We start from the raw sequence: 386,685 nt of genomic DNA, 5'->3' as shown, positions 1-386,685 counted from the left end.
CATCGCAGCAAAGCTCAACCGCAGACCCAGACCAACCCTGGACATGGACACCCCAGCCAACCGGCTGAACATGCTGCTGCAACCAGCAGCCTAACCCCCAGCGTTGCACCCACCACTTGACTTAGCCGCGTCATACGAGCCGTAACTGGCCTCTCGTTGTCCGGATGCGGCACAGAATCATGCCGCCGGACGGTCAGCACGCCAGCCGGCGGCCCAAAGCGCAGCCCGGACCTTCTCCACTGCCGGCCGGGCGCCGTCGACCATGTGCCGCCGTGAAATACGAACTTCCGTCCAGCCCAGCGCAAGGGTCTGCTCTTCGCGGCTGATGTCCCGAGCCACCTGTTCCGGATCAGAATGCCCGGCACCCTCATATTGAACCGCAACCCGGTACTTGCGGTACCCCAGGTCCGGCTCATGGTGCAGGACACCGTCGTCGTCCACGATCGGCGCATTCACCTCCGGTTCGGGAAGTCCGGCCGCAGCAAGCGCCAACCGCAGCTGGGTTTCCGGCGGGGAATCCGCACCCACCCGGCTCAGCCGCAGTGCCTCCCGCGCGGTCCGAATTCCCCGCTGACCCGGGTGGAGACCGATGACCGCGTCCAATTCGTCCGGTGTTGCATAGGGCTCGGACCGCCCCTCGTACAGCTGCCGGGGAATCCGGATCAGATGATCAGCGATCACCGTGAGGTCCTCCACAGTGAGCTCTTTCGACAGGTCCAGCCAGGTTCTCACCCGGGATGTGAGGACCAAACCTTCCAGCGTGGTCACCTCTCCGGGCAGCAGCCGGGATCGGTGCCCGACGACGCCCGCCCTACGAGGGCGGGACAGCCCAGCAGGACGAGTTATGTGCAATTCAGGCGCCTGCCCTTGACGCAATGGAAGCGGGAATCCCCAAGCTTCCGCAGCAGTGAAGTAGGAAGCTACGGAGAACGACGTCACACGCGTGTAGGCAGCTGCCCGTTCCGGGACTGTGAGCTCGATCGGGGGCTGGTCCTGCCTGTCCAGCGCCCGGATGGCGCGGCTGATCCGCCGGATCCGAACGTGCCGCAGCCGTTCCCTGCTGACTCCGAGGGCATCGGAGTCGTAGACAGTGAATAGGCGCTGACCGAGCATGCCGGGCATTTCCTGTGGGGTTCGCATGCCCAGCATTATGGGACAGCACGTAAAACGGCCGTGCCGTTTATCCACACCCCCATCGAGAGGCCACTTACGGCTCGTTTGAGGGCTCATATGAGCCGTAAGTGGCCTCTCGATGAGGGAGAATATTTTTCGTGACCACACTTTCGCATGAGCAGACGCCGGCCAGCAGCCTGCTCACTGAGCGCCTTGAGCTGGCTGAGATGACGGCAGCAGAAGTAGATGCCCTCCTTGTCGGCATCCGCTGCGCCGACTGGGCCGCGGACTTTCCCCAAGGCGTCGATGAAGACGCCGCTCAGCAGTACTTCCAGTCCGGCCTGCTGGGCCCCCGGGCGGGCACATTCGGTGCCCGGATGATGCGTGAACGCGACGGCACGGTAATCGGCACCGTCGGATTCCTGGGTCCGCCCGTCGACGGGGCCGTGGAAGTGTCCTACAACGTTGCCCCCTCCCGCCAGGGACTGGGCTACGCCACCGAAGCAGTGATTGCGCTGAGCCGTTTCGCGCTGGCCCAGCCCGGCGTCGACTGTGTCACCGCCTACACGGACGAGACCAACGAGGCGTCCATCTCCCTGCTCCTGACCACCGGGTTTATGCCCGTGGAGTCCTCCGGCCCGGAACTCGCCTTTGTGCTGCACTGCGAGTCCCAGCTGCCCGACGGCGAAGACTGAGCTGGTAGGGTCGGCTCAGCTTTCGAGGGGGCCGGAAATGAACGCATATGCACGCAGCAGACGGACGCTGCTGCTCCTTGGGTTGTTGCTGCTTCTCATGGGAGCCGTGACAGTAGCGGTGAACCTTCCCTACTTGCCCGACGGCGATGGCTACGACGCCGCGGTTCCCTGGATCGCAGCGGGGTGCGGTGTCTTCGGCGCCGCGGGCGGCATCTGGTGCCTGGTGCAGTACCGGAGGGGTCCCGAGGCCACCGGGCTGATCCTGCGGGACGGCGGCAGCCGGATGTTCAGTGCGATCATGCTGGGCGTCTGCGTCGCCCTGCTCCTGGCAGGACTCCCCCTTGACCAGCCAACCATCAGTACCGGCCTTCCCTCACTGCTGGCCGTCAACTTCACCCGCAACCTCTTTAGTACCGAGACGCCGGCAGCTCCCCCGCGGCCAGACGCCGGGCAGCCCGGAAGTAGCGGCGGGTAATCAACTCCTGGGTCCACCTGCTCACCGGACTGCCCAGTGCCATGAACCGGTTGGCAGGCCGGCTATACGCCGCAACCCGGAAGAACAGTTGTCCGTCTGGAGTGAGCTCCGCGTAGAACCCTTCCTCCCCGGCTACGGGATGGCCGCGCAGTGTGCCGTAGCCGAACCCTGCGCGCTGCCGGGGAACCGGGACACCGCCGTCGAGCACCGGCCCGGCACTCCACAGCACCCGGCACGGAGCCTGCCAGCGCAGCGGACCAAGGCCAACCCCCGAAGCCATCTCCACACCGGAGGCAGCCCGCGGAGTATCTGCCGCCACGCGCAGTCCGCTGCCGCGGTGCAGGTCCCAGCACAGCAAGCCGTCCGCCAGCCGCAGGTAACCTTCGGCCGGGTCCGGCACGTCGAATACCTCGGACCGCAGCACCACCCGGTAGCCCTCAGGCCACCCGCCCTCAAGGGCCTGGGGGTACGGCCGCTCGGTGAAGCCGGCGTCGGTGTAGGTCAGCTGCCGCCCGCTCACCCCTCGGCCAGGCCCTTCCAGGCGAGCGACTCGCGGTCCCGGCGCGGCAGCGACGCCACCACCAGGTCGTAGGAGTCCTCCACCAGATTCCGCACCAGCTCTTCCTCCAGCCCGCCGGTGAGGTCCAGCTGGTTCCAGTGTGTCTTGTTCATGTGCCACGCCCCGGTGATTTCGGGATGGGCAGCCCGCAGCTGAAGGGCCAGTTCGGGTTCGCATTTGAGGCTGACCATCAGCGGATCCGCGTCCAGCGTACTCATGGCAAACATCTTCGCCGGTCGGGCCGGACCGCCGGCACGCACCTTGAACACCGAGGTTTCCGGGCCAAAGGGGAAGTCTTCGTACGATCCGGTCAGGGACAGGCAGTACTGCCTCAGCGATGCGGCGTCCATGAACCGACCTTAGCCCGGCGTAGGTTCCGGTGCACCACAGATGGCAGGATGGAAGCAGATCACTAAGCACACGAACTAGTTGCGGCGGTTCACGACCTGCCGCCGGGGCGCTGGAGGACACATTGGGCATGGATCGGGCAGGCACACACGGGGGCCGGGTGGCCCAGGCGGCAGAGCGGGCCGCTGAGTCAAAGGCATTCGAACGTGCGGCACGGATGGGCTACGTCGCCAGTGGCCTGCTGCATGCCCTGATCGGCATCATTGCGCTGCAGATCGCGGCCGGAGGAGGTGGCGACGCCGATTCGTCCGGCGCCGTTGCCGCACTCGCGGACCAGCCCGGCGGCATTTTCCTGATCTGGGCCTGCTTCCTCGGCTGCCTTGCGCTGGCATTGTTCCAGGCCACCCGGGTGTTCCTGGATTCAGGTGAGAACCGCAAGGAGGTCTGGAAGAAGCGCGCCTCCGACGCCGGATCGGCCGTGGTCTACGGAGCCATCGGCGTTTCCTTTGGTGTCTTTGCCCTGGGCGGCTCCAGTGACAGCGAGCAGAGCCAGGTCACCTGGACCGGACGCGTCCTCAGCCAGCCGGCGGGCCAGCTGGTGGTGGGCCTTGCCGGAGCGGTAATCGCCGGAATCGGCGTCTACTTCATCTTCAAGGGAGCCAGCCGCCGGTTCCGGAAGGACCTTGGCCCGGTTCCCGGCCGCACCTGGCAGCGGGTTGCAACTGTCACCGGGATCGCCGGTTTTGTGGCCAAGGGCCTGTCCCTGCTGATTCTGGGAGGCCTGGTGATCGCTGCCGCGGTGACGGCTGATCCGGAGAAATCCACCGGGCTCGACGGCGCCCTGCGCGCCCTGCATGAGGCACCTCTGGGCTGGCTGGCGCTGGGCGCCGTCGGCGTGGGACTGATCTTCTACGGCCTGTATATGGGCTTTATCCGGGCCCGGTTCGGCAAGCTCTAGGCCTGCCACCAGGAGTCGAGTTCCTCCAGCGGATCCGTGTCCCAGGGAGTGGGCAGCACGCCGTCCATATAGCCGGCGAACCATTCTCGTACCTCGGGTGATTGATAGGCCTCCTGCAGCACGCGCGCCTTCTCCGTCTCGGCGAACTCCGCAGTTCCGGCGACCACGCAGCGGAAAGGAATCTGGTCCGCTTCCTTCTCGAAGGCCAGCGCGTCATCCGGGGACAGGCCAATCTCCGCCGCCAGCCGCACGAACAGCACCCCGGCGTCCACGTCAGGCAGCGTCTTGGAGAGGGACTGCTGGTCTACCTCCACGAACTCGAAGTTCTTCGGATTCGCCGTAATGGTTTCCTGCGAGGTGTGGATGACGCCCACGCCCTCCTTGAGTTCCAGCAGCCCGGCGTCGCGCAGCAGCGCCAGCCCCCTCCCGTTGTTGGCCGGGTCCACCGGCAGGGCGATCCGCGCGCCGTCGGGCAGGTCCTGCAGCGAGTCCCACCGCTGGGACCAAATGCCGGCAGGCGATCCGTAGACGTAGAACAGCGGCTGAACTTCGAGCTTCTGGTCCACGTTGAACTGCTGAAGGTAGGCGCCGTGCTGGAAGTAGTTGGCGTCGAATTCGCCGTTGGAGACCGCCAGGTTCGGCTGGATGATGTCCGTGACGTAGGTGGCCTCCAGCGTCCAGCCCTTGGCCTTGAGCAGGTCGGCGGCGATTTTGGTGGGCTCCTGGTAGGGAGCGGATTCGGTGGCGATGATTCTGATCGTCTTGTCCCCGCTGGCTGCTGCGCCGCCGGCCAGGCCACAGCCGGTGGCAGCGGTCAGGGAGGCTGCACCGGCACCGGCGAGTGCGAGTTTGAGGAAGTTCCTGCGTTCCATGGGAGTCCTTTGTATTAAGTGCGAGTGGTTTAGCGGTAAGCGGAGGGAACAGGTTCGGTTCCGTTGAGGAAGTACCGGCCAAGTTCGTTGTATTTCCAGGCAACGGGGTCGTGCAGGGTGTGGGTACGGACGTCCCGCCAATACCTGTCGAACCCGTATTTGCTCCCCGCGGCCCGGGCACCGGTGACATCGAAGATGCGTGCAGTGACATCCAGGGACACTTCATGCGCGGTTATTTTCGCGGCGGCGATCTGTTCGGCGACGCCCGCCCGTTCCGCGGCGGTGAGCGACTCCCCTGCGTCGAAAGCCCACTGCAGTGCGGTGGTGGCCTGGTCAACGACGGCGGCAAGCGCCTGGAGCCTGGCCGCGAAGGATCCGTAGTGGTTCTGGATAAACGGATCGTCCGACGCCGATGCCGCCTCTGCATGGAACCAGGGCCGGGCGGTGCTCAGGGTGTAGTCCCGGGCGGCCAGCACGGCTCCTTCCGCGGCGGCGAGGTAGGCGTGGGCGAAGAGCAGTTGGAAGGCGGGAGTGGTGAGCACCTGATGGGGACGCCGCTCGCCGTCGTGCCGTCCCAGGTTGGTAATGACGGCGACGTCCGGAACGAACACGTCCCGGAACTCGATGGTGTTGGTGGCGGTGAGGCGCGAACCCAGGACGTCCCAGTCGTCGTGCCGGATAACGCCGTCGGAGACGGTGTCGATGATGAGCGCCAGCCGGTCGCCGCCGTCGAGCACTGCGCGCGCGTAGATCCGGTCCGCGACCCGGCTGCCGGTGGCGAACGGTTTTTTGCCGGTCAGGAGGTACCCGCCCTCGGTGCGGAAGGCGGTGGCCTGGGCACCCTGCGGGGTGCCGGTGGAGGACCAGAGCCATTGCTGCACGAGGCATTCGTCCGCCAGTTCCTGCCCGCGCCTTTCGTCCAGGTCAATGTAGGGGAAAGCCTGGAAAATGTAGTGGTAGCCCAGCAGCTGGCCTATCGAGTTGTCTGCCCGGGCCACCCGCTGCACAATTTCGAAGGCGGTGCCCCAGCTGATGCCGGCGCCCCCGAAACGGGCGGGAATGGTCAGCGGCAGCAGGCCGGACCGGCGCAGGATTTCAACTTCCGTGAACGGCGGCTTGTTCGCGGTATCGCGTTCGAGCGCGTCCGTGGCGAGAATCGCAGCGACCTCGTCCGCGACGGCGAACCAGCGGGTCGCGTCCCGTGCGGGTGCATGGCCGTAGCGGGTGAGCAGGCTGGCGGTCATTTGGTGGCTCCTGACGTTGCAAGGGTATTCGTGAAGGCGCCGCGGAAAGCGGCCGCGCGGTGGCGTTCGTTGAGCAGCGGGCCGGTTCCGAAGAGCTTTTCCCGCAGAGTGCCGGGGGCGTATTCGCTCTGGGCCAGGCCGCGCCGGCGCAGCTCCGGCAGCACACCGTCGATGAAGTCCGTGTAGGAGCCGGGCAGGATCGCGTTGATGATGTTGATCCCGTCCACGCCGGCGTCCTGCCAGCGTTCGAGCTCGTCGGCGATCTGCTCTGGGGTGCCGGTGATCTGCTGGGCCTCGGTGCGGTAGCGGGCGACGTCGGCCAGGGTGGGGTTGCCGCCCGGGGTGGAGTCGATGATGGCCTGCAGGACACCCCGGCCGCCTTCGGTCTGCACCTCGCCCAGCGGGGTGTCCAGGTCCAGGCCGCCGAGGTCGATGCCCAGCCCGCCGCCGATGTGTGCGATCACGGCGTCCAGGTCCAGGTACTCGTCCAGCTCAGCTTTTTTGCGCTTCGCTTCGGCTTCCGTACCGCCCACCACAAAGGACAGGCCGGTGAACACCTTGATGTCATCTGGCAGGCGTCCTGCCTCTGCGGCGCGGGCGCGGACTCCGGCCGCGACCTTCGCTGCGTGGGCGTGGTTGGGGGCGAAGATGAACGTCGCTTCGGCGTTGGCCGCGGCGAACTGCTGTCCCCGGCCGGAGCTGCCGGCTTGGAAGAGCACAGGGGTGCGCTGCGGCGACGGGGAGCTCAGGTGCGGTCCGTCGATTGAGTACCGCTCGCCTCGGTGGTGGATCTTGTGGACCTTGTCCGGGTCTGCATGCAGGCCCGAATCTTTGTCCTGGACCAGCGCACCGTCGTCCCAGGATCCTTCCCAGAGCTTGTAGACGGCGTCGGTGTACTCGTCCGCCCAGTCATAGCGCCGGTCGTGTTCGGTGAGGCCATCGCCGCCGAAGTTGCGGTGCGCGTTCTCCAGCACGGAGGTGACGATGTTCCAGCCGGCCCGGCCGCCGGAGAGGTGGTCCAGGGTGGAGAGCTGGCGGGCGAACTGGAAGGGATGGCTTTGTACGACCGACGACGTCGCGGCCAGCCCGATGTCCCGGGTGGCGCCGGAGAGCGCGGCGAGCAGCAGCAGCGGATCGTTGGCCGGCACCTGCAGTCCGCGGCGCACGTGGGAGGCCCACCCGCCGTCGTGGTTGCCGTACAGTCCCACGACGTCGGCGAAGAACAGCGCGTCGAACTTCGCGTCTTCCAGCTGGCGGGCCTGGTCCGTCCAGAAGGACAGTTCGTTGAAGCGGTGCTGTTCGGCGTCGGGGTGGCGCCACTGGCCGCCGCGGATGTGGCTGGTGGTGTTCATCAGGAAGGCGTTCAGCAGCAGCCGCGGACGCGGACCGGCAAAACGGGTACTGGGAGTAGTCATGAGAGAGCTTTCGATAGAAGTCAGAGGCGCTTGTCAGCGCGGCGGGAGAGCCAGGAACCGCCCAGCTGCACGCCCTGGACCAGCAGGACCATCAGCACGATTGCAGTGAGCATCAGCCCGGTCTCATAGCGGTAGTAGCCGTACCGGATGGCGAAGTCGCCGATTCCGCCGCCGCCCACCAGTCCGGCCATCGCGGAGTAGGAGATGAAGCTGACCGTCATGATGGTGATGGAGCTGATCAGCGCCGGACGCGCTTCGACCAGCAGGACGTCGCGCACGATCTGGCCCCGGGTGGCTCCCATGGACCGGGCGGCTTCCACCACGCCTCCGCCGAGCGCCGTGATGTTCTGTTCCACGAACCGGGCGAAGTACGGGATGGCGTTGATGGTCAGCGGCACGATCACCGCCGCGGTGCCGATAGTGGTTCCCACCACGAACCGGGTGAACGGGATGATCGCGATCAGCAGGATCAGGAACGGGAAGGAACGCACCAGGTTCACCAGTGAGTCCAGTACCCGGTGCAGCCGCGGCTTGTGGCCCAGCCCGTCCGGTCCCAGAGAGTAGAGCAGCACCCCCAGCGGGGTGCCGATCAGCACCGCCAGCGGAATGGCGACCAGCAGCATGGTGCCGGTCTGCCCCAGGGCGGCGAGGAGTTCCGGCCAGACTTCGGCAATACGCTCAAGCAACGCGGGCTCCTTCCCGGCGGCCAGCCCGGTCCAGGGTGATTTCATCGGAGATCAGGTACCGGCCGATCGCGGTGGCAGGGGTGAATCCGGGGCGGTCCAGTTCTGCGAGCGCGAACTGCTCCACGACCCGGCCTTCCTCCATCACCGCCACGTTGTCCGCGATGGCCTTGATGACGTTCATTTCGTGGGTCACCACCACGATCGTGATGCCGAACCGCGCATTGACGTCGCTGAGGTACTGCAGCACCGAGGCGGTGGTGCGGGGGTCGACGGCGGAGGTCGGTTCATCGCACAGCAGCACCTTGGGCCGGGTGGCCAGCGCGCGGGCGATGGCCACCCGCTGCTTCTGCCCGCCGGAGAGTTTGGCCGGGTAGGTGCCGGCCTTCTCCGAGAGGTCGACGACGGCGAGCGCCTCCAGTGCGCGGCTGCGGCGTTCAGCGGCATTCTTCACGCCCGCGAATTTCAGCGAGAGTTCAACGTTCTGTGCAGCGGTGCGGTTGTTCAGCAGGTTGAAGTGCTGGAAGATCATGCCGATTTCATGCCTGGCAGCCCGCAGCTCGCCGTCGGCCAGCTGGGTCAGGTCCGTGCCGTCCACCAGGACCCGTCCGGTGGTGGGACGTTCCAGCAGGTTGATGTTGCGCAGCAGCGTGGACTTCCCTGCCCCGGAAAACCCGATGATCCCCTGGATGGTGCCCTTGGGGATGGAAAGGCTGACGTTGTCCACTGCCGTGAAGGCGGATTCACCGCCTCCGAAGACTGTGGAGACGTTCTCAATTCGGATCATGCTGTCCTCCTGCGGTCTAAGCCCGGGAAGAGGTGCACGCCTTCCGCGCACCGCACGCCGCCGGGCAGCAGGGCACGGGGCAGCGGAGGGCAGAAAGCAGGTGCTTCTCCATCGGTCCTGGCGGTAGCACCCTTCTTCGGCGGTTAGCCCGCGGAAGGGGGTTGCTGCGGCGTCACGGAGCCAGGTCTCTCAGCCGCTCTGGATGGTTACGGGACTATCTAAACCGCCCGTGCCGCGGCAGGGCCAGAAGATTTCCCCGTGCGGCTCAATGCGTCGGTGCATAACGCGTTCCGGTGTCACAAACCGTTTTGTTACGGGATGCCGGCCGCTGTCTGCCATCTCACACCGGCAGCGCGCAAATACCTGCACGGGCTGCGGCGCGGGAGCGCCGATTCCCCCGCTGATCGGCAAGGATGGCTACGTGACAGCTACGGAACGCCCGGCCCTTTCTCCTTCGCTTGGAGCGGGCGAGTTCCGCCGCTGGTACTGGCTGAAGGATGAGCTGCAGGCGTTCGCACGTGCCCAGCACCTGGCCACGGCCGGCTCAAAGGACCAGCTGGCTGAACGGATAGCGGCCTTCCTCGCCGGCGCCCCGCTGCCCGCGCCGGCTGCTCCGCCCCGCAGTTCCCGCCAGAAGCTGGTTCCGCCCCTGACCATCCACACTGTGGTCCCTGCCGGACATCCATGCAGCCAGGTGCTGCGGGAGTTCTTCGTCAACGCCCTGGGGCCGGGCTTCCGGTTTGACGCCCCTATGCGTGAGTTCTTCGCCGCCAATGACGGAACGGCCACGCTGGCGGCTGCGCTGGATCACTGGCACGCCACCCGGGACACTGCCGCCCGGCCGATCGGCCCGCAGTTTGAGCTCAACCGCTTCTCCCGGGCCTGGCATGCCGCCAACCCCGGCGGAACCAGGGACCAGATGCTCGCAGCCTGGAAAACGCACCGGTCCCTGCCGGTGGACCAGAGGGGATAGCTCCTGCCTCAGCGGGCACCCATCGCAGCAAGGTCGGCCTGGACGCTGCCCGGCTCTTCGTCCAGCGGCATGTTCGGATCGTCCTGGACGCCGTCCAGGGTGCCGGACGGATCGGCTTCGAGCGGAGCGAAGAACGCATCGAAGTCGCTGACCGGCTCGCCGTCCCCGGCGATCAGTTCAAGGGTCTTGCCCAGGGCTTCGCCGGAGGTCAGCGCCTTCACCAGCACCTCCGCGATCTGTGTGCGGGCGATGCCGCCGTCGGCCGGGGTGCCCGTGCGGCGCCGGTCCCCCTGCAAAGCGATTTCCCGGTCCTGCCCCGGTTCGTTGTAGTCGAACCATCCCGGCCGGACGATCGTGTACGGCAGCCCGCTGGCCCGCAGGAGTCGCTCGGAACGGCGCTTCCAGTCCACCAGCGTGCCGAAAGCCGTCCTGTTGGTAAGCCCGATGGCGGTCATCAGCACTACCCGGACCCGGCGGCCCCGCAGTGCCTGGAGAACGTTCCGCACGCCGTCGTAGTCCACCGTCTGCGCTTCTTCGCCGCCGTTGGCGCCGTGCGTGAAAATGACGGCATCCACGCCGTCCACCGCAGGGCCAAGGGTCTCGGGCCGGGTCAGGTCGCCTTCCACGACGTCCACCCCAGGCGGCAGCACCTCTGCGGCCTTGCGCGGATTCCGGGCCAGTGCCCGGACGCTGAATCCCTGCGACGCGGCTTCCCGGACTACCAGCCGGCCGATTCCGCCGGTTGCGCCCACCACCAGGACAGTACTCATTCCGGCCTCCCTGGCCCCTTTACAGCCCGAACCGCCCGGCCTCTATGACCGGGCACGTGTTCATGACGACGTCGAGTCCCGCGTTCTCAGCGCGCCTGGCGGCGTCTTCGTCGACGACGCCGAGCTGCAGCCAGACGGCCTTGGCTCCGATGGCAATGGCCTGGTCCACGATGTCCCCGACCTTCGCAGAATTTACGAAGCAGTCCACCACGTCCACCTGGCCCGGGATCTCCGCCAGTTTGCGGTAGCCCTGCTTGCCGTGGACGGCCTGCCCGGAGAGGTTCACGGGAATGATGTCCATGCCCAGGGAGTCCTGGATGAAACGGGAAACACCAACCGCGGGGCGGGCCGGATTGTTTGAAAGTCCCACTACCGCCCAGCGGCCCTTGGCCGTGAGCAGCCGGGTAATGACCTCAGGGTCGTTGCGGTGCGCCATGCGGTGCCTCCTTGGAAAATCCTGCAGGGCTCCCACCCTACGCCCAGGGACAAACGCGGTCGACGGCGGGCCTATTCCAGGAAAGCGTCCACGGCGGCGGCAAGCGACTCATCATCCAGCCCGTGCCAGGTACCTTCAAGCAGCTGGAAAGATCCTTCGGGCAGCAGCTCGGCCGTCTCCCGCGCCCATTCGCGCAGCCGGTCGTCGCTGCCGGAACTGGCCAGGACCAGCACCGGCACGCGGATCCCGGTCAGGCTCTGCACATCGGTTTCGAGCAGCAGGGTCAGGTCATAGGAGATGGTGTGCGCCACCGGTTCGAAGGGGCTCGGTTCGGAGGCACTGATCAGCTCCTCCGGCACGCCAATGGACTCCTGGAAAAGCCGGATGGCTCCGGCCCGGTCACCGGCAGCCACCAGTTCGTCCAGCTCAGGGCGGATGTCCGGGTCTCCGGGGTCTCCCTGGGTGAGCGGCGGTTCCACGGCGATGACGCTGGAGATGACGGCCGACTCCGAAGCGGCACGCAGCGCCAGCACCGCACCGGAAGAGGTGCCCAGCAGGTCCGCCGTGCCGCCGGCGGTTTCAACCACCGCGAGCAGGTCGTCTACTTCCGATTCCGGCGTGTATTCCTCCCCGTCCCCGCTCTCGCCCTTGCCCCGGCGGTCGTAGGTGTAGACCGTATGCCCGGCTGCCAGCAGCTCAGCGACGCCGGCCATTCCCGAGGTGGTCCGGTCCATCATGACTGGATCCACCACCACCAGGGGCGGGCCCTCACCGCGTCGCTGCCATGCAATCGGCGTTCCGTCGGCGGAAAGCACACGTCCTGAGGCACTGGCTGCTGGATCCATGGGATTCTCCTTGGCGGGAGGGCGGGTCTGGCCGTCCCTCCAAGGTAGAAGCGCCGTCTCCGGCGGTCAATAAGCCGCCGGCTCAGAGCTCGGCAGCGACGGCCTGCAGCACCTCGGTGAGATCGGCCTTGCCCTGGCCGTAGTCAATCAGCGTCGTAGGGACGTGGGGAGTACCGGACGCCAGGACGCGCGTGGTGCCGGCGGCGGCGGGCTCGAAGGACAGGACGATGACGGCGCCGAAGGTCTTCCAGTTTCCGCCGGCCACGATTTCAGCCCGTTCCTGCCAGATTCCCGTGAGGGTCATCCGCGGCAGCCTGGCCACGGCACGCTCAACGGCCGGCGGCAGGGCAGCCACCGGGGCCTGGACCACCAGTTCACCCTGTGCCCGGGCACGCTTGGAACTGACGGTGAGCTGAACGGTCCTGGGCGTTCCTTCGGCAGTCATGGGACGAGGATAGCCCAGAGGCGCCTATCCCCTTACTGAGGGGGCCAGCCGGTACCTGGCACCGCGGTGCTCTTCCGGCAGCTTGTCGCCCGCACCGAAAAGCTTGTTCCGCAGCGTGCCCGGCGCGTACTCGGTCGGGTAGGCGCCGCGCTTCTGCAGCTCCGGGACCACGAACTCCACCACGTCCTCGAAGGTGCCGGGGGTGACGGCATAGGCCAGGTTGAAGCCGTCGACGTCGGTCTCTTCCACCCAGCGGATCAGCTCGTCGGCAACCTCCGCGCCCGATCCCACGAGACGCGGCCCGAGCCCGCCGATACCGGCGCTCTCGGCGATGTCGCGCACCGTCCAGGGTTCGCCGTCGTCGTTCACTTTCTGGAAGTTCGCGGCGGCGGACTGGATGGCGTTGGACTTTACCGAGCCCAGCGGTTCGTCCAGGTTGTAGGTGGAGAGGTCCACGCCCATCCAGCCGGAGAGCAGGGCCAGGGCACCTTCGTCGCTGATGTAGCGCTGGTAGTCCTGGTGCTTGGCTTCGGCTTCCTCTGGCGTGGCGGCGGTGATGATGGTCAGCAGCGTGTAGATCCGGATGGAGTGCCGGTCCCGGCCGGCCGCCTCAGCGGCGTCGCGGATCTTGGTGACGGTTGCCTTCAGCTTCTCCACCGTGGGTGCGCCGACGAATACGGCTTCGGCATTTTCGGCAGCGAATGCGATGCCGCGCGGGGACGCACCGGCCTGGTAGATCACCGGGGTTCGCTGCGGGGAAGGCTCGGAGATGTGGATGCCGGGGACCTTGAAGTACTTGCCCTCGTGGTTGATGTCGTGGACCTTCGCCGGGTCGGTGAACACGCCGGTTTCCCGGTCCTTGACCACGGCGCCGTCTTCCCAGGAGCCTTCGAGCAGCTTGTAGACCACTTCGAGGTATTCATCGGCGTGGTTGTAGCGCTCGTCGTGTTCCAGCTGGTCTTCCTGGCCCATGTTCCGGGCCGCGGAGGGCAGGTACCCGGTCACCACGTTCCAGCCGACCCGGCCCTCGGTGAGGTGGTCCAGGGTGGAGAGCCGGCGGGCGAACGGGTACGGGTGCTCGTAGGCGGTGCCGGCCGTAACGCCGAAGCCGAGGTGTTCAGTGACCAGGGCCATGGCGGAGACCAGCAGCAGCGGGTCGTTCACCGGCACCTGGGTGCCCTGCCGCAGGGTCGCCTCGTTGGATGACCCGTAAACGTCGTAGGTGCCCAGCACATCGGCGATGAAGATGCCGTCGAACAGGCCGCGTTCGCACGTCTGGGCCAGGTGGGTCCAGTAGCTGAGCTTGGTGTAGTCCGCGGAGCGGTCTTCGGGGTGCCGCCAGAGTCCGGGCGACTGGTGGCCCACGCAGTTCATGTCGAAGGCGTTGAAGCGGATGTGGCGGGCGGGCGTGCTGGCCATGAGGGTCCTTTGCGGGAGGACGCACCGCGGAGGGAGCGCCGTACTTGCCGCAGGCGTTGGTGCCGGCGACCGGATCGTCATCTGGGGCACCCCGCTACGGGAGAGGGTTGCCGCCCAACCAGCCAGAGCTTCGCGTTGGGACTCATGATCCTGCGGCTCCAGTATGTGCCCGGCCCCCGGGTGGCACGCAAGCCCCGGGTGTCACGGAGCGTAACGGCCGCCGTCGTGCTTCCCTTCCAAAACCGTCGAGAGGCCAGTTACGGCTCGTTTGGGCGTTCAAAAGAGCCGTAACTGGCCTCTCGATGGGGACACCGGCGGAAATGGGGCGGGATTCGAAATGTTACGCCGGGACTTGCCGGGAACGGACTTCAGGGCGTTTAGTTGGGTCTTGACCATCCCGAGCGGCTGAGAGACCTGGATCAGTGAAGCCGCAGCAACCCTGGTCGGAGTGCTTCCTCCTTGAGGCACTGCGATAGCGAGGTGGACGTCGCAGGAGGCCGGTAACGGCCCAGGACGTTTTCCGTAGGGTGCTACTGCCAGGACCGATGGAGTGTTCAATGACTGCTGTACTGTCCTCTGGGTCCCATGCTGTGTCCGCGGCCGCGACCGCCGCACCCGACACCGCCCTGTCCGTGACGTTCGACGGCGTTGGCCGCAGCTTCGGCTCCGGCGCAGACGCCCACGTGGTGCTCCGCGATATCAACTTCGAAGTCCGTCCGGGCGAAGTCCTGGCGATCCTGGGCTCCAGCGGCTGCGGCAAGTCCACGCTGCTGCGCGCCACCGCAGGGCTCGACGCCGCGTCCACCGGCCAGGTTCGAATCGACGGAACCGCTGTGCGCGGCATCGACGACCGCTGCGCCGTCGCCTTCCAGGAACCCCGGCTGCTGCCGTGGCAGACCCTGCAGGCCAACGTTGCGATCGGCCTGCCGAAGGGCACCAGCGCTTCCGAAGGCAAGGCCAAGGTCTCCGAGCTGCTCAAGCTCGTGGAACTGGACAGTTTCGCCAAGCACCAGCCGCGCGCCGTGTCCGGCGGCATGGCCCAGCGCGCCTCGCTGGCCCGTGCCCTGGCCCGCAAGCCCGGCGTCCTGCTGCTGGATGAACCGTTCGGCGCCCTGGACGCCCTGACCCGGCTGAAGATGCAGGACCTGCTGCTGGACGTGCACCGCGCCGCCCCGGCCACCGTCCTGCTGGTCACGCACGATGTCGATGAAGCCCTCCAGCTCGCCGACCGGATCATCGTGCTCGGCCGCGAACCCGGCAAACCCGGGGCCACCATCACCCAGACCATCACCGTGCCCGGTGCCCGCCCCCGGGACCGTGCCTCAGCCGAGCTCGCCCGAATGCGCGGCGAGCTCCTGGCGAGCCTCGGCGTCGACCGCCACTAGAGCGCCCACGCCTCCCCCGCCCCCGCTCTAAAACGGGGGCCGGTCAGCGGACGCTTTGTGCCCGCACCAGCTGTACCTCTCCCTGATTTTTTCTGCTCCACCCGTCTCGAAGGAATCCCCATGAACAGCCGTTCCCTCTTCTCCCGCCGCCCGCCCCGCGTCTCCCGCCGCCCCCTCACCGCACTGGCAGCCACCGCCGCCGCGGTTTCGCTTGCCCTGACCGGCTGCGTTGCCGGCGAAGATTCCTCCGGTGCCGCCGCCAATGAGGCAGCCGACGGCGGCACCCTGAACATCGACTTCGCCACCTACAACCCGCTCAGCCTGGTCATCAAGGACCAGGGCTGGCTCGAAGCCACCCTCGAAGAGCAGGGCGTGGAGGTCAACTGGGTCCAGTCCGCCGGTTCCAACAAGGCCAACGAGGCGTTGCGGGCCGGGGCGATCGACGTCGGCTCCACCGCCGGTTCGGCAGCCCTGCTGGCCCGTTCCAACGGTTCGCCGATCAAGACCATCAGCATCTACTCCCAGCCGGAATGGGCCGGTCTCCTGGTCTCCCCCGACTCGGACATCACCTCCGTCGAGGACCTGGCCGGGAAGTCCGTCGCCGCGACCAAGGGCACGGACCCGTACTTCTTCCTGGTCCAGGCACTCGAAGAGGCCGGGCTGAGCACCTCCGACGTCACGGTGGAGAACCTCCAGCACGCTGATGGCCGGACCGCCCTCGAGAACGGTTCCGTGGATGCCTGGTCCGGACTCGACCCGATCATGGCCGGTGCCGAGCACGCCGGCGCGAAGTTCCTCTACCGCAACCTGGACTTCAACACCTACGGCTTCCTCAACGCCACCGAGTCATTCCTCGAGGAAAAGCCGGAACTGGCCCAGACGGTAGTGGACGCCTATGAAAAGGCCCGCGCCTGGGCGGCCGAGAACCCGGAGGAAACTGCGCAGATCCTCGCCGACGTCGCCGGTCTGGACCTCGAGGTGGCCCGCACTGTGATCCTGGAACGCAGCAACCTCGACGTCGACGCCGCCCCGGGCGATGCGCAGCGCAAGGTCCTGGAAAAGGTCGGCCCCGTGTTCGTCGAAACCGGCGACGTCGCCAACCAGAAGGCAATCGACGACGCCGTTGCCTCCCTGCTCGATGACAGCTTCGCCAAGAAGGCGGACGCCGCAACCATCAAGGACGCGGCATGAGCCAGCACCCACCCCTTTCCGCTGCTCCCGCAGTAGCTGTAGGCACGCAGGGTTCCTCCGCGGCTGTTCCCCCGGCGGGACCGCGGAAAACCGGGTCCACCGGCATCCTCTCCAAGACCTGGGCCCGCGTGGCCCTGGGCCTGGTGGTACCGGTCCTGCTGCTGGGCCTCTGGCAGCTGGTCTCCGCCCTCGGCGTTTTCAGCGCCGTGCAGCTGCCCTCCCCGGGCGCGGTCCTGACTTCCGCAGCGGACCTGATTGAGCGCGGCGAACTGGGCACCCACATCGCCATCTCCACCCAGCGCGTCCTCACCGGCTTCGCGCTCGGCGCCGCCCTGGGCCTGGTCCTGGGCGCCCTGCTGGGCCTGTCCCGGCTCGCCGACGTCCTGCTCGGCCCGCTGTTCGGCGCCGTCCGCGCCGTTCCGTCCCTGGCACTGGTGCCGCTGCTGATTCTCTGGATGGGTATCGGCGAGGACTCCAAGGTCACGCTGATCACCATCGGCGCGTTCTTCCCGGTCTTCACCACCGTGTCCCTGGCCCTCCGGCACGTGGACAAGAACCTGGTCGAAGCCGCCCGCGCCTTTGGCCTGAACGGACTGAAGCTGCTCACCACGGTGCAGCTGCCCGCCGTCGTTCCGGCCGTCTTCTCCGGCCTGCGGCTGGCACTGGCCCAGTCCTGGCTGTTCCTGGTGGCCGCTGAACTGATCGCTTCCTCCATGGGGCTGGGCTTCCTGCTCACCGATTCGCAGAACAACGGCCGCACCGACCGGATGTTCCTGGCGATCGTACTGCTGGCAGTCATCGGCAAAACGACGGATGCCCTGCTGGGCGTCGCAGAGAAGTGGGCAGTGAAGAAGTGGGCGTAGGCACAGCAATCCAGACAGCAGCCGAACCGGAATTCGCTGGCGAGGCGGAGCGCATTGCGTTCTGGGAGGACGCCGCCCGGCGCCTGCAGTGGGAACAGCCCTGGCACACCGCCCACACCTTCAGGCCGCCGCAGCGGTTGTCCGGCCCGGAGGTTCCGGAGGCCGACGCAGAGTACAGCGTGCCGGAAATCGAATGGTTCGCCGGCGGCAAGCTCAACGTCGCGGTGAACTGCGTGGACCGCCATGTGGCCGCCGGCCGCGGGGACAAGGTAGCGCTGCACAGTGAAGGCGAACCGGGAGACCGGCGCAGCATCACCTACGCGCAGCTGAAGAAGGAAGTCTCCAAGGCCGCCAACGCGCTGCTGGCACTGGGCATCGAGAAGGGCGACCGGGTGGTCATCTACCTGCCCGTCATCGCCGAAACCATCATCATCACCCTGGCCTGCGCCCGGATCGGCGCCATCCACTCACTGGTCTTCGGCGGTTTCTCCGCCGAAGCGCTGAAGTTCCGGGTGGAAGACACCCGCGCCAAGCTGCTGGTCACCACGGACGGCCAGTTCCGGCGCGGTGCCGCCGTCCCGGTCAAGGACAACGCGGACGAGGCCGTCTCCGGGGACAACGCGATTGAACATGTGCTGGTCATCCGGCGCACGGGCTCCGAGATCGCTTGGACCGAGGGCCGGGATCTCTGGTGGCACGAGACCGTGGACACCGCCTCCGATGTGCACGAACCGGAGGCATTCGACGCCGAGACGCCGCTGTTCATCATGTACACCTCCGGCACCACGGGAAAGCCCAAGGGCCTGGTGCACACCATGGGCGGCTACCTCACGCAGGCGTCCTGGAGCTACGAGTTCCTGTTCGCCAATCCGGACGAATCCGCCCGGGACGCGGACGTCCACTGGTGCACGGCGGACCTGGCCTGGGTCACCGCCCACACCTATGAGATCTACGGGCCGCTCTCCAACGGCGTCACCCAGGTGATCTTCGAGGGCACGCCGAACACCCCGCATCCCGGCCGGCACTTCGAAATCATCGAACGCTACCAGGTCACCAGCTACTACACCGCCCCCACCCTGGTCCGCTCCCTCATGGGCTGGTTCCCCGACGGCGTCCCGGACACCTGGGACCTGTCCTCCATCCGGCTGCTGGGCACCGTAGGTGAAGCAGTTAACCCGGAAGCCTGGCGCTGGATGCGGGAGAACATCGGCCGCGGCGAGGTTCCAGTGATCGACACCTGGTGGCAGTCCGAAACCGGTGCCACCGTCCTGTCCCCGCGGCAGACGGACACCAGTTTCAAGCCCGGCTGCGCCTCCCGCGCCCTGCCCGGCGTGTCCACCCGGATCGTTGACGAGCACGGCAACGAGGTGCCCCCGAACGTACAGGGTTTCATCGTGGTGGACCGGATCGGCCCGTCCATGGCCCGCACCTGCTGGGGCGATCCGCAGCGCTACCTTTCCTCCTACTGGCGGCAGTACGCCCAGCAGGGCTGGTTCCTGGCCGGGGACGGCGCCCGCTACGACGACGACGGCGACACCTGGATCCTGGGGCGGGTGGACGACGTGCTGAACGTATCCGGGCACCGGCTCTCCACAATCGAAATCGAATCCGCGCTGGTCTCCCACCCCTGGGTGGTCGAGGCCGGGGTCTGCCCGGTTGCCGATCCGAAGACCGGGCACGCCATCGCCGCGTTCGTGGTCCTCACCGAGGCCGCGCCGCAGGAAGCAGAAACCGTTACCGCGCAGCTCCGGGCCCACCTCGCGAAGGAGATCGGGCCGATTGCCAAGCCCGCCGCCGTCGTCGTGGTTCCCGATGTTCCCAAGACCCGCTCCGGCAAGATCATGCGGCGCCTGCTCACCCAGCTGTTCGAGGGCACCACGCTCGGGGACACCACCAGCCTGCAGAACGAACCCTGCATTCCCGCGATCCACGCCGTGTGCGAAGCACGGCGGAGCGGGAGCGCAGCCTAGTGCGCTGCTCCGTGAACCCGGGCCAGGGTCACCCGGTCCAGCTCCACCGCTCCGCCCATGGCGCGGTGCAGGCGCAGGAACTCCACGGGCGAGACCTCCAGGAACGACGTGTTGTGCTTTTCCGGCAGCAGTTCGGGGTGCCGGCCGTCCATCATCTCGGTGAACATCCGCTCAGCGGCCAGGCGCTCCATCGGTTCGGTGGGGGTGATCTTGTGGTTCGCGGAGGCCAGCTTGTATCCGGTTTCAACCACAATGACGTACTCGTCCATGCCCGCTCCCAGGATTGCCTCGCCGCAACTGTCCTCAACATTGTTGGTATCCAGCACCCAATAAAGCAACCATTGGCGAACCGCTTACCCGCGGTTCCCCCAAGGAAGGAGCACTCAGTCCATGAGTGACCGCCAGTTCGGATTCCGTACCCGCGCCCTGCACGCCGGTGGAACACCCGACGCCATCCACGGTGCCCGTGCCGTTCCCATCTACCAGTCGACGTCGTTCGTCTTCAAGGACACCGCCGACGCCGCCAACCTCTTCTCGCTGCAGAAGTACGGCAACATCTACTCCCGGATCGGCAACCCCACGGTCGCCGCCTTCGAGGAGCGCATCGCCTCCCTTGAGGGTGGAATTGGTGCGGTGGCGACGGCGTCGGGCATGTCAGCGGAATTCGTCACCTTCGCGGCGATCTGCTCCGCCGGGGACCACATCGTCGCCGCTTCCCAGCTTTACGGCGGAACGGTCACGCAGCTGGACGTGACGCTGCGCCGCTTCGGCATCGAAACCACTTTCGTTCCCGGCACCGACCCGGCGGACTATGCAGCGGCCATCCAGGAAAACACCAAGGCCGTGTACGCGGAAGTGGTGGCCAACCCCAGCGGCGAGGTCACCGACATTGAGGGCCTGGCCAAGGTGGCGCACGACGCCGGTGTGCCGCTGATCCTCGACGCCACCTTGAGCACTCCCTACCTGGTGCAGCCGTTCAAGCACGGCGCGGACATTGTGATCCACTCCGCCACCAAGTTCATCGGCGGGCACGGCACCACCCTGGGCGGCGTCGTCGTGGAGGCCGGCACCTTCAACTGGGGCAACGGCAAGTTCCCGGCCATGACCGAGCCGGTGCCGTCCTACGGCAACATCTCCTGGTGGGGGAACTTCGGCGAGTACGGCTTCCTGACCAAGCTGCGCTCCGAGCAGCTGCGGGACATCGGCCCAACGCTCTCCGCCCAGTCCGCGTTCCAGCTGCTGCAGGGTGTTGAAACCCTGGCCCAGCGCGTAGATGAGCACCTGCGCAACGCCCAGGCCGTGGCCGAATGGCTGCAGGCGGACGAGCGGGTGGCCTGGGTGTCCTACGCCGGCCTCGAATCCCATCCGCACCATGACCGGGCGAAGAAGTACCTGCCCAAGGGTCCGGGTTCTGTCTTTAGCTTCGGTGTGAAGGGCGGTCGGGCCGCCGGACAGGCGTTCATCGAGGCCCTGCAGCTCGCCTCCCACCTGGCCAACATCGGTGACTCCCGCACCCTGGTGATCCACCCGGCGTCGACCACCCACCAGCAGCTCTCCCCCGAGCAGCTTGCGGCGGGCGGTGTACCGGAGGACCTGGTTCGGATTTCGGTGGGCCTGGAGGACCTGGAGGACATTCTCTGGGACCTGGACCAGGCGCTGACCGCCGCCGGCGCAGGTGCGGCAGCCGCCGTCGAACCCGCTGCGTCCTGCAGCCTTCCGCTCGCAACCGAGGAGTCAGCCAATGTCTGAGAACCGCACCTGGGCGGGACCCAGCGCTCCGGAACGCCTGTCCCTGCTGCGTTCGGCCAAGTCGATCGCCATTGTGGGTGCCTCGGACAAGCCGTCCCGTGCGTCCTACTTCGTGGCCACGTACCTGCTCTCCTCCTCGCCGTACAAGTTGTACTTCGTGAACCCGGTGGCCAAGGAAATCCTCGGCCACCCGGTGTACGCCTCGCTGGCTGACCTGCCGGAGACCCCGGACATCGTGGACGTCTTCCGCCGGCACGATGACCTGCCGACTGTGCTTGAGGAAGCCAAGGCCGTGGGCGCCAAGACGCTCTGGCTGCAGCTGGGTTCCTGGCATGAGGAGGTGGCCCGGGACGCTGAAGCAGCGGGCATGAACGTGGTGATGGACCGCTGCGTGAAGATCGAGCACGCGCGCTTCCACGGCGGCCTGAACCTCGCCGGGTTCAACACCGGCGTAATTTCCTCCAAGCGGCAGCTCACCGCCTAGCCCGGCACACCCCAACCGCCGAGAGGCCAGTTGCGGCTCTTTTCACGCCTGAAAAGAGCCGCAACTGGCCTCTCGTTTGTGTTGGGGAGGCGTTAGTCGGAGCCGCGGCCATTCCCGTGCTGGGGGCCGCCGCGGTCCTTACCGTCGTCACTGCGGCCCGGACCGGAGCCCTCGTCGTTCTTCCCGCCGTGCTGGCCGGGACCGTCCTGGTCCTTCTTCTCCCAGCCCCGGGGCTTGTCTTCGCGGCCTGGTTCACGGCCGTTGCCGGGCCGGTCCGAACGGCCGCCGGGACTGCCCCAGCCGGATTCCGGAGTTTTGCCCGCGCGCTGTTCGGAGTCCGCGGGGTCCGGTTCAGCAGGCGCCGGGGTGTCCGCGGGCGCAGCCGGTTCCGGAACCTGCTCGGCCGGTTCCGGAGGAAGCACCGGCGGCAGCGCCGCGGGATCCGTCTCCGCCGGTTCGGGTACCGGAACGGGCGCGGGTGCGGGAACCTGCTCGAACTGTGCCGGCGCCGGGGCGTCATGAGCATCTTCGGCCGTCACCCACAGCCCGCCGTTGCTGGCTGCAACTCCCGTGGTTCCGGCCGCCATGGCCGCGATGATCGCCCCGCCAAGCAGGTAGCCGCGCCGTCGCGACTTCCGCAGGGGGGTCACACCCGGGGTGAAGAAGGCTGCGAGCTCAGGGTACGGCACAGGGGCCGGCCTCCGCGCTTCAGCCCGCAGGTGCGTGAGCGCGTCGCTGAGCTCCGGGGTTTCCTCTATGCCGGACTCGGCCAGGAGGCGCCGGATCGCTTCTGCGTCACTGGGGTTGCTGGACGTGCTGTTCATCTTCCGCTGCCTCCTTCCCTGCAATCTGTGCCCTGAGCGCCAGGAGCGCCCGTCTCTGTAGCTGTTTGACGGTGTTGACCGTCTTCCCCATGATTGCCGCGGAATCCTCCAGCGACAGGTCTGCAACCACCCGCAGCAGCAGGACTTCGCGCTGGGCGCCGGTAAGGCCGTCCAGCATCTGGGCGGCCATCAGTTCGGAACCAAGAACCGTGTCTTCGGCTGAGTCGGTGGACCTGGCGTCAAGCTGCGGGTCATACGGAGCAGGGGCAGGCTGGCGCTCACGACGGCGGTGGTCATCCACCATCCGCGCGTGGGCTACCGAGAATGCAAAGGTTCGCAGCCCTGAGGCGCCTCCGCTGACCGTGGAAATCTTTGAAAAAACCGTCAGGAAAACGTCCTGCGTCAGCGCTTCCGGATCTTCGCATCCCTTGGAACCCAGGTAACCGAGGACTGCCGGTGCCAGCGACTCGTAAACCGCCCGCAGCGCCGCCGGGCTGTTTTCACGCGCCGCAGAGACCATCTGCTCTGTCAGCGGGTCAGCCAAGGCGGGGTCCTTCGGTCTGGGACGTTGGGGCGAACCAAATCGTACCCCGCCCAGGCTGATCCTGCTCAGGAGATGGCCGCGCCGTTGCTCGTTGGGGGGATGAGCCCCGGCACGGCCATTACACATACGTAATCGCCCGCGCAGCCGGAAAGGTTATGCGGATGCCGGAAATGTTTTTCGGCGGTCCCCGGCGCCGGGAGCGTTCGGAGGAGAATGTGGAAGACTTGACGGCGGTCCGCCCTTCCGCGGCGGATCCGGCGCGGCGGACGAAAACCCAATATCCTGCCCCGCTCCAAACCAGCAATACCGGGTCCCCCGGGCCCGGCCCAGGAAGATAATGCCCAGCACCACGCCTCACCACACAGATCTCAAGCGCGGCCTTTCGCTGCGGCACATCCGGTTCATCGCCTTGGGGTCCGCGATCGGCACCGGATTGTTCTACGGGTCCTCCGAAACCATCCAGGCCGCCGGGCCTGCGGTCCTGATCGCCTATATCATCGCCGGCTGCGCCGTGTTCCTGGTCATGCGGGCACTGGGAGAGATGGCAGTCCGGCACCCGGTGGCGGGTTCGTTCTCCCAGTACGCCGGCCGGTACCTCGGCCCGCGCATCGGGTTCCTCACCGGCTGGACCTTCGCTTTTGAAATGATCATCGTGGCCATCGCAGACATGACGGCGGTGAGCATGTACATGGGCCTGTGGTTCCCGGACACACCGGGATGGGTCTGGATGATTGCCGCCATGCTGCTGATCGGCGGACTGAACCTGATGCGGGTCAGCGTTTTTGGCGAGATGGAGTTCTGGTTCACCCTGATCAAGGTCTCCACCATCATCGCGATGATCGCCGGCGGCCTGTACCTGATCGTCTTCGGTGTCAGCACCGGCGGCTATGAGCCGGGCGTCAACCACCTGGTTGACCACGGCGGGTTCGCACCATTCGGGGTCTGGGGCATCGTCATGAGCCTGGGAATTGTGGTGTTCTCCTTCGGCGGCATCGAGACCCTGGGGGTCACTGCGGGAGAGACCGGGGATCCGCAGCGCGCCATTCCCAAAGCCGTGAACACCGTGCCGGTACGCATCCTGCTCTTCTACGTCCTGTCCCTCGGCGTGATGCTGTGCCTGCTGCCGTGGGACCGGATTGGGTCCGAAGGCAGCCCGTTTGTGCAGGTCTTCGCCGGGATCGGCATCCCCTTCGCTGAGCACCTGATCAATGCGGTGGTGCTCACGGCGGCCCTGTCCGCGATGAACTCGATTTTCTATGCCGCCTCGCGGACCATGTACGGCCTCGCCGAACAGGGCCATGCGCCGAAGGGCTTCACCAGCGTTTCGCGCTACGGGGTGCCGGTGTGGCCGGTCGCCATCATCATGGCCAGCCTTATCGCAGGACTCGGCCTCTACCTGTGGATTCCGGAGCAGCTCTTCCTGGTGGTCGCATCCACTGCCACCTTCGCCACGATCTTCACGTGGTCATCGATCCTGCTCAGCCACCACCGGATGCGCCGGCAGATGCGGCGGGACGGCACGCCGTCGGCTGGTTTCGCGTTCCCCGGCTGGCCGGTCCTGAACTACATTGTCCTGGCTTTCATGGCGCTGGTGACCGTTATCCTGGCGTTCACCGGTCCCGGACGCACGGCACTCGCGGCCGGCGTCGTGTGGCTGCTGCTGATGCTGGCCGCCTACCAGTTCCTGGTGAAGGACGAAGGCCGCAGGCCGATCGAGCTGCCCGAACCGGATGCCGTCCGCGGGAACTAGGGGCCTTCGAGAATCTCTTCGGCAGCGGCGAACCTGCGGTTGGCCAGCACGGGCAGGTACTCCCGGACCTCCTCGATCCGGTTCCGGGCCACATCGGCGGTAGCCACGGCTTCGGTTTCCTCGCCGAGGAAGGCCTGAGGAACCCCCATCGGGTCCAGGATCGCGGAGTGGCCGATCGTGTGGCCGCTGGAGGTTCCAGCCGCCGCCACCCACACGGTGTTCTCAATGGCGCGTGCCTTGAGCAGCGTCTCCCAGTGGTCGATTTTGTGTTCGCCCCTGAACCACGCCGCAGGAACGGCGATCAGGTCCGCCCCCTGCACCGCGAGGGCGCGTGCCAGCTCCGGGAAGCGCAGGTCATAACAGGTCATCAGGCCCACCCGCAGGCCGCCCAGCTCCACCACCTGGATGCCACGGTCCCCGGGCTTGATCCGGGTGGACTCGGAATAGCTGAAAGCATCGTAAAGGTGCAGCTTGCGGTACGTGGCTGCGATGCGGCCGTCGGCTTCGATGGCCACCAGTGTGTTGTAGGGCCGGTCTTCACCGGAGGACTCGTACCCGCCGGCAACGACGGCGATGCCCAGTTCCGCGGCAGCCAGGGACAGCCGCTGCACGAAGGTGCTCCACCCGGCGTCCACGGCCGCTGCCAGCGGGCCCTCGACCTTGCCGATGCTGAACATCGATTCTTCCGGGAACACGATCAGCTCGGCTCCCTCTGCCTTGGCCTTCTCTGCCAGCGAGCGCATCACCGCCAGGTTGCCTTCGACGCCGCCGCCGGGACTGAACTGACCTACGCTGACCAACATGGAGGAACCGCCTTGTCTTCGGGACCGGGTGTGACCCCAGCCTAGTGCAGGTCCCCGAAGTGCAGCACGGGTTTCAGGACCCGCCCGGACTTCGCGTCGGCCGCGGCAGTGTTGATGTCCTCGAACCCGTAGCGGGTGACCATCTTCTCCAGCGGGAACCTGCCCTGCTGCACCAGGTCCACCAGGGCCGGCAGGAACAGCTGCGGCGTCGAGTCCCCCTCAGTAATGCCAATGACCTGCCTGCCGTTGAGCATGAAGTTCACGTCCAGCTCCACCGAGGATCCCGGGGCCGGTGCACCAATCAGCCCCAGCTTGCCGAGCGGCGCCAGCGCATCGGCTGCCGTGGCAGCTACCCGTGTGCTTCCGGTCGTCTCCAGTGCATGCGTCACCCCGGCGCCGTCGGTCAGTTCAAGCAGCGCCTGCAGGGCGTCCGTACTGCCGGAATTGATGACGTCGGTGGCGCCCAGCTCGCGGGCAAGCTCCAGGCGGGAGTCCACCAGGTCCATCACCACAATGCGGGTTGAGCCTCCCAGCGCGGCCGCCATCACCGCGGAGAGGCCCACCGGACCCGCGCCGAAGACCGCCAGGGTGGACCCCGGTTCAGGGCGCAGCACGTTCATCACCGCACCCGCGCCCGTCTGCACGCCGCAGCCAAGCGGCGCCAGCAGGGAGAGGTCGGCGTCGGGATCAACCCTGGTGACTCCGCGTTCGTCGGCCAGCACCAGGTCGGAGAAGGAGGACTGGGCGAAGAAATGCCCGTGCACACCTTTTCCGTCCTTGCTGATGGTGGCGCTTCCGTCCAGCCGCTGCCCGCCAACGAGGTTGAGCTCCAGGAAGTAGGTGCAGTAGGCGGGATGGCCGCTGCGGCAGTTCCGGCATACCCCGCAGCTGGTGAAGCTGAGCAGCACGTGGTCACCGGGCACCACCGAGGTTACGGAGGAGCCAACGGCTTCGACGATGCCTGCGCCTTCGTGCCCCAGGACTCCTGGCAGCGGAAAGGGAATGTGCCCGGCCTGGACCCCAAGGTCCGTGCCGCACACACCGGCAGCCTGCACCCGGACGAGGACCTCGTCCGGGCGGGGGTCTTCCAGGATCACATCGGTGATTTCGAACGGTTCATTGATGCCGCGCAGGATCGCGGCGCGCGCCTGGGTAGTCATAGGGCCACGCTACGCGGCCCGGTGCCGGAGCGTCAGGGTCTGCAGACGGATCGGGGCGGCAGGCGGAAACTCCGCCTGCCGCCCCGGAAGGCACTGGCGCTGCTAGGCGCTGACCGCCTCGGCTTCGCGGTGTTCTTCGCGGGCGCCCAGCGACGCTGATGACCCCGACTGCACCTCAATGCGGCGCGGGCGGGCCTTCTCGCTGACCGGGATCACCACGTTCAGCACACCGTTTTCGTAGTGGGCGGTGATGCCGTCGGTATCGATGCCCTGGCCCAGGCTGAGCTGGCGCAGGAAAGAACCGCCCTCACGTTCGCGGGAAAGCCACTGCACGCCGTCCTCGCCCCGCAGGGTCCGTTCGGCGCGGATGGTCAGCAGCTGTCCGTCGACGTCAATGTCAACGGAGCCCGGATCGACTCCGGGAAGGTCGAGGCTCAGAACGTAGCGGTCGTCCTGCCGGTAGAGGTCCATGGGCATGTGCCGCAGGGATTCGCTGCGCACGGCCTGGGCAAAACGGTCGAGTTCACGGAACGGATCAAAACGTGTTGCCATCACAAATCAACTCCTTCACTCCGCTGCGGGCAGCGGGCTGATCTGCCATTTCATCAAAGTTGAGTTGGCTTCACTCAACTTTCGGCAGTAGATTAGCACTTGCAACCCGAGAGTGCTAACCGCGGGCATCGCAGCGGTGAACCCCGGTTTCGCCGTCTTTCATTCGAACGTTGTGTGAAAGGAAAAGAAGCAGTGTCAGTGCCTGCTGTGTTCCGTACCGGAACAGAAGACCATGCCCGGCGCGCGCAGAGAGTCTTCACCCTTCCCAGCCGGATCTCCGGTTCTGCCCCGTCCCCCGCGCTCGATGCGGCAGGGTGGATCAGCGTGCTGTGGGTGGCCGCTGCCCTCCTCGGCATTGGCATGTTCTCCGGCGGAACAACCTCCCTGGTAGCGGCAGTGTTGCTGCTTTATGGAACTGGCGCTTCCCTCGCCGTGCTGGGCTGGCTGGCGTACCGCGGCCTGAGCGGGCGGGTCCGCCGCCGCGCAGCCGGGGACGCTGGATCAGCCGGAGCCCGTGAAATCCTGGCCGCGGCGGCGTCCGCCCGGGAGGAGTTCCTGCAGGCGCTCTTCCCCGCCGGAGCCACCGGAACCGCCGAGGTCCTGCAGGCAACGGCGCCGGCCCGGGCGGCCGCGGCCGCCGCTCCCCGCACGGACCTGCTCACCCAGCTCCCTTCCGGTCAGGCGCCCGTGAACCGGCTGCCGTCCGCCCGGGCCAAGTCCCCGATCCGCAAGAATGCCCGCCGGAAGTCGGCAGCGCGCACCGCGGGACGGCCCGCCGCCCGCGCTTCCACGGCCCGCAGAGGCGCCGGCAGGCAAGCCGCCTAGCCGGACCCCGTGCGGGGAAGGCACACTGGGGCCATGACGGGCTCTTCTACCTCCTGGCGCGGCGCCCGGTACGTGGCACTCGGAAGCTCCTATGCCTCCGGACCGGGACTCGGTGCCCCCGTCCCGGGTTCCCCGCCGGACGCCCGCCGAACCACCGGCAACTATGCCCACCTGCTGGCCGAGCGCCTGGGACTGGACCTGGTGGATGCCACGAGTTCGGGTGCCGTCACGGCGGATCTGCGCTGGAAACGGCAGTACGGCCAGCCGCCGCAGGCGGACGCCCTGACAGCGGATACCCAGCTGGTCACCGTCACGGTCGGAGGAAATGACATCGGCTACGCGTCGGGCCTCATGCTTGCCGGGCTGCCGCTGGCCTCAATCCCGCTGCGGGCCCTAAGCACCGCCCGCTCCCTGCTGGCACCGGCCGCCGGCCCTCGCTCGCTCGCGCTGCTTCCCGCCGCCATGGTTCTGGTGGGTGAACTCATCCGCCGTCGCTCCCCCGGTGCCCGGGTGATGTTCGTCGAGTACCTCACTGTGCTGCCGCCGGACCCCCGGACGCCCGTCCCGCACTTCAGCGCAAGGCAGGCCGCAGCCGGCCGGGAGAAGCTGGCCGCACTCCAGCTGGCCACGGCGGCCGCCGCGCGGAGCACCGGCAGCGTCCTGGTGCCGGTCACTGCCGCCAGCGCCAACCATCATGCCTGGTCCGCAGAGCCCTGGACCACGGGGGCCGTGAAACCGCAGGGCCTGGATGATCCGCTGCCGTTCCATCCCAACCGGGCCGGCATGGCGGCCGTGGCGGAGCTGATTGAACAGCATCTTTGATGCCACACCGCCTAGACTGTGGCGCCATGGAAGAAATCAAGGAACCCGTCCAGATCTCCCTGGGAAACGGCAGGCTGAATCCGGCCGCGGCGGGCTTCTCCCGCAGCCCGCTCCACGCCGTCGCGGACCTTCCCCGGGGGCTGCGGCACGGCTGGCGGACCAAGCGCTGGGAGTACTGGGGAGTGCTGACCCCTGACCTGGTGCTCGGCATGACCATTGCCCACCTCGACTACGCTGCCACCCTCCAGCTGTACGTCTATGAACGCGCCACCGGCAAGGAAATCTCCAGCGATCCGCTCAGCATTCCGCCCGGTTCCACGGCCATCCTTCCGGGATCCCTTCCGCCCATGACCGCGGTAGGCACCATGGGCGGGCTGCACCTGCGTTTCCATGACGACGACGGCGGCACGCACCTGCGCGCTGAGTCCGAACGCGTCGGCGTCGAACTCTACGCTCCGGCGGCGGGCGACGTGCTGGGCGTTGTGGTTCCGTGGTCGGACACCCGCTACCAGTACACGCTCAAGGACGTGGCGCGCGAGGTCAGCGGGACCATCACTGTGGACGGCAGGCAATATCCGGTGGGCGAAGGCGCGTTCGCGGTGCTGGACCGCGGACGCGGACGCTGGCCCTACTCCCGGCGCTGGAACTGGGCGGCGGGCTACGGCACGTCCGGCGGGACCCGGCTCGGCCTGCAGCTGGGCGGGATGTGGACCGAGGGCACGCCCGCAACCGAAAACGCGCTGATCGTGGACGGGGTGCTGCACCACTACGACGCCGAACTGGAGTTCAGCTACAACCTGGCCGATCTGCACTCGCCGTGGAACGTCCGCGGGGACTGGATCGAGGCCACCCTCACCCCGTTCCACCGCCGGCTGGCGGCAACCAATGCGCTGGCCGTGGCATCAAAGACCTGGCAGGCCTTTGGCTCCTGGTCCGGCTGGGCGGCGTCCCCGAACGGCACGCGTTATGACCTGAACGGGGTGCACGGCTGGATTGAGGAAGCCCGCAACCGCTGGTAACCGCGGGGACGTCCGGACCGGCGACAGTGCTTCCCCCGCGCCGGACACACTGCTAGGTTCGTTCCGACCTCATTCGAGCCGAAGGAGCCTTTCGTGAGCAGCAGATTCGCGTCCCTTGCCCTTGACGCCCTCGACGTCGATGCCCAGACCCGGTTCTGGACCCAGGCCCTGGGCTACCGGGTGGCTGAGGAGTTCGACGGCGGCATTTCCCTGGCCCCTGCCGACGGCGTCCCCGGACCACCGCTCGACATCATTCCGGTTCCGGACCGGAAGACGGCCAAGCTCCGCCTGCACATGGACCTGGTTCCGCACGGCTGCACCCAGGAAGAGGAAGTCGAACGCCTGCTGGCGCTCGGTGCGGTCCGTGCCGACGTCGGGCAGGCACCGGATGTGCCCTGGGTGGTGCTCGCCGATCCGGAGGGCAACGAATTCTGCATCCTCTCCGCCCGGGACTAGGACACGCAAAAGCCCCGCGGCCTGCAGGCTGCGGGGCTTTTACGTAAACGGATTATTCGCTGATCAGGTCGCGGATCACGATCGTCTGGTCGCGGTCCGGGCCGACGCCGATCGCGGAGAACCGGGTGCCGGACATCTTCTCCAGCGCCAGCACGTAGTTCCGGGCATTCTCCGGCAGGTCCTCAAGGGTCTTGGCGCCGGTGATGTCCTCGGTCCAGCCGTCGAAGTACTCGAAAATCGGCTTGGCATGGTGGAAATCGGTCTGCGTCATCGGCATTTCATCGAAACGCACGCCGTCGACATCGTAGGCCACGCACACCGGGATCTTCTCGATGCCGGTGAGCACGTCCAGCTTGGTCACGAAGTAGTCCGTGAAGCCGTTGACGCGGGATGCGTGGCGCGCCAGCACGGCGTCGTACCAGCCGCAGCGGCGCGGGCGGCCGGTGTTCACACCAAACTCGCCGCCGGTCTTCTGCAGGTACAGGCCCATGTCATCGAAGAGTTCGGTGGGGAACGGGCCGGCGCCAACACGGGTGGTGTAGGCCTTGATGATGCCCACGGCCCGGTTGATGCGGGTGGGGCCGATGCCCGAGCCCACGGACGCGCCGCCGGCGGTCGGGTTGGAGGAGGTCACGAACGGGTAGGTGCCGTGGTCCACGTCCAGGAACGTGGCCTGGCCGCCTTCCATCAGGATGACCTTGCCCTCATCCAGTGCCCGGTTGAGTTCGTAGGTGGAGTCGATGACCATGGGGCGCAGGCGGTCGGCGTAGGAGAGGAAGTCCTGCACCATCTCTTCGACGTCCACGTCGCGGCGGTTGTAGACCTTCAGCAGCAGCTGGTTCTTCTGCCGCAGCGATCCTTCAACCTTCTGGCGCAGGATCGACTCGTCGAAGATGTCCTGCACACGGATGCCCAGCCGGGCCACCTTGTCCATGTAGGCCGGGCCGATGCCGCGCCCGGTGGTGCCGATGGCACGCTTGCCCAGGAAACGCTCGGTGACCTTGTCCATCACCTGGTGGAACGGTGCCACCAGGTGGGCGTTGGCGGAGATCCGCAGCTTGGAGGTGTCTGCCCCGCGCGCTTCCAGTCCGTCGATTTCGGTGAAGAGCGCCTCGAGGTTCACCACGCAGCCGTTGCCGATCACCGGAATCGCGTTGGGGCTCAGGATGCCGGCGGGCAGCAGCTTCAGTTCGTACTTTTCACCGCCGACGACGACGGTGTGGCCGGCGTTGTTTCCCCCGTTGGGCTTGACGACGTAGTCGACGCGGCCGCCAAGCAGGTCGGTGGCCTTACCTTTACCTTCGTCGCCCCACTGGGCGCCGACGATGACAATTGCGGGCATGGGATCCTCCCCCATTAGTTACGCTAGGGAGCCGCGCCAGGCGCTGAACCGCTACCGTGCATGAGAACGCCCCTGCACCGTGAGACTCGGGACACAGCGGTCCGTGATCCGGGTTGCGGGGCTCTTACCTGTCAAGTTTAGCCGATCTGCGGCTTTACCCGTTTGGAAGCCGCCCGCACAGGCGTACGGTTTAGCCATGGAGCGCTTCCGCGGCTATATCGCCGGGCTGGGCACTGCCTCGGGAACCCGCCTGGTTGTTGGGCACTGGCCGGACTCACCCTTCGGTCCGTTCACGGACGTGATGGTGGAAAACCGGTTCGGCTCCCGGCTGCTGCTGGCCCCTTCAGAACCCGTTGCCCGCTACGTCTCCTCCACCTATTCCTTCGACGCGGTGGACGTGGTCCCGGTCAGTGCGTATCTCGCGGACGGCAGGCTGAGCGTCGACGGCGGCCCGCTGCGGCTCACTGCCGTCCTGGGTCCGGTCACACTGCTGGGACGCCTCCTGGAAGCCGTACCCGCACCGCTGGCCGTCCACCCGCTGTGGCTTCAGGCGGTCAACCCGCTGGCCCGCCTGATTGTCCGCGGAGTCCGTACGGCGGGAACCACCGGCGACCGGCTGGAGTTCTACGGTGTGCGGTCGATCCGCCGGCTCGCGTCTGCGCAGGGTTTCTGGAACGGCGAGGACCTGGGCCCGCTGGCTCCGGTCAGCCCGCCGGTCCGGTTTGGGTTCTCCTCCGTGCCGGCGCGGCCGCAGATCCTGGCCGTGACCACCACCATCACCGCCAGGAACCCGGCACAGAGAGAAGGAATCCACGCATGGAAAACCGCTTTCACCCGCATGCCGAGTCCGTCTGGTCCTATCCCCGTCCGCCCCGAATCGACCCAAGCACGGAACGCGTCAAAGTCTGGCTTGGCGGAAAGCTGATCGCAGACACGACCGAAGCGCTGCGCGTCCTGGAAACGGGCCATCCGCCGGTGTATTACCTGCCGCTGGACGTTTTCGCGCCCGGCGTCCTGCAGCCGGTCGGCGGTGTCACGCACTGCGAGTTCAAGGGCGCGGCCTCCTATTTCGACGTCGTCTCCGGGCAGCGGCGGGCGGTCCGCGCAGCGTGGACCTACGCCCATCCGTTTCCCGGCTACGAGGAGCTAGCCCATACGGCGGCACTGTATCCGGGGCTGATGGATTCGGTGACGGTGAACGGGGAGGAAGTCCAGCCGCAGGAAGGCGACTTCTACGGCGGGTGGATCACCAGCCGGGTGACCGGGCCGTTCAAGGGAGCCCCCGGCACCTGGGGCTGGTAGCTGCCGGCACCGCGGACACAGCGAAGGCGCCCCCGCACGGGAGGCGCCTTCGCTCAGGCATGGACGGAGTTAGCCCTCGATAGCCGCTTTGGCCGACGGGTCTGAAGCGTCCAGGAACTTCTCGATCCGGTCCACTTCCTCGGCCTCGCCGATCGCCGCCGCTGCACGCCCCAGGGCGTACAGCGCGCGCAGGAACCCGCGGTTGGGCTCGTGCTCCCAGGGAATCGGGCCGGTGCCGCGCCAGCCGGCACGCCGCAGTGCGTCCAGGCCGCGGTGGTAGCCCACCCGGGCGTACGCGTAGGACTCCACCGGGCGTCCGTCGGCGAAGGCTTCGTCTGCCAGCATGGCCCAGACCTGGGACGAGGTGGGGAACCTGGCAGCCAGGTCCACGGCTTCGTCACCTGCTGCGAGGCGGGCGACGACGTCGGTCTCCTCGGGCAGGTAGGTGGGCTCGGGACCGAGCAGGTTCCTGCGGAATTCGTCTGACATTAGAGGTGCTTTCCTGCCGAGCCGAGGGACTGTGCAGCTTCGACCACGCGGGCAGCCATGCCCTTTTCGGCGGAGGCACCCCAGACGCGCGGGTCGTACTGCTTCTTGTTGCCGACTTCGCCGTCCACCTTGAGCACGCCGTCGTAGTAGCGGAACATGTGGTCGGCTACCGGGCGGGTGTACGCGTACTGGGTATCGGTGTCGATGTTCATCTTCACCACGCCGTAGGACACGGCGTCGGCGATCTCCTGGGCGGAGGAACCGGAACCGCCGTGGAAGACCAGGTCGAACGGGCGTTCCTTGCCGATTGAGCCGCCCACGGCGGTCTGGATCTCCTGGAGGATTTCCGGACGCAGCTTCACGCCGCCGGGCTTATAGACACCGTGGACGTTGCCGAAGGTCAGGGCGGTGAGGTAGCGGCCCTTGCTGCCGTCGCCGAGCGCTTCGACCGTGGCCATGCCGTCGGCAACCGTGGTGTAGAGCTTTTCGTTGATCTCGTTCTCGACGCCGTCTTCCTCGCCGCCGACAGTGCCGATCTCGACTTCGAGGATGATCTTGGCGGCGGCGGTGCGGGCCAGCAGGTCCTGCGCGATCTTCAGGTTGTCTTCGAGGGTCTCCGCGGAGCCGTCCCACATGTGGGAGTTGAAGATGGGGTCTTCACCGCGCTTGACGCGTTCTTCGGAGGCTGCCAGCAGCGGCAGGACAAAGTCGTCCAGCTTGTCCTTGGGGCAGTGGTCGGTGTGCAGTGCAATGTTCACGTCGTAGCTCTTGGCTACTTCCCGCGCGTAGGCGGCGAAGGCCAGGGAGCCGGTGACCATGTTCTTGACCGAGGCGCCGGACCAGTAGGCGGCGCCGCCGGTGGACACCTGGACAATGCCGTCCGAGCCGGCCTCAGCGAAGCCTGCGAGCGCGGCGTTGAGGGTCTGGGAAGAAGTAACGTTGACAGCCGGGTACGCGAATCCCCCCGCCTTGGCCCGGTCGATCATCTCTGCATAGATCTCGGGGGTTGCGATAGGCATGCTGACTCCTTAGCGAAGATTCGAAACTGCGGCAGGGCCGGGCCCTCTTTGGCTTCTCCCATCCTAGCCACAAGAGACCTTTGTGCAGCAGATATCACAGCTTCCGGTCCCGGCGCAGGCGACACCTTCGGCGCGGGCCTACTTCACCCGCTGCCCGAACACGTGCCGCCGGACCCAGCCGTGCATGGCGATGGCAGCGGCTGCCGAAGCGTTCATGGAACGGGTGGAGCCGAACTGGGCAATCGAGAGCGTGGCTTCCGCCGCCTCATGCACCTCCGGTGTCAGTCCGGGACCCTCCTGGCCGAAGACCAGGACGCAGCTGCGCGGCAGGTCGTAGGTTTCCAGCGGAACGGAGTCAGGGAAGTTGTCGATGCCGATGATCGCCAGGCCCTCGGAGCGTGCCCACTCGGTGAACTCTTCAACGCTCGGGTGGTGGCGCACGTGCTGGTAGCGGTCGGTGACCATGGCGCCGCGGCGGTTCCAGCGGCGTCGGCCAATGATGTGCACTTCCTTGGCCAGGAAGGCGTTCGCGGTGCGCACCACGGATCCGATGTTCAGGTCGTGCTGCCAGTTCTCGATCGCCACGTGGAATTCGTGGCGTTTTGAATCCAGGTCCGCCACGATCGCGTCGTGCTTCCAATAGCGGTATTCATCCACCACATTGCGGCGGTCTCCGGCGGCCAGGAGCTCGGGATCCCACTGCTCGCCCTCGGGCCAGGGCCCCTCCCACGGTCCAACGCCAACCTGCGGCGCTTCGGCCTCGAACGGCTCTGCTGGAGGAATTGTTTCAGGGCTGTCTATCACCCTTCCAGCGTAAGGTGAAAGACTGAACCATCCCGCATCCGCACCGGGAGGAACAGGGCTGCGCCCGGCCTCCGGATTGGCTGCGGGCACGACGCATTACACGCACTGGAGGCAAACTGTGGGCGAGAACGAGAACATCGAGTGCTGGCTGACGGACATGGACGGCGTGCTGGTCCATGAGAACCAGGCGATTCCCGGCGCCGCGGAGATGATCAACCGCTGGGTGGACACTTCCAAGCGGTTCCTCGTGCTGACCAACAACTCGATCTACACCCCGCGGGACCTTGCGGCGCGGCTGCATGCCTCCGGGCTGGATGTTCCGGAGGAGAACCTCTGGACCTCCGCCCTGGCCACCGCCGAGTTCCTGAAGAACCAGCTCAAGGGCTCCAGCACTCCGGGCCGCGCCTTCGTCATCGGCGAAGCGGGACTGACGACGGCGCTGCATGAGGCAGGGCTGATCCTCACCGACACCAATCCGGACTATGTGGTGCTGGGCGAAACCCGCACCTACTCCTTTGGCACCATCACCAAGGCCATCCGGCTGATTCTGGACGGCGCCCGGTTCATCGCCACCAATCCCGACGTCACGGGCCCATCCCCGGAAGGACCGCTGCCGGCGACCGGCGCCGTCGCCGCCCTGATCACTGCGGCCACCAACCGGGAACCCTACATTGTGGGCAAGCCGAACCCGATGATGTTCCGCTCGGCCATGAACAAGATTGATGCCCACTCGGAAACCACCGGCATGATCGGGGACCGGATGGATACGGACATCATTGCCGGCATCGAGGCCGGGCTGACCACGGTCCTGGTGCTCACCGGCAGCACGCAGCGGGAGGACATTCCCCGCTACTCCTTCCGGCCCACCCAGGTCATCGACTCCGTCGCGGACCTGATCAAAACCGTCTAGCCTTCCGGCCTAGAAAGGCACCTTTCCGCCGCCTCCGCCCACCGCGGGCAGCGGAACGTAGGTGTCCAGCACCTCATCCACCACCCGCTGGTAGACCAGCGGGTTCCACTGCGGACTGGCGTGCGCCGGCCGTGCACCCTCGGTGACGAGCGAATTGGAGACCATGTTGTCCGGGAACAGCTCGGTCCAGCGGGCCCTGGCGGTGTTGTAGTTCACCGTCTCGTCGCCGGGGTTTCCAATGAACGCCAGCTCGGCACTGCCCAGCGCACCGGCGTAGGCTGCGGCGTCGTAATGGTAGATGTAGGACGATTCAGACTGGATCAGGGTGCTCGACGGCGCCAGCGGGGACAGCTGCTCCAGGGTCTGGTCCACCACCGTGCCCCAGCTGCGCTCGTCCTTGTGCAGGATCCGTTCGCCCAGTTCGTAGCCGCCGCGCAGCGCGCTGGGGATCCGGTAGCCGGCCTCGTACAGCAGCACGACGCCGCGGATCATGTTCTGGTCCAGGACGTCGAACCGCCCGGCCGGGCTGGAGTCCAGGATGATCAGCTCCACCTGCACCCCGCGGGCCAGCAGCCGCGCCGCCATCTCGACGGCGACCATCCCGCCGAAGCTGTGGCCGTAGAAGTACACGCGGTTGATGCGGCGGGTGCGGATGTGCCGGAAGGCCTCGGCCTCAAGGGTGTCCAGGTCCAGGCCCTTGTTTGAATACCCGACCGCTGCCATCTGGCCGCGCCGCGCCAATGCCGGACGCAGCGAGTTCACGATCCAGACCGCTTCTTCCCAGCTGGTCTTGTACCCGGGGAACATAAACCACATGGCGCGCGGGAAGCTGGCGGCCGCGGCGTCGTCGCGCACCGTCAGGATCTCCAGCTCCTCGCGCTGCTCCTGGATCAGGCGGGTGATGAACAGGTCCGCGGCCAGCGTCAGGCCGGCGGCAGCTCCCACCAGGAACCGGCGGCGCGAAAAGCGGCCCAGGCTCTCCGCATAGCGGAGGACCTTTGCTGGGTCATCGCTCATGGGCTCCGCAACCGGTGGTGCTTAGTCGAGCCCGAGCTCGTCCTTGCCGAACGCGAACAGGTACGGCACGCCGGCTTCGGCTTCAATGCGTTCCTTGGCGCCGGTATCCCGGTCCACGATCACTGCGACGGCCACAACGTTGCCGCCCGCGTTCCGCACGCCCTCCACGGCTGTCAGCGCCGAACCGCCGGTGGTGGAGGTGTCCTCGAGGACAACGACGTCGCGGCCCGCGACGTCGGGACCTTCCACCTGGCGGCCCATGCCGTAGGACTTCTGTGCCTTGCGGACCACGAACGCGTCCACGGTGCCGCCGCTGCGCGCAGAGGCATTCATGACGGCGGTGGCGACAGGGTCCGCGCCCATGGTCAGCCCGCCGGCGCTGGCGAACTGGATGCCTGCGGACTCGATCATGTCCAGCATGACCTCGCCGACCAGCTGCGAAGCTTCGTGGTGCAGGGTGATCCGGCGCAGGTCAATGTAGTAATCGGCTTCCTTGCCGGAGGAAAGAATTACCTTTCCGCGCACCACGGCCAGTTCCTTGATCAGTTCCAGGAGGCGGGCACGGGACGCGGCGATCTGCGGGGAAGTCATGCCCCAATCCTATCCGAGCGGACCCTTTGGACCCTTCGCGGCGGCAGGGCTCCGCGTCACAGAACACCCGGCCCCTGCCCGCGGAAACTGCGCGTTGTATAGGCTGAACGCCATGCGCGAACTTCAAGCCGAAATCATTGCCGAAATGGGTGTGCACCCCGCCATTGATCCGGAAGCGGAGATCCGGCGCCGGGTGGACTTCCTCAAGGACTACCTCCATGCAGCCCACGCCAAGGGATTTGTGCTGGGCATCAGCGGCGGCGTGGACTCCACGCTCGCAGGCCGCCTGGCCCAGCTGGCCGTCGAAGAACTGAACGCGGAGGGCACGGAAGCGAACTTCATTGCCCTGCGCCTGCCTTACCGGGTCCAGCATGACGAGGACGATGCCCAGGCAGCACTGGCCTTCATCGAGCCCAAGACCTCCTGGACCTATAACATCGGCGACGCCGTGGACGGCTTCGAGAAGGCCTACGCCGCCATGGAAACCGGCACCCTCAGCGACTTCAACAAGGGCAACATCAAGGCCCGGGTACGGATGACCGCCCAGTACGCCGTCGGCGGGGAACACAACCTGCTGGTCATCGGCACGGACCACGGCGCCGAATCCGTGACCGGATTTTTCACCAAGTACGGCGACGGCGGCGCGGACATCCTGCCGCTGTTCGGCCTCAACAAGCGCCAGGTCCGCTCGCTCCTCAGCACCCTGGGCGCGTCCGACAAGCTGGTGGGCAAGGCGCCGACGGCAGACCTGCTCGACGGCGTTCCCGGCCAGACCGACGAAACCGAGCTGGGCATCACATACGACCAGATCGACGACTACCTCGAAGGCCGGGAAGTCCCTGCCGAGGCGGCGGAGAAGATCGAAAAGCGCTACCTGATGACAAGGCACAAGCGGACGACGCCGGTGTCGATTCTTGATTCTTGGTGGAGGTAGTACTTGGGTGGGGCGGGGCCCCGGAACGGCGGCAACGAAACTCCTTCGCTCGCAGAGCTCGCTGCGGAGTATTAAAGCCGCCTAACCCGGGACCCCACCCGCCAGCGGTTGGGTAGGCGAAGCGTGCCCGGCCCGGCCGGACCCGATGCGCCGACCACCGTTCCCACTCCTCGTTACGGCTGTGGCTGGTGTGACCTCAGCCGGCACCATGCGCAACAGAACGTGGGAAGGGCAGTTGGCTCAGGCCGCTGGAACTGATTCCAGGGCCACAGCAAACTGCGCACCGGTGTTGTTCCGCAGTTCCTCGAGGGTTTGGTCGGGAGCCAGACGGCGGAGGACCAGGGCGCCGTCGACCACGTCGAAGACGGCACGGTCGGTGATGATGCGGTCCACAACGCCGACGCCGGTCAGGGGCAGATCACAGTCCTGCACGATCTTCGGGCTGCCGTCCTTCGCGAGATGGTCCGTCACCACGATGACGCGCGGAGTGCCCGCCACCAGGTCCATGGCTCCGCCCATGCCTTTGACGAGCTTGCCCGGGATGGTCCAGTTCGCCAGGTCGCCGGAAGCTGAAACCTGCAGCGCGCCGAGGATCGCCGTCTGGACATGGCCGCCGCGGATCATGCCGAAGGACGTGGCCGAGTCAAAGAAGCTTCCACCGGGGAGCACCGTGACGGTCTGCTTGCCTGCGTTGATCAGGTCTGCGTCTTCCTCGCCTTCGTAGGGGAAGGGCCCCATGCCCAGCAGCCCGTTCTCGCTCTGCAGGGAAACGCTGACGCCCGGTGGCAGGTGGTTTGCCACCAGCGTGGGAATACCGATACCGAGGTTGACGTACTGGCCGTCCTCAAGCTCCGCAGCAGCGATGGCTGCCATCTCGTCCCGTGTCCACATGGTCCTAGGCCTCCATCCGGACCCGAACGGTCCGCTGCTCAATGTACTTTTCGGTGTTCTCCGCTTTCACCACGCGCTGGACGAAGATTCCCGGCGTATGGACGCGGTCCGGGTCCAGGAAGTCCGGACTGATTTCCTCGGCCTCGGCAATGGTCAGCCGGCCCGCCGCTGCAACCAGCGGATTGAAATTCTGTGCCGTCATCCGGTACCGCAGGTTGCCTTCAGCGTCCGCCACATGCGCCCGGACCAACGCAATGTCCGCAACGATGCCGCGTTCCAGGATGGCCCGCCGACCGTCGAACACCGCTTCGGGTTTGCCCTCCGCGACCGGGGTCCCGACTCCAGTGGGAGTGTAGAAGGCCGGGATTCCTGCACCGCCCGCACGGAGCCGTTCCGCGAGCGTTCCCTGCGGAACAAACTCGACGTCGAGCTCCCCCGACAGGTACTGCTCAGCGAACAGTTTGTTCTCGCCTACGTAGGAGCCGAGCACCTTGGAGACCTGCCTGTTCTCCAGCAGCACCCCGAGTCCCTTGCCGTCTACGCCCATGTTGTTGGAGACGATCGTCAGTCCGGTGGCTCCGCTCTCCCGCAGTGCCGCGATCAGGTTGACCGGAATTCCGCTCAGGCCAAAGCCGCCGACGGCGATAATCATGCCGTCCCGGACGGCCCCTGCCAGGGCCTCGGCGGCATTTTCCAGCAGTTTTCCTGTCATGGCGCAATTCTCCTGCTCATAATGTGGACCCGATTCGCATTGGTTTTGGAGGCTAGATAGCTGGGTTTACGTCGTCAATAAACCGGGCAATAGTGTTCGGGTAATGGCCAGCAGATGTGCCAGCGTTCATAATGTGGACATGACTGACGCAGTGCAGGGCGCCCAGGTTGTCCACCGGCTCGCCGGAGTCCTGCGGGCGGTGAGCGGGGCAATGCCGCACGGAATCGCCACCACTGATGTCGCCCGGGCCGCTTCCCTGCCCAGGCCGACCGCGCACCGCCTGCTTGCCTCGCTGGCAGCCGAGGGGTTCCTGGACCATGACCACCGGACCGGCCGCTGGCTGCTGGGCCCGGAGCTGTACCTGATGGGGTCCGTGGCCGCCGAACGCTACGACATCTCTGCCCTCGCCCGGGAACATGTTCGCGCCCTCGCGGAAGCGACGGGTGAAAGCGCCTTCTTCTCGGTTCGCCGCGGCAATGAGACCGTCTGCCTGCTGCGCGAGGACGGTGCGTTCCCGATCCGCTCATTCGTCCTGCATGAGGGCAAGCGCTTTCCGCTCGGTGTTGCCTCCGCCGGCCTGGCTATCCTGTCCTTCCTGCCGGAGGACTCCGTGGAAAACTACCTCTCCCAGACTGATCTGTCCGCGGACCACGGCGATGGCCACGACCCGGACGCGATCCGGGCCCGGATCCGCGAAACCCGCGCCCTTGGCTACGCGGTGAACCCGGGCCTTATCGTCACCGGAAGCTGGGGTATGGGTGCTGCTGTCTTCGATCCGGCTGGCCAGCCTGCCTGGGCCCTCAGCCTGACCGGCATAGCTCCCCGCTTCGCTGCCGAGCGCCGTCCCGACCTGGGCCGCCTCCTCCTCCACCATGCCCACGAACTCTCCAAGAAACTCCGGCCTTCTCCCGCCCGATAGCGTTTCCTTTGCACTCCTGCGCTCAGGAACGCCCGGGAGACGAATCCCCTCCACTTCGTGACATCCCTGCCACATTGGGACCAGCGGCGGGAACGGTTCCCCTCCACCTCGGGACATCCCTGCCACATTGGGACCAGCAGCGAGCACGATTCCCCTCCACTTCGGGACATCCCCGCCAGTTCGGGACAATCCTGCGCGGCGCCATGGCAGGAAAGTCCCGAACCGGATGGATTGTCCCAAACTGGAGCGATTCCCGCCGGACGAACCGGCCTGCGCATATACCCAGGGGGACCGCACTGGTCGGCCGGTGCAACCGCACCGGCCGACAGCTGAAGTGCCTGGGCTGGACCATCCGGGCAAGCCGGGTATTAGGCACAACGGTCCGCCGGACGGGCCGGGTTAGGCGGCTTTAATACTCCAAGCGAGCTCTGCGAGCGAAGGAGTTTCGTTGCCACCGTTCCAGCCCGCCCGGCGGGCCAACCGGCGGGCCAACCCGCGGACCAGCCGAGCCAACCGGTGCACCACCCCGACGAACCACCGGGCAGCAAGCAGAACCCACCAAGGCAGCACCCGGGAACGTAGGCCCCTCTTGCGCGGATTGGGTAACGTAGCAAGGGTGAAGATTGCTACTTGGAACGTGAACTCAATCCGTGCCCGTGCCGACCGCGTTGAGGCCTGGCTGCAGCGCTCTGACGTTGATGTCCTGGCTATCCAGGAGACCAAAGCCAAGGATGACAACTTCCCGTGGGAGATGTTCGAGTTCAACGGCTACGAGGTGGCGCACTTCGGACTGAGCCAGTGGAACGGCGTCGCAATTGCTTCGCGTGTAGGCCTTGACGACGTCGAGCGCACTTTTCCGGGCCAGCCGCACTTCGGCAAGACCGAGGAAACCACTGCCGCCGAGGCCCGTGCCATCGGCGCAACCTGCGGCGGCGTGCGGATCTGGAGCCTGTACGTTCCGAACGGCCGTGCCGTGGATGATCCCCACATGCCGTACAAGCTTGAGTGGCTGAAGGTCCTCCGCGACCAGGCCGCTTCCTGGATCGAAGCGGATCCCAGCCTGAACCTGGCCCTGATGGGCGACTGGAACATTGCTCCACGCGACGAGGACGTCTGGGACATTGACTGGTTCCGCGCCCAGAACGCCACCCACATCACCGAGCCCGAACGCGCTGCCTTCCAGGCGTTCCTCGACTCCGGCTTCCAGGATCTCTCCCGCCCGTACACCGAGGGTCCGGGCGTCTACACGTACTGGGACTACACGCAGCTCCGTTTCCCGAAGAAGCAGGGCATGCGCATCGACTTCGCCCTGGGCTCCCCCGCCCTGGCCGCCCGGGTTACCGGCGCCAGCATCGACCGGGAAGAACGTAAGGGCAAGGGCGCCTCGGACCACGCTCCCGTGATTGTGGAACTGGACTAGGCATGGCCGGGACACCGGAGGCTACCGTGTGGCGGACGTTCCCGTACGTGTCCTACCTTCGCGCCTACGAACCCCTGGACGCCTTCGACGACGCCCAGCAGCTGCGGATCCTCAACCAGCGCTCACGCGCCCGCCACGAGACGGAAGTCCTGGAACGCAGCGACGCCGTCCGCCGGCTGGTGCGCGCCGTTTCCGATCCGTTCCCGCATAACTCCACGGACCTGGTCCGCGTGCTGCACCATCCGGGGCCGGACGGCACCACCACGCGACTGTACTGCCCCAACCAGCTGGCGGTTCGGACGTCGCTGGCCGCTGAATCGCTGGGCGAAACTGTGCACGGGCCGCTGGTGGATGTGCTGCTGCCCGAGGTGGCCCGGGAGGCCCACGCCGCCCGGATCGATCCGGATTCATTCGCGGATTCACTGGCGAAACTACATACCCGCTCGGCCACCTGGGGAGTCCCGTTCGGCTGGTTCGTGCTGATGCACGAGGATGACCAGACCGAGGTAGTAGAGGAGGACGGCCGGGTGCTCACTGTCCGTCTTTCCGCCCCCGTGCAGCAGTGCATTGAACGGGCACGCCACGCAGCGGCCGCACTGGCCCTGGCGGCCCCGGAACTGGACCTCCTCGATGAGCTGACGGACCTCGTGGCGTGGATGGAAGTCTTCTCACCTGCCGCCGTGCTGGAGCTGGACTACGGACCGGTGGCGGACCTGGTGTATCCGGACGATTCCCCGTCCGACGTGCGGCTGGGCATCGAATCGCTGGCCGACGGCGACATGACCGGCGCCGCGGCAGCGTACCGGCGGCTGGCCGGCCGCTGGAGCCCGATCCGCCAGCTGGCCCGCGCTTCCTAGGACCCGTCCACGCCCCGCAGAAAAGCGCGCGCAGAGGGCGCACCGCAGTAAGGCACACCGCAACGGAAAGCGCCCCGCAGCAGCAGGCGTGCAGCACCAGCACGCCGGGGCAGGAACGGCCTAGCGGACCCGCTCCTCCCGGCCCAGCCGGTAACGCCTGCCGGCTTCAATGCTGATCAGCACGGTTGAGCTGCGGCCCAGTGCAGCGTCCAGGGCGTCGATCAGGTTCGTGGCGTCGGCTGCCACCAGGTGCGGCGCCGCTCCCTGGCGGGGCACGATCCGAACCCGGAGGCCGTTTCCGTCCTGCAGCTGCCAGGTGCTGACTCCCACCGAGGTTACGTCGGGGTCCTTGAGCAGGGCCTCCCGCAGGGCCTGCTCGGGCACCGAACCGCTGATGGCAATCCGCCCGGGTGCGCCGTCGTCGTCATATTCGGCAACCAGCGTGTCCGCCCGCCCGCGCCCCTGCGCAGCGATCCAGAGCACCAGGAGCACCACCATGACGATCATGGCCAGGGCCAGAGCGGGCCAGAGCCAGCTCTGGGCCTGCCCCGGAATGGATGTGCCGCTGAGCAGACGACGGAGTCCGCCGGTAAGGGACGGGGCAGTGTCCTGCCACCAGCGGGCAGCGGCCGGGTCGACGCTCAGGAGCACCAGACCGGCGCCAAGGGCGAGCAGCAGCAGGCCGCCGAGCCCAAGAAGCAGGCGGTTCACGGAGCGGGGAGTGCGGTTCACTGTCCGATCGCCCCCACGGTGGATACGAGCACGGCCACGGCGGGCTGCGGCTGGAGTCCGGTGAGCTCCAGCTCATCTTCCACAGCTGCGCGCACAGCCTCTGAGTCCACGGGAATCCCGGAGGTGGGGCGAACCCTCACCTCAACCCTCGTCCGGCCGACCGTCACCAGGACCTGGCCGGCGGTGACGCCGGCAGTGAGACGGGCCCGGCGGGCAAGCGAGGAGGCCAGGACTTCGGCGTCCACGACGACGGCGGCACGCGGGTTGGGGATGGCGCAACGGGCGCGGCGGCCGGGGAGCACCGCCATCAGGAAAAACCAGAGTCCGGCGAGGAAGATCAGGGCGCCGGTGAGGCCCAGGACCAGGACGTCCGTGTCACCCGGCAGCCCCGCGATCCAGTGGGCGAAGGTGGGCGGATCAATCAGCCACTCATCCTGGCCCAGGGACTGCAGCACGGACTCCAGCAGGACGTACAGGCAGAACAGAATCCCCAGTCCGGCGGCAATGACCGCCGGGACGGTCCGGGCGGCGTGCGTTTCACGCCGGACGATCCGGCCGGTGGATCCCTCGGTGGGCGGGGCGGCGGTGGTATCGCTCATTTCACCCTGCTCCCTTCCTGCACGCGGATGCCGGTCACCCGGATATCCACGAGGGAGAGGATTGAACCGGTGAGGTAGGTGATGCGCTCCAGCAGCGCCGGTTTGGCGGCGTGTGCGCGGTCCCAGACGGATCCTCCGGTACGCGCCACCAGCCCGGGGTCCTTCACAACAGCACCCAGCGGCGGCATGGTCACGGGCAGGGCCAGCGACAGCGCAAGGAGGCCCTGGTCGTCGCTCCAGGTGACCCGGACCGCGGAGGCGGGGATGCCGAAGTGTTCGGCGGCGACAGCCTGTGCGGTGCTGGTCAGCGCCTGGGTGCTGATCCGGTTGTGCCCGGCCAGCGGCGCAGCGGTTCGGGGCCTGGTCTCCCCCGGCACAACGGCTGTGCTCATGAGGACGAACGGCGCCCGGTCAGGGCGTCCCGCACGCTGCGGAAATCGACCTTGCCCTCGGCCGCCCGGCCAAAGAAGGCTCCGGCGGCGATGAACAGTGCCATAAGCAGGAAACCCCAGAAATCAAAGAGAAGGGCTGTGAAAGCCAGCACGGCGCCTACGGCCATGCCCACCACGGTTGGTTTCATTGTTCCTGCCTTACTCATGGTCCCCGGGACCGGATACGCGTTGGTTGGTCGTTCAAAACCCGGAAGGTTCCGCATTGTCAGTCCTGGACCGTGCCCGGCTGGCGCTTCACCGTGCGGGGGTCCAGCGCATCGGGAATGTGCACGTCCGCGACGGAGACGTTGACCTCCACGACGTTCAGCCCCACGAGGTCTTCGACGGCGGCATAGACGGCCGAGCGCACTGCGTCTGCGAGGCCGGTCAGCGGGATGCCGTACTCGGCAACCAGCGTGATGTCTACGGCTGCCTCGGTCTCGCCTACCTCCACGTTTACGCCGGCGGTGGCACTGGTGTCAGAACCGGCGACGGCGTCCCGCACCGCACCAAGGGTGCGGCCTGCGCCCGTGCCCAGCGTGTGGACTCCGGGAACCGAACGTGCGGCTATGGCTGCCACCTTGGCTACAGCCTGCTCGGCGATGGACGTGCGTCCGCCGGGTTCTGCGTCCGGGCCTGCGGCGGCCCCGGCCGGCGGCACCTCCGGCTGCAGTGCCGGGACGGCGGTGTTTGGCTTCGGGCCGGGGCCCGGAGGCGGTGAGACCTGACCCGGACCGGCCGGCGCCGGGCTCACTGGCTGGTTTCCGGCGGCGGCAGGACCGTTTCCCGGAGGAATCTGGGCATCTTCCATAAGAGCCAAGCCTAGCCCCTCACCTGCTTCGTTGGGCAGGGAGGCTTCAGCCCATGCGAACGCGGCGGCCTGTCACCTGGGTTGGATCGATGCCAACGAACATGTTCCGCTGCCCGCCGCCGTAGGGAGCGGTGCTGCGCATCCCCCACAGCGTGGTCAGCAGCGACTCGTCGCGGACGGCGTTCGCGCGCCCGCTGACCAGGACGGACCAGCCTGCCATGGCCTCGCCGTCGTGCGCGTCCACCTGGAAGGAAGTGTTGAGGTCCCCCGGCAGGAGGGCCAGACCGCTGTCCTCGCTGGTGCGGAAGTACACGTTCTTTCCGTGCACCAGGTAGTTCACGGGAAAGACCAGCAGCCGCCCGTCCTGCAGGAACGCGATCCTGCCCGTTTCCTGTCCGCCGAGCAGGGACCAGCACTGCGCTTCGCTCAGTTCCTCGTTTTCGTGCGGGCTTACTGAATCCCACTGGAATGCTTCACTGCTTGGAATCATCTTTGACCTCCATAGGCTTGACCGCTCAAGTGAAGCCGCCGACGCCTTGGAAGGAAAGGGTGCAGGCCCTCCGGACGCGGGAAGAGAGCCAAAATGCAGGCAGGCAAAAAGAAACCCCGCACTCACTGAGTACGGGGTTTCTTAGCTGGTGGCTCCGACCGGCGTCGATCCGGTGACCTTTCGATTTTCAGTCGAACGCTCTACCAACTGAGCTACAGAGCCGGGCATCATCGAAAAGATGATCACCGAGATCTTCCAAATCGCTTCAGAAAATCTGAGCGACCCTGACGGGACTTGAACCCGCGACCTCCGCCGTGACAGGGCGGCGCGCTAACCAACTGCGCTACAGGGCCTTGCTTTTCACGAGTGTAAACTCTACCAGCTTTTCAGCGGTGTAATTACCACTCCCGTGAGTACCCCCAACGGGATTCGAACCCGTGCCGCCGCCGTGAAAGGGCGGTGTCCTAGGCCGCTAGACGATGGGGGCGTAGAACACGCAGCGTTCAACCTGGCTGACACCGAAAACTTCCCGGTTCCAGTCGTGTTTCCCGGCTGCGGACTTATAAAACTATAGGGCCTATTCGCGCGATCTTCAAAATCGGGTTCCGGGCACCCCCGGCTAGAGTGGAAATGTGCCGATCGAGATGAGCCCCGATGACTTCGAAGCCGCCGTCGACGACGCCCTGAACTCCATCCCGGAGGACCTGGCCAAAGCGATGAACAACGTGGCTGTCTTCATCGAGGACGAGTACATTCCGGGTCCGCACGAGGACCCCGGCACGGAGCTGCTGGGCCTCTACGACGGCACGCCCCTGACCGAGCGGGACTCCTGGTGGGGCGCCGGGTCCCTCCCGGACCGGATCGTCATATTCAGCGGGCCGCTGACCCGCATGTGTGAGAGCAGGGAAGAACTTGTTGACGAAATCCGCATCACGGTCATCCACGAAGTGGCCCACCACTTCGGCATCGACGACGCCCGGCTGCACGAGCTCGGCTGGGGCTAGCCTGTAGACATGGGCGATCATTCCGGCCACAGCCACGGCCTGCCGTCAGGCACCGCCACGGGCAGGCACCGCCGCAAACTCCTGGCCGTTTTCCTCATCACCATTACCGTGGTGGTCATCCAGGCCGCCGGCGCCCTGATCTCCGGATCCCTGGCGCTGCTTGCCGACGCCGGGCACATGCTGTCCGACGCCGCCGGCGTCTCGATTGCGCTGCTGGCCGCCTGGATTGCCGGCCGTCCGGCAACCTCGAAGCGCACCTACGGCTACCAGCGGGCCGAGGTCCTCGCGGCACTGGCCAATGCTGTGCTGCTGATCGTCATTGCCGTGGTTATCTTCACGGAAGCGGTCCGCAGGATCGGGGACGCACCGGAGGTCCATACCGGGATCATGCTCTTCGCCGCGATCATCGGCGGGCTGGCGAACCTGGTGTCGCTGCTGATCCTGCATTCGGGGCGCAAGGACAGCCTGAACGTGCGCGGTGCGTACCTGGAGGTGCTGGGGGACCTGCTGGGCTCGGCCGCCGTGGTGGTGTCCGCCGTCGTCATCATGCTCACCGGTTACCAGCAGGCGGACGTCTGGGCCTCGTTCCTGATTGCCGCGATGATCCTGCCGCGTGCCTGGTCGCTGCTGCGCGAGGTGATTGACGTCCTGCTTGAAGCAACGCCGCAGGGCGTGGACGTGGAAATGATCCGCGAACACATTGTCCGGGTGGACGGTGTCCAGGACGCCCATGACATCCATATCTGGACCATCACCTCGGGCGTGCCGGTGTTTTCCGCGCACGTGGTGGTGGATGAGCAGTTCCTCACACCGGACGGAATGGACACCATCCTGGACCGGCTCTCGAACTGCCTCTCCAGCCACTTCGACACCGAGCACTGCACGTTCCAGCTGGAGCCGGAACGGCATGCCGTCCACGAAGGTGAACGGCACGCCTGAGTCCTGCTCCTACTGTTCGGCCATCGGGCCGAACTTCGCCCGGTCCGCCAGGCGCGGATCGTCGTAGTCCGGGACCACCATGACGGGTCCCTTGGCATGGTGCAGCACGCTCTGGCTGGTTGAGCCCAGGAGCATGCCGGCAAATCCGCCGCGGCCGCGGGTGCCGAGCACCACCAGTTCAACGTTCGCGGTGCGCCCCACCATGACCTCCGCCGGCGGTCCGTCAACCAGCTCAACGGACATCTCCACGTCAGGAAAGTGGCTCTGCAGCCAGTCCCGGCCGGCGTTGAGCTGCTCCATCAGTTCAGCGTGCAGGGCATCAACATCCAGCGGTGCCGGCACCCAGGCCAGGGAGCCGCTGAACGGGGGCAGCGCGCAGACAATGCGCAGCGGCAGTCCGGTGCTGCGGGCCTGCTCTGCGGCCACCAGGGAAGCGGCGCGGCCCTGCTCTGAACCGTCCACGCCGACGACGATGGCCTGGTGCACGTCGTCCGCAACCGGGGATCCTGCCGGAGCCGAAACCCCTGATTCGGGCAGCCGGCCGGCGGTGCGCAGGGGAACAATCACCGTGGGGCACTTGGCGTGGGCCGGAACGGCGCTGGACACGGAGCCGAGCAGCCTGCCAACGAATCCGCCGCGGCCGCGGGATCCAACCACCATGAGTTCCGCGTCTTCGGAGAGTTCAAGCAGCACTGCCGCTGCGTCGCCGCTTTCAACCCGGGAGATGACTTCCAGTCCGGAGCCGGCGACACGGGCCAGCGCTTTTTCCTGAACCGAACGGGCGCCGTCGCGGATCACCGCGTCATCAACGGCGGTATACCCGGCGTCCATGGACGACGCCGCGAAGATCGGAACGGTGTACGCGGTCACCACGTGCAGCGGGACGCGGCGGCGCCGGGCTTCCCGGGCGGCCCAGGTGAGGGCGCAGATGCTCTGGTCCGAACCATCCACTCCGACCACGATTCCGGAACGGACCGGGTCCGCCTCAAACTCAGCATCGAACACAATCGGCTCCCTTCGGGGTGCACACAGCCACCCTTGGCTGCGTTCCTATTGCCAGCCTACCCGCCGGGTCCCGCGCCGGGGGTGCGTGTTTCGGCACGGACACGCGCATTAAAACCTGCGGGCATGGCAGGTCTAATATCGAAACTGGGGGCATTCGCCCGCTCCCGCACCACAACACTCACTCAGAGGAAAACAGTCATGCTCAAACAAGGTTCAAGACTGGACCGGTATTTCGAAATCTCCAAGCGGGGCTCCACTGTCGGAACGGAGATCCGCGGAGGCCTGGCCACGTTCTTCGCCATGAGCTACATCGTGGTCCTGAACCCGCTGATCCTCGGAGGAGAAGACGGCGCCGGCAACGTCCTGGGCGGACCCGCGATCGCTGCCGCAACGGCGCTGGTCGCCGGCGTCCTGACCATCATCATGGGTGCCTGGGCCAAGCATCCCTTCGCGATGGCCACCGGTTTGGGCGTCAACGCCTTCGTTGCCGTCACTGTTGCCACCAATGAAAACCTGACCTGGCCGGACGTCATGGGCCTGGTGGTCCTGGCCGGTATCACCATGTTCATCCTGGTGCTCACCGGATTCCGTACAGCTGTCTTCAAGGCAGTACCGGCCAGCCTGAAAACCGCCATTGTGGTGGGCATCGGCCTGTTCATTGCGCTGCTTGGCTTCGTGAACGCCGGCTTCGTCCGCCGCATCCCCGACGCCGCAGGCACGACCGTTCCGGTTGAGCTCGGTTCCGGCGGCTCCCTCCTGGGCTGGCCCACCTTTGTCTTCGCCTTCGGCCTGATCCTCACCATCGCCCTGATGGCGCGCAAGGTCCGCGGCGCAATCCTGATCGGCATCCTGTCCTCCACGGTGCTGGCCGTGATCATCGAAGCCGTGGCTCCTCCCGGCAGCCAGGGCGCAGGCGAGACAACCGGATGGTCCCTGGTGACCCCGAGCATGCCCCAGTGGGGCGCTCCGGACCTGTCCCTGATCGGCAACTTCAACCTGTTTGGCTCCTTCGAGAAGCTGGGCATGATCGGTGCCACCCTGCTGGCGTTCGTGATCCTGCTCAGCATCTTCTTCGACGCCATGGGAACCATGGTTGGCCTCTCCACCGAAGCCGGAAGCATCGACAAGGACGGCAACATCCCCAACGTCGAGCGGGTCCTCCTCGTGGACGCAGCCGGAGCGATCGCCGGCGGCGGTGCCAGTGTTTCCTCAAACCAGCTGTTCGTCGAGTCCGGTGCCGGCATCGGTGAAGGCGCCCGGACCGGCCTGGCGTCAATCGTCACCGGCCTGCTGTTCATTGCCGCGATGTTCCTCACGCCGTTGATCTACCTGGTGCCGTTCGAGGCCGTGGCTCCGGCGCTCGTCGTCGTGGGTTACCTCATGGTCTCCCAGGTGGCCAAGATCGACTGGGCGGACATTGGCCTGGCGCTGCCGTCCTTCCTGACCATCGCGCTGATGCCCTTCACCTACTCCATCGCCAACGGCCTCGGCGCAGGTTTCGTCTCCTACGTGATTATCCGCACCGTGCAGGGACGCGCCAAGGAGATCCACCCGGTGATGTGGATTGTTGCCGCGGCGTTCGCCGTGTTCTTCTGCGTCGGCCCGATCGAGGCCGCCCTGGGCCTCGCCTAGGACTGTTCCGTCCGCCCAGTCGGACGGAAGCAAAGCGGTGCCCCTGCCGGTTCGGCAGGGGCACCGTTTTTTGCCCGGGCTCAGGCCGGCTGCCCGCCGGCGGCTTCGGCGTCGTGGATCACCTGCGACCCGCGGCCGAAGGACCGCACTTTCGCGTCGTCCCACAGGTGTGCCGGCATCGCCCCGCCCAGCAGCGTGCGCGGAAGCGAGGCATCCTCCGCGAAGGGAACGTCCGACCCCGCGATGATGATGTTGCCGTAGCGCCGGCCCTTGAGCATGGCCGGATCGGCAACGATGGCGGTGTGCCGGAAGGATGCGGCAACCGTCGCGGCTTCCCGGCGGGCCGTCTTCAGGTCCGGCGAGTCGCCGCAGTTGACCACGTACAGTCCGTCAGCTGCCAGCACGCGCTTGGCGTGGGCCAGGAATTCCGCCGAGGTCAGCGGGGCCGGGGTCTTGTCCCCGGCGAAGACGTCACGGATGACCAGGTCCCGGCTGTCGTCGCTGAGGGACTCGGTGACCTCCCGTGCTTCGCCTACGCGCAGCCGCATCAGCGGAGCGCGGGGCAGGTCGAACCAGCCGCGCACCAGTTCGGCAAGTTTGCCGTCCAGTTCGACGACGACCTGCCGCGCATTGGGATAGACGTCCGCGAAGTACCGTGCCATGGAGCAGGCTCCCCCGCCCAGGTGCAGTGCCCGCAGACGGGCATCTGCCGGGAAGCGGGCTTCGACCAGGGCTGCGATCCAGCGCATGTACTCAAAATCCAGTTCGCGCGGATCGGCGAGGTCGATGTGCGAGGAGTGCACGCCGTTGATCTTCAGCAGCCAGCCGGAGGAGGAGAACTGGTCCGGGAGCAGTTCGCAGGTTCCGGTGTCGATTTCGTAGCGGCCGGCTACGGGGCCGCTGCCGCCGGCCGGGGCCTCTTCGGGAGCGCCCTTGCCGGGACGCTTGCGGCCCATCAGGCGGCTGCCGGGGGAACGTGGGTAGAGCTCATGGTTCCAGCTTAGGCTTCGCTGCTCCGGCAGCGTTTCAGCGGTTCAGCGCCGGCCTACGTCACGACTGCCAGGGCGAAGCCGTCCCAGCCCTTGGCACCGACTGTCTGCAGGGCCGTGGCGTCGAGCCGCGGATGGGAACCAGCCAGTTCGAGCGCCGCACGGGTGCCCTGGATCATTTCGTCTCCGCCGGGGTCAAGGACTCCGCCGTAACGGACCACGTTGTCCAGGATCAGGACTGTTCCGGGGCGGGAGAGCCGCACCGCCCAGTCCAGGTAGGCCGGGTTGTTCACCTTGTCCGCGTCGATGAAGACCAGGTCGAACGGTTCCCCGCCCTCCAGCCCGGGCAGGGTATCCAGGGCGGCACCCACGCGGATGTCCACCAGATGCCCGACGCCGGCCCGGTCCAGGTTCCGGCGTGCCACCGAGGCGTGGAGCGGTTCGTATTCGCAGGTGACCAGGGCGCCGCCCTCCGCCAGGCCGCGGGCGAGCCAGATGGTGCTGTACCCGCCGAGGGTGCCGATCTCCAGGATCCTGCGGGCACCCTGGATCCGGGCCAGGAGCATCAAAAACTTGCCCTGCCCGGGGCTCACCTCGATCGGAGGCAGTCCGGCGGCTGCGGAATCCGCCACGGCCGCCGTCAGCGCCACGTCCGGGCGGACCACAGTGGCAGTGAGGTAGGACTCGACGTCGGCCCATCCCTGGGTGCCATGTTCTTGGCTGACCGAGGGATGCCGGGGTGCTGCGGAAGGTCCCCCGGGCACCGTGCCGGAGCTAGGAGTGGCCACGGTATTCGTCCTCCGCTGCCAGCACCTGCTCCAGGCGCTCGATCTTGCCGGTCAGTTCCCCGGTGTGGCCCGGACGGATATCCGCCTTGAGCACCAGGGAAACGCGGCTTCCGTACCGGCCTACGGCTTCGGTGGCACGGCGGATCACGTCCATGACTTCGTCCCACTCACCCTCAATGGTGGTGAACATGGCGTCGGTGCGGTTCGGCAGGCCGGACTGGCGGACGATCTTGACGGCGGCAGCAACGGCGTCGTGCACCGAAGCGTCAGCGGACGGACCACCGGGACCCGTTTCGGGACCTACACCGGACGGGGCAACTGAGAAGGCTACAAGCATGCGCCCAGTCTGCCACCGGAGGCGGCGAACCTGAACCGTACAGTCGCGCGGCGCAACAGAACTACGGTTCGGGCTGCGCCTCCGGCGTCACCGCGGAAGCTCCGCCGGCAGGCACCGCAGCGGCGTTCTTCGGATTCAGGCGGGAGCGGCGGCGCCCGTAGATGAAGTACAGCACGAAGCCGAATGCCAGCCAGAACATGAAGTAGATCCACGTTTCAACGGACAGGTTGGTCATCAGGTACAGGCACAGCAGGGCGGACAGCACCGGCAGCACCGGGCCGAACGGCACCCGGAAAGCCGGCTTGAGGTCCGGGCGCTTGCGGCGCAGCACGAGCACGCCGGCGCTGACGACGACGAACGCGGACAGGGTGCCGATGTTGATCATTTCCTCGAGCAGGTCCACCTGCGTGAACCCGGCCACCAGTGCCACCAGGACACCGCAGAGGATCTGCAGGCGGGCCGGGGTGGCGTGCTTGGAACTGGTCCGGGACAGGGCACGGGGCAGCAGGCCGTCGCGGGACATGGCCAGCACCACGCGGGCCAGGCCCATCAGCAGCACCATGATCACGGTGGTCAGGCCGATCAGCGAGCCGAGGGCGATCACCTGCGCGGCGCCGGTGTTCCCCACCAGGCTGAAGGCGGTGGCCAGGTTCGGCGATTCAACGGAGGCCAGCTCCGTGTAGGAGACCATGCCGGTCAGTGCCAGGGAGACGCCGATGTACAGGGCGGTCACCACGGTCAGTCCGGCGAAGATACCGCGGGGCAGGGTGCGCCCGGGGTTCTTGACCTCTTCGGCGGAGGTGGCCACGACGTCGAACCCGATGAAGGCGAAGAACACGACTGCCGCGCCGGCGAATACGCCGAGCACGCCGTACTGGGCCGGTGCGGCTCCGGTCATGAAGGAGAACAGGGACTGCGCCATCACGCCTTCGCTGCCGGCGGATGCGGTCGAAACCGGGTCCGGGATGAAGGGGGTGTAGTTCTCGAAGTCGATGTAGAAGAACCCGACCACGATCACGAACAGCACGACGCCGATCTTGATCAGGGTGAAGACGTTGCCTACGCGGGCGGAGAGCTTGGTGCCCATCACCAGCAGCACGGTGAAGAGGGCCACGATCAGGAACGGGCCCCAGGTCATGTCCACCGGACCGAGCGAAATGGTGGGCGGAATGTCCCAGCCGATCAGCCCGAAGACCTCACTGAGGTAGATCCCCCAGTACTTGGCGATGACGGCCGCTGCCGTGAAGAGCTCCAGGATCAGGTTCCAGCCGATGATCCAGGCGATCAGCTCACCCATGGTGGCGTACGTAAAGACGTAGGCAGAGCCTGCCACCGGGATCGCCGTCGCAAATTCGGCGTAGCACATGATGGCCAGGGCACAGGTGACCGCGGCAAGGATGAAGGAGAGCGTGACGGCCGGTCCGGAGAATTCGGCTGCGGCCTTGGCCCCGACGGAGAAAATGCCGGCGCCCACGGCTACGGCTACACCCATGATCATGAGGTCCCACGTAGTAAGGGACCGCTTGAGCCGCCGCCCCTCCTCGTCGGCATCTGCCAGTGATTGCTCAATTGGCTTGGTACGGAACAGGCTCACTGCTTAGGTCCTTGCTGTGGGGGGCGTGCCAGGACCGGTCATTAGAAGGCCGGCGGTACAAGTGTAAACACAGGCTGCTGGCTAAGTGCAGTTGGCTTTGCAAGTATGGATTAGGCCCGTGTGTGCGGTGCGGGCGCCTTCCTAGAGAACGGACATCCCATGGCCCGCGGAATCTATGTAAGTGCCATGACTCCGGGATCCGGCAAGTCCCTCATCAGCCTCGGCATAGCGGATATGCTCCAGCGGCACGCGGACCGGATCGGATTCTTCCGTCCGATCGTGGAAGGCGGCGACCGCGACAACGATCCGATGGTGCGCCTGATGCAGCGCCGCTTCGACCTCAGCACTTCCAACTGCCGCGGCGGACTGACCAGGCCGGAGCTGCGCGCCCTGCTGGTGGCCGGTGAACGCGGTGAAGTGGATGCCCGCTGCCTGGCCGTCTACAGCGAAATCGCAGCGAACTGCGACGTAGTGATCGTCGAGGGAACGGACCTTTCCGGGCACGACGTCGCCTTGGAGTTCGATCTCAACGCGCGGCTTGCGAACAACCTGGGGGCCATGGTTGTTGCCGTGGTGAACGCCCTGGACATGGGTGTTGAAGAAGTGGCCGACGCGGTGGACGTTTCCCGCCGTGAACTGGCGGCGGCTAAGTGCGACCTGCTGGCCGTGATGGTGAACCGTGCGGAGGAACCGGCGGTGGACGAGCTGCGTGCCCACGTCCGGCCCGACGCCTCGCACCGCCCGGTCTACGTGCTGCCGGAACTGAATGAAATCTCGCAGCCGTCCATCTCCGAGGTCGCGAAGTCGCTTGCCGCCCGGCAGATCGCCGGCAGCCGGTCCCTGGAGCGGGACGTCACCGGGGTGAAAGTGGCGGCGATGACGGTCGGCAACTTCATTGGCCAGCTGGCAGACGGTTCACTGGTGATTGCTCCCGGCGACCGGGCAGACGTGATGGTGGCTGCCCTGGCGTCCTCCTTCTCCTCCGAGTTCCCGGTGCCCAGCGGCATGATCCTCACCGGCGGCCTGCCCCTGGAAGCGGGAATCCTGGCCCTCCTGGCCCAGGCGCCGTTCCCCGTGTTCGCCGTGGATTCGGACACCTATGCGGCGGCGCGGGACGTGAGCAATGTCCGGGGTGAGATCGCCACCGGCCAGCCGCGGAAGGTCGCTGCAGCACTTGGCGTCTGGTCCCGCTACGTGGATGAGAACGAACTGCTGGAGCGCCTTGAGCTGCCCCGGCCGGAAAAGACGACGCCGCTGCGCTTCCTGAACGAACTGATCGTCCGGGCCCGGACGAACCGCCGGCATATTGTCCTGCCCGAGGGCCTGGACGTGCGGATCCTGCGCGCGGCAGAGATCCTCCGGCGCCGGGACGTCTGCGCCCTGACGCTGCTGGGGCCCGCGGACCAGGTCCGTGAACTGGCGGCCAGCGAGGGCATTGACCTCAGCGGCATCACCGTGATCAACCCGGCGACGAGCGGCATGCGGGACGACTTCGCCCGGGAATACCAGCAGCTGCGCGCCAAGAAGGGGGTCACCCTGGATGAGGCGAACGAGCGTATGCTCCAGGGGGCATATTTCGGAACCATGATGGTGAAGCTGGGCCGGGTGGACGGAATGGTCTCCGGTGCGGCCCACACCACCGCGAACACCATCCGCCCGGCTCTGGAGTTCATCCGGACCCGGGACAACGTGGCGATCGTTTCCTCGGTCTTCCTCATGCTGCTCCAGGACCGCGTGCTGGTTTACGGCGACTGCGCCGTGAACCCGGACCCGGATGCAGGGCAGCTGGCGGACATCGCCCTGGCTTCGGCCGCAACAGCCGAGCAGTTCGGCATCACACCCCGCGTCGCCATGCTCTCCTACTCCACAGGCGCCTCCGGGAAGGGCGACGCCGTGGAAAAGGTCCGGGAAGCAACCGAACTTGTCCGCAGGGCCCGCCCGGACCTTCCGGTCGAAGGACCGATCCAGTACGACGCCGCCGTCGACGCTTCCGTGGCAGCCTCCAAGGCACCCGGCTCTTCAGTGGCGGGACAGGCCACCGTGTTTATCTTCCCGGACCTGAACACCGGCAACAACACCTACAAGGCCGTCCAGCAGTCCGCAGGCGCCGTGGCTGTTGGCCCGATCCTGCAGGGCCTGCGCAAGCCGGTCAACGACCTATCCCGCGGCTGCACCGTCGACGACATCGTCAACACCGTGGCCATCACCGCCGTCCAGGCGCAGGAGGACTAATGCTGGTACTCGTGGTCAATTCCGGTTCTTCCTCCCTGAAGTACCAGGTGCGGGACACCGACACTCATGAGGTCCTGGCCAAGGGCCTGATCGACCGGATTGGCGGCCCGGACGTCCCGGACCACCACCAGGCCCTGGTCCAGCTGCGGCAGGAAGTCACCAAAGCGCTGGACGGAAAGTCCATCGACGCCGTCGGGCACCGCGTAGTCCACGGCGGCGAGCGCTTCAGCCAGCCGGTGCTGGTGGACAACGAGATCACCCGCGCGATCGAGCGGCTCAGCCCGCTTGCGCCGCTGCACAATCCGGCCAGCGCCATGGGTATCCGCGCGGTGGCGGACCTGTATCCGGATATTCCCCAGGTGGCGGTCTTTGACACGGCATTCCACCGGACCCTGCCGCCGCGTGCGTGGCGCTACGCCATTCCGCAGTCCCTGTACCGCCGGTACGGCATCCGCCGCTACGGTTTCCACGGCACCAGCTGTGATTACGTGAGCGGGCTGGCTGCGGACTTCCTGGGCGTGCCGGTGGAGGAGTTCGACGCCGTGATCGCCCACCTGGGCAACGGCGCCTCCGTGACGGCACTGAAGGACGGCCGTAGCATCGATACGTCGATGGGCTTCACCCCCATGGCCGGACTCGTCATGGGAACCCGCTCCGGAGACATCGATCCGTCGATCCTGGTGTTCCTGGGCCGCGAGGGCTACGGTCCGGACGACATCGACAATCTGCTGAACCGGGAATCCGGGCTGCTCGCGCTGGGCGGTGCGGCAGACATGAGGGAAGTCGAGGAGGATGCAGACGCCGGGGACGAGCAGGCACGGCAGGCCCTGGAGATAGCCGCCTACCGGCTCGCCAAGTACATCGGCGCCTACCACGTAGCGGTGGGCGGCGCGAAGGCGATCGTATTTACCGCCGGGATTGGTGAAAACGCGAGCGAGTTCCGGGCACAGGTCGCGGAAATGCTCGGCGCGCTCAACGTGCGGCTGGATCCAGAGGCCAACGCGGTCCGCTCAAAGGACGTCCGCCGGATCAGCGCTCCGGATTCAGCGATCGAAGTGCTCGTGGTCCCCACCGACGAAGAGGAAGCAATCGCCGAAGCGACGGTGGATACAGTCCTCGCCGCCGGACGCGAGTAGCAACCACGGTCCCCTGCCTGCCGCAACCCTACTGGCCGGTACTTGGATAATCCCGGCGGAGGCGCCCGGCCAAGGCGACACCGCGTGCCGGGCGTTGCTATATTGCAGGTCAGGTCAAGCAGAGGCCGCGGATTTCTCTTGTGCGTGGAGCTGGCATGGAGCACACCCTGCGGGTACTGGTACGAATCGACACGAAGACCTCATCCGCCTGCATCGAAGTGCGCGGATGCCTGGTGCCGGAAAACTCCGGGGACCTGGTGGGCATCCTCCGGCACACTGCCCTGCTGGGAGCCCACGTGATCGTTAACCTGTCCAGGGCAGCCCACCTGGACGCCCGCGCCATAGACGAACTCCTGGCGCGCGCCGAGGAAGTGCCTCCCCAGCCCATCGCGGGCGGCCTCACGACTGTCTCAGTGCAGATCCCGGAGCGGCTCCCGGCCTGCCTGCCTCCTGTTCCGCAGCACGCGGACCCCCTGGATAACAATTTGGCCTTCGAGCTGGCGTTCCTCCAGCGCAGCACCACCGTCTTCCGGCGGCCCGGGTAGCCCAGCTTCGCCGTTTCCTGCCGTCTCCTGCCCTTTCCTGCCATCTCCCGCCCCGGCCTGACCCCATCGGCCCGCCGTCTCCGTGCGCACCGGCTGCCGGGACCGCCACGCCGCGCAATTGTCAGCAGGCTTATAAATTTGGCAGGATGGGAGCAACTTATCCCGCAGCAACCAGCAGGAGGTCAGCATGAAGGCAGTGACGTGGCAGGGCAAGCGGAAGGTCAGCGTCGAAGAGGTCCCTGATCCAATCATCCAGGAGCCGACGGACGCGGTCATCCGGATCACCTCCACCGCACTGTGCGGCTCGGACCTGCATCTTTACGAGGTCCTGGGCCCGTACATGAACGCCGGGGACATCGTGGGCCACGAGCCGATGGGCATCGTGGAAGAGGTGGGCAGCGCGGTCACCAACCTCAAGCGCGGCGACCGTGTGGTCATCCCCTTCCAGATCGCCTGCGGCCAGTGCTTTATGTGCCGCCAGGGCCTGCAGACCCAGTGCGAGGTCACCCAGGTCAGGGAAAAGGGATCCGGAGCCGCCTTGTTCGGTTACTCGGAGCTCTACGGCTCGGTCCCGGGCGGACAGGCCGAGTTCCTGCGCGTGCCGCACGCCGATTACGGCCCCATCAAGGTCAGCTCCGAAGGCCCTGATGACAAGTACCTGTTCCTTTCCGATATCCTCCCCACCGCCTGGCAGGGCGTGCAGTACGCCAACGTGCCCGACGGCGGCACACTCGCCGTCTACGGCCTTGGCCCCGTGGGCCAGTTCGCCGCGCGGATCGGCACCCACCTGGGGTACCGGGTCATCGGCATCGAGCCGGAAGCGGAGCGCCGCGAGATGGCGGCCCGCCATGGCGCCGAGGTGGTGGACTTCTCCAAGGACCTCGGCGACGAGCTGCGGGAAATGACGTCCGGCCGCGGACCGGACTCGGTGGTGGACGCCGTGGGCATGGAAGCGCACGGCTCCCACGCCGGGGCCTTCGCCCAGGCAGCAGTTGGACTGCTCCCCGATGCCCTGGCACAGAAGGCAATGGAGACGGCCGGAACAGACCGCCTGTCCGTCCTGCACAGTGCGATTGACGCAGTGCGCCGCGGCGGCACCATTTCGCTGAGCGGTGTCTACGGCGGCACCGCCAGCCCCATGCCGCTGATGACCATGTTCGACAAGCAGCTGAATTTCCGCATGGGCCAGGCCAACGTCAAGCGCTGGATTGATGACCTGCTCCCGCTGGTCGAGGACTCAGCGGATCCGCTGGGCGTCAACGATCTGGTGACCCACCGGGCCGGCCTGGAGGCAGCGCCGGAGCTTTACGAGAAGTTCCAGAAGAAGGAAGACGGCTGCATCAAGGTGGTCTTCCAGCCCGGCCTGAACTAGGCAGGGCCAGAGCCGGCGAAAGGCTGTGCCCGTCCGGATTTCCGGGCGGGCACAGCTTTTCTATGCCTTCCGCAGGCTCCACGCCCAGCGGATCAGGGGAAGCTGCAGAGGCAGCCGCAGGCTGTGGATCACCCGTTCACGGTCCGATCCGCGCTCCCCAAAGGCCCGTTCAAGCGCACTGACGTGCCCGGCAATGAATGCCGCATACATCAGTGCTGTTCCGGTCGCCGCTGCACGCCGGGTCGCTGGAATCAGCAGTGCACCCGCAGCGGCGGCTTCGATCACGCCGCTGGCGCTGATCCACTGGCTGCGCGTCAGCACACCGAAGCGGCCGCCCTTGTCCCGGCAGAGACTGCGGGGAACTACTCCTGCGTAGAAGCCCGGATTGCGGAAGTGGTTCACGGCGCTGACGCTGAGCAGGGCAGCCATGGCGGCGGCCGAGACGTTCTGTTTGTTCATGGGCTGCTTTCCATTGGTTCTGCCGGCTGGGTGCTGCGCAGGCGCTGTTCGGCTTCGGCGGAATGGATTGCATCCGCCGCACGGACCAGGGCCAGATGGGAGAAGGCCTGCGGATAGTTGCCTGCCATGCGCCCGTCCACTGTGTCATATTCCTCACTCAGCAGCCCAACCTCGTTGGCGTACCCCACCAGCTGGTCCATCAGCCGGATCGCCTCGGCGAGCCGCCCGGTGCGGGCATACTGCTCCGCGAGCCAGAAACTGCAGGCCAGGAAGGGATTTTCTCCCGGCGTCAGGCCGTCTACGCCCGTCCCGCTGCGGTAGCGGAGCAGCAGGCCCTGACCATTGAGCAGCTCCCGCTCCAGGAATGCGACGGTCCCCAGCATCCGGGGATCGTCATAGTCCAGGAACCCAACCTGCGGCAGCTGGAGCAGTGACGCATCCGCCTCGACTGTTCCGTAGCACTGCACGAAGGTGTTTCGTCCGGCGTCAAAGCCGCGGTCCAGGATTTCGGTGCGCAGTCCGTCGCGGAGTGCTTCCCACAGCTCCACCGGACCGTCCATGCCGTCCTGCCTGGCAGCCCTGGCCGCGCGGTCGAACGCCGCCCACATCATGACCCGGGAATGGGTGAAGAACTGCGGGTCGCCGCGGACCTCCCAGATCCCGTGGTCCGGATCCTCCAGGTGGCGTTCCAGGAATCCCAGCAGGGCACGCTGCAGCGGCCAGGAGAAGCTGTCCTCATCCACTCCCCTGTCCCGCATCCGGGACAGGGCCACCATCACCGTGCCGACGACGTCGGCCTGGTACTGATCAACGGCACCGTTGCCCAGCCGGACCGGCAGCGAACCCGCGTAGCCGGGGAACTGGGGAAGGATCCTCTCTGGCAGTTCCCGTCCCCCGTCCACGGCATACATGATCTGCAGATCGTCCGGGTCGCCGGCCACCGCCCGCAGCAGCCAGTTCCGCCAGTGCGCAGCTTCGTCGTCGTACCCGTGGGTCATCATCGCCTCAAGGGTCAGCGCAGCGTCCCTCAGCCAGCAGTACCGGTAATCCCAGTTCCGGGAGCCGCCAAACTCCTCCGGCAGGGACATGGTGGGCGCGGCGACAATCCCGCCGGTATCTTCATGCGTCAGCGCCCGCAGGACCAGCAGCGAGCGCCGCACCGGCTGCCGGTAGCGCTTCCGGTCCACGCAGAGCCCGGCCCAGTCCTGCCAGTACGCAACGGTGCGGGCCAGTCCTTCGTCGATGTCCACCTCTTCGGGCGTCTCACGGTGGGAGGGGTACCAGGTCAGCTCCAAATCCACGGTTTCGCCCGCGCGGACCGGGAACTGGCCGGTATGCCGGTGGTCGCTGCCGTGCGGGATGTTTCCGCCGGTCAGCACCATGGCACTGGGACCGGCAATGCACAGCAGCCGTTCTTTTCCGTTGTGTGCCTCACGCCGCATCCAGGGCACCGTGGTGCCGTAGTTGAATCTGACTTCAAGTTCCTGGCGCATCAGCACGGTGCCGCTCAGGCCTTCGACCCGGCGGACCACGGAGGCTCTCCGGTCCTTGACCGGCATGAAGTCGGTAACCAGCACTTCACCGCTGTCAGTGCGCCAGCGGGTCTGCAGGATGAAGGTTGACTCAAGGTAGTTCCGGCGCAGCACCCTGGCTCCGGGCTGGTCCGGGGCCAGCAGCCAGCGGCCGTGCTCTTCCGTGCCCAGCAGGGCGCCGAAGACCGACGGCGAGTCGAACCGGGGAAGGCACAGCCAGTCCACGCTTCCGGACCGGGACACCAGGGCGCCGGTGTGGAGGTCGGAGATCAGGGCGTAGTCCTCGATTGGAGTGGCCATTGCACCACTCAACCACAGGCCCTGCCCAGAGCCTACGGCTGCGGCACAGCTGCTGTTCCCGTGCCGGTGAGGCCGTCAAGGACGCGGCGTATCCGGGCCGGATAGTTGGTGGTGAATTCCCGGACGCCCAGGGCGTAGGCATACTCCGCGTCCCGGGGTTCGTCCACCGTCCAGGCCCGTACAGTCCGCCCTGCCTGCACCCAGTCCGAGACCAGTTGCGGATGTGCGTAAAGGAATTCGACCCCCGGGCCCGCTATGCCTGCCGTTCCGTCCGCCAGCAGGGCACCGGCCTCCGCCAGGCCGGCCTCCAGCACGGTCCGGGCATCAGTTCCCGGCGGAAGCACGGCTGACGCTTCGGCAATCGCTTCCGCATCGACGTCGGACACCAGCTGGCACACGTAACGGGCATCCACGCTGCGGCGCAGGTGGGCGACGGACTCCGGGCTGAAGCTCATGAAACTCACCCGGATATTGGCGAGCCGGGAAGTGCCGGCGTCCCAGCCCCGCGAGGCCAGAAGCTCCAGCACCGTGTCCTCAAGCAGCAGGCCAAACGGGCCGGGCTGCTTGAACTCCACGGCCAGGCCGACGCCGCGTCCGGCCGCCAGGAGCAGATCCAGCAGTTCGGCGAGGGTGAGGAACTGCTCCCCGGCGCTGCCCAGGTCCGCCGGAATCTCGGCACCCTTCCAGCTGATGAAGTCCAATGCGCGCAGCTGCGCGAGCGTCCGGCCGGACACCGGCCCCGTACCGTTCGAGGTCCGGTCCAGCACGGAGTCATGCAGCAGGACCGGCTGCAGGTCGGAGCTGAGGTGGACATCGCATTCCACGCCGTCGGCACCCTCCCTGAGCGCCTGGAGATACGCCGCCCTCGTGTGCTCTGCGTACTGGCCGCTGGCTCCGCGGTGGGCATAGATCTGGGGCTGCACGTAGGGCCTTTCGCTCGGGTACGGACTTCCACGGTACGCGAGCAGGCTTGATCCCCCGGGCAGGCACGGCTTCGGCGCAGCGTGGCGCCGGAGCCGCGCTGCTGATTAGATGGCAGTGCGGTGCACACGCGGGCTTGCCGCGCACCGGGAGACCGGTACCGCAACCGAGCTGGGACTGGAGGAGCGCCGGTGAGCACACCGCTGCTGGAGAAGGACGCCGTCAAGGCCGCGGCACTGCGCCGCATGAAGCTGGTGGCCACGGGGCTGCTGGTGCTGCTTGCCGTCATCTTTGTTTTCGCGTTCGCCCTCCAGGACCGCTATCCCTGGCTCCAGTACGTCCGGGCCGCCGCGGAGGGCGGCATGGTGGGCGCCCTGGCCGACTGGTTTGCCGTGACTGCCCTGTTCAAGCATCCGCTGGGCCTGAAGATCCCGCACACCGCGATCATTCCCCGCAACAAGGACCAGATCGGCGCCACCCTCGGCGATTTCGTGGAGGACAACTTCCTCTCGGACGAGGTGGTCAAGGCGAAACTTGATTCAATCGGGATTGCCCAGCGCGCCGGTGCCTGGCTGTCCCGCCCCGAGGGCGCCGAACGGGTCGCCGCCGAAGGGGCCGCGGCGATCCGCGGAATCCTGCGCGTCCTGGACGACGAAGCAGTGCGCGACGTCCTTGAATCACTGTTCCGGAAGCACGTAGTGGACGTGCCCTGGGGACCTCCCGTGGGACGGATGGCTGAGCGCGTCTTCGAAGAGGGCCATCACCACCAGCTCGTCGACCTGCTGGTGGACAGCCTCAATGACTGGGTGCACCAGAATCCCGAGGTGGTGGCACGGCTGGTGGCCGAGCGGTCGCCGTCGTGGGTTCCAAGTTTCCTCGATGACCTGGTGGGCGACCGGGTACAGGTTGAGCTGGGCCGGTTCCTGGACGCAGTGCAGGATGATCCAAACCACCAGGTGCGCCGCTCGCTGGATGAATATCTCCGCGGGCTCGCTTCCGACCTGCAGCACGACCCCGGCGCAATGGCCAAGGCAGAGCGCATCAAGGAACAGGTCCTGGACGATCCGCGGGTGAAGGAACTCATGGCACAGACCTGGGCCACCATCAAGGGCGCCCTGGCAAACGCGGTGGATGACCCGGACAGCGAGCTCAGCGCCAACTTCAAGTCCGCGGTCCAGGACTTCGGCACCCGCCTGGTGTCCGAACCGGAGCTCGCAGCAAAGGTCAACGCCTACGTGGGCGACGCCGCCGGCTACCTGGTGCGGACCTACCGGAAGGACATTGCCGGGGTCATCACCGAAACGGTGGAGCGGTGGGATGCCGAAGAGACCTCGGAAAAGATTGAACTGCAGGTCGGCAAGGACCTGCAGTTCATCCGGATCAACGGCACCGTGGTCGGCTCGCTGGCCGGCCTGGCCATCTTCTCGGTGGCGCACGCCATCTTCGGCTAACGGCCGTTCAGCGGGGCCGGCTCAGTCGCCGCGTCCTTCGGGAAGGTCTTCGATTTCGGCGGCAAGCTCACCGGGGATGGTCTGCGGCGCCTCCCCAAATGCGCGGTGGGCGGCCTTGATCACGGACCGGCCCATTGTGTAGTTGCCGGCACCGCCGATTACCGCGCCCACCCCGAGTGGCAGTGCCCGCCCTACGATCACCGATCCCTGCTTGGCCAGCATCTTCTTCAGGAACTGTTTGCGGATCGTGGAGCCGATGCTGCCGAGCACCCCCGACGACGCTCCGCCCAGGGCGCTGCCCCAGGGCTGGCCCTTGCTGAGCTGCTGCATCATGGCTGTGCCCTCTTCGCCCAGCATGATCGCCATGACGACGGTACGGGAACGGTCGGGATCCTGCAGCCGCACGCCGTGCAGTTCGGCGACGGACTGGGCATAGAGAGCCGTCGCTTCGAGGAAACCTACGGTGGCGGCGACGGAGAGTCCGAGGGCCGCTGCCGTTCCCACGGCTGGGACGATTGCGGTGGCACCGACCGCCGCTCCCCCGCCGGCAACTGCGGCAAGGTAATGGTGTTCCAGGATCTTCACCAGTTCCGCTGCGGAGGCATCCGGGTGCCTGCGCTGCAGCCGCCGGATATTCGCCAGTACCAAGGGGCGCTGGACTTCCACGGCGCGCTCGATGCCGCGGGCAATATGGGTCTTGGGGCGCCCGTCACGGTCAAATACGGCGCCGCCGGCAAGCCGGAGGGCGCTGTTGGTCTTGAAGCCCATGAATGCTCCTTTGATAGTGCCGGACGGATACTCCGGGCGGTCCGCTCATCCAGCCTACGCGACCGCCCTTTAACCGGAACGGACCCACGGAATAGCTTCCGTGGGCCCGTTCTCTGGCTGCGGGCTCCGCCCGCATGCGCACTTACTAGGCGCGGGCGCCGCGCTTGGTGATCATGCCGTAAACCAGCAGGACGATCACGGAGCCGAGGATGGCTACGATCCAGGTCTGGATCGAGAAGAATTCCTCAAGACCAATACCGAAGATGGCGTTGCCGATGAAGCCGCCCAGCAGAGCGCCAACGACACCGAGGACCATGGTGATGATCCATCCGCCGCCCTGGCGTCCCGGAAGCAGGGCCTTCGCAATGGCGCCTGCAATGAGTCCCAGAATAAGGAAAGCAATGATACCCATGTGAATACTCCTTGCTGTGTGTGAGTGACTAGTGAAAGTCTGCGTGACCTGTGGGCCGCGCTTTCCATAAGCCTACTTCATAAGCATGCTTATGCGAAGTCATTTGCTGCGGGATTCACCACCCCTGAGAACATAATGCCTAGTCAGAGCGCTAATAAGGGGCCTTATTTTTTTCCTCGGGAAGGGCAAAAGTGCGCAGGAAAATGCCCACATCACGCACTTCGTCCCCGCCAATGCGGTGGCCCATGCCGGGGTACGTCCGGGCCGTCAGTGCGGTATTCGCTTCAAGCCATTCTGCCGCGGACGCCACGGCCTCGGAATGGATCACCCAGTCGTCCCTGTCCCGGCCCCAGAAAAAAGGAACCTTCCGGGTTAGCGGCTCGGCCATGGCCAGCAGCTCACTGGCCACGACGAATCCTGACAGCCCAACAACGCAGGTGAACGCGTCCGGTTTGAGCCGCAGGGCGGTCACCGCCATGGCCATGCCCTGGGAGAATCCCAGCAGGGAAACGCCGGTGAACCCGCCCTGCCGCTTCAGCTCCGAAACGGTGGCCAGGAGGCTTGATCCCGCGGCCAGCACGTCAGCTTCGTCCGACTCCAGCATCGGGTCCAGGAGGAACCACCCGCTGCGCCCGCCGACGTCGAACGGGCCCCTCAGCGCAGCACCGGTGACGCCGCGGGGCAGGTGCCGGAACAGCGGCGTCAGCGCCGTCTCGTCCGACCCGTATCCATGGAGCATGACCAGCAGATGTGTGCCCGCGCGCGCGTTTTCGGGTACGGACCAGGTGACCGGATGCATGCCCTCCAGCCTAGGCGCCGGAAGGCCCGGGGAACGTTTGCGCCGGTCAGCGCCTCCGCCGAAGGGGAACCATTGCATTGGCCAGACCGGGAACCTACCGTTGCAGAAGCGCATAGTCGTGCGTCGCGGCCACTGAATGCGGGGGCACATGTACGCAGGAAAGAACCGGGGCGCCATCGTGACGCTCACCGCCAATCCAAGCCTCGACCGGACGGTTGACCTGTCCGGAGTCCTGGTCCGCGGCGCCGTCCAGCGTGCCGCCGGAATACATGAGGAGCCAGGCGGCAAGGGCGTGAACGTCTGCCGGGCGCTGGCTGCGTCCGGATCTCCCTGCGCGGCGGTGCTGCCGGGTGATAACGCCGATCCTGTGGTGCAGGCTCTGCGGTCTGCGGGAATCGCACACCGGAACCTTCCCATCGGCGCGCCGCTGCGGGCGAACCTGACGCTCACTGAACCCGACGGCACCACCACGAAGATCAACCTTCCCGGACCGGAGCTGAGCGCGGCGGTCCAGGAGAGCCTGCTGGCTTTGACCCTCGATGCCTGCAGCGGCACGGAAGGGACCGGTCCGGCCGGCTGGCTGGTGCTGGCCGGGTCCCTGCCGCCCGGTGTGCCGCCGGACTACTACGCAGTGGTGGCACATGCCCTCCGCTCCCGCTTCGGGGCCGCCAGCCCGCTGCTGGCCATTGACTCCTCAGGCCCTCCGCTGCTGGGCGCCCTGCTGCACGATGCCATGCCCAACCTGCTCAAGCCCAACGGCGAGGAACTCGCGGAAGTGACGGGCATCGCCAGCGGGGATGAACTGGAAGCTGACCCGGTCCTGGCCGCGGGCGCCGCACTGACGCTGGTGGAGCGGGGTGTCAGTGCGGTTCTCGCCACCCTGGGTGCCCGGGGTGCGCTGCTGGTGACGGCCGACGGCGCCTGGCTGGCGACACGTCCGCCCGTAATCCCCCGGTCCACGGTTGGTGCCGGGGATTCATCCCTGGCCGGTTACCTGCTGGCGCAGACCGAAGGCCGCACCCCGCCTGAATGCCTGCGCCAGGCCGTGGCACACGGCGCGGCCGCGGCTTCCCTGCCCGGAACCACCGTGCCCTCACTCGAACAGACGGATCCGGGGGCCGTAACCGTCACCCCGCTTGAACTCCACCCAGTGCCCGCCTCGAGCGCCAGGCGCGGCCCGGCTACACCCACGCCGAAGGAGCAGGACTGATGTCAGAGCTTATTACCCCGGAATTGGTCACTCTGGACCAGAATCTTGGCGGCACAAGGGAATCAGTCATCCGCCATCTGGCCGAAAAAGTGGTGTCGGCAGGCCGGGCATCGAGTCTGGAGGAACTCTTCGCCGATGCCATGGCCAGGGAGCAGAAGACGGCCACGGGCGTCCCGGGCGGAATCGCCATTCCGCACTGCCGCTCCGCCGCAGTCACCCAGGCATCCCTTGCGATGGCCCGGCTCGAACCTCCCGTTGACTGGGGAGCGAAAGACGGCCCGGCGGACATCGTGTTCTTCATCGCCGCACCGGAGGGCGCAGACCAGGAACATTTGCAGCTGCTGGCCAAGCTGGCACGGTCCCTGATCAAGAAGGACTTCACGGCGTCCCTGCGCAGCGCCGAGACTCCGCAGGCAGTCGTTGAACTGGTCGACGGCGCCCTGGGCCTGGGACCCGTACCGGAAGCCGGCCCGTCCGGCACTGCCGGAACCCCGGCGGCAGACGCCGCGCCAGCAGGGTCCGGGACGGGCACCTCCGGCGCTGCGGCAGGCGGTGCAGCCGCGGGTTCGGCCGCCGGCGGAGCAACCGCAGCGGTCGGAGGAGCACACCGGGGCGCCCACGCCGAAGGCACTGGCGGCGAGCGCCGCGGCGGGGAGGTGCATGACGGGGGCGGGACAGCGACGTCGGGCGATGCCCCCGCATCTGCGACCGGCCCCCGGCCGGAACGGCTGGTAGCCGTGACAGCCTGCCCCACCGGAATCGCGCACACCTATATGGCAGCAGACTCCCTGGCTGCCGCGGCTGCGGAGCGCGGGATCGACCTGCAGGTCGAGACACAGGGGTCTGCGGGCTCCACGCCGCTTGATCCAGAGGTGATTCGGAATGCGGACGCCGTGATTTTCGCCGTCGACGTCGATGTCCGGGACAAGGGCCGCTTCGCCGGCAAACCGGTGGTCAGCGGCCCGGTTAAGCGCGGCATTGATGAGCCCGGAGTCATGATCGACGAAGCCCTGGCCGCAGCCAAGGACCCGAACTCGCGGAAGGTTACCGGCGGCGGAGGCGGGGGCGGAGACGAGCGCGCCTCGGCCGGCGGGGAGAGCTTCGGCGGACAGCTCAAGCGGGCGCTGCTCACCGGTGTCAGCTACATGATTCCGTTCGTTGCCGGCGGCGGCCTCCTGATCGCCCTCGGGTTCCTGCTGGGCGGATACGAGCTTTCCCTCTCCAACGATGATGGCGTTTTGAACGGGGACGTCATCCTGGACGGAACGGGCCTCTTCAACCTCCCCCCGGACGGCTTGCTGGCCTATCTGGGCGCCGTCTTCTGGAAAATCGGCAACATCTCCCTCGGCTTCCTGGTCCCCGCCCTGGCCGGCTACATCGCCTATGCCCTGGCGGACCGGCCGGGCATCGCCCCGGGGTTTACCGCCGGTGCCGTCGCCCTGTACATGGACGCCGGGTTCCTGGGCGGAATCGCCGGCGGCCTGCTGGCCGGTTACGTGGCCATGTGGGTGGGCGGCTGGAAGGTGCCGAGCTGGCTGCGCGGGCTGATGCCGGTGGTCATCATTCCGCTCATCGCCTCGCTCGTAGCCTCCGGGCTGCTGCTGCTGGTGCTTGGCGGGCCCATCGCTGCCCTAACGCTGGCCCTCAACGACTGGTTGTCAGGGCTTACCGGAGTCGCTGCGATCGGACTGGGCGTGATCCTGGGCCTGATGATGGGCGCGGACCTCGGCGGACCCATCAACAAAGTGGCCTACGCGTTCGCAGTTGCCGGACTGGGTGAAGGGTCCTTCGAGAACCAGGCACCCTGGCAGATCATGGCAGCGGTCATGGCAGCCGGCATGGTCCCGCCGCTGGGCATGGCCCTGGCGACGGTCCTGGACAAGAGCCAGTTCACCATGGCCCTGCGGGAAAACGGCAAGGCAGCCTGGCTGCTGGGCGCTGCGTTCATTTCCGAGGGCGCCATTCCGTTCGCGGCAGCCGATCCGCTGCGGGTGATTCCTTCCACCATGCTCGGCGGCGCAGTGGCCGGCGCGATCTGCATGGGCACCGGAGTAACGTCACAGGCACCGCACGGCGGAATCTTCGTTTTCTTCGCCATCGGCAACGTCTTTATGTTCATCGTGGCCATCCTGGCGGGTATGGTCGTCAGCGCACTGGTCCTGGTTGGGCTCAAACGCCTCACCGCCCCCAAACAGGCTGAGGAGCCCGTCGTTGCGTAGGAGTCCGGTTTTGTTCCACAGAGAGGTTCAGTGATGCGCACCATCAAGGGAATCGGAGTCAGTCCGGGCCGGGTCCTGGGGCCTTCACTGCGGATGCCCCCGCCGGTGCCGGAGCCCGACGCCGACTCAAAGTACGCCCCCGAAAGTTCAGTCGACCAGGAAAAGGCACGGCTGAAGGACGCCGCGGAAGCGGTTCGCGAGGACTTGAAACACCGCTCCTCCGTAGCCTCCGGGGACGCCAAGGCAGTTCTGGACGCCACCGCGATGATGGCCACGGACCCCATGCTGCTGAAGGCCGCCGGCAAACACATCAACCAGGGCATGGCAGCCGACCGCGCCGTCTGGGAAGCCGGCCTGGAAGTCGCAGCAATGCTGCAGGGCCTCGGCGGCTACATGGCCGAACGCACGCAGGACGTCCTGGACGTCCGTTCCCGCGTCGTTGCGCAGCTGGACGGCCTTCCTGCCCCCGGCATCCCGGCGTCGGACGTTCCGTTCATCCTCACAGCAGAGGAGCTGGCACCCGCCGATACAGCCACCCTGGATCCGGCCCTGGTGATTGGACTGGTCACCAGCGGCGGCGGGCCGCAGTCCCACACCGCCATCCTCGCCCGGTCGCTCGGGCTTCCGGCAGTGGTGGGTGCGGCGAGTGCTGACTCGATCGTCGACGGCGCGGAGATATACCTCGACGGAGGAACCGGAACGGTGGTGGTGAACCCCGGGGTTGCCGAACGCGAGGCCGCCCAGAAGTACGCCTCCCGGTCATCGCTTCCCGCCTTCAACGGGGTGGGCAGCACGTCTGACGGACACCGCGTGCCGCTGCTGGCCAACGTCGGCTCCGGCAAGGACGCAGAGGCGGCTGCCGCGGCAGGGGCGGAAGGTGTGGGCCTGCTGCGTACCGAGTTCTGTTTCCTCGGGCGGGATTCCGAACCCAGCCTGGAGGAACAGGTTGCAGCCTACGGCGCGGTTTTCGCGGCTTTCCCGGGACGGAAGGTTGTGGTGCGGACGCTCGACGCCGGGGCGGACAAGCCGCTGCCGTTCCTCACCGACTCGACTGAACCCAACCCGGCGCTGGGCGTGCGCGGCTTCCGGACCGACCGGTCCGCCCCCGGCGTCCTGACCCGCCAGCTTGAGGCGATCGCCGACGCCGCCGGCTCGCACGACTGCGATGTCTGGGTAATGGCCCCGATGATCTCCACCGCCGACGAGGCATCGGACTTTGCCGTGATGTGCGCGGCCGCCGGCCTCGCGACGCCGGGGGTGATGATCGAGGTTCCTGCTGCGGCAATCAAGGCCGAGGCCGTGCTCTCCAAGGTCAGGTTCGCCTCCCTTGGCACCAACGACCTGACGCAGTACACCATGGCGGCGGACCGGCAGCTGGGAACCCTGGCCTCCCTCAACGACCCGTGGCAGCCGGCCGTTTTGCAGCTGATAGCCATGACGGTCCAGGGCGGTGCGCTGGCAGGGGCGGCGGACAGCGTGCCGCGCAATGTGGGCGTCTGCGGTGAGGCCGCGGCGGACCCGGCCCTCGCCGTCGTGCTTACCGGCATTGGCGTGAACACGCTGTCCATGACTCCCCGGGTACTGTCCACGGTGGGAGCCGTCCTGGCTTCCGTGACACTTGCCGAGGCCCAGGAACTTGCCGGAATCGCCATGGTCGCCCACACGGCGTCCGAAGCCCGGACCCAGGTTCGGAGCAGGTTGTCCATCCTTGAACAGCTGGGTCTCTAGGGACCAGCCGAACACCAACCGGAAGGAAGACCCAATGCCAGAACGCGAAGCCACGATAGCCAGCAGGGTCGGGCTCCATGCCCGCCCCGCTTCCCTGTTCGCCGAAGCGGCTGCTGAGCAGCCCGTGGAAGTGACCATTGCGATGAAGGGTGAGCCGGCCGAGGAGGCGATGGACGCTTCCAGCATGCTCTCGCTGATGAGCCTCGGCGCCTCCCACGGCGACGTGGTGGTTCTGCGGGCCGACGGCGACGGAGCGGACGCGGCGCTTGATGCGCTGGTGAAGATCCTTGAAACGGACCTCGACGCAACCTAGTCCCGGCCCGCCGGTGCCGGGTTCCTGCCCCTAAACAAAGCGAAGCCAGCGGCCGGTGGCCGCTGGCTTCGATAGCAACTTCACGCTGACCCCCCACAGGCAGCGGACGTTACATATTCATTAGTCTGGCACAGAGGCATGAATTTGTGAACGTATCCTGTGATTTTCATTTCACATTTTCATAACGGTCTGCTAGCGGGCTCCGCTTGGGCCGCCTCAGCTGGAGACGGTTCGATATCCACATCACAGCCAGGCCTGAGACAACCAGGATGACAGCGGAAAACGGCAGCAGCACCATGAAGACACCCAGGTCCATAACCAGCGCCATCGCCGTGAAGGCCACCACCACGGCCAGGCCGGTTCCGAACAGGCCCGACCCCAGGCGGTGCGGCGTGCGGTAGCGGGGGTTGCGGGCAGCCGCGAGCGCAGGAGCACAGACGCAGGCCGCAACATATGCCGGGTAGAGCCGGCCAAGCATTCCGTAGACCTCCACCGTGACCTGGTCGCCGTAGTCCAGCAGGCCGGTCGAGGTTTCCGGGATGTCGCTGGCAGCAAAAAAACCAGCCGTCAGCACGGCAATGACGCCCAGGACTACCAGCCCCACGGGCCCGACGATCAGCCGGCGGGACCATTCGGCGCCGAAGGCCGCGGCACCCCGCAGGCCCAGGATCACGAAGACACCGTAGAGCGAATACCGCAGCAGGAGGTTCGCCAGGTTCATCCCGCCCAGCAGCGGATCGATGAATTCGTAGAAGACCGGCAGGCTGAGCCCGGTTGAAACAGCGATCAGCACCATGCAGAAGAAGATGCTGCGGTTACGGCCGCGGACGGCATCCGGAAGCCGGAACAGGGCGAAAAGCGAGCTCAGCACAAACGCCGACACCTGCACAGCGAATCCCACGGTCATCCTAAATTCTCCAAGAGTGCGTCGTCGTACTTTTCGTCCTGCTCACGCTTGCGCAGCGCTTTCGCCAGTCCATCCAGCCGGTCCCTGGCCAGGGCAGCCAGGTCGGCATCAGAGAGGGCGGCCAGGGCTTCTTCCCGCCCCCGGGCCGGCCACCCGCCTTCATCAGGATGCAGCACACCGGTGACCACCAGGCCGCTGGTCAGCGACACTCCTGCCTGCCGCGCGGCCTCGACGGCGAGCCGGGTGGAAAGCCGCCCGGCCGTGAGCTGCGCGGAAATATTCTGCGGTGCCATGCCGGTTGCGGCGGAAAGCTGGTGGCGCAGGTCCCCCGGGTCCACGGCGTCGAACCAGGGCCGCACCGCGATGGATTCCGCATAACCGGCAACCTCTGGAACCGCCGGATGCTCGGGATCCGCCTCGGCCCTGGCCAGGAGGTACTTGAGGATGCACTGATAGGGGACCTGGCTGATGAGTTCTGCCGAAGTAGGTGCGCGCCGACCCTCAGCCAGTCCGTGGAATCCCTCGAAGCCGGACAGTGCTGCAACCGGGTCCTGGCCGTAGGCCCGGGCCGCGCGCACCACAGTGGAGACGGCGACGTTTCCCCGCACCAGCTGCTGGGCCAGCGTCGAACGCTTGATACCCGTCTTCCGGCACAGGTCCGCCGTGGATTCATCGGGTGCAACCAGGGTCCGCCAACTCTGGAAGGCCTTTGCGGAGACCCCCATTTGACCCCCCGGACCGCTCGATTGGATTCCCTGCTACCGGATCAGTATACTTCTAGCACTGGCTCCCCCCTCTGCGTTCCCCCCATATGCAGAGGCGGGAGCCAGCTCCAATTAACGGCGCTTTCCAGCTCCCCTCAGAGTCAGCCTGCCCGCCGTCTTGCGGCGTCCCGGGCACGTTCCCACGCAGCTTCGAGTTCCCCCACGGCAGTGCCGTAGCGTTCCATCGCCTCCTCGCCGCCGGCTTCAGCCTGTGCGGCCGCCTGGGCCGCGAGCGCCTCCCGGGCAGCCCGTGCCAGCAGGCTGGTCTCCTTCTCCCGCACATCCGTCAGGCCTGGGAACTCTGCGCCTTTCCAGGGGTCAAGTTCGTATGAGCCCCATTCCAGCAGGATGGCTTCCCGCCTGCGGGCGAGTGACTCCAGGCGCCGGCGGCGAAGTTTGTGGATCCGCGCCCGCTTCCTGGCCCGGTGCCGGCGCGCCAGCCAGTACCAGGCACCCGCGGAGCCGCCCAGCGCCAGGAGGCCGGCCGCGGCCGCCGCACCCGGGGCCGCCAGTCCTGCCCAGGCGATGGCGGCAACGACTGCCAGGCCACCGGTGAGACCTACCCAGAACAGCCGTTCGCCGTCCTCCCGGCGAAGGGCCGAGTCCAGTGCCGGGGCCGTGAAACCGACCGCGGCTGCGGCAAGAACCAGGGCAGGCAGGGCTTCCAGAAAGCCTGAGTCCATGCGCCGCCTCCTCCCAGCATCCCCCGCTCACGCAGCGGTCACTACATAACCAAAATTTACCAAGTATGCTGATAAACAATGTTTTCCACCGAGGTATTCGGAAGACTCAAGCATTGCATGACGCCTCACAGCTAAGGAATGACATGTTGGTACCTGCCCCGCGCGGCGAACTCACCGCCGCGCTCCTGACCGTGCTGCATGACGGCCCGCAGGCGACTGCCGAACAGTACGGAAAGCTCGACGACGCTGCCGCACTGGTCCTCGCCGGCACCACGGACATCCTCCGGGATGATGACCTCCAGCTGGCCCTGTTCCTCCTGTACGAGCTGCACTACAGCGGGCTGGACGGCATCGATCCGGACCTTGAATGGCAGCCGGAACTCATCCGCGTACGCAGAAGGCTCGAATCAGCTTTTGAGACTGCCCTGCGCCGGGCCGTTCCGGTTCCCGCAGCCCCCGCCCCGGTTGCCGAGGAAGTAGCCCAGACGCTGTTCACGCTGGCGGCGGACGACGACGGCCCCAGCGTGTCCCGGTTCATTGCCAGGCACGCCACCGAAGACCAGCTCAGGGAATTCCTGGTGCTGCGCTCCGTGTACCAGCTCCGCGAGGCCGACCCGCACAGCTGGGCCATCCCCCGGATGGCCGTGGGGCGCGCGAAAGCGGCCCTGGTGGAAATCCAGGCTGACGAGTACGGCGGCGGACGGCCGGAACGGATGCACTCCGCACTCTTCGCCCGCACCATGGAGGGGCTTGGCCTGGACACCACCTACGGCCGCTATCTGGACCGCATTCCGGCCCTGGTTCTCGCCTCCTCGAACGCGATGTCCCTGTTCGGCCTGAACCGCCGGCTGAGGGGCTGCATCGCCGGGCACCTCGCGGCTTTCGAAATGACCTCTTCGATCCCGAACTCTTTCTACGCGCGGGGCTTCAAGCGGGCCGGCTACGGCCCCGAAGTCACGTTCTACTTCGATGAGCACGTTGAGGCGGATGCAGTGCACGAACAGATCGCCGCCCGGGACTTCGCCGGCGGGCTGGCAGAAGCCGAGCCGGAGCTGCTGGAAGACATCCTTTTTGGGGCAGCCACCGTCCTGGCCCTGGATGCCCTGCAGGGCGAAGAGCAGCTGGCAGCCTGGAAGGAGGGCCGCACGGCCCTCCGGGAGACCGACCGGTCCCGCGTGGACACCCAGGCCCTGGACGCCGCTGCAGCAGCCGCAGGAGTCCCGGCATGAGCGCACAGCCCGGCAGGGACACAGTTCCCGTTCCGGGGTCCAAGGTCACCGTTGTCCCCTCCCCGGATGCCGGGGACGCAGAACCCTTCGCCGTGACGGAATGCCCCGGCGGTCCGCTGCTGGTGCGCGGCGACTTCGAAATCCAGGACAGCGAGGGCAACGAGGTGCCCAAAAACCGGGAAACCGTGGCCCTGTGCCGGTGCGCCGGTTCGCGGATCAAACCGTGGTGCGACGGCACGCACAAACTGCTGCGGCGGGCCGCCGAAAACTAACGGCCTCCGGGGCGCAGGACAGGCCCGGACAGCAGAACACCCCGGCTCCTTCAGGAACCGGGGTGTTCTGCATTAAGCGGCGGGTGGGCCCTGTGGGGCTCGAACCCACGACCCACGGATTAAAAGTCCGATGCTCTACCAACTGAGCTAAAGGCCCCCCATCGACACGGCAGCATAAGAGCCGCCACGTCGACTTTTCCACTTTATCGCACGGCTCGGGAATCGTGGAAACCCTCTGCGGGCCGGGAATCCACAGCCTTGGGACCGCGGGTTTCCGTCTGCCGAAAGCAGCTTCGATTCCCCGCACCGGCGGGAGTATTCTCAAGACATGACTGAGTCGAATGCATCGGTTCCCCGTCACCACAAGCCCAAGCTGTATGCACCCATGGACTTCGCCAACCATCCCGGCGGCGCTGATCCTGCCCGGGTCTCGGAAGCTGCCCACCTGGCGGCGCAGGCCCTGGTGCACCACGGCAGGGAAAGCGATGACCCCGAGGTCACCCGCCGGCTGGTAGAACTGGCCGACCAGCAGGGCCTGGAGGCCGTCGCGGAGATCTGGGCCACGAGCCCGGCCAGATCCCTGCCCGGGGCGCTCTGGCGGCTGTATGCCCTGCGAGCAGCAGTCCAGCAGAATCCGGAGAAGGTCGCGGTATTCTACGCTGCCGGCATGGAAGCTGCACAGGTCTCCCGGGTTGTTTCCGGCGTTGCCGAACCAATGGGAGCCGAAGAAGTGCGCACCATGGCGGACACGATTCTCTCGGGTGCCTTTGAAGGCGAGTTCGACGTCGCCCTGGAGCGTTTCGCGGCCTTCTGCCGCGTAGTGGCCCTCGGTGAAACGCATCATGCCGACTCCGCGGAAGCAGCCAGCAGCGCCCGGGCCACCGAGCTGACCCGCAACGCCCGGCAGCTGGTCCTGACCGCGGAAGACCTTGAGCATTCCGCAGAATCCTGGCGGCGGGGAGAACTGGACTGAGCCTCCGGATCCCGTGCCAGGGCTGTGGATACCCCGGTTGACATCAGGGACCACGAGTAGAAAACTGAAAGTGGTGTCGGACCGCGGAACCCCCGGGCTTCAACTTAGAGCCGCTTCGAGCGGCCTTCCGCCGAGAGGCGCTCCCGGTCCGGCACCGTTACTCTTTTCCGCATCGGATATTCTTACCGGTGTGATGAGCCCCCAGCACAACAGGCCAGTCCTGTGAAGCTCCGGTTGTTCCCCCAGGAAAACGCCGGCCTTGACCTTCTTTCCCGAATGGCCGCACAGGCGGTCCGCGGCACGGCGACCTTGTCCGAGGCGCTTGGCGCCGACCCCGCGGAGTTCGCCAGGCTGGCAGAGGAACTGCACACCCTCGAAGCGGAGACCACTGAACTGCATTTCGCGCTCATGACGCAGATGCGCACCAGTTTCATCAATCCGCTCCCCCGCGAAGACCTGTACGACCTGTCCCTGATCCTGCTCGCCCTGATGGAACGGCTGGACAGTGCAGCGGAAATCGTCTCGCTCTACAAACTGACCAACGTTTCCCGGCGGGCGGCGGAACAGCTCGAAGTCCTGGGCCGGCAGGCCGAACTCTCCGTGGCCGCCATGCGCACCCTGGCCTCCCTCGAGGACCTGGAAGACTACTGGATCGAAATGCTCCGGCTGAGCAAGCGGGTGGAACGCACACACCGCATCTGGCTTGCTGAACTGATCCACGACCACAAGGCCCTGTCCTACATCCGGCACCGGGACCTGGCCGACCAGCTGGCTGCGGCGTCGAAGGAGCTTCGCCGGCTGGGCACCTACGTCGGCAACATCCTGGTCCGGGAATCCTAGTTGACCACCGTACTGCTGGTGGCCGTGTTCGCCTTCGCGGGCACGTATGCCTTCATCAACGGCTTCCACGACGTCTCCAACTCGGTGGCCGCCGCCATCCGCACCCGGGCACTCACGCCGGGAGTCGCCGTCGTGCTGGCCAGCGTCTTCAACCTGCTGGGCGCCCTGATGAGCACTGCCCTGGCACTGGTGCTCGCTGACCTGTTCGTGAAGCTCCCCGAGGGCAGCAGCGGCCTGGGCATCCTCATTGCCGGCCTTGCGGCCGCGTGCGCCTGGGGGCTGTGGACCTGGTGGCGGCGGATGCCCTCTTCCTCCACCCATGCCCTGGTCGGCGGAATCGTGGGCTCCTCAGCCGCTTCCCCGCTGGTGGGCGGTCCAAGCGTGTCCGAGTCCTTCCGGCTGCTCTGGGACCAGATCGCCCTGCCCCTGCTCCTCTCCCCCGTGCTGGCCTTCGTGCTGGCGTACCTGCTGGTGTACCCGGTGATGTGGCTGATGCGGTACAGCTCGCTGCGGCGCGGTGATGCCGGCAACCGGATCGCCCAGTCTGTGCTGTCCGCAGCGTTCTCGCTCGGCCACGGCATGCAGGACGGGCAGCGGACCATGGCCGTGCTGGTGCTGGGGCTGGCGGCGGCGGGGTTCTCCTCCGACGGTGAGATCCCCTGGGGCGTGCAGGTCTTTGCCGGCGTCGCCCTGGCCGTGGGCGCGCTCTTCGGCGGCTGGCGGATCACGCACACGCTGGGCTACCGGCTGGTGCGCATCGACCCGCTGCGCGGCATGAGCGCCCAGGCCGTGGCCACCGGCATGCTGTTCCTGGGCGGGCTCTGGCTGCACATCCCGCTCTCCAGCACGCAGACCATGACCAGCGCGGTGGTGGGTGCCGGCGCCAACCGCCGGTTCGCCGCCGTCCGGTTCATTCCGCTGCGCGAGATCCTCTTCACCTGGCTGGTCACCGCACCGGCGGCAGCCCTGCTGGGCGGCATCTTCCTGCTCGCCCTCAGCCCCCTGCTCTGAGCCCCGCTCCCACCATGCCGGCATATCCCGGCGGTCTGCTCCTTAAACCCAATCGAGAGGCCAGTTACGGCTCTTCCCAGGGCTGAAAAGAGCCGTAACTGGCCTCTCGATGGAAGGGGAGGCGCGGGATTTACCCGAAGCGGCCGGAGACGTAGTCCTCGGTGGCCTTCACAGTGGGGTTGTTGAAGATGACCGTGGTGTCGTCGTACTCGATGAGCTTGCCGGGCTTGCCGGTGCCTGCAATGTTGAAGAACGCGGTCTTGTCCGAGACGCGGGCCGCCTGCTGCATGTTGTGCGTGACGATCACCACCGTGTAGTCGCTCTTCAGCTCCTCGATCAGGTCCTCGATGGCCAGCGTGGAAATGGGGTCCAGGGCGGAGCAGGGCTCGTCCATGAGGATCACCTCGGGGGACACCGCGATCGCACGGGCGATGCACAGGCGCTGCTGCTGGCCGCCGGACAGGCCGGAACCGGGCTTGTCCAGCCGGTCCTTGACCTCGCGCCAGAGGTTGGCACCGGTGAGGGACTTCTCCACCAGGTCATCGGCGTCCGAACGCGAGATCCGCTTGTTGTTCAGCTTCACGCCGGCCAGGACGTTGTCCCGGATGGACATCGTGGGGAACGGGTTGGGCCGCTGGAAAACCATGCCGATGTGGCTGCGGACCGTTACCGGGTCAACGCCGGCGCCGTACAGGTTTTCCCCGTCCAGCAGCACTTCGCCCTCAACGCGGGCTCCGGGGAGCACCTCGTGCATGCGGTTCAGGGTGCGCAGGAAGGTGGACTTGCCGCAGCCGGACGGACCGATGAACGCCGTCACCGAACGTGCATCGATCTTGATGCTGACGTCTTCGACCGCCAGAAAGTCGCCGTAGTAGACGTTGAGGTCCTTGACGTCGATTCGCTTGGACATTTGCTTCCTTCTGTTCTGTTCCTGGGGAGTTCCCGTACGGGTTCTCCCGTGCCGCCGGGGCGGTGAGGGGTCTTGGGGTCAGCGGCCGGTCTTGGGCGCGAAGATGCGGGCAACCAGGCGGGCACCGAGGTTGAGCAGCATCACCATCAGGATCAGCAGCAGCGCCGCGGCCCAGGCACGCTGGGTACTCGGGTCGGTGTTGGTGGGCGAGGTGGGGCTCATCAGCTGCCGGTAGATCAGGGTGGGCAGGGAAGCCATCCAGCCGGCGAAGACGTTCAGGTTGATGGTGTTCACGAACCCGGCGGTCACCAGCAGCGGGGCCGTTTCACCGATCACGCGGGCGATCGCGAGGGTGACACCCGAGGCGATGCCGGAGATCGCCGTCGGAACCACGACCTTCAGGATGGTCCGCCATTTCCGCACGCCCAGGGCGTAGGAGGCCTCGCGCAGCTCATTGGGAACAATCTTGAGCATCTCTTCGGTGGACCGCACCACCACGGGGATCATCAGGACGGAAAGAGCGACGGCGGCAACGAAGCCGGTGCGCGTGCCCGGCCCGAAGAGCAGGCCGAAGAACGCGGCGGCGAACAGGCCGGCCACGATCGAGGGGATGCCGGTCATGACGTCCACGAAGAAGGTGATGGCCCGGGCCAGCGGACCGCCCTTGCTGTATTCGACCAGGTAAACGGCGGTAAGCAGGCCGATCGGCACGGAGATGATGGTGGCCCAGAGCGTGATCAGCAGGGTGCCCATGATGGCGTGGTAGGCGCCGCCGAGGACGGGCCCGCCGCTGGCCACGGTCTCGTTGTCCACGGTTCCGGTCATCCCGCCCATGGAGGTGAACAGGAAGTCCGGGCTCAGCCCGGGAATGCCGCGGACCAGGACGGTGAAGATCACCGAGACCAGCGGAACCAGGGCCAGGATGAAGGCACCGTAGATCAGGTTGGTCGCGAAGCGGTCGGTGGCCCGCCGGCTGCCTTCGACGACGCGGGTGGCGATGGTGCTGCCGGCCACGAAAAGCACCGCGGCGAAGATCGCGAACGTGGCGATGCTGAAGCCCAGCAGCGCCGAGAAGGCAGCGCCGAGAACGATCGAAGCGCCCAGGATGGCCCAGAGCGCCCAGCCCGGAAGCTGGTTCTTGGTCAGCGACGAGGAGCGGGTCAGGGTGGTGTCAATCATCAGTTGGCTCCCGAGAATTCTTTGTGGCGGCTGATGATCCAGCGGGCAATGACGTTCACGATCAGGGTGATCACGAACAGCACCAGGCCGGCGGCAATCAGCTCAGAGAGGCGCAGACCGTATGCTTCGGGGAAGTTCAGGGCGATTTCCGCGGCGATGGTCTGGTTGCCGGGGCGGATGAGGCTGGCGATCAGGCCGCCGGAGGAGAGCACCAGGGCAACGGCCATGGTCTCGCCGAGGGCACGCCCCAGGCCCAGCATGACGGCGCTGATGATGCCGGGGCGGGCGAAGGGGAACACTGCCATGCGGATCATTTCCCAGCGGGTGGCGCCCATGGCCAGGGCGGCTTCCTCGTGCAGCTTCGGAGTCTGCAGGAAGATTTCCCGGCTCAGGGAGGTGATGATCGGGAGCACCATCACGGACAGCACGATTCCCGCGGTCAGCATGGTCTTGCCGGTCTGGCTGGCCGGTCCGGTGAAGAGCGGGAACCAGCCGGCGTTTTCAGCCAGCCAGTTGTACGGGCCCACCAGGGCCGGTGCCAGCACCGTCATGCCCCAGGCGCCGTAGACAACGGAAGGAATGGCGGCCAGGAGGTCGACGACGTAGCCCAGGCCCTGCGAAAGCCGGCGGGGCGCGTAGTGGGAGATGAAGAGCGCGACGCCGATGCCCACCGGGGTGGCGATCAGCAGCGCGATGGCCGCGGCGATTACGGTGCCGATGACCAGCGGGAAAATGTAGGCCAGGAAGCCCGAACCGCCGGAAATGTCCTCAGACGGTGCGGAGAAAGTGGGAAGGGCCTGCCAGAGCAGGAACGCAGCTACCGCAAAAAGGACGGTGAGGATCAGACAGCCCGCCAGCAGTGTGATGCCGGAGAAGACTTTGTCCCCCGCGCGCCCGGCACCGCCGGTGCCCTGTATTGACTTGCTTGACACTGCACAACCCTTCGAACTTTGTTGGCAACTTGCTTGATGTGGACAAGACACCGCACTCGCCAGTTTTCACTGATCCCGGGCCAGATTCAAGCTGGCCCCCCGGCCCGGCAAATGCCCCCGCACCGCGCTTGTGGCGCCGTGCGGGGGCATCTGCACCTTCCCTGCGGCTAGGAAGCGGCCTTGATGGATTCGATCGCCTTCGCTGCCTGTTCCTGCAGCGCGGCGGACATCGGCGCATTACCTGCGGCTTCGCTTGCGGCAGCCTGGCCCTCTTCGCTCACCACGTAGGAGCCGAAGGCCTTGATGAGGTCAACGGTCTCCTGGTCCTCGTAGGTGGTGCAGTAGAGGTGGTAGGAGACCAACACCACAGGGTACGCACCGGATTCGGTGGTATCGCGGGCCAGTTCCATGGCCATGTCCAGCTCGGGGCGTCCCTCGCCCTTGACCGGGGTGGAGGCCTCCACGGCCTTGGCAGCGGCGTCGGCGGTGTAGGCCACGTACTCCTCGCCCACCTTCACGGCGACGGTGCCCATGGAGCCGACGGCGGAAGCGTCCGCGTACGTAATGGCACCGTCGGTGGAGCTGGCCGCGGAGACGACGCCGGAGGTTCCCTGGGCGTTCTCCTGGCCGTCGAGTTCTGCGGGCCACTCGCCGCTGGCCTCGGTAGTCCACACGTCCGGCGCGGCGGCAGCCAGGTATTCGGTGAAGTTCTCGGTGGTGCCCGATTCATCGGAGCGGTGGACAACCGTGATGGCGGTGGCCGGCAGCTCGGTGCCCTTGTTCTGGGACGCGATGGCCGGGTCGTTCCAGGTGCTGATCTCGCCTCGGAAGATGCCGGCGATCGTGTCGGCGTCGAGGTTCAGTTCGTCCACGCCCTCGAGGTTGAAGGCGATGGCAATCGGGGAGATGTAGGCGGGGACGTGCAGCGCGCCGTCAGGGCCGCAGGTCTGCAGGGAGGCCTCGACTTCCTCGTCCTTCAGGTAGGCATCCGAGCCGGCGAACTGGACGCCGCCTGCCAGCAGGGCCTCGCGGCCGGCACCGGAACCGTCCGGGGAGTACTGGATGGAAGCGTTCGGGTTGGCTTTGCTGAAGCCTGCGATCCAGGCATCCATGGCCGAGGCCTGGGAGCTGGCGCCTGCGCCGGACAGCGTTCCCGTAAGGGCGGAGTCTGAGGACTCGGATCCGGCGGCTGCGTTCGTGGCGTTGTCGCTGCCGCAGGCGGCCAGGGCGAGCACTGCAGCCGAGAGGACGGCCGCGGTGCGGCCAATGCGGAATACCTTCACAATCGTGGTCCCTTTCAAGGGTGGTATATCCGGCGCGTCAACGCCGGGAGACTTGTCGCTGGGACGGTTTTGGTGCGTCCCAAAATGAAGACTGGACTGCCTAGGTGAACAAAAAGTTAACGCGGGCCGAGCAGCGCAGGAATAATCCACCGGACACGTCACAGATTCCGTGCCTTCTGCTCCCGGACCGCCGCCGCCCTAGACTGTTCCCATGCCAGCCCGCGACCGTCTCAGCGCCTCGAGCAGGTTCCTGCGCAACAGATTCCGGATCGGACTCAAGCGCAGCGGCGCGTCTGTTTATCCCGCCCTGCAGATGACCATCTGCGCCGTGGGCGCCTATGCCTTCGCCGAGTACGTCCTTGGCCACCAGGGTCCGCTCTTCGCGGCTACCGCTGCGCTGATCTCCCTCGGCTTCTCCCGCGAACCGCGCACCCGCCGGGTGCTTGAGGTTGGCATTGGCTGCACGCTGGGGATCACGATCGGCGAGCTGCTGCTCCACGTGCTGGGCAACGGGCTCTGGCAGGCCGCCGTCGTGCTTTTTGCCTCACTGATGCTCGCGCGGTTCCTGGACCGCGGCGTCATCTTCACCACCCAGCTTGGCCTGCAGTCCCTGCTGGTGGTGCTGCTGCCGGCTCCGGACGGCGGAGTGTTCACCCGCAGCGTGGACGCGATCGTGGGCGGCGTCTTTGCCCTGGTGGTCACGATGCTTGCCCCGCGGGATCCGCGCCGCGAACCGAAATCGAACATCCGGGAGCTGCTCAGCGAACTATCGGCGGTGCTGCGCCAGATCGCCGATGCCCTGGCGCGCAGCGACTCGACTCTGGCCTGGCACGCCCTGGTCCGGGCACGCAACACCCAGCCGCAGCTGGACCTGCTGGCCCGAAGCATCCGTGACGCGCGTGAGATCGCGCGGATTTCACCGGCTTACCGAAGGCACCTGGCGGAACTGGGAGACCTCCGCGGTTCCGTGGGCTACCTGGACCTGGCCGTGCGCAACAGCCGGGTATTCGCCCGCCGGACCACCTCCGTCATCAACCACGCTTCGCTCTCCGACACGGCTGTGGACAAGGTCTCCGAAGTCATCAATGACACTGCCGACGCCGTGGACATCCTGGCCCGCGCGCTGGGCGGCGGCGAGTCCCAGCCGACGCGGGAGCGCCACCTGCGCCAGGCACGCAACGAGCTTGCCGCCGTCGCCTCCCGGCTGCATCCGGCGTCCCTGGACGTGACGGACCTGTACGGGGATGCCCTGGTGATGCTTTTCCGGCCGCTGGTGGTGGACCTGCTCGAAGCCACCGGGCTGACCCATGAGGAAGCTGTCAGCTATCTTTCCGAGGTGTAGCGGCCGGCTCCGGAACTGAACGGGAATGTCAGTGCCGGCAGATAGCCTGTTGGCATGGCAACAAAGACTTCCCGGGCGAAAACCGCCAACTACCGCTGCACCGAATGCGGCTGGACCGCTGTTAAGTGGGTTGGCCGCTGCGGAGAGTGCCAGGCGTGGGGCACCGTGGAAGAGGCCGGCGAGGTCCTTGCCCGCACTACCCCGGCAGCCGTGGTGGCCCGTCCCGCGCAGCTGATTGCCGACGTCGACGCCACCACCGCCGCGTACCAGCCCACCGGTGTGGGCGAACTGGACCGTGTCCTGGGCGGCGGACTGGTTCCGGGCGCGGTGATCCTGCTGGCAGGAGAGCCCGGCGTGGGGAAGTCCACCCTCCTGCTGGATGTCGCTGCCCGGGTGGCAGGACAGGGCCGGGACGTCCTGTACGTCACGGGAGAAGAATCAACCGCGCAGGTGAAACTTCGCGCGGAACGCATCGGTGCTGTCTCCTCCAGCCTGTACCTCAGTGCCGAGACCGACCTCGGCCAGGCCCTGGGCCAGGTGGAACAGGTGAAGCCGTCCCTGCTGATCGTTGACTCGGTGCAGACGCTCAGCAGTTCTGCCGTTGACGGAAGCGCCGGCGGCGTCAGCCAGGTCCGGGAAGTCGCGGCGTCGCTGATCAACGCAGCCAAGACCCGGAACATGACCACCCTGCTGGTTGGGCACGTCACCAAGGACGGTTCGATCGCCGGTCCGCGGCTGCTGGAGCACCTTGTGGATGTTGTCTGCCAGTTCGACGGCGACAGGCACTCCAGGCTGCGGCTGGTCCGCGCGGTCAAGAACCGCTACGGGCCCACGGACGAGGTAGGTTGCTTCGACCTGACGGAGGACGGGATTGAAGGGCTGGCCGATCCCAGCGGCCTGTTCGTCTCCCGCACCAAGGAGCCCGTTTCCGGCACCTGCATTACCGTCACGCTGGAGGGCCGGAGGCCCCTGGTGGCAGAGGTCCAGGCGCTGCTGGCAGAGACCGGCAACGCGCAGGCCCGCAGGGCCACCAGCGGACTGGATTCGTCCCGCGTGGCCATGCTGCTGGCTGTCCTGCAGCAGCGGGCGTCCATGAACCTTGCCAAGGACGACAGCTACGTGGCAACCGTGGGCGGCGTGAAGCTGACCGAACCGGCAACCGACCTCGCGGTGGCCCTTGCCGTCGCGTCGGCCAAGATGAACAAGCCCCTGCCTGCCCGCCTGATCGCCTTCGGTGAGGTGGGCCTTGCCGGGGAAGTCCGTCCCATTCCCGGAATTGCCCGCCGGGTCCAGGAAGCCGAGCGCCTGGGGTTCAGCCACGCGGTGGTTCCCGCCTCTCCCAACGGCCCGGGCCAGGTGCCTGCCGGGTTCAAGGTCCGGGAGGTCTCCACCCTTTCGGAGGCGCTCGAACTGCTCTTCTAGGGCGCGTCCGGGGCCGCTTCAGCGTCCTGACCTGTCATACTCCGGGGACTGAAGTGGCAGATGGGTGCACCTTGCCCACTACTATGGGGAAGTGTCTGCGCATATCCACGCCCAGAACGCCCCGTGGGCCGGAGTGGCCGGAAGGAAGTGACCATGCCTCGCACGCCCGAGGACGCGCTCAAGGCGACCCTTGCAAGGGTTGCCCCAGGAACGGCTCTGCGCGACGGACTGGAACGTATTCTGCGCGGCCGTACCGGCGCGCTGATCGTCCTGGGCTTCGACCGCACCGTGGACTCAATCTGCTCGGGCGGCTTCGACATCGGCATCGAGTTCTCCTCCACCCGGCTGCGCGAACTGGCCAAGATGGACGGTGCGATCGTCTGCGACAAGGACGGCGCCAACATTCTCCGTGCTGCCGTGCAGCTGGTCCCCGACCACACCATTGAGACGCACGAATCAGGCACCCGCCACCGCACTGCGGAGCGGGTCGCCATCCAAACCGGTTTCCCGGTGATTTCCGTGAGCCAGTCGATGCAGATCATCCAGCTTTACGTGGGCGGCCTCCGCCACGTCCTGGAGGGCTCCGAACCGGTGCTCGCCCGCGCAAACCAGGCTCTGGCCACTCTGGAGCGGTACCGCACCCGGCTGGACCAGGTCACCAATTCGCTCTCCGCACTCGAAATCGAAGCCATGGTCACCGTCCGCGACGTGGCCGTCACCCTGCAGCGCCAGGAAATGGTGCGGCGGATTTCCGAGGAGATCTCGCAGTACGTGCTGGAACTCGGCGTCGACGGCCGCCTGCTTTCCCTTCAGCTGGAAGAACTGACCACCGGGCTGGGCCCGGGCAGCGAGATGATCGTCCGGGACTACGCGGATATTGGCGGAATCCAGGGCAACGTCGACGAACAGGTTGCCACCCTGCAGGGCCTAAGCTCCTCCGACATGGTGGATCTGGGCAAGATCGCAGCAGTGGTGGGTTTCCAGCCCGGCCAGGATTCACTCGAAGCCGTGGTTCAGCCCCGCGGTTACCGGCTGCTGAGCAATATCAAGAGCGTTCCGCCGGCGGTCTCCAACCGGCTGGTGGACCATTTCGGCGGACTGCAGAACCTGATGGCTGCCAACATCGAAGACCTGATGCAGGTGGACGGAATCGGCGAACAGCGGGCCCGCACCGTGCGTGAAGGCCTCTCACGCATCGCCGAGACAAGCCTGCTCGACCGGTTCATGTAAAACCGGCCGGTTCCGGTGAAGGCGTCCGGCTAATCGAGCTGGAAAACGGCCTTTTCGCTGGTGACTTCGCCCAGCCGTGCGGTGAACACGTACCAGCCCGGGTTCGGGTTGCTGGCCACCGCGGCGCAGCCGGGGGCGGAGCGCAGCCGTTCCCAGGTGAAGTTGGCTTTCTCGGTTGCTCCGGGTTCAACGTCCTTCAGGAAATCTTCTGCGCCGTCCTGGCAGTCCGCGGAGGAGAAAATGCGGTCCGAGCCGGAGGTGACGATGAATTCCATCTGCGAGGTGCCGACGTTGATCCTGCACGGTTCGGTACCGGTATTTGTTACCGCCAGCGTGAGCAGCGGATTCGACCCGGCCGGGTAGGCAGCGGCATCCGTGGAGGCTTCCACCTTTACGGCGGCTGAGGGACAGGTGCCGTCCCCGGCCTCCGCTGAAGGTTCGGCGCCGTTGGACTTGTCCGGTTTCTTTTCCGAATCGTCTCCCGCGGACGGGGTGGGAGCGGCGGTGGGCGCGGTCTGGAACGGGTCGGACGCTGAGGCCCCCTGGTTCCCGGACAGTGTTGAAGCGACCACGACGCCGGCCCACACCAGTGCGCCGGCTATCAGCAGCACCAGCAGGGACAGGACGATTCTGCGGCGGCGGTAGACGGCCTTGCTCGGACGTTTCCGGGCATTTCCGGGTCCCCGCCCGGGAATGCCGCTGGTTTGTTTCCCCGCACCGCTCCGGGGTCCGTTTGCCGCCATGGGTTAAGGCTATGAACCCGCGCCCGGATTACGGCGCACACCACGCCGGTCAGTAGAGTATTGCTGGTCGCTACCTAGGGAGATGCATGGAACCGGAGCACACGCACCAGCTGCACGCGCGCATCATTTCCTGGTTCTCCGAGCAGGCCCGTGACCTGCCCTGGCGGGAGGCGGGGTGCTCCCCATGGGGCATCCTGGTCAGCGAAGTGATGCTGCAGCAGACCCCCGTGGTGCGGGTCCTGCCGGTTTGGCAGGAGTGGATGCAGCGCTGGCCCCGGCCCGCAGACCTGGCCGCTGAGCCCAGCGGCGAAGCGGTGCGTGCATGGGGGCGGCTCGGTTATCCCCGCCGCGCTCTGAGGCTGCACGCAGCCGCAGTGGAGATCACCGCCAGCCACGGCGGCAAGGTCCCGGACACCCATGCCGCGCTTCTGGAGCTTCCCGGCGTAGGTGACTACACAGCGGCCGCCGTGGCATCCTTCGCGTTTGGCCGCCGGGAAACCGTGGTGGACACCAACATCCGCCGGGTCCATGCCCGGCTCATAACCGGCGATGCCCTGCCGTCCCAGTCATTGACGGCCGCCGAGAAGAAGCTGGCGGTTTCCCTGCTGCCCCGGGATGACGCTGAATCCGTTGCGTGGAACGCCTCGGTCATGGAGCTCGGCGCGCTGGTCTGCACGGCGCGGAATCCGAGCTGCGGGGACTGCCCGGTCCTGCCGGAGTGCGCCTGGGTCCGGAACGGCCGGCCGGAACCGCATTATGTTCCCAAGGGACAGGCCTGGCACGGCACTGACCGGCAGGTACGCGGCGCCATGATGGCGGTGCTCCGCCAGGCGGACGGTCCGGTACTGCGCGAACTGCTGCTTACCGGCCCGGTGGACCTGGTGGCCCCGGAGGCCGACGCCGCGCTGGCGCCGCTGGCTGCCCTGCACGCCCTCGCTGCCCCTCAGGAGCAGCTTGAGCGCGCGCTGGACGGCCTGATCCGCGACGGGCTCGCAGAGCCTGCCGGCGCCGGAGTGCGCCTGCCCGCGTAGCCGCCCGCGCACACGGCGGCAGAATTAGATCTCGCCGAAACCGTTGCGGACTTCCAGTCCCAGCATTTCCACTGCCCGGGCGGCATCCGGTCCATGCGCGGACACGGTCAGCGTATCCCCGGCTTTCAGGCCAAGGGTCATGAGCATCATGACCGACTTCCCGTCCACCCCGTTGATGGTGATGTCCGCGTCCAGGTCCGCCATGGCCTGCGCGACGGCGGCTGCCGGGCGGGCGTGCAGGCCCATGGGGTTGATAAGTTCCCAGGACGCCTCGTGCACTCCGTCGTCGTCCTGGTCTATGTCGTCCAGCGTGTCTCCGGAGGGAGCGGCGGCAGCCGCGCCAGCAGCCGGTCCCGTATCCGATGAGCCGCCCATGGTCGCGGCGACCGCCTCAGCGTCCCGGATCACGGCTGCCAGGTCCTGTCCGGTCTGCGCGGCGACGGCGGCGGCAACGGCACCCTCCACCAGCGGGGCGTCCGCGAGCCGTACCCGTTCCCGCTGCCCGGGTTCGAGGAACTCAAGCGCCATCTCCGCGGTCATCACGGCGGATCCGAGGTCTGCCAGCAGCGCCGCCCCGGCACCGCCGTCGGCCTGGGCGATTCCGGACTGGATCTTCTCCAGGCTGGTCCCGATCCCGCCGTCGTCCGTGCCTCCGGCAGCAATGATCGCAACGTCCGGGGCCATCTGCCCTGCCAGTTCGGCGAGCCCCTCGGCCAGTTTCCCGCTGTGGGAGACCAGCACCAGTCCTACCTTCATGTCTGCTCCCCGGCCGCCCGGGCGGCAGCCTGCAGGATCAGCGTGGTGGACGCGGCGCCCGGATCCAGGTGCCCGGCACTGCGTTCACCGAGGTAGCTGGCCCGGCCCTTGCGGGCCACCAGAGGTTCCGTGCCGGCCAGTCCGCCCTCGGCCGCATTGGCGGCGGCGGACAGCGTTTCGGATCCGTCAGCGCCTGCGGCAGCGGCGGTTTCGGCAGCCTCCACGGCTGGGGTGAACGCATCAACCATGGTCTTGTCTCCCGGCTCGGCCTTCCCGCGGCTGACAATCCCGTCGCGGGCAGCAGCCAGGAACGCGACCACATCCGCGGCGCCCAGGGTGTCCTTGCCCGCGACGGCGGTGGAGCCGCGCAGGAAAGCTGTTCCGTACAGCGGTCCCGCGGCACCTCCCACCTTGGACATCAGCGTCATGGCGGCGAGCTTGAACACGTCGGCCGGAGTGCCCGGAGTGCCGTCTGCGTCGAGTTTTTCAACGATGGCGGTGAACCCCCGGTCCATGTTCTCGCCGTGGTCCGCGTCGCCGATGGCCCGGTCAAGGTCGATGAGCCGCTGGCGGTTTTCGTCCATCAGGGCCGCGGCGTCCCGCATCCACTTATCTGCCCACTGTGCGTTCAGTTCCATGCTCAGACTCCCCACCGCAGGGCCGCGGTGTGCACCGGGGAATCCCACAGATCAATCATGTCGTCGTCAAGTTTCAGCACCGTGATCGAGGCGCCCTGCATTTCCAGTGCGGTGATGTAGTTGCCCACCAGGGACCGTTCCACCTGGAGCCCCCGGTCGGCCAGGACCCTGGCCGCATGCCGGTAGACGATGTAGAGCTCGCTGAGCGGTGTGCCGCCCATCCCGTTGACGAACAGCAGCACCCGCTGTCCGCTGCCGGCGCCAAGGTCGGAGAGGATCGGTTCAAGCAGGTGGTCCGTGATCGCGTCAGCAGTGGCCATGGGCATCCTGCGCCGGCCCGGTTCGCCGTGGATGCCTACGCCAAGCTCAATCTCATTCTCCGCGAGGTCGAAGCTCGGTTCCCCGGCGTGCGGCACCGTGCAGGCGGTCAGCGCCACGCCCATCGACCGCACCCCGGCGTTGACGCGCTCGGCGAGATCCGCCACGGCATCCAGTGAGTCCCCGCGCTCGGCGGCAGCTCCCGCGATGCGCTCCACCAGCACAGTGCCGCCCACCCCGCGCCTGCCGGCGGTGTAGAGCGAGTCCTCCACGGCGACGTCGTCATTCACCACCACGGACTTCACCTCGATCCCCTCGGCCTGCGCCAGCTCCGCAGCAGTCTCAAAGTTCAGGATGTCTCCGGTGTAGTTCTTCACGATCAGCAGGACACCGGCACCCGCGTCAGTGTTCGTAATGGCCGGAAGGATCTGGTCCGGAGTAGGCGACGTGAAAACGGCTCCGGGCACGGCGGCGTCGAGCATCCCGCGTCCCACATAGCCGGAGTGCAGAGGCTCATGGCCGCTGCCGCCGCCGGAAACCAGGGACACCTTGCCGGAAACGGGGGCATCCCGCCGGGTCACATAGGCGGGGTCCGTGTTGACCTTGACCAGGTCGTGGTGTGCCATGCCGAAGCCTTCCAGCGATTCGGCCACCACGGCGCGCGGATCATTTATGAGTTTTTTCATGCCTGACGCTCCTTTGCCCGAAAAGGCTCCACTGCGCTGGAACAGGCCCCTTTGCCCGCTCTCCTGAGTGAGCCAACCCTACCCCCGCAAGGGGAGGCCTGCACAGGCTTGGCCCGTCGCTTAACGCACTGAAGGAAGGGCCTGGCAGGCCCTTCCTTCAGTGTTCCCCGGCCAGCAGCGACAACAGCGACCGGGAGTGTGCGGAGTATTCTCCGGGCTGGTTAGCCGGCAGCGGCCTACTTGCCCTTGAAAGCGTCCTTGACGTGCTCGCCGGCCTGCTTCATGTTGGCCTTTGCCTGGTCTCCCTGGCCGTCGGCTTCCATGCTGTGGTCGCCGGTGACCTTACCCAGGCCTTCCTTGACCTTGCCGCCGAGTTCTTCGCCCTTGTTCTGCATCTTGTCGTCTGCACCCATATTCGGCACCCGCTTTCTGATCGGCCGCACCGCATCCAATGAGCGATCAGCCTGTTGGATAACGTGTCCGGCATTTCTTGATGCTAAGTACCCTTACTGTACCGTTTCCGGAAGAAGATCTCCAGAGGGAGAGTCCGGTTCCCCTATCCGCGAACAGCCCGGATCATGCGCGTATTGCCGAGCGTATTCGGTTTCACCCGGGCGAGGTCGAGGAATTCGGCAACGCCCTCGTCATGTGAACGCAGGAGTTCGGAGTAGACCTCCGGATCCACGGCACTCTGGCTTTCCATCACGGTAAATCCGTGGCGCTTAAAGAAATCCACTTCGAAGGTCAGGCAGAAAACGCGGGAGACTCCAATTTCAACGGCATCGGAAAGCAGCTGCTCCAGCAGGACGTGCCCGACGCCGCGGCCCCGCCAGTCCGGGTGCGCGGCGAGAGTGCGGACTTCTGCGAGGTCCTCCCACATAACGTGGAGGGCGCCGCAGCCAATGACCCGGCCCTGGTCATCCTCGGCGATCCTGAACTCCTGGAGACCTTCGTAGTAGGCGACAGTTTCCTTGGCAACCAGCACCCGTTCGTCCGCCAAAGGCGCCACCAAATCCCGGATGTGCGGTACGTCGGAGGTCCGGGCCCTGCGGATGGTGAACGATGCCTTCTGTGCGGTTGCAGTCATTGGTTCAGTCTAGAACTTCTGCGCCTGCTCCCGTTCCAGGCCGTACGCGGCGGGCAACACAGCGCAAATGCGGAAGGAGCCCCCGGTTTCCCGGGAGCTCCTTCCGTGTGTTGTTCTGCGTCCTGCTACTGGCCGTCGCCTACGCCGGCCTCAATGGCCGAGGGGGCTTCTTCAATGGCCCGCGGTGCGCCGTGTCCGGTGAAGGTGAACTTCGCGTCGTCACCCTCGCCTTCAACATCCACCGAGACCATTTCGCCGGGCTTGAGGTCCCCGAAGAGAATCTTCTCGGAGAGCTGGTCCTCAATCTCACGCTGCATGGTGCGGCGCAGCGGCCGGGCACCCATTGCGGGGTCGTACCCGCGGGTGGCCAGCAGAACCTTGGCGGCGGGGGTGAGCTCGATGCTCATTCCCTTTTCCGCAAGGCGCTTGCCAAGGCGCTCCAGGAACAGATCCACGATCTGGACGATCTCTTCCTGGGTCAGCTGCGGGAACACCACGGTGTCATCAACACGGTTGAGGAACTCGGGGCGGAAGTGCTGGCGCAGCTCCTCCGTGACCCGGGCACGCATCCGGTCGTAGCCGGTCTTGGTGTCCGTGCCGGACTGGAAGCCGGTCATGACGCCCTTGGAGATGTCCTTGGTACCAAGGTTGGTGGTCATGATGATGATGGTGTTCTTGAAGTCCACCACCCGGCCCTGGGAGTCGGTCAGGCGGCCGTCTTCGAGGATCTGAAGCAGCGAGTTGAAGAGGTCCGCGTGGGCCTTCTCAACTTCGTCGAACAGAACCACGGAGAACGGACGGCGGCGGACCTTCTCGGTCAGCTGCCCGCCCTCTTCGTAGCCCACGTATCCGGGAGGGGCACCAAACAGCCGGGAGACCGTGTGCTTCTCGGAGTACTCGGACATGTCCAGGGTGATCAGGGCTTCTTCGTCGCCGAAGAGGAACTCTGCCAGTGCCTTGGCCAGCTCGGTCTTACCAACACCGGTGGGACCGGCGAAGATAAACGAGCCGCCCGGGCGCTTCGGGTCCTTCAGGCCGGCACGCGTGCGGCGCATGGCCTGCGAGATCGACTTGATGGCTTCGTCCTGGCCGATGACCCGCTTGTGCAGCTCATCTTCCATCTTGAGCAGCCGCGTGGATTCTTCCTCATTCAGCTTCACCACGGGGATGCCGGTCGAGTTGGCGAGGACTTCGGCAATCAGTTCCTCATCCACCTCGGCGATGTCGTCCAGGCCCCCGGACTTCCACTGGCGTTCCTTTTCCGCACGCTGGTCCTGGAGCTTCTGCTCCTTGTCCCGCAGCGAGGCAGCGCCTTCGAAGTCCTGCGCGTCGATCGCGGATTCCTTCTCCATCTTCAGTGCGGAGATGCGCTCGTCGATTTCCTTGAGCTCCGGCGGAGCAGTCATTCGGCGGATGCGCAGCCGGGCACCGGCTTCATCGATCAGGTCGATGGCCTTGTCCGGCAGGAAGCGGTCACTGATGTAGCGCTCGGCGAGGGTCGCTGCCGAAGCCAGCGCGGCGTCCGTAATGGACACGCGGTGGTGCGCTTCGTAGCGGTCCCGCAGGCCCTTGAGGATTTCGATCGCGTGGGCAACGGAAGGTTCGTTGACCTGGATCGGCTGGAAGCGGCGCTCAAGCGCTGCATCCTTCTCAATGTGCTTGCGGTACTCGTCCAGCGTGGTGGCACCGATGGTCTGCAGTTCACCGCGGGCCAGCATCGGCTTCAGGATCGAGGCTGCGTCGATGGCGCCTTCGGCGGCACCGGCGCCCACAAGGGTGTGGATCTCGTCGATGAAGAGGATGATGTCTCCGCGGGTGCGGATTTCCTTCAGGACCTTCTTGAGGCGTTCCTCGAAGTCACCGCGGTACCGGGAGCCGGCAACGAGTGAACCGAGGTCCAGGGTGTAGAGCTGCTTGTCCTTGATGGTCTCAGGGACATCGCCGCGGACAATCGCCTGGGCAAGGCCTTCGACGACGGCGGTCTTGCCGACGCCGGGCTCGCCAATCAGGACGGGGTTGTTCTTGGTGCGGCGGGACAGCACCTGCATGACCCGTTCCATCTCGTGCTCACGCCCGATGACCGGATCAAGCTTGCCTTCACGCGCTGCCTGTGTGAGGTTGCGGCCAAACTGGTCCAGGACCACCGATCCGGCGGGCTGGCCTTCCTGCTGCTGGCCGCCGGCGGAGACGGGCTCCTTGCCCTGGTAGCCGGAGAGCAGCTGGATGACCTGCTGGCGGACACGGTTCAGGTCCGCACCGAGCTTGACGAGGACCTGGGCGGCTACGCCTTCACCCTCGCGGATGAGGCCCAGCAGGATGTGCTCGGTCCCAATGTAGTTGTGCCCCAGCTGCAGCGCTTCGCGCAGTGAGAGCTCAAGTACCTTCTTGGCCCGCGGGGTGAAGGGGATGTGTCCGGACGGGGCCTGCTGGCCCTGGCCGATAATCTCCTGCACCTGTTCGCGGACGGCACCCAGGGAAATGCTCAGGGATTCAAGGGCCTTAGCGGCAACGCCTTCGCCCTCATGAATGAGCCCAAGCAGGATGTGCTCGGTGCCGATGTAGTTGTGGTTGAGCATGCGTGCCTCTTCTTGGGCAAGCACGACAACGCGACGGGCACGGTCGGTAAATCTTTCAAACATGAGGCACACTCCTAGCTAACGCGTAATTCGATGCTACGGCGGTTACCACCGCTTAAGGGGCGTGTTCGCCATGGGCGTGACCTCCGCGGGCCGTTTAGCCCTGGGCAGCTCGGTAAGCCTCGATGATCTCGCTGTTCACGCGGCCGCGCTCTGAAACGGTGTAGCCGTTGCTGCGGGCCCATTCGCGGATCTGCGCCGCTTCGTTGCTGCGCGATGCGCCGGTGCCGCGGGGGCGTCCGGTGCGTCCTCCGGTCTTGCGGCCGGCATCGACATACTGCTTGAGCGCTGCACGCAGGTTCTTCGCATTGTCATTGGAGAGGTCAATCTCGTACTGTGACCCATCCAGTCCAAAACGGACGGTTTCATCGGCACTTCCGCCGTCGAGATCGTCTACCAGAATGATTTTTACCTTTTGCGCCATGACCAGGCTCCTATGCAGTGAAGTGGCAGAATGCTGTTTATTCCGAGACCACTTCGAGTATGGCGCAATTGGTAATGCCCCGTCAAAGCAGGAGAGGCATTTTCATTAGTTATTCTTTATCAGCCGAACCGGCAGGGTCTATTTTGGTCCCCGTCTCGGACTGCTCATTCTGATCGGCCTCGCGTTCAGCCTCGGCAAGGGCTTTTCGCTCGGAACGGTCAGCGTTCAGCACTGCCTTCATCACAAAATAAAAGAGAGCAGCGACACATATTGACGGAAGGAGTACTTCCACATATTCCATGATCTAACCCATTTCAGGCTTTAGCAGGGGGAACAGAATTGTTTCCCTGATTCCGGCGTTCGTGAAAAGCATCACCAGGCGGTCGATGCCCAGGCCAATGCCGCCCATGGGCGGCGCCCCGTACTCCAGGGCCCGGAGGAAGTCCTCATCCAGGGCCATGGCTTCGTCATCACCGGCTGCGGCCCGGCGGGACTGCTCCGTGAGCCGCTCGCGCTGGATGACCGGGTCAATGAGCTCGGAGAACGCAGTGCCGCGCTCCATGCCGCCGATGATCAGGTCCCAGGCCTCGATCAGGCGGGGATCCTCACGGTGCGGACGGGCCAGGGGCTGCGCCGACGGCGGGTAGTCGTAAACGAAGGTGGGCTGCAGCAGGGTCGGTTCGACGATCTCGCCGAAGAGTTCGATGACCAGCTTCTCGGCGTCCCACTTGGGATCCACCTTTACGCCGTGCTTCTCCGCGACGGCACGCAGGGTTTCAGCGTCGGTCTCGGGCGTGATTTCCTGGCCCACAGCTTCGGAAAGGCCCGGGTAGACGGACAGCCAGCGCCATTCGCCGTCCAGGTCGATGGTTCCGGCTGCGGTTTCGATCTGCCGGCTGCCGGCGGCGTCGGCGGCGTTGAGGATAATCTCCTTGATGCGGTCGGCCATGACGTACTGGTCTGCATAGGCCTCGTAGCATTCCAGGGTGGTGAATTCGGGGCTGTGGGTTGAATCCACGCCCTCGTTGCGGAAGATCCGGCCCAGTTCATAGACGCGCTCGATGCCGCCCACAACGGCGCGCTTGAGGTAAAGCTCGGTGGCGATGCGCAGCGTCATCGGCTGGTCGAAGGCGTTCAGGTGCGTCTCGAACGGGCGGGCTGCCGCACCGCCGTGGATCAGCTGCAGCATCGGCGTTTCAACTTCCACGTAGCCGTGGCCGTGGAGGGTGTCGCGGACGGCGCGGATGATCGCGGCGCGCTTGTAGACCATGTCCCGGGCTTCGTCACGGACCATCAGGTCCACGTAGCGCTGCCGGACACGGGTTTCCTCGTTCAGGCCGGCGTGCAGCACGGGCAGCGGGCGCAGTGCCTTCGATGCCATCGACCAGGAGTCCGCCATGACTGACAGCTCGCCGCGGCGGGAGGAAATGACCTCGCCGCGGATAAAGACGTGGTCGCCCAGGTCCACCGTGGACTTCCAGTCGGCGAGTGATTCCTCGCCGATGGAGGCCAGGGACAGCATGGCCTGCAGACGGGTGCCGTCGCCTTCCTGCAGGGTAGCGAAGCAGAGCTTGCCGGTGTTGCGGATGAAGACCACACGGCCGGTGACCCCTACGGTCTCGCCGCTGGCTTCGTCGGCCTGCAGGTGGCCGAACTTGTCCCGGACCTGGCGGAGGGAGTGGGTGCGCTCGACGCCGACGGGGTAGGGTTCCTGCCCCCGTTCGAGCAGCTTGGCGCGCTTTTCCGCACGGATGCGCATCTGCTCGGAGGAATCTGCTGCTTCGGGAACGACGTTAGAGGAGGTCACGGTTATTAAGTCTACCCAGCCGGACCAAAGCGCCGGACGGAACCCGGTTCGGGAGCGGCCTTATCCATGCAGTTCGGCGTTGTCGATCAGGCGGATTCCGCCCACCCGGGCGGCAACCAGCGCCAGCGCCGGGCCCGTGAGGACGTCTCCGGTGCCGGACGGAACCGGTTCGAGCGTCAGCGGATCGACCACCTCGAAGTAGTCCAGTTCCACGCCGGGCGCTTCCGACACAAGGTCCGCGGCAGCCGGAAGATCCAGGGGCCTTCGGCCGGCGGCACGTTCCTGCAGGCCGGCGAGGGCCCGGGAGAGCACCAGGGCGCTGCGGCGTTCTTCTTCGCTGAGGAAAACATTGCGGCTGGACTCGGCCAGCCCGTCAGCGGCCCGCACGATGGGCACCGGGTAGATCTGGACCGGGAAGTTAAGGTCCGCTGCCATGCGGCGGATCAGCGCCACCTGCTGGGCGTCCTTCTGGCCGAAGTAGGCGCGGAATTCGGCGGGCACAGCGGGCTGGACGCAGTGGAACAGCTTCGCCACCACGGTGAGCACGCCGTCGAAGTGCCCCGGCCGGGAGGCACCTTCGAAGCGGGTGCCCAGGCTTCCGGAACTGACCCGGACCAGCGGCAGTCCTCCGGGGTACATGGTTTCCTCGCTCGGGGCGAAGACCAGGTCCACGCCTGCTTCGCCCAGCAGGTCCAGGTCCGCGTCGAGGGTGCGCGGATACCGGGCCAGGTCGGCGGGATCGTCGAACTGCAGCGGGTTTACGAAGATGCTGGCAACCACAACGTCGTTGTCGGCGCGGGCAGCCTGTGCCAGGGCGGCGTGGCCGGAGTGGAGGGCGCCCATGGTGGGAACGAGGCCCAGGGCCGGACGGTCCTTGCCGGTGGCTTCGAGGAGTTCGGTTACGGCCTTGCTGAGTTCTGCGGGGGTTGTTGCCAACCGGGGGTGGTTCACCGGGGTCCTTCGGGTTCGGAATTAAGTACTTCGATAATTCTCTCTCCCTGGGCCGGTGTCAGCAGACCGCGTTCGACGGCCCGGCGGGCCGTGGCCGCGGAAAGCGCCTGGTAGGCCTGGGCCAGATCGGGGGCTGCGTCCCGGCCCAGGGCGCGCGTGTGGGCTGCGATGGTGCCTGTGTCCCCGCGGGCAACGGGCCCGGTCAGCGCGTGCTCCCCTGAAGCCAGCGCGTTTTCGAGGGAGGCGCGCATCAGCGGGCCCAGCAGCCGGCCGGGCTGTTCCACACCAAGGCCCTGCAGCAGTTCGGAGGACTGGGCCGCGATCGTCACCAGATGATTGGAGGCGTGGGCAAGTGCCGCGTGGTAAAGCTCACGGTCCGCTTCGTCGATAACCACCGGTTCAGCACCCATTTCCACCACCAGTGCCTGTGCGATCGGCAGCACGGCGGTGGGTGCGGTGACGCCGAAGGATGAGTCGGCCAGGCGGGTGAGGTCCAGGCTGAGCCCGGTGAACGTCATGGCCGGATGCAGGGCAAGCGGGATGGCGCCGGCCTGCCGGGCCGGTTCCAGCACGGCGGTGCCGAACCGGCCGGAGGTGTGGGCAACCAGCTGCCCGGCCTGCCAGGCACCGGTCGCGGCCAGGCCGGAAACCAGGGGCGGCAGGGCGTCGTCGGGCACTGCCAGCAGCACCAGTTCGGAACGCTCGATGATGTCCGGGATTTCAAGCACCGGGACGCCGGGAAGCAGGTTCTCCGCACGCTCGCGGCTCGCTTCGGAAACAGCTGAGACGCCGACGACGGCGTGTTCGGCCGCGCGCAGGGCCGCACCGAGGACGGCGCCCACCTTGCCGGCTCCGATAACTCCGATTCCCAGCCGGCCGCGCCTGCGCTGATCAGCGGTGTTCATTCCAGTTTTCCTCCATCCGGGGCCCGGGGGCCTGCTGTTCCGGTGCGGCTGCCGGCGGGCCGGGCACGGCGGCCGGCGCCGCATCGGGCACGGCCGGTCCGGTGGCGGTTTCGCGGTGCAGCCAGCGTTCGGTGCGGTCCCGGCGGCGGGCATCCGCGGCGCGCACCGATTGTTCGTTGAAGAGTTCCAGCAGCACGGCCTGGTCAAGCTGCCGGATTCGCGGCGAGACAGGTCCGGGCGTGGAATGCAGCCGCAGATCCGCGATGCGCAGCCTGCGCGCCAGGGGGCCCTGTTCCAGTGCCATGGACTGGATCCGTTCGTGCGGAACCACGGTGAGGCTGCGCCACAGCCGGCCGGTCCGGCTCAGCAGGGCAGTCCCGGTCAGGGCGAAGCCGCTGCGGCGCCACTGCAGGGGGGCGACCCAGCGCGCCCTGCGCGGCGAGGTAGTGAAGCCGTGCTCCGGCCCGCTGCCGGCCAGGCCTGCGCGGAACAGTCCCACCGGATCATCCGTGCCCGGATTGGGCAGGACCAGCGCAAGGATCTGCAGGGTTTCTTCCATGGTGCCGGCGGGCAGGAGCCTGGTGCGTGCCGAGTCGGCGCCGGGGGATACACCGTAGCCGGCCACGTTGACGGAGATCCGGTACCAGCCGGCCGGCCGCCAGAGCAGCGGCTGCGTGATGGACACGGCCTGGATCCGCCCCGGAGGCACAGTCTGCGTGCGCGTATCCAGCAGCCCGTAGCGGATGCGGACCCCGTCCCGGGAGGCGGCTGCCCGGAAGTTCCAGGCGGTACTGAGCATTGACCAGTAGCCGCTGGCAACCGCCAGCCCCACCGGGATGAACACAGCCAGGGAGACCCCCTCGCCGGTCACCAGCGTCAGGGTCACGACGGCGATGGTGCCAAGCAGCAGGACCACGGTGTTTCCGGACAGTACCGTCGCCCCGATGACGCGGCCGGGCCGCAGGGCAAGGATGGGGTACTCCGGGGCTTCGGCAGCCCGCCGGGAAGGTGCCGCCGGGCCGGCCGGCGCGCCTTCGCCCTCCGCAGACGGATCGGTGGCTGCCTGCGCACCGGAGGCCCGGTCCAGGATCGTGGCGCGCAGGGCGCGGGCGTCGTCCAGGCGCAGGTAGGCCAGGCGGACGGCCGATTCGCCGGCGTCGGCCACCTCGAAGCGCAGCTCGCCCAGGCCAAAGAGCCGGGCGAGCAGCGGCTGGTTGATGTCGATCGCCTGCACCCGGTCCAGCCGTGCCTGCCGGTGCTGGCGGAACAGCACGCCGGAGCGCACCCGTACATGGTCCGCACTCACCTGGTAGCGGGTGAACCACCAGGAGAGGAAGAAGACCACGGCGATTCCGAGCACCAGGACCACAAGGCCGGCCACGGCCCAGATCAGCGGCGTACCGTCCGGCAGGGGTCCGCCGGGCCGTTCACGCAGGAAGAAGGCCTCGGCGGAATCCCGGCCGAGGAAATAGGCGATGGCAGCCAGGGCGATCCAGCCCCGGACCAGCGGGGAAACCGGGTGGACCCGCTGCCAGCCGGAGTCTCCGGTGCCGGCTGGGTCCTGGGGGTCCTTGCTCACAGCCCCGCCAGCTGCGCCTCGCCGCGCGCAGAGAGGTGTTCGCGCAGCCGGGCGCCCTCGGCAGTGGGCAGCCCGGGAATGGTGGCGTTGGTAGTTTGGGATGCCGTGTGCAGCTTGAGCGTGCAGAGGCCGAAGAGCCGCTCGAAGGGGCCGACGGCGACGTCGACGTACTGCATGCGGCCGTAGGGAACCACCAGGGTCCGCTGGAAGAAGATGCCTGAGCGCAGCAGCAGGTCCTCGTTGCGTTCGGCGTAGCCGATGGCCCGGACCTGCCGGGGCAGCAGCACTGCCCGCCACAGGAAACCTGCCAGGAACACAGCAGGCAGGCCCCAGGCGATCCAGGCGGGGAACCCGCCCCAGATGCCCAGCGAACGAAGTACCAGCGGAACAGCGGCCAGGGCCAGGGTGATGACTGCTTCCACTGCCAGGGACAGCAGCCGGAGCGTCAGGTAGCGCGCAGAGACCCGCTGCCAGTTCAGGCCCTCCGGATCTATGGCCTGGTTACGCATACTCTCCCCCGCTGTTGTCTTCTTCGCCGCCGTCTTTGTCCTCCGGCGGAAGCCTGCAGAACCGCTCCACCACCAGTCCGGTGGCTATCATGATCATCCCGCCGACGGACATGGCAAGTGAAGCCCAGGTCGGTGCATGGTTTGGCCGCATTTCCCACAGACCCAGCTGGTCCAGGAAGATTCCGCCGTGCCAGCCCAGCAGCAGCGCCCCGGCATAGGCCGTTGCCTGCGCCAGGACCAGCGTGCGGGCTGCGGCGATGGGGTCCAGCGGCTTTTCCCTCTCGCCGTTGCGCCAGCGCCGCACGCGCAGGCCCAGGAACAGGGTAAAGCCGACAATAAAGGCAAGGGTGAGCAGCGCCGTGAAGTTCAGGACCGGTGCCGGGAAGCCGCTGCGGGTGGCCCAGGCGTTCACCTGCCAGCCGGCAAGGCCGAACACCACTGCGGTGACGGCAAGCCAGCGGTACCGGATGCTCCTCACGCTGCGCTCACTCCCCCTCGAAGAGTTCGACGCCGGACAGGTCGGGAGCCCTGGCGGCGAGTTCTGCCACCGGGACTCCGTCCAGCATGGCGTCCGGATCCATCCAGGCCCAGGGCTGGAGCACAAAGGCACGCCCTGCAGCGCGCGGATGCGGGACGGTCAGGTCCTCGTCATCGATGTGCACGGTGCCGTAAGTGATGATGTCCACGTCGAGCGTCCGCGGCCCCCAGCGCACCTCGCGGGTGCGGTGGTGCCGGTTTTCAATGTCGTGGCAGTGATCCAGCAGCGCGTGGGGGTCCAGGCTGGTTTCAAACTCGGCAACCAGGTTCAGGTAGTCGGGCTGGTTCTCCGGTCCGCCGACGGGACGCGTGCGTGCCACCGGCGAGACTCCAACCAGCTTCATGCCGGGATGGTCCGCCAGGGCGGCAACGGCGTCGGCCAGTGTGCTGCGGGATTCCCCGAGGTTGCTGCCCAGGGCCAGGACGGCGCGGACCGGACTCATGCGCGTTCCCGGTGGATCTGGATTTCGACGTCGCCGAAAGGCACGGTGATGGGCGCGTGCGGCTTGTGGACGGTGACGTCCACGGCTTCCACCACGCCGAAACCGGCCAGGACGTGGGCTGCGATCCGTTCGGCGAGGGTTTCGATCAGGTTGACCGGTTCCCCGGCAATGATGGCGCAGACCTGCTCAGCCAGCTCACCGTAGTGCGCGGTGAGGGTCAGGTCGTCAGCGGCAGCCGCCGGGCGCAGGTCCGTGTAGAGGACAAGGTCAACGGTGAATTCCTGGCCGTCGCGCCGTTCATGGTCAAAGACCCCGTGGTAGCCGGTGGCCTTCAGGCCGGAGAGCCTGATCCGGTCGCGGAGGGGCGCAGCGTGTGCGGGCGAAGACATGCTAGCCCTGCCAGGCAGCCGCGACCTTGACCGCGTCGGCGTTGGCAGCGGCGTCGTGCACGCGGACCGCCCACACTCCCTGGCTGGCCGCCAGCGCGGTGGTGGCCAGGGTGGCGTTGTCGCGCTCCGCGGGCGGTGCGGCCTTGCCTGCGGTGGTGAGCAGCGAGCCCAGGAAACGCTTGCGGGACGCGCCGATCAGCACCTTGTGCCCCAGGACGGTCAGGCGGTCCACGTTGCGCAGCAGTGCCCAGTCGTGCTCGGCGTTCTTGGCAAACCCCAGTCCGGGATCGAGGATGATCTGCTCCGGGGCAACGCCGGCTTCGTAGAAGCGGTCCCGCAGGGCAGTGAGTTCGGCAATCACGTCTTCGACGACGTCGTCATAGCTGGCCTTGGGGTCCTGGCTGCGGACACTGCCGCGGCTGTGCATCAGCACGTAGGGCACCTTGGTGCGGGCGATCAGTTCCGGCATCGCGGGATCCAGTTCGAGCCCGGAGACGTCGTTGATCAGGCCGGCTCCGGCTCCGATCGCCTTTTCGGCGGTGGAGGCGTTCATGGTGTCCACGCTGACCAGGGCACCGGCCTTCACCAGGGCTTCGACCACCGGCAGGATACGGCGCTGTTCCTCTTCGGCACTGATGCGTTCGGCGTCCGGACGGGTGGATTCCCCGCCGACGTCGATGATGTCCGCGCCGTCGTAGTGCATCTTCAGTCCCGCGCGGATGGCGGCGTCGGTGGTGTCATGCTCGCCGCCGTCGCTGAAGGAATCCGGGGTGACGTTCAGGATTCCCATCACCAGGGTGCGCCCTTCGGGCAGGTCCTCGAAGCGCCGCTTTTTGGCTCCGGGGCGGATCACCGGCAGCGGGTTGGTGGCGGGCCCGGTTCCGGGTGTGGCAGCTAGCGAATCCATCGAGTCGTCCTATCGTCCGAGTATCAGGCTCATTGCTTCTGCACGCGTGGCGGTCTCACGCAGCTGGCCGCGCACCGCGGAGGTGACAGTCTTGGCGCCGGGCTTGCGTACGCCGCGCATCGACATGCAGAGGTGTTCACATTCAATGACGACGATCGCGCCGACGGGCTGCAGGTTGTCCATCAGGGCGTCCACGATCTGCGTGGTGAGGCGCTCCTGGACCTGCGGCCGGCGGGCGTAGACGTCAACCAGGCGGGCAAGCTTGCTCAGCCCGGTGACCTTGCCGTCGTGGGAGGGGATGTACCCGATGTGCGCCGAACCATGGAACGGAACCAGGTGGTGCTCACAGGTGGAGTAGAAGGGAATGTCCTTGACCAGCACCATTTCCTCATGGTCCAGGTCGAAGGTGGTGGCCAGCAGGTCCGACGGGCTCTGGTGCAGTCCGGCGAAGATCTCCGCGTAGGACTTGGCTACCCGGGAGGGGGTTTCCCTGAGTCCGTCACGGTTCGGATCCTCCCCGATCGCAAGGAGGATTTCGCGCACCGCCCGCGCGATGCGGGGCTGGTCCACTTCAGAGGCCGTCTCAGTCAGCTCGGCCAGGCTCAGTTCGTCGTCGAAATCCGTCACTGCACGATCCTACCGTGGACGCTGAAGCGGGTCGGACGGCCGGAGCGTGCTGCTCCGGCCGTCCGGCCTGCGGTTATTCGTGGTTCGAGGAGCCGGTGTGGCTGCCCCGGCCGCTGTTCTCAGGCTCCGGGAGCCCGTTGGCGGAGACGTCGAAGTCCTGCGGGATGTCGGCGTCGGCAATCTGGTCCTGCGGGGCCACGGTGTCCGGGTTCGGTTCACCTGCGGCTGCGGCCTCTTCGCGTTCCCGCGGGGAGACCACCGGAGGAATGTCATGCACCGGACGGGTGGGCTTGGAGAGCCAGACTTCACGGACATCGCGCTTGCGCACATCCCGGAACACGTCGGCGATTTCGGCCTGGTTCAGGGTCTCGCGCTCAAGCAGTTCCAGTGCCAGGCGGTCCAGCACGTCACGGTTCTCGGTGAGGATCTGGTACGCCTCGTCGTGGGCGTTGTCCAGCAGGCGCCGGACTTCCTCATCCACCACGTACGCCACCTGGTCGGAGTAGTTCCGCTCCTGGCCCATGTCCCGGCCCAGGAACGGTTCCCCGCCGCCGGAGCCGAGCTTCACGGAGCCGATCCGCTCGCTCATGCCGTACTGCGTGACCATCTTGCGGGCCGTGGCGGTGGCCTTCTCAATGTCGTTCGAGGCGCCGGTGGAGGGATCGTGGAACACGATTTCCTCCGCGACCCGGCCGCCCATGGCGTAGGCCAGCTGGTCCAGCAGTTCGTTGCGGGTGACGGAGTACTTGTCGTCCTGCGGCAGGACCATGGTGTAGCCCAGGGCACGGCCGCGGGGCAGGATGGTCACCTTGGTCACCGGGTCCGTGTTGCGCAGGGCCGCGGCAACCAGGGCGTGGCCGCCTTCGTGGTACGCGGTGATCTTGCGCTCGAGTTCCTTCATCACGCGGCTGCGCTTCTGCGGGCCGGCGATCACGCGGTCAATGGCCTCATCCAGCGCGCGGTCGTCAATCAGCTGCGCGTTGGAGCGGGCGGTGAGCAGGGCAGCTTCGTTGAGCACGTTGGCCAGGTCCGCACCGGTGAAACCGGGGGTCTTCCGGGCGACGGTCTCCAGGTCGATGCCCGGAGCCATCGGCTTGCCCTTGGCGTGGACCTGCAGGATGTGCAGGCGGCCCTGCATGTCCGGGGCCTCCACGCCGATCTGGCGGTCGAAGCGGCCGGGACGCAGCAGCGCGGGGTCCAGCACGTCGGGACGGTTGGTGGCGGCAATCAGGATGACGTTGGTGTTGCCGTCAAAGCCGTCCATTTCCACCAGCAGCTGGTTCAGCGTCTGCTCGCGTTCGTCGTTTCCGCCGCCGACACCGGCACCGCGGTGGCGGCCGACGGCGTCGATCTCGTCAACGAAGATGATTGCCGGGGCGTTGTTCTTGGCCTGCTCGAAGAGGTCACGGACACGGGAGGCGCCCACGCCGACGAACATCTCAACGAAGTCCGAACCGGAGATCGAGTAGAACGGCACGCCTGCCTCGCCGGCCACGGCCCGGGCCAGCAGGGTCTTGCCGGTGCCGGGCGGGCCGTAGAGCAGCACGCCCTTGGGGATCTTGGCGCCCACGGCCTGGAACTTGGCAGGCTCCTTCAGGAATTCCTTGATTTCGTGGAGTTCTTCCACCGCTTCGTCAGCGCCGGCGACATCCGCGAAGGTCACCTGGGGCATGTCCTTGTTGGTCAGCTTCGCCTTGGACTTGCCGAACTGCATGACCTTGGAGCCGCCGCCCTGCATGCGGGTGAGCAGGAACCAGAAGATCACGCCCAGGATGATGATGGGCAGGAACAGGCCCAGGAAGCTGGTGAACCAGTTCGTCTGGACAGGCTGGTCGGTGAAGCCGTCGACGTCGGAGTTGTTCACGGCCTCGACAATGTCCTCGCCGCGCGCGGAGCCGAAGAAGAACTGGATGTTCTCACCCTTGTCTTCGTACGGTTCCCGCAGGGTGAGGTCCACCCGCTGCTCGCCGTCGTAGATCTTCGCCTGTTCCACCTTGTTGTCAGCCAGCAGCTTCAGGCCAACGTTGGTGTCAACCTGGGAAGCGCCGGAGGGGGCAAGGTTGGGAAGGATGATCAGCAGTGCGGCAAGAGCCAGCACGATCCAAATGATCGGTCCCTTGAAGAAGTTCTTGGATTTCATTCGTCGTCAGGGCAGATGCCCCGTCCCTCCTGATCAACAACGCTGATACTGCGCGAAATTCGCTGGTTAGCAATGTCTAGCTATACACCGTCTCCAAGAAACACACGGTCCAAAGGCCGCTTTAGTTCCCTCAGGGCGTAGCTCTGCTCCGTGATTCCCCTCATGCGGGGCCGGGTACGAAAAACCCGCTGGTCCGCGCCGCGCCCCGGACTGTGCCGGAGCCGGTTTGGGCCAGCGGGTTCAGCAGGCAGGTGGCTGCCGGCAGGCTTATTCGTAGACGTGCGGTGCCAGGGTGCCGATGAAGTCCAGGTTGCGGTACTTCTCGGCGAAGTCCAGGCCGTAGCCCACAACGAATTCGTTGGGGATCTCGTAACCGACGTACTTCACGTCGATTTCGACCTTGGCGGCGTCGGGCTTGCGCAGCAGGGTGCAGATCTCGACGCTTGCCGGGCCGCGGGACTGCAGGTTGGTGCGCAGCCAGGACAGGGTCAGGCCGGAGTCGATGATGTCTTCGACGATCAGCACGTGCTTGCCCAGCAGGTCGGTTTCCAGGTCCTTCAGGATCCGGACGACGCCGGAGGACTGGGTTCCGGAGCCGTAGGAGGACACTGCCATCCAGTCCATGGAGACGTGGCTGTGCAGGGCACGGGACAGGTCGGCCATGACCATCACGGCGCCCTTGAGCACGCCGACAAGCAGGATGTCGCGTCCGGCGTAGTCGCGGTCAATCTCCGCCGCCAGTTCCTTGATCCGCTCGGCAATCTGTTCCCTGGTGTAGAGAACGTGTTTGAGGTCTGACTGGACGTCGTGTGAATCCACGAATGGCTCCCGGGTACGAGATGTTGCAGCTGGACTTAGGCGCTGCTCTTTTTCCTAAAAACAAGATTGCCATAGCTTGGGCTGCCTTGGGGAACCGGCTTTGCCCGTACCTGCCGGTAGGCGGAGACCTTCCCGGCCAGCTGCACCGGCCCGGCCGAGCCCTCCCGCCGCAGCAGTGCCTCCACGGCACGCACCCTTTCCCAGCTGGGACGGGCGGCTCCAAGCTCCGCTGCGGCAAGCGCCAGGACCCGCTGCCGCAGCGCGGGAGGCAGGTCCCGGAGTTCCTGTTCTGAGAGCAGGATCTCTTCCGTGCTGCCGCCGGCGGGGGCGTTTCCGGCGTCCGTACGCAGCCGCGCATAGGTTTCGGCGGCCTGGGCATCGAGGTAGTCGGCGTCCTGGGCGAGGATCCGGGAACTGCGGAAGAGCGCTTCTGCGATGCCGGGGCCCAGTTCGTTTTCAAGGAACGGCAGGACCGAGGTCCGTACCCGGGAACGTGCGAAGGACGGGTCGGCATTGGTGGGATCGTGCCAGGGCTCCAGGTCCTGTGCGTCGCAGATCTCTTCGATTTCCTCCCGGCGGAGGCCCAGGAAGGGGCGCAGGTAGAGTCCGCGGCGGGCCGGCATGCCGGCGAGGGACCGGGTGCCGGATCCGCGGGCGAGGCCCAGCAGCACCTGCTCGGCCTGGTCGTCGAGGGTGTGTCCGAGCAGCACCGCGTCCGCTCCTGCAGCGGCAGCGGCGGCGTCGAGCGCTTCATAGCGCACCGTGCGGGCGGCAGCTTCCGGGCCCATGCCGGATTCCGGAACGTGCACGCGGTGGACAGTGACGGGAGCCAGCCCCATGGCGCGCAGCTTGGCTGCGGCGGTTTCGGCGGTTTCCGCCGAGCCGGGCTGGAGCCCGTGGTCCACGACGGCGGCGCCCACCGCGTAGTCCCCGCGGCGGTTGAAGAACGACGCCGTCTCCGCCAGTGCCAGCGAATCCGGGCCGCCGCTGCAGGCCACCAGGAGCACGGGAGGCTTGGCCGGGTTGGGGGGCAGGCCTTCCTCACGCAGGAAGTCCCTGAGCATGGCGCGTGCCTTGCCGAGGGTCGGGTTCAGCCGGCGGCGGGCACGCGCAGCGGGCACAAGGGGGTGCATTGGGGAATCGTTCACGTGGTGCTTAGAGTCCCATCCGCTTGATCCAGAGGTCCGGGTTGTGGATCTCCGGTTCGGTGGGCAGGTTCTCGGCCTGTTCCCAGACCCGGTTGAATCCGGCCATTCCCACCTTGTCCACCACGCCGCGGACGAACTTCGACCCGTCTGCGTACTGCCGCATCTTGGCATCGAGGCCCATGACCCGGCGGAAGAACTTGTCCAGCCAGCCGCGGTTGACGCCGCGGTCGTTGAAGCGGCGGCGGATTGTCTTGACGCTGGGGATGATGCTGGCGTCCACGGTGTCCATGACCACGTTGGCGTGGCCTTCCAGCAGGCTCATGACGGCGGTGATGTGGGACAGGCGTGCCTTGTCGGCGGGGTCCTGGAGCAGGGTCAGGACGTCCAGCTGGCGGTCCGGAACCCCGTTGCCGGTGCTCTCTTCGCGGCCGCCGGCCGCGGCGGAGAGCTGTTTGGCCATGGAACTGATCCGCTCCGGGAGGCTCTGCGCCTTGTCCATCAGGCCGGTGCTCAGCAGCCGGATCTGGTCCAGCAGGTGGTCCCGCAGCCAGGGCGCGGCGGCGAACTGCACGCGGTGGGTCTGTTCGTGCAGGCACACCCACAGCCGGAAGTCGGCCGGCTCCACGTTCAGCTCCTGCTCGGTGCTGATGATGTTCGGGGCGACGAGCAGCAGGCGGCCGCCGGTCCTGCCGGCAGCCAGCGCCGCGAAGGGGTCGTACTGACCCAGGACCTTGCTGGCCAGGAACGCCAGGACCGCTCCCAGCTCGGCGCCCGTGACGGTCCCGGCAACTGCGGTGTTGGTGGCTTTGACGGCGTCGGGCCGGGTTTCTGCGAGGTGCTGCAGCATCGGGTTCATCAGTGCAGCGAAGCTCTGCGAGTTGGCTTTTGCCCAGGAGGCCCGGTCAACGATCAGGACCTGGGAGTCACGCAGGTTCTCTGCGGCGTCCAGCCCGGTGATGCGGTGGACGTGGGAAACGGACTCGTCCGCCAGCCGGCGCAGGTCCGCCACGGCGGCCTGGATTTCGCGGCGGCTCATCTTGGGTCCAGGCGGCACGAGGGTGGCAGCCGTCGCAGCGGCGAAGTCCCAGTTCACCAGTTGCGCGGCGGTTGAGGTGCTCAGATGCTGCTGGTTGCTCTCCATTGGTCCATTCGATCACAGGCGCGCTGCAATGTGCTCCCGGAGGAGCTATCCCGGGGCGGCAGCGCTCAGCGGCAGCCGCACCCTGCCAGCACGGCAGCGGCATCGTCGACGGCGGCGCGCGCTTCTGCGGTATTGCCGTCAAGTCCCCGGGCCACGAGGGCGAAGGACAGCAGCCGCCCGTCGGCGTCCGTGACATAACCGCTCAGCGCTGTCACAGCCAGCAGGGTTCCGGTCTTGGCCCGGACCAGTCCGGCAGCGGCTTCATCCCCGTACCGGCCCTGCAGTGTGCCGCTGAGCCCGGCAACGGGCAGGCCCCGGGCAACGGCACGCAGTCCGTCGTCGCCGGTCGTCAGGACGGTACGGACAGTGTGCTCCAGCTGCCGGGCGGTGACTGAATTCTCCGCGGCCAGGCCGGACACATCCGCAAGCGACATACCTGCGGTGTCCACGCCCAGGCCGGAGATTTCCGCCGCCACCGTGGCGGTTGCCCCTTCGAAGCTCGCCTCCCGGCCGGCAGCTTTGGCCGCAGACCGGGCCAGGGCCTCCGCCAGGTAGTTGTCCGAGACCAGCAGCATCTGCTCCACCTGTTCGGCCACGGTGGCGGACTCGACAGCCGCCACTTCCCGGGAGCCGGCCGGAGCGGTGCCGCGCCCCACGTCTTCCGCAACCGTGATTCCCTTTGCCTCCGCTGAAGCGGCAAGCGAGTCGCGGAAGGCCGTGCCGGCAGCGAGTGCGGCGTCGCCGGCACGCGCCCCGCCCTGCCGGGACTCGTCGAGCCATGCCGAGTTCATTGCCAGCGGGTACACCGGAGCTATTTCGCCGGCGGCGACGTCGGCCTCATTCCACGCCGGGGACAGCGCGGGACCGCTGAACAGGGTGTCGTCGACCTGCACGCGCACGGTTCCGCCGGCGGCGTCCAGGTCCTGCAGCGCCTCGGCAGCCAGGGTGGCCAGGCCGGCACGGCCAACGACGTCGTCCTCCATGGAGGGTCCGCTGCCCAGCAGCACGTCGCCGCCGCCGCGCAGCGTGAGGACCGTTTCTCCGTCCGCTTTCGCCGCGTGCACAGTGGTTTCGAAGCGGGACTCCGGGTCCAGTGTCCGGACCACGGCGGCGGCGGTCAGGATTTTCAGCGTGGACGCCGGCATCCCGGAAGAATCCGGGCCACGTTCATAGAGCACGGTTCCGGTGAGCGCATCAGAGACCACGGCGGAAACCGTGCCGCTGCCGGCGAAGCCCAGTTCGGCGTCGAGCAGCGGCCCGAGCACCGCGGCATCAGGCACGGGCGCCGCGGGGTCCAGCGGCTTGATGAACGGGTTCACGGACAGCTCCGCAGGCGGCCGCTGGTAGGACGGCACCGCGCTTTGGCGCTCCGGAGCAGTTCCGGAAAGCGCCTTGACTACCGGCGGACCGGCGTAGACGGCAACCGGAACCAGCAGCAGGGCGAAGGCAAGCAGCAGGGCAATGCCGGAGAACATCCTCGCCAAAGCCCCACCATTTCCTTTTTTGTTACCGTGCCTGGCCGCCCAGGTTCCGCCCGCTGCGGCGGATGCCGGGGCAGCTGAAAACGCCGGGAAACCCGCCACTGCCTCAGGACATATATCTTTAACACTAGACCGGCGCAGTGAACCAAACGGACATTCCCAAATGGACGGGGGATTCCGGCTGCGCCCATTCTCGCAAAGTGCATGTGACATGCATGTTCAGTCTGTCCGTTTGACTGGCCCTTTCACGTGGGCCGCACCCCTAGGAGCCGTTATGAAACTCGACGTAACGATCGAGATCCCCAAGGGATCCCGCGTCAAGTACGAAATCGACCACGAGACGCACCGCCTGCGGCTGGACCGCGTGCTGTTCACCTCCATGCAGTACCCGACGCACTACGGCTACTTCGAAAACACCCTCGGCGAAGACGGTGATCCGCTGGACGCCATGGTCATGCTGCAGGACTTCGACCTGATCCCCGGCGTTCTGGTTGAATCCCGCCCGATCGGCGTCTTCAACATGGTTGACGACGGCGGCGGAGACGCCAAGGTGCTCTGCGTTCCCGCTGACGCACGCTTCGACCACATCAAGGACATCTCCGACGTTTCGGATTTCCTGCTGGACGAAATCAAGCACTTCTTCACCAAGTACAAGGACCTGGAGCCGGGCAAGTGGGTAGAGGCCGCTGACTGGGAAGGCCGCGAAGCCGCCGAAGCCGAGGTTGAAGCCTCCCTGGCACGCTTCCAGGCACAGGGCGAGAAGAGCGAAGAGGACGAGCCCCAGGGCCGCGACGTCGACGCCAGCCCCGAAAACAACTAGGCGGATTCTCCGCCGCAGCCTCGGCCCGGCGGGATAACAGAAACTGCACGTACCAGCGCTGGTACGTGCAGTTTCTGTCATTTCAGGGGCTGGGCGGCACGCCGCTCAACCGATATCGGTTGTCCGGGCGTGTTGCTCTGCCATGCTGATGCCATGCATTTTGTGCTGACCATCAACCAGAGGGACTCCCGCGAGGCGGGAGACCAGGTTCCGGACCTGGTGCGCTCACTGCGGCACATCCCTGCTGCGGTGGACTTCCAGCGATCGGTGGGCGATGAGGCGCAGGGTGTCCTCTCGCATCCTTCGGCTGCGGTGGACGCTGCCCTGGTGGCCATCCGGGCCCGCCGCTGGAACGTGGGAATCGGCGTCGGCGAACTCCGCCGCCCACTGCCCGCCGCGGTACTGGAGGCGGAAGGCTTTGGCCTGGTTTATGCCCGCCGGGCGGTGGAGCGCGCGCAGCGTTCCGGTGACAGGATTCCGCTGGCCGTCGAGGGACCCGACGCCGAGGTAGCGTCCGAGGCAGAGGCGGTGCTGCGTCTGCTGGGACAGATCGTTGCCAGCCGGACGGCTGCGGAATGGAAGGTCCTGGACCTGATGACCCCCGGCGCCAGGGGGCAGCAGAAGTACGTGGCCGAGGAGCTGGGGATTACGGCGCAGGCCGTCAGCAAGGCTGTGGTGCGCTCCCACTGGGTAGAGGAGTGGGCCACGCGGCCGGCTGCCGCACGCCTGCTGGATCTGGTGTCCGGGCCGGTTTCCCTGCCGCCCGCTCCCCTGCCGTATGCGGCGCGCTAGGGCCTAGCGGGGAGCCAGGAGGCTGCGCAGGACCTTTGCTGCGCCGTCCTCATAGACCGAGCCGGTCACTTCGGAGGCTGCGGAAAGCACTTCGCCCGGGGACTGGCCCATGGCTACCCCGCGGGCTGCCCAGGAGAGCATTTCAATGTCGTTGCGGCCGTCGCCCACGGCAACCGTGTGCAGCGGGTCGACGTCGAGGCGGCGGCGGACCTGCTCCAGGGCGGAAGCCTTGGTCACGCCCGCGGCGGCGATGTCCAGCCAGGCGGTCCAGCCCACCGAGTAGGTCACTCCGTGCAGGCCGATGGCTTCCACGGCCTGGCCGAATTCCTCGGCGGTGCTGTCAGTGCTGAAGACCACCACGCGCACTGCCTTGCAGTCGCGCAGGTATTCGAAGTCCACGGCCTGGGCTTCCGCGCCGAAGCTGGCGTCCTGGAACCGTTCGGTGGAAAGGAACCGGCCCTCATGGTCTTCCAGCGCAAACTTCGCTGTGGGCAGTTCCACGCGCAGCGCGTCCAGGGCGGGGCGGGGGTCAAAAACCACACGGTCCACGATTTCGTAGCCGTCCGGCAGGGAGGTGTCCACCTGCAGGGTAACGCCGCCGTTGGAGCAGACGGTGAATCCGTCGGTGAGGCCGATGTTTTCAAGCACCGGCAGGGCGGCGCCGAAGGAACGGCCGGTTGAAATCACCAGGTGGTGTCCGGCGTCGATCGCGTCCCTGGCCGCGGACCGGACGTTGGGGGACATGTGCCCGTCGTGGTCCACCAGGGTTCCGTCGACGTCCAGGGCGATGAGGTGCTTGGTGTCTGTGTTGAACCGGTCTTCGGTGCCGGCTGAAGTGAGAGTTGTCATCGACTCATATAAACAGAAGCCCGTAAATACCGGTAGGACGCGGTTCACACTCGGCGCAAACAACCGGTGAACTCTTGGCGGCGCGCCGCTGCCCCCGCTTGTTTAGGCGGGGGCAGCGTGGTGCCGGCTACTGGACGGGAAGCACTTCCAGGCCACCCATGTACGGCTGCAGCGCCTTGGGTACGTTGACCGAGCCGTCCGGGTTCTGGTGGTGCTCCAGGATGGCGACGATCCACCGGGTGGTAGCCAGGGTGCCGTTCAGCGTGGCCACGGCACGGGTCTTGCCGTCCTGGCGTTCGCGGATATTCAGGCGGCGGGCCTGGAACGTGGTGCAGTTCGAGGTGGAGGTGAGCTCGCGGTACGCGCCCTGGGTGGGAACCCAGGCTTCGCAGTCGTACTTGCGGGCCGCGGACATGCCCAGGTCTCCGGCAGCCGTTTCGATGACGCGGTAGGGCAGCTCAACCTTGGCGAGCATTTCCTCTTCCCAGGCCAGCAGCCGCTGGTGTTCTGCGGCGGCTTCCTCGACGGAGGTGTACGTGAACATTTCAACTTTGTTGAACTGGTGCACGCGGATGATGCCGCGGGTGTCCTTGCCGTGCGATCCGGCTTCCCGGCGGTAGCAGGAAGACCAGCCGGCGTAGCGGACCGGACCGCTGCTGAGGTCCATGATCTCGTCGGCGTGGTAGCCGGCAAGGGGAACTTCGGAGGTGCCCACCAGGTACAGGTCGTCTTCGGCCAGGCGGTAGATCTCGGCGTCGTGAGCGACGTCGAAGCCGGTTCCCTGCATGGTCTCGGGACGGACCAGCGTGGGGGTGATCATCGGAACAAAGCCGGCCTTCACGGCCTGGTCCATGGCCATCTGCAGCAGGCCAAGCTCCAGGCGTGCTCCGACGCCGCGCAGGAAGTAGAACCGGGATCCGGAAACCTTGGCGCCGCGTTCCATGTCAATGGCGCCCAGCAGTTCGCCCAGTTCCAGGTGGTCGCGCGGCGTGAAGCCTTCAGCCTCGAAGTCGCGCGGCGTGCCAACAGTCTTCAGGACCGTGAAGTCGTCCTCGCCGCCCGCGGGAACCCCGTCTTCAACGACGTTGGCAACCCGGCGGACCAGGGCCTCCTGCTCGGCCTGCACGGCGTCGGCTTCGCTTCCGGCGGCCTTGACCGCGGCAGCCAGTTCCTTCACCTCTGCCAGCAGCGCCTGCTTCTCTTCGCCCTTGGCCTGGGCGACGCGCTTGCCGAAGGCATTCTGCTCGGCGCGCAGGGTCTCATAGCGGGTCCGCGCTTCCCGGCGGCGGGCATCCGCGGAAATGATCGCGTCCACCAGCTCCGGCTCGGCCAGCCGGGCGCGCTGGGATGCTCGGAACTTCTCAGGATTTTCTCGCAGCTCATTTACATCGATCACGTCTCAAGAGTACCGAAAACACCCTGTCCGGCCCGCACGCGGGGCGGCGGCTATCCTGAAACCACCATGCCCGCCGAAATCGCCGTAATCCTGCTGCTCGTGGCCACTGCCGTCATCGCATCCATCGCCACCTGGCAGGTGACGTCCAGGCGGCACCGCCGGCAGGTGGCCGCAGGCCGGATTACCCGCCCTGTTGCGTCAGCGAGCCAGCGGGTGGCCATGGTGATCAACCCGATTAAGGCGCAGGCCGACGAAGCGAAAGCCGCCCTGGCCGCTGCGTGCGAGATGGCGGGCTGGGAACCGCCGCTGGTCCTCGAAACGACAGTGGACTCTCCCGGCTTCCGGCAGGCGCAGGATGCGCTGGCCGCAGGTGCCGACGTCGTACTGGCTGCCGGCGGGGACGGCACCGTCCGTGAGGTGGCCCGGGCCATGGCCCACCAGCGGGCCTCAATGGGGCTGCTGCCGCTGGGAACCGGCAACCTCCTGGCCCGGAACCTTGGCGTGGCGGTCAATGACCTGCCGGGCAGCATCCAGGCCGCACTCCACGGCACGGAGCGCCGGATCGACATGGGCCGCCTGGAACTCGAGAATTCCCGCACGGGCGCCCGCACGGCCAGCAACTTCCTGGTCATGGGCGGAATCGGCCTGGATGCGGAGGTCATTGCCGCCACCCGTGACGACCTCAAGCGCCGGGTGGGCTGGCTGGCCTACAGCGAAGCCGGGATCCGGCTGCTGCCGGGACCGCGGCGGCGGATGCGGATCCAGCTGGACGACGGCCCCTCCCAGGTGCGCAAGGTCCGCAGCGTGCTTTTCGCCAATACCGGCAAGCTTCCGGCGGGCATCGACTTCATTCCCTCCGCCGCCGTCGATGACGGGATGCTGGACATCGTGGTGCTGACCCCGCGGACGGTTCTGGGCTGGATGGCGGTCGCGGGCAAGGTGGTCACCCGCAACCGGAGGGAACTGTCCCTGATCGAGTACACCAGGGCGCGAAAGGTGACGGTCAGCACGGAAGAGCCGATCATCACGCAGCTCGACGGCGACCTGACCGGTGCCGCAACGCGGGTAAGCGTCAGCGTGGATCCGCGTTCGCTGGTGGTCCGCGCCCCCGACGCCGGAACCGGTTCCGCCGCCGCCGGCAGCAGAACCGGCGCGTTCCGGCTTCTCGGTTGACCTAGTCCTGCGTGCCTTCCGAATCGGTGTAGCTGCCTTCGGTTTCCGCAGCGGAGTGTGAGGACGACGGCGGCTGCTTGCGTCCGTCGGCGTCGGTGTACTCGCCCTCGTCATGCTTCACGGATGCCGGCGACGCCTGCTCCCGGATAAGTTCCTGCTCTTCGGCGAAGCGGAGGTCGTTGCCCTGGTCGCCAATGTCGCCGCGGTAGTTGTCGTCACCGCTGGCCTGGCCGCTCGGCTTCGGGTTGGTGAGCTGCTCGTCTTCGTTCGGGTACTCGCTCATGGTCCGCCTTTCACGTTGATGGCTTCACCCGCCGGCACATGGCCGGCGGTCTATAAGCATACTTATCATGAATGGGGCAGGTTTTTCGCGGGTTAGTCGCTTAGCAGTTCGCGCACAGCTGTCTCGGAGGCGGAGTAACCGGCGACCGGAATGACTTCCCCATTCAGGAAACGGTCGACCACCCGCGGATCAACGTAGGACTTCCGTGCCACCGCCGGCGTATTGCCCAGCCGTTCAGCCACTTCCCGGATGGTCTGGGTCACCGCCTGCTGCTGGGCCCGCTTCGTGGACGCGGTCCGCGCTGCCCGGGCAAACCCCATTGCCGCCGAGACGGTGGCCTGCCAGGTCCGGAAGTCCTTGGCGGTGAAATCACCGGCCGTCACCTCGCGCAGGAAACCGTTCAGCTGGGTGGCGTCAATGCTGTGCCACTGGCCGTCGACGCCGATGTACGCCAGGGCGGTATCCGGCTCCGGCCGCTCCAGCATGGGGGCCAGGGCTGCCACCAGGTCTTCATCGTCGAGCTCCACGTGCCATTCCTGGCCGCTCTTGCCCGGGAAATCGAGCAGCAGCCGGGTGTCCTGCACCCGAACGTGCTCCACCCTGAGGGTGGTGGTGCCGTAGGAACCGTTCATCTCGGCGTACCGGGAGCCGCCCACCCGCAGCGCGCCGGAGTCGACAATCCGCAGTGCCGCGGCCAGGGCCCGCTCCGGCCCGTGGCCGTCAGCGCGCAGATGCTTGGTGATGATCCGGCGTGCCGAGGGGAGCGCCTGGGCAAATTCGAGGGCGCGGTCGAACTTCTCCCGGTCCTTCATTTCACGCCAGTGCGGGTGATAGATGTACTGCCGCCGCCCGGCGTCATCCTGCCCGGTGGCCTGGATGTGGCCGTTGGCGTACGGACTGATCCAGACGTCCTGCCAGGCCGGCGGGATGGCGAGGGAACGGATCCGCCGCAGTTCGGCCGGGTCCCGCAGCACCTCTCCCTTGAGCCCGCGGTAGCTGAACCCCTTGCCCCACTTCAGGCGGGTGTACCCGGGGTGTTCACAGTTACTGCGGCGCAGGCGCGGCATCTCAGCCGTTAATCAGGGATTCGAGCCACTGGTCCGCCGCCTCGAAAGCCGAGTCGGAGGTATGCGGCAGGACTTGGGCGCGGCGGTGGTCCGCCCGCGGATAAGAGCCCAGGAACCGCAGCTCCGGGGAAACCCGGTGCAGTCCCTTCAGCGCATCAGCCACCCGGGCGTCGGAGACGTGCCCGTCTGCATCGATGCTGAAGAAATAGTCCCCCAGGAAGGCTCCGGTGGGCCGGGACTCGATCCGGCTCAGGTTTACACCCCGGGTGGAGAACTGGTCCAGGATCTCCATCAGGGCTCCCGGGCGGTCCTCGGGCAGCGGAATCACGACCGTGGTCTTGTCCGCACCGGTGGGTTCCGGCAGCAGCCCGGGCAGGCTGATCAGGATAAACCGGGTCACGGCGTCGGAAATATCGCCGATGTCCCGGGCAAGGACGTTCAGCCCCAGCCGCGATGCGACCAGCGGAGCGCAGATGGCGGCGTCGAATCCGGAGGATTCATCCTGGAGCCCGACGGCGGCGGCCGCCGTGGAGGAGGCAGGGAGATATTCCGCTTTGGGAATGTTCAGTTCCGCCCAGTTGCGGCACTGTGCCCAGGCATGGCTGTGCGTCGAAACCTTGCGGATGTCCTCCAGCTCGATCCCCGGACGTACCGCCAGCACAAATGTGATGGGCACGAGGATCTCGCGCAGGATCCGCAGCGGCTGGCCGACGGAGATCGCATCGAGAGTGGCACTGACGCCGCCTTCAACCGAGTTCTCGATCGGCACTACTGCCGCATTCGCGTGCCCCGAACGGACCATCTCAAGTGCGGAGGTGACGCTGGTGGACGGGATCCGGACTGCCTCGGCGGCGCCTGGAACCTGCAGCAGCGCCGCTTCGGTGAAGGTTCCCTCCGGTCCCAGATATGTGTAGACCATGGTTCCCGGCAGCTTGGGCTGCCCGGCTGTGCCCTCAGGACTCATACGACGGTCGGTTCTTTACCGTTTTCGGAAACCATTTCCCTGCCCGCTTCGAGCCAGGCACCCATGCCTCCGGTCACGTTGACCGCGGAGTAGCCGTGGGATTCAAGCCACTGGGTTGCCCGGGCGCTTCGTCCGCCGGAACGGCAGATGACAGCGAGGTCCTGGTCCGGATCAAGGTCATCAAGGCGGTCCGGGAGCTGGTCCAGGGGAATGTGCACGGCGTTCGGAATGTGGCCGGCTTCCCACTCATAGTCTTCCCGGACGTCCAGAATCCGCACACCTTCGCCAATGGTGTCCACAGATACGTTTTCCATCTCGCTCACACTTCCTCGCAGCCATTGTTGCCCGGTCCGACAAGGCACGGAACCAACCCGCTGCGGGGGCGCCCGTGCCGTTTATCCCAGCCTATAGTGGGATGCACCGCCAGAGAACAAAGCTCCCCGCGCACCGGAGGTAACAATGCCCAATGGTCCAGCCGCCCAGTCCGGGACTGGGTCTTCCTCCACGGAGGGGATCGGTTCCCTCAGCGCACTGGCGCTGCGCGATGCCCTGGCCCGCGGCGAGGTTTCAGCGCATGAGACGGCCGGGTATTTCCTGGACCGCATAGCAGCCCTGAACCCGGAGCTTGGTTCATTCGTCAGCGTTACCGCGGATGCGGCGCTGGCTGAGGCACGGCAGGCCGACGACGCCCTGGCTGCCGGGCGCCCCCTGGGAATCCTCCACGGCATGCCGCTGGCACACAAGGACCTCACCGACGTCGCCGGCGTTCCCACCACCATGGGCAGCGCCGCCGTTCCGCCGGTTCCGGCCGAAGCGGACGGCCCCCTGCCGGCCGCGCTGCGGTCGGCAGGTGCGATCAGCCTGGGCAAGACCCAGGTCCCGGAATTCGGCCTGAGCAGCTACAGCGAGAATCTGGTGGCACCACCTGCCCGCAATCCGCTTGACCCCGCACTCAGCCCCGGCGGCTCCTCCGGGGGAAGCGCCGCCGCGGTGGCTGCCGGCATGCTGCCGTTCGCCCCGGGGACCGACGGCGGCGGTTCGGTGCGCATCCCGGCTGCGGCTACGGGACTCATCGGACTCAAGCCGAACCGCGGCAGGGTCCCTTCCGGCGGAGGCCAGCGGGACCTGGGCCAGTTCGTGGTGGCCGGGCCACTGGCACGCACCGCTGCGGACGCCGCTCTCCTGCTGGACGCGATGACGGCCGGACCGAATTACCATGCCACCAGCGCGGCACCGGCTCCCGGATCCTTTCTCGCCGCAGCACTGCAGGCAGAGGGCAGGTTCCGCATCGGCGTCAGCACGCGTTCCCCGTTCGAATCCCGGCTGGACATCCGGCTGGATCCGGAAGCCCTCCTGGCACTGGAAGCCGGCATCCTGGCACTCAGCGGAGCGGGACATGAGGTCGCAGAAGCAGACGTTCACTATGACGAGCGGTACCCCGATGCCTTCGAACTGGTGTGGACCGCCCCGCTGGCCAACATTCCGCTGCCGCCGGAGGGAGAGGACAAGCTGGTGCCGCTGACCGCTGCCATGCGCCGCCGGGCACTGCAGCGCTCCGCGGCAGACCTGGCGGGCGCCGTCGAAATCCTGCGCGGCTTCGAGGAAGAGACCATCGCACAGTATGCCGCCTGGGACATGGTCCTTACCCCCACGGTGGCGATGACACCGCGGCCGATCGGCTGGTACTGGACCGGAGACGCCGCCGAAGACTACGCCCTGCAGTGCCAGTACTCCCCGTTCACCTCGATGGTCAACGTATGCGGGCTGCCCGCCGTCACCATCCCGACCTATGTGACCGGTGCAGGCCTGTCCATGGGCGTCCAGCTGATTGGCCGCCCCGGAGCCGAGGCGGACCTCCTGGCGGTGGCTGCCCAGCTGGGCCCCCAATAACAGGCGCGGCCTTAATCGGAAGCCTTTTTGTCCAGCATGTGGACAAAAAGGCGGTTTTGGCGGTGACAATGAGCACATACCCTTGCATGGAAGCCGGTAAAACACCCTGATTTCGGCGATTAACGTCGAATCCGTCACACCGGTGTTTTGGGACTATTGGATGATGAGTCCTAGCCCCACCACTACCAGCCCCGCGCCCACCGCGCGGAAGGCATTTTTCGGCCATCCCCGGATGCTCGCTAATCTCTTCAGCGTTGAGCTCTGGGAACGCTTCTCCTTCTACGGCATGCAGGGCATCCTGCTCTACTACATGTACTACTCCGTCACCGACGGCGGTCTGGGCATGGCCGAAGGAGTCGCAGCAGGCCTCGTTGGCGCCTATGGCGGCGGCGTCTACCTCTCCTCGATCGTCGGCGCGTGGGTAGCGGACCGCATCCTCGGTTCCGAACGGACCCTCTTCTACTCGGCCATCCTGGTGATGATCGGCCACATTTCACTTTCCCTGGTCCCCGGCTACGCCGGCCTGGCAATCGGCCTGGTGCTTATCGCCATCGGTTCGGGCGGCCTGAAGGCCAACGCCACGGCACTGGTGGGAACCCTGTACGACGAAAAGGACGAACGCCGCGACGCCGGGTTCTCCATCTTCTACATGGGCATCAACATCGGCGGCCTGATGGGCCCGATCCTCACCGGCCTGCTCTGGGATTCCTTCGGCTTCCACGTCGGCTTCGGCCTCGCTGCTGCCGGCATGGCCATCGGCCTGGCCCAGTATGCCGCGACCCGCAAGTACCTGCCGGAGTCCGCCCACCTGGTGGCGAACCCGCTGCCCAAGAGCCAGTTCGCCCGCGTTGGGGCCATCGCTGCCGCGGTAGTCATCGTCATCCTGGCCGCTATTGCCTTCGGCCTGATCAACAGCGAAAACCTGGTTGGCCTGATGGCCATCCTGGCGCTGGTTGCAGCCGTTGCCTACTTCGTCGTCATTCTTTCCAGCAAGCGCGTCAGCCAGGTTGAACGCCGCCGCGTGTTCTCCTTCATGCCGCTGTTCGTTGCCAGCACCGTCTTCTGGGCACTGTTCCAGCAGCAGTTCACGGTCGTGGCACTGTACGCGGACACGTCGCTGAACCGCGAGATCTTCGGCTGGGAAATGCCGCCGAGCTTCGTCCAGTCCATCAACCCGATCTTCATCATCATCTTCGCCGCGGTCTTCGCGAGCATGTGGACCAAGCTTGGTACCCGGCAGCCGGGCACCCCGCTGAAGTTCGGCATCGGCCTGGCCGTGATGGGCCTGGCGTTCCTGGCGTTCATCCCGTTCTCCGGCGGCGGCCCCGCAAGCACGCCGCTGCTGGCGCTGGCCGGCATCCTGCTGCTGTTCACGTTTGCCGAACTGTCGCTGTCCCCCACCGGCCTGTCCGCAGCCACAAAGCTGGCTCCGGCAGCGTTCCCCACGCAGATGGTGGCGCTGTTCTACCTGTCCGTATCGCTCGGCAGCACGCTTTCGGGCTGGCTGGCCCAGTTCTACAGCCAGGACACCGAAGTCAGCTACTTCTCCTTCCTGGGCATCACCGCAATTGCGCTGGGCATCGTCCTGGCCCTGTGCGCACCGGCCATCAAGAAGCTCATGGGCGGAGTGCGGTAACCCGTTCTTCCATTTCGCCTAGCAAAAAGTGCCCGTTTGGTTTTCAAACGGGCACTTTTTGCGTATCCAGTTTGTGCTCTATAAGGCCCTGCTGCGTAGACACATTGGATCCTTACTCTGCATTGTGACGATCATTCGTGTCACATAGGAGCCCTTCGGCAGGCATCTGTCTTTACGTACCGCCGCAGGTTAGACAATGTGAGCGCCCTCACAGTTAGTATCGTTCAATCAGCCGGTGCTGAACTCCACCCGTTTACCGGGCTCCGATCAACGACGTCGGACCCGGAACCGGATGCCAGCGTCCGGCACAACGACACCCTGCCCGGCCGGCGCCGTCCGCCTCCGGGCAGCGCATTGAAAGGGCAACGATGAAGCGTTCGAAGACTGGGGCACTGGGGGCCCTGCTGCTGGGTGCATCCCTGGCCGTCACCGCGTGCGGCGGCGATTCCGCGGCCGGCAACGGCGACACGGACATGGTGAAAATCGGCATCACCCAGATCGTGGAGCATGACGCACTGACCTCCGCCAAGGAAGGTTTCAAGCGCGCACTGGCAGAAAACGGCTACACCGAGGGCGAGAACATCAGCTACGACGAGCAGAACGCCGCCGGCGAGCAGGCCACCGCCACGTCGATCGCCTCAAAGTTCGCCTCCGACGACCTGGACCTGGTCCTGGCCATCGCCACGCCGACTGCACAGGCAGCAGCGCAGGCCATCACCGACACCCCGATCCTCATCACTGCGGTCACCGAGCCGGAAGAGGCCGGCCTGGTGGACTCCTGGGATGCTCCCGGCGCCAACCTGACCGGTACCAGCGACCTGAACCCGGTCGAGGACCAGCTGGCCCTGATCAAGGAACTGGCTCCCGATGCAAAGACCGTCGGCATCGTCTACAGCTCCGGCGAAGTCAACTCCGAAGTCCAGATCGAACTTGCCCAGGAAGCTGCCAAGGACCTTGGCCTGGAACTGAAGCTGGCCGCCGTCTCCAACACCGCCGAGGTGCAGCAGGCCGCCGAGTCCTTGGACGTGGACGCCTTCTACATCCCGACCGACAACAACGTGGTGGCCGCCCTGGACTCCGTGGTGCAGATCGCCGAAACCAAGAAGCTCCCGCTTGTCACCGGTGACGCCGGCGCCGTCGAAGCCGGTGGCCTCGCCACCTGGGGCATCGACTACGAAGCGCTCGGCTACCAGACCGGCCTGATGGCCATCAAGATCCTCGAAGAGGGCGCCGATCCGGCCACCATGCCCATCGAAACCCTGGATGAAGTGCAGCTTGTGGTCAACAAGACCGCAGCAGCCAATATGGGCATCGAGATTCCCGAAGCCCTGCTCGAAAAGGCCGACAAGGTCATCGAATAGCACCTGATGCTGCCCGTCCCACCCTGCTGTAAGGAACAGAACTTCCATGATCACTGCTGTTGAACTGGGGCTTATCTACGCCGTCATGGCCCTGGGCGTTTACCTCACCTTCCGGATCCTGGATTTTCCGGACCTTACCGTGGACGGCAGCTTCACCACGGGCGCTGCCGTGGCTGCCATATCCATCATCAACGGGGTTCCACCCCTGGCCGCCACGGCAGCCGCTTTCGGTGCCGGGCTCATTGCCGGCTGCGTCACCGGGCTGCTGCACACCAAGGGCAAGATCAACGGGCTGCTCGCGGGCATCCTGACCATGATCGCGCTCTACTCCATTAACCTGCGGATCATGGGCACATCCAACCTGTCCCTGCTCCGCGAAGACACCCTCATCACCCCGCTGCGTGAGAACGGACTCCTGGGCGGCGCCGTCGCCATCGCACTGTTCGCACTGCTCGCGCTGGGTGTTAAGCTCTTCCTCGACTGGTTCCTGCACACCGACCTGGGCCTGGCCATGCAGGCCACCGGCGACAACCAGGAAATGGTCTCCAGCTTCGGCGTCAGCACCGACCGGATGAAGATCCTGGGCCTGTCCCTGTCCAACGGCTTCGTAGCCCTCTGCGGCGCCATAGTGGCCCAGTACCAGGGCTTCGCAGACATCGGCATGGGCATCGGCCTGATCCTGGTGGGCCTCGCATCCGTAATCATCGGCCAGGCCATCTTCGGGTCCCGCCTGATCATCGTCTCCACCCTGGCCGTCATCCTGGGCGCCGTCGTCTACCGCATCGTGATCGCCCTGGCGCTGGACCTCGGTTTCGAGCCGAATGACATGAAGCTCATCTCCGCGGTGCTCGTGGTGCTGGCCCTGATCCTTCCGCAGTGGAAACTCTTCCGCCGGCTGCCCACCTTCAGCAGCCTGCGCAAGTCCAACGTCACCACAGCCAGCTAGCTACGAAAGCAAAACGATGCTGAAAATCGACAACGTACAGAAGACCTTCTTCGCCGGCACCGTCAACGAACGCGTTGCCCTGGCGAAAATCGACCTCGAGCTGGCTGCCGGGGAGTTCATCACCGTGATCGGTTCCAACGGTGCCGGCAAGTCCACCCTGCTGAACATGGTCTCCGGTAAGCTGCGCCCCGATGTCGGCTCCGTGACGATCGACGGCAAGGACGTCACCAGGCTGGCCGACTACCAGCGGGCCCGGTTCATCGGCCGGGTGTTCCAGGACCCCATGGCCGGATCCGCCCCGCAGCTGAGCATTGAGCAGAACATGTCCATTGCCTACGAGCGCGGCAAGCGCCGCGGCCTGGGCTGGGGCGTCTCTGCCAAGAAGCGCGAGCTGTTCCGCGAGGAGCTCAAGTCCCTTGAACTCGGCCTGGAGAACCGGCTCAAGGCGAAGGTTGGCCTGCTCTCCGGCGGCCAGCGCCAGGCGCTGTCCCTGCTGATGGCAACGTTCAGCGAGCCGAAGATCCTGCTGCTGGATGAGCACACTGCCGCCCTGGACCCGCAGCGCGCCGCACTGGTGTCCCGGCTCACCGGTGAAATCGTGGCCCGCCACAACCTCACCACCCTGATGGTCACGCACAACATGCAGCAGGCCCTGGACCTGGGCACCCGGCTGATCATGATGCATGAGGGCCGGATCATCCTGGACCTGGACAGCGCGAAGAAGGCATCCATGACGGTGCCGGACCTGCTGCACGAGTTCGAGAAGATCAAGGGCGGCCTGGACGACCGGACACTGCTCCAGTAGTCCCTCCCCTTCCCGCCGAGAGGCCGGTTACGGCTGTTTTGGACCCCCAAAACAGCCGTAACCGGCCTTTCGCGGTGGTGGGGCAGATGTGATTGCAGGGGCACAAAAAGTCAGCCGTCTGCCGGACCATCCGAATTTTTGGCATGCTTGGAACTATGTCTAACCGAGCCGGCACACCTGCCCAACCATCCGACCTCGTCGACCTGACGGCACTGCTTGACGCGTATTACGACGTCGCACCGGACCTCGCTGACCCCGGCCAGCGCGTAGCTTTCGGCACCTCGGGACACCGCGGCAGCTCCCTGAAGGGTTCCTTCAACGAACCGCACATCGCCGCCATCACCCAGGCGATCGTCGAGTACCGTACCGGCGCAGGCATCACTGGCCCGCTCTTTATGGGCAAGGACACCCACGCCCTGTCCGAGCCGGCCCAGAACACCGCCCTGGAGGTCCTGGCCGGCAACGGCGTCAACGTCCTGATCGATGCGCGGACCGGTTTCACGCCCACTCCCGCACTGAGCCACGCGATCCTGACGCACAACGCCACCCGCACCGACCAGGCGGACGGAATCGTCATCACCCCGTCCCACAACCCTCCGGCTGACGGCGGCTTCAAGTACAACCCGCCCTCCGGCGGACCCGCGGACTCCGAGACCACGGCCTGGATCGCCAACCGCGCCAACGAACTGCTGGAGAACGGCCTGCGCGGCGTTCAGCGCGTGCCGCTGGGCGAGGCACGCCTGGCCGAATCGGTGGGCGCCTACGACTTCCTGCAGCACTACGTGGGAGACCTCGGCTCGGTGCTGAACATGGACGCCATCAAGGGCTCCGGCCTGCACATCGGCGCGGATCCCATGGGTGGCGCGTCCGTTGACTACTGGGGCGCCATCGGAGAGCAGTACGGCCTGAACCTGACCGTCGTGAATCCCAGCGTTGACCCGCAGTTCGGCTTTATGACCCTGGACTGGGACGAGAAGATCCGCATGGACTGCTCCTCCCCGGACGCCATGGCATCACTGATCGCCCAGGCCGGCCGGTACGACATCGCGACGGGCAACGACGCCGACGCGGACCGCCACGGCATCATCACTCCCGACGCCGGGCTGATGAACCCCAACCACTACCTTGCTGCCGCGGTGGAGTACCTCTACGCGAACCGCTCCGGCTGGCGCAGCGACGCCATGGTGGGCAAGACCCTGGTCTCCTCCTCCATGATCGACCGGGTGACCGAAAGCCTGAACCGCCGCCTGATGGAAGTTCCCGTCGGCTTCAAGTGGTTCGTTCCCGGCCTGCTTTCCGGCGAGGTGGCATTCGGCGGCGAGGAATCGGCCGGCGCCTCGTTCCTGCGGCTGGACGGCACGGTGTGGACCACGGACAAGGACGGCATCCTGCTGGCGCTGCTCGCCTCGGAGATCACCGCGACCACGTCCAAGACCCCGTCCCAGCACTACCGGGAACTGACGAACCGTTTTGGGGATCCGGTCTACGCGCGGGTTGATGCCCCAGCCACCCGCGAACAGAAGGCGGCACTGTCCAAGCTCTCGCCGTCGGACGTCACCGCCACTACGCTGGCCGGCGAGGAAATCACCGCCCGCCTGACCGAAGCTCCGGGCAACGGCGCGCCGGTGGGCGGGCTGAAGGTCACCACGGAGAACGCCTGGTTCGCGGCCCGGCCTTCCGGCACCGAGGACGTGTACAAGATCTACGCCGAGTCCTTCAAGGGGGCCGAGCACCTCAGCGAGGTCCAGGCCGAGGCGAAGGCCATCGTGGACTCCGTGATCTCCTAGCGGCCCCTTCATCGAGAGGTCAGTTGCGGCTCGTTTGGTGCTCCAAATGAGCCGCAACTGGCCTCTCGGCGGTTCTGGGGGCTAGAGCAGGCGGCGCAGGATTTTCGCCTTGAACCCGTTGTACGGCGGGTAGGCCACACGCAGGGTGTCCAGCAGCGTTCCCTTCGAGAACACCGGGCGTGCCTGGCTGAACGTGTCAAACGAGTGCTTGCCGTGGTACGCGCCCATGCCGCTTGCACCGGCGCCGCCGAAGGGCAGCTCCGGCACGGCGAGCTGCACAATCGCGGCATTGTGGTTCACGCTGCCGGCCCGCACGCCCTGCTCGAACCGGCGCTGCTGCGCAGCTGAGGACGTGAACAGGTAGGAAGCCAGCGGCGAGGGCCGGGAGTTGATGACCTCCATCGCCTGCTCCAGGTCCCGGACTGTCACCACCGGAAGGATCGGCCCGAAGATTTCCTCCTGCATCACCGGAGCGTCCAGGGAGACGTCCGTCAGCACGGTCGGTTCAATATAGAGGTCCTGCCGGCTGCTGCGCCCGCCGGAAACCACGGTTCCGTCTCCCAGGTAGCCGGTGAGCCGGTCGAAGTGGCCTTCGTTGACGATCCGCCCGAAGTTGGGGCTGCGGCTGGGATCTTTGCCCACAAACTCGCGGACCACCTTGCCCAGCGCCTTGAGCAGCTTGGGCACCGCCTCTTCGGTGACCAGGACGTAGTCCGGTGCCACGCACGTCTGCCCGGCGTTGATCAGCTTGCCGTAGGCCAGCCGCCGGGCAATGGCGGTCAGGTTCCCGTCCAGTACGACGGCGGGAGACTTGCCTCCCAGCTCCAGCGTCACCGGCGTCAGGTGCTCCGCTGCCGCGCGCATGACAACCTTGCCGACCCGCTCACCACCCGTGAAGAAAATGTGGTCGAAGCGTTCGGCCAGCAGCGCCTGGGACGCTTCCTGCGCGCCCTCGATGACAACCACGGCTTCCGGGTCCAGATACTCGGGCAGGATCCGGGCGACCGCAGCGGAGGTGGCCGGGGCCAGCTCGCTTGGCTTCAGCACCGCGGCGTTGCCGGCGGACAGCGCACCGATCAGCGGAGCGAGGAGCAACTGCACGGGGTAGTTCCACGGCGCGATGATCAGCACCACGCCCAGCGGCTGCGGTTCAACCCGCGCGGACGCCGGCTGCAGGCCCAGCGGTACCGGCACCTTAGTGCTTCGGGTCCACTCTGAGAGGTGCTTCAGGGCATGGCCTGCTTCGGCACGGGTGATGGAGATTTCCGTCAGGTAGCTTTCCAGCGGATTCTTGCCCAGGTCTTCCCTCACGGCCGCAGCGAAGTCCTTTTCCCGCTCGGAGAGCATCCGCGTCAGTGCCTTCAGCTGCTCCTTCCGCCAGGACAGCGGCCGGGTGCGCCCGCTCTCGTAGACCTTCCGGACCGCGGCAACCTGGGCCGGAATGCTGCCGGCAGGGGACGCCGCCTGGATATCTGCGCTCATGCCCGGTTCCCGCTCTTCCGTCCTGCCGCCGCGGGAGCCGCAGCCTGGGATTCCGCAGCCGGTGGTTCCGGAGCCGGCCGCCCGGTGAAGTGGTCCATGGACTGGTAGACCTTGAAGACCCGTCCGGCCACGACGTCCCACGCCGGCTGCGGGAGCAGCCCGCGCAGTGCGCTGCCCAGCGGCACGGTCCACGGCAGCTGGACGCGGGCCTTGCCTTCCAGCAGTGCCTTCCAGGCTTTGTCCACTACGTATTCGGGCTCCATCAGCGGTGTCATCAGCGGCCCGCGTGCGCCTTCGAACATGCCGGTCTTGATGTAGCTGGGAATCAGGGTGGTGACCTGGACATGGCCGTGCCCGGCTTCGTCCAGTTCCAGCCGGAGGGAATCGCTCCAGCCGATCACTGCCCACTTGGAGGCGGTGTAGACGCTCATCTTCGGTACCGCCAGGGTTCCGGACGCGGAAGCAACGTTCAGGATCCGCGCCGGGGTGCGGCGTTCGATCATGCCCGGCAGGAAAGCACGGGTGATGTGCATGGGAGCAAGGGTGTTCACATCCATCACGGCGTCAATGTCCGCGCCGGAGTGCTCCCAGAAGTATTTGCCGCGGACAATGCCCGCGTTGTTGATCAGCACGTCCGGTGCGCCGAGTTCCGCCAGCACGGCCTCTGCTTTTTCGGCCACTTCGGCGGCGGAGGAGACGTCCAGGGTGTACGGCAGGACGGCGGAGGAACCGAGTCCGCGCAGCCGCTGTGCGGCGGCTTCCAGGGCTTCGGTGTTGCGGTCCCAGAGCACCACCGCTTTGGCTCCCTCACGCACCGCCCGTTCGGCGTAAAGCAGCCCCATGCCCATGGCTGCTCCGGTAATGAGTACTGTCCGTCCAGAAACTGAAATTCCCACGTATGATCCGTCCGTCACAGGCCGCCTTCGGCCTGACTGCTTCCCCGGTAAAATTACTGGTGCGTGCAACATAGCGTGGCACAGAAGCCCCGCCGGTAACATTCTCCACGAATCAATCCCCCTTTGTCCTTTGGAAGGCACACGCATGAGCAGGTTCGGCACAGACTGGAAACTCCACGGGAACGGCAGGACCGTTACTCCCGGCTCATTCGTCGCTCCGGATGAAAGACTCAGCTGGCCGCGAACCATCGGCATTGGCGCCCAGCACGTGGTGGCCATGTTCGGCGCGACCTTCCTGGTTCCGCTGCTCACCGGGTTCCCGCCGGCAACCACCCTGTTCTTCTCCGGCGTCGGAACCATCCTGTTCCTGATCATCACCGCCGGTAAGGTCCCCAGCTACCTGGGCTCATCCTTCGCCTTCATCGCCCCGATTGCCGCCGCCGTCAACCAGCACGGCCCGGGCGGGGCGCTGGGCGGCATCATCATGGCCGGTGCCACCCTGTTCCTCATTGGCCTGGCCGCCCAGCTGGCCGGCACACGCTGGATCCAGGTCCTCATGCCGCCCACCGTCACCGGCGCCATCGTGGCCCTGATCGGCCTGAACCTGGCACCGACGACACGCACCAACTACGAGGCCGGTCCCGTCACGGCCACTGTCACAGTGGTAGTGATCCTGCTGACCACGGTGCTGTTCAAGGGCCTGATCGGCCGCCTTTCCATCCTGGTAGGCGTCCTGGCCGGCTATGCGGCCGCCGTCATCCAGGGCGAGGTGGACTTCTCCGCCATCAACGATGCCGCCTGGTTCGGGCTGCCTGAATTCACCGCCCCCACCTTCCACTTCAACGTCATTGGCCTGTTTGTGCCGGTAGTGCTGGTCCTGGTCGCAGAGAACATCGGGCATGTGAAGTCGGTGGCGGCCATGACCGGACGGGACCTCGATCCCTACACCGGCCGGGCACTGATGGCCGACGGCGTTGCCACCATGCTGGCCGGCGCCGGCGGCGGTTCGGGCACCACCACCTACGCGGAGAACATCGGCGTCATGGCAGCCTCCCGCGTCTACTCCACCGCTGCGTACTGGGTTGCCGGCATCACCGCGGTACTGCTGAGCCTGTTCCCCAAGTTCGGCGCCCTGATCGCGACCATCCCCCAGGGCGTGCTGGGCGGTGCCGGCGTGGTGCTCTACGGCATGATCGGCATCCTTGGTGTCCGGATCTGGGTGGACAACCGCGTGAACTTCTCCAACCCGATCAACCTCTCCGTTGCCGGTGTTGCCCTGGTAATCGGCATCGCGAACTACACCTGGAACGTCGCCGGCCTGACCTTTGAGGGCATTGCCCTGGGCACCGCGGCCACCCTGGTGATCTACCACGGCATGATGGCCATCGCCCGGTGGCGCGGCACCATGCCGGACGAGCCGCAGGAAGACGTCGGCTCCACGCCGTCCAGCCTCGGCTAGAAGGGCCTAGGCCCCTTCGAGGGCCGCCTGCGTGGCGCGGGCAACGTAGAACTCTGCCCGCGCCATCGCATCGTCCGGGCCCTGCGCCAGGTCAAGTACGCTGACGGCTGCTTCGACGCCGTATTCGGCAAGCACTTTGGGGCTCAGCGTGATCGCTCCGGCTACCAGCACCACCGGGATTCCCCGCTCCGCGGCCAGCCGCGCCACCTCCAGCGGGGCCTTCCCGTACCGGGACTGTTCATCGATTGAGCCCTCACCGGAGAGCACCAGGTCCGCCTGCGCCAGTGCGGGCACCAGGCCCACGAGAGCGGCAATAAGCTCGAAGCCCGGCTCAATCCGCGCATCCGTGAATGCCAGGAACGCCGACGGGAACCCGCCTGCCGCGCCGGCACCGGGAACATCGACGTCGACGCCGGTCGTCTCCTTCAGCAGCCGGGCCCAGTTCCCCAGCGCCTCATCCAGCAGCAGCCGGGCCGAAGAATCAGCACCCTTCTGCCCGCCGAAGACGTGGGCGGCGCCGTTGAGGCCGGTCAGCGGGTTGGTGACGTCAGCGGCGATCCGGATCCGTGCGCCCTTTACCCGGGGGTCCAGGCCCGAGGCGTCGACGGCGGCAGCGACCGCCAGCCCGGCGCCTCCCGGCGGAACCGGCTCACCGGCGGCGTCGAGGATCCGCAGGCCCAGCGCAGTCAGCGCACCGGAACCTCCGTCAGTCATCGCCGACCCGCCAATGCCCAGGATGATTTCCTGCGCCCCGGCATCCAGAGCCGCCGTGATCAGCTGCCCGCTGCCAAAACTCGACGCCGCCAGGGACGTCTGCACTGACGGTTCCACGAGCATCAGCCCGGAGGAGCGTGCGGTTTCCAGGACCGCCGTCGTGCCGTTCATCGCCCAGACCGCGGTGACTTCCCGTCCCAGCGGTCCGCGGACCCGCGCGGTGCGTTCCTCTGCCCCGGCGGCGAGTGCGGCTTCCAGGGTTCCTTCCCCGCCGTCGGCAACCGGAACGCGGGTAACGTCTGCGTCCGGATAGACGGAGAGCACCCCCTGCGCCATGGCGGCAGCGGCTTCCTCAGCGGTGAGGCTGCCTTTGAACTTGTCCGGGGCTATGAGCACGCGCATGGATTACATCCTGCCAGCGAATGCGGGACGCGGCACAGTGCGGGCGCGGAGGGGAGACCCGCTAGGCGTTCCCGGCACCCTGCGGCCAGGCGCCCCGGCCGGAGAGGACTCCGGCCAGCAGGTCCGCGCGGTCAGAGACCAGCCCGTCCACGCCCAGGTCCAGCAGGCCTTCCATCAGCGGGCGCGTATTCACGGTCCAGACGTGCACCTGGATGCCTGCCTTATGGCACCGCCGCAGGAATGCCGGGCGCACTACGGGAATCCCGCGGAAGTTCACCGGAACCTGGACGCAGCCGAACCGGCCCAGCCGCGCCGCCAGCCTGCCCAGTCCCAGCGGAGAGAGCAGCAGCATGGCAGCCGTGCCGGCCGATCCCGCGGAGCTTGCCGCCGGGCGGGTCAGCCGCCTCAGGCACTTCAGCCGCCGCCGGTCAGAGAAGGAGGTCACCAGGACCCGGTCATGGGCCCGGTGTTTTTCTATCAGGGCCGCCAGCACTGACGCGCCTGCATCGTCCTTGATATCAACGTTCAGGCGCACGTCCGGCCAGCGGAGAAGGACTTCTTCCAGCGTGGGGATCGGTTCGGTCCCGCCGACCCGGACGCTTCTCAGCTCCCGCAGGCTGCGGGCGCTGATCGGGCCCGATGAGTCGGTGACCCGGTCCAGGGTTTCGTCGTGGAACGCCATGAGCACGCCGTCGCTGGTGGTCCGGACATCGGTTTCCAGGTAACCGAATCCCAGCTCCACGGCCGCTTCGAAGGCCGCCATGGTGTTTTCAAGCCCTTCCGGGCTGAACCCCCGGTGGGACAGGCCCAGTGGAACAGCGATGCCGGCGTTCAGCTGGACCGGCACCGACGGCGGGTTGAAGTACGGCAGGGATGCGTTCACAGAGGTACTTTATCTCCTGTGAGCAGGCGATCTTCGGCGGCTGCCCGGTCCGCGGACGGACTCCCGGAATTAGACTGGCTGCACCCGGGGGCGGAAGCCTTCCCACCCGCGCCGGCAAGCCATGGAGGTGGCCCATGCAGCACGGTTCTGCGCGGCAAACAGCGGGACGCTGGCTCCGCTGGCCCGCGGACGGGCTGCGTGGAACCCTCGCGAAATCTCCGGTCACCCTGGTGTTCCTGGTGCTGTTCTGGTTCCTGGGCATCCTGACCTCCTCGATCCTGGACGGACCGGATGACCCCCTGCTGCCCTGGGTGAGCGTCTCGGTGGACACCCTGCCGGATTACTGGCCGGCGCTGCTGCTCTCCGCCCTGTGGGCCAACGGACTTGCCGGATACGTCAGCGGAACCCTGCTCGCACTGGCGGTTGGGCTTCCCGCGGAGCGGCTGCTGGGAAGCCGGCGGTTCCTCGCCGCTGCGGTGGGCACACAAATCATCGGAGCTCTGGCCGGCATTGGCTTCGCCGCAGCCCTGCGGGGTGTCTTCGAGACCTGGGGACGGGAACTCAGCACTGACTCCTTCGTGGGACCCGTGGCAATGATCTGCGGTCTCGCTGCCGCTGCATCGGCAGGCATGGGTGCTCTCTGGCGCCGCCGGGTGCGGCTGGGACTCTACACGCTGCTGGTGGTGCTGGCCCTGTACTCCGGAGCGCTGCGTGACGTGATGTACCTGGGAGCCGCAGCTGCCGGCGGGTTGGCGGGGCCGTACCTGTTCGGACGGCGGCCGCACTGGCCCCGCAGCCTGGTCTCAAGCCGCCGGGAAGCCAGGGTCCTGGTGGGCCTGCTGGTGGTGGCCACCGCCGTCGGCCCGGTCATTGCCGCGCTCAACACGCGGGCAGTGGGTCCCCTGGCCGTCCTCGCCTACCTGTTCACCAACGCCGAAACACTGGATCCAGTGGCCCTGGCCAACATCTGCGCCGATCCCAGCATGCAGGCCGAGTGCCGGACCGCGAGGCTGGAGCAGAGCGCCGGACCCGCAGGATTCTTCCTGGCAGTGCTGCCGCAGGTCCTGCTGATTGTTTTCGCGGACGGGCTGCGGCGGGGACGCCGGTTCGCCTGGATCAGCGCCCTGATCCTGCAGGGCCTCATGACCCTGGCCGGGGCCGTCCGCACAGTCATCTTCCTGTCCGGTTACACGGGAGGGGTGTACGGCGTCGGCGGAAGTGTGCAGCCCCTGACCCTGGTGCTTCCCATGCTGCTTCCACTGCTCGTGTTTGTGCTGCTGGTAGCTTCGGGCCGCCTGTTCGCCGTTTCTGCGCCACCGGGCACCTACCGGAGGCTCTTCCTGACCTGCGCGACCGCCGGAGTCATCCTGGGCGCCGCCTGGGTGGGAGGCGGCCTGCTGCTGCGCAGCGGGTTCACACCCCAGGCCACTCTGCCGGACCTCCTCGAAGACCTGCCCCTGCGTTTCCTGCCGGTCTCGCAGCTCATTGCGGTCTCGCCGGAACTGCTCCCGCAGTCCCCGCCCGCCGTCCTCCTCTATGAGGGCGTTGGCGTGGTTTTCTGGGCAATGACCTGCGTGCTGCTTGTCCGTTCCTTCCTGGAACCTGCCTACAGCCGTTTTGCCATGGATGAGGAACGCGCCAGGGATCTCCTGACCTCCAGCGGCGGCAGCACCATGGCGTGGATGACGCTGTGGAGCGGCAACTCGTACTGGTTCTCTCCTACCGGCAATTCCTATGTGGCCTACCGCCTGACCTCCGGCGTCGCGCTGACAGTGGGTGATCCCGTGGGTCCGCCGGATGAGCTGCACCGCAGCGTAGAGGGTTTCGCGGCGTACTGCGCCGATTCGGGCGTGACCGCGTGCTTCTATTCCGTGAACGAGGCAACCCGGGAAGCTGCCGCGGGACTGGGGCACGCTGATCTTCAGGTGGCTGAGGAGACGCTCCTTCCACTCGGGTCCCTGGCCTTCCGCGGCAAGCGGTTCCAGGATGTGCGGACCGCGTTCAACCGGGCCGGCAAGGCCGGTATCCGCGCGGAATGGACCACTTACCGCACTGCCCCGCTGTCCGTCCTGGACCAGATCAACGCCATCTCCGAGGAGTGGGTGGCAGAGAAGCAGATGCCCGAAATGGGTTTCACCCTGGGCGGGATCGAAGAAATCGACGACGACGGCGTGCGGCTGCTGCTGGCGGTGGACCAGGACCGCACGGTGCACGGGGTAACCTCCTGGCTGCCGGTCTACCGCGACGGCGAGATTATCGGCTGGACGCTGGACTTCATGCGGCGGCGGGCACGGGGTTTTCCCGCCGCCATGGACTTCCTCATCGCCTCGGCTGCGCTGTCGCTGCAGGATGAGGGCTTTAGCCTGCTCAGCCTCTCCGGTGCGCCCCTGGCCCGGAACGAGGCCTCCTCCACGGCAGCATCCGGGGCGGAAAGCGCTGCCGGAGGGGGAACCGCTCCGCGGCGGATTGCCACGCCTCCGGCGCTCGAGTGGCTCATGGACCGGCTCGGAGCGACTCTGGAACCGGTGTACGGTTTCCGGTCCCTGCTGGCCTACAAGGCCAAGTTCCAGCCGGAGTACGTTCCGCTCTACATGACGTACCTGGATTCCGCATCCCTGCCCGCAATCGCGAACGCCCTGGCCCGGGCCTACCTGCCGCATGTGTCGGTGGGCCAGACATTCACCATGGCGCGCAGGATCATCGGCACGCAGCGATGAACCTGGCGCTGACCACCGGGCCGGTCCCTGTCATTGCCTTCAGCCTCGGCGTGGCCGGCCTGTGCTGGCTGTGCTGGGGACCCAAAAGGTACGTCACCCGGGTGGTCCCGTTCGCACTGATCGCGGCAGCAGCCGGAACCGTGCTGCTGTTTGTCGCCGCCGAACTGCTGCTGTCCTGGTGGAACGCGTCCTTTCCCCGCTACCTGTACTTATATTCCACAATGGGAATATTGGCGCTTCTGCTGGTTGTGCCCCGCTGGAGAATGAGCCGCAGCATCCCGGCGAAGATCCTGACGTCGTTTTCCGCAGTGGTTGTGCTGCTAGCGTCCGCATCCGCGGCCAACGTTGCCTACGGCCAGTACCCCACGGTCGAGTCCCTGCTGGTTCGCCCGGGCGAATCCAGCGGCGAGGTGCCTATCCGGAAACCGCTTGCCGGGCAGGACACAACCCCAAGCACAGAAGCGAACTGGACTCCGCCGTCCAACATGCCCTCGCAGGGCCGGGTCTACGACGTCCGGATCCCCGAATCCGGTTCCGGATACGCTGCCGGGTCCAGCCTCGTCTACCTCCCGCCCGCCTATCTGGGCACACCCCACGCCCAGAACCTGCCGGTGCTGATTGCCCTGCACGGGCAGCCCGGGGCACCTGCCGACTGGTTCGCCGGCGGGCAGCTGCAGCAGGTGATGGACGATTTCGCGGCGCAGCACCACGGGCTGGCACCCGTCGTGGTGATTCCGGATCTCTCCGGCGGAACCAACTCCAACTGGTCGCTCTGCCTCGATTCGAAGCAGGGCCGCGGAGCCACCTACCTCGCCGAAGACGTGCCGCGCTGGATCCAGGCCAACCTGGCCGCCGGGCTCAATGGACCGCAGCAGTGGGCCACCGCAGGCTACTCCTACGGCGGCACCTGCGCCCTGCAGCTGGCCGTGAACTTCCCGGACGCCTTCCCCACGTTCATCGACATCGCCGGTGAGAACGAACCGACCATCCCGGGCGGGATACAGACGCTGCTGGACACCTACTTCGGCGGCGATGCGTCTGCCTTCGCGGCACAGAACGCACTGGACGTGCTCAAGAAACAAAGCTTCCCCAACACTGCCGGGATCGTGGTGATCGGCAAGGACGACGGCGTCTACAACGGTGAGGGCCGCCAGGTATACGACGCCGCGAAGGCCGCTGGCATGGACGTCCAGCTCCAGGAGCTGCCCGGAGGACACTCGTGGCAGGTGTGGAAGGCCGGGCTGTCCGGCAACCTGGACTGGCTGGGCCAGCGGCTTGGCATACTGGGACCATGAGCGACGCACCTACGAACCGGCTGGCGCGCGCTGTCTCCGGCGCCGCGCAGGCACTGGGCCGGAACGGGGTGCTGCTGCTGACCCTTGCCGCTGGACTGGTTCCGGCCCTCCTGCTGGCTCTGGTGGCGGGCAGCGTCTACGAGGCGGTGGCGGAGGAAGACGGCGTCGCAGCCCTTGACCACCCCGTGCTTGCCGCCGCCAAGGCCGTGCGCTCCCCCGCCCTGGATACCTCACTGACCTGGCTCACCAACCTGGGCGGCACCATCGGGCTTCCGCTCCTGGCCGCAGCGGCCGTGGCGGTGCTGTGCCGGTGGCAGCGCAGCTGGACTCCGCTGATCCTCACCGCATCGGCCGCCGCCGGATCGCTGCTGATGACGGTTGCCGGCAAAGCCATGGTGGGGCGGGCCCGGCCGCCGCTTTCGGACGCCGTTCCGCCGTATGAGTCCTCCGCGTCCTTCCCCAGCGGGCATTCGCTGAACTCCATGGTGATAGCCGGAACCATCGCCTATTTGCTGTTCATCTACCTGGATTCGAGGCGCGCCCGGATCATCACCATCCTGGTGGCCGCGGTGTTCATTGTGGCCGTGGGACTCAGCCGGGTGTATCTGGGCCATCACTGGCTTACGGACGTGCTGGTGGCCTGGAGCCTGGGCCTGGCCTGGCTGGCGATCCTCATCACGGTCCACCAGCTGCTGCACGCCCGCCGGCTCCGGAACCTCCCGGCACGCTAGGGGCTACCGGCCGCGCAGCAGGTCCTCAAGCACCTGCGCCACGCCGTCTTCGGCGAACGGCGGGGCCTCGCGGGCCACAGCGGCCCGGACAGCAGGGTGCCCGGAGGCCATGGCGTAGCCGCGGCCGGCCCAGCCCAGCATGCCCAGGTCGTTGGGCATGTCGCCGAACGCCACCACGTCGGCGGCGTCGATCCGCAGCGACTCCGCGTATTCCGCCAGCGTCACGGCCTTATCCAGGCCGGGCGCGGACATTTCCAGCAGCGGTATCGACGGGGCGGAGTGGGTGGTGGAGACCAGGTGGGCCACCTCGGGCTTCACCTTCCGGAGGAACTCATCCGGGTGGATGTCCTCGACCCGGGCCAGGAACTTCACCACGCGGCTGCCCGGGCCCAGGGATTCGGTCAGCGGTGCTGGCGCGACTGCGCCGAGCAGGTCGGCTCCGGCATCCTGCAGGAATCCCGGCTCCAGATGGAAACCTTCGACGGTCTCGGCGGCGAAACGCACCGCCGGATAGAGGCTCCGGATGATGCCGGCGGCCTGGAACATGCCGTCCAGGGCCAGCGGCCTGGACCAGGTCACCTGCGCGGCTTCAAGGTCATAGAGGATCGCCCCGTTGGAACAGATCACCGTGCCGGTGTGGCCGAGCTGTTCGCGGACGGGCCCCAGCCAGCGCGGCGGCCGGCCGGTGACGAAGACGATCCGGATCCCGGCGTCGGCGCATTTGCGGAACGCGTTCACGGTCCGGTCACTGATCCTGTTGTCCGGGCCGACTATGGTCCCGTCCAGGTCACTTGCTACCAGCCGCATGCCCCGCCCTTCCGTTGGCTACCAGCCTAGCGGGAATGCTGGGTTTGCACGGCCAGCCACTAGGGCTCCGGACGCTCCGCTGTTCCCACGATCAGCCCGCGTGCCAGGGTGTGCCCGCGCAGCGCCATGGAGAGCACTCCGGGCCTGGCGTCCTCCGGTACATCCAGCAGCGGCACATCCAGCGCATGGACCATGACGAAGTACCGGTGCTTTCCGTGCCCCACCGGCGGTGCCGCGCCCGTATAGCCGGGCTCTCCGAGTTCATTGAAGAGCTGGAGGGTGCCTTCGGGCATGCCGGAGCGGGACGCGTTCTCGGTGACGGAGGTTTCATGCACCGGAATGTTGACCGCTGCCCAGTGCCAGAACACGCCGGGAATGGGTGCGTCCGGGTCCACCATCGTCACGGCGAAGCTCCGGGTTGCTTCCGGCCAGCCGGTCCAGGCCAGCTGCGGGGAGGCATCGCGGCCGCCGGGCACGGCCCCGGTGGCGTACTGCGACGGCGGCAGCGGACCGCCGTCGGCAAAGTTGGCGCTGGTGACCGCGAAGGAGGGTACGGGCGGCAGGTCTTCAGTGGGATCGTACGCTTGCATGGGCACTCTTCCTTTCAGCTGCCCGGACGCCTCGGGAGTCCGGAGGTTCTAGATGAGTTCGCTGCGCCGGGGCGGGTCAGCGCCGGGGCGGGATACGGTGATGGCCGCCGCCCGTGCGGCATAGGCGATGACTGCTTCCAGGTCGCCGACGCCGATCTTCCGCAGCTCCGGACGGCGGGCGGCGCCGTCGAAATCCCGGTCCATCAGCCCGGCAATCAGCGCCGACATAAACGAATCTCCCGCACCGACGGTGTCTGCGACGGCGACGGCCGGGGCCGGAGCCTCACAGCTTCCGGACGCAGCCACCGCCCAGGGGCCGCGGGAACCGCGGGTGACGACCACGACGGCAGGACTCATCTGGAGCCAGGCCCGCGCAGCGTCCTCCACCGGCAGGTCCGGGTAGAGCCAGGCGAGGTCCTCGTCGGATGCCTTGACGACGTCAGCCAGCCGGACGAACTTCTCCGCCTGCTCCCGGGCGTAGGAGACATCGGTGATGATGGTGGGCCGGCAGTTTGGGTCAAAGGTGATGGTGGCCTGAGGATGCGCCCGCTCAACGGTGGCCAGCACCTCATGCGCGCCCGGGGAGAGCATGGTGGCAATCGACCCGGTGTGCAGCAGGGTGGTGCCCTCCAGCAGCCGCGGCAGCTCCTCGGCCAGCCCGGGAAGGGACCACTCCAGGTCGAACGTGTACCGGGCACCGCCGGCCGGATCGAGCGTGGCAGTGGCAACACTGGTGGGGCGGTCATCGGCGGGCAGGGCAGCGAGGACGGAGTTCTTCTTCAGGTGCTCGGCGATCAGCACACCGTTGGCGTCATTGCCGTAGCGCCCAATGAACTGCACCGGCCGGCCCAGCCGGGCCACACCCACAGCCACGTTCAGCGGACTGCCGCCGGGATGGGAGCGGCGGGGCGCGGTGTCGCTGAGTACTTCGTCGATGAGGGCTTCGCCGATGACTGTGATCACGCACTCAACCTACCGAGCGCGGACCCGGCGGCGCTACCCGGGGACTTTCGCGGCGGCGTCTTCCACAGCTTGCAGCACCTCCGCCCAGGCGGGCGTGCCCGGGGTGATCATTTCAAAGTGGTCTCCGGGTATGAGCCTCAGTTCCACTGTTCCACCGGCCGCCCCCGCCGCTTGGACGTAGTTCTCCGCCAGTTCCCGCGGCACCGTGGTGTCCCTGGCGCCGTGCAGCACGAAAACCGGCACAGGCACCGGCACGGAGCGGGCCGGATCGGCTTCCCGCCAGCGCTCCGGGTCCTTCTCCGGGGCTGCCCCCAGGAAGTTCTCCGCAGCGCAGTCGCTCAGTCCCAGCCGGTGCGCCAGCGCCAGGTCAAGCACCCCTGACTGGCTGACGACGGCGTCGAGCGGCACCCGGGGCGCCTTCCGTCCCGCGGCCCAGACCGCCAGGTGCCCGCCCGCTGAGTGCCCCAGTGCAATGACCGGCCCCCGCACGCCGGTGAGTTCCGGCAGTTCTGCCAGCGCGTCGATGCCCGAGCTGATGTCTTCGAACGTCTGCGGCCAGCCGCCGCCGTTGCCGGCGCGCCGGTACTCAAGGTTCACGGCGGCCCAGCCGCGTCCGGCCAGGTCCGCTGCGAGCGGGCGGCCCAGTTCCAGTGAGTAGGCGGCCCGCCAGTATCCGCCGTGGATAATCACCACGGTGCCGAGCACTGGCTGCCCGCCGTGCGGGAGCGTCAGCTCGCCGAACTGTTCGGCATGGCTGCCGTAGGTGAACCGCTGTGGCATGGGGAGTTCCTTTTTCCGGCACGGGCGCCTGCTGCGGGCTGCGCCCGGCGGGCCGCCGTCGTCCTAATCTGGAGAAGAGCCTAACCGCCGCCGGACCGACAGTGTCTGCGGCGTGCCCTAGGCTGGCAGAAACTGCGAAAGGACTGACGTGAGCGCGTGGGACACCCTGGATGACCGGCTTCGCCCGGTGGTCCAGGCCAGCACGGACGAGTACGCCCGGGTGCGCCCGGCGCTGGAATCCGTGACGGCGGAAATGGAAGCCAGCCTGCGGGCGGTGTTCGAGGAGAGCACGGTCAAACCGCTGTTCATCGCTTCCCGGACCAAGTCCGTTGAGTCTTTCCGGGACAAGGCATCCCGCACCCTGCCGTCGGAAAATCCGGACGAGGTACCCACCCTTCTTTTCCCGGATCCGCTGCGCAACCTCACGGACCTGGTGGGTGTGCGCGTGATCATGACCCTGCCGCACGAGGTTGATGAGGCAGCCAACCTCATCAAGCGGCAGCGGGCCGAGTTCGACTGCCGCGGAGACCGGGAGAAGGACATCGGCTCCATCGAGTCCGGAACCTACGGTTACTCCAGCCGGCACCTGATCCTGCGCACGATCCAGAATGAGACGGTCCGGAACTTCCACAAGATGCTCGAGCCCTCTCAGAAGCCGAACGGCAGCTACCTGTTCGAGGTCCAGATCCGCACCGTGCTGGCCCATGCCTGGTCCGAAATTGAGCACGACATCCGGTTCAAGGCCGGCGACCCGCGGGCCTGGAGTCCGTATTTCGACCGCCAGTTCATTGCCACCGCGGCCATGCTGGAAACCGTTGAGAACGAGTTCGCCGAGCTGCACGAACGCTATGAGACGGTCACCGGCTTCTGGGACGAAGAGGGCGAGGGGTCGGCGCCGCTGACACCCAACCGGATCCGGCATGTCTGGATGACGCTGCTGCCGCACGTGAACCGCAAGGCCGGGGATGACTGGGGCTGGGCGGCGGAACTGCTGGCAGCTCACGGACTCAAAACAACCATGGACCTGGCCGGGCTGCTGCAGGCCGAGGCCATCACCGAAGTCCGCGCGGCCCTGGACCACCGCTACTCTCCAGGGCCGGACCGCCTGCTGGATGACCTGCTGCTTTGGCGGTTCGGGAAGAAGCACATCGACCTCACGGCCGAGCCAGAGGACGCCCCGTCCAAGCCCCGGCGTGAATCCTTGGGCCGGCGCTACCGGCAGATGCAGCTCTACCGCGCCCGGGAGGCCTGACAATTCTCCTGCCGGTTTGCGGTTTTGCTGCCGCTTGTAACCGGCCGCAAAACCGCAAACCGGTCACTTTTCTGCAGAACGGATCCGCCCCTAGGCGGACGCGCGCTGAACGAGGGTCACGGGAGGTACCGGCTGCGCTGCCGGTGCTGCGTCCGGCGTGCGGACATGCTCTGTCGAGCTGTCGGCGTCGGCGCCCAGCAGGGGCGCGATCGCCAGCTGCGCGAACAGCGTGCCGAGCATCCTGGCGTGCACGCTGACGGTGGTCAGCGGCGGCACGGCCAGCCCAGCCAGCGGAAGGTCTTCGGCGCCGATGACGGCGAGGTCAGCCGGCGCGGAGAGACCGTGTGAGGCCAGTCCGGACAGCAGTGCGAAGGCATAGTCGTCGTCGAACGCGCAGGCTGCCGTCACCGGCTCCGGTCCCTGCGTCCAGCGCGCGACGGCGGCAGCGGCGTCGCCTGCCTCCAGGCGGATCCGCTCCACAGCGGGCGGATGCAGGCCCAGCCGGGCGCAGGCATGTTCAATGGCGGCCAGCCGCACCTGTACGCGCCAGGCATAGCCGGGCAAATCCGGAACCGCGACGCCGAGGCGCGTGTGTCCGGCGGCAGCCAGGTGCCCCACCTGCAGGGCGCCGATTCCAAGGTCCGGCCCCAGCGGATCGTCCATTTCCTGCTGCAGCGAGGCCAGCGGCACTTCGAGGGAACGCAGGGCGGCGAGTTCTTCGGCAGCCAGCGGCGTGGTCAGGATCAGTGCGGCGGGCGCGAGCGACCGGACCAGGTCCACGGCCCCGCCTGAGGCCGGCAGCCGGTGCGCAATCAGCCGCAGCCCGTAGCGCTCCACCTGGTCTGACGCGGCATCGAGCACCATCGCCAGGGCGCGGCCCAGCGGCTCGGGCGGCAGGAGCATCAGCACCAGGTCGCTCTGTCCCCGCCGCAGGGTCCGGGCAGCGGTCGACGGCGCGTAGCCGAGTTTCGCGGCGGCGGCCAGGACACGCTGCCGGGTTGTCTCCGAGATGCTCTGCCCGCTCCTGCCGTTCAGCACATAACTGACCGTTGCGCGGGAGACCCCGGCGGCGCGGGCGACGTCGTGCGAAGTGACCTTGCCGTGCACGGAGTTCCTTTCGTGACCAACTGACCCTTCGAAGATACACTTTACTTACACGTGTAAGTGACGGTGGCCGCGTATCCACGGCCGCTCCATCGATCGAAAGGAACGTCCATGGCGGCCAACAAGCCCCTGACAGCCCAGAACACCATCCAGGAGTGGCTCGACCACCCGGCCGGCGGCCCCATCCTGCGCGGCTTCCTGGCGCAGACCGGAAGCGACGAGGCTTCCCTGGGCCCTGCGCTCGGACTCAAGCTCCAGCAGCTGGTGGACCTCAGCCAGGGGCAGATGCCGCAGGCTGCCGTTGACGGACTGGTGATGCAGGCCAACGGCGGCGTTATGCCGGAACTCGAAGCGGATGCCCTGCCCACCGTCGCCGACCGCTTCAAGGGCAAGACGGTTATCGTGACCGGTGCCGGCTCCGGCATCGGCCGTGCCACCGCATCCCGGATCGCCCGGGAGGGCGGCCGTGTGATTGCAGTGGATATTGCCGAGCTGAAGATTAAGGAACTGGCCGAAGAACTCGGCGAGGCCATCGTTCCGGTAGCGGCTGACCTCACCGATCTCGAGGCAGTGGAGCGGATCATCGCCGCCGCCGGCGGACAGATCGACGGCCTGGCGAACGTTGCCGGCATCAATGACGACTTCAGCCCGCTCCACGAGGTCTCGGACGCCATGTGGCAGAAGATCTTCGCCGTGAACGTGGACGGTCTGGTGCGCCTGACGCGCGCCGTGCTGCCGGCCATGCTCGAAGCCCGCAAGGGCACGATCGTAAACGTCACTTCCGAGGCAGGCCTGCGGGGCTCCGCGTCCGGCGTGGCCTACACAGCCTCCAAGCACGCCGTTGTGGGTATCACCAAGAGCGCCGCCTTCATGTATGCCAAGGAAGGCATACGTATCAACGCGGTTGCTCCGGGCGGTGTGGCCACCGGTATTCCGATGGGCGGCAAGACCTCCGAGTACGGCGAAGCCCGCCTGGCTCCGGCCCGCGTCCTGATCCCGGGGCTGGCCTCCGCCGAGGACCTCGCAGCCTCCATCACGTTCCTGCTCAGCGATGACTCCGTGAACATCAACGGCGCCATCATGCCCTCCGACGGCGGCTGGTCCGCAGGCTAAACCCTGCACCGCACAACGACGGCGGCCGGCCCCCATCCGGGGACCGGCCGCCGTCGTACTCCCTACTCGAGAGGCCAGTTACGGCTCGTTTGAGGCCTGATAAGAGCCGTAACTGGCCCCTCGGCGGTGGTTAGGTGAGTTAGGAGCCGGAGACCGCAGCGGCCAGCTTGTTCAGCGAGCCTTCAAGCTCTTCCTTGCTGATCATCGGGAAGGAGACCTTCTTCAGGGTTTCCTTGTCCGTGACCTTGCTCCAGTCGTAGGTGAGGGTGACTTCGGTGGAGTCCGGGCCCAGCGAATCCAGCTCCCACATCCATTCCCAGCCGGCCGGCTCGGTTCCGGCCACGGCGGTCTGCCAGGCCAGGAGCTGGTTGTGGCTGAAGCCGGTGACGTGGTTGTCCGTCTTGTAGTCACCCATCTTGGCGTTGGACATGTTCATGGTGAAGACCTCTCCCACCGCGGCGATGCGGTTGGTCTTCTCATCCGAAACCACCATGCCGGAGCCGTCCAGCTCGTGGTGCCGCTCCGGGTTGGACAGCAGGTGGAAGATGTCCCCTGCCGAGGCGTCAATGACGCGGGAAACGGTAATGGTCGACTGCTCGTTGGACATAGTTCTCCTTCGTGTAGATGGATCATGCCATCCCGCCGGGCGGTAGCCCGCGGGAAACCTAGTCTTGCGTCGAACGCTGCGCCTCTTCGAGCGTCCAGCCGCTGATGAAGGGCGGGTCCTGCCCCTCGTCGCGGGTGTACTGGCGGCAGCGCTCCCGCTCATCCTGCAGCCACTGCCGGAAGCCGGCCTGGGTGGACCCCAGCGACGGTACGCGGTCCAGCACGTCGATGGCCAGCTGGAACCGGTCGATCTGGTTCAGCATCGCCATGTCGAACGGCGTGGTGGTGGTGCCTTCTTCCTTGTAGCCGCGCACGTGCAGGTTGGAATGGTTGGTGCGGCGGTAGGTCAGCCGGTGGATGAGCCACGGATAGCCGTGGTACGCGAAAATGATGGGCGATTCCTTGGTGAACAGGGTGTCGAAGTCCCGGTCGGAGAGCCCGTGCGGATGCTCGGCCGAGTCCTGCAGCCGCATCAGGTCCACTACGTTCACCACCCGGATCCGCAGCTGAGGCAGCCGCTCCTTCAGCAGTGCTGCGGCAGCGATGGTTTCGAGCGTGGGCACATCCCCCGCACAGCCCATAACGACGTCGGGATCCGGCTGCGGGCCGGGACCGTCGCCTTCACTGCCCGCAAAGTCCCAGACGCCGATGCCGCGCTTGACGTGCAGCTTCGCTTGCTCGGGGTTCAGCCAGACCGGCGCGGGCTGCTTGCCGGAAACCACCACGTTCACCCGGTCCCGGGTGCCCAGGATGTGCTGGGTGACCGCCAGCAGGGTGTTCGCGTCCGGCGGGAGGTACACCCGGATGACGTCGGCTTTTTTGTTCACCACATGGTCGATGAACCCGGGGTCCTGGTGCGAGAACCCGTTGTGGTCCTGCTGCCACACGTGGCTGGAGAGCAGGTAGTTCAGGGACGCGATGGGCTGGCGCCAGGACAGGTCCCGGCTGACCTTCAGCCACTTGGCGTGCTGGTTGAACATCGAGTCGACAATGTGGACAAAGGCCTCGTAGCAGTTGAAAACGCCGTGCCGGCCGGTGAGCAGGTAGCCTTCCAGCCAGCCTTCACAGAGGTGCTCGCTGAGCACTTCCACTACCCGGCCGCTGCGGGCCAAATGTTCGTCGACCTTCTCGATCCGCTGCTGCCAGACCTTGTCCGTGACGCCGTAGACCTCCTGCAGCCGGTTCGACGCCGTCTCGTCCGGGCCGAAGATCCGGAAGTTCTCCGGGTTTCGCCGGATGATCTCCGCGAGGTACCTGCCCAGGTTCAGCATCGGGCTCACCCGTTCGCCGCCCGGTTCGGCGATGTCGACGGCGAACTCCGCGTAGGAGGGCAGCCGGAGGTCCTGGAGCAGCCGGCCGCCGTTGGCGTACGGGGTGGCGCTCATGCGCAGATTCCCGGCCGGTGCCAGGGATGCGATTTCGCCGCGCAGCCGGCCGTCGCCGTCGAACAGTTCTTCCGGCCGGTAGGAGCGCAGCCAGTCTTCGAGCTGGGCGCGGTGTCCGTCGTTCTCGTTCACCTCGGACAGCGGAACCTGGTGTGCCCGCCAGGTGCCCTCCACGGGTTTGCCGTCCACTTCGCGCGGGCCGGTCCATCCCTTGGGGGACCTGAAAACGATCATTGGCCAGCGCGGGGCGTGGGGGTCGACGTCGGCGGCCCCGGGCGCGTCCGCCGGAACCGCGAGTTTCCCGCCAGTCCGGTACGGAGCCTGGATTGCGTGGATTTCGGCCAGGCAGGTGCTCAGGGCCGCGGCGAAGTCCTCGTGGGCGGCCATCACGGCGTCTGGATCCTGCACGGTGACGAAGTGCGGGCGGTAGCCGTAGCCCTCAAGCAGCTTTACCAGCTGGGATTCGGGCATCCGGGACAGGACGGTGGGGTTGGCGATCTTGTAGCCGTTCAGGTGCAGGATGGGCAGCACCGCACCGTCCACCGCCGGGTCCAGGAAGCTGTTCGAGTGCCAGGACGCAGCCAGCGGCCCGGTTTCCGCCTCGCCGTCGCCAATGACCGTGGCTGCGACGAGGTCCGGGTTGTCGAACACGGCGCCGTAGGCATGGGCCAGGGAGTAGCCCAGTTCGCCGCCTTCGTGGATGGACCCGGGGGTTTCCGGCGCCGCGTGGCTGGGAACGCCGCCGGGATAGGAGAACTGCTTGAACAGGGTGCGCAGCCCGTCTTCGTCTTCACCGACATGGCTGTAGATCTCCGAATAGGTGCCCTCCAGCCAGGCATTTGCCACGTTCGCCGGGCCGCCGTGCCCGGGACCGGTAATGAACAGGAACTCCTGGCCGGTCTCATTGATCAGCCGGTTCAGATGGGCGTAGATAAAGTTCAGGCCGGGGGTGGTTCCCCAGTGCCCCAGCAGCCGGGCTTTCACGTCGCCGGGTTCCAGAGGACGGCGCAGCAGCGGGTTGTCCCGCAGGTAGATCTGCCCGGCGGAGAGGTAATTGGCCGCCCGCCACCAGGCATCCACCGCCTGCAGTTGGCTTTCCGGCGGCAGCGCGGTGCCGGGCAGTCGTTCTTCAGGGGTACGGGTGTCGGTCATCGCTGCGTTCCTCCCGGTTGGGGTGGTTGACGGTCTGAGGACTGGCTTAGGACGGGATTTCCGGTACGACGTCGGAGGGCTTCTTGTCCGGCCGCAGCCCCCGCCACACGGGGTGCCGGAGTTTGCCTGTGCCGGTACGCTCCGCGTAGGTCACTTCACCGACCAGGACCGGGCGGACCCAGCGGGCGTCGGACGCGTCGGCCCGGGGCACGTCGTCCAGCGGGGCGGTCTTGCGGGCGAGTTTTTTCAGCCGGGAGCCCACCAGCGCCAGGTCCTTCTCGCTCAGACCGGACCCGACGCGGCCGATGTACTGCAGCTCGGTCCCGTCCGGAACCGCCACGAGCAGTGACCCCACCTTGTTGGCCCGGTTTCCCTGGCCCGGCCGCCAGCCGACAATGACCACTTCCTGGCTGAACTGGTTCTTGAGCTTGATCCAGCTGCGTGACCGGGTGCCGGCGGAGTAGTCCGCGGACCGGCGCTTGGCCACCACACCCTCCAGGCCGAGTTCCCTGCTGGCTTCAACGGCGTCGTCCATGCCCAGATCCAGGGCCGGAGGAACCTGGACGTGCCCGTCGTCTTCACTGGATTCAACGGCCTGTTCCAGGATCTCCCGGCGCTGTTCGTAGCTGAGCTCCAGCAGTGAGTTTCCGTCCAGCCAAAGCAGGTCGAAGACCATAAACTGCACCGGTGTCTTGGCAGCGGCCGCTTCGGCATCACGGGCCCGGGTGAGATGCATCCGCGGCTGGAGCAGCCCGAAGTCGGGGCGCCCGGCCTTGTTCAGGGCGACAATTTCCCCGTCCAGTACGGCCCGTTCACCGTTCAGCGCGCCGCCGAGTTCCTGCAGCTCCGGGTAGGCAACGGTCATGTCGTTGCCGTTACGGCTGATCAGCCGGGTTCCTTCCGGAGTCACTTCGGCGATGCCCCGCACGCCGTCCCATTTCATTTCGAACGCCCACTCGGCGTCGTCGTTGATGTCGGCTTTGGAACCCAGAGTGGCCAGCATCGGCTTCAGCGACGGCATGCCGGAGTCCTTAATGTCCTGCTTCACCGCGGCGCCGTCCGGCAGGGGCAGTGGATCAGGACGGGCTTTCGCTGCAGCCTTGGTCATTTCGGCAGGGTTCTCGTCGTCCTTCTTCTTCGACTTCTTGCCCGTGGGTTCGGCCGGTTCGGCGGGCTTGGACGTCTGGTCCTTCATCAGGTGCAGCAGCCAGTTGCTCTTCCCGTCCTGCCCGCCGGTGTGGATGAACGCGAAGCGGCGCACCGCCGAACCGTCGCGCGCCAGGCCGCCGTCGGGCTGGCCGTGAACGGTGACGATTACTTCCTTGTCCGGGCGCCACTTCTCCGTCTCATACGTGCCGTGGTCCCAGATGGTGACTTCCCCGGCACCGTATTCCCCCTTCGGAATGGTTCCGGAGAAACCGCCGTAATCCAGCGGATGGTCCTCGGTCTGCACAGCCAGGTGGTTTTTGTCCGGCGAGGTCGGCGGGCCCTTGGGAACTGCCCAGGAGACCAGGACGCCGTCCCGCTCCAGCCGGAAATCCCAGTGCAGCCGCCGGGCGTGGTGTTCCTGGATGACAAAGCTGTTGCCGTCCCCTTCCACTGCCTTCGGCGCTTCGGCGGGCACCGGCTCGGGGGTCTTCGCGGCGTCGCGCATGCTGCGGTACTTGTGCAGTTTGTCCGGTTCGGCGTCCGATTCCAGTACCCCGGAATCAGCTTCGCCGGTGTGCATGCCGGCCAGCGGGTCCCCGATGTCCTCGATGCGGTCCAGGACTTCTTCGTAGTCCAGCTGCGCCAGGTCCGGGTCCTCCAGTTCCTCCCAGGTCCGCGGCGCGGCGACCATGGGCCGGAAGCGGCCGCGCAGCGAGTAGGGGCAGATGGTGGTCTTGTTGGCGTTGTTCTGGCTCCAGTCCACCAGCACCTTGCCCTTGCGCAGCGTTTTCTTCATGTCACTGACCACCAGGTCCGGATGGTCGGCTTCCAGTGCCCGGGCCAGTTCATGGGCGACGGCGCTGACTTCATCCGAGGTCTGCCCGCCGTCCAGCGCCGCGTAGAGGTGGATGCCCTTGGAACCGCTGGTGACCGGCCGGGCGTCCAGGCCCATGTCCGTGAGGATGCTGCGGGCCAGGCGGGCCACTTCGGCGCAGTCAGCCAGGGAAGCACCGTCTCCGGGATCCAGGTCCAGCACCAGCCGGTCCGGGTTCTGCCGGACTCCCCGCGGCCCGAACTGCCACTGCGGAACGTGGATTTCCAGGGCTGCCAGCTGGGCCAGCCAGGTCAGTGTGGCCAGGTCGTTGACCAGCGGATACACGTTGGCGTGGTCCTTGTGCTCGATCGTGTACCGCTTGACCCAGCTCGGCGCCGAATCGTCAATGTTCTTCTGGAAGAAAACCTGCCCGGGGGTATCCGGGGTTCCGACGCCGTTGACCCACCGCTTCCTGGTCGCCGGCCGGTTGCGCGCGTAGGGAATCAGCGTTGGGGCAATCGCGGCGTAATACGACAGGACGTCCGCTTTGGTGGTTCCCGTCTCCGGGTACAGGACCTTATCCAGCGAGGTCAGGCGCAGGCGGTGTCCCTCCACGTTGACCGTTTCCCGCTGCTTCGGGGCCGTTCCCGTTGTCGCCATGCCCTCTAGTCTTACCGGGATTATGCGGCAATATCCAGTAGACATCAGCATGCTTACAAAATGTTGAGGTGTTTTTGGGAGGGATAGTGCAACGGCCCCCGAAGCGGGTCGGCCGATGTGTATGTTGGGGAAATGACGGACACTCAGCGGGTCTTGGTCACCGGAGCTACGGGCTACATAGGCGGGCGCCTGGTTCCGCTTCTCCTGGCGGACGGCCGCACCGTCCGGGTGCTGGTCCGGTCCCCGGAGAAGCTCAACGACGTCCCGTGGCACGACGACGTCGAAATAGTGCAGGGCGATCTCTCGGACGCCGAATCGGTGGAAAGCGCCTTCCAGGACGTGGACACCGTGTACTTCCTGGTTCATTCGATGGCCTCCGGCAAGGGCTTCGCCAAGCAGGAGGAGGACATCGCCAACATCGTGGCCTCCGCTGCGGAGAAGGCGGGCGTCAAGCGCATCATCTATCTGGGCGGCCTGCACCCAAACGAGGGCGAGCTCTCCCCGCACATGGCCTCACGGACAGCCGTCGGGGAGATCCTGCTCAACGGCGCGGTTCCCGCGGTGGTGTTCCAGGCCGGGGTGGTGATCGGTTCCGGTTCGGCGTCGTTCGAAATGATCCGGCACCTCACCGAAACCCTGCCGGTCATGCCGGCCCCCAGCTGGGTCCGCCGGAAAATCGAACCAATCGCCGTCCGTGACGTCCTGTATTACCTGGTCCGGGCCGCGGACCTGCCCGAAGGCCTGAACCGCACCTTCGACATCGGCTCCGGCGAAGTCCTGGAGTACGCGGACATCATGAACGGCTACGCGGAAGTGGCCGGCCTGCCCAGGCGCCGGATCTACGCCCTGCCGATCCCCGCCCCCAAGCTGGCCGGGCTGTGGGTGGCGCTGGTGACTCCGATTCCCCTCACGATGTCCCGGCCGCTCGTCGAATCCCTGCAGCACGATGCGGTGGCCAAGGAACGGGACATCAACAACTACATACCGGTCCCGGAAGGCGGACTGACCAACTACCACGACGCCGTCACCCGGGCCCTTGGCAAAGAGGCACGCAACGAGGTGGAGACAACCTGGGCGAGCGCCTCCAGCGCCGCGGACCTCGCCTCCGAACCGCTCCCCTCAGACCCGGACTGGGCAGGCCAGACCGTCTACGTGGACCAGCGGCGCCGCGGTTCAGCTGTTGATCCGGCCCACATCTGGCAGGTCATCGAAGGAATCGGCGGCAAGAACGGCTGGTATTCCCTGCCCATGGCATGGGCCATCCGCGGCGTGCTGGACAAGACGGTGGGTGGGGCCGGCCTGACCCGCGGGCGGCGGAATCCGTCCACACTGCTGACCGGCGACGTCGTCGACTGGTGGCGCGTGGAACTGCTGGAGCGCGGCACCCTGCTGCGGCTGCGGGCGGAGATGCGGGTGCCCGGGAAGGCCTGGCTGGAGCTGCGGGTGGATCCCGACGGCGAGGGAAGCGTCTACAGCCAGCGGGCGATCTACTTTCCGCGCGGCCTGCTGGGACGGCTGTACTGGTGGCTCATCTACCCCTTCCACGGGCTGATCTTCCCGTCCATGGCAAAGAACATCACCCGGCAGGCGGCCCGGATGGCTGAACTCGACGCCGTCTGACCAGGCAAAACAGCCCAAATAACCAAACATGTCAAGGGTTTGGGGCGATTTTCGCGTTGCCGCGTGCTAAGTGGCGGGCCGCAGCGGGGCCGGGCTACATTCGAGGCAGCCCACCACCGTTGAAGCGAAAGCGAATCCTTGTCCGCGCGTGCCTCCCAGCCTGCATCCCGTGCCCGGGTCCCCGCCCGGCCGCGGCACCGGCCGGGAGGGGGCTTCCGCCACGACATTGAGGGCCTTCGCGCCCTCGCCGTCCTCGCGGTGCTCGCCCATCACCTGTTCGCCTGGCCGTCCGGCGGATACGCAGGCGTCGACGTCTTCTTCGTCATTTCCGGGTTCCTGATCACCACCATCCTGATCCGCGAAATAACGTCCCCGCAGAAACTCTCCCTGCCGGATTTCTACCGGCGGCGTGTACGCAGGCTCGTTCCCGCAGCGGCTGCCGTCCTGGCGGCCACGTCCGCCGGCGCCTTCCTTGTTTTTGGTCCCGGACGCGCCGCCTCCATCCTCGAGGACGCTGTCTGGTCCTTTTTCTTCATGGGGAACTGGCGTTTCGCCGCTTCCGGCACCGACTACCTTCACGCCGGAACCGCAGTTTCGCCCCTGCAGCACTTCTGGTCCCTTGGCGTTGAGGAGCAGTTTTACCTGGCCTGGCCCTGGGTGCTGATGGCAGGAATCGCCGTCACTGCAGCGCTGCGCTGCACCGACCGCGGCATGCGGGTCCTCCTGCTGCTCTTCCTTGGCGCGCTGTGCGCCGGCAGCTTTGCCTTCGCGGTGTGGGAGACCGCCAACCAGCCCACCACCGCGTACTTCTCCACGTTCTCCCGGGCCTGGGAACTTGGCGCCGGCGCGCTCCTGGCAGTCGCGGCTCCCTGGCTCGGCCGGATCCCTGCGCCCGGCCGGGCTGCGGCGGGGTGGGCCGGGCTGGCCGGCATCACTGCTTCGTTCCTCCTGCTCTCTGCGGACAGCGCGTTTCCAGGGCCGGCCGCCGCGCTGCCCGTGCTCTCCGCCCTGCTCGTCCTGGCCGCCGGGACGGGCACGCGCGGTCCAGGCCACAACCGGATCATGTGGCCCCTGACCAACCCCGCCAGCCGCTACATTGGCCGGATTTCCTATTCCCTCTACCTCTGGCACTTCCCGGTCATTGTGTTCGCGGCTGCGCTGGCCCCGGAGGCATCCCCGTTCCTGCCGCTGGCGGGGGCAACCTGCCTCGCGGTGCTCTCCTTCCACTGGATCGAGGACCCGGTCCGCCGCTCACGCTGGCTGCAGCCCCGCTACGCCGCCCGGGAACGCGGACGCCGCTACCGCCGTCCGGCACTGGAACCGCGGCCCGCCCGGCTGGCAGCCATGGCTGCCGTGGGCGGCCTGCTGTCCGCAGCCCTGGTCGCCGCCGCACTGGACACAACGCTCCAGCCGGCCGCCGCCCCGGCTGCTGCCAATCCGCCGTCGTCGGCAGATCCCGCCCCGGAACGGCCCGCTGCTTCCCGGCCGGACCCCCTGGCCGTCCACACCGCAGCACTGCGGGAGGCCCTGGGCAGCACCCAGTGGCCGGCCCTGGATCCCGATCCGGCCTCCTTTACCGAGGGCGGCCGCAATGCGAAGCCAGCCGAGTGGATCGTGGACGGATGCCTGGGCGGAAACGAAGCCCGCCACGAGGACCCCGTGGCCAACACCGGACACTGCACCTATGGGCAGGAGGATGCGCCGAAGGACCTGGTCCTGTACGGAGACTCGGTGGCTATGGCCTACCTGCCCGCGCTGCGCGCTGTCCTGGACCCCGGCGAGTGGCGGATCCACGTCTACACGGCCGCGGGCTGCGCCCCCGCGGATGTACCGCAGAACCGGATCGGCGGCGCACCGTACCCCGAATGCCCTGCCTTCCGGGACTGGGCAGTGGAGCGCATCGGCCAGCTGGCACCGGACGTGCTCCTGATGGCTTCCTTCCGCTATGACGCGGCCCTGGCCAGCGGTGCCTCCGGCGCAGCGGCCGACGCCGAATGGCGGGAGGGCACCCGGCGCATCCACGAGGCGCTGGCGGGGAAGGCCGAACGGACCGTGGTGCTCTCCGCTCCGCCGGAGGCCAGGGACCCGGCGCAGTGCGCCACCCGTTTCAGCGCCCCGGCCGACTGCGAGACCCGGCTCGCCGAGGACCACCACTCCCGCCTGAATCTCGAATCTGCCGCAGCAGCAGCGGGCAATCCAGACCTTGAATGGATAGATACGACGGAATGGTTCTGCCTCGGGGAGCGGTGCCCTGCCTTTGTGGGAGACTCTCCGCTTTATGCGGATGCGTACCATCTCAGCGCGGCAGGGTCACTGGCCCTGGCACCGCTGCTGGCCGGTGTACTGGAGAAAGCGTCCTGACAGATTAGCCGCACCCGCGGCTAACGTAGGATGGCTTCAGCTAAGAGAGACGTAGGGGACAGACACAGTGCAGGAAAAGAGCAGCCGCAAGCGGTGGATCGCCCTGGCCGCAGCGGCAGGGGTACTGGTGATCGGCGCCGCGGCAGGCGTTGCGGCAGCCACGGGTGCGTTCGACGCCGGAACTCCTTCCGCCCAGCAGTCCCGGCAGCCCTCCGCCTCACCGACGGCTGCCGAGCCCGCGGTCCCTGTTGCCTTCACAGCTGAGCCGGCTGACAGTTCCACTGAGGTGAACCCGGTTTCCGTCCCTGTCCTCAAGGTCCAGCACGGAACCATCGAATCAGTATCGCTGGCGCCAAAGTCCGGCGGGGACGATGTTGAAGGGGACTTCGCCGCAGGGAAGACCGAGTGGGCGGCCACTGAGCCGCTGAAGTTCAACACCGAGTACACCTTTGCCTTCACCCTCGCGGACGCCAACGGCAAGACCACGAAGGAATCGCAGTCCTTCCACACCGTGACGCCTCCGAATGAGGCCAACGCTTTTATGGCGCCGCTGGACAAGTCGGTGGTCGGCGTCGGGCACCCCATCGAGATCAACTTCAGCGAACCGGTGCTGAACAAGCAGGCCGTCGAGGCCGCCATTACGGTCACCAGCAGCAGCGCCCAGACCGGTGCGTTCTACTGGATCTCGGACACCAAGGCACGCTACCGCCCGGAAACGTTCTGGGAACCCAACAGCACGGTCACGGTGGACATGCAGCTCTTCGGCGTGGACTTCGGCAATTCGATGATCGGCAACTTCAACGAGACGCGGACCTTCCAGGTCCACAACTCCCGGGTTGCCGTCGTGGACAACGTCACCAAGACCATGCAGGTCTTCATTGACGGGCAGCTCACCCGCACCTTCCCCGTGACCCTGGGAGATTCCGCCTGGCCTTCCCCCAGCGGATACCAGGTAGTGATGTCCCAGCACGAGAAGCTGCCGTTCCGTGCCGAAAGCATTGGCCTCAAGCCCGGGGACCCGGACTACTACGAGCCGTTTGATGCGTCCTGGGCCAGCCGCCTCACCAACAGCGGGGTGTTCGTGCACGAAGCGCTGCCCGGCGCCATGGGTGCACTGGGCGTTATCAACGTCTCCCACGGCTGCGTGGGTATGTCTCCTGAAGGCGCCAAGTACTTCTATGACACGTTCGAACCGGGTGACCTTGTCCAGGTCCTCAACACCGGAGTGGGACCGGCAGCCATGTGGGACGGTTACGGGGACTGGAACGTGCCCTGGGCGGAGTACTCGACCCAGCCCAAGGGCTAGTACCCGGGTTTAGCCGCGGCGGCGGCCGAACACGAAGTAACTGATCGGGCCAATGAAGTTCACGGCGCAGGCTGCGCTCCACGCAGCCTTCGGCCCGCGGATTTCACTCCCCGGGCGGCGCCAGATATCCACGAGAGCTGCACCGGCGAGCAGGAACTGGATGCTGGAAAGAATGCCCAGGCCCTTTTTCTGTCCTGCAGTGAGTTCGCTGAGGGTCTTTTCCTGCTCATGGGAGCTCCTTTGGAGAGTATTCGGCCCGGAGAGATCTTCACCGGCCCGTGCGCAGCCGGAAGGCCTGCACCTGTTCGATGAAGACCTGCACGACGGCGGTCACTATGCCCAGCATAATCAGGTTAGGGGCTGCCCAGCGCAGCTTCTGCGGCCACGGCTCCACCGGGTACCCGTTCCAGTTGGGCGCCGAGACGCTGGGATCCTGCGGAAAGATGGTGTCCGCGAACATAAAGAATCCGCCTATTGTTACCAGCCCGGCGGCGAGGGCCCAGGCCGCCATCCGGTACTTGCGCTGGTGCCGTTCCAGCTCCGAGTACACGTTCTGTGAAGGCCCAAGCTGAACCGGGGCCGGCGCGTCACTGATCTCCACAACGGCCGGGGGTTCCGTCCGGGACACGTATCCCTCCCCTCCTCCGCGCTGGTAAGCAGGGTCATACCGTGGATCAATCTCGTCGTGCCTGCTGGACATGGCCGTTCCCCTCCGGACAAGGTGAGCGGCCCGCGGTGGCCGCGTCACTGGTGCAGCAACTGTAACGGACCCGGCCGTCTGGGGGCCGGGTCCGTTGCAGGGATCCCTATGCCTCCGCCGGGACCTCACGTGTTTCCGGCTTGGTGTCCTGGGCCAGGAAGGACAGCAGCGCTTCGTTCACTTCCTGTGCATGGGTCCAGAGCAGCCCGTGCGGAGCGCCTTCGATCTCGATGTACTCGGCAGACGGCAGTGCCTTGGCAAACCGGCGGCCGGTCGCGTCGATCGGCAGGATATTGTCGGCGGTTCCGTGCACGATCAGGGCCGGGACGTCGATCTTGGGGATGTCGCCGCGGAAGTCGGTGAGCCAGGTCGGCTGGGCGGCCAGCGAAGCGATGGGGCTGGCTGATGAAGCCAGGTTCCAGCCGGCGTTGATTACTTCCTGGCTGAGCCGGGGAGTGCCAAGGTAATCATCCGAGTTGTAGAAATTCTTGAAGAACTCGGTAAAGAAGGCGTAGCGGTCGGCCGTGGCAGCTGCCATCAGGCCGTCAAAGACTTCCTGGGGAACTCCCTCCGGGTTGTCGTCCGCCTGGAGCAGGTACGGCTCGAGTGAGCCAAGGAAAGCTGCCTTGTCCACACGGTCCGATCCATAGGTGGAGAGGTACCGGGCCACTTCGCCGGTTCCCATGGAGAAGCCCACCAGCACCACTGAATGCAGGTCCAGCGTATTCAGCACGGCATTCAGGTCTGCGGCAAAGGTGTCGTAGTCGTAGCCTTCGGCCGGCTTGTCGGACCGGCCGAAGCCGCGCCGGTCATAGGTGATGACCCGGTAACCGGCCTGCAGCAGGGCGGCGGTCTGCTTTTCCCAGGATGCTCCGTCCAGCGGATAGCCGTGGATCAGGACAACGGGCTGTCCCTTGCCGTGGTCTTCGTAGTAAAGCTCGATCGGACTGCTGTTCTCCGTGCTGACGCTGATACGCCCCATGGCGATGCTCCTCTCAGAAGGCTGTGAGAATGATCATTCTCCGGAGCTCCCAACTATAGGGAACGATCATTCTCAAAGCAAGTACAATTGATTCATGACCCCTGGTGAGGAACATGCACACGTCATCGAAGTGGCTGACCGGCTCTTCTACGAGCGCGGTATCCAAGCAGTCGGCATGGCCGAACTCCGGCGTGAGGTGGACCTGCCGCTGAAGAAGCTCTATGCCTTGTTCCCGTCCAAGCAGGCCATAGTATTCGCAGTCCTGGACCGGCGCCACCGAATTTGGACGGCCGGTATCCAGGAACGGATCGATGCCGCAGCGGATCCGAGGCAGAAGCTGCTGGCTGTTTATGACTACCTGTCGGACTGGTTTGCCGAGGATTCCTTCCGCGGGTGTGCCTTCATCAACGCCTTCGGTGAGCTGGGCAGCCAGTCCCCTGACATCGCCGAGCGCACTCGGACGCACAAGGAGTCGTTCCAGCGCGTGCTGGCCGAGCTCGTGGCCGAGGCGGGCGGAAACCCCGCCCTGGCCCCGCAGCTGGCGCTGCTGGCCGAGGGTGCACAGACAACGGCTGCCATTTCCGGCTCGGCAGAGCCGGCACGGCAGGCCCGGCAGGCTGCCGAAATCCTCATCGACGCACAGATCCAGGCCGCTCCGGGCCTGGCCTAGGCGTTCGGCAGCTCCCGGACAATCCGGGCGGGATTACCAACTGCGATCACGTTCGCCGGCAGGTCCCGGGTCACCACCGCACCGGCTCCAACCACGGTATTCTCGCCGATGCTTACTCCCGGCAGGACCATCACGCCGCCGCCCAGCCAGACGTTGTTGCCGATGGCAATGGGCCTGGCGGCTTCCAGCTTGTCGCGGCGCGGGTCCGCGGCCAGCGGATGCGTGGGTGTGAGGAGCTGAACGTTGGGCCCGATCTGCACGTCGTCACCGATCGTTATTGGAGCAACGTCAAGGGCAGTGAGATTGAAGTTAATGAAGGTCCGCGCTCCAACGGTGATGTATTTGCCGTAATCCACATAGATCGGCGGACGGATGACGGTGCCTTCCCCGAGCCCGCCCAGCAGTTCGGCAAGCAGGGGCGCCGCAGCCGCCGGGTTCTGCGGACCGAGCCGGTTGTACTGGTCCGAGAGCGAGGAGGCCCGCAGGCTGTCTGCTTCCAGCTGCGGATCATCGGCGATGTAGAGGTCCCCGGCCTGCATTCTTTCCCGCATGGACCTTGCGTCATTCTCGAAATAGTTGGTCATGCGACTAATGATCCCCTGCCGGCACCCCCAGCTTCACCCAGACATTCCCGTGGATTAGTTCCGCGCCGTCAGAGATTTCCGCATCATCCATGTATCCGTCCACCACCAGGACCGCCATGCCCGCACGTCCGTCCAGCGTGGTTCCCGGGGATGTTCCTGAGACAACACTCCCCTCCGTGATCGGTCCCCTGCGGCAGAAAGCGGAATAGCTTTAACCGGATCCCTGGCGCACAACCACCAGGCAGTAGGCGCCGCGGCCGCGGGAAACGTAGTAGCTGCCGGTGCCGCTCGCCGTCAGGAAGCGGACTTCCTCCCGGCCGGTATCCAGGTCCACCCACGCGGGCAGCTCATCCTGCTTCTGCGGTTCAGCGTCGAAGACAGCGAACGGCGGATCAGGAAGGGGCTCGGCCCGGGAGGAATAAACGCTGCTAAGCACAAAGACACCCGTGCCGGTGATGGCCGCGGCTGCGGTCCAGAGGACTGCTGCAGGCACTGCGCGGCGGCGGCCGGTGCCGCGGTTCCCGGTCCCGGCCACGATGCTCCAATCGTCAGTGAAGACCGGCGCTGCCCAAAGGCCCGTCCGGCGCCCGCTGCGGGCTGGCGCGAACGGTACCACCTGGCGCAGGCACGCGCCCGCGTGGGTTACACCGAGCTGCGGAGGAGGCTGACAGCCAGCAGCACCATAAAGACACCGATTGCCGCATCGAGGATTTGCCAGGCGCGGGGCCTGGCAAAGAGCGGCGCCAGCAGCCGCGCACCGAATCCCAGCGCACTGAACCACACCGTGCTGGCCGCAGCCGCACCAGCCGCGAAGACCCACCGGTCTTCCGGGCCGTGAGCGGCGGCCAGCGATCCCAGCAGCACCACGGTATCCAGGTACACATGGGGGTTTAGCCAGGTCAGGCTCAGGCAGGTCAGCACGGCGGCCGCCAGCGTGCCGCTGCCCTGGCCGGCCGCCTGCAGGCCCGCTGGATTCAGTGCGCGGCGCAAAGACAGGAACGCGTAGGCGAGCAGGAACGCCGCGCCGGCCCAGCGAATAACGTCCAGCACCAGCGGAGCGGCCTGGGTGAGCCTGCCGATTCCCGCCGTTCCGGCCAGGATGAGGATGGCATCGCTGAGGATACACACGGCAACGACCGCCGGAAGATGCTCGCGCCTTAGTCCCTGCCGCAGGACGAAGGCATTCTGGGCCCCGATCGCGACGATCAGGGCCAGTCCGCTGCCGAATCCTGCCAGCAGTGGGGCGAGGCTCATTGTGCTCATGCTTCCAAGCTAGGGCGGCACCCGTCCAAAGACTAGCTAAAGTTTCTGGACTATCTTTAGGATTTCTTAATATGGAGTTCAACGCTGACCAGCTGCGCGCGCTTGCGGCTGTCCTTGACCACGGCAGTTTCGACGCCGCAGCCGCGGCACTGCACCTCACAACGTCGGCGGTCAGCCAGCGGGTCAAAGCCCTGGAAACTCGGACCGGGTGTGTACTCCTCAGGCGGGCCCGCCCCATAGCGCCCACCGAACCGGGAGCGGTGCTGCTGCGGCTGGCACGGCAGATCACGGCACTGGAGCACGACGCCGTCGAACGCCTGGGCCTGGACAGCCAGCCGGGGCGCACGCCAGTCCAGCTGGTCATCAATGCGGATTCACTCTCCACCTGGGTGCTTCCGGCGCTGGCGGAACTGGAGGGAACCAACTTTGAGTTCACCGTGGAGGACCAGGACTATTCGGCCGAAAGCCTGAGGAACGGAACGGCGATGGGTGCCGTAACCTCCAGTCCCGAACCGGTCCAGGGGTGTTCCGTTACTCCCCTGGGGACCATGCGCTACCGTCCCACCTCCAGTCCGGCGTTCCGCCGCCGATGGTTCGCAGCCGGATTCGATGCGCGTGGAGCGGCCTCGGCGCCCATGGTGGTCTTCAACCGCAGGGACGCACTCCAGTCCCGGTTCCTCGAATCGGCTTTAGCGCCGGGACTCGAGCCGCCGCGGCATTATGTGCCCGCATCCTGGGACTTCCTGCAGGCCGTCCGCCTGGGTTTCGGCTGGGGTATGCTCCCGGATCTGCAGTCAGAAGCCCTGCTGGAGGAAGGGTCCGTCGTCCTGCTGGATCCGGACGCACACCTCGACGTTCAGCTGTACTGGCAGCAGTGGCGGGTGGAACTGCCTGCCCTCGCCGGCGTGGCCGGTGCACTGACCGCGGCTGCCGGGAGGGGACTTCTTTACTGAGGACGGCGCAGTGCCGAGTGGGAACCCAGGTGGTGGTAGGTGCGGTCGTGGTAGACCAGCGGCGCAGCAGCCGGCCCGGTGTGGATTTCCAGGACTGAGGCGGCTATCAGGGTGGAGCTGCCTGCCTGGGTACGGGAGAGGATGCGGCACAGAAGCGCCCGCGGCACTCCGCCGAGCAGCGGTTCTCCGCCGGGAAGGGTGCTCCAGTCCAGTTCCGGACCAAACCGGTCTGCTCCCCGCGCAGCGAAGAGTGAAGCCAGTTCTGCATTTTCGGCACCGAGCAGGTGGACCACAATGGTGTCCGCGCCGGCGATGACACCGGCCGACCCCAGCGTGGATGCGAGTGAGAAGGCCAGGATGGGAGGCATTGCGGAGACCGAGCTCACGGAGGAAGCCGTCAGCCCCACGGGACCCTCGGCTCCGGCGGCCGTGATGATGGCCACGCCTGCCGGGTGTCCACGGAACGCATCCTTGAATTCATCCACCACGGGATGAGTCACTGCCGTTGAAGTCATGCCTCCACGGTAAAACCTCAACATTAGTTGAGGTCAAATCAGGAGTCCGGCTCCAAAAGCCGGGCACCCCGGAAATCGCGCCCGGAAGCGTCGTCCGGATTGATGAAACTGCATTCCGCAAGTGAGAGGCAGCCGCACCCGATGCATCCGCCCAGGCGGTCACGGAGAGCTTCGAGCTGCCCAATCCGGTTATCCAGCTCTGCCCGCCAGGCCGCGCTGAGCCTGCGCCAGTCCTCCTGCCCGGGTATTCCGTCCTCGGGCAATTCTGCGAAGACGGCAGCTATATGGGAAAGTGGGATGCCGGCACGCTGGGCCGCGCGGATGACAGCTACCCGGCGAAGGACCGACCGGTCGAACCGGCGCTGGTTTCCACCGGTTCGGCGGCTGCGGATCAGGCCCTGCCGTTCATAGAAGTGCAGGGCCGAAACTGCCACGCCGCTTCGCTGGGCAACCTGCCCCACGGTGAGTTCTTCCAGGGCCCGCGGTGGACCTTCCATGTGATTGCTGCCGCCTTGTCGTCGGACCGGCCAGTCTTCAGCCGCTTGCCGTGTCCATTAAACCAAGCGGCGGCACGGCATGTCCGTACCGGAACAGGTTCTGGGGGTCCCAGTCCGCCTTGGTGCTGCGCAGCAGTTCGTACGCGGCCGGTTCCCAGGCCCGTGCGCGGTCCAGTTCATCCCCGGCAGGACCGTGGAAGTTGATCAGGCTGCCCGCTGCGTAGGGTTCGAACGCCACGGCAAGGCGTGCCAGTGCAGCTTCCACCTGGTCCGGCGCCGGGAGTCCGGGGACGCCCAGGACAAACAGGTGGAATCCTGCGTGGCGCCCGGAAACCGTGTCCGGGAAAGGCGGCGCCAGGGACAGTGCACCGCCCAGGACACGCAGCTCCAGCATGACCAGCGGAGTGCCTGAACCAGGTCCAACCTGCCGCAGGAGCTCGGCGGCTGCGGCCTCATCCAAGCCGGTGAGCAGCATGCCGCGTTCCATGGCCGGGGACGGATCCGCGGGATCATTGTGCACCGCGTCCACTCCGAGGTAGTCCATGGGCCCGGCTGTGTCGCTTACTGCCGGAAGCAGCCGAAGCGGTGCGAGCAGCCTCTCGCCTTCTTCCTCGCTGCCGAACAGCGCGAAGCGCAGGATGACGGGGGCGGTTCCCCGGATTTCGGGCGGCAGGAAGGGCAGGTCCGGAAGGTGCATGAAGGCCAGGGACGCAGAAGCCTCATGGGGCAGCGCGGGAGCCCACTCTCGGAAGGCATCCAGCACCCGCCCGGCTTCCTCCTCGGGGAACACCAGCTGTCCGCCGTAGAAATCATCCAGCGGCACGGCCGACATAGTCATCCGGGTGACGATCCCGAAATTGCCTTTCCCGCCGCGGACCGCAGTGAAGAGTTCCGGTTCGGTCTCCGGGTCCACGTGGCGCAGCGTTCCGTCCGGGGTAACGACGTCGAAACTGCGGACGTGGTCCGAGGCGAACCCCAGGGTGCGGCCCATCAGGGGCAGGCCCCCTCCGGCCGTGTAGCCCACCACCCCCACGCGCGCGCTGGACCCGTGGGCGGCAGTCAGGCCGCGCGGAACCAGCTCCTCAAGCACTGCGTCCCAGCGCACTCCCGCACCAACGGTGAAAGTGCCGGATTCAGGATCGACCTCCAGGTCCAGCAGGCGCGAGGTGTTGATGAGCAGGCCTTCGTCCATCGGGGCCGACGCGCTGTGGCCAGTGGCCTGCACGGCCAGGGGAATGCCCCGCCCGCTCGCCCACGCCACCGCCGCCTCGACGTCGCGGGCATCCAGGGCGCCAAGGACGGCGTCCGGACGGTGAACCTGGGCCAGGTTGAAGGATGCTGTGTCCTCAGCGTAGGAGCCCTCTCCGGGCTGCGAAACGATTCCCCGAACCGCTCCGCGGAGGGAGTCCAGGTCGGCTTCTTCGATCATGGGTCCCTCCAGGAAATGAGTTGGGGACCGGCCCCGGCACCGGCGAATTGCTCATTAGGGTAGGTGGCGGACCCACTCAAGCCAAGGGGTACCGGAAAGACGCCGGCGGGCGGACCGGACGGAGCCGGCCGGATGCGAGTCTGGAGATTCACAGTCTGCTTGGTGTTCACTTGGTACATGAGAGCCATCTGGAAAGGTGCCATTGCGTTTGGGCTGGTCAACGTGCCGGTCAAGGTGTACTCCGCTACCGAAGACCACGATGTCAGCCTGCACCAGGTGCACGAAAAGGACGGCGGGCGGATCCGGTATCAGCGCCGCTGCGAAATCTGCGGCGAAGTGGTGGAGTACAAGAACATCGCCAAGGCCTACGACGACGGCGAGCAGACCGTGGTCCTGACGGACGAAGACCTGGCCTCGCTCCCGGTGGAGAAAAGCCGGGAAATCGAGGTGGTGGAGTTTGTCCCCAGCGACCAGGTCGATCCCATCCTTTTCGACCGCACCTACTATTTGGAGCCGGATTCAAAGTCCACCAAGTCCTATGTGCTGCTGCGGCGCACCCTTGAGGACACGGACCGGACCGCGATCGTCCAGTTCTCCCTGCGGCAGAAGAGCCGCCTGGGCGCCCTGCGCGTGCGCGGGGATGTACTCACACTGCAGACCCTTCTCTGGGAGGATGAGGTCCGGGAGGCAGCATTTCCCTCCCTCGAAGAGAGCGTGCGCATCTCGGCCAAGGAGCTGGAAATGTCCTCAGCCCTGGTCGATTCCTTCAGCTCCGACTTCGACCCGTCCGAGTTCACCGACGAATACCAGGAGCAGCTGCGCACGCTCATTGAAGCGAAGCTGGAGAAGGGCGAAGCCCTGGATACCCAGGAGACCTTCGGCGAGGATGCCGAGGAAGAGGGCGGCAAGGTCCTGGACCTGATGGAGGCGCTGCGGCGCAGCGTCGAGAAGAACCGGGGCCGGAAGCCGGCCGCCGGCAAGGAGAAGGACGGCGGCAAAAAGGAAAAGGAACCGTCAGCCCGGAAACCGGCGGCCAAGTCCTCCGGACGCAAATCCAGGAAAGGTGCGTAGACAATGGGTGTTACCAGCTACTTCCGCGACCGCAGGGGCCGGCAAACCGTGTTCCTGCCGCCGAATCTGCCTATCCTGGCATGGGCCGGCCTTGGTGCCGCGTCAGCCATGGCTCTGACTCCGCGGTACCGGGACCTGCTGCACCGGGCCAGTCAGGGAGCCATGATGTGGTGGGCAGCCGGGGAGACTTTCCGGGGCCGCAGTCCGTTCCGCCGCACCATCGGTGCCGCCACGCTGGTGCGTGCCCTGACCCGCTAAGCGGCGTTACTGCCGGTAGCCCTCGACTTCGCCCACCGGCCGAACCTCGGCGGCGTCGGGATCCTCTCCCGCGTCCATCCGGGCGCGGCGCTGGCGGAGGAGATCCCAGCACTGGTCCAGCTGTTCGCCGATGTTCCGCAGCTGCTCAGCGTGGGCTTGGGCGCTTTCACCCGGCCCTGCGCTGCGCAGCGACTGCTCCTGCTGAACCAGGCGCTCGATTTGTGCGTGGATTTGCTCAGAGTCCATTCCTCCACGCTAGAACGCTGAGGATGGCTGCACCACAGTGCGGGGCTAGTTGAGCAGCCCGCGAAGGTAGCCCGAGAATCCTGCCGGTGCCCGTCCGGTGATGCGCCCGGAGGTCACGGCACGGATCCAGTCGGTCGCAGTCCAGGGCACCTGCGCTGCCTTGATCCGGTCTGCCAGGTCAACGTCCTCGCCGGTTACTCCCGGCCGGAACCCCCCGGCCGCCATGTACGCGTCTGCCGAGAATCCCAGGTTGGCGCCGTGGACATAGGGATGCCCCTCTGCCAGCGTGTGCCGGGCCTGCCACAGTGCCAGGAGGCCGGCGTCGAGGTCCCGGGCATCGGGGACCACCGTCCCCAGGACCATGCCGTAGCCGGCGTCTGCCAGGTTCATCTGGACCTGCAGCCAGCCGGCCGGAACAACGGTGTCCGCATCGGTGCAGGCAATCCACCGGGCGCCCAGCTCCAGCGCTGCCGAGGTTCCCTCCGCGCGAACAGCACCGACGTTCCCCGCCCCGGTTTCCAGCAGGTGCAGTTCGAGTTCCAGATCCAGGGCTGCCCCGGCCGCGGCAGCAGCGGAGTTGTCGGTGCAGGAATCCAGGACCACCACCACGCTCACGCGGGCCGGCGCGCCAAGCGTCCGGGCAGCAGCAGCCACGGACGCCAGGCAGCGCGGCAGCAGTTCTTCTTCGTCCCGGGCAGGGATCACGACGCCGACGTGGGCAGGCGTCAAAGCAGCCCCTCCCTGCGCGCCACCGATTCGGCGGGCGGAGGCACCAGGACATCTATGCGGAAGTCCTCTTCCGAGTGGGCGGAGAGCCGTTCCAGCCCGCTGAGGCGGAGAAACGCCTCATGCACGTCGTCGCCGGCCAGGGGCCATCCCTCATTGGGGTGCCGCCAGTGGCAGAGTACAAGGACGCCGTTGGGCGCCAGCGAGGCAGCTGTCCGCCGCACCGTCTCCCGGAGCTGCGCGGGCGTCAGGAAGTAACCGATTTCAGAGATCACCACCAGGTCAAAGGTGCCCTCCGGCCAGTTTTCCGGAATGCTGCCTTCCAGGAGCTCGACGCCGGCGTCGGGACCCAGCCGCTGTGCAGCGAGGTCCAGTGCCCGGGCGCTGATGTCCATGGCCGTGACTGAATCTGAGCGGCGGACCAGTTCTTCGGTCAGGACCCCGATGGAGCAGCCCGGTTCAAAGACCCTGCCAAACCGGTCGCGGGGAAGCATCGCCAGGGTCAGCGCCCGTTTTCGGTGTTCGTAGAAACTGCCCTCGAAGTTCCAGGGATCCGACGACCCGGCGTACAGCTCTTCGAAGACCGTCCGGGCACTTCGCGGAACGGTTACGCTGAACGACTCAAAAGGACGTTCGAAGTGCGCCAGCACATCGGCGGCGAGCAGCACCTCGTCCCCGGGCTGGTCGGAGAGCGGTTTCACCTGGCTCCGGTGCGCCGCCATGGCAGCCCGCTTGGCCTGCTCCGCTTCCTGCGTCAGCGGAAAGACGTGCAGCCCGCCGGGGACGTCCTGCGGCGTTCCCCAGTGCCACAGCCAAATGGGGTATTCCAGCAGCGGTATCCGCGCCGACTCGGCGAACCCGGCTGCCGTTTCTCCGGCGGTGTCATGGTCTGTGTGCCCATCGCTCCGCCAGGGAGCGGCAATCCACAGGGACCCGGTACCGGCTTCGGCTGTTTCCCGCAGGGCCCTGCTCAATGCGTCACGGCATCCGGCCAGGCCGCCGTCCGGAAGCCCCAGCAGCTGAACGCGTGCCCCGGGCGCCAGCGCCGCCACGGCGTCGCGCAGTTCACGCTCCCGGATCTCCGCGAGGCGCTGCGGGGTATGCGTATCCGAATCCGGATGCGACGCTTCACCTGCCGTCGCCACAATGACATCAACGCTGGTGCCCGCCGCTGCGAGGGCGGCGATCAACCCGCCCGCACCAAGGGTTTCATCGTCCGGGTGCGCAGCGAGTACCAGCAGCCTGTCCGGGATACCGGGCAGGACGGCGGTGAGTTCGGGGGCGTCATTCAGGGCATCGAGCCAGAGAGCTTCATCACGGCTGGCATCCTGGTGGGTAAAAGTCACCACGGGTCTTCCTCCCCTGCCAGCAGCATCCTGCCCAGCGCGGCGTGGTCACGTTCGCCGTGGTGCTGGCGAACGTACACCTGAAGGTCAGCGACCCGGCGGGCGTACTCTTCCTCGGCGGTGAGCGGTCCGGGACCCAGTCCGCGGGCGGCTGCGGCGAGGACCTGTTCCACGGCCCCGGCAACGACGCCGCGTACCCGCTGGGCCAGCAGGGCACCGTTCTGTCCCGCGGCCCGGCCGGCGTCTACGTCTGCGGCCGCTGCTGCCAGCATGCGGCCGGCGGCCTGCAGGGAAAGATCCGCCGCGCCGATCAGTGCCTGGGCAATTTGGTCAGGCGTCCGCTCACGGCTGGCCTGGACCAGTCTGCGGGCTACGGCTACGGCCCCGCCGTACCAGACCGCTGCAACGCCGATCCCGCCCCAGGCGAAGCCGTCCCGTTCCAGGTACCAGTTGTCCGCGCCTACGGGATGGGCCGGTACACCGCAGAAGTCCACGGGCCTGCTGTCCACCGATGCCAGACCGCGGCTGATCCAGAGGCCATCGGCGCTCTCCACGCCGGGGTCGCGGAGATCGACGGCGAACGCACGCCGGTTGCCCGGCGTGGTGTGTGCCGTGACCACGGCGTAGTCCAGCTGATCGGCCAGGGAACACCAGGGCTTGCGGCCGGACAGCTGCCAGGCGCCGTCGTGCTCTGTGGCCTGCAGTGCCATGCCCGGAGCCTCGGCGGCATAGACGCCCCAGGTTCCGGCGCTGAAGTCGATACCGGGTTCTTCCGCCGGGCCCGGCGGCAGCTGCGCGGCCTGGGCGAGGATCGCCTGGGCGTCCAGATGGGGTTCCACCACCCGGGCAGCAGTAAGGTCCGCGGCGCCGAGCGTGGCCAGCAGCTCCCAGAGCGCCAGCGTCTTGCCCTCGCCGGGCAGCTGGGCGGCATCTGCAGCGGGTTTCAGGATCAGCAGCGACGTCACGGCGGAACCGTCTGCATCCTGTGCGAGGGCCATCAGTTCAGCCAGGGCGTCCGCGTGTGGTCCGGATGAGGCGTCAGCCCCCAGGAAGACGGGGCGCCTCATGCGTTGTCTCCGTCATGGGCGGGCAGATGCCCGGCCGCAGCAGGCATAGGGTCTAGGGGAAACGACACTGGCCTTGCCTCCGTCCTATAAGGGTGCTTCCTAAATTACATGGTGCATGCCCTGGACGGGGAATAAAGGCGTAACAAGCTTCAGGCGCGGCCTCCGCCGCGCCTTGATGCTCGTCCTGCTAGTTCGGGATACTGCCCTCGCCCGGCGACCCGCGGCTGGGTCCCCGGCTGGCACTCCTGGACCGGTCGGAACCGAGCACGAACCCGAGGATGATCATCAGTGCGGCCAGGATCAGGTGCAGCCAGTTGTCCGCCCAGTTGAACGGAACAAAGTTCGCATCGGAGTTAAGCGGAATGATCAGGCCGTAAATGAACAGGAGCAGGTATAGGACGCCGGCACCAATGAGATAGGTGCGGGCCGATGAGTTGCTCCGCGCCATCCACAGGCCGGCAAAACCGAGCAGCATGTGGACAACGTTATGCAGGATGGACACTTGGAAGAGGCCCAGCAGAGCAGCCTCAGAGCCATAGCCGGCGAAATAGAGTGCGCCGTAGTTCGTGGTAATTCCGGGAATGAAACCGAGAACCCCAATGGCCAGGAAAACAATGCCGAAAACTATGGCGGCAATCTGGGCACTGGTCCGGTGGGTGGAAAGTCCTCGGCTGCTGCTTGCATAAGACATGGCCAACTCCTTGTCTCCGGGGGAGAATCTTGGACTCCGGCCAGACGGAGGCCTTAAACCTACGGTTAAACTCTGGCACAGCCGGAACCGCATGGGAAGCATGCTTATCAACCGGGCGGCTCTGGACGCGCCGATTCGGGCAGGGCCTTGACTCAGGGCCGCCGGGCCTATGGGCTGGGGGCAAACCTGAGGAAGGAAGCACATGGAATCGCTCTGGCTCGACACCTCCCCCGCCATTCCGGCCGATCCCTTCGTGCCCGGGGGAACATACGACACCGTGGTGGTGGGCGCCGGCCTGACCGGCCTGGCCACCGCCGTTCTGCTGGCACGCGGCGGGCAGCGGGTTGCGGTCCTGGAAGCCCGCCGGACCGGAGCCGTCACTACCGGCAATACCACCGCCAAGATCAGCCTGCTGCAGGGAACGGTGCTCTCCGAAATCGCCCGGCACCATGACGTCTCCGCCGTTTCCGCTTATGTTGCAGCCAACCGCCGGGCCCAGGAATGGCTGCTGGGCTTCTGCTCCGCTGCCGGGGTGGACTATGAGATCCGTGATGCCTGGACCTATGCGGCAACGCCCAACGGCGCCGATTCCCTGGCCCAGGAGCGTGATGCCTGCCGGGCGGCCGGGCTTCCCGTTGAGAGCACCACTGAAACTGAACTCCCCTTCCGCGTCGAGGCAGCACTGAAGCTGCCCGGGCAGGCGCAGTTCCATCCGCTGCAGGCCCTGGCCGCACTGGCTGCCGAACTGCGCTCACTGTCCGGAACACTCGTCGAAGGCATCCGGGTGACGGAGGTCCACCACACTGACGGTGGAAGGGTACGCGTGGTCACGGCGCCCGGAGACCTGGAAGCCGCTCAGGTTGTACTGGCAACAGGCATACCCATCCTGGACCGGGGCGGCTATTTTGCCGTGGTCAAGCCCCAGAGGTCATACGCCAGCGCGTTCCCCGTCACCGGGGACGTTCCGGACGGCATGTACCTTTCCGCGGATTCACCTTCGCGGTCACTGCGGACGGCGGTTGTAAACGGAACGAAATACCTGCTGGCGGGAGGCAACGGACACGCCGTGGGACGCGCCTCCCACACCCGGGACAAGGTGAACGGTCTGCACGAATGGACCCGCCGCAATTTCCCGGTGGATCAGGCCCGGTACGACTGGTCCGCCCAGGACTACACTCCGGCATCCGCACTCCCGTATGTGGGCGAACTCCCGCTGCTCGGCCGGAACATCTACGCTGCAACCGGATTCAACAAGTGGGGGATGACCAACGGGGTGGCGGCTGCCCAGTCACTCGCTGCCCGAATCCTCGGGCACGCCGACCAGAACGCCGAGCTGTACAAGGCCAAGGTGAGCCTTCCCGACGCGGTATCCACGGTGAAGGACAATGCAGAGGTTGGCCTGCAGATGATCAGCGGGTGGGCGGGCGGCCTTTCCCGGACCGCAGGCACGGCGCCGCCGGAAGGACTGGGAGTGGTGGTGCGCGAGGGCGGTTCCCCGGTGGCCGTGTGCACCGTCAACGGGGTCACAACCCGCCGTTCAGCAATCTGTCCGCACCTGCATGGTGTCCTTGCCTGGAACGACGCCGAGGCGTCCTGGGACTGCCCGCTGCACGGGTCGCGCTTTTCCGCGGACGGCGACCTGCTGGAGGGCCCGGCGGTCAGGGGCCTGGATCCGGCCTAGGCACGCACACAAAAGCCCGGCGTCTTTCCATCGGGAAGACGCCGGGCTTTTGTGCCGTTCAGGCGGAACCGCGGGCTAGACGCCTGCGGCTCGGGGACCGCCTGACTCGGGATCATCGAGGGAAGGATCAGCCGTTGGGGCGGCTTTCAGTCCCGCGCCGGTGTCTGCTGTTGGGGCAGCGTCCACGTTGCCGCGCCAGGATCCCGTCTCGGAACCCTGTGACTCAATGAAATCCTTGAACCGCTTCAGGTCACCCTTCACGCGGTGGTCGTCAGCGCCCACCACGGCGCCGACCTTTTCGGCGAATGTTTCCGGATCCCAGTCCAGCTGGACGCTCACCCTTGTTTCGGTGGCGCTGAGCCGGTGGAATGTCACCACACCGGCCTGGGACTTACCGTCCGTGCTCTTCCAGGCGATGCGCTCATCCGGGTGCTGCTCCGTGATCCTGGTGTCAAACGTGCGCTCCACGCCGCCGATTTTGGTGACCCAGCGCGACTCGGTGTCACTTACCTGGGTGACGGACTCGACGCCCTTCATGAAATGCGGGAAGGACTCAAACTGCGTCCACTGGTTGTAGGCAGTGGTTACCGGTACTGCAACGTCAATTGACTCTTCTACGGTGCTCATACTGTCCCTTCGGTCGCGGATTGCGCTGTTCCTGGCGGAACGATCCTCCGATAGTAAGGGAGCTTAGCTCCCCTCTGCTCTCACGGTAACGAAGTGGACAACAGATCACAAGCTGAAGGTAAGCTTGCTTATATCCGGGCTTCCGCCGGACGGTTCCGGCGGGATCTTCCCAGTCTTGGGTTCGTCAAAACAGGAGGAACAATGAAGGCATCACAGCAGCTGACCACCAACCTGCAGGCCGTACTGGTAGACCTGATCGAGCTTCACCTGCAGGGTAAGCAGGCGCACTGGAACGTGGTGGGCAAGAACTTCCGCGACCTCCACCTCCAGCTGGACGAAATCATCGACGACGCACGGCTCTTCGCTGACGAACTCGCCGAGCGCATGCGCGCGCTGCAGGCGGTGCCGGACGGCCGCAGCACTGCAGTGGCCGAGGGCACGTCCCTTCCGCCGTTCCCGGCAGGACTCGTGGACACCAAGGACACCGTCACCCTGGTTGTCGCCCTGCTCCGCGGTACCGTGCAGACCATGCGGGATGTACATGACCAGGTTGATGAAGAGGATCCGACGACGGCGGACATCCTTCACGGCTTTATCGGCAAGCTTGAGCAGTATGCCTGGATGGTGGACGCAGAGAACCTGCAGCCCACAGCCACCGTGGTCTCCCCCGAAGGCGCTGAGAAGGCACCCACCACCTAGGGCGCAGGGCTTTGGTCCCGGCGCAGGATGGCATCTTCCACTTCCAGCAGGAGATCCGCCGTCCGCGCCCGGGCCGCTGCCGGGTCCCGGTCAGCGACGGCGGCAGCGATTGCCTCGTGTTCAGCCAGTGCCTCCGGCCTGGGACCGCCGGCGGGCATAAGGTTCTGCCGACTCCGCCCGGCGAGCACCTCCCCCACCGCACCGCTGAGCGAAGCAAACATTTCATTCCCGCTGGCCTGCAGGAGCAGTGTGTGGAAGGCGATGTCCGCAGCCAGGAAGGCCTCCGGATCCGCGGCATCCTCGCGCATCCTGCGGGCCAGCCGGACGAGATCCCGCCGCTGCTCGGGGGAAGCACTGCGCGCCGCCCCGGCAGCCGCCAGGGGTTCGACGGCGATCCTCAGTTCGGTTAGGGACTCGAACTGCCGGCTGCGGCCGGGGCCGGACAGGCGCCAGCGGATGATTCTCGGATCGTAGACGTTCCAGCGGGCGGATTCCTGGACGACGATGCCGATCCGCCGCTTCGAATACACGAGGCCGAGGGCTTCCAGGATCTGCATGCAGTCCCGGACTACTGTCCGGGAGACGCCAAACCGTTCCTGCAGTCCCTCAAGGGTCAGGCGGCTTCCGGGTTCGAGTGATCCGGTGGCAATGTCCCGGCCCACCACCTCAATGATCCGGCTGTTCATCACTTCGGCAGCAGGGCGGTCCTGCTCAACAACTTCTCTGTCCTGCAAGGCATGTCCTTCATGCTGCGTCGGTGCCGGGCCCGGTGCAACCAGCGTAATGCCGGACACAGCCAGCATCCAGCTTATGGTGATACCTTTGTCACCGGCGAAGTGCCCGCACATCTTCGTCCGACAACGGCGTCCCGAGGAGCAGTACGTGAACCATGTGCCCCGCCACTTAGTCATCATGGGCGCTGCCGGGTCGGGCAAGACCACCGTCTCCACCACGCTCTCCGAGCATCTGGGCTGGATTGCAGCCGAAGCAGACGAGTTCCATCCAGCCGCAAACATTGCCGCCATGACGGCCGGGGTTCCGCTCACCGATGCAGACCGCTGGCCGTGGCTGGAATCGATCCGGGCCTGGATGACTGCCCAGGCACACAACGGCCGGTCAACGGTCATTGCCTGCTCCGCACTCAAGCGCAGCTACCGTGAGGTGCTCTCCGGCGCGGAGGGCCGGGTCCAGTTTGTGCACCTGGACGGAGCACCGGAAGTGCTCGGCCAGCGAATGGCCTCGCGGCGGGGCCACTGGATGCCGGTCTCCCTCCTGCCCTCCCAGCTGGAGGCCCTGGAGCCTCTGGAGCGGGACGAAGACGGCCTGACGGTGGACTTCCTCAGCCCTCCCGGCCTCATTGCAAGCCAGATCCTGGACGGGCTGCTGCTCGCTGATTCCTAGCCGTCCCGGCTCGGTTCGGGCAATGTCAGAGGCGGCTGGAAGTATGGGGAGATACCGGTTAACCGGTTGATGTGGACTGCCCGGAAGGAAAGCTAGACACCATGATGGGTGGCCATCACGCCGCGAGCGGCGCAGCGGCATGGGTAGCCGTAGCCTCAACAGCCCCGTACGCCTTCGGCCTTTATCCGGTGAGCCCCCTCGGCGTCGTCAGCGGAGCATTGCTGACGGCAGGAGCAGCCCTCCTGCCGGATCTGGACCATCACAGCGGAACAATTGCCAATTCACTGCCTCCGCTGACCCGGATCCTCGCCCGGATCACTGAACGAATAAGCGGCGGCCACCGGCGCGGCACACACTCGCTCCTGGGACTGGCTGTTTTCGTCGCCCTGTCCGGCGCCCTGGGCGAGCTCACGGCAGAAGTTGGAGCTTTCGGAACCGTGGAGGTTGGGGCGGGCCTGCTGTCCATCCTGCTGATGGGATTCGCCCTCAAGGCACTGAAAATCGCCGGCGGCGCCGGGCGCAGCTGGCTGCTGGCCATCCTGCTCTCCGTGTTCATCGCCCTCTACGCCCCCGAAAACAACGGCTGGCTCCCCGTAGCGGTGGGCCTTGGGGTCGCCGTTCACATTGTGGGCGACCTGCTGACCCATCAGGGCGTCATGATCCTTTGGCCGCTGCGTATCAAGCGACCCCGGAAGATCGCTTCAATGCCGCTCCTTTCCAAACTCTGGAAGACCAGCGGCTGCCTCTCCCTGCCGATCATCGGGCGGGCCGGGTCCTGGCGGGAATGGGCGATCATGGTGCCTGTGTCGGTCTATGCCGTCTATGGGGTCATCGAAGCCGGCTTCTATGCGCTCCGCGGCTGGCTGGCGTAGCCGGACGGACAGGGTTCAGCCCCGGCCCCTGCCCGGTTTGCGGCGGGGTGCCGCCCTGCCTGCAGCTGGTTTTCCCGGCCGCACCGTTTTGCCCCTGACCGGTTTACCGGAGCTGCCGCCTGAGGCCTTTGCCCCGGCCCCCGAATGCTGGGCCTTCTTTGTTTTTTTGGCCGGCTCACCCTGCGCCGAAGGCTGCCGAGAACTGTTGGCTGTGCGTCCCCGGACAATGCCGATGAACTCCTCGACGTCGGGGTCCCCGTTGTCCTGCAGCCAGGCGACTGCGATCCGGGTCGCTTCCACACCATGGACGGGACGGGTCAGGACATCCCGGCGTGAATGGATCCGGGCGACGGACATCGGCAGGATCAGCAGGCCGGCACCGGAGGCGGCAACTTCCAATGCCATCGCGGTGGATTCGAACTCTCCCGGGTCAAGAATGTGCTCGCCGGCAAGATCCGCAGCGTCAACTTCGTCGAAGGCGGAGAGCGGGTGGTCCTTGGATGCAGCCACCACAGGCTGTTCCCGGTAAAGCGGAATCGCGTGCAGGCCGGCGGGCCGCTCGTAGCCTTCCTCGGGGATGCGGAGGAACACCAGGTCCGCGCTGCGGCTGCGCAGCGATGCCAGGAGCTGTTCCTCCTCGGCTTGCAGGGCTTCCAGGTCACGGCCCCGGCGCTCGGTCCAGCGCGAGATCCACTTTCCCGGCGTGACGCCTGGAACGTAGGCGATTCTCAGCGGTGAGGGGGCCGGATGTGCAGACTGCGGGGACTCTTGGGACACCTGTTCACCCTAGCCCAACACCGGTCATGCGGGCCTGCGGATACCCTTGAACTATGACCCCCGAAAAATCTTCCCAGTCCATGAAGCCTGCGACGGCTGCCAAGAAGCTGGGCATTTACCTTCCGGCTGCCCCCCAGGAGTTCCAGGACAATCCCGTGACCCGGGCCCAGCTGGACGAAATGCAGTCCAATCCGCCGGAATGGCTGGCCGAACTTCGCCGCAACGGACCGCACCCGCGTCCCGTGGTCGCCCAGAAACTGAACATCTCGATTGGCGGACTTGCCCGCGGCGGAGTCACCGAGTCGCTGACCACGGCGCAGATTTCTGAGCTGCTGGCCTCCCCGCCTGAGTGGCTCGTGGCCGAGAGGGCCAGCTTCGCTGCCGTCCGTGCCGAAAACCAGCGCATTAAGAAGGAAGCAGCCAAGAAGCCCGGCAGCTAGCTCCCGGAACGCGGGCGGCTGCCCCGCCAAAAGCAGCGCCTTTCCCCTGCCTTTGGGCGGCGGGTCGGGCGCGGCTTTGCGGTATCGCCTCCGGGCATAAAAAAATCACCCCGGCCAGCTGACCGGGGTGATTTTCTCTATTGTGCGCGAGGGGGGATTTGAACCCCCACGCCCTTTCGGACACTGGCACCTGAAGCCAGCGCGTCTGCCGTTCCGCCACTCGCGCAAAGTGATCTCCCGCAGAGCAGGATGCGGATTCCCTCACACCGGAATGTGAGATTCGCATCCCGATTCCTCGGGAACAGCAGAATCAAGCATACCGGGATTTTCCCGAAACACCTAAACGGCCTCCACGCAGGTCCAAAACCGGGGGAGACAGGCGGCTTAAAACCGCGCAGGACTGCGCCGGCAGGCATCCTGGCGCTGGCTCCGGGGGCCGGCCAGTGCGGCGGCGGGCACGGGAAATCGGAGCAGGGATTGGTCCGGGGACACCGCTAGGGTGTTAAGACAATTGCAAGCGGTCCCCAGTAGTATCGGAATGGACATACCCTGCCCCGCCCGCACAACACCAGTTGTCCACGCAGGCGGCGGGTCCTGCTCAGGAGCGGGAAAGGCAAGGCCAGGGAAGTTCCACGAACAGGGAAGGAGGCGGAGATGGGCTTACTCGACAACGTCGAGCGCGGTATTGAGCGAATGGTGCGCGGCGCTTTTTCCAGCGGATCCTCCGGCCGCGTAGAACCCCTTGAACTGGCAATAGCCCTCCGCCGTGAACTGGACGAAAAGTCCATGACGCTGGGGCAGGGGCGCACGCTGGCTCCCAACGTTTTCACTGCACGCCTTTCCGACGAAGATTTTGCACGAGCCCAGGAATGGGGCGCACCCCTGGCTGAAGAGCTCTGCGACGTCGTGATCAAGCACGCGCGGAGCCAGTCCTACACCCTCCAGGGGGCGGTTCGCGTTTCCTTCACCCGTGACTCTTCCCTGAAGCCGGGTTCGCTGGAGATCGATTCCGCCACCGAGAAGTCCCGCGGTGCTGCCGCCCGCGCGCCGCAGCCGCCGGCCCCGCGCCAGAGCCCGGCCCGCATGCAGCCGGTGCTGGACATTGACGGACAGCGCTATTCGCTCAATGCCTCCTCGGTGGTCCTTGGCAGGTCTTCGGAAGCCGACATCCTCGTTGATGACACCGGGGTTTCCCGCCGCCACCTTGAAATCCGCACCGACGGCGGTACTGTCCGCGCCGTCGATCTCGGTTCCACCAACGGCAGCTACGTCAACGGCCAGAAAGTCCAGGGGGAAACCATCCTTACCGACGGCTCGACTATTGCCATGGGCAGGACGCGCATTGTCTTCCGCCTGCTTCCGGTCCGCTCCGGAGGGCGCTAATGGACGGTTCACTGACTCTTACCCTGCTTCGCTACGGGTTCCTGATCCTGCTGTGGGTCATGGTTTTGGGCGTAGTCGGCGCAATCCGCCGCGACCTGGTGCTCGGGGCCCGGAACCGAACGGGCACACCGACCGCGCGGCAGGTCCGCAAAAACCCTGCGCTGGAGCGCGAGGTTCCACCCCCGGCCAAGGTGCAGGCCCGCCAGATGGTCGTTACCGAGGGTCCGCTGCGGGGAACCACACTGGAGCTTGCTTCAAGCCCCATCCTTCTTGGCCGCGCGCAGGAAGCCACCCTGGTGCTTGAGGACGACTATGCCTCCGGACGCCATGCCCGGCTCTTCCCGCAGGGCAGCAGGTGGTTCATCGAAGACCTTGGTTCCACGAACGGGACCTTCCTTGGAGGCTCCCAGCTCACCCGCGCCCAGCCCGTTGACCCCGGAGTGCCGATCCGCATCGGTAAAACAGTCATTGAATTGAGGCCCTAGCAGTGGCCCTGGTCCTTCGGTACGCTGCCCGTTCCGACGTTGGCATGGTTCGTTTCAAGAACGACGACTCTGCCTACGTTGGGCGCTATTTGGCCGTCGTTGCAGACGGCATGGGCGGCCACGCAGGCGGTAACGTCGCTTCCGCTTCGACGGTGCTGGATCTGGTTCATCTGGACCGCCCGGACCTGGATGACCAGGCTGTGACCGTCCTTGCGGATGAGATCCAGGCGGCCAACTCCCTGCTTTCGGAACTGGTGACGACTGCGCCTGAACTTTCCGGAATGGGCACCACTGTCACTGCCATGCTGCTGCAGGAGGACCGGATAGCCCTGGCCCATATCGGGGACTCGCGGGCCTACCGCCTCAAGGACGGGGTCTTTGAGCAGATCAGCGTGGACCACACCTTTGTGCAGCGGCTGATAGACGAAGGCCGGCTCCGGCCTGAGGAAGCCGAAACGCATCCGCACAAGAACGTGCTCATGCGTGTACTCGGGGACGTCGACGCCAGCCCGGAACTGGATCTGGCAACGTTCGACGCGGAGCCGGGCGAAAAGTGGCTGCTGTGCTCCGACGGACTCAACGCCGTGCTTCGGGACAGCGATATCGAAGCCGTGCTGCGTGACTCCACGGATCTTTCCACGGCAGTGGACACACTGGTGGATCTGACCCTTGCCGGCGGCTCCCCTGACAACGTAACCGTGGCCATCATTGAAGTGGCCGACGAAGCCGATGCCCCGGCACCCGTCAGGGAACCGGAGCCCGTCACCGCGGGAACCGCCGCGGTCCAGCCTTCGGCACCTGCTGGGCGCGCTGCCCCGGCAGACGATTCCGCCCAGCCGGATGCCGATGAAAGCTCCGCTGAAAACGGGGATGATGAGGAGCGCGAAGCTGACAGCCCGGTCCGGGCCGAAGTAATCCGGCGCGACCTTGCCTCCCGCCCGCATCTGCTGGTCGGCGCGGCATCACTGGCGACAGAGACCGGCCAGATCCCGATTGTCACCAAGCGTTCAGCCGAACGGCGGGCTGCCCGCCTGCTAATGCACAAGGCCGACGACGACGGAGGCGGCGCCACCGAGGCACAGGCCCCCGAGCAGCCCCGGAAACGCCGGCGCTGGATCCTGGTGACAGTCCTCGCCGTGATTGCGGCCCTGCTGGCCTCCGTCCTGTGGGTCGGCTATGCCTGGACCCAGACCCGCTATTACGTGGGGACGGCTGACAACAGGGTCGCCATCTACAACGGTGTGTCCCAGACGCTTGGTCCCATCAAACTGTCCCAGGTGACCGAGACGACCAACATCCCCGTTGACAGCCTGCCCGAGTACTGGCGCAGCAGGGTAAACGACACCGTTCCGGCCAGGGACCTGGTGCACGCGGAGCAGATCGTGGATCAGCTGCGCGGTACTGCCAAGGCGATTCTGTGCCCGCAGCCGGACCAGCCCTCCCCTTCTCCTTCACCGTCCGTGCTGGCTGAGACCCTCAACGCAGCCGACGGTCCGGACAGTCTCCCTGCCATCGATTCCTGTGGAGGGCAGAAGTGATGTCAGAAATCGCGGCCCCGGCCAAACCCCGGCGGAACATCGAAGCGGTCCTGCTCCTGCTGGCCCTCGCCGTGGGGGTTGGTGCCAACATGCTCGTGGGCCTTGATGAGGACCGTGCCTTCGATTCGGACTTCTGGATCCAGGGCGGCACACTGGTGGGACTGGTGCTGGCCTTCCATTTCGTGCTGCGCTTCCGCGCGAAGTATGCCGACCCGGTAATACTTCCCCTCGTCACGGCGCTGAACGGCATCGGCCTGGCCATGATCCACCGGCTGGACATTGCCGAAGGAAGCGACGCCGCAGACCGGCAGCTGCTGTGGAGCACCGTGGCGGTTGCCGCCGCCATCGGCGTCCTGTTCCTGATCAAAGACCACCGGATCCTGCGGCGCTACACCTACATTTCGCTCATCGTCAGCGCTGTCCTGCTGCTTCTGCCGCTTACGCCCCTGGGCCTGACGATCAACGGGGCACGGATCTGGATCAGCGTCGGAGGGGGAACCTTCCAGCCCGGCGAAATCGCCAAGATCACGCTCGCCATATTCTTCGCCGGGTATCTTTCGGCGAACCGGGACCTGATCCTGCTCGCCGGGCGCAAGGTTGGGCCGCTCCAGCTGCCCCGCTTCAAGGACATGGGACCCATGATGGCCGCCTGGGCCGTCAGCATCGGCGTCCTGGTTTTCCAGCGCGACCTCGGTTCCTCCATTCTCTTCTTCGGCCTGTTCATGGCCATGATCTACGTGGCCACCAGCCGGGTGAGCTGGGTACTGATCGGCCTCGCCCTCATCGGCGCCGGCGGGCTGGTGGCCGTGCAGCTCTTCAGCCACGTTGCCCTGCGCATCGACAGCTGGCTCAACGCCTTCGACCCCGAAGTCATTGACCGTGTTCCGGGCGGCAGCTTCCAGGTGGTGAACGGCCTCTTCGGCCTCGCCAGCGGAGGCATGACCGGGACCGGTCTGGGGCAGGGACGGCCGGACCTCGTCACGTACGCCAACTCGGACATGATCATCGCGGCCCTGGGAGAAGAGCTGGGCCTGATCGGCCTCTTCGCGATCGTCCTCATGTACGTCCTGCTGGTCTCCCGCGGTTTCCGGGCCGCGCTGGGCACGCGGGACGGGTTCGGCAAACTCCTGGCCTGCGGCCTGTCCTTCACGATCGCCCTGCAGTGCTTCGTGGTTATCGGGGGCGTTACCCGGCTCATTCCGCTGACCGGACTCACGACGCCGTTCATGTCAGCCGGCGGTTCGTCCCTGCTGGCGAACTGGATCATCGTGGCCCTGCTGCTGCTGATTTCCGACGCAGCGAGGCGCCCTGCCGCCACCGGGCTGCCCGTCAACATGCAGCCGGCCCTGGCAGCACCGGGCGAAGCCACCGGCAAAACGTACCGCAAAGGAAGGAATGAGGTGACAGGCGCATGAATCAGGCAATCCGCAACTCCTGGATCGTGGCCCTGGCCATGTTCCTGGCCATCCTGGCCTCACTGACCTATGTCCAGTTCTTCGCCGCTGACGAACTCAACGCGAATCCGATCAACAACCGGCAGCTCTACAAGGAGTTCGGCCAGAACCGCGGATCAATCCTCGTTGACGGCGCACCGATCGCAGAGTCCGTGCCGTCCAACGACCAGTTCAATTACCAGCGGGTCTACAACAATCCTGAGGTGTATTCGGCCCTGACCGGCTACTTCTCCCTGGTGCACGGCAGCTCCCAGCTGGAGCAGGCCCTCAGCGACGAATTGTCCGGCAACAGCGACCAGCAGTTCTACGACAGGCTGGTCCAGATCTTCTCCGGGGCCCAGGCACAGGGCGCCTCCGTGGAACTGACGATCGATCCGCAGCTTCAGCAGATGGCGTACGACTTGATACCGGATGGCCAGCGCGGCTCGATCGTAATGATGGACCCGAAGACCGGCGATATCCTGGCCATGGTCTCCAAGCCTTCCTATGACACGAACCTGCTGGCCGGGCACGACACCCAGGCTGTGGAAGCCAACATGGACCAGCTCCTCTCCGTCCCCGGCCTGTCTCCCTACCTGAACCCTGCGACGCAGTCCCTCCTGGCTCCGGGCTCCACCTTCAAGCTCGTGGACGCAGCTGCTGCCTTGGAAACCGGCAAGTTCAACGCCGAGTCGGTCATTCCGAACCCGCAGGCCCTGCCGCTCCCTGGAACCACCATTTCTTTGCCCAACTACACCAACGGTGCCTGCGCCAGCCGCAGCGAGGCCGATATCCAGTTCGCTCTGGAGCAGTCCTGCAACACTGTCTTTGCGCAGATCGCCTGGGAAGTCGGCCAGGACGCGCTGGCTGAGCAGGCGGAGAAGTTCGGTTTCGGTGAAACCTTCAGCATTCCAACGCCGGTAACGGCCAGCAGTTTCCCCGAAACCGAGGACCAGGCCGAACTCGCCCTGTCCTCCATCGGCCAGGGCAGCGTCACCGCAACTCCGCTTCAAGTAGCCATGATCTCGGCTGCCATTGCCAATAACGGTGTACAGATGACCCCGAACCTCATCAAGACGGTCCGGGCCCCTGACCTTTCGGTGCTCGACGAGCCTGAACCGAAGGTACTTAACGAATCCATCAGCCCCGGCACCGCCGCACAGCTGACCGACTGGATGGTCAGCGTGGTAGATAACGGCACCGCCTCCGCAGCCAGGATCCCCGGGGTCAAGGTTGCGGGCAAGACCGGCACGGCAGAAGTCCAGGACCGCGGCGACAACGCCTGGTTCACCGGTTTCGCCCCGGCAGACGACCCAGAGGTGGTCATTTCCATCGTGATGGAAAACGTAGACCTGGCCACCGGATCCCAATTGACCACTCCAAGCGCGCAAAAACTCCTAGAGGCGGTGTTGAATAAGTGAGGCCTACATCGGGTATCACCTTAGGCGGCAGGTTCCAGCTGACCGATCGTATAGCCATCGGCGGCATGGGCGAGGTCTGGAAGGCACGGGACCTCGTCCTGGGCCGGATCGTTGCCATCAAGATCCTCAAGGAGGAATACACCGGCGACCCGGGCTTCCTGAACCGTTTCCGGGCCGAGGCACGCCATACCGCGCTGCTCAACCACGAGGGCATCGCCAACGTCTTTGACTACGGCGAAGAAGAGGGCTCCGCTTACCTGGTGATGGAACTGGTCCCCGGCCAGCCGCTCTCCACCATCATCGAGCGTGAAAAGGTCCTGTCCCCTGACCGGACGCTGTCCATCATTGGCCAGACCGCCACCGCGCTGGCAGTGGCCCACCGCCAGGGACTCGTGCACCGCGACGTCAAGCCCGGGAACCTGCTGATCATGCCCGACGGCCGGGTGAAGATCACTGACTTCGGCATTGCGCGCCTTGCCGACCAGGTGCCCCTCACCGCCACCGGACAGGTCATGGGCACTGCCCAGTACCTGGCGCCTGAACAGGCGACCGGACAGCAGGCCACCGGATCCAGCGACATCTACGCACTGGGCGTCATCGGCTACGAGCTGCTGGCCGGAACCCGGCCGTTCTCGGGCGAATCCCAGATTGCCATCGCACTCGCCCAGGTCAACGACACTCCGCCGCCGCTGCCGGAGTCCATTCCCGCTCCGGTTCGGGCTCTGATCATGTCCATGCTGGCCAAGGACCCGGCGGACCGTCCCGCCGACGCCGAAGCCCTGGCCCGTGCGGTAGCTGCCATCCGCCGCGGCGATATTGCCGCCGCCGAGCAGGCTGTCCCGGGCATGCTGCTCTTTGGGGCTGGCGGAACTGCCGCGACCAGTGCTGTCACCGCCCCCGTCCCCATGCCCGGGAACACCTCGGCCACGCGCGTCGTGGATACCTCTCCGTCGACGTCGGCCCTTCCTGTCGCCTCGGCGGGGGAACAGACCGGATCCCTGGCTGCGTCCCGTGACTGGTCTGACGAAGACGTGGACGGCGACGGCGGCGGTGGTTACGGAACCGGCGACGGCTACGACGACGAGGAACCCAAGCGCAAAAAGTGGCTGATTCCGCTCATCATCGTGCTGGTCCTGGTGCTGGCGGGCATCATTGCCCTGGTGGTGGTGAACCTGAACTCCGACCGAGCGGGCGACACCGATCCCCAGAGGTCGCCTTCGACCTCGGCTTCCAGCACCCCCACGCGAAGCAGCGCCTCGCCGACGTCACAATCCCCCTCCCCAACACAGACGTCGGCCAGCCCGACTCCGAGCGAAACGATCGAAGAGATCACGGTCAACGCCGGTTCCTACCTGGGCAGGAACGTCAATGAGGTATCCCAGGAACTCAGTGCCCTGGGCCTGGCGGTCAGCCGCAACCCCGTGCCCTCTGACCAGCCGCAGGGCACCGTCCTGGACATCAATCCCGTCGGTACGCTGTCCCGCGGGGATGCCGTGGCTATTACCTACTCATCCGGACCCGAACAGGTGACCGTTCCCGGCGGCCTGCTCAACCAGCCTGAAGCGTCCGTGAGCCAGCAGGTCGTGAACGCGGGGCTCGTTCCCGATGTGGTGCGCCAGCCGTCGGCCGATGTTCCGGAAGGACGCGTCATCAGCGTCAATCCCCAGCAGGGTGCAACGGTAGCCCGGGGATCAACCGTAACCATCGTTGTCTCCACGGGTGCGCCGGAGCCCAGCGCCGCGGGAAACCCCACATCTGACGGATCCTAATTGCCATGAGTGCTGACTTCCTGAAAGGACACCCAACGCTGAACACCGACCGGATCCTTGACGGCCGCTATGAGGTGGGTGAACTCATCGGCCGGGGCGGCATGGCCGACGTGTACCTCGGCCGTGATTCCCGCCTGGGCCGCGCCGTGGCCATCAAGGTGCTGCGCCCTGATCTGGCGCGCGATCCGCTGTTCCAGTCACGGTTCCGCCGGGAAGCACAGGCCGTAGCCGGTCTGAACCACTCATCGATTGTCTCCGTCTATGACACGGGCGACCAGGCACCGGCCAGCGGGTCCCCGGACGATGCCCGTCTTCCGTTCATCGTCATGGAGTACGTGTCCGGGCGGACCCTGCGTGATCTGATCAAGTCCGGGGACATCAGCATCGACGAAGCGGTTAACTACACCCTCGGTGTGCTGGCGGCCCTGGAGTACAGCCACCGTTCAGGCATCGTCCACCGCGACATCAAACCCGCGAACGTCATGGTCACTCACGACGGCCACGTGAAGGTGATGGATTTCGGCATTGCCCGGGCCATTGCCGATTCCGCTGCGACCATGACCCAGACCCAGGCCGTGATCGGAACAGCGCAGTATCTTTCCCCCGAGCAGGCACGCGGCGAGACCGTGGATGCACGCAGCGATCTATACTCCGCTGCCTGCCTGCTTTTCGAAATGCTCGCCGGGCGGCCTCCGTTCGTCGGGGACAGCCCGGTTTCGGTCGCCTACCAGCACGTGCGTGAAGCCCCGCCCAAGGCAAGCAGCTTCAATCCGGAGGTTTCCGCCGCGCTTGATTCCGTCCTTGAGCACGCCCTGGCCAAGGACCGGAAGGAACGGTTCCAGAGCGCCCACGAGTTCAGGGATGCCCTCATCGCAGCGCGCAGCGGCACCCCGGATCCGTATCCGACTGCAGCAACGCAGGCAGTGCCCCATTCCCCGGCCGCCTCTGCTCCGATTCCGGACGACGAACCGCAGACCCGTGCAATGGCACGAGTCCTTGAGGGCGGGCCGCTGACGAGCATGTCAGCCGATGACCTTGATGATGCTCCTCCGCCCTCCTATGAGGACGCCCGGAGCCGGCATGACGAGCGGCGTGGACGCCGCCGGGCCTGGATGATTACCCTGTTCGCAGCCATCGGGCTCCTCCTCGCAGCCGGCGGCGTGTTCGCCTACAACCTGGCGAACCAGCCGCCTCCGCCGCCGGCAACGGCCAGCATTCCGGACGTCGAGAACATGACGCAGACGGAAGCGATCAACGCCCTGCTTGAACAAGGCTTCCGCGCCCCCGTTACGGAACCCCAGTACTCGGACACAGTGGAATCAGGCCTGGCCATAGGTACTGAACCGGATGCAGGCAGCACGGTGAACCTGGACAGCGATATAACGCTGTTCATCTCGCAGGGTCCCTCGGCAGTCCAGATCCCCGATACGCTGGCCGGAATGAGCGAAGCCCAGGCGCGGGATACACTGCGGCTGCTTGGCCTGCAGGGCGGGGACACCGCCACGGCTAACAGCCCCACCGTTCCGGAGGGCAGGGTCCTGGAAACCAAACCCGGCGTAGGTACCTCCGTACAGGTGGGCAGCACCGTGGATCTGGTGCTTTCCACCGGGAAGGTTGCCGTTCCCAATCTTGTGGACATGACGGCCGACGAGGCTAAGGCTTTCCTCGCCGATCCTTCCTACGGACTGGAAGCAGCCGTGGAGGAAGTCGAAAACAGCGTGGTGGAGCCCGGGACAGTCACTGGACAAAGTGCTCCCGCGGGAAGCGACGTGCCTCAGGGAAGCACCATCACGCTGACCGTCGCGAAGGCACCTGAGCCATCGCCGTCGGCCTCTCCGAGTTCCTCCGCATCACCGACCGCACCGGGCAACCGGAGGGGCGGAGACTAACGCCTGGCTTCGCGCGCCTAGGCCCGGGAACTGATCAGGGGACTCAGCGTGGCTGCCCGGGCTGCGGCGCCGGTGAGACCGAGGCCTTCCAGCCAGTTGCCGAGCATTTGGTAGCCGCCCTCGGTGAGCACCGATTCCGGATGGAACTGGACTCCTGACAGGGGAGCGGTGCGGTGCCGCAGTCCCATGATGATGCCGCTCTGCGTGCGCGCCGTCACTTCCAGCTCGGCGGGAACCGTTTCGGCAACCGCCGCCAGGGAGTGGTAGCGCGTGGCAGTCAGCGGGCTGGGCAGGCCGGCGAAAACGTCAGTGGACTCGTGCTGGACTTCCGAAGTTTTTCCGTGCATGAGTTCCGGGGCGTGGGTGACCGTACCGCCGAAGGCCTCGGCCAGTGCCTGGTGGCCCAGGCAGATTCCCAGCATGGGTTTTCCGTTGTCCCCGCACCACCGGATCAGGTCGATGCAGACACCCGCTTCGGCTGGCGCGCCGGGTCCGGGGGATACCAGGACCCCGTCCCGGGCAGCAGCGAGTTCCCTGGCTTCCTCAAGGCTCACGTCATCATTGCGGATGACTGTCGTTTGGGCGCCAAGTTCCTGCAGGTAGCCGACCAGGGTGTAGACAAAGCTGTCGTAGTTGTCGACTACAAGGATGCTGGTGCTCATTGTGTTTCAGAACCGCCAATCGTTGAATCCGTAAGGGGCGCCAGGAAGCTGAATTCCGAGAACCATGGGAATACATAGGTCATGAGGACCAGCACCACTCCGGCGGCCAGCACAAGGGCAGTAATGATTCGGAGCCACAGCGGACCGGGGAGGTGCCGGAATATCCAAGCGTACATTTTATCCCTGTCCTCCGGCGCGCCGGGTTACGAGTGCCGCAATTTCTTCAGGCGGGCCGGCTGAGGCGGGCCGCCAGGAGCCGAGTACCGCATAGGAGATGAAGCGTTCTTCGGAGCCGAACCGGGGGTTGCACGTGGTCAGGGTGAGGATCCTCTCCTCCGGTATGACACCGGGTTGGGCGGGCACCGGAGCCAGGACATCCACTCGGTCCGGAAGCACTATCTGGCTGTTGCGGTAGACGTAGGTGTAAAAACCCTGCTCTGTCTGAACATATATCCGGTCTCCCGGCACCAGGGTGTCGACGGCGTCCAGCACCTGCCCGTGGGTCTGCCGGTGCCCGGCCAGGGCGAAATTGCCCACCTCCCCGGGCATGGCAGTCTCGGGGTAGTGTCCCAGTCCCAGGCTGTCGAGGACCTCCGGGCCTACGCCTTCGGTCACCGGCCGGGCGTGTTCGGCGCCGAACCGCGGGATGTAGATGGCCGCGAACGTTGTGCCCTCGGCTTCGGGAGGGGGAAGCGATGAGGGGTCCCCGAACGGCTCCTGCTCCGCGGTTTCAGGCTGCGCAGGAGCGGGGTCGAAACCCGAGAAGAGTTCTTCCATGGCTGCCTCCTGCCTGCGGTCGGCCTCAATGTTCGTCCACCAGAGTTCCCAGACCACAAACAGGACCATGACGAGGCCCAGGGTGATCAGCAGTTCTCCGGCAACTTGGACGGCGAGGGCTCCTTTTCCCCGTTTCCGCGGCTCGCCCCGGCCGCGCCGACCCGGTTCAGCCGGGTTCGGCCGCCGTCCCGCGGCCTCTGTGTTCCCAGCCTGTCTGGCCGATCCCTCCACACCGTCCCCCGGTCCTCTATATGGGCCTGCTGTGAATCCGGGCACGTCCCCGGCACTCATTCGCTACGATTGGAGAAGAGGGCTTTCCACCACCGTCCGCCCGCTGCGTTTACCCGTCAGGATATATCCGCGGGCCCGGGCGGGCGAGCGGAGGGGGCCCCGCAGACCATATCCATGCCGGCCTCGATTGAGCCGGTTCCGCTAGGAGGATCCGTGCCCGAGTCAAAGTCCCGCAAGAAGGCCCCCGCAGCACCAGCGGCTACGCCTGCAAAGGGGAAGGCAGAGCCCAAGCCAAACCCCGTCTGGTACAAGCCCGTGATGTTCGGACTGATGCTCATCGGCCTGATCTGGATCATCGTCTTCTACATCTCTGAAGGTGTCTACCCCGTACCCGCCCTGGGTGCCGGCAATATCCTGGTGGGCTTCGGTGTAGCAATCGTGGGCTTCCTGATGACCACGCGCTGGCGGTAGCCGTCCGGCTCAGGACGCCGGAAACTCCCTGGATGCACGTTGCGTCCAGGGAGTTTTGGTTTTAAACAGGGATACCCACAGGCGGAGCAGTTCTCCACACATAGTTATCCACAGGGGTGGATAGCTATGTGTGTGACGCTCCACTCCCGGCTGTCCCCAAGGTCACTTCCGTTCCATAGTTATCCACAGAAGGCAGTGGAAAAGCTGGGGACAACGTGGCGGGAACACGCTCATGGTTATACCCACCGTGTGCAGATAGTTATCCACATCTGTGGGTATCTCTGTGGCTACCGATCAGTAGTCCCCTGCAAACAAAGGGATCCAAGTTATCCACAGCTGTGGAATTACATGTGTGTAACTCAGAGCTGACACTGGATAACTTTCCACACGAGTTACCCACCGGCTGTGCACAACTTTGGCCTGGTCCTGTGGATAGGCCACGCTAACCGGCCTCGGACAGCAGCAGGCAGCGCACTGTTCCCTCCAGATGCCAGGAGTTACACCTCTGTAAGTTATTAACAATGTGGGTATCTCTGTGGATAAGCCCTCAGTGATCTGTGGAAAGGACCTCCGGCTGAAGGCGCCAGCAGAGGACATGCGAAGGGCCCCGCTACGGCTGCAGCGGGGCCCTTCGCAAAACAGGCTGGGCTAGAAGCTCGGCGTCCAGAAAAAGCCCAGTGCCACCAGTACCAGGGCAATGGCTGCGAGCCCGCCAAACTGGACCAGGGAACGGCGCGGCCCCTTGGGAGCGTAGGCCAGAACGGCTCCGCAGGCTGCACCCGTCAGCAGACCTCCAAGATGTGCCTGCCAGGAAATAGCGGGGTAGACGAAGCCGAGCACCAGGTTGATGCCGATAAGGATCAGCAGGGCCTTGACGTCCCCGCCGCGCTGCCGTTGGATGACAAAGAGTGCGCCGAAGAGCCCGAAGATGGCGCCGGACGCACCGACGACAGCCTGGAAGGCCGGCGCGAGGATCAGGACACCTATTGATCCGCCCAGCGCAGAGACCAGATAGAGAAGAATAAAGCGCACCCTGCCCAGCAGCGGTTCAAGGGACCGTCCCAGCAGCCAGAGCGCATAAAGGTTGAAAGCTATGTGGAAGATGAAGCCGGGGGAGTGGAGGAACGCTGCGGTCACCATCCGCCACGGTTCAACCTGGGCATAGATGGGCGCGAACCACAGCAGCTCCGTGAACCCGGGTACCAGCCACTGGAGCGCATAGGCCACGCCGCAGAGCACCATCAGCGTAATCGTCACTATGGGTTTCCCCGCGCGGACTGCACCGCCGTACCTGGTCCGGTAGGCAGGAGCCTGGCTGCGGCTTTCCCGGTAACAGTCCACACACTGGATCCCCACGGGCGCCGTGTGCTGGCACTCAGGGCAGGCGGCCCTGCCGCAGCGCTGGCACCTGATGTAGCTCACCCTGTCAGGGTGCCGCGGACAGACGGGTACTTCGTGTGCCGGGGTTTCGGCGGGTACTCCATAGGACATGGTGTGTTTGCTCCAGGAAGTTCTAGAGAGGCGTGCCCCGGCCGGCATGGCCGGCCGGGGTACCGGCGGAGCGGCTAGAGCTGCTCGATGGTGATGCTGTTGATGACAACGTCTTCGGTCGGCTTATCCCGCATATCGGTCGGAACAGCGTTCAGCGCGTCAACGATGGCCTTGGACTCGTCGTCGGCCACTTCACCGAAGATGGTGTGCTTGCCCTGCAGCCAGGTGGTGGGCACGGAAGTGATGAAGAATTGCGAGCCGTTGGTTCCGCGGCCCATCTGGATACCGGCGTTGGCCATGGCCAGCTTGTACGGCTCGGTGAAGTCGAGATCGGGGCTGATCTCGTCGTCGAACTGGTAGCCCGGCCCGCCCGTGCCGCGGCCCAGGGGATCGCCGCCCTGGATCATGAAGTCCTTGATGATGCGGTGGAAGATGGTTCCGTCGTAGAGCGGACGGCTGGTCTTCTCGCCGGTGGCCGGATCAGTCCATTCGATCTCTCCGGTTGCCAGGCCGACGAAGTTCCGGACCGTCTTCGGCGCGTGGTTGCCAAAGAGGTTGATCCGGATATCGCCCTTGGTCGTGTGGACGGTTGCTTTTGCGGTAGGAATAGCAGTCATAAGGCTCATTCTTCCACGGCGGCCTTACAGGCGGCTGGAAAACGCCCTGTTCAGCGCACAGTGAAAATCCCGCGGCCGGGCGGCCTCTGATAGCACAGAACCGGCATTACACGTAGGCTAAGGCTGAACCGTCACTATCCTGGGAGGTAGTTTTGAACAAGAAGGACCGCATTGCCCGTGACTTCGAAGCGAATGTCACCGCAGGCGTGGAAACGGCGCGTGACTGGGCAACCCCCAAAGTAGAGGCCGCCGTCGGATGGGCCGTTCCCCGCATTGAAAAGGGAATCGAGACCGCTTCTCCGAAGATCCAGGACGGACTCAAGCGCGCAGCAGACGAGATCGCTCAGGGCGTTGCTGTTGTGACGCCGCGGCTCCAGGATGGTCTGCAGAAAGTCGGCCCCAGGATCAGCCAGGTTGTTGACGACGCTGCCCCGAAGATCCAGACCACTCTGGACAAGGCGACTCCTGCCCTGACCCATGCCAAGGACAAGGTCGTGGACAGCTACATCCCCACCCTGTCTACCCGAATCGGGGATGCAGCGGATTCAGTGTCCCGCCAGCTGGGCACCGCCGCCGTTCCGGTCCAGACGGCTGTTGCCAAGGCAACCGGAAACAAGAAGGCACTGAAGCGGGCCCAGAAGGCCGCCGCCAAGGCTGCGAAGGAAGCCCGCAAGAGCAAGAACGGCGGCAAGGGCTGGCTCATCTTCGGCATCATCGCCTCCGCAGTGGTGGCAGGTGTCGCTGCCTGGCGTGCCTCGCGTCCGGTAGAGGATCCCTGGAAGACGCCGGCCCCGGCCCAGCCGAAACCTTCCGTCCCGGTCCCCGCTCCCGCTCCGGCAGCAACTGCCGCCCCGGCTGCGGATGCCAAGCCTGCCGCTGAATCCAAGCCTGCCGCAAAGGCAGCGGAAACCCCCGTTGAGCAGGCCAAGGACACGGCAGCCACTGCCGCACAGAAGGCCAAGGACGCCGCACAGAACGTGAAGGAAGCCGCTGCTTCCAGCACTGCCAAGGCATCCGACAAGGCCGGCGAAGCCGTGAAGAAGACGCAGGAAGCAGCCGCTACGAAGTCCGGCGGCGCCCACGCAGACACGAAGGCTGACAAGCCGCAGAAGTAAGCGGCTCCGGCACACCGCCGGATAAGCGCTCAGGGACCGGATGCCGCAGGGCATCCGGTCCCTTTGTCTTTAACACCCCAGCGTCCTTGGGTCCCACCCGGGTTCATCGCTCAACATCCCCGCCTAACGCGGGAGGCGCCGGAGGCAGGGGATCCTCGCCGGAGGCCGGCGGCACAGCCTCCTTCTTCCGGGCCTGGCCAAGGAGTACGACGGCGAGCCCCACGAGGATCACTGCCAGTCCGGCGTATGTTCCGCCCGGCAGTTCCTCCCCGAGGAAGACCGCAGCAAGGATGGCCGCGCCGGGGATTTCAAGAAGAATGATCATTGAGACAACCAGCGGGCTGATGACCGCCAGCAGGTGGTTGAAGACCGTATGGCCCAGCAGCTGGGCCATGACGGTGACTCCCAGGATGCCGGCCCACGCAGCGGGCGGGAACCCGATGACCGGCTGCTGGAAAACCAGGCACAGGAGCGCCAGGATCAGGGCACAGGACCCGTAGCAGAGCGTGGTGTAGGTCCCCGTGGACATGGTTCTGCGGGCTTTGCCTCCTGCAATGGTGTACAGGCCTGCCAGGGCCCCGCCGGCGACCGCCAGGACGTCTCCCAGCAGAGCATCCGGGGAGAGCGCTACGTCGAATCCCGTGATCACCAGTACGCCCGCGAAGGCAAGCACCAGCCCGGCGAGGGTCTGCGCCGCTACGCGCCTGCCGCGGAAGACGTCGAAAAGGGCGATCCATCCGGCCTGCAGGCAGACAAGGGCGGTTGCCACTGCAACGGAGGTCAGCTGCAGGGCGGTGATGAAACAGGCAAAGTGCAGGGCAAGGGCCAGGGAAGCCAGGGCCGTCCAGCGCAGTTCAGTACGGTTCAGGCTGCGGAACTGGTCTTTCCCCCGCAGCCCGGCTGGGACGCCCATGATGATCGCCCCCAGCGCGTTGCGCCAGAACGCGATGGCGAGGGCCGGCGCCGCAGTGGCAGCCATGATGGGTCCGGACGCCGAGACACCCAGCACGCCTACGACGGCGAGGAAAAAGGTCATTCCCTGAGGTTATGGCCTGTGTCCGTGCCCCGGAGGCACCCGCGCCGTCGCGCCTTCTTTATGTCGCCGTCGGAGTCCGGCAGCGGCAGCCCGGGCAGACGTTAAAGCAGAAAGTCCCGGCCGCAGTGGCCGGGACTTTCTTTTCGGTGGAGGCACGGGGACTCGAACCCCGAACCCCCTGCTTGCAAAGCAGGTGCGCTACCAATTGCGCCATGCCCCCGAATTTGGAACTTCACCAGTATATCCCACCTGTGAGGGTGGTCAAACCGGCCGTTCCTTGGTGGAGCTACTCAACCTTGTCGGTTGAGGCCTTCCAGACGGATTTCTCCGCGGCGGTTTCCTGCCATTTCCGGAAAGCGAAGACTCCTGCTGCTGCGGCTGCTGCAATTGCAAACAACTTCTTCACAGTGTCTCCTTGCCGTTGTGGTCGACCATTTTCATGGTCTTCCGTGGGCGTACCAGGACTTGAACCTGGGACCTCTTCGTTATCAGCGAAGCGCTCTAACCGCCTGAGCTATACGCCCCGATACCTCACCGGGCCGAGATAAGACTCTACCGTACCGCCGGCCAGTTCCCCAAATCGGGTTCCTTTTCCCGGCGCGGGCCAGAGGCCCGCGACGGGAGGAAACTGTTCTTAGTCGTCGGTGAGGGTGACGCCGATGCCGCCCACCAGGGTGGAGGCGATGTTGTAAAGCACGGCCGAGAGCATCGACAGTGCGGTCAGAAGCAGGACGTTGACGACGGCGATGATCGTCGCGAAGGAGACGACCTGTCCCAGCGAGGCAAACTCACGCAGGTCGAAGCCACCGGACTCGGAGCCGGCAATTTCGCCCAGCAGGTCGTTGACGCGGTCGAAGATGCCGGTGAGGTCCAGGACCGTCCACAGCACGATCGCGGCCACCACCGTGACCACTCCGAGGGCAACAGAGAGCAGGAAGGACATCTTCAGGACCGACCAGGGGTCGATCTTGCTCACCAGCAGGCGGGCCTTCCGGGCCTTCGCCTTGGGTGCCGGCTTCACCAGCGGCTGCCGGTTGCTGCCTGGCGCGCTCTGACCCGTCCCAGGCCGCTGGGCGGGCCGTGCCGGGGTTTTCACCCGCGGACCGCCGCCGGACCTGGCGTTAGAGTTGGTCGAGCTCACTCGCTACCTCCATCTTCAGCAGACTGCGCGTCGCGCCCAGCCGTTTCGTCTGTAGACAACGGTACTTCATCCACAGATACCTCCACAGACTCGCCGTCGGCAGCTGCCTCGTCCTCGTCCGTATCCACGGCGAGGTCACGCTCGGAGTTCCGGGCCACCGCAATAATGCGGTCGTTCTTGTCCGGCTTGGCGAAAATGACGCCCATGGTGTCGCGGCCCTTGGCGGGGACGCCGGAGACCGCGGAGCGCACAACCTTGCCGCCCTGCATGACCACCAGGACTTCGTCCTCTTCCTGGACGACCATTGCGCCCACCAGGTGGCCGCGGTCCTCGTTGTACTTGCCCACCTTGATGCCCAGTCCGCCGCGTCCCTGGACCCGGTATTCATCAACGCTGGTGCGCTTGGCATAGCCGCCCTCAGTGACGATGAACACATAGGAATCTTCGGTGACGACGTCGGCTGCAAGCAGCTCGTCATCCTCGCGGAACTTCATGCCCGTCACGCCCGAGGTGGCGCGGCCCATGGGACGCAGTGCCTCGTCGGTGGCGGTGAACCTCAGAGACTGGCCCTTGCGGGAAACCAGCATCAGGTCATCGGTTTCGCTGACCAGCTGGGCTGAGACCACTTCGTCGCCTTCGCGCAGGTTGATCGCGATCACGCCTGCAGAGCGGTTGGTGTCGTAGTCCTGCAGCTGCGTCTTCTTGACCAGGCCGCGCTTGGTGGCAAGCACCAGGTACGGAGCAGCCTCGTAGTCGGGCAGGTCCAGGACCTGGGCAATGTGTTCTCCGGGCTGGAAGGCCAGGAGGTTCGCTACGTGCTGGCCCTTTGCGTCGCGCCCGCCTTCGGCCAGTTCGTAGGCCTTGGCACGGTAGACGCGGCCCAGGTTCGTGAAGAACAGCAGCCAGTGGTGCGTGGTGGTCACGAAGAAGTGTTCCACGACGTCGTCTCCGCGCAGCTGTGCTCCGCGGATGCCCTTGCCGCCGCGGTGCTGTGCCCGGTAGTTGTCGCTGCGGGTGCGCTTGACGTAGCCGCCCCGGGTGATGGTGACGACCATTTCCTCTTCGGGGATCAGGTCTTCCATGCTCATGTCGCCGTCGTAGCCCATCAGGACCTTGGTGCGGCGCTCGTCCCCGTGCTTGTCCACGATCTCGGCCAGCTCTTCGCTGACAATGCCGCGCTGGCGCTCCTCGGAGGCCAGGATGGCGTTGTATTCGGCGATCTCGATTTCCAGCTTGGCGTGCTGATCCTGGATCTTCTGCCGTTCCAGGGCAGCCAGGCGGCGCAGCTGCATGTCCAGGATGGCCTGGGACTGCAGTTCGTCGATGTCCAGCAGCTGCATCAGGCCGGTGCGGGCTTCATCCACGGTGCTGGACCGGCGGATCAGGGCGATGACCTCATCCAGTGCGTCCAGTGCCTTGAGCAGGCCGCGCAGGATGTGTGCGACTTCCTCGGCCTTGCGCAGCCGGTAGCGGGTACGCCGGACGATGACCTCGAGCTGGTGGGTGACCCAGTGGCGGATGAAGGCGTCCAGGCTCAGGGTACGCGGCACGCCGTCGACAATTGCCAGCATGTTGGCGCCGAAATTGTCCTGCAGCTGGGTGTGCTTGTAGAGGTTGTTCAGCACCACCTTCGCGACGGCGTCGCGCTTGAGCACGATCACCAGGCGCTGGCCGGTGCGGCCGGAGGTTTCATCGCGCATGTCGGCGATGCCGGTGATTTTGCCGTCCTTGACCAGTTCGGCGATCTTGATGGCCAGATTGTCCGGGTTGGCCATATAGGGCAGCTCGGTAACGACCAGGCAGGTGCGGTTCTGGATTTCCTCCACGTTGACCACGGCGCGCATGGTGATGGAGCCGCGGCCGGTGCGGTAAGCGTCCTCAATGCCCTTGTGGCCCAGGATGGTGGCGCCGGTGGGGAAGTCAGGACCCTTGACCCGCTTGATCAGCTCCTCGAGCAGCTCCTCGTTGGAAGCCTCCGGGTGCTCCAGGTACCACTGCACGCCGTCGGCGACTTCGCGCAGGTTGTGCGGGGGGATGTTGGTGGCCATGCCGACGGCGATGCCTGAGGAACCGTTCACCAGCAGGTTCGGGAACCGTGCCGGCAGGATGGTCGGTTCCTGGTTTCGGCCGTCGTAGTTGTCCATGAAATCGACGGTTTCCTCGTCGATGTCGCGGACCATTTCCATGGCCAGCGGGGCCATCTTCGTCTCGGTGTAACGCGGTGCCGCAGCGCCGTCGTTGCCCGGTGAGCCGAAGTTGCCCTGTCCCAGGGCCAGCGGCGCGCGCATGACCCAGTCCTGGATCAGGCGGACCAGGGCGTCGTAGATCGCCGAGTCGCCGTGCGGGTGGTACTGGCCCATGACTTCGCCGACCACGCGGGCGCACTTGTTGAAGGACCGGTCGGGGCGGTAGCCGCCGTCGTACATCGCGTAGATCACGCGGCGGTGCACAGGCTTCAGGCCGTCACGCACGTCCGGCAGGGCGCGTCCGACGATGACCGCCATGGCGTAGTCCAGGTAGGAGCGCTGCATTTCGGTCTGCAGATCGATCTGCTCCACGCGGTCGGAGAGGACGTTCCCGCTGACGGGTTCGAGTTCGCCGCCGGGGACCTCCGGGGTCTCATCACTCATTGGTTGTGTTCCGTTCTAAGTTCTTGAAAAGTCCGGGTAGCTGCGGCACTAGATGTCCAGGAACCGGACGTCCTTGGCGTTCTGCTGGATGAAGTTGCGGCGGGATTCAACGTCCTCACCCATGAGTACCGAGAAGACCTGGTCCGCGGAAGCGGCGTCGTCCATGGTGACCTGCAGCAGTGTGCGGTGGTCGGGGTCCATGGTGGTGTCCCAGAGCTCGGTGTAGTCCATCTCGCCCAGGCCCTTGTAGCGCTGGATGCCGTTGTCCTTGGGCAGGCGCTGGTTGTTCGCCAGTCCGCGGGCTACCACTTCGTCGCGTTCACGGTCGCTGTAGACGTAGTCGTGCGGGTGGTTGGACCACTTGATGCGGTAGAGCGGGGGCTGCGCCAGGTACACGTAACCCTGCTCGATCAGCGGACGCATGTAGCGGAAGAGCAGCGTCAGCAGCAGCGTGGTGATGTGCTGGCCGTCGACGTCGGCATCTGCCATGAGCACGATCTTGTGGTACCGGGCCTTCTCCACGTCGAAGTCCTCGCCGATACCGGCGCCGAAGGCCGTGATCATGGACTGCACTTCGGCGTTGGACAGGGCACGGTCCAGCCGGGCACGCTCCACGTTCAGGATCTTGCCGCGCAGCGGCAGGATGGCCTGGGTTTCCGGGTTGCGGCCGCGCACGGCGGAACCGCCGGCCGAGTCACCCTCCACAATGTAGATTTCGGACTTGGAGGGATCCTTGGAGGAGCAGTCCTTCAGCTTGCCGGGCATGCCGCCGGATTCCAGCAGGCCCTTGCGCCGGGTGGATTCGCGGGCCTTGCGGGCGGCGAGCCGTGCCTGGGAGGCCTGGATGGACTTGCGGATGACGTCGCGGGCCGGGCCGGGATTGCGTTCGAGCCAGTCACCAAGCTGGTCGGTCACGACGCGCTGGACGAAGCCCTTGACCTCGGAGTTGCCGAGTTTGGTCTTCGTCTGGCCTTCGAACTGCGGTTCGGCGATCTTCACGGAAATGACGGCCGTGAGGCCCTCACGGATGTCGTCGCCCGTGAGGTTGTCGTCCTTTTCCTTGATGATGTTCTTCTCGCGCGCGTACCGGTTGATCAGCGAGGTCATGGCTGCACGGAAGCCTTCTTCGTGCGTGCCGCCTTCATGCGTGTTGATCGTGTTCGCGTAGGTGTGGACGCTCTCGGAGTACGCGGTGGTCCACTGCAGGGCCATTTCCACGGCCATCTTCTTGTCATTGTCTTCGGTTTCGAAGGCAATGATGTCGTCGTGGATGACCTCCACCTTTTTGGAGCTGTTCAGGTGGTGGACGTAGTCCAGCAGGCCGTTGGCGTACATGTAGTCAACGGTGCGGTGCTTGGGAGCGTCGTCGTCCTCGGTGGCGTCGTCAGCGATCTCCTCCGCAGTCTCATCCAGAGCGCGCTCGTCTGTCAGGACAATGCGCAGGCCCTTGTTCAGGAACGCCATCTGCTGGAATCGGGCACGGAGGGTCTCGAAGTCGAACTCGGTGGTTTCGAAGATTTCCGGGTCCGGGTAGAACGTCTGGGTGGTGCCGGTTTCTTCCGTTTCCTCACCCTTGCGGAGGCTGCCCACCGGGTGGCCGCCGTTCTCGAAGGACTGGTGCCAGACGAAGCCCTGGCGCTTGACCTCGGTTTCGACGCGGGCAGAGAGGGCGTTGACCACGGAGATGCCGACGCCGTGCAGGCCGCCGGAGACGGCATATCCGCCGCCGCCGAACTTTCCGCCGGCATGCAGGATGGTCATGACAACCTGGACCGTCGGCATGTTTTCCGTCGGGTGCATGTCCACGGGGATGCCGCGGCCGTTGTCAGAGACCCGGACACCGCCGTCGGCCTGGAGCGTCACATCGATGCGGTCACAATATCCGGCGAGTGCTTCGTCAACCGAGTTGTCCACCACTTCGTACACCAGGTGGTGCAAACCGCGGGGACCGGTGGAACCGATGTACATACCCGGGCGCTTGCGGACAGCTTCCAGGCCTTCGAGGACAGTGATCTCGTTGGCACCGTATTCGTGCGGCGCCAGGGCCTCGCTGTCTTCCTGGGGGACGGGCTCCGTGTTGTCTAGCTCGTTGCCAAGCTCATTGTCGTTAGCCACAGGTGCTGTCGACTCCTCTTGTGTCGGTCAGAATTTGGCACCCCTCCTGCAGCGGACAGGGCGCCTCTATTACCAATTCTACCGTGCTAAGGGGACCTTTGCTGGCCAAAACACCCCTCCAGCGGCCACTAAAGCGGGTTATGAGCGGTTTTTAAGCACTTCCACGGCTCCGGATACGTCCTGCAGGGTTTGCAGCCCGCAAACCCGCACGGAGGGCGTGTGAACGCGAGCACAAAAACAGTGTTTTTTCAACAACTTTTTTCGCACCCGTCCCACGGTCAGCTACCCGTAGGTGTCCCGCGGGCCGCGCCCCTTGACGCTGCGCAGGCCCTTGCGCCAGTTTGGCGCCGCCGGTCCAATAACTTCGATTCGGGTGACGACGCCGGGACCAAGTTCTGCGTCGAAGCGCTCTATCAGTGCCGAGCGCAGCAGGCGCAGCTGGGTGGCCCAGGCGGTGGAGTCGCAGCGGACCTGGACCGTGCTGTCGGAGAAAGACTCGGGTTTGCAGTGTGCGCTGACGTCCGGGCCTACCAGTTCTTCCCAGCGTGAAATGACGGATCCCACGGCTACCGGCGAATTCCAGCCCCGTTCGTTAACGAAGCGGCTGAACACCTTGCCCAGGCCCTGGGGGTCACGTCCCGTGTACTCCCCCGGAATGAACGGCGCGGACTTGCGGGCCTGTTTCCGCCTGCCGGCCGGTACCCGCTGGTTCCCGCGGGCCTGCGCTGCCTGGCGCATCCGGTTCAGCTGCTCCTGGGCGGCATCGGGGAGATCATTTGCTTCGGGGCCGGGGAGTTCCGGACCCGGGGACTCAGCCGGCGGCTGCACGGATTCCTCCAGGAACCACCGGTATCTGTTCTCCGGCAAGGGCATCTGGAATGTCCTCGCCCACTGCTGCGGTAACCAGTACCTGCTCGGCTCCGGCCACGATCGAAGCAAGCCGTCCGCGGCGTCCCGAATCGAGTTCGGCAAAGACATCATCCAGGATCAGGATGGGACCTGATCCGGGTTCCGGATCATCCTCCCGGAACAGGTAGTAGGAGGCCAGGCGCATCGCCAGTGCAAGCGACCAGGTCTCACCGTGGGACGCATATCCCTTCGCCGGTGCCTTGCCAAGCGAGAGTTCGACGTCGTCGCGGTGCGGACCTACCAGCGAAACTCCGCGGTCGATTTCGTGCTTCCGGTTCGCGGCGAAGGCCTGCAGGAACCGTTCGCGCAGTTCTTCCTGAGTCAGCCCCAGCAGCTCGGCAGGATCCGCGCCCGCCGGGGAGGCGCCGTCGTCGTCCACGTCCCCAAGCAGTGTGGAGCGGTAAAGGCCGCGGGCTTCCTTGGAACCGTCGGTGAGGTCCCGGTAGGCGCCCTGGAGGTGCGGGCTCAGCCGGTCCAGTGCCTGCAGGCGGGCGGCAACCAGCTGCGCTCCTGCCTCGGCCATGTGATGGTCCCAGACCTCAAGTGTCGCCTCGTGGGCGGAGGTAAACCGGCCGCTGACGCGGGCGGACTTCAGGAGGGCGTTGCGCTGTTTCAGAACACGTTCGTAGTCCGCGCGGGTGGCAGCGTGCCGCGGAACCAAGGACACGATCAGGTCATCCAGGAACCGGCGGCGCGCGGACGGATCGCCTTTGACCAGGGCAAGGTCCTCAGGGGCGAAAAGCACGGTGCGGCAGATGCCCAAGATGTCCCGGGCACGGACCGGGTTGGCCCGGTTGATCCGGGCACGGTTGGCTCTTCCCGGATTGATCTCCACTTCCAGTGCCGTGGCCTGGGAGCCACGGACGATGCGGGCACGCACCAGGGCCTGCTCGGCATCGAAGGCCACCAGCGGGGCATCGGAACTGACGCGGTGGGAAGAGAGCGAAGCCAGATAGCCGATGGATTCAACGATGTTGGTCTTGCCGGTGCCGTTGGGGCCGACAAAAACGCTGACGCCCGGGGTCAGGCTGAGGTCCAGCTGGCTGTAGCTTCGAAAACCGGTCAGGGAAAGGTAATCAACGTACACGCTGCTCCACCTGGGCCTGCCTTCCTCTCCGTGCATGTGCTGCGGGCCGAGCGCCGGCAGCCTTTCCCATCCAGCCTACCGCCGCTCACTCCGGAGCCCCTGTTTCACCCATCGCCTGCTCGGCCTGCGACTGCGGCCGCCCGGCAGGGGCCTCCGAACCGGTTGCCTGACGCACCGCGTGGCCTCCGAACTGTCCCCGCAGCGCCGCCACCAGTTTCATGGCCGACGATTCTTCCTGCCGGGACGTGAAACGGGCGAAAACTGCTGCCGAAATCACCGGAGCCGGAACTTCGGCGGCCAGGGCTTCCTCCACGCTCCAGCGGCCCTCGCCCGAGTCCTCCACGAATCCGGCCACCCGGCTCAGCCCCGGATCGTCCCTGACCGCCCTGACCGCGAGTTCCAGCAGCCAGGAGCGGATGACTGTTCCGCTCTGCCAGGCACGGAGTATCCCGGCTACGTCGCCGATGATTTCCTGGGATTCGAGGAGCTCGTAGCCCTCGGCATAGGCCTGCATGAGCCCGTATTCGATTCCGTTGTGCACCATTTTGGCGTAATGGCCGGCACCGATGGCGCCGGCATGAACGAACCCGTCGGCGCGTTCCCCCTCCGGGCGCAGCGCGTCAAAGACCGGCATTGCTTCGGTGACATCGGCTCCGTCTCCGCCGACCATTAGCCCGTAGCCGTTTTCCCGGCCCCAGACTCCGCCCGAGACACCGCAGTCCAGATACCGGATCCCTTTCGCCGCAAGGCGTTCGGCGTGTTCCCGGTCATCGGTGTAGCGCGAGTTGCCGCCTTCGATCACGAGGTCTCCCTCGCCGAGGACCTCGGCAAGATCCGCAATCACAGCCGACGTTGCGCTGCCGCTCGGAACCATGACCCACACAATCCGGGGAACCGTCAGCAGTGCCGCCAGTTCTGTGAGTGAACCCGCGTCTGAAAGCACCGGATTCCGGTCGAAGCCGGATACCTGGATGCCTTTGGACCGCAGGCGCTCCCGCATGGGCAGGCCCATCTTTCCCAGTCCAATCAGGCCAATGTGCATTTCGGTTCCTTCCTGTTCAGGTCCACCGGAATGGACTGGAAAGGCTCTCGAAACGCGGGTGAAAGCCTTACTGGTTAGGCAGCCGGACCGGCATCAGCAGGTACCGGTAATCTTCCTGGTCGTCACCGGTGAGCTCTTCCTGTGCGGAGATCACAGCGGGCTTCGGCGGGGTGGTGAAAGAGAAGCGCACATACTTGCTCGGGAAGGCGCCGAGGCCTTCACTGAGGTAGTGCGGGTTGAAGGCAACGGTAATTTCGTCGCCTACCAGCGAAGCTTCGAGGGCTTCCGAGGCCTGCGCATCCTCACCGGTGCCGGCGTCGAGGGTCACCTGGCCGTCGGTAAAGGCCAGCCGGACAGGAGTGTTCCGTTCGGCGACAAGTGATACGCGCCGGACAGCTTCCACCAGCGCATGGGTTTCCACGGTGGCATGAATCGGCGTGTTCTCGGGGAAAAGCGAACGGATCTTGGGGTAGTCCCCGTCCACCAGCAGCGACGTCGTCCGCCGGCCGCCGCTCTCGAAGCCGATCAGTTCGCTGTCGCCGGACAGGGCAATGTTCAGGTCTCCGCCGCTGCCAAGGGTCTTGGCCACTTCGTTCAGGGTCTTTGCCTTGACGAGTGCGGAAGTCGAAATTCCAGGGGTAGCCGGCTTCCACTGGAGTTCCCGCAGCGCCAGCCGGTAGCGGTCGGTGGCGAGGAACGTAATGAGATCGTCTTCGATCTCCATGCGGACACCGGTGAGGATCGGAAGGGTATCGTCACGGCTCGCGGCGATGATCACCTGGGAAACGGCCTGGGCGAAGGCATCACCGTCAACAACGCCGCTGACGTCCGGAAGAGCTGGAAGTTCGGGGTACTCGGAAACCGGCATGGTGGCGAGGTTGAAGCGGCTGTTCCGGCAGGTCAGTGTGACCTTGGAGCCATCGGTTTCCACGTCCACCGGTGCGGAGGGCAGGCTGCGGCAGATCTCAGCCAGGAGCCGGCCGGAAACGAGGATGGTTCCTTCTTCGGAGATGTCCGCGGGAATCTGAAGCCGGGCAGAAATCTCGTAGTCGAAGCTGGCGATGCTCAGCGACCCTGACTCGGCCTTGATCAGCAGGCCCGAAAGCACTGGAACCGGCGGGCGGGGGGAGAGGGACCGTGCTGTCCACGTAACCGCCTCGGCCAGGACATCCCGCTCAACTCTGAACTTCACTGCAGGGTGCCGCCTTTCACAACGTACTTATCAGTACTACTGAACTTTCATGAACACGTGAGGGAGCAAATCGTGCGGCAGTGCCGCCCGGGCTGTCCGCCTGGGACTCACAACAATACTCTGTGCCAGCTTACCGCCAGCATGGTTTTTCCTGCACGGGGAACCTACCGGGCGAAGCTTTGTGCGTTTGCCTAACACCCCTGACACCCCCGGAGCCGTCCCTGATTTTCTCCTGGAAGGAAGGTCGGATGTTTGGCGCAGAAGGTCAGATGTTATTTGGTGGAACCCAAATTCTTAAGATTCGTAGTGTTAATAACTCCTGTGGATACTGTGGACAACTCGCCCCAGCGGCCCGGATCTGCGTTTTAAGCCTGTTGATAACTTGTGGATGGTTAGCCTACGCGCTGCGGCGGGGTGTTGGGAACTTTTTTGTCGTTCCGCGTATCCACAGGGAAGTGCACGCTGAGCCGGGTTGTCCACCGAGTTATCCACACCCTTGTCCACATCTGTTAATTTCGAGCCCCTTCGGGGCCCTTACATCCCTGCACTGGCGCGGATTTTCTAGGCTTCCCGCTGCTGCTGCTTGATCCGGTTCGTCAGTTCGGTGACCTGGTTGTAGATCGCGCGGCGTTCTGCCATAAGCTCGCGGATCTTCCGGTCGGCGTGGATAACGGTGGTGTGGTCACGGCCGCCGAGTTCCTGGCCGATCTTCGGCAGGGACATGTCCGTCAGTTCCCGGCAGAGGTACATGGCGATCTGCCGGGCCGTGACCAGCGTCCGTGTGCGGGATTTGCTGCACAGCTCCTCGAGGCTGATCTGGAAGTAGGCTGCCGTCTGCCCCAGGATGGAAGCCGCTGTGATCTCCTGGGCCCCGTCGTCGGTAATGAGGTCCTTGAGGACAATCTCGGCCAGCCCTACATCCACCTGCTGGCGGTTGAGGCTGGCGAAGGCGGTTACCCGGATGAGCGCGCCTTCGAGTTCACGGATATTGGTGGAGATCTTGGAGGCGATGTATTCCAGGACATCGTCCGGGGCGCTGAGTGAGTCTCCAATCGCCTTCTTGCGGAGAATGGCGATGCGGGTTTCGAGTTCCGGAGGCTGGACGTCCGTCAGCAGGCCCCATTCAAAACGGGAACGCATGCGTTCCTCGAAGCCCGAAAGCTGCTTGGGCGGCAGGTCGGACGTGATGACCACCTGCTTGTTGTGGTTGTGCAGCGCATTGAAGGTATGGAAGAACTCTTCCTGGGTCGCATCCTTGTTGGCCAGGAACTGGATGTCATCAATCAGCAGAATGTCTACGTTGCGGTAGAGCTGCTTGAAGCTGGCGCCTTCGTCGTACCGGATCGAGTTGATGAAGTCGTTGGTGAATTCCTCGGAGTTCACGTACCGGACGCGGATGCCCGTATAGAGATGACGGGCATAGTGCCCGATCGCGTGAAGCAGGTGGGTCTTGCCCAGTCCCGAGTCGCCATAGATGAAGAGCGGGTTGTAGGCCTTGGCAGGAGCCTCGGCCACGGCGACTGCGGCGGCATGGGCGAACCGGTTGGAAGATCCGATGACGAAGGTCTCAAAAACGTACTTGGGGTTCAGCCGGCCGAACTCCTGTGACGTGCTCGGCGGAGTGGGAGACGGCGCGCTTTCGCCTGAGGGCACTGGAGAGGGGGCGGGTTCCTCCGGTTCCGGTTCCGGTTCAGCCTGTACAACGGGGGTCAGGTCGGCGTCGATCACAAAGGCGCACTGGATGTCGGCCTGGAAAACGGTCTTGAGGACCTCGTCGAGGATGTTCTTCAGCTGGGTCTGGAGGACTTCGCGGGTGAGTTCATTGGGAACAGCCACCAGCAGAGTGGTACCGATGAGGCCCTGCGCCTGGGCCAGGACCACGAATCCGCGCTGCCGGGGCGAGACCCTGTCATCGGACTCCAGCGTCCGGATGACCTTCCGCCAGGAGCTGCCGACATCGTTGATTTCGTCCGTACCCACAAAAACCTCTCGTGACGCCCGCTTGGGCGGTCTAAGAAACCGGGATCCAGGCCTGGATTCCGGAGGGCTCATCCACAGAGTTATACACAGCGGTGGATAAAACGCCCCGCGCCAAGCCTAGATCAAGATTTCCCCAGCCGGTAGCTGGATTCCTGCGGCCCCGCGCGACTTGGGATGTCCCTCACAATGTCACGTCCGGACGCCGTCCGCGGCACTTGTCCACAGGTGTTGACGGCCGCAGGCCCACAGCCCCGTGGATCTCCGGTTTGACTGGATTCGGGGACTCACCTAACGTTGAGTAGTCCTTTGTGTCTGCTATCTGCACTCATTCATGCCCATCAGGGTTCTGGGAATCAGGGTCCAGGTCCGGGTTGAGCGTAGTCAGTCACATGAAAACTTAGCGCCGCTTGTGCTTTCCCCTTGATGCAGCAGGCGCAGCGCATATTGTCTTGGAGTAACCACCGTGAGCAAGCGGACTTTTCAGCCGAATAACCGCCGTCGTGCCAAGAAGCACGGCTTCCGCCTTCGCATGCGTACCCGTGCCGGCCGTGCCATCCTTTCCGCACGCCGTTCCAAGGGCCGCACCGAACTGTCGGCGTAGAACAGCCTTAGGTTTGCCGATGCTGCAGCAGCAGCTCAGTCCCACCACCCTGGCGTCCTGAATGCTGGCCGCGAGGAACCGGGTACGGTCGTCGGCGGATTTTTCCCATACCGTACGTTCCGGTGCCCGAAGCGGGCGCCGGAACGTAGTCTTATATGCAGTGCCAAACCCGGCCGCGCCCACGCGCGTCGGGTTCATTGTGTCGAAGGCCGTTGGGAACGCCGTGACACGCAACCTCGTTAAGAGAAGACTGAGAGAAGCAGCAGCGCAGAGCCTGGCAGAAAACCCCACCGGGTTGGACATCGTCGTCAGAGCGCTGCCGCCGGCGGCGTCAGCGTCGTGGGCGCAGATCAGCGCCGATTATGCGGGCGCCCTCTCTGCATGTTTAAACAAGCTTTCCCGGCAAGATCCACACAGATGAGGGAGGGGCAGAACATGGGCCGCACCGGAAGTGATCCGGCGAAGGCCTCTGTTGTTGCTGCCTTTTTCCGGGCCGTCCTGCTCTTTTTCTGGCACCTGCCGAGAAACCTCCTAATTGGTTTCCTCATCGCCTACCGCAAGGTAGTCTCCCCGCTCTACGGGCCGGTGTGCAGGTTCTTCCCATCCTGCTCGGCGTACGCCCTTGAGGCCGTAACCGTGCACGGTGCGGTAAAGGGGACCTGGCTGGCCGCGCGGAGGCTGGTTCGCTGCCATCCCTGGAACGACGGCGGAGTCGACCATGTGCCTGCTGGCCGCCGGAGCTGGCCCCAGGAGTCAGTCCCCAAGATTATTGTGCTGAATCATCCCGTGATTCCGGCAGACGAAGACAGCCGCTCGGCGGCTTGAGGAGTGTAAATGGGTTTCTTCGACACGATCATGTTTCCATTCAAGTGGGTGGTGTCATGGATCATGTGGATCTTCCACGAGGGATTTGTATTCCTCGGGATGGACGCCGCCTCGGGCTGGACCTGGACCCTTTCCATCATTGGCCTGGTTATCGTCATCCGGGCCGCCCTGATCCCGGTCTTCGTCAAGCAGATCAAGGCCCAGCGCGGGATGCAGTCGCTGCAGCCTGACCTGCGCAAGCTGCAGCAGAAGTACAAGGGCAAGACCGACCAGCTCTCGCGCCAGGCCATGACGCAGGAGCAGATGGCCCTGTACAAGAAGCACGGCACCAACCCCTTCGCGGCCTGCCTGCCGATGCTCATCCAGATGCCGTTCTTCTTTGCCCTGTTCCAGGTGCTGAACGGTGTTTCCAACGCCAGCTCCGGCGGCGAGGGAATTGGCGCACTGAGCCACGACGCCGTCGTTCAGTTCGATGAAGCGACCATCCTTGGCGCACCGCTCTCCTCTTCCCTGCTGCACGGATTCGGTACCGAGGGCCACACCTCGGTGATCGTTCTGTCGATCATCATGATCGTGGCCATGACGGCCTCGCAGTTCATTACGCAGAAGCAGATCATGTCCAAGAACATGTCTGAAGAAGCGCTGCAGAGCCCGTTCATGCGCCAGCAGAAGATGATGCTTTACGTACTGCCGCTGGTGTTCGGCGTTGGCGGTATCAACTTCCCCATCGGTGTCCTTATCTACTGGACCACCACCAACCTGTGGACCATGGCACAGCAGTTCTTCGTGATCCGCCGCATGCCGACTCCCGGTTCCCCCGCCGCCAAGGCGCTGGCCGAGCGTCGTGCGCGCAAGGGCCTGCCCATGGTCCCGCTGCTGGGCGAGAAGAAGGCCGAGCCGGCTGAAGAAGTACCCGTCCCCGCCAAGGGCCAGCGCCAGCAGCCCCAGCGCAAGAACAGGAAGAAAAGATGAGCACTGAGCACGTCGACGAGACCGTGGAAGAACTGTCTGAGCCTGCCGGGAACGGCGCTGTGAACCGCCTGGAAGAAGAAGGCGACGTCGCTGCGGACTACCTCGAGGAACTCCTCGACATTGCCGACATCGATGGTGATATCGACATCGAGGTCCGCAGCGGCCGCACCTACATTTCCGTCGTTTCCGAAGAGGGGGACGACTCCGGTCTCCAGTCCCTCGTAGGACATGACGGAGAGGTCCTGGAGGCTCTTCAGGAGCTGACCCGGCTGTCGGTGCTCACTGCCACGGACAGCCGCTCCCGGCTGGTGCTGGATATCTCCGGCTACCGCAGGGAGCGCAGCGAAGAACTGCACCGTATTGCTGAGGACGCCGTCTCCCGTGCCAAGACCTCGGGCAAGGACATCGCCCTGGCGCCGATGAGCGCCTACGAGCGCAAGATCGTGCACGACGCCGTAGCGGAGCTGGGACTCGTCAGCGAGTCCGAGGGTGAAGGCGCGGGCCGGCACATCGTGGTGTCCCTGCCGGACGCTTAGCGCAGCCGGTTCCGGAATCTGCCAAGACCCAGTTGAGACAAGGATTGTTTGTACGTGGTTGAGATAACGCCTGCCGAGCATTCGGCGGCGGTTCAGGTTTTTGGTGCCCGCCTGCCCATGGCAGAGCGTTATGTTGAGCATCTTGCTACATCGGGGATGGAGCGTGGACTGCTTGGCCCGCGTGAAGTTCCCCGGCTGTGGAGCCGCCACGTGCTCAATTGCGCTGTTGTCGCTGACCTGATTCCGCAGGAGAGCAAGGTTGCCGATGTCGGGTCCGGCGCCGGGCTGCCCGGCCTGTGCCTGGCCATTGGCCGTCCCGATCTCTCAATGACCCTCATGGAACCGCTGGAGCGGCGGGTAACCTGGCTCAACGAGGTCGTTGCGGATCTCGGCCTTGAGAACGTGACGGTGATCCGCGGGCGCGCAGAACAGGTTGTGGGGAAGGTGGACGTCGACGTCGTTACCGCCCGCGCAGTATCGGCGCTTTCGGGCCTGGCAGGCCTGACCATTCCGCTGCTGGGAGGATCCGGTGAGGTCCTTGCGATCAAGGGACGCAGCGCAGCGGAGGAGATTGAGAAAGCGGCGAAGCAGATCCGCAAGCTCGGAGGCAAGGAAACCACGGTAGTGACTGCCGGGGAGGACGTTCTCGAGGAGCACACCACAGTCGTGCGGATTGTGGTTTAGTACAGCGCAGCGGTCATCCGCTGTGCACACACCCGTACCGATCCCGGTATTTGGCGGGCCAGCCGATAGGCTAGTGGCAGTAATGCCTTATGTTGTGAAAGTGAGCATGTCCCGGTGAGTGTGCGCGATTCTGCCGCAAAACGAATTCCCCCCTTTGCCGCGCTCGGCTCTGCCTTCTCATCGCCTTTTTCAAGGTCACAACCGGAAGAGGTTGGGGAGTCATCCTCCCACTTGCCTGTTTCACGTGAAACAGGACATGCTGTTGCAACACAGTCTGCCGGCGCACGCGATGTGCCTGATTCCGAGACCAGCGAAGGTGGTGTAACCGGCCAGGCGGTCCTCCCGTCCGAGTCGGTAGACGTTATGGACCTGATGGACGAAAGCACACCCCTGGCCCGTGAGCTTGCCAGTGAGACCCGCCGGCGCGAGAAGCTGATGGGTCGCGTGCTGCCGCGTCCGGCCGAGACCCGGATCATGACGGTGAGCAACCAGAAGGGCGGCGTGGGCAAGACGACTACCACGGTCAACATTGCCGCCGCCCTCGCCACGGCTGGGCTGAACGTGATGGTCATAGACATCGATCCGCAGGGTAACGCCTCCACTGCTCTCGGAATCGATCACCGGGCGGATGTAGAAAGCATCTACGACGTCCTGATCGATGATCTGCCGCTCGGCAACGTGGTGGCGCAGTGCCCCGACATCAAGAACCTGATCTGCGCCCCGGCGACCATTCATCTCGCCGGAGCCGAGATTGAACTGGTTTCCCTGGTGGCGCGTGAGCAGCGCCTTCGCAGGGCCATTGACGTGTACGCCGCCGAGCGTAAGGCCGCCGGTGAGGAACGCCTGGATTACATCTTCATTGACTGCCCGCCGAGCCTCGGCCTGCTGACCGTGAACGCTTTCGTGGCCGCCCGGGAGGTCCTCATCCCCATCCAGTGCGAGTACTACGCACTGGAGGGCCTGAGCCAGCTGCTGAAGAACATCGAGATGATCCAAAAGCACCTGAACGCGGATTTGGTGGTCTCGACCATCCTGCTGACCATGTACGACGGCCGCACCAACCTGGCCGCCCAGGTAGCCGCTGAAGTTCGCGAGCACTTCCCCCAGCAGGTCCTGTCGGCCGTGGTTCCGCGCTCAGTGCGTATCTCCGAAGCCCCGAGCTACCAGCAGACAGTCATGACGTACGACCCCTCCTCGACCGGCGCGCTGTCCTATCTGGAAGCTGCCGCGGAAATCGCCCAGCGTTCGGTCTAGACACTCCCTCCGGGATACCGGGCGTTCGCGACGGTGAACCGTAGAATACTTTCACAATCAATCCATGCCGCTTGCTGTGTGCATAAGGGAAGGACTTACCCATGACCGAAAAGCGTCGTGGTTTGGGCCGTGGTCTGGGTGCGTTGATCCCCAGTACCGCAGAGCCGGTCGAAGCAACTGAAGCGGGACAGCCTGCACGCGCGGGCCGGCCCGTTGACCTGTTCTTTACGTCTGTCAGTGATGAAACCGGTCCCGGACGCAGCACCGGACCCCGACGGGGTGCAGGAATCAACAAGGAAGCTTTGCGTGCACCGGCGAAGAAGAAGCCAGCTGCCCGCACGGCGTCCTCACGGGCCGCGAAGGCACCGGACAACGCTGTTCCAGAGCCGGACGAAGCCGGTACAGAACCGTCAGTGGCGGCGAAGGCCCCCGTAGAGGCTTCGAAGACCACCGGTAGGACAAATACACGTAAGACGGCGCCGAAGGCCGCCAAAAGCGATGCCAGGACAGCAGCAGAGACTTCTGAGTCAGCTCCGTCAGCCCCGGCCCAGGAAGAGTCCGTGGTTGTGCTGGAGCCGGAGGCCGGCCCCGAAGCAGGCGCCGCCGATGACGATGTTTCACGTGAAACGTTGATGGAGGTGCCGGGTGCTCGCTTTGCCGAGCTGCCGATTGACTCCATTCATCCGAACCGGAAGCAGCCGCGAAGCGTCTTCGATGAAGATGACATGTCTGAGCTGGTGCACTCCATCCGCGAAATCGGTGTACTGCAGCCCATTGTGGTTCGCCCTTCTGCCGAAGGTGAGGCAGAACATCCGTACGAACTCGTTATGGGTGAACGGCGGTGGCGGGCCAGCCGGGAAGCCGGTCTCTCCACAGTTCCCGCCATCATCCGGTCTACGCAGGATGTAGATCTCCTGCGCGACGCGCTGCTTGAGAACCTCCACCGCAGCCAGCTGAATCCCCTGGAAGAAGCAGCGGCCTACCAGCAGCTGCTGGACGACTTTGAGTGCTCGCACGAAGAGCTCGCGGAGCGGATTGGGCGGTCGCGGCCGCAGATTTCCAACACGCTTCGTTTGATGAAGCTGCCCCCGCTCGTCCAACGACGCCTCGCTGCGGGTGTACTGTCCGCCGGCCACGCGCGCGCATTGCTTGGACTGAACGATCCGGCCGAGATGGAGAAGCTCGCCCAGAAGATCGTCGCTGAGGGCATGTCGGTGAGGGCCACGGAAGAAGTGGTGGCACTCTCGGATGGCATTCGCCGGTCCGCCAAGGAGTCGAAACCTAAGGTGGGGGCTCGGCACGAGCGTCTCGATTACCTGGCGAGTTCACTGTCGGACCGTCTCGACACGAACGTCAAGATCACTTTGGGTGCCCGTAAGGGCAAGGTAAGTATCGAGTTCGCCAGCGTAGACGACCTGAACAGAATCATGTCGGTGCTGAATCCTGTCGAAGGCCAGGCAAACTAGAAGCTCCATCAAAACTGGCCCCCGTTTCACGTGAAACGAGGGCCTGTTTTGTATCGCCATCGAGATAGGCGCGTTTTTGGTTCATCTGGCGGGTAGAAGGCTTCGCAGCACCCAAGCGGATTGTCGGAGAACCGGGTGTTAGAGCTGTTCGGTTTCACGTGAAACAGGATATTTTATCTCAAATGTGCCGACGCAAGTGCCACCACTGAAGTGCCAGGGTCCTTGCTGGAAGCAGCAATGCTACCTTGCCGATTTCCTGCCAAAGCGCGGACTTAGGTAGAGAGGCGACCAGGCCATATTGTACGGAATGCTATGCCCGGGCGGCAAGCTACTAGTTCAAGGCACTCCGCTCTACTCCTGCCCGATCCTCCGCGCTCAACTTCTGGAGGACTTCGAGGACGGAATTGTCGGCTCGGACCGCAGGAGTCTAGGCGCTGTTTCACGTGAAACGGTCGAGATGAAGGTGCTATTCCAGGTGGCTGGAATCCCTGACGTCCGAGACAGGGCGGCCCTATGTATGTAGTCTCCGCGATCATACACTGACTGCTGGGAATCATTGGCGCACACGTCGGAGCAATTCCACGGCTCTTTTTGGTTGCGTGAATGGCCTGCAGCCTTGCGTCCGTTCCGGCATCCTGGTCCGTCGACTCTTCGGATGCCAATGCTCCCATGCTCCGGGGAGATCCCGGCATCCGTTCTGGAGAACCGATCGGGTCCAACCGCACCCACACGATTGTTCTTCCGGACCGGCTAGGCCCCGAGGAGTGATCAATCGGGACCAGGGAGAGATGCGTTTCACGTGAAACACACTGTAATCCCGGCCGAGCTGTACAAGGATTCTGACAGGCGTACGCAGCGAACTAGGTATTCTCTGCTGGGCTCACAGACCCAAGCGTCCTGAGGTACTTGCGCTTCGCATCCATCCGGGCAGGGCATCAGCTGTACGGAGCACCGCTAGTACCAGGGTGAGCTGCTGGCTCATTCAGATGCGTGTAGCCGCGGGTGCCTAGGCTCGGTTTGTGCCAGCCCTGACAAGATGGCCTGGATTACCAGGGCGTCTGTACCGAAGTCGCGCCAGCAATAATTTTCATTTGTTCATCAAGACGACTACTAGCTGCAACTGCCGTATACGACGTGCGTTCCGGATTCCGAGCACGCCAATCCACTTCGCTTGAGGCCATGGGGAGTATGTTCCATTGCGTTACCTACTACTCAATACGACGTGGAGGCTGTACCAAATGCGGACTAGGTTTCACGTGAAACGGTGACGGCATATCAGAGATTGATGCCGGAACTGGTGCCCTTCGAGGCATTGATGGGCGGTAGGGCGGGGACCACTGGCTAACCGGTTCCCGGCGGGACATCGTTCATGGGCCGGTCTGTGCAATTTGTGCGGCGGGAAGGCCGGTGATTGCAGAGTGGAAGCCAAGAGGCACTGGAAGGTATCGCAAGGACAATAGGGGCCGGCACGATCATTCCCGTTTCACGTGAAACAGAGCATCACTATCGGTTCACGAGGTAAATCGGAACGATCCCCATGTGCGGCGTCAATGGAGGACCGACAAGATCGATGGGTCATCGGTATCCGTCTGCCAGGATCGGGGTTGGACTAAGCCTCAGCCCACCGATGGAAACTACTCTCAGACATGAAAGAACCGCCTGCCGATATACACATCAGATGCCATCAATGTGGGGGATCACTGGAAGAACAAGGTGTGAAGCAAGGACTGACTGGACAAGACAGACTCTCCCGGTCGTGGTACCTGTGAGCCCGAAATCTGAGTTGATCTAGAGCCGGCCTTCCGGCAGGCGGTACTGAAGGCATCACGGAAGCTTGGTGCCTCTCTGGGCACTGTGGGAGCAGGCGTTGATTACCGGAGGCAAGAAGGTACGAGCCAGCATGAGTCGCCTGCAGACCTGTCAGGCAGCGACAAACGGCGCGCCTGTTTCACGTGAAACAGGCGCAGGAACAGTGCACATCGCCCGATCGGAGGAGCGACCAGGAGTCAGCCCCGTGTGGCAGGCCTCCCTTCGAGAGTGGACACTCGGAGGGCTTCCGATCGGGCGGGGCGGAGGGGGGATACTTCAGTGGCACCGCTCGACGAGTGGGTATTCAGACGGACAGACGATGCGCCAGGCTTAACCAGGCCGCATCGGTATCCTTCGCGGGCAGGCTGAACCAGGCCGCATCGGTATCCCTGGCTCCGGACAGTGATGCACTGAGAGGTCGTCTTGTATGGCAGAAGGTCACGGCGGCGAAGCTTAGGGAGAGGATCCAGACTCTGGAGGTCCACCAGTCCTCACCCGGCGCACTAGGTGAATCGGGCTGATGCCCTATACGCCCTTATGCGTGTCTGCGTTCGACAGCATGTACTTTCGCCTGGGATCCCCCCTCCCGCTGCGCTGAGTCCGTCCTAGGAATGGGGAGCAGCCAACTAGACCGGTCGCCGTCCGCAGAACTACCTGCACCGGGTCGCACAGTGGTCACAGCTCCAGCTCGACGTGTGAGTGCTGGGTTCTTGAGGCATGGCTTTCGTTCATGCGTGGGCCAACGGCGCATGCTGTATCTACGGTTCCCACCGAGCCGCGAAGTTTCACGTGAAACAGGGAAACCCTCTCAGTGTCCTTGAGTCGATTAGGGCATGGCCGGATACACCCCCTCCCCGCGAGCCTGGCTCCGGTCCGCCCTGACCCCGGCAGTTATAGGCCCGTCGGTTCCGATGTCGCTGGCCCAAGGTCTCCGACGCTGGGCTTGCCCGCAGCAGACTTGTCAGCCGTTCACTCGTAGGCTCTGCATCGCCCCGCGCAGGACTAGTGCCACCACACCTACGCCCAGTTCCACTCGACCGATACCCACTGCCATCTCACCAACCCGGCAACAGCACCAAAAGGGACGGCCCTGGTAGGCGCCTCGAATCAACGTTCCTCCAGCTCGTCGATACGCACAGGCGAGTAGACCCCTACCAGCAGAGGATTGAACGTTCAGCGTTAAGTAGTGCACAAACATGCGCTCGATCAGCTCATCACCGAATCGCCCATCCTCACAGACACCGGTATTCCGGTGATGGACTCACACTTGAGACGCTGCGGCAGGTAATCCAAGTCCAGCACTGAGTACATCTGGGACCGCCGCCAGGTAGTGGCCGTCCGACACGCGGGTAGCGTCACATCGTCAGTGGACGGAATAGCGAAGGTGCAGAACTCGGCTGCCCACCACAACATCCGGGTCACCCAGTAAGTGCGGCGCACCGGACGAACCGAAGTAACGCTTTCCCGAGCCAAGGACCACGGGGGCGACATCCATCCGCACTTCATCCACCAGTCCGGCGGCGAACACCTGCCCTCCTACGTCACCGGCGGCGACTTCCACGATCCGGTCACCGGCAAGCTCCTGCGCCCTGGCGACGGCCGCCTCGATTCCCTCAACGAAGTGGAAGGCTCCTTCCGGACTCCAACCCTCCGGGGGAGGACGATGAGTAACGACGACCACATGGTCTACCGCGGATGGTGGAATGCCGTCCCAGCCGTCTGTCAGGTCAAAGACGTGGCGTCCGACTACAGATACGCCGATCTGGTCCCAGTAGCTGCGGGTGTACTCAAACGAAGCGCGGGAGACCTTCAGCTGTCCGCTGTCATCCAGCGGCACGTCCCCGTCGGTCAGCCAATCGAACAGCGGGCCGGGCTGGTCCTGCAGGTCAGCGATATAGCCGTCGACCGAGACGGTGCTGTACATAACCACTTTGCCCACTGGATCTCCCAACCGTATGATGGCGCCAAGATACAGGGATGGTTCCGCTGCCCGCCAGAGGACGGCATCAGCCATTGATGCCTGCCCGCGGATGACTGATGGCGGGAAGCCCAGCCGGCCAACTGCCCAGTGGGTCCGGGAAGCTGCACGGTGTCCTGCGCAGTCCTGGCAGCAAAAAACAATGCCGTGCAGACCTGCTGGGCAGGTCTGCACGGCATCACAGACACTAGAGGCCCGAAAACGTATTAGAGGCCAGAAACGCGCCGCCGGTCTTCCATGGGGTTGAACCGGCTGACGTCATCGAGGGCAAGGGTACCGGTGGGCTGGTCCTCCTCCTCCAGCAGGTACAGGCGCTGGATCGCGATGACGATGGAGTCAGCCACCGTTTGCCGGAACACTGGATCGGCTAGCCGGTGCGCGTCGTGGAAGTTGCTCAGGTACCCCAGATCGATGCCGACAGACGGGATGCCGGGGAGCTTGAGGGTGTCCCAGGTGCGGGCATGGACACCCAGGCTGGCCATGTCGGTGCGGGCTGCCAGTTCCTTGATCATGAGGATCGCGGCCCGCTGCCCAATGGGGGAGCGCGGCTCACCGGTAACGGGAAGTCCCCAATAGTAGGCGGCAATGCCCGAGGCAGCTGGCTGGTCCAGCCAGTCACAGTGGATGTTCACGTTCAGGCTCGGCGTACGGCCCGGAGCGCCCTCAGCACCGGCAGCGGCGTCGAACTCTACTACCTCGGCCCCGAACTCACGCAGGATCCGCTCTACCCGCACCCGCACGTCGCTGGCCACGAGGAGCTCGGTGAGCGGTTGGCCGGTCAGCCGTTCGGTGACATGCGCGGAGGAAGTCTGCGACCTGCCGGTATTGAGGGTGATGGTCCGTCCGCGCAGGGCTGCCGTGGAACGGTCCAGCCGCTCATAGTCGCGCAGCGCATATGCCTGGCTGGGTGAAATAGCCCGGTTCACGCGGGACATCGCGGTCATCGTGTCGCCGTCGCATACACCGGTGCCGGGAATCCCGAGATTCTCCTGCAGCTCTGCCACCGCGTAGCGGGTACGGATGCCAAACTCGCCGTCGATATGCCCGTAGTAGAAACCCAGGTGGGAGAGGTGCCGCTGAAGCTCGGCGACGTCGTCCCCGCGCACGGCTGGCTGGTCTTCCGTGAACGCCAGTACACGGTCGCCGAAACGGAACTGGGCTTCGGCCAGGGCACGCTGGGTGTCCGGTCCGGCAACGCCGTCGACAATTAGTCCGCGGCTCTGCTGGAACGCGCGCACGGCGGCGTCAACGTGGTCGTCGAAGACCGCGGGATTGTTTACCGAGTCGGGGGCGAGGTAGGACATGGAAATGCCGGCACGCAGCAGCGCTTCACGAAGCGCCACCACGCGCCGGCTGGAGTCCAGCCTCCGCAGACTCTCGTCCGTCGGATGCATAGTGGGGACCTACTTCAGGTAGGCCGCGAATTCCTGCTCAAGGACCTGCTTCGGCTTCGCGCCGATAGACGTGGCCGCAACCTCACCGCCCTTGAAGACGTAAACCGCCGGAATGGAGGTGATGCCGTACTTGGCCGCGATGGCGGGGTTATCGTCAACGTTGACCTTCACGACGTCCACCTTGTCCGAGTACTCGGAGGCGATGTCGTCGAGGATCGGAGAGAGCATGCGGCACGGGCCGCACCACTCGGCCCAGAAGTCCACGATGACCGGCTTGTCGGCAGCCAGCACGTCGGTGCTGAACGAGGAATCCGTTACATCTTTGGCATTGCTCATGGTTCTTGCTCCTTGTGGATCTCTAGACGGAAGCGTTCTCGGAAACAGTTTCCGACGCCGGGGTGGGAACGGTGGCATCGGTCGCAGCGGATGCGACGTCTGCCAGGTAGTGCTCGACGTCGAGCGCAGCTACGCAGCCGGAACCGGCGGCGGTGATGGCCTGGCGGTAGGTCGGGTCAATGACGTCACCGGCGGCGAAGACACCCGGGAGGGAGGTCTTCGAGGTGCGTCCCTGGACGGCGATGGTGCCGGCTTCGGTCAGCTCCAGCTGCTCGCGGACCAGATCCACGCGCGGGTCGTTGCCGATTGCCACGAAGATGCCGGTTACAGGCAGCTCGGACTCGGCGCCGTCGACCGTGCTGCGCAGCCGGATACCGGTGACCTTGTCTTCGCCGTGAATGCCAACAACTTCGGAATCCCAGACAAAGCGGATCTTTTCGTTGGCGAGAGCGCGGTCCTGCATGATCTTGGAGGCGCGCAGCGTGTTACGGCGGTGCACGATCGTTACGGAGGCGGCAAACTTGGTGAGGAACAGCGCCTCCTCGAGTGCGGAGTCGCCGCCGCCAATGACGGCGATGTCCTGGCCCTTGAAGAAGAAACCGTCACAGGTTGCGCACCAGCTCACGCCGCGGCCGGAGAGCCGCTTTTCATCCTCGAGGCCCAGCTCGCGGTATGCGGAACCGGTGGAGATGATGACCGAGCGGGCGAGGAAGGTTTCCCCGGTGCCGATGGTGACCTTCTTGACGTCGCCGGACAGGTCCACCGAGGTGACGTCCTCGAAGAGGATTTCGGTGCCAAAACGGTCGGCCTGCTTTTCGAGGCCTGCCATCAGGTCCGGGCCCATGATGCCTTCAGGGAACCCCGGGAAGTTTTCCACGTCAGTGGTGTTCATCAGTTCGCCGCCGGCGGTCACCGAGCTGGCGATCAGCAGCGGCTTGAGGTTCGCCCGGGCCGTGTAGATGGCTGCGGTGTAGCCGGAGGGGCCTGAGCCGACGATGATGACATCGCGGATTTCCTGGCCGGAACCTGCGGCATCGGGACGAATATCTGTGCTCACGTGCTGTGAACCTCTTTCCTGGATTTTCCTTGGATTTTCTGAAGCTTCCGGGGAGAAAGATGCTGACTAGGCCGGCGGAACACTTCGAACCGCTAACCACACCTCACAACACTGACACGGAACAGCTTATTCCGGATGGCGCCTGCGTCACATGATGGGCTGCGGGGTCGGTTCCCCGCAGCCTAAATGGACCGGGTTAGGAGACGCCGATTTCAGCGATGCGCAGTCCCCAGGGGTACTCCGCCTGCACTCCGCTCAGCCGGGGCAGCTGCGTGAAGTTGATGATCACATAGCTGGCCGACGCCGGTTCTCCGTCTGCGCCCTTGGGCACGGCGATGGAGGTAGTGGGTCCGGTGAACCCGCTCTGCGCCACGGTGGTGGCTCCCTCAAGGGAGGGGGAGTCATTGAGCATCACGGAGAAATTGCCGCCGCTGCCGTTGAGCTGGGTGATGTCCACCTTGGTGATGGCGGACTCCTCTTCCAGTTCAACGACCAGGGCGAGGCTGGGTGCCAGGCCGCCGAAGGTGTCGGAGGCGTAGACGTAGCTGGACCAGTAACTGGACTCGTTGCCGTCGATAATCTGCGGCAGCGCGGCGTCGTTCACTGAATCCAGTTCCTGGTTGCCCGGCACCAGCCGCGTAATCCCCGCAGTGACGGGGGCAGGCAGTGCCGCACCGGATTCCTGGGCGGGGGCTTCGGTTGCTGCCGGGGGCTCGGAAACGGTTGACGTGGGCTCGTCGGAGGCAAACATGTCCCCGACCCGGCCAAGGTTGGTGAAGACGAGCACCACGGCGACCACCAGGATGACGCTCAGGATCCCGCCAATCAGCAGGCGTCCGGTTTTCCGTTCGCCGTCACGGGCGGGCGTGTCCTCGTCGTCATAGCCGTCGTACGCTTCTTCGGTTTCATAGTCCGAAGCGAGGGCAGTGCGCGGGAAGTTCGAAGCCCTCCGGTCCCCGGAACCGGCGGACGCATAGCCTTCGGCCGGGAAATCGTCTTCGTCTTCCCAGCGGCTGACCTTGGGGGACTGGACGGGCGTGTCCCGGGTGGGGGCAGAGTACCCGGCCGTACGGGGACTCTGGCTGGGGGGCGGAGGTACGACGGCGGCGCCGGTCGCCGCTTCTGCGGGCGTTTCCTGCGGGCCGCCGAACTCGAGGTCCCGTTCGGCTTCGGCCGAGGCCGCACCTGCTGCAGCGGTCCCCGCCGCTCCGGCTCCGCGGCCGAACCGCGGAAGGTGGGGCTTAGGCAGGTTGGAGAGCAGCGGCTTGCGGTCCCGCGGTGCGTGCTCTTCGACGTAACGGTCTTCCTCGACCGTTTCCGGCTCATGCGACCGTGCGACACCGAAGATCTCTGAACCGAGGGTGTCCGTGAAGAACGGTTCCACGTAGGGCGCGTCGCGCTCAATAACCAGGTCAAGCAGGTCGGCTGCGTTGCCGTTGGAGGTCACCAGGTAGGTGCGTCCGTCGCTGACGCCCAGATCAAGGATCTGGACGGTGGAGTGGCGCTCACCGATGGCGATTTCGCGTGCACTGGCACTAACCTGGCTGGCATTCTGGGGTGCGGCGACGAGGATGCTTACGGCACGGTTGAGCACCTGGTCCACGCCGTCGAGGACGAGGTCATTCTCTGCTGAGGCCAGGACCTGGGCGGTGACCTTGTATCGGCCGCCCAGCACTGAACCAGCATTTACCGGCTGTGGCACGTGTTCCTCCCGTGGAAACGGCTATGACTGCAAGCTGTATGTTGCCACCGGCGCCGGTAAGGCGGCCGGTGCGGTTCAAGCACTACCTTCAGGGCTGAAACCCGCCCGGTACTGCCCACTTTGTACCCATGCTACCTGCGCACGGGTCCAAAACCTGAGTTGGTTGTCTTAGCCCCGGCGCCTGATCTTCGCCAGTGCCGGTTTCAGCAGTTCGTCCAGTTCGCGGACTTTCAGTACTCTCAGCATGCCGAGGTAGGCGGCAGCCATGAGCGCACCGCAGATAACCAGGACGATGGTGGCGCTGGCCAGGGAGCGCCAGGCGAAGCCGTCCGGACTGTAGCCGCCCAGCAGCGCCAGGGCAGCAGCGCCGACGGCCGCCGACCCGAGTGCCGCCACGGTGAGCCGTACATGCACGTCGAAAATCTGGGCAGCTCCGTAATGGCCCAGCTTCCTGTTCAGGAAGATGTGGCTGACCACGACGGCGGCAATATTGCCTATCGAGTAGGCCACCGCGAGGCCGAACACGATCTTGTCGGCAGGCAGCGCCGCGGCAGCCAATGCAAGCCCGATGCCCAGGGCCGCAAGGATGAGCTGCATGATCATGGGGGTCTTGGCGTCTTCGCTGGCGTAGAACGCCCGGTTCATCAGGAACGTGGCGCTGAGGAAGGGCGCGCTGACGGCCAGCAGGACCAGGACCTGCCCCTGGATGACGGCTGTGGCGTTGGAGCCGCCGCCGAACCACATGCCGATGGGACCGGCCAGGACAACCATGACCGCAGCGCTGAAGACGGTGGCCACGCCGATGACCCGCAGCCCCCGTGAGACGGTTTCCCGCACGCCGTCGAGGTCCTTCTCCACAAAGGCATGGGACATGCGGTTGAAGAGGACCGTAGCCAGGGAAAGCGTGATGACCGAGTGGGGAATGATGTAGAGCATCGCGCCGGTTTCAAGGTTGAACTGGCCGGCGATCAGCCTGGGCGGGTCCATGGCCAGGAAGGAATCCCTGGCCTCCGAGGCGATGGAAGCGACTTTCGTGTAGACGAGGTAGGCGCCGTTGCCCACCAGCATGGTGATGATGGTCCACTTGGCCACCCGTGCGGTTTCGCCCAGCCCGACTCCGCGGATCCCCAGGATTGGCCGCAGGCCCAGTCCCAGCTTCTTCAGCGGAACCAGCAGGACGAGGGCCTGGAGCGCGACGCCGAGGGTGGTGCTTCCGGCGAGAATCAGGGTAGCGGAGGAGGTCCAGTTCTCCGGCGTGAACTGTTCGCTGCTCTGCCGGCCAATCACGTTGATGAACACAATCAAGCCGCTGATGGCAACCACGTTGTTGACCACCGGCGCCCACATATAGGCGCCGAACCGGCCGTTGGCGTTCAGCACCTGGCCGATCACGGCATACGCACCATAGAAGAGGATCTGCGGGAACAGCCAGTACGCGAACACCGTGGCCAGCGCCAGCTGGTCGCCCGTGAGCTCCGTGGCCACCGAAAGGACCAGCGGAGCGGCGACGGTTACGACCAGGGCCACGGCGGCCAGGAACAGCAGGCTGAGCGTCATGATCCGTGAGACGTATTCCGCGCCGCGGTCCTCGCGTTTGCTCGCCTTGATGATCTGCGGAACCAGGACGGCGTTGAAGACGCCGCCGGCCACCAGGAGGTAGATGAAGTTCGGCAGGACGTTGGCGATCGAAAAGAGGTCGGTGACCCCGCCGGCCCCGCCAATCGCGACGGCAAGCAGGGAGGTACGGACCAGCCCGAGTACACGGGAGACCATGGTTCCCGCAGCCATCACGGCACTTGAGCGGGCGGTACTGGGGGCAGGATTCTGTACGGCCATTATGTCCTTATGCTCTCACCCGGATGGCACTTTTCCTGAAAACCGGGGTGCGGAGCACCGCGCGGCGTCAGCGGTATTTGGGCAGGACTTCCCGGGCCAGGTCGGCGATGCGGCGTTCGTTGGGGAAGGAGAGGCGCCTGCCCAGGACTGCCAGCGGAACCCAGGCGACGTCGACCGCTTCGTGGTCCGGGTCGTTCTCGATGGTCAGTTCCCCGCCCACGGCTTCGAGAAGGTAGTGGTGGACTGTCTTGTGCACCCGGTGGCCGCTGACAGTGAACCAGTAGTCGATGCTGCCCAGCGGGGTGAGGATCCGTCCGTCGATCCCGGTTTCTTCGGCGATCTCCCGGACGGCTGCCTGCTCATTGTCCTCGGCGTCTTCAGGGTGGCCCTTGGGCAGGCACCACTCAAGCCGGCCGCCGCGGTTCAGCCGGGCGATGATCGCTACGGGCAGTTCGGGGTCCGTGCAGTTGACCACAATTCCGCCGGCGGAGACTTCCTCCACCGTTGGCAGCGCCGCATGTGCCGGATGCGCGGCTGAGCTGCCCATTGACGCTGTCAATGGGGTCCGCTTGGGCGCACTCGGGACGGGATGGGCCATACCCCCACTGTAACTATCTTTGCCAGCTGATGATGACCGTTCACAGCTGGACCCCTTGGCGCCGCGCCAACCCCGGCGTGTCCGGGCAGCGGAGCGGACGCATTGTCCGCGGGGGCTGGTTTATCTGGCACGCTTAAAGGACTATGGCGCACCTTTCCGACAGTTCCTTTCCCATCACCGAGCTCCCCGGCGTGATCGAGCAGCTCGGGGAGCTCTTCGAGGCCGCCGGGTTTGAACTTTCCCTGGTGGGCGGTCCGGTACGTGACCTGTTCCTGGGCCGGGTCTCCCCGGACCTGGACCTCACCACCAACGCCCGTCCGGACGACATCATTGCGGTGACCCGGCGCTGGTGTGACACGTACTGGGAAATGGGACGCGAGTTCGGCACGATCGGAATGCGCAAGGACGGCTTCCAGATCGAAATCACCACGTACCGTTCCGAAGCCTACGACCCGGAGTCCCGCAAGCCGGTCGTAGTATTCGGTGAGCGCCTCGAGGACGACCTGTACCGCCGGGACTTCACCATGAATGCCATGGCACTGCGGCTGCCGCAGATGGAGCTGGTGGATCCCTACGGCGGCGTGCGGGATCTCCACGAAGGAATCGTGCGTACGCCCGGTGCGCCGTCGTCCTCTTTCTCCGATGACCCTCTGCGCATGATGCGGGCGGCCCGTTTTGCCTCCCAGCTGGGCGTCACGGTGGCACCGGAGGTTTTCGAGGCCATGAAGGACATGGCCGGACGCATTGAGATCATTTCCGCGGAGCGGGTCCGGGACGAACTGGTGAAGCTGATCAACGGCAAAACACCGGCCGACGGCGTGGACCTGCTGGTGGAGAGCGGCTTGGCGGACTATGTGCTGCCGGAGATCGCTGCCCTGCGCCTCGAAATCGATGAGCACCACCGCCACAAGGACGTCTACCAGCACTCCCTGACCGTGCTGCGGCAGGCCTGTGACCTGGAGACCGGCCCGGACGGTGCCGTGCCCGGCCCGGACTTCGTGCTCCGCTTCGCTGCGCTGATGCACGACGTCGGCAAGCCGGCTACCCGGCGCTTCGAAGGAACGGGGGCGGTCAGCTTCCTGCACCATGACGTGGTGGGTGCCAAGCTCACGGCCAAGCGCATGAAGGCCCTACGGTTCGACAACGACACCATCAAGGCCGTAGCCAGGCTCGTGGAGCTGCACATGCGGTTCTACGGCTACGGGGATGCCGGCTGGAGTGACTCTGCCGTGCGCCGCTATGTAACCGACGCCGGGCCGCTGCTGCAGCGCCTGCACCGCCTCACGCGTTCTGACGTGACCACCCGCAACCGGCGCAAGGCCGAGCGGCTCGCTTTCGCCTACGATGACCTCGAAGCACGGATCGAGAAACTGGCAGAGCAGGAAGAGCTGGCCTCCATCCGCCCCGACCTGGACGGCAGCCGGATCATGGAGCTGCTGGGCATCCGGCCCGGGCCCGTTGTGGGCCGTGCGTATCGTTTCCTGCTCGAGGAGCGCATGGAGAACGGTCCGGGCACACCGGAGGAAGCTGAAGCAAAGCTCCGGGAATGGTGGCAGCAGCAGCCCGACAGCCGGGCAACCGATTAGCACGGCGGCGCCCCCGGGCGATCCGCTGAACATCCAAAGCTTTGCAGCAGCAAACAGAAGGGGCACCATGAGCGCAGTCAACCTAGGGCCGGCAGTTCCAGACCTGACGCCGGCGGGCACCCGGCTGCCTACCCTGTGGCTGGTCCGCCACGGTGAAACCGAGTGGTCCCGGCAGGGCAACTACACCGGGCTCACTGATATTCCGCTCACTGCGGAGGGTGAAGCGCAGGCAGTGGCGGCACGGGAGAAGCTCGCCGGCTTCGAATTCGACCGCGTCTTCTCGTCCCCGCTCATCCGTGCGCTGCGCACCGCAGAGCTGCTGGGGCACCCCAGCCCCGAAGTGCTTCCGCATGCGCACGAGTGGGACTACGGAGAGAACGAGGGCCGCCGGAACACCGTAGTACGCGAGGAGAACCCGGGCTACATCATCTGGAACGACGGTGTTCCCGGCGGTGAAACCCTCAGCGAGGTCGCTGCCCGGGCTGACCGGATCATCTCCACGGTGCAGGCGGGCTGCGGCACGCCCATGGACCAGGACCCGGACCAGGCTCCCATCGAACGGGCCCTGCTGGTTGCCCATGGCCACTTCCTGCGGATACTGGCTGCCCGGTGGCTGGGACTGGCTCCCGACGCCGGACGGCACCTGGTGCTGGGAACGGCAGCAGTGTGCGTCCTGGGCTGGGATAAACACACCCCCGCCATCCTGAAATGGAATATGTAAGAACTTTTAAAAGTTTTTTTCGAAAAAGCTTGGCAAGCGCATCCGTGCCGGGTTATATTTTTTGAGCCCGCAAGAATGCGGTGCTATCAGCCCTGGAGAAATGGCCATCCCGGCCCCCGGGGAACAGTGCTACGAACAGGAGGTGGAGTGTGGTGTTGAACAACACGGATATGTTCCGGTGGACGTCGGTCCCCGCAGCCATCTCCTTTGGGCGGTTCCCGGGCGAAGCCTGCCTGCAGCCCTAGGACCTGTCCGGCGCTGCGTGGCGCCGCATGTACAGGTTCGCTGAACGGCACAGGATTAGCTCCGTGCCCCTTGGACATGGCTGCCCGGCACTGAGCAGCCCCCAACTGGACTGAGCTGCCCCAACTGAGCTGAGCTGCTGCCAAGCAGGGCCCGTGTCCTGATGGGCCGCCCCATTCACCCCTTCCCAGCACAACCGGCTATTACAGATGCCTGTCTGCGCTTTGCGCAGGCACAAATCAGCAAATGTAATCTCGCCGCATGCCGGGTTTCTTTTGATTGCCTTCTTGGCACTTTCCCTAATTCTTTATGCGCTTTTATGCGCCACCTTTCTTTGGAGATTCGTCATGCCCTTTTACAGGCTGCCCACCGCGGGCACCAAACAAGAGATCATCCCCCCGCAGGACCGGTCCGTGCCTCATCAGCCGGCTGCGGCTGCTCCGCCACCCGCCGGACAGCCCTTCCACGCGGTGTTCCCCGCAGCGGTACCCGGACTGCTTCGCCTGCTGCTGCGGGCAGTTGCCGTCCGCGCCGCGGCCAGCGGACGGCTGGTGGATGAGCAGGAAGAGCGCCAGCTTCACCTGCTCAGGATCAGCACCCCGGCGTCGGCTCCCGTGCGGTGAGAGACTGCACACCCTTCCCCGGACTGCCCCGGAATTCCGCGGCAGTCCGGGTGTAAGGAAACAAAGCGGGACCCGTTGGCGTTGTATGGTCGATAGGTAGGGAACACAGGCCAGCGACGAAGGGAGTGCTGTGCCCCAGGTCAACCGGGTGGCCATGCTCTCGCTGCATACCTCGCCGCTCGAACAGCCTGGTTCCGGCGACGCGGGCGGGATGAATGTCTACGTTCGTTCCGTTGCAGTCGAAATGGCGAAGATGGGCGTGGAAGTAGACATTTTCACGCGCGCCTGTGCACCGGACCAGCCCCATGCGGTCGAACTGGCGCCAGGGGTCACGGTGCACCATGTCACCGCAGGTCCCCGGCGCAAGGTTGCCAAGGAACTGCTCCCCAAGCTGGCCGGTGAACTGGCAGAAGGTGTTGACCGTTCCATGCTGCACGGCCCCCGCTTCGATGCCCTGCACTCCCACTACTGGGTCTCCGGCGTCGCAGGCCTGAGCCTGTCGAGGCACTGGGACGTTCCCCTGGTCCACACCATGCACACCATGGCCCGGGTGAAGAACCTCCAGCTCCAGCCCGGTGAAACCCCCGAACCGCAGGTACGCATACACGGCGAGCAGGAAATCGTGGACTCCGCTGCGCGGCTGATCGCCAACACCACCACCGAGGCCGATGAGCTCGCGGCGTGGTACGGCGCAGACCCGGAGTCGGTCGACGTCGTAGCCCCCGGAGTGGACCTTGACGTCTTTTTCCCCGCCGGACGCGTTGAAGCCCGCGCCCGGCACGGCCTTCGGCGCGGCGAGTTCCACGTGGTCTTCGCCGGCCGCATCCAGCGGATGAAGGGTCCGCAGGTCCTGGTGGAATCCGCTGCCCGGCTTCGGGCCTGCCGCCCCGATATTCCCCTGCGCGTCAGCATCCTCGGCGCTCCCAGCGGATCCGAGGTCCTCGATTTGGACGCTGCCATCCGCGCACACGGGCTGCAGGACGTCGTCCAGCTGCATCCTCCCGTGGCAGCGAAAGGGCTGGCCGGCTGGTTCCGGTCCGCCGACGTCGTCGCCGTTCCGTCCTTCAGTGAGTCCTTTGGCCTGGTTGCCCTGGAAGCCCAGGCCTGCGGCACTCCGGTTCTCGCTGCGGACGTCGGCGGGCTGCCGAAGGCCGTCAGTTCCGGCCGCACCGGTGTCCTGGTGCAGGGCCACGAACCGTCCCGGTGGGCGGCCGAACTCGAAACGCTCTATGACCACGGTGCCTGGCGCGGAGAACTGGGCCGCAGTGCTGCGGAGCACGCCCGCTCCTTTGGCTGGCGCCGGACCGCTGCGCTGACCCTGGAGTCCTACCTGCACGCAGCTGAGCAGTCTGCAGCCCACCCCGTGGGCAACTAAAACCCGCACGGGTATGTGCGCGTGTGCCGGATTGACGGGCGCCGGGGCTGGTGCAAGCGTTGAGCTATGGCCAATGACCTTGACATTTCACGGGCTGCAACGCTGCAGCCCATCACCGACATCGCCCGTTCCGCAGGCATCCCTGAGGACGCGCTGGAACTGTACGGACGCTACAAGGCGAAAGTGAATCCTGCCCTGGTGCCCAGGCGGGCCGAGCGGGGCAAAGTCGTACTTGTAACTGCCATGAGCCCGACGCCGGCGGGTGAAGGCAAATCCACGGTGACCGTGGGCCTGGGCGACGCCCTGGCGCGGGCCGGGCAGAAGACGGTGATCGCGCTCCGCGAACCGTCCCTGGGTCCGGTGCTCGGCATGAAGGGCGGCGCCACGGGCGGCGGGTACTCGCAGGTGATTCCAATGGAGGAAATCAACCTGCACTTCACCGGAGACTTCCACGCCATCACCAGTGCCAACAACGCGCTGGCCGCCCTGGTGGACAACCACATCTTCCAGGGCAACGAACTGGGGATCGACCCGCGGCGCATCACCTTCCGCCGGGTCATGGACATGAACGACCGGTCCCTGCGCCACATCGTGGTGGGGCTGGGAGGACCCGGGCAGGGAACCGTCCGGGAAGACGGGTTCGACATCACCGTCGCCTCGGAGGTCATGGCCGTCTTCTGCCTCGCAACGGACATCGAGGACCTCACCGCCCGGCTCGCCAGGATCACGGTGGGCTACACCTGGGACCGCCGCCCGGTCACAGTGGCCGACCTCAAGGTGGAGGGGGCCCTGGCGCTGCTGCTCAAGGACGCCCTGAAGCCGAACCTGGTGCAGACCATCGCGGGAACCCCGGCGCTGGTCCACGGCGGTCCCTTCGCGAACATTGCGCACGGCTGCAACTCGGTCATTGCCACGGGGCTCGGACGGGACCTTGCCGACGTCGTGGTCACCGAGGCTGGATTCGGTGCTGACCTTGGCGCTGAGAAGTACATGGACATTACCTCGCGCGTAGCGGATGTGGCACCGGACGCCGTTGTGGTGGTGGCAACCATCCGGGCGCTGAAGATGCACGGGGGCGTGCCCCGTGAGCGGCTGGACGAACCCAACCTCGCCGGACTGGAGGCGGGCACCGCGAACCTCCGGCGGCACGTGCGGAACCTGGGCAAGTTCGGATTCTCGCCGGTGGTGGCCGTCAACCGCTTCACCACCGACACCGCGGAGGAGATCGAGTGGCTCCTGCAGTGGTGCTCCCGGGAGGGAATGGATGCGGCCGTGGCGGATGTCTGGGCACAGGGCGGCGGCGGACCCGGCGGCGACGACCTGGCGGATAAAGTCCTCGCGGCCCTGAAGCGTCCCGTCGACTTCCGGCCGCTGTACCCCCTGCAGATGGGCGTCGCCGAGAAGATCCGAACGGTGGTCCGGGAGATCTACGGGGCGGACGACGTCGAGTTCTCGGTGCCGGCGCTGCGCCGGCTGGAGGAGATCGAAGCCAACGGCTGGGAAAACGTTCCCGTCTGCATGGCCAAGACCCAGTATTCATTCTCCGACGACGCCGCGAAGCTCGGAGCCCCTGCCGGGTTCACGGTGCACGTGCGTGACCTGGTGCCCAAGACCGGGGCCGGGTTCATCGTGGCCCTGACCGGAGCGGTCATGACCATGCCCGGCCTGCCCAAACAGCCCGCAGCGCTGCGCATGGGGGTGGCAGCGGACGGTACGCCGTCGGGCCTGTACTAGCGCACCTCTGGGGCGGGATAGCAGAAAGTGCACGTTCCAGCGCTGGGACGTGCACTTTCTGTCATCTCGATCGTGCGGGGTGAGGGAGGGCTTAGCGCTCGGCTTCGCCCCGGATGAACTGCTCCACCTTTTCGCGGGCAATGTCATCGTTGTACTGCTCCGGCGGGGACTTCATGAAGTAGCTCGACGCGGAGAGGATCGGGCCGCCGATTCCGCGGTCCAGCGCAATTTTTGCTGCGCGGACGGCGTCGATGATGACGCCGGCGGAGTTGGGGGAGTCCCAGACCTCAAGCTTGTACTCGAGGGATACCGGGGCGTCGCCGAAGTTGCGCCCTTCCAGGCGGACGAAGGCCCACTTGCGGTCATCCAGCCAGGCCACGAAGTCGGACGGGCCGATGTGGACGTCGTTCGCGGCCAGCTCGGCGGCGACATTGGAGGTGACGGCCTGCGTCTTGGAGATCTTCTTGGATTCAAGCCGCTCGCGCTCTAGCATGTTCTTGAAGTCCATGTTGCCGCCGACGTTCAGCTGGTAGGTGCGGTCCAGCGTGACGCCGCGGTCTTCGAAGAGCTTGGCCATGACGCGGTGCGTAATGGTGGCACCGATCTGGCTCTTGATGTCGTCGCCGACGATAGGAACACCGGCAGCGGTGAACTTGTCAGCCCACTCCTTGGTGCCGGCGATGAACACGGGCAGTGCGTTGACGAAGGCCACGCCGGCGTCGATCGCGCACTGGGCGTAGAACTTTGCCGCCTGCTCGGAACCGACGGGCAGGTAGCAGACCATGACGTCGACGTTGGCTGCCTTGAGTTCTGCAACGATGTCCACGGGTTCCTCGTCGGACTCGCTGATCGTCTCACGGTAGTACTTGCCCAGGCCGTCCAGGGTGTGGCCCCGCTTTACCTTCACGCCGGTCTCGGGCACGTCGGCGATCTTGATGGTGTTGTTTTCGCTGGCGCCGATTGCGTCGGCCAGGTCCAGTCCGACCTTCTTCGCATCGACGTCGAAAGCGGCCGCGAACTGCACGTCATTGACGTGGTAGTCGCCGAACTGGACGTGCATCAGGCCTGGGACGGTTGCTGACGGGTCGGCGTCGCGGTAGTAGTGGACGCCCTGCACCAGCGATGCAGCGCAGTTTCCAACACCAACGATTGCCACCCGGATCGGGTTATTTGCCACGGTTCTCCTTTGAAGACATTCCTGTGCAGCCGCCCGCCGCTGACTCGCGGATGTGCCGCAGCAGGCGGCGCAGGCAACTGACCCAGTCTACTTCGTCCACCAAACACCTACGGGAGTTGCAGCTTGTGGCACTTTTCCCTCACGAAAGGGCCGCCAGCAGGGCAGCTGCACCCAGTGCGGCAACGGTGCAGTTCCCGGCCCGGGAGAGACCCAGCTGCACCGCCGGAGTCACCCTTCCCTGCAGCGTCGCTCCGACGAGGACCAGACCCAGCTGCCAGGCCCAGGACGCCGCGCCTGTTCCGGCCACGAAGGCCACCGCTGCGCCGGGTGCGGCAACCAGTCCGTACAAACCGGCGGCCATTGCAGTGAAATAGAGCAGTGTTGCCGGATTGGCGGCGGTGAGCACCAGAAAGAGGGAGAACCGGCGCCGGCCCTGCGGCGCCGGCGCGGGATCATGGCGTGCAGGACCACCGGCGCCGGGTCGTCGCAGTCCGGCCAGGCCGAGGGCCATGAGTGCAAGTCCGCCGGCTACGGAGGGAACCGGCCCCCACGTGGCAATCACCGGCGCGGCGGCGCTTCCGGCGGTGACGGCCAGGGCACAGTACCCCGTGTCCACCAGCGCTACGGCGGCAGCGGCAGGCGCGGCCCGCCGGAATCCGGCGGCCAGGCCCTCGCGGAGCAGCAGGACAGCGACGGCACCGAGAGGGGCAGCCAGGCCGAATCCAGCCGCTGCTCCCGCGGCCAGTGCCAGAAGGATCTCCATGCGGTGATTCTCGCTGCGACATTGAGCCGGCACCGCAGATCTTTCCGTCCCCGCAGCTAAAGTTCCCTCATGGACACGACAGACAGATCAATCCTCAGCATTCTGCAGCGGGAGGCGAGGATTTCGTTCGCCGAGCTCGGCCGCCGTGTGGGCCTGAGCACGAATGCTGCTGCTGCGCGCGTCCGGCGACTGGAGGCCGCCGACATCATCCTCGGCTACCGGGCGGTGCTGGCAGAAGAGGAACCGGAACCCGGTGCCGGGCTGCAGGCCTTCGTTGACGTGCGGCTGAAGCCCGAGGCCGATTCCCGCTCGTTCCTGGCATGGGCCCAGGGCAATCCGGCGGTCCGTGACGCCGTGCATGTGACCGGCCCCTACGACTATCTGCTGAACGTCCGGGTGCCGGGCATGCCGGCGCTGGACGCGCTGCTCCACCAGCTCAAAACCGAGTCGGGAGCCATGCAGACCCAGACCCGGCTCGCCCTCCGCTGAGCACTTTTGGCCCGCTGCCGGTGGCAGGAACAACCGGCGAGCCTACGCTGGAAGAACAGTGCCGGAGCTCTTCCTCCGCTAGGAGTGCACCATGAACGACATCCGAGCAGCCTTCCGCACCCGCGCCGCCGTCGTACTGGCAGCCGCCGGCCTCCTGGCCGGCGGCGGGCTTACGGCCTGCACCTCCAGCGGCAGCGAATCCACGCAGAGCCCGACGGCGGAGTCCCCCTCTCCGTCGTCATCCGCGCAGCTTGCCGATGAATGCGAACTGCCCGAGCCGTCGGCCACCCCCAGCCCTGAGAACAACAATTTCTCCGCCCTGGATCCGGACAGTTCAGCCCTGAAGGTGGGCGGCTCGGAGCAGCGTTCCGTGGGAGCCTCCACGATCACCAAGTCCGGGGACAGCTCCAACAGTGATTCCTCCAGCTTCACCGGCCTCAATGCGGCCGTGCTGGTATCCGGCGGCGGGTCGCTGGCGATGAACGGAACCACCGTTGAAACCAGCGGAACCGGCGCCAACGGAGTCTTCGCCACCGGCACGGGTTCCGCGGTGACCATGCAGGACGTGACGGTTCGGACGGACGGCAGCTTCGCCCACGCCCTGGACGTCACGGACGGCGGCAGCATCACGGCGGTCAGCCCTGACCTGAGCACCAGCCAGGACCATTCGAGCGCCATCGCCACGGACCGCGGCGGCGGGGATATCCAGGTCAGCGGAGGCAAGGCGACCACCGAAGGCGGGCTCTCTGCGGTCATCTACTCGACCGGCATCATCGATGTGTGCGGATTGTCCGGCACTTCTGCCTTGGCGGAGGGGATTGTGGTTGAGGGGGCCAACTCCGTGCAGGTTTCAAGTTCGGACCTTACCGGGGGCACCCACGGCGCCTACATGTACTCCAGCACGCCGGGCGGCAGCGGCGGAGGGACACTCAGTGTCTCCGGGGGAACCCTGACCGCAAAGAGCGGAAACGCCATTTTTGTGGACGGGGTTTCCGCCACCATCAACCTCACCAACGCCGCGAAGCTGGAGCCAGGGTCCGGAAGCGTCATCAGCGTAAACAACAACGGCAGTGCCACGGCGTCCCTGACCGAAACCGAACTCCAGGGCCAGCTCACCGCGGATGCGGGCAGCAGCCTGGAACTGTCCCTGACCGCCAACAGCAGGATCACGGGCACCCTGAGCAACGTCGGGCTGGAACTGGACAACACCAGCACAGTGGAGCTCACGGCGGACAGCTCCGCCGCCTCCGTGACCGGAGCACTGGTCAGCGGCTCGGAGATCACCAACATCACCGGCAACGGGCACACCCTCACCTACGATCCGTCGGCCGAGGGCAACTCCTACCTGAACGGCCAGGACTACAACCTCGCAGGCGGGGGAACCCTCAGGGCATCCTGACGCCGCCTGCATACTGGTAGGCATGGATTCAACTCCCCGCCGGCGCCCAATGCGGATCGTTGTGCCCAGCCGGAACGACCGGCTGCTGAGCCGCTTCACCGAGGCCATTGGCGGACCCCTGGGACGGTACACGGCTCCCGGGGTGGTTTCCCCGGGCTTCTTCACCGTTCAGCGCGTCCTGATCCTGTTCACAACGGGAGCGGCCCTGCTGGCGCTGCTGGCAAAGACGCCCTGCCGCCTCAACGGCTGGTCCGACCAGTTCTACCAGGCCTGCTATTCCGACTGGCCCGCGCTCTTTGGTGCCCGGGGGCTGGGTGCCGGTGTCTACCCCTTCATCAGTCCCGGCTCGGAGTTCGAGTATCCGGTGCTGCTGGGCCTGCTCGCCGGCTTCGTGGCCTGGCTGGTTCCGGCGGGGGCTGAGTCCCGCGGACTGGTCTACTTCGACCTGAATGCGGTCTTCGCCACCGCCGCCTGGATCGTGACGGTTGTTGCCACCATGCGGATGGCCAACCGGCGGCCCTGGGACGCGGCGATGGTGGCGCTCGCGCCGGCCATGATCCTCTCCATGTTCATCAACTGGGATATCTGGGCAGTGATGCTGGCAGCGCTGGGAATGCTCGCCTTCTCCCGCAGCCAGCCGGCCCTCGCCGGAGTCTTCATCGGCCTTGGAACCGCACTGAAGCTTTACCCGGTGCTCATCCTGGGAGCCGTGCTGGTACTGGCGCTGCGCACGCTGAAGCTGCGCGCCGCCGTCGTGACCTTTGCGGCGACCGCCGTGACGTGGCTGGCGGTCAATATCCCGTTTATGCTCCGTGACCTTGAGGGCTGGAAGTACTTCTACGAATTCTCCAGGGACCGCGGAGCGGGCAACTCAAGTGTGTGGCAGGCCTGGAACATCACCTTCCCGGAGTACGCGGTCGACGCCGGGTTCATAGGATTCTGGGCCTACTTCCTCTTTGCCCTGGCCTGTGCGGGAATCGCCGTGCTGGCCCTGGCATCTCCGCACCGGCCGCGCATGGCACAGCTGGTCTTCCTGATCGTGGCGGCGTTCATCCTCACCAACAAGGTCTATTCGCCGCAGTTTGTGCTGTGGCTCGTCCCGCTGCTGGCGCTGGCCAGGCCGCGCTGGCGGGACTTCCTGATTTGGCAGTTCTTCGAGGTGATGCACTGGTGGGCGATCTGGCTTTACCTCGCAGCGCTTATCGGCGGGGGAGCGCCGGAGAACAACCTTGATTCGGGGTGGTTCGTGCTCTCGGTCGCCGGACACATGGGCGCGACCATGTACCTGATGTTCAGGGTGGTGATGGACATCTGGGATCCGCGGACAGATCCGGTGCGGCGCATGGGAATCGATGATCCGCAGGGCGGTCCGTTCAACCAGGCGCCGGACCGGTGGCGGCTCCGGTGGCCCCGCCGCCCTCGGGTACCCTTGGAAACGGACGCAGCCCCGGCGAAAGAAGCAATGTGACCCCCGCTCCCTACCGTTTCCAGCAGCTGTCCCGCGAGGACTTCGAGTCCCTGGCAGCCCGGCACCCCGGCGTCGTCATTCCGCTGGAACAGACCCCGTACTGGGCGGATTTCGAAACCCGCCTGGGCCGCGAACCCTATGGGATCTGGGCCTATTACGACGGCGGCAAGCTGGTTGCCACTGCCAGTTACCTCAGGTCGCGCCGGCGTCTCCGGCCTTCCGTGGTGGCAGTCAACGGCCCCACCTGGTTTACCGAACGGACTCCCGAGGCCGAGGCACGCCTGGTCAGCACTGTGCAGGAGCAGTTCCGTGCGGATCCTGCAGTGGACCCGCTGTACGTGCGGATGCAGGTGGAGCACGTGGGCCCGCCTGTCACCGGCCCGCTGGAGCACGGCTGGTACGAACGGGAAATCGTGGTGGACCTGACCCCGGATACGGAGAAGATCTTCGCTTCCTTCCGCCCCAATGCCCGCAACCTGATCCGCAAGGCGGAGAAGCTCGGCGTCGAAGTACGGACCGTGGAACGGGAGCGGTGGGCTGAGGTCTTCCGCACCGAGCTGTTCCCGATCATGCAGGAAACCGCTGCCCGCGACGGGTTCTCCAGCTTCGATTCAGGCTTCTACGAGACCCTGCTCACCGAACTGGGTGACCACCTGCGCCTGATGGTTGCCTACGTAGGCGGCAAGCCTGTTTCCTGGCTGATTACCACCGAATACCGCGGCTACGCGGTGTACTACTTCGCTGCCAGCTCCCGGGACGCGAGGAAGACCAACGCTCCGTACCTGCTGCTCTGGGAAGCCTTCAAGGTGCTCAAGGACGCCGGCAACACCGCCTGCGGACTGACCGGCATCGAGAGTGAAAACTACCCCTCCCTGGCAAACGTGACCACCTTCAAGCGCAACTTCTCCAAGACGGTAGTCACGGTTCCCACTACCTACGACATTCCGCTGCACCCGCTGCGCTACCGGGCGCTGGCAACTGCCCTGCGGCTGCGCCGTGAAGCGCCAGCCCTGCTGCGCAGCGCCCGCGCCCGGCTGAAGGGTACCGGCAGGGCCGGCCGTGACTGATGTAACGGTGGTGGGAGCCGGGCCCAACGGCCTGGCCGCAGCCGTCACCATGGCCCGCGCGGGACTGTCCGTGCGGGTCCTGGAAGCTGCACCCACCGCGGGCGGAGGATCGCGCAGCAGCGAACTCATGCGCCCCGGCCACTGGCACGATGTCTGCTCCGCCGTGCACCCGATGGCACTGGCAGCTCCGTTTTTCCGGGACTTTGGCCTTGCAGACAGGATCCGCCTGGAAGTCCCGGAGATTTCCTACGCCCAGCCGCTGGACGGGGCGCGCGCCGCGGTGGCCTACCGCAGCCTGGACCGCACCGTGCAGGAGCTTGGGCCGGACGGAAAGGCCTGGGCTGCGCTGATGCGCCCCCTGGTCCAGCACAGCGAGGCCATCACGCGCACCCTCATGGACCCGCTGCTGAAGATCCCCCGCGAGCCGCTCGCCGCGCTGCGGTTCGGCCTGGCCGCCCTGGACCAGGGAACCGGGGCCTGGAACCGCCGCTTTACCGAAGACGCGGCACCGGCGCTGCTGACCGGGGTCATGGCGCACCCTGTGGGACGGCTGCCGTCCCTGCCGTCGGCGGGCGGCGGGCTGCTGCTGGCCCTGCTGGCCCATACCGTTGGCTGGCCCGTGCCGGTGGGCGGATCGCAGGCAATCACGGACGCCCTCGTGGAGGACCTCCGTGCGCACGGAGGCGAGCTGGAGACCGGGCACCGGGTGGATTCGCTCCGCGAACTCTCCGGCTCCCGGGCGGTCATCCTCGATACCGCCCCCGCAGGCCTGCTGCGTCTGGCCGAGGGCCAGCTGCCGCCGCGCTATGAACGCGCGCTGCGGCAGTTCCGGTACGGCAACGCAGCCTGCAAGGTGGATTTCATCCTCTCCGGTCCGGTGCCGTGGGCAAACCCGGAGCTGGCCCGGGCGGGAACCGTTCACCTGGGCGGCACCCGGGCCGAAACCGCCGCCTCGGAGGCAGCAGTCGCTTCCGGAAGGCACCCGGAGAAACCGTACGTGCTGCTTTCCCAGCCCAGCACTTTCGATTCCACCCGCGCGCCGGAGGGCCGGCACATCCTGTGGACCTACTGCCACGTTCCGGCCGGATCAGACACGGACATGGCGGACCCAGTGACTGCACAGATAGAACGCTTCGCGCCCGGTTTTAGGGACCTCATCGTGGAAACCCGGACGACGACGGCGCGCGGCCTGGCCGCCTACAACGAGAACTATGTGGGGGGAGACTTCGGCGCCGGGGCCGTGACCCTGGGACAGATGCTCCGCCGTCCGGTGCTGTCTCCGGTTCCATGGAGGACCCCGCTGCCGGGCGTTTTCCTGTGCTCGGCGTCCACTTCTCCCGGCCCGGGGGTACACGGGATGGGCGGCTACCACGCAGCGGGACAGGCGCTGCGGAAAGTATTCGGGCTGCCCGTCCCCTCTCTCCAACCGGGAACCTAACCGCTTGCCGGACCGGTTCCGGGCGCGCCGTTCAACGGGCTGAAGGGGCTGGCAACGGTATCTTGGGACTCGGCATCTTAGGCCGGCCGGGATCGGGTCCGCGGCCACAGCACGCAGCCCCGGGGGATTTTCATGACGGTTTCAACACAGCAGCGTTCCGGGCATCCCCGCCCGGAATCCGGTGGACCGCCTCCCCACCCAGCCGGAACGCCGCGCAGGGACATCCGCAGGACCCGGCGGCGCAGCGGACGGCGCCGCCTGAACGCCGCTGTGGTCCTGGCCGCAGCGGGAGCGGCAGTCCTGGTGGCCGCGGCTGTCTTCGGTTACCGGTTCATCAGCCGGGACGTGCTGGGTCCGCAGGCGGTCGCGGAAGACTACCTGGCGGCGCTGGCTTCCGGAGACCAGGCCGCGGCCTACGAGCTGCTGCCGTCCACGGATGCCCTCATCCCGGATGACGCTGCGGTTTACGCCGCTGCCGGGCAAAAGATCACCGGCTTCGAAATCCTGGAGCAGGAAATCACGGGCGGGAACGCCGTCGTCAGGGCCCTGGTGGATCAGGACGGCGGGCGGAACACCGTAGAGCTCCGCCTCCGGGACGCCGGTTCCCGCGCACTGCTCTTCACGGCCTGGCAGCTGGGACCGTCTGCCGCCCGCACGGTGCAGGTAAACGTACCGGCGGATACCGAAGACATCAGGATCAACGGCACGGACGTCGCCCTGCCGTCCGGCGCGGAGTCCGTGGACGTGCTGCTGCTGCCCGGGTCCTATGTTTTCGACGGGCCGGAAGAACGCTATCTCAGCTACGGTCCGGGCAAGCGGGTCCTGGTTGAGGCCGGAATGGCCGGCAGCCCGGCTCCGGTCCGGCTGCGTGCGGCGGCGAATGCCGAACTGGCTCCCGCGGTACAGGCCCAGGCAGACGCCTACCTGGCCGCCTGCCTTTCCCGCACCGAAGCAGCGCCCGATGCCTGCCCCAATGCGGCCTACAGCAGCTACGGGGCGGAACGGATCCGGAACGTGAAGTGGAGCCTGGAACGTGGCCCGGAATACGGGATGACCGGCACCCCGGAGACCGGACTGACGGTGTACGCCACCGGCGGCAAGGCGCGGGTGCAGTACCAGGAGGACACCACTGGATCCGGCCGCTGGGAAAGCCGCTCTGACCTGGTGAACATCAGCTTCAGCTCCGGGGTGGAGGTGACGGGGGAGAGCCTCGGCCTGGACTTCCGGCCCTGACCCCTTGCACTGGGCCCGCCGGCGTGGGGAACTTGAACCAGGAGGTTCCCATGACGGACACACCCGAGCACCTGAACAACCACCACCGGGACACACTGAACCAGATTCTGCGCCATCCGGTGTCCCACAACATTGAGTGGAAGCGTGTGCGCTCCCTGCTCGACGCGGTGGCTGACACCACGCGGGAGCACAACGGCAAGTACGAGGTCACCATCGCCGGGCAGACGGACTACCTGACGCCGCCCCGGGGCAAGGACCTCGACGAACAGACAGTGGTGGACCTGCGCGAAATGCTGGAGCGCGCCGGGTACTCCCTGCAGGAGTAGCCGGCGCGCACTGCAGTCCTACTTGACTTCGAGTTCACCCATCCGCGACCACTCCTGGCCGTCGATAAGGGTGTTGATGATCCGCGGAGTCTCAACCAGCGCCGGGAGCATGTCCTTCATGGCCTGCTGGAAGTGATCGCTGTTCACATGGGCGGCTGCGGCGTCGTCCTTGAAGGCCTCAACCAGGACGAATTCGTTCGGATCTTCCAGGCTGCGGGACCAGTCGAACCAGAGGTTGCCCTCCTCGCCGCGCGTGGCAGCGGTGAAATCGGCAGTGAGCTGGGGCCACCGCTCGGTCCACTCCGGCTTGACCTTGAACTTGACGACGATGAAGATCATCTTGTTTTTCTCCTGCTTGGTGCGGATTCTTCGGACCTAAATCCTATGCCCGGGGCTGCGCGCCGTCACGCCGGCGGCAGATCAGCGCCGTGATGGGAGGATGGAACCGTGGCTCATCTCGACGTATCCGGCATTGACTACTTCCTCTCCGACGGCAGGCAGCTGCTCAGCGGCGTCAGCTTCAAGGTGGGGGAGGGACACAAGACCGCGCTGATCGGACCTAACGGCACCGGCAAGACCACCCTGCTGCGGATCATCGCTGAAGACATCAAACCCGACGAAGGAACGGTCTCCCGGTCCGGGAACATGGGCATCATGCGCCAGTTCGTGGGCCAGGTCCGCGACGGCAGCACCGTGCGGGACCTGCTCGTCTCCGCCGCCCCGCCGGCCATCGCCGCCGCAGCCCGGGCCGTGGACGAGGCCGAAGAAGCCATGATGGAGAACGACGACGAACCCACCCAGATGCGCTACGCCCAGGCGATTGCCGACTGGGGAGATGTTGGCGGGTACGAGCAGGAGACCGTCTGGGACGAAGTCACCACGGCCGCCCTGGGAATGCCCTTCGACACGGCCCAGTACCGGCAGGCAAGCACCCTGTCAGGCGGCGAGCAGAAGCGCCTGGTCCTGGAGGCACTGTTCTCCGGTCCGGACGAACTGCTGCTGCTTGATGAGCCGGACAACTACCTTGATGTGCCGGGCAAGCGCTGGCTCGAGGCCAAGCTCGCCGAGTCGAAGAAGTCCGTCCTGTTCGTTTCCCACGACCGTGAGCTGCTGGCCAACGCGGCAACCCGCATCGTGACGCTGGAGCCGGGCATCAACGGTGCCTCGGCGTGGATCCACGGCGGCGGATTCGGCAGCTACATCAAGGCCCGCGAAGACCGCAACGCCCGCTTCGAGGAGCTGCGCCGGCGCTGGGACGAGGAGCATGTGAAGCTCAAGGAACTCGTCAACATGTACAAGAACAAGGCCGCGTTCCGCTCGGACATGGCCAACCGCTACCACGCTGCCCAGACCCGCCTGGCGAAGTTCCTGGAAGCCGGCCCGCCCGAAGCCCTGCCGATCGAGCAGAACGTGAAGATGCGGCTGCGCGGCGGCCGCACCGCCAAGCGCGCCGTCGTTGCCCAGAAGCTGGAACTCACCGGGCTCATGAAACCCTTCAGCACCGAAATCTGGTTTGGCGACCGCGTTGGCGTGCTGGGATCCAACGGTTCCGGCAAGTCACACTTCCTGCGGCTGCTGGCCCTGGGCGGCAGCGATCCTGACAAGGAACACGAGCCGGTCTCCGAGGTGGAGATCGCCCCGGTTCCGCATGCAGGATCGGTGAAGCTGGGCGCCCGGATCCGGCCGGGTTTCTTCGCGCAGACCATGCTGCGCCCGGACCTGCTGGGCAAGACCCTGCTGGACATCCTGCACCGCGGGGATGAGCACCGTTCCGGGCTGGGCCGGGAGGCCGCTGCTGGCGCCCTGGACCGCTACGGCCTGGCCTCCTCCGGCGAGCAGAAGTACGACTCGCTCTCCGGCGGCCAGCAGGCGCGGCTGCAGATTCTGCTGCTCGAACTCTCCGGCGCCACGCTGCTGCTGCTCGATGAGCCCACCGACAACCTCGACCTGCACTCGGCAGAGGCCCTGGAGAAGGCCATCGAAGCCTTTGAAGGAACGGTTCTTGCGGTAACGCACGACCGCTGGTTCGCCCGCAGCTTCGACCGGTTCCTGGTGTTCGGCTCCGACGGACGGGTCTATGAATCCGAGGAGCCGGTCTGGGACGAGAAGCGCGTCGAGCGCGTCCGCTGACGGGCGCGCCGGGCCATTTCCCTCCGGCGGGGTCCGGGCTCCAGAATGAGGACGTGAACACCAAAACCCTGGACCGGGCCCTTCTGGCTGTCTTCACTGTCTTTGGACTGAACGGGATGATCTTCGCCAGCTGGGCTGCCCGGATTCCTGCCGCCGCTCAGGCACTGGACATCGGGTCAGCCGGGGTAGGAGTGCTGCTGCTCTTCTCCGCCGTCGGATCCGTTTCCTCCCTGCCCCTGGCGGGGGCGCTGGCGCAGCGCATCGGAACCGCCAATGCCGTCCGGTTTGGCGGGCTCCTCGCCTCCGCCGCGGCGCTGGTGGTTGCCGCCGGCCTGGCTCTGGCTTCGATCCCGCTCACCGCGGGCGGCCTGCTGATCTTCGGCGCCGGAATCGGGCTGTGGGACGTCGCCATGAACCTTGAAGGGGCGGAAGTGGAGCGCGGGCTGCGCCGGACCCTGATGCCCAAGTTCCATGCGGCCTTCAGCGGCGGTGCCTTTGTGGGCGCGATGATCGGCGCCGGACTCTCGGCGGCGGGAGTCAGCCTCTCCCTGCACCTGGTGGGAATCGTGGTGATCGCGGTTGTGCTGGTCACGCTGGTTCCCAGGGCGTTCCTTCCGGACACTCCACAGCCTGCGCACACCGAGGCAGCGCCCCGCCCGTCGAGTTTCGGTGCGTGGAAGGAAGGACGCACACTGCTGATCGGCGTCGTCGTCCTGGGGGCCGCGCTCACCGAAGGCGCAGCCAATGACTGGGTTGCCAAAGCGACCGTGGACGGCCTGGATACGTCGGAAACGGCCGGCGCGGTGATGTTTGGCGTGTTTGTCGCCGCGATGACTGTCACCCGCTGGGTTGGCGGGCGGCTGATTGACCGCATTGGCCGCGTACCCGCGCTGAGGATCTGCATGGGGGCGTCCCTGGCCGGCCTGCTCATCTTCGTCTTCGCCCCCAGCCTCTGGCTTGCCGGGGCCGGGGTGATCCTCTGGGGAATCGGGGCGGCACTCGGATTTCCCATGGGCATCTCCGCCGCCGGGGATGACCCGCTCCATGCGGCAGGACGGGTGTCGGTGGTGTCCACGCTGGGCTACACGGCGTTCTTCGTCGGTCCTCCCGTGCTTGGTTTCCTCGGTGAGCACTGGGGACTGCGCAATGCCCTGCTGGTGGTGGGTGCGGCCATGCTCATGTCCATCGTGTTCGCGCCTGCCGCGGCAGAGCCGAAGCCCGAAGAGCTGGATGCCGGGAATCCCGCCTCCTAGCAGGCATTTCCTGCCAAAGTCCCGCCCCCTTTCCACTTGCGGACCGAACCTGTCCGGGTAAGCCCTGTTCAGCAGAAGCGGGCGGTCCTAACCTGTTCGCATGTCCCTTCCCTCCAACCCCAGCAACCAGGCGCGTCCGGTCTCGGAAGGCCGGCGCGATCCGCTGATTCAGGCACGCGGCCTGAAGAAGGTCTACAAGTCAAAGTCAGGCCCCGTCCACGCCCTCGACGGCCTGGACATCGGCGTGCCGCAGGGCACCGTCACGGCGCTCCTTGGCCCGAACGGCGCCGGAAAGACGACGGCGGTCAAGGTGCTGACCACGCTGATCAAACCCACTGCAGGGACCGCTTCCATCGACGGGATCGACGTCGCGGCCCGGCCAAAGGACGTCCGCCGGATCATCGGCGTCTCCGGCCAGTACTCGGCGGTGGATGAAAACCTGACCGGCATCGAGAACCTGCGCATGGTCGGCAGGCTTTACCACCTGCCCACGGACCAGGCACGCCGGCGGGCCGCCGAGCTCATTGAACAGTTCGACCTGGCAGATGCCGGCAACAGGCCGGTGAAGGGTTATTCCGGCGGCATGCGGCGCCGGCTGGACCTCGCCGGCGCCCTGGTGAACAATCCCCGCGTCCTGTTCCTGGATGAACCCACAACAGGCCTGGATCCGCGCAGCCGGCTGGCCCTCTGGGACGTCATCAAGTCCCTGGTCGCTGCCGGAACAACCCTCCTGCTCACTACCCAGTACCTGGAGGAAGCCGACCAGCTGGCAGACACGGTCGCCGTGATTGACGGCGGCAAGGTGATCGCAGAAGGCACCTCCGACCAGCTCAAGGCACGGATCGGCGGGCACCGCGTAGCCGTCGCCCTGGTCGAAGGCTTTGACGCCGGTACCGCGCGGGAGATCCTGGCCCGCTACGGAAGCGGAGAAGTGCAGACCGCCGGCGACGGCCGTTCGCTGGAAGTGGCCGTGACCGAAGGCCCGGCCGCGCTGCAGCTGGTCCTGCGGGATCTGGAAGCCGCGGGAATCCAGCTTCACGACGCCGGTATCCGGCGCCCCACCCTGGACGACGTGTTCCTGAAGCTCACCGGGCACATCGCCGAGGCAGACACCGAAAACGCGGAAGACGCCGGGAAAGCGAGGGCAGCACGATGAGCGCCGCAACCGCCGCCGCCCGGTTCGGCTCGGGCACCACCGCTGGCAGCTGGATCTCCGACGGCTGGACCGTCACCAAGCGGAACCTGATCAAGATCCGCCGCACACCGGACATGATCGTGTTCGCCGTGCTGCAGCCGATCATGTTCGTGCTGCTGTTCAGCCAGGTCTACGGCGGATCCATCCAGGTGGCCGGCACCAACTACACGCAGTACCTGATGGCGGGCATCTTCGCGCAGACGGTGGTCTTCGGTTCCACGTTCTCCGGATCCGCCATGGCCCAGGACCTGAAGGAAGGAATCATAGACCGGTTCCGCACCCTGCCCATGAGTCCGTCGGCGGTACTGATCGGACGGACCAACTCCGACCTGGTGCTGAACGGAATCTCGGTGGTCATCATGATGGGCACGGGCCTGCTGGTGGGGTGGCGCGTCAACACCTCCTTTGGCTCCTTCTTTGCCGGGGTGGGGCTGCTGCTGCTCTTCTCCTACGCCTTCAGCTGGGTCATGGCCCTGCTGGGCATGTCCGTCCGCTCTCCGGAAGCGATCAACAACGCCTCCTTCATCATCCTGTTCCCGATCACCTTCATCTCCAACGCGTTCGTGCAGAGCTCAACGCTGCCGGAACCGCTGCGGACCATCGCTGACTGGAATCCGGTCTCCGCCCTGGTCCAGGCCGTCCGGCAGCTCTTCGGAAACCTGGGCTCGACTCCGGTGCCGGACACCTGGCCCATGCAGAACCCCATCACCACGGTCCTGATCGGATCCGCCATCATGCTCGTGGTGTTCGTGCCCCTGGCCGTCCGCAAGTTCGAGGCGGTGAGTTCACGCTAGGCCCATCTCCTTCCAACCAGAGGACAGAGCATGATCGAGGCAGATGAACTCACCAAGCGCTTCGGAGGCAAAACCGCCGTCGACGGCGTCACCTTCAGCGTCCAGCCCGGCAAAGTGACCGGATTCCTGGGCCCCAACGGCGCCGGGAAGTCCACCACCATGCGGCTGATCGTCGGCCTGGACCATCCCAGCTCCGGGAGCGTCACGGTCAACGGCAAGCCGTATGCCCGGCACCGGATGCCGCTGCACGAAGTCGGGGCCCTGCTTGAGGCCAAGGCCGTGCACCCCCGGCGGTCTGCCTACAACCACCTGCGGGCCCTCGCCGCGACCGAGGGCATACCCGCCTCGCGCGTCAACGAGGTCATCGACCTCACCGGCCTGGGTCCGGTAGCCCGGAAACGGGTGGGTGGTTTCTCCCTCGGCATGGGCCAGCGCCTCGGCATAGCCGCGGCACTGCTGGGGGATCCGCAGACGCTGATCCTGGACGAGCCGGTGAACGGCCTGGACCCGGAAGGCGTGAAATGGGTGCGCTACCTGGTCAAGGGCCTCGCGGCCGAGGGCCGCACGGTGTTCATCTCCTCCCACCTAATGAGCGAGATGGCTGTCACCGCAGACCACCTGATCGTGATTGGCCGCGGCCGCATCCTGGCCGACGCGCCCATCGAGACGGTCCTCACCGGCGGCCAGAAGGAACGCGTGCTGGTGCGGACGGACGACGCCGATGCCCTGGCGGCCGCGCTCGCCGGCGACGGCGTGGAGATCCGCAGGGAAGCGGCGGATGAACTGACTGTCCTCGGCCTGCCGGCGCGCCGCATCGCCGAGGCAGCCTTCAGCCGGGGCATCCTCATCACCGGATTGATACCGCAGCAGGAAACCCTGGAAGATGCCTACATGGAACTGACCGGCGGCGAGGTCGAGTACCAGTCGCAGCAGATCGGCGCCCAGGCACTCCCGGCAGCCGAAGGACAGGCCCAATGAGCACAGCAGCAGCCCCGGCATCCCGCACTCCGCGCGGCTGGGCCGGAGGGCCGGTCACGTTTGGGCGGGTACTGCGCTCCGAATGGATCAAGACGGCCACTGTTCCTTCGACCGTCATCCTCCTGGCCGTGAGCTTTGTAGTCATGGTTGGCCTGGGAGCCCTGGTTGCATGGGGACTCGTTCAGCTGGCCAGCGACCCGGAGACCGGGCCGCCGCAGGGGATCGGACAGTCCCTGCAAAGCGCGGCGTATGACGTCCCCGCCTCCGGCCTGCCGTTTGGACAGCTTCTTATCGCAGCGCTGGCAGTGGTGCTGATCGGCTCCGAATACACCACGGGCATGATCCGTTCCACCATGGTGGCCGTGCCCACCCGCATTCCGGCGCTGCTGGCCAAGACACTGGTGATCGCCGTCGTCTCCTTCCTGCTGGGCATCCTGGCGGCCTTCACGACGTACCTGCTGGCCCAGCCGATCCTGGCTGGTTCGGACCTGGACTTCGGACTGGATGCGGAGTGGGTGCTGCCCTCCATCCTTAACACCGGAACCGTCCTGGCACTGATCGCCGTCATGGGCGTCGCCATCGGCGCGCTGCTGCGCAACACCGCCGGGGGAGTGGTCACCCTTGTCGGCGCACTGTTCGTGCTGCCCATCATCGCGAGCCTGCTCAACGGACTGGCGGACTGGGTGGAAGACGCCGCCCGTTTCCTGCCCAGCAGTGCCGCGGCCCAGCTGGTAGCCACGCAAATCCAGCCGGACGCCTTCAACCAGGTGGAAGGCGGCCTGATCCTGGCGGGCTGGGCGGTGGTGCTGCTGGCCGCCGCCATGGTTGCCCTCAGGAAACGGGACGTCTAAACGCCGCCGCGATGGGCAGGGAACTCAGGGAGGCCCCTGAGTCATCCCTAAGGTGGACGCCGGATTCGCCCTGATTCATCCCTAGGAACGGTCCGCTGAGGAGAGCGGACGCATAGTGTGGAGGCACACCCCCGTACTTGAACGCTCCTAGATGAGGATCACCATGATCGAGGCACACGGCCTCTCGAAGCGCTACGGCAGCAAGACCGCCGTCGACAATGTCTCCTTCACCGTCGAACCAGGAAAAGTCACCGGCTTCCTGGGCCCGAACGGTGCAGGCAAGTCGACGACCATGCGGATGATCGTGGGACTGGACCGTCCCACCTCAGGAAACGTCACCATCAACGGCAAGCCCTACGCCCGCCACAAGGCCCCGCTCCATGAGGTCGGCGCCCTGCTGGACGCCAAGGCGGTGCACACGCGCCGGTCCGCCTACAACCACCTGCGCGCCATGGCTGCCACCCACGGCATCTCCAACAAGAGGGTCAACGAAGTCATCGAGCTCACCGGACTGGGTTCGGTTGCCAAGAAGCGCGTCGGCGGCTTCTCCCTGGGCATGGGCCAGCGCCTGGGCATCGCCGTCGCCATGCTCGGGGACCCCAACACCCTGATCCTGGATGAGCCGGTCAACGGCCTGGATCCTGAAGGTGTCCTCTGGGTCCGCAACCTGGCCCGCGGCCTGGCTGCCGAAGGCCGCACCGTCTTCCTGTCCTCCCACCTGATGAGCGAAATGGCCGTCACGGCAGACCACCTCATTGTGATTGGGCGCGGCCGCATCATCGCCAACGCACCCATCCAGGACATCATCGACGGCGGCGGGCGCCAGCGCACCCGGGTACGCACCGACAACGCAGCCGATCTCCTGCCCGTCCTGGAAGGACGCGGCGCGGAGATCAACCGGCTCGAGGACGGCCTCTTCGAAATCAGCGGCGCCGATTCACGCTCCATCGCGGAGATCGCGCTGGACCGCCGGATCCTGCTCACGGAGCTGACCCCGATCCAGGTCTCGCTTGAGGACGCCTACATGGAACTTACCCGGGACGACGTCGAATACAAGTCCCACGGATTTAGCCAGGAAACGGCTGCTGCCGAGCCTGTTGTGGAAGGAACCCGAGCATGAGCACCACAACCGCACCCGCGCCGTCCCGCCGGACGGCCCGTACCGACGGCAGCGGCGTCAACTTCGTCCGGGTCCTGCGTTCGGAATGGATCAAGGTAACCACCCTTCCCTCCACCGTCATCCTGCTCTCCGTCACCCTGGTGGTCATGGTGGGGCTGGCGGCACTCGTGGCCTGGAGCTGGGCTACTACCGCCCAGATGCTTGCGGAAGATCCGGGGCTTGGCCCGGCCATGGGTGTCGGAGCCGGCGGTGACCTGCAGGCCATGGTCTATGACACCCCGGCATCGGGCGCGCTCTTCGGCCAGCTGCTGATCGCCGCCCTTGCCGTGGTCCTCGTGGCCTCCGAGTACAGCACCGGCATGATCCGCTCCACCATGGTGGCAGTTCCCACCCGCACGCCGGCGCTGCTCGCCAAGGCGATCATCATCGCCGTGATTGCCTTCGTCATTGGGGTCGCCGGTGCCTTTGCCAGCTTCCTGATCAGCCAGCCGCTGCTGGCACCGGAAGACCTCGGCTTCGGCCTCGACGCTCCCTGGGTGCTGCCCAGCATCATCAACACCGGAACGCTCCTGGCAGGCATTGCGATCATGGGTGTCGCCACCGGATCGCTGCTCCGCAGCACAGCAGGCGGTGTAGTCACCATCATCGGTGTGCTGTTCGTGCTGCCGGTGATCGTCCAGCTGATCTCCGGCCTGGCGGACTGGATTCCCGACGCCGCCCGCTTCCTGCCCAGCAGCGCCGGTTCCCAGCTGGTGGCAACCAACATTTCCGACGGTGCCCTGAACCAGCTTGAAGGCGGACTGGTCCTGGGCGGCTGGGCAGTGGTCCTGCTGGCCGCGGCGCTGATTGTCACCAAGCGCCGCGACGTCTAGGCGCAAAAGACTTCGGTGAAGGCGGCAGCGGAAGAACGGCCGTCGGCGCCTTCACTGAAACCCCCTCCACAACCCCCGGTGCACAGCGCCGGGGGTTGTCTGTGTCCACGGGCAGTCACGGCCGGTTACGCGGGCGCCCCCGCCTCTGGTTGAATCGGAGCATGTCTGACGCACTGGCCCACGTAAAAGACCTCGGCGAATACGTTGCCGTCTCTCCCTCCAGCTTCCACGCCGCCCGCACGGCAGCAGACCGGCTGCAGGCCGCCGGTTTCACCGAGCTGAGCGAAGACTCGAACTGGCCGGCCGCTCCCGGGAAGTACGTGGTGGTGCGCGACGGCGCGTTCATCGCCTGGATAGTGCCCGAAGGCGCCGCACCGGGCACCGGATTCAACATCTTCGGCACCCACACCGATTCGCCAACGTTCAAGCTCAAACCCTCACCCACCACCGGGAAGTTCGGCTGGCTGCAGGCCGGCGTGGAGGTCTACGGCGGTCCGCTGCTGAACTCCTGGCTGGACCGGGAACTGGAGCTGGCAGGGCGGCTCGTGACGCTCGACGGCGTCGAGCACCTGGTTGCCTCCGGCCCGCTGCTGCGCTTCCCCCAGCTGGCGATCCACCTGGACCGCGCCGTGAACGAAGGCCTGAAGCTGGACAAGCAGCAGCACATGAACCCTGTCTGGGGTCTGGGCGATCCATCCGCAGCGGACCTCCTGGGGCTGCTCGCCGCCAAGGCGGGGGTGGACCGTGAAGAGATCGGCGGATACGACGTCGTGGCCGCCGACACCCAGCCGGCCCGCGTCTTTGGCGCCGGCTCTGAGTTCTTTGCCTCCGGCCGGCTGGATAACCTCTCCTCGGTTCATGCCGGCATCCGGGCACTTGAAACCGCTGCCGAAACGAAGGCTTCCGGCTCGATCGCCGTCCTGGCCGCCTTCGACCATGAGGAGGTTGGCAGCGGAAGCCGCTCAGGTGCGGCCGGTCCCTTCCTCGAGGATGTCCTGGCCCGTATCAGCGCAGGCCTCGGCGCCGGAAAGGCTGACGCCCAGCGCGCCTTCGCGGCCTCGTTCTGCATCTCCGCCGATGCCGGACACGCCGTGCACCCGAACTACGCCGAACGGCACGATCCAGCCAACCGCCCCGTGCTCAACGGCGGCCCCCTGCTCAAGATCAACGCCAACCAGCGCTACACCACGGATGCCCCGGGTGCTGCATACTGGGCGGCACTGTGCCGGGAAGCCGGAGTGCGATACCAGGAATTCGTCTCCAACAACTCGATTCCCTGCGGTTCCACGATTGGCCCGCTGACCGCGACCCGCCTGGGGATCCGCACCATCGACGTCGGCATCCCGCTGCTTTCAATGCACTCGGCCCGCGAGATGGCCGGTGTCGAGGATCCGTTCCTGCTCGCCCGCGCCGCCGAGGCGTTTTTTCTCCGGTAGCGCACCGGCCCGCAGCCGCAGTCTGTCCACAGGTGAACTTTGCCGTGCAGAAAATCCGATAGGATAGTGAAGTCTGTGCTGTCGGCTTCGGCTGGCAGGCTCCTGGGCATAACGCGGGTTCCCCGCCGGCCCGGGACGCAAAGACAACGCTAAAGAACCTCCTGTTACGGAAAGACCGTGACCGTATAGCCCAAAGGAGGTGGGTTCACAAATGCGTGCTTATGAACTGATGGTAATCATCGACCCCGAGGTCGAAGAGCGTACCGTGGAGCCTTCGCTCGACAAGTTCCTCAACGTTGTCCGCAACGAGGGTGGAACCGTCGACAAGGTAGACATCTGGGGTCGCCGCCGCCTGGCCTACGACATCAAGAAGAAGTCTGAAGGCATCTACGCGGTGGTTAACTTCACCGCCAGCCCTGCAGCTGCTGCTGAGCTTGACCGCCAGCTTGGCCTCAACGAGACCATCCTGCGTACCAAGATCATCCGCCCCGAAGACCAGAAGGTTGTTGCCGAGTAATTTCGGTCCACCTTTTATTCGTCAACGAAAGGCCCGGGCATTCCGGGCCGAGACACCAGGAGGCATAAATGGCAGGCGAGACAACGATCACCGTGGTCGGAAACCTGACGAACGATCCGGAACTCCGGTTCACCCCGTCCGGTTCAGCAGTGGCGAACTTCACCATTGCCTCGACGCCGCGCACCTTCGACCGGCAGTCCAACGAGTGGAAGGACGGCGAAACGCTGTTCCTCCGTGCGTCGGTCTGGCGTGAAGCTGCGGAAAACGTCGCCGAGTCCCTGACCAAGGGAACCCGCGTCGTCTGCCAAGGCCGCCTGAAGTCTCGTTCGTACGAGACCAAAGAGGGCGAAAAGCGCACCGTTATGGAGCTTGAGGTCGACGAAATCGGCCCCTCGCTGCGTTACGCGTCCGCAAAGGTCACCCGCACCCAGCGCTCCGGCGGTGGCGGCGGTGGCTTCGGCGGCAATGCCGGCGGCGGCTTCGGCGGCAACTCCAACTCCGGTTGGGGCGGCCAGCAGCAGCAGTCCGCACCCGCGGACGATCCCTGGGGTGCCCCTGCAGGCGGCAACTCAGGCGGCTGGGGAGCCGGCCCGGATTCCAACGATCCGCCCTTCTAAGCAATACCCAGTGCCGCAAGGCACAACCTCTGACGGCAACCGCCGTCGAGCCCATCCCGTGGAATTGATCCACGGGCTCCACCAGACATAAGGAGCTCCACGATGGCTAAGGCTGAACTTCGCAAGCCCAAACCAAAGTCCAATCCCTTGAAGGCCGCTGACATCACTGTCATCGACTACAAGGACGTAGCATTGCTGCGCAAGTTCATTTCCGACCGCGGAAAGATCCGCGCTCGTCGCGTAACTGGCGTAACCGTGCAGGAACAGCGCAAGATCGCACAGGCAATCAAGAACGCCCGTGAAGTTGCACTCCTGCCTTACTCCGGCGCTGGCCGCGGCTAAAGGAAAGGAACCTAACTCATGGCAAAGCTCATTCTGACCCACGAAGTCACCGGTCTCGGTGCTGCAGGCGACGTCGTCGAGGTGAAGGACGGTTACGCACGTAACTACCTGGTACCCCGCGGCTTCGCTCTGACCTGGACCAAGGGCGGCGAGAAGCAGGTTGAGTCCATCAAGGCTGCCCGCGCTGCTCGCGAGCACGCTTCGCTGGAAGATGCCCAGAAGCAGGCTGCTGCGCTCTCCGCCAAGCCGGTCAAGCTGACCGTCAAGGCCGGCGAGTCCGGACGCCTCTTCGGCACGGTCAAGCCCGCTGACGTTGCCGCTGCCGTTGAAGCTGCCGGCCTCGGCAGCATCGACAAGCGCAAGGTTGAACTGCCGACTCACATCAAGTCGGTTGGTTCCTTCCAGGCCAACGTCCGCCTGCACGACGACGTTGCTGCTGTTATCGACCTTGAGGTCGTTGCCAGCTAGTACCGATCGCCTCGCACTGCGTGATCTGCAGCGCCCCTACCTCTTCTGAGGCGGGGGCGCTGCTGCGTTAAGCGCCTGGTCAGAGACGAAGCACGCTTACCGGCCCGAGTAGTAGCGCACAAGTATGTGGATAACCGCTGTGGATAACGGTCTCCGTATGCCTGCATGCGGATTCTGTCAACCTGAAGGTTGAGGCTGAATGTTGACCAAAATAGATGGATTTACACAGGTGTGGAGAAGCGTTATCCCAAGTCAGAGCCGTATTAGGGCTAAAACAAATTTGTTTTCCACAGCCTTATGCCCAACCTGTGCACAAGACACGCCCAGTTATGAACAGGCTATCCACAGCGCCTGTGGATAACTCGTTTGTTGAGGGGGCCTTACGGGGCTACGGTTGCGGTGGACTCCCTCATCGGCGCATCCGGAAGTATCGGCGGGGGCACGGCGGGCAACCCAGCCCAGTGTCAGTGCCGTCGGCTAGAAATACAGCCAGCCTTAGACATCTTTTTGTGGTCTGCCTGACGGGACCCGTGGATAGAACATTCTTGGAAAGGGTGGCCCAGTGTCGCTTGCACATGCGGATTCCGCTGAATCAACCCGTACTCCCGACTTTGGCCGGACTCCGCCGCAGGACCTGGTAGCGGAGCAGTCGGTGCTTGGCGGCATGATGCTTTCCAAGGACGCGATCGCGGACTGCGTAGAGGTGCTCCGCGGAGTGGACTTTTACCGCCCCGCCCATGAGGCAATCTATGAGGCCATCATCGACCTGTACGGCCGCGGCGAGCCCGCCGACGCCGTCACCGTTTCCGATGAGCTGACCAAGCGCGGGGAAATCACCCGCATCGGCGGCCCCGCTTACCTGCACACGCTCATCCAGTCCGTCCCCACCGCCGCCAACGCCGGGTTCTACGCCGAAATCGTGCGTGAGCGGGCCGTCCTTCGGCGCCTGGTGGACGCCGGAACGAAGATCGTCCAGCTGGGTTACTCCAATGACGGCGAAGTCGACGACCTGGTCAACGCCGCCCAGGCGGAGGTCTATGCCGTCGCCGAACGCCGCACGGCCGAAGACTACGTTCCGCTGAAGGACATCATTGAAGGCACGGTGGATGAAATTGAGTCCGCCGGGCACCGCGGCGAAGGAATGACCGGTGTTCCCACCGGCTTCTACGAACTCGACGAGCTGACCCAGGGCCTGCACGGCGGCCAGATGATCGTCATCGCTGCCCGTCCGGCCGTCGGCAAGTCCACCTTCGCGCTGGACTTCGCACGCTCCGCGGCGATCAAGCACAACATGACCACTGTCTTCTTCTCCCTAGAAATGGGACGGAACGAGATCGCCATGCGCCTGCTCTCCGCCGAGGCCACAATCGGCCTGCAGGACCTGCGCAAGGGCACCATCAAAGACGAGCAGTGGGGCAAGATCGCCACCACCATGGGCCGGATGAATGACGCACCGCTGTTCATCGATGACAGCCCCAACATGTCCCTGATGGAAATCCGCGCCAAGTGCCGGCGCCTGAAGCAGCGGCATGACCTGAAGCTGGTGGTCCTGGACTACCTTCAGCTGATGTCCTCCGGCAAGCGCGTTGAATCCCGCCAGCAGGAAGTCTCCGAGTTCTCCCGTGCGCTGAAACTGCTCGCGAAGGAACTCGAAGTGCCCGTCATTGCCCTCTCGCAGCTGAACCGTGGTTCGGAACAGCGCACCGACAAAAAGCCGATGGTCTCCGATCTCCGTGAATCCGGCTCGATCGAGCAGGACGCAGACATGGTGATCCTGCTGCACCGCGAGGACATCTACGACAAGGAGTCCCCGCGGGCCGGAGAAGCCGACGTGATCGTGGCCAAGCACCGTAACGGCCCCACGAAGACCATCGTGGTGGGCTTCCAAGGCCATTACTCCCGGTTCTCCAACATGGCTGTAGAGGGCGGCTCCGGCTTCTAGAATTAAGGGTCCGGGTTTCCTTTGCCCGGCTTCCGTTCCACAGCCTCCAGGAGCCTTCCCGTGCCAAAGTCCAAGCCCCGCAAGAAGGCAGCCGCAAAGAAGAACCTGGCCCGCCGCAAGGCGCACGAAACGAACCGGATGCTTGCCGGCACCGAGTTTTTCCTGAGTGACGAGGGTGAAGAGCTGCTGGCATCGCGAGGCTGGATCAGCGAACGCGACCAGCCCGGCGGTCCGGACCAGGGCGACGCCTGGTACTGGATGCCGTCCCAGCTGCCCGCGTACCTGGAGGAAGGTGAACCTGTTCCCACCTCGGTTTTCCCGCTGGAGACCGGTTTCGTCAGCCAGCTCGCGACGCCGGACGGTTCGGTGCCGCCGTCGGCCCAGCGGGAGTATGCCTCGCTCCAGGAGCTGGAGGCGGACCTGGAGCGGCTGGAGTCCTACCGCGTTCCCGAATCCGACTGGACGGTGCTGGGCGGAGGGCCCGGCCCGAATGAGACCCCGGACGAGCTGATCGACACCATTGCCGAGGAATGGGAGCTTATTGCCGAGCTCATTCACTTCCCGTACAGCGACGACGGTCCGCGTTCCTTCGAGCGGGTTACCGCTGCCCGCCAGGACGGCCGCCTGACGGATTACGCGTACCGCTCCATCATTGCCGGGCGCGGTTCCGTCCCGGGCCGGTAGCGGTTCAGGACCGCTTCGGCGGACTAGCCGGCCTGGCGCGGACGTGCGCCTTCTCGCCCTGCGGGCCGAAGAGGGCCAGGAATTCCACTGCGTGCTGGTCGCCGTTGCCCATCCAGTGCGGTACCCGGGTCTCGAACTCTGCCGCCTCTCCGGCACCCAGGATAAGCTCGGTGCTTCCGAGCAGCAGCCGGAGCCTGCCGCTGAGCACGTAGAGCCACTCATAGCCGTCGTGGGTCTTCAGGTCCGGGACGAGCGGCTTCTTCGGAGCCGGCAGGATGTACTTGAATGCGCCGATTCCGCTGGCTTTTTCCGTCAGGGAGATCACGGTGGCGCCGTTGTGGCGGGAGGCACGCATATGCACCCGCGGATCTCCGGTCTGCGGGCTGCCGGCCAGTTCATCCAGGGTGACGCCGTAGGTGCGGGCCAGGGGCAGCAGCATTTCGAGCGTCGCCCGGCGCTGCCCGCTTTCCAGCCGGGAGAGCGTGCTGAGTGACATCCCGGTGGCGCCGGCCACGGCCGTCAGCGTTTGCCCGCGGTTCCTGCGCAGCTGGCGCAGCCGGTTGCCTATGCCCGCCACCACGGCAGCATCGTCCTGGTCCATGCTGCAGATTTTGCCATAACAGCAAGACCTGTTGTGCCTGGATGCAGCCGGAATCAGACTGTCAGGCAGAGGGCCGGCGGACACGCAGGCTGAACGGAACAGGAGCAGCCATGACCAACCAGGCACAGGACCGTACTCATCCGGTCCAGGCGGAGTACGACGTCGTCATCGTGGGAGGTGCCGCGGCCGGACTCAGCGCCGGGCTGGCGCTTTCCCGGGCACGCCGGAAGGTGGCCGTGATCGATGCCGGTGAACCGCGCAACGCGGCGGCCGGGCACGTCCACAACTATCTGGGCCGCGAAGGCGCAGCCCCGGGAGAGCTGTACGCCGCAGGGCGGGAAGAAGTCCGCAGCTACGGCGGCACCATCCTGGAGGGCAGGGCCGAGAACGTTGAGCATGCCGGTGACGGAATGTTTCGGGTGTCCCTGCAGGACGGGACAGTGCTGACCTGCCGGCGGGTCCTGGCCGCCAGCGGGGCACTGGACGAACTGCCGGATATCCCGGGGCTTGCGGAGCATTGGGGCACCGATGTGCTGCACTGCCCGTACTGCCACGGCTTGGAAGCCGGCGGCAAGGCGCTCGGTGTGCTGGCCACGGACCTGGACACGGCCGTGCACCAGGCGCTGATGTGGAGGCAGTGGTGCGAAGACATTGTCCTGTTCCTCAACGGTGCCGGCGATCCGGACACGGAGCAGTCCGCCCAGCTGGCAGCCCGCGGAATCCGCGTGGTGGAGGGTGCCGTAGCCGGTGTCGAGGGCGATGCCGGACTGACCGGGGTTCGCCTGGCCTCCGGTGAGCTCGTGGCCCGGGAGGCGCTGGTGGTGCTGACCCGGCTGCGGGCCAGGGCCGGCTACCTCGCCGGCGTGGGGATCACAGCGGAGGAGCAGTACTTCGGCGACCTCGCCGTCGGAACGGCCGTCCCGGCAGATCCGAGCGGAGTGACGTCGGTCCCGGGGGTCTTTGCCGCAGGTAACCTCACGTCCCCCATGACCCAGGTCATCGGCGCAGCCTCCACCGGACTGGCCGCTGCCACGGCCATCAACGCGGAGCTGATTGCGGAGGACACCGCTGCGGCTGTGGCGGCGCAGGCCGGGGAAATGCTTCAGGCCTGACGGGGGGGTGCGGGCGCGGGCGCCGCCAGGTGCCCGCGCTACGCCCCAGGTGTCTTGGAGTCTGTCCCCGGCCGTGCGCCGGTCCTGCCCTGCCGGGTTGCCTGCCCTGAAGCGGCAGCCGCATCCCGGCTGGACGCCAGCTGCCACGGCACACTGGCAACCATGATGCCCGGTTCAAAATGCAGACGGGCCTTGATGCGCAGCGCCGTCTGATTGTGCACCAGCTGCTCCCACCAGCGGCCGACGACGTACTCCGGGATGTAGACCACGAACAGTTCCCGCGGAGAGGCACGGCGGGCTTCGCGCAGGTAGGCCAGGACGGGTGAGACGGTTTCGCGGTAAGGCGAGGACAACACCGTCAGCGGGACGGGTATCTGCAGCCGGTCCCACTCGCGGACGGTTTTCTCCGTCTCATCGGGATCCAGGTCAACAATGATCGCGTTGAGGCTTGAAGGACGTGAGGCCCGCGCGTAGGTCAGCGCCCGCAGGACGGGCTTGTGGACCTTCGAGACCAGGATCACCGCGTTGACCCGGCTGGGAAGCGCCAGGACCGAGGGGTCTTCTTCGACCCGCAGTTCTTCGGCCACCGCCTCGTAGTGCCGTCGGATGCTGTCCATCACTACGTACAGGAATGCCATGGCTAACAGGGCGATCCAGGCGCCGTGCTGGAACTTGGTGACCACCACGATCACCAGCACCAGGGCAGTCATGCCGAAACCGCAGGAGTTGATCAGCCTGGAGCGGACCATCCGGCGCCGGTTTTCCGGTTTGCGCTCTGTCCGGAGCTTGGCGGTCCAGTGCCGGATCATGCCCAGCTGGCTCGCCGTGAAGGAAACAAAGACGCCCACGATGTAGAGCTGGATCAGCCTGGTGACGTCTGCGTTGAAGATCAGGATCAGGACCAGCGCGGCCAGGCCGAGCACGAGGATTCCGTTGCTGAAGGCAAGCCGGTCACCGCGGGTGCGCATCTGCCGGGGGAGGTAGCCGTCCTTGGCCAGGACGGACGCCAGGATCGGGAAACCGTTGAAAGCCGTGTTGGACGCGAACACCAGGATCAGTCCGGTTGAGGCAACCACCACGTAGAAGAGCAGTGATCCGTCCCCGAACACGGTCTCGGCCAGCTGGCTGATGACCGGGTGCTGGATGTAGCCCTGCACAGGCGACCCGTTTTGGAGCAGCTGCGTTGCCGGATCCTGCACAAAGTGGACCTTGGTGAGATTGGCCAAAGCCAGGATGCCGGCAAGCATGGCTGCCGCCAGGCCTCCGAGGAGCAGCAGGGTGGTTGCGGCGTTGCGGCTCTTGGGCTTGCGGAACGTGGGGACCCCGTTGCTGATCGCTTCCACGCCGGTGAGGGCTGCCGCACCGGAGGAAAAAGCCCGCAGCAGCAGGAAGGCGCCGGCCAGCCCGGTGAGCCCGGCGTCGAGTCCAGCCTCCGGCAGCAGGTCGAAACCGGCAGACGGCGCCTGCTTGAGGGTGCCCGTCGCCGCCTGGAACAGTCCGATCGCGCACATGCCGAGGACGGAAGCGAGGAAGAGGTACGTGGGCACCGCGAACACGGAGCCGGCTTCCTTGACGCCTCGCAGGTTGACGAGCATGAGGATGACCACGCCGGCAGCGGCGAGCAGGCCCTGCCGTCCATGGAGTGCCGGCACGGCCGTGACCAGGTACTGTGCCGCGGAGGACATCGACACCGCGACCGTGAGGACGTAGTCCACCAGCAGGGCGGAGCCTACGGTCAGTCCGGCCCGGCGGCCCAGGTTTTCGCTGGCAATCTCATAGTCGCCGCCGCCGGAGGGGTAGGCGTGGACGTTCTGGCGGTAGGAGGCCACGACGGTCAGCAGGACCACGATGACGGCGAGTCCAACCCAGGGGGACAGGGTCACGGCGGCGACGCCGGCCAGGGCCAGGGTGAGGAGGATTTCATCCGGGGCGTACGCGGCGGATGACAGTGCATCCGAGGCATACACCGGCAGGGCCACGCGCTTGCGCAGCAGTGTGCGGGAGAGCTGCTCGTTGCCGTACGGACGCCCCACCAGAATGCGCTTCAGCGCATTGAAGAATGTGAGCACGAGGACAAACCCTAGACCGGTTGCCGGACCAAGTCCAGACAGTCAGAAACCCGCTTTTAGGCACCCTGTGGCCAAGTCCACATCACCGCCCTCGATCGGCATGAGCATGCGGATCGCACGGTCGGACACGACACGCCGTCAAAGGTCTCGGTTTGATATCGATTTGTGTCTTCCCTACCTTGGATGAGTGCCCGATTCACGGGCGGTAGCCGGGTCCCGAAGAGCTGAACCTGATCCGGCCGGCAGCACCAGACTGGATGTTGCTGCCGATGAATGCACAGATGCCCCTCGCCACCTCACGTCGCTGCTGAGGGAGCATCCAACCAGACCTCTACTTAGTCGGGGGCAGGCGACGGCGTTATGAAGCCCGGGGACGGGCGGAGCGTAGGTGGGTCCTAGGAGCAGATACAGCTAATGAAGAACTCGAAGATCACCCGTTACGTCCGTCGTGGACTCGCAGCCGCAGCTATCACCGGTGCCGGCGCCGCCGGCCTGGCCGGCATGGCCGCCCCGGCCAACGCAGCCTCCATGGACTGGGATGCCCTTGCTCAGTGCGAAAGCGGTGGCAACTGGGGCATCAACACCGGTAACGGATTCTCCGGCGGCCTGCAGTTCACGCCCAGCACCTGGGCTGCTTTCGGCGGCACCGGCGACCCCTCCAACGCCAGCCGCGAGCAGCAGATTGCTGTTGCTGAGCGAGTCCTGGCCGAGCAGGGTCCCGGCGCATGGCCTGCCTGCACCGCCAAGCTGGGCATGACCGGCGCTACCGCCAACCCGCAGGCTGCTGCTCCGGTGGAGCAGGCACCTGTTGCCCAGGCCCCGGTTCAGACCTACTCGGTTCCGGCTGAGGCTCCGGCCGCTCCGGCCGCTCCGGTGGAGACCTACACCGCCCCGGCACAGCCTGAGGCTGTGGCTCCGGTAGAGGTTCCGGCTTCTGCGCTGGCCCCTGCCGCCGCGGTTCCGGCTCCGGCGGTAAGCGGTGAAACCTACACCGTCCAGGCCGGCGACACCCTGTCCACCATCGCCGAGAAGCTCGGCGTCGAAGGTGGCTGGCAGGCTCTGTACGCAGCCAACTCCGGCACCGTGATTCACCCCGACCTGATCCTCACCGGACAGGCCCTGCAGCTGCCCGCCTAATCGGCATCTGCTCAGAGAACGGCCGGACACCCCATGCGGGTGTCCGGCCGTTCTTCTGTTTAAACAGGCGGGGCCGGTACGCGCCTAACCACCGGCGATGGACTGGAGGATCATTACTTCGGCGCCCGGTGACACCGCACTGTGCTGGCGGTCCAGCGCACGGATGTCCTGGCCGTCCACATATATATTGACGAACCGCCGCACGGTTCCGGTCTCATCCCGGATGCGGCGTTCCAAAACCGGAAACCGGACACCCAGCCCGTCCAGCAGGGAACCCACCGTCAGTCCGTCCGCGCCGGGGACGCTAAGCTCACGGGTTCCGCCGGCTGCCGGTGCCAGTACGTCCGGCAGCAGGATCCGGATTTCACCGGTCACGGCACCGGGCCCCCGGTCGGGGCTGCACGGACGCAGAGGACATCCGGCAGGTTGGAAGCCACCAGCGCAAAGGCTCCGCCTTCGTCGGCGCTGGCATACACATCCCCGGCCCGGGTTCCGAAATACACCCCTGCCGGTTCGGCTGTGTCGACGGCCGCGGCATCGCGGAGGACGGCGTTGTATTCGCTGCGGGGCAGGCCGGTGTCCTGGCGGGTCCAGGATTCCCCGGCATCCGTGCTTCGGTAGACGGCCAGCTCCCCGCCGGGCGGGATGCGTTCTCCGTCGGCAACCAGCGGGATGGTCCACAGCGTGCCGCCGGTGTGCGGATGCGTGAGCATCACGAAACCGAAGTCTGCCGGGAGTCCGTCGGCAATCGAGACCCAGGTGTCCCCGGCATCGTCGCTGCGGTACACACCGTGATGGTTCTGCGCGTACAGGCGGGCCGGATCCACGGCGTCGCGGGCCACTTTGTGGACGCACTGGCCGAACTCGGGGTTCGGATCCGGCATGAAGTAGGCCGAGATGCCCTGGTTGCGGGCGGCCCAGGACTGCCCGCCGTCGTCGGAACGGTAAACCCCGCCGGAACTGATGGCCACGTGCACGCTCTCGTCCGCCGGGCTGGGCAGCACGGTGTGGGCCGCAGCTCCGCCGTAGCCTTCGCCCCAGTCGGGGCGGTGGGGGTGGTTCCACAGCCCTTCATTCAGTTCGAAGCTGGCGCCGCCGTCGGTGGACTTCCAGACCGAGATGGGTTCACAGCCCGCCCAGACGACCCCCGGGCGTTCTGCCGAGTCCGGCTGCAGCTGCCAGATGCGTCCCAGCGCCTCCCCGGTTTCCGGCGGGAAGGCAATGGCCCCTGCCTCGGGCTCAGTCCAGCTCTCACCGAGGTCATCGGAGATCACGACGGTGGGTCCCCAGTGCGGTGAGAGCAGGCCGGCCAGGATGCGCGGCGGGGAATGCCGGGTGTCCAGCGCTACGCTGGCAACCTCATTCATGAGGAAGAACGGCCCGCTGAGCTTCCAGGCTGTCCGGTCACTGCTGTGTGCCAGCCACAGGCCTTTGCGCGTGCCGATGGCAAGGAGGAAGTCCCCGGTCTGCGTCATGGCAGATATTGGACCATCCGCAGCGCGGCTGGACAAGGGCAGTTCCGAAGCCGTCCGGGCGCGGGCTCCTGGCCCGGATGGAAATTGCACCGCCGGTGGACTAAGGATGGAGGAATGGTTCCTGCAATCTTCCCTGGCGGACGCGGTTGATCTACATCGATCCGCCGCTCTGGCCCGCCCACGGCACGTACTTCTCCCACCTGGTCTCCGATGCCTCGCTCGAGGAACTCCATGACTTCGCTGCCGCCGCGGGAATTCCCCGCCGTGCCTTCGACGGAGACCACTACGACGTGCCGCAGGCGCGCCATGCGGATTTGGTCTCGGCCGGCGCCAAACCGGTGGACGGCGCCACCCTGGTCCGTGCGCTCATCGCCGGCGGGCTGCGTATTCCGGCACGTGAACGCGCTGCCTCCCTGGTGCATCCGCTGCGCCGTCGCTGGCACACCCTGGTCCCCGGCGCCGAGGACCTGGGTGCTGAGCTGCTGAACCGGTGGGGCGAACCGCACCGGCACTATCACGACCGGCGGCACCTGCTGCAGGTGCTCGAAGCGCTTCACCGGCTCGGCTGCTCGGAGCGTCCGGTGCTGCTGGCAGCCTGGTTCCATGATGCGGTGTACGACGGCGTGCCGGGGGCCGACGAGGAAGCCTCCGCTGCACTCGCCGAGGAGCTGCTGCCTCCCGTCGGGATCCCGCCTGCAGAAACCGCCGAGACGGCCCGGCTGGTCCGCCTGACCGCGTCCCATGACCCCCAGCCGGGAGACGAAGCGGGAATGCTGCTCTGCGACGCGGATCTCGCGGTGCTGGGACGGACCCCCGCCGGCTATGACCGTTACGCCGCGGACGTCCGGCGGGAATACCGCCACATTGAGGAGACCGCGTTCACGGCCGGGCGGCGCAGGGTACTTCAGTCCCTGCTGGCCCGCGGGACCGGCCTGTACCGTACAGCTGCCGCCGAGCAACTGTGGGGCGGGGCTGCCCGGTCCAATCTTGCCCGCGAACTGGCAGCGCTGGATGCCGGTGGTTCGCGAGCCGGATCGGGCAGCGGAGCCGGTGACGGCCGTGGCTGATACAGCAGGCTTCGCCGGGCATCCCCGGGGCAGTGCCGGCTACCGGGGCGTACTGGTGGGTCTGGCCGCGGCCGGAATCGCGACCTTCGCGCAGCTCTACTCGGTGCAGGGCCTGCTGCCCCAGCTTGCAGCTGACTTTCACGTAAGCGCAGCCACGGCCGCACTCAGCGTCTCGGCCGCAACCCTGGGCCTGGCCGTGGCCGTCATTCCCTGGTCAGCCGCAGCTGACCGCTATGGACGGCTGCCGGTCATGCGTGCGGCGATCATTGCCGCCGTCGTCCTGGGCCTGCTGGTGCCGCTGTCTCCGGACTTTTCCGTGCTGCTGGCCCTGAGGTTCGCCGAAGGCGCAGCGCTGGGCGGGATTCCGGCCGTCGCGCTGGCCTACCTGAGCGAAGAGGTCTCTTCCGCCTCCGCCGCCGTCGCAGCCGGAACCTATGTTTCCGGCACCACGGTGGGAGGGCTGGCCGGGCGCATCCTGGCAGCGCCCGTGGGCGAATATTCCTCCTGGCGTATAGGTGTGGCGGCGGTTAGCCTGCTGGCCGCCGCGGCCGCCGTCGTATTTATGGCCGCGGCGCCGCGGCAGCAGGGCTACTCTCCACAGCGAAGGGCCGACGGCGGTCCACGGCTGGCATCCCGGCTCGCCGGGAACCTGCGTTCGGGACGGCAGCTGGTGCTGTACGCCCAGGCTTTCCTGCTGATGGGCGGGTTCGTGGCCGTGTACAACTATCTGGGGTTCCGCCTTGAACTGGCCCCGTTCAACCTGCCGCAGTCCCTGGCAAGTTCCCTCTTTCTTTCCTATCTGGCCGGGACCTGGTCCTCCCGGTTTGCGGGCCGGGCCTCCGGCCGGGCGGCCGGCGGGCGGCGGACCGTGCTGCTTGCGTGCACCGGCGTGATGGCCGTCGGCCTGGCCGTGACCTTATTCCATTCCCTTGCAGCCGTGATTGCCGGGCTGGTGGTCTTCACCGGAGGGTTCTTCGGCGCGCATGCCGTGGCCTCAGGATGGGTGCCCGTGCTGGCCTCCGAAGGCCGGGCACAGGCATCTTCCCTGTACAACCTGGCCTATTACACCGGATCGAGCCTGGTGGGCTGGACCGCAGGCCTCTTCTTCCAGGGGGCAGGCTGGAACGGACTGGCCGGGTTTGTGCTGTCCCTCATGGCAGTCGCCGCGGTCCTTGCCGCCACGCTGCCTGGACAGCAGCGGCAGGCAGGGAACCGGCGTACCGGCCGTAGGCTGGAAGCGTGAAAACCCGGACTCCTGCCTCCAGCCGGCCCCTGGGGCGGCAGATCCTCGCCCTGGCGCTTCCGGCGCTGGGGGCCCTTATCTCCGAGCCGCTGTTCCTCCTGGCCGACTCGGCGATCGTCGGGCACCTTGGCGTCAGCCAGCTTGCCGGCGTCGGGCTTGCTTCCACTGTGCTCCAGACCGCCGTCGGGCTGATGGTCTTCCTCGCGTATTCGACCACCGGAACCGTGGCCCGGTTCCTTGGTGGAAACCGGCAGCGCGAAGCGATCGCCGCCGGCCGGGACGGCATTGCCCTGGCGGTGCTGCTGGGCCTGGCGCTCTCGTCCGCCGGCATACTGCTGGCGCCCTGGGTGACCGGGGCACTCGGTGCAGAAGGGGAAGTGCAGCGCTACGCGGTGGACTACCTCCGGTGGTCGATGCCCGGGCTGACGGCCATGCTGGTGGTGCTGGCCGCGACCGGCGTATTGCGGGGGCTGCAGGACACCCGGACCCCGCTGGTGGTGGCGGTGGCCGGTTTCAGCATCAACATCGGACTTAACTTCCTGCTGGTCTACGGCTTCGGCCTGTCGGTGACGGGCGCGGCCCTGGGTACCAGCATCAGCCAGTGGGGAATGGCGGCTTCGTACCTTGTCATGGTCGGGCGGATGGCCCGCCGGGAAGGTGTGTCCCTGAAACCCGCCGCAGCCGGCATCGCCGCCGGGGTGCAGGTTGGATCCTGGCTGATGCTGCGCACGGCCAGCCTGCGCGCCGCGGTGCTTGCCGCCGTGGTGGTGGCCACCGCCCAGGGCCCGGTCTCCCTCGCCGCGCATCAGCTGGTTATGACTTTCTTCACTTTCCTGGCCTTTGCCCTGGACGCCCTGGCGATCGCTGCACAGGCGATGATCGGCAAGGAGCTGGGGGCGGGGAACCGTTCCATGGCGCGGGAACTGACCCGCAATATGTCCGTCTGGGGCGTCGGTTTTGGTGTCATCACGGGGGTGCTGCTCGCAGCGGCTGCACCCTTCGCCGGCTGGATCTTCACGACCGATCCCGGTGTGGTCCAGGCGCTGACGGCCGGGCTGTGGGTTCTCGCCGCAGCGCAGCCTGTCTGCGGCCTGGTCTTTGTCCTGGACGGGGTGCTGATCGGGGCGGGGGATGCCCGCTACCTGGCGGTGACCGGTGTGCTCAACCTGCTGGCCTATCTCCCCCTGCTCTGGTGGGTCCATGCTTCAGGCCTGGAAGGGGATTCCGGAATCGCCTGGCTGTGGGCGGCCTTCGGACTCGGATACATGACAGCCCGTGCCGTGACGCTTGTCTGGCGGGCCCGCTCGGATGCATGGATGATCACCGGTGCGGCAACAGGGAAACCAAACGACTAAGCTAAGGATCGGCCGGACCGGCCGCCAAGCAACCTGAAAGCGGAGGCTCGCCGTGGGCGCACCCCACCCCAAAGCACCCTGGGTTCCGATCCTTCTCCGTTCCGCGATCGCCGCGGTCTACGGTGGAGCGACCATCTTCTGGCAGGAACCCACACTTTCCGTGCTCGCACTCGCGGGCGGACTGTACTTTGTCCTGACCGGCGTGAGCCTGTGGCGCATGGCAACGCTGGCGCGTTCCTGCCGGATTCCGCAGGTCCCGGGGGCACTGCTGGCTTCCGCAGCGCTTTATGCCGCCGCCGGCGTTACTGTCGCGCTCGCCCAGTCCACAACAGTCTTCGCCTACGTGGGCGGTGCAGCCCTGCTGGTGGGTGGCCTCATCGAGTTCGCATTCTGGTTCCGGGTGCGCAAGAGCTTCACCCCGGCACGGGACTGGCTCATCACCGGAGCGGCCGCAATCGGCGCCGCAGCGCTGATGCCGGCCTTCCTGGCGCTGGCGGAAAGCAGCCATATCCGTGCACTGCTCGGAGTCAGCGGAGGTTCCGCCGTCATCATCGCAGTGGTCCTGGCCATCTCCGGACTGGGCCTGCGTCATGACGCCAGCCTGGCACCGGAAAGCAACGAAGCGTCCAAGGCCGTAAACTAGTACCATCCGCGGCTTCTACCGAAGGTAGAAGACCGCCCAGCCGACAACGCAGGAGGACAATAGTGGCGAAGAGCCAGCCCGGTGGGACGCAGAAACGGAATTCCGTGAAGGCCCCGCTGGTTTTCTCCGCAGTCCTGGCCGTCATTGCCGGTATTACCACCATGATCTTCGCCACGGGCGGAGCCACCAAGGAACTGCGCCTGGATCTGGGCCTCACGGCGGCAGGTATCGCGTTCATCGCTTCCCTGCTGATTTCCTCGCTGCTTCTTATGACCGAGAAGCCGAACCCGGAACACCTCAGCGAAGGTTCCGGTGTTCACCGGACCTCTGCGAAGATTCCAGGCGGCGCCGGCAGCGTCGGTGCCCCGGGGGCTCGCGGCGAGAATCCTGCCGACGAAGCAACCGGTCCCGCCGATGCGGAGCCCGGCACACCCGAGGACGGCAAGGCCTAGCACTGCCCCCGGGCACAGCCCGGTGTACTAGCGTTTCCGGCGTTTTCTGCGCTGGCTTCTCTTAGCTGCCGGCGAAGTGCCCGCTGCCGCAGCCGCCGGCAGGGGCGCCAATGGAGATCCAGGTCCGTCCAGCAGCTGGTCAAGGCCCGTCTCCTCAGCCTGGTCCAGCGCGGATTCCGGCGCCGGCTGCCCGTCACGGCCTTCCTGCTGACCGGCATTGCGGCGGTGCAGGAGCAGCGCCGCGACCGCTGCCGCAGCCGCCAGCGCACTGGCCAGTGCCGCCAGCGCATTGAGGTAAAGCCACAGGAACATCAGTACCGCCGGTACGGACGGCGGCAGCTGCAGCAGTCCCAGGGCTGAAAGCAACCAGAACAAGGCACAGATTCCAAGGACGGTCCATGCCGTCCGGACGGGCAGGGCAGAGAGCAGTTTTTGCTCCATAGAAGGCTCCTGGAGGCTTGGGATGCCGTACTGCTCGACCCCACAAGTCTAGTTTTCCCCTCTCCCTCCGGGACCCCTGCGGCCTGAAAGCACCTGCCGGAAGGGCAGATTTCCGCACCGCCGGCACGTTTGGACCGAGCCTCCAACACCGTCTCTGCGTGCCGCGGTCCGGGAACCTGCACGGACGCACAGATCCCCGGACCGGACCGTCTACTTCACCGGCGTTTCCATCCCGCGCGTGCTGCGGCGGCGGCTCCAGCCGATGCCGGCAGCACCGCCCACGAGCAGGACGCCGGCGGCAGAGAGCACAGCCGTCAGGGATCCGGCGTCAGCTCCGGTCGCAGCCAGTCCACCCGGTGTCCGGGTGACGGCAGCGGCCTGGAGGGCAGTCACCTGGAAAGTGACTGTGGCGGGCGCCGAGCCCACGCCGTCGAGCTCCTGGGCAGCCGTTACGGTGAACTCCCCGGCTGACCAGGTTCCGGCGTCGATGCTCCAGGTCCCGTCGTCCGCCACCACCGTAGCCAGCTCCGAGCTGCCGGTGCTGAGCGTGAGGGCTGCCCCTGCGATTCCGGTGCCGGAGATGGTCCGCGGCGCGGACGCCTCGGTGAAGACTTCTCCGTCACGGATGGACGTGATGGCCGGTGCCGGATGGAGCACGGAGAAGGCTGCTGAAGCGGCTGCGGAAACCGTCTTTCCGGCGATGCCGTCCTGCGTGGCGGCCAGGAGGTAGTTGCCGGGTGTGAGCGGTTCAGCCAGCGTGGCGGAGAAGGCGCCGGAGCTGTCCGCGAGGACCGTGATGGCCGCGGGGGCGGCCAGGGCGCGGGCGCCTTCAACTTCAGCGGTTCCCGCAGTGCTGAGCGCAATCTCCACCGTGGCGCCGGGCTCGGCCAGGCCCGCAATGGTGCTGAGCGCTCCGACCGCAGCCGAGCCGTCGGCAGGGGAGAGCAGGACTGGAGCATCCAGAGCGGAGTGCGCGGCTACCAGGTTGTACACGGTGGTTTCTGACTTGTTGAAGCCGCTGGCCGCGGTCAGGCTGACACGGATGGCTTCGCCGTCCTGGACCGTCCGCGGAACCAGCATGGACCAGCTGCCGTCCGCTCCCACCGGGATCTCGCCGCCGGCTCCGGCGACGCTGACCCGTACAACGGAGCCCGCCGGAGCAGTTCCGGAAAGCAGCTGGTCGGTGTAGACGGTGTCGCCGTCTGCGACATCCAGGGTGGGCGCTGCCATGAACATGGCGATTGAATAACCGGGCACGTAGGCCAGGGCGGTTGCCAGATCTGCGGATCCGACCCGGTCGATCGCGCCGTCATCGTCGGTGTCAAAGCCGGCGCTGACCAGCCCGACGGCGGTGTTGCCGCTGATTACCGGTCCGCCGGAGTCTCCGGGGGCCCCTAGGAAGTCCGAGATGAACCCGGTCACCGCGCGGATATCCGCCGGGTCGGTCCCGTTGTTGTGGCCCGGGACCGCGAAGATGGCCAGTTCCACGACCGTACCGCAGTCCCAGCCGGTGGTCAGCCCGGAGCGGCACACCGGAGAACCGACGACGGGCGTACCCACGCCGGTGATCTGAGTCGTTGTTTCGGAAAGACTTCCACCGGCCCACTCGGTCACCTCCGGGCGCAGCTCCAGGTCCGGGTTGATTGAATCGATGACGGCCACGTCGGTGCCGAAGGTTGCCGGGTCCGGATTTTCCGGATCGACCGTTGCGTTTCCCGGGCCGCCGAAGACCGAAGCGCCGAAGGTTCCCAGCCCCGTAGTGACCGGATCCTGCTGGGTTTCCGGTGCCAGCAGCGTGTTTTGAACCGTCCCGTCGAGCGTGCAGTGGCCCGCGGTAATGACGGCGGGGTTTCCGGAGGGATCCCAGCCGTTGAAACCGATGGAGCAGGCCGCATACCCGGCCCCGGCATCACCGAGGAAGCCCTGACCGCCGAATACCTCCTGGGCCAGCGGCGTTCCGGCGCCGGCAGCATCCTGGATGGTGACGTTCGTGAAGCCCTCCGCATAGTCAGCCGGGGCCGGCGCGGCCGCGGTGGCCATACGGGCATTGTTTTGCGCCCGGGACACTTCCGGATCGGCAACCCGGATCGTGAAGCCGTCAGCGCCCATCCCAATGGACTGCAGCCCCTGCACGCCGAAGGAGGCGATGTAGTCACGGGCGAGCTCGGCGAGGTCAGTCGCCGTGCGCTGGGGCTGCCCAGCTGCATCCGGAACCTTCGCATTGTCCGGCGGAGCAGGGGCCGGTTCCTGGGTCACCTCTGCCGGAGCCGGTTCGCCGGCTGGGTCCTCGGCAGCCGGCTCACCGGCTGGGTCCTCACTCTCTGGTTCGGCAGGCACAGGAGCCGGTACGTCGGCGTCGCCGGTCTCGGCAGGGGCCAGGAGACGGGCGCCCAGGGCGTCGGCCTGCGCCTGCAGTGCGGCGCCCGTTCCGTAAATCAGGATTTCTCCGTCCCGAAGTTCGAGTCCGGTGAAGCCTTCGGTTGTCTGGAGAGCCGGCAGGGCAGCTGCAGCGCGGCTGCCGGCATCTCCCGCCGCCTGGAATTCTTCCTCGGTGATGCCGAGATCCCGCTTCAGGGCTTCCGCCAGTCCCGGGGGAAGCCCGGAGTCGTAGGAGGCGGCCGGCGGTTCCGGCGGGGTGTCGGCGCTGACGCCCGAACCGGGTGCTGCCTGGGCCGGCACTCCGATCAGAAAGCCTCCCGCAGCCAGCGCAGCGGCAGCTGCCATGGCCCGTACCGGTGCGGGTGTATCCCGCGTTGCTCTTTTCATGTTCTTGAACCCCCATTAGGCGCCGGCCAGCCGCAAATGAGCCGGGCACGCCGCAGGGGCCTTGTGGACCGGAGCTTCGAGACTGGAAGATGACCCGGTCATCGGAGATGACCGGTCTGCCGGAGGCTAACGGGCAGAGTCCGCGAGGACAATCCGAAAGGCTACTTGTTCTCATCTCCAAGTACCTGCGCCGACGACGTCAGGCGGCGCCGGTACGCCCGCACGTGCTGCCGGTTTCCGCAGTTGCCGGCATCGCAGTAGCGGCGGGACCGGTTGCGGGACAGATCGACGACGGCGTTGCTGCAGTCCGGCGCCGCGCAGGTCCTGAGCCTGCCCAGTTCGCCGGCCCGGACGACGTCGGCCAGTGCCATTGCCGCTTCAGTGGCCATCCTGTCTGCCAGTGCGGCTTCCGGCGGGGTGCAGTGGAGGTGCCAGTCCCAGCCGTCATGGCGGACAAGCTGGGGCAGGGCGCTGGCCGTGAGGAGGAGCCGGTTGATGCCGTCCACCAGGTCCGTCTCCCCGGCGGTCCAGAGTGCGGTGAGATCGGAGCGGAGGCGGTGAACCGCGTGCAGCTCGGAAGCGGTGTGGGTGCGAGACCCGGAGAAGCGTTCCTGTGCCAGGAACCGGGTCAGTCCGGCGTCGTCAGCGAGCGGATCCGGTGTCTGGGAGCCGGTGTTGACCAGGGCCGCAGCGGTGGACAGGGCCACTTCGGTGTCATAAGCGAAAACCATCTTGACTCCTGACATCGGCGACTTTAGTGTCACTAGCATAGGCCCTGATAGCTCGTGACATGTCCATGGGGGAGCGGGCCCGTCTCCTGGAAAGGTCTGTCATGGCAAAGCCCACCTCCGCAGCTGCGGACGGCATCTCCCGCGTCCGTTCTGCAGGTGCCTCGGGACTCCTGATCGCACTGCTCTCATCTTCCGTCTTTGGCCTTTCGGGATCCTTTGCGAAATCCCTGATGGAGGCGGGTTGGACGCCCGCTACGGCCGTGGCAGTCAGGATGGGCGGAGCAGCGGCAGTCCTGCTGGTTCCCGCACTCATTGCCCTGCACGGCCGCTGGTACCAGGTGCGGCAGAACTGGAAGACCATCGGTCTTTTTGGCCTCGTTGGCGTAGCCGGATGCCAGTTTTTCTATTTCAATGCCGTCGAGCGGCTGTCGGTAGGCGTTGCCCTGCTCCTGGAGTTCCTGGCTCCGGTGCTGATGGTTCTGTGGATATGGCTGCGTACCCGCCGCCGGCCAGGAGCGGCCACCATCGCCGGCGCCGCCGCCGCCGTCGCGGGCCTGGTGCTGGTCCTGGATCTGGGCGGCGACCTGCGGGTGGATCCTCTCGGCATTATGTGGGGACTGGCCGCGGCCGTATGCCTCGCCACGTACTTCTTCATCACCGCGAAGCAGAATGACACTCTTCCCCCGCTGGTCCTGACCACGGGCGGTCTGCTGGTTGGTGCCGCAACGATGGTCCTGCTGGGCCTCACCGGCCTGCTGCCCGTCGGGTACAGCACGGACGACGTCGAACTGGCGGGCTGGGTGACCCGGTGGTGGGTCCCGCTGGTGGGACTGGTTCTGCTGTCCACCGTCCTTGCCTACGTCACGGGGATTATCGCCGCCCGCGCCCTTGGGCCGCGCGTCGCATCGTTTGTCTCCCTGACGGAGGTCCTGTTCGCCGTGCTCTGGGCCTGGCTGCTGCTTGCGGAGCTGCCGAGGACCGTGCAGCTGGCAGGCGGCGCCCTGATCGTCGCGGGCCTGGTGCTGGTGCGGTCGGACCGGAAAACCGACCTGCCTGACGTGTCCGGGGAAGCGCTTCCGGCGGAGACAGCCGCACCAATCGGCGGCAGCCGGAAAGAGTAGCCGGTGATTCAGGTAGGCTCACCGGCAGAGACATGCACCAGGACAACCGGGAGAGCCACAACGATGTACCCTTCCACCGCGCACACGGTCAGCACAGCGTCCCGGACCGGCAGCGGCCCCAGGGCGGCTGCGGCATGAGCCCCACCACCGTGAAGCCCGCAGCGCGCTCCCGCTGGATCAGGCTCGTCTGGATCATCCCCGTTTCCCTCCTTGTCCTGGCAGGCATTGTGCTGCTGGCACGCTGGCTGCGGGAAACGGCGGCGGGGCAGGACTTCCTGGCCGCCTATCCGGGCCATTCGGAACTGCCGGGGTCGGCCCCGGTTGGTATTCCGGCGTGGGTTGGCTGGCAGCATTTCCTGAACTCCCTGCTGCTGCTCCTGATTGTCCGCTCGGGGTGGCTTATCCGGACCCGGCAGCGCCCCGTCGGGTCGTGGACCCGCAACAACAAGGGCCTCATCCGCACCCGGAACCAGCCGAAGAAGATCAGCCTGGATCTGTGGTTCCACCTCAGCCTCGACGTGCTTTGGGTGCTCAACGGCCTGGTCTTCTACGTGCTGCTCTTCGCCACCGGACAGTGGATGCGGCTGGTGCCTACCAGCTGGGACGTGTTTCCCAATGCGGCCTCCACGGCCCTTCAGTACGCGTCGCTGGACTGGCCCATGGAAAACGGCTGGGTCAACTACAACAGCCTGCAGGTCCTCTCCTACTTCTCCATCGTTTTCATCGCTGCTCCGCTGGCCATCCTGACCGGCCTGCGGATGTCGCCGTCGTGGCCTTCCAAGGCCAGGCGGTTAAACCGCCTCTTCCCGATTGAGGCGGCCAGGGCCCTGCACTTCCCGGTCATGGTGTATTTCGTGCTGTTCATCATCGTTCACGTGACGCTCGTCCTGACTACCGGTGCGCTGCGGAACCTCAACCATATGTACGCCGCCAGCGACGGGACGGGATGGACCGGATTCTGGTTCTTTGCAGCGTCAGTGGTGGTGATGGCCGCAGCGTGGGTCGCGGCCAGGCCGCTGTTCCTGCGGCCCGTAGCCTCGCTGACCGGCAAGGTTTCCCGCTAGGGAAACCCTGCCGGCGCAGACAGGCTAGGCGTCCGCTGCTGCTGCCACGCCGGCCTGCTCGTCGCGGATCCGGCGCTTGAGGATCTTGCCGGTGGGGCCTTTGGGCAGCTCGTCGGCGAACACCACCCGGCGCGGATACTTGTAGGCAGCCAGCCGGTCCTTGGCAAACTGCTGGATCTCCGCCGCCAGCGCCTGGCGCTCGTCGTCCCCGGCAGGGGCGGCGTCGGGCTTCAGCCCGATGACCGCGGCGATTTCCTCCCCGTTGAGCTCGTCCGGGACACCGATCACGGCAGCCTCCGATACGGCCGGGTGTTCGTAGAGGACCTCCTCCACCTCGCGGGGATAAACGTTGTAGCCCCCGCGCAGGATCATGTCCTTCTTGCGGTCCACTATGTAGATGTTGCCCTCCTCGTCGAAACGGGCAAGGTCTCCCGTGCGGAACCAGCCATCCGGAATCGCTGCTTCCGTGGCCTCGGGATTGTTCCAGTAACCCTTCATCACGCCCAGGCCGCGGACGGAAAGCTCGCCGATCTCGCCGATCGGCACGTCGTGGCCCTCGCCGTCCAGCATCCGTACTTCCATGCCGTAGACCGGCTTGCCGATCGAACCGGGACGGCGGCCTCCGCCGGGGAGGTTAAAGGAAACGATCGGAGAGGTCTCGGACAGGCCATAGCCTTCCAGGAGGTCGATGCCGAAAACGTCCTCGAACTCCCGCAGGACTTCAAGGGGCATCGGGGCGCCGCCCGTGATCGCACCGCGAAGCGGGGATATGTCAGTCTGTGCGAGGTCCGGGTGCCGCAGCATGGCAATGTACATGGCCGGCACGCCCTGGAAAATGGTCACTTTGTCCCGCTCAATGATCTTCAGTGCCTCACCGGCATCAAACCGCGCCAGCAGGCTGATCATGGCGCCGGTAAGCACCGCTGCGTTCAGGGCCGAGGTCTGGCCGAACACGTGGAAGAACGGCAGGCCGCCAAAGATCACGTCACTTTCCGCTGTGTCCAGGAGGTTCCGCGCCACTTCGGCGTTGCTGCGGAGGTTGTCATGCGTCAGGGCTGCCCCCTTGGGCCGGCCGGTGGTCCCGGAGGTGTAGAGGATGACGGCGATGTCCTCCCCGTCCACCTCCGCCACGGAATCGTCCGAGTCGCTGTCCTCCAGCAGCTGCCGGAAACTTCCGGTATTCACCGGAATGACGTCGACGCCGCCTGCTTCCCGGGCACCGGCCGTAGCTTCGGGGAGCATCAGCTCGAAGGCGAACAGCAGCCCGGCACCTGAGTCCTTCAGGGTATGTGCCACTTCGCGGCCCTTCAGCAGCGGATTCATCGGCACCACCACAGCCCCGTAGCGCAGTACGCCGTAGTACACGGACGCCATCGGCGGAATGTTCGGCATCATGAGGGCCACACGGTCTCCGCGCTGCACCCCTCGGGCACGAAGCAGTCCAGCCACTTTGGCGCTCATGGCGTTCAGCGTCGAATAGCTGATGACCGTGTCATTGATCCGCAGGGCGGGACGGTCAGGAACCCGTGCAGCGGTTTCGGTCAGGATTCCGGCAAGGTTGGGCATGGGCGATCTCCTTTGATCGGATGCGGGAAAGAGCCGCAGTGCTGCGAGGCTACCAACCTGCCGCCGCGGGCGGAATGCCCCTGACCCGTTTCCGTAACTTAACGATAATGATTCTCATTTAAGTTATGGTTCCTGCATGAATACTTCACCGCCCCTCGTGGCCGCCCTTTCCATCTCCGTGCTGCTGCTTTCCGCCTGTGCTTCCCCTGCAGGTTCTCCAGCGCCGGCAGCCAGCCCCCACCGCGAGCCTTCTCCGTCCGTGCGGGAGCAGGCTTCTGCATCCACTCGGCTGGCGGTCACCCATGAGGACGGCCTGACTGTGCTTGATGCCGCTACCCTCGAATCCCTGGCTGAGATCCCCATGGAGGGATTCCTGCGTCTCTCGGACGCTGGGGACGGGCGCCACCTTGCCGTCTCCGGGGCGGGTGGATTCAGGATGCTGGACACCGGCAGCTGGTCGGAGAAGCACGGCGACCATGCCCACCACTACACCGCTGAGCCCGTCCTGACCGGGGGGCTGCTGGAAGCCGGCAAGCCCGGGCACGTAGTCGCGGGTGCGGGCCGGACGGCATTCTTCGACGACGCTTCAGGGCAGGTGAACCTGGTTGAGGCCGGCCGGCTGGGCGCCCGGGAGCTGGGTGCCGGGCAGGTTCAGCTGCCTGAGGCGCACCATGGCGTGGCGGTTCCGATTGACGGGGACAGCCTGATTGTCAGCCTGGGCACCGCCGATGGCCGCACAGGCGCGGCAGTGCTGGACGGGACCGGAGACGAGATTCTGCGCAGTGATGAATGCCCCGGCCTTCACGGTGAGGCGGGGGCGGCCGGTGCCATAGTGTTCGGCTGCGACGACGGCATGCTGGTCTACCGGGACGGGAGTTTCCGCAAGGTGGCGAGCCCGGACGGGTATGGCCGGATGGGGAACCAGGCCGGCTCGCCGGCATCCCCCGTTGTTCTGGCTGACTACAAGACGGATCCCGGGGCCACGCTCGAGCGTCCGGAAACGGTGGCACTGGTGGACACTGCTGCCGGCGGGCTCCGGCTGGTCAACCTGGGGACCAGCTACACGTTCCGCTCGCTGGGCCGCGGCGCGGCGGGCGAGGCCGTGGTGCTGGGGACGGACGGGGCCCTGCACGTGATCGACCCCGTCAGCGGCACAGTAGTTTCGCGGATCCAGGCTATCGACCCCTGGGAAGAGCCCGCTGACTGGCAGCAGCCCCGGCCGGCCCTGCACATTGCGGACGGCACCGCGTACGTCACGGATCCGGTAGGCTCGCGGGTGCTGGCCGTGGATCTCGGCTCCGGTGAGGTGGTCCGCACTGCGGCATTGGCCGCAGTGCCCAATGAGATCTCCTCACCCCGGGAATCCGGTCCGGCTCAGTGAGCCGGGCCGGTTGAACCGGTTCCCCCGGACCGGCGAAGCACCGTAACCCTTTTCCATCTCGATTGGTTTGCATCTAACTTGGAGTTGGGGGCAGTGCCGAGCGGAGGACCGTACCATCAGAGATTTGCAGGACAGGGCGAAAGCCACACGCGATGCCATCCTCGCCGGAGCGGCGTCTGTTTTTGAAGAGATGGGCTACGGCCGCGCCTCGCTGAGCCAGGTGGCGGAGAGGGCCGGGGTCACCAAGGGTGCCCTTTATTTCCACTTTCCGTCCAAGGAAGACCTGGCCCGGGCGGTAATTGCCGAACAGCACGGATACATCACCGCGGACAACGCTGCGGTGCTCCAGTTGGACCTGCCTCCGCTGGAATCCATGATCGTGCTGTGCCGCCGGTTCGCGTGGCACCTGCTGCAGGAGCCCATCGTCAGGGCGGGGACCAGGCTCACCCTGGAGGCGTCCCTCTTTCTCCAGGATGTCCGCCAGCCCTACGACGACTGGGTGGACATCATGGCCCGACTCGCCGTTGCGGCGCAGAATGACGGCCAAATCCGGAAAGAAGTCGACGCGCCGGCCTTTGGCCGTCTGGTTGTTTCCGCCCTGGTCGGAGTGCAGATCACCTCGGCAGTGCTGACAGCCCGGGCGGACCTGCTGCAGCGGGTGGAGCAGATGTGGGCGCTGATGCTTCCGGGCGTTGTGTCTGCCTCCCTTGCTGAAAGGGCCGGCGAACTCGCCCGGTTTTCACCGGACGGGGACCAGTCACTGCCTGCCTCGCAGGGATAGTGGCCGGCGGCGTACAAAACCGGTCAACCGTCTTGTTTTAATGCAGAAAACGCCTTAGGCTCTGGGCTGTGGGGGGTACTGGGAGAAAACACCGGCAGCCCGCTGCCCGCCTGTCCGGGCCCGCTGTGTGGACGCAGCGGCACTGAATCGGACGGAGCGGGGGACGGCTTCCGGTATCGCAGTAGGGGAGGGCGGGTGGAGGCTTGGGCCACCACCCGCCTGTACTGTCCGGCACCTAGGTGTACTGAGACACCACGTTGGTTACACGTGAATAGGGTGAAGACCTCTTAGGTTTGGTGGTTACCACACACAGCCGAACCCAAGAGGTCTTCATGTCCCACGGTAATGCCCGTCTGGCTCCGGCCGGAAGAATGATCCTGGTCCAGCGCGTCGCTTCAGGGCGGCCGGTAGCCCATGTCGCGAAGGAAATGGGTATCTCCCGGCCCACCGCTTACCGGTGGGTGAACCGGTACCGGGAAGAAGGCCCGCCTGGTTTGGAAGACCGTTCCTCGAAGCCGAAAACGTGCCCGCACGCCACCAGCCCGGAGAAAACCGCTGAGGTCCTAATAACCCGGGCCGAGCACCGCACCGGGCCGGCCGCTATCGCTTCCCGCACCGGGGTAGGCATCCGCACGGTGTCCCGGATCCTAAACCGTTCCGGGGTCCCCAAGCTCTGGGAACTGGATCCACTGACCGGCATCCGCATCCGTGCCGCACGGGCCACGGACCGCCGCTATGAACGCGACGCTCCCGGGGACATGATCCATATCGACGTGAAGAAACTCGGCCGGATCCCCGACGGGGGCGGCTGGCGGGCAGACCCTAACCAGTCCGCCCGCAACCACAGCACCGGCCACACGAAAGTCGGTTTCGACTACGTCCACGTCGCCGTGGATGATCACTCAAGACTCGCGTTCGTGGAAGTCCACCCCGATGAGAAGGGTCCGACCTGCGCCGGGTTCCTGGAGCGGGCTGCCGCGTTCATGGCCGCCCACGGGGCACCGGTGAAACGAGTCATGACGGACAACGCGTTCGCTTACCGGCTCTCCAAGGACTTCCAGCATGCCCTGAGCACGTTGGGCGCCAAGCACATCCTGATCAAGCCACGCCATCCCTGGCAAAACGGCAAAGCCGAACGGTTCAACCGCACCCTGCAGGAAGGCTGGGCCTACCGGCAGGTCTTCAACTCCAACCAAGCCCGCACCGATGCCCTGCAACCGTGGCTAGACTTCTACAACCACCAACGCCCACACAGCAGCCTCGGAGGCAAAGCACCCATCACCCGGTGTAACTAACGTGCTGTCTCAGTACAACTAGTACCCGGGACACCGGACCCGGAGCGCGGCCCGGCTGGAGCGGTATTCCCGAGATGGCCCCCACAGCGTGCAGGTCCGGCAGTGCCCCGTCTGTCTCCAGCATCCGCGGTGCTTCCACCGGCCAGGCGGCGATCACCGCGTCCGATATACCGAACCCCAGGGTATGCGCCCGGTCAGTCCGTACCCCGGGCAGGGCAACCGTGACGACCGGTACGCCGTGCAGCCGGGCCAGGAGGGCCGCTTCAACGGATACGTCAGCAACCAGGACGGCCGGGTCGGTCTCTTGGATCCAGGCCGAGAGCTGCGCCATGCGTGCCCGCAGGCCCGGATCCCGGGCCGGAACCCAGTGCAGGTTGCCGTTGGCGTCCACGCTGCGCGGAGCGTCGGAGGTGTTGTCGGGTTCCAGCTGAACCCAGCCGCCCTGCCAGTTCCCGGGGCGGGGAAGTGAGGACAGTCCCGTGACGCTGCCGGGAGGCAGGACGGCGGCGATGGCATGCGCCCGGCGCAGGTGGCCCATTCCGTGATGGTGGATGTAGTAGCCGATCATGCAGCCGCCATCCGTGCGGTGCTGTCCAGCAGCAGCGACTCATACTCATCAACCATTCGCTCATGCGAACAGAAGGTCTCGGCCCGGAGCCGGGCCGCGCTGCGGTCCAGGCCGCAGGCCGCCCGCAGCGCACCCGCCAGGGCGGAGGCGTCGTCGGGATCCGCCAGCCGGCCGCAATCCTCCGTGAGGATTTCCGGCAGCGCGCCGCGGCGGAAAGCCGCGACCGGCGTGCCCGAAGCCAGTGCCTCGGCAGCCACCAGGCCGTAGGGCTCATCCCAGCGGGGGGTAACGAGTGCGGCGCTGGCCTGCCCGACGGCGCGGCGCAGCTGTCCGTGGTCCAGATGCCCCAGGTAGCGGATGTCGTCACTGAGCAGCGGCTGTACCTCGTTCCGGAAGTACGTGCGGTCATAGACGGGTCCGGCCAGGTCCAGCGGGATCCCGGCCGTGCGGGCTGCCTGGATTGCCAGGTGGGTTCCCTTCTCCGGCACGATCCGCCCAAACCAGATGGCCGGGCCGCCGCCGGGTCCGCGCTGCCAGGCGCCGGTATCCACCCCGTTGAGGATGGCAGTGCTGTCAACGAGCGGCGCCCAGGCATCGCGGGTGTGGGCGCTGACGGCGATGAACCGGGTTTGCGGACCCCGCACCTGGATGGCGGATTCGAGCCAGCCCACCGGGGGAGTGTGCAGGGTAGTGACCAGTGGAAGCCGGAGCATCCGGGACATGGCAACGGGCAGGTGGTGGATGCTGGTGTTGAGCACGGCGTCGTACTTCTGCCCGCCGTGTTCGGCCAGATCCAGCATCAGCGAGAGATAGGCGTGGTGTTCACCCATCCACTGCCCGGGCAGGGCGCCGACGTCGTTCCTTGCCGTCTCGCTCATTTCGAACGCCGGGACGTCCAGGAACTGCACATCCAGGTTCGGGTCCGACCCTTTGGCCGCGAAAAGGGTGATGCTGTGGCCGCGGGCGGTCAGGGCTGAGACCAGGGCGTGGGTGTGGGCCTCCAGCCCGCCGGCGAAGGGTTCGGCGATGGGGAACCGTGAGGGGCCAATGATACAAAGTCTCATTGCAGCACTCCGCTTCGCTCCAGCAGCCTGGCGTAGATCCTGGCGTGGGCTGCTGCGACGGCATCGCGCTGGGCGGCACGGTCCGCGGGAGCCAGGGGTGCAGGCGGTCCGGCGCTTCGTGCTGCGCGGACTGCGGACTTCAGGGATTCTGCGTCCAGTCCGGTTTCGTTATGGGTATAGCCGAAAGCCGGACCCTGGTCGGCGTAGAAACCGCAGTCGGGTGCGGCGACCGCCGTGCCGAGATCGCGGCAGGCCTCCAGCCACCCCGAATGGGTGCCGAAGCGGTAAGGGAGAACGGAGAGGTCAAGGGCGGCGAGGTACTCCCAGAGCTGGTCGTCCGGCAGGAAGTCATGGACGTGCAGTTCCAGTTCACCGGTCGCGGACTCCCGTTCCAGGAACTGCGCCAGCGCGGCGTCGTACCGTGCACCGTCCGGGTCCAGGACGTCGCAGTGCCCGTTGACCTGAACCACCATTCCGCCGTCCTCGCGCGCCACGTCCAGCAGGGCCTGGATGACCGGCAGCGGTTCCATGCTTGCCCGGAGGCTCTTGACGTGGACGCCGGCCCGGTAAGGAGCCCCCGCGGTGCGCGGGCGCCGCGCATAGTCCGCCATGGTGTCCAGTTCTACGACGTGCGGGTGAGGGATGACCTCGGCGGTCCGGTCCCAGCGGCGCTCAACTTCGGCGGCGGCGCCCTCGGTGAGGGTGATCAGGGCGTCAGCGGCGGGGATGAGGACATCCAGGTGCGCGTTGTGGGCGGCAGGGGACTCATGGTGGGGGTTGCGCAGGTCATGGACGGTGTAGATCAGCGGTTTGCCGTGCCGCCGCAGTGCAGTTAGGGCCTCCTGCAGATCGGCCGGGTCCTGGGCATCAAAACCGAAGTGGATGTGGAACACGTCAAACGAAGCGGCGTTGGCGTCGATCCAGCCGGCATTCAGCATGACCGGCGGCCACCACTTGCCCGTTGCCGGATTGTCCGGGGAATCAGGATCCGGATCGGGGAGGCGGAGCACTTCAGGCATGCCCGGAAGCCGTTCCTGCGCCGGGCCGAGATGGTGGATGTAGACGTGCCCGGCGGGGACGCTGGCGACCCGAATGCGGTTTTGTGGCAGCAACCTGGGACCCCTTTTTCGGTTAGGGCACCGGGCCCGGGTAGGGACCGCTGCCGCGCGAGTGGTGAAAATAGTAAGTACCGTTAGTAATCAATAGCATACGAACGCTGAAAGGTGGCAAAGACGCGGATGGACCCAGTGAAGGATGCCTTGGAGGAACTCCCGCACCGCATCGCAGAAGAAGTCGAGCGGGCCGGCCTGATGGTGGCGCTGGCGGAATCGCTGACCTGCGGAAACCTGACCGGAGCCCTGGGGAAGGGCGGCGGTACCGGGGAGTGGCTGAGCGGCGGGATCGTGGCCTACCTGACCGAAATAAAGCAGTCCGTGCTCGGCGTCAGTGAAGGGCCCGTGGTCAGTGCGCGCTGCGCCGAGGAGATGGCCGCCGGTGCCGCGAAGCTCTTCAGTGCGGACCTGGCAATCTCCACCACGGGTGCCGGCGGGCCGGGTCCGCTGGAGGGCCGGCCCGCCGGAACGGTGTTTATTGGATGGAGCCTGCACGGCGAAACAGGCTCAGCCGAGTACTCCTTCGACGGGGATCCGGCGGAAGTACTGGAAAAGACCGAAGCTGCGGCGCTTCAAAAGCTCTATGAGCTGGCGCAGAAGGCCTGAACTGCCGGCGTGCCGTCAGGCCTGCTCCAGGAGTCCTTTTTCCTGTACCAGTTCCACGGAGAGTGTCTTGTAGCCCTCGGACTCAAAGAGCACGGTGACAGTCTCATCTTCATAGCTCATGACGGTTCCGCGACCCCACTCCGAGTGGACCACTTCAGACTGCAGCGCGAAGGGCTGGGGCGCGTCAGTCTCGCTGGGCCCTAGTTCTTCGCCGTCAGCTTCCGCGCGCTCGCAGTTGTCGCAGTACCCGCACATATCCGCGGCGTCCTCGCCGAAGTAGTTCAGCAGGAAGCGGCGCCGGCATTCCGTGGTTTCGGCGTACTGCCTCATCATCTCCAGCCGGGATTCCTCGATGTTCTGGCGCTGTTCGGAGAACTCCAGGGCGGACCTGACCGCGGTTTTGGCGCCCACTCCGTCCCGGGCCAGGTAGCCGTCGTCAGAGACGGTGACGGAACCGGACTGCTCCAGCAGGCCCAGCAGGGAGGACAGGCGGCGCGGATTCAGGTCCAGCCCGTCCCGCAGTTCCGCCGCGGATGCCGGCTCGCCGCGTTTCTTGACCACCTTGAACAGCTTGGCCAGGGCTTCTTCATCCGGTGCCTTCGCCGCAAAGAACCGGCGGATTCCCAGGTCCTCGGTGCGGTAGTGCAGGAAGATCTCGGTGGGTTCGCCGTCGCGTCCCCCGCGGCCGATTTCCTGGTAATAGCTGTCCACGGAATCGGGTATGTCCGCATGTACAACGAACCGGACGTTGGGCTTGTCGATGCCCATGCCGAAGGCGGTGGTTGCCACCACGATGTCCAGCTCGTCCGCCAGGAACTGCTCGTGGATGCGGTGCCGGTCCTCATGGCTGCGGCCGGCATGGTACGCATCAGCCCGCAGGCCGGCCTCCTGCAGGGCCTCGGCATACTCTTCGGTCTCCTTGCGGGTTGCCACATAGACGAGTCCCGGGAAGTCGAGCGTCCCGGCCTGCTCCAGCACCGCACGGCGCTTGTCCTCGGCTTCCTCGTAGCGTGCAGTGGCCAGGTGCAGGTTGGGCCGGTCGAACCCCAGGGAAATCTCCTGCGGGCTGCGCATCCCCAGCTGTTCCCCGATTTCCGCCCGCACCGGCGGCGCTGCCGTGGCGGTGAGGGCAATCACGGGCTTGCCAAGCGCACGCACCAGCTGGTCCAGCTGCAGGTAGTCCGGGCGGAAATCATGCCCCCAGGCGGAAACGCAGTGCGCCTCATCGATCACTACCAGGGAAACCTCCAGGGCACGAAGCTGTTCCAGCACTTCCGGGCGTGCCACCTGCTCCGGGCCCAGGAAAAGGAACTTGGCCTTCTCCGGGCCTTCCTCCCGGGAGGCGGAGGCCCATGCCTCATCCCAGTAACCCTGCGGCTGGGCCGAGTTAAGCACGTAGGCACGCGTGGCGCCGGTGGCTTCGTTGATTCCGTCTGCCTGGTCGCGCTGAAGTGCGATCAGGGGAGAAATAACGACGGCGGTGCCGGGCAGTGCCATGGCTGGCACCTGGTAAACGGCCGACTTTCCCGCGCCGGTGGGCATCACGCAGATGACGTCCCGCCCGTTCACGGCTGCTTCCATGGCCTCGAGCTGGCCCGGACGGAAGTCCTCCCAGCCGAAGACCTCCGAAGCGGTGCGCTGCAGGTCGGCGCGGGTTGGTGACATGGACGTTCCTCCTGGGGATTTTGGCGGATTATCAGCTTACTGACTATCCGGTGCCCGTGTCGCATCGGGAGCCTATGCCAGGGCAAGGTCCTCCACGATCCTGGCTACCCGCAGGCGGTTCCCGGCATCCAGTCCCCGCACCGGCAGGGGAAGGCAGGCCTGCGGCACCAAACCCAGGTGCTCTGCAACAGCCGCGATGACCCGCACGCTGCCGTGCTCCCCGAAGAGTTCCCACAGCGGTGACAGGCGGGCGGACTCTGCCGCGGCGTCGTCGTGCCGTCCCTCGGCAACGGCCCGCACGATTCGCGCTGCAGGTTCCGGAAGGGTGCCGGCCACCGCCGAATACCAGGCGTCACACCCCGCGCTCAGCCCGTGTGCCGCCGCCGCATCGCCGGAAATTCCAATGGTCACATGGTCCGGAATCACGGCACGGACCTCCTCGACTCGTGCGGGAGCCGCCGCAGCGGAAACCGGAGGGATCTTGATGGAGGCTATGCCGGGCAGCTCTGCGATCCTTCCGTAGAGTTCCGTGCTGAAGCTGAAATGCGTTGTTCCGGGGTTGTCGTAGACAATCACTGGTAAATCCGTGGCGCCGGTGACGTCGCGGAACAGTCCGTACACGTCGTCGTCCGTCAGCGCCTGGTAGCTCACCGGCGCCAGCAGGATTCCGGCCGCGCCCGACTCTTCTGCCCAGCGGACGTTGGCCAGCACCTCGGAAGTACGCAGTGCGCCTACCCCCGCAATCAGCGGCTTCGATCCGGCGTGCCCGGCAGCCAGCTGCACCACGCGCCGTCGCTCTTCCGGACTCAGGTACGCGTAGGAGCCGGTGGACCCCAGCACCGCGATCGAATCGACCTCGGAGACTGTGAGCCGCTGAATGAGGCGGACGAACGCCGCATCATCCACGGCGTCGTTCTGCAGCGGTGTCAGGGGAAAAGCGCTCAGGCCGGTAAACAAATTGCGTATTCCTTCCGGTGCCCGCAGCGGACAGGCATTTTCCGCTGCGCATTAGTATTCGGTTATGTTCCCAGACATCGACGTCGAATCCCTGGACCGTTTTCTTTCTGACGCCGCCTCCCGTGGTGAGTTCTCCGGAACCATCCGGTTGTCCAGCGGCAGCCGGGTACTCCACGAGGGGGCATACGGTACGGCCTCCCGCCGCTGGAATGTGCCGGTCTTGCCGGGGACGCGGTTCGACGTCGCGTCAATCACCAAGCTGTTCACCTCCGTTGCCGTGCTGCAGCAAGTGGACGCCGGGACCCTGTCCCTTGACTCCCCCATTGGCCGGTTCGTTGCGCTGGAGGGCACCCGGATTGACCCGGAGATCACTATTGGCCAGCTCCTGGCGCACACCTCCGGCATCGGGGACGACGCCGACGAGGAAGCCGGCGAATCCTACGAAGACCTTTGGACTGACAGGCCCACCTACTCGGTCACCCAGACCGCGGACTTCCTGCCGCAGTTCGTGCACAAGGAGCCAAACTTCGCCCCGGGAGCCGGCTGCCGGTACTGCAACTGCGGCTACATCCTCGCCGGGCTGGCGCTGGAAGCGGTGACCGGGACCAGCTACCGGGACTACGTGCGGGAACACGTGTTTGCGGCTGCGGGCATGGAGGATTCGGGGTTCTTTTCAATGCGCGACGCCGTCCCGAATGTCGCGGAGGGCTGGGACCCGGTCCGCGATGAAACCGGGACAGTGGTCTCCTGGCGGCAGAACATCTTCAGCTACCCGCCAATCGGCTCTCCCGACGGCGGCGCCCACGCCACGGCGGCGGACCTGGTTCGGTTTCTGGACGCCGTCCGGGACGGAAAGCTGCTGTCCGCAGAGTCCACCGCCGCGTTCCTGAGCCCGCAGGTCAAGCACTCGGACCTCGACGCCGGTGAGCTGCACTACGGCTACGGACTTGAGTTCCGGCTCGGCTCATCAGGTGGGGTCCGGTCGTTCTACAAGGACGGAATCAATGCCGGCGCCAGCGCCTTCCTGGGCTATTACCCCGAGGCGGACGTCACCCTGGCGCTGGTGTCCAACTCCGAGGACGGTGCGTGGGGGCCGCTACGGCAGATCACTGCCCTGCTGCAGTCCGGCTGACTTCGCCGTGGAATCATGCATCCGGGGCTGAAAATGCTCGGTCTTGCTCTGGATGCCGGAGACCCGGTCCGCGGGGATCCAGCCAAACACACTCTGGTGCGAGAGCGGCTCGCTGGCATAGAACGGGGAAAAGTCCCAGTACGCGATGACCCGGCGCTGATCCGACTCCTCCCAATGGTTCGCCTGGATGACGGCCAGCCGCCCTTCCGCGTCCTCAGCGAGGATCTCAACCTTCCGGTTTCTGCCCAGGTCTCCTGTGGCTGTAACCCGTACGATGCCCGATACCTCAGCGGCGGGCACTCTGAGCACGTGTTCCACTGGGGTTGCAGCGAAGTTGTTGGGGTGACGGCGGACTGTGTTCCACATAGGGCCCGGGGCTTCGTTAGACCGGCTGACCAGCGCCAGCGTTTCCTCCTGGTCTGGCATAACATCCTGCAGCTCGTACTCTTTCCCCCTCCATGTCCCGAAGGATGCGGTGAGCCTGGTGCCGTTGGCACGCCATCTGCTGACGCCGGGTACAAATGAGCGTTCCTCGTCCAAGGTTCCTGCTTTCATTTCTCGTGCGTCTAGTCTGCAGCATTCGGCCGACGGGCCGCGTAAACCTGGACGTCACGGCGCTCTCCGGCGGCCAGCGGATAGGCCCGGCGAATGCCCGCGGCTGCATATCCGGCGCGTCCAGCGGTGCGGATCGAAGCGGCATTCCACGGCTCGATAAAGAGCTCGATCCGATCCAGTCCGGGCAGGGTCCAGCCAAAGGAGGTCAGTGCAGCCAGCGCATCGGCGGCAAAACCCCTGCCGCGGAACTCCGGAACGACGGCGTAGCCGGCGCTCGCGTGCCCCTCGGCGGGGTGCTGCAGCCACAGGCCGCAGTGTCCTACCGCCAGGCCGGATAGTTGTTCTTCGATAGTGAAGGAGAAGCCCCTGCCCTCGCTGTGCCGCCCCTGCTGGCGCTCCACCCAGGCCAGCGCCTCCTGCTCGCCGGCATTCAGCGGAAGGGTTCCGGTGGTACACACATAGGGATCCGTGGCCAGTGCCATAGCCATGCCGGCATCGCTGCTGTTGACCGGACGCAGCAGTACACGGCCGAATCTGGGCAAGCGGGCCGGCCAGGGTGGCAGGGGCACGGCATCTTTGGGCATGGCACCCATTATTGGCCAGCCGTCCTGACGCGGCGGGACCGGGACAGGCCGGCACGGCGGTAATCTTGAACCGGATCCGACGAACGGCCCCGGCAATCCGCCCCGGCCGCCGGACTTCCCCGCACTCGAAATGGAACTGCCTTGTCCCTTCCTGCCCTCCCTTCGCCGGAGACAGTCCCCGCGCCGGACGCCGCACCCCGGCAGACCGTGCTGCGCACCCTGCGCTCGCCGCGGCTGCTGAAGACCGAGGTGCTGGCCGGGCTCGTCGTCGCGCTGGCCCTCATTCCGGAGGCGATCGCCTTCTCGGTGATTGCCGGCGTCGATCCGCGCATGGGCCTGTTCGCGTCCTTCACGATGGCCGTCACCATCGCGTTCGTCGGCGGCCGGCCCGCCATGATTTCAGCAGCTACCGGTGCCGTCGCCCTGGTGATTGCGCCCGTGGTGGCCAACTACGGCGTTGAGTATCTGGTGCCCACGGTGATTCTTGCAGGCATCCTGCAGATCCTGCTGGCCCTCGCGGGCGTGGCGAAGCTGATGCGGTTCATTCCCCGATCCGTCATGGTCGGTTTCGTGAACGCCCTGGCCATCCTGGTGTTTTCCTCCCAGCTGCCTGAGCTGATCGGCGTGCCGTGGCTGGTGTACCCGGTGGTCGCCGTCGGGCTCCTGATTGTGTTCCTGCTGCCGCGGCTGACGACGGCGGTGCCCGCCCCGCTGGTCGCGATCGTCCTGCTGACCGCTGCCGCCGTGGCGGCGGGCTGGAACATTCCCACGGTGGGGGACAAGGGGGCCCTGCCGGACAGCCTGCCCTCCCTGCTCTTCCCGGACGTGCCGCTGACCCTTGAAACCCTGGAGCGGATCCTGCCCTACGCCGTGGCGATGGCCTTTGTGGGACTCCTCGAATCCCTGCTGACGGCCAAGCTGGTGGACGACATCACGGACACCCGCTCATCGAAGCCGCGCGAAGCCGCCGGGCAGGGCATCGCCAACATAGTCACCGGGTTCTTCGGGGGCATGGGCGGCTGCGCCGTCGTGGGGCAAACCATGATGAACGTGAAGGCGTCCGGTGCGCGCACCCGCATCTCCACCTTCCTCGCAGGAGTGTTCCTGCTGGTCCTGGTGGTGGTGCTCGGCGACGTCGTGGCGCTGATCCCCATGGCCGCGCTGGTGGCCGTGATGATCTTCGTGGCGTACGCCGCGTTCGACTGGCACAGTATCCGCCCCTCCACACTGCGCCGCATGCCCAAGTCGGAGACCGCCGTCATGCTGATCACCGTGCTGGCGACCGTGGTCACGCACAACCTGGCGATCGGCGTCGGGGCCGGCGTGCTCACGGCCATGGTTCTCCTTGCCCGCCGCGTGGCGCACTTCGTCACTGTTCAGCGCACACCGGCGGACGACGGCGAAACGGTCACCTACCAGGTGCACGGCGAGCTCTTCTTCGCTTCCTCCAACGACCTCTACACGCAGTTTGAATACGCCCGGGACCCGCAGTGGGTAGTGATCGACATGAGCAGGTCCCATGTCTGGGACGCATCGACGGTGGCGGCACTGGATTCAATCGCGGAGAGGTACCGTTCGCGCGGCAAGTCCGTGGAAATCACGGGGCTGAACCAGGCGTCGGCATCGATTCGCGAGAAGCTTTCGGGGAACCTGCCGTAGCGAGGCACGGGAGGGAAAACCGTTGACTTTTTCAACTAATGTCGACAGGATGAGGTGAATCCGCTGGTCAGCTCCAACAGGAAGTACCCCACCCATGGTTTACACACTCGGCCTCGACGTCGCGGCCCTGGATGCCATTGACACCCACGTCCACATTGAAGTGGACGATCACGGGCACAACGCCCTCCCGCAGCCGCTGGTCGACGCCGCGTCCAAGCACTTCAAGACCGACGGGCCCCGCCCCGGACTGGATGAGATCGCCGCGTACTACCGGGAGCGGAAGACAGCTGCCGTCGTTTTCACCGTGGATGCGTCCAAGGCCCTGGGGCACCCGCCGAACTCCAGCGAGGACATCGCCGAAGGCGCCGCCCGGAACAACGACGTCCTGATTCCTTTCGGATCAGTGGACCCCACCTCCGGCGCGGACGCGCTCGCCCGCGCCAATGTGCTGGCCGGCGACTACGGGGTGCGCGGCTTCAAGTTCCACCCCACCGTGCAGAACTTCGATCCCAGTGACCGCACTTTCTACCCGCTCTGGTCCCTGATCCAGGACCTGGGAGTTCCGGCACTGTTCCATACCGGCCAGACCGGCATTGGCTCCGGGCTGCCGGGCGGGTTCGGCCTGAAACTGGGCCTGTCCAACCCCATCCTGCTCGACGCCGTAGCCGCAGACTTCCCGGACCTGCAGATCATCATGGCCCACCCCTCCGTCCCGTGGCAGGACGAGGCGATCGCGGTTGCCACGCACAAGGCCAACGTGTGGATCGACCTGTCCGGCTGGTCGCCCAAGTACTTCCCGGCGAACCTGGTGCGGCATGCCAACTCCCTCCTGCAGGACAAGGTCCTCTTCGGCTCGGACTACCCGCTGATCACTCCCGACCGGTGGCGGCGTGACTTTGACGCCCTGGAGATGAAGGACGAGGTGCGGCCCAAGATCCTCAAGGAGAACGCGGTCCGGCTGCTGGGCCTGGGGTCATGACCGAGCTCTACGGTTCCGACCGATACGGCTACTCCGACCTGCTCTCCGGCCCGGAACTCGAGGTCCTGGCCAAGCTGCGCTCAGTCCTGGACGAACAGGTCTCCCCGCTGCTGGCCGACTACTGGGAGGCCGGGGACTTCCCGGAGCAGATCCGCCAGCCGCTGGTGGACCTGAATCTGATGGCCCCCGACGGCGCCACGGACAGCGACGGCCGCACGTCCGGGCTTTACGGCGGTTTCCGGAACTTTGAACTGGCCCGCACCGATGCCTCCGTGGCCACGTACTACAACGCGCAGTCCGGTCTGTTCCGCTCCACCGTCCTGCACGGCGGCAGCGCCGAACAGGCAACCGAGCTGGACCCGAAAATCCGTTCCTTCGAGTACACCGGCGTCTTCGCGCTGACCGAGCCGGAGCACGGCTCGGACATTGCCGGCGGACTGGCCACGTCCGCGCGCCGCGAGGGCGACACCTGGATTATCGACGGCGCCAAGCGCTGGATCGGCGGGGCCGGCACCGCCGATGTGCTGGCCGTTTTCGCCCGGGATGAAGCGGACGGGCAGGTGAAGGCCTTCCTGGTGCCGCGCGAGGCGGAGGGTGTCTCGCTCACGAAGATCCTGCGCAAGACCTCGCTGCGGATGATGCAGAACTTCGATATTGACCTGCGCGGCGTCCGTGTTCCGGATTCGGCGAGACTGGCGAACATCAATTCCTTCAAGGACGTGGCCGCCCTGATGCGCCGGCTGCGCTCCGACGTCGCCTGGATCGCCACCGGTATGCAGGCCGGCGCCTATGAAGCAGCCGTCCGGTACACGCTGGAACGGGAGCAGTTCGGCAAGCCGCTGGCCTCCTTCCAGCTCACCCAGCAGAAGCTGGCCACCATGCTTGCCAACCTCACGGCCTCCCTGGGCATGGTGGTCCGGCTAACCCAGCGCCAGGAAGAGGGCATCTTCCGCGACGAGGACTCGGCCATGGCCAAGATGTTCACCTGCACCTCGCTGCGTGAAACAGTCGCCCTGGCCCGCGAAGTGGTGGGCGGCAACGGCATCACCCTGGATACCGGCGTCGCGCGTTTCCACGCGGACGCGGAAGCGGTCTACTCCTACGAAGGCACCCATGACATCAACGCCCTCATCCTGGGCCGCTCAATCGCCGGGGTGGGCGCCTTCCGCTGATAGGGTCGGCGCCCATGGAGAAGAATCTCGCGGATTTCCTGGCCAGCTTCAGCGCGGCGGTCGACCTGGCGCAGCAGCAGCGCTTCCAGTCCCCGGACCGGGAGCGGTTGCGGGACGCCCTGAGCCGGTACCTGGGACGCCCTGCCGTGGACGTGCCGATCGTGACGGAGGAAATCCCGTTCCACCGGTTCGCGGACCTGGACATCGCCTTGGAACGGCTGGCCGCGGCGGATCCGGATAACTCGCTGATCGGTATGGGCGGCGGCCAGCAGCGCCGGCACCTGACCCTCTCCGACGTCGTTCAGGAAGAAGGATTCAGCAACGTCCCGGTCGGCCAGCCGGATTTTGTCAACGTTGCCATTGGCCCGGATTCCAGCCGTGAAGCCCTCGCACTGGGCATCCGGCTCTTCCGCCACGGCGGTATTCCCGTCGCCGTAATGCAGCGCAAGGGGGATCCGCAGACCGGCAGCCCCGAGGCGAACATTGCCGTCATGGCAGCGAAGCGTCCTGCGGCCGCCGCGGTGCTGGCTGCCCTCCGGGAAGACCTGCGGACCAACAGCGTCCTGCGTGGGCAGGTGGTATCGCTGGGATTCGACCCCTACGGCCAAAGCGGAGCCGGCGTCACGTTCCTGCCCCGTCCGCGCCTGCCCCGCAGCGAGGTGATCTTGCCCGACGGCGTGCTGGACCGGGTCCGCAGCCACGTCATTGGGATCGCCGGGCACCGCAGCCGGTTGAAGGCTGCTGGCCAGCACCTCAAGCGCGGCGTGCTGCTCTACGGGCCGCCCGGAACGGGGAAGACCCACACCGTGCGGCACCTGCTCAGCGAAACTCCTGGCACGACGGCGGTACTGCTCTCCGGCGGATCCCTCGGTGCGGTGTCCCAGGCAGCGAAGCTCGCGCGGGCGATGGCCCCGTCCCTGGTGGTGCTCGAGGACATTGACCTGATTGCCGAAGACCGGAGCATGGGCCACGGACCGCAGCCGCTGCTCTTCGAAGTCCTCGATGCCCTGGACGGGCTCGACGCCGACTCCGACGTCGCCTTTGTGATGACCACCAACCGGGTGGACGTCCTGGAGCGGGCCTTGGCGCAGCGTCCCGGACGCGTTGACCTCGCCGTCGAAATTCCGTTGCCGGACGCCGCGGACCGCGCCCGGCTGCTGGAGCTGTACGCACCTCCCGGAACCTTCTCTCCCGCCGCGCTGGCACAGGTGGCTGAACAGACCGAAGGGGCAACGGCGTCGTTTGCGCGGGAACTGGTCCGCCGAGCGGTCCTGGCCGCGGCGGAAGCGGGGGAGGACTCCGCCGACGGACACCTGCTCGGTGCAGCCGAAAGCCTCTCCGGACAGCGTGAAAACCTGACCCGTTCCCTGCTCGGGGCGGCACCGGACGTCGACGGCAGCGTGCCCGCAGAGTCGGACGACCCCGGACCGCGCGCAACAGGACCGCGCCCCGGCTTTGTTTGGTCGCCACTGCCGTCCGGAGGTCCAGGCTAAGCCGGGACCTCACAAAACCCTCCCGCGGCGCGTCTACAGTATGTGGAAGTGAAACCGTTCGAAGCGATCGTCAGGGAACACGGCGCCACCGTGCTGCGGGTCTGCCGTGCCGTGCTGGGCCCGGACGACGCCGAGGATGCGTGGTCGGAGACGTTCCTCGCCGCGCTGCGCGCCTACCCTTCGCTGCCGCCGGGTGCCAATGTGCAGGCCTGGCTGGTGACCATCGCCAAGCACAAGGCCATTGACGGTCACCGGGCCGCAGCACGCCGGCCTGTCCTGGTCCCCGAACTGCCTGAGCGCGGGGCAACTGCCCCGGGCCCGGGCGAGCATGACGGACTTTGGGCTGCACTGCGGACGCTGCCGCAGCGCCAGCGCGAAGCCCTGGCCTACCACCACCTGGCCGGACTGCCGTTCGCTCAGGTCGCCGTGCTCCTGGAAAGTACGGAGGCCGCCTGCCGGCGTGCTGCTGCGGACGGCATCAGGAAACTGCGATCCCTGGAAGAGGAGGAGCTGCGATGACACCGGATACCCTCACTGGCCTGCGCGCCGGTGAAGACGCGGCCCTGGCCCGCCTGCACACCCGCCTCGCCGATGCGGCGCAGGAACAAGGCCTGCTCGAGATTGCCTACACAGTGATCAGCACCCCGGTAGGAGAGCTGCTGCTGGCAGCCACGGATGCCGGCCTGGTGCGCGTCGGCTTTGGTGTTGAGGGGCACGACACCGTGCTGGCGCAGCTCAGTGCCCGGATCAGCCCGCGGATCCTCCTGGCTCCCGGACGCCTGGCCGAGCCGGTCCGGCAGCTGGAGGAGTATTTCGCGGGGACCCGCAGGGATTTCAGCCTGGCGCTCGATTTCCGCCTGGCCACCGGGTTCCGGCGCACCGTCGTCGAGCACCTGCCGGACATTGGGTACGGCTCGACCGCCAGCTATGCCGCCCTGGCCGCCCTCGCCGGAAGCCCCGGCGCCGTGCGCGCTGCCGGAACCGCCTGCGCCCGGAACCCGCTGCCCGTTGTGGTGCCCTGCCACCGGGTAGTCCGGTCCGACGGGAAGATTGGCAATTACCTGGGCGGCACCGACGCCAAGGCAACCCTCCTCGCGATGGAAGCCGCCGCATGACCGGGCAGCTTTTCCCGCGGGAACGTTCCGCGCCCGCTGCCGGAGCCGTTCACGTGCCGGGCTGGTTGGAGCCGTCCCGGCAGCGCGAAATCGTCCAGGCCTGCCGGGCCTGGGCCATCGGTCCCGTGCCGATGCGCTCCGCCGTTCTCCCCGGCGGACACAAAATGTCTGTCCAGACCGTCTGCCTGGGCTGGCACTGGCAGCCCTACAAATACACGCGCACAGCTGACGACGCCGGCGGCGGCCGGGTTGCCGAGGTTCCGGACTGGCTGGTGGAACTGGGGCGCGACGCGCTGCGGACTGCCTACTTCTCCGAAGGGCAGGCCGGCTACGCGCCGGAGATCTTCGACCCGGAGCAGTACACCCCCGACACAGCGCTGATTAACTTCTACGCCCACGGCGCGCACATGGGCATGCACCAGGACAAGGACGAACGCTCCAGCGCCCCGGTGGTGTCCATCAGCATCGGAGACACCTGTATATTCCGGTTCGGGAATACGCAGACCAGGACCAAGCCCTACACCGATGTCGAGCTTGGTTCCGGCGACCTGTTCGTCTTCGGCGGCCCCTCCCGCTTCGCCTATCACGGCGTCCCGAAGACGCTGCCCGGAACCGCTGGCCCGGAGACCGGGCTCGAGTCGGGGCGCATCAACATCACCCTGCGGATGACCGGCCTGGAGTGAAACCAGAAGCCTGGGAGGGGGCAGCGCCCAGGACCTGCCGCATCCCCGTGCCCGGTCCGTTCCCCTGGGTCCCGCTGGTCCGCAGCCTCGAAGCCCACGCCGTACCGGGCCTTGAGTCCGTGCAGTTTGACGGCGCGGCCGCGTCGGTCGCCCGGCTGCTGCCGTCCTCCGCGGCCCCGGTGCTGGCCGAGGTTCGCTTCGGCGCGCCGGAGAGCGTGACAGTGAGGCTTGCCGGCGGGGACCCGGCGGACGACGACGCGCTGCTGGCCCGGCTGCGCAGGTGGCTGGACCTGGATACTCCGGCCGCCGCCGTCGACGGTTTCCTCTCCGGGTTTCCGGTCCTTGCACCGCTGGTGGAAGCGCGCCCGGGACTGCGGATCCCCGGAAGCCTGGACCCGTGGGAGACTGCGGTGCTGACTATTTTGGGACAGCAGGTCTCCCTGGCGGCGGCGCGGACCTTCGGATCCCGGCTGGTGCGGGAATTCGGCACTCCCGGGCCCGGAGGATTCCTTCGCTTTCCCACGCCGCAGCGGCTGGCCGCGGGCGGCGCGGAAAAGCTGCAGTCTGCCGTCCGGATCACCGGCGCGAGGGCCCGGACCATCCAGGCGCTGGCCGCGGCAGTGGCGGGCGGGCTCGATCTGGCGGCAACCGGCAACACCGGCGAGCCGAGCCTCGGTGCCGGCACCCGTGCCGCCCTGCTCGCGCTGCCGGGCATTGGTCCGTGGACAGTGGACTACCTGGCGGTGCGCGCTGCCGGGGACCGGGACGCGTTCGTACCCGGTGACCTGGTGCTGCGCCGGGCCCTCGGCGTCGAGACCGCGCGTGAAGCCTCGGACCTGGCCGAACCGTGGCGGCCCTGGCGTGCCTACGCCCTGTTCCACCTGTGGACTGCCGCCGCCTACGACCGCTAGGAAGCCATCAGGGTCAGCAGCAGCGCGAGCAGTGCCGGGATTCCGCGAATGAGCGCGATCCGTGCCAGCGGCCACCTGCTGGCCAGCAGCACCACCGAGGCCAGGACCATGCAAGCGGTGGAGAAGCTGATGAGGGTCAGGCCGGCAACGGCATTGCTGACCCCCAGCAGCAGCACGCCCAGCACTGCGCCCACGCTGAGGAACAGGTTGTAGAAACCCTGGGTGTAGGCCAGCGGCTGGGTGGTCTCGGCGTCGTCGGAGGATGTGATTCCGTACACGCCCATGGTCTCCGGAACATTCCAGCGAAGCGATTCCAGCACAAAGAAGTAGAAGTGGACGGCGGCGGAAACCAAGGTAAAGATTGCGGCAGCGACCAGCACGGAACCCCCTCGGGGCGGGGACCGCGCTGCCGGGTGCCTGTTCGGCAAACCGGTCCGCAGCGGTCCGCGGTCCGGCCCATCTTTCCACCCGGGCCCTGCTCGGCCAAGGGTGGGCCGTGCTCCCAGTTGGCGGTGGGGACTAATCGGCGGCTAGCCTTGAACTGGTGGCGGTACCGCCGTGCCCGGTGGGCGCAGCAAGCCGCCCGCCCAACGCCGTTATCGCCGGTTAGCCCCAAGAACAGCCCCTAAAGGAGCACCTTCGTGCGCACTTCCCGTCCACTTCGCGCCCTGGCAGTCACCGCAGCCGCAGCGCTGGCGCTGACCGCCTGCGGTTCCGACTATCCCCTGGGTGAGGAACAGCGCGAAGCGGCCGAGAACAGCACATCCACGCTCTCCGGCATCATTTCCGGCTCCGGGTCCACGGCCCAGGGCCCGGCCATGGACGCCTGGATTGGCGGGTTCCGGGTGCTGCATCCCAAGGTGCAGGTCCAGTACTCCCCGGACGGCTCCGGCGCCGGGCGCAACGCCCTGCTGGCAGGTGCGGTGGACTTCGCCGGCTCCGACGCCTACCTGCAGGACGAGGAACTGGACGAAGCGCGCGAGGTGTGCGGACCCGGCGGCGCCCTGGACATTCCCGCCTACATCTCACCGATTGCGGTGGCCTTCAACCTGCCCGGGATCGAGTCCCTGAACATGGATGCAGCCACGATCGCCAGGATCTTCCGCGGCGAGATCGAGTACTGGAACGACCCGGCCATCGCCGGCCAGAACCCCGGCGTAGACCTCCCGCAGACCCGGGTCACGCCCGTCAGCCGGGCGGACGATTCCGGCACGACGGAAAACTTCACCGAGTACCTGCATGAAGCTGCCCCCGAAGCCTGGCCGGATGCCCCCTCAGGCTCCTGGCCCGGCGGACTGGGCGGCGAAAACGCGCAGGGCAGCGCCGGCGTTATCAGCACCGTCACGCGGACCGAAGGCACCGTTGCCTACTCGGATGACTCCGTGGTGGACGATTCCCTCGGCACCGTGAACCTCAAGGTGGGTGACGAGTACGTTCCGATCAGTGCCGAGGCCGCCTCTATCGCCGTCGAGCAGGCCTCGCGGGTGCCCGGCCGCAGCTCCCACGACATCGCCCTGCACCTGGACCGGACGACCACCGCTCCCGGAGCGTATCCGCTGGTGCTGATCTCCTACCAGATCTTCTGCAGCGGCTACGAAGATGCCAACACTGTGGAGCTGGTGAAGACCTTCGGGCAGTTCGTGATCAGCCCGGAAGGCCAGCAGGCTTCGGCCGACGCAGCAAAGTCGGCGCCGATTCCCCAGAGCCTCGCGGAGGACGCGAAGGCAGCGGTCGAGAGCATCACCACCCTTCCCTAGCTGCCGCCCGCTACCCGGTTCCAGGCCTCGGACTGCCGTCTGACAAGGACTTTTGTTCTGTGCCGGGATTTTCCCTGACTGCCTTCTGCCGCGGTCTTCACGGCACCCCTTGCGCCCTTCGAAGGCCGGTGGCACCGTGGACCTACCGCGACGGAAAGGGGGCAGGGGATGCAACCCATCAGGATCGAAAGATGGTGGCCGTATCTCGACACGACGGCCAAGCAGTGGCTTCGGGAGAACCTTCGGCAGGACGGAATTCCGCCCAAGGTCCAGGACCGGATCGCGGAGGCCGGCGGCCCCGTGATTGATCCCATCCTTGATGTCCGGGACTGGGACTTCATTGCCACGCAGTCCGAACTGGTCGATTAGGCCTGCCGCACGCCCGGGTTTGCTCATTTGAGTGGAACTGCGTTGCTCACATGATAAATTGAGCCGCACCTATCCGCTCGTCCCACAGGTGTGACCCATGAGCAAACTGAAGACCGAGTCCCTGGCCGGCCTGACCAAGGCCCTTGCCGTTCCGACCTACGACCGTTCCGCCGTAAGCACCGGCATAGTCCACTTTGGGGTGGGCGGCTTCCACCGCGCCCACCAGGCCATGTACCTGGACCGGCTGATGAATGCCGGCAAGGCCCTGGACTGGGGTATCTGCGGGGTGGGGGTGCTTCCGCAGGACGCGGCGATGAAATCCGTCATGGACGCCCAGGACTGCCTGTACACGCTGGTGCTCAAGAACCCGGACGGCACACGCGAAGGCCGCGTCATCGGCTCCATCATTGAATACCTGCTGGCGCCGGAGGACCCGGAAGCTGTCATCGAAAAGATGGCCTCCCCGCAGACCCGGATCGTCTCCCTGACCATCACGGAAGGCGGCTACAACTTCCACCACGTCACCGGAGAGTTCGACGCCGGCAACCCGGCAGTGCAGGCCGACCTGGCTCCCGGAGCGGTTCCGGCAACCGTCTTCGGGCTGGTCACGGAGGCGCTGGCCCGGCGCCGGGCGGCGGGCGTACCGCCGTTCACCGTGATGTCCTGCGACAACATCCAGGGCAACGGCGATGTGGCCCGCCGGATGTTTACCGCGTTCGCCGGCCTCCGCGACCCGGAACTGGGGGAGTGGATGCGCGCGAATGTTGCCTTCCCCAATTCAATGGTGGACCGGATCACCCCGGTCACCACGGACGCAGACCGGGACATGGTGGCAGCGGACTTCGGTATCGAGGACGCCTGGCCGGTGGTCAGCGAAGACTTTGAGCAGTGGGTCCTGGAGGATCATTTCCCGCAGGGCCGCCCGCCCTTCGAAGACGCCGGCGTGCAGGTGGTGGACGACGTCGAGCCCTATGAACTCATGAAACTGCGCCTGCTCAACGCGAGCCACCAGGGCCTGTGCTACTTCGGCTACCTGGCCGGCTACCGCTACGCCCACGAAGTCTGCCAGGACCCGGTGTTCGCCCGGTTCCTGCTGGACTACATGGAGCGGGAGGCTACGCCCACCCTGAAACCGCTGCCCGGGGTGGACCTGGATGAATACCGGCACAAGCTGATCGAACGCTTCTCCAACGAATACGTCCGGGACACCCTGGCCCGGCTCTGTGCGGAAAGTTCGGACCGGATTCCCAAATGGCTGCTGCCGGTGATCCGCGAGAACCTCGACGCCGGCGGGGAGATCCACCGCTCGGCAGCCATCGTGGCCAGCTGGGCACGCTACGCCGAGGGAGCGGATGAGCAGGGCGCGGCGATCGACGTCGTCGACCGGCTGCGTGAACCCCTGATGGCTGCCGCAGCGCGCAACCGGGAAGATCCGCTGGCTTTCATCTCCCAGCCTGAGCTCTTCGGCAACCTGGCTTCCAATGAGCGCTTCATCCAGGCCTATACGCAGGCGCTGGCCTCACTGCACGACGCCGGCTCCCGCGCCACGGTTGAAGGGCTTGCCGCTGAGGGGGCCTGACGGGTCCGGGTGCCGGTAGCCCGGCAGCCGCAGCCGGGCAACCAGGGTGGCAGCCGTCAGCGCTGCCGCCAGTTCCAGGGCAAGAACCAGCAGCATTCCCGTGTCCCCGGAAGCGGAGCCCGTGCTGGCCTGCCCGGTGTGCCCGGCATGGCCTCCGCCCAGGCCTCCCGCCAGCAGGAGCGCGGCATGGATTCCCGCCATGGACAGGCCGGAACCCATCATCATGCGCGCCTCCCCGGCGTCCGGAGCACGCCACAGGCGGAGTGCGCAGTACAGGCAGGCAGCGGCCATGAGGACCATGGCCGTGCCCAGGAACCAGCCGTGGCCCTGGAACAGGAGAAGGTGCACGGCTGCGTTAAGTACCGCGAGTCCGGCACAGGCCCGGCCATGCAGCCGCAGGGCAGCGCTGCGGGCGGGCGCTGTGCCGGAACGCATGCCGCTGCCTAGCTGTGGCAGTGGCCGCCGGCAGCGGGGGTGCTGGCGGGAACATCCAGCACCGGGCTGCGGTCAAAGAATCCGTCCGGACGCAGCTTGAACCCCGCGGTGTCCACCGGCATGATCGGCCAGTCCTCCACGCGCGGGTAATGGGTGAGCCCGAAGGTGTGCCAGAGCACTATGTGTTCGCCGTCGATATCCCGGTCCTGGGCGATGTACTCCGGAAGGCCGGCACCGCCTGAATGCTGGTTGACGAAGTCGCCGGTGGGGTAGCGCTCGTCTTCGGCATAGCGGGTCACCCACAGGTCCCTGGTGGCGAACGCTGCGCGCTTTGCCACCGAGGATTCAGGATCTGCCAGCAGCATCGGCTGTCCTTCGGGCAGCAGCTTGTAGGCCACCGGGTCGCCCAGCCGGTTCAGCGAGTTGGGATTCGAGATGTGCCAGGTGCGGCCGGTCCCGGAATTGGCACTGCGGACTGCCTCCGACTCGCGGGAAAGGAGAGTGCGTCTGCGGGTGAAGGCGTTTCCGCGCTCGTTGCCCGGACCCATGGGTACGCGGACGGCTTCCTCTTCCTCTACCCGGTTGGTGGTGCCGTCCAGGGCCATCTCCAGCCGTGCACTGAAGAGGTGCTGGTGGAACGGCGCGCCGAGCCCTGGAGCGAGTTCGGTGGCGTACGGGTAGTCCTTGCCGGGGTATGCGCTGGTGAAGACGATGCCCGTAGCCTTCGCCTCGAATTCGATCGTGCCGTCGAGGTAGAGGTACCAGTAGAACCCGTAGTCGTAGTTGCCCACGGTGGTGAAGAAGGAGATGACCAGGCGCCGGTTGCGCCGGGTGTAATTCACGCCGCTCCACAGGTCGGAGTGTTTGGCGAGGATGGACCAGTCCTCCTCATGCATGCAGATCCCGTTGCGAATGGTCCGCGGATTGCCGAAACCGTCAGCGATGACCGGGCTCAGGTAGGTGATCTCGCCAAGGCAGTCACAGCCGAGCTCAAGTGAGTTCGCGTACTGGCCCACAAGGTATTCGCCGGTATCGAAGTAGTTCTGCCAGGACCGCACCGGGGAGGGGTCGCCGTAGGGAACCACCATTTCCGCGATCGAGGCGCGGTTAATGATGGTCCGGGTGCGGTCCTGGTCCCGGAAGGCCAGATTGTGCAGGACAACGCCCTCGCGGACGTCGAAGCCAACGTCCAGGCTCCACTTCTCCCACTCCACGTGGTTGCCGTCCGTGACGGTAAACGACGGGCCTTCGGGCTGGGTGATGACGATCGGTTTCTGCGATGTGCGCAGCTCTCCGGTCAGTTCCGGGTCGGTGTAGTTGCCGTGCTCCCCGGGAACCGGGACTGCACCGAAATCCAGTACCTGGTCAACGGTCTTGCTGGTCACGTCCACGTAGGCCACGAGTCCGTCAATCGGATGCGCCCAGGCGCTGTCTTCGGGGAAATTCTGCAGGAAAGCCAGTCCGCGCAGGATACGGCGGCCCTTTTCTTCCGGGTATTCAAAGACGCCTGCGGACAGCGGAGCCACGCGTACCTTTTCAACCTCCAGTCCGCGGCGTTCAAGGGCGGCAAGCCAGTCGGGATTCGTGGCAAGGATCTGTTCGACCACCTCGAATTCCTCTTCCAGCACGGGCAGCTCACCGGTGACGGAGGTGTCCAGTTCCACGACAGAGAGGACTTCGCCGCGCGTTGTGGAAACAACCACGTCCTTGGGCGCGCCGCCGGCAGTGTCCAGCAGGAAGGCACGGAACCGGCGTTCGGGGGAGGCCTGCTGCCTGGGAGCGTCGAGCAGGCCCAGATAGGCGAAGCGCGTGGTTTCAACCACCAGGCCGGCGTCGGCCAGGATGCCGCGCACGGCCGTAATCTCCTCTGCCGAGGCCAGGGCGTATGCAGACGCTGCTGCGTCCGTGGTGGCTGTACTCATGTGCGCTCCTAGACTTGTCTGTTTTTCTATGAACGTAGAGAATAAACACAAAGTAAGCTGGATCACAAGGGTTTCGCGCAATGCGGACGCACGGGTGCCGGCAGGCAAGCCGGCGGCACAGCCGTGCGGCGTGGGGGGATGGAAAAGTGCCAAAGGTGGTTGACCACGAGGCCCGCCGGGTGGACCTGGTGAGGGCAACCTGGCGGATTGTTGCCCGCGAAGGGCTGGCCAGGGCGACGATGCGCAGCATCGCCGAAGAGGCAGGCTTTGCGAATGGCGCGCTCAAGCCGTACTTTGCCTCAAAATCCGATCTTCTCGCCTATGCCTTCGGTTACGTCTTCGACCAGACGAACGCCAGGATCCGGGAGGCCGTGTCCGGCCACCGCGGAATTGCTGCCCTGCGTGCTTTTGGCAGTGAAGTCCTGCCGCTGGATGAGGAGCGGCTCGATGAGGCCCGGATCGTGCTTCCGTTTTGGCAGGAGGCTCTTCATGATCCGCTCAGGGCGCAGGTGCATGCGGCATCCATGCAGCAGTGGCGCAGTGCCCTGCTGACGCATCTGGGCGAAGCTGCCGCGGACGGGGAACTGCGCGCAGGGGTGGATGCGGACAGGGCTGCGGGTTCCCTGCTTAATTTCCTGCTGGGCGCACAGGTGAGCGCGGCCCTGATGCCCGCGGATGCCGGTCCGCGGGCACTGGCAGGCCAGTTGGAGGACTGGCTCGCCGCGCTCACCCTCGGTGAGGATTAAGGCCTGGACACAGGTTCGCCCAGCTGTGCTTCTTCCGCCGGCTGCGGCCGGCGCGGGAGGAAGGCCGCTGCGGCGAAGACCAGCACCAGGGCTGCACCCCAGATGACGGCGGCGAGGTTGCCGCCCACGAGGAACGGGAAGTTCCAGAGGGAAAGCGCCAGCACTCCGAGCAGGCCGATCCCGCCAGCCACGGCCGCCGCCCGCACCGCGCCGGGAGCGGACACGCCGCGCGTACCGAAGCTGACGATCGCGAAGCTGGTCAGGGTCATCATGACGATCACGCCGATGGCCCCGGCACCGGAGTACCAGGTGTAGATCTCCAGTACCGGATCCAGCTGGGCCAAGGCGGAGACCAGCACGACGGCGGCGGTCACGCCGGTCACCCAGAAGGATGCACGCGAGGGTGCGCCGTGGGCCGGGTGGACGGCCGCCAGGCCTGCCGGCAGCACCCCGCGCTGGCCCAGGGTGAACAGGTAGCGCGAGACGATGTTGTGGAAGGCCAGCATGCAGGCGAACATGCTTGTCACCACGAGGACCTGGACGATGTCCGTCATAATCGGGGCGAGGATCTCCCCGGCGAAGCCGACCACCACGCTGTCGGGGCTGTCCGTTGCCAGGGCCACGGCGTTGCCGGCCCCGAGGCCGCTGATGATCAGCCAGGAGGAGAGGATGTACAGCGCGCCGATGGAGAGCACCGCGATGTAGGTGGCCCGGGGGACTGTGCGCTCCGGATCCCTGGCCTCGTTGCGGAACACCGCCGTCGCCTCGAAGCCGAAGAAACCGAGGAAGGCGAACAGCAGGCCCAGCCCCGGCGCACCTGACATGGCTTCGGCCGGGCTGAACGGGACGGAAGTGAGGTCACGGCCGGAGAAGAGGACACCGAGGTCGATGGCCAGGACAGCAGCAACTTCAAGGACGAGGACGGTGCCCAGCACCTTGGCGGAAAGGTTGATGTCCCGGTAGCCCAGGAAGCCGACGACGGCGATCATGGCAGCCGAGATCGCCCACCAGGGAACCTGGGCTCCGGACCAGAGCTCAATCAGGTTGCCCGCCTGCACGCCCAGATAGCAGGTCATCGAGACCGTGAGGAGGACGTAGGCGAAGAGCGCCAGTCCTGCGGTGCCCAGCCCGGCCCGGCGGCCGAGCCCCCGGTCAACGTAGGAGTAGAAAGCACCGGCGTCCGGCACGTGAGGGGTCATCCAGGCGTAGCCGACCGAGAACAGCAGCAGTATGGCCGTGGCGGCCAGCACCATCAGGGGCATCCCGACTGATTCGGACACGGTGAGGATGAGGGGGAAGTTGGCCGCGACAACGGTGATGGGGGCCGCAGCGGCGACGACCATCAGGACGATTCCGGGCACGCCAAGCCTGCGGGTGAGAGTGGTTTTCAACGGTTTCCTTAGCTCTGTGGCCGATCTATCTCCAACCAGCACAGAGCCGATATTAGTAAAACCGCCGGATCCCGCCCTTCATAAGCGTGTCACACACGGCATCAGGGGAAACAAAAAGGTCCCGGTCCGGCGAACCGGATCAGGACCTTTTTATATTGGTTGCGGGGGCAAGATTTGAACTTGCGACCTCTGGGTTATGAGCCCAGCGAGCTACCGAACTGCTCCACCCCGCGGCGTGCTTAGAACTCTACCGTACGCTTGCCGGGTGGACTAATCGCGTGGTCCCCGTCACTTGTTTCCGCCGGGACTGCCTTACTGGCCGGAGAGGGCTACGGCCAGGTCCTCGTCGACCAGCAGGGTGGTGACGAACCCCGCGGCGAGCACTGCGCGCACGGCGTCGGCGCGGGCGGCTCCCTGCGCCACGGCCACCACCTTCGGGGTGTTCTGCAGCTGGGAAAGGCTCACCGCCAGCACCCGCTCATCCAGTTCGGAGCGCACCGGCCGGCCTTCGGCGTCGATCAGGCGCCCGGAGCATTCGGCCACCGCGCCGGCTTTTGCGGCTTCGAGCTTCAAATGGTTGTCCACGCGGTTCCAGACCGTGGACAGCCCGGGCATCCAGGCCCCGACAGCCACCACCGCGGCGTCCAGCGAACTGGCCTTGGCAAGGGTGTCCCCGATTTCCGCCTGGCGGCGCAGGCTCTGGGCGGTCAGGGCGTTTTCAACAACCAGCGGTGCCCACAGCGGCCAGGTGGCAACGCCGTCGTGCCGGCCCAGGTTCTGGATGAGCTCCAGGGAGTTGCCGCTGCCGGGAACCGGCAGGGCGCCGGCCAGCTGAACGATGTTGCACTGCGGCAGGTCCGTGACATAACGGGCTGCCAGATCCAGGGTGCGGGACCAGGAAACGCCAATATTCGCGCCCGGGGCAGCGGCCGCCATGATCTCCGCCGCAGCCTGCTGGGCCATGGCTTCGCGGGTGGCCCGGTCATCCGCTCCGGTCGGGCTGATGCGGACCCGTTCGACGCCGAGGGACGCGGCGAGCCGTGCCGGTGCCAGGTCTGCGGCTGCTTCCGGGAAGCGGACGTCGATGCGCACTATTCCCAGAGCCCGCGCTTCATCCAGCAGGCGTGCGACCTGGAAGCGCGAAATGCCGTAGTCCCGCGCGATGTCCACCTTGGAGTGGTTGTTCAGGTAATAATCCCGGCCAATCCTGGCCAGCAGCTCCTCGTGGGAGGCACCTGTTCCGGTAATGATTCCGCCCTCCCTGTTACCGAATGAGCACTGCGTTGTTGCTCATTTGAGTCTATATGACTAGAGTCACTCCCCAAATGAGCGCACGCAAAAATCTCAAATGAGCAAGGATGACGTATGAGATCAGAACGCAGACAGCGGCGGCACCGGCGCGCACGGCAGGCGGCCGCTGCTGCGGCGGCAGCAGCGCTGGTCCTCACGGGTTGTGGCGGCAGCAGTGCCGACGGCCGCCAGGAGATTGTGGTGGCGATCGTTTCCAACCCGCAGATGACGGACGCCATCTCCCTGCAGGACCAATTCAAGGAAGAGCACCCGAACGTCGACGTCCGGTTCGTGTCCCTGCCGGAGAACGAGGCGCGGGCCAAGATCACTGCCTCCGTCGCCACCGGCGGCGGGGAGTTCGACGTCGTGATGGTGTCCAACTATGAAACGCCCATGTGGGCGGAAAACGGCTGGCTGACCAACCTGCAGGACTACGCGGACAACACCCAGGGGTATGACCCGGATGACTTCATCCCCAACATCCGCGAGGCGCTCAGCTACGAGGACGATCTCTACTCCGTGCCGTTCTATGGCGAATCAGCCTTCCTCGCCTACCGCCAGGACCTCTTTGAGGAAGCCGGACTGACCATGCCGGAACAGCCCACCTGGGCCGATATTGCCGGGTTTGCCGAGAGGCTGCACAATCCGGACGACGGCTTCTCCGGCATCTGCCTGCGCGGACTCGCCGGCTGGGGCGAGGTCATGGCCCCGCTGACCACCATGATCAACACTTACGGCGGCAGCTGGTTCGATGAGGACTGGAACGCCACCCTGGACAGCCCCGAGGTGAAAGCTGCCGTCACCGACTACGTTGACCTGATCCGGAATTCCGGCCAGCCGGGCGCGGCCACCAGCGGTTACGGCGACTGCCTGACCCGTTACAGCCAGGGCAATGCGGCCATGTGGTTCGATGCAACCGCCATGGTTTCCACCGTGGAAGATCCGGACTCCTCGCTGGTAGTGGGCAAGACCGCCTACGCCCCGGCGCCGGTGGAGAAAACCGACTCTGCGGGCTGGCTGTACAGCTGGTCACTGGCCATTCCCTCCACCAGCGAGGAAAAGGACGCCGCCTGGGACTTCATCTCCTGGATGACGGACAAGGACTTCATTGAACTGGTGGGGGAGGAAATCAGCTGGGAACGGGTTCCCCCGGGCAGCAGGCTCTCCACCTATGAAATCCCCGAATACGCCGAAGTGGCCCAGGCCTACGCCGAACCCACGCTCTCCGCGATGGCCGGAGCCTCGCAGGAAACGTCCATGACGGGCGGCGTGCCGTATCCCGGGCTCCAGTTTGTGGGCATCCCCGAGTTCCAGGACCTCGGCACCCGGGTGGCACAGCAGATCTCCGCTGCCATCGCGGGCCAGAAGACCGTCGAGGAAGCGCTGGAGCAGTCCCAGCGCTATGCAGAAACCGTCGCCGAGAGCTACCAGGCAGGAGAGAGCCGATGACCACCCTGGTAGAGCGGCACAACGCGAAGGCGCGCCGCGACGTCGAAAAGCGGCAGTCCGGCGGCATGTCCCGGGCGGAGGGGTGGCGGCGGCGCGGACCGCTGCTGCCGGCGCTGATCTTCACGATCATCGTCACCCAGGTCCCGTTCCTGTTCACCATCTGGTACTCGCTGCAGAACTGGAACCTGCTCAACCCCGACGGCGACCGGTTCGTCTGGTTCTCCAACTACGTGGAGATCTTCGCCGATTCAACGTTCCGGCAGGCGGCCCTGAACAGCGTCATCTTCACCCTGGGCTGTGTCTTCTTCGCCATGATCCTGGGCATCATTTTCGCCCTGCTCCTGGACCGCTCCTTCGCAGGCCGCGGGATCGTGCGGACCCTGCTCATCACACCGTTCCTGATCATGCCGGTAGCGGGTTCGCTGCTGTGGTCCGTTTCCATCCTCAACCCCAGCTACGGCCTGCTGAACTGGCTGATTGGGCTGGTGGGCATTTCGCCGGTGGACTGGACCTCCGCCCATCCGATCGCCTCGATCCTGATGTCCCTGGTGTGGCAGTGGACGCCGTTCATGATGCTGCTGGTCCTGGCCGGACTGCAGGCCCAGCCCAAGGACGTCCTGGAGGCCGCACAGGTGGACGGTGCCGGCTGGTGGCGCACCTTCTTCTCCGTCACCCTCCCGCAGCTGCGCCGCTACATTGAGCTGGGCGTGCTGCTCGGGGCGATCTACGTGGTGAACACGTTCGACCAGATCTACCTGATGACCGCAGGCGGTCCCGGTACTGCCAGCGCCAACCTGCCCTTCTACATCTACCAGCGGGCCTTCCTCGGCTTCGATATCGGACAGGCCGCAGCCATGGGCGTGGTGGTGGTGATCGCCACGATCATTGTGGCCACCTTCGCCCTCCGCCTGATCTTCCGCAGCTTCGACACAAAGGACTAGCCGTGGCCACCCAGACACAGCCGGCTCCGGCCGAACGCACCCCCGCCGCTGCCGCCGCCCCGCCGCAAAGGCGCAAACCCAAGCCGCGCGCCGGAGCGTCGCTGCTGACCGTCTTCACCTGGATCATTGCCATTGGGTTTTTCTCCCCGGTGCTCTGGATGGTGCTGACCTCCTTCAAGCAGGAATCAGCGGCCGCCTCCAACCCGCCGTCGTTCTTCTTCACCCCCACCCTGGACCAGTACCGGGCGGTGCTGGATGCCGGTGCCGGTACCTACTTCCTCAACTCGGTCATCGCCACCGGCGTCTCCACCCTGCTGGTGGTCATCCTGGCGGTGCCCGCGTCCTACGCCCTCAGCATCCGGCCGGTGAAACGGACCCAGGATGTGCTGTTCTTCTTCATCTCCACGAAGATGCTGCCGGTCGTCGCCGTGATCATGCCGATCTACGTCATTGCCGGACAGCTGAAGGTCCTGGACAACGTCTGGACGCTGGTTGTGCTCTACACGTCGATGAACCTGCCCATCGCCGTGTGGATGATGCGGTCCTTCTTCCAGGAAGTTCCGTCCGAAGTGCTGGAGGCGGCACAGATGGACGGCGCCGGACTCATCAAGACGCTGTGGCGGGTGCTGATGCCCATGGTGGCGCCCGGGCTGGCCGCCACGGCACTGATCTGCGTGATCTTCGCCTGGAACGAGTTCTTCTTCGCCCTGAACCTCACGGCCGCCAAGTCGGCCACCGTGCCGGTCTTCCTGGTCTCCCAGATGACCAGTGAGGGCCTGTACCTGGCGCAGCTCTCCGCGGCCTCGGTGCTCGCATCGCTGCCGGTGGTCCTGGCAGGCTGGGTGGCGCAGAAGCAGCTGGTCCGCGGCCTGTCGATGGGAGCCGTCAAGTGAGCGCCGGCGAGTCCATGTCCGTCTCCGTGCTGGACGGGCCGGGCAAGCTGCGGCTGGAGGAACGGCCCGTGCCCACCCCCGGGCCCGGGGAGGTCCTGGTGCGGATCACCTCGGTGGGAGTCTGCGGATCGGACACACATTACTTCCAGGAGGGACGGATCGGCAGCTTTGTGGTGGAAGCTCCGCTGGTCCTGGGCCATGAGGCCTCCGGCCGGATCGAAGCAGCGGGCAGCGGCGTCGACCCGGCCCTGGTGGGGCAGCGGGTCTCGCTGGAGCCGGGCATTCCGCAGCCATACTCGAAGCAGACACTGGCCGGGCACTACAACCTCGATCCTGATGTGCGCTTCTTCGCCACCCCGCCGGTGGACGGCGCCTTCGCCGAATATGTGGTGCATCCGGCGGCGTTCGCCCACCCTGTCTCGGGTCAGCTCTCCGATGATGCGGCCGCCCTGCTGGAACCGCTGAGCGTGGCGCTCGCCGCCCGCGCGGCAGGGGAAGTGCAGCTGGGGGACAAGGTGCTCATTGCCGGTGCCGGTCCGATCGGCCTGCTCGTCTCCGCCGTCTGTGCGCTCGCGGGCGCCGACGTCACCGTCACCGATGTCCGCGCTGAACGGCTGGCGGCCGCCGCGCGGTACGGCGCCGCCCATACCTTCACAACCGCAGACGCACCGGAACCCGTACCCGAATACCAGGTCTTCATTGACGCCACCGGGGCTGAACGGGCCGTTCTGTCCGGCATGCAGCGGCTGGCTCCGCGCGGACGGTGCGTCCTGGTGGGTATGGGTGCGGACACCATCGCGCTGCCCGTTCCGCTGGTGCAGGGCCGGGAACTGCGCATCACGGGCACCTTCCGCTACGCCAACACCTGGCCGCTGGCCATTTCCATTGCGGAAAAAGGCCTGGTGGACCTGGATGGGCTGGTCACTTCGCAGCACGGGCTCGACGACGTCGGGGCGGCCCTGGTTGCCGGCGCCCGGGAGGGTGCGCTGAAGGCCGTCGTGCACCCCTGAGGTTATTCAACAAAGGGAGAAAAATGATGACTTTCCCCCGGGGGTGGCGTACATTCATGCTCATGTGACGCACCTAACTTCAAGGGGGAAGCATGAGTCCGGCAACAACAGCCCGCACGCCCGGCCGGCATGCCGTTCGTCCGGCTGTCCAGGCCGGCGCCCCCTCCCTTTCCGGGCGCAGTGCCCCGGAGGTGGCTCCGGAGACCGCTGAAGCTGCCAGTTTCGGTGAATGGAAGGCACTGGTCTCCAAGTCCTTCGTGCCGCTAGAGGCCGTCCCCGTGAGGGCCGGCGCGGGGAACTTTTCAGGCAGGCTCACCGGCCGCAGGCTGCGGGAGCTGGCCATCATCCAGGTTGATGCCATGGCGCACCGGGTTGAACGCACACCCGGGCTGATCGGCCTTGATCCGGACTGCGAGGGATTCTACAAGCTGAGCCTGCAGCTCTCGGGGCGCGGAGTCCTCATCCAGGGCGGCAGGGAAGCGCTGATGGAGCCGGGGGACCTGGCCATCTATGACACCGAGCAGCCCTACACGCTCAGCTTCGACGACGACTTCACGAATCTTGTGCTGATGTTCCCCAAGCAGCTGCTGGGACTGTCCGCTGAAGACATGGCGGAGATGACGGCAGTGAGGCTGGGCGCCGGGCACCGGCTGGGCCGCGCCGTCGTGCCGTTCCTCACCCAGCTGGCGGCAATGCTGCCCGAACTTGACGGACCCATCGGACACCGGCTGGCGCTCAACACCGTGGATCTTCTCTCCACCCTGCTGGCCGACGAAGCCTACTCGCGGCCCGGCGGTGAACAGGACGGACATGAACGGATGCTGCGCCGGGTCCAGCACTTCATTGACGGCCAGCTAGCCAACCCGGATCTCTCGCCCGGATACATCGCTGCCGCGCACTTTATGTCCACGAGGACGCTGCACAAGCTCTTTGAGGACTCCGGCACCACCGTGGCTGCGTGGATCCGCGGCCGGCGGCTGGAAGGGGCGCGCCGCGACCTGCTGGATCCGCTCCGGGCGGAGGTCCCCGTCGGCAGCATAGGTACGCGGTGGGGACTGCCGGATCCGGCCCACTTCAGCCGGGTGTTCCGGTCCGCATACGGGCAGTCACCCTCTGCATACCGCCAGCGGCACCTGCTGCCTGTGCGCGGTTAGTCAACAACTGCACACGGAAAGCCAAGCCCCCGACGTGTGCTCCAGGACACAGTTGAAGGAATCCGCCCGGCCGCGCCGTTCCCGCGGGATACCGGGCCCTTCCCCCACTGGAGGCTCATGTGTCACTGACCCAGCACGACGCTCAGCGTGCAGCACTTGGGAGCCGGCGCCTCGGCGTCCCGGCCCTGGTCTTTATGATCATCGCGGCGTCCGCGCCCCTCACGGTCGTAGCCGGCGGTGTTACCAGCAACTACGCCGTCACCGGCCTGCTGGGCATACCGCTCTCCTTCATAGTCCTGGGGGCTGTGCTGGTTCTCTTCTCCGTGGGGTACTCGGCCATGAGCCAGCACGTACACAACGCAGGAGCGTTCTACGCCTACATCTCCCGCGGACTCGGCAAGCCTGCCGGCGTAGGGGCCGCCGTCGTCGCACTGGTCGCCTACAACGCGATGCAGATTGGCATCTATGGCCTGTTTGGATTTGCCCTGTCATCCTTCCTGGCCGGAACCGCGGGACTTTCAGTGTCCTGGTGGCTCTGCGCCCTCACCGGGTGGATCGTGGTTGCGCTGCTCGGCATCAACAAAGTGGACCTGTCCGCCAAGGTGCTGGGTGTCCTGGTGCTCCTCGAATTCCTTGTTGTGGTGGTCTATGACGTCTTTGCCCTTGGAACGGCTCCGGAGGGACTCAGCGGGCAGTCGCTTGAGCCCGGCAGCCTCTTCGCTGCCGGCGTCGGCGCAGCACTCGCGTTCAGCATTGCGGCATTCATGGGCTTCGAGTCAGGAGCCATCTACAACGAAGAGGTCAAGGACCCCAGCCGGACGGCCCGCCGGGCGACCTTCATTGCCATCGTGATCATCGCCTGTTTTTACGCGTTCTCCGCCTGGGCGATGGCCGTCGGTGAGGGTGACAGCCAGGTGGTTGCCCGGTCCGGCGAGTTCGGCCCGGACCTGATCTTCGTGTTCCTCGGCGAGCACTCGCCCGGCTGGTTCGTGGACCTGGCCAATCTGCTGTTCATTACCAGCCTGCTCGCTGCGCTGGTGGCCTTCCACAACGTAGTGGCCCGGTACTTCTTCTCCCTCGGACGCGAGGGCGTGCTTCCGGTGGGACTGTCCCGGATTAATCCGCGCACCCAGGCTCCGGTGGCCGGATCGCTGGCCCAGTCTGCGCTGGCCCTCATCCTGCTGGGGGTCTTTGCTGCGGCCGGCACCGGCCACGAATACGGACCGCTCTTCCCCGTGCTCACCATGTTCACCTGGCTGACCAACCTCGGCGCCTTCGGCCTGGTGCTGCTCATGGCCCTGACCTCGTTCGCCGTCGTCGGGTATTTCCGCCGCAGCCCGCACGGCCACGGCACCTGGACCCGGACCGTAGCCCCCGCCGCCGCAGGAATCGCGCTGACAGTCCTCTTCGGCCTCATCGTCGCGAACTTCGAAGTACTGATCGGCCTGGAGGAAGCCAGCATCCTGGGCTGGCTGCTGCCGGCCATCGCCGTAGTGCCCGGCCTGGCGGGAATAGCCTGGGCGCTCCGGCTGCGCACTGCCCGGCCTGACGTGTACGCGGGAATCGGCGGCGCGGACGCCGTGCCTGCTGAATCCGCCTAACAAAGACCATCCGATCCACCCTTTGCAAAGGAGCAACCATGCACACCACCGAATCCCTCACGAGCTACTCGGACCTGCTCGCAGCCATCCCGGCAGCGCCGGAATCCCGTGACATCCTGGACCCCGCAACCGGCGGGGTAGTCGCCGCGGCCCCCGTCCACACGGTCGCTGACCTCGAAGCTGCCGTGGCCTCCGCCCGCCTGGCCCAGCCGGAGTGGGCAGCCCTCGGCCACGCCGAACGCTCCGCGGCCCTGATGAAGGCGGCCGACGCCGTTGAAGCCGCAGCCGAAGGCCTCGCCGAACTGCTCTCCCGCGAGCAGGGCAAACCCCTGAACGGCCCCAACGCGCGCTTCGAAGTCGGCGCCTGTGCCGCCTGGCTGCGCGCCACGGCGTCGTTCGAACTGGAACCCGAAGTGCTGGTCGACGACGAAGGCGGCCGCGCCGAACTGCACTACCGCCCCCTCGGCGTGGTGGGCGCTATCGGCCCCTGGAACTGGCCCATGATGATCAGCATCTGGCAGCTGGCGCCGGCGCTGCGGATGGGCAACACCGTGGTGATGAAGCCCTCCGAGTACACCCCGCTTTCCGTGCTGGCGCTGGCGGCAGTCCTGAACCAGGCCCTGCCGGCAGGCGTGCTTCACGTGGTCTCCGGCGGCCGGGACGTGGGCGAATCCCTGGCCGGGCATGCGGACATCGACAAGGTCATGTTCACCGGCTCCACCGCCACCGGCAAGGCGATCATCCGGTCCTCGGCAGACACCGTGAAGCGCCTGACCCTGGAGCTCGGAGGCAACGACGCCGGGATTGTGCTGCCGGACGCCGATCCCGCCGCCATCGCCGAAGACCTGTTCTGGGGCGCGTTCATCAACACCGGCCAGACCTGCGCCGCGCTGAAGCGCCTCTACGTGCACGAGGACATTTACGACGCCGTCGTTGATGCGCTGGCCGGCGTCGCGAACGCCATGCCGATGGGTGTTGGCCTGGATGAAAACAACGTCCTGGGCCCGCTGCAGAACAAGGCCCAGTTCCAGATCGTCGCGGACCTGGTGCAGGCCGCGAAGGACGCCGGAGCCCGGATCGTCACCGGCGGAAACCCGGCAACGGACCAGCCCGGCTACTTCTACCCCGCGACCCTCGTGGCGGACATCGACAATGACAACCCGCTGGTGGCCCAGGAACAGTTCGGTCCGGCGCTGCCCATCATTCGCTACTCCAGTGTTGATGAGGCGGTGGAAATGGCCAACGCCCTGGATGTGGGACTCGGAGCTTCCGTCTGGTCCTCGGATAAGGACGCGGCCCTGGCGGTCGCCGCCCGGATCGAAGCCGGCACTGTGTGGATCAACAAGCACGGGGCCGTAGACCCCCGCATGCCGTTCGGCGGTGCCAAGCAGTCCGGCTATGGCCTCGAATTCGGCGTCGAAGGCCTCAAGGCCCTCGGTGCCCCGCAGGTCCTCAGCTACTAACCCCCGATCGGCACGAACGAAAGCAACGAAGCTTCCATGGAAACCGAATACCTTGTCATTGGCGCCGGCTCAGCCGGCAACGTCGTCGCCCGCCGCCTGCTCGATGCCGGCAAGCAGGTCACCGTCCTCGAAGCCGGGGACCAGGACACGAATCCGGACATCGCGCACCTGAACACCCTGGGCGCGCTCTGGCACAGCCCGCAGGACTGGAACTACTACACCACCGAACAGCAGGGCGCCTCCGGCCGCCGCATCCACCTACCCCGGGGCAAGGTGATGGGCGGATCGCATGCCCTGAACGCGTCCATCTGGGTGCGCGGTGACCGCTGGGACTACGATTCCTGGGCCGAGGCGGGCTGTGAGGGCTGGTCCTGGGAGGACGTCCTGCCCGTGTTCAGGCAGATTGAGAACTACGACGGCGGCGCCTCCGAAACGCGCGGCACCGGCGGCCTGCTGGATGTAGTCCAGGACTTCCCGCGCAATCCTGTGCAGGAGGACATGCTGGCGGGTGCGCAGGAGATCGGGCTGGAGCTGAACCCGGACTACAACTCCGGCAGCGTCGAGGGCGTGTCCCGGATGCAGCTGAACGTCCGGGACGGCAAGCGGTTCAACACCTGGCACGCCTACCTCAAGCCGGTCATGGACTCCCCGAACCTGACGCTGCTGACGGGTGCCCATGTGCGCCGTCTGCTGGTGGAAGACGGCGTGGTCCGCGGCGTCGAATTCGAACTCGGCGGGGAACTGCGTACCGCTCATGCCGGCGAGACCATCCTGTGCGCCGGTGCCATCAACTCCGCGGAACTGCTGCTGCGTTCCGGCATCGGCCCGGCAGCGGAACTGGAGGCGGCCGGCGTCGAACCGGTCCTGGACCTGCCCGGGGTGGGCAAGAACCTGCAGGACCACCTGCTGGCTCCGGTGATTTTCTCCGCGGGTGCCCGCCCGGTGCCGGACGGTGAGGTGGCACCCGCCGAGGTGCACCTGTTCGCCAAGTCCCGGCCGGAGCTGCCGGTTCCGGACACCCAGCCGATCTTCTTCTCGGTGCCGATGTACTCGCAGGATTACGCGGGCGGGGAGATGACCGGCCCGGAAAACGGCTTCTCCATGCTCGGCGGGCTGGTGCGCCCGGAGAGCCGTGGCGAGATCACGCTGACCGGCCCGTCGCCGGAGGATCCGCTGCGGATCGACCTGGGTGCGTTGTCCGAACAAGCCGACGTCGATGCCCTGGTCGCTTCCGTGCGGCAGTGCCGGGAGATTGGCCGGTCCGAGGCGCTGGCGAACTGGGAGCCCAAGGAACTGCACCCCGGCCCGGCCGTCTCAGACAGTGATGAGGACCTGGCGCAGTACGTCCGCGACTCAGTGGTCACCTACCACCACCAGGTGGGGACCTGCCGGATGGGCACCGACGAGCAGGCAGTGGTGGACCCGGCCGATCTGCGTGTTCACGGGCTGGCCGGCATCCGGATCGCCGACGCCTCGGTCATGCCGATGGTTCCCACCGGCAACACCAACGCCCCGACGGTGATGATCGCCGAGCGTGCCGCCGGGATGATTCTGGGCTAGCCCCCTCCTCGATCCCCACCGAGAGGCCAGTTACGGCCGGTTTGAGCGCTCAGACCAGCCGTAACTGGCCTCTCGGTTGGTAGAGGGAGCTAGTAGGCGGCGGCCGCCGCCGCAGCAACCCGGCGTCCGGTCTCGATCGGCGACGCCGGATACCCGCGCAGATACGCCGCCAGGGTGCCGTTGTAGGCCAGTACGACGTCGTCGGCCAGGTCCGCAGCCCGGTCACCGGCCAAGGGGCGGGCAAAGTGGCGCAGCCTCTCATTCAGCAGTTCAGTGTCCGCTGCGAGGACACCGGCAATCTCGTCCCCGGCGTCGGGCAGTTCCGTTGCGGCGGCGAGGAAGGCGCACCACCGGGCGGCAGGCTGGCGTTCGCGGTAGGCAGCAAGGGCATCAAAGACAGCCAGCAGCCGGTCCAGGTCACTGCCGGCACGGACCACGCACTGGTCCCACACCGCCTGCCATTCGGCCAGGCGGACCCGCAGGGCCTCAGCCACCAGCCCGTCCTTGCTGCCGAAGTGGGCGTACAGCGTGGCGGCGGAAACGTCCGCGGCCCGGAGCACGTCATCGACGGGCGTGGCCCGGATGCCGCGGGAAAAGAACGCGTCTTCGGCAGCGGCGAGCAGCCGCCCGCGGGCCGGGAGTTTCTGGACGCTGGTCATGGGCCCACTCTAGCCAGCCTTGTGCCGCAACGGTAGTTCTGTTTGACTGTAACGATCGTTCTAGTCGAGAACAGAGGAGGCCCGCAGTGCAGTGGAGGCTTGTTGCCAGCGGTCTGGCGCTGATCGCGGCCACCTACGGTCTGGCCCGGTTCGGGTACGGCCTGTTCCTGCCCAGTTTTGCGGAAGCCTTCGAGCTGGGCCCCGGCCTGTCCGGAGCGATCCAGGCAGGCAGCTTCCTCTCCTACTGCGTCACCGCGCTGCTGGCGGCCCGGCTGGGCGGCCGTCCGCGGCTCGTGGTCCTGCTGGCCGGGGCAACCGCTGCGTTTGGTGCCGCTGGAGTGGCCGCTGCACCGAATGCCGGGGTGCTGGCGGCAGCCGTCATCCTTGCCGGCGCCGGTGCCGGGTTTGCGACGCCAGGCCTCGTGACCCTCATCGAGTCCAACGTCGAGTCCCGGCGCCAGGAGAACGCACAGACCATCGTCAACTCCGGAACCGGTGCCGGACTCGTGGCCGCAGGGCTGCTGCTGATCCTGGTGGCAGGCCAGTGGCGGCTCGGCTGGGCAGCCATTGCCGCCGTCGTTGTTCTATCCACCCTCGCGACGCTGCGTTCTGACCACAAGAAGGCGGCGGCAGTGCCGGCACCACGGCCGGGCCGGAAGGAACTGGGGCTGCTGGGCCGGCCGCTGATTGCCGCGGGCCTGGCGGGTGCGGCGAGTGCTGCGGTCTGGACGTTCGGACGCACCATCCTGGCCGCCGGCACCGGGAAGGAGGTGTACTCGATTGGCGCGTGGATGGTACTGGGAGCCTTTGGGATGCTCGGCGCCGGAGCGGGATCGATTGTCCAGAACTGGAGCCTGCGCACGGCATGGACCGTGACCGCCGCGCTGATGTCCGCCGCGACGCTGCTGCTGGCTGCTGCACCGGGATTCCCGGCCGTTGCGTACGGCGCGGCCGCGCTTTTCGGAGCCAGTTACATAGCACTGAGCGGAGTGCTGATCGTCTGGGCCGTGCGCATTCTTCCCGGAAACGGCTCTGCGGGAACGGTTGCCCTCTTTATTGCGCTCGCCGTGGGCCAGGCAGCCGGTTCCGTGGGACTGGGGGCCATCCTCCGGCCCGAGTCGCCGCTGCCGGCCTTCGGCATCGCCGCCGCCGTCGGGGTCCTCGCGATCCTGCCTGCCTGGATGCACTGGCCTTCCCCGACAGAGAACGACGGCGCTGCCTCCGCGGCCGGGACCGGCACCCGCCGCACCTAGCCGCCCCGCCCCCTTCCATCGAGAGGCCAGTTACGGCTGGTTACGGCGCCCAAACGAGCCGTAAGTGGCCTCTCGATGGGGCGTTTTGGTCCGGCCGCCGGTTGCTCGTAGCGTTGTCCTGCGAACGTACGGGGCTTGTCCTCGGGGGAGAGGACACCATGGGCAACACGGCCACGATCCAGGCGCCGGAGAACACCGCACCGCCGCAGGCACCGAACCGGCGCCGCGCCGGCATCCTGCTGGCCGTCTGCATTGTGCTCATCGGCCTCAACCTGCGAACGGTGTTCTCCAGCTTCTCCGCCATCCTCCCGGAAATCACCGAGGCTTCCGGAATGCCTCCGGCCTTGGTCAGCGTGCTCACCACCGGACCGGTGCTGCTGCTGGGCCTGATTGCCCCGGCTGCTCCTCCACTGGCCCGGAAACTGGGCATCGAACGAACCATTCTCGCCGCGATGGTGGTCCTCACCGCCGGACTCGCTGTCAGGGGCACCGGCGACTTCACTGCGATGGCCGCCGGAACGGTCGCCGCGGGCGCGGGCATCGGCGTCGTCAACGTCCTGCTCCCCACCCTGGTCAAGCGCGACTTCCAGCACCGGCTGGGCCTGATGAGCGGCCTGTACACGGGATCCATCTGCGCCGCCGCCGCGCTGGGAGCCGGATTCACCCAGCCGCTGCTGCAGGCCACCGGGTCCTGGCAGGACGCGCTGGCGTTCTGGACACTTCCGGCAGCCCTGGTGGTCCTGCTTTTTGCACCGCTGGCGCTGCGCCGCGGCCGGACATCCACCACCGCCCAGTCCGACGCCGGCCCCTCAGTTTGGCGTTCACCGCTGGCCTGGCAGATCACCGGTTTTATGGCCCTTCAAGCCATGATGTCCTTCAGTGTCTTCGCGTGGCTGGCACCCATTCTGCGGGAACGCGGGATCGACGGCACCCTGGCCGGTTACGTGGTGGCCGGCTCGATCGTGGTGCAGGTCCTCGGCTCCTTCCTCGCTCCGCCGCTGGCGGCCCGGCTGCGCAGCCAGGGCTGGCTGAACGCCGGCATCGCGCTGCTGACCGGTGCCGGTTTTGCGCTCACGATCCTGGGTCCGCTGGACCTCATCTGGGTCTGGGCAGGAATGCTCGGCGTCGGGCAGGGCAGCCTGACTGCGCTGGCGCTGACCATGATCGTGCTGCGCACCCGTGACGCAGGGACCGCGGCCCGCGTGTCCGGCATGATGCAGTGCGTCGGGTACGGCGTCGGCTCCTCCGGAACGCTGCTTGTGGGCATCCTGCACACTGCCGCGGGTTCCTTCACCCCCGCTGCGGTGATGTTCCTGGGCATCGGGGCGGCCGCCGCGGGCATGGGATTCCTGGCCGGCCGCTCCCGCTTCGTCGGGGATCCCGCCGCAGGCTAGGGCAGCACTGCGCTCAGGGGAGCGGTGATCGTGTAGCCGTCCAGCGGGCCGGGATCGGAGAGGCCCGAGGCCGCGCTGGTGACCAGCACCTGATCCCCCAGAACCAGAACGCTGGTGGGCTGCCGGACCGGCACCGGTACCGAAGCAAGCAGCCGGCCGTCGCCGCCGTAGACGTCCAGCCGCGAGGCGCCCCAGACTGCGCTCCAAATCCGTCCCTTGGCGTCCACGGACATTCCGTCCGGATTGCCGTCGGACACCTGGGCGAACACCTCCGCAGCCCCGGGGTCCGCCGTCGTCGTCTTCAGGATTCTTCCCGCCTCGGTGTCCGAAACCAGCACGCTGCGGCCGTCGGGCAGGAACAGGGGGCCGTTGGGAATCGGGATGCCGCTGCGCAGCTGCTCGACGGCGCTGCCCGCCGGGTCCCAGCGCCACACGGCGCCGTCGGGGTCCGATCCGTCGTGGACCATCGTTCCGAACCACAGCGATCCGTCCGGCGCGAAAGAGCCGTCGTTGACCCGGTAGCGCGCCGGGTCCAGGCCGGTGCCGGCCAGCGGAACGGACCTGCCGTCCGCGAGCAGCTCGACGACGCCGGTGCCGGCGGCGCCGATCAGCCGCCCCGTCGGATCCTCCTCGGCGAAGCCCAGCGGCTCCGCGAGCCTGTGGGTGAGCACCGGAGCGCTGTCCCCGGGAGCCCAGGCGTACAGTTCCCCGTTTACCAGGTCCACCCACCGGGCGCCGCCGGGAGTGTGCCGCAGGCCTTCGCCGAGTTCAAGTGCGTGCGTGCTGACCGGAGTCCACTGTGTCTGGTCCATGCTGCCTTTCCGGGAGAAACGGGTGTGCAGGTAATCTACCGGACCCATCTGACGGGCCGCCGGACGTGGTGCTAATCTCAGTTCTGCGAAGGCGGGCACCGGCCGGTGCTAACTACCTGGCATTTCCCGGCCGGAGAGACCGCCGGGGCCTTGATCGCAGGGGGCAGTACCCATGAATCCAGACGCCGCATATCTTTCCCGGGCCATCGAGCTGGCCACAGCCAACGTCGCGGACAGCGGAGGACCGTTCGGCGCCGTCATCGTCACGGCGGACGGACAGGCGTTCGACGGCGTCAACCGGGTTACCGCCAGCAACGATCCCACCGCACATGCGGAAGTCACCGCAATCCGCAATGCCTGCGCCCAGCTTGGAACCTTCGACCTCAGCGGTGCGGTGCTCTACACCAGCTGCGAGCCCTGCCCCATGTGCCTGGCATCGGCGCTGTGGGCCCGCATCGACCGGGTGGTCTACGCCGCGGACCGGCACGATGCCGCCGCCGCCGGATTCGACGACGCGGTCTTCTACGAGTACTTCGAGACTCCCGTTGAGGAGCGCTCGATGCCGGTGAAACAGCTCCCCGGTGACACCCGGACGGCACCGTTCGAGGCCTGGAACGCTGCGGAAGCGCGCACCGAGTACTAGTCCTGCAGAGCGGGTCTGCGGTTTCCTGTCCCGGCGTGCGGCCCGGGGGTCCCGCCGGGACAGCGAGAGCCGTATCCTCCAAGAATGGACCCGGTTCGTGTGTGCCTGTGGATCCTTGCGGCGGTCACCGCCGCCACCTGGATCCTGTCCCTGATCACCCGCGAGTACTCCTGGACTGACCGGGTCTGGTCGATAGTCCCGGTGGCCTACGTGTGGGTCTTCGCGGCGGCGTCGGACTGGGAATCCCGGCTGGTGCTGATGGCAGTCCTCGTGACCCTCTGGGGCGCCCGCCTCACCTTCAACTTTGCCCGCAAGGGCGGTTACGCGCCCGGGGGCGAAGACTACCGCTGGGCGATCCTGCGCGGCCGGCTGCGTCCCTGGCAGTTCCAGTTGTTCAACCTGGGGTTCATCAGCATCTACCAGAACCTGATCATCTGGCTCATGACCCTCCCGGCCCTGACGGTCTTCGAGAACCCGGGACCGCTCAGCGCCTGGGACTGGGTGCTTGCGGTGCTGTTCCTGGCCGCACTGGCGGGCGAGACCACCGCAGACCAGCAGCAATGGAACTTCCAGCAGTGGAAAAAGGCCGAACGGGCTGCCGGCCGCCAGGCAGGGCAGGGGTTTGTGCAGACCGGACTGTTCCGCTATTCACGGCACCCGAACTTCTTCTTCGAGCAGGCACAGTGGTGGCTGTTCTACGGCTTCGCGGTATCCGCCTCCGGTGCCTGGCTCCACCTCACGATCGCCGGCCCGCTGCTCCTGACTCTGTTGTTCGCCGGCTCCACCGTCTTCACGGAGAGCATTTCCTCCAGCCGCTATCCCGCGTACAGCCAGTACCAGCGCCGCACCTCACCCATGATTCCGCTGCCGCCGCGGGGGCGCTCCCGCCCCGTTGAAGCCGGCTGATGCCCCGTTGAAGGCTGAGCCGGCGGTCCCCGCTACAGAATCTTCGACGTCAGGGACGCGCTCAGCTCAGTGGACCTTACGCCCGGCTCGATTACCTTGGCGAAACAGGTTGAATGCGGCAGGTCTGCATAGGGGCCGAAGTTCGGCACCTGCGTATACCCGGCCTGCGCATAGAACCGTTTTCCGTCGGACTGGGCTGACCCCGCTTCTGCGGTGACCGCTCCGAATCCGGCGGCACGGGCACGGAACTCCAGCGAAGACAGGATGGCGGTGGCCACCCCCGAGCCCCGGGCGTAAGGGAGCACGTAGATCCGCTTGATTTCGGCCGTGGACCGGTCCAGCCGCCGGAGCCCCCCACACCCCAGCGGCTGTCCCGAGCTTCGTTCATAAGCGATCACGAACACCGCCGTGTCCTCCTCGGCGGGCGGCGACGGGTCGTGCCCGGTGGTCCCGAAGCGGGAATCGAGTTCAGCCTGCTGCGCCCGCCGCAGGTCCGCGCCCACCGGGTTGGACCACGGCACCTCGCGGATGGACAGGTTCGGGGGTAGCGGGAACACGTGAACCTCCTGGGCCTGCGGGACTGGTTCACTTCAATCTACGAAGCCCGGATTTCCGCTGTGTTTCCGCTGTGTGAGAACTGGGCTAAGCCAAAAACACGATTCGCCAATACATGTCAAAATGGAAGGGATGACTTCCCCCAAAACTTCCCCAGCTGCCCTGAGCGTACCCGGCGACAAGCCTCAGGTGCGTCCCGCGACCGAAGGCTGGGAGCAGGCCAAGGAGCCCGACGGCCGCCCCCTGCTGCAGTTCAAGTCCCCGCGTGTGTCACAGCCGCCGGAACACCTTGCCGACCTGACGCTTGCCCAGCGCCAGGAGAAGCTCAAGTCCCTGGGGCTGCCCGGATTCCGCGCCAAGCAGCTCTCGGTGCACTACTTCCAGCACTACACCACGGACCCTGAGAAGATGAGCGACCTCCCCAAGGAGCGCCGCGACGAGCTGGTCAAGGAAATGTTCCCCACCCTGCTCACCGAGGTGAAGCGCCTCACCACGGACAACGGTGACACCATCAAGTTCCTGTGGCGGCTGTTCGACGGGTCGCTCGTGGAGTCGGTGCTCATGCGTTACCCGGGCCGGATCACGCTCTGCGTTTCCAGCCAGTGCGGCTGCGGCATGAACTGCCCGTTCTGCGCCACCGGCCAGGCGGGGCTGACCCGCAACATGTCCACCGCGGAAATCCTGGACCAGATTGTCCAGGCCAACCGGGTCATCGCCGAAGGCGGGCTGGGCGGCAAGCGCCGCGACGGCGGGCACGACGCCGAGCGCGTCACCAACATCGTCTTCATGGGCATGGGTGAACCGCTGGCCAACTACAAGCGCGTCATGAACGCCGTACACCGGATGGCCGCCGAGGCTCCCGAAGGCCTGGGCATGAGCGCCCGTAACATCACGGTCTCCACCGTGGGCCTGGTTCCCGCCATCAAGAAGCTGGCCGAAGAGAACATTCCGGTCACTTTCGCGCTGAGCCTGCACGCACCGGACGACGAACTGCGTGACGACCTGATCCCGGTCAACAGCCGCTGGAAGGTGGATGAGGCGCTCGACGCCGCATACAACTACTACCGCACCACCGGCCGCCGCGTCTCGATCGAGTACGCGCTGATCAAGGACATGAACGACCACCCGTGGCGTGCTGCCCTGCTGGCCAAGAAGCTCAACTCCCGCGGCCGCGGTTGGGTCCATGTGAACCCGATTCCCCTGAACCCCACCCCGGGTTCCATCTGGACTTCCCCGGAACCGGAGGTGATCCAGGAGTTCATCGACACCCTGATCGACGCCGGCGTTCCGACCACGGTCCGCGATACCCGCGGCAAGGAGATCGACGGCGCCTGCGGCCAGCTCGCTGCTGCGGACTAAGAACCCCTTAACAACGACGGCGGGAGGCCGGGTTTTCGAACCCGGCCTCCCGCCGTCGTTGTTTGGTGTGGCCTACTTCTGCAGGTGGTCCACCAGGTTTTCGGCGATGCCGATGTACTTGGCCGGGGTGAGAGCGAGCAGGCGTGCCTCGGCTTCGGCCGGCAGGCCCAGCCCGGAGACGAATTCCTTCATGCGCTCGGCGTCCACGCGGTGTCCGCGGGTGAGTTCCTTGAGCCGCTCGTACGGGTTTTCCATGCCCGGAGCGCCGGCGATGGCCTCGGCCCGCATCACCATCTGGATGGCTTCGCCGAGGACTTCCCAGTTGGTGTCCAGGTCCGCAGCCAGCACGTCTTCGGCGACGTTCAGGCGCTCCAGGCCCTTGGCCACGTTGGAGATCGCCAGCAGCGAGTGGCCGAAGGCGACGCCGATGTTCCGCTGCGACGAGGAGTCCGTGAGGTCGCGCTGCCAGCGGGAGGTGACCAGCGTGGAGGCCAGGGTGTCCAGCAGGCCGTTGGAGATTTCAAGGTTCGCTTCGGCGTTCTCGAAGCGGATCGGGTTCACCTTGTGCGGCATGGTCGAGGAGCCGGTGGCCCCGGCAACGGGGACCTGGGCGAAGTAGCCGATGGAGATGTAGCTCCAGACGTCCGTGCAGAAGTTGTGCAGGATGCGGTTGAAGCGTGCCATGTCCGCGTACAGCTCGGCCTGCCAGTCATGTGACTCGATCTGGGTGGTGAGCGGGTTCCAGGTCAGGCCCAGGCCCTCGACGAAGGACTTTGCCACCTGCTGCCAGTCAGCACCCGGAACGGAAGCGTAGTGCGCGGCGTACGTGCCCGTGGCGCCGTTGATCTTGCCCAGGAATTCGGTGCCGGCAACGCGGTCCAGCTGGCGGGTCAGACGGTGCACCGTAACAGCCAGTTCCTTGCCCAGCGTGGTGGGGGTGGCGGGCTGGCCGTGGGTGCGGGAGAGCATGGGCACGGCACGGGTTTCTTCTGCCATGGCGGCGATCTGGGCCACCATCTTCCGGGCGGCGGGCAGCCAGACGTTCTCCACGGCTCCCTTCACGCCCAGGGCGTAGGAAAGGTTGTTGATGTCTTCGGAGGTGCAGCCGAAGTGCACCAGGGCGGTGAGGTTCTCGATGCCGATCGCGGCCAGCCGGCGGCCGATGTAGTACTCCACGGCCTTCACGTCATGGACGGTGACCTGCTCGATTTCCGCCAGTTCATTGACGGAGTTGCCGTCGAAACCGGAAACGATCTCCCGCAGCTGTGCCTGCTGCTCGGCGGAGAGCGGGGAGGTTCCCGGCAGCACCGAATTGGAGGTGAGGTGGATGAGCCACTCGACCTCAACGTGGGTGCGGTCGCGGTTCAGCGCGGCCTCGGAGAGGTAGTCGACCAGTGGTGCGGTCGCAGAGCGGTACCGGCCGTCCAGCGGCCCGAGCGCGATTGCGGGGGTTACGGAGGCAAGGGAAACGCGGGGTGCGGAAGAAGAATCGGCCATGGCCCCAATTCTTCCACGGTCCCGCGCTGCGGCCGATTCCGTGACAGGAGGCCAAGGTGTCCTCCACAAGACTCCCGGCGGCGGGTGGGTTTCCCCGGACCCGGCCGGTGCACGGCGCCGGCGCCCCGCCGGCTGCCTATGGTTGCGGAACCGGCGCGGCAGGCCCGGCTCCCCGACGGGTGCCGGACGGGTGCCGGATGAGTGTGCGGACATGTGTCGGCTCTTGCGCGGAGGGGAGGACGGTGGTGGTGACGGTGCCAGGCGGGGACGCAACGGCCCAGGCGCAGCGGGCAGGGGAGACGGCCCTGCTCCTTGAGGCGCACGCGGCTGAGCTGGGCCGGCTGCAGGGCGAACTCGGAGAGGTTGGCCCAGAGCCCTGGCGGTCCCCGGCCGGGCGGGCTTTCCAAGCGGGCCTGAATGACCTGGCCGCGGACCTTGGGGCCTGCCGGGACGCGCTGGAACATGCTGCCTCGGCGCGCCGCACGGTGTCCGCTGCGGAGCAGCTTGAAGCCTGGGGGTAAAGGGGAATGTTCGAAAAATGTCCGCTGCCCGCGCCCGCGTACTCGGTCCGCGGCGGGGAAAACAGCATCATGGTGGAGTTTGATGCCCTGGAGATCCGGGCGGCCCGCCTGGATTCGATTACAGAAACCCTCTCCGGAATCGCTGGCAGCCTGCAGCGGATCAGCGAAGAGGAAATGGCCTGGGTCCGGATGCAGCCCGCCCCTGCCGCCGAGACGGCCAGGAGCGAACTCGACCGTGCTGTTTTCCTGCTCCGCTCCTGCATCGAAAGGTCCTCCCGGGCGGCTGCGGACCTGCGCTCAGCGGTTCGGAATTACCGGGATGCCGAGGGGCGGGCTGAACGCATTGCCGCCCCGCCCGGGCTGCTGCCTCTGGGCCTGCTCTTTCTGGACCCCGGTGCGGGCGGCTTTCCGAAACTGCGTGCAGTTGAATCCCTTCCGCTGCGGTTTGTGGACACTCCCGTTCTGCTGGCGTTTGCCGAGGCGTTCGGCGGACGCCGTGCGCTCCGGGAGGTCACCGTGGAAAGGGCCGAGCCTGCGCCCGGGACGGGGGAGGTTCCGGTTTCCGGTACAGCGGCCGGACTGCTGGAGAGAAGCGCGGTGCTCCTTCGCGAGAACGATCCCGGCGTTGTGGAGGTGCTCCGCCTGGAGGCGGCCGCGGGAAACCCCGGGGCCGGGACTGTCTTCGTGGTCACGCTGCCCGGAACCCAGCCGGGCGATAGGAGCGCAGGGGAAAACCCGTTCGACAACTACGGCAATGCCGAAGGCAGGGCGGCCGAAAGCCGGTTTGTTGCCGCTGCCGTGGCGGAGGCGCTGAGGCAGGCCGGGGCGGAAGCCGGTGACTCGGTCATTCTGGTCGGCTACAGCCAGGGCGGGATTCATGCTGCGAACTCGGCCGGGTACCTGCGTGAAACGGCGGGGCTGGATGTCCGTTATGTGCTCACCGCAGGAGCACCCGCCGGCGACGCCGGGATCCCGCCTGAGGTCCAGGCGCTGCACCTGGAACACGCCCAGGACTGGGTGCCCGGTGCGGACGGCACCTCCAACCCCGACGCACCCAACCGGGTGACTATGACGCTGACCGACGACGTTCCGGTGCTGGCTGGAGACAATGGGCTGGGCCCGGCCCACAAACTGCCAGTCTATCTGGAGGGAGCCGCGGCCGCGGATGCCAGTGCGGATCCGTCGCTTCGTGCGTCCCTGGCGGGGGTCGGGGCCGTGGTGGGGTCAGGCAGTGTTGCTGCCCGGGAGCTGTACCGGTTCCGGCGCCGTGAGCGCAGGCCGCCGGTCCAGGTAGTACCGAAAGGCCTGCCCGGACCGGCCCCCGGCCCGTCGCTGCCGCACGTCGTCCGCCGGGGCGGGGACTAGCGGCGGGTACCGGCCAGCGAACCAGCCACCAGCGAGACCAAGGAGATGATGATCGAGGCGAAAATGGCCGTCCAGAAGAAGGAGTCGATCTCAAAGTGCACCGGCGTGAAGCTGGTCAGCCAGGCTGTAAGCATCAGCATGGCGGCATTGATGATCACGGTGAAGAGCCCGAGCGTCAGGATGGTCAGCGGCAGGGCCAGCAGGCGGACGATTGGGCGCACCAGCGCATTCACGACTCCGAAGACCAGCCCGATGAAGAGATAGGCCAGCACAATGTCCAGGGTGGCATTGCCGGTGGCAGGGGTTCCGGCTTCCCCGACCACGATTCCGGGCAGCGCCCAGGCGGCAACCCAGAGGGCGAGGGCGTTGATGAGGATTGTCAGCACGAGGCGCATGCCCTAATGCTGGCACAGCAGCTGCGCCGTCCCAAGCGCCGGACGGTTTCCGGTTAGGTCATCCTGTGCAGCACGTCACATAGGCACCTGCAAATCCGGACTAGTCTTAAGCCATGACCACTACCGAGAATGACACCAACGCTGTGGCTGATCCGGCGCCCGGCATTAGTCCGCGCCCGGTGGTTGACCGGCTGCCGCGCTACGCTGCCGGAAAACCGCCCGTGGCTATCGAAGGGCTGCAGAGCTACAAGCTCTCCTCCAATGAGAACCCCTTTCCGCCGCTGCCTTCAGTCCTGGAAGCAATTGCTGCCCACCCGAACGTGCACCGCTACCCCGATCCGCTGGCAACGGCGCTGCGGACCGAGCTGGCCTCTTTCCTGGATGTCCCCGCTGAAGACATCGTTACCGGAGGCGGAAGCCTCGGCGCGCTGAACCAGCTCCTGGCCACGTTTGCCGGGCAGAACGAGGACGGCACCCAGGACGAAGTTATTTACCCGTGGCGCTCCTTCGAGGCCTATCCCATTTCGGTGGGACTCTCCGGTTCCCGCAGTGTGCAGGTTCCGCTGCTCCCCGACGGACGCCATGACCTCGATGCCATGGCGGCGGCAGTCACGGACCGCACCAAGCTGATCCTGCTGTGCACGCCGAACAACCCCACCGGCCCGGTGCTGAGCACCGGGGAAGTCGAAGGATTCCTGGCGAAAGTCCCCTCAGACGTCATCGTGGTGATTGACGAAGCCTATGAAGACTTCGTCCGCGACCCCGATGCAGTCAACGGGGTGGACGTCTACCGTCGCCACCAGAACGTGGTTGTCCTGCGAACCTTCTCCAAGGGGGCCGGCCTGGCAGGCCTGCGCGTCGGCTATTCAATTTCGCATCCGCACCTGACGCAGTACCTGCGGGTGACTGCCGTGCCGTTTGCCGTGTCGCAGATCGCGGAACAGGCAGCGATTGCCTCCCTGAAGCACCACGGCGAACTTGTGGAAAGAATACAAGCGCTGGTCGCTGAGCGGACCCGCGTGGTTGAGGGGCTGAAGGCCCTCGGCTGGGATATTCCGCAGGCTGAAGGCAACTTCGTCTGGCTGGGCCTGGGGGAGAACACCCCCGAGTTTGCAGTGCTGGCAGAGCAGCAGGCACTGGCAGTGCGCGCCTTCGGCACTGAGGGTGTGCGGGTCACGATCGGCGAGGAGGAAGCCAACAGCCGTTTCCTCGCTTTATGTGCGACCTATACAAAAGGGCCCCGGGTTTCCTAGCGTGTCCTAAGTGCTTTCCGGGTCGCTGCCCTCGCTAGGCTGTGGGAAGTAACTTCCACATATATGCCACCACGGGTACATATTCCCAACGCGGCATATTTCTAGCGGGGGCGGGACCTGAAAGTCCGCCCCGGCGAGGAGAGGTATGGCCCTGGAGCACTTGCCCGCCACCGAATTCGATTCGCCGGCGCTGAATGAGACGTTGGTGCCTGCCCCCGGCAGCTCACCGGACGGCATGGTCCAGCTGCTGACCCCGGAAGGGGTGCGCACCGGACACGAGCTGTACGGCCGGTACGCCGAAGACGTTGATGACGAGGCGCTGCGCTCCTTCTACCGGGACATGTTCCTCATCCGCCGGTTCGACACCGAGGCCACGGCCCTGCAGCGCCAGGGTGAACTGGTGATGTGGGTGCCGCTCACCGGGCAGGAAGGCGCACAGATCGGTTCCGGCCGCGCCCTGGCCGCCCAGGACTATGTCTTCCCCACCTACCGCGAGCACGGCGTGGCCCTCACCCGCGGGCTGCAGCTCTCCCACCTGCTGCGCAGGTTCCGCGGCATCTCCCACGGCGGCTGGGATCCGCGGGAATCGAACTTCCACCTCTACACGCTGGTGCTTGCCGCCCAGGTCCCGCACGCCGTCGGCTATGCCATGGGCATGGCGCGGGACAACGCCGCCGACCCGTCGCAGCCCGCCGGCGCCACCGTTGCCTACTTCGGCGACGGCGCCAGCTCAGAGGGCGACGTGCATGAGTCGATGGTCTTCGCGGCCTCCTACGACGCACCCGTGGTCTTTTTCTGCCAGAACAACCACTGGGCAATTTCGGTTCCCACCGAAGTCCAGTCACGCATCCCGCTGGCCAACCGTGCCCAGGGCTACGGATTCCCGGGCATCCGCGTGGACGGCAACGACGTCCTTGCAGTCCATGCCGTCACCCGCTGGGCACTTGAACACGCCCGCAGCGGCAACGGCCCGGTGCTGATTGAAGCCTTCACCTACCGCATGAGCGCCCACACCACCGCGGACGACCCCACCAAGTACCGCCTATCCGCGGACGAAGAGGCATGGATTGGCCGGGACCCGCTCACCCGCCTGGAAAAGCACCTGCGCTCCACCGGCGCCGGCGACGACGCATTCTTCGCCTCCCTCACGGCAGAAGCGGACGAACTGGCCGCCCGGCTGCGCGCCGACGTGCAGGCCATGGAACCGCCGTCGTTCGCTGGATCCTTCGCGGATGTGTACGCCGAACCGCACCCGCTCATTGCCGAGGAACTGGCCTTCCACCGGGCCTATGAGGACGGGTTCGCCGACGCGGACGAAGCCGCCGGCACCAACGACACCGAGGAAGAGGTCGGCGCATGAGCACCATGACCATGGCCAAGGCCATCAACGCCGGCCTGCGTGCCGGTCTGGCAGCCGATCCCAAGACCCTGCTGATGGGCGAGGACATCGGCGCCCTTGGCGGCGTTTACCGCATCACCGAAGGACTGCAGGCCGAATTCGGCACTGACCGCGTCATGGACACCCCGCTGGCGGAGTCCGGGATCATCGGCACCGCGATCGGCCTGGCCCTGCGCGGCTACCGTCCGGTCTGCGAAATCCAGTTCGACGGCTTCGTCTTCCCCGGCTTCAACCAGATCACCACCCAGCTGGCCAAGATGCACTCGCGCAGCGAAGGTGCCCTGAGCGCGCCCGTGGTCATCCGGATTCCCTACGGCGGCGGCATCGGATCGATCGAACACCACTCGGAGTCCCCGGAAGCCCTCTTTGCGCACACCGCCGGGCTGCGCATCCTGGCCCCCTCCAGCCCGCAGGACGGCTACTGGATGATCCAGCAGGCAATGCAGGGCAAGGACCCGGTCATTGTCTTTGAACCCAAGCGCCGCTACTGGCTCAAGGGTGAGGTGGACACCTCGGCGCCGTCGGGCGATCCGTTCACGGCACAGGTCCTGCGCGCCGGAACCGATGCGACGATCGTGGCCTACGGACCCCTGGTACCCGTGGCCCTGGCCGCCGCCGAAGCCGCCGCCGAAGACGGGCGGAGCGTTGAGGTCATCGACCTGCGCTCCATCTCCCCGATCGACTTCGATACCGTCACCGAATCGGTTCGCCGCACCGGACGCCTGATCGTCACGCACGAAGCCCCGACGTTCGGCGGCATCGGCGGTGAAATCGCGTCCCGGGTCGCAGAGCGCGCGTTCCTGCACCTGGAAGCGCCCGTTCTGCGGGTAGGCGGGTTCCACATGCCCTATCCCGTTGCCGCCGTTGAAGAGCACTACCTGCCGGACATCGACCGGCTCCTTGATGCCCTCGACACCGTCTTCTCCTACTGAGAGCCCCTGACAGCTGCTTCCGCCGCCGGCCCGCCGGCCAACGCCAGATCGAGATGCCATGACTGAGAAAACATTCAAACTGCCCGACGTCGGGGAAGGCCTCACCGAGGCCGAGATCGTCCAGTGGCGGGTCAAGGAAGGCGACACTGTTGCCATCAATGACGTGATCGTGGAGATCGAGACCGCGAAGTCACTGGTGGAACTTCCTTCTCCATTCGCTGGAACCGTCAGCGGCATCCTCGCCGAGGAGGGCACCACCGTTGAAGTGGGCACCCCCATCTTCCGCGTGGCGCCCGCCGGCGGCAGCAGGAAGGCTGCCGACAAGGCACCCGCAGCCGCAGGGAAAACAACGACGGCGGCTCCGGCCGCCGCCGACGGCCCGCCGTCGGCATCACTCACCGGCACCGGTCCCAAGGCCGACGCCGTCCGCCGGCGTCCGCGCCGGAACCGGGCCGTCCCCGCCCAGGAAGCGTCGGCGCCGACACCAGCCCCCGCCGAGGCACCTTCTTCGGCGGCGGCGCCTTCCTCCGCAACGGCGCCCCGTGCCGCCGGCCGGCCGGACCCCCGCGGAGCCGCCGTGGCTGCAGCGGGCGCTGCCGTCCAGGACCGCTTCAACCAGCTGCTCCAGCGCGTGCTGGCCAAGCCTCCGGTCCGAAAGGCCGCCAAGGACCTGGGCATCAACCTTGCCGACGTGCCGGCCACCGGTGCCGGAGGCGAGGTCACCAAGCAGGACCTGATCAGCTACCAGGCCCAGCGCGAGTCGGAAGTCGATTCGGCGGACACCTTCTGGTCACCCTCCAGCAAGCCCCAGGAACGCCGGATCGAGCGGATTCCGGTCAAGGGCGTCCGGAAGGCCACCGCAAAGGCGATGGTGGACAGTGCCTTCAGCGCTCCGCACGTGAGCATTTTCGTGGACGTTGACGCTTCGCGGACCATGGAGTTCGTGAAGCGGCTAAAAGCGTCCCGCGACTTCGAAGGCATCAAGGTTTCACCGCTGCTGATCCTGGCGAAGGCGGTCATCTGGGCCGCAGCGCGGAATCCCTCCGTCAACGCCACCTGGGCCGGCGACGAGATCCACGTCAAGCACTTCATGAACCTGGGCATTGCCGCAGCCACGCCGCGCGGGCTCATGGTTCCGAACATCAAGGACGCCCAGGACCTTTCGCTCAAGGAACTGGCGGTGGCGCTGAACGAGCTGGCCACCACGGCCCGGGCGGGCAAGACTCCGCCCGCGGACATGCGCGGCGGCACGCTCACCATCACCAACATCGGTGCCCTGGGCATTGATACCGGGACGCCGATCATCAACCCCGGGGAAGTCGCGATCGTTGCCTTCGGCACCATCAAGCAGAAGCCGTGGGTGCTGGACGGCGAGGTGATCCCGCGGTGGATCACCACCCTTGGCGGCTCCTTTGACCACAGGGTGGTCGACGGCGACCTTTCGGCACGCTTCATGGCTGATGTGGCCGCCATCCTGGAAGAACCTGCCCTGCTTCTGGACTAGGCTCGAAAGGGACCCAACGATCGGAGCAGCATGTCAATGAACCCCGGACCCGGAAACCGCGGGGGCGGACCGCAGATCGACTGGAAGCGGACGGCCTGGATCCTCGTCGGTGCCTTCATCGTCTCCAGCCTGCTGATCATCCTGTTCCCGAACCTGGGCATGCTCTGGCGGCTGGCCATCATGGCGCTGCTGTTCGTGATTGTGGTTCCGTTTTTCGACCGCCGGCGCCGGAAGTAGGCCCCGGCGGCCGGGCATGCCCGGCCCGCTCCGGGGCTAGAGAGCTCCGGCGGCGGCGACCGCCCGCCGGATCACGGGAGCAAGCCGGCGCACGCCTTCGGCGATGTCCTGCTCGGAAACGGCGCTGAAGGCCAGCCGCAGCCGGGAACTGGGTTCATCTCCGGGCGTGAAGGCTGTTCCCGGAATGAACACTGTTCCGGCTTCAATGGCCTCGGCCAGCAGGGGGTAGGTGTCGACGCCCTCAGGCAGGCTGAGCCAGACGAAGAAGCCGCCGTCCGGCACTGTCCACGTAACGCCGTCGGGCATCTCTTCCTGCAGCGCCGCCAGCATCGCTGCGCAGCGGCCGGCGTAGAGCCGGCGGGAATCCCGGATGCGGCCCATCCAGTCGAAATCGCGCAGGTAGGCTGCGGTGATCATCTGGGTCAGGGGAGAGGGACAGAGCACCACGGACTCGCAGGCCAGGTAGAAGCGGCGGAACAGGTGCCGCGGAATCAGGGCCCAGCCCAGGCGCATGCCGGGAGCGAAGATCTTAGAGAATGACCCGAGGTAGAGCACATCCTCGGCGTTCGACGCCCGCAGCGGAGCAAGCGGTTCGCCGTCGAACCGGAGCAGTCCGTAGGGATTGTCTTCGAGCACCAGGATGTTGTTTTCCCGGCAGATCTGCACCACTTCGTCCCGCCGGCCGACCGAGAGCGTGATGCCGCTGGGGTTGTTGAAGCTGGGGATCGTGTAGAGCATCTTGATGGTCTTGCCGGCTGCGCGCAGCGAGCTGATCCGCTCCCGCAGTGCCTCCGGGATAAGGCCCTCGGAGTCCATGGCGACCGGCTGGATGTCCACTTCGTATGACTCGAAGGCATTGAGCGCGCCAACGTAGGTCGGATCTTCGCAGAGAACCACGTCACCGGGATTGCAGAAGACCTTGGCGGCGACGTCCTGGCCGGACTGTGAACCGGTGGTGATGACGACGTCGGCGGGGTCGGCGTCCATGATGCCTTCGGCGGCCATCACCTCGCACGCCAGCTCGCGGAGTTCGGCCAGCCCCTGCCCGGGGCCGTACTGCAGGGCCGCGAGGCCCTGGCTGCGGATGATCGACGCCGTCGCGTCGGCAAGCTCATCCAGCGGCAGTTCCTGCAGGTACGGGCTGCCTCCGGCCAGCGAGATCAGGCCCGGCTGGATGGAGATATCGAAGACATCCCGGACAGCCGACTGCTTGATGTGGAAGGCTCGGTCCGACAGGAGATCGTGGTGGCGGTGGGCCGAACCCGTGGCCCGGTCGAGGGCCACCTGTGCTTCCGGAGTCAGCACCGACCCCGTTGTTTCCTCAAACGTCATGCCACATCATGGCACTCGGGTTGACCGGGAAGCAACACAAGTTTTCTAGATCCAACCCGCCTTATGGGCCTTGATTCCGGCCTGGAAGCGGCTCTCGGCTTTCAGCTCCTCCAGCATCCAGGCAATGTGCCGTCGGCAGGTGCGCACGCTGATGCCCACGCGCCGGGCGATAACCTCGTCCGAGTGCCCGGCCGCGAGTCCGGCCAGGACGGACCGCTGGGTGCTGGTCAGCCCGGCTTTGCCCGGGTCGTCCGCGAGGAAAGGTTCCGCGAGGCTCCACGCGAACTCAAAGAGCTTGGTGAACAGGCCAATGAGGTTGGGGTCCCGGATGACGAGCCCTGCCCTGTCGTAGGTGTGCAGCTGCCGTGCCACCACGGCCACTTTGTCATCGAAGATGAGGGTGCGCATGGGGACGTAGGGGAGGGTGCGGAATTCACCGCCGGCTTCACTGATCCGCTCCACAGCCTTGCAGGTTGGTACATGGTCCCTGGTGCTGACGTGGTAGAGGGTCTGCCGCTTCACCCCTGCGCGCAGCAGGTCCAGGTCCTTCTGGACGCTCTCTTCCTGGAAGTCGGCGTTGGAGCCGTGGCCGGGCCGGGCAATCAGCACGCTTTCCGAGGCTGAGCGCCCGTATTCAATGAGTACCCGCTGTACCTGCTCCGGGTCCTCGAGCACTTCAACCGAGGCTTCCGCGGCCACCTGCCGGCGTGCCTCCGCGAAGGTGGGCACCAGGCTTGCCAGCTCGCGCCGTTTGGCGCCGATCCTGGCCCTCAGTTCCAGCATCTCGCGCTCGTCAGGATCAACCAGTTCGGCCAGCGCCACATCCGGGGAGACGGCGGTGTACACCGAGCTGTCCGGGCCTTCGGAGAAGAGCAGGCAGCGGGAGCGGAGTTCATCCACGGCCCGGTCGATGGCGCGCGTTGTGTAGCCCAGCGCGTCCGATGCTTCAGCAGGGGTCCAACCCGGATGGGAGACCGCGTAGCGGTACACCTCAACCGACACCTGATCCAGCAAATCTCCTCCTACAACTGCGGTGCTGGGGACAGCCGGCATGGGTCCGGCGCGCACCTGATGCCCCAAGAACTGCCGGCCTCCGGGCAAGGCGCTGTGCCCCCGAAATTGGAACCCGAAGAGAGTGACATGACAGCTTAATGCCATTCTCCACGCTTGCCCGGTAGTTCGGTACCCAAAACGCTGATTTTCGCTTGCCTGCGGGCTTTTCGGGGGGCGGCAGAGAACGTCCAAACGGGCTTAGGGGCACCAACCGGACATGACAGGAAGCTGAAATTGGTAACGGTGGACACACCCTTCCGGCCCGGGGGAAGCTTTCGGAGTCAAACACGACCGGCTGTGCAACCAGCCGAACTAAAAGAGGGGATACGACCATGAAGAAGGCAACTGCACCGGTTTCCATCAAGAGCTGGGAATGGTTCTAATTTAGGCCCCTCACATGGGGGATGAACCAACCAGCTACACATCTAGACCCGCCCCAGCGGCGGTAACCAGACTTGAACCCGGAGGAAGAACGCCATGAGCCAGCTAACAGCAGTTCGAAACGCCTCGCGAACTAATGCAAGCACTCATTGGTGGACACTATCCATCTATACCGGCGGCTTCGATGTAGCGGACGGCATCATTGGAGAACTGGTTACCCCGCTGGCGGCGCAGGCCCAGCTATGGGGGGCGCAGCGGTGGTTCTACACCCGCTGTTCTGAGCCTGCCAACGCCCATGTGCGCATGAAGGTGCTGGCGCCCCAGGAAACGCTGGACCGCCTGAAGTCGCTTTTGGCGGCGCTTCAGGAGCAGGCCAGCGGCGTCATAGGCCACCTCAGCGTTACCCACGCCTTCGGCGACCCGGCGTGCGACCGGCTGAGCCCGGGTGGTACGGAACAGCAGGATCCGCGCATCGAAGCCGATCTTGCGAAGTACGGCGGGGTGGAAGGGCTGGCGCTGGCTGAGGAAGTCTTCGAACTCTCCTCGGACCTGGGGACCTGGGCAACCGCCCGTTTCCCCAAGGTGCAGAACCGGTGGGCGCTTGGCTCGCTGCTGCTCTTTGATTCCGCACGCAGCATGATGAAGGGCCCCCGGGCCTCCAGCTGGCCGGACCGGCGCAGGCTTTCCTGGGATTACTACTGGGACAGCCACCTGCGCAGCTGCACCGCCGGCTTCGGCCCGCGTGCGGCAAGTGTCCGGCAGGCCATGACGGTACAGGTGGGAGCGAAGGTCATGCCGACCCACCGGCTGATGGCCGCCACCGCGGCAGAATCCGCGGTCGAAAACTGGCGGCGCCGCTGGTTCCGGACCATGGATACCTACCTCTACCGGGCGGACAAGGCACGAGTGAGCCGCAGCGCGCAGCATCTGACGGTCTACCAGGCCCATATGCTCCTCAACCGGCTGGGACTGTCCCTGCGGGAGGAAGCAGCCATGGGGTTGTATGCCCGGACCTGGAGCACAGAGCGCGAAGCCATGCTCCTGGACAAGCACTAGTCCTCCCGGATGGACCGGGGGGAAGTCGTCGAGGAGAAGGAGGCGGTCACTGTGTCGCAACGGAATGAAGTAGTTCTGGCTGCTGACGACAAAGACCTGGGAACGGTCTTGGGCTGCGACGAAGAGACGGTAGTGGATATGCGCGGAATGGGATACGTCGAGTCCCGCGGTGAACTCTGGAGCGTAGGGCCGGCCCGGGACTACCTGAGGGACGCTGCCTGGGCAGACTGTCTCTGGGAGTAGTGCAACAACGGTTACACCAGCGCCCGGCCCGCCGGGCCCATCGAAGTCCGTTCCGGCCGCGTAAGCCCGCTGCAGGGCTGAAAAGCCGGGACGGTAGGGGATGTATCCCCACAGAGGACGGATCTGCCTGTACCCCCCTGCAGGCAGGTCCGTTCTTTGCGTTGCGGCGGCACTTTCTCCCCGCTTGTTAAGTAGCCTTACTATTTTTTCGGTACGCTGTTTCTGGAGCCGCGCTCCAGGCGCGGCGACAAGTTCCACTAGATGGAGGCCACATGTCAGATCAGAGCACATCCGCCAACGGACTTCCGATTCCCGGCGCGCCTGCCCCGCAGCCGCCCTCGCTTGCAGAGCCCACCGAACCGCACGATCCGCTTCCGCCAAAGCCTGACCAGGACGGTCCTGAGACCGTCTCTCCGACCGGCGTGCCCACGGGCGCACCCAAGACCTCCAATGCCCAGTCCGGCCGCTACCTGACAACGGCGCAGGGCGCCCGGCTGCGGGACACTGACCATTCCCTCAAGGCCGGTCCGCGCGGCCCCGTCCTCCTCCAGGACCACCACCTGCGGGAAAAGATCACCCACTTTGACCACGAGCGCATCCCGGAGCGTGTTGTCCACGCCCGCGGCGCGGCAGCGCACGGCGTGTTCGTTGCCAACGGAGCCGCCGAAGGGATCACCCGGGCTGGTTTCCTGGCGCGTGACGCCCAGACTCCCGTGTTTGTCCGCTTTTCCACGGTCCTCGGGTCCCGGGGATCCGCTGACACCGTCCGCGACACCCGCGGATTCGCCACCAAGTTCTACACGGACGAGGGAACCTTCGACCTGGTGGGCAACAACATCCCGGTCTTCTTCATCCAGGACGCCATCAAGTTCCCGGATGTGATCCACGCCGGCAAGCCCCACCCCGACCGGGAAATCCCGCAGGCGCAGAGCGCCCACGACACGTTCTGGGATTTCGTCTCACTGCACACCGAAGCCCAGCACCACACCATGTGGAACATGTCCGACCGTGGTATCCCGCGTTCCTACCGGACCATGGAAGGCTTCGGCGTCCATACCTTCCGGGTTGTGAACGCCAAGGGTGAAACCTCGCTGGTGAAGTTCCACTGGAAGCCGCGCCTCGGCGTGCACTCACTGGTCTGGGAAGAAGCACAGATCATCAACGGCATGGATCCCGACTTCCACCGCCGGGACCTGGCAGATGCCATCGAAGCCGGTGCCTACCCGGAATGGGACCTGGGAGTCCAGGTCTTCCCGGACACCGAGGATGAGATGTTCGAGGGCATCGACCTGCTGGATCCCACCAAGATCGTGCCCGAGGAACTGGCACCGGTGCAGGTCATCGGAACCATGACCCTGAATCGAAACGTCACCAACTTCTTCGCTGAGACGGAGCAGGTGGCCTTCCACCCCGGCCACCTGGTTCCGGGCATCGACGTCACCAATGACCCGCTGCTCCAGGGCCGCCTGTTCTCCTACATCGATACCCAGCTGACCCGCCTGGGCGGACCGAATTTCGCCCAGATTCCGATCAACCGGCCGCACGCCCCGGTCAATGACATGCTCCGGGACGGCTTCCACCAGGACGCAGTGCACAGTGGCGTGGCGCCCTACCAGCCCAATTCGCTGGACGGCGGCTGCCCGTTCCTGGCCGGTGCCGACATGGGAGCGTTCATCGACGTGCCGGCTCCGGTGGCCAAGTCCCGCAAGGTCCGGGAGAGCCCGGCAACCTTCGACGACCACTACAGCCAGCCGCGGCAGTTCTTCCGGTCGCTGACCCCGGTGGAACAGGACCACGTCATCCAGGCGTACACCTTCGAGCTGGGCAAGTGCTACGAGGAGAACATCAAGGTCCGCCAGCTTCAGGCCCTCGCCAACATTGACGAGCGCCTGTGCGCTGAGGTGGCCGCCGGCCTGGGGCTTCCGGCCCCGGCACCCACGCTGAAGGTGGAAGACGCAGACCCGAGCCCGGCCCTCCAGCAGGTGGGCCGAACCTGGCCGGTTGACGGCCGGATCATCGGCATCCTCGCCGACGGCAGCACCGATCTGACTGCCCTGGCCCGGATCCGCGCGGCCATCGACGCGGCAGACATGGTTCCGCTCGTGATCGCTCCGCAGGGCGGCATGCTCGGCGGCCAGATCCCGGTCCAGCGCACCTACCTGACGGCCCGTTCCACAGAGTTCGACGCCGTCATCGTGGCGGGTTCCGGCGAATACGGCACGGATGCGGTGGACAGCCTGGATGCCAAGGCCGGAAACCCCGCCGGCCACCCGGCGATCGATCCCCGCGTGGCTATCCTCCTCACCGAGGCTTACCGCCACTCCAAGGCACTGGGTGCCTGGGGCAGCGGTGCAGGTGTGCTGGGCGCTTCCGGCATTCCGGAGGATGCCCCGGGCATCCTGGTGGAATCCCCGGAGGAAATCGTTCCGGGCCTGGTCACGCTGCTGAGCCAGCACCGGGTGTGGGAGCGGTTCCCGGTGGCCGCCTCGTAATGGCGGATGCCTGCCGCTGATGAATAACGGAGGGGGCCCGGAGCAGCAGTGCTGTTCCGGGCCCCCTTCCGTCTCATTCCTGGAAGGGCTAAACCGGGTCCGGCGTTTCCTCGTCTGCCATGGAGTCGATGAGTGCGTAGAGGGCCTGGCGCAGTTCAGTTTCACCGGCCCGTGCGTCGCATTTCTTCCTGACCGCCGCGAGCTCCTCCACCATGGCGGTGCCGGATGGTGTGCGTGACCATCGGCCCGGGCGGCGTGGCCGGGCGTACCCGGCCTGATGCAGGGACGCGAGGGCAAATGAGGCTTCCTCGAGGCTGAGGCGTGTCAGCAGGGCAACTCTTGCCGCGGGCATCCCTGGCGCGGAAAGGGCCTTCAGCACGCGCACCGAGACTTCGTTCAAGTTGAGATCAGCAAGGAAAATCCGACTGGCTTCGGCAGAGAGGTGTGCCGCGGCACCCAGCAGCAGGGTGAGTCCTCCGGGAAACGGGGACGGCGAATCAGTGCCCAACGCGCCACCCGGGGGGAGCCCAGCCGGCCGGAACTTCATGGCCGGCGAAGGTCTCGCACGCAGAACAGGTGTAACTCACAACGCCGGGATCGTCCCCGGTCGGCGCAGTGTAGAACTCGTAGATCAGGTAATCGTCAACGCCGCAATGGTGGCAGATCGGCAAGTGCGCCGGCAGGCCCATCGATAACTCCATAAAGGTGTGCAGAAGCCGTGGCCGCGTCTTGACCGTATCCCGATATCGTAGTATCTAAGCTCTGACACGACAATCGTGGGCGCACAGTGCGGTTCACAGGGGCTCGAAAAAGGAACATTGCACTATGGACGACCTGAGGTCTGCGACTGCCACCGCAGCACAGCTGCAGGACCTGCTGATCCACCATGAAGACGTACTGGAATTCCTGCAGCAGCTGGCCCGGGTGAGCGCCTCTTCCCTTTCCTCGCGCGGAACCGTGTACTGCGGAATCACGCTGCAGCGCTCGCGCGGACACAGCTACACGGTAGCCAGCAGCGAGAGCGCAGCGCTGGAAATGGACGAGATGCAGTACGCCTTCGACGACGGCCCCTGCCTCCACGCCCTCCGCGTCCATGAGGCCGTGGATGTTCCCGACACCTCCGCCGATGAACGCTGGCCGGAATACATGCAGCACGTCGTGGCGCAGGGCATGCGGTCCATCTATGCCGTGCCGCTCACGCTGGAAGGCCATGCACGGGCTGCCTTGAACCTCTACTCCCGCTCGGCGAACACCTTCGATGACGACTTCAAGCGGGTCGCCCGGACATATGCCGAGGAAGCGTCGATGGCTCTCCGGCTGGCGGTGCGGATGTCCCAGCGTGCCTCCACTGTTGAGGACCTGCAGTCGGTGCTGCAGTCGCGGACGGACATCGACCTGGCGATCGGGATCATCATGGGCCAGAACCGCTGTTCCCAGAGCGAGGCGTTCGAGACGCTAAAGCGCGCTTCGAACAGCAGGAACCTCAAGCTCAAGGTGCTGGCCGGGGAGATCGTCGCCAAGCTCAACGGCGCACCCTCCGAAACGCACTTCCAGACTTCATGACCGGGGCAGCCCGCTTTCCTGATTCATCAGCCCTGCGCACGGTACTTTTCGGCTACGGGCTGGGCGGACGCGTCTTCCATGCGCCGCTGATTGACGAGGATCCGCGGTATTCGCTGGATGTGATCGTCACTTCGGACCCCGTCCGTGCCAAAGCGGCGGCAGCCGCCTACCCGGATGCCGCCGTCGTTCCGTCAGCCGAAGCCGCCCTGGCTCTCACCGGGAACCTGGACCTGGCCGTGGTCAGTACGCCGCCGGCAACCCACGCCCCACTGGGGATCGCTGCCCTGAAGGCCGGCCTTTCCGCCGTGGTGGATAAACCGTTTGCGCATTCTCCGGAGGCGGCACGGGAACTCATGGACGCAGCCGCCGCAGCCGGAACAGTGCTTTCGGTGTTCCAGAACCGGCGCTGGGACGGAGACTTCCTGACGCTCAGGGGCCTGCTTGAACGCGGTGAGCTCGGCACCGTCAGCCGCTTCGAATCGCGGATGGAATCCTTCAAGCCTGCCGTCACCAAGGCCTGGAAGCGGGAAGCGGGAGCGGCTGACGGCGGGGGGATCCTCTTCGACCTGGGTCCGCACCTGATCGACCAGGCGCTGCAGCTCTTTGGCCCCGCTGAGCCGGTGTACGCCGAAGTCCGCTCAAGGAGGGAAGGCGACGGACCCGACGACGACGTCTTTGTGGTCCTGCAGCATGCCGCCGGGGTGCAGTCCCATTTGTGGATGAATTCGCTGGCTCCGCAGGCGGGGGAGAGGTACCGGGTTACCGGGTCAAAGGCAGCCTGGACGAAGCGCGGAACGGACCCGCAGGAAGCTCAGCTGGATGCAGGAATGCGTCCCGGGGACGCCGGTTACGGCGTGGAGGAACCGGCCAGCCGGGGACTGCTCGGCTCGGACGCATCCCGCACAATCGTTCCCACGGAGGCCGGCCGCTACCAGGACTTCTACACCGGGCTGGCAGCCGCTGTCCTGGACGGCGGCAAGCTGCCGGTTGACCCTGCAGATTCACTGCGGGGGCTGGAAATTATACGGCAGATATATGCCGGGCCGTGATTCCCTTTAGGGCACCCGCGTAACGGTCTGACCATAACGCGACCGAAATCACGTTGTGGTGCTGGTCTCCTTTAGCATTCTAGGAATGCACCTCAAAGACCGGATCGAAGATTCCACCCTGAGCCGGCGGCAAGTCGGAATCATTGCAATTTGTACAGCCCTCTACATGATCGACGGTTTTGACGTCCTGGTCATGGCCTTCAGCGCTTCCGCAGTTTCAGCGGAATGGGACCTCAACGGCGCGCAGCTCGGTTTCCTGCTCAGCGCGGCTCTGGTCGGTATGGCTGTGGGCTCCATTTTTGTCTCCACCATCGCGGATGTGATCGGCCGCCAGAAGACCCTGCTGATCGGCGTCTGCGTCGTAGCCGCGGGTATGTTCGCCTCCGTCTTCGCCCCTTCCTATGAGGTGCTGCTGATCCTGCGCCTTATTACCGGCGTCGCGATCGGAACCCTGCAGGCGACCATCAACGTCTTCGCCTCGGAGTTCTCCAACGCCAAGCGCCGGTCCACAGCGCTGGCAATCGTCAGCATCGGCCAGCCCGTGGGCGGCGTGCTGGGCGGCCTGGTGACCGGCGTGCTGATTTCCTCCTTCGGCTGGCGCTCGGCCTTCCTCTTTGGCAGCCTCGCGACACTGATCATGATTCCGCTGGTACTGAAAGTGCTGCCTGAATCCATCGACTACCTCTCCGTCCGCCGTCCCGCCAACGCGCTGGAACGCATCAACAAGACCCTGCGCAGCATTGGCCAGGTGCCGGTGGCGGAACTGCCCGAACCGGCGCCCCGGGGAGAGAAGAAGTCCCGCTTCGCCGACGTACTCACCGGAGTGAACGCCCGCCGGACCATCCTGCTCTCGCTGGCGTACTTCATCCTGATGGCCAGCTTCTACTTTGCGAATTCCTGGACCCCCAAGCTGATCACCGCCAGCGGCTTCAGCGCCCAGGACGGCATCAACGCCGGCGTACTCTTCAGCGTCGGCGCCATCACCGGCGCGGTGGTGCTGGGCGTCTTCGGTGCCCGCTATGACATGCGCCGGGTCCTGGCCGTGTTCTTCGTGGTCGGTGCAGCCACCTTCGTGGTGTTCGCAAACTCCACCGAAGGATCGCTGCCGCTGGCACTCTTCGCCGCCGCGCTGGTGGGCTTTGGCGCCAATGCGCCGATTGCCGGCATGCTGGCCATCAGTCCCACCTACTACGACTCCGAGGTCCGAGGCACCGCCCTTGGCCTGGTAATCGGCATGGGCCGGGTAGGAGCGATCGTCTCCCCGATCCTGGCCGGCAGCCTGATCGACGGCGGCTGGACGCCGGGGGACCTGTACTTCCTGTTCGTCATCCCCATGGCGCTCGGCGCCGTCGTTATCTCGCTGCTCGGAGCGCCCGTGCTGCGCGGCGCGGCGGCAAAGGTTCCGGTTTCGCACTAGGTTCCCTGACCACGGCAAAGGCCGGCAGCCGTTGGGCTGCCGGCCTTTGGCGCGTCAGAAGCTAGGGAGCTACCAGTTCCTTCCAGCCCTCAGTGAGGGCCAGGCCATGTGCGTCGGACACGGAGTGGTGCGCGACCGCGCCGTTGGCGATGTTCAGGCCCCGGGCCAGTGCCGGAGAATCCTCGAACGCAACGCGCACTCCCTTGTCCGCCAGCGCCACGGCATACGGCAGCGTGACATTGGTGAGTGCATAGGTGGAGGTGTTCGGAACAGCGCCGGGCATGTTCGCCACGCAGTAGAACAGTGAACCGTGCACCCGGAAGGTGGGCTCCTCATGCGTGGTGGGCCGGCTGTCCTCGAAGCAGCCGCCCTGGTCCACGGCGATATCCACCAGAACTGATCCCGGCTTCATCCGGGCGACCATGTCGTTGGTCACCAGCTTCGGTGCCCGCGCGCCGGGAACCAGGACGGAGCCGATAACGAGGTCCGCGTCCAGCAGCGCCCGCTCGATCTCGAACGCGTTGGAGGCCACGGTCTTGATGCGTCCGGCGTACTGCGCATCGAGTTCGCGCAGGCGGTTGATGTTGATGTCCAGGACGGTAACGTCTGCATGCGCGCCGACGGCGACGGCGACGGCGTTGGTGCCGGCCACTCCGGCACCGAGCACCACTACCTTGGCCGGCCGCACGCCGGGAACGCCGCCGAGCAGCAGGCCAGGCCCGCCCGCCGGTGCCATCATGCACTGCGCTCCGACCTGGACGGCCAGCCGGCCTGCAACCTCGGACATGGGTGCCAGCAGTGGCAGGGCACGCCCCTCCTGCACGGTTTCATAGGCAATCGCGGTGACGCCGGATTCAAGCAGCGCGCGGGTGAGTTCCTCAGTGGCTGCAAGGTGCAGATAGGTGAAGAGGATCAGCCCGGGGCGGAAGTACTGGTATTCCGAGCTGACAGGCTCCTTCACCTTGAGGATCATGTCCGCACGCTTCCAGACATCCCCGGCTGCGGGGGTCAGTTCGGCCCCGGCCGTTGAATATTCCTCATCGGTAATATTCGACCCGGCTCCTGCCCCGGCCTCGACCAGGACAGTGTGTCCACGGGTTGTCAGTTCGTGCACGCCGGAGGCCGTAATGGCCACCCGGTACTCGTTGTTCTTGATTTCTTTGGGGATACCGATAATCACGTTTTGCTCCGGTCAACAGATTGAAAAAGTACGAGTGGAACCAATTGCTAGCGAGCAGGTGTGCGGAGCCGCACGACGGCGGTGCTCCTAGGTATCAGTCCCCCCTGAAGTACCGTCCCCGCCCTGTGCTGCAGCCTTGGCAGCGCGCGCCTCGCGCTGGGACTGAAGCCAGGCCTCGACGTCGGACATCCTGATCCGGCGGTGCGTGCCCCGGTATTCGACCGGGATAACGCCGGCATCGGTCAGGTTGCGCAGGTACGTGTGGGAGATCCCGGCCGCCGCGGCGGCCTGGGAGGTAGTGAGCAGCGGATTATGCGCGGAGGAATCGCCGGGAACCTTCGCCTCCGCCGCAGCGGAGACGGTCACGGCCTGTCCACCCGCGAGCCGGCCGAGCAGGTCCAGCACCGCATCCCGGGCTGCCGGGGGCAGCCGAAGTGCCGTACCGTCAACGAACACCGTGACGTCGCCGGACGAAAGTGCCCGGTTCAGCGCGGAGGCATCCTTGCCGGTCAGCGCCGGGTAGGTCCTGCTCTGTTGGCTCATGGATCACATCTTGCCAAATGAAACGGGCCGGAAACATGATCTGGCGTCACAGAACTGCGCGCGGCGCTGCCGGGTGCCTCTTTGGCGCGCGCCCCCCGCCATGCTGGAATGGGTCCCGACCCGCGCCGTCAGCGGCGCGAACCGCCGATTCAAAGGGGAATCATGAGTAGCCGCACCATACGGGGAGCCATTCTGGAACGCACCGGGGCCGAACGGCCCTACGCGGGCAGCCGGCCGCTGCGCGTGGCCGAACTCGAACTGGACCCGCCCGGCCCGGGCGAGGTGCTGGTCCGCATCGAGGCAGCAGGGGTATGCCATTCGGATCTCTCCGTGGTGAACGGCAGCCGGATCCGCCCGCTGCCCATGCTCCTTGGCCACGAGGCCGCCGGACGCATCGAGGAGCTGGGCGCGGACGTGCCGGGTCTCCGACCCGGCCAGCGGGTGGTGATGGCGTTCCTGCCGCGCTGCGGGGAATGCGCCGCCTGCCGCACCAACGGCAAGATGCCCTGCACTCCCGGCAGTGCTGCGAACAATGAAGGCACACTGCTTGGCGGCGGTATCCGGCTCAGCCGCAGCGGTGAGCCCGTGCTGCACCATCTGGGGGTTTCCGCTTTCGCGACCCACGCCGTCGTCAATTACCGCTCCGTCGTTGCCGTGGACGATGATGTGCCGCCTGCCGTTGCCGCCCTGCTCGGGTGTGCAGTGCTTACCGGTGCCGGGGCCGTGCTGAACGCTGCCCGTCCAGGCCCGGAGGAGGACGTCGCGGTGGTGGGGCTGGGCGGCGTGGGCATGGCCTCGCTGCTCGCCGCACGGGCCGCCGGGGCACGCAGTGTTATTGGCATCGATGCCCTGCCGGAGAAGCTGAAGCGTGCGCTGGAGCTGGGGGCGGACGCTGTATACACCCCCGAACAGGCCGCGGACGCCGGCATCCGCGCGGCACTGGCCGTGGAAGCGGCGGGCCATCCGCGCGCGTTTGAGACAGCAGTTGCACTCACCGCACCGGGCGGCACCACGGTCACCGTGGGACTGCCCGCCCCCGACCAGCGCGCTGAAATCACTCCGCTGACCCTTACCGCCGAGGCCCGGACCATCATCGGCAGCTACCTCGGTTCGGCCGTGCCGTCCCGGGACATTCCGGTGTACGCGGACCTCTGGCGCCAGGGAAAGCTGCCCGTGGAAGAACTGGTTTCCGCGGAGGTTGCCCTGGATGACATCAACGAGGCGATGGACACCCTGGCGGACGGGAAGGCCATCCGCCAGGTGATTCATTTCGACTGACCGGACTGGAAACGTGCCGGGTGGACCGGAACGGCGGCAACGAAACTCCTTCGCTCGCAGAGCTCGCTTTGGAGTATTAAAGCCGCCTAACCCGGCCCATCCGGCACGTCGCCGCGATTAGTCCAGGAGCTCGTAGGCCGGCAGGGTCAGGAACTCCGCGAAGTCTTCGGAGAGGCTGATCCGGCCGATCAGTTCACTTGCCGGGGCGTAGTAACGGTTGAACTTCTCCTCATCCACTTCGCCGCGCAGCCGCTCGGTCTCTTCCGTCAGCAGGCGCTTGACCAGGTCCTCGGTAACCGTCTCTCCGGTGTCCTCGAGCGTGACGCCGTTGCGGACCTGCTGCCACACCTGGGAGCGGGAGATCTCGGCCGTTGCCGCATCCTCCATCAGGTTGTGGATCGCCACCGCGCCGTTGCCCGAAAGCCAGACCGCGGTATAGGCCACCGCAACGTAGAGGTTGGAGCGCAGTCCGGCCTCGGTGATGGAACCCTCTGCGGTGGTCACGTCCAGGAGGTCCCGGGCGGTGACATTGACGTCCTCGCGCAGCTTGTCCACCTGGTTGGGCTGATCACCGAGCACGGAGTCGAAGACTTCACGGCAGGTGTCCACCATGTCAGGGTGGGCCACCCAGGATCCGTCAAAACCGTCGTTGGCTTCGCGGGATTTGTCCGCAGTGACCTTCTCAAACGCCTTGGCCGTGACCTCCGGCTCGCGGCGGTTGGGAATGAAGGCTGCCATCCCGCCCATGGCGAAGGCTCCGCGGCGGTGGCAGGTCTTGACCAGCAGCTCGGTGTAGGCGCGCATGAACGGTGCCGTCATGGCGACGTCGGCGCGGTCTGGAAGCAGGAAATCCTTGCCCGAGTCGCGGAACACCTTGATCATGCTGAAGAGGTAGTCCCAGCGGCCCGCGTTGAGACCCGCGGCGTGGTCGCGCAGTCCGTAGAGGATTTCCTCCATCTCGAAGGCGGCGGGGATGGTCTCGATCAGCACGGTGGCACGGACCGAGCCCTGCGGAACGCCCACATAGTCCTGCGCGAAGACAAAGACGTCGTTCCAGAGGCGTGCCTCCAGGTGGCTTTCCATCTTGGGCAGGTAGTAATAGGGGCCCTGGCCGTTCTCCAGGAGCTGCTTCGCGTTGTGGAAGAAGTGCAGGCCGAAGTCCACCAGTGCGCCGACGGCGGGTTCGCCGTCGATCAGAACATGCTTTTCCGGCAGGTGCCAGCCGCGCGGACGCATAACAACGACGGCGAGCGGTGCGTCGGTGCGCAGGGAGTATTCCTTGCCGTCGGGGGAGGTGTAGGACAGCTCCCCGCGGGCTGCGCGGTACAGGTTGTACTCGGCATCGACCACGTTGTGCCAGGTGGGGGTGGAGGCATCTTCAAGGTCCGCGAGCCACACCTTCGCACCCGAGTTCAGTGCGTTGATCGCCATCTTGGCGGGGGAGGCCGGTCCGGTCATTTCCACACGGCGGTCCATCAGCGCGGGCGGAGCCGGTGCAACGCTCCAGTCGCTTTGGCGGATATCCGCGGTCTCCGGCAGGAAATCCAGGGACTGGCCGGCAGCGACCGCTTCCCGGCGGGCGGTGCGCGCGGCGAGCAGGTCATTCCGGGTGGGGGCGAAGCGGTGGTGCAGTTCTTCGATGAACGCCAGCGCTTCCGGGGTCAGGATGGTCCCGGCGCCTTCGGCCGGGTTGGGGTCGGTTACTTCAATGGCCATGGTTTCTCCTCTCGCTTACCGGCCTGGTCGGTGCCGGACAGCGTCGTCGAAATGCAGCGTGCCCTGAACGTACGGGGCGAACTGCGGGGTGTAAACCCGCGGGCTTCAAGCAGTTCCGCCTCTTGGCCGCTCACGGTGCGAACGAGCTAAGAGTCTAAAATGAAAACTTATTTCCGTATCGTGAATATTATGGCCTCCTGCAGGGGAGAGCAAGGGAAGGCAGGAGGACCACCGCGGGCGGACCCGCAGGTTCCTCCGGAATTAGGGGTATCAGCCGGAGAAAAGTTCGGTGGGGACTGACGATCCTGCCCCGGTGCGCCCTTAATGGAAGGTACGGCGATCCCCCTCCGGGATCCCCCTCTTCAGGAGATGAGTGCAATGGCAGATTCCGCCAAGATTCCTGGACAATCCACCGCATCACCGGCGGTCACCGGGGAAAGCGCGGAGAGGGAGAGCGACCTCGCGCAGCACCGGCCGTCGGGGCCGCTGCACACTCCCCGCGGAGACACCACCATTGAAGAAAGCGTGGTGCAGAAGCTGGCGGGCATTGCTACCCGCGAAGTCCCGGGCGTCTACGCCATGGGAAATGCCGCCCGCCGTGCGTTCAGCGCGGTCACCGAGCGCATACCCGGGTCGCAGACGAACTACGGCAACGGTGTAAGCGTGGAGAAGGGCGAGCGTCAGGCAGCGGTCGACGTCAGCGTGATCGTTGAGTACGGGTACTCAATTGTTGAAGTCAGCCAGGCGATCCGCACCAACGTGATCCGCTCCGTGGAGAACGCCACCGGGCTGGAAGTCCTGGAGGTCAACGTGAACGTCACGGACGTCCACCTCCCCGACGATGACAGCGACGACGACAGCCAGCCGCAGAAGAAACCGTCCGGGCGGCTGGAGTAGGGCAGGCCCGGCGCCGTGCCGGGTCAACTTCCATAACGTACTAATACGTCCTAAGGAGAGCACCGATGAATGCAACAAGATGGTGCCTGATAGTTGGTTTGGTTTTGGGAATCGTGCTGGCGTTCGGGGGATGGTTCGCGTTCCTGGTGACCGTACTCTTTGGTTTGATCGGACTGCTGGTAGGACTGGTGGCTGACGGCAAACTGGACATGGCCGGTCTGTTTGGCCGTGCCGCGAGCCGATGACTACGACGGCGGCAGGCACCTCACGCCGCCCCCGGCGGGCCGTGGAGGACCGGGGCAGCACATCAATGTCCCGAAAGGTCCTGGAAAAGATCGCCAGCCAGGTGGCACTCGACGAAACCGAAGCCGGCGGAACCTCAGGCGGTTTTATGGGAATCGGAGCGCGCGCGGATTTTTCGGCCCGTCCTGAAGCGTCAGTGGAGCTGGCCGGGAACATTGCCAGTCTGCGCGTGAAAGTCGGCATGCCGTATCCGGTGCCGCTTCGCCAGGCCACGCATGAGCTGCGCGAACGGATCGCTGGGCGGGTCACTGAGCTGACGGGCGTGCAGGTCCGCCAGGTGGACATCACCTTGGCCTGGCTCCGGCCCCGCCCGGTCTCCTCCGGACGGCGGATCCTGCTGTGAGCGCCGAGTCGCCGCCGGTGGCCCTGCGCTCACGGCCCAGCCGCTCGGTTCCGGCAACCATCTGCGCCGTCGTGCTCCTGGCGCTGGGGGTTGCCGCCGTGGTGGCTGCCCTGCTCCGGCTTACTTCCGGAACCTGGCCGGAGGCGCTTACGGCACCGGTTCAGTGGCTGGCCGACTCGGCCTGGAACAGCCCCGGCGTCTGGGCGCTGGGAATCGCACTCGCGGCCGCAGGCCTGGTACTGCTGCTGGCCGGTATCCTGCCCGGCCGCTTCCACGACCTGCCGGTCAGAGTTCCCGGTACGGGAGATCCGGTGGCAGAGCAGGCGACGGCGGGAGAACCGTCCGCGGTGATGTCCCGCCGCGCCGTGGCGCAGCTGGCGGCCGCCACCTGCGAGCACATTGACGGGGTCTCCTCGGCGTCGGCCACGGCCACGGACCGTGATGTCCGGGTCACGGTAACGACGGCGCTGCATGACACCGGGGACCTGCAGCGGTGGGTCGGTGACGGGGTGCATTCGCGCCTGGAAGCCTCCGGCCTGGATCCGGTACCGCGGGTCCGGGTCACCATTCATTCACGGGACTGACCCGGCGTACGGGGAAGGACGCAGCATGAGACACCATGCAGGAGCCATGAACCGGACCTGGCTGATAATCCTTGGAATTGTGCTTCTCGCTGCAGGGGCGGCCTCGATCCTGTTTTCCGCCGGACTCATGAACTCCTGGTCCGGCGGAAACCTTGCCGGAGCGGAGGATCCCGTGCTGGCGGACGGTCCCGGCGCGCTGGACGCTGTGCCGGCTGCGGCGGTGCTGGTTGGCGGCATCATCCTGGGCCTGCTGGCGCTGTGGTGGATCCTGGCGGAAGTGCCGCGGAGGCGCGCCGCCACCAGCTACCGCCTTCACGAGGACCCCGCCCGCGGCATCACCCGGTGTGACCCGGCCGTGCTGGCGGCGGCCGTGGAAGACGACGCCGGGTCGCTGCCGGGGGTTGTGGACAGCACGGCACTGCTGCGCGGCACCGCGGAATCACCGGACCTGGCTCTGCGCCTGATCCTGAATGAGCGCGCCGATGTCCAGGAGGCGCTGCGTCAGGTCCGCACCGATGTGCTGGCCAATCTCAGCCGTGCGCTGGAGGTTCCCCTCCACACCGCCGGCATAGCGCTGGAAGTGAGCGCGCGTCCCGCCAAGGCAGGAAGCACGGTGGGATCCACGGGCACTGTCGTCTACTGAGTTGCCAAATCGTTACCCGCGGAGCCCCGGTGATCTTGCCCGAAACGGTGTTGCCCCACCTCCGGGCACGGTAGCCTAAACCGCACTTCGGCCTTTCCTGGTGACGGACGGGTATATGACCATGGTGCAGCACTACCGGGAGGCGCTGCCTCCGAACAACTATCCGATCTGTGTCACGTGCGGAACCCAGTACGGGGAACCCCGCGCGGACTGCCCGGTGTGCCTGGACGAGCGGCAGTACGTCCCGCTGTCCGGCCAGGCCTGGACCTCGCTCTCCCGGCTGCGTTCGGGTGCCCGTCGTGCCAGCGTCCATCCGCAGGGGCCGGGCGTGCTGGGAATCGGTTCCGAACCCAAGTTCGCCATTGGGCAGCGTGCCCTGCTGGTGAAGGCCACGGACGGGAACGTTCTCTGGGACTGCGTGCCCTATCTCGACGAGGAGCTCATCGATCTTGTCAATGCCGAAGGCGGCCTGACCGCCATCGCCATCAGCCACCCGCACTACTACGCCACCATGGTGGACTGGGCGCGCGAATTCGGTGTGCCGGTCTACCTGCACAGCGCCGACCGGGAGTGGGTGGGACGCAGCGACCCGGCCCTGCGGTTCTGGGACGGCGACCGCCTGGAACTGGCCGAAGGGCTGGTGCTCTACCGTCCCGGCATCCACTTTCCGGGCGGCACGGTGATGCACTGGGAAGACGACCCGGACGGACTCGGGGCCCTGTTCAGCGGAGACATCATCCAGGTGATCCCCGACTTCAGCCACGTTGCCTTTATGTACAGCTATCCCAACCTGATTCCGGAACGCCCGGACGTGGTGGAAGCGGCGGCCGAACTGCTGGCACCGCTCTCCTACGAGCGCCTGTACGGGGCGTGGTGGGACTACATCCTGCCCCGCGGGGCAGACCGGATCGTGCAGGATTCGGCCCGCCGCTACCTCAAATTCACGCGCGGCTGAGCTGCTTCACGGCCTTCCGCTCGGCCTCTGCCATGGCCTTGTACTCGGCTACCCGTGCCTGGTGCAGCGGCGTGCGGCGCAGCATTGCGTAGGCGCCGCCCAGCAGGGCGAACCAGATGGGTGTGACGAGCAGTGCCATCAGGGTGTCCGGCTGGGTGGTCAGCGCCCAGACGATGAACACGAAGAACGCCAGCACCACGTAGACCATCACCCGGCCGCCGGGCAGCTTGAACTTCGATTCCCGGTGCAGCTGCGGACGGCGGCGCCGGTACGTGAGGTAGCTGAACAGGATGATGGTCCACACGAACATAAAGCAGAGCGCCGAAATGGTGGTGACCAGGGTAAACGCTTCGCTCACCGAGTCGCCGGCGTAGAGCAGCACCACGCCGGCGAGCAGGAACGTGCAGGAGAAGAACAGGGCGTTGCGGGGAACCTGGCGGCGGGACAGCCGGCCGAACGCCTGGGGGGCATCGCCGTCGTGCGCCAGGCCAAACACCATCCGCGAGGTGGAGTAGATGCCCGAGTTCGCGGACGAGGCAGCGGAAGTCAGCACCACGAAATTGACGACGGCGGCCGCAATGCCCAGTCCGGCCAGGGCGAACATGCCCACAAACGGACTTTCCTCCGCATTGAACCGTGTCCAGGGAATCACGGCCATCAGCACCACCAGGGCGCCTACGTAGAAGAGCATGATGCGCAGGGGAATGGAGTTGATGGCCTTGGGCAGGTTTTTCTCCGGGTCCTTGGTTTCCGCGGCGGCGGTGCCTACCAGTTCAATGCCGACAAACGCGAAGACGGCAATCTGGAAACCGGCCACGAAGCCCATCGGGCCGGTGGGGAAGAAGCCCCCGTTTTCCCACAGGTTCTCGAACCCGGCGGTGGCGCCGTTGCCCGAATCGAAGCGGGTGAGGATCAGGACCAGGCCCACCACGATCAGCGTCAGGATGGCGATGATCTTGATCAGGGCGAACCAGAACTCGGTCTCGCCGAAGGCCTTCACGGAGGGCAGGTTCAGCGCCACCAGCAGCACGATGCAGGCCAGTGCCGGAATCCAGAGCGGAATCTCAGCCCACCAGAAGGTGACGTAGTGGGCGATTGCCACTACGTCGGCAATGCCCGTGACCACCCAGCAGAACCAGTAGGTCCAGCCGGTGAAGAAACCGGCCCAGGGGCCCAGCAGGTCCGCGGCGAAGTCGCTGAAGGATTTGTAGCGCAGGTTGGAAAGCAGCAGCTCGCCCATCGCCCGCATCACGAAGTACAGCATGAAGCCGATGATCATGTAGACGAAGATGACTGAGGGGCCGGCCACGGAAATGGTCTTTCCCGAACCCATAAAGAGGCCGGTGCCGATCGCTCCGCCGATGGCGAGGAGCTGGATGTGGCGGCTGGACATCGAACGCGCGAGGCCCGGGTCCTTGGAACTTGTTACCGCAGCTGGATTGTCCGTGGCTGAGGCGGGGATGGAGCTACCTGGCATGGGGTTCTTTCTCGTTGGCGCCGAGTCAGCACGCCGCCGCCAAGACACGCTGCCGACACCAATATGCGCAGATATTCAATGAAGCCTCATGAACTGTGGCGTGACCGCCGATTGTTTCAGTTTCTGCAGACCCCGCGGCCATGTCAATTTGGGGTACGGTCCCCAGGGCATCCGCCGCCGCCCCGCGGCTGCTCCATGCGGTCCGCGTCATACCTTGAAGGGGGCTCCCGGTCGGGCTAAAGTCAGGGTGCAGCCACAATTGAATATGCCTTTACCAGCCGTGGCGGGAGAGTCCCGCGCATCGATGAAGACGCGGGCGCCGTAGGAGCAAACCCTCCCCGGGAATCTCTCAGGCCCCTGTACCGCCATGGCGAGGCAACTCTGGAAAGCAGGACCGGCGTGCCGGTTCCTCACCGACGGTGCAAGCGGATCACACCCGCGGAATCTCTCAGGTCCAATACAGAGCGGGGAGGAGCCAGTCGTCGTATCGGCGTACCCTCGCCCGCCTCTTGGAGCTCCTTATGACAGCAGTCCCGTCCACCGCAGCCTTCGTTGACCGCCATATTGGCGCGCGCGCAACCGAAACCGACGCCATGCTCAAGGCCGTCGGCTATGACACTCTGGAAAACCTGGTGGACGCTGCCGTCCCCGCCGCCATCCGCCAGGATGCCCCGCTGGTGCTCAGTGCACCCCGCAGCGAACAGGAAGCCGTCGCCGAACTGCGCCGCATCGCTGCGAAGAACAAGACTGCCGTGCAGATGATCGGCCAGGGTTACTTCGATACCCACACCCCGCCGGTGATCCTGCGCAACGTCGTGGAAGATCCCGCCTGGTACACCGCCTACACCCCGTACCAGCCGGAAATCTCCCAGGGCCGGCTCGAAGCGCTGCTGAACTTCCAGACCATGGTCCAGGACCTCACGGCACTGCCCGTGGCCAACGCTTCGCTGCTCGATGAAGCCACGGCCGTCGCCGAAGCAGTCCTGCTGATGCGCCGCTCCAACAAGGCCAAGTCCGAGGGCAAGATCGTGCTCGACGCCGATGCGCTGCCCCAGACGATCGCGATCGTCCGCGGCCGCGCCCAGGCCCTGGGGTTCGACGTCGAGGTGGCTGACCTGGCCGCCGGCCTGCCCGACGGCGAGATCACCGGCGTCGTGCTCCAGCAGCCCGGCGTCTCCGGTGCCGTCCGGGACCTCTCCGGGATCATCGCAGAGGCCAAGGAACGCGGCGCGCTGGTGACCGTGGCTGCCGACCTGCTGGCCCTGACCCTGCTGACCCCTCCCGGTGAGCAGGGCGCGGATATCGCCGTCGGCTCCGTGCAGCGCTTTGGTGTTCCGCTGTTCTTCGGCGGCCCGCACGCCGCCTACATGGCTGTGCGCAAGGGACTGGAGCGCTCGCTCCCCGGCCGCCTGGTCGGCGTGTCCAAGGACTCCGCCGGCACACCTGCCTACCGCCTGGCACTGCAGACCCGCGAGCAGCACATCCGCCGCGAGAAGGCGACGTCCAACATCTGCACCGCCCAGGCACTGCTGGCCATCGTTGCCTCGATGTATGCCGTCTACCACGGCCCCGAAGGCCTGAAAGCGATCGCGCTGCGCGCCAACGGCCATGCCCGCGCGCTGGCCGCGGCTCTCTCGAACGCCGGAATCGAGCTGGTTTCGGACATCTTCTTCGACACCGTCACCGCCCGCGTTCCCGGCCGCGCCGCCGAGGTGGTGGCCGCCGCCGAGGCCAAGGGCATCAACCTGCGCCTGGTTGACGCGGACACCGTGGGTGTTTCCGCTGATGAAACAACTACTGACGCCGTGATTGCTGACGTCGCCGCCGCCTTCGGCGCGAAGCCGGTTGCCGAGCCTGCCGGGTTCGAACTGCCCGCTGAGCTGCTGCGCACCTCTGATTACATGACTCATCCGGTGTTCTCCTCCTACCGCTCCGAGACCCAGATGCTGCGTTACCTGCGCCGCCTCTCGGACCGGGACCTGGCCCTGGACCGCACCATGATCCCGCTGGGCTCCTGCACCATGAAGCTCAACGCCACGGCCGAGATGCAGGCCATGACCTGGCCGGAATTCGCCTCCATCCACCCGTTCGCCCCGGATTCCCAGACCGAGGGCTGGCGTGAACTGATCTCCGACCTGGAAGCACAGCTGGCCACCATCACCGGGTACGACCAGGTTTCCATCCAGCCCAACGCCGGCTCCCAGGGCGAACTCGCCGGCCTGCTGGCGATCCGCGGCTACCACCACTCCCGCGGCGACGAGCAGCGCAACATTTGCCTGATCCCTGCCTCGGCGCACGGTACCAACGCGGCTTCCGCCGTGCTGGCCGGCATGAAGGTCGTCGTTGTTGGCACCGCCGGCGACGGCGCGATCGACCACGCAGACCTGCGCGCCAAGATCGACGCGCACCGCGAGAACCTCGCCGCCATCATGATCACGTACCCCTCCACCCACGGCGTGTACGACGACGACGTCCGCGACGTCTGCGAAGCCGTGCACGAGGCAGGCGGCCAGGTCTACATCGACGGCGCCAACCTCAATGCCCTGGTGGGCCTGGCCCAGCCCGGTGAGTTCGGCGGCGACGTCTCCCACCTGAACCTGCACAAGACTTTCTGCATCCCGCACGGCGGCGGCGGCCCCGGCGTCGGACCGGTTGCAGCCAAGGCGCACCTGGCGCCGTTTATGCCCGGCAATGCCGCAGCCTGGGACGGCGGGGACGACATCCCGATCTCTGCTTCCCGCTTCGGCTCGGCCGGCGTGCTGCCAATCTCCTGGGCCTACGTCCGGCTGATGGGCGGCGAAGGCCTCACCGCCGCGACCAAGAGCGCCCTGCTGGCCGCGAACTACGTGGCAGCGCGGCTGAACGACTACTTCCCGGTGCTCTACACGGGCAAGGGCGGCCTGGTGGCGCACGAGTGCATCCTGGACCTGCGCGAGCTGACCGCCAAGACCGGCGTCACCGCCGAGGACGTGGCCAAGCGGCTGGTGGACTACGGCTTCCACGCCCCGACCCTGTCCTTCCCGGTGGCGGGCACCCTGATGGTGGAGCCCACCGAGTCCGAGGACCAGGGCGAGATTGACCGGTTCATCGACGCGATGATCGCCATCCGCGGCGAGATCGACCAGGTGGCTGCCGGGGACTTCTCCGTGGAGGAAAGCCCCCTGCGCAACGCACCGCACACCGCCGCCGTCGCCGCCGGCAACGAATGGAACCGTCCGTACCCGCGCGAACAGGCCGTCTTCCCGCTGAAGAGCCTGCGCATGGACAAGTACTTCCCGCCGGTGGGCCGCATTGACGGCGCCGCGGGAGACCGCAACCTGGTGTGCTCCTGCCCGCCGATCGAAGACTTCGAAAACTAAGGGGACAGCCGCAATGACTGAGCAGTACACCGCACTGTACGAGGAGCACAAACGCCTGGGTGCCTCCTTCACCGACTTCGGCGGCTGGCAGATGCCGCTGAAGTACAGCTCCGAGCTGGCCGAGCATCACGCCGTGCGCAAGGCAGCCGGCCTGTTCGACCTCTCCCACATGGGCGAAGTCGAGGTCACCGGGCCGCAGGCTGCCGCGTTCCTGGACTACGCGCTGACCGGCAAGCTCTCCGCCGTGGCCGTCGGCCGGGCCAAGTACTCGCTGATCACCAATGCCGAGGGCGGGATCATCGACGACCTGATCAGCTACCGGCTGGATGAGGAGTCCTACCTGGTGGTCCCCAACGCCGGCAACGCCGCCGCAGTGGCAGCCGAGCTGGCTGCGCGGGCGGAAGGGTTCGACGTCGTTGTGGAGGACAAGACGGCGGACACCTCCCTGGTGGCCGTGCAGGGTCCTGAGGCCGAGGCAATCCTGCTGGAACTGGTGCCCGCCGGCCAGCGGGATCTGGTTACCGGCATGAAGTACTACGCTGCGGCGCGTGTTGAGCTGACCGTGGGGGGCAGCTCGCATTCGCTCCTGGTGGCCCGCACCGGCTACACCGGCGAAGACGGCTTCGAGATCTACGTGCCGAATGACGACGCCGCTGCCCTCTGGCAGGCACTGCTCGCCGCCGGTGAAGGCCGCGGACTGGTACCGGCCGGACTGGCCTGCCGCGATTCGCTGCGCCTGGAGGCCGGCATGCCGCTGTACGGCAACGAGCTCTCCCTCGACGTGGATCCGTACGCAGCCGGACTGGGCGGCGTTGTCGCACTTTCCAAGGAGGGCGACTTTGTGGGCCGCGAAGCCCTCACCGCCAGGAAGGAACAGGGTCCGTCCCGCAAGCTGGTGGGCCTGAAGGGCTCCGGCCGGCGGTCCGCCCGTTCCCACTACCCGGTCCTCAAGGACGGGAACACCATCGGTGAAGTCACCTCCGGCGCTCCCAGCCCCACCCTCGGCTACCCGGTTGCCCTGGCCTACGTCGATGCCGCCTACGCTGAACCCGGCACCGAGCTCGACGTCGACCTCCGCGGCAAGCCTGAACCCTTCACAGTCGTCTCCCTCCCGTTCTACAAGCGGGGCAAGTAACTCGCACCTCCCGCCGAGAGGCCAGTTACGGCTCTTCTGAGCCCTGAAACGAGCCGTAACTGGCCTCTCGATGGGGGCAGCAGCATTTTTCTGGAATTACGGGCACCAGTTTGGGCCAAACCCGGCGGGGGCGGAGCGTTTCGCGTAGCCCCGCATCGCCGAGCGAGGAACGAGCGAGGTGTCTAAGGGGCGGCGAAGCGCTTCGCCTCCGCCGCCCGATCTACACTCGAACCAACGACTCCAAGCTCCCGAAAGGCACATCCCAATGAGCAAAGTTGATCCGTCCCTGCGCTACTCCGCCGAACACGAGTGGGTAGACGCTTCCAGCCCCGTGAAGGTCGGCATCTCGGCCGTCGCCGCTGACGCCCTGGGCGACGTTGTGTACGTCGACCTTCCCGCCGTCGGCGATTCCGTCACTGCAGGCGAGACCTGCGGCGAGGTTGAATCCACCAAGTCCGTCTCGGACCTGTACGCCCCGGTTTCCGGCACCATCGTGGAGATCAACCAGGAAGCCGTGGACAACCCGGCCATCCTGAACGAAGACCCGTACGGCGCCGGCTGGCTGTTCACCGTTGAGGTCACGGAGGAGGGTGAGCTGCTGAGCGCTGCCGACTACGCAGAGAAGAACGGCGGCGAGCTGTGACCGATTTCCTGAACTCCCACCTCGCGGAGATCGATCCCGAGGTTGCCGAGCAGATCGACAACGAGCGGCGCCGCCAGCAGGACGGCCTGGAGATGATCGCCTCGGAGAACCACACCGCGGTGGCCATCATGGAGGCCCAGGGCTCCGTGCTGACCAACAAGTACGCCGAGGGCTACCCCGGACGCCGCTACTACGGCGGCTGCGAGTTCGTGGATGTCATTGAGCAGCTGGCAATCGACCGCGCCAAGGCACTGTTCGGTGCGGACTTCGCCAACGTGCAGCCGCACTCCGGTGCGCAGGCCAACGCCTCGGTCATGCACGCGCTGATCCGTCCGGGTGACACCGTGCTGGGGCTTTCCCTGGCCGACGGCGGCCACCTGACGCACGGCATGAAGATCAACTTCTCCGGCCGGCTCTACAACATCGTTCCCTACGGCGTGGACGAAACCACCCACACCGTGAACATGGACGACGTCGCGCGCCTGGCCCGGGAGCACAAGCCGAAGCTGATCGTCGCCGGCTGGTCCGCGTACGCCCGCCAGCTGGACTTCGAGGCGTTCCGCGCGATCGCCGACGAGGTGGGTGCCTACCTCATGGTGGACATGGCGCACTTCGCCGGACTGGTCGCGGCCGGACTGCACCCCAGCCCGGTTCCGCACGCCCACGTGGTGACCTCCACGACGCACAAGACCCTGGCGGGTCCGCGCGGCGGCATCATCCTCTCCAACGACGCAGACATCGCCAAGAAGATCAACTCCGCGGTGTTCCCCGGCCAGCAGGGCGGGCCTCTTGAGCACGTGATCGCCGGCAAGGCGACCGCCCTGAAGATCGCAGCCACGCCCGAGTTCCGCGAACGCCAGGAACGCACCCTGGCCGGTTCACGGATCCTCGCCGAGCGGCTGCTCTCCGACGACGTCGCCGCCAAGGGAATCTCCGTGGTTTCCGGAGGCACCGACGTGCACCTGGTCCTGGTGGACCTGCGCAACGCGGAACTGGACGGCCAGCAGGCCGAGGACCGCTTGGCGCAGATCGACATCACGGTCAACCGCAACGCCGTGCCGTTCGATCCGCGGCCTCCGATGGTCACCTCGGGTCTTCGCATCGGCACCCCGGCACTGGCCACCCGCGGCTTCGGCGAGGAGGCGTTCCGGGAAGTCGCTGACATCATCGCCCTGGCCCTCATTGCCGACGGCAAGGATCTCAGCGCACTCAAGGACCGCGTCCACGCCCTGGCCGCGGCCCACCCGCTCTACCCGCAGGTCGCCGACCTGGCCGGAGCACCCGCCCGCGCCTGAGACGCGCGAACCAAAGGACACCGCATGGCTGTAGGAGTATTCGACCTCTTCACCGTAGGCATCGGCCCCTCTAGCTCCCACACCGTGGGGCCGATGCGGGCAGGCGCGGCCTTCGCCGCGGAGCTCGCCGACGCCGGTGTCCTTGCCTCCGTGGCCGGTCTCCGCGTGGACCTTTACGGGTCCCTCGCGGCGACCGGCCGCGGGCACGGCACGTTTCCTGCCGTCCTGCTGGGACTTGAAGGCTTCGCCCCGGAAGAGATCCTCCCGGACCAGATGGAGGACCGGCTCGCGGAGATCGAAGCCAGCGGCAAGATCGAGCTGGGCAGCCAGCTGAAGCCCGGCACCGGCGTCGTCCTTGAATACGGGATCGCGGACATGGTGCTGCACCCGCTCACTGTCCTTCCCCGCCATACCAACGGCATCCGTTTCGCCGTCAGCGGCGCGGACGGCCAGGTGCTTCGTGAAGCCACGTTCTTCAGTGTGGGCGGCGGGTTCATAGTGCGCGACGGCGAAGAGGAGACTGCCGCCGTCGAGCTCGAGGCGTCCAAACAGTCCCTGCCGTATCCCTTCCGCACCGCAGTCCAGCTGCTGGAACACTGCACCTCCAACGCGCTGTCCATCAGCCAGGTGATGCTGGCGAACGAGCTGGTGTCCCGTTCCGAGGAGGAAATCCGCGCCGGCCTGCTGCACATCCGCGACGTGATGGACCAGTGCAAGGATTCAGCCATCTCCCGCTCCGGCCTGCTGCCCGGCGGGCTGAAAGTGCGCCGGCGGGCACCCCAGTGGCATACCCGGCTGCGTGAAGAGGACCCGAACCGGGACCCGCGGTTCTGGCAGGAATGGGTGAACCTCGTAGCGCTGGCCGTGAACGAGGAAAACGCGTCCGGCGGCCGCGTGGTCACTGCGCCGACCAACGGTGCAGCCGGCATCATCCCCGCTGTGCTCTTCTACGCCACCCATTACGGCCCCGGCATGGACACGGCCACCCCGGAGCAGAAGGACGACGCCGTAGTGCGTTTCCTGCTTGCCGCCGGAGCGATCGGGGTGCTTTACAAGGAGCAGGCCTCGATTTCCGGTGCGGAGGTGGGCTGCCAGGGCGAGGTGGGATCGGCGTCGTCCATGGCCGCCGCAGGCCTGGCCGAAATCCTGGGCGGCTCGCCCGAACAGGTGGAAAACGCCGCGGAAATCGCGATGGAACACAACCTGGGGCTCACCTGCGATCCGATCGGCGGGCTGGTGCAGGTCCCGTGCATCGAGCGGAACGCCATTGGCGCCGGCAAAGCGGTCAACGCCGCCAAGATGGCCCTGTGGGGCGACGGCGAGCACCGGGTGTCGCTGGACGAGGTCATTGTGACCATGCGGGAAACCGGACGGGACATGAGTTCGAAGTACAAGGAAACCGCCATGGGCGGCCTCGCCGTGAACGTCGTGGAGTGTTGAGTTCAGCGGGTTGAGGCGCACCCTCCCGGATGGTAGACAGTAAGGACGCTTAGTAAGTCGCCGACCGGAGGGAACGCATCATGGCCGAACGCGGAAACAGCACCCACGGGCGCCGCATGGATGAGGAAATGAAGCACGAAACGCAGAACCTCACCCGCAACGCAGCCCCGGACCATGCGCAGGAATGGCGCCAGCCCGAACCGATGGCGGATGACACGGACAGTGCCGAAGTCCAGGACGTTATGGGGGCGGTTCAGGAGACGGAAGCCTCCACGCTCCAGCCGGAGGGGGATGACTGAGAATGCCGAAGACAACCAAGACCGGCAAGGTGAAAAAGAGTGAGTTGCCCTCGACACTTCAGCGCTCAGAAAAGAAGGCACGGAAAACCTTCGCAAAGACCTACGACTCAGCCCTGAAGGAATACGGCGACGAGCAGCGCGCCGCCCAGACGGCCTATGCGTCACTGAAGCACACCTATGAAAAGGTCGGCGACCACTGGGAACCCAAGGAATCCAAGGGACCCTCGGACAAGAGGGCTGAAGAGGGCAGGCGCTCCAAGGCGAAGACCGCCGGGGGAGTGGATGCCAATGCCTCCAAGGATCACCTGTACGACGTGGCGTCCAGGCTGGACATTACCGGCCGGTCCAAAATGACCAAGGACCAGCTGGTTGAGGCCATCCAGAAGGCCAACGACAAGGAAACCCGCGACTCCCGGGGATCCTAGTCAGCGGCCGTCGTAAACGACGCGCCCTGAGAGAAACGTAAGCACATTCCGGGTCTCACAGATTTGGTCCGAATGTCCGGCCGACACCGCGTCAAAGGGGTTTCGGTCCGCAACGGCCAGATCCGCCACCGCTCCTGCCTCGATTCGCCCGCGACCGGAGTCCAGATGCAGCTGCCAGGCTGATCCCGCCGTATAGGCCGCAAGGGCTGATGCCAGTTCCAGAGCCTCCCGGGGCTCGAGCGGAGCATTCTGCGCCACGGCAGCGTCCAGGACCTGCGGGTATGTGCGGTTGACCGCAACGTGGATTGCCTGCCACGGGTCGGGGGTTGAAACGGGCCAGTCGGAGCCCGTGCACAGCCGGCCGCCGGCCGCCTCGATGGACCGGAACGGGTACTGCCAGGAAGCCCGCTCGGTGCCAAGAAGGGGAACTGTCTGATCTGCCATCTGGGCGTCGTTGCATGCCCAGAGTGCCTGCAGGTTGGCCGTGGTGCCGGTCTGCCCAAAACGCGGCACATCCTCCGGGTGAACAATCTGCAGGTGCGCGAGATGATGCCTGGCCGCCGACTCAGGATTTGCCGCACGCACTGCGGCAACGGTGTCCAGCGCCCAGCGGACTGCACGGTCCCCGATCGCGTGGAAGTGCAGGTCGAAGCCGGCTGCATCCAGTGCCACGCCGACCGCCAGCAGCACTTCCCGTCCAAGGTAGGCAAGGCCGCGGCCATCGGGCCCGGCGTTGCTGGATCCGCCGGTCAGCCGCTCGCACTCGCAGTACTTTTCCAGCATCGCCGCGGTCCGGTTCTCCGGAACCCCATCCACCATGAGTTTCGCAGCGCGGGTAACAAACCCCGCGGCCTCATTTTCCTTGCGGCGGAGAACGAACTGCTCGACCAGCTCCGGGACGGTCTCCACCGTAAGGTCACGGGGCACCCAGAGCGCTCCCGTTGCCGTCTCCGGAACCAGGTCGAGTTCCCGGAGTTCCCGGTATGCCGCGGACGCATCGGGGTAGCCGGCGTAATCTCCGAGGATGGCCTCCTGCCACCCGGTGACGCCCACCGAGTGCAAGTACTCTCCGCCGACCAGGAGCCCCTCGGCCAGTTGCCGGGTGCTGAACTCGGGCAGATGCCGGCCTACGAGGTCCATGGCACCTTCGTGCAGAATACCCAGCGGCGTACCGTCAGGGAGGCGGTCGATGACGCCGTCCTCCGGATCGGGGGTGGACGCCGTTACCCCTGCCAGCCGCAGGGCAGCCGTGTTGACCCAGGCTGAATGGTGGTCGGCATTGATGAGATAGGCCGGCCGTTCGCCGGTGACGGCGTCAAGGATTTCTGCCGTGGCCGCCCCCGGCGGGAAGTTGCCCTTGTACCACCCGGCCCCGATGATCCAGTCGGCGGGATGCTCTGCGCCGGTCCGCGAATCTGCGTACTGCTTGATGGTGCCCAAGGTATCTTCTGCGGTCTCAGCCTGCGTGAGGTCGCATGCATTGCGTTCCACTCCGCCCATGACGGCGTGGACGTGGGCATCAACGAAACCCGGGGTCACCAGTCCGCCCTGAAGGTCGATTTCCTCAGCGTCCAGCAGCCGGGCCTGCGGACGGAGCTCGGCGTCAGTTCCTACGGCAAGGATTTTTTCCCCGCTGATGAGCACCGCGGTTGCGTCGATGCTGAGTTCTGTTCCTGAAAACACCGCCCCGGAATGCAGCAGAATGGCGCGTCCGGTGGGTTCAGTCGGGGTGCGGAAAGTCATGGAATTGATTTGAAGTCATAAACAAGTAATTTGTCAACACCGTTGACTATAGGTTTTCCCCAACCTAAGAATGAGTCCAATAGTTTTGACTTTCACCCGGGAATTCCGCCGCGGAAGTGACGTCTTTCCACGACCCGCTCCGCCGGAATTCCCGGAACAGACCTTCTGCAGGGGGCCCATTGAATACGCAGCAGATACCCGTGCGCGACACCGATGTGCTGATTGTCGGCGCCGGGCTGGCAGGACTCGCCGCCGCCCACCGGCTGCGCTCCGGAGGACTGCGGGTGGACATCGCCGAAGCGTCCGACCGGATCGGGGGCCGGGCCTTCGGCTGGTTCTGGCCGGAAGCCGGACGGATGATCGAGCTGGGCGGGACATGGATCCTGCCCGGTTTCCGGGAAGTCCGTGCGCTCGTTGAGGAATTCGGGCTGGAACTCTTCGATTCCCCCGATACGGCCGCCTCACTGGTCCACTTCAGGGACGGTGTGGCCCCGATGGCCACACCTGGCGAGGACGGAGTCCGTGGACTCGAAATGGCGCTGCAGACCCTCCGGGAGCTGCCGGGAACGACTGCCGGGACCGCGGCGGACGCGTTGGGTCGGGCTGGCCTGGACCCGTGGGTCCATGACTGGATGACCGCCACGCAGCGGTACCTCGCAGGAGCGCCGCTGACGGATATCGACGCCCGCCACCTGCTGCTTGACCTTGATGAACTGGCCGACCCGGAGCACTACAAAGCCCAGCTCCACGGCACCACGGCCGCACTGGCCGCGGCGCTGTTCGGCGCCTCCGGCGCAGCACTGCACCTGGACGCTGCGGTCACCACGGTCGAGCGCACCGCAACCGGATTTATTACCACAAGCGGCGTGGGAGCATTCACCTCCATAGCGGTCATTCTCGCGGTGCCGCTGAACACCATGGCCACCATCGACTTCGATCACACGGTGCTCGGCGGGGTGTCGCCCTTCGTTCGCGACGGACACCCGGGTGCATCCAGAAAGGACTGGTTCGTTCTGGATGGGGTGGTTGAGCACTGCAGAGTGTTCGCCTCCGAGGGGCTTTTCGGCTACTTCAGGACCGAGCGGCGGTTGAAGGACGGGGGCATGCTCGCCGTCGGACTGGCTCCGGCGGCAGAGGGTAAACCAACCGTGGACGACTTCGAGGAACAGATCCGGGAGTACATTCCCTCAGCCACGGTCCGGGCCCACACATCACACGACTGGGAGGCCGATGCCTGGGCCAGGGGCACCTGGATCGCGCCGCCCGCAGGGTTTTACGACGCCTTGGCCGGCATGCCTGCGGACTCCGCCGGCCTCCACGTCGCCGGCGGCGACCTATCTGCAGATTTCCCCGGAACATTGGAAGGCGCAGTCGCGACGGGGCGGCGGGCGGCGGAAAGCGTTTTGCACACTATCCACTACCAGAAGACAGGCGTTCGCTCATGACCGCATCCCGTACCTCAAACACCAGGGGACTATCCTCCGTTGTCATTGCATGGGCCTACGCCCTGCTGCCGGCGAACCTTATTCCCACGATCATTGCCAGGCTGGTCAATGACTACTCCGTGGACCTCACGACAGCCGGATTCCTGGCCACCGGCATGACGCTCATCAACTCGGCCACGGTCCTGGCGGTCCGCCCCTGGGTTCGCCGGCACAGCAGGACGCCGGTTGCCCTGGCCGGGGTGGCAGTCCTTATGCTGGTCTCCCTTGGCGGCATCATGCTGGGACAGTCCGGCTTCTACGGTGCGCTGCTGCTCATCGCCGGACTTGGTTCCGGGCTCGTCCTGGGTGCGGCGTCAGCCTCCATCTCCGCAACGGAGAATCCAGACCGTTCCGCAAATGTGGCGATGATTTTCAACCGGCTGGTCGTCGCGGCCGCATATTTCCTGGTCCCGCTTATCGGTGGAACCATGAATTCCGTTCTGCTGATCATGTGCGTCCCCGGCATCCTGGTCCTGCTCACTGCCAGGTGGCTTCCTGCGGCAGCCGAAGCTCCCGCTGCGGAGGTTTCCGCCGGCAAGGCCGGAAAGCTGGCATGGATCCTAGCCGTGGCGTTTGGCGCCTGGTCCATCACTGATGACGGCATCATCGGCCTATCCGAGCTGATCGCCGTCCTGCGCTTCGGTGAGGCGGGCTCCCCGCTGGTCATGAACCTGCTGGCGATTGCCACCCTCGCCGGTCTCGCCGGTGCAGTGATCACTCCAATTGCAGAGAAGAAAGCCGGCCGGGTCCCCCTGCTGGCTCTTGCCCTGGCCATCAGCCTCGTTAGCAAGGTGGTTATGGTCGTCGCAGGGGATACTGCCCTGTTCTCGGTGGTCTTCGTGGCATGGGGCTTCGCCTTCGGAATGAGCCTGCCGCTCGTGTTCGGACTCGCTGCCATCCTCACCCGGGACGGTGCTGCCAGTGTTGCCGTCAACGGTGTCTACATCCTTGGCGTCGCACTTGGCCCCCTCGCCGCAACGCAGATCTTCGACATGGGCGGCGATTCAGCCCTCGCCGTCGTTATGGCCGTCCTTGGTGCGGTCACAGCTGCTGCCATTGTTGTGATTGCACTGAGGGTTGGCCGGGAAGCGGCCGCCGCCCCAGTGGCTCCGGACTCTGATCCGGAAAGGATGGTTCCCTCCACCTAGTGGTATCAGGGCCGGCCGCGCGTGGCATGCTGCCCGCGGCCGGCCATTCCGGAGGCCCCTCTGCCCGGAATTGACTCAGGTTCGCCTAGCGGCAAGACTCAGGATCCATGGGCCCCAAGATGAGCGCTGATCCCGCGCGGCAGCGACGCGGCAGGCCGGCGAAGTCGGGCGCACCGCCGCTGGACCGTGAACAGGTGATCCGTGCGGCCGTGGACATGACCTCACGGGAACAGGCGCAGCCACTGACTTTCCGGTCCCTGGGAAAGCGGCTGGGGGTCGATCCGGCAGCCCTCTATCGATACGTCTCCTCCAAGGATGAACTGCTTCTCGCGGTTGCAGACGGCATTATCGCGGAAGCAGCCGAAGGGTTCGTGGCGGCCGGTGCCTGGCGGGAAGACCTGACCGAACTGCTCTGCCGGCTCCACAGGGGCTATCTGGACCACCCCGAGGTTGCCGTCGCGGCAGCTGCACGGATCACGCGCCTTCCCGGCGAAATGCGATTCGCGGAGCTCGCACTTGGGCTGCTGATCGACGCGGGACTTCCTGACGTGGAAGCTTCGGCCAGCTACCGCGCGCTGGCGGACACCGTCCTGGCCTGGACGGCATTCCGGGCCGGTTTGGAGCTAAACGCCGCAGCGGAAGCCGATCATGAAGCGTGGGAAGTGGCCTGCCGCCAGGCTGACCCCGCCGCCTTTCCGCATCTGTCCCGAATGGCCGGGTCACTGACCGGGGTCACCTTGGATGAAGGGTTCAGGGCGACCCTGGATCTGCTGATCACCGCAGTGGAACTTAGGGCTTCGAATCCGGGTTAAGCGGCGTCCGCCTGGCCCCACAACTCATCCCCCACACTGTGAGTTGTGTTACAGGAGGGACTTAAGGCAAGCTGTGTGCACAAATCATCAGCTGGCTGACTAATTCCCTGGGGGTGGAGATGGGCCGAAGCATCAGTGTGCCTGCGCAGACGGAGCCGGAGGGCCTCCTGGGCTCGATCGACACATCCGTGAACGAATTCATGGAGCCCATCGCGACGGCGTTCAATAACATCGTCTTCTTCCCGCTAACCGTCGGGGACTTCAGTTTCCCCATCGTCGTCGCCTGGCTGATCATCGCCGGAATCGTGATTACCTGCTATTTCGGCTTCATCCAGTTCCGCGGCCTCAAAGTCTCAGTCGAGGTGGTCCGCGGCAAATTTTCCACCAAGCAGGATCCCGGCGAAGTACCGCATTTCCATGCGCTGACCTCCGCACTGTCCGGAACGGTGGGACTCGGCAACATCGCCGGCGTTGGCGCGGCCATGGCACTCGGCGGACCCGGAGCCACGTTCTGGATGATCCTCGCCGGCCTGCTGGGCATGGCCACGAAATTCGCCGAATGCACCCTGGGCGTCAAATACCGTCAGGTCCACGAGGACGGAACGGTCAGCGGCGGACCCTTCAAGTACCTGCCGGTGGCCTTTAAGCGCTTCGGTTCACTGCCTGCCAAAGTACTGACGGGTGTCTTCGCGGTGGCGATCCTGCTCTTCGGTGTGGCCGGCGGCAACATGTTCCAGGCCAACCAGACTTTCGCGCAGGTCCGCAATGCCACCGGCGGCCAGGAAGGATTCCTGGGATCCGACGGCGCGGCGCTGGTCTTCGGAATTATCTTCGCTGTCCTCGTAGCCGTCGTGATCCTGGGTGGCATCAAGTCCATCGGCGCCACCACCTCCAAGCTCGTCCCCGCCATGGCAGCGGTCTACATCCTCGCGTGCGGTGCGGTCATCGCCGCGAACTTCCAGAATGTCCCGGCCGCCTTCGGCGCCATCATCGACGGGGCCTTCCGGCCGGAGGGGTTCGCCGGCGGCATCCTCGGCGTCATGATCATCGGATTCCAGCGCGCGTCGTTCTCCAATGAGGCAGGTGTGGGCTCAGCCGCAATTGCCCACTCAGCGGTCAAGACCCGCCGTCCGGTCAGTGAAGGCTTCGTGGCCATGTTCGAACCGCTCGTGGACACGGTGCTGATCTGCACCATGACGGCCCTGGCCATCATCATGGCCGGTGCCCCGAGCCTGCAGGCAGGCATCGACCAGGTGCAGGGTGGCGGCGGTGCTCCCGACGGCGTCATTCTCACCTCCGACGCGTTCGCCACCGTGCTGCCGTGGTTCCCGGTGGTGCTGGCGGTCGCCGTCGCACTGTTCGCCTACTCCACCCTGATCACCTGGTCCTACTACGGTCTCAAGGCCTGGGAATACCTTTTCGGACGGGGCCGGAAACGGGAAATCACGTACAAGGTCATCTTCCTGACCTTCACCGTGGCAGGCTGCATTCTCTCCTTCAGCCAGGTGATCTCCTTTACCGATGCTGCGCTGTTCATCTGCGCGTTCGTGAACCTGCTCGGTGTCTACCTGCTGCTGCCGGTGATCAAGCGGGAGATGAAGAAATACCTCGCGGACCGCAGGAGCGGCAAGCTGGACATCCTGGGCATCGAAGATGAGGACATTGAGGACGCCGCTCCGGCACGGTAGGCGTTTGTCCTAGCCGCGGCCGAGGTAAGGCATCCCGGCAGCGGTGAGCACCACGGATCCGGGATTGGCCGACGGCGGCAGCTCAGCCATGAACACGACCGTCCGGGCGGCCTCTTCGGCCGGGAACGTGGGCTCCGCCTTGCGGCTGCCGTCGGGCTGAAGCGCTCCGCCGCCGGTGATCCCGGCAAGCAGCTCAGTGGCGGCATTGCCGATGTCTATCTGGGCGCAGCTGATTCCCCACGCTCGGCCGTCCAGGTCGATGGACTTGGTGAGCCCGGTGACGGCGTGTTTAGTGGCCGTGTACGCCGCAGCCAGCGGGCGGGGAGCGATCGCTGAGAGGGAACCGTTGTTGATGATCCGGCCGCCCGGCGGGTCCTGCTCCTTCATCTGCCGGAATGCAGCCGCAGCGCACAGCATGGTGCCGGTCAGGTTCACCGCTATGGTCTCGTTCCAGCCGGCGAGGCTGATCTGGTCCACCGCGCCCGAAGGGCCGAAGCTGCCGGCATTGTTGAACAGCACATCCACACGGCCGAACCTGTCCGCTGCTTCGCGGAAGAGGTGCTCGACGTCGTCGGGCCGGGTGACGTCCGTCCGGACCACCAGGGCGCGGGCATCGCCGCCGGCCGTTTCCTGCAGTGCGTCTTCGCGGCGTCCGGCGAGTACAACCTGCCAGCCCCTGGCCAGGAACTCCCGGGCGGTGGCCCGGCCAATCCCTGACCCGGCTCCCGTGATGACGGCCGTGCGCGGCGCTTCAAAACTCATGACCATATCCTGCCGTACTCCCCGAGATGGCAGAAAGTGCACGTCTCAGCGCTGAAACGCGCACTTTCTGCTATTTCGGTGGAAAGCGGCGGCCGGAGCGTTGACCGGCCGCAGGCGCGGGCCTAGTGTCGTCCCAACTTGTGAACGGGCAGGACCGGATTCACCCGGCCCGGCAAAAACAAAGGGGTTTTTGTGCATATTCCGGCAGCGCAGTACGAACAGGTCCTTGATCCAATTGGCGACTCGCTGGTGCTCTCCGCCATCCTCGCCGCTCTTCCGCTGCTGCTGCTGTTCGTGATGCTCGGTGTGTTCCGGCTCAAGGCCTACCAGGCGGGCATTATCTCGCTGGTCCTGTCCATCCTCCTGGCGCTTTTTGGCTGGGGCATGCCGCTGGACCAGACCCTCTCCGCCACCGCGCTGGGCGCGTTCTATGCCATCTTCCCGATCCTCTGGATCCTCATCAATGCACTGTGGATTTACAACCTGACGGTCGCCACGCCGTGGTTCGACGTGCTGGGACGCACCATTCGCTCCATCTCCGACGACCTGCGGATCCTGTCCATCCTGATCGCGTTCTGCTTCGGTGCACTGCTTGAATCGCTGGCCGGGTTCGGCGCTCCGGTGGCTATTGCAGCGGCCATGCTGATGGCTGCCGGGATGAAACCGCTGAAGTCTGCGATCGTGGCGCTGCTGGCCAACACGGCCCCGGTGGCATTCGGCGCCATGGCCGCTCCGATCATCGCCCTGAACGGCGTCACCGGCATCCCGCTGCACGAACTGTCCTCCATGACCGGCCGGCAGACCCCGTTCATCGCCCTGGTGGTTCCGCTGATCCTGGTCTTCCTGGTTGACGGCCGGCGCGGCGTGCGCCAGACCTGGCCCGTTGCGCTGGTAGCCGGCATCGTGTTCGGCCTGGCCCAGTTCGTGGCCTCGAACTTCTTTGTGGTGGAGCTGACCGACGTGGTGGCGGCGGTTGCCACCGTGATCGCGGTGCTGGCCATGCTGCGGGTTTGGCAGCCGAAGGAACTTATCGGCATGTCCGGAGAATCAATGACCGACGACGCCGCTGCGGCACGCGGGGCAGCAGCCGAAGAACGGGCGGGGGAGCGCGCGGAAGGAACAGATACCCTGACCCGCACCGGCGGAGACGGCAGTACAGAGCCCGCTAACGGGAGCGCTTCGGGCGGTGCCGCCGGGAGCGAAGGGGGCACCGGGCCCGGCGGAGAAGATGGGCCCGCCGCAGCAGAAGACCGGGACCGGGACAACACCCGCCCGCCGGCACGCAGCGTCTGGCTTTCAGTAGCTCCCTACCTGATAATCATTGTGGTCTTCTCACTCGCGCAGATCCCGCCCATCAAGGCATGGCTGACCCAGGTGGGCGGCGTAACGTTCCACTGGCCCGGCCTGGACGTGGTGAATTCCTCCGGCGATCCCGTCGGCGCCCAGAACCTGCGCTTCGACCACCTGAAGGCCACCGGCACGCTGCTGCTGATCTCCGGAATTCTGACGATGCTCCTGTACCGCATTGCACCGGCCAAGGGTGTACGGATCTACGGTGAGACCCTAAAGACCCTGCGCTGGACCATCGTCACCGTGTGTTCAGTGCTCGCCCTGTCCTTCGTGATGAACCTGTCCGGGCAGACCACCACCCTGGGCGTTGCGCTGGCCTCGGCCGGCGGGTTCTTCGCCCTTCTGTCCCCGCTGCTGGGCTGGATCGGCGTGGCACTGACCGGCTCGGACACGTCGTCGAACTCCCTCTTCGGCCAGCTGCAGGTTGCCGCCGCTGAGGAAACCGGGCTCTCTCCCACCCTGATGGCGGCGGCCAACTCCTCCGCCGGCGTACTGGGCAAGATGCTCTCGCTGCAGAACCTGGCGATCGCTGCAGCCGCCGTGGGCCTCAACGGGGTGGAAGGCACACTGCTGCGCAAACTGATTGGCTGGTCCCTTGGCCTGCTTGTCCTGATGACCCTGCTGATCTGGCTGCAGTCCACGCCGGTCCTCGGCTGGATGGTCCCGTAAGCCAACGCAAGGAGAATCTGTGAGCACTGAGCCCCTGGATGCACCCGGAACCACTTTCGCGGAAGGGCATGCCGCAGTGCTCGGCGCGGCTGCCCGGTCCTCCGTAGAACACGAGGACCGCCTGAGAGCCAGCACCGACCGGTCCGGGTTTGTGGCTGACAGCCTGCCGGAGGGAGTGGTTTTCGCGCAGAATGCCGGAGAAGTGGCTGAAGTCCTGCGCCGGGCCACCGCCCACCGGGTGCCGGTGGTTCCGCGCGGAGCAGGAACCGGGCTGGCGGGAGCCTCATCCTCCCGCCGGGGCGAGGTGGTGCTGGACGTATCCGGCATGGACCGGATCCTGCGGATTGACCCGGAGGAACAGCTGGCCGTGGTCCAGCCCGGCGTGCTGAACGCTGAACTGAACGCGGCAGCAGCAGAATACGGACTCTTCTACGCCCCGGACCCGGCCAGTACCGCCATCTGCTCGATCGGCGGGAACATCGCCACGAACGCCGGCGGCATGCGGTGCGCCAAGTACGGCGTCACCCGCGAAGCCGTGCTGGCGCTGCGCGTGATCCTCGCGGACGGGCGGGAACTGCGCACCGGACGGGAGACCATCAAAGGGGTCAGCGGCTATGACCTCAACGCCCTGATGATCGGCTCCGAAGGCACCCTGGGGATCGTCGTCGAGGCCACGCTGCGGCTGCGCCCGCTCCCCGTGCAGACCGCCACGGTGGCCGCGTTCTTCCCGAACGTTGAGCAGGCCGCGCGGGCGGCGTCGGCCGTTGTAGCGGCCCGGATCCAGCCGTCCATGATGGAACTGATGGACGGCCAGACCCTCGAAGCCGTCGACGCAGCCCTGGGCACGGACTACCGCTCCCGCGGTGCGTCCTTCCTGCTCGTACAGACCGACGGGCACGGTGCTTTCCTGGAGCAGGACGTGGTGATGGACGCCGTGTCACCGTTCGGGATCTGTGAACGCGCGGTCGACGACGAGCAGGCGGCGGCGCTCGTGACCGCCCGCCGTGAAGCCATCCCGTCGCTCGAGAAGCTCGGCAGGGTTTCGATCGGGGACATTGGCGTGCCACGCGGAAAACTGGCCGACGTCGTCGCCGGGCTGGAAGACATCGCCGAACGCACCGGCGTGCGGATCTTCACCATCGCCCACGCCTCCGACGGAAACCTGCACCCCATGATCGTCATGGACCCTGAGGATTCGGTGACGGAGGGACCGCCGAAGGTCGCGCTGGGGGAGATGTTCCACCTGGCCAAGTCCCTGGGCGGCACGCTGACCGGAGAGCACGGCATTGGCCTGCTCAAGCGGGACTGGCTGCAGGAGGAGCTCGGAGACGTCTCGCTCGAAGTCATGCACACCATCCGGCAGGCACTGGACCCGCTGGGCATCCTCAACCCGGGCAAGGCCATCTAGGAGCCGGCTCCCTACTCAAAGAGCAGTGAGACGCGCAGGTTCTCGATGGGGTCGGGGCCGAGGGGGCGAACCCACAGGGTGAGCTTCTGGTTCTGCGCCACCGGCAGCAATCCAGTGCGCCCACAGTAGGAGATGGTTGTGCAGGACATGACGGGTTGGTGCAGGCCGTCACGGATGAGGTACACGTCGATGCTGCTGTTCCGCTCCGTCATCTCGACTCTCATCCCGGTGATGGTCCCTGCGCGCGGCATTCGAATTTCGTTAGCTTCCCGTGAGCTGGAGGGAGCCACGGACCCGGTGATCGGGAAGTAGCCCGCACCGTTGGGGAGAGTTGCGGGATCTATGGGTCCGGGCAGGAAGCTGACAAAGACCGTCTCGCCCCCGGCTGGGCCCTGAGGACCCTGGGGCCCCTGCGGGCCGGTCGGTCCGGCAGCGCCCTCGGGTCCCTGTGGTCCGGCTGGCCCGATGGGCCCGGTATCGCCGGTGTCGCCCTTAACTCCCTGTGGTCCTTCGGCGCCTGCAGGGCCTGCAGGACCCTGAACGCCCGGCACTCCCTGGGCCCCCATCGGTCCTTGGGGTCCCACCAGGTTCTGTGTGCCGAGCGGCCACGCCCCGCCGGTCTTGGGCCCGTAGACCACGAAACTGGCGGTGTCGAGGTAAAAATCACCGTCGATACCCAGAGCCGAGGCGGGCAGTCCGGAACCGCTGCGGATGCTGTTTCCATCCCGTCCTGGAAGCCCTGCTGCCCCGGCGGCACCCTTGGCGCCGGCGGGCCCGGACGGGCCTGCCTCGCCCGCGGCCCCTGCCTCGCCCGCGGCCCCTGCCTCACCCGCCGCCCCTGCCTCACCCGCGGCCCCTGCCGGGCCGGAAGGGCCGGTGAGCCCGTTCTGTCCGGGGGCGCCGTCGTCACCTTTTTCTCCCGGTTCCCCTTTTTCTCCCTTTTCGCCTTTTTCTCCGCTTTCCCCTCTTTCCGGGCCCGCTGACTTGGCAGTGGCGTTCACCTGCGGGGCATCGTCCGCCGGTCCGGCGGCCAGCCAGGAGACGGGCACTTCGTCCGGTCCGCAGGACAGCTCGCCGGCATCCGTGGCAATCCCCGTGAACTGCAGCGAAGACCCGTCAAGGCAGGCATGGAAGGTGCCGGCGTCGTCGGGCGATGAGGCGGGGGTGCAGCCGCCGAGCAGCAAAGCGGCGGCCGTCGCTGCGGCAAGGGCCGGCACGCGCGTGTAGAGGGGGCGGTTCACGGTACGTATCTCCTGGATAAGCGGCGGGGGACCGGCTGGAGGTGGAATCCGGCACCGCGCTGATCTCCCCCGGGATGCGGCCGCGCCTTAAATACTTGGACCGGAGCCATTGATGGACTCAATCCAATTAACATGCTGGGGGTTCTTGGACTGAGTCCATAATTTGTTGCGGGAATATGACGCACGCCAAATAAAAACAGCAGCTGTCCCGGCAGGGCCGGGACAGCTGCTGTGTGGAGTTGACCGGTTAACCGCTGTGGTTCGCGGGTTCCGGTTCGCGGTGGTCAACATGCGGGTGGCGCCGTTCAAGCGAGGAGCCTTCGACGTCGACATCCGGAAGGATCTTGTCCAGCCACTTTGGCAGCCACCAGGCCTTGTCTCCGGCCAGGTGCATAAGCGCCGGGATCAGGAGCATGCGGACCACGAAGGCATCCAGCAGCACGCCGAAGGCCAATGCGAAGCCGATCGGGCGGATCATGGCGCTGTGGGAGAAGACGAAGCCGCCGAACACCGAGACCATGATGATCGCGGCAGCGGTCACCACGGCACGGCCGGCACGGACGCCCTGCACCACAGCCACCCGGGACGGAGCGCCGTGGGCGTACGCCTCACGCATGCCGGAGCCGATGAACAGCATGTAGTCCATGGCCAGGCCGAACAGGATGCCCACCAGGATGGTTGGCAGGAAGTTCAGGATCGGGCCGGGGGACTCCACGTTGAAGACCCCTGAAAGCCAGCCCCACTGGTAGATCGCCACAACGCCGCCGAGGGCACCGAAGTAGGAGAGCACAAAGCCAAGCGTTGCAATGACCGGAACGTAGATGGACCGGAACACCAGGATCAGGATCAGCAGGGACAGGCCCACCACCACGCCGAGGTAGATCGGCAGGGCGTCGGACAGCTTGTCGGAGATGTCGATGTTGCCGGAAGTGGTTCCAGCCACACCGATCTCATATTCGCCGTTGAGCGGAGACATGTCCCGGAGCGTGTGCACCAGGTTCTCGGTGGATTCACTCGTGGGACCCTGCTCGGGAACCACCTGGAAGGCAACCGTGCTGCCGTCCTCGGAGGAGCCGATGGGCGCGACGGCGGAGACGCCGTCCTGCTCGAAGAGGATGCCGGCAATCTCGGCCTGCGCTGCGGTCGCCTCGGCGTCTGTCGACTCGGACTCCAGCTCCGCGACCACCAGCAGGGTGCCGTTCTGGCCCTCGCCGAACTTCTCCGAGAGAGTGGAGTAGGCACGGTACTGCGTGGAGTCATGGGCCTCGGAAGACCCGTCCGGCAGGCCGGTGCGCAGGTCCAGCGCCGGAATGGCGATGACCAGCAGTGCCGCAATTGAAACCAGGGCGGTGAATACGGCACTCATGGTGGACATGGGCTTGGCTGCAGCGGGAGCGGGGGACGGTTCAGCTGCTTCCGCAGCCTGCGTCACCGCAGCGCGTTCCTTCTTGCTCAGGATGCGCATGCCGGTCAGCTTCAGCAGGGCCGGCGTCAGGGTCACGGCGATCATCACGGCAATCGCGATGCAGGCAGCGCCCACGGTACCCATCAGGCCCAGGAACGGGATGCCGGTGATGTTCAGCGCCAGCAGTGCAATCAGCACTGTGGACCCGGCGAAGACGACGGCGTTGCCGGAGGTGCCGTTGGCCAGGCCAATCGACTCTTCCAGTTCGTAGCCGGCCTTCAGCTGGCGGCGGTGCCGGTTGACGATGAACAGCGCATAGTCGATGCCCACGGCCAGGCCCAGCATCAGGCCCAGCACCGGGGTTACGGAAACCATTTCGACGACGCCGGAGAACGCCAGCGCGCCGAGGGCGCCAATGCCGACGCCGATCAGCGCGGTGATCAGCGGGAGTCCGGCACCGACCAGCGTGCCGAGCATGACCACCAGGACCGCGGCCGCGACGATCAGGCCGATGACCTCGCCGATGCCGAAGATGCTGGGGATGCCCTGGGCGATGTCGGTGGAGAAGTCAGTGGTGACGCCCTCCACGGGGGAGTCATTGAAGACCGCCACGAGGGCGTCCTTCGTTTCCTGGGTGACTTCCATCTGGGTGTCTTCGAAGACCACCGTGACGATGGCGGCACTGCCGTCTTCGGAAACCATTCGGATTTCCTGGGCCATGTTCAGCAGGGCAGCACCCTGCTCAAGCTGCGGTGCCTGCTCTTCGGCGGCTGCGGCCCGGGCCTCGAGCTCTGCCCGGCCTGCATCAAGCTGGGCCTGCTGTGCGTCGAGCTGCGGCTGGGCCATCGCCAGCGCGCCGGCGGCTTCGGCCTGGGCGCGGGCCTGGTCGAGCTGTTGCTGCCCGGCGTCGAGCTCGGCACGAGCAGCTTCCAGCTGGGCCCGGCCGGCGTCGAGCTGTGCCTGGCCTTCCTCCAGCTGGGCGCGCTGCGCGTCCCGCTCGGCTTCGGTGGCGAAGGGGTCGACGGCGTTTTCAACACCGTCCACCTCGGACGCATCGGTCACGAGGGCAGCGATGGCGTCCTTCTGCTCCTGGGTGAAAGGCGAGCCGTCCTCGGTTTGGAAGACCACCGAACCGGTGCCGCCGGACGCTTCGGGCAGTTCCTGCTGCAGCCGGTCGGTGACCTGGGTGGTGGGAGTGTTCGGGATGGAGATGGCGGTGGAGAGGGTACCGCCGAAGAGTGCGAACGCTATGCCGGCAATTGCCAGCACCGCGACCCACACTCCCAGCACGGTGCGGGCACGCCGCGCGGCGCCCTGCCCCAGGCGGTAGAGGAATTCAGCCATTGGTGGTCCTTATCAAAATCATGGGTTCTGCTGCGGACGGGGGCGGCGGGGTGAAGCGCCGCGAGCGAAATCTTTAGGGCCGGCTCGGGGGCGTGCCTGCCCCGGTGCCGGTACGGAGAGCGGTGACGAGCCGCTGAATCAGCTCGATCCATGCGGTGCGGGATTCAGGGGTGTCAACGGCGCCGGTTTGGGCGCACCAGCGTTCGTAGAGCACGCTGATGCCGCCTGCAAAGGTGCCCACCAGGAGCTGGATGTCTTCCGGATCGGATTCCGGGTGCCGCGCGGCGAGGGCGGCCATTACTTGGTCTCCGGCCATGGTGACGGACCGGAAAGCCATAATCGCCTGCTGGGGTGAGGAGCGGGCATCTGCGCGGCCCAGAACCTGGGTGAGGTAGGAAACGGCTTCGATGAACCGGGGCGAACTCACCAGGTCCACCAGGTCATCCAGGGGCGAATAGCCCTCCGGTGCCGTGCCGTCGGGCAGAGTCAGCGATGAAGCGACGACGTCGGTGCCCACTTCGGTGACAACGTCGTCCAGGGATGCGAAATGGTTAAACACCGTGCGGCGGGAAACATCCGCCCGCCGGGCGAGTTCGTCGACCGAAAAGTCGGTTCCGCGGCGTTCAGCCAGCAGGGCCGCACAGGCATCGACTATTGCCTGCCGGTGCCGGCTCTTAATGGCAGCCCGGCGGTCGGGGGTGGTACTGGCTGGAAGCACACTCCTACACTAAGTGCATCGTTGCACCGGGTGCAACTAGTCCCGCTCGGGTGCCTCCGGAGTGCGGCTGGCAGCTGCCGTGCGCCGGGACCCGAGGAAGTGCACCATCGCTCCCGCACCGATCAGGGTGAGTGCCGCCCCTCCGTAGACGGTGGCCAGCGAATACACCCCGTCCGGGGCGCCTGAAAACAGCCTGCTCAGAAGACCTGGGATTTGCGGTCCGGCGAACAGCAGGACCGTCAGCAGCGGCCCCCCGGTCATCCAGCCGCGGCGGCCGGGCTGCGTATTCTTGCCGCTGCTCTGCTCACTCATGCCTAAAGTCTTCCAGATTTCCGGCACGGGTGTTGGCGCAGTGCCGGGGGTACCTCACTAAAGCGGCAGGGGCCGGGATCCAATGCCGGCTTCCCGCAGCGCCAGGTACACCCGGTCCCGGGCGAACGGCGGCCGGGTAAACCTCAGGCCCGTGGCATCCCGCAGCGCGCTGGCCAGTGCCGGGACCACGGGATTGAACGGACTTTCGCTCATGGATTTGGCACCAAGCGGACCCAGCGAGTCGCTGGTGGAGGCGAAAAGGACTTCAGTTCGCGGCACGTCTGCGAAGGCGGGAACGTGGTACTGGCGCAGGACCCGGGTCTGGACTTCTCCGGTGCCGTCCACCAGCACTTCCTCGAACAACGCCGCACCGATCGCCTGTGCCACGCCACCCTCGATCTGCCCGCGGCACTGCAGCGGGTTCACCACCACCCCGGCGTCGGCAGCCTGCACGCTCTGCAGGATCCGGATCTCCCCGCTGGACGGGTCCACTCCTATGCGGAACCCCTGCACGTTGAAGGCCACGGAGCGCGGAGTCCCTCCCCAGCGTCCTTCAGCCGCCAGCTCCACTCCGGCCTCGGCTGCCCGCAGGTACACCTTCGCCAGGGAGACCCGCTCGCTGCCGCACGCCACGGCGCCGGCCTCCAGCCGGACCTGGGCAGAGGTGTTCCGGAACAGCGACGCCGCGAAGCCCTGGAGCCGGACGGAGAGTTCAGCGGCGGCCGCCAGGGTGGCCTTGCCAGCCACAACTGTGCCGGTTGAGCCGTAGGCGCCCGTGTCGTGGTCCACCAGGTCCGTGTCCGACTGGCGGAGAACGATGTTCTGCGGGAGCGTGGCGAGGGCGCTGCAGGCGAGCTGGGTGTGGACCGTGGTGGTGCCGTTGCCGAACTCGGCGGTGCCGACGTCGAGCCCGTACCGTCCGTCCGGGCGCAGCGCGATCCGGGTGTGGGCAACATGTCCGCGCGGCGGCACAGTGTCGATCATGGCGACGGCGGTGCCCTCGCCCACCAGCCAGCCGGCACCCAGGTTCGCGCCGGAGCGCTGCGGGTCCCGGGTGCCGTCCTCCAGCGCACCGTGCACCAGGTCCACGCATTCATCCAGCCCGTAGCTGCCGTAAAGCACGTCTCCGGCCGCTTCCGGAGAGGTCGACAGCATGGGATCACCTTCAACCACCAGGTTCCGGCGCTTGAACTCCAGCGGGTCCAGGTCCAGGTCGCGGGCGAGTTCATCCAGTGCCGACTCGATGGCGAAGACCATTTGGCTTAGCCCGTAGCCCCGGAAGGCACCGGACGGGACGGTATTGGTGTAGACGGCGCGGGCGTCTACTTTTTTGTTGGCGCAGCGGTACACCGCCACGGATTCACCGCAGCCGTGGAACATCACGCCTGGGCCGTGGTTGCCGTATGCCCCGGTGTTGGTGGTGACGTCCACGGCCAGGGCGGTCAGGACGCCGTCGGCGTCGGCTCCTGCCCTGACCCGGACCCGGAAGGGATGCCGGGTAGTGGCGGCGGTGAACTGCTCCTCGCGGCTCAGCTCGATCTGCACGGGCCTGCCCAGCCGGAGGGCCGCCAGAACCGCGATGTCCTCAACCAGGACTTCCTGCTTGCCGCCGAACCCGCCGCCTACCCGGCCGGAAACCACCCGGACTTTCTCCAGCGGAAGGTCGAAGACCCGGCAGAGGGTGCGCCGGACCAGGAAAGGGACCTGTGTGGAGGTCCGGACAACCAGCCGTCCCTGCCCGTCAAAGGAGGCGACGGCGGCATGGGTCTCCAGGGCCACGTGCTGCAGGCGCTGGCTGTAGTAGGTCTCCTCATGGACTGCTGCGGCTGCAGTGAACCCTGCCTCCAGGTCGCCCAGTTCCGAATGCAGCTCGGCCACTATGTTGCTGGGTGCCGGAGCGCCGGCACCCGTCCCGGCTGCGGCCGCCGCGTGCAGCAGGGGCGCTCCGGGGGCCATCGCTTCGTCCGGTTCAAACACTGCCGGCAGGAGTTCGTATTCGATCTGCAGGGCCCGGACCCCGGCTTCGGCCGCTGCCACCGAAGCTGCTGCCACCACGGCCACGCGCTGGCCCTTGAACCGAACCACGTCATCCAGCACCCGGGTGTCTGCCGGATCATCGGTGTGGAGTTCATGCTGGGCCGAGGAGAACCGGACCGAGGGGGCATCCCGGTGGGTAAAGACCGCCTCCACCCCCGGCACGGACAGTGCGGCCCCGACATCGATAGAAATGATCCGGGCGTGGGCGTGCGGCGAACGTGCCAGTGCCAGATGCAGCAGGTCCGGATGGGTGCCGGGGGGCAGGTCCAGGGTGTAGCGGGCGGTGCCGGTGACGATTGCGGGCCCGGCGGGTGCGGCCACACTGTCTCCCACCCCGCTGCCTTCCCGGTCAACAGTCTGCGTGCCGGCTATGGCGTCTTCCACGGCCCGGTATCCGGTGCAGCGGCAGAGGTTGCCCTTCAGCGCGCGGGGAAGATCCGCGCGTTCCCCGGGACCGAACGCGGCAGCGGTCATGATCATCCCGGCGGTACAGAAACCGCACTGGAATCCCTGGGCGTCCAGGAACTGCTGCTGCATCGGATGGAGGCCGCCGCCGTCGGCCAGTCCCTCAATGGTTGTCACCGTCCGTCCTTCCGCCCGGCGGGCAGGAAAAATGCAGCTGTGGACAGGTGTTCCGTCAACGTGCACGGTGCAGGCTCCGCAGTCGCCTGCGTCGCAGCCCTTCTTGACACCGGTGTTGCCCAGTTCCCGCAGGAACGTGCGCAGGCACTGGCCGGCGGCGGGTTCGGCGTGGATCTGCTGCCCGTTGACGGTGTAGCTCATGTGATTCGCTCCTCCGGTTCTCCGGCAAGTTCGGACCGGATCTCCTCGCTGAACTGTTCGGTCATGAACCGGCGCCATTCAGGCAGGCCGTGTACGTCGTCGTGATAAAGCGCGAAGGGAACCGCAGCGTCCAGTGCCCGGCGCAGCTCGGGGGCGGCAGGCACCTGGCCAAAGCGCAGCTGCACCGGGCGGACGGTGGCGGCCGTGACCGTGAGGACGAACGCACCGTCCGGATCCACCCTGCCGATGAGCAGCACGGCGGAACGTCCCAGATTGGTCAGGGACTGACGGCGAAGGGCGGTGCGCGAGGACAGGGCATGCACGGGCAGGGTAATGCTGCGCAGCAGTTCGCCGGGGGTGAGTGCGGTCTGCCCGTCTCCGGTGACCAGTTCGGTCACCGGCAGCGTCCGCCGGGTTCCGGCGGGGGAGAGGAGGAGTGCCTCACCGTCCAGTGCTGCAGTAAGGGCGGTCATGGGTCCGGCAGGCAGGGCGGTGCACAGGTTCCCTCCCACGGTGGAGACGTTCCAGACTTTATGCGAGGCCACGAACGCGTTGCAGCTCGGATGGACCAGGCTCAGTGCCGGCCAGCCGGCGGCGGCCGGGGGGGGTCTGCCGCAAAACCGTGAAGCTCCGCAATGGTGCAGGTGGCGGCGATCTCCAGGCCGTTTTCGGTAACCGTCAGTGGTTCCCATCCGGCACCGCTGAGGTCCAGCAGCCGGCGCAGGGTCGAACTGCCGTTGGAGAACAGCACCGTGCCGCCGGCCAGCCATGCATCTCCCGGGCGGTAGTCGGCAGGGTCCGCAGTGGTGATCAGTTCTTCCACTGTGTTCAGGTCCAAGTCCAGCTCACTCCCTTGCTCCCGGCCGTGCTGGACGGGCTGACAGGTCCGGACCCCCCCGCCGGACTGCGGGCCGGCAGGAGCCGCTGACCACGGTCTGGTGAAGATCCGCAAATTCAGCCGTACAGACCGGTTTTCCACCACTATGGTCCGGGAAAAGTGCCGCCTTCAAATTACTGCCGGGTACGAGACGAAGCGGAAGAAATCCTTCGAAGAATTCTCCCCTTTTCAGCACACCCCGGGCCGTAATGTGGATGGAGCCTACCACGCAGTGCGCCGGGGCGGCGGGACTTTCCCTTGACACTGCGCTCGCGGGAACTAAAGAATGGGCGGACCGTAAATGCAGTAAAGCAACGACTTCCGGCGGCAAACACCAAATCAAAACCGGCATGCGTTTACCGGCGGTCAAGGGTGTCCGGCGCTGCCGGAGAACGGCCTACTGAAAGATGGACACCAAATGGACGCAGTTTCCCGGCCGGATTTCCTCGAAGAGTTCAACCGGGCGCCGTTCGCCCGCGCCGAGGAAATGCTCAGGCCCTGCGTGGACCTGCCTCGCTGGACCTCGGAAATCTCCTTCGCCAGGCCGTTTGGAACCGGAGCGGAACTGGTCTCCTTCGCTGAACTCGCTGCCCCGGACTGGACTGAAACCGAGATAGACGCCGCCCTGGCCCGCCATCCCCGCATCGGTGAACGTGTCTCCGGCACCGGACGTGCAGCGCAGCTGTCCCGGGGCGAGCAGTCCGGGATTGCGCTTTCCAGCGGTATTCAGCAGCAGCTGGAGGAAGGGAACCGGCGCTACGAAGAGCGCTTCGGACGGGTCTTCCTGATCCGGGCCGCCGGGCGCAGCGCGGAGGAAGTCCTGGCCGTCCTGTCCGAACGGCTGGAAAACACCGGCGAAGCCGAACTCGCTGCCACAGCGGCCGCACTGCGCGAAATCGCGATCCTCCGGCTGGAAGGACTTCTGAACCCATGACAAGCCGGATCACCACCCACGTGCTGGATACCTCTACCGGGCACCCGGCGGCCGGCATTTCCGTTTCGCTGCAGGTCCTGGGGGACCTGGAGTGGACGGAACTGGGCACTGCCACCACCAACGGCGACGGCCGCGTCCCGGTCCTTGGGCCGCAGGCGCTCGCTGCCGGGGACTACCGGCTGGAGTTCGCAACCGGGGCGTACTTCGCTGCGTCGGACACGCCGTCGTTCTTCCCCTCGGTGGCCGTGACATTCACCGTCGCGGACCAGGAGCACTACCACGTGCCGCTGCTGATCAGCCCGTTTGCCTACTCCACTTACCGGGGGAGCTGACCATGGGTGCAGCGGAACGCGAAGCCGGAACGCCGCGGATTGTCCTGGGACCCAACCAGTACGGAAAGGCAGAGGTGCGCCTGGTCAGAGTCACGCGCGGCACTGCCCGCCACAGCCTGGAAGACCTGAGCGTCACCTCCCAGCTGCATGGGGATTTCGACGCCGCGCACACCGAGGGGAACAATGCCCACATGGTGGCGACGGATACCCAGAAGAACACCATCTACGCTTTCGCCCGGGATGGGGTGGGCTCCCCGGAGGCTTTCCTGCTGCGGCTCGCCGCCCACTTCACGGGCAGCTTTGACTGGGTCACGGGCGGCCGCTGGACAGCCGAGCAGTACTTCTGGAACCGGATCAACGGACATGACCATGCCTTCAGCAAGGACAAGTCCGAGGTCCGTACTGCAGTGCTGCTGGCGGACGGAGCCCGGCGGCACCTGGTGGCCGGAATCAGCGGACTCACCGTCCTCAAGACCACCGGCTCCGAGTTCCACGGGTTCCCGCGGGACCGCTACACCACCCTTGCCGAGACCACGGACCGCATTCTGGCCACAGACGTCACTGCCAAGTGGCGGTATGCGGACGTGGACGTTCCGGACTTTAACGCTGCCTACGTGTCGGTGCGGTCCGCGCTCCTGAACGCCTTCGCGGACACCCACTCCCTGGCACTGCAGCAAAGCATGTTCCAGATGGGCCGCGCAGTGCTTGAGACCCACCCGGAGATTGCCGAAGTCCGGCTCTCGCTGCCCAATAACCATCACTTCCTTGTGGATCTGGAACCTTTTGGACTGGATAACCCGGGTGAGGTCTTTTTCGCCGCCGACCGTCCCTACGGCCTGATTGAGGCGGCCGTGCTGCGCGAAGGCACTGCTGAAAGCGATCCCGTCTGGAACGCCGTTGGCGGTTTCTGCTGAGGCGCACCCCGGCCCGCCTTAAGTAACGGTCGTCACACCGGGGGTTCCTGCATTGGGGGATCGCGGGACCGGAAAGTAGGCTCGACGGTATGGCTCCATTCCGAAACAGCCGCGCTGCGGCGCTGCCCGCGAAACTGTCCCGTTCCTGGCTGCTGGCTTCGGCCGCGGACGAAGCGCATTTTGCTCCGGCCCTGGCCTCGGAAGCGGACTCTGTCGTGTTCGACATGGAAGACGCCGTTCCCGCCGAAGGCAAGGCCGAAGCGCGTGAGCGCGTCGTGGAGGCACTCTCCACCGGCATGACCGCCTGGGTGCGGGTGAACGGCATTGAAACGGACTACTGGGCCGATGACCTCGCGGCCCTCTCCAAGGCTCCCGGCCTGCGCGGCGTCATGCTGGCCATGACGGAAAAGCCCGAGCAGGTCACGCACACCGCCATGCGCCTGCAAGCCGGCACCCCGGTGCTGGCACTGGTCGAATCCGCGCTGGGCATTGAAAACGCGACGGCGATTGCCAGTGCTCCGGGCACGTTCCGGCTGGCCTTCGGCGTCGGCGACTTCCGCCGCGACACGGGTGCCTCGGATGACCCCATGGCCCTGGCTTACGCCCGCTCCAAGCTGGTCGTTGCCTCCCGCGTGGGGCAGCTGCCCGGCCCAATCGACGGCCCCACGCCGGGAACCCTGGGCGAAAAGCTGCTTGATGCCTGCAAGGTGACCGCTTCGATGGGCATGACCGGCAAGCTCTGCCTGATGCCTGAGGCAGCAGACACGATTAACAAGGGACTCTCCCCGAGCGAATCCGAGATTGTCTGGGCGCACGAGCTGCTCGAAGCGCATGCTGCCGGAGCAGTGGTGGGCGACGGTTCCTACCTGCCCCGCCTGGCCCGCGCACAGAAGATTTCCTCCCTCGCGGACTCCTACGGTCTCTGGAACGCGTAGCCTTCCGGGCTACCGCTCCACCAGGATGCCGTCCTCGTCGGCGTAGAGCACGGCGCCGGGGCGGAACGTCACGCCGCCGAACTCCACGGGAACGTCAATCTCGCCCACGGAATCCTTGGCGCTCTTGCGCGGGTTGGACCCCAGCGCCTTCACGCCCAGCGGGAGCTTGGCGACGGCGGCGCGGTCGCGGATCGGTCCGTTGATGACGACGCCGGCCCAGCCGTTGGCAACTGCCGCCTCGGCAATCATGTCCCCCATCAGGGCGGTGTTCAGTGACCCGCCGCCGTCGACCACCAGCACGGCTCCGTTGCCCGGAGAGTTCAGGGTGGACTTCACCAGACCGTTGTCCTCGTGGCAGCGGATGGTGCGCACCGGGCCGGTGAAGCCGGTGTGTCCGCCCAGGTCCTGGAACTGCAGGGATACCGAAGCCAGTGCTTCGCCGTGTTCGTCGTAGAGGTCTGCTGTGCTCTTTTCCATGGCACATACTGTGCCACAGGGCACATTTGTTACGCGGCAGCAGCGGGTCTGCCGGCGCCGGGACTCAGGCGTGCTTGACCGCGGCCTGGGCCTTGAGCAGGTCCACGACCTTCAGCAGTTCCTCCACTGAACCGGAGGTGGGGGAGTTCTCCTCCTGCGGCCAGCCGCCGGGCAGGCCTTCGTTGTAATACAGTCCGTCGCCGAGCAGCATGATGGCGCGGGCAATCGCCCGGTCTCCCACTTCGCCCAGCACCAGGTCGAACCAGTCGCGGTGGATCTGCTGCAGCAGCTCGGAGGCAGCGGCGTCGTTGCCCTGTGCCAGCCGGACCGCAGCGATGAGCGCGCGGTCCAGGCCGCTGTCCACATAGACGGAGGTGCGGACCAGGAATCGTGCCGGGCCCTCGGGGTCGGTCCGCATCCGTTCCAGGTCATCGGCCGCAAGTATCCGCAGCCGGTCCAGGAGTCCGGCGGCCAGGGCCTCCTTGTTCTTGAAGTGGTAGAGCAGCCCGCCCTTGGAGACGCCGGCGAGTGCGGTCACGGCGTCGAGCGTTGCCCCGCGGGGACCTTCGTTAATCAGCAGTTCCTCATAAGCGGAGAGGACGCGCTCCCGGGCGGGTGTCTGTTCAGGCATGGCTTTACGCTACGCCATCCGATGCTGTACAGTCTAGACGGTACAGTAACGTACGGGTTGGACCCGGCGGTTGCTGGCATGTCTTTTTAACCCACCACTTTCGGCAGGCGGAGCCCTGCCGCGTCCAAGGAGGAATTGTGCCTGCGGTACAGGAACGGCCCGTGCTTCAGCGGGCCGGAAAGCGTGAATGGCTGGGACTGGCGGTGCTGATGCTCGCCGTCCTGCTGGTAGCGGTAGACAACACCGTGCTCAGCTTTGCCGTCCCGTCCCTGTCCCGCGCCCTGGCGCCGACCGGAACGGAACTGCTCTGGATCATCGACATCTATGCGCTGATCCTCGCCGGCCTGCTGGTCCCGATGGGCAGCCTGGGGGACAGGCTTGGACGGCGGAAGCTGCTCATGATCGGTACGGCCGGTTTTGGCCTGGTCTCGGTCGCGGCGGCCTTTGCGCCCACGGCCGGCGCCCTGATCGGCGCCCGCGCCCTGCTCGGTTTCTTCGGCGCCATGCTGATGCCCGCCACGCTGTCCATCATCCGGAACATGTTCGTGGTGCCCGGCCAGCGCCGGATCGCGATCGCCGTCTGGGCAGCCGGCTTCTCCGGCGGTGCTGCGCTGGGCCCGATCGTTGGCGGAACCCTGCTGGAACACTTCTGGTGGGGCTCGGTCTTCCTGCTCGCGGTGCCGGTGCTGATTCCGCTGCTTGTCTTCGGTCCGAAGCTGCTGCCTGAATCCCGCGACCCCAAGCCGGGCAAGGTGGACCCGATCAGCATCCTGCTGGTCATGGCCACCATGTTCCCGCTGGTCTACGGCATCAAGTCCATCTCCACCCACGGGTTGGACGCGTACGCCCTGGTTCCCATGGCCGCCGGCCTGCTTTTCGGCTTCGCGTTCGTGCGCCGCCAGCTCAGCCGCCCCGAGCCCATGCTGGATGTCCGGCTCTTCCGCAACCCCGTCTTCACCGGGTCCATCTCGGCGAACCTGCTCAGCGTCTTCGCGCAGGTCGGCTTCATCCTCTTCCTCTCCCAGCACCTGCAGCTCGTGCTGGGCCAGACGCCCCGCGAAGCCGGACTGATGATGCTCCCGGGCCTGATGCTCACCGTGGTGGCCGGCCTCGCCGTCGTGCGAGTGGTCCGCCGCGTGCGCCCGGCGTACGCCGTCGCGGCAGGCCTGACCTTCAGCGCCGTCGGCTACACCGTGGTGTTGATGACCGGCCACGATGAGAGCCCGCTGGGACTGGTAATCGCATTCATGATCCTCGGCATCGGCGTCGGCTCTGCGGAGACGATCTCCAATGACCTGATTCTTGGCAGCGTCCCGCCGGCCAAGGCCGGTGCGGCGTCGGCCATCTCCGAAACTGCCTATGAAGTGGGTGCCGTCCTCGGCACCGCCGTGCTGGGCAGCATCCTGACGGCCGGCTACCGCAACGGCATCGTGCTGCCGGACGGAATGGACCCGGCTGCTGCGTCCGCGGCTTCGGAAACGCTGGGCGGTGCCGTCGAAGCAGCTAAGGCCCTGCCCGGGCCGCAGGCCGCGGACCTGCTGGCATCAGCCCAGTCCGCCTTCGACTCGGGCGTTGTGGCGACGTCGCTGATCGGCATTGTGCTGATGGTGGCCGCCGCGGTTGGCGCTCTCTTTATGCTGCGCCGGGTTGCCGCTGACAAGGATGCGGCGTCCGACGGCGGTGCTGCGCCGTCCGCCGCACCGGAGTCCGCCCTCGCTGCGTCCGGCACCGCGCTCGAAGATGCTTCCGCCGAAGGGGAGGACTCCGGAAACACCGCCGGTGCGGAACGGGCGGAACAGGACGCCTGCCCGGCCCGCCGCTAGTCCGTTTCCGGCGGATGCACGATCAGCACGGGGCAGTGGGCATGGGCTGCTGCCGCGGAACTGACTGAACCCAGCAGCAGTCCCGCAAAGCCGCCCCTGCCCCGGCTGCCGACCACCAGCATCTCCGCGCCCTTGCTGGCCTCCACCAGCACTTGAACCGGCTGCCCGGCCACCACGGTCTTCTTGAGTCCTTCGGGAACGTCCTGGCCGAAAGCTGCCTGCAGGGTTTCTTCCAGTGCGTTGTCCGCCTCCACCCGGGGCGACCACTCGGTGGAGGGAATGGGCACCGCCAGTGCGACCGGGTAGGACCAGACTGTCACTGCCTCGATGCGGCAATGCAGCAGGTCAGCCAGCCGCCGTGCGGATCGCAGTGCCACGAGGGAGAGTTCAGAACCGTCGACGCCGACGACGATCCGCTTGCGGTTGTCCTTTGCCATGGGCCTGGTCCCGTCTGTCCGCTGCCAATGTTTCCTGCAAGAAGTCTGCGGCCCGGCTCCCGTTTTCTCCAGAGGCGGGGATTGTTCGTAGTATCAGCAGGTGCCAGCCAACGAGTCCAAGCCCCGTGCGGCAGCCCCGCTGGGAGCGGGCCTGCTGCTGGTACTCGCCTTCCTGGCGGCCACCGGACCGTTCACCACGGACCTGTATCTGCCCTCTTTCCCGGGCATCGCCGCGGATCTGGACGTTTCGGCGTCGGGCGTCCAGCTGACCCTAACGGCGTTCCTCCTGGGCATGGCGGCCGGGCAGCTGGGGTTCGGCCCGCTGTCCGACAAATACGGCCGTACCCGCCCGCTGCTGCTCGGGACCGGGGCGTTCGTCCTTGCGTCCATCGCCTGCGCAGCCGCACCCAACCTGGGGGTCCTGATTGCCGCACGCTTCGTGCAGGGCCTGTGTGCTGCGTCCGGGCCGGTGATTGCCCGGGCTGTGGCAGCCGATCTCTCCTCCGGCCCGGCCGCCGCGCGTACCTTCAGCCTGCTCATGACCATCGGCGGCGTCGCCCCGGTGGTGGCACCCGTTGTCGGCGGAGTCCTGACCGGGCTCTGGGGGTGGCGGGGTGTGCTCTGGACGCTGGCCGGCATTGCCGCCCTGATGTTCATCTGCGCAGCCGCCGCGGTCCGCGAATCCCTGCCTGCTGAGCGCCGCTCCAGCGGCCCGCCCTTTGCGGGGCTGGGGGTCGTACTGCGCCGCGGCCGGTTCCTGGGCTACGTGCTGCTCTTCGCGAGTTCCTTCGGCGTGCTGATGAGCTACATCTCAGCCTCGCCGTTCGTCTACCAGAGCATCATGGGCCTGGGCCCGGAAGCCTACGGGCTGATGTTCGGCCTGAACGCCGCCGGAATGGTTACCTCGGGGTTCATAGCCGCCCGGCTCAGCCGAAGCGTGCCGCCGCGCCGCACCGTGCTGCGGGCCGTGAGCGTGCTGCTGGGGTTCGCCGTCGTCCTGCTGGTCCTGGTGCTTGCAGCCGTTCCGCCGCTGCTGCTCGCAGTGCCGCTGTTCTGCATGGTCTCTTCCCTGGGATTCATCATGGGAAACACGACGGCGCTGGCGCTCGCACAGGCACAGGGCGCCACCGGCAGCGGCAGTGCAGTGCTGGGCGGGGCGCAGTTCCTGATGGGTGCGGCCGTCTCGCCGCTGACCGGCCTGGGCGGAGAGTTCACCGCCCTGCCGCTTGCCCTGGTGATGACGGGTTCGGCCCTGCTGGCGGCGACGGCGCTGTTCCTCACCCGGGAACGGCATGCCGCGTAGACTGTGGGGACCATGCGACACATGAACAAGTTCCGCACGCCCATTGTCTGGCTCCTGATTATCGGCCTGGTTGGCAGCATCAGCGTCGGTTTCCTCGGCCTCTTCTTCTAGGCTTTCCGGCTCCCCTTTTCCTGCCCGGCCCCCAGCCCGGGTTTGCCCGGCGAGCCCGAACCGCAATAGGATACTAAGCATGCTTACCTAACGTAGGCGGCCGCCAGTTGCGGCTCCATATCCATGAACAATGGGAAGTGGGGAAACTTAATGGCCAACGAAAACACCTCGGACCAGTACACATTCCAGGATCCGGTCAACCGGTATCCGTCAGTCAGCCCGCCCAAGCAGGACCAGCCGGAACCAGGACTCGACGCCGACCTCGAGCCCAAGACAGACCGCGGTGAGGACTCCTACCGCGGCACCGGGCGGCTTGAAGGCCGCAAGGCGCTGATTACCGGTGCGGACTCCGGCATCGGCGCAGCGGTGGCCATCGCCTTCGCCCGGGAAGGCGCCGACGTCGCCCTCTCCTACCTGCCCGAGGAAGAGGAAGACGCCGCACGGGTCATTGAGCTCATCAAGGATGCCGGCCGCACCGCCGTCGGACTTCCCGGCGACCTCCGCGATCCCGCATACTGCATCCAGGTAGTTCAGGACGCAGTGGACGGCCTCGGCGGCCTGGACATCCTGGTCAACAACGCCGGCAAGCAGGTTGCCGTGGAGAACCTTGAAGACCTCAGCGACGAACAGCTCGATGACACCTTCAAGACCAACATCTACTCGTTCTTCCGGGTGACCAAGGCGGCCCTGCCGCACCTGCCGGCCGGCTCCAGCATCATCAACTCGACGTCGATCCAGGCCTACAGCCCGTCCCCGCACCTGCTGGACTACGCCAGCACCAAGGCCGCGATCAACAACTTCACCAAGGGCCTTGCCCAGCAGCTGGCCCCCAAGGGCATCCGCGTGAATGCCGTGGCACCGGGTCCTTTCTGGACTCCGCTGCAGGTTTCCGACGGCCAGCCCAAGGATGCCCTGCCGGAATTCGGCAAGGACACGCCGCTCGGCCGTGCCGGCCAGCCCACTGAGCTTGCCCCGGCCTACGTCTTCCTGGCGTCTCCGGAATCCAGCTACGTGGTTGGCGAAACGCTCAACGTCAACGGCGGCATGCCCAGCCCCTAAGCCGTTCTGATCATAAAAAGCCGGCCCCGCTCACTGAGCGGGGCCGGCTTTTTGTGTGTCGGAGCTAGGCCGGTGCCGGCGTGAACCTGGCGCGGTCCACGCGGCGGTGGAAACGCATGCCGGCCAGCCCGCCCAGGATGGCGCCAACCAGGCTGACCACAACGGTTGCCAGCAATGCCAGCCACGACCCGGCACTGACCTGGCTCAGGTCCTGCGGCAGGGGAGCCACGGAATTCAGCTGGGTGAGGCTGCGGATGTCATCGTTGAAGACCAGTCCAAGGACAATGACGACGGCGGCGGCCACCAGGGCCCACAGCCACACGGCCACGCCCTGCTTGGCGCCGTTGAAGCGGGCCATCCGGCCGGCCACGTAGCCGCCGGCGTAGTAGGCCAGCAGCAGCACAATCAGTGTGATGATCGCACCGGTCAGCCCTGCGGACTGGTTTGCGGCTGCCTGGTCGAGGGCAGCGCCCAGGTCCGTGTCCGTTGAAACGCCGACTGCGGCACCGATTGCCGCAGCCAGTGCCGAGAGCAGGACAACCATGCCCGTAGCCGTTAGCCAGCCAAAGAACGCTGCACCGAACTTGATGCCGCCGAAACGTTCGCGTTCGGCAGCGAGGAGCGCTTCCCGGTTGGGCATGACCGGCTGTTCCGCGGTCCGGTGGCGGCCGTCGTGTGCCGCCGGAACCGGATCGCGCATGTCGCCGTCTTCCCGGTGCGTGGCACGGCGTCCAGTGCCTGCCGGTGCATCGTCAGTGCGGTAGGCGGCGTCGTCCGGGTCCCGGGTGCCGGTCACCGGGGCGTTTTCGCTGCGGGTGCTGAGCACCTCCGTGTCGTTGGCGCTGGAAGCGGCTGCTGGCCGGGCAGGGGTGTCAGCGCGGTCGGCGTGGGCCGCATTGGGATGGGTGTCCAGCCTGCGGGTGACATCCGGCTCGTTCGATGCGGGCGGGGTGTTCGGTGCCGCGGTGCTTCCTGCTTCCTCGCGGGAAGGGACCTCGCCTGCCTGCCTGCGGCGGGGGTCGCCCGCTGCGGTGCTGCCTGAATCGGTACTCATCTGCTTCTCCTCTTACCGTTGGGGGTGCCGGACTGAAGGTGATGACTTCATAAGTAACCTTACTGTAGTGCCGGGAAACCTGAGGAGCACCCTGATCCGACCCGCTGCGGCGGCGTGGAAGACTTGGCTGCATGGATACGGACCTCATCATCACCCTCGTGGCCGGCCTGCTGATCGCCGTGGGCGTGGCCGGCATTGTGGTGCCGGTCCTCCCGGGGAGCATCCTGATCCTGCTGGCGTTCCTGGGCTGGGCCATCGGGGTCGGCAGCGGCGCCGGCTGGTGGTCCTTCGCCTTCGGGGCGCTGTTCGCGCTGACCGGCCTGTCCGCCAGCGCCGTGCTGACCGGCAGGAAACTGAAACAGCGGGAAATCCCCAACCGGTCAGTCCTGATCGGCCTTGCCGCCGGGATCGCAGGGATGTTCTTTATCCCTGTCGTCGGGCTGATCGCAGGCTTCGCCGGAGGCCTCCTGATCAGCGAATACGTCCGCCAGCGCAGCCTGTCGGCAGCGGCGTCGTCATCCTGGGCCGCGCTCAAGGCCACCGGACTGGGCATGCTCGTGGAGCTGGGCCTGGCCCTCGCCGCTGGCACGGCCTGGATCATCGGCGTCTGGATCCACTTCGCCACACGCTAGGGTGTCATCCCCGGGGCAGTCCGTTTGGGCCGGTAGGTGCGCCCGAAGCTGCGCTCCGCTCCCTCGATGATGCCGGTTAGCTCCCAGTCATACCGCCGGCCGCCGGGTACGTCGAAAATGCGGATCCCGTCGCCCAGGAGGACCGGAGCCACGAACACCTGAAGCTCATCAATAAGGCCGTGTTCAAGCGCCTGCCGTGCAATGTCCGCACTGATGATCTGGACGTCCTTTTCTCCGGCGATCTCCCGCGCCCGGCTCACCGCCTCCACGACGCCGCAGTTCAGCGCCGTCACCGAGGGGTCGCCGGCGAGTTCCTCCGGCCGGTGGGTCAGGATGAACTCGGTCCCGGACCAGGCGCCGCCGTAGGCCTCGGCCGTTGCTTCATCCCGCTCGTCCTGCTGTGCCTTCGCGGCGTCATACCCGTCCCGCCCGGAGATGATCACGCCGACGGCGTCGGCCATCCGCTCAGTGATGCCCGGCGGCAGCGGCTCCAGGGCGTCGAACCAGCTCATGTCGTGGCCGGGCCCGGCGAGGAAGCCGTCGATCGAACTCGTGAATCCCCACGCGACCTTGCCCATGGATTCTCTCCCGTCGGCCCCGGCCGGCCACACGCCGGCCATGTGAAGGAGAAAATACCCAATGGCCCGGATCCACCACAACGGGATACCGGAGCAAAGCGGACAAAAGCTGTCCCCGATGTGGGGAATACTCGAAAGATGCCTGGCCAGCTTCCTCCCCCCCCCAAGGACGTCCAATGACTGAACGAACCGCCCCGCCAGAACTGGTCGTTGCCGACGCCGCTGCCTGGCGGAGCTGGCTCGAGGAAAATGACGCAACGAGCGACGGCGTCTGGCTCATCCTGGCCAAGAAGGGCACGCAGGACCCGACCACGCTGACCTACTCCGAGGCGCTTGAGGAGGCTCTCTGCAGCGGCTGGATCGACGGGCGGAGGAATTCCGTGGACCATGCGACCTACCGCCAGCACTTCACGCCGCGGCGGATGCGCTCCCTGTGGTCACAGCGGAACGTGGAACTGGTGGCCGCGCTCATTGAGGCCGGCCGTATGCGCAGCCGCGGGCGGGCGGAGATTGACCGGGCAAAAGCGGACGGCCGCTGGGAGCGTGCCTACGGGGGACCCGCAGCACTTGACGTTCCGGCCGACCTGGCAGCGGCGCTGGCTGCTGATCCGGACGCAGCCGAGGCTTTCGCCAAGCTGGGCCGCTCGGCCCGCTATCCGGTCCTGCACCAGGTTGTCACCGCCCCCAGCGACAGTGTGCGGGCGGCCCGCATCGCCCGCCAGGTTGCCCGGCTGGCCGAGGGGCTCAGCTGACCCGCAGCCGAATGGCCCCGGCAGCTAGCTGTACTGAGACAGCACGTTAGTTACACCGGGTGATGGGTGCTTTGCCTCCGAGGCTGCTGTGTGGGCGTTGGTGGTTGTAGAAGTCTAGCCACGGTTGCAGGGCATCGGTGCGGGCTTGGTTGGAGT

At 66.3% G+C, this 386,685-nt stretch carries 373 protein-coding genes, 8 tRNA genes, 2 pseudogenes and 3 riboswitches; of the genes and pseudogenes, 195 read left to right on the top strand and 188 right to left on the bottom strand.

Annotated features, from left to right (window positions below):
- Positions 1 to 177 precede the first annotated feature (177 nt).
- Entirely contained in the window at positions 178 to 1,140 is a 963-nt protein-coding gene (locus tag NGB94_RS01915) for a hypothetical protein (RefSeq protein WP_325788664.1), read from the bottom strand.
- Positions 1,141 to 1,271: 131 nt separating this feature from the next.
- Between NGB94_RS01915 and NGB94_RS01910 the strand changes: the two genes are divergently transcribed.
- Positions 1,272 to 1,808, top strand: a complete 537-nt coding sequence (locus NGB94_RS01910; RefSeq protein WP_325788662.1) for a GNAT family N-acetyltransferase — start codon at positions 1,272 to 1,274, stop codon at positions 1,806 to 1,808.
- Between the two features lie 37 nt (positions 1,809 to 1,845).
- Positions 1,846 to 2,283 (top strand): hypothetical protein, encoded by a 438-nt coding sequence (locus tag NGB94_RS01905; RefSeq protein WP_325788661.1) that lies wholly within the window; start codon positions 1,846 to 1,848, stop codon positions 2,281 to 2,283.
- Here the strand turns inward: NGB94_RS01905 and NGB94_RS01900 are convergent.
- Together NGB94_RS01900 and NGB94_RS01895 are read right to left on the bottom strand one after the other, a co-directional pair.
- Complete coding sequence (locus tag NGB94_RS01900; RefSeq protein ID WP_325788659.1) at positions 2,216 to 2,803, bottom strand: DUF1990 domain-containing protein; 588 nt, start codon at positions 2,801 to 2,803, stop codon at positions 2,216 to 2,218. The two genes, NGB94_RS01905 and NGB94_RS01900, sit on opposite strands and share 68 nt — an antisense overlap.
- Positions 2,800 to 3,192: an MmcQ/YjbR family DNA-binding protein gene (locus NGB94_RS01895; RefSeq protein WP_325788658.1), complete on the bottom strand. Its 393-nt coding sequence runs from the start codon at positions 3,190 to 3,192 to the stop codon at positions 2,800 to 2,802. The genes NGB94_RS01900 and NGB94_RS01895 overlap by 4 nt, the downstream gene beginning before the upstream one ends.
- Before the next feature lie 128 nt (positions 3,193 to 3,320).
- On the opposite strand from NGB94_RS01895, the gene NGB94_RS01890 reads away from it, so the two are divergent.
- Entirely contained in the window at positions 3,321 to 4,148 is an 828-nt protein-coding gene (locus tag NGB94_RS01890) for a DUF1206 domain-containing protein (protein ID WP_325788656.1), read from the top strand.
- Here the strand turns inward: NGB94_RS01890 and NGB94_RS01885 are convergent.
- Genes NGB94_RS01885 through NGB94_RS01865 form a run of 5 tightly spaced genes read right to left on the bottom strand, consistent with a single transcriptional unit; the run spans position 4,145 to position 9,149 of the window.
- Positions 4,145 to 5,020, bottom strand: coding sequence for a MetQ/NlpA family ABC transporter substrate-binding protein (locus NGB94_RS01885; RefSeq protein WP_325788655.1), 876 nt, complete (start codon positions 5,018 to 5,020; stop codon positions 4,145 to 4,147). The two genes, NGB94_RS01890 and NGB94_RS01885, sit on opposite strands and share 4 nt — an antisense overlap.
- 29 nt (positions 5,021 to 5,049) lie before the next feature.
- Complete coding sequence (locus NGB94_RS01880) at positions 5,050 to 6,264, bottom strand: acyl-CoA dehydrogenase family protein (protein WP_325788654.1); 1,215 nt, start codon at positions 6,262 to 6,264, stop codon at positions 5,050 to 5,052.
- Positions 6,261 to 7,679 (bottom strand): NtaA/DmoA family FMN-dependent monooxygenase, encoded by a 1,419-nt coding sequence (locus tag NGB94_RS01875; RefSeq protein ID WP_325788653.1) that lies wholly within the window; start codon positions 7,677 to 7,679, stop codon positions 6,261 to 6,263. The genes NGB94_RS01880 and NGB94_RS01875 overlap by 4 nt, the downstream gene beginning before the upstream one ends.
- Before the next feature lie 20 nt (positions 7,680 to 7,699).
- Complete coding sequence (locus tag NGB94_RS01870; RefSeq protein ID WP_325788651.1) at positions 7,700 to 8,365, bottom strand: methionine ABC transporter permease; 666 nt, start codon at positions 8,363 to 8,365, stop codon at positions 7,700 to 7,702.
- The gene (locus tag NGB94_RS01865) at positions 8,358 to 9,149 is read right to left on the bottom strand and encodes a methionine ABC transporter ATP-binding protein (protein ID WP_325788650.1); all 792 of its coding nucleotides are present in this window, start codon (positions 9,147 to 9,149) and stop codon (positions 8,358 to 8,360) included. Before NGB94_RS01865 ends, NGB94_RS01870 begins: the two co-directional genes overlap by 8 nt.
- A gap of 105 nt (positions 9,150 to 9,254) precedes the next feature.
- Positions 9,255 to 9,358: riboswitch (SAM riboswitch) on the bottom strand.
- A gap of 212 nt (positions 9,359 to 9,570) precedes the next feature.
- Between NGB94_RS01865 and NGB94_RS01860 the strand changes: the two genes are divergently transcribed.
- Positions 9,571 to 10,122 carry a hypothetical protein gene (locus NGB94_RS01860; RefSeq protein ID WP_325788649.1) on the top strand — a complete coding sequence of 184 codons (552 nt, stop codon included), beginning with the start codon at positions 9,571 to 9,573 and terminating at the stop codon, positions 10,120 to 10,122.
- Between the two features lie 8 nt (positions 10,123 to 10,130).
- Here NGB94_RS01860 and NGB94_RS01855 read toward each other — a convergent pair whose 3' ends face one another.
- The 5 genes from NGB94_RS01855 to NGB94_RS01835 form a co-directional block, all read right to left on the bottom strand.
- Positions 10,131 to 10,892, bottom strand: coding sequence for an SDR family oxidoreductase (locus NGB94_RS01855; RefSeq protein ID WP_325788648.1), 762 nt, complete (start codon positions 10,890 to 10,892; stop codon positions 10,131 to 10,133).
- 19 nt (positions 10,893 to 10,911) lie between these two features.
- Positions 10,912 to 11,328 (bottom strand): CoA-binding protein, encoded by a 417-nt coding sequence (locus NGB94_RS01850; RefSeq protein ID WP_325788647.1) that lies wholly within the window; start codon positions 11,326 to 11,328, stop codon positions 10,912 to 10,914.
- A gap of 71 nt (positions 11,329 to 11,399) precedes the next feature.
- A complete protein-coding gene (locus tag NGB94_RS01845) occupies positions 11,400 to 12,173 on the bottom strand; it encodes an alpha/beta hydrolase (RefSeq protein ID WP_325788646.1) in 774 nt (257 codons plus the stop codon).
- An 82-nt stretch (positions 12,174 to 12,255) separates the two neighbouring features.
- Positions 12,256 to 12,618: a hypothetical protein gene (locus NGB94_RS01840; protein ID WP_325788644.1), complete on the bottom strand. Its 363-nt coding sequence runs from the start codon at positions 12,616 to 12,618 to the stop codon at positions 12,256 to 12,258.
- Positions 12,619 to 12,642: 24 nt separating this feature from the next.
- On the bottom strand, positions 12,643 to 14,037 hold the full coding sequence (locus NGB94_RS01835) for an LLM class flavin-dependent oxidoreductase (RefSeq protein ID WP_325788642.1): 1,395 nt from the start codon (positions 14,035 to 14,037) through the stop codon (positions 12,643 to 12,645).
- Positions 14,038 to 14,072: 35 nt separating this feature from the next.
- Positions 14,073 to 14,187: riboswitch (SAM riboswitch) on the bottom strand.
- A 407-nt stretch (positions 14,188 to 14,594) separates the two neighbouring features.
- Between NGB94_RS01835 and NGB94_RS01830 the strand changes: the two genes are divergently transcribed.
- From NGB94_RS01830 to acs, 4 genes are all read left to right on the top strand, one after another.
- Entirely contained in the window at positions 14,595 to 15,422 is an 828-nt protein-coding gene (locus NGB94_RS01830) for an ABC transporter ATP-binding protein (RefSeq protein WP_325788640.1), read from the top strand.
- A gap of 120 nt (positions 15,423 to 15,542) precedes the next feature.
- Complete coding sequence (locus NGB94_RS01825; RefSeq protein ID WP_325788638.1) at positions 15,543 to 16,613, top strand: aliphatic sulfonate ABC transporter substrate-binding protein; 1,071 nt, start codon at positions 15,543 to 15,545, stop codon at positions 16,611 to 16,613.
- Positions 16,610 to 17,476, top strand: coding sequence for an ABC transporter permease (locus tag NGB94_RS01820; RefSeq protein ID WP_325788636.1), 867 nt, complete (start codon positions 16,610 to 16,612; stop codon positions 17,474 to 17,476). Before NGB94_RS01825 ends, NGB94_RS01820 begins: the two co-directional genes overlap by 4 nt.
- Positions 17,467 to 19,446 (top strand): acetate--CoA ligase, encoded by a 1,980-nt coding sequence (gene acs, locus NGB94_RS01815; RefSeq protein WP_325788634.1) that lies wholly within the window; start codon positions 17,467 to 17,469, stop codon positions 19,444 to 19,446. Before NGB94_RS01820 ends, acs begins: the two co-directional genes overlap by 10 nt.
- On the opposite strand, the gene NGB94_RS01810 is transcribed toward acs, so the two are convergent.
- Positions 19,443 to 19,715 (bottom strand): hypothetical protein, encoded by a 273-nt coding sequence (locus NGB94_RS01810; protein ID WP_325788633.1) that lies wholly within the window; start codon positions 19,713 to 19,715, stop codon positions 19,443 to 19,445. The two genes, acs and NGB94_RS01810, sit on opposite strands and share 4 nt — an antisense overlap.
- A 121-nt stretch (positions 19,716 to 19,836) precedes the next feature.
- On the opposite strand from NGB94_RS01810, the gene NGB94_RS01805 reads away from it, so the two are divergent.
- Positions 19,837 to 21,195, top strand: a complete 1,359-nt coding sequence (locus tag NGB94_RS01805; protein ID WP_325788632.1) for an O-acetylhomoserine aminocarboxypropyltransferase/cysteine synthase family protein — start codon at positions 19,837 to 19,839, stop codon at positions 21,193 to 21,195.
- Complete coding sequence (locus tag NGB94_RS01800) at positions 21,188 to 21,679, top strand: CoA-binding protein (protein ID WP_325788630.1); 492 nt, start codon at positions 21,188 to 21,190, stop codon at positions 21,677 to 21,679. Before NGB94_RS01805 ends, NGB94_RS01800 begins: the two co-directional genes overlap by 8 nt.
- A gap of 92 nt (positions 21,680 to 21,771) precedes the next feature.
- On the opposite strand, the gene NGB94_RS01795 is transcribed toward NGB94_RS01800, so the two are convergent.
- Both NGB94_RS01795 and NGB94_RS01790 read right to left on the bottom strand, forming a co-directional pair.
- Positions 21,772 to 22,503 carry a hypothetical protein gene (locus NGB94_RS01795; protein ID WP_325788629.1) on the bottom strand — a complete coding sequence of 244 codons (732 nt, stop codon included), beginning with the start codon at positions 22,501 to 22,503 and terminating at the stop codon, positions 21,772 to 21,774.
- Complete coding sequence (locus NGB94_RS01790) at positions 22,475 to 23,047, bottom strand: RNA polymerase sigma factor (protein WP_325788627.1); 573 nt, start codon at positions 23,045 to 23,047, stop codon at positions 22,475 to 22,477. Before NGB94_RS01790 ends, NGB94_RS01795 begins: the two co-directional genes overlap by 29 nt.
- 337 nt (positions 23,048 to 23,384) lie before the next feature.
- On the opposite strand from NGB94_RS01790, the gene NGB94_RS01785 reads away from it, so the two are divergent.
- Positions 23,385 to 24,797 (top strand): amino acid permease, encoded by a 1,413-nt coding sequence (locus NGB94_RS01785; RefSeq protein ID WP_325788625.1) that lies wholly within the window; start codon positions 23,385 to 23,387, stop codon positions 24,795 to 24,797.
- Here the strand turns inward: NGB94_RS01785 and NGB94_RS01780 are convergent.
- The 3 genes from NGB94_RS01780 to NGB94_RS01770 form a co-directional block, all read right to left on the bottom strand.
- Positions 24,794 to 25,600: a carbon-nitrogen hydrolase family protein gene (locus tag NGB94_RS01780; protein WP_325788623.1), complete on the bottom strand. Its 807-nt coding sequence runs from the start codon at positions 25,598 to 25,600 to the stop codon at positions 24,794 to 24,796. The genes NGB94_RS01785 and NGB94_RS01780 overlap by 4 nt on opposite strands.
- Positions 25,601 to 25,641: 41 nt before the next feature.
- Positions 25,642 to 26,760 (bottom strand): NAD(P)-dependent alcohol dehydrogenase, encoded by a 1,119-nt coding sequence (locus NGB94_RS01775; RefSeq protein WP_325788622.1) that lies wholly within the window; start codon positions 26,758 to 26,760, stop codon positions 25,642 to 25,644.
- Positions 26,761 to 26,862: 102 nt separating this feature from the next.
- A complete protein-coding gene (locus tag NGB94_RS01770) occupies positions 26,863 to 27,312 on the bottom strand; it encodes an Hsp20/alpha crystallin family protein (RefSeq protein WP_325788620.1) in 450 nt (149 codons plus the stop codon).
- A gap of 192 nt (positions 27,313 to 27,504) precedes the next feature.
- Here NGB94_RS01770 and NGB94_RS01765 point away from each other — a divergent pair, with 192 nt between their 5' ends.
- The 4 genes from NGB94_RS01765 to NGB94_RS01750 all read left to right on the top strand — a co-directional run bounded on the left by NGB94_RS01765 (position 27,505) and on the right by NGB94_RS01750 (position 30,434).
- A complete protein-coding gene (locus NGB94_RS01765) occupies positions 27,505 to 28,137 on the top strand; it encodes a hypothetical protein (RefSeq protein WP_325788619.1) in 633 nt (210 codons plus the stop codon).
- Positions 28,138 to 28,170: 33 nt separating this feature from the next.
- On the top strand, positions 28,171 to 28,959 hold the full coding sequence (locus tag NGB94_RS01760; RefSeq protein WP_325788618.1) for an SGNH/GDSL hydrolase family protein: 789 nt from the start codon (positions 28,171 to 28,173) through the stop codon (positions 28,957 to 28,959).
- A 26-nt stretch (positions 28,960 to 28,985) separates the two neighbouring features.
- Positions 28,986 to 29,978 carry a DUF2804 domain-containing protein gene (locus NGB94_RS01755; protein ID WP_325788616.1) on the top strand — a complete coding sequence of 331 codons (993 nt, stop codon included), beginning with the start codon at positions 28,986 to 28,988 and terminating at the stop codon, positions 29,976 to 29,978.
- A 93-nt stretch (positions 29,979 to 30,071) separates the two neighbouring features.
- Complete coding sequence (locus NGB94_RS01750) at positions 30,072 to 30,434, top strand: VOC family protein (RefSeq protein WP_325788614.1); 363 nt, start codon at positions 30,072 to 30,074, stop codon at positions 30,432 to 30,434.
- Positions 30,435 to 30,486: 52 nt separating this feature from the next.
- On the opposite strand, the gene NGB94_RS01745 is transcribed toward NGB94_RS01750, so the two are convergent.
- Positions 30,487 to 31,776, bottom strand: coding sequence for an adenylosuccinate synthase (locus NGB94_RS01745; RefSeq protein ID WP_325788612.1), 1,290 nt, complete (start codon positions 31,774 to 31,776; stop codon positions 30,487 to 30,489).
- A gap of 196 nt (positions 31,777 to 31,972) precedes the next feature.
- Here NGB94_RS01745 and NGB94_RS01740 point away from each other — a divergent pair, with 196 nt between their 5' ends.
- Together NGB94_RS01740 and NGB94_RS01735 are read left to right on the top strand one after the other, a co-directional pair.
- A complete protein-coding gene (locus NGB94_RS01740; protein ID WP_325788611.1) occupies positions 31,973 to 32,701 on the top strand; it encodes a hypothetical protein in 729 nt (242 codons plus the stop codon).
- Positions 32,593 to 33,078 carry a DUF427 domain-containing protein gene (locus NGB94_RS01735; RefSeq protein ID WP_325788609.1) on the top strand — a complete coding sequence of 162 codons (486 nt, stop codon included), beginning with the start codon at positions 32,593 to 32,595 and terminating at the stop codon, positions 33,076 to 33,078. Before NGB94_RS01740 ends, NGB94_RS01735 begins: the two co-directional genes overlap by 109 nt.
- 69 nt (positions 33,079 to 33,147) lie before the next feature.
- Here the strand turns inward: NGB94_RS01735 and NGB94_RS01730 are convergent, their stop codons facing one another.
- The 3 genes from NGB94_RS01730 to NGB94_RS01720 form a co-directional block, all read right to left on the bottom strand.
- Positions 33,148 to 33,567 carry a DUF3151 domain-containing protein gene (locus NGB94_RS01730; protein WP_325788608.1) on the bottom strand — a complete coding sequence of 140 codons (420 nt, stop codon included), beginning with the start codon at positions 33,565 to 33,567 and terminating at the stop codon, positions 33,148 to 33,150.
- Positions 33,567 to 34,586, bottom strand: a complete 1,020-nt coding sequence (gene fbaA, locus NGB94_RS01725; RefSeq protein WP_325788607.1) for a class II fructose-bisphosphate aldolase — start codon at positions 34,584 to 34,586, stop codon at positions 33,567 to 33,569. Before fbaA ends, NGB94_RS01730 begins: the two co-directional genes overlap by 1 nt.
- A gap of 138 nt (positions 34,587 to 34,724) precedes the next feature.
- Complete coding sequence (locus NGB94_RS01720; protein ID WP_325788606.1) at positions 34,725 to 35,390, bottom strand: TrmH family RNA methyltransferase; 666 nt, start codon at positions 35,388 to 35,390, stop codon at positions 34,725 to 34,727.
- A 157-nt stretch (positions 35,391 to 35,547) separates the two neighbouring features.
- On the opposite strand from NGB94_RS01720, the gene NGB94_RS01715 reads away from it, so the two are divergent.
- Positions 35,548 to 36,300 carry an HAD-IIA family hydrolase gene (locus NGB94_RS01715; protein WP_325788681.1) on the top strand — a complete coding sequence of 251 codons (753 nt, stop codon included), beginning with the start codon at positions 35,548 to 35,550 and terminating at the stop codon, positions 36,298 to 36,300.
- 9 nt (positions 36,301 to 36,309) lie between these two features.
- On the opposite strand, the gene NGB94_RS01710 is transcribed toward NGB94_RS01715, so the two are convergent.
- Complete coding sequence (locus NGB94_RS01710) at positions 36,310 to 37,317, bottom strand: alpha/beta fold hydrolase (RefSeq protein ID WP_325788605.1); 1,008 nt, start codon at positions 37,315 to 37,317, stop codon at positions 36,310 to 36,312.
- 21 nt (positions 37,318 to 37,338) lie between these two features.
- Positions 37,339 to 37,908 (bottom strand): orotate phosphoribosyltransferase, encoded by a 570-nt coding sequence (pyrE, locus tag NGB94_RS01705; RefSeq protein ID WP_152224850.1) that lies wholly within the window; start codon positions 37,906 to 37,908, stop codon positions 37,339 to 37,341.
- Between the two features lie 112 nt (positions 37,909 to 38,020).
- Between pyrE and nadE the strand changes: the two genes are divergently transcribed.
- On the top strand, positions 38,021 to 38,842 hold the full coding sequence (gene nadE, locus NGB94_RS01700; protein WP_325788604.1) for an ammonia-dependent NAD(+) synthetase: 822 nt from the start codon (positions 38,021 to 38,023) through the stop codon (positions 38,840 to 38,842).
- 240 nt (positions 38,843 to 39,082) lie between these two features.
- Here the strand turns inward: nadE and NGB94_RS01695 are convergent, their stop codons facing one another.
- Both NGB94_RS01695 and NGB94_RS01690 read right to left on the bottom strand, forming a co-directional pair.
- Entirely contained in the window at positions 39,083 to 39,733 is a 651-nt protein-coding gene (locus NGB94_RS01695; RefSeq protein ID WP_325788602.1) for a CoA transferase subunit B, read from the bottom strand.
- A gap of 4 nt (positions 39,734 to 39,737) precedes the next feature.
- Positions 39,738 to 40,445 (bottom strand): CoA transferase subunit A, encoded by a 708-nt coding sequence (locus NGB94_RS01690; RefSeq protein WP_325788601.1) that lies wholly within the window; start codon positions 40,443 to 40,445, stop codon positions 39,738 to 39,740.
- A gap of 139 nt (positions 40,446 to 40,584) precedes the next feature.
- Here NGB94_RS01690 and NGB94_RS01685 point away from each other — a divergent pair, with 139 nt between their 5' ends.
- From NGB94_RS01685 to NGB94_RS01675, 3 genes are all read left to right on the top strand, one after another.
- Positions 40,585 to 41,364, top strand: a complete 780-nt coding sequence (locus tag NGB94_RS01685; RefSeq protein WP_325788599.1) for an IclR family transcriptional regulator — start codon at positions 40,585 to 40,587, stop codon at positions 41,362 to 41,364.
- A gap of 616 nt (positions 41,365 to 41,980) precedes the next feature.
- Entirely contained in the window at positions 41,981 to 42,784 is an 804-nt protein-coding gene (locus NGB94_RS01680; protein ID WP_325788597.1) for an exodeoxyribonuclease III, read from the top strand.
- A gap of 2 nt (positions 42,785 to 42,786) precedes the next feature.
- Positions 42,787 to 43,641 carry a hypothetical protein gene (locus NGB94_RS01675; protein WP_325788596.1) on the top strand — a complete coding sequence of 285 codons (855 nt, stop codon included), beginning with the start codon at positions 42,787 to 42,789 and terminating at the stop codon, positions 43,639 to 43,641.
- A gap of 120 nt (positions 43,642 to 43,761) precedes the next feature.
- On the opposite strand, the gene NGB94_RS01670 is transcribed toward NGB94_RS01675, so the two are convergent.
- From NGB94_RS01670 to NGB94_RS01630, 9 genes are all read right to left on the bottom strand, one after another.
- Positions 43,762 to 44,373, bottom strand: coding sequence for a hypothetical protein (locus NGB94_RS01670; RefSeq protein ID WP_325788594.1), 612 nt, complete (start codon positions 44,371 to 44,373; stop codon positions 43,762 to 43,764).
- Positions 44,370 to 44,972, bottom strand: a complete 603-nt coding sequence (locus NGB94_RS01665) for a DUF6286 domain-containing protein (protein ID WP_325788592.1) — start codon at positions 44,970 to 44,972, stop codon at positions 44,370 to 44,372. Before NGB94_RS01665 ends, NGB94_RS01670 begins: the two co-directional genes overlap by 4 nt.
- Positions 44,969 to 45,364, bottom strand: a complete 396-nt coding sequence (locus NGB94_RS01660; protein ID WP_325788590.1) for a hypothetical protein — start codon at positions 45,362 to 45,364, stop codon at positions 44,969 to 44,971. The genes NGB94_RS01665 and NGB94_RS01660 overlap by 4 nt, the downstream gene beginning before the upstream one ends.
- Complete coding sequence (locus NGB94_RS01655) at positions 45,361 to 45,552, bottom strand: DUF2273 domain-containing protein (protein ID WP_325788588.1); 192 nt, start codon at positions 45,550 to 45,552, stop codon at positions 45,361 to 45,363. Before NGB94_RS01655 ends, NGB94_RS01660 begins: the two co-directional genes overlap by 4 nt.
- 77 nt (positions 45,553 to 45,629) lie before the next feature.
- Positions 45,630 to 46,214 carry an Asp23/Gls24 family envelope stress response protein gene (locus tag NGB94_RS01650; protein WP_325788679.1) on the bottom strand — a complete coding sequence of 195 codons (585 nt, stop codon included), beginning with the start codon at positions 46,212 to 46,214 and terminating at the stop codon, positions 45,630 to 45,632.
- Positions 46,215 to 46,260: 46 nt separating this feature from the next.
- The gene (locus tag NGB94_RS01645) at positions 46,261 to 46,704 is read right to left on the bottom strand and encodes a pyridoxamine 5'-phosphate oxidase family protein (protein ID WP_325788587.1); all 444 of its coding nucleotides are present in this window, start codon (positions 46,702 to 46,704) and stop codon (positions 46,261 to 46,263) included.
- Positions 46,705 to 46,850: 146 nt separating this feature from the next.
- Positions 46,851 to 46,926 (bottom strand) — tRNA-Phe (locus NGB94_RS01640).
- A gap of 57 nt (positions 46,927 to 46,983) precedes the next feature.
- A tRNA-Asp gene (locus NGB94_RS01635) sits at positions 46,984 to 47,057 on the bottom strand.
- Positions 47,058 to 47,118: 61 nt separating this feature from the next.
- A tRNA-Glu gene (locus NGB94_RS01630) sits at positions 47,119 to 47,191 on the bottom strand.
- A 157-nt stretch (positions 47,192 to 47,348) separates the two neighbouring features.
- Here NGB94_RS01630 and NGB94_RS01625 point away from each other — a divergent pair.
- Together NGB94_RS01625 and NGB94_RS01620 are read left to right on the top strand one after the other, a co-directional pair.
- Complete coding sequence (locus NGB94_RS01625) at positions 47,349 to 47,708, top strand: metallopeptidase family protein (RefSeq protein WP_325788678.1); 360 nt, start codon at positions 47,349 to 47,351, stop codon at positions 47,706 to 47,708.
- Positions 47,709 to 47,717: 9 nt separating this feature from the next.
- Complete coding sequence (locus NGB94_RS01620; protein ID WP_325788585.1) at positions 47,718 to 48,647, top strand: cation diffusion facilitator family transporter; 930 nt, start codon at positions 47,718 to 47,720, stop codon at positions 48,645 to 48,647.
- Positions 48,648 to 48,656: 9 nt separating this feature from the next.
- Here the strand turns inward: NGB94_RS01620 and NGB94_RS01615 are convergent, their stop codons facing one another.
- Positions 48,657 to 49,652, bottom strand: coding sequence for a universal stress protein (locus NGB94_RS01615; RefSeq protein WP_325788583.1), 996 nt, complete (start codon positions 49,650 to 49,652; stop codon positions 48,657 to 48,659).
- 198 nt (positions 49,653 to 49,850) lie between these two features.
- On the opposite strand from NGB94_RS01615, the gene NGB94_RS01610 reads away from it, so the two are divergent.
- Positions 49,851 to 51,284 carry an NCS2 family permease gene (locus NGB94_RS01610; protein ID WP_325788581.1) on the top strand — a complete coding sequence of 478 codons (1,434 nt, stop codon included), beginning with the start codon at positions 49,851 to 49,853 and terminating at the stop codon, positions 51,282 to 51,284.
- Between the two features lie 80 nt (positions 51,285 to 51,364).
- On the opposite strand, the gene NGB94_RS01605 is transcribed toward NGB94_RS01610, so the two are convergent.
- The 4 genes from NGB94_RS01605 to NGB94_RS01590 all read right to left on the bottom strand — a co-directional run bounded on the left by NGB94_RS01605 (position 51,365) and on the right by NGB94_RS01590 (position 54,992).
- Positions 51,365 to 52,240: a fused MFS/spermidine synthase gene (locus NGB94_RS01605; protein ID WP_325788580.1), complete on the bottom strand. Its 876-nt coding sequence runs from the start codon at positions 52,238 to 52,240 to the stop codon at positions 51,365 to 51,367.
- Positions 52,241 to 52,329: 89 nt separating this feature from the next.
- Positions 52,330 to 52,938, bottom strand: a complete 609-nt coding sequence (locus tag NGB94_RS01600; RefSeq protein ID WP_325788677.1) for an O-methyltransferase — start codon at positions 52,936 to 52,938, stop codon at positions 52,330 to 52,332.
- Between the two features lie 109 nt (positions 52,939 to 53,047).
- Positions 53,048 to 53,398, bottom strand: a complete 351-nt coding sequence (locus tag NGB94_RS01595; RefSeq protein ID WP_325788578.1) for a thiamine-binding protein — start codon at positions 53,396 to 53,398, stop codon at positions 53,048 to 53,050.
- Between the two features lie 61 nt (positions 53,399 to 53,459).
- Positions 53,460 to 54,992, bottom strand: a complete 1,533-nt coding sequence (locus NGB94_RS01590; protein WP_325788576.1) for an amino acid permease — start codon at positions 54,990 to 54,992, stop codon at positions 53,460 to 53,462.
- Positions 54,993 to 55,151: 159 nt separating this feature from the next.
- On the opposite strand from NGB94_RS01590, the gene pta reads away from it, so the two are divergent.
- From pta to NGB94_RS01570, 4 genes are all read left to right on the top strand, one after another.
- Positions 55,152 to 57,224, top strand: a complete 2,073-nt coding sequence (gene pta, locus NGB94_RS01585; RefSeq protein ID WP_325788574.1) for a phosphate acetyltransferase — start codon at positions 55,152 to 55,154, stop codon at positions 57,222 to 57,224.
- Positions 57,224 to 58,360, top strand: a complete 1,137-nt coding sequence (locus NGB94_RS01580; protein ID WP_325788572.1) for an acetate kinase — start codon at positions 57,224 to 57,226, stop codon at positions 58,358 to 58,360. The genes pta and NGB94_RS01580 overlap by 1 nt, the downstream gene beginning before the upstream one ends.
- 155 nt (positions 58,361 to 58,515) lie before the next feature.
- Positions 58,516 to 58,905, top strand: coding sequence for a hypothetical protein (locus NGB94_RS01575; protein ID WP_325788570.1), 390 nt, complete (start codon positions 58,516 to 58,518; stop codon positions 58,903 to 58,905).
- Between the two features lie 187 nt (positions 58,906 to 59,092).
- Positions 59,093 to 60,277, top strand: coding sequence for a zinc-dependent alcohol dehydrogenase (locus NGB94_RS01570; RefSeq protein WP_325788569.1), 1,185 nt, complete (start codon positions 59,093 to 59,095; stop codon positions 60,275 to 60,277).
- Positions 60,278 to 60,337: 60 nt separating this feature from the next.
- Here NGB94_RS01570 and NGB94_RS01565 read toward each other — a convergent pair whose 3' ends face one another.
- From NGB94_RS01565 to NGB94_RS01555, 3 genes are read right to left on the bottom strand one after another with little or no spacing between them, the layout of a single operon-like run.
- A complete protein-coding gene (locus NGB94_RS01565) occupies positions 60,338 to 60,736 on the bottom strand; it encodes a hypothetical protein (protein ID WP_325788568.1) in 399 nt (132 codons plus the stop codon).
- Positions 60,733 to 62,586 (bottom strand): glycoside hydrolase family 15 protein, encoded by a 1,854-nt coding sequence (locus tag NGB94_RS01560; protein ID WP_325788676.1) that lies wholly within the window; start codon positions 62,584 to 62,586, stop codon positions 60,733 to 60,735. Before NGB94_RS01560 ends, NGB94_RS01565 begins: the two co-directional genes overlap by 4 nt.
- A 14-nt stretch (positions 62,587 to 62,600) precedes the next feature.
- Complete coding sequence (locus tag NGB94_RS01555; RefSeq protein ID WP_325788567.1) at positions 62,601 to 63,491, bottom strand: glycerophosphodiester phosphodiesterase; 891 nt, start codon at positions 63,489 to 63,491, stop codon at positions 62,601 to 62,603.
- Between the two features lie 243 nt (positions 63,492 to 63,734).
- Here NGB94_RS01555 and NGB94_RS01550 point away from each other — a divergent pair, with 243 nt between their 5' ends.
- The gene (locus NGB94_RS01550) at positions 63,735 to 64,940 is read left to right on the top strand and encodes a DUF445 domain-containing protein (RefSeq protein ID WP_325788675.1); all 1,206 of its coding nucleotides are present in this window, start codon (positions 63,735 to 63,737) and stop codon (positions 64,938 to 64,940) included.
- 21 nt (positions 64,941 to 64,961) lie between these two features.
- On the opposite strand, the gene NGB94_RS01545 is transcribed toward NGB94_RS01550, so the two are convergent.
- The 3 genes from NGB94_RS01545 to NGB94_RS01535 form a co-directional block, all read right to left on the bottom strand.
- Complete coding sequence (locus NGB94_RS01545) at positions 64,962 to 65,708, bottom strand: hypothetical protein (RefSeq protein WP_325788565.1); 747 nt, start codon at positions 65,706 to 65,708, stop codon at positions 64,962 to 64,964.
- 145 nt (positions 65,709 to 65,853) lie between these two features.
- A complete protein-coding gene (locus NGB94_RS01540) occupies positions 65,854 to 66,120 on the bottom strand; it encodes a GlsB/YeaQ/YmgE family stress response membrane protein (RefSeq protein WP_325788564.1) in 267 nt (88 codons plus the stop codon).
- Positions 66,121 to 66,271: 151 nt separating this feature from the next.
- Complete coding sequence (locus NGB94_RS01535; RefSeq protein WP_325788562.1) at positions 66,272 to 66,919, bottom strand: phospholipase; 648 nt, start codon at positions 66,917 to 66,919, stop codon at positions 66,272 to 66,274.
- Between the two features lie 148 nt (positions 66,920 to 67,067).
- On the opposite strand from NGB94_RS01535, the gene NGB94_RS01530 reads away from it, so the two are divergent.
- Genes NGB94_RS01530 through NGB94_RS01515 form a run of 4 tightly spaced genes read left to right on the top strand, consistent with a single transcriptional unit; the run spans position 67,068 to position 72,389 of the window.
- A complete protein-coding gene (locus NGB94_RS01530) occupies positions 67,068 to 68,129 on the top strand; it encodes a hexose kinase (protein ID WP_325788561.1) in 1,062 nt (353 codons plus the stop codon).
- Complete coding sequence (locus NGB94_RS01525) at positions 68,129 to 70,348, top strand: fructose-specific PTS transporter subunit EIIC (protein WP_325788559.1); 2,220 nt, start codon at positions 68,129 to 68,131, stop codon at positions 70,346 to 70,348. Before NGB94_RS01530 ends, NGB94_RS01525 begins: the two co-directional genes overlap by 1 nt.
- Positions 70,349 to 70,381: 33 nt before the next feature.
- The gene (gene ptsP, locus NGB94_RS01520; RefSeq protein WP_325788557.1) at positions 70,382 to 72,076 is read left to right on the top strand and encodes a phosphoenolpyruvate--protein phosphotransferase; all 1,695 of its coding nucleotides are present in this window, start codon (positions 70,382 to 70,384) and stop codon (positions 72,074 to 72,076) included.
- Positions 72,077 to 72,110: 34 nt separating this feature from the next.
- A complete protein-coding gene (locus NGB94_RS01515) occupies positions 72,111 to 72,389 on the top strand; it encodes an HPr family phosphocarrier protein (protein WP_325788556.1) in 279 nt (92 codons plus the stop codon).
- A gap of 166 nt (positions 72,390 to 72,555) precedes the next feature.
- Here the strand turns inward: NGB94_RS01515 and NGB94_RS01510 are convergent, their stop codons facing one another.
- The 3 genes from NGB94_RS01510 to NGB94_RS01500 all read right to left on the bottom strand — a co-directional run bounded on the left by NGB94_RS01510 (position 72,556) and on the right by NGB94_RS01500 (position 74,743).
- Positions 72,556 to 73,296, bottom strand: a complete 741-nt coding sequence (locus NGB94_RS01510; protein ID WP_325788555.1) for a hypothetical protein — start codon at positions 73,294 to 73,296, stop codon at positions 72,556 to 72,558.
- Positions 73,293 to 74,021, bottom strand: coding sequence for a hypothetical protein (locus NGB94_RS01505; RefSeq protein WP_325788553.1), 729 nt, complete (start codon positions 74,019 to 74,021; stop codon positions 73,293 to 73,295). Before NGB94_RS01505 ends, NGB94_RS01510 begins: the two co-directional genes overlap by 4 nt.
- Before the next feature lie 140 nt (positions 74,022 to 74,161).
- On the bottom strand, positions 74,162 to 74,743 hold the full coding sequence (locus NGB94_RS01500) for a hypothetical protein (RefSeq protein ID WP_325788552.1): 582 nt from the start codon (positions 74,741 to 74,743) through the stop codon (positions 74,162 to 74,164).
- Positions 74,744 to 74,886: 143 nt separating this feature from the next.
- On the opposite strand from NGB94_RS01500, the gene NGB94_RS01495 reads away from it, so the two are divergent.
- Together NGB94_RS01495 and NGB94_RS01490 are read left to right on the top strand one after the other, a co-directional pair.
- Positions 74,887 to 75,972: an iron-containing redox enzyme family protein gene (locus NGB94_RS01495; RefSeq protein ID WP_325788550.1), complete on the top strand. Its 1,086-nt coding sequence runs from the start codon at positions 74,887 to 74,889 to the stop codon at positions 75,970 to 75,972.
- Positions 75,969 to 76,244, top strand: a complete 276-nt coding sequence (locus NGB94_RS01490; protein ID WP_325788549.1) for a CDGSH iron-sulfur domain-containing protein — start codon at positions 75,969 to 75,971, stop codon at positions 76,242 to 76,244. The genes NGB94_RS01495 and NGB94_RS01490 overlap by 4 nt, the downstream gene beginning before the upstream one ends.
- 84 nt (positions 76,245 to 76,328) lie before the next feature.
- On the opposite strand, the gene NGB94_RS01485 is transcribed toward NGB94_RS01490, so the two are convergent.
- Positions 76,329 to 76,401: transfer RNA gene (locus NGB94_RS01485), tRNA-Lys, on the bottom strand.
- Between the two features lie 171 nt (positions 76,402 to 76,572).
- On the opposite strand from NGB94_RS01485, the gene NGB94_RS01480 reads away from it, so the two are divergent.
- The 3 genes from NGB94_RS01480 to NGB94_RS01470 all read left to right on the top strand — a co-directional run bounded on the left by NGB94_RS01480 (position 76,573) and on the right by NGB94_RS01470 (position 79,068).
- Positions 76,573 to 77,217 carry a hypothetical protein gene (locus tag NGB94_RS01480; protein ID WP_325788548.1) on the top strand — a complete coding sequence of 215 codons (645 nt, stop codon included), beginning with the start codon at positions 76,573 to 76,575 and terminating at the stop codon, positions 77,215 to 77,217.
- A gap of 222 nt (positions 77,218 to 77,439) precedes the next feature.
- Complete coding sequence (locus NGB94_RS01475; protein ID WP_325788546.1) at positions 77,440 to 78,057, top strand: nuclease PIN; 618 nt, start codon at positions 77,440 to 77,442, stop codon at positions 78,055 to 78,057.
- Positions 78,058 to 79,068: an inorganic phosphate transporter gene (locus NGB94_RS01470; protein WP_325788545.1), complete on the top strand. Its 1,011-nt coding sequence runs from the start codon at positions 78,058 to 78,060 to the stop codon at positions 79,066 to 79,068.
- Positions 79,069 to 79,198: 130 nt separating this feature from the next.
- On the opposite strand, the gene pstB is transcribed toward NGB94_RS01470, so the two are convergent.
- The 4 genes from pstB to pstS (NGB94_RS01450) all read right to left on the bottom strand — a co-directional run bounded on the left by pstB (position 79,199) and on the right by pstS (NGB94_RS01450) (position 83,372).
- Positions 79,199 to 79,978 (bottom strand): phosphate ABC transporter ATP-binding protein PstB, encoded by a 780-nt coding sequence (gene pstB, locus NGB94_RS01465; protein WP_325788543.1) that lies wholly within the window; start codon positions 79,976 to 79,978, stop codon positions 79,199 to 79,201.
- A 78-nt stretch (positions 79,979 to 80,056) separates the two neighbouring features.
- Positions 80,057 to 81,154, bottom strand: a complete 1,098-nt coding sequence (pstA, locus tag NGB94_RS01460; RefSeq protein WP_325788674.1) for a phosphate ABC transporter permease PstA — start codon at positions 81,152 to 81,154, stop codon at positions 80,057 to 80,059.
- Positions 81,155 to 81,156: 2 nt separating this feature from the next.
- On the bottom strand, positions 81,157 to 82,089 hold the full coding sequence (gene pstC, locus NGB94_RS01455; RefSeq protein WP_325788542.1) for a phosphate ABC transporter permease subunit PstC: 933 nt from the start codon (positions 82,087 to 82,089) through the stop codon (positions 81,157 to 81,159).
- Between the two features lie 167 nt (positions 82,090 to 82,256).
- Positions 82,257 to 83,372, bottom strand: coding sequence for a phosphate ABC transporter substrate-binding protein PstS (gene pstS / locus NGB94_RS01450; RefSeq protein ID WP_325788541.1), 1,116 nt, complete (start codon positions 83,370 to 83,372; stop codon positions 82,257 to 82,259).
- 211 nt (positions 83,373 to 83,583) lie between these two features.
- On the opposite strand from pstS (NGB94_RS01450), the gene NGB94_RS01445 reads away from it, so the two are divergent.
- The 3 genes from NGB94_RS01445 (at position 83,584) to disA (ending at position 87,366) form a co-directional block, all read left to right on the top strand.
- Positions 83,584 to 84,714 carry an FUSC family protein gene (locus NGB94_RS01445; RefSeq protein ID WP_325788540.1) on the top strand — a complete coding sequence of 377 codons (1,131 nt, stop codon included), beginning with the start codon at positions 83,584 to 83,586 and terminating at the stop codon, positions 84,712 to 84,714.
- 54 nt (positions 84,715 to 84,768) lie between these two features.
- Positions 84,769 to 86,136 carry a DNA repair protein RadA gene (radA, locus tag NGB94_RS01440; protein WP_325788539.1) on the top strand — a complete coding sequence of 456 codons (1,368 nt, stop codon included), beginning with the start codon at positions 84,769 to 84,771 and terminating at the stop codon, positions 86,134 to 86,136.
- 153 nt (positions 86,137 to 86,289) lie between these two features.
- Complete coding sequence (gene disA / locus NGB94_RS01435) at positions 86,290 to 87,366, top strand: DNA integrity scanning diadenylate cyclase DisA (RefSeq protein ID WP_325788537.1); 1,077 nt, start codon at positions 86,290 to 86,292, stop codon at positions 87,364 to 87,366.
- 29 nt (positions 87,367 to 87,395) lie between these two features.
- Here the strand turns inward: disA and NGB94_RS01430 are convergent, their stop codons facing one another.
- A complete protein-coding gene (locus NGB94_RS01430; protein WP_325788536.1) occupies positions 87,396 to 88,109 on the bottom strand; it encodes a hypothetical protein in 714 nt (237 codons plus the stop codon).
- A gap of 86 nt (positions 88,110 to 88,195) precedes the next feature.
- Here NGB94_RS01430 and NGB94_RS01425 point away from each other — a divergent pair, with 86 nt between their 5' ends.
- The gene (locus tag NGB94_RS01425; protein ID WP_325788534.1) at positions 88,196 to 89,140 is read left to right on the top strand and encodes an A/G-specific adenine glycosylase; all 945 of its coding nucleotides are present in this window, start codon (positions 88,196 to 88,198) and stop codon (positions 89,138 to 89,140) included.
- Positions 89,141 to 89,164: 24 nt separating this feature from the next.
- Here the strand turns inward: NGB94_RS01425 and dhaM are convergent, their stop codons facing one another.
- The 22 genes from dhaM to dacB form a co-directional block, all read right to left on the bottom strand.
- Entirely contained in the window at positions 89,165 to 89,896 is a 732-nt protein-coding gene (gene dhaM, locus NGB94_RS01420) for a dihydroxyacetone kinase phosphoryl donor subunit DhaM (protein ID WP_325788533.1), read from the bottom strand.
- Positions 89,893 to 90,534, bottom strand: coding sequence for a dihydroxyacetone kinase subunit DhaL (gene dhaL, locus NGB94_RS01415; RefSeq protein ID WP_325788532.1), 642 nt, complete (start codon positions 90,532 to 90,534; stop codon positions 89,893 to 89,895). Before dhaL ends, dhaM begins: the two co-directional genes overlap by 4 nt.
- A 2-nt stretch (positions 90,535 to 90,536) precedes the next feature.
- Positions 90,537 to 91,538 carry a dihydroxyacetone kinase subunit DhaK gene (dhaK, locus tag NGB94_RS01410; protein ID WP_325788531.1) on the bottom strand — a complete coding sequence of 334 codons (1,002 nt, stop codon included), beginning with the start codon at positions 91,536 to 91,538 and terminating at the stop codon, positions 90,537 to 90,539.
- A 236-nt stretch (positions 91,539 to 91,774) separates the two neighbouring features.
- On the bottom strand, positions 91,775 to 91,951 hold the full coding sequence (locus NGB94_RS01405) for a CsbD family protein (RefSeq protein WP_325788529.1): 177 nt from the start codon (positions 91,949 to 91,951) through the stop codon (positions 91,775 to 91,777).
- Positions 91,952 to 92,094: 143 nt separating this feature from the next.
- Complete coding sequence (locus NGB94_RS01400; protein ID WP_325788528.1) at positions 92,095 to 92,625, bottom strand: amino-acid N-acetyltransferase; 531 nt, start codon at positions 92,623 to 92,625, stop codon at positions 92,095 to 92,097.
- A 125-nt stretch (positions 92,626 to 92,750) separates the two neighbouring features.
- Complete coding sequence (locus NGB94_RS01395) at positions 92,751 to 95,264, bottom strand: ATP-dependent Clp protease ATP-binding subunit (RefSeq protein WP_325788527.1); 2,514 nt, start codon at positions 95,262 to 95,264, stop codon at positions 92,751 to 92,753.
- A gap of 94 nt (positions 95,265 to 95,358) precedes the next feature.
- On the bottom strand, positions 95,359 to 95,685 hold the full coding sequence (locus tag NGB94_RS01390) for a histone-like nucleoid-structuring protein Lsr2 (RefSeq protein WP_152224979.1): 327 nt from the start codon (positions 95,683 to 95,685) through the stop codon (positions 95,359 to 95,361).
- A gap of 304 nt (positions 95,686 to 95,989) precedes the next feature.
- Positions 95,990 to 97,444 (bottom strand): lysine--tRNA ligase, encoded by a 1,455-nt coding sequence (gene lysS / locus NGB94_RS01385; RefSeq protein WP_325788673.1) that lies wholly within the window; start codon positions 97,442 to 97,444, stop codon positions 95,990 to 95,992.
- Positions 97,445 to 97,552: 108 nt separating this feature from the next.
- Complete coding sequence (gene panC / locus NGB94_RS01380; RefSeq protein WP_325788525.1) at positions 97,553 to 98,428, bottom strand: pantoate--beta-alanine ligase; 876 nt, start codon at positions 98,426 to 98,428, stop codon at positions 97,553 to 97,555.
- 11 nt (positions 98,429 to 98,439) lie between these two features.
- Entirely contained in the window at positions 98,440 to 99,348 is a 909-nt protein-coding gene (locus NGB94_RS01375; protein WP_325788523.1) for a Rossmann-like and DUF2520 domain-containing protein, read from the bottom strand.
- Positions 99,335 to 100,927, bottom strand: a complete 1,593-nt coding sequence (locus NGB94_RS01370; RefSeq protein WP_325788521.1) for a PH domain-containing protein — start codon at positions 100,925 to 100,927, stop codon at positions 99,335 to 99,337. The genes NGB94_RS01375 and NGB94_RS01370 overlap by 14 nt, the downstream gene beginning before the upstream one ends.
- Positions 100,924 to 101,436 carry a PH domain-containing protein gene (locus NGB94_RS01365; RefSeq protein WP_325788519.1) on the bottom strand — a complete coding sequence of 171 codons (513 nt, stop codon included), beginning with the start codon at positions 101,434 to 101,436 and terminating at the stop codon, positions 100,924 to 100,926. Before NGB94_RS01365 ends, NGB94_RS01370 begins: the two co-directional genes overlap by 4 nt.
- Positions 101,429 to 101,914 (bottom strand): DUF3180 domain-containing protein, encoded by a 486-nt coding sequence (locus tag NGB94_RS01360; protein WP_325788518.1) that lies wholly within the window; start codon positions 101,912 to 101,914, stop codon positions 101,429 to 101,431. Before NGB94_RS01360 ends, NGB94_RS01365 begins: the two co-directional genes overlap by 8 nt.
- A gap of 7 nt (positions 101,915 to 101,921) precedes the next feature.
- Positions 101,922 to 102,416, bottom strand: a complete 495-nt coding sequence (folK, locus tag NGB94_RS01355; protein ID WP_325788517.1) for a 2-amino-4-hydroxy-6-hydroxymethyldihydropteridine diphosphokinase — start codon at positions 102,414 to 102,416, stop codon at positions 101,922 to 101,924.
- Positions 102,413 to 102,805, bottom strand: a complete 393-nt coding sequence (folB, locus tag NGB94_RS01350; protein ID WP_325788516.1) for a dihydroneopterin aldolase — start codon at positions 102,803 to 102,805, stop codon at positions 102,413 to 102,415. Before folB ends, folK begins: the two co-directional genes overlap by 4 nt.
- A gap of 1 nt (position 102,806) precedes the next feature.
- Entirely contained in the window at positions 102,807 to 103,712 is a 906-nt protein-coding gene (gene folP / locus NGB94_RS01345) for a dihydropteroate synthase (protein WP_325788515.1), read from the bottom strand.
- A 9-nt stretch (positions 103,713 to 103,721) separates the two neighbouring features.
- Positions 103,722 to 104,339, bottom strand: a complete 618-nt coding sequence (gene folE / locus NGB94_RS01340) for a GTP cyclohydrolase I FolE (protein ID WP_325788514.1) — start codon at positions 104,337 to 104,339, stop codon at positions 103,722 to 103,724.
- A 73-nt stretch (positions 104,340 to 104,412) separates the two neighbouring features.
- Positions 104,413 to 106,479 (bottom strand): ATP-dependent zinc metalloprotease FtsH, encoded by a 2,067-nt coding sequence (gene ftsH / locus NGB94_RS01335; RefSeq protein WP_325788512.1) that lies wholly within the window; start codon positions 106,477 to 106,479, stop codon positions 104,413 to 104,415.
- Positions 106,480 to 106,746: 267 nt separating this feature from the next.
- Positions 106,747 to 107,298, bottom strand: a complete 552-nt coding sequence (hpt, locus tag NGB94_RS01330) for a hypoxanthine phosphoribosyltransferase (RefSeq protein ID WP_152224999.1) — start codon at positions 107,296 to 107,298, stop codon at positions 106,747 to 106,749.
- A 35-nt stretch (positions 107,299 to 107,333) separates the two neighbouring features.
- Positions 107,334 to 108,431, bottom strand: coding sequence for a tRNA lysidine(34) synthetase TilS (tilS, locus tag NGB94_RS01325; RefSeq protein ID WP_325788508.1), 1,098 nt, complete (start codon positions 108,429 to 108,431; stop codon positions 107,334 to 107,336).
- A gap of 22 nt (positions 108,432 to 108,453) precedes the next feature.
- A complete protein-coding gene (locus NGB94_RS01320; RefSeq protein ID WP_325788506.1) occupies positions 108,454 to 109,587 on the bottom strand; it encodes a zinc-dependent metalloprotease in 1,134 nt (377 codons plus the stop codon).
- Positions 109,588 to 109,652: 65 nt separating this feature from the next.
- Positions 109,653 to 111,062, bottom strand: a complete 1,410-nt coding sequence (gene dacB / locus NGB94_RS01315) for a D-alanyl-D-alanine carboxypeptidase/D-alanyl-D-alanine-endopeptidase (protein WP_325788672.1) — start codon at positions 111,060 to 111,062, stop codon at positions 109,653 to 109,655.
- A 280-nt stretch (positions 111,063 to 111,342) separates the two neighbouring features.
- On the opposite strand from dacB, the gene NGB94_RS01310 reads away from it, so the two are divergent.
- Both NGB94_RS01310 and NGB94_RS01305 read left to right on the top strand, forming a co-directional pair.
- The gene (locus NGB94_RS01310; protein WP_325788504.1) at positions 111,343 to 111,888 is read left to right on the top strand and encodes an inorganic diphosphatase; all 546 of its coding nucleotides are present in this window, start codon (positions 111,343 to 111,345) and stop codon (positions 111,886 to 111,888) included.
- Positions 111,889 to 112,041: 153 nt separating this feature from the next.
- Positions 112,042 to 112,680 (top strand): hypothetical protein, encoded by a 639-nt coding sequence (locus tag NGB94_RS01305; protein ID WP_325788503.1) that lies wholly within the window; start codon positions 112,042 to 112,044, stop codon positions 112,678 to 112,680.
- A gap of 3 nt (positions 112,681 to 112,683) precedes the next feature.
- Here NGB94_RS01305 and NGB94_RS01300 read toward each other — a convergent pair whose 3' ends face one another.
- Both NGB94_RS01300 and serS read right to left on the bottom strand, forming a co-directional pair.
- A complete protein-coding gene (locus NGB94_RS01300) occupies positions 112,684 to 113,529 on the bottom strand; it encodes an HAD family hydrolase (protein WP_325788502.1) in 846 nt (281 codons plus the stop codon).
- A gap of 127 nt (positions 113,530 to 113,656) precedes the next feature.
- A complete protein-coding gene (serS, locus tag NGB94_RS01295; protein ID WP_325788501.1) occupies positions 113,657 to 114,925 on the bottom strand; it encodes a serine--tRNA ligase in 1,269 nt (422 codons plus the stop codon).
- 66 nt (positions 114,926 to 114,991) lie between these two features.
- On the opposite strand from serS, the gene NGB94_RS01290 reads away from it, so the two are divergent.
- Positions 114,992 to 116,098 carry a diacylglycerol/lipid kinase family protein gene (locus NGB94_RS01290; protein ID WP_325788500.1) on the top strand — a complete coding sequence of 369 codons (1,107 nt, stop codon included), beginning with the start codon at positions 114,992 to 114,994 and terminating at the stop codon, positions 116,096 to 116,098.
- Between the two features lies 1 nt (position 116,099).
- Here NGB94_RS01290 and NGB94_RS01285 read toward each other — a convergent pair whose 3' ends face one another.
- The 4 genes from NGB94_RS01285 to NGB94_RS01270 all read right to left on the bottom strand — a co-directional run bounded on the left by NGB94_RS01285 (position 116,100) and on the right by NGB94_RS01270 (position 118,726).
- Positions 116,100 to 116,381, bottom strand: coding sequence for a hypothetical protein (locus tag NGB94_RS01285; protein WP_325788499.1), 282 nt, complete (start codon positions 116,379 to 116,381; stop codon positions 116,100 to 116,102).
- Positions 116,382 to 116,473: 92 nt separating this feature from the next.
- Positions 116,474 to 117,448, bottom strand: coding sequence for a DNA topoisomerase IB (locus NGB94_RS01280; RefSeq protein WP_325788498.1), 975 nt, complete (start codon positions 117,446 to 117,448; stop codon positions 116,474 to 116,476).
- Between the two features lies 1 nt (position 117,449).
- On the bottom strand, positions 117,450 to 118,412 hold the full coding sequence (pheA, locus tag NGB94_RS01275) for a prephenate dehydratase (protein WP_325788496.1): 963 nt from the start codon (positions 118,410 to 118,412) through the stop codon (positions 117,450 to 117,452).
- Positions 118,409 to 118,726, bottom strand: a complete 318-nt coding sequence (locus NGB94_RS01270; protein ID WP_325788494.1) for a rhodanese-like domain-containing protein — start codon at positions 118,724 to 118,726, stop codon at positions 118,409 to 118,411. Before NGB94_RS01270 ends, pheA begins: the two co-directional genes overlap by 4 nt.
- Positions 118,727 to 118,871: 145 nt before the next feature.
- Here NGB94_RS01270 and NGB94_RS01265 point away from each other — a divergent pair, with 145 nt between their 5' ends.
- The 6 genes from NGB94_RS01265 (at position 118,872) to pgm (ending at position 126,837) form a co-directional block, all read left to right on the top strand.
- Complete coding sequence (locus NGB94_RS01265; protein ID WP_325788493.1) at positions 118,872 to 120,302, top strand: amidase; 1,431 nt, start codon at positions 118,872 to 118,874, stop codon at positions 120,300 to 120,302.
- A 163-nt stretch (positions 120,303 to 120,465) separates the two neighbouring features.
- Positions 120,466 to 121,938 (top strand): peptide MFS transporter, encoded by a 1,473-nt coding sequence (locus NGB94_RS01260; RefSeq protein ID WP_325788491.1) that lies wholly within the window; start codon positions 120,466 to 120,468, stop codon positions 121,936 to 121,938.
- Between the two features lie 368 nt (positions 121,939 to 122,306).
- Positions 122,307 to 123,299, top strand: a complete 993-nt coding sequence (locus tag NGB94_RS01255; protein ID WP_325788490.1) for an ABC transporter substrate-binding protein — start codon at positions 122,307 to 122,309, stop codon at positions 123,297 to 123,299.
- Between the two features lie 46 nt (positions 123,300 to 123,345).
- Positions 123,346 to 124,245, top strand: a complete 900-nt coding sequence (locus NGB94_RS01250; protein ID WP_325788489.1) for an ABC transporter permease — start codon at positions 123,346 to 123,348, stop codon at positions 124,243 to 124,245.
- A gap of 16 nt (positions 124,246 to 124,261) precedes the next feature.
- Positions 124,262 to 125,050: an ABC transporter ATP-binding protein gene (locus tag NGB94_RS01245; protein ID WP_325788488.1), complete on the top strand. Its 789-nt coding sequence runs from the start codon at positions 124,262 to 124,264 to the stop codon at positions 125,048 to 125,050.
- Between the two features lie 155 nt (positions 125,051 to 125,205).
- Positions 125,206 to 126,837, top strand: a complete 1,632-nt coding sequence (gene pgm, locus NGB94_RS01240; RefSeq protein WP_325788486.1) for a phosphoglucomutase (alpha-D-glucose-1,6-bisphosphate-dependent) — start codon at positions 125,206 to 125,208, stop codon at positions 126,835 to 126,837.
- A gap of 81 nt (positions 126,838 to 126,918) precedes the next feature.
- Here pgm and NGB94_RS01235 read toward each other — a convergent pair whose 3' ends face one another.
- Both NGB94_RS01235 and NGB94_RS01230 read right to left on the bottom strand, forming a co-directional pair.
- On the bottom strand, positions 126,919 to 128,319 hold the full coding sequence (locus NGB94_RS01235; protein WP_325788485.1) for an aldehyde dehydrogenase family protein: 1,401 nt from the start codon (positions 128,317 to 128,319) through the stop codon (positions 126,919 to 126,921).
- A complete protein-coding gene (locus NGB94_RS01230; protein ID WP_325788484.1) occupies positions 128,316 to 129,215 on the bottom strand; it encodes an SDR family NAD(P)-dependent oxidoreductase in 900 nt (299 codons plus the stop codon). The genes NGB94_RS01235 and NGB94_RS01230 overlap by 4 nt, the downstream gene beginning before the upstream one ends.
- A 145-nt stretch (positions 129,216 to 129,360) precedes the next feature.
- On the opposite strand from NGB94_RS01230, the gene NGB94_RS01225 reads away from it, so the two are divergent.
- Positions 129,361 to 130,674 carry a uracil-xanthine permease family protein gene (locus NGB94_RS01225; protein ID WP_325788481.1) on the top strand — a complete coding sequence of 438 codons (1,314 nt, stop codon included), beginning with the start codon at positions 129,361 to 129,363 and terminating at the stop codon, positions 130,672 to 130,674.
- A 6-nt stretch (positions 130,675 to 130,680) separates the two neighbouring features.
- Here NGB94_RS01225 and NGB94_RS01220 read toward each other — a convergent pair whose 3' ends face one another.
- The gene (locus NGB94_RS01220; RefSeq protein WP_325788479.1) at positions 130,681 to 131,790 is read right to left on the bottom strand and encodes a glycerate kinase; all 1,110 of its coding nucleotides are present in this window, start codon (positions 131,788 to 131,790) and stop codon (positions 130,681 to 130,683) included.
- 61 nt (positions 131,791 to 131,851) lie between these two features.
- The gene (locus NGB94_RS01215) at positions 131,852 to 132,673 is read right to left on the bottom strand and encodes a glycerophosphodiester phosphodiesterase (RefSeq protein ID WP_418910587.1); all 822 of its coding nucleotides are present in this window, start codon (positions 132,671 to 132,673) and stop codon (positions 131,852 to 131,854) included.
- Positions 132,674 to 132,807: 134 nt separating this feature from the next.
- Here NGB94_RS01215 and NGB94_RS01210 point away from each other — a divergent pair, with 134 nt between their 5' ends.
- From NGB94_RS01210 to NGB94_RS01200, 3 genes are read left to right on the top strand one after another with little or no spacing between them, the layout of a single operon-like run.
- On the top strand, positions 132,808 to 135,390 hold the full coding sequence (locus tag NGB94_RS01210; RefSeq protein WP_325788477.1) for a DUF2156 domain-containing protein: 2,583 nt from the start codon (positions 132,808 to 132,810) through the stop codon (positions 135,388 to 135,390).
- Entirely contained in the window at positions 135,387 to 136,685 is a 1,299-nt protein-coding gene (locus NGB94_RS01205) for an alpha/beta hydrolase (protein WP_325788476.1), read from the top strand. The genes NGB94_RS01210 and NGB94_RS01205 overlap by 4 nt, the downstream gene beginning before the upstream one ends.
- Positions 136,682 to 137,416, top strand: coding sequence for a phosphatase PAP2 family protein (locus NGB94_RS01200; protein ID WP_325788474.1), 735 nt, complete (start codon positions 136,682 to 136,684; stop codon positions 137,414 to 137,416). Before NGB94_RS01205 ends, NGB94_RS01200 begins: the two co-directional genes overlap by 4 nt.
- A gap of 3 nt (positions 137,417 to 137,419) precedes the next feature.
- Here NGB94_RS01200 and NGB94_RS01195 read toward each other — a convergent pair whose 3' ends face one another.
- Genes NGB94_RS01195 through NGB94_RS01180 form a run of 4 tightly spaced genes read right to left on the bottom strand, consistent with a single transcriptional unit; the run spans position 137,420 to position 140,556 of the window.
- Positions 137,420 to 138,223, bottom strand: coding sequence for an HAD family hydrolase (locus tag NGB94_RS01195; RefSeq protein WP_325788473.1), 804 nt, complete (start codon positions 138,221 to 138,223; stop codon positions 137,420 to 137,422).
- A gap of 59 nt (positions 138,224 to 138,282) precedes the next feature.
- On the bottom strand, positions 138,283 to 138,813 hold the full coding sequence (locus NGB94_RS01190; RefSeq protein WP_325788472.1) for a YbhB/YbcL family Raf kinase inhibitor-like protein: 531 nt from the start codon (positions 138,811 to 138,813) through the stop codon (positions 138,283 to 138,285).
- A gap of 48 nt (positions 138,814 to 138,861) precedes the next feature.
- The gene (locus NGB94_RS01185) at positions 138,862 to 139,776 is read right to left on the bottom strand and encodes a carbohydrate kinase (RefSeq protein WP_325788470.1); all 915 of its coding nucleotides are present in this window, start codon (positions 139,774 to 139,776) and stop codon (positions 138,862 to 138,864) included.
- A 33-nt stretch (positions 139,777 to 139,809) separates the two neighbouring features.
- Complete coding sequence (locus NGB94_RS01180) at positions 139,810 to 140,556, bottom strand: alpha/beta hydrolase (RefSeq protein ID WP_325788468.1); 747 nt, start codon at positions 140,554 to 140,556, stop codon at positions 139,810 to 139,812.
- Between the two features lie 148 nt (positions 140,557 to 140,704).
- Here NGB94_RS01180 and NGB94_RS01175 point away from each other — a divergent pair, with 148 nt between their 5' ends.
- Complete coding sequence (locus tag NGB94_RS01175; protein ID WP_325788466.1) at positions 140,705 to 141,808, top strand: RelA/SpoT domain-containing protein; 1,104 nt, start codon at positions 140,705 to 140,707, stop codon at positions 141,806 to 141,808.
- A 90-nt stretch (positions 141,809 to 141,898) separates the two neighbouring features.
- Here NGB94_RS01175 and NGB94_RS01170 read toward each other — a convergent pair whose 3' ends face one another.
- Complete coding sequence (locus tag NGB94_RS01170; RefSeq protein WP_325788464.1) at positions 141,899 to 142,915, bottom strand: LacI family DNA-binding transcriptional regulator; 1,017 nt, start codon at positions 142,913 to 142,915, stop codon at positions 141,899 to 141,901.
- A 108-nt stretch (positions 142,916 to 143,023) separates the two neighbouring features.
- Here NGB94_RS01170 and NGB94_RS01165 point away from each other — a divergent pair, with 108 nt between their 5' ends.
- A complete protein-coding gene (locus NGB94_RS01165; RefSeq protein ID WP_325788462.1) occupies positions 143,024 to 144,025 on the top strand; it encodes an SDR family oxidoreductase in 1,002 nt (333 codons plus the stop codon).
- A 139-nt stretch (positions 144,026 to 144,164) separates the two neighbouring features.
- On the opposite strand, the gene NGB94_RS01160 is transcribed toward NGB94_RS01165, so the two are convergent.
- Genes NGB94_RS01160 through NGB94_RS01150 form a run of 3 tightly spaced genes read right to left on the bottom strand, consistent with a single transcriptional unit; the run spans position 144,165 to position 149,791 of the window.
- Positions 144,165 to 144,632 (bottom strand): SRPBCC family protein, encoded by a 468-nt coding sequence (locus NGB94_RS01160; RefSeq protein WP_325788460.1) that lies wholly within the window; start codon positions 144,630 to 144,632, stop codon positions 144,165 to 144,167.
- 58 nt (positions 144,633 to 144,690) lie between these two features.
- Complete coding sequence (locus NGB94_RS01155; protein ID WP_325788458.1) at positions 144,691 to 147,168, bottom strand: phosphoketolase family protein; 2,478 nt, start codon at positions 147,166 to 147,168, stop codon at positions 144,691 to 144,693.
- A 46-nt stretch (positions 147,169 to 147,214) separates the two neighbouring features.
- Positions 147,215 to 149,791 carry an ATP-dependent DNA ligase gene (locus NGB94_RS01150; RefSeq protein WP_325788457.1) on the bottom strand — a complete coding sequence of 859 codons (2,577 nt, stop codon included), beginning with the start codon at positions 149,789 to 149,791 and terminating at the stop codon, positions 147,215 to 147,217.
- Positions 149,792 to 149,923: 132 nt separating this feature from the next.
- Here NGB94_RS01150 and NGB94_RS01145 point away from each other — a divergent pair, with 132 nt between their 5' ends.
- The 3 genes from NGB94_RS01145 (at position 149,924) to NGB94_RS01135 (ending at position 155,078) form a co-directional block, all read left to right on the top strand.
- Positions 149,924 to 151,411 (top strand): SDR family oxidoreductase, encoded by a 1,488-nt coding sequence (locus tag NGB94_RS01145; RefSeq protein ID WP_325788456.1) that lies wholly within the window; start codon positions 149,924 to 149,926, stop codon positions 151,409 to 151,411.
- A 138-nt stretch (positions 151,412 to 151,549) separates the two neighbouring features.
- Positions 151,550 to 153,772, top strand: a complete 2,223-nt coding sequence (locus NGB94_RS01140) for an acyltransferase family protein (protein ID WP_325788454.1) — start codon at positions 151,550 to 151,552, stop codon at positions 153,770 to 153,772.
- A 67-nt stretch (positions 153,773 to 153,839) separates the two neighbouring features.
- Positions 153,840 to 155,078 carry a L,D-transpeptidase gene (locus NGB94_RS01135; protein ID WP_325788453.1) on the top strand — a complete coding sequence of 413 codons (1,239 nt, stop codon included), beginning with the start codon at positions 153,840 to 153,842 and terminating at the stop codon, positions 155,076 to 155,078.
- Positions 155,079 to 155,087: 9 nt separating this feature from the next.
- Here the strand turns inward: NGB94_RS01135 and NGB94_RS01130 are convergent, their stop codons facing one another.
- The 3 genes from NGB94_RS01130 to NGB94_RS01120 form a co-directional block, all read right to left on the bottom strand.
- Complete coding sequence (locus tag NGB94_RS01130) at positions 155,088 to 155,231, bottom strand: PLDc N-terminal domain-containing protein (RefSeq protein ID WP_325788670.1); 144 nt, start codon at positions 155,229 to 155,231, stop codon at positions 155,088 to 155,090.
- Between the two features lie 115 nt (positions 155,232 to 155,346).
- Positions 155,347 to 155,778, bottom strand: coding sequence for a hypothetical protein (locus NGB94_RS01125; RefSeq protein WP_325788451.1), 432 nt, complete (start codon positions 155,776 to 155,778; stop codon positions 155,347 to 155,349).
- A 106-nt stretch (positions 155,779 to 155,884) separates the two neighbouring features.
- Positions 155,885 to 156,760: an alpha/beta hydrolase gene (locus NGB94_RS01120; protein WP_325788449.1), complete on the bottom strand. Its 876-nt coding sequence runs from the start codon at positions 156,758 to 156,760 to the stop codon at positions 155,885 to 155,887.
- Between the two features lie 94 nt (positions 156,761 to 156,854).
- Between NGB94_RS01120 and NGB94_RS01115 the strand changes: the two genes are divergently transcribed.
- On the top strand, positions 156,855 to 157,430 hold the full coding sequence (locus NGB94_RS01115) for a TetR/AcrR family transcriptional regulator (RefSeq protein ID WP_325788447.1): 576 nt from the start codon (positions 156,855 to 156,857) through the stop codon (positions 157,428 to 157,430).
- On the opposite strand, the gene NGB94_RS01110 is transcribed toward NGB94_RS01115, so the two are convergent.
- From NGB94_RS01110 to NGB94_RS01100, 3 genes are all read right to left on the bottom strand, one after another.
- On the bottom strand, positions 157,427 to 158,014 hold the full coding sequence (locus tag NGB94_RS01110; RefSeq protein WP_325788445.1) for a sugar O-acetyltransferase: 588 nt from the start codon (positions 158,012 to 158,014) through the stop codon (positions 157,427 to 157,429). The genes NGB94_RS01115 and NGB94_RS01110 overlap by 4 nt on opposite strands.
- Positions 158,015 to 158,225: 211 nt before the next feature.
- On the bottom strand, positions 158,226 to 158,549 hold the full coding sequence (locus NGB94_RS01105) for a hypothetical protein (protein WP_325788443.1): 324 nt from the start codon (positions 158,547 to 158,549) through the stop codon (positions 158,226 to 158,228).
- Positions 158,550 to 158,656: 107 nt separating this feature from the next.
- Positions 158,657 to 159,268, bottom strand: coding sequence for a LysE/ArgO family amino acid transporter (locus NGB94_RS01100; RefSeq protein WP_418910590.1), 612 nt, complete (start codon positions 159,266 to 159,268; stop codon positions 158,657 to 158,659).
- A gap of 80 nt (positions 159,269 to 159,348) precedes the next feature.
- Here NGB94_RS01100 and NGB94_RS01095 point away from each other — a divergent pair, with 80 nt between their 5' ends.
- The gene (locus tag NGB94_RS01095) at positions 159,349 to 160,230 is read left to right on the top strand and encodes a LysR family transcriptional regulator ArgP (protein WP_325788439.1); all 882 of its coding nucleotides are present in this window, start codon (positions 159,349 to 159,351) and stop codon (positions 160,228 to 160,230) included.
- Here NGB94_RS01095 and NGB94_RS01090 read toward each other — a convergent pair.
- Genes NGB94_RS01090 through NGB94_RS01080 form a run of 3 tightly spaced genes read right to left on the bottom strand, consistent with a single transcriptional unit; the run spans position 160,224 to position 162,671 of the window.
- Positions 160,224 to 160,745 carry a flavin reductase family protein gene (locus NGB94_RS01090; protein ID WP_325788437.1) on the bottom strand — a complete coding sequence of 174 codons (522 nt, stop codon included), beginning with the start codon at positions 160,743 to 160,745 and terminating at the stop codon, positions 160,224 to 160,226. The two genes, NGB94_RS01095 and NGB94_RS01090, sit on opposite strands and share 7 nt — an antisense overlap.
- 38 nt (positions 160,746 to 160,783) lie before the next feature.
- Positions 160,784 to 161,242, bottom strand: coding sequence for a redox-sensitive transcriptional activator SoxR (soxR, locus tag NGB94_RS01085; protein ID WP_325788436.1), 459 nt, complete (start codon positions 161,240 to 161,242; stop codon positions 160,784 to 160,786).
- A 37-nt stretch (positions 161,243 to 161,279) separates the two neighbouring features.
- Positions 161,280 to 162,671 carry an FAD-binding oxidoreductase gene (locus NGB94_RS01080; RefSeq protein ID WP_325788434.1) on the bottom strand — a complete coding sequence of 464 codons (1,392 nt, stop codon included), beginning with the start codon at positions 162,669 to 162,671 and terminating at the stop codon, positions 161,280 to 161,282.
- 177 nt (positions 162,672 to 162,848) lie between these two features.
- Between NGB94_RS01080 and NGB94_RS01075 the strand changes: the two genes are divergently transcribed.
- Positions 162,849 to 163,742 carry a Ku protein gene (locus NGB94_RS01075; RefSeq protein WP_325788432.1) on the top strand — a complete coding sequence of 298 codons (894 nt, stop codon included), beginning with the start codon at positions 162,849 to 162,851 and terminating at the stop codon, positions 163,740 to 163,742.
- A 3-nt stretch (positions 163,743 to 163,745) separates the two neighbouring features.
- Positions 163,746 to 164,000, top strand: a complete 255-nt coding sequence (locus NGB94_RS01070; RefSeq protein WP_325788431.1) for a hypothetical protein — start codon at positions 163,746 to 163,748, stop codon at positions 163,998 to 164,000.
- A gap of 6 nt (positions 164,001 to 164,006) precedes the next feature.
- Here NGB94_RS01070 and NGB94_RS01065 read toward each other — a convergent pair whose 3' ends face one another.
- The 5 genes from NGB94_RS01065 to NGB94_RS01045 all read right to left on the bottom strand — a co-directional run bounded on the left by NGB94_RS01065 (position 164,007) and on the right by NGB94_RS01045 (position 168,076).
- On the bottom strand, positions 164,007 to 164,246 hold the full coding sequence (locus NGB94_RS01065) for a DUF2630 family protein (RefSeq protein ID WP_325788429.1): 240 nt from the start codon (positions 164,244 to 164,246) through the stop codon (positions 164,007 to 164,009).
- A gap of 45 nt (positions 164,247 to 164,291) precedes the next feature.
- A complete protein-coding gene (locus NGB94_RS01060) occupies positions 164,292 to 164,975 on the bottom strand; it encodes a glycosyltransferase family 2 protein (RefSeq protein ID WP_325788427.1) in 684 nt (227 codons plus the stop codon).
- Complete coding sequence (locus NGB94_RS01055) at positions 164,972 to 166,318, bottom strand: PIG-L family deacetylase (RefSeq protein WP_325788426.1); 1,347 nt, start codon at positions 166,316 to 166,318, stop codon at positions 164,972 to 164,974. The genes NGB94_RS01060 and NGB94_RS01055 overlap by 4 nt, the downstream gene beginning before the upstream one ends.
- Complete coding sequence (locus NGB94_RS01050) at positions 166,315 to 167,385, bottom strand: acyl-CoA dehydrogenase (protein WP_325788425.1); 1,071 nt, start codon at positions 167,383 to 167,385, stop codon at positions 166,315 to 166,317. The genes NGB94_RS01055 and NGB94_RS01050 overlap by 4 nt, the downstream gene beginning before the upstream one ends.
- A 187-nt stretch (positions 167,386 to 167,572) precedes the next feature.
- Entirely contained in the window at positions 167,573 to 168,076 is a 504-nt protein-coding gene (locus NGB94_RS01045; RefSeq protein WP_325788423.1) for a DUF4383 domain-containing protein, read from the bottom strand.
- A 202-nt stretch (positions 168,077 to 168,278) separates the two neighbouring features.
- Between NGB94_RS01045 and NGB94_RS01040 the strand changes: the two genes are divergently transcribed.
- On the top strand, positions 168,279 to 169,757 hold the full coding sequence (locus tag NGB94_RS01040; protein ID WP_325788421.1) for an FAD-dependent oxidoreductase: 1,479 nt from the start codon (positions 168,279 to 168,281) through the stop codon (positions 169,755 to 169,757).
- Positions 169,758 to 169,934: 177 nt separating this feature from the next.
- Here NGB94_RS01040 and NGB94_RS01035 read toward each other — a convergent pair.
- Positions 169,935 to 170,384 (bottom strand): annotated as a pseudogene (locus tag NGB94_RS01035) (SRPBCC family protein); the annotation flags it as partial.
- Positions 170,385 to 170,585: 201 nt separating this feature from the next.
- Between NGB94_RS01035 and NGB94_RS01030 the strand changes: the two are divergent.
- Positions 170,586 to 171,083, top strand: coding sequence for a DNA starvation/stationary phase protection protein (locus NGB94_RS01030; protein WP_325788420.1), 498 nt, complete (start codon positions 170,586 to 170,588; stop codon positions 171,081 to 171,083).
- On the opposite strand, the gene NGB94_RS01025 is transcribed toward NGB94_RS01030, so the two are convergent.
- Positions 171,080 to 171,817, bottom strand: a complete 738-nt coding sequence (locus NGB94_RS01025; protein WP_325788418.1) for a FadR/GntR family transcriptional regulator — start codon at positions 171,815 to 171,817, stop codon at positions 171,080 to 171,082. The genes NGB94_RS01030 and NGB94_RS01025 overlap by 4 nt on opposite strands.
- Before the next feature lie 148 nt (positions 171,818 to 171,965).
- On the opposite strand from NGB94_RS01025, the gene NGB94_RS01020 reads away from it, so the two are divergent.
- Positions 171,966 to 172,484 (top strand): gluconokinase, encoded by a 519-nt coding sequence (locus tag NGB94_RS01020; protein ID WP_325788417.1) that lies wholly within the window; start codon positions 171,966 to 171,968, stop codon positions 172,482 to 172,484.
- Between the two features lie 101 nt (positions 172,485 to 172,585).
- A complete protein-coding gene (locus tag NGB94_RS01015) occupies positions 172,586 to 173,356 on the top strand; it encodes a metal-dependent hydrolase (RefSeq protein ID WP_325788416.1) in 771 nt (256 codons plus the stop codon).
- A gap of 15 nt (positions 173,357 to 173,371) precedes the next feature.
- Here the strand turns inward: NGB94_RS01015 and NGB94_RS01010 are convergent, their stop codons facing one another.
- Positions 173,372 to 174,133 (bottom strand): LysR substrate-binding domain-containing protein, encoded by a 762-nt coding sequence (locus NGB94_RS01010; RefSeq protein ID WP_325788415.1) that lies wholly within the window; start codon positions 174,131 to 174,133, stop codon positions 173,372 to 173,374.
- Positions 174,134 to 174,213: 80 nt separating this feature from the next.
- On the opposite strand from NGB94_RS01010, the gene NGB94_RS01005 reads away from it, so the two are divergent.
- Entirely contained in the window at positions 174,214 to 174,573 is a 360-nt protein-coding gene (locus NGB94_RS01005; protein ID WP_325788669.1) for a DUF5997 family protein, read from the top strand.
- Between the two features lie 143 nt (positions 174,574 to 174,716).
- Here the strand turns inward: NGB94_RS01005 and NGB94_RS01000 are convergent.
- Positions 174,717 to 174,799: transfer RNA gene (locus NGB94_RS01000), tRNA-Leu, on the bottom strand.
- Between the two features lie 428 nt (positions 174,800 to 175,227).
- Here NGB94_RS01000 and NGB94_RS00995 point away from each other — a divergent pair.
- The 7 genes from NGB94_RS00995 to pknB are packed head-to-tail and all read left to right on the top strand — an operon-like array spanning position 175,228 to position 184,491.
- Positions 175,228 to 175,956 carry a DUF3662 and FHA domain-containing protein gene (locus tag NGB94_RS00995; RefSeq protein WP_325788413.1) on the top strand — a complete coding sequence of 243 codons (729 nt, stop codon included), beginning with the start codon at positions 175,228 to 175,230 and terminating at the stop codon, positions 175,954 to 175,956.
- Positions 175,956 to 176,441 carry an FHA domain-containing protein FhaB/FipA gene (locus NGB94_RS00990; RefSeq protein WP_325788412.1) on the top strand — a complete coding sequence of 162 codons (486 nt, stop codon included), beginning with the start codon at positions 175,956 to 175,958 and terminating at the stop codon, positions 176,439 to 176,441. The genes NGB94_RS00995 and NGB94_RS00990 overlap by 1 nt, the downstream gene beginning before the upstream one ends.
- 2 nt (positions 176,442 to 176,443) lie before the next feature.
- Positions 176,444 to 177,979, top strand: coding sequence for a PP2C family protein-serine/threonine phosphatase (locus NGB94_RS00985; RefSeq protein WP_325788411.1), 1,536 nt, complete (start codon positions 176,444 to 176,446; stop codon positions 177,977 to 177,979).
- Positions 177,979 to 179,394 (top strand): FtsW/RodA/SpoVE family cell cycle protein, encoded by a 1,416-nt coding sequence (locus NGB94_RS00980; protein ID WP_325788409.1) that lies wholly within the window; start codon positions 177,979 to 177,981, stop codon positions 179,392 to 179,394. The genes NGB94_RS00985 and NGB94_RS00980 overlap by 1 nt, the downstream gene beginning before the upstream one ends.
- The gene (locus NGB94_RS00975) at positions 179,391 to 180,833 is read left to right on the top strand and encodes a penicillin-binding protein 2 (RefSeq protein WP_325788408.1); all 1,443 of its coding nucleotides are present in this window, start codon (positions 179,391 to 179,393) and stop codon (positions 180,831 to 180,833) included. Before NGB94_RS00980 ends, NGB94_RS00975 begins: the two co-directional genes overlap by 4 nt.
- A complete protein-coding gene (locus tag NGB94_RS00970; RefSeq protein WP_325788406.1) occupies positions 180,830 to 182,602 on the top strand; it encodes a protein kinase domain-containing protein in 1,773 nt (590 codons plus the stop codon). Before NGB94_RS00975 ends, NGB94_RS00970 begins: the two co-directional genes overlap by 4 nt.
- 5 nt (positions 182,603 to 182,607) lie before the next feature.
- On the top strand, positions 182,608 to 184,491 hold the full coding sequence (gene pknB, locus NGB94_RS00965; protein ID WP_325788404.1) for a Stk1 family PASTA domain-containing Ser/Thr kinase: 1,884 nt from the start codon (positions 182,608 to 182,610) through the stop codon (positions 184,489 to 184,491).
- Between the two features lie 17 nt (positions 184,492 to 184,508).
- Here the strand turns inward: pknB and NGB94_RS00960 are convergent, their stop codons facing one another.
- Genes NGB94_RS00960 through NGB94_RS00950 form a run of 3 tightly spaced genes read right to left on the bottom strand, consistent with a single transcriptional unit; the run spans position 184,509 to position 185,999 of the window.
- A complete protein-coding gene (locus NGB94_RS00960; RefSeq protein ID WP_325788402.1) occupies positions 184,509 to 185,153 on the bottom strand; it encodes an aminodeoxychorismate/anthranilate synthase component II in 645 nt (214 codons plus the stop codon).
- Positions 185,150 to 185,329: a hypothetical protein gene (locus NGB94_RS00955; protein WP_325788401.1), complete on the bottom strand. Its 180-nt coding sequence runs from the start codon at positions 185,327 to 185,329 to the stop codon at positions 185,150 to 185,152. The genes NGB94_RS00960 and NGB94_RS00955 overlap by 4 nt, the downstream gene beginning before the upstream one ends.
- A 1-nt stretch (position 185,330) precedes the next feature.
- Complete coding sequence (locus NGB94_RS00950) at positions 185,331 to 185,999, bottom strand: class E sortase (protein WP_418910586.1); 669 nt, start codon at positions 185,997 to 185,999, stop codon at positions 185,331 to 185,333.
- A gap of 375 nt (positions 186,000 to 186,374) precedes the next feature.
- Here NGB94_RS00950 and NGB94_RS00945 point away from each other — a divergent pair, with 375 nt between their 5' ends.
- Positions 186,375 to 186,632 carry a cell division protein CrgA gene (locus NGB94_RS00945; RefSeq protein WP_325788399.1) on the top strand — a complete coding sequence of 86 codons (258 nt, stop codon included), beginning with the start codon at positions 186,375 to 186,377 and terminating at the stop codon, positions 186,630 to 186,632.
- A gap of 648 nt (positions 186,633 to 187,280) precedes the next feature.
- On the opposite strand, the gene NGB94_RS00940 is transcribed toward NGB94_RS00945, so the two are convergent.
- Both NGB94_RS00940 and NGB94_RS00935 read right to left on the bottom strand, forming a co-directional pair.
- Entirely contained in the window at positions 187,281 to 187,889 is a 609-nt protein-coding gene (locus NGB94_RS00940; protein ID WP_325788398.1) for a rhomboid family intramembrane serine protease, read from the bottom strand.
- 308 nt (positions 187,890 to 188,197) lie between these two features.
- On the bottom strand, positions 188,198 to 188,740 hold the full coding sequence (locus tag NGB94_RS00935) for a peptidylprolyl isomerase (protein WP_325788397.1): 543 nt from the start codon (positions 188,738 to 188,740) through the stop codon (positions 188,198 to 188,200).
- Positions 188,741 to 188,892: 152 nt separating this feature from the next.
- Here NGB94_RS00935 and NGB94_RS00930 point away from each other — a divergent pair, with 152 nt between their 5' ends.
- Positions 188,893 to 189,855 (top strand): hypothetical protein, encoded by a 963-nt coding sequence (locus NGB94_RS00930; protein WP_325788395.1) that lies wholly within the window; start codon positions 188,893 to 188,895, stop codon positions 189,853 to 189,855.
- Between the two features lie 103 nt (positions 189,856 to 189,958).
- On the opposite strand, the gene NGB94_RS00925 is transcribed toward NGB94_RS00930, so the two are convergent.
- The 12 genes from NGB94_RS00925 to dnaA all read right to left on the bottom strand — a co-directional run bounded on the left by NGB94_RS00925 (position 189,959) and on the right by dnaA (position 202,987).
- Positions 189,959 to 190,891, bottom strand: coding sequence for a DMT family transporter (locus tag NGB94_RS00925; RefSeq protein WP_325788393.1), 933 nt, complete (start codon positions 190,889 to 190,891; stop codon positions 189,959 to 189,961).
- A gap of 147 nt (positions 190,892 to 191,038) precedes the next feature.
- Positions 191,039 to 191,111, bottom strand: a tRNA-Ala gene (locus NGB94_RS00920).
- Between the two features lie 66 nt (positions 191,112 to 191,177).
- Positions 191,178 to 191,297 (bottom strand): DLW-39 family protein, encoded by a 120-nt coding sequence (locus tag NGB94_RS00915; RefSeq protein ID WP_325788391.1) that lies wholly within the window; start codon positions 191,295 to 191,297, stop codon positions 191,178 to 191,180.
- 44 nt (positions 191,298 to 191,341) lie between these two features.
- Positions 191,342 to 191,415: transfer RNA gene (locus tag NGB94_RS00910), tRNA-Ile, on the bottom strand.
- 110 nt (positions 191,416 to 191,525) lie between these two features.
- Positions 191,526 to 192,032 carry a DUF3566 domain-containing protein gene (locus NGB94_RS00905; protein WP_325788390.1) on the bottom strand — a complete coding sequence of 169 codons (507 nt, stop codon included), beginning with the start codon at positions 192,030 to 192,032 and terminating at the stop codon, positions 191,526 to 191,528.
- Positions 192,029 to 194,662 carry a DNA gyrase subunit A gene (gyrA, locus tag NGB94_RS00900; protein WP_325788389.1) on the bottom strand — a complete coding sequence of 878 codons (2,634 nt, stop codon included), beginning with the start codon at positions 194,660 to 194,662 and terminating at the stop codon, positions 192,029 to 192,031. Before gyrA ends, NGB94_RS00905 begins: the two co-directional genes overlap by 4 nt.
- A gap of 48 nt (positions 194,663 to 194,710) precedes the next feature.
- Positions 194,711 to 196,777 carry a DNA topoisomerase (ATP-hydrolyzing) subunit B gene (gyrB, locus tag NGB94_RS00895; protein WP_418910585.1) on the bottom strand — a complete coding sequence of 689 codons (2,067 nt, stop codon included), beginning with the start codon at positions 196,775 to 196,777 and terminating at the stop codon, positions 194,711 to 194,713.
- 282 nt (positions 196,778 to 197,059) lie between these two features.
- Complete coding sequence (locus tag NGB94_RS00890) at positions 197,060 to 197,605, bottom strand: DUF721 domain-containing protein (protein ID WP_325788388.1); 546 nt, start codon at positions 197,603 to 197,605, stop codon at positions 197,060 to 197,062.
- Positions 197,589 to 198,773 carry a DNA replication/repair protein RecF gene (gene recF / locus NGB94_RS00885; RefSeq protein WP_325788387.1) on the bottom strand — a complete coding sequence of 395 codons (1,185 nt, stop codon included), beginning with the start codon at positions 198,771 to 198,773 and terminating at the stop codon, positions 197,589 to 197,591. The genes NGB94_RS00890 and recF overlap by 17 nt, the downstream gene beginning before the upstream one ends.
- 85 nt (positions 198,774 to 198,858) lie before the next feature.
- Positions 198,859 to 199,815, bottom strand: a complete 957-nt coding sequence (gene gnd, locus NGB94_RS00880) for a phosphogluconate dehydrogenase (NAD(+)-dependent, decarboxylating) (RefSeq protein ID WP_325788386.1) — start codon at positions 199,813 to 199,815, stop codon at positions 198,859 to 198,861.
- A gap of 67 nt (positions 199,816 to 199,882) precedes the next feature.
- Entirely contained in the window at positions 199,883 to 201,007 is a 1,125-nt protein-coding gene (gene dnaN, locus NGB94_RS00875) for a DNA polymerase III subunit beta (protein WP_325788385.1), read from the bottom strand.
- Between the two features lie 561 nt (positions 201,008 to 201,568).
- On the bottom strand, positions 201,569 to 202,987 hold the full coding sequence (gene dnaA, locus NGB94_RS00870) for a chromosomal replication initiator protein DnaA (protein WP_325788384.1): 1,419 nt from the start codon (positions 202,985 to 202,987) through the stop codon (positions 201,569 to 201,571).
- 463 nt (positions 202,988 to 203,450) lie between these two features.
- Here dnaA and rpmH point away from each other — a divergent pair, with 463 nt between their 5' ends.
- The 8 genes from rpmH (at position 203,451) to NGB94_RS00830 (ending at position 209,325) form a co-directional block, all read left to right on the top strand.
- The gene (rpmH, locus tag NGB94_RS00865; RefSeq protein WP_055854070.1) at positions 203,451 to 203,588 is read left to right on the top strand and encodes a 50S ribosomal protein L34; all 138 of its coding nucleotides are present in this window, start codon (positions 203,451 to 203,453) and stop codon (positions 203,586 to 203,588) included.
- A gap of 61 nt (positions 203,589 to 203,649) precedes the next feature.
- Positions 203,650 to 204,009: a ribonuclease P protein component gene (gene rnpA, locus NGB94_RS00860; protein WP_325788382.1), complete on the top strand. Its 360-nt coding sequence runs from the start codon at positions 203,650 to 203,652 to the stop codon at positions 204,007 to 204,009.
- 14 nt (positions 204,010 to 204,023) lie between these two features.
- Complete coding sequence (yidD, locus tag NGB94_RS00855) at positions 204,024 to 204,413, top strand: membrane protein insertion efficiency factor YidD (RefSeq protein ID WP_325788380.1); 390 nt, start codon at positions 204,024 to 204,026, stop codon at positions 204,411 to 204,413.
- 9 nt (positions 204,414 to 204,422) lie between these two features.
- Positions 204,423 to 205,385: a membrane protein insertase YidC gene (gene yidC / locus NGB94_RS00850; RefSeq protein WP_325788378.1), complete on the top strand. Its 963-nt coding sequence runs from the start codon at positions 204,423 to 204,425 to the stop codon at positions 205,383 to 205,385.
- Positions 205,382 to 205,921 carry a protein jag gene (locus NGB94_RS00845; RefSeq protein ID WP_325788377.1) on the top strand — a complete coding sequence of 180 codons (540 nt, stop codon included), beginning with the start codon at positions 205,382 to 205,384 and terminating at the stop codon, positions 205,919 to 205,921. Before yidC ends, NGB94_RS00845 begins: the two co-directional genes overlap by 4 nt.
- A 54-nt stretch (positions 205,922 to 205,975) precedes the next feature.
- Positions 205,976 to 206,605: a 16S rRNA (guanine(527)-N(7))-methyltransferase RsmG gene (gene rsmG, locus NGB94_RS00840; protein ID WP_325788375.1), complete on the top strand. Its 630-nt coding sequence runs from the start codon at positions 205,976 to 205,978 to the stop codon at positions 206,603 to 206,605.
- A gap of 114 nt (positions 206,606 to 206,719) precedes the next feature.
- Positions 206,720 to 207,859 carry a ParA family protein gene (locus NGB94_RS00835; RefSeq protein WP_325788373.1) on the top strand — a complete coding sequence of 380 codons (1,140 nt, stop codon included), beginning with the start codon at positions 206,720 to 206,722 and terminating at the stop codon, positions 207,857 to 207,859.
- 101 nt (positions 207,860 to 207,960) lie between these two features.
- Positions 207,961 to 209,325 (top strand): ParB/RepB/Spo0J family partition protein, encoded by a 1,365-nt coding sequence (locus NGB94_RS00830; RefSeq protein ID WP_325788371.1) that lies wholly within the window; start codon positions 207,961 to 207,963, stop codon positions 209,323 to 209,325.
- Between the two features lie 3,172 nt (positions 209,326 to 212,497).
- Here the strand turns inward: NGB94_RS00830 and NGB94_RS00825 are convergent.
- The 7 genes from NGB94_RS00825 to NGB94_RS00795 all read right to left on the bottom strand — a co-directional run bounded on the left by NGB94_RS00825 (position 212,498) and on the right by NGB94_RS00795 (position 220,035).
- Positions 212,498 to 213,073: a dihydrofolate reductase family protein gene (locus NGB94_RS00825; RefSeq protein ID WP_325788370.1), complete on the bottom strand. Its 576-nt coding sequence runs from the start codon at positions 213,071 to 213,073 to the stop codon at positions 212,498 to 212,500.
- Positions 213,074 to 213,318: 245 nt separating this feature from the next.
- Complete coding sequence (locus NGB94_RS00820; protein ID WP_325788368.1) at positions 213,319 to 214,506, bottom strand: peptidoglycan-binding protein; 1,188 nt, start codon at positions 214,504 to 214,506, stop codon at positions 213,319 to 213,321.
- A gap of 9 nt (positions 214,507 to 214,515) precedes the next feature.
- On the bottom strand, positions 214,516 to 214,842 hold the full coding sequence (gene trxA, locus NGB94_RS00815) for a thioredoxin (RefSeq protein WP_325788367.1): 327 nt from the start codon (positions 214,840 to 214,842) through the stop codon (positions 214,516 to 214,518).
- 22 nt (positions 214,843 to 214,864) lie between these two features.
- Positions 214,865 to 215,899 carry a thioredoxin-disulfide reductase gene (gene trxB / locus NGB94_RS00810; RefSeq protein ID WP_325788365.1) on the bottom strand — a complete coding sequence of 345 codons (1,035 nt, stop codon included), beginning with the start codon at positions 215,897 to 215,899 and terminating at the stop codon, positions 214,865 to 214,867.
- Between the two features lie 196 nt (positions 215,900 to 216,095).
- Positions 216,096 to 217,601 (bottom strand): ABC transporter substrate-binding protein, encoded by a 1,506-nt coding sequence (locus tag NGB94_RS00805; RefSeq protein WP_325788364.1) that lies wholly within the window; start codon positions 217,599 to 217,601, stop codon positions 216,096 to 216,098.
- Between the two features lie 168 nt (positions 217,602 to 217,769).
- The gene (murJ, locus tag NGB94_RS00800; RefSeq protein ID WP_325788363.1) at positions 217,770 to 219,437 is read right to left on the bottom strand and encodes a murein biosynthesis integral membrane protein MurJ; all 1,668 of its coding nucleotides are present in this window, start codon (positions 219,435 to 219,437) and stop codon (positions 217,770 to 217,772) included.
- Positions 219,438 to 219,504: 67 nt separating this feature from the next.
- Complete coding sequence (locus NGB94_RS00795; protein WP_325788361.1) at positions 219,505 to 220,035, bottom strand: NUDIX hydrolase; 531 nt, start codon at positions 220,033 to 220,035, stop codon at positions 219,505 to 219,507.
- A gap of 143 nt (positions 220,036 to 220,178) precedes the next feature.
- Between NGB94_RS00795 and NGB94_RS00790 the strand changes: the two genes are divergently transcribed.
- The 5 genes from NGB94_RS00790 to NGB94_RS00770 all read left to right on the top strand — a co-directional run bounded on the left by NGB94_RS00790 (position 220,179) and on the right by NGB94_RS00770 (position 226,317).
- Positions 220,179 to 221,621 (top strand): CCA tRNA nucleotidyltransferase, encoded by a 1,443-nt coding sequence (locus NGB94_RS00790; protein ID WP_325788360.1) that lies wholly within the window; start codon positions 220,179 to 220,181, stop codon positions 221,619 to 221,621.
- Between the two features lie 67 nt (positions 221,622 to 221,688).
- Entirely contained in the window at positions 221,689 to 222,342 is a 654-nt protein-coding gene (locus NGB94_RS00785) for a histidine phosphatase family protein (RefSeq protein WP_325788358.1), read from the top strand.
- A gap of 656 nt (positions 222,343 to 222,998) precedes the next feature.
- Positions 222,999 to 223,208, top strand: a complete 210-nt coding sequence (locus NGB94_RS00780; RefSeq protein WP_325788357.1) for a hypothetical protein — start codon at positions 222,999 to 223,001, stop codon at positions 223,206 to 223,208.
- Positions 223,209 to 223,338: 130 nt separating this feature from the next.
- Positions 223,339 to 224,583 carry a D-inositol-3-phosphate glycosyltransferase gene (gene mshA, locus NGB94_RS00775; protein ID WP_325788355.1) on the top strand — a complete coding sequence of 415 codons (1,245 nt, stop codon included), beginning with the start codon at positions 223,339 to 223,341 and terminating at the stop codon, positions 224,581 to 224,583.
- Positions 224,584 to 224,649: 66 nt separating this feature from the next.
- Positions 224,650 to 226,317, top strand: a complete 1,668-nt coding sequence (locus tag NGB94_RS00770; RefSeq protein ID WP_325788354.1) for a formate--tetrahydrofolate ligase — start codon at positions 224,650 to 224,652, stop codon at positions 226,315 to 226,317.
- A gap of 91 nt (positions 226,318 to 226,408) precedes the next feature.
- Here NGB94_RS00770 and NGB94_RS00765 read toward each other — a convergent pair whose 3' ends face one another.
- Both NGB94_RS00765 and NGB94_RS00760 read right to left on the bottom strand, forming a co-directional pair.
- The gene (locus NGB94_RS00765) at positions 226,409 to 227,494 is read right to left on the bottom strand and encodes an inositol-3-phosphate synthase (protein WP_325788353.1); all 1,086 of its coding nucleotides are present in this window, start codon (positions 227,492 to 227,494) and stop codon (positions 226,409 to 226,411) included.
- 139 nt (positions 227,495 to 227,633) lie between these two features.
- Positions 227,634 to 228,257, bottom strand: coding sequence for a LysE family transporter (locus NGB94_RS00760; RefSeq protein WP_325788351.1), 624 nt, complete (start codon positions 228,255 to 228,257; stop codon positions 227,634 to 227,636).
- 69 nt (positions 228,258 to 228,326) lie between these two features.
- Here NGB94_RS00760 and NGB94_RS00755 point away from each other — a divergent pair, with 69 nt between their 5' ends.
- The 7 genes from NGB94_RS00755 to NGB94_RS00725 all read left to right on the top strand — a co-directional run bounded on the left by NGB94_RS00755 (position 228,327) and on the right by NGB94_RS00725 (position 235,677).
- Entirely contained in the window at positions 228,327 to 228,746 is a 420-nt protein-coding gene (locus NGB94_RS00755; RefSeq protein WP_325788350.1) for an Lrp/AsnC family transcriptional regulator, read from the top strand.
- Positions 228,747 to 228,837: 91 nt separating this feature from the next.
- A complete protein-coding gene (locus NGB94_RS00750; RefSeq protein WP_325788348.1) occupies positions 228,838 to 230,145 on the top strand; it encodes a hypothetical protein in 1,308 nt (435 codons plus the stop codon).
- A 22-nt stretch (positions 230,146 to 230,167) separates the two neighbouring features.
- Entirely contained in the window at positions 230,168 to 231,613 is a 1,446-nt protein-coding gene (locus NGB94_RS00745) for a glycosyltransferase family 87 protein (RefSeq protein ID WP_325788346.1), read from the top strand.
- Entirely contained in the window at positions 231,610 to 232,680 is a 1,071-nt protein-coding gene (locus NGB94_RS00740) for a lipid II:glycine glycyltransferase FemX (protein WP_325788344.1), read from the top strand. The genes NGB94_RS00745 and NGB94_RS00740 overlap by 4 nt, the downstream gene beginning before the upstream one ends.
- Complete coding sequence (locus tag NGB94_RS00735) at positions 232,673 to 234,118, top strand: NAD(P)/FAD-dependent oxidoreductase (protein WP_325788342.1); 1,446 nt, start codon at positions 232,673 to 232,675, stop codon at positions 234,116 to 234,118. Before NGB94_RS00740 ends, NGB94_RS00735 begins: the two co-directional genes overlap by 8 nt.
- A gap of 132 nt (positions 234,119 to 234,250) precedes the next feature.
- On the top strand, positions 234,251 to 235,351 hold the full coding sequence (locus NGB94_RS00730) for a hypothetical protein (RefSeq protein WP_325788340.1): 1,101 nt from the start codon (positions 234,251 to 234,253) through the stop codon (positions 235,349 to 235,351).
- Between the two features lie 50 nt (positions 235,352 to 235,401).
- Positions 235,402 to 235,677 (top strand): hypothetical protein, encoded by a 276-nt coding sequence (locus tag NGB94_RS00725; RefSeq protein WP_325788339.1) that lies wholly within the window; start codon positions 235,402 to 235,404, stop codon positions 235,675 to 235,677.
- A gap of 18 nt (positions 235,678 to 235,695) precedes the next feature.
- On the opposite strand, the gene NGB94_RS00720 is transcribed toward NGB94_RS00725, so the two are convergent.
- Positions 235,696 to 236,016: a putative quinol monooxygenase gene (locus NGB94_RS00720; RefSeq protein WP_325788338.1), complete on the bottom strand. Its 321-nt coding sequence runs from the start codon at positions 236,014 to 236,016 to the stop codon at positions 235,696 to 235,698.
- A 108-nt stretch (positions 236,017 to 236,124) separates the two neighbouring features.
- Here NGB94_RS00720 and NGB94_RS00715 point away from each other — a divergent pair, with 108 nt between their 5' ends.
- From NGB94_RS00715 to NGB94_RS00645, 15 genes are all read left to right on the top strand, one after another.
- A complete protein-coding gene (locus NGB94_RS00715; protein WP_325788337.1) occupies positions 236,125 to 237,807 on the top strand; it encodes an ABC-F family ATP-binding cassette domain-containing protein in 1,683 nt (560 codons plus the stop codon).
- A gap of 53 nt (positions 237,808 to 237,860) precedes the next feature.
- Positions 237,861 to 239,060: an MFS transporter gene (locus NGB94_RS00710; RefSeq protein WP_325788336.1), complete on the top strand. Its 1,200-nt coding sequence runs from the start codon at positions 237,861 to 237,863 to the stop codon at positions 239,058 to 239,060.
- Between the two features lie 100 nt (positions 239,061 to 239,160).
- Entirely contained in the window at positions 239,161 to 240,216 is a 1,056-nt protein-coding gene (locus NGB94_RS00705) for an ATP-binding cassette domain-containing protein (protein ID WP_325788334.1), read from the top strand.
- Positions 240,213 to 241,049, top strand: a complete 837-nt coding sequence (locus NGB94_RS00700) for an ABC transporter permease (RefSeq protein WP_325788332.1) — start codon at positions 240,213 to 240,215, stop codon at positions 241,047 to 241,049. The genes NGB94_RS00705 and NGB94_RS00700 overlap by 4 nt, the downstream gene beginning before the upstream one ends.
- A gap of 30 nt (positions 241,050 to 241,079) precedes the next feature.
- Positions 241,080 to 242,027 (top strand): ABC transporter ATP-binding protein, encoded by a 948-nt coding sequence (locus tag NGB94_RS00695; protein ID WP_325788331.1) that lies wholly within the window; start codon positions 241,080 to 241,082, stop codon positions 242,025 to 242,027.
- A complete protein-coding gene (locus NGB94_RS00690) occupies positions 242,024 to 242,878 on the top strand; it encodes an ABC transporter permease subunit (protein ID WP_325788330.1) in 855 nt (284 codons plus the stop codon). Before NGB94_RS00695 ends, NGB94_RS00690 begins: the two co-directional genes overlap by 4 nt.
- 163 nt (positions 242,879 to 243,041) lie before the next feature.
- Positions 243,042 to 243,998, top strand: coding sequence for an ABC transporter ATP-binding protein (locus tag NGB94_RS00685; protein ID WP_325788329.1), 957 nt, complete (start codon positions 243,042 to 243,044; stop codon positions 243,996 to 243,998).
- Positions 243,995 to 244,870, top strand: coding sequence for an ABC transporter permease (locus NGB94_RS00680; RefSeq protein WP_325788328.1), 876 nt, complete (start codon positions 243,995 to 243,997; stop codon positions 244,868 to 244,870). The genes NGB94_RS00685 and NGB94_RS00680 overlap by 4 nt, the downstream gene beginning before the upstream one ends.
- A gap of 161 nt (positions 244,871 to 245,031) precedes the next feature.
- The gene (locus NGB94_RS00675) at positions 245,032 to 246,306 is read left to right on the top strand and encodes a M18 family aminopeptidase (RefSeq protein ID WP_325788326.1); all 1,275 of its coding nucleotides are present in this window, start codon (positions 245,032 to 245,034) and stop codon (positions 246,304 to 246,306) included.
- 211 nt (positions 246,307 to 246,517) lie between these two features.
- A complete protein-coding gene (gene rpsF, locus NGB94_RS00670; RefSeq protein ID WP_091600910.1) occupies positions 246,518 to 246,823 on the top strand; it encodes a 30S ribosomal protein S6 in 306 nt (101 codons plus the stop codon).
- A 68-nt stretch (positions 246,824 to 246,891) separates the two neighbouring features.
- Positions 246,892 to 247,440 carry a single-stranded DNA-binding protein gene (locus NGB94_RS00665; RefSeq protein ID WP_154579185.1) on the top strand — a complete coding sequence of 183 codons (549 nt, stop codon included), beginning with the start codon at positions 246,892 to 246,894 and terminating at the stop codon, positions 247,438 to 247,440.
- 102 nt (positions 247,441 to 247,542) lie between these two features.
- Positions 247,543 to 247,782 carry a 30S ribosomal protein S18 gene (rpsR, locus tag NGB94_RS00660; RefSeq protein WP_003800144.1) on the top strand — a complete coding sequence of 80 codons (240 nt, stop codon included), beginning with the start codon at positions 247,543 to 247,545 and terminating at the stop codon, positions 247,780 to 247,782.
- 18 nt (positions 247,783 to 247,800) lie between these two features.
- The gene (gene rplI / locus NGB94_RS00655; protein WP_055242872.1) at positions 247,801 to 248,250 is read left to right on the top strand and encodes a 50S ribosomal protein L9; all 450 of its coding nucleotides are present in this window, start codon (positions 247,801 to 247,803) and stop codon (positions 248,248 to 248,250) included.
- A gap of 562 nt (positions 248,251 to 248,812) precedes the next feature.
- On the top strand, positions 248,813 to 250,192 hold the full coding sequence (dnaB, locus tag NGB94_RS00650; protein ID WP_091600911.1) for a replicative DNA helicase: 1,380 nt from the start codon (positions 248,813 to 248,815) through the stop codon (positions 250,190 to 250,192).
- Positions 250,193 to 250,252: 60 nt separating this feature from the next.
- Entirely contained in the window at positions 250,253 to 250,876 is a 624-nt protein-coding gene (locus NGB94_RS00645; protein ID WP_325788324.1) for a hypothetical protein, read from the top strand.
- Between the two features lie 4 nt (positions 250,877 to 250,880).
- Here NGB94_RS00645 and NGB94_RS00640 read toward each other — a convergent pair whose 3' ends face one another.
- On the bottom strand, positions 250,881 to 251,477 hold the full coding sequence (locus NGB94_RS00640; RefSeq protein WP_325788322.1) for a helix-turn-helix domain-containing protein: 597 nt from the start codon (positions 251,475 to 251,477) through the stop codon (positions 250,881 to 250,883).
- A gap of 110 nt (positions 251,478 to 251,587) precedes the next feature.
- Between NGB94_RS00640 and NGB94_RS00635 the strand changes: the two genes are divergently transcribed.
- Complete coding sequence (locus tag NGB94_RS00635; RefSeq protein WP_325788321.1) at positions 251,588 to 252,589, top strand: NAD(P)/FAD-dependent oxidoreductase; 1,002 nt, start codon at positions 251,588 to 251,590, stop codon at positions 252,587 to 252,589.
- A 38-nt stretch (positions 252,590 to 252,627) separates the two neighbouring features.
- On the opposite strand, the gene NGB94_RS00630 is transcribed toward NGB94_RS00635, so the two are convergent.
- Positions 252,628 to 254,658, bottom strand: coding sequence for an APC family permease (locus NGB94_RS00630; protein ID WP_325788320.1), 2,031 nt, complete (start codon positions 254,656 to 254,658; stop codon positions 252,628 to 252,630).
- A 414-nt stretch (positions 254,659 to 255,072) separates the two neighbouring features.
- On the opposite strand from NGB94_RS00630, the gene NGB94_RS00625 reads away from it, so the two are divergent.
- Complete coding sequence (locus NGB94_RS00625; RefSeq protein WP_325788319.1) at positions 255,073 to 255,795, top strand: transglycosylase family protein; 723 nt, start codon at positions 255,073 to 255,075, stop codon at positions 255,793 to 255,795.
- A gap of 84 nt (positions 255,796 to 255,879) precedes the next feature.
- Here NGB94_RS00625 and NGB94_RS00620 read toward each other — a convergent pair whose 3' ends face one another.
- Both NGB94_RS00620 and NGB94_RS00615 read right to left on the bottom strand, forming a co-directional pair.
- Complete coding sequence (locus tag NGB94_RS00620; protein WP_325788317.1) at positions 255,880 to 256,170, bottom strand: MoaD/ThiS family protein; 291 nt, start codon at positions 256,168 to 256,170, stop codon at positions 255,880 to 255,882.
- The gene (locus tag NGB94_RS00615) at positions 256,167 to 257,270 is read right to left on the bottom strand and encodes an exo-alpha-sialidase (RefSeq protein WP_325788315.1); all 1,104 of its coding nucleotides are present in this window, start codon (positions 257,268 to 257,270) and stop codon (positions 256,167 to 256,169) included. Before NGB94_RS00615 ends, NGB94_RS00620 begins: the two co-directional genes overlap by 4 nt.
- Before the next feature lie 146 nt (positions 257,271 to 257,416).
- Here NGB94_RS00615 and NGB94_RS00610 point away from each other — a divergent pair, with 146 nt between their 5' ends.
- From NGB94_RS00610 to NGB94_RS00590, 5 genes are all read left to right on the top strand, one after another.
- On the top strand, positions 257,417 to 258,337 hold the full coding sequence (locus NGB94_RS00610) for a DUF4031 domain-containing protein (protein WP_325788314.1): 921 nt from the start codon (positions 257,417 to 257,419) through the stop codon (positions 258,335 to 258,337).
- The gene (locus NGB94_RS00605; protein WP_325788313.1) at positions 258,330 to 259,580 is read left to right on the top strand and encodes an MFS transporter; all 1,251 of its coding nucleotides are present in this window, start codon (positions 258,330 to 258,332) and stop codon (positions 259,578 to 259,580) included. Before NGB94_RS00610 ends, NGB94_RS00605 begins: the two co-directional genes overlap by 8 nt.
- A complete protein-coding gene (locus NGB94_RS00600) occupies positions 259,577 to 260,935 on the top strand; it encodes an MATE family efflux transporter (protein WP_325788312.1) in 1,359 nt (452 codons plus the stop codon). The genes NGB94_RS00605 and NGB94_RS00600 overlap by 4 nt, the downstream gene beginning before the upstream one ends.
- 52 nt (positions 260,936 to 260,987) lie before the next feature.
- Positions 260,988 to 261,578, top strand: coding sequence for a hypothetical protein (locus NGB94_RS00595; RefSeq protein WP_325788311.1), 591 nt, complete (start codon positions 260,988 to 260,990; stop codon positions 261,576 to 261,578).
- Between the two features lie 62 nt (positions 261,579 to 261,640).
- The gene (locus NGB94_RS00590; RefSeq protein ID WP_325788310.1) at positions 261,641 to 262,030 is read left to right on the top strand and encodes a hypothetical protein; all 390 of its coding nucleotides are present in this window, start codon (positions 261,641 to 261,643) and stop codon (positions 262,028 to 262,030) included.
- Between the two features lie 27 nt (positions 262,031 to 262,057).
- Here NGB94_RS00590 and NGB94_RS00585 read toward each other — a convergent pair whose 3' ends face one another.
- The 3 genes from NGB94_RS00585 to NGB94_RS00575 all read right to left on the bottom strand — a co-directional run bounded on the left by NGB94_RS00585 (position 262,058) and on the right by NGB94_RS00575 (position 265,968).
- A complete protein-coding gene (locus NGB94_RS00585) occupies positions 262,058 to 262,471 on the bottom strand; it encodes a hypothetical protein (RefSeq protein WP_325788309.1) in 414 nt (137 codons plus the stop codon).
- Between the two features lie 210 nt (positions 262,472 to 262,681).
- Positions 262,682 to 265,237, bottom strand: a complete 2,556-nt coding sequence (locus tag NGB94_RS00580) for a trypsin-like serine protease (protein WP_325788308.1) — start codon at positions 265,235 to 265,237, stop codon at positions 262,682 to 262,684.
- 161 nt (positions 265,238 to 265,398) lie between these two features.
- Positions 265,399 to 265,968 carry a CGNR zinc finger domain-containing protein gene (locus NGB94_RS00575; protein WP_325788307.1) on the bottom strand — a complete coding sequence of 190 codons (570 nt, stop codon included), beginning with the start codon at positions 265,966 to 265,968 and terminating at the stop codon, positions 265,399 to 265,401.
- Positions 265,969 to 266,069: 101 nt separating this feature from the next.
- Between NGB94_RS00575 and NGB94_RS00570 the strand changes: the two genes are divergently transcribed.
- Both NGB94_RS00570 and NGB94_RS00565 read left to right on the top strand, forming a co-directional pair.
- On the top strand, positions 266,070 to 267,089 hold the full coding sequence (locus NGB94_RS00570; protein ID WP_325788306.1) for a DMT family transporter: 1,020 nt from the start codon (positions 266,070 to 266,072) through the stop codon (positions 267,087 to 267,089).
- Positions 267,090 to 267,223: 134 nt separating this feature from the next.
- Positions 267,224 to 268,153 carry a hypothetical protein gene (locus NGB94_RS00565; protein WP_325788305.1) on the top strand — a complete coding sequence of 310 codons (930 nt, stop codon included), beginning with the start codon at positions 267,224 to 267,226 and terminating at the stop codon, positions 268,151 to 268,153.
- A 24-nt stretch (positions 268,154 to 268,177) separates the two neighbouring features.
- Here NGB94_RS00565 and NGB94_RS00560 read toward each other — a convergent pair whose 3' ends face one another.
- Entirely contained in the window at positions 268,178 to 269,719 is a 1,542-nt protein-coding gene (locus NGB94_RS00560) for a long-chain fatty acid--CoA ligase (RefSeq protein WP_325788304.1), read from the bottom strand.
- 136 nt (positions 269,720 to 269,855) lie between these two features.
- On the opposite strand from NGB94_RS00560, the gene NGB94_RS00555 reads away from it, so the two are divergent.
- From NGB94_RS00555 to NGB94_RS00545, 3 genes are all read left to right on the top strand, one after another.
- Positions 269,856 to 271,100, top strand: coding sequence for a hypothetical protein (locus NGB94_RS00555; RefSeq protein WP_325788303.1), 1,245 nt, complete (start codon positions 269,856 to 269,858; stop codon positions 271,098 to 271,100).
- Positions 271,101 to 271,224: 124 nt separating this feature from the next.
- Positions 271,225 to 271,881, top strand: coding sequence for a ScbR family autoregulator-binding transcription factor (locus NGB94_RS00550; protein ID WP_325788302.1), 657 nt, complete (start codon positions 271,225 to 271,227; stop codon positions 271,879 to 271,881).
- A 332-nt stretch (positions 271,882 to 272,213) separates the two neighbouring features.
- Positions 272,214 to 273,176 carry an IS481 family transposase gene (locus NGB94_RS00545; RefSeq protein WP_325788301.1) on the top strand — a complete coding sequence of 321 codons (963 nt, stop codon included), beginning with the start codon at positions 272,214 to 272,216 and terminating at the stop codon, positions 273,174 to 273,176.
- On the opposite strand, the gene NGB94_RS00540 is transcribed toward NGB94_RS00545, so the two are convergent.
- The 3 genes from NGB94_RS00540 to NGB94_RS00530 are packed head-to-tail and all read right to left on the bottom strand — an operon-like array spanning position 273,160 to position 275,827.
- Positions 273,160 to 273,744 carry a hypothetical protein gene (locus NGB94_RS00540; protein ID WP_325788300.1) on the bottom strand — a complete coding sequence of 195 codons (585 nt, stop codon included), beginning with the start codon at positions 273,742 to 273,744 and terminating at the stop codon, positions 273,160 to 273,162. The genes NGB94_RS00545 and NGB94_RS00540 overlap by 17 nt on opposite strands.
- The gene (locus NGB94_RS00535; protein WP_325788298.1) at positions 273,741 to 274,808 is read right to left on the bottom strand and encodes a glycosyltransferase; all 1,068 of its coding nucleotides are present in this window, start codon (positions 274,806 to 274,808) and stop codon (positions 273,741 to 273,743) included. Before NGB94_RS00535 ends, NGB94_RS00540 begins: the two co-directional genes overlap by 4 nt.
- On the bottom strand, positions 274,805 to 275,827 hold the full coding sequence (locus NGB94_RS00530; protein ID WP_325788297.1) for a glycosyltransferase family 1 protein: 1,023 nt from the start codon (positions 275,825 to 275,827) through the stop codon (positions 274,805 to 274,807). The genes NGB94_RS00535 and NGB94_RS00530 overlap by 4 nt, the downstream gene beginning before the upstream one ends.
- 219 nt (positions 275,828 to 276,046) lie before the next feature.
- Here NGB94_RS00530 and NGB94_RS00525 point away from each other — a divergent pair, with 219 nt between their 5' ends.
- On the top strand, positions 276,047 to 276,526 hold the full coding sequence (locus NGB94_RS00525; RefSeq protein WP_325788296.1) for a CinA family protein: 480 nt from the start codon (positions 276,047 to 276,049) through the stop codon (positions 276,524 to 276,526).
- A gap of 15 nt (positions 276,527 to 276,541) precedes the next feature.
- On the opposite strand, the gene NGB94_RS00520 is transcribed toward NGB94_RS00525, so the two are convergent.
- Positions 276,542 to 278,191, bottom strand: coding sequence for an ATP-dependent DNA helicase RecQ (locus tag NGB94_RS00520; protein ID WP_325788295.1), 1,650 nt, complete (start codon positions 278,189 to 278,191; stop codon positions 276,542 to 276,544).
- Between the two features lie 72 nt (positions 278,192 to 278,263).
- Entirely contained in the window at positions 278,264 to 279,148 is an 885-nt protein-coding gene (locus tag NGB94_RS00515; RefSeq protein WP_325788294.1) for a dihydrodipicolinate synthase family protein, read from the bottom strand.
- A gap of 64 nt (positions 279,149 to 279,212) precedes the next feature.
- Here NGB94_RS00515 and NGB94_RS00510 point away from each other — a divergent pair, with 64 nt between their 5' ends.
- Positions 279,213 to 280,280 (top strand): serine hydrolase domain-containing protein, encoded by a 1,068-nt coding sequence (locus tag NGB94_RS00510; protein WP_325788293.1) that lies wholly within the window; start codon positions 279,213 to 279,215, stop codon positions 280,278 to 280,280.
- On the opposite strand, the gene NGB94_RS00505 is transcribed toward NGB94_RS00510, so the two are convergent.
- Both NGB94_RS00505 and NGB94_RS00500 read right to left on the bottom strand, forming a co-directional pair.
- The gene (locus tag NGB94_RS00505) at positions 280,245 to 280,706 is read right to left on the bottom strand and encodes a hypothetical protein (protein WP_325788291.1); all 462 of its coding nucleotides are present in this window, start codon (positions 280,704 to 280,706) and stop codon (positions 280,245 to 280,247) included. The genes NGB94_RS00510 and NGB94_RS00505 overlap by 36 nt on opposite strands.
- Positions 280,707 to 280,846: 140 nt before the next feature.
- Positions 280,847 to 281,419 (bottom strand): GNAT family N-acetyltransferase, encoded by a 573-nt coding sequence (locus tag NGB94_RS00500; protein ID WP_325788290.1) that lies wholly within the window; start codon positions 281,417 to 281,419, stop codon positions 280,847 to 280,849.
- 141 nt (positions 281,420 to 281,560) lie between these two features.
- Between NGB94_RS00500 and NGB94_RS00495 the strand changes: the two genes are divergently transcribed.
- The 8 genes from NGB94_RS00495 to NGB94_RS00460 all read left to right on the top strand — a co-directional run bounded on the left by NGB94_RS00495 (position 281,561) and on the right by NGB94_RS00460 (position 289,431).
- A complete protein-coding gene (locus NGB94_RS00495) occupies positions 281,561 to 283,078 on the top strand; it encodes a SulP family inorganic anion transporter (RefSeq protein ID WP_325788288.1) in 1,518 nt (505 codons plus the stop codon).
- A 94-nt stretch (positions 283,079 to 283,172) separates the two neighbouring features.
- Positions 283,173 to 284,057: an amidohydrolase family protein gene (locus NGB94_RS00490; protein ID WP_325788287.1), complete on the top strand. Its 885-nt coding sequence runs from the start codon at positions 283,173 to 283,175 to the stop codon at positions 284,055 to 284,057.
- Positions 284,054 to 285,229, top strand: a complete 1,176-nt coding sequence (locus NGB94_RS00485; RefSeq protein ID WP_325788285.1) for an acyl-CoA dehydrogenase family protein — start codon at positions 284,054 to 284,056, stop codon at positions 285,227 to 285,229. The genes NGB94_RS00490 and NGB94_RS00485 overlap by 4 nt, the downstream gene beginning before the upstream one ends.
- 14 nt (positions 285,230 to 285,243) lie before the next feature.
- A complete protein-coding gene (locus NGB94_RS00480; RefSeq protein WP_325788283.1) occupies positions 285,244 to 286,722 on the top strand; it encodes an ATP-binding protein in 1,479 nt (492 codons plus the stop codon).
- A gap of 48 nt (positions 286,723 to 286,770) precedes the next feature.
- A complete protein-coding gene (locus NGB94_RS00475; protein WP_418910584.1) occupies positions 286,771 to 287,241 on the top strand; it encodes an RNA polymerase sigma factor in 471 nt (156 codons plus the stop codon).
- Positions 287,238 to 287,837: a methylated-DNA--[protein]-cysteine S-methyltransferase gene (locus NGB94_RS00470; RefSeq protein WP_325788279.1), complete on the top strand. Its 600-nt coding sequence runs from the start codon at positions 287,238 to 287,240 to the stop codon at positions 287,835 to 287,837. Before NGB94_RS00475 ends, NGB94_RS00470 begins: the two co-directional genes overlap by 4 nt.
- Positions 287,834 to 288,520 (top strand): alpha-ketoglutarate-dependent dioxygenase AlkB, encoded by a 687-nt coding sequence (locus NGB94_RS00465; protein ID WP_325788277.1) that lies wholly within the window; start codon positions 287,834 to 287,836, stop codon positions 288,518 to 288,520. Before NGB94_RS00470 ends, NGB94_RS00465 begins: the two co-directional genes overlap by 4 nt.
- A gap of 47 nt (positions 288,521 to 288,567) precedes the next feature.
- Positions 288,568 to 289,431 carry a DNA-3-methyladenine glycosylase family protein gene (locus NGB94_RS00460; RefSeq protein ID WP_325788275.1) on the top strand — a complete coding sequence of 288 codons (864 nt, stop codon included), beginning with the start codon at positions 288,568 to 288,570 and terminating at the stop codon, positions 289,429 to 289,431.
- Here the strand turns inward: NGB94_RS00460 and NGB94_RS00455 are convergent.
- Entirely contained in the window at positions 289,428 to 289,811 is a 384-nt protein-coding gene (locus tag NGB94_RS00455; protein ID WP_325788274.1) for a DUF1304 domain-containing protein, read from the bottom strand. The two genes, NGB94_RS00460 and NGB94_RS00455, sit on opposite strands and share 4 nt — an antisense overlap.
- Positions 289,812 to 290,072: 261 nt before the next feature.
- Between NGB94_RS00455 and pstS (NGB94_RS00450) the strand changes: the two genes are divergently transcribed.
- From pstS (NGB94_RS00450) to NGB94_RS00440, 3 genes are all read left to right on the top strand, one after another.
- Positions 290,073 to 291,188, top strand: coding sequence for a phosphate ABC transporter substrate-binding protein PstS (gene pstS / locus NGB94_RS00450; protein WP_325788273.1), 1,116 nt, complete (start codon positions 290,073 to 290,075; stop codon positions 291,186 to 291,188).
- A gap of 168 nt (positions 291,189 to 291,356) precedes the next feature.
- Positions 291,357 to 291,557 (top strand): hypothetical protein, encoded by a 201-nt coding sequence (locus tag NGB94_RS00445; protein WP_325788272.1) that lies wholly within the window; start codon positions 291,357 to 291,359, stop codon positions 291,555 to 291,557.
- A gap of 97 nt (positions 291,558 to 291,654) precedes the next feature.
- Positions 291,655 to 293,136 carry a mannitol dehydrogenase family protein gene (locus NGB94_RS00440; protein WP_325788270.1) on the top strand — a complete coding sequence of 494 codons (1,482 nt, stop codon included), beginning with the start codon at positions 291,655 to 291,657 and terminating at the stop codon, positions 293,134 to 293,136.
- Here the strand turns inward: NGB94_RS00440 and NGB94_RS00435 are convergent.
- Together NGB94_RS00435 and NGB94_RS00430 are read right to left on the bottom strand one after the other, a co-directional pair.
- Entirely contained in the window at positions 293,077 to 293,571 is a 495-nt protein-coding gene (locus NGB94_RS00435) for a hypothetical protein (protein WP_325788268.1), read from the bottom strand. The two genes, NGB94_RS00440 and NGB94_RS00435, sit on opposite strands and share 60 nt — an antisense overlap.
- Positions 293,572 to 293,579: 8 nt before the next feature.
- Positions 293,580 to 295,493, bottom strand: coding sequence for a primary-amine oxidase (locus tag NGB94_RS00430; RefSeq protein WP_325788267.1), 1,914 nt, complete (start codon positions 295,491 to 295,493; stop codon positions 293,580 to 293,582).
- Between the two features lie 146 nt (positions 295,494 to 295,639).
- Here NGB94_RS00430 and NGB94_RS00425 point away from each other — a divergent pair, with 146 nt between their 5' ends.
- Positions 295,640 to 296,239 (top strand): TetR/AcrR family transcriptional regulator, encoded by a 600-nt coding sequence (locus tag NGB94_RS00425; RefSeq protein WP_418910583.1) that lies wholly within the window; start codon positions 295,640 to 295,642, stop codon positions 296,237 to 296,239.
- On the opposite strand, the gene NGB94_RS00420 is transcribed toward NGB94_RS00425, so the two are convergent.
- From NGB94_RS00420 to NGB94_RS00410, 3 genes are all read right to left on the bottom strand, one after another.
- Entirely contained in the window at positions 296,236 to 297,630 is a 1,395-nt protein-coding gene (locus tag NGB94_RS00420) for an APC family permease (protein WP_325788265.1), read from the bottom strand. The genes NGB94_RS00425 and NGB94_RS00420 overlap by 4 nt on opposite strands.
- Before the next feature lie 156 nt (positions 297,631 to 297,786).
- Positions 297,787 to 297,863: transfer RNA gene (locus NGB94_RS00415), tRNA-Met, on the bottom strand.
- 79 nt (positions 297,864 to 297,942) lie between these two features.
- Positions 297,943 to 298,800 carry a sugar-binding transcriptional regulator gene (locus NGB94_RS00410; protein ID WP_325788264.1) on the bottom strand — a complete coding sequence of 286 codons (858 nt, stop codon included), beginning with the start codon at positions 298,798 to 298,800 and terminating at the stop codon, positions 297,943 to 297,945.
- A gap of 195 nt (positions 298,801 to 298,995) precedes the next feature.
- On the opposite strand from NGB94_RS00410, the gene NGB94_RS00405 reads away from it, so the two are divergent.
- The 8 genes from NGB94_RS00405 to NGB94_RS00370 all read left to right on the top strand — a co-directional run bounded on the left by NGB94_RS00405 (position 298,996) and on the right by NGB94_RS00370 (position 308,991).
- Positions 298,996 to 300,369: a sugar ABC transporter substrate-binding protein gene (locus NGB94_RS00405; RefSeq protein ID WP_325788262.1), complete on the top strand. Its 1,374-nt coding sequence runs from the start codon at positions 298,996 to 298,998 to the stop codon at positions 300,367 to 300,369.
- Entirely contained in the window at positions 300,366 to 301,310 is a 945-nt protein-coding gene (locus NGB94_RS00400) for a carbohydrate ABC transporter permease (RefSeq protein ID WP_091600989.1), read from the top strand. The genes NGB94_RS00405 and NGB94_RS00400 overlap by 4 nt, the downstream gene beginning before the upstream one ends.
- Positions 301,311 to 301,312: 2 nt before the next feature.
- The gene (locus NGB94_RS00395; protein WP_325788260.1) at positions 301,313 to 302,203 is read left to right on the top strand and encodes a carbohydrate ABC transporter permease; all 891 of its coding nucleotides are present in this window, start codon (positions 301,313 to 301,315) and stop codon (positions 302,201 to 302,203) included.
- Positions 302,200 to 303,213, top strand: a complete 1,014-nt coding sequence (locus NGB94_RS00390) for an NAD(P)-dependent alcohol dehydrogenase (RefSeq protein ID WP_325788258.1) — start codon at positions 302,200 to 302,202, stop codon at positions 303,211 to 303,213. The genes NGB94_RS00395 and NGB94_RS00390 overlap by 4 nt, the downstream gene beginning before the upstream one ends.
- Positions 303,214 to 303,305: 92 nt before the next feature.
- A complete protein-coding gene (locus tag NGB94_RS00385) occupies positions 303,306 to 304,367 on the top strand; it encodes a helix-turn-helix domain-containing protein (protein ID WP_325788256.1) in 1,062 nt (353 codons plus the stop codon).
- Between the two features lie 119 nt (positions 304,368 to 304,486).
- On the top strand, positions 304,487 to 305,968 hold the full coding sequence (locus NGB94_RS00380) for an APC family permease (protein ID WP_325788254.1): 1,482 nt from the start codon (positions 304,487 to 304,489) through the stop codon (positions 305,966 to 305,968).
- A gap of 38 nt (positions 305,969 to 306,006) precedes the next feature.
- Positions 306,007 to 307,431 (top strand): aldehyde dehydrogenase family protein, encoded by a 1,425-nt coding sequence (locus NGB94_RS00375; RefSeq protein WP_325788252.1) that lies wholly within the window; start codon positions 306,007 to 306,009, stop codon positions 307,429 to 307,431.
- Between the two features lie 36 nt (positions 307,432 to 307,467).
- A complete protein-coding gene (locus NGB94_RS00370; protein WP_325788250.1) occupies positions 307,468 to 308,991 on the top strand; it encodes a GMC family oxidoreductase in 1,524 nt (507 codons plus the stop codon).
- 89 nt (positions 308,992 to 309,080) lie between these two features.
- Here the strand turns inward: NGB94_RS00370 and NGB94_RS00365 are convergent, their stop codons facing one another.
- Positions 309,081 to 309,650, bottom strand: coding sequence for a helix-turn-helix domain-containing protein (locus NGB94_RS00365; protein ID WP_325788248.1), 570 nt, complete (start codon positions 309,648 to 309,650; stop codon positions 309,081 to 309,083).
- Positions 309,651 to 309,736: 86 nt separating this feature from the next.
- Between NGB94_RS00365 and NGB94_RS00360 the strand changes: the two genes are divergently transcribed.
- The gene (locus NGB94_RS00360) at positions 309,737 to 310,903 is read left to right on the top strand and encodes an MFS transporter (protein ID WP_325788246.1); all 1,167 of its coding nucleotides are present in this window, start codon (positions 309,737 to 309,739) and stop codon (positions 310,901 to 310,903) included.
- A gap of 158 nt (positions 310,904 to 311,061) precedes the next feature.
- The gene (locus NGB94_RS00355) at positions 311,062 to 312,297 is read left to right on the top strand and encodes an MFS transporter (RefSeq protein ID WP_325788245.1); all 1,236 of its coding nucleotides are present in this window, start codon (positions 311,062 to 311,064) and stop codon (positions 312,295 to 312,297) included.
- Here the strand turns inward: NGB94_RS00355 and NGB94_RS00350 are convergent.
- Positions 312,294 to 313,109: an SMP-30/gluconolactonase/LRE family protein gene (locus tag NGB94_RS00350; protein WP_325788243.1), complete on the bottom strand. Its 816-nt coding sequence runs from the start codon at positions 313,107 to 313,109 to the stop codon at positions 312,294 to 312,296. The genes NGB94_RS00355 and NGB94_RS00350 overlap by 4 nt on opposite strands.
- A gap of 172 nt (positions 313,110 to 313,281) precedes the next feature.
- Between NGB94_RS00350 and NGB94_RS00345 the strand changes: the two genes are divergently transcribed.
- Both NGB94_RS00345 and NGB94_RS00340 read left to right on the top strand, forming a co-directional pair.
- The gene (locus NGB94_RS00345; protein ID WP_325788242.1) at positions 313,282 to 313,752 is read left to right on the top strand and encodes a nucleoside deaminase; all 471 of its coding nucleotides are present in this window, start codon (positions 313,282 to 313,284) and stop codon (positions 313,750 to 313,752) included.
- Positions 313,753 to 313,836: 84 nt separating this feature from the next.
- On the top strand, positions 313,837 to 314,658 hold the full coding sequence (locus NGB94_RS00340; protein ID WP_325788240.1) for a DUF1295 domain-containing protein: 822 nt from the start codon (positions 313,837 to 313,839) through the stop codon (positions 314,656 to 314,658).
- 32 nt (positions 314,659 to 314,690) lie between these two features.
- Here NGB94_RS00340 and NGB94_RS00335 read toward each other — a convergent pair whose 3' ends face one another.
- Entirely contained in the window at positions 314,691 to 315,215 is a 525-nt protein-coding gene (locus NGB94_RS00335) for a GNAT family N-acetyltransferase (RefSeq protein WP_325788239.1), read from the bottom strand.
- Between the two features lie 130 nt (positions 315,216 to 315,345).
- On the opposite strand from NGB94_RS00335, the gene rlmN reads away from it, so the two are divergent.
- Positions 315,346 to 316,572 carry a 23S rRNA (adenine(2503)-C(2))-methyltransferase RlmN gene (gene rlmN, locus NGB94_RS00330; protein ID WP_325788237.1) on the top strand — a complete coding sequence of 409 codons (1,227 nt, stop codon included), beginning with the start codon at positions 315,346 to 315,348 and terminating at the stop codon, positions 316,570 to 316,572.
- A 72-nt stretch (positions 316,573 to 316,644) separates the two neighbouring features.
- On the opposite strand, the gene purB is transcribed toward rlmN, so the two are convergent.
- Positions 316,645 to 318,069 carry an adenylosuccinate lyase gene (purB, locus tag NGB94_RS00325; protein ID WP_325788235.1) on the bottom strand — a complete coding sequence of 475 codons (1,425 nt, stop codon included), beginning with the start codon at positions 318,067 to 318,069 and terminating at the stop codon, positions 316,645 to 316,647.
- A 248-nt stretch (positions 318,070 to 318,317) separates the two neighbouring features.
- Here purB and NGB94_RS00320 point away from each other — a divergent pair, with 248 nt between their 5' ends.
- Positions 318,318 to 318,590 (top strand): hypothetical protein, encoded by a 273-nt coding sequence (locus tag NGB94_RS00320; RefSeq protein ID WP_325788234.1) that lies wholly within the window; start codon positions 318,318 to 318,320, stop codon positions 318,588 to 318,590.
- Between the two features lie 6 nt (positions 318,591 to 318,596).
- Complete coding sequence (locus NGB94_RS00315; protein ID WP_325788233.1) at positions 318,597 to 319,955, top strand: hypothetical protein; 1,359 nt, start codon at positions 318,597 to 318,599, stop codon at positions 319,953 to 319,955.
- Here the strand turns inward: NGB94_RS00315 and NGB94_RS00310 are convergent.
- A complete protein-coding gene (locus NGB94_RS00310) occupies positions 319,952 to 320,350 on the bottom strand; it encodes a phage holin family protein (protein ID WP_325788231.1) in 399 nt (132 codons plus the stop codon). The two genes, NGB94_RS00315 and NGB94_RS00310, sit on opposite strands and share 4 nt — an antisense overlap.
- Before the next feature lie 113 nt (positions 320,351 to 320,463).
- Between NGB94_RS00310 and NGB94_RS00305 the strand changes: the two genes are divergently transcribed.
- The 5 genes from NGB94_RS00305 to NGB94_RS00285 all read left to right on the top strand — a co-directional run bounded on the left by NGB94_RS00305 (position 320,464) and on the right by NGB94_RS00285 (position 325,675).
- Entirely contained in the window at positions 320,464 to 321,603 is a 1,140-nt protein-coding gene (locus NGB94_RS00305; RefSeq protein ID WP_325788230.1) for a histidinol-phosphate transaminase, read from the top strand.
- A gap of 145 nt (positions 321,604 to 321,748) precedes the next feature.
- Positions 321,749 to 322,963, top strand: a complete 1,215-nt coding sequence (pdhA, locus tag NGB94_RS00300; RefSeq protein WP_325788228.1) for a pyruvate dehydrogenase (acetyl-transferring) E1 component subunit alpha — start codon at positions 321,749 to 321,751, stop codon at positions 322,961 to 322,963.
- Positions 322,960 to 323,934 (top strand): alpha-ketoacid dehydrogenase subunit beta, encoded by a 975-nt coding sequence (locus NGB94_RS00295; protein ID WP_325788227.1) that lies wholly within the window; start codon positions 322,960 to 322,962, stop codon positions 323,932 to 323,934. Before pdhA ends, NGB94_RS00295 begins: the two co-directional genes overlap by 4 nt.
- 58 nt (positions 323,935 to 323,992) lie before the next feature.
- The gene (locus NGB94_RS00290; RefSeq protein ID WP_325788226.1) at positions 323,993 to 325,438 is read left to right on the top strand and encodes a dihydrolipoamide acetyltransferase family protein; all 1,446 of its coding nucleotides are present in this window, start codon (positions 323,993 to 323,995) and stop codon (positions 325,436 to 325,438) included.
- Between the two features lie 30 nt (positions 325,439 to 325,468).
- On the top strand, positions 325,469 to 325,675 hold the full coding sequence (locus NGB94_RS00285) for a hypothetical protein (protein ID WP_325788225.1): 207 nt from the start codon (positions 325,469 to 325,471) through the stop codon (positions 325,673 to 325,675).
- Positions 325,676 to 325,711: 36 nt separating this feature from the next.
- On the opposite strand, the gene NGB94_RS00280 is transcribed toward NGB94_RS00285, so the two are convergent.
- Positions 325,712 to 327,007 carry a PLP-dependent aminotransferase family protein gene (locus NGB94_RS00280; RefSeq protein WP_325788224.1) on the bottom strand — a complete coding sequence of 432 codons (1,296 nt, stop codon included), beginning with the start codon at positions 327,005 to 327,007 and terminating at the stop codon, positions 325,712 to 325,714.
- Positions 327,008 to 327,052: 45 nt separating this feature from the next.
- Entirely contained in the window at positions 327,053 to 328,021 is a 969-nt protein-coding gene (locus NGB94_RS00275; protein ID WP_325788222.1) for a LuxR C-terminal-related transcriptional regulator, read from the bottom strand.
- 516 nt (positions 328,022 to 328,537) lie between these two features.
- On the opposite strand from NGB94_RS00275, the gene NGB94_RS00270 reads away from it, so the two are divergent.
- From NGB94_RS00270 to NGB94_RS00260, 3 genes are all read left to right on the top strand, one after another.
- The gene (locus NGB94_RS00270) at positions 328,538 to 329,497 is read left to right on the top strand and encodes a lantibiotic dehydratase C-terminal domain-containing protein (protein ID WP_325788220.1); all 960 of its coding nucleotides are present in this window, start codon (positions 328,538 to 328,540) and stop codon (positions 329,495 to 329,497) included.
- Between the two features lie 51 nt (positions 329,498 to 329,548).
- Complete coding sequence (locus tag NGB94_RS00265) at positions 329,549 to 329,740, top strand: hypothetical protein (protein ID WP_325788219.1); 192 nt, start codon at positions 329,549 to 329,551, stop codon at positions 329,738 to 329,740.
- A gap of 272 nt (positions 329,741 to 330,012) precedes the next feature.
- A complete protein-coding gene (locus tag NGB94_RS00260) occupies positions 330,013 to 332,232 on the top strand; it encodes a catalase (RefSeq protein ID WP_325788218.1) in 2,220 nt (739 codons plus the stop codon).
- 88 nt (positions 332,233 to 332,320) lie between these two features.
- Here NGB94_RS00260 and NGB94_RS00255 read toward each other — a convergent pair whose 3' ends face one another.
- On the bottom strand, positions 332,321 to 332,740 hold the full coding sequence (locus NGB94_RS00255; RefSeq protein ID WP_325788217.1) for a hypothetical protein: 420 nt from the start codon (positions 332,738 to 332,740) through the stop codon (positions 332,321 to 332,323).
- A 317-nt stretch (positions 332,741 to 333,057) separates the two neighbouring features.
- Between NGB94_RS00255 and NGB94_RS00250 the strand changes: the two genes are divergently transcribed.
- The 3 genes from NGB94_RS00250 (at position 333,058) to NGB94_RS00240 (ending at position 336,261) form a co-directional block, all read left to right on the top strand.
- The gene (locus NGB94_RS00250) at positions 333,058 to 333,795 is read left to right on the top strand and encodes a GAF and ANTAR domain-containing protein (protein WP_325788216.1); all 738 of its coding nucleotides are present in this window, start codon (positions 333,058 to 333,060) and stop codon (positions 333,793 to 333,795) included.
- On the top strand, positions 333,792 to 334,844 hold the full coding sequence (locus NGB94_RS00245; protein ID WP_325788215.1) for a Gfo/Idh/MocA family oxidoreductase: 1,053 nt from the start codon (positions 333,792 to 333,794) through the stop codon (positions 334,842 to 334,844). The genes NGB94_RS00250 and NGB94_RS00245 overlap by 4 nt, the downstream gene beginning before the upstream one ends.
- 85 nt (positions 334,845 to 334,929) lie before the next feature.
- A complete protein-coding gene (locus NGB94_RS00240) occupies positions 334,930 to 336,261 on the top strand; it encodes an MFS transporter (protein ID WP_325788214.1) in 1,332 nt (443 codons plus the stop codon).
- Between the two features lie 61 nt (positions 336,262 to 336,322).
- On the opposite strand, the gene ald is transcribed toward NGB94_RS00240, so the two are convergent.
- Complete coding sequence (ald, locus tag NGB94_RS00235; protein WP_325788212.1) at positions 336,323 to 337,441, bottom strand: alanine dehydrogenase; 1,119 nt, start codon at positions 337,439 to 337,441, stop codon at positions 336,323 to 336,325.
- 87 nt (positions 337,442 to 337,528) lie between these two features.
- On the bottom strand, positions 337,529 to 337,984 hold the full coding sequence (locus NGB94_RS00230) for a helix-turn-helix domain-containing protein (RefSeq protein ID WP_325788210.1): 456 nt from the start codon (positions 337,982 to 337,984) through the stop codon (positions 337,529 to 337,531).
- 162 nt (positions 337,985 to 338,146) lie between these two features.
- Here NGB94_RS00230 and NGB94_RS00225 point away from each other — a divergent pair, with 162 nt between their 5' ends.
- Entirely contained in the window at positions 338,147 to 339,262 is a 1,116-nt protein-coding gene (locus NGB94_RS00225) for an alcohol dehydrogenase catalytic domain-containing protein (RefSeq protein ID WP_325788208.1), read from the top strand.
- A gap of 117 nt (positions 339,263 to 339,379) precedes the next feature.
- Here NGB94_RS00225 and aceB read toward each other — a convergent pair whose 3' ends face one another.
- The gene (aceB, locus tag NGB94_RS00220) at positions 339,380 to 340,978 is read right to left on the bottom strand and encodes a malate synthase A (RefSeq protein WP_325788206.1); all 1,599 of its coding nucleotides are present in this window, start codon (positions 340,976 to 340,978) and stop codon (positions 339,380 to 339,382) included.
- Between the two features lie 378 nt (positions 340,979 to 341,356).
- Here aceB and NGB94_RS00215 point away from each other — a divergent pair, with 378 nt between their 5' ends.
- From NGB94_RS00215 to NGB94_RS00190, 6 genes are all read left to right on the top strand, one after another.
- A complete protein-coding gene (locus NGB94_RS00215) occupies positions 341,357 to 341,875 on the top strand; it encodes an Asp23/Gls24 family envelope stress response protein (protein ID WP_325788204.1) in 519 nt (172 codons plus the stop codon).
- A 65-nt stretch (positions 341,876 to 341,940) separates the two neighbouring features.
- The gene (locus NGB94_RS00210; protein ID WP_325788203.1) at positions 341,941 to 342,120 is read left to right on the top strand and encodes a hypothetical protein; all 180 of its coding nucleotides are present in this window, start codon (positions 341,941 to 341,943) and stop codon (positions 342,118 to 342,120) included.
- Positions 342,117 to 342,521, top strand: coding sequence for an Asp23/Gls24 family envelope stress response protein (locus tag NGB94_RS00205; RefSeq protein WP_325788202.1), 405 nt, complete (start codon positions 342,117 to 342,119; stop codon positions 342,519 to 342,521). Before NGB94_RS00210 ends, NGB94_RS00205 begins: the two co-directional genes overlap by 4 nt.
- On the top strand, positions 342,518 to 343,105 hold the full coding sequence (locus NGB94_RS00200; protein WP_325788201.1) for a DUF6286 domain-containing protein: 588 nt from the start codon (positions 342,518 to 342,520) through the stop codon (positions 343,103 to 343,105). Before NGB94_RS00205 ends, NGB94_RS00200 begins: the two co-directional genes overlap by 4 nt.
- A 25-nt stretch (positions 343,106 to 343,130) precedes the next feature.
- On the top strand, positions 343,131 to 343,748 hold the full coding sequence (locus tag NGB94_RS00195; protein WP_325788199.1) for an alkaline shock response membrane anchor protein AmaP: 618 nt from the start codon (positions 343,131 to 343,133) through the stop codon (positions 343,746 to 343,748).
- A 100-nt stretch (positions 343,749 to 343,848) separates the two neighbouring features.
- Positions 343,849 to 344,703: an MBL fold metallo-hydrolase gene (locus NGB94_RS00190; RefSeq protein WP_325788197.1), complete on the top strand. Its 855-nt coding sequence runs from the start codon at positions 343,849 to 343,851 to the stop codon at positions 344,701 to 344,703.
- Here NGB94_RS00190 and cycA read toward each other — a convergent pair.
- A complete protein-coding gene (cycA, locus tag NGB94_RS00185) occupies positions 344,690 to 346,180 on the bottom strand; it encodes a D-serine/D-alanine/glycine transporter (protein WP_325788196.1) in 1,491 nt (496 codons plus the stop codon). The two genes, NGB94_RS00190 and cycA, sit on opposite strands and share 14 nt — an antisense overlap.
- A gap of 274 nt (positions 346,181 to 346,454) precedes the next feature.
- Positions 346,455 to 346,555, top strand: a riboswitch (glycine riboswitch).
- Positions 346,556 to 346,701: 146 nt separating this feature from the next.
- Between cycA and gcvP the strand changes: the two genes are divergently transcribed.
- The 7 genes from gcvP to NGB94_RS00150 all read left to right on the top strand — a co-directional run bounded on the left by gcvP (position 346,702) and on the right by NGB94_RS00150 (position 354,776).
- Positions 346,702 to 349,539 (top strand): aminomethyl-transferring glycine dehydrogenase, encoded by a 2,838-nt coding sequence (gene gcvP, locus NGB94_RS00180; RefSeq protein ID WP_325788194.1) that lies wholly within the window; start codon positions 346,702 to 346,704, stop codon positions 349,537 to 349,539.
- A gap of 13 nt (positions 349,540 to 349,552) precedes the next feature.
- A complete protein-coding gene (gene gcvT, locus NGB94_RS00175; RefSeq protein WP_325788192.1) occupies positions 349,553 to 350,674 on the top strand; it encodes a glycine cleavage system aminomethyltransferase GcvT in 1,122 nt (373 codons plus the stop codon).
- A 265-nt stretch (positions 350,675 to 350,939) separates the two neighbouring features.
- The gene (gcvH, locus tag NGB94_RS00170) at positions 350,940 to 351,317 is read left to right on the top strand and encodes a glycine cleavage system protein GcvH (protein ID WP_325788190.1); all 378 of its coding nucleotides are present in this window, start codon (positions 350,940 to 350,942) and stop codon (positions 351,315 to 351,317) included.
- Positions 351,314 to 352,612, top strand: a complete 1,299-nt coding sequence (gene glyA / locus NGB94_RS00165; RefSeq protein WP_325788188.1) for a serine hydroxymethyltransferase — start codon at positions 351,314 to 351,316, stop codon at positions 352,610 to 352,612. The genes gcvH and glyA overlap by 4 nt, the downstream gene beginning before the upstream one ends.
- Positions 352,613 to 352,636: 24 nt before the next feature.
- Positions 352,637 to 354,052: an L-serine ammonia-lyase gene (locus NGB94_RS00160; RefSeq protein ID WP_325788186.1), complete on the top strand. Its 1,416-nt coding sequence runs from the start codon at positions 352,637 to 352,639 to the stop codon at positions 354,050 to 354,052.
- Between the two features lie 80 nt (positions 354,053 to 354,132).
- Positions 354,133 to 354,351: a hypothetical protein gene (locus tag NGB94_RS00155; RefSeq protein WP_325788184.1), complete on the top strand. Its 219-nt coding sequence runs from the start codon at positions 354,133 to 354,135 to the stop codon at positions 354,349 to 354,351.
- Between the two features lie 2 nt (positions 354,352 to 354,353).
- Entirely contained in the window at positions 354,354 to 354,776 is a 423-nt protein-coding gene (locus NGB94_RS00150) for a ChaB family protein (RefSeq protein WP_325788182.1), read from the top strand.
- Here NGB94_RS00150 and NGB94_RS00145 read toward each other — a convergent pair whose 3' ends face one another.
- On the bottom strand, positions 354,777 to 356,519 hold the full coding sequence (locus NGB94_RS00145) for an amidohydrolase (RefSeq protein ID WP_325788180.1): 1,743 nt from the start codon (positions 356,517 to 356,519) through the stop codon (positions 354,777 to 354,779).
- Positions 356,520 to 356,698: 179 nt separating this feature from the next.
- Here NGB94_RS00145 and NGB94_RS00140 point away from each other — a divergent pair, with 179 nt between their 5' ends.
- From NGB94_RS00140 to NGB94_RS00125, 4 genes are all read left to right on the top strand, one after another.
- Positions 356,699 to 357,964: a flavin monoamine oxidase family protein gene (locus NGB94_RS00140; protein WP_325788179.1), complete on the top strand. Its 1,266-nt coding sequence runs from the start codon at positions 356,699 to 356,701 to the stop codon at positions 357,962 to 357,964.
- Positions 357,961 to 359,151, top strand: a complete 1,191-nt coding sequence (locus tag NGB94_RS00135; protein WP_325788177.1) for an MFS transporter — start codon at positions 357,961 to 357,963, stop codon at positions 359,149 to 359,151. The genes NGB94_RS00140 and NGB94_RS00135 overlap by 4 nt, the downstream gene beginning before the upstream one ends.
- 119 nt (positions 359,152 to 359,270) lie before the next feature.
- The gene (locus tag NGB94_RS00130; protein WP_325788176.1) at positions 359,271 to 359,963 is read left to right on the top strand and encodes a TetR/AcrR family transcriptional regulator; all 693 of its coding nucleotides are present in this window, start codon (positions 359,271 to 359,273) and stop codon (positions 359,961 to 359,963) included.
- A 200-nt stretch (positions 359,964 to 360,163) separates the two neighbouring features.
- Positions 360,164 to 361,651, top strand: a complete 1,488-nt coding sequence (locus NGB94_RS00125; protein ID WP_418910589.1) for an alanine/glycine:cation symporter family protein — start codon at positions 360,164 to 360,166, stop codon at positions 361,649 to 361,651.
- A 9-nt stretch (positions 361,652 to 361,660) separates the two neighbouring features.
- Here the strand turns inward: NGB94_RS00125 and NGB94_RS00120 are convergent, their stop codons facing one another.
- Positions 361,661 to 362,413, bottom strand: a complete 753-nt coding sequence (locus NGB94_RS00120; protein WP_325788173.1) for an SDR family oxidoreductase — start codon at positions 362,411 to 362,413, stop codon at positions 361,661 to 361,663.
- Between the two features lie 192 nt (positions 362,414 to 362,605).
- Here NGB94_RS00120 and NGB94_RS00115 point away from each other — a divergent pair, with 192 nt between their 5' ends.
- A complete protein-coding gene (locus NGB94_RS00115; RefSeq protein WP_325788172.1) occupies positions 362,606 to 364,432 on the top strand; it encodes an L-lactate permease in 1,827 nt (608 codons plus the stop codon).
- A gap of 19 nt (positions 364,433 to 364,451) precedes the next feature.
- Positions 364,452 to 365,840: an FAD-binding oxidoreductase gene (locus NGB94_RS00110; RefSeq protein ID WP_325788171.1), complete on the top strand. Its 1,389-nt coding sequence runs from the start codon at positions 364,452 to 364,454 to the stop codon at positions 365,838 to 365,840.
- A gap of 11 nt (positions 365,841 to 365,851) precedes the next feature.
- Here NGB94_RS00110 and NGB94_RS00105 read toward each other — a convergent pair whose 3' ends face one another.
- From NGB94_RS00105 to NGB94_RS00080, 6 genes and pseudogenes are all read right to left on the bottom strand, one after another.
- Positions 365,852 to 367,081, bottom strand: a complete 1,230-nt coding sequence (locus NGB94_RS00105; protein ID WP_325788169.1) for a hypothetical protein — start codon at positions 367,079 to 367,081, stop codon at positions 365,852 to 365,854.
- Positions 367,082 to 367,328: 247 nt separating this feature from the next.
- Positions 367,329 to 369,830, bottom strand: coding sequence for an MMPL family transporter (locus NGB94_RS00100; protein ID WP_325788168.1), 2,502 nt, complete (start codon positions 369,828 to 369,830; stop codon positions 367,329 to 367,331).
- A 73-nt stretch (positions 369,831 to 369,903) separates the two neighbouring features.
- A complete protein-coding gene (locus NGB94_RS00095) occupies positions 369,904 to 370,548 on the bottom strand; it encodes a TetR/AcrR family transcriptional regulator (RefSeq protein WP_325788167.1) in 645 nt (214 codons plus the stop codon).
- 36 nt (positions 370,549 to 370,584) lie between these two features.
- The gene (locus NGB94_RS00090; protein WP_325788165.1) at positions 370,585 to 370,860 is read right to left on the bottom strand and encodes a hypothetical protein; all 276 of its coding nucleotides are present in this window, start codon (positions 370,858 to 370,860) and stop codon (positions 370,585 to 370,587) included.
- A 57-nt stretch (positions 370,861 to 370,917) separates the two neighbouring features.
- Positions 370,918 to 373,680 carry a molybdopterin-dependent oxidoreductase gene (locus tag NGB94_RS00085; RefSeq protein WP_325788163.1) on the bottom strand — a complete coding sequence of 921 codons (2,763 nt, stop codon included), beginning with the start codon at positions 373,678 to 373,680 and terminating at the stop codon, positions 370,918 to 370,920.
- Positions 373,677 to 374,518, bottom strand: a pseudogene (locus NGB94_RS00080) (FAD binding domain-containing protein). The gene NGB94_RS00085 and the pseudogene NGB94_RS00080 overlap by 4 nt, the downstream one beginning before the upstream one ends.
- 457 nt (positions 374,519 to 374,975) lie before the next feature.
- Between NGB94_RS00080 and uraD the strand changes: the two are divergent.
- The 4 genes from uraD (at position 374,976) to NGB94_RS00060 (ending at position 377,672) form a co-directional block, all read left to right on the top strand.
- A complete protein-coding gene (uraD, locus tag NGB94_RS00075; RefSeq protein WP_325788161.1) occupies positions 374,976 to 375,491 on the top strand; it encodes a 2-oxo-4-hydroxy-4-carboxy-5-ureidoimidazoline decarboxylase in 516 nt (171 codons plus the stop codon).
- A complete protein-coding gene (gene uraH, locus NGB94_RS00070) occupies positions 375,488 to 375,823 on the top strand; it encodes a hydroxyisourate hydrolase (protein ID WP_325788159.1) in 336 nt (111 codons plus the stop codon). The genes uraD and uraH overlap by 4 nt, the downstream gene beginning before the upstream one ends.
- Positions 375,824 to 375,825: 2 nt before the next feature.
- The gene (gene pucL / locus NGB94_RS00065; RefSeq protein ID WP_325788157.1) at positions 375,826 to 376,737 is read left to right on the top strand and encodes a factor-independent urate hydroxylase; all 912 of its coding nucleotides are present in this window, start codon (positions 375,826 to 375,828) and stop codon (positions 376,735 to 376,737) included.
- An 89-nt stretch (positions 376,738 to 376,826) separates the two neighbouring features.
- Entirely contained in the window at positions 376,827 to 377,672 is an 846-nt protein-coding gene (locus NGB94_RS00060) for an HpcH/HpaI aldolase/citrate lyase family protein (RefSeq protein WP_091601100.1), read from the top strand.
- Positions 377,673 to 377,681: 9 nt separating this feature from the next.
- On the opposite strand, the gene rraA is transcribed toward NGB94_RS00060, so the two are convergent.
- Together rraA and NGB94_RS00050 are read right to left on the bottom strand one after the other, a co-directional pair.
- Positions 377,682 to 378,149: a ribonuclease E activity regulator RraA gene (rraA, locus tag NGB94_RS00055; RefSeq protein WP_325788156.1), complete on the bottom strand. Its 468-nt coding sequence runs from the start codon at positions 378,147 to 378,149 to the stop codon at positions 377,682 to 377,684.
- 64 nt (positions 378,150 to 378,213) lie between these two features.
- Positions 378,214 to 378,780: a TetR/AcrR family transcriptional regulator gene (locus NGB94_RS00050; RefSeq protein ID WP_325788155.1), complete on the bottom strand. Its 567-nt coding sequence runs from the start codon at positions 378,778 to 378,780 to the stop codon at positions 378,214 to 378,216.
- A gap of 137 nt (positions 378,781 to 378,917) precedes the next feature.
- Between NGB94_RS00050 and NGB94_RS00045 the strand changes: the two genes are divergently transcribed.
- Positions 378,918 to 380,603: an MFS transporter gene (locus NGB94_RS00045; RefSeq protein WP_325788154.1), complete on the top strand. Its 1,686-nt coding sequence runs from the start codon at positions 378,918 to 378,920 to the stop codon at positions 380,601 to 380,603.
- Here NGB94_RS00045 and NGB94_RS00040 read toward each other — a convergent pair.
- Positions 380,600 to 381,040: a universal stress protein gene (locus tag NGB94_RS00040; RefSeq protein WP_325788152.1), complete on the bottom strand. Its 441-nt coding sequence runs from the start codon at positions 381,038 to 381,040 to the stop codon at positions 380,600 to 380,602. The two genes, NGB94_RS00045 and NGB94_RS00040, sit on opposite strands and share 4 nt — an antisense overlap.
- Positions 381,041 to 381,140: 100 nt before the next feature.
- Here NGB94_RS00040 and NGB94_RS00035 point away from each other — a divergent pair, with 100 nt between their 5' ends.
- Complete coding sequence (locus NGB94_RS00035) at positions 381,141 to 382,343, top strand: multidrug effflux MFS transporter (protein WP_325788151.1); 1,203 nt, start codon at positions 381,141 to 381,143, stop codon at positions 382,341 to 382,343.
- Positions 382,344 to 382,604: 261 nt separating this feature from the next.
- Complete coding sequence (locus NGB94_RS00030; protein ID WP_325788150.1) at positions 382,605 to 383,513, top strand: SDR family oxidoreductase; 909 nt, start codon at positions 382,605 to 382,607, stop codon at positions 383,511 to 383,513.
- A gap of 64 nt (positions 383,514 to 383,577) precedes the next feature.
- On the opposite strand, the gene NGB94_RS00025 is transcribed toward NGB94_RS00030, so the two are convergent.
- Positions 383,578 to 384,567, bottom strand: a complete 990-nt coding sequence (locus tag NGB94_RS00025; protein ID WP_325788149.1) for a TIGR04086 family membrane protein — start codon at positions 384,565 to 384,567, stop codon at positions 383,578 to 383,580.
- Positions 384,568 to 384,698: 131 nt separating this feature from the next.
- Between NGB94_RS00025 and NGB94_RS00020 the strand changes: the two genes are divergently transcribed.
- The gene (locus NGB94_RS00020; RefSeq protein ID WP_325788148.1) at positions 384,699 to 385,199 is read left to right on the top strand and encodes a DUF456 domain-containing protein; all 501 of its coding nucleotides are present in this window, start codon (positions 384,699 to 384,701) and stop codon (positions 385,197 to 385,199) included.
- Here the strand turns inward: NGB94_RS00020 and NGB94_RS00015 are convergent.
- Entirely contained in the window at positions 385,196 to 385,777 is a 582-nt protein-coding gene (locus NGB94_RS00015) for a dihydrofolate reductase family protein (protein ID WP_325788146.1), read from the bottom strand. The two genes, NGB94_RS00020 and NGB94_RS00015, sit on opposite strands and share 4 nt — an antisense overlap.
- 176 nt (positions 385,778 to 385,953) lie before the next feature.
- On the opposite strand from NGB94_RS00015, the gene NGB94_RS00010 reads away from it, so the two are divergent.
- The gene (locus tag NGB94_RS00010; protein ID WP_325788145.1) at positions 385,954 to 386,529 is read left to right on the top strand and encodes a YdeI/OmpD-associated family protein; all 576 of its coding nucleotides are present in this window, start codon (positions 385,954 to 385,956) and stop codon (positions 386,527 to 386,529) included.
- Positions 386,530 to 386,575: 46 nt separating this feature from the next.
- Here the strand turns inward: NGB94_RS00010 and NGB94_RS00005 are convergent, their stop codons facing one another.
- Entirely contained in the window at positions 386,576 to 386,659 is an 84-nt protein-coding gene (locus NGB94_RS00005; RefSeq protein ID WP_418910588.1) for an integrase core domain-containing protein, read from the bottom strand.
- Positions 386,660 to 386,685 lie beyond the last annotated feature (26 nt).

Source organism: Arthrobacter koreensis (genome assembly GCF_035792275.1).
GTDB lineage: Bacteria > Actinomycetota > Actinomycetes > Actinomycetales > Micrococcaceae > Arthrobacter_B > Arthrobacter_B koreensis_A.
Note: the sequence above shows the minus strand (reverse complement) of the source record. Positions and strands in the feature narration are given on the sequence as shown.

Bases quoted from the DNA above. Each gene is read 5' to 3' on its own strand.
- NGB94_RS01865 (WP_325788650.1), bottom strand. From the start codon at position 9,149: ATGATCCGAATTGAGAACGTCTCCACAGTCTTCGGAGGCGGTGAATCC.
- NGB94_RS00150 (WP_325788182.1), top strand. From the start codon at position 354,354: ATGCCGAAGACAACCAAGACCGGCAAGGTGAAAAAGAGTGAGTTGCCC.
- NGB94_RS01830 (WP_325788640.1), top strand. From the start codon at position 14,595: ATGACTGCTGTACTGTCCTCTGGGTCCCATGCTGTGTCCGCGGCCGCG.
- folP (WP_325788515.1), bottom strand. From the start codon at position 103,712: ATGGATTCGCTAGCTGCCACACCCGGAACCGGGCCCGCCACCAACCCG.
- NGB94_RS01265 (WP_325788493.1), top strand. From the start codon at position 118,872: ATGCCCAATGGTCCAGCCGCCCAGTCCGGGACTGGGTCTTCCTCCACG.
- NGB94_RS01065 (WP_325788429.1), bottom strand. From the start codon at position 164,246: ATGGACTCTGAGCAAATCCACGCACAAATCGAGCGCCTGGTTCAGCAG.
- NGB94_RS00245 (WP_325788215.1), top strand. From the start codon at position 333,792: ATGACCGGGGCAGCCCGCTTTCCTGATTCATCAGCCCTGCGCACGGTA.
- NGB94_RS01400 (WP_325788528.1), bottom strand. From the start codon at position 92,625: ATGACTGCAACCGCACAGAAGGCATCGTTCACCATCCGCAGGGCCCGG.
- NGB94_RS01695 (WP_325788602.1), bottom strand. From the start codon at position 39,733: ATGTGGACACGGGACGAGATGGCAGCCATCGCTGCTGCGGAGCTTGAG.
- NGB94_RS00155 (WP_325788184.1), top strand. From the start codon at position 354,133: ATGGCCGAACGCGGAAACAGCACCCACGGGCGCCGCATGGATGAGGAA.
- NGB94_RS01880 (WP_325788654.1), bottom strand. From the start codon at position 6,264: ATGACCGCCAGCCTGCTCACCCGCTACGGCCATGCACCCGCACGGGAC.
- NGB94_RS00625 (WP_325788319.1), top strand. From the start codon at position 255,073: ATGAAGAACTCGAAGATCACCCGTTACGTCCGTCGTGGACTCGCAGCC.
- NGB94_RS01685 (WP_325788599.1), top strand. From the start codon at position 40,585: ATGACTGACGCAGTGCAGGGCGCCCAGGTTGTCCACCGGCTCGCCGGA.
- NGB94_RS01915 (WP_325788664.1), bottom strand. From the start codon at position 1,140: ATGCGAACCCCACAGGAAATGCCCGGCATGCTCGGTCAGCGCCTATTC.
- NGB94_RS00435 (WP_325788268.1), bottom strand. From the start codon at position 293,571: ATGCGTTCCGGCACAGCGCCCGCCCGCAGCGCTGCCCTGCGGCTGCAT.
- NGB94_RS00960 (WP_325788402.1), bottom strand. From the start codon at position 185,153: ATGAGCACCAGCATCCTTGTAGTCGACAACTACGACAGCTTTGTCTAC.
- NGB94_RS00195 (WP_325788199.1), top strand. From the start codon at position 343,131: ATGAGACACCATGCAGGAGCCATGAACCGGACCTGGCTGATAATCCTT.
- folK (WP_325788517.1), bottom strand. From the start codon at position 102,416: ATGAGTCCGGTCCGCGCCGTCCTGGCCCTGGGCAGCAACCTCGGGGAA.
- fbaA (WP_325788607.1), bottom strand. From the start codon at position 34,586: ATGCCTATCGCAACCCCCGAGATCTATGCAGAGATGATCGACCGGGCC.
- NGB94_RS01210 (WP_325788477.1), top strand. From the start codon at position 132,808: ATGCAGCACGGTTCTGCGCGGCAAACAGCGGGACGCTGGCTCCGCTGG.
- NGB94_RS00555 (WP_325788303.1), top strand. From the start codon at position 269,856: ATGAATACTTCACCGCCCCTCGTGGCCGCCCTTTCCATCTCCGTGCTG.
- uraD (WP_325788161.1), top strand. From the start codon at position 374,976: ATGGACGCAGTTTCCCGGCCGGATTTCCTCGAAGAGTTCAACCGGGCG.
- NGB94_RS00040 (WP_325788152.1), bottom strand. From the start codon at position 381,040: ATGGCAAAGGACAACCGCAAGCGGATCGTCGTCGGCGTCGACGGTTCT.
- NGB94_RS01840 (WP_325788644.1), bottom strand. From the start codon at position 12,618: ATGACTGCCGAAGGAACGCCCAGGACCGTTCAGCTCACCGTCAGTTCC.
- NGB94_RS01235 (WP_325788485.1), bottom strand. From the start codon at position 128,319: ATGAGCGCAGATATCCAGGCGGCGTCCCCTGCCGGCAGCATTCCGGCC.
- NGB94_RS01855 (WP_325788648.1), bottom strand. From the start codon at position 10,892: ATGAGTACTGTCCTGGTGGTGGGCGCAACCGGCGGAATCGGCCGGCTG.
- NGB94_RS01045 (WP_325788423.1), bottom strand. From the start codon at position 168,076: ATGTCTTATGCAAGCAGCAGCCGAGGACTTTCCACCCACCGGACCAGT.
- NGB94_RS01735 (WP_325788609.1), top strand. From the start codon at position 32,593: ATGGAAAACCGCTTTCACCCGCATGCCGAGTCCGTCTGGTCCTATCCC.
- NGB94_RS01220 (WP_325788479.1), bottom strand. From the start codon at position 131,790: ATGCGCGTGCTCATAGCCCCGGACAAGTTCAAAGGCAGCCTCACCGCT.
- radA (WP_325788539.1), top strand. From the start codon at position 84,769: ATGGCAACAAAGACTTCCCGGGCGAAAACCGCCAACTACCGCTGCACC.
- NGB94_RS00730 (WP_325788340.1), top strand. From the start codon at position 234,251: ATGACGGTTTCAACACAGCAGCGTTCCGGGCATCCCCGCCCGGAATCC.
- ftsH (WP_325788512.1), bottom strand. From the start codon at position 106,479: ATGAAATCCAAGAACTTCTTCAAGGGACCGATCATTTGGATCGTGCTG.
- NGB94_RS00935 (WP_325788397.1), bottom strand. From the start codon at position 188,740: ATGACTGCTATTCCTACCGCAAAAGCAACCGTCCACACGACCAAGGGC.
- NGB94_RS01255 (WP_325788490.1), top strand. From the start codon at position 122,307: ATGAAGCGTTCGAAGACTGGGGCACTGGGGGCCCTGCTGCTGGGTGCA.
- NGB94_RS00160 (WP_325788186.1), top strand. From the start codon at position 352,637: ATGGCTGTAGGAGTATTCGACCTCTTCACCGTAGGCATCGGCCCCTCT.
- NGB94_RS01155 (WP_325788458.1), bottom strand. From the start codon at position 147,168: ATGACCGACACCCGTACCCCTGAAGAACGACTGCCCGGCACCGCGCTG.
- NGB94_RS01835 (WP_325788642.1), bottom strand. From the start codon at position 14,037: ATGGCCAGCACGCCCGCCCGCCACATCCGCTTCAACGCCTTCGACATG.
- NGB94_RS00085 (WP_325788163.1), bottom strand. From the start codon at position 373,680: ATGAGCTACACCGTCAACGGGCAGCAGATCCACGCCGAACCCGCCGCC.
- NGB94_RS00505 (WP_325788291.1), bottom strand. From the start codon at position 280,706: ATGCCAGACCAGGAGGAAACGCTGGCGCTGGTCAGCCGGTCTAACGAA.
- cycA (WP_325788196.1), bottom strand. From the start codon at position 346,180: ATGCCAGGTAGCTCCATCCCCGCCTCAGCCACGGACAATCCAGCTGCG.
- NGB94_RS01595 (WP_325788578.1), bottom strand. From the start codon at position 53,398: ATGCTTGTAGCCTTCTCAGTTGCCCCGTCCGGTGTAGGTCCCGAAACG.
- NGB94_RS00665 (WP_154579185.1), top strand. From the start codon at position 246,892: ATGGCAGGCGAGACAACGATCACCGTGGTCGGAAACCTGACGAACGAT.
- NGB94_RS01550 (WP_325788675.1), top strand. From the start codon at position 63,735: ATGAAGCTGGTGGCCACGGGGCTGCTGGTGCTGCTTGCCGTCATCTTT.
- NGB94_RS00705 (WP_325788334.1), top strand. From the start codon at position 239,161: ATGTCCCTTCCCTCCAACCCCAGCAACCAGGCGCGTCCGGTCTCGGAA.
- NGB94_RS00975 (WP_325788408.1), top strand. From the start codon at position 179,391: ATGAATCAGGCAATCCGCAACTCCTGGATCGTGGCCCTGGCCATGTTC.
- NGB94_RS01770 (WP_325788620.1), bottom strand. From the start codon at position 27,312: ATGGCAACACGTTTTGATCCGTTCCGTGAACTCGACCGTTTTGCCCAG.
- NGB94_RS00385 (WP_325788256.1), top strand. From the start codon at position 303,306: ATGAGTCCGGCAACAACAGCCCGCACGCCCGGCCGGCATGCCGTTCGT.
- NGB94_RS00305 (WP_325788230.1), top strand. From the start codon at position 320,464: ATGACCACTACCGAGAATGACACCAACGCTGTGGCTGATCCGGCGCCC.
- NGB94_RS01530 (WP_325788561.1), top strand. From the start codon at position 67,068: ATGTACGCAGGAAAGAACCGGGGCGCCATCGTGACGCTCACCGCCAAT.
- NGB94_RS00720 (WP_325788338.1), bottom strand. From the start codon at position 236,016: ATGATCTTCATCGTCGTCAAGTTCAAGGTCAAGCCGGAGTGGACCGAG.
- nadE (WP_325788604.1), top strand. From the start codon at position 38,021: ATGCGCGAACTTCAAGCCGAAATCATTGCCGAAATGGGTGTGCACCCC.
- gcvH (WP_325788190.1), top strand. From the start codon at position 350,940: ATGAGCAAAGTTGATCCGTCCCTGCGCTACTCCGCCGAACACGAGTGG.
- NGB94_RS00375 (WP_325788252.1), top strand. From the start codon at position 306,007: ATGCACACCACCGAATCCCTCACGAGCTACTCGGACCTGCTCGCAGCC.
- NGB94_RS00010 (WP_325788145.1), top strand. From the start codon at position 385,954: ATGACTGAACGAACCGCCCCGCCAGAACTGGTCGTTGCCGACGCCGCT.
- gnd (WP_325788386.1), bottom strand. From the start codon at position 199,815: ATGCACATTGGCCTGATTGGACTGGGAAAGATGGGCCTGCCCATGCGG.
- dhaM (WP_325788533.1), bottom strand. From the start codon at position 89,896: ATGAAGGTAGGACTGGTGCTGGTCTCCCACAGCGGGAAACTGGCCGAG.
- purB (WP_325788235.1), bottom strand. From the start codon at position 318,069: ATGGCCGATTCTTCTTCCGCACCCCGCGTTTCCCTTGCCTCCGTAACC.
- NGB94_RS00585 (WP_325788309.1), bottom strand. From the start codon at position 262,471: ATGGAGCAAAAACTGCTCTCTGCCCTGCCCGTCCGGACGGCATGGACC.
- NGB94_RS00135 (WP_325788177.1), top strand. From the start codon at position 357,961: ATGACCGCATCCCGTACCTCAAACACCAGGGGACTATCCTCCGTTGTC.
- NGB94_RS00545 (WP_325788301.1), top strand. From the start codon at position 272,214: ATGTCCCACGGTAATGCCCGTCTGGCTCCGGCCGGAAGAATGATCCTG.
- NGB94_RS00370 (WP_325788250.1), top strand. From the start codon at position 307,468: ATGGAAACCGAATACCTTGTCATTGGCGCCGGCTCAGCCGGCAACGTC.
- NGB94_RS00120 (WP_325788173.1), bottom strand. From the start codon at position 362,413: ATGAGTTTTGAAGCGCCGCGCACGGCCGTCATCACGGGAGCCGGGTCA.
- rnpA (WP_325788382.1), top strand. From the start codon at position 203,650: ATGCTGGCCGCGAGGAACCGGGTACGGTCGTCGGCGGATTTTTCCCAT.
- NGB94_RS00230 (WP_325788210.1), bottom strand. From the start codon at position 337,984: ATGAGCCAACAGAGCAGGACCTACCCGGCGCTGACCGGCAAGGATGCC.
- NGB94_RS01375 (WP_325788523.1), bottom strand. From the start codon at position 99,348: ATGAACACCGCTGATCAGCGCAGGCGCGGCCGGCTGGGAATCGGAGTT.
- NGB94_RS00345 (WP_325788242.1), top strand. From the start codon at position 313,282: ATGAATCCAGACGCCGCATATCTTTCCCGGGCCATCGAGCTGGCCACA.
- NGB94_RS00060 (WP_091601100.1), top strand. From the start codon at position 376,827: ATGGCTCCATTCCGAAACAGCCGCGCTGCGGCGCTGCCCGCGAAACTG.
- NGB94_RS00510 (WP_325788293.1), top strand. From the start codon at position 279,213: ATGTTCCCAGACATCGACGTCGAATCCCTGGACCGTTTTCTTTCTGAC.
- NGB94_RS01495 (WP_325788550.1), top strand. From the start codon at position 74,887: ATGTTGGTACCTGCCCCGCGCGGCGAACTCACCGCCGCGCTCCTGACC.
- NGB94_RS00365 (WP_325788248.1), bottom strand. From the start codon at position 309,650: ATGACCAGCGTCCAGAAACTCCCGGCCCGCGGGCGGCTGCTCGCCGCT.
- NGB94_RS01760 (WP_325788618.1), top strand. From the start codon at position 28,171: ATGACGGGCTCTTCTACCTCCTGGCGCGGCGCCCGGTACGTGGCACTC.
- NGB94_RS01510 (WP_325788555.1), bottom strand. From the start codon at position 73,296: ATGACCGTGGGATTCGCTGTGCAGGTGTCGGCGTTTGTGCTGAGCTCG.
- NGB94_RS00340 (WP_325788240.1), top strand. From the start codon at position 313,837: ATGGACCCGGTTCGTGTGTGCCTGTGGATCCTTGCGGCGGTCACCGCC.
- pknB (WP_325788404.1), top strand. From the start codon at position 182,608: ATGAGTGCTGACTTCCTGAAAGGACACCCAACGCTGAACACCGACCGG.
- NGB94_RS00640 (WP_325788322.1), bottom strand. From the start codon at position 251,477: ATGGACCAGGACGATGCTGCCGTGGTGGCGGGCATAGGCAACCGGCTG.
- NGB94_RS01665 (WP_325788592.1), bottom strand. From the start codon at position 44,972: ATGAGCGATACCACCGCCGCCCCGCCCACCGAGGGATCCACCGGCCGG.
- NGB94_RS00400 (WP_091600989.1), top strand. From the start codon at position 300,366: ATGACCACCCTGGTAGAGCGGCACAACGCGAAGGCGCGCCGCGACGTC.
- NGB94_RS01070 (WP_325788431.1), top strand. From the start codon at position 163,746: ATGGGTGTTACCAGCTACTTCCGCGACCGCAGGGGCCGGCAAACCGTG.
- pstB (WP_325788543.1), bottom strand. From the start codon at position 79,978: ATGTCCAAGCGAATCGACGTCAAGGACCTCAACGTCTACTACGGCGAC.
- NGB94_RS00020 (WP_325788148.1), top strand. From the start codon at position 384,699: ATGGATACGGACCTCATCATCACCCTCGTGGCCGGCCTGCTGATCGCC.
- lysS (WP_325788673.1), bottom strand. From the start codon at position 97,444: ATGCGCATCCGTGCGGAAAAGCGCGCCAAGCTGCTCGAACGGGGGCAG.
- NGB94_RS00955 (WP_325788401.1), bottom strand. From the start codon at position 185,329: ATGTACGCTTGGATATTCCGGCACCTCCCCGGTCCGCTGTGGCTCCGA.
- NGB94_RS01480 (WP_325788548.1), top strand. From the start codon at position 76,573: ATGACTGAGTCGAATGCATCGGTTCCCCGTCACCACAAGCCCAAGCTG.
- NGB94_RS00210 (WP_325788203.1), top strand. From the start codon at position 341,941: ATGAATGCAACAAGATGGTGCCTGATAGTTGGTTTGGTTTTGGGAATC.
- NGB94_RS01795 (WP_325788629.1), bottom strand. From the start codon at position 22,503: ATGAACAGCACGTCCAGCAACCCCAGTGACGCAGAAGCGATCCGGCGC.
- NGB94_RS01905 (WP_325788661.1), top strand. From the start codon at position 1,846: ATGAACGCATATGCACGCAGCAGACGGACGCTGCTGCTCCTTGGGTTG.
- NGB94_RS01785 (WP_325788625.1), top strand. From the start codon at position 23,385: ATGCCCAGCACCACGCCTCACCACACAGATCTCAAGCGCGGCCTTTCG.
- NGB94_RS00480 (WP_325788283.1), top strand. From the start codon at position 285,244: ATGGAGAAGAATCTCGCGGATTTCCTGGCCAGCTTCAGCGCGGCGGTC.
- gcvT (WP_325788192.1), top strand. From the start codon at position 349,553: ATGACTGAGCAGTACACCGCACTGTACGAGGAGCACAAACGCCTGGGT.
- NGB94_RS00790 (WP_325788360.1), top strand. From the start codon at position 220,179: ATGGCGCACCTTTCCGACAGTTCCTTTCCCATCACCGAGCTCCCCGGC.
- NGB94_RS00285 (WP_325788225.1), top strand. From the start codon at position 325,469: ATGTCAATGAACCCCGGACCCGGAAACCGCGGGGGCGGACCGCAGATC.
- NGB94_RS01180 (WP_325788468.1), bottom strand. From the start codon at position 140,556: ATGCCACAGCGGTTCACCTACGGCAGCCATGCCGAACAGTTCGGCGAG.
- NGB94_RS01225 (WP_325788481.1), top strand. From the start codon at position 129,361: ATGAGCAGGTTCGGCACAGACTGGAAACTCCACGGGAACGGCAGGACC.
- NGB94_RS00615 (WP_325788315.1), bottom strand. From the start codon at position 257,270: ATGACGCAGACCGGGGACTTCCTCCTTGCCATCGGCACGCGCAAAGGC.
- NGB94_RS01145 (WP_325788456.1), top strand. From the start codon at position 149,924: ATGACGGACACTCAGCGGGTCTTGGTCACCGGAGCTACGGGCTACATA.
- NGB94_RS00755 (WP_325788350.1), top strand. From the start codon at position 228,327: ATGGACACGACAGACAGATCAATCCTCAGCATTCTGCAGCGGGAGGCG.
- NGB94_RS00925 (WP_325788393.1), bottom strand. From the start codon at position 190,891: ATGACCTTTTTCCTCGCCGTCGTAGGCGTGCTGGGTGTCTCGGCGTCC.
- NGB94_RS01740 (WP_325788611.1), top strand. From the start codon at position 31,973: ATGGAGCGCTTCCGCGGCTATATCGCCGGGCTGGGCACTGCCTCGGGA.
- NGB94_RS00315 (WP_325788233.1), top strand. From the start codon at position 318,597: ATGTTCGAAAAATGTCCGCTGCCCGCGCCCGCGTACTCGGTCCGCGGC.
- pta (WP_325788574.1), top strand. From the start codon at position 55,152: ATGGCCCGCGGAATCTATGTAAGTGCCATGACTCCGGGATCCGGCAAG.
- NGB94_RS01800 (WP_325788630.1), top strand. From the start codon at position 21,188: ATGTCTGAGAACCGCACCTGGGCGGGACCCAGCGCTCCGGAACGCCTG.
- NGB94_RS01320 (WP_325788506.1), bottom strand. From the start codon at position 109,587: ATGGAGAGCAACCAGCAGCATCTGAGCACCTCAACCGCCGCGCAACTG.
- NGB94_RS01115 (WP_325788447.1), top strand. From the start codon at position 156,855: ATGACCCCTGGTGAGGAACATGCACACGTCATCGAAGTGGCTGACCGG.
- NGB94_RS01030 (WP_325788420.1), top strand. From the start codon at position 170,586: ATGAAGGCATCACAGCAGCTGACCACCAACCTGCAGGCCGTACTGGTA.
- NGB94_RS01650 (WP_325788679.1), bottom strand. From the start codon at position 46,214: ATGGAAGATGCCCAGATTCCTCCGGGAAACGGTCCTGCCGCCGCCGGA.
- NGB94_RS01005 (WP_325788669.1), top strand. From the start codon at position 174,214: ATGAAGCCTGCGACGGCTGCCAAGAAGCTGGGCATTTACCTTCCGGCT.
- NGB94_RS01610 (WP_325788581.1), top strand. From the start codon at position 49,851: ATGCTCAAACAAGGTTCAAGACTGGACCGGTATTTCGAAATCTCCAAG.
- NGB94_RS00675 (WP_325788326.1), top strand. From the start codon at position 245,032: ATGTCTGACGCACTGGCCCACGTAAAAGACCTCGGCGAATACGTTGCC.
- NGB94_RS01810 (WP_325788633.1), bottom strand. From the start codon at position 19,715: ATGGACGAGTACGTCATTGTGGTTGAAACCGGATACAAGCTGGCCTCC.
- murJ (WP_325788363.1), bottom strand. From the start codon at position 219,437: ATGGCCGTACAGAATCCTGCCCCCAGTACCGCCCGCTCAAGTGCCGTG.
- NGB94_RS00845 (WP_325788377.1), top strand. From the start codon at position 205,382: ATGAGCACTGAGCACGTCGACGAGACCGTGGAAGAACTGTCTGAGCCT.
- NGB94_RS00090 (WP_325788165.1), bottom strand. From the start codon at position 370,860: ATGAGTGAGCAGAGCAGCGGCAAGAATACGCAGCCCGGCCGCCGCGGC.
- NGB94_RS00025 (WP_325788149.1), bottom strand. From the start codon at position 384,567: ATGAGTACCGATTCAGGCAGCACCGCAGCGGGCGACCCCCGCCGCAGG.
- yidD (WP_325788380.1), top strand. From the start codon at position 204,024: ATGGGCCGCACCGGAAGTGATCCGGCGAAGGCCTCTGTTGTTGCTGCC.
- NGB94_RS00030 (WP_325788150.1), top strand. From the start codon at position 382,605: ATGGCCAACGAAAACACCTCGGACCAGTACACATTCCAGGATCCGGTC.
- NGB94_RS00535 (WP_325788298.1), bottom strand. From the start codon at position 274,808: ATGAGACTTTGTATCATTGGCCCCTCACGGTTCCCCATCGCCGAACCC.
- NGB94_RS00725 (WP_325788339.1), top strand. From the start codon at position 235,402: ATGACGGACACACCCGAGCACCTGAACAACCACCACCGGGACACACTG.
- NGB94_RS01120 (WP_325788449.1), bottom strand. From the start codon at position 156,760: ATGGGGCGTATCAGCGTCAGCACGGAGAACAGCAGTCCGATCGAGCTT.
- NGB94_RS01805 (WP_325788632.1), top strand. From the start codon at position 19,837: ATGAGTGACCGCCAGTTCGGATTCCGTACCCGCGCCCTGCACGCCGGT.
- NGB94_RS01150 (WP_325788457.1), bottom strand. From the start codon at position 149,791: ATGGCGACAACGGGAACGGCCCCGAAGCAGCGGGAAACGGTCAACGTG.
- NGB94_RS00770 (WP_325788354.1), top strand. From the start codon at position 224,650: ATGGCCAATGACCTTGACATTTCACGGGCTGCAACGCTGCAGCCCATC.
- NGB94_RS00700 (WP_325788332.1), top strand. From the start codon at position 240,213: ATGAGCGCCGCAACCGCCGCCGCCCGGTTCGGCTCGGGCACCACCGCT.
- NGB94_RS01535 (WP_325788562.1), bottom strand. From the start codon at position 66,919: ATGCATCCGGTCACCTGGTCCGTACCCGAAAACGCGCGCGCGGGCACA.
- NGB94_RS01110 (WP_325788445.1), bottom strand. From the start codon at position 158,014: ATGACCAACTATTTCGAGAATGACGCAAGGTCCATGCGGGAAAGAATG.
- dacB (WP_325788672.1), bottom strand. From the start codon at position 111,062: ATGTTCTCCGGCATTGCCCTGCTGCTTGCCTTCGCCCTGCTGCTGGTT.
- NGB94_RS00785 (WP_325788358.1), top strand. From the start codon at position 221,689: ATGAGCGCAGTCAACCTAGGGCCGGCAGTTCCAGACCTGACGCCGGCG.
- dhaL (WP_325788532.1), bottom strand. From the start codon at position 90,534: ATGGAACTGAACGCACAGTGGGCAGATAAGTGGATGCGGGACGCCGCG.
- pucL (WP_325788157.1), top strand. From the start codon at position 375,826: ATGGGTGCAGCGGAACGCGAAGCCGGAACGCCGCGGATTGTCCTGGGA.
- NGB94_RS00530 (WP_325788297.1), bottom strand. From the start codon at position 275,827: ATGCCTGAAGTGCTCCGCCTCCCCGATCCGGATCCTGATTCCCCGGAC.
- NGB94_RS00685 (WP_325788329.1), top strand. From the start codon at position 243,042: ATGATCGAGGCACACGGCCTCTCGAAGCGCTACGGCAGCAAGACCGCC.
- NGB94_RS01505 (WP_325788553.1), bottom strand. From the start codon at position 74,021: ATGGGGGTCTCCGCAAAGGCCTTCCAGAGTTGGCGGACCCTGGTTGCA.
- NGB94_RS01080 (WP_325788434.1), bottom strand. From the start codon at position 162,671: ATGATCGAAGAAGCCGACCTGGACTCCCTCCGCGGAGCGGTTCGGGGA.
- NGB94_RS00560 (WP_325788304.1), bottom strand. From the start codon at position 269,719: ATGCCCAACCTTGCCGGAATCCTGACCGAAACCGCTGCACGGGTTCCT.
- NGB94_RS00490 (WP_325788287.1), top strand. From the start codon at position 283,173: ATGGTTTACACACTCGGCCTCGACGTCGCGGCCCTGGATGCCATTGAC.
- NGB94_RS00695 (WP_325788331.1), top strand. From the start codon at position 241,080: ATGATCGAGGCAGATGAACTCACCAAGCGCTTCGGAGGCAAAACCGCC.
- dhaK (WP_325788531.1), bottom strand. From the start codon at position 91,538: ATGAAAAAACTCATAAATGATCCGCGCGCCGTGGTGGCCGAATCGCTG.
- pdhA (WP_325788228.1), top strand. From the start codon at position 321,749: ATGGCCCTGGAGCACTTGCCCGCCACCGAATTCGATTCGCCGGCGCTG.
- NGB94_RS01205 (WP_325788476.1), top strand. From the start codon at position 135,387: ATGAACCTGGCGCTGACCACCGGGCCGGTCCCTGTCATTGCCTTCAGC.
- NGB94_RS01095 (WP_325788439.1), top strand. From the start codon at position 159,349: ATGGAGTTCAACGCTGACCAGCTGCGCGCGCTTGCGGCTGTCCTTGAC.
- tilS (WP_325788508.1), bottom strand. From the start codon at position 108,431: ATGCACCCCCTTGTGCCCGCTGCGCGTGCCCGCCGCCGGCTGAACCCG.
- NGB94_RS01730 (WP_325788608.1), bottom strand. From the start codon at position 33,567: ATGTCAGACGAATTCCGCAGGAACCTGCTCGGTCCCGAGCCCACCTAC.
- pyrE (WP_152224850.1), bottom strand. From the start codon at position 37,908: ATGACTTCCCCGCAGATCGCCGCGTCCCGTGCCCGCCTCCTGGAACTG.
- NGB94_RS01190 (WP_325788472.1), bottom strand. From the start codon at position 138,813: ATGCAAGCGTACGATCCCACTGAAGACCTGCCGCCCGTACCCTCCTTC.
- NGB94_RS01305 (WP_325788503.1), top strand. From the start codon at position 112,042: ATGCATTTTGTGCTGACCATCAACCAGAGGGACTCCCGCGAGGCGGGA.
- NGB94_RS00280 (WP_325788224.1), bottom strand. From the start codon at position 327,007: ATGACGTTTGAGGAAACAACGGGGTCGGTGCTGACTCCGGAAGCACAG.
- NGB94_RS01270 (WP_325788494.1), bottom strand. From the start codon at position 118,726: ATGGAAAACGTATCTGTGGACACCATTGGCGAAGGTGTGCGGATTCTG.
- NGB94_RS00260 (WP_325788218.1), top strand. From the start codon at position 330,013: ATGTCAGATCAGAGCACATCCGCCAACGGACTTCCGATTCCCGGCGCG.
- NGB94_RS01570 (WP_325788569.1), top strand. From the start codon at position 59,093: ATGAAGGCAGTGACGTGGCAGGGCAAGCGGAAGGTCAGCGTCGAAGAG.
- NGB94_RS01165 (WP_325788462.1), top strand. From the start codon at position 143,024: ATGGCGGCCAACAAGCCCCTGACAGCCCAGAACACCATCCAGGAGTGG.
- NGB94_RS00680 (WP_325788328.1), top strand. From the start codon at position 243,995: ATGAGCACCACAACCGCACCCGCGCCGTCCCGCCGGACGGCCCGTACC.
- NGB94_RS01285 (WP_325788499.1), bottom strand. From the start codon at position 116,381: ATGAGCGAGTACCCGAACGAAGACGAGCAGCTCACCAACCCGAAGCCG.
- yidC (WP_325788378.1), top strand. From the start codon at position 204,423: ATGGGTTTCTTCGACACGATCATGTTTCCATTCAAGTGGGTGGTGTCA.
- NGB94_RS00520 (WP_325788295.1), bottom strand. From the start codon at position 278,191: ATGTCACCAACCCGCGCCGACCTGCAGCGCACCGCTTCGGAGGTCTTC.
- gcvP (WP_325788194.1), top strand. From the start codon at position 346,702: ATGACAGCAGTCCCGTCCACCGCAGCCTTCGTTGACCGCCATATTGGC.
- NGB94_RS01490 (WP_325788549.1), top strand. From the start codon at position 75,969: ATGAGCGCACAGCCCGGCAGGGACACAGTTCCCGTTCCGGGGTCCAAG.
- NGB94_RS00295 (WP_325788227.1), top strand. From the start codon at position 322,960: ATGAGCACCATGACCATGGCCAAGGCCATCAACGCCGGCCTGCGTGCC.
- NGB94_RS01690 (WP_325788601.1), bottom strand. From the start codon at position 40,445: ATGACAGGAAAACTGCTGGAAAATGCCGCCGAGGCCCTGGCAGGGGCC.
- NGB94_RS01895 (WP_325788658.1), bottom strand. From the start codon at position 3,192: ATGGACGCCGCATCGCTGAGGCAGTACTGCCTGTCCCTGACCGGATCG.
- NGB94_RS00465 (WP_325788277.1), top strand. From the start codon at position 287,834: ATGACCGGGCAGCTTTTCCCGCGGGAACGTTCCGCGCCCGCTGCCGGA.
- NGB94_RS00540 (WP_325788300.1), bottom strand. From the start codon at position 273,744: ATGATCGGCTACTACATCCACCATCACGGAATGGGCCACCTGCGCCGG.
- trxA (WP_325788367.1), bottom strand. From the start codon at position 214,842: ATGAGCAATGCCAAAGATGTAACGGATTCCTCGTTCAGCACCGACGTG.
- NGB94_RS00355 (WP_325788245.1), top strand. From the start codon at position 311,062: ATGGGCAACACGGCCACGATCCAGGCGCCGGAGAACACCGCACCGCCG.
- NGB94_RS01875 (WP_325788653.1), bottom strand. From the start codon at position 7,679: ATGACTACTCCCAGTACCCGTTTTGCCGGTCCGCGTCCGCGGCTGCTG.
- ptsP (WP_325788557.1), top strand. From the start codon at position 70,382: ATGCGCACCATCAAGGGAATCGGAGTCAGTCCGGGCCGGGTCCTGGGG.
- NGB94_RS01365 (WP_325788519.1), bottom strand. From the start codon at position 101,436: ATGCGTAACCAGGCCATAGATCCGGAGGGCCTGAACTGGCAGCGGGTC.
- NGB94_RS01425 (WP_325788534.1), top strand. From the start codon at position 88,196: ATGGAACCGGAGCACACGCACCAGCTGCACGCGCGCATCATTTCCTGG.
- NGB94_RS00100 (WP_325788168.1), bottom strand. From the start codon at position 369,830: ATGGCTGAATTCCTCTACCGCCTGGGGCAGGGCGCCGCGCGGCGTGCC.
- NGB94_RS01845 (WP_325788646.1), bottom strand. From the start codon at position 12,173: ATGGATCCAGCAGCCAGTGCCTCAGGACGTGTGCTTTCCGCCGACGGA.
- NGB94_RS01290 (WP_325788500.1), top strand. From the start codon at position 114,992: ATGCCCGCCGAAATCGCCGTAATCCTGCTGCTCGTGGCCACTGCCGTC.
- NGB94_RS01820 (WP_325788636.1), top strand. From the start codon at position 16,610: ATGAGCCAGCACCCACCCCTTTCCGCTGCTCCCGCAGTAGCTGTAGGC.
- NGB94_RS01200 (WP_325788474.1), top strand. From the start codon at position 136,682: ATGAGCGACGCACCTACGAACCGGCTGGCGCGCGCTGTCTCCGGCGCC.
- NGB94_RS00980 (WP_325788409.1), top strand. From the start codon at position 177,979: ATGTCAGAAATCGCGGCCCCGGCCAAACCCCGGCGGAACATCGAAGCG.
- NGB94_RS01745 (WP_325788612.1), bottom strand. From the start codon at position 31,776: ATGCCCGCAATTGTCATCGTCGGCGCCCAGTGGGGCGACGAAGGTAAA.
- NGB94_RS01090 (WP_325788437.1), bottom strand. From the start codon at position 160,745: ATGACTTCAACGGCAGTGACTCATCCCGTGGTGGATGAATTCAAGGAT.
- NGB94_RS01885 (WP_325788655.1), bottom strand. From the start codon at position 5,020: ATGGAACGCAGGAACTTCCTCAAACTCGCACTCGCCGGTGCCGGTGCA.
- NGB94_RS01300 (WP_325788502.1), bottom strand. From the start codon at position 113,529: ATGACAACTCTCACTTCAGCCGGCACCGAAGACCGGTTCAACACAGAC.
- NGB94_RS01755 (WP_325788616.1), top strand. From the start codon at position 28,986: ATGGAAGAAATCAAGGAACCCGTCCAGATCTCCCTGGGAAACGGCAGG.
- pgm (WP_325788486.1), top strand. From the start codon at position 125,206: ATGTCTAACCGAGCCGGCACACCTGCCCAACCATCCGACCTCGTCGAC.
- NGB94_RS01015 (WP_325788416.1), top strand. From the start codon at position 172,586: ATGATGGGTGGCCATCACGCCGCGAGCGGCGCAGCGGCATGGGTAGCC.
- NGB94_RS00125 (WP_418910589.1), top strand. From the start codon at position 360,164: ATGGAGCCCATCGCGACGGCGTTCAATAACATCGTCTTCTTCCCGCTA.
- NGB94_RS01545 (WP_325788565.1), bottom strand. From the start codon at position 65,708: ATGGGCTTCAAGACCAACAGCGCCCTCCGGCTTGCCGGCGGCGCCGTA.
- NGB94_RS01625 (WP_325788678.1), top strand. From the start codon at position 47,349: ATGAGCCCCGATGACTTCGAAGCCGCCGTCGACGACGCCCTGAACTCC.
- NGB94_RS00215 (WP_325788204.1), top strand. From the start codon at position 341,357: ATGGCAGATTCCGCCAAGATTCCTGGACAATCCACCGCATCACCGGCG.
- NGB94_RS00405 (WP_325788262.1), top strand. From the start codon at position 298,996: ATGAGATCAGAACGCAGACAGCGGCGGCACCGGCGCGCACGGCAGGCG.
- NGB94_RS01660 (WP_325788590.1), bottom strand. From the start codon at position 45,364: ATGAGCACAGCCGTTGTGCCGGGGGAGACCAGGCCCCGAACCGCTGCG.
- uraH (WP_325788159.1), top strand. From the start codon at position 375,488: ATGACAAGCCGGATCACCACCCACGTGCTGGATACCTCTACCGGGCAC.
- NGB94_RS00635 (WP_325788321.1), top strand. From the start codon at position 251,588: ATGACCAACCAGGCACAGGACCGTACTCATCCGGTCCAGGCGGAGTAC.
- soxR (WP_325788436.1), bottom strand. From the start codon at position 161,242: ATGGAAGGTCCACCGCGGGCCCTGGAAGAACTCACCGTGGGGCAGGTT.
- NGB94_RS00950 (WP_418910586.1), bottom strand. From the start codon at position 185,999: ATGGTCCTGTTTGTGGTCTGGGAACTCTGGTGGACGAACATTGAGGCC.
- NGB94_RS01565 (WP_325788568.1), bottom strand. From the start codon at position 60,736: ATGAACAAACAGAACGTCTCGGCCGCCGCCATGGCTGCCCTGCTCAGC.
- NGB94_RS00500 (WP_325788290.1), bottom strand. From the start codon at position 281,419: ATGCCCAAAGATGCCGTGCCCCTGCCACCCTGGCCGGCCCGCTTGCCC.
- NGB94_RS00830 (WP_325788371.1), top strand. From the start codon at position 207,961: ATGACCGAAAAGCGTCGTGGTTTGGGCCGTGGTCTGGGTGCGTTGATC.
- NGB94_RS00745 (WP_325788346.1), top strand. From the start codon at position 230,168: ATGGATTCAACTCCCCGCCGGCGCCCAATGCGGATCGTTGTGCCCAGC.
- NGB94_RS01245 (WP_325788488.1), top strand. From the start codon at position 124,262: ATGCTGAAAATCGACAACGTACAGAAGACCTTCTTCGCCGGCACCGTC.
- rpsF (WP_091600910.1), top strand. From the start codon at position 246,518: ATGCGTGCTTATGAACTGATGGTAATCATCGACCCCGAGGTCGAAGAG.
- NGB94_RS00350 (WP_325788243.1), bottom strand. From the start codon at position 313,109: ATGGACCAGACACAGTGGACTCCGGTCAGCACGCACGCACTTGAACTC.
- NGB94_RS00225 (WP_325788208.1), top strand. From the start codon at position 338,147: ATGAGTAGCCGCACCATACGGGGAGCCATTCTGGAACGCACCGGGGCC.
- NGB94_RS00575 (WP_325788307.1), bottom strand. From the start codon at position 265,968: ATGGTTTTCGCTTATGACACCGAAGTGGCCCTGTCCACCGCTGCGGCC.
- NGB94_RS00205 (WP_325788202.1), top strand. From the start codon at position 342,117: ATGACTACGACGGCGGCAGGCACCTCACGCCGCCCCCGGCGGGCCGTG.
- NGB94_RS00440 (WP_325788270.1), top strand. From the start codon at position 291,655: ATGAGCAAACTGAAGACCGAGTCCCTGGCCGGCCTGACCAAGGCCCTT.
- NGB94_RS00470 (WP_325788279.1), top strand. From the start codon at position 287,238: ATGACACCGGATACCCTCACTGGCCTGCGCGCCGGTGAAGACGCGGCC.
- NGB94_RS01575 (WP_325788570.1), top strand. From the start codon at position 58,516: ATGGAGCACACCCTGCGGGTACTGGTACGAATCGACACGAAGACCTCA.
- NGB94_RS01040 (WP_325788421.1), top strand. From the start codon at position 168,279: ATGGAATCGCTCTGGCTCGACACCTCCCCCGCCATTCCGGCCGATCCC.
- NGB94_RS01850 (WP_325788647.1), bottom strand. From the start codon at position 11,328: ATGGCGCACCGCAACGACCCTGAGGTCATTACCCGGCTGCTCACGGCC.
- aceB (WP_325788206.1), bottom strand. From the start codon at position 340,978: ATGGCCATTGAAGTAACCGACCCCAACCCGGCCGAAGGCGCCGGGACC.
- NGB94_RS00445 (WP_325788272.1), top strand. From the start codon at position 291,357: ATGCAACCCATCAGGATCGAAAGATGGTGGCCGTATCTCGACACGACG.
- pheA (WP_325788496.1), bottom strand. From the start codon at position 118,412: ATGAGTCCTGAGGGCACAGCCGGGCAGCCCAAGCTGCCGGGAACCATG.
- NGB94_RS01395 (WP_325788527.1), bottom strand. From the start codon at position 95,264: ATGTTTGAAAGATTTACCGACCGTGCCCGTCGCGTTGTCGTGCTTGCC.
- NGB94_RS00565 (WP_325788305.1), top strand. From the start codon at position 267,224: ATGAGCCCCACCACCGTGAAGCCCGCAGCGCGCTCCCGCTGGATCAGG.
- NGB94_RS00525 (WP_325788296.1), top strand. From the start codon at position 276,047: ATGGACCCAGTGAAGGATGCCTTGGAGGAACTCCCGCACCGCATCGCA.
- NGB94_RS01620 (WP_325788585.1), top strand. From the start codon at position 47,718: ATGGGCGATCATTCCGGCCACAGCCACGGCCTGCCGTCAGGCACCGCC.
- NGB94_RS01580 (WP_325788572.1), top strand. From the start codon at position 57,224: ATGCTGGTACTCGTGGTCAATTCCGGTTCTTCCTCCCTGAAGTACCAG.
- NGB94_RS01430 (WP_325788536.1), bottom strand. From the start codon at position 88,109: ATGGCGGCAAACGGACCCCGGAGCGGTGCGGGGAAACAAACCAGCGGC.
- NGB94_RS01260 (WP_325788491.1), top strand. From the start codon at position 120,466: ATGAGTCCTAGCCCCACCACTACCAGCCCCGCGCCCACCGCGCGGAAG.
- NGB94_RS01050 (WP_325788425.1), bottom strand. From the start codon at position 167,385: ATGAGGCGCCCCGTCTTCCTGGGGGCTGACGCCTCATCCGGACCACAC.
- NGB94_RS00760 (WP_325788351.1), bottom strand. From the start codon at position 228,257: ATGGAGATCCTTCTGGCACTGGCCGCGGGAGCAGCGGCTGGATTCGGC.
- NGB94_RS01250 (WP_325788489.1), top strand. From the start codon at position 123,346: ATGATCACTGCTGTTGAACTGGGGCTTATCTACGCCGTCATGGCCCTG.
- NGB94_RS00240 (WP_325788214.1), top strand. From the start codon at position 334,930: ATGCACCTCAAAGACCGGATCGAAGATTCCACCCTGAGCCGGCGGCAA.
- NGB94_RS01280 (WP_325788498.1), bottom strand. From the start codon at position 117,448: ATGCCGCGCCTGCGCCGCAGTAACTGTGAACACCCCGGGTACACCCGC.
- rplI (WP_055242872.1), top strand. From the start codon at position 247,801: ATGGCAAAGCTCATTCTGACCCACGAAGTCACCGGTCTCGGTGCTGCA.
- NGB94_RS01675 (WP_325788596.1), top strand. From the start codon at position 42,787: ATGGCCGGGACACCGGAGGCTACCGTGTGGCGGACGTTCCCGTACGTG.
- NGB94_RS00795 (WP_325788361.1), bottom strand. From the start codon at position 220,035: ATGGCCCATCCCGTCCCGAGTGCGCCCAAGCGGACCCCATTGACAGCG.
- NGB94_RS01715 (WP_325788681.1), top strand. From the start codon at position 35,548: ATGGACGGCGTGCTGGTCCATGAGAACCAGGCGATTCCCGGCGCCGCG.
- NGB94_RS00310 (WP_325788231.1), bottom strand. From the start codon at position 320,350: ATGCGCCTCGTGCTGACAATCCTCATCAACGCCCTCGCCCTCTGGGTT.
- folB (WP_325788516.1), bottom strand. From the start codon at position 102,805: ATGTCTTCGCCCGCACACGCTGCGCCCCTCCGCGACCGGATCAGGCTC.
- NGB94_RS00485 (WP_325788285.1), top strand. From the start codon at position 284,054: ATGACCGAGCTCTACGGTTCCGACCGATACGGCTACTCCGACCTGCTC.
- NGB94_RS00145 (WP_325788180.1), bottom strand. From the start codon at position 356,519: ATGACTTTCCGCACCCCGACTGAACCCACCGGACGCGCCATTCTGCTG.
- NGB94_RS01310 (WP_325788504.1), top strand. From the start codon at position 111,343: ATGAAACTCGACGTAACGATCGAGATCCCCAAGGGATCCCGCGTCAAG.
- NGB94_RS01710 (WP_325788605.1), bottom strand. From the start codon at position 37,317: ATGAGCGATGACCCAGCAAAGGTCCTCCGCTATGCGGAGAGCCTGGGC.
- NGB94_RS01160 (WP_325788460.1), bottom strand. From the start codon at position 144,632: ATGTCCAACGAGCAGTCGACCATTACCGTTTCCCGCGTCATTGACGCC.
- NGB94_RS01125 (WP_325788451.1), bottom strand. From the start codon at position 155,778: ATGTCCAGCAGGCACGACGAGATTGATCCACGGTATGACCCTGCTTAC.
- NGB94_RS01515 (WP_325788556.1), top strand. From the start codon at position 72,111: ATGCCAGAACGCGAAGCCACGATAGCCAGCAGGGTCGGGCTCCATGCC.
- NGB94_RS00130 (WP_325788176.1), top strand. From the start codon at position 359,271: ATGAGCGCTGATCCCGCGCGGCAGCGACGCGGCAGGCCGGCGAAGTCG.
- rpsR (WP_003800144.1), top strand. From the start codon at position 247,543: ATGGCTAAGGCTGAACTTCGCAAGCCCAAACCAAAGTCCAATCCCTTG.
- NGB94_RS01445 (WP_325788540.1), top strand. From the start codon at position 83,584: ATGCCAGCCCGCGACCGTCTCAGCGCCTCGAGCAGGTTCCTGCGCAAC.
- NGB94_RS00270 (WP_325788220.1), top strand. From the start codon at position 328,538: ATGAGCCAGCTAACAGCAGTTCGAAACGCCTCGCGAACTAATGCAAGC.
- NGB94_RS00430 (WP_325788267.1), bottom strand. From the start codon at position 295,493: ATGAGTACAGCCACCACGGACGCAGCAGCGTCTGCATACGCCCTGGCC.
- NGB94_RS01540 (WP_325788564.1), bottom strand. From the start codon at position 66,120: ATGGGTATCATTGCTTTCCTTATTCTGGGACTCATTGCAGGCGCCATT.
- NGB94_RS00990 (WP_325788412.1), top strand. From the start codon at position 175,956: ATGGACGGTTCACTGACTCTTACCCTGCTTCGCTACGGGTTCCTGATC.
- NGB94_RS00050 (WP_325788155.1), bottom strand. From the start codon at position 378,780: ATGCCTGAACAGACACCCGCCCGGGAGCGCGTCCTCTCCGCTTATGAG.
- NGB94_RS01075 (WP_325788432.1), top strand. From the start codon at position 162,849: ATGAGAGCCATCTGGAAAGGTGCCATTGCGTTTGGGCTGGTCAACGTG.
- disA (WP_325788537.1), top strand. From the start codon at position 86,290: ATGCCTCGCACGCCCGAGGACGCGCTCAAGGCGACCCTTGCAAGGGTT.
- NGB94_RS01645 (WP_325788587.1), bottom strand. From the start codon at position 46,704: ATGATTCCAAGCAGTGAAGCATTCCAGTGGGATTCAGTAAGCCCGCAC.
- NGB94_RS01780 (WP_325788623.1), bottom strand. From the start codon at position 25,600: ATGTTGGTCAGCGTAGGTCAGTTCAGTCCCGGCGGCGGCGTCGAAGGC.
- NGB94_RS00580 (WP_325788308.1), bottom strand. From the start codon at position 265,237: ATGAAAAGAGCAACGCGGGATACACCCGCACCGGTACGGGCCATGGCA.
- NGB94_RS01500 (WP_325788552.1), bottom strand. From the start codon at position 74,743: ATGGACTCAGGCTTTCTGGAAGCCCTGCCTGCCCTGGTTCTTGCCGCA.
- NGB94_RS00820 (WP_325788368.1), bottom strand. From the start codon at position 214,506: ATGCATCCGACGGACGAGAGTCTGCGGAGGCTGGACTCCAGCCGGCGC.
- NGB94_RS00995 (WP_325788413.1), top strand. From the start codon at position 175,228: ATGGGCTTACTCGACAACGTCGAGCGCGGTATTGAGCGAATGGTGCGC.
- NGB94_RS00570 (WP_325788306.1), top strand. From the start codon at position 266,070: ATGGCAAAGCCCACCTCCGCAGCTGCGGACGGCATCTCCCGCGTCCGT.
- gyrA (WP_325788389.1), bottom strand. From the start codon at position 194,662: ATGAGTGATGAGACCCCGGAGGTCCCCGGCGGCGAACTCGAACCCGTC.
- NGB94_RS01655 (WP_325788588.1), bottom strand. From the start codon at position 45,552: ATGAAACCAACCGTGGTGGGCATGGCCGTAGGCGCCGTGCTGGCTTTC.
- rlmN (WP_325788237.1), top strand. From the start codon at position 315,346: ATGACTTCCCCCAAAACTTCCCCAGCTGCCCTGAGCGTACCCGGCGAC.
- NGB94_RS01195 (WP_325788473.1), bottom strand. From the start codon at position 138,223: ATGCGGCTGGTAGCAAGTGACCTGGACGGGACCATAGTCGGCCCGGAC.
- NGB94_RS00015 (WP_325788146.1), bottom strand. From the start codon at position 385,777: ATGGGCAAGGTCGCGTGGGGATTCACGAGTTCGATCGACGGCTTCCTC.
- NGB94_RS01890 (WP_325788656.1), top strand. From the start codon at position 3,321: ATGGATCGGGCAGGCACACACGGGGGCCGGGTGGCCCAGGCGGCAGAG.
- NGB94_RS00290 (WP_325788226.1), top strand. From the start codon at position 323,993: ATGACTGAGAAAACATTCAAACTGCCCGACGTCGGGGAAGGCCTCACC.
- NGB94_RS01405 (WP_325788529.1), bottom strand. From the start codon at position 91,951: ATGGGTGCAGACGACAAGATGCAGAACAAGGGCGAAGAACTCGGCGGC.
- NGB94_RS01100 (WP_418910590.1), bottom strand. From the start codon at position 159,268: ATGAGCCTCGCCCCACTGCTGGCAGGATTCGGCAGCGGACTGGCCCTG.
- NGB94_RS01605 (WP_325788580.1), bottom strand. From the start codon at position 52,240: ATGGGCCGCAAGCGTCCCGGCAAGGGCGCTCCCGAAGAGGCCCCGGCC.
- NGB94_RS00690 (WP_325788330.1), top strand. From the start codon at position 242,024: ATGAGCACAGCAGCAGCCCCGGCATCCCGCACTCCGCGCGGCTGGGCC.
- NGB94_RS00250 (WP_325788216.1), top strand. From the start codon at position 333,058: ATGGACGACCTGAGGTCTGCGACTGCCACCGCAGCACAGCTGCAGGAC.
- NGB94_RS01775 (WP_325788622.1), bottom strand. From the start codon at position 26,760: ATGACTACCCAGGCGCGCGCCGCGATCCTGCGCGGCATCAATGAACCG.
- NGB94_RS01825 (WP_325788638.1), top strand. From the start codon at position 15,543: ATGAACAGCCGTTCCCTCTTCTCCCGCCGCCCGCCCCGCGTCTCCCGC.
- NGB94_RS01390 (WP_152224979.1), bottom strand. From the start codon at position 95,685: ATGGCGCAAAAGGTAAAAATCATTCTGGTAGACGATCTCGACGGCGGA.
- rraA (WP_325788156.1), bottom strand. From the start codon at position 378,149: ATGGAAAAGAGCACAGCAGACCTCTACGACGAACACGGCGAAGCACTG.
- NGB94_RS01525 (WP_325788559.1), top strand. From the start codon at position 68,129: ATGTCAGAGCTTATTACCCCGGAATTGGTCACTCTGGACCAGAATCTT.
- NGB94_RS00750 (WP_325788348.1), top strand. From the start codon at position 228,838: ATGAACGACATCCGAGCAGCCTTCCGCACCCGCGCCGCCGTCGTACTG.